Annotated in this window: 394 protein-coding genes, 4 pseudogenes and 3 riboswitches (2 of these 401 cut by a window edge); of the genes and pseudogenes, 207 read left to right on the top strand and 191 right to left on the bottom strand. The window is 61.1% G+C overall.

The features are described from left to right. Positions 1-613 carry the 5' portion of a precorrin-4 C(11)-methyltransferase gene (gene cobM, locus AC0J6G_RS16430; protein ID WP_475249522.1) on the bottom strand. The gene continues 143 nt to the left of window position 1, outside the view, so the window shows 613 of its 756 coding nt (coding positions 1-613); it begins with the start codon at positions 611-613; its stop codon lies off the left edge, out of view. Further along, on the bottom strand, positions 610-1053 hold the full coding sequence (locus AC0J6G_RS16425) for a cobalamin biosynthesis protein (protein WP_475249520.1): 444 nt from the start codon (positions 1051-1053) through the stop codon (positions 610-612). Before AC0J6G_RS16425 ends, cobM begins: the two co-directional genes overlap by 4 nt. A gap of 88 nt (positions 1054-1141) precedes the next feature. Beyond that, positions 1142-1330: riboswitch (cobalamin riboswitch) on the top strand. 101 nt (positions 1331-1431) lie between these two features. Between AC0J6G_RS16425 and cobW the strand changes: the two genes are divergently transcribed. The 7 genes from cobW (at position 1432) to AC0J6G_RS16390 (ending at position 11752) form a co-directional block, all read left to right on the top strand. After that, complete coding sequence (gene cobW, locus AC0J6G_RS16420; protein ID WP_475249518.1) at positions 1432-2487, top strand: cobalamin biosynthesis protein CobW; 1056 nt, start codon at positions 1432-1434, stop codon at positions 2485-2487. A 6-nt stretch (positions 2488-2493) separates the two neighbouring features. Next, positions 2494-6228 (top strand): cobaltochelatase subunit CobN, encoded by a 3735-nt coding sequence (gene cobN, locus AC0J6G_RS16415; protein ID WP_475249516.1) that lies wholly within the window; start codon positions 2494-2496, stop codon positions 6226-6228. Between the two features lie 91 nt (positions 6229-6319). Beyond that, complete coding sequence (locus AC0J6G_RS16410; RefSeq protein WP_475249514.1) at positions 6320-7333, top strand: magnesium chelatase ATPase subunit I; 1014 nt, start codon at positions 6320-6322, stop codon at positions 7331-7333. Positions 7334-7335: 2 nt separating this feature from the next. Next, on the top strand, positions 7336-8022 hold the full coding sequence (locus AC0J6G_RS16405; RefSeq protein ID WP_475253795.1) for a vWA domain-containing protein: 687 nt from the start codon (positions 7336-7338) through the stop codon (positions 8020-8022). Further along, complete coding sequence (gene cobF, locus AC0J6G_RS16400; protein WP_475249512.1) at positions 8019-8783, top strand: precorrin-6A synthase (deacetylating); 765 nt, start codon at positions 8019-8021, stop codon at positions 8781-8783. The genes AC0J6G_RS16405 and cobF overlap by 4 nt, the downstream gene beginning before the upstream one ends. Positions 8784-8910: 127 nt before the next feature. Continuing rightward, positions 8911-10356 (top strand): SulP family inorganic anion transporter, encoded by a 1446-nt coding sequence (locus tag AC0J6G_RS16395; protein WP_475249510.1) that lies wholly within the window; start codon positions 8911-8913, stop codon positions 10354-10356. 232 nt (positions 10357-10588) lie between these two features. Then, complete coding sequence (locus AC0J6G_RS16390; RefSeq protein WP_475249508.1) at positions 10589-11752, top strand: ATP-binding protein; 1164 nt, start codon at positions 10589-10591, stop codon at positions 11750-11752. A gap of 97 nt (positions 11753-11849) precedes the next feature. Here the strand turns inward: AC0J6G_RS16390 and cobJ are convergent, their stop codons facing one another. The 4 genes from cobJ to cobG all read right to left on the bottom strand — a co-directional run bounded on the left by cobJ (position 11850) and on the right by cobG (position 16369). Further along, a complete protein-coding gene (gene cobJ, locus AC0J6G_RS16385) occupies positions 11850-13511 on the bottom strand; it encodes a precorrin-3B C(17)-methyltransferase (RefSeq protein ID WP_475249506.1) in 1662 nt (553 codons plus the stop codon). 146 nt (positions 13512-13657) lie between these two features. Then, positions 13658-14410, bottom strand: coding sequence for a precorrin-2 C(20)-methyltransferase (locus AC0J6G_RS16380; protein WP_475249504.1), 753 nt, complete (start codon positions 14408-14410; stop codon positions 13658-13660). Beyond that, on the bottom strand, positions 14407-15033 hold the full coding sequence (locus AC0J6G_RS16375; RefSeq protein WP_475249502.1) for a precorrin-8X methylmutase: 627 nt from the start codon (positions 15031-15033) through the stop codon (positions 14407-14409). The genes AC0J6G_RS16380 and AC0J6G_RS16375 overlap by 4 nt, the downstream gene beginning before the upstream one ends. Beyond that, positions 15026-16369, bottom strand: coding sequence for a precorrin-3B synthase (gene cobG, locus AC0J6G_RS16370; RefSeq protein ID WP_475249501.1), 1344 nt, complete (start codon positions 16367-16369; stop codon positions 15026-15028). The genes AC0J6G_RS16375 and cobG overlap by 8 nt, the downstream gene beginning before the upstream one ends. Before the next feature lie 95 nt (positions 16370-16464). Beyond that, positions 16465-16665: riboswitch (cobalamin riboswitch) on the bottom strand. A gap of 58 nt (positions 16666-16723) precedes the next feature. Here cobG and cbiE point away from each other — a divergent pair. The 8 genes from cbiE to AC0J6G_RS16330 all read left to right on the top strand — a co-directional run bounded on the left by cbiE (position 16724) and on the right by AC0J6G_RS16330 (position 26904). Then, positions 16724-17926: a precorrin-6y C5,15-methyltransferase (decarboxylating) subunit CbiE gene (gene cbiE / locus AC0J6G_RS16365; RefSeq protein ID WP_475249499.1), complete on the top strand. Its 1203-nt coding sequence runs from the start codon at positions 16724-16726 to the stop codon at positions 17924-17926. Beyond that, entirely contained in the window at positions 17923-18642 is a 720-nt protein-coding gene (locus AC0J6G_RS16360; RefSeq protein WP_475249497.1) for a cobalt-precorrin-6A reductase, read from the top strand. The genes cbiE and AC0J6G_RS16360 overlap by 4 nt, the downstream gene beginning before the upstream one ends. Positions 18643-18801: 159 nt before the next feature. Beyond that, a complete protein-coding gene (locus AC0J6G_RS16355) occupies positions 18802-19518 on the top strand; it encodes a (2Fe-2S) ferredoxin domain-containing protein (protein WP_475249495.1) in 717 nt (238 codons plus the stop codon). A 74-nt stretch (positions 19519-19592) separates the two neighbouring features. Further along, complete coding sequence (locus AC0J6G_RS16350; protein ID WP_475249493.1) at positions 19593-21347, top strand: sensor histidine kinase; 1755 nt, start codon at positions 19593-19595, stop codon at positions 21345-21347. 60 nt (positions 21348-21407) lie between these two features. Further along, positions 21408-22760: a sigma-54-dependent transcriptional regulator gene (locus AC0J6G_RS16345; protein ID WP_475249491.1), complete on the top strand. Its 1353-nt coding sequence runs from the start codon at positions 21408-21410 to the stop codon at positions 22758-22760. A 509-nt stretch (positions 22761-23269) separates the two neighbouring features. Continuing rightward, positions 23270-24223, top strand: a complete 954-nt coding sequence (locus AC0J6G_RS16340) for a TAXI family TRAP transporter solute-binding subunit (RefSeq protein WP_475249489.1) — start codon at positions 23270-23272, stop codon at positions 24221-24223. Positions 24224-24457: 234 nt separating this feature from the next. Further along, on the top strand, positions 24458-26485 hold the full coding sequence (locus AC0J6G_RS16335) for a TRAP transporter permease (protein ID WP_475249487.1): 2028 nt from the start codon (positions 24458-24460) through the stop codon (positions 26483-26485). Then, positions 26482-26904 (top strand): DUF1850 domain-containing protein, encoded by a 423-nt coding sequence (locus tag AC0J6G_RS16330; protein WP_475249485.1) that lies wholly within the window; start codon positions 26482-26484, stop codon positions 26902-26904. The genes AC0J6G_RS16335 and AC0J6G_RS16330 overlap by 4 nt, the downstream gene beginning before the upstream one ends. 220 nt (positions 26905-27124) lie before the next feature. Here the strand turns inward: AC0J6G_RS16330 and AC0J6G_RS16325 are convergent, their stop codons facing one another. Continuing rightward, positions 27125-27871 carry a substrate-binding periplasmic protein gene (locus tag AC0J6G_RS16325; RefSeq protein WP_475249483.1) on the bottom strand — a complete coding sequence of 249 codons (747 nt, stop codon included), beginning with the start codon at positions 27869-27871 and terminating at the stop codon, positions 27125-27127. 271 nt (positions 27872-28142) lie between these two features. On the opposite strand from AC0J6G_RS16325, the gene AC0J6G_RS16320 reads away from it, so the two are divergent. Beyond that, entirely contained in the window at positions 28143-29810 is a 1668-nt protein-coding gene (locus AC0J6G_RS16320; protein WP_475249481.1) for a BCCT family transporter, read from the top strand. A gap of 117 nt (positions 29811-29927) precedes the next feature. Here the strand turns inward: AC0J6G_RS16320 and AC0J6G_RS16315 are convergent, their stop codons facing one another. Continuing rightward, entirely contained in the window at positions 29928-30638 is a 711-nt protein-coding gene (locus tag AC0J6G_RS16315) for a 3'-5' exonuclease (RefSeq protein ID WP_475249479.1), read from the bottom strand. Continuing rightward, positions 30635-32509, bottom strand: coding sequence for a DUF294 nucleotidyltransferase-like domain-containing protein (locus AC0J6G_RS16310; protein ID WP_475249477.1), 1875 nt, complete (start codon positions 32507-32509; stop codon positions 30635-30637). Before AC0J6G_RS16310 ends, AC0J6G_RS16315 begins: the two co-directional genes overlap by 4 nt. A 177-nt stretch (positions 32510-32686) precedes the next feature. On the opposite strand from AC0J6G_RS16310, the gene AC0J6G_RS16305 reads away from it, so the two are divergent. Beyond that, positions 32687-33253, top strand: a complete 567-nt coding sequence (locus AC0J6G_RS16305) for a LemA family protein (protein ID WP_475249475.1) — start codon at positions 32687-32689, stop codon at positions 33251-33253. 1 nt (position 33254) lies between these two features. Then, entirely contained in the window at positions 33255-35168 is a 1914-nt protein-coding gene (locus AC0J6G_RS16300; RefSeq protein WP_475249473.1) for a DUF2207 domain-containing protein, read from the top strand. 8 nt (positions 35169-35176) lie between these two features. Here the strand turns inward: AC0J6G_RS16300 and AC0J6G_RS16295 are convergent, their stop codons facing one another. Beyond that, positions 35177-35413: a hypothetical protein gene (locus AC0J6G_RS16295; protein WP_475249471.1), complete on the bottom strand. Its 237-nt coding sequence runs from the start codon at positions 35411-35413 to the stop codon at positions 35177-35179. Continuing rightward, the gene (locus AC0J6G_RS16290) at positions 35410-36015 is read right to left on the bottom strand and encodes a GNAT family N-acetyltransferase (protein ID WP_475249469.1); all 606 of its coding nucleotides are present in this window, start codon (positions 36013-36015) and stop codon (positions 35410-35412) included. The genes AC0J6G_RS16295 and AC0J6G_RS16290 overlap by 4 nt, the downstream gene beginning before the upstream one ends. Before the next feature lie 158 nt (positions 36016-36173). Between AC0J6G_RS16290 and zigA the strand changes: the two genes are divergently transcribed. Together zigA and AC0J6G_RS16280 are read left to right on the top strand one after the other, a co-directional pair. Further along, positions 36174-37379 carry a zinc metallochaperone GTPase ZigA gene (zigA, locus tag AC0J6G_RS16285; RefSeq protein WP_475249467.1) on the top strand — a complete coding sequence of 402 codons (1206 nt, stop codon included), beginning with the start codon at positions 36174-36176 and terminating at the stop codon, positions 37377-37379. After that, positions 37379-38023, top strand: a complete 645-nt coding sequence (locus tag AC0J6G_RS16280) for a DUF1826 domain-containing protein (RefSeq protein ID WP_475249465.1) — start codon at positions 37379-37381, stop codon at positions 38021-38023. The genes zigA and AC0J6G_RS16280 overlap by 1 nt, the downstream gene beginning before the upstream one ends. 132 nt (positions 38024-38155) lie before the next feature. Here AC0J6G_RS16280 and AC0J6G_RS16275 read toward each other — a convergent pair whose 3' ends face one another. After that, positions 38156-38509 (bottom strand): NADH:ubiquinone oxidoreductase, encoded by a 354-nt coding sequence (locus AC0J6G_RS16275; RefSeq protein ID WP_475249463.1) that lies wholly within the window; start codon positions 38507-38509, stop codon positions 38156-38158. A gap of 144 nt (positions 38510-38653) precedes the next feature. On the opposite strand from AC0J6G_RS16275, the gene AC0J6G_RS16270 reads away from it, so the two are divergent. Both AC0J6G_RS16270 and AC0J6G_RS16265 read left to right on the top strand, forming a co-directional pair. After that, on the top strand, positions 38654-39619 hold the full coding sequence (locus tag AC0J6G_RS16270) for a CobW family GTP-binding protein (RefSeq protein WP_475249461.1): 966 nt from the start codon (positions 38654-38656) through the stop codon (positions 39617-39619). Positions 39620-39676: 57 nt separating this feature from the next. After that, the gene (locus AC0J6G_RS16265; protein ID WP_475249459.1) at positions 39677-40555 is read left to right on the top strand and encodes an alpha/beta fold hydrolase; all 879 of its coding nucleotides are present in this window, start codon (positions 39677-39679) and stop codon (positions 40553-40555) included. A gap of 86 nt (positions 40556-40641) precedes the next feature. Here the strand turns inward: AC0J6G_RS16265 and AC0J6G_RS16260 are convergent, their stop codons facing one another. From AC0J6G_RS16260 to AC0J6G_RS16245, 4 genes are all read right to left on the bottom strand, one after another. Further along, complete coding sequence (locus tag AC0J6G_RS16260; RefSeq protein WP_475249457.1) at positions 40642-41046, bottom strand: DUF3301 domain-containing protein; 405 nt, start codon at positions 41044-41046, stop codon at positions 40642-40644. 28 nt (positions 41047-41074) lie between these two features. Beyond that, positions 41075-41560, bottom strand: a complete 486-nt coding sequence (locus tag AC0J6G_RS16255) for an acyl-CoA thioesterase (RefSeq protein ID WP_475249455.1) — start codon at positions 41558-41560, stop codon at positions 41075-41077. Between the two features lie 233 nt (positions 41561-41793). After that, positions 41794-43161, bottom strand: coding sequence for a glutamine synthetase family protein (locus tag AC0J6G_RS16250; protein WP_475249453.1), 1368 nt, complete (start codon positions 43159-43161; stop codon positions 41794-41796). A 112-nt stretch (positions 43162-43273) separates the two neighbouring features. Beyond that, positions 43274-44665 carry an aspartate aminotransferase family protein gene (locus AC0J6G_RS16245; RefSeq protein ID WP_475249451.1) on the bottom strand — a complete coding sequence of 464 codons (1392 nt, stop codon included), beginning with the start codon at positions 44663-44665 and terminating at the stop codon, positions 43274-43276. Between the two features lie 121 nt (positions 44666-44786). Between AC0J6G_RS16245 and AC0J6G_RS16240 the strand changes: the two genes are divergently transcribed. Then, complete coding sequence (locus tag AC0J6G_RS16240; protein WP_475249449.1) at positions 44787-45557, top strand: SDR family NAD(P)-dependent oxidoreductase; 771 nt, start codon at positions 44787-44789, stop codon at positions 45555-45557. Positions 45558-45671: 114 nt separating this feature from the next. Continuing rightward, positions 45672-46325, top strand: a complete 654-nt coding sequence (locus tag AC0J6G_RS16235; RefSeq protein WP_475249447.1) for a GntR family transcriptional regulator — start codon at positions 45672-45674, stop codon at positions 46323-46325. Positions 46326-46437: 112 nt separating this feature from the next. Here AC0J6G_RS16235 and AC0J6G_RS16230 read toward each other — a convergent pair whose 3' ends face one another. From AC0J6G_RS16230 to AC0J6G_RS16220, 3 genes are all read right to left on the bottom strand, one after another. Beyond that, positions 46438-47313: an alpha/beta hydrolase gene (locus AC0J6G_RS16230; RefSeq protein WP_475249445.1), complete on the bottom strand. Its 876-nt coding sequence runs from the start codon at positions 47311-47313 to the stop codon at positions 46438-46440. Beyond that, positions 47313-49934 carry an autotransporter family protein gene (locus AC0J6G_RS16225; RefSeq protein ID WP_475249444.1) on the bottom strand — a complete coding sequence of 874 codons (2622 nt, stop codon included), beginning with the start codon at positions 49932-49934 and terminating at the stop codon, positions 47313-47315. The genes AC0J6G_RS16230 and AC0J6G_RS16225 overlap by 1 nt, the downstream gene beginning before the upstream one ends. Before the next feature lie 147 nt (positions 49935-50081). Next, entirely contained in the window at positions 50082-50492 is a 411-nt protein-coding gene (locus AC0J6G_RS16220) for an SMI1/KNR4 family protein (protein WP_475249442.1), read from the bottom strand. Positions 50493-50627: 135 nt separating this feature from the next. Between AC0J6G_RS16220 and AC0J6G_RS16215 the strand changes: the two genes are divergently transcribed. Continuing rightward, positions 50628-51221, top strand: a complete 594-nt coding sequence (locus AC0J6G_RS16215; RefSeq protein WP_475249440.1) for a hypothetical protein — start codon at positions 50628-50630, stop codon at positions 51219-51221. A 210-nt stretch (positions 51222-51431) separates the two neighbouring features. Here AC0J6G_RS16215 and AC0J6G_RS16210 read toward each other — a convergent pair whose 3' ends face one another. From AC0J6G_RS16210 to uvrD, 4 genes are all read right to left on the bottom strand, one after another. Beyond that, on the bottom strand, positions 51432-51800 hold the full coding sequence (locus AC0J6G_RS16210) for a VOC family protein (protein ID WP_475249438.1): 369 nt from the start codon (positions 51798-51800) through the stop codon (positions 51432-51434). Between the two features lie 137 nt (positions 51801-51937). Continuing rightward, positions 51938-52786 (bottom strand): Tim44 domain-containing protein, encoded by an 849-nt coding sequence (locus tag AC0J6G_RS16205; protein ID WP_475249436.1) that lies wholly within the window; start codon positions 52784-52786, stop codon positions 51938-51940. A gap of 225 nt (positions 52787-53011) precedes the next feature. Then, a complete protein-coding gene (locus AC0J6G_RS16200; protein ID WP_475249434.1) occupies positions 53012-54100 on the bottom strand; it encodes a TRAP transporter substrate-binding protein in 1089 nt (362 codons plus the stop codon). A gap of 32 nt (positions 54101-54132) precedes the next feature. Beyond that, positions 54133-56337, bottom strand: coding sequence for a DNA helicase II (gene uvrD / locus AC0J6G_RS16195; protein ID WP_475249432.1), 2205 nt, complete (start codon positions 56335-56337; stop codon positions 54133-54135). Between the two features lie 324 nt (positions 56338-56661). On the opposite strand from uvrD, the gene AC0J6G_RS16190 reads away from it, so the two are divergent. Next, positions 56662-59445, top strand: a complete 2784-nt coding sequence (locus tag AC0J6G_RS16190; RefSeq protein ID WP_475253793.1) for a putative bifunctional diguanylate cyclase/phosphodiesterase — start codon at positions 56662-56664, stop codon at positions 59443-59445. A gap of 39 nt (positions 59446-59484) precedes the next feature. On the opposite strand, the gene AC0J6G_RS16185 is transcribed toward AC0J6G_RS16190, so the two are convergent. The 3 genes from AC0J6G_RS16185 to AC0J6G_RS16175 all read right to left on the bottom strand — a co-directional run bounded on the left by AC0J6G_RS16185 (position 59485) and on the right by AC0J6G_RS16175 (position 60913). Continuing rightward, positions 59485-59796: a hypothetical protein gene (locus AC0J6G_RS16185; RefSeq protein WP_475249430.1), complete on the bottom strand. Its 312-nt coding sequence runs from the start codon at positions 59794-59796 to the stop codon at positions 59485-59487. Positions 59797-59864: 68 nt separating this feature from the next. Further along, the gene (locus AC0J6G_RS16180; RefSeq protein WP_475249428.1) at positions 59865-60395 is read right to left on the bottom strand and encodes a DUF5384 family protein; all 531 of its coding nucleotides are present in this window, start codon (positions 60393-60395) and stop codon (positions 59865-59867) included. Positions 60396-60406: 11 nt separating this feature from the next. After that, positions 60407-60913 (bottom strand): hypothetical protein, encoded by a 507-nt coding sequence (locus AC0J6G_RS16175; RefSeq protein ID WP_475249426.1) that lies wholly within the window; start codon positions 60911-60913, stop codon positions 60407-60409. A 164-nt stretch (positions 60914-61077) separates the two neighbouring features. Between AC0J6G_RS16175 and AC0J6G_RS16170 the strand changes: the two genes are divergently transcribed. Then, the gene (locus tag AC0J6G_RS16170) at positions 61078-62325 is read left to right on the top strand and encodes an MFS transporter (RefSeq protein WP_475249424.1); all 1248 of its coding nucleotides are present in this window, start codon (positions 61078-61080) and stop codon (positions 62323-62325) included. Positions 62326-62366: 41 nt separating this feature from the next. On the opposite strand, the gene zwf is transcribed toward AC0J6G_RS16170, so the two are convergent. Then, the gene (zwf, locus tag AC0J6G_RS16165; protein ID WP_475249422.1) at positions 62367-63854 is read right to left on the bottom strand and encodes a glucose-6-phosphate dehydrogenase; all 1488 of its coding nucleotides are present in this window, start codon (positions 63852-63854) and stop codon (positions 62367-62369) included. 110 nt (positions 63855-63964) lie between these two features. Between zwf and hexR the strand changes: the two genes are divergently transcribed. Beyond that, positions 63965-64831, top strand: coding sequence for a transcriptional regulator HexR (gene hexR / locus AC0J6G_RS16160; RefSeq protein WP_475249420.1), 867 nt, complete (start codon positions 63965-63967; stop codon positions 64829-64831). 100 nt (positions 64832-64931) lie between these two features. Beyond that, positions 64932-65156 carry a PA3496 family putative envelope integrity protein gene (locus AC0J6G_RS16155; RefSeq protein ID WP_475249419.1) on the top strand — a complete coding sequence of 75 codons (225 nt, stop codon included), beginning with the start codon at positions 64932-64934 and terminating at the stop codon, positions 65154-65156. Here the strand turns inward: AC0J6G_RS16155 and AC0J6G_RS16150 are convergent. Then, positions 65098-66060 carry a LysR family transcriptional regulator gene (locus AC0J6G_RS16150; RefSeq protein ID WP_475249417.1) on the bottom strand — a complete coding sequence of 321 codons (963 nt, stop codon included), beginning with the start codon at positions 66058-66060 and terminating at the stop codon, positions 65098-65100. The genes AC0J6G_RS16155 and AC0J6G_RS16150 overlap by 59 nt on opposite strands. 189 nt (positions 66061-66249) lie before the next feature. On the opposite strand from AC0J6G_RS16150, the gene AC0J6G_RS16145 reads away from it, so the two are divergent. From AC0J6G_RS16145 to glsB, 5 genes are all read left to right on the top strand, one after another. Next, positions 66250-67665, top strand: coding sequence for an acetyl-CoA carboxylase biotin carboxylase subunit (locus tag AC0J6G_RS16145; protein WP_475249415.1), 1416 nt, complete (start codon positions 66250-66252; stop codon positions 67663-67665). An 8-nt stretch (positions 67666-67673) separates the two neighbouring features. Then, complete coding sequence (gene oadA, locus AC0J6G_RS16140; protein WP_475249413.1) at positions 67674-69497, top strand: sodium-extruding oxaloacetate decarboxylase subunit alpha; 1824 nt, start codon at positions 67674-67676, stop codon at positions 69495-69497. A gap of 291 nt (positions 69498-69788) precedes the next feature. Next, positions 69789-70730 carry a sodium-dependent bicarbonate transport family permease gene (locus tag AC0J6G_RS16135; protein WP_475249411.1) on the top strand — a complete coding sequence of 314 codons (942 nt, stop codon included), beginning with the start codon at positions 69789-69791 and terminating at the stop codon, positions 70728-70730. A gap of 1 nt (position 70731) precedes the next feature. Continuing rightward, on the top strand, positions 70732-71034 hold the full coding sequence (locus AC0J6G_RS16130) for a DUF3240 family protein (protein WP_475249409.1): 303 nt from the start codon (positions 70732-70734) through the stop codon (positions 71032-71034). A gap of 217 nt (positions 71035-71251) precedes the next feature. Then, the gene (glsB, locus tag AC0J6G_RS16125) at positions 71252-72160 is read left to right on the top strand and encodes a glutaminase B (protein ID WP_475249407.1); all 909 of its coding nucleotides are present in this window, start codon (positions 71252-71254) and stop codon (positions 72158-72160) included. A 4-nt stretch (positions 72161-72164) separates the two neighbouring features. On the opposite strand, the gene AC0J6G_RS16120 is transcribed toward glsB, so the two are convergent. The 5 genes from AC0J6G_RS16120 to AC0J6G_RS16100 all read right to left on the bottom strand — a co-directional run bounded on the left by AC0J6G_RS16120 (position 72165) and on the right by AC0J6G_RS16100 (position 77192). Then, the gene (locus AC0J6G_RS16120; protein WP_475249405.1) at positions 72165-72503 is read right to left on the bottom strand and encodes a hypothetical protein; all 339 of its coding nucleotides are present in this window, start codon (positions 72501-72503) and stop codon (positions 72165-72167) included. 122 nt (positions 72504-72625) lie between these two features. Further along, positions 72626-73984, bottom strand: a complete 1359-nt coding sequence (locus AC0J6G_RS16115) for an 8-oxoguanine deaminase (protein ID WP_475249403.1) — start codon at positions 73982-73984, stop codon at positions 72626-72628. Between the two features lie 178 nt (positions 73985-74162). Next, complete coding sequence (locus AC0J6G_RS16110; RefSeq protein WP_475249401.1) at positions 74163-74618, bottom strand: N-acetyltransferase family protein; 456 nt, start codon at positions 74616-74618, stop codon at positions 74163-74165. Positions 74619-74674: 56 nt separating this feature from the next. After that, positions 74675-75661: an asparaginase gene (locus AC0J6G_RS16105; protein ID WP_475249399.1), complete on the bottom strand. Its 987-nt coding sequence runs from the start codon at positions 75659-75661 to the stop codon at positions 74675-74677. Positions 75662-75749: 88 nt separating this feature from the next. Next, on the bottom strand, positions 75750-77192 hold the full coding sequence (locus AC0J6G_RS16100) for an alanine/glycine:cation symporter family protein (RefSeq protein WP_475249397.1): 1443 nt from the start codon (positions 77190-77192) through the stop codon (positions 75750-75752). Positions 77193-77344: 152 nt separating this feature from the next. Between AC0J6G_RS16100 and AC0J6G_RS16095 the strand changes: the two genes are divergently transcribed. After that, complete coding sequence (locus AC0J6G_RS16095; RefSeq protein ID WP_475249395.1) at positions 77345-78163, top strand: helix-turn-helix domain-containing protein; 819 nt, start codon at positions 77345-77347, stop codon at positions 78161-78163. A gap of 8 nt (positions 78164-78171) precedes the next feature. Here the strand turns inward: AC0J6G_RS16095 and AC0J6G_RS16090 are convergent, their stop codons facing one another. From AC0J6G_RS16090 to aspA, 5 genes are all read right to left on the bottom strand, one after another. Continuing rightward, positions 78172-78792, bottom strand: a complete 621-nt coding sequence (locus tag AC0J6G_RS16090; protein WP_475249393.1) for an FMN-binding negative transcriptional regulator — start codon at positions 78790-78792, stop codon at positions 78172-78174. Between the two features lie 133 nt (positions 78793-78925). After that, positions 78926-80335 carry a mechanosensitive ion channel family protein gene (locus tag AC0J6G_RS16085; RefSeq protein WP_475249391.1) on the bottom strand — a complete coding sequence of 470 codons (1410 nt, stop codon included), beginning with the start codon at positions 80333-80335 and terminating at the stop codon, positions 78926-78928. Between the two features lie 203 nt (positions 80336-80538). Next, complete coding sequence (locus AC0J6G_RS16080; protein ID WP_475249389.1) at positions 80539-81792, bottom strand: dicarboxylate/amino acid:cation symporter; 1254 nt, start codon at positions 81790-81792, stop codon at positions 80539-80541. Between the two features lie 144 nt (positions 81793-81936). Next, positions 81937-82107, bottom strand: coding sequence for a hypothetical protein (locus AC0J6G_RS16075; protein WP_475249387.1), 171 nt, complete (start codon positions 82105-82107; stop codon positions 81937-81939). A 15-nt stretch (positions 82108-82122) separates the two neighbouring features. Beyond that, a complete protein-coding gene (aspA, locus tag AC0J6G_RS16070; protein WP_475249385.1) occupies positions 82123-83547 on the bottom strand; it encodes an aspartate ammonia-lyase in 1425 nt (474 codons plus the stop codon). A gap of 260 nt (positions 83548-83807) precedes the next feature. Here aspA and AC0J6G_RS16065 point away from each other — a divergent pair, with 260 nt between their 5' ends. Beyond that, the gene (locus tag AC0J6G_RS16065; protein WP_475249383.1) at positions 83808-84713 is read left to right on the top strand and encodes a LysR substrate-binding domain-containing protein; all 906 of its coding nucleotides are present in this window, start codon (positions 83808-83810) and stop codon (positions 84711-84713) included. A 26-nt stretch (positions 84714-84739) separates the two neighbouring features. Here AC0J6G_RS16065 and ggt (AC0J6G_RS16060) read toward each other — a convergent pair whose 3' ends face one another. From ggt (AC0J6G_RS16060) to adhP, 5 genes are all read right to left on the bottom strand, one after another. Continuing rightward, positions 84740-86413 (bottom strand): gamma-glutamyltransferase, encoded by a 1674-nt coding sequence (gene ggt, locus AC0J6G_RS16060; protein ID WP_475249381.1) that lies wholly within the window; start codon positions 86411-86413, stop codon positions 84740-84742. Between the two features lie 106 nt (positions 86414-86519). Continuing rightward, entirely contained in the window at positions 86520-87632 is a 1113-nt protein-coding gene (locus AC0J6G_RS16055) for a polyamine ABC transporter substrate-binding protein (RefSeq protein ID WP_475249379.1), read from the bottom strand. A 142-nt stretch (positions 87633-87774) separates the two neighbouring features. Continuing rightward, positions 87775-88803: a histone deacetylase family protein gene (locus AC0J6G_RS16050; RefSeq protein WP_475249377.1), complete on the bottom strand. Its 1029-nt coding sequence runs from the start codon at positions 88801-88803 to the stop codon at positions 87775-87777. A gap of 287 nt (positions 88804-89090) precedes the next feature. Further along, positions 89091-90083 (bottom strand): AraC family transcriptional regulator, encoded by a 993-nt coding sequence (locus AC0J6G_RS16045; protein WP_475249375.1) that lies wholly within the window; start codon positions 90081-90083, stop codon positions 89091-89093. Positions 90084-90227: 144 nt separating this feature from the next. After that, positions 90228-91250, bottom strand: coding sequence for an alcohol dehydrogenase AdhP (gene adhP, locus AC0J6G_RS16040; protein WP_475249373.1), 1023 nt, complete (start codon positions 91248-91250; stop codon positions 90228-90230). Positions 91251-91575: 325 nt separating this feature from the next. On the opposite strand from adhP, the gene purE reads away from it, so the two are divergent. The 6 genes from purE (at position 91576) to AC0J6G_RS16010 (ending at position 95342) form a co-directional block, all read left to right on the top strand. After that, positions 91576-92067 (top strand): 5-(carboxyamino)imidazole ribonucleotide mutase, encoded by a 492-nt coding sequence (gene purE / locus AC0J6G_RS16035; RefSeq protein WP_475249371.1) that lies wholly within the window; start codon positions 91576-91578, stop codon positions 92065-92067. A 3-nt stretch (positions 92068-92070) separates the two neighbouring features. Continuing rightward, on the top strand, positions 92071-93156 hold the full coding sequence (locus tag AC0J6G_RS16030; RefSeq protein WP_475249369.1) for a 5-(carboxyamino)imidazole ribonucleotide synthase: 1086 nt from the start codon (positions 92071-92073) through the stop codon (positions 93154-93156). A gap of 51 nt (positions 93157-93207) precedes the next feature. Next, complete coding sequence (locus tag AC0J6G_RS16025) at positions 93208-93966, top strand: substrate-binding periplasmic protein (RefSeq protein WP_475249367.1); 759 nt, start codon at positions 93208-93210, stop codon at positions 93964-93966. Between the two features lie 67 nt (positions 93967-94033). After that, positions 94034-94279 (top strand): GlsB/YeaQ/YmgE family stress response membrane protein, encoded by a 246-nt coding sequence (locus AC0J6G_RS16020; RefSeq protein WP_475249365.1) that lies wholly within the window; start codon positions 94034-94036, stop codon positions 94277-94279. Between the two features lie 34 nt (positions 94280-94313). Beyond that, positions 94314-94847, top strand: a complete 534-nt coding sequence (locus AC0J6G_RS16015) for a DUF3299 domain-containing protein (protein WP_475249363.1) — start codon at positions 94314-94316, stop codon at positions 94845-94847. 15 nt (positions 94848-94862) lie between these two features. Next, on the top strand, positions 94863-95342 hold the full coding sequence (locus tag AC0J6G_RS16010; RefSeq protein ID WP_475249361.1) for an FAD/FMN-containing dehydrogenase: 480 nt from the start codon (positions 94863-94865) through the stop codon (positions 95340-95342). A gap of 30 nt (positions 95343-95372) precedes the next feature. Here AC0J6G_RS16010 and AC0J6G_RS16005 read toward each other — a convergent pair whose 3' ends face one another. The 3 genes from AC0J6G_RS16005 to AC0J6G_RS15995 all read right to left on the bottom strand — a co-directional run bounded on the left by AC0J6G_RS16005 (position 95373) and on the right by AC0J6G_RS15995 (position 98298). After that, positions 95373-96278, bottom strand: coding sequence for a D-hexose-6-phosphate mutarotase (locus AC0J6G_RS16005; protein ID WP_475249359.1), 906 nt, complete (start codon positions 96276-96278; stop codon positions 95373-95375). 105 nt (positions 96279-96383) lie between these two features. Next, complete coding sequence (locus AC0J6G_RS16000; RefSeq protein WP_170049814.1) at positions 96384-97760, bottom strand: TRAP transporter large permease; 1377 nt, start codon at positions 97758-97760, stop codon at positions 96384-96386. Beyond that, positions 97753-98298, bottom strand: coding sequence for a TRAP transporter small permease subunit (locus tag AC0J6G_RS15995; RefSeq protein WP_475249356.1), 546 nt, complete (start codon positions 98296-98298; stop codon positions 97753-97755). Before AC0J6G_RS15995 ends, AC0J6G_RS16000 begins: the two co-directional genes overlap by 8 nt. Before the next feature lie 195 nt (positions 98299-98493). Between AC0J6G_RS15995 and AC0J6G_RS15990 the strand changes: the two genes are divergently transcribed. Continuing rightward, entirely contained in the window at positions 98494-99594 is a 1101-nt protein-coding gene (locus AC0J6G_RS15990; protein ID WP_475249354.1) for a TRAP transporter substrate-binding protein, read from the top strand. 211 nt (positions 99595-99805) lie between these two features. Here the strand turns inward: AC0J6G_RS15990 and AC0J6G_RS15985 are convergent, their stop codons facing one another. Further along, positions 99806-100207 carry an acyl-CoA thioesterase gene (locus tag AC0J6G_RS15985; protein WP_160342913.1) on the bottom strand — a complete coding sequence of 134 codons (402 nt, stop codon included), beginning with the start codon at positions 100205-100207 and terminating at the stop codon, positions 99806-99808. Positions 100208-100517: 310 nt separating this feature from the next. On the opposite strand from AC0J6G_RS15985, the gene AC0J6G_RS15980 reads away from it, so the two are divergent. The 7 genes from AC0J6G_RS15980 (at position 100518) to AC0J6G_RS15950 (ending at position 109487) form a co-directional block, all read left to right on the top strand. Continuing rightward, positions 100518-101489: a PstS family phosphate ABC transporter substrate-binding protein gene (locus AC0J6G_RS15980; RefSeq protein ID WP_305591220.1), complete on the top strand. Its 972-nt coding sequence runs from the start codon at positions 100518-100520 to the stop codon at positions 101487-101489. 180 nt (positions 101490-101669) lie between these two features. Continuing rightward, a complete protein-coding gene (locus tag AC0J6G_RS15975) occupies positions 101670-103955 on the top strand; it encodes an ABC transporter permease subunit (protein ID WP_475249351.1) in 2286 nt (761 codons plus the stop codon). 15 nt (positions 103956-103970) lie between these two features. Next, complete coding sequence (pstA, locus tag AC0J6G_RS15970) at positions 103971-105647, top strand: phosphate ABC transporter permease PstA (RefSeq protein WP_475249349.1); 1677 nt, start codon at positions 103971-103973, stop codon at positions 105645-105647. A gap of 63 nt (positions 105648-105710) precedes the next feature. Further along, complete coding sequence (gene pstB / locus AC0J6G_RS15965) at positions 105711-106544, top strand: phosphate ABC transporter ATP-binding protein PstB (RefSeq protein ID WP_475249347.1); 834 nt, start codon at positions 105711-105713, stop codon at positions 106542-106544. Between the two features lie 142 nt (positions 106545-106686). Beyond that, positions 106687-107418: a phosphate signaling complex protein PhoU gene (phoU, locus tag AC0J6G_RS15960; RefSeq protein ID WP_475249345.1), complete on the top strand. Its 732-nt coding sequence runs from the start codon at positions 106687-106689 to the stop codon at positions 107416-107418. Positions 107419-107555: 137 nt separating this feature from the next. Beyond that, entirely contained in the window at positions 107556-108467 is a 912-nt protein-coding gene (locus tag AC0J6G_RS15955; protein ID WP_475249343.1) for a response regulator, read from the top strand. Between the two features lie 123 nt (positions 108468-108590). After that, complete coding sequence (locus AC0J6G_RS15950; RefSeq protein WP_475249341.1) at positions 108591-109487, top strand: peptidoglycan DD-metalloendopeptidase family protein; 897 nt, start codon at positions 108591-108593, stop codon at positions 109485-109487. Between the two features lie 72 nt (positions 109488-109559). On the opposite strand, the gene AC0J6G_RS15945 is transcribed toward AC0J6G_RS15950, so the two are convergent. The 7 genes from AC0J6G_RS15945 to glcC form a co-directional block, all read right to left on the bottom strand. Continuing rightward, positions 109560-110327: a hypothetical protein gene (locus tag AC0J6G_RS15945; RefSeq protein ID WP_475249339.1), complete on the bottom strand. Its 768-nt coding sequence runs from the start codon at positions 110325-110327 to the stop codon at positions 109560-109562. A gap of 167 nt (positions 110328-110494) precedes the next feature. Next, positions 110495-111835 (bottom strand): hemolysin family protein, encoded by a 1341-nt coding sequence (locus AC0J6G_RS15940; protein WP_475249337.1) that lies wholly within the window; start codon positions 111833-111835, stop codon positions 110495-110497. Positions 111836-111904: 69 nt separating this feature from the next. Next, a complete protein-coding gene (gene phoR / locus AC0J6G_RS15935; RefSeq protein ID WP_475249336.1) occupies positions 111905-113212 on the bottom strand; it encodes a phosphate regulon sensor histidine kinase PhoR in 1308 nt (435 codons plus the stop codon). A 56-nt stretch (positions 113213-113268) separates the two neighbouring features. Then, positions 113269-113958 carry a phosphate regulon transcriptional regulator PhoB gene (phoB, locus tag AC0J6G_RS15930; protein ID WP_475249334.1) on the bottom strand — a complete coding sequence of 230 codons (690 nt, stop codon included), beginning with the start codon at positions 113956-113958 and terminating at the stop codon, positions 113269-113271. A gap of 152 nt (positions 113959-114110) precedes the next feature. Continuing rightward, the gene (gene ubiA, locus AC0J6G_RS15925; RefSeq protein WP_475249332.1) at positions 114111-115004 is read right to left on the bottom strand and encodes a 4-hydroxybenzoate octaprenyltransferase; all 894 of its coding nucleotides are present in this window, start codon (positions 115002-115004) and stop codon (positions 114111-114113) included. Between the two features lie 126 nt (positions 115005-115130). After that, on the bottom strand, positions 115131-115685 hold the full coding sequence (locus tag AC0J6G_RS15920) for a chorismate--pyruvate lyase family protein (protein ID WP_475249330.1): 555 nt from the start codon (positions 115683-115685) through the stop codon (positions 115131-115133). A 76-nt stretch (positions 115686-115761) separates the two neighbouring features. After that, a complete protein-coding gene (glcC, locus tag AC0J6G_RS15915; RefSeq protein ID WP_475249328.1) occupies positions 115762-116535 on the bottom strand; it encodes a transcriptional regulator GlcC in 774 nt (257 codons plus the stop codon). A 250-nt stretch (positions 116536-116785) separates the two neighbouring features. Between glcC and glcD the strand changes: the two genes are divergently transcribed. From glcD to AC0J6G_RS15860, 11 genes are all read left to right on the top strand, one after another. Further along, a complete protein-coding gene (gene glcD, locus AC0J6G_RS15910; RefSeq protein WP_475249326.1) occupies positions 116786-118285 on the top strand; it encodes a glycolate oxidase subunit GlcD in 1500 nt (499 codons plus the stop codon). A gap of 5 nt (positions 118286-118290) precedes the next feature. Then, positions 118291-119349, top strand: coding sequence for a glycolate oxidase subunit GlcE (gene glcE / locus AC0J6G_RS15905; RefSeq protein WP_475253791.1), 1059 nt, complete (start codon positions 118291-118293; stop codon positions 119347-119349). Positions 119350-119351: 2 nt separating this feature from the next. After that, positions 119352-120569 carry a glycolate oxidase subunit GlcF gene (gene glcF, locus AC0J6G_RS15900; RefSeq protein ID WP_475249324.1) on the top strand — a complete coding sequence of 406 codons (1218 nt, stop codon included), beginning with the start codon at positions 119352-119354 and terminating at the stop codon, positions 120567-120569. Positions 120570-120581: 12 nt separating this feature from the next. Then, positions 120582-120983: a heme-binding protein gene (locus tag AC0J6G_RS15895; protein WP_475249322.1), complete on the top strand. Its 402-nt coding sequence runs from the start codon at positions 120582-120584 to the stop codon at positions 120981-120983. 78 nt (positions 120984-121061) lie between these two features. Then, positions 121062-123239 (top strand): malate synthase G, encoded by a 2178-nt coding sequence (locus AC0J6G_RS15890; protein ID WP_475249320.1) that lies wholly within the window; start codon positions 121062-121064, stop codon positions 123237-123239. A gap of 227 nt (positions 123240-123466) precedes the next feature. Beyond that, positions 123467-125167, top strand: coding sequence for an L-lactate permease (locus AC0J6G_RS15885; protein WP_475249318.1), 1701 nt, complete (start codon positions 123467-123469; stop codon positions 125165-125167). Between the two features lie 149 nt (positions 125168-125316). Further along, positions 125317-125484: a rubredoxin gene (locus AC0J6G_RS15880; RefSeq protein WP_475249316.1), complete on the top strand. Its 168-nt coding sequence runs from the start codon at positions 125317-125319 to the stop codon at positions 125482-125484. 259 nt (positions 125485-125743) lie between these two features. Beyond that, positions 125744-126892: an NAD(P)/FAD-dependent oxidoreductase gene (locus AC0J6G_RS15875; protein WP_475249314.1), complete on the top strand. Its 1149-nt coding sequence runs from the start codon at positions 125744-125746 to the stop codon at positions 126890-126892. Positions 126893-127078: 186 nt separating this feature from the next. Further along, entirely contained in the window at positions 127079-127351 is a 273-nt protein-coding gene (locus tag AC0J6G_RS15870) for an HU family DNA-binding protein (protein ID WP_475249312.1), read from the top strand. A gap of 139 nt (positions 127352-127490) precedes the next feature. Then, positions 127491-127883 (top strand): helicase, encoded by a 393-nt coding sequence (locus AC0J6G_RS15865; RefSeq protein WP_475249310.1) that lies wholly within the window; start codon positions 127491-127493, stop codon positions 127881-127883. 79 nt (positions 127884-127962) lie between these two features. Then, positions 127963-128700 carry a hypothetical protein gene (locus AC0J6G_RS15860; RefSeq protein WP_475249308.1) on the top strand — a complete coding sequence of 246 codons (738 nt, stop codon included), beginning with the start codon at positions 127963-127965 and terminating at the stop codon, positions 128698-128700. A 55-nt stretch (positions 128701-128755) separates the two neighbouring features. Here the strand turns inward: AC0J6G_RS15860 and AC0J6G_RS15855 are convergent, their stop codons facing one another. The 3 genes from AC0J6G_RS15855 to AC0J6G_RS15845 all read right to left on the bottom strand — a co-directional run bounded on the left by AC0J6G_RS15855 (position 128756) and on the right by AC0J6G_RS15845 (position 133263). Further along, the gene (locus AC0J6G_RS15855; RefSeq protein ID WP_475249306.1) at positions 128756-130162 is read right to left on the bottom strand and encodes an aminoacyl-tRNA deacylase and HDOD domain-containing protein; all 1407 of its coding nucleotides are present in this window, start codon (positions 130160-130162) and stop codon (positions 128756-128758) included. Between the two features lie 90 nt (positions 130163-130252). Then, positions 130253-132328, bottom strand: coding sequence for an ATP-dependent DNA helicase RecG (gene recG / locus AC0J6G_RS15850; RefSeq protein ID WP_475249304.1), 2076 nt, complete (start codon positions 132326-132328; stop codon positions 130253-130255). Between the two features lie 8 nt (positions 132329-132336). Next, a complete protein-coding gene (locus AC0J6G_RS15845; protein ID WP_475249302.1) occupies positions 132337-133263 on the bottom strand; it encodes a hydrogen peroxide-inducible genes activator in 927 nt (308 codons plus the stop codon). A gap of 263 nt (positions 133264-133526) precedes the next feature. Here AC0J6G_RS15845 and AC0J6G_RS15840 point away from each other — a divergent pair, with 263 nt between their 5' ends. From AC0J6G_RS15840 to AC0J6G_RS15775, 14 genes are all read left to right on the top strand, one after another. Continuing rightward, entirely contained in the window at positions 133527-133940 is a 414-nt protein-coding gene (locus AC0J6G_RS15840; protein WP_475249300.1) for an NADH-quinone oxidoreductase subunit A, read from the top strand. 10 nt (positions 133941-133950) lie between these two features. Next, complete coding sequence (locus AC0J6G_RS15835) at positions 133951-134628, top strand: NuoB/complex I 20 kDa subunit family protein (RefSeq protein ID WP_475249298.1); 678 nt, start codon at positions 133951-133953, stop codon at positions 134626-134628. A 56-nt stretch (positions 134629-134684) separates the two neighbouring features. Next, positions 134685-136466, top strand: coding sequence for an NADH-quinone oxidoreductase subunit C/D (nuoC, locus tag AC0J6G_RS15830; protein ID WP_475249296.1), 1782 nt, complete (start codon positions 134685-134687; stop codon positions 136464-136466). Beyond that, positions 136463-136963, top strand: a complete 501-nt coding sequence (gene nuoE / locus AC0J6G_RS15825) for an NADH-quinone oxidoreductase subunit NuoE (RefSeq protein WP_475253789.1) — start codon at positions 136463-136465, stop codon at positions 136961-136963. The genes nuoC and nuoE overlap by 4 nt, the downstream gene beginning before the upstream one ends. Further along, complete coding sequence (nuoF, locus tag AC0J6G_RS15820; RefSeq protein ID WP_475249294.1) at positions 136960-138315, top strand: NADH-quinone oxidoreductase subunit NuoF; 1356 nt, start codon at positions 136960-136962, stop codon at positions 138313-138315. Before nuoE ends, nuoF begins: the two co-directional genes overlap by 4 nt. 95 nt (positions 138316-138410) lie before the next feature. After that, positions 138411-141131: an NADH-quinone oxidoreductase subunit NuoG gene (nuoG, locus tag AC0J6G_RS15815; protein ID WP_475249292.1), complete on the top strand. Its 2721-nt coding sequence runs from the start codon at positions 138411-138413 to the stop codon at positions 141129-141131. Then, positions 141128-142120, top strand: coding sequence for an NADH-quinone oxidoreductase subunit NuoH (gene nuoH, locus AC0J6G_RS15810; RefSeq protein WP_475249290.1), 993 nt, complete (start codon positions 141128-141130; stop codon positions 142118-142120). Before nuoG ends, nuoH begins: the two co-directional genes overlap by 4 nt. Before the next feature lie 13 nt (positions 142121-142133). Next, positions 142134-142682, top strand: a complete 549-nt coding sequence (nuoI, locus tag AC0J6G_RS15805; RefSeq protein WP_475249288.1) for an NADH-quinone oxidoreductase subunit NuoI — start codon at positions 142134-142136, stop codon at positions 142680-142682. A gap of 9 nt (positions 142683-142691) precedes the next feature. Further along, positions 142692-143201 carry an NADH-quinone oxidoreductase subunit J gene (nuoJ, locus tag AC0J6G_RS15800; RefSeq protein WP_475249286.1) on the top strand — a complete coding sequence of 170 codons (510 nt, stop codon included), beginning with the start codon at positions 142692-142694 and terminating at the stop codon, positions 143199-143201. Beyond that, the gene (nuoK, locus tag AC0J6G_RS15795; protein WP_090250586.1) at positions 143198-143506 is read left to right on the top strand and encodes an NADH-quinone oxidoreductase subunit NuoK; all 309 of its coding nucleotides are present in this window, start codon (positions 143198-143200) and stop codon (positions 143504-143506) included. The genes nuoJ and nuoK overlap by 4 nt, the downstream gene beginning before the upstream one ends. Then, on the top strand, positions 143503-145353 hold the full coding sequence (nuoL, locus tag AC0J6G_RS15790; protein WP_475249284.1) for an NADH-quinone oxidoreductase subunit L: 1851 nt from the start codon (positions 143503-143505) through the stop codon (positions 145351-145353). The genes nuoK and nuoL overlap by 4 nt, the downstream gene beginning before the upstream one ends. Positions 145354-145368: 15 nt before the next feature. Then, positions 145369-146898 (top strand): NADH-quinone oxidoreductase subunit M, encoded by a 1530-nt coding sequence (gene nuoM, locus AC0J6G_RS15785; RefSeq protein ID WP_475249282.1) that lies wholly within the window; start codon positions 145369-145371, stop codon positions 146896-146898. Between the two features lie 23 nt (positions 146899-146921). Further along, complete coding sequence (gene nuoN, locus AC0J6G_RS15780; RefSeq protein ID WP_475249280.1) at positions 146922-148397, top strand: NADH-quinone oxidoreductase subunit NuoN; 1476 nt, start codon at positions 146922-146924, stop codon at positions 148395-148397. A gap of 24 nt (positions 148398-148421) precedes the next feature. After that, positions 148422-149273 (top strand): SDR family oxidoreductase, encoded by an 852-nt coding sequence (locus AC0J6G_RS15775; protein ID WP_475249278.1) that lies wholly within the window; start codon positions 148422-148424, stop codon positions 149271-149273. Between the two features lie 18 nt (positions 149274-149291). Here AC0J6G_RS15775 and AC0J6G_RS15770 read toward each other — a convergent pair whose 3' ends face one another. From AC0J6G_RS15770 to AC0J6G_RS15745, 6 genes are all read right to left on the bottom strand, one after another. Then, positions 149292-150026: a hypothetical protein gene (locus AC0J6G_RS15770; RefSeq protein WP_475249276.1), complete on the bottom strand. Its 735-nt coding sequence runs from the start codon at positions 150024-150026 to the stop codon at positions 149292-149294. Between the two features lie 47 nt (positions 150027-150073). After that, positions 150074-150454: a RidA family protein gene (locus tag AC0J6G_RS15765; RefSeq protein ID WP_475249274.1), complete on the bottom strand. Its 381-nt coding sequence runs from the start codon at positions 150452-150454 to the stop codon at positions 150074-150076. Between the two features lie 134 nt (positions 150455-150588). Then, positions 150589-152697: a bifunctional GTP diphosphokinase/guanosine-3',5'-bis pyrophosphate 3'-pyrophosphohydrolase gene (spoT, locus tag AC0J6G_RS15760; protein ID WP_475249272.1), complete on the bottom strand. Its 2109-nt coding sequence runs from the start codon at positions 152695-152697 to the stop codon at positions 150589-150591. Between the two features lie 60 nt (positions 152698-152757). Further along, positions 152758-153021, bottom strand: coding sequence for a DNA-directed RNA polymerase subunit omega (gene rpoZ / locus AC0J6G_RS15755; RefSeq protein ID WP_090250565.1), 264 nt, complete (start codon positions 153019-153021; stop codon positions 152758-152760). Between the two features lie 114 nt (positions 153022-153135). Continuing rightward, positions 153136-153756 (bottom strand): guanylate kinase, encoded by a 621-nt coding sequence (gene gmk, locus AC0J6G_RS15750; protein WP_475249268.1) that lies wholly within the window; start codon positions 153754-153756, stop codon positions 153136-153138. A gap of 49 nt (positions 153757-153805) precedes the next feature. Further along, positions 153806-154669, bottom strand: coding sequence for a YicC/YloC family endoribonuclease (locus tag AC0J6G_RS15745; RefSeq protein WP_475249266.1), 864 nt, complete (start codon positions 154667-154669; stop codon positions 153806-153808). Positions 154670-154809: 140 nt separating this feature from the next. On the opposite strand from AC0J6G_RS15745, the gene rph reads away from it, so the two are divergent. Both rph and AC0J6G_RS15735 read left to right on the top strand, forming a co-directional pair. Beyond that, the gene (gene rph / locus AC0J6G_RS15740; protein ID WP_475249264.1) at positions 154810-155532 is read left to right on the top strand and encodes a ribonuclease PH; all 723 of its coding nucleotides are present in this window, start codon (positions 154810-154812) and stop codon (positions 155530-155532) included. Between the two features lie 36 nt (positions 155533-155568). Continuing rightward, positions 155569-155940 (top strand): DUF4870 domain-containing protein, encoded by a 372-nt coding sequence (locus tag AC0J6G_RS15735; protein ID WP_475249262.1) that lies wholly within the window; start codon positions 155569-155571, stop codon positions 155938-155940. 55 nt (positions 155941-155995) lie between these two features. On the opposite strand, the gene AC0J6G_RS15730 is transcribed toward AC0J6G_RS15735, so the two are convergent. Further along, complete coding sequence (locus AC0J6G_RS15730; RefSeq protein ID WP_475249260.1) at positions 155996-156775, bottom strand: exodeoxyribonuclease III; 780 nt, start codon at positions 156773-156775, stop codon at positions 155996-155998. A gap of 93 nt (positions 156776-156868) precedes the next feature. Between AC0J6G_RS15730 and pyrE the strand changes: the two genes are divergently transcribed. Together pyrE and AC0J6G_RS15720 are read left to right on the top strand one after the other, a co-directional pair. Further along, positions 156869-157510, top strand: coding sequence for an orotate phosphoribosyltransferase (pyrE, locus tag AC0J6G_RS15725; RefSeq protein WP_167143793.1), 642 nt, complete (start codon positions 156869-156871; stop codon positions 157508-157510). Positions 157511-157532: 22 nt separating this feature from the next. After that, positions 157533-158126, top strand: a complete 594-nt coding sequence (locus tag AC0J6G_RS15720) for a DUF4124 domain-containing protein (protein WP_475249258.1) — start codon at positions 157533-157535, stop codon at positions 158124-158126. Position 158127: 1 nt separating this feature from the next. Here the strand turns inward: AC0J6G_RS15720 and AC0J6G_RS15715 are convergent, their stop codons facing one another. The 5 genes from AC0J6G_RS15715 to coaBC all read right to left on the bottom strand — a co-directional run bounded on the left by AC0J6G_RS15715 (position 158128) and on the right by coaBC (position 163984). After that, entirely contained in the window at positions 158128-158574 is a 447-nt protein-coding gene (locus AC0J6G_RS15715; RefSeq protein WP_475249256.1) for an acyl-CoA thioesterase, read from the bottom strand. A 134-nt stretch (positions 158575-158708) separates the two neighbouring features. Further along, positions 158709-159614 carry an acetylglutamate kinase gene (argB, locus tag AC0J6G_RS15710; protein ID WP_475249254.1) on the bottom strand — a complete coding sequence of 302 codons (906 nt, stop codon included), beginning with the start codon at positions 159612-159614 and terminating at the stop codon, positions 158709-158711. Between the two features lie 31 nt (positions 159615-159645). Continuing rightward, complete coding sequence (gene algC / locus AC0J6G_RS15705) at positions 159646-161034, bottom strand: phosphomannomutase/phosphoglucomutase (RefSeq protein WP_475253787.1); 1389 nt, start codon at positions 161032-161034, stop codon at positions 159646-159648. A gap of 1256 nt (positions 161035-162290) precedes the next feature. Beyond that, complete coding sequence (gene dut, locus AC0J6G_RS15700) at positions 162291-162746, bottom strand: dUTP diphosphatase (RefSeq protein WP_475249252.1); 456 nt, start codon at positions 162744-162746, stop codon at positions 162291-162293. Positions 162747-162775: 29 nt separating this feature from the next. Beyond that, positions 162776-163984, bottom strand: coding sequence for a bifunctional phosphopantothenoylcysteine decarboxylase/phosphopantothenate--cysteine ligase CoaBC (gene coaBC, locus AC0J6G_RS15695; RefSeq protein ID WP_475249250.1), 1209 nt, complete (start codon positions 163982-163984; stop codon positions 162776-162778). A gap of 190 nt (positions 163985-164174) precedes the next feature. On the opposite strand from coaBC, the gene radC reads away from it, so the two are divergent. Next, positions 164175-164849 carry a RadC family protein gene (gene radC, locus AC0J6G_RS15690; protein ID WP_475249248.1) on the top strand — a complete coding sequence of 225 codons (675 nt, stop codon included), beginning with the start codon at positions 164175-164177 and terminating at the stop codon, positions 164847-164849. On the opposite strand, the gene AC0J6G_RS15685 is transcribed toward radC, so the two are convergent. Continuing rightward, positions 164846-166435 carry an ABC transporter substrate-binding protein gene (locus tag AC0J6G_RS15685; protein WP_475249246.1) on the bottom strand — a complete coding sequence of 530 codons (1590 nt, stop codon included), beginning with the start codon at positions 166433-166435 and terminating at the stop codon, positions 164846-164848. The genes radC and AC0J6G_RS15685 overlap by 4 nt on opposite strands. A gap of 352 nt (positions 166436-166787) precedes the next feature. Between AC0J6G_RS15685 and rpmB the strand changes: the two genes are divergently transcribed. Both rpmB and rpmG read left to right on the top strand, forming a co-directional pair. Further along, the gene (rpmB, locus tag AC0J6G_RS15680) at positions 166788-167024 is read left to right on the top strand and encodes a 50S ribosomal protein L28 (RefSeq protein ID WP_090240685.1); all 237 of its coding nucleotides are present in this window, start codon (positions 166788-166790) and stop codon (positions 167022-167024) included. 10 nt (positions 167025-167034) lie between these two features. Further along, positions 167035-167190 carry a 50S ribosomal protein L33 gene (rpmG, locus tag AC0J6G_RS15675; protein WP_007894709.1) on the top strand — a complete coding sequence of 52 codons (156 nt, stop codon included), beginning with the start codon at positions 167035-167037 and terminating at the stop codon, positions 167188-167190. A gap of 201 nt (positions 167191-167391) precedes the next feature. Here rpmG and AC0J6G_RS15670 read toward each other — a convergent pair whose 3' ends face one another. Further along, complete coding sequence (locus AC0J6G_RS15670; protein ID WP_475249244.1) at positions 167392-167757, bottom strand: cupin domain-containing protein; 366 nt, start codon at positions 167755-167757, stop codon at positions 167392-167394. 255 nt (positions 167758-168012) lie between these two features. Between AC0J6G_RS15670 and AC0J6G_RS15665 the strand changes: the two genes are divergently transcribed. Both AC0J6G_RS15665 and AC0J6G_RS15660 read left to right on the top strand, forming a co-directional pair. Next, positions 168013-169506, top strand: a complete 1494-nt coding sequence (locus tag AC0J6G_RS15665) for an aldehyde dehydrogenase (RefSeq protein WP_475249242.1) — start codon at positions 168013-168015, stop codon at positions 169504-169506. A 297-nt stretch (positions 169507-169803) separates the two neighbouring features. Beyond that, positions 169804-170949, top strand: a complete 1146-nt coding sequence (locus tag AC0J6G_RS15660; RefSeq protein ID WP_475249240.1) for an MFS transporter — start codon at positions 169804-169806, stop codon at positions 170947-170949. A gap of 46 nt (positions 170950-170995) precedes the next feature. On the opposite strand, the gene AC0J6G_RS15655 is transcribed toward AC0J6G_RS15660, so the two are convergent. Then, the gene (locus AC0J6G_RS15655; protein WP_475249238.1) at positions 170996-172309 is read right to left on the bottom strand and encodes an NAD(P)/FAD-dependent oxidoreductase; all 1314 of its coding nucleotides are present in this window, start codon (positions 172307-172309) and stop codon (positions 170996-170998) included. Positions 172310-172484: 175 nt separating this feature from the next. On the opposite strand from AC0J6G_RS15655, the gene AC0J6G_RS15650 reads away from it, so the two are divergent. Further along, positions 172485-172838, top strand: coding sequence for a YkgJ family cysteine cluster protein (locus AC0J6G_RS15650; RefSeq protein ID WP_475249236.1), 354 nt, complete (start codon positions 172485-172487; stop codon positions 172836-172838). A 3-nt stretch (positions 172839-172841) separates the two neighbouring features. Here AC0J6G_RS15650 and dadR read toward each other — a convergent pair whose 3' ends face one another. Continuing rightward, positions 172842-173330 carry a transcriptional regulator DadR gene (gene dadR, locus AC0J6G_RS15645; protein ID WP_090250512.1) on the bottom strand — a complete coding sequence of 163 codons (489 nt, stop codon included), beginning with the start codon at positions 173328-173330 and terminating at the stop codon, positions 172842-172844. Positions 173331-173485: 155 nt separating this feature from the next. Between dadR and dadA the strand changes: the two genes are divergently transcribed. From dadA to AC0J6G_RS15620, 5 genes are all read left to right on the top strand, one after another. Next, on the top strand, positions 173486-174784 hold the full coding sequence (gene dadA / locus AC0J6G_RS15640; protein ID WP_475249234.1) for a D-amino acid dehydrogenase: 1299 nt from the start codon (positions 173486-173488) through the stop codon (positions 174782-174784). Beyond that, positions 174759-175109, top strand: coding sequence for a RidA family protein (locus AC0J6G_RS15635; protein ID WP_475249232.1), 351 nt, complete (start codon positions 174759-174761; stop codon positions 175107-175109). Before dadA ends, AC0J6G_RS15635 begins: the two co-directional genes overlap by 26 nt. Positions 175110-175198: 89 nt before the next feature. After that, positions 175199-176272 (top strand): alanine racemase, encoded by a 1074-nt coding sequence (gene alr, locus AC0J6G_RS15630; RefSeq protein ID WP_475249230.1) that lies wholly within the window; start codon positions 175199-175201, stop codon positions 176270-176272. Between the two features lie 101 nt (positions 176273-176373). Then, positions 176374-176922 carry a cupin domain-containing protein gene (locus AC0J6G_RS15625; RefSeq protein ID WP_475249228.1) on the top strand — a complete coding sequence of 183 codons (549 nt, stop codon included), beginning with the start codon at positions 176374-176376 and terminating at the stop codon, positions 176920-176922. Positions 176923-177032: 110 nt separating this feature from the next. Continuing rightward, positions 177033-177455 carry a c-type cytochrome gene (locus AC0J6G_RS15620; RefSeq protein WP_475249226.1) on the top strand — a complete coding sequence of 141 codons (423 nt, stop codon included), beginning with the start codon at positions 177033-177035 and terminating at the stop codon, positions 177453-177455. A gap of 119 nt (positions 177456-177574) precedes the next feature. On the opposite strand, the gene AC0J6G_RS15615 is transcribed toward AC0J6G_RS15620, so the two are convergent. Next, positions 177575-178147 carry a xanthine phosphoribosyltransferase gene (locus AC0J6G_RS15615; RefSeq protein WP_475249224.1) on the bottom strand — a complete coding sequence of 191 codons (573 nt, stop codon included), beginning with the start codon at positions 178145-178147 and terminating at the stop codon, positions 177575-177577. Between the two features lie 117 nt (positions 178148-178264). Further along, complete coding sequence (gene rep, locus AC0J6G_RS15610; RefSeq protein WP_475249222.1) at positions 178265-180274, bottom strand: DNA helicase Rep; 2010 nt, start codon at positions 180272-180274, stop codon at positions 178265-178267. A 260-nt stretch (positions 180275-180534) separates the two neighbouring features. On the opposite strand from rep, the gene AC0J6G_RS15605 reads away from it, so the two are divergent. Beyond that, positions 180535-182208 (top strand): putative bifunctional diguanylate cyclase/phosphodiesterase, encoded by a 1674-nt coding sequence (locus AC0J6G_RS15605; RefSeq protein WP_475249220.1) that lies wholly within the window; start codon positions 180535-180537, stop codon positions 182206-182208. 57 nt (positions 182209-182265) lie between these two features. Here the strand turns inward: AC0J6G_RS15605 and pbpG are convergent, their stop codons facing one another. Beyond that, a complete protein-coding gene (gene pbpG, locus AC0J6G_RS15600; RefSeq protein ID WP_475249218.1) occupies positions 182266-183171 on the bottom strand; it encodes a D-alanyl-D-alanine endopeptidase in 906 nt (301 codons plus the stop codon). A gap of 141 nt (positions 183172-183312) precedes the next feature. On the opposite strand from pbpG, the pseudogene chrA reads away from it, so the two are divergent. After that, a pseudogene (gene chrA, locus AC0J6G_RS15595) lies at positions 183313-184631 on the top strand (chromate efflux transporter). A gap of 40 nt (positions 184632-184671) precedes the next feature. Here chrA and AC0J6G_RS15590 read toward each other — a convergent pair. From AC0J6G_RS15590 to dibA, 7 genes and pseudogenes are all read right to left on the bottom strand, one after another. Next, complete coding sequence (locus AC0J6G_RS15590) at positions 184672-186018, bottom strand: glutamine synthetase family protein (protein ID WP_475253784.1); 1347 nt, start codon at positions 186016-186018, stop codon at positions 184672-184674. A 23-nt stretch (positions 186019-186041) separates the two neighbouring features. Further along, a complete protein-coding gene (locus tag AC0J6G_RS15585; RefSeq protein ID WP_475249216.1) occupies positions 186042-186599 on the bottom strand; it encodes a helix-turn-helix domain-containing protein in 558 nt (185 codons plus the stop codon). Between the two features lie 11 nt (positions 186600-186610). Next, on the bottom strand, positions 186611-187900 hold the full coding sequence (locus tag AC0J6G_RS15580; protein WP_475249214.1) for an NAD(P)/FAD-dependent oxidoreductase: 1290 nt from the start codon (positions 187898-187900) through the stop codon (positions 186611-186613). Positions 187901-188057: 157 nt separating this feature from the next. Then, complete coding sequence (locus AC0J6G_RS15575; protein ID WP_475249213.1) at positions 188058-188570, bottom strand: fasciclin domain-containing protein; 513 nt, start codon at positions 188568-188570, stop codon at positions 188058-188060. A 202-nt stretch (positions 188571-188772) separates the two neighbouring features. Continuing rightward, a pseudogene (locus AC0J6G_RS15570) lies at positions 188773-189050 on the bottom strand (response regulator); the annotation flags it as partial. Positions 189051-189083: 33 nt separating this feature from the next. Then, positions 189084-193526 (bottom strand): PAS domain S-box protein, encoded by a 4443-nt coding sequence (locus AC0J6G_RS15565; RefSeq protein WP_475249211.1) that lies wholly within the window; start codon positions 193524-193526, stop codon positions 189084-189086. 168 nt (positions 193527-193694) lie between these two features. Next, positions 193695-195989, bottom strand: a complete 2295-nt coding sequence (gene dibA / locus AC0J6G_RS15560; protein ID WP_475249209.1) for a phosphodiesterase DibA — start codon at positions 195987-195989, stop codon at positions 193695-193697. Positions 195990-196156: 167 nt separating this feature from the next. On the opposite strand from dibA, the gene desA reads away from it, so the two are divergent. From desA to AC0J6G_RS15510, 10 genes and pseudogenes are all read left to right on the top strand, one after another. Further along, positions 196157-197344 carry a delta-9 fatty acid desaturase DesA gene (desA, locus tag AC0J6G_RS15555; protein WP_475249207.1) on the top strand — a complete coding sequence of 396 codons (1188 nt, stop codon included), beginning with the start codon at positions 196157-196159 and terminating at the stop codon, positions 197342-197344. Between the two features lie 594 nt (positions 197345-197938). Continuing rightward, the gene (locus AC0J6G_RS15550) at positions 197939-199237 is read left to right on the top strand and encodes an OprD family porin (protein ID WP_475249205.1); all 1299 of its coding nucleotides are present in this window, start codon (positions 197939-197941) and stop codon (positions 199235-199237) included. 166 nt (positions 199238-199403) lie between these two features. Further along, complete coding sequence (locus AC0J6G_RS15545) at positions 199404-199727, top strand: ArsR/SmtB family transcription factor (protein WP_475249203.1); 324 nt, start codon at positions 199404-199406, stop codon at positions 199725-199727. Continuing rightward, a complete protein-coding gene (locus tag AC0J6G_RS15540) occupies positions 199727-200158 on the top strand; it encodes a YeeE/YedE family protein (protein ID WP_475249201.1) in 432 nt (143 codons plus the stop codon). The genes AC0J6G_RS15545 and AC0J6G_RS15540 overlap by 1 nt, the downstream gene beginning before the upstream one ends. A 2-nt stretch (positions 200159-200160) precedes the next feature. Continuing rightward, positions 200161-200577 carry a DUF6691 family protein gene (locus AC0J6G_RS15535; protein ID WP_475249199.1) on the top strand — a complete coding sequence of 139 codons (417 nt, stop codon included), beginning with the start codon at positions 200161-200163 and terminating at the stop codon, positions 200575-200577. 20 nt (positions 200578-200597) lie between these two features. Then, on the top strand, positions 200598-200789 hold the full coding sequence (locus AC0J6G_RS15530; RefSeq protein ID WP_475249197.1) for a YgaP family membrane protein: 192 nt from the start codon (positions 200598-200600) through the stop codon (positions 200787-200789). Between the two features lie 45 nt (positions 200790-200834). Continuing rightward, positions 200835-201698, top strand: a complete 864-nt coding sequence (locus AC0J6G_RS15525) for an MBL fold metallo-hydrolase (protein WP_475249195.1) — start codon at positions 200835-200837, stop codon at positions 201696-201698. After that, a complete protein-coding gene (locus AC0J6G_RS15520; protein WP_475249193.1) occupies positions 201688-203409 on the top strand; it encodes a SulP family inorganic anion transporter in 1722 nt (573 codons plus the stop codon). The genes AC0J6G_RS15525 and AC0J6G_RS15520 overlap by 11 nt, the downstream gene beginning before the upstream one ends. A gap of 104 nt (positions 203410-203513) precedes the next feature. Then, positions 203514-204272, top strand: a pseudogene (locus AC0J6G_RS15515) (PAS domain-containing protein); the annotation flags it as partial. Beyond that, positions 204252-204830 carry a methyl-accepting chemotaxis protein gene (locus AC0J6G_RS15510; protein WP_475253782.1) on the top strand — a complete coding sequence of 193 codons (579 nt, stop codon included), beginning with the start codon at positions 204252-204254 and terminating at the stop codon, positions 204828-204830. The pseudogene AC0J6G_RS15515 and the gene AC0J6G_RS15510, both read left to right, overlap by 21 nt. A 64-nt stretch (positions 204831-204894) precedes the next feature. On the opposite strand, the gene mgtE is transcribed toward AC0J6G_RS15510, so the two are convergent. From mgtE to AC0J6G_RS15480, 6 genes are all read right to left on the bottom strand, one after another. Then, a complete protein-coding gene (mgtE, locus tag AC0J6G_RS15505) occupies positions 204895-206532 on the bottom strand; it encodes a magnesium transporter (protein WP_475249191.1) in 1638 nt (545 codons plus the stop codon). 111 nt (positions 206533-206643) lie between these two features. Then, the gene (gene aguA, locus AC0J6G_RS15500; RefSeq protein ID WP_475249189.1) at positions 206644-207750 is read right to left on the bottom strand and encodes an agmatine deiminase; all 1107 of its coding nucleotides are present in this window, start codon (positions 207748-207750) and stop codon (positions 206644-206646) included. A gap of 418 nt (positions 207751-208168) precedes the next feature. Beyond that, on the bottom strand, positions 208169-208378 hold the full coding sequence (gene rmf, locus AC0J6G_RS15495) for a ribosome modulation factor (protein WP_475253780.1): 210 nt from the start codon (positions 208376-208378) through the stop codon (positions 208169-208171). A 156-nt stretch (positions 208379-208534) separates the two neighbouring features. Beyond that, positions 208535-210115 carry a glutamate--cysteine ligase gene (gshA, locus tag AC0J6G_RS15490; RefSeq protein ID WP_475249187.1) on the bottom strand — a complete coding sequence of 527 codons (1581 nt, stop codon included), beginning with the start codon at positions 210113-210115 and terminating at the stop codon, positions 208535-208537. 178 nt (positions 210116-210293) lie between these two features. Further along, a complete protein-coding gene (locus AC0J6G_RS15485; RefSeq protein ID WP_475249185.1) occupies positions 210294-210680 on the bottom strand; it encodes a PaaI family thioesterase in 387 nt (128 codons plus the stop codon). Beyond that, positions 210677-213019 (bottom strand): Tex family protein, encoded by a 2343-nt coding sequence (locus AC0J6G_RS15480; RefSeq protein WP_475249183.1) that lies wholly within the window; start codon positions 213017-213019, stop codon positions 210677-210679. Before AC0J6G_RS15480 ends, AC0J6G_RS15485 begins: the two co-directional genes overlap by 4 nt. 225 nt (positions 213020-213244) lie before the next feature. Between AC0J6G_RS15480 and ompR the strand changes: the two genes are divergently transcribed. The 3 genes from ompR (at position 213245) to AC0J6G_RS15465 (ending at position 219241) form a co-directional block, all read left to right on the top strand. After that, a complete protein-coding gene (ompR, locus tag AC0J6G_RS15475) occupies positions 213245-213979 on the top strand; it encodes an osmolarity response regulator transcription factor OmpR (protein ID WP_475249181.1) in 735 nt (244 codons plus the stop codon). 95 nt (positions 213980-214074) lie between these two features. Beyond that, entirely contained in the window at positions 214075-215388 is a 1314-nt protein-coding gene (locus AC0J6G_RS15470) for an ATP-binding protein (protein WP_475249179.1), read from the top strand. Between the two features lie 67 nt (positions 215389-215455). Continuing rightward, positions 215456-219241, top strand: a complete 3786-nt coding sequence (locus tag AC0J6G_RS15465; RefSeq protein ID WP_475249177.1) for a bifunctional diguanylate cyclase/phosphodiesterase — start codon at positions 215456-215458, stop codon at positions 219239-219241. A gap of 150 nt (positions 219242-219391) precedes the next feature. On the opposite strand, the gene rimK is transcribed toward AC0J6G_RS15465, so the two are convergent. After that, positions 219392-220297, bottom strand: coding sequence for a 30S ribosomal protein S6--L-glutamate ligase (gene rimK / locus AC0J6G_RS15460; protein WP_475249175.1), 906 nt, complete (start codon positions 220295-220297; stop codon positions 219392-219394). Beyond that, positions 220294-220761 (bottom strand): retropepsin-like aspartic endopeptidase RimB, encoded by a 468-nt coding sequence (rimB, locus tag AC0J6G_RS15455; RefSeq protein WP_475249173.1) that lies wholly within the window; start codon positions 220759-220761, stop codon positions 220294-220296. The genes rimK and rimB overlap by 4 nt, the downstream gene beginning before the upstream one ends. Positions 220762-220858: 97 nt before the next feature. Between rimB and AC0J6G_RS15450 the strand changes: the two genes are divergently transcribed. Next, a complete protein-coding gene (locus AC0J6G_RS15450) occupies positions 220859-221254 on the top strand; it encodes an RNA-binding S4 domain-containing protein (protein WP_475249171.1) in 396 nt (131 codons plus the stop codon). Positions 221255-221263: 9 nt separating this feature from the next. Here AC0J6G_RS15450 and AC0J6G_RS15445 read toward each other — a convergent pair whose 3' ends face one another. Further along, a complete protein-coding gene (locus AC0J6G_RS15445; RefSeq protein ID WP_475249169.1) occupies positions 221264-222058 on the bottom strand; it encodes a phosphatase PAP2 family protein in 795 nt (264 codons plus the stop codon). A 216-nt stretch (positions 222059-222274) separates the two neighbouring features. On the opposite strand from AC0J6G_RS15445, the gene hslO reads away from it, so the two are divergent. The 3 genes and pseudogenes from hslO to AC0J6G_RS15430 all read left to right on the top strand — a co-directional run bounded on the left by hslO (position 222275) and on the right by AC0J6G_RS15430 (position 224870). Beyond that, positions 222275-223162 carry an Hsp33 family molecular chaperone HslO gene (gene hslO, locus AC0J6G_RS15440; RefSeq protein WP_475249167.1) on the top strand — a complete coding sequence of 296 codons (888 nt, stop codon included), beginning with the start codon at positions 222275-222277 and terminating at the stop codon, positions 223160-223162. Between the two features lie 163 nt (positions 223163-223325). Further along, positions 223326-223490: pseudogene (locus AC0J6G_RS15435) on the top strand (DUF6538 domain-containing protein); the annotation flags it as partial. Beyond that, positions 223491-224870 carry a tyrosine-type recombinase/integrase gene (locus AC0J6G_RS15430; RefSeq protein WP_475253778.1) on the top strand — a complete coding sequence of 460 codons (1380 nt, stop codon included), beginning with the start codon at positions 223491-223493 and terminating at the stop codon, positions 224868-224870. It begins immediately after the preceding pseudogene. Here the strand turns inward: AC0J6G_RS15430 and AC0J6G_RS15425 are convergent. The 7 genes from AC0J6G_RS15425 to AC0J6G_RS15395 form a co-directional block, all read right to left on the bottom strand. After that, a complete protein-coding gene (locus AC0J6G_RS15425; protein ID WP_475249165.1) occupies positions 224786-225136 on the bottom strand; it encodes an RNase H family protein in 351 nt (116 codons plus the stop codon). The genes AC0J6G_RS15430 and AC0J6G_RS15425 overlap by 85 nt on opposite strands. A gap of 129 nt (positions 225137-225265) precedes the next feature. Continuing rightward, a complete protein-coding gene (locus tag AC0J6G_RS15420) occupies positions 225266-225748 on the bottom strand; it encodes a ribonuclease H family protein (protein ID WP_475249163.1) in 483 nt (160 codons plus the stop codon). A 1470-nt stretch (positions 225749-227218) separates the two neighbouring features. Next, positions 227219-227794, bottom strand: coding sequence for a recombinase family protein (locus AC0J6G_RS15415; RefSeq protein WP_475249161.1), 576 nt, complete (start codon positions 227792-227794; stop codon positions 227219-227221). 834 nt (positions 227795-228628) lie between these two features. Further along, complete coding sequence (locus AC0J6G_RS15410) at positions 228629-229180, bottom strand: type II toxin-antitoxin system VapC family toxin (protein ID WP_475249159.1); 552 nt, start codon at positions 229178-229180, stop codon at positions 228629-228631. Further along, positions 229180-229920: a hypothetical protein gene (locus AC0J6G_RS15405; protein ID WP_475249157.1), complete on the bottom strand. Its 741-nt coding sequence runs from the start codon at positions 229918-229920 to the stop codon at positions 229180-229182. The genes AC0J6G_RS15410 and AC0J6G_RS15405 overlap by 1 nt, the downstream gene beginning before the upstream one ends. Positions 229921-230172: 252 nt before the next feature. Next, positions 230173-230856, bottom strand: coding sequence for a Rha family transcriptional regulator (locus AC0J6G_RS15400; RefSeq protein ID WP_475249155.1), 684 nt, complete (start codon positions 230854-230856; stop codon positions 230173-230175). Positions 230857-231326: 470 nt separating this feature from the next. After that, positions 231327-232235, bottom strand: a complete 909-nt coding sequence (locus AC0J6G_RS15395) for a hypothetical protein (protein WP_475249153.1) — start codon at positions 232233-232235, stop codon at positions 231327-231329. A gap of 864 nt (positions 232236-233099) precedes the next feature. Here AC0J6G_RS15395 and AC0J6G_RS15390 point away from each other — a divergent pair. Together AC0J6G_RS15390 and AC0J6G_RS15385 are read left to right on the top strand one after the other, a co-directional pair. Continuing rightward, on the top strand, positions 233100-234641 hold the full coding sequence (locus tag AC0J6G_RS15390; protein WP_475249151.1) for a phosphoenolpyruvate carboxykinase: 1542 nt from the start codon (positions 233100-233102) through the stop codon (positions 234639-234641). A gap of 754 nt (positions 234642-235395) precedes the next feature. Further along, entirely contained in the window at positions 235396-237324 is a 1929-nt protein-coding gene (locus tag AC0J6G_RS15385) for a RecQ family ATP-dependent DNA helicase (protein WP_475249149.1), read from the top strand. A gap of 85 nt (positions 237325-237409) precedes the next feature. Here the strand turns inward: AC0J6G_RS15385 and AC0J6G_RS15380 are convergent, their stop codons facing one another. The 6 genes from AC0J6G_RS15380 to AC0J6G_RS15355 form a co-directional block, all read right to left on the bottom strand. Next, on the bottom strand, positions 237410-238042 hold the full coding sequence (locus tag AC0J6G_RS15380; protein ID WP_475249147.1) for an ABC-type transport auxiliary lipoprotein family protein: 633 nt from the start codon (positions 238040-238042) through the stop codon (positions 237410-237412). Next, positions 238039-238956 (bottom strand): MlaD family protein, encoded by a 918-nt coding sequence (locus AC0J6G_RS15375; RefSeq protein ID WP_475249145.1) that lies wholly within the window; start codon positions 238954-238956, stop codon positions 238039-238041. The genes AC0J6G_RS15380 and AC0J6G_RS15375 overlap by 4 nt, the downstream gene beginning before the upstream one ends. Further along, positions 238957-239745, bottom strand: coding sequence for an ABC transporter ATP-binding protein (locus AC0J6G_RS15370; RefSeq protein ID WP_475249143.1), 789 nt, complete (start codon positions 239743-239745; stop codon positions 238957-238959). Continuing rightward, a complete protein-coding gene (locus tag AC0J6G_RS15365) occupies positions 239742-240887 on the bottom strand; it encodes an MlaE family ABC transporter permease (RefSeq protein ID WP_475249141.1) in 1146 nt (381 codons plus the stop codon). Before AC0J6G_RS15365 ends, AC0J6G_RS15370 begins: the two co-directional genes overlap by 4 nt. 101 nt (positions 240888-240988) lie before the next feature. After that, positions 240989-241642: a DUF3313 domain-containing protein gene (locus AC0J6G_RS15360; protein WP_475249139.1), complete on the bottom strand. Its 654-nt coding sequence runs from the start codon at positions 241640-241642 to the stop codon at positions 240989-240991. A gap of 86 nt (positions 241643-241728) precedes the next feature. Beyond that, positions 241729-242667 carry a class I SAM-dependent methyltransferase gene (locus AC0J6G_RS15355; RefSeq protein WP_475249137.1) on the bottom strand — a complete coding sequence of 313 codons (939 nt, stop codon included), beginning with the start codon at positions 242665-242667 and terminating at the stop codon, positions 241729-241731. Positions 242668-242817: 150 nt separating this feature from the next. Here AC0J6G_RS15355 and AC0J6G_RS15350 point away from each other — a divergent pair, with 150 nt between their 5' ends. The 3 genes from AC0J6G_RS15350 to AC0J6G_RS15340 all read left to right on the top strand — a co-directional run bounded on the left by AC0J6G_RS15350 (position 242818) and on the right by AC0J6G_RS15340 (position 245413). Next, the gene (locus AC0J6G_RS15350) at positions 242818-243420 is read left to right on the top strand and encodes a nitroreductase family protein (RefSeq protein ID WP_475249135.1); all 603 of its coding nucleotides are present in this window, start codon (positions 242818-242820) and stop codon (positions 243418-243420) included. Between the two features lie 152 nt (positions 243421-243572). Further along, positions 243573-245063: a flavin-containing monooxygenase gene (locus AC0J6G_RS15345; protein WP_475249133.1), complete on the top strand. Its 1491-nt coding sequence runs from the start codon at positions 243573-243575 to the stop codon at positions 245061-245063. Positions 245064-245242: 179 nt separating this feature from the next. Next, positions 245243-245413: a hypothetical protein gene (locus tag AC0J6G_RS15340; RefSeq protein ID WP_170048627.1), complete on the top strand. Its 171-nt coding sequence runs from the start codon at positions 245243-245245 to the stop codon at positions 245411-245413. A 98-nt stretch (positions 245414-245511) separates the two neighbouring features. Here the strand turns inward: AC0J6G_RS15340 and AC0J6G_RS15335 are convergent, their stop codons facing one another. Beyond that, positions 245512-246414, bottom strand: coding sequence for a LysR family transcriptional regulator (locus tag AC0J6G_RS15335; RefSeq protein ID WP_475249130.1), 903 nt, complete (start codon positions 246412-246414; stop codon positions 245512-245514). Between the two features lie 120 nt (positions 246415-246534). On the opposite strand from AC0J6G_RS15335, the gene AC0J6G_RS15330 reads away from it, so the two are divergent. The 4 genes from AC0J6G_RS15330 to AC0J6G_RS15315 all read left to right on the top strand — a co-directional run bounded on the left by AC0J6G_RS15330 (position 246535) and on the right by AC0J6G_RS15315 (position 251266). Next, the gene (locus AC0J6G_RS15330; RefSeq protein WP_475249128.1) at positions 246535-247773 is read left to right on the top strand and encodes a 3-hydroxyacyl-CoA dehydrogenase; all 1239 of its coding nucleotides are present in this window, start codon (positions 246535-246537) and stop codon (positions 247771-247773) included. Further along, on the top strand, positions 247770-249560 hold the full coding sequence (locus AC0J6G_RS15325) for an acyl-CoA dehydrogenase C-terminal domain-containing protein (RefSeq protein ID WP_475249126.1): 1791 nt from the start codon (positions 247770-247772) through the stop codon (positions 249558-249560). Before AC0J6G_RS15330 ends, AC0J6G_RS15325 begins: the two co-directional genes overlap by 4 nt. Positions 249561-249630: 70 nt before the next feature. Further along, on the top strand, positions 249631-250794 hold the full coding sequence (locus AC0J6G_RS15320) for an iron-containing alcohol dehydrogenase (protein WP_475249124.1): 1164 nt from the start codon (positions 249631-249633) through the stop codon (positions 250792-250794). Positions 250795-250822: 28 nt separating this feature from the next. Then, positions 250823-251266, top strand: a complete 444-nt coding sequence (locus tag AC0J6G_RS15315; protein ID WP_167143613.1) for an acyl-CoA thioesterase — start codon at positions 250823-250825, stop codon at positions 251264-251266. A 104-nt stretch (positions 251267-251370) separates the two neighbouring features. On the opposite strand, the gene AC0J6G_RS15310 is transcribed toward AC0J6G_RS15315, so the two are convergent. The 5 genes from AC0J6G_RS15310 to yrfG all read right to left on the bottom strand — a co-directional run bounded on the left by AC0J6G_RS15310 (position 251371) and on the right by yrfG (position 256818). Continuing rightward, positions 251371-251796: a glycine zipper domain-containing protein gene (locus AC0J6G_RS15310; RefSeq protein WP_090250346.1), complete on the bottom strand. Its 426-nt coding sequence runs from the start codon at positions 251794-251796 to the stop codon at positions 251371-251373. Between the two features lie 143 nt (positions 251797-251939). Beyond that, positions 251940-254261: an FdhF/YdeP family oxidoreductase gene (locus AC0J6G_RS15305; RefSeq protein WP_475249121.1), complete on the bottom strand. Its 2322-nt coding sequence runs from the start codon at positions 254259-254261 to the stop codon at positions 251940-251942. Continuing rightward, entirely contained in the window at positions 254258-255100 is an 843-nt protein-coding gene (gene fdhD / locus AC0J6G_RS15300; protein WP_475249119.1) for a formate dehydrogenase accessory sulfurtransferase FdhD, read from the bottom strand. The genes AC0J6G_RS15305 and fdhD overlap by 4 nt, the downstream gene beginning before the upstream one ends. Before the next feature lie 120 nt (positions 255101-255220). Then, positions 255221-256114 (bottom strand): LysR family transcriptional regulator, encoded by an 894-nt coding sequence (locus tag AC0J6G_RS15295; RefSeq protein ID WP_475249117.1) that lies wholly within the window; start codon positions 256112-256114, stop codon positions 255221-255223. Between the two features lie 41 nt (positions 256115-256155). Next, on the bottom strand, positions 256156-256818 hold the full coding sequence (gene yrfG / locus AC0J6G_RS15290; protein WP_475249115.1) for a GMP/IMP nucleotidase: 663 nt from the start codon (positions 256816-256818) through the stop codon (positions 256156-256158). Positions 256819-256951: 133 nt separating this feature from the next. Between yrfG and nudE the strand changes: the two genes are divergently transcribed. Both nudE and cysQ read left to right on the top strand, forming a co-directional pair. Further along, positions 256952-257518, top strand: coding sequence for an ADP compounds hydrolase NudE (gene nudE, locus AC0J6G_RS15285; RefSeq protein ID WP_475249113.1), 567 nt, complete (start codon positions 256952-256954; stop codon positions 257516-257518). A 20-nt stretch (positions 257519-257538) separates the two neighbouring features. After that, complete coding sequence (cysQ, locus tag AC0J6G_RS15280) at positions 257539-258360, top strand: 3'(2'),5'-bisphosphate nucleotidase CysQ (RefSeq protein WP_475249111.1); 822 nt, start codon at positions 257539-257541, stop codon at positions 258358-258360. A gap of 156 nt (positions 258361-258516) precedes the next feature. Here the strand turns inward: cysQ and AC0J6G_RS15275 are convergent, their stop codons facing one another. Further along, positions 258517-260427, bottom strand: a complete 1911-nt coding sequence (locus tag AC0J6G_RS15275; protein WP_475249109.1) for a beta-ketoacyl synthase — start codon at positions 260425-260427, stop codon at positions 258517-258519. 241 nt (positions 260428-260668) lie between these two features. On the opposite strand from AC0J6G_RS15275, the gene AC0J6G_RS15270 reads away from it, so the two are divergent. The 9 genes from AC0J6G_RS15270 (at position 260669) to AC0J6G_RS15230 (ending at position 274349) form a co-directional block, all read left to right on the top strand. Continuing rightward, the gene (locus AC0J6G_RS15270) at positions 260669-262318 is read left to right on the top strand and encodes an acyl-CoA synthetase (protein WP_475249107.1); all 1650 of its coding nucleotides are present in this window, start codon (positions 260669-260671) and stop codon (positions 262316-262318) included. A 178-nt stretch (positions 262319-262496) separates the two neighbouring features. Beyond that, positions 262497-263498, top strand: coding sequence for an extracellular solute-binding protein (locus AC0J6G_RS15265; RefSeq protein ID WP_475249105.1), 1002 nt, complete (start codon positions 262497-262499; stop codon positions 263496-263498). A gap of 97 nt (positions 263499-263595) precedes the next feature. Continuing rightward, on the top strand, positions 263596-265212 hold the full coding sequence (locus AC0J6G_RS15260) for an ABC transporter permease (RefSeq protein ID WP_475249103.1): 1617 nt from the start codon (positions 263596-263598) through the stop codon (positions 265210-265212). Between the two features lie 169 nt (positions 265213-265381). Continuing rightward, entirely contained in the window at positions 265382-266464 is a 1083-nt protein-coding gene (gcvT, locus tag AC0J6G_RS15255; RefSeq protein ID WP_475249101.1) for a glycine cleavage system aminomethyltransferase GcvT, read from the top strand. Positions 266465-266604: 140 nt separating this feature from the next. Then, entirely contained in the window at positions 266605-266994 is a 390-nt protein-coding gene (gene gcvH / locus AC0J6G_RS15250; RefSeq protein WP_475249099.1) for a glycine cleavage system protein GcvH, read from the top strand. Between the two features lie 314 nt (positions 266995-267308). Next, positions 267309-269615 (top strand): Orn/Lys/Arg family decarboxylase, encoded by a 2307-nt coding sequence (locus AC0J6G_RS15245; RefSeq protein WP_475249098.1) that lies wholly within the window; start codon positions 267309-267311, stop codon positions 269613-269615. A gap of 66 nt (positions 269616-269681) precedes the next feature. Then, a complete protein-coding gene (locus AC0J6G_RS15240; RefSeq protein ID WP_475249096.1) occupies positions 269682-271982 on the top strand; it encodes an Orn/Lys/Arg family decarboxylase in 2301 nt (766 codons plus the stop codon). A 97-nt stretch (positions 271983-272079) separates the two neighbouring features. After that, on the top strand, positions 272080-273408 hold the full coding sequence (potE, locus tag AC0J6G_RS15235; RefSeq protein ID WP_475249094.1) for a putrescine-ornithine antiporter: 1329 nt from the start codon (positions 272080-272082) through the stop codon (positions 273406-273408). 35 nt (positions 273409-273443) lie between these two features. Continuing rightward, a complete protein-coding gene (locus AC0J6G_RS15230) occupies positions 273444-274349 on the top strand; it encodes an amino acid ABC transporter substrate-binding protein (protein ID WP_475249092.1) in 906 nt (301 codons plus the stop codon). A gap of 59 nt (positions 274350-274408) precedes the next feature. Here AC0J6G_RS15230 and AC0J6G_RS15225 read toward each other — a convergent pair whose 3' ends face one another. From AC0J6G_RS15225 to AC0J6G_RS15215, 3 genes are all read right to left on the bottom strand, one after another. Further along, positions 274409-274855 carry an NfeD family protein gene (locus AC0J6G_RS15225; protein ID WP_475249090.1) on the bottom strand — a complete coding sequence of 149 codons (447 nt, stop codon included), beginning with the start codon at positions 274853-274855 and terminating at the stop codon, positions 274409-274411. A gap of 3 nt (positions 274856-274858) precedes the next feature. After that, positions 274859-275779, bottom strand: coding sequence for an SPFH domain-containing protein (locus AC0J6G_RS15220; RefSeq protein WP_475249088.1), 921 nt, complete (start codon positions 275777-275779; stop codon positions 274859-274861). Between the two features lie 121 nt (positions 275780-275900). Next, the gene (locus AC0J6G_RS15215; protein ID WP_475249086.1) at positions 275901-277487 is read right to left on the bottom strand and encodes a L,D-transpeptidase family protein; all 1587 of its coding nucleotides are present in this window, start codon (positions 277485-277487) and stop codon (positions 275901-275903) included. A 248-nt stretch (positions 277488-277735) separates the two neighbouring features. Between AC0J6G_RS15215 and AC0J6G_RS15210 the strand changes: the two genes are divergently transcribed. After that, the gene (locus AC0J6G_RS15210) at positions 277736-278404 is read left to right on the top strand and encodes a murein L,D-transpeptidase catalytic domain family protein (protein WP_475249084.1); all 669 of its coding nucleotides are present in this window, start codon (positions 277736-277738) and stop codon (positions 278402-278404) included. A 4-nt stretch (positions 278405-278408) separates the two neighbouring features. Here AC0J6G_RS15210 and tfpB read toward each other — a convergent pair whose 3' ends face one another. Then, the gene (gene tfpB / locus AC0J6G_RS15205; protein WP_475249083.1) at positions 278409-280193 is read right to left on the bottom strand and encodes a type IV pilus assembly ATPase TfpB; all 1785 of its coding nucleotides are present in this window, start codon (positions 280191-280193) and stop codon (positions 278409-278411) included. Between the two features lie 118 nt (positions 280194-280311). After that, on the bottom strand, positions 280312-280986 hold the full coding sequence (gene rpiA / locus AC0J6G_RS15200) for a ribose-5-phosphate isomerase RpiA (protein WP_475253776.1): 675 nt from the start codon (positions 280984-280986) through the stop codon (positions 280312-280314). Positions 280987-281140: 154 nt separating this feature from the next. Between rpiA and ilvA the strand changes: the two genes are divergently transcribed. Then, on the top strand, positions 281141-282655 hold the full coding sequence (ilvA, locus tag AC0J6G_RS15195; RefSeq protein WP_475249081.1) for a threonine ammonia-lyase, biosynthetic: 1515 nt from the start codon (positions 281141-281143) through the stop codon (positions 282653-282655). A 27-nt stretch (positions 282656-282682) separates the two neighbouring features. Next, a complete protein-coding gene (locus AC0J6G_RS15190; RefSeq protein WP_475249079.1) occupies positions 282683-283123 on the top strand; it encodes a DUF2269 family protein in 441 nt (146 codons plus the stop codon). Positions 283124-283180: 57 nt separating this feature from the next. Here the strand turns inward: AC0J6G_RS15190 and AC0J6G_RS15185 are convergent, their stop codons facing one another. After that, complete coding sequence (locus tag AC0J6G_RS15185; protein ID WP_475249077.1) at positions 283181-283834, bottom strand: histidinol-phosphatase; 654 nt, start codon at positions 283832-283834, stop codon at positions 283181-283183. Positions 283835-283977: 143 nt separating this feature from the next. Here AC0J6G_RS15185 and AC0J6G_RS15180 point away from each other — a divergent pair, with 143 nt between their 5' ends. Genes AC0J6G_RS15180 through AC0J6G_RS15170 form a run of 3 tightly spaced genes read left to right on the top strand, consistent with a single transcriptional unit; the run spans position 283978 to position 287638 of the window. After that, on the top strand, positions 283978-284457 hold the full coding sequence (locus tag AC0J6G_RS15180) for an RNA pyrophosphohydrolase (RefSeq protein WP_475249075.1): 480 nt from the start codon (positions 283978-283980) through the stop codon (positions 284455-284457). A gap of 18 nt (positions 284458-284475) precedes the next feature. Beyond that, positions 284476-286755: a phosphoenolpyruvate--protein phosphotransferase gene (gene ptsP, locus AC0J6G_RS15175; protein WP_475249073.1), complete on the top strand. Its 2280-nt coding sequence runs from the start codon at positions 284476-284478 to the stop codon at positions 286753-286755. Positions 286756-286768: 13 nt separating this feature from the next. Continuing rightward, complete coding sequence (locus AC0J6G_RS15170) at positions 286769-287638, top strand: DUF6929 family protein (RefSeq protein WP_475249071.1); 870 nt, start codon at positions 286769-286771, stop codon at positions 287636-287638. A gap of 5 nt (positions 287639-287643) precedes the next feature. Here the strand turns inward: AC0J6G_RS15170 and AC0J6G_RS15165 are convergent, their stop codons facing one another. Both AC0J6G_RS15165 and AC0J6G_RS15160 read right to left on the bottom strand, forming a co-directional pair. Next, a complete protein-coding gene (locus AC0J6G_RS15165) occupies positions 287644-288390 on the bottom strand; it encodes an NRDE family protein (RefSeq protein WP_475249069.1) in 747 nt (248 codons plus the stop codon). Positions 288391-288393: 3 nt separating this feature from the next. Beyond that, positions 288394-288762, bottom strand: coding sequence for a hypothetical protein (locus tag AC0J6G_RS15160; protein WP_475249067.1), 369 nt, complete (start codon positions 288760-288762; stop codon positions 288394-288396). Between the two features lie 121 nt (positions 288763-288883). On the opposite strand from AC0J6G_RS15160, the gene AC0J6G_RS15155 reads away from it, so the two are divergent. From AC0J6G_RS15155 to AC0J6G_RS15145, 3 genes are read left to right on the top strand one after another with little or no spacing between them, the layout of a single operon-like run. Further along, positions 288884-289666 (top strand): sulfite exporter TauE/SafE family protein, encoded by a 783-nt coding sequence (locus AC0J6G_RS15155; protein ID WP_475249065.1) that lies wholly within the window; start codon positions 288884-288886, stop codon positions 289664-289666. Positions 289667-289675: 9 nt separating this feature from the next. Beyond that, a complete protein-coding gene (gene lgt / locus AC0J6G_RS15150) occupies positions 289676-290479 on the top strand; it encodes a prolipoprotein diacylglyceryl transferase (RefSeq protein ID WP_475249063.1) in 804 nt (267 codons plus the stop codon). Continuing rightward, on the top strand, positions 290476-291270 hold the full coding sequence (locus AC0J6G_RS15145) for a thymidylate synthase (RefSeq protein ID WP_475249061.1): 795 nt from the start codon (positions 290476-290478) through the stop codon (positions 291268-291270). Before lgt ends, AC0J6G_RS15145 begins: the two co-directional genes overlap by 4 nt. Positions 291271-291305: 35 nt before the next feature. Here AC0J6G_RS15145 and AC0J6G_RS15140 read toward each other — a convergent pair whose 3' ends face one another. Continuing rightward, entirely contained in the window at positions 291306-292673 is a 1368-nt protein-coding gene (locus AC0J6G_RS15140) for a DUF3482 domain-containing protein (RefSeq protein ID WP_475249059.1), read from the bottom strand. Positions 292674-292733: 60 nt separating this feature from the next. Then, entirely contained in the window at positions 292734-294128 is a 1395-nt protein-coding gene (locus AC0J6G_RS15135) for a DUF2868 domain-containing protein (RefSeq protein WP_475249057.1), read from the bottom strand. Between the two features lie 167 nt (positions 294129-294295). On the opposite strand from AC0J6G_RS15135, the gene AC0J6G_RS15130 reads away from it, so the two are divergent. Together AC0J6G_RS15130 and AC0J6G_RS15125 are read left to right on the top strand one after the other, a co-directional pair. After that, positions 294296-295462 carry a GGDEF domain-containing protein gene (locus tag AC0J6G_RS15130; RefSeq protein WP_475249055.1) on the top strand — a complete coding sequence of 389 codons (1167 nt, stop codon included), beginning with the start codon at positions 294296-294298 and terminating at the stop codon, positions 295460-295462. A 57-nt stretch (positions 295463-295519) separates the two neighbouring features. Further along, positions 295520-296041 (top strand): dihydrofolate reductase, encoded by a 522-nt coding sequence (locus tag AC0J6G_RS15125; protein ID WP_475249053.1) that lies wholly within the window; start codon positions 295520-295522, stop codon positions 296039-296041. An 87-nt stretch (positions 296042-296128) separates the two neighbouring features. On the opposite strand, the gene AC0J6G_RS15120 is transcribed toward AC0J6G_RS15125, so the two are convergent. The 7 genes from AC0J6G_RS15120 to AC0J6G_RS15090 all read right to left on the bottom strand — a co-directional run bounded on the left by AC0J6G_RS15120 (position 296129) and on the right by AC0J6G_RS15090 (position 305652). Then, the gene (locus tag AC0J6G_RS15120; RefSeq protein ID WP_475249051.1) at positions 296129-297496 is read right to left on the bottom strand and encodes a nucleobase:cation symporter-2 family protein; all 1368 of its coding nucleotides are present in this window, start codon (positions 297494-297496) and stop codon (positions 296129-296131) included. A 145-nt stretch (positions 297497-297641) separates the two neighbouring features. After that, the gene (ilvD, locus tag AC0J6G_RS15115; protein WP_475249049.1) at positions 297642-299489 is read right to left on the bottom strand and encodes a dihydroxy-acid dehydratase; all 1848 of its coding nucleotides are present in this window, start codon (positions 299487-299489) and stop codon (positions 297642-297644) included. 269 nt (positions 299490-299758) lie between these two features. Next, positions 299759-300616 (bottom strand): ABC transporter permease, encoded by an 858-nt coding sequence (locus AC0J6G_RS15110; RefSeq protein WP_475249048.1) that lies wholly within the window; start codon positions 300614-300616, stop codon positions 299759-299761. Between the two features lie 6 nt (positions 300617-300622). Beyond that, the gene (locus AC0J6G_RS15105) at positions 300623-301855 is read right to left on the bottom strand and encodes an ABC transporter permease (protein ID WP_475249046.1); all 1233 of its coding nucleotides are present in this window, start codon (positions 301853-301855) and stop codon (positions 300623-300625) included. 65 nt (positions 301856-301920) lie between these two features. After that, the gene (locus AC0J6G_RS15100) at positions 301921-302994 is read right to left on the bottom strand and encodes an ABC transporter substrate-binding protein (protein ID WP_475249044.1); all 1074 of its coding nucleotides are present in this window, start codon (positions 302992-302994) and stop codon (positions 301921-301923) included. A 36-nt stretch (positions 302995-303030) separates the two neighbouring features. Next, the gene (locus AC0J6G_RS15095) at positions 303031-304143 is read right to left on the bottom strand and encodes an ABC transporter ATP-binding protein (protein WP_475249042.1); all 1113 of its coding nucleotides are present in this window, start codon (positions 304141-304143) and stop codon (positions 303031-303033) included. A gap of 312 nt (positions 304144-304455) precedes the next feature. Next, positions 304456-305652 (bottom strand): class I SAM-dependent rRNA methyltransferase, encoded by a 1197-nt coding sequence (locus AC0J6G_RS15090; RefSeq protein ID WP_475249040.1) that lies wholly within the window; start codon positions 305650-305652, stop codon positions 304456-304458. A gap of 230 nt (positions 305653-305882) precedes the next feature. Between AC0J6G_RS15090 and AC0J6G_RS15085 the strand changes: the two genes are divergently transcribed. The 5 genes from AC0J6G_RS15085 to AC0J6G_RS15065 all read left to right on the top strand — a co-directional run bounded on the left by AC0J6G_RS15085 (position 305883) and on the right by AC0J6G_RS15065 (position 310578). After that, a complete protein-coding gene (locus AC0J6G_RS15085) occupies positions 305883-306695 on the top strand; it encodes an HDOD domain-containing protein (protein ID WP_475253774.1) in 813 nt (270 codons plus the stop codon). Positions 306696-306778: 83 nt separating this feature from the next. Continuing rightward, positions 306779-307591, top strand: a complete 813-nt coding sequence (mutM, locus tag AC0J6G_RS15080; protein WP_475249038.1) for a bifunctional DNA-formamidopyrimidine glycosylase/DNA-(apurinic or apyrimidinic site) lyase — start codon at positions 306779-306781, stop codon at positions 307589-307591. A gap of 82 nt (positions 307592-307673) precedes the next feature. Then, positions 307674-308252: a lysophospholipid acyltransferase family protein gene (locus AC0J6G_RS15075; RefSeq protein WP_475249036.1), complete on the top strand. Its 579-nt coding sequence runs from the start codon at positions 307674-307676 to the stop codon at positions 308250-308252. Positions 308253-308328: 76 nt separating this feature from the next. Next, complete coding sequence (locus AC0J6G_RS15070; RefSeq protein ID WP_475249035.1) at positions 308329-308667, top strand: multidrug transporter; 339 nt, start codon at positions 308329-308331, stop codon at positions 308665-308667. 9 nt (positions 308668-308676) lie between these two features. Beyond that, positions 308677-310578: a Na/Pi cotransporter family protein gene (locus AC0J6G_RS15065; protein WP_475249033.1), complete on the top strand. Its 1902-nt coding sequence runs from the start codon at positions 308677-308679 to the stop codon at positions 310576-310578. Positions 310579-310586: 8 nt separating this feature from the next. Here the strand turns inward: AC0J6G_RS15065 and ggt (AC0J6G_RS15060) are convergent, their stop codons facing one another. The 6 genes from ggt (AC0J6G_RS15060) to AC0J6G_RS15035 form a co-directional block, all read right to left on the bottom strand. Next, complete coding sequence (ggt, locus tag AC0J6G_RS15060; RefSeq protein WP_475249031.1) at positions 310587-312299, bottom strand: gamma-glutamyltransferase; 1713 nt, start codon at positions 312297-312299, stop codon at positions 310587-310589. Next, positions 312296-312547: a YfhL family 4Fe-4S dicluster ferredoxin gene (locus AC0J6G_RS15055; RefSeq protein WP_090250215.1), complete on the bottom strand. Its 252-nt coding sequence runs from the start codon at positions 312545-312547 to the stop codon at positions 312296-312298. The genes ggt (AC0J6G_RS15060) and AC0J6G_RS15055 overlap by 4 nt, the downstream gene beginning before the upstream one ends. A gap of 108 nt (positions 312548-312655) precedes the next feature. After that, entirely contained in the window at positions 312656-313135 is a 480-nt protein-coding gene (gene coaD, locus AC0J6G_RS15050; protein ID WP_475249029.1) for a pantetheine-phosphate adenylyltransferase, read from the bottom strand. A 111-nt stretch (positions 313136-313246) separates the two neighbouring features. Next, positions 313247-314842, bottom strand: coding sequence for a GMC family oxidoreductase (locus AC0J6G_RS15045; RefSeq protein WP_475249028.1), 1596 nt, complete (start codon positions 314840-314842; stop codon positions 313247-313249). A 43-nt stretch (positions 314843-314885) separates the two neighbouring features. Then, positions 314886-315431, bottom strand: coding sequence for a twin-arginine translocation pathway signal protein (locus AC0J6G_RS15040; RefSeq protein ID WP_475249026.1), 546 nt, complete (start codon positions 315429-315431; stop codon positions 314886-314888). Positions 315432-315464: 33 nt separating this feature from the next. Further along, positions 315465-316907: a coniferyl aldehyde dehydrogenase gene (locus AC0J6G_RS15035; RefSeq protein ID WP_475249024.1), complete on the bottom strand. Its 1443-nt coding sequence runs from the start codon at positions 316905-316907 to the stop codon at positions 315465-315467. A 235-nt stretch (positions 316908-317142) separates the two neighbouring features. Here AC0J6G_RS15035 and AC0J6G_RS15030 point away from each other — a divergent pair, with 235 nt between their 5' ends. The 8 genes from AC0J6G_RS15030 (at position 317143) to pelG (ending at position 330341) form a co-directional block, all read left to right on the top strand. After that, on the top strand, positions 317143-317805 hold the full coding sequence (locus AC0J6G_RS15030) for a TetR/AcrR family transcriptional regulator (protein ID WP_475249022.1): 663 nt from the start codon (positions 317143-317145) through the stop codon (positions 317803-317805). A 376-nt stretch (positions 317806-318181) separates the two neighbouring features. Further along, positions 318182-320983: a bifunctional glycoside hydrolase/polysaccharide deacetylase family protein gene (locus tag AC0J6G_RS15025; protein WP_475249020.1), complete on the top strand. Its 2802-nt coding sequence runs from the start codon at positions 318182-318184 to the stop codon at positions 320981-320983. Continuing rightward, positions 320961-324566 (top strand): tetratricopeptide repeat protein, encoded by a 3606-nt coding sequence (locus AC0J6G_RS15020; protein ID WP_475249018.1) that lies wholly within the window; start codon positions 320961-320963, stop codon positions 324564-324566. Before AC0J6G_RS15025 ends, AC0J6G_RS15020 begins: the two co-directional genes overlap by 23 nt. Positions 324567-324593: 27 nt before the next feature. Beyond that, positions 324594-325112: a penicillin-binding protein activator LpoB gene (locus AC0J6G_RS15015; RefSeq protein ID WP_475249016.1), complete on the top strand. Its 519-nt coding sequence runs from the start codon at positions 324594-324596 to the stop codon at positions 325110-325112. Between the two features lie 5 nt (positions 325113-325117). Next, on the top strand, positions 325118-326485 hold the full coding sequence (locus AC0J6G_RS15010) for a PelD GGDEF domain-containing protein (RefSeq protein ID WP_475249014.1): 1368 nt from the start codon (positions 325118-325120) through the stop codon (positions 326483-326485). After that, positions 326463-327452: a HEAT repeat domain-containing protein gene (locus AC0J6G_RS15005; protein ID WP_475249012.1), complete on the top strand. Its 990-nt coding sequence runs from the start codon at positions 326463-326465 to the stop codon at positions 327450-327452. Before AC0J6G_RS15010 ends, AC0J6G_RS15005 begins: the two co-directional genes overlap by 23 nt. Continuing rightward, positions 327449-328969, top strand: coding sequence for a GT4 family glycosyltransferase PelF (gene pelF, locus AC0J6G_RS15000; RefSeq protein ID WP_475249011.1), 1521 nt, complete (start codon positions 327449-327451; stop codon positions 328967-328969). The genes AC0J6G_RS15005 and pelF overlap by 4 nt, the downstream gene beginning before the upstream one ends. A 1-nt stretch (position 328970) precedes the next feature. Next, positions 328971-330341, top strand: coding sequence for an exopolysaccharide Pel transporter PelG (pelG, locus tag AC0J6G_RS14995; protein WP_475249009.1), 1371 nt, complete (start codon positions 328971-328973; stop codon positions 330339-330341). On the opposite strand, the gene AC0J6G_RS14990 is transcribed toward pelG, so the two are convergent. From AC0J6G_RS14990 to AC0J6G_RS14975, 4 genes are all read right to left on the bottom strand, one after another. Continuing rightward, entirely contained in the window at positions 330338-331324 is a 987-nt protein-coding gene (locus AC0J6G_RS14990; RefSeq protein WP_475249007.1) for a hydrolase, read from the bottom strand. The genes pelG and AC0J6G_RS14990 overlap by 4 nt on opposite strands. 187 nt (positions 331325-331511) lie before the next feature. After that, entirely contained in the window at positions 331512-332117 is a 606-nt protein-coding gene (gene rsmD / locus AC0J6G_RS14985; protein WP_475249005.1) for a 16S rRNA (guanine(966)-N(2))-methyltransferase RsmD, read from the bottom strand. Next, positions 332117-333598, bottom strand: a complete 1482-nt coding sequence (locus AC0J6G_RS14980; RefSeq protein WP_475249003.1) for a M16 family metallopeptidase — start codon at positions 333596-333598, stop codon at positions 332117-332119. The genes rsmD and AC0J6G_RS14980 overlap by 1 nt, the downstream gene beginning before the upstream one ends. Next, on the bottom strand, positions 333591-334946 hold the full coding sequence (locus AC0J6G_RS14975) for a M16 family metallopeptidase (protein WP_475249001.1): 1356 nt from the start codon (positions 334944-334946) through the stop codon (positions 333591-333593). Before AC0J6G_RS14975 ends, AC0J6G_RS14980 begins: the two co-directional genes overlap by 8 nt. A gap of 205 nt (positions 334947-335151) precedes the next feature. Between AC0J6G_RS14975 and ftsY the strand changes: the two genes are divergently transcribed. From ftsY to AC0J6G_RS14950, 5 genes are all read left to right on the top strand, one after another. Continuing rightward, positions 335152-336642, top strand: a complete 1491-nt coding sequence (gene ftsY / locus AC0J6G_RS14970) for a signal recognition particle-docking protein FtsY (RefSeq protein ID WP_475248999.1) — start codon at positions 335152-335154, stop codon at positions 336640-336642. A gap of 1 nt (position 336643) precedes the next feature. After that, a complete protein-coding gene (gene ftsE, locus AC0J6G_RS14965) occupies positions 336644-337312 on the top strand; it encodes a cell division ATP-binding protein FtsE (protein ID WP_475248997.1) in 669 nt (222 codons plus the stop codon). Continuing rightward, entirely contained in the window at positions 337309-338325 is a 1017-nt protein-coding gene (gene ftsX, locus AC0J6G_RS14960) for a permease-like cell division protein FtsX (protein WP_475248995.1), read from the top strand. The genes ftsE and ftsX overlap by 4 nt, the downstream gene beginning before the upstream one ends. Before the next feature lie 113 nt (positions 338326-338438). Then, positions 338439-339293, top strand: coding sequence for an RNA polymerase sigma factor RpoH (gene rpoH / locus AC0J6G_RS14955; protein ID WP_475248993.1), 855 nt, complete (start codon positions 338439-338441; stop codon positions 339291-339293). 134 nt (positions 339294-339427) lie between these two features. Further along, positions 339428-340039: a hypothetical protein gene (locus tag AC0J6G_RS14950; protein WP_475248991.1), complete on the top strand. Its 612-nt coding sequence runs from the start codon at positions 339428-339430 to the stop codon at positions 340037-340039. A 1-nt stretch (position 340040) separates the two neighbouring features. On the opposite strand, the gene mtgA is transcribed toward AC0J6G_RS14950, so the two are convergent. Next, positions 340041-340769 carry a monofunctional biosynthetic peptidoglycan transglycosylase gene (mtgA, locus tag AC0J6G_RS14945; protein WP_475248990.1) on the bottom strand — a complete coding sequence of 243 codons (729 nt, stop codon included), beginning with the start codon at positions 340767-340769 and terminating at the stop codon, positions 340041-340043. Positions 340770-340836: 67 nt separating this feature from the next. On the opposite strand from mtgA, the gene AC0J6G_RS14940 reads away from it, so the two are divergent. The 5 genes from AC0J6G_RS14940 (at position 340837) to AC0J6G_RS14920 (ending at position 344808) form a co-directional block, all read left to right on the top strand. Continuing rightward, positions 340837-341229, top strand: coding sequence for a DUF423 domain-containing protein (locus tag AC0J6G_RS14940; RefSeq protein ID WP_475248988.1), 393 nt, complete (start codon positions 340837-340839; stop codon positions 341227-341229). 96 nt (positions 341230-341325) lie between these two features. Next, positions 341326-341526 carry a sulfur carrier protein ThiS gene (thiS, locus tag AC0J6G_RS14935; protein WP_475248986.1) on the top strand — a complete coding sequence of 67 codons (201 nt, stop codon included), beginning with the start codon at positions 341326-341328 and terminating at the stop codon, positions 341524-341526. A 49-nt stretch (positions 341527-341575) separates the two neighbouring features. Continuing rightward, complete coding sequence (locus AC0J6G_RS14930; protein WP_475248984.1) at positions 341576-342370, top strand: thiazole synthase; 795 nt, start codon at positions 341576-341578, stop codon at positions 342368-342370. Between the two features lie 196 nt (positions 342371-342566). After that, entirely contained in the window at positions 342567-343286 is a 720-nt protein-coding gene (gene trmB / locus AC0J6G_RS14925) for a tRNA (guanosine(46)-N7)-methyltransferase TrmB (protein ID WP_475248982.1), read from the top strand. Between the two features lie 178 nt (positions 343287-343464). Continuing rightward, positions 343465-344808, top strand: a complete 1344-nt coding sequence (locus tag AC0J6G_RS14920) for a DUF1329 domain-containing protein (RefSeq protein ID WP_475248980.1) — start codon at positions 343465-343467, stop codon at positions 344806-344808. A gap of 133 nt (positions 344809-344941) precedes the next feature. Here AC0J6G_RS14920 and AC0J6G_RS14915 read toward each other — a convergent pair whose 3' ends face one another. The 11 genes from AC0J6G_RS14915 to AC0J6G_RS14865 all read right to left on the bottom strand — a co-directional run bounded on the left by AC0J6G_RS14915 (position 344942) and on the right by AC0J6G_RS14865 (position 354041). Continuing rightward, on the bottom strand, positions 344942-345265 hold the full coding sequence (locus AC0J6G_RS14915; RefSeq protein WP_475248978.1) for a DUF3392 domain-containing protein: 324 nt from the start codon (positions 345263-345265) through the stop codon (positions 344942-344944). A gap of 30 nt (positions 345266-345295) precedes the next feature. Further along, positions 345296-346456, bottom strand: coding sequence for a radical SAM family heme chaperone HemW (gene hemW / locus AC0J6G_RS14910; protein WP_475248976.1), 1161 nt, complete (start codon positions 346454-346456; stop codon positions 345296-345298). Beyond that, complete coding sequence (gene rdgB, locus AC0J6G_RS14905; protein ID WP_475248974.1) at positions 346453-347049, bottom strand: RdgB/HAM1 family non-canonical purine NTP pyrophosphatase; 597 nt, start codon at positions 347047-347049, stop codon at positions 346453-346455. Before rdgB ends, hemW begins: the two co-directional genes overlap by 4 nt. A 14-nt stretch (positions 347050-347063) precedes the next feature. Next, positions 347064-347483: a DUF4426 domain-containing protein gene (locus AC0J6G_RS14900; RefSeq protein WP_475248972.1), complete on the bottom strand. Its 420-nt coding sequence runs from the start codon at positions 347481-347483 to the stop codon at positions 347064-347066. A 15-nt stretch (positions 347484-347498) separates the two neighbouring features. Then, positions 347499-348131, bottom strand: a complete 633-nt coding sequence (gene metW, locus AC0J6G_RS14895) for a methionine biosynthesis protein MetW (protein ID WP_475248970.1) — start codon at positions 348129-348131, stop codon at positions 347499-347501. Between the two features lie 2 nt (positions 348132-348133). Beyond that, entirely contained in the window at positions 348134-349273 is a 1140-nt protein-coding gene (metX, locus tag AC0J6G_RS14890; RefSeq protein ID WP_475248968.1) for a homoserine O-succinyltransferase MetX, read from the bottom strand. Between the two features lie 97 nt (positions 349274-349370). Next, a complete protein-coding gene (locus tag AC0J6G_RS14885) occupies positions 349371-351353 on the bottom strand; it encodes a dynamin family protein (protein ID WP_475248966.1) in 1983 nt (660 codons plus the stop codon). Positions 351354-351589: 236 nt separating this feature from the next. Then, positions 351590-351886 (bottom strand): DUF167 domain-containing protein, encoded by a 297-nt coding sequence (locus tag AC0J6G_RS14880; protein ID WP_475248964.1) that lies wholly within the window; start codon positions 351884-351886, stop codon positions 351590-351592. A 13-nt stretch (positions 351887-351899) separates the two neighbouring features. Continuing rightward, positions 351900-352490, bottom strand: coding sequence for a YggT family protein (locus AC0J6G_RS14875; RefSeq protein WP_475248963.1), 591 nt, complete (start codon positions 352488-352490; stop codon positions 351900-351902). 9 nt (positions 352491-352499) lie between these two features. Further along, positions 352500-353318, bottom strand: coding sequence for a pyrroline-5-carboxylate reductase (gene proC / locus AC0J6G_RS14870; RefSeq protein ID WP_475248961.1), 819 nt, complete (start codon positions 353316-353318; stop codon positions 352500-352502). 36 nt (positions 353319-353354) lie between these two features. Then, complete coding sequence (locus AC0J6G_RS14865) at positions 353355-354041, bottom strand: YggS family pyridoxal phosphate-dependent enzyme (RefSeq protein WP_475248959.1); 687 nt, start codon at positions 354039-354041, stop codon at positions 353355-353357. A 63-nt stretch (positions 354042-354104) separates the two neighbouring features. Between AC0J6G_RS14865 and AC0J6G_RS14860 the strand changes: the two genes are divergently transcribed. Next, the gene (locus AC0J6G_RS14860; protein WP_430696327.1) at positions 354105-355139 is read left to right on the top strand and encodes a type IV pilus twitching motility protein PilT; all 1035 of its coding nucleotides are present in this window, start codon (positions 354105-354107) and stop codon (positions 355137-355139) included. A gap of 105 nt (positions 355140-355244) precedes the next feature. Beyond that, the gene (locus AC0J6G_RS14855; RefSeq protein ID WP_475248956.1) at positions 355245-356390 is read left to right on the top strand and encodes a PilT/PilU family type 4a pilus ATPase; all 1146 of its coding nucleotides are present in this window, start codon (positions 355245-355247) and stop codon (positions 356388-356390) included. Here AC0J6G_RS14855 and AC0J6G_RS14850 read toward each other — a convergent pair. After that, entirely contained in the window at positions 356356-357234 is an 879-nt protein-coding gene (locus AC0J6G_RS14850) for a TIGR03915 family putative DNA repair protein (RefSeq protein WP_475248954.1), read from the bottom strand. The two genes, AC0J6G_RS14855 and AC0J6G_RS14850, sit on opposite strands and share 35 nt — an antisense overlap. Beyond that, positions 357234-358445, bottom strand: a complete 1212-nt coding sequence (locus AC0J6G_RS14845; protein ID WP_475248952.1) for a putative DNA modification/repair radical SAM protein — start codon at positions 358443-358445, stop codon at positions 357234-357236. The genes AC0J6G_RS14850 and AC0J6G_RS14845 overlap by 1 nt, the downstream gene beginning before the upstream one ends. Before the next feature lie 155 nt (positions 358446-358600). Here AC0J6G_RS14845 and AC0J6G_RS14840 point away from each other — a divergent pair, with 155 nt between their 5' ends. Then, positions 358601-358999, top strand: coding sequence for an NINE protein (locus AC0J6G_RS14840; protein WP_475248950.1), 399 nt, complete (start codon positions 358601-358603; stop codon positions 358997-358999). 54 nt (positions 359000-359053) lie between these two features. Here AC0J6G_RS14840 and AC0J6G_RS14835 read toward each other — a convergent pair whose 3' ends face one another. The 7 genes from AC0J6G_RS14835 to gshB form a co-directional block, all read right to left on the bottom strand. Continuing rightward, on the bottom strand, positions 359054-360325 hold the full coding sequence (locus tag AC0J6G_RS14835; RefSeq protein WP_475248948.1) for a dihydroorotase: 1272 nt from the start codon (positions 360323-360325) through the stop codon (positions 359054-359056). Next, on the bottom strand, positions 360325-361335 hold the full coding sequence (locus tag AC0J6G_RS14830; RefSeq protein ID WP_475248946.1) for an aspartate carbamoyltransferase catalytic subunit: 1011 nt from the start codon (positions 361333-361335) through the stop codon (positions 360325-360327). The genes AC0J6G_RS14835 and AC0J6G_RS14830 overlap by 1 nt, the downstream gene beginning before the upstream one ends. A 10-nt stretch (positions 361336-361345) precedes the next feature. Then, a complete protein-coding gene (gene pyrR, locus AC0J6G_RS14825) occupies positions 361346-361852 on the bottom strand; it encodes a bifunctional pyr operon transcriptional regulator/uracil phosphoribosyltransferase PyrR (RefSeq protein ID WP_475248944.1) in 507 nt (168 codons plus the stop codon). A 31-nt stretch (positions 361853-361883) separates the two neighbouring features. After that, complete coding sequence (gene ruvX / locus AC0J6G_RS14820; RefSeq protein WP_475248942.1) at positions 361884-362327, bottom strand: Holliday junction resolvase RuvX; 444 nt, start codon at positions 362325-362327, stop codon at positions 361884-361886. After that, entirely contained in the window at positions 362327-362896 is a 570-nt protein-coding gene (locus tag AC0J6G_RS14815) for a YqgE/AlgH family protein (protein WP_475248940.1), read from the bottom strand. Before AC0J6G_RS14815 ends, ruvX begins: the two co-directional genes overlap by 1 nt. A 72-nt stretch (positions 362897-362968) precedes the next feature. Further along, positions 362969-363865 carry an energy transducer TonB gene (locus tag AC0J6G_RS14810; RefSeq protein ID WP_475248938.1) on the bottom strand — a complete coding sequence of 299 codons (897 nt, stop codon included), beginning with the start codon at positions 363863-363865 and terminating at the stop codon, positions 362969-362971. A 56-nt stretch (positions 363866-363921) separates the two neighbouring features. Further along, on the bottom strand, positions 363922-364884 hold the full coding sequence (gene gshB / locus AC0J6G_RS14805; protein WP_475248937.1) for a glutathione synthase: 963 nt from the start codon (positions 364882-364884) through the stop codon (positions 363922-363924). Positions 364885-365123: 239 nt separating this feature from the next. Between gshB and pilG the strand changes: the two genes are divergently transcribed. The 8 genes from pilG to AC0J6G_RS14765 all read left to right on the top strand — a co-directional run bounded on the left by pilG (position 365124) and on the right by AC0J6G_RS14765 (position 378384). Beyond that, entirely contained in the window at positions 365124-365531 is a 408-nt protein-coding gene (gene pilG, locus AC0J6G_RS14800) for a twitching motility response regulator PilG (RefSeq protein WP_160012893.1), read from the top strand. 47 nt (positions 365532-365578) lie between these two features. Further along, positions 365579-365944, top strand: coding sequence for a twitching motility response regulator PilH (pilH, locus tag AC0J6G_RS14795; RefSeq protein WP_090250086.1), 366 nt, complete (start codon positions 365579-365581; stop codon positions 365942-365944). A gap of 45 nt (positions 365945-365989) precedes the next feature. After that, the gene (locus tag AC0J6G_RS14790; RefSeq protein WP_475248934.1) at positions 365990-366526 is read left to right on the top strand and encodes a chemotaxis protein CheW; all 537 of its coding nucleotides are present in this window, start codon (positions 365990-365992) and stop codon (positions 366524-366526) included. An 84-nt stretch (positions 366527-366610) separates the two neighbouring features. Then, complete coding sequence (locus tag AC0J6G_RS14785; protein WP_475248933.1) at positions 366611-368656, top strand: methyl-accepting chemotaxis protein; 2046 nt, start codon at positions 366611-366613, stop codon at positions 368654-368656. Between the two features lie 68 nt (positions 368657-368724). Beyond that, positions 368725-369582, top strand: coding sequence for a protein-glutamate O-methyltransferase (locus AC0J6G_RS14780; protein WP_475248931.1), 858 nt, complete (start codon positions 368725-368727; stop codon positions 369580-369582). Between the two features lie 30 nt (positions 369583-369612). After that, on the top strand, positions 369613-376866 hold the full coding sequence (locus AC0J6G_RS14775) for a hybrid sensor histidine kinase/response regulator (RefSeq protein WP_475248929.1): 7254 nt from the start codon (positions 369613-369615) through the stop codon (positions 376864-376866). Beyond that, complete coding sequence (locus tag AC0J6G_RS14770; protein WP_475248927.1) at positions 376863-377882, top strand: chemotaxis protein CheB; 1020 nt, start codon at positions 376863-376865, stop codon at positions 377880-377882. The genes AC0J6G_RS14775 and AC0J6G_RS14770 overlap by 4 nt, the downstream gene beginning before the upstream one ends. 31 nt (positions 377883-377913) lie before the next feature. Beyond that, entirely contained in the window at positions 377914-378384 is a 471-nt protein-coding gene (locus AC0J6G_RS14765) for a chemotaxis protein CheW (RefSeq protein ID WP_475248925.1), read from the top strand. A 208-nt stretch (positions 378385-378592) separates the two neighbouring features. Here the strand turns inward: AC0J6G_RS14765 and AC0J6G_RS14760 are convergent, their stop codons facing one another. Together AC0J6G_RS14760 and AC0J6G_RS14755 are read right to left on the bottom strand one after the other, a co-directional pair. Further along, positions 378593-379312, bottom strand: coding sequence for a 16S rRNA (uracil(1498)-N(3))-methyltransferase (locus AC0J6G_RS14760; protein ID WP_475248923.1), 720 nt, complete (start codon positions 379310-379312; stop codon positions 378593-378595). A 152-nt stretch (positions 379313-379464) separates the two neighbouring features. Next, positions 379465-380871, bottom strand: coding sequence for an adenosylmethionine--8-amino-7-oxononanoate transaminase (locus AC0J6G_RS14755; protein ID WP_475248921.1), 1407 nt, complete (start codon positions 380869-380871; stop codon positions 379465-379467). A gap of 291 nt (positions 380872-381162) precedes the next feature. On the opposite strand from AC0J6G_RS14755, the gene AC0J6G_RS14750 reads away from it, so the two are divergent. Next, the gene (locus AC0J6G_RS14750; RefSeq protein ID WP_475248919.1) at positions 381163-381708 is read left to right on the top strand and encodes a cytochrome b; all 546 of its coding nucleotides are present in this window, start codon (positions 381163-381165) and stop codon (positions 381706-381708) included. Between the two features lie 60 nt (positions 381709-381768). Next, positions 381769-382347 carry a YceI family protein gene (locus AC0J6G_RS14745; RefSeq protein WP_475248918.1) on the top strand — a complete coding sequence of 193 codons (579 nt, stop codon included), beginning with the start codon at positions 381769-381771 and terminating at the stop codon, positions 382345-382347. Between the two features lie 90 nt (positions 382348-382437). On the opposite strand, the gene AC0J6G_RS14740 is transcribed toward AC0J6G_RS14745, so the two are convergent. The 4 genes from AC0J6G_RS14740 to ahcY form a co-directional block, all read right to left on the bottom strand. Beyond that, on the bottom strand, positions 382438-384321 hold the full coding sequence (locus AC0J6G_RS14740) for a DEAD/DEAH box helicase (protein WP_475248916.1): 1884 nt from the start codon (positions 384319-384321) through the stop codon (positions 382438-382440). A 229-nt stretch (positions 384322-384550) separates the two neighbouring features. After that, a complete protein-coding gene (gene ppnN / locus AC0J6G_RS14735) occupies positions 384551-385924 on the bottom strand; it encodes a nucleotide 5'-monophosphate nucleosidase PpnN (RefSeq protein WP_475248914.1) in 1374 nt (457 codons plus the stop codon). A gap of 239 nt (positions 385925-386163) precedes the next feature. Continuing rightward, positions 386164-387009, bottom strand: a complete 846-nt coding sequence (gene metF / locus AC0J6G_RS14730; RefSeq protein WP_475248912.1) for a methylenetetrahydrofolate reductase [NAD(P)H] — start codon at positions 387007-387009, stop codon at positions 386164-386166. 100 nt (positions 387010-387109) lie between these two features. Beyond that, on the bottom strand, positions 387110-388504 hold the full coding sequence (gene ahcY, locus AC0J6G_RS14725; RefSeq protein WP_475248910.1) for an adenosylhomocysteinase: 1395 nt from the start codon (positions 388502-388504) through the stop codon (positions 387110-387112). 22 nt (positions 388505-388526) lie between these two features. After that, positions 388527-388619, bottom strand: a riboswitch (S-adenosyl-L-homocysteine riboswitch). A gap of 140 nt (positions 388620-388759) precedes the next feature. On the opposite strand from ahcY, the gene AC0J6G_RS14720 reads away from it, so the two are divergent. Further along, entirely contained in the window at positions 388760-389380 is a 621-nt protein-coding gene (locus AC0J6G_RS14720; RefSeq protein WP_475248909.1) for a TetR family transcriptional regulator C-terminal domain-containing protein, read from the top strand. 103 nt (positions 389381-389483) lie between these two features. On the opposite strand, the gene preA is transcribed toward AC0J6G_RS14720, so the two are convergent. From preA to hydA, 3 genes are all read right to left on the bottom strand, one after another. Then, positions 389484-390758, bottom strand: a complete 1275-nt coding sequence (gene preA / locus AC0J6G_RS14715) for an NAD-dependent dihydropyrimidine dehydrogenase subunit PreA (protein WP_475248907.1) — start codon at positions 390756-390758, stop codon at positions 389484-389486. Continuing rightward, positions 390759-392126 (bottom strand): NAD(P)-dependent oxidoreductase, encoded by a 1368-nt coding sequence (locus AC0J6G_RS14710; protein ID WP_475248905.1) that lies wholly within the window; start codon positions 392124-392126, stop codon positions 390759-390761. It lies immediately after the preceding gene. A 111-nt stretch (positions 392127-392237) separates the two neighbouring features. Beyond that, positions 392238-393677: a dihydropyrimidinase gene (gene hydA, locus AC0J6G_RS14705; RefSeq protein WP_475248903.1), complete on the bottom strand. Its 1440-nt coding sequence runs from the start codon at positions 393675-393677 to the stop codon at positions 392238-392240. A gap of 637 nt (positions 393678-394314) precedes the next feature. On the opposite strand from hydA, the gene AC0J6G_RS14700 reads away from it, so the two are divergent. The 4 genes from AC0J6G_RS14700 to AC0J6G_RS14685 all read left to right on the top strand — a co-directional run bounded on the left by AC0J6G_RS14700 (position 394315) and on the right by AC0J6G_RS14685 (position 398274). Beyond that, entirely contained in the window at positions 394315-395802 is a 1488-nt protein-coding gene (locus AC0J6G_RS14700; protein ID WP_475248901.1) for an NCS1 family nucleobase:cation symporter-1, read from the top strand. Between the two features lie 132 nt (positions 395803-395934). Continuing rightward, positions 395935-397218: a Zn-dependent hydrolase gene (locus AC0J6G_RS14695; protein WP_475248900.1), complete on the top strand. Its 1284-nt coding sequence runs from the start codon at positions 395935-395937 to the stop codon at positions 397216-397218. Positions 397219-397315: 97 nt separating this feature from the next. Beyond that, complete coding sequence (locus AC0J6G_RS14690) at positions 397316-397702, top strand: MAPEG family protein (protein ID WP_475248898.1); 387 nt, start codon at positions 397316-397318, stop codon at positions 397700-397702. A 122-nt stretch (positions 397703-397824) separates the two neighbouring features. Next, a complete protein-coding gene (locus tag AC0J6G_RS14685) occupies positions 397825-398274 on the top strand; it encodes a c-type cytochrome (RefSeq protein WP_475248896.1) in 450 nt (149 codons plus the stop codon). Between the two features lie 99 nt (positions 398275-398373). On the opposite strand, the gene AC0J6G_RS14680 is transcribed toward AC0J6G_RS14685, so the two are convergent. The 5 genes from AC0J6G_RS14680 to AC0J6G_RS14660 form a co-directional block, all read right to left on the bottom strand. Next, a complete protein-coding gene (locus AC0J6G_RS14680; protein ID WP_475248895.1) occupies positions 398374-398763 on the bottom strand; it encodes a DUF1090 domain-containing protein in 390 nt (129 codons plus the stop codon). A gap of 63 nt (positions 398764-398826) precedes the next feature. Then, positions 398827-400488, bottom strand: coding sequence for an NAD-dependent DNA ligase LigB (gene ligB / locus AC0J6G_RS14675; protein WP_475248893.1), 1662 nt, complete (start codon positions 400486-400488; stop codon positions 398827-398829). A 112-nt stretch (positions 400489-400600) separates the two neighbouring features. Further along, positions 400601-401791: a methionine adenosyltransferase gene (gene metK / locus AC0J6G_RS14670; protein WP_475248891.1), complete on the bottom strand. Its 1191-nt coding sequence runs from the start codon at positions 401789-401791 to the stop codon at positions 400601-400603. Next, positions 401788-402819 carry an ArsR/SmtB family transcription factor gene (locus AC0J6G_RS14665; protein ID WP_475248889.1) on the bottom strand — a complete coding sequence of 344 codons (1032 nt, stop codon included), beginning with the start codon at positions 402817-402819 and terminating at the stop codon, positions 401788-401790. The genes metK and AC0J6G_RS14665 overlap by 4 nt, the downstream gene beginning before the upstream one ends. Before the next feature lie 46 nt (positions 402820-402865). Next, entirely contained in the window at positions 402866-403777 is a 912-nt protein-coding gene (locus AC0J6G_RS14660) for a LysR family transcriptional regulator (RefSeq protein WP_475248887.1), read from the bottom strand. Positions 403778-403887: 110 nt separating this feature from the next. Here AC0J6G_RS14660 and AC0J6G_RS14655 point away from each other — a divergent pair, with 110 nt between their 5' ends. The 6 genes from AC0J6G_RS14655 to fba all read left to right on the top strand — a co-directional run bounded on the left by AC0J6G_RS14655 (position 403888) and on the right by fba (position 411015). Continuing rightward, entirely contained in the window at positions 403888-405012 is a 1125-nt protein-coding gene (locus tag AC0J6G_RS14655) for a TDT family transporter (RefSeq protein ID WP_475248885.1), read from the top strand. Positions 405013-405148: 136 nt separating this feature from the next. Beyond that, positions 405149-407149: a transketolase gene (tkt, locus tag AC0J6G_RS14650; RefSeq protein WP_475248884.1), complete on the top strand. Its 2001-nt coding sequence runs from the start codon at positions 405149-405151 to the stop codon at positions 407147-407149. A 117-nt stretch (positions 407150-407266) separates the two neighbouring features. Further along, positions 407267-408322, top strand: a complete 1056-nt coding sequence (gene epd, locus AC0J6G_RS14645) for an erythrose-4-phosphate dehydrogenase (protein WP_475248882.1) — start codon at positions 407267-407269, stop codon at positions 408320-408322. Between the two features lie 3 nt (positions 408323-408325). Then, entirely contained in the window at positions 408326-409489 is a 1164-nt protein-coding gene (locus AC0J6G_RS14640; protein WP_475248880.1) for a phosphoglycerate kinase, read from the top strand. A 26-nt stretch (positions 409490-409515) separates the two neighbouring features. Then, positions 409516-409836, top strand: coding sequence for an MliC family protein (locus AC0J6G_RS14635; protein ID WP_475248878.1), 321 nt, complete (start codon positions 409516-409518; stop codon positions 409834-409836). Between the two features lie 114 nt (positions 409837-409950). Further along, the gene (gene fba, locus AC0J6G_RS14630) at positions 409951-411015 is read left to right on the top strand and encodes a class II fructose-bisphosphate aldolase (protein ID WP_475248876.1); all 1065 of its coding nucleotides are present in this window, start codon (positions 409951-409953) and stop codon (positions 411013-411015) included. Between the two features lie 57 nt (positions 411016-411072). Here the strand turns inward: fba and AC0J6G_RS14625 are convergent, their stop codons facing one another. Next, complete coding sequence (locus AC0J6G_RS14625; protein WP_475248874.1) at positions 411073-411756, bottom strand: polysaccharide lyase family 7 protein; 684 nt, start codon at positions 411754-411756, stop codon at positions 411073-411075. 639 nt (positions 411757-412395) lie between these two features. Here AC0J6G_RS14625 and AC0J6G_RS14620 point away from each other — a divergent pair. The 3 genes from AC0J6G_RS14620 to AC0J6G_RS14610 all read left to right on the top strand — a co-directional run bounded on the left by AC0J6G_RS14620 (position 412396) and on the right by AC0J6G_RS14610 (position 414593). After that, a complete protein-coding gene (locus AC0J6G_RS14620) occupies positions 412396-412851 on the top strand; it encodes a hypothetical protein (RefSeq protein WP_475248872.1) in 456 nt (151 codons plus the stop codon). A gap of 29 nt (positions 412852-412880) precedes the next feature. Beyond that, the gene (locus tag AC0J6G_RS14615; RefSeq protein ID WP_475248870.1) at positions 412881-413981 is read left to right on the top strand and encodes a PQQ-dependent sugar dehydrogenase; all 1101 of its coding nucleotides are present in this window, start codon (positions 412881-412883) and stop codon (positions 413979-413981) included. Between the two features lie 87 nt (positions 413982-414068). Then, positions 414069-414593, top strand: coding sequence for a YgjP-like metallopeptidase domain-containing protein (locus AC0J6G_RS14610; RefSeq protein WP_475248868.1), 525 nt, complete (start codon positions 414069-414071; stop codon positions 414591-414593). Here the strand turns inward: AC0J6G_RS14610 and AC0J6G_RS14605 are convergent. The 5 genes from AC0J6G_RS14605 to AC0J6G_RS14585 all read right to left on the bottom strand — a co-directional run bounded on the left by AC0J6G_RS14605 (position 414576) and on the right by AC0J6G_RS14585 (position 420769). Then, entirely contained in the window at positions 414576-414809 is a 234-nt protein-coding gene (locus AC0J6G_RS14605; protein WP_475248866.1) for a DUF2789 domain-containing protein, read from the bottom strand. The genes AC0J6G_RS14610 and AC0J6G_RS14605 overlap by 18 nt on opposite strands. Before the next feature lie 36 nt (positions 414810-414845). Continuing rightward, positions 414846-415328: a GreA/GreB family elongation factor gene (locus AC0J6G_RS14600; RefSeq protein WP_475248864.1), complete on the bottom strand. Its 483-nt coding sequence runs from the start codon at positions 415326-415328 to the stop codon at positions 414846-414848. Positions 415329-415389: 61 nt separating this feature from the next. Then, positions 415390-417561 carry a YccS family putative transporter gene (yccS, locus tag AC0J6G_RS14595; protein ID WP_475248862.1) on the bottom strand — a complete coding sequence of 724 codons (2172 nt, stop codon included), beginning with the start codon at positions 417559-417561 and terminating at the stop codon, positions 415390-415392. A 114-nt stretch (positions 417562-417675) separates the two neighbouring features. Continuing rightward, positions 417676-419493 carry an SLC13 family permease gene (locus tag AC0J6G_RS14590; RefSeq protein ID WP_475248860.1) on the bottom strand — a complete coding sequence of 606 codons (1818 nt, stop codon included), beginning with the start codon at positions 419491-419493 and terminating at the stop codon, positions 417676-417678. Between the two features lie 91 nt (positions 419494-419584). After that, positions 419585-420769: a BaiN/RdsA family NAD(P)/FAD-dependent oxidoreductase gene (locus AC0J6G_RS14585; protein ID WP_475248859.1), complete on the bottom strand. Its 1185-nt coding sequence runs from the start codon at positions 420767-420769 to the stop codon at positions 419585-419587. Positions 420770-420906: 137 nt separating this feature from the next. Between AC0J6G_RS14585 and AC0J6G_RS14580 the strand changes: the two genes are divergently transcribed. Next, a complete protein-coding gene (locus AC0J6G_RS14580; RefSeq protein WP_475248857.1) occupies positions 420907-421644 on the top strand; it encodes a substrate-binding periplasmic protein in 738 nt (245 codons plus the stop codon). Between the two features lie 39 nt (positions 421645-421683). On the opposite strand, the gene dbpA is transcribed toward AC0J6G_RS14580, so the two are convergent. Together dbpA and AC0J6G_RS14570 are read right to left on the bottom strand one after the other, a co-directional pair. Next, entirely contained in the window at positions 421684-423063 is a 1380-nt protein-coding gene (dbpA, locus tag AC0J6G_RS14575) for an ATP-dependent RNA helicase DbpA (protein ID WP_475248856.1), read from the bottom strand. Between the two features lie 89 nt (positions 423064-423152). Continuing rightward, positions 423153-425372, bottom strand: a complete 2220-nt coding sequence (locus AC0J6G_RS14570; RefSeq protein ID WP_475248854.1) for a primosomal protein N' — start codon at positions 425370-425372, stop codon at positions 423153-423155. A gap of 158 nt (positions 425373-425530) precedes the next feature. Between AC0J6G_RS14570 and rpmE the strand changes: the two genes are divergently transcribed. The 4 genes from rpmE (at position 425531) to AC0J6G_RS14550 (ending at position 429375) form a co-directional block, all read left to right on the top strand. Next, positions 425531-425752, top strand: a complete 222-nt coding sequence (rpmE, locus tag AC0J6G_RS14565; protein ID WP_090240350.1) for a 50S ribosomal protein L31 — start codon at positions 425531-425533, stop codon at positions 425750-425752. Positions 425753-425769: 17 nt separating this feature from the next. Continuing rightward, positions 425770-426570, top strand: a complete 801-nt coding sequence (locus AC0J6G_RS14560) for a thermonuclease family protein (RefSeq protein ID WP_475248853.1) — start codon at positions 425770-425772, stop codon at positions 426568-426570. Continuing rightward, positions 426567-428003: a M48 family metalloprotease gene (locus AC0J6G_RS14555; RefSeq protein WP_475248851.1), complete on the top strand. Its 1437-nt coding sequence runs from the start codon at positions 426567-426569 to the stop codon at positions 428001-428003. The genes AC0J6G_RS14560 and AC0J6G_RS14555 overlap by 4 nt, the downstream gene beginning before the upstream one ends. Before the next feature lie 103 nt (positions 428004-428106). Continuing rightward, entirely contained in the window at positions 428107-429375 is a 1269-nt protein-coding gene (locus AC0J6G_RS14550) for a malic enzyme-like NAD(P)-binding protein (RefSeq protein ID WP_475248849.1), read from the top strand. Positions 429376-429464: 89 nt separating this feature from the next. On the opposite strand, the gene AC0J6G_RS14545 is transcribed toward AC0J6G_RS14550, so the two are convergent. Continuing rightward, positions 429465-431876, bottom strand: a complete 2412-nt coding sequence (locus AC0J6G_RS14545) for a penicillin-binding protein 1A (protein WP_475253772.1) — start codon at positions 431874-431876, stop codon at positions 429465-429467. Positions 431877-432060: 184 nt separating this feature from the next. Here AC0J6G_RS14545 and AC0J6G_RS14540 point away from each other — a divergent pair, with 184 nt between their 5' ends. The 11 genes from AC0J6G_RS14540 to hemE all read left to right on the top strand — a co-directional run bounded on the left by AC0J6G_RS14540 (position 432061) and on the right by hemE (position 447684). Next, positions 432061-433125 (top strand): pilus assembly protein PilM, encoded by a 1065-nt coding sequence (locus AC0J6G_RS14540; RefSeq protein ID WP_475248847.1) that lies wholly within the window; start codon positions 432061-432063, stop codon positions 433123-433125. After that, positions 433125-433697 (top strand): type 4a pilus biogenesis protein PilN, encoded by a 573-nt coding sequence (gene pilN, locus AC0J6G_RS14535; protein WP_475248845.1) that lies wholly within the window; start codon positions 433125-433127, stop codon positions 433695-433697. The genes AC0J6G_RS14540 and pilN overlap by 1 nt, the downstream gene beginning before the upstream one ends. After that, the gene (gene pilO, locus AC0J6G_RS14530; RefSeq protein WP_475248843.1) at positions 433694-434317 is read left to right on the top strand and encodes a type 4a pilus biogenesis protein PilO; all 624 of its coding nucleotides are present in this window, start codon (positions 433694-433696) and stop codon (positions 434315-434317) included. Before pilN ends, pilO begins: the two co-directional genes overlap by 4 nt. Continuing rightward, on the top strand, positions 434314-434838 hold the full coding sequence (gene pilP, locus AC0J6G_RS14525; RefSeq protein WP_475248841.1) for a type 4a pilus biogenesis lipoprotein PilP: 525 nt from the start codon (positions 434314-434316) through the stop codon (positions 434836-434838). The genes pilO and pilP overlap by 4 nt, the downstream gene beginning before the upstream one ends. Before the next feature lie 55 nt (positions 434839-434893). Beyond that, positions 434894-436999, top strand: a complete 2106-nt coding sequence (locus tag AC0J6G_RS14520) for a type IV pilus secretin PilQ (RefSeq protein WP_475253770.1) — start codon at positions 434894-434896, stop codon at positions 436997-436999. Between the two features lie 4 nt (positions 437000-437003). Further along, positions 437004-437522, top strand: a complete 519-nt coding sequence (aroK, locus tag AC0J6G_RS14515; RefSeq protein ID WP_475248839.1) for a shikimate kinase AroK — start codon at positions 437004-437006, stop codon at positions 437520-437522. Between the two features lie 51 nt (positions 437523-437573). Then, a complete protein-coding gene (gene aroB, locus AC0J6G_RS14510; RefSeq protein WP_475248838.1) occupies positions 437574-438677 on the top strand; it encodes a 3-dehydroquinate synthase in 1104 nt (367 codons plus the stop codon). A 10-nt stretch (positions 438678-438687) separates the two neighbouring features. Continuing rightward, complete coding sequence (locus AC0J6G_RS14505) at positions 438688-440277, top strand: AAA family ATPase (RefSeq protein ID WP_475248836.1); 1590 nt, start codon at positions 438688-438690, stop codon at positions 440275-440277. Positions 440278-440517: 240 nt separating this feature from the next. Beyond that, positions 440518-444966, top strand: coding sequence for a glutamate synthase large subunit (gltB, locus tag AC0J6G_RS14500; protein WP_475248834.1), 4449 nt, complete (start codon positions 440518-440520; stop codon positions 444964-444966). A 34-nt stretch (positions 444967-445000) separates the two neighbouring features. After that, positions 445001-446419 (top strand): FAD-dependent oxidoreductase, encoded by a 1419-nt coding sequence (locus AC0J6G_RS14495; protein WP_475248833.1) that lies wholly within the window; start codon positions 445001-445003, stop codon positions 446417-446419. A 197-nt stretch (positions 446420-446616) separates the two neighbouring features. Continuing rightward, positions 446617-447684: a uroporphyrinogen decarboxylase gene (gene hemE, locus AC0J6G_RS14490; RefSeq protein WP_475248831.1), complete on the top strand. Its 1068-nt coding sequence runs from the start codon at positions 446617-446619 to the stop codon at positions 447682-447684. Between the two features lie 182 nt (positions 447685-447866). On the opposite strand, the gene AC0J6G_RS14485 is transcribed toward hemE, so the two are convergent. Continuing rightward, positions 447867-448226 (bottom strand): hypothetical protein, encoded by a 360-nt coding sequence (locus tag AC0J6G_RS14485; RefSeq protein WP_475248829.1) that lies wholly within the window; start codon positions 448224-448226, stop codon positions 447867-447869. 212 nt (positions 448227-448438) lie between these two features. Here AC0J6G_RS14485 and AC0J6G_RS14480 point away from each other — a divergent pair, with 212 nt between their 5' ends. Beyond that, positions 448439-449212, top strand: a complete 774-nt coding sequence (locus AC0J6G_RS14480; RefSeq protein ID WP_475248827.1) for a ParA family protein — start codon at positions 448439-448441, stop codon at positions 449210-449212. A 106-nt stretch (positions 449213-449318) separates the two neighbouring features. On the opposite strand, the gene AC0J6G_RS14475 is transcribed toward AC0J6G_RS14480, so the two are convergent. From AC0J6G_RS14475 to mscK, 7 genes are all read right to left on the bottom strand, one after another. After that, the gene (locus tag AC0J6G_RS14475) at positions 449319-450119 is read right to left on the bottom strand and encodes a universal stress protein (protein ID WP_475248826.1); all 801 of its coding nucleotides are present in this window, start codon (positions 450117-450119) and stop codon (positions 449319-449321) included. 89 nt (positions 450120-450208) lie between these two features. Further along, positions 450209-450652 (bottom strand): PaaI family thioesterase, encoded by a 444-nt coding sequence (locus AC0J6G_RS14470; RefSeq protein ID WP_475248824.1) that lies wholly within the window; start codon positions 450650-450652, stop codon positions 450209-450211. Between the two features lie 94 nt (positions 450653-450746). Further along, positions 450747-451181 carry a thioredoxin TrxC gene (gene trxC / locus AC0J6G_RS14465; RefSeq protein ID WP_475248822.1) on the bottom strand — a complete coding sequence of 145 codons (435 nt, stop codon included), beginning with the start codon at positions 451179-451181 and terminating at the stop codon, positions 450747-450749. A 69-nt stretch (positions 451182-451250) separates the two neighbouring features. After that, on the bottom strand, positions 451251-452531 hold the full coding sequence (locus AC0J6G_RS14460; protein WP_475248820.1) for a bifunctional O-acetylhomoserine aminocarboxypropyltransferase/cysteine synthase: 1281 nt from the start codon (positions 452529-452531) through the stop codon (positions 451251-451253). 123 nt (positions 452532-452654) lie between these two features. Beyond that, positions 452655-454451, bottom strand: a complete 1797-nt coding sequence (locus AC0J6G_RS14455; RefSeq protein ID WP_475248818.1) for an SLC13 family permease — start codon at positions 454449-454451, stop codon at positions 452655-452657. Positions 454452-454783: 332 nt separating this feature from the next. Further along, the gene (selO, locus tag AC0J6G_RS14450; RefSeq protein WP_475248816.1) at positions 454784-456244 is read right to left on the bottom strand and encodes a protein adenylyltransferase SelO; all 1461 of its coding nucleotides are present in this window, start codon (positions 456242-456244) and stop codon (positions 454784-454786) included. Between the two features lie 75 nt (positions 456245-456319). After that, on the bottom strand, positions 456320-458744 hold the 3' portion of the coding sequence (gene mscK, locus AC0J6G_RS14445; protein ID WP_475248814.1) for a mechanosensitive channel MscK. Its footprint extends 941 nt past the window's final position; only the last 2425 of its 3366 coding nucleotides appear in the window; its start codon lies off the right edge, out of view; the stop codon is at positions 456320-456322.

The following is a 458744-nucleotide window of genomic DNA, read 5'->3' as shown; positions in this document are numbered from 1 at the left end:
TGGCGAGGGTGCCGCTGACCCAATCCTGATCTGGCCAACTGGCGCGATGGACCACGGCAATCGGGCAATCCGCGCCGTAATGCGGGAGTAATTCGGCGACTATCTTGCTCATGTGCACCACGCCCAGGTGGATAGCCATGGTCGCGCCGTGGCGCGCCAAGTCGCCCAGCGCCTCGCCCGCGGGCATGTTCGATTTGCTTGCGTAGCGGGTGAGGATCAGCGTTTGCGACACCTCGGGCAGGGTCAGCTCGCTTTCCAGCAGGGCGGCGCAGGCGGCGGTGGCGGTGACGCCGGGGATGATCTGAAAGGCAATGCCCAGCCGGCGCAGGTGACGGATCTGCTCGCCAATCGCGCCATACAGCGACGGGTCGCCGGAATGCACGCGGGCCACATCCTGGCCTTTGTCGTGGGCCTGGCGGATCAGCTTGATGATTTCATCTAGGTGCAGTTCGGCGGTGTTGATCACCTGCTCGGCGCTATGGCCTTCGAGCACTGCTGCCGGCACCAGCGAGCCGGCATAGAGAATCACCGGGCAACTGCGCAGCAACCGCTGGCCCTTGACGGTGATCAGCTCGGGGTCGCCGGGGCCGGCGCCGATAAAGTAAACGGTCATGACACATCCTTGGGTGCAATCGACGCCAGGGCGCAAGTGGCGCTGGCGTTGCGGGTTTTCTCACCGAGCAGATTGGCAGGCGTGCTGCCTATACGCGCGGCCAGGGCCAGGGCGCAGGGTTCGGCGACGGCCGGGCTGCCGGTGGCGGCCAGTGTATGGGGCGAGGCTTGAACAAGGTGCTGATAGTGCAGCAGTTCGGCTGCGCTAAAGCAGCTCAGCTGCAAACCAAGGCGCTCGGCAAGTGCCTGTAGGCCCGGCTCGTCACGTTTATGCTCGATGCTGGCCAGCCCCGCCAGGTTATCCACAGTCAGGCCCTGCACCTGCAGGCTGTGAACCAGCAATGTGGATAAATCTTCAACGCTGCAGTCGCTACGGCAGCCCAGCCCGGCTACTACCTGAATGGCAGCAGCGGGGCGAGTATCGGCAGGGCTAGACATCATCAAGGGCGCTCGGGTTGTGCGGCGGCGTAGCTCATCATGGCGACCGGCAACGGTCAACCGCGATTGACCGGCCGCCATGGCCTGCGTAGCCTTGTCGCGTTCGAGGTTCTGCACCCAGCGGGGTGCAGCTAAGAGGGAACAGGGTGATGCCCTGGCTGCCCCCGCAACTGTGAACGGTCCAAAGCCCTTCGATACACCACTGCCATCGGCGGGAAGGTGAAGGGTCGCGCAAGGCGCAGACCGTGAGCCAGGAGACCTGCCTCTTCACGCTTTCGACAACCGGGCGGGGTGATCCGGTGGTGTTGGCTGACGCCTGCGTGGCTGTCATGTCTGTGCCGCCTCCTGCTCGTCTTTCTTTCGACGCCAGCAGGATTCGCCATGCAAACCCTCGCCAAACTTCCCGTCACCATCGTTACCGGCTTTCTCGGCGCCGGCAAAACCACCCTGCTGCGGCATATGCTCGGTCACGCCGACGGACGGCGCATTGCGGTGATCGTCAACGAGTTCGGCGAGCTGGGCATCGACGGCGAAATCCTCAAACAGTGCTCCATCGGTTGCAGCGAAGAAGAAGCCAACGGGCGCATCTTCGAATTGGCCAACGGCTGCCTGTGCTGCACCGTGCAGGAAGAATTCTTCCCGGTGATGCGCGAACTGGTGGCGCGGCGCGGCGAGCTGGATCATATCCTCATCGAAACCAGCGGCCTGGCGCTGCCCAAGCCGCTGGTACAGGCCTTCAACTGGCCGGAAATCCGCAACGCCTGCACCGTCGATGCGGTCATCACCGTGGTCGACAGCCCGGCTGTGGCCGCCGGCACCTTCGCCGCCTTCCCGGATCAAGTTGACGCGCAGCGCCAGCTTGACCCCAATCTCGACCACGAATCGCCGCTGCACGAACTGTTCGCCGACCAACTGGCCAGCGCTGACCTGGTGATTCTCAACAAGGCTGACCTGCTCGATGCTGCCGCTCTGGCTGCCGTGCGCGCGGAAGTCGCGGAAGAGCTGCCGCCGGCAGTGAAAATCATCGAAGCCCACGGCGGTGAACTGCCGTTGGATGTGCTGCTGGGCCTGAACTGCGAAACCGAGTTGCATATCGATGCACGCAAAACTCACCATGACCTAGAAGGCCATGAAGAGCACGATCACGACGAATTCGATTCGTTCCACGTGGAACTGCCTGAAGCCGAGGAGGCGCGTTTGCTGCAAGCGCTGAAAAGCGCAGTCGGCACCCACGGCATTCTGCGTATCAAGGGCTTCGCAGCGATTCCCGGCAAACCGATGCGTCTGCTGCTGCAAGGCGTCGGCCAGCGCTTCGACAAACACTTCGACCGTGCCTGGCAGGCCGATGAGTCGCGCATCACCCGCTTGGTAGTGATCGGCCAGACGCTGGATCAAGCCACCATTGAAGCCGAGCTCAACGCGGCGCTGGCTGGCTAAGCCCGCATGCACCTGCTACGCACCCAACCTGGCAGCCAAGTCCCGGCCGACAGCATCGCCGACCTTGGCCAGACCCCGGCTGAGTTGGTGATTCTGTGCACCGGCGATTCGCAGTTATCGCTGCTGGCCGAGGTGGCGCGGCAGTTGCCAGCGGATTATCCCAGCCTGCGCCTGGCCAGCCCGGCGCAACTGAGCAATCACGCCTCGGTGGATCTGTATGTCGAGCAGGTGCTGCAGCACGCCAAGGTCATCTTGATTGCCGTGCACGGTGGCGTCAGCTACTGGCGCTATGGCATTGAGCGGTTGATCGAGCTGGCCGAGCGTGGCGTGCGGGTGGCGATGATGCCCGGCTGCGACAACCCCGATCCGGAGCTGATGGGCCTGAGCAACGTGCCGGCCGCCGAGTGCGAGCGACTCTGGCAATACTTGCGCCAGGGCGGCGCGCAGAATGCGCGGCAGCTGTTCAATTGCATCGCTAGCCATTGGCTGCAGCGCGACTACGCCTGGGGCGAACCGCAGCCGTTGCCGCGCGTGGGCTTGTATCACCCGCAGCAGGCCACTCCGGCTTTGGCGGACTGGCAGGCTAATTGGCAAGCGGCTGCACCGGTGGTGGCGCTGCTGTTTTATCGCACCCAGGTGCAGGCGGCGAACACCGGCTTTATCGATGTGTTCTGCCAGCGCCTGCAGGCCCAAGGCCTTAACCCGCTGCCGATTGCCGTGGCCAGTCTTAAGGAGGCGGCTTGCCTGGCCCAAGTCGAAACCTGGCTGGACGAGACTGACACTGCGCTGATCATCAACACCACCGCATTCGCTTTATCTAACCCGGAAGCGCCGAGCGCACGGCCCTTTCGCCGTGATATCCCGGTGCTGCAAGCCATTTGCTCGCTGGACAACCACGAACAATGGCAGGCCAATGCCCAGGGCCTCGGCGGCCGTGACCTGGCCATGCACATCGTGCTGCCCGAGCTGGACGGCCGCCTGATCACCCAGCCGATCAGCTTTAAGGGCTTGGCCTGGCGCAGCGAGCGCAGCCAGAGCGATGTGGTCTGTTACCAGCCCCATCTGCCGGGGATGGATTTCGTCGCCGAGCTGGCGCGCAACTGGATTGCCCTGGCGCACAAAGGTAACGCCGACAAACGCATCGCCCTGGTGCTGGCCAACTACCCGACCCGCGACGGCCGTATCGGCAATGGTGTCGGCCTGGACACCCCGGCAGCGGCGCTGAATATCCTCAAGGCGCTGCAACAGCAGGGCTATCCGGTGGAAGGCTTGCCCAACAGCGGCACCGCGCTGATCCACCAGCTGCTTGGCGGTGTGACCAATGATCTGGACATGCTCGACGCGCGGCCTTGCGCGCAGAGCCTGGCGCTGGATGAGTACCTGGCGTTCTTCCACAGCCTGCCGGCGGCCAACCAGCAGGCGGTGCGTGAACGCTGGGGCGAACCGCAAAGTGATCCGATGTTCCGCGGCGGGCGGCTGATGATCGCAGGCCTGCGCTTCGGCCTGACCTTTGTCGGCATCCAGCCGGCGCGCGGTTATCAGCTGGATGCGGCGGCGGTGTATCACGATCCCGATCTGGTGCCGCCGCATGGCTACCTGGCGTTTTATTGCTGGATTCGTACGGCATTTGCGGCGAACGCCGTCATACACGTAGGAAAACACGGCAACTTGGAATGGCTGCCGGGCAAGAGCGTGGGCCTGTCCGAGCAGTGCTGGCCGAGCGCGATTCTTGGTCCGCTGCCGAATATCTACCCGTTTATCGTCAACGACCCGGGCGAGGGCGCCCAGGCCAAGCGGCGCACCCAAGCGGTGATCATCGACCACCTGATGCCGCCGCTGACCCGCGCGGAAAGCTACGGTCCGCTGCGCGATCTGGAGCGCCTGGCCGACGAATACTACGAGGCCAGCCAGCTCGACCTGCGCCGCGCCGCCGAGCTGCGCGGCGAGATTCTGCTCAAGGTGCGCGAGGCCAGCCTCGATCGCGAACTGGGCCTGCAGCTCAATGCTGATCCCAATAGCTGGCTGCCGCAGCTGGATGCCTATTTGTGCGATTTGAAGGAATCGCAGATCCGCGACGGCCTGCACGTATTCGGCGAATCGCCGGCCGGCACGCTGCGTCGCGACACCCTGCTAGCGCTGCTACGCATTCCCCGTGGCGACGGCCAGGGCGGCAACGCCAGCCTGCTGCGCGCCCTGGCCCGCGATCTTGAACTGGACTTCGATCCGCTCGACTGCGAGATGACTGCACCCTGGCTGGGGCTGCGCCCGGCTGTGATGCAGAGCCTGAGCGATGACAGTTGGCGCAGCGCCGGCGATACCCGTGAGCGGTTGGAGCTGCTGGCCTTGCAGCTAATTGAGGCTACGGATCTCGCATTCGTTGGCGCGGAAAGTACCCAGGTGCTGCAACGCCTGCGCGAGCAGATCGCGCCGCTGCTGGATGCCTGTGGCCCGGCGGAATTGCACGGCCTGCTGTCAGCGTTGAACGGACGTTTCGTGCCAGCCGGGCCAAGTGGTGCGCCGAGTCGCGGGCGGCTGGATGTGCTGCCCACCGGGCGCAATTTCTACAGCGTCGATGTGCGCAACCTGCCGACGCCGACGGCTTGGCGCATCGGCGTGCAAGCGGCGGATCGTCTGCTGGAGCGGCATTTGCAGGACCACGGCGACCACCTGCGCCAGCTCGGTCTGTCGATGTGGGGCACGGCGACCATGCGCACCGGCGGTGATGACATGGCCCAGGCCCTGGCGCTGATGGGTGTGCGCCCGGTGTGGCAGGCCGGCAGCCAGCGCGTTGAACGCTTCGAGGTGCTGCCGTTGACGCAACTCGGCCGCCCGCGGGTGGACGTGACCTTGCGCGTTTCCGGGTTCTTCCGCGATGCCTTTAGCAACCTGATCCGCCTATTCGATGACGCGGTGCAGGCGGTGGTTGATCTCGATGAGCCGGAGAATATGAATCCGCTGTCGGCACGCGTTTGGCGCGAGTCTCTGACCTTGCAGGACGGCGGCTTGGATGAAACCGAGGCGCGCAAGCAAGCCGGCTGGCGGGTGTTTGGCTCCAAACCGGGTGCCTATGGCGCGGGTGTACAGAACGCCATTGACCAGCGGCTGTGGGAAACCCGCGCGGACCTGGCCGAGGTCTACCTCAACTGGGGCGGTTATGCCTACGGCGCGCACAGCGACGGCACCCCGGCGCGCGCGCAGTTCGCCGAGCGCCTGGAGCAGATGCAGGCGGTGCTGCACAACCAGGACAACCGCGAGCACGACATCCTCGATTCCAACGACTACTACCAGTTCCAAGGCGGCATGCTCGCGGCGGTGGAAACCCTGCGCGGGGCCAAGGTGGCCAGCTACCACGGTGACAACAGCCAGCCCGACAACCCGCGCATCCGCACCTTGAAGGAAGAGCTGAACCGCGTGGTGCGCTCCCGAGCGGCCAACCCCAAGTGGATCGAGGGCATGAAGCGCCATGGCTACAAGGGGGCGTTCGAGTTAGCGGCGACCATCGACTACCTGTTCGCCTTTGACGCCACCAGCGAGCTGGTCGACGACCACCAATACGCGCTGCTCACCGATGCCTACCTGCTCGACACCGACACCCGCGACTTTATCCAGCAGCACAACCCCGGCGCCCTGCAGGACATCCTCGAACGCCTGCTCGAAGCCCAGCAGCGCGGCCTCTGGCAGCACCCCGGTGAGTACCGCGAAGCGTTGGAAAACCTGCTGATTGACAGCGAAGAATCGTAGGGTGGATGGCGCTTTATCCATCCACCAAAAACACCGCCCTGGTGGACGAGAAAAGTGTCGTCCACCCTACGCAACCTGATGGACTGCAACCATGACCGATAGCCACTTCCCCCTCGCTGCCGTGGTCGGCGCAGACGACCTGAAACTGGCGCTGTGCCTGGCGGCGATTGATCCGGCGATTGGCGGCGTACTGATCGAAGGACCGCGCGGTATGGCCAAGTCGACCCTGGCCCGTGGCCTGGCCGATCTGTTGGCCAGCGGCACCTTTGTCACCTTGCCGCTGGGCGCGAGCGAGGAGCGCATCGTCGGCACCCTGGATCTGGACGCGGCGCTGGGTGAGGGCCGCGCGCAGTTCAGCCCCGGTCTGTTGGCCAAGGCCAATGGCGGCGTGTTGTATGTCGATGAGGTTAATCTGCTGCCCGATCATCTGGTCGATCTGCTGCTGGATGCCGCTGCCAGCGGCGTCAACCATATTGAGCGCGACGGTATTTCCCATCGGCATGCCGCGCGTTTTGTGCTGATCGGCACCATGAACGCGGAAGAGGGCGAGTTGCGCCCGCAACTGCTGGATCGCTTCGGCCTTAACCTGGCCCTGGATGCCCAGCCGCAACCTGCCCAGCGCGCCGAGATCGTCCGTCGCCGCCTGGCCTTCGATGCCGATCCGCAGGCGTTTCTTGAGCGCTGGCAAACCCAGCAGGACGAACTGCGCGAACGCTGCCAGAGCGCCCGTGCGCGCTTGGCGGCGATTCCGCTGGATGACGCCGCCCTGGAGCAGATCAGCCAGCGCTGCTTCGCCGCCGCTGTCGATGGCCTGCGCGCCGATCTGGTCTGGCTACGCGCCGCCCGTGCCCATGCCGCCTGGCGCGGTGCCGAATGCATTGAGGCGGTGGATATCGACGCGGTAGAAGACTTCGTGCTGCGTCACCGCCGCCGGTATACCCCGCCGCCGGCTGCGCAACCGCCACAGTCTCAACCCGAATCGCCGCCCGGCAACAGCGCTCCCGTTGAGCAACCGCAAGGCGAAGGCCAGTGGGGCGAGTTACCCGTCCAGGCGCAAAGCCTCGGCGAACGGCGTGAACCGCCGCGCTGGGCAAAAAAGCCCTAGGCATCCGCCCGCGCACAGCCCTAGGCGCGGATGCCCGGGCCGCTCCCGGCACACTCGGCAATGGTCGCAACGGTGCCAGTCGCAGTGGCGCGGCGGGGCGTATCGATTGGCCGGCGAGCCTACTTAAAGGCCGTCCGCGCAGCCGGCAGGATCTCGTGCTGCGCCCACGCAGCACCAAGCCGGCGGAACTCTGGCTGGTGATCGTCGATGCCTCGGCCTCGACCCGCCGTCATGGCGCGCTCAGCAAGGCCAAGGGTCTGCTCAGTGAAGTATTCGAACAGGCGCGCCGGCAACGCGCGCGGTTGGCATTGCTGCACGCCACTGGCCGTCAGGCGCAGTGGCTATGGCAAGGGCAGAAAGCCTCCCAAACTTTGCAGGATTGGCTCGCCGAGCTGGGCGCGGGTGGCGGCACGCCGCTATTTGATGCTTTGCAGCAGGGCGCCGACTGGCAGGCGCGGCGGCAGCGTCTGCACCCGGCCGAGCGTCAGCGTTTATTGATCATCACCGATGGTCGCCTGCGCGACTGGCCGGCGTTAACCCCAAGCGCCTGCCCGGCGCTGCTGGTGGATATCGAAAGCGCACCGATCCGCCTGGGCCGCGCGCGCCAGCTGGCCACTGAGCTGGGCGCGGACTACCGACATATCGATTCGCTGCCGCTGATAGCCGGCCGCCTGGAGACCGCCTTATGAAAACCCTGTTGATAATCGGCATCGGTGCCGGCGACCCGGATTACCTGACTGTGCAGGCGATCAACGCGCTTAACCGCACGGACGTGTTCTTTCTGATGGACAAGGGCAGCGCCAAGGACAGCCTGATTGGCCTGCGCAAGACCATCTGCGAGCGCTTTATCCAGGGCCGCGACTACCGCTTTGTCAGCGCCGACTGCCCGGAGCGGGTGCGCGATGTACCGGACTATCGCGGCAGCGTGGTCGACCTCAATCAGGACAAGCAGCAGGTGTTCGAGGGCATGCTCCGCGAGCAGATGGCCGACGGCGAAACCGGCGCCTTTCTGGTCTGGGGCGACCCGGCGCTCTACGACAGCACCCTGCGCATCGTCGAGCAGATCGTGAGTAACAGCAGCGAGCAGATCGAGTACGAGGTGATCCCCGGCATCACCAGCCTGCAAGCCCTGGCGGCCAAGCATAAGGTCTGCTTTAACAGTATCGGCCAGGCCTTCCAGATCACCCCGGCGCGCCGTCTGGCCGAAGCCGGCTTCCCCGATGGCCTGGATAGCGTGCTGGTGATGCTCGACGCCCAGGATACCTACCAGCGCTTTGTCGACCAGGCCATGCAGATCTACTGGGGCGCCTATATCGGCACCCCGGATGAGGTGCTGATTGCTGGGCCGCTCAGTGAGGTCGCCGAGACTATTCGCACTCGCCGTGCAGAACTGCGTGAGCAGCATGGCTGGATTATGGATAGCTACTTGCTGCGCAAGCTCGGCTCTTAACCCGGACGCTAAACGCGCCGTCTGTCCTGCATACCAGCCACAACTGGCCGGATGATCCCCAAGGCCGTAATATTCGCGGCCCTCGTTATCTCGCCACGCCCCACAGGGCATGGCTTTTGGGCCATTTATGAAAGTAAAACGTCTACGCGCCGATGTTCTGGCCGGGCTGACCACCTCGTTCGCCCTGGTGCCCGAGTGCATCGCCTTCGCCCTGGTCGCCCAGCTCAATCCGCTGATGGGGCTCTACGGCGCCTTTATCATCTGCACCCTCACCGCTCTGTTCGGCGGGCGCCCGGGTATGGTTTCCGGTGCCGCCGGGTCGATGGCGGTGGTGATAGTCGCGCTGGTGGTACAACACGGCGCGCAGTACCTGCTCGCGACCGTGCTGCTGGGCGGATTGCTGATGATCGCCTTCGGCCTGCTGCGTCTGGGCAAGCTGATCCGCATGGTGCCGCACTCGGTGATGCTCGGTTTCGTCAATGGCCTGGCGATCATCATTGCCCTGGCCCAACTGGAGCATTTCAAGGAGGGCGAGGCCTGGCTCAGCGGCCATGCGCTGTATCTGATGCTCGGGCTGGTGGCGCTGACCATGGCGATTGTCTACCTGCTGCCGCGCCTGACCCGCAGCGTGCCGCCAGCGCTGGTGGCGATCCTCGGTGTGGGCCTGGCGGTGTACCTGCTCGGCCTGCCGACCCACACCCTGGGCGATATGGCGCACATCGCTGGCGGCCTGCCGGAGTTTGCTTTGCCGCAGGTGCCCTGGACCCTGGAAACCCTGCGCATCATCGCCCCCTACGCGATATTGATGGCCCTGGTTGGCCTGCTGGAAACCCTGCTGACCCTGAACCTGACCGACGAGATCACCGAGAGCCGTGGCTACCCGGACCGCGAGTGCGTGACCCTGGGCGCGGCCAATATGGCCTCCGGGTTGTTCGGCGGCATGGGCGGCTGCGCGATGATCGGCCAGACCGTAATCAACCTCAGCTCCGGCGGTCGCGGGCGTCTTTCCGGCGTGGTCGCCGGGGTGATGATCCTGCTGTTTGTGCTGTTTCTCTCGCCGCTGATCGAACTTATCCCGCTGGCCGCGCTGGTCGGCGTGATGTTCGTGGTGGCGCAGCAGACCTTCGCCTGGGCCTCGCTGCGGGTGCTGAACAAGGTGCCGCGCAACGATGTGCTGGTGATCATCGCGGTTACCACAATCACCGTGTTCACCGACCTGGCCACCGCCGTGCTCTGCGGCATCATCATCGCCGCGCTCAACTTCGCCTGGCAGCACGCCCGCGAGCTGTATGCCGAGAGCCATCTGCAGGACGACGGCAGCAAGCTCTACAGCCTGCACGGCACGCTGTTCTTCGCTTCGACCACGCCCTTTCTCAACCAGTTTGATCCGGCTAACGACCCCACCCACGTGACCCTCGACTGCCGCCATCTGAGCTTCGTCGATTACTCGGCCATCGCCGCCCTAAAAACCCTGCGCGAGCGCTACAGCAAAGCCGGCAAACACCTACGCGTGCTGCACCTGTCCGAGCGCTGCAAGCAACTGCTTAAACGCTCGGGTACGCATCACGATTGAGTGCGGGAGAGAGGGGGGGAGTGGGTGGCTAGTTGCAGTATAAGAGGGTTAGCCGATGCGCTGTTTTTCCCTGTTTCAGTCTTAGCATCGCGTGCATCTGCACTGAGCGAATCTAAGTAGTCAGCCCCAGGGACTAGTCTTTCACCACATGTAAATAGCAAAATATATGCATGTATAGCTAAATTAACTATATTTACCTATGCTTTGCTAGAGATTAGGGGAGATAGGAAATATGGATCCGTACCGTAACCCTTTTGCGCCAGGTGCAGGAAGTAGGCCGCCTGAACTTGCGGGGCGCGATGCAACCCTTGAGGCCGCAAGGATCTCGTGTGGCCGCGCCATTAAAGGGCGGAGTGCCCGATCCATCATGCTCCTCGGGTTGAGGGGGACCGGCAAGACAGTCCTGCTTAATGAAATAGGGAAAATCGCTCAGGAAGAAGGCCTTCTGGTTTCTAAGGTGGAGTCTCCAGAACGTGAGAGCCTTGCACGCCTTCTCTATCCTGAAATGCGAAAGGTCATGCGCTCCCTTTCGGGTATCGAGGCAGCTAAGCAAATCGCCAGCCGAGGATTAAAGGGCCTTCGCAGTTTTGCGGCAATCTTTAGGATTGATATTGCTGGTGTTGAGGTCGGCGTTGAACCAGAGCCCGGTCTCGCTGATAGCGGAGATCTTCAGTACGATCTTCCGGACCTTTTTGATGTAATTGGTCGGGCAGCACAAGCGGCAGGTAAGGGGTGGATTCTTCTAATTGACGAAGTGCAGTACCTTTCCGAGGCAGATCTATCAGCACTAATCGTTTCCATCCACCGTATGTCTCAGGAAGGCCTCCCAGTACTTCTTGTAGGTGCTGGTCTTCCACAAGTCGCGCGGCTCGCAGGCGAAGCAAAGTCCTATGCAGAGCGGCTTTTTCTTTACCCGGCAGTAGGGGCTCTCGATCAACCGTCTGCTATTCAGGCTGTTGAAAAGCCGATAGTGGATGAGGAAGCCACTATCGAACCGACTGCACTCGGCGAAATCGTCGAACGTACACGCGGCTATCCCTTCTTCCTCCAAGAGTGGGCCTCCACAGCTTGGAACAATGCCGAGGGACCAGAAATCACCCTTGATGACGTGAGCCAATCCTATGCCGAGACTTTAGCTTCACTTGATGCGGGTTTCTTCAGGGTTCGTATTGATCGGCTGACAAAGTCAGAAGTTCAGTTTGTTAAAACCATGTCGGAATTGGGCGATGGCCCTTATGCGATGGCTGATATTGCCAAAGCAATGGCGCGAACTCAGTCATCGCTTGGGCCCACTCGGGCTAACATTATTTCTAAGGGGATGATCTACAGCACGGATCACGGCTATCTAAACTTTACTGTCCCCCTTTTTGCGGAATATATGCGACGGCAGAGGTGAGCTTGCAGTAGGGTCAGCGTAGCGATCCCCATACTGTGCCCAGCCCATCATCTGTGAATTGCTGAAGCCATGATGTGTATCGCAGGCTCAATCCATCCTACGACTGCGGATAACTCCTTGGCGTATACACCCACTCCCCACCTTCGGCACGCGGAAAGCGGCAGGTTTGGCTGGAGCCGATAATCACCAGGGTGCGCATATCGACCATCTCTGGCGTCAGTTCGCCCAGGGTTAGGCTGCGCAGGGTTTCGCCGGGGCGGCCGATATCGCGGCCGAGGACCACCAGGGTTTCCGGCGTGCGTTGCTGGCGGACGATGTCCAGCGCAGAGCCGAGCTGCCAGGGGCGAGCTTTGGAGATGGGGTTGTAGAAGGCCATTACCAGGTCGGCGGCGGCGGCGTGTGCCAGGCGCTTTTCGATAATGGCCCAGGGCTTGAGGTTGTCCGACAGGGAGATCAGGCAGAAGTCATGGCCCAGCGGCGCGCCGGCCTTGGCGGCGGTGGCCAGCGCAGCGGAAACCCCGGGGAATACCTGCAAGTCGACCCGCTGCCATTCGGCGTCGGTGGATTCATGCAGGGCTTCCAGCACGGCGGCGGCCATTGCGAACACGCCGGGGTCGCCAGACGACACCACCACCACGCGCCGGCCGCTGGCGGCCAGTGCAAAGGCATGGCGGGCGCGCTGCATTTCTTCACGGTTATCGGTGCAGTGGCGCACCTGCTCTGGGCGCAGCGGGCCGGCCATATTGATATAGGTTTCGTAGCCGAGCAGGTCCTGCGCCTCATCCAGCGCCTGGCGCGCGGCGGGCACCATAAATTCGGCGGCACCGGGGCCGAGGCCGATCACCGTCAGGCGGCCACGGGGGCGGCCGAGTTGCGTGGCGTCGATCGGCGCAGCGGCCAGCAGCAGACGCAGGTTGGCGTGCTGGCTATGCAGCGGCGGCAGTTGCGTGGCGTCGTCGATAAAACGCAGCGGCAATTTCAGTTGTGCAGCGGCGCTGTGCAGGTCGGCGTCGGCCATCAGCACTGGCGCGGCCAGCAGGCAGGCCAGGCTTTGTGGGGCTAGCTTGCTGGCATGCAGCGCCTGCTGCAGTTCGCCAAGCAAATCGGCGCCGGCGCGTTCGACCCAAACGGCCACTTGCTGCGGGTGGATCAGCAGTTCATCGGCATTGGCGGCGCGGTTATGGGGGCTGATATGGATCACCCGTGCGGCGTCGTCAGTCACCGGCAGCTTGGCTTGCATCAGCCAGGGCGCGTCGCCTTCGATACGCACGGCCTGGCCGCCGAGCAGGTCGCTGACAAAGCCTTTGCCCTGCTCCAGGTCGGCCAGCACATAGCCTGCAGGCGGCTCCAGCAAACAGGTGCCAAAACGCAATTCGCCGCTGGTGGTGATCGCCGCGCTGACTTGCAGGTGCGCAGCCAGCTCACGCGCCATGCGGTTGACCCCGCCGAGACCGCCGAGCAGCGGCACCACGGCGCTGCCATCTTCGGCGACGGCCAGCACCGGCGGTTCACTGTCTTTCTCGCCCAGTACGGCGGCCAGGCTGCGAATCACGATGCCGGCGGCGCACAGCACGATCAGCGGCGTACCGGCGCGGTAGAGCGCGCGCAGGGTGTCGCCGAAGTCTTCATATACCCGTTCAACGTCAGTCACTCGGCTGCCCAGGCCATGAATTTCGACCTGTGGATAAAGTGCCTGGATACGCCGCGCGCAAGGCAGGGCGGAGGGGCCGAGGATGATAATGGCGGGAGAGCGGTTCATGCGGATTCCATCTGTGCCGTGTGTATGTTGGGTAGGGTGGATGACGCTTTTTTCATCCACCATCGCGGTTGGTGGATGGGTGAAGCGCCATCCACCCTACGGGTCTGTCGCGGCTAAAGCCCCTCCCACGGGTTGTTTGCAGTTTGCTAACCGCGCCATTTCTCGCCGGGGATGACGATCATCGAGAAGTACGGCGAAGACATTGGCTCCACTTCATCCAGTGGGACGATGCGTTGGTTGCCCATGGTGGCGCGTTCGACGTAGTGGGCGCGCTGGTCGATGCCCAGCTCCTGCAGCACGCGGCGGACTTTCTCGAAGTTGCGCCCGAGCTTCATCACCACGGCGGCTTCGGCGCTGTGCAGGCGCTGCTTGAGTTCGTCTTCGGGGAGTACGCCGGAGAGCACGCTCAGGCTCTGGTTGCGGTACACCAGCGGGGTGCCGAGCACCGAGGCGCAACCGAGCATGGAGCACACGCCGGGCACCACTTCTACGTCGTAACGGTCTGCCAGGCGGTCGTGCAGGTACATATAGGAGCCGTAGAAGAACGGGTCGCCTTCGCAGATCACCGCCACGTCATGGCCGGCGTCGAGCCGGGCGGCGATCTGCACCGCGCAGGTGTCGTAGAAGTCGCTGATCACATCTTCATAGCTGAGTGGCGCGGCGAGTTTTTCCGTGGTCACCGGGTACACCAGCGGCATGCGTACCTGCGCGTCGGTGAGGTGCTGTTCGATAATGCCGAAGGCGTTGCCACCGTGACCTTTGTTGGCTTTAGCCTTGGCCACAAAGTAGCCGACCACCGCTGCCGACTGCAGCAAACGCAGGGCTTTGAGAGTGATCAGCTCCGGGTCGCCGGGGCCGACGCCGATGCCGAGTAGACGGCCTTTTTGCACGCTCATCACTCCACCTCCGTGGCCAGGGCGTTGACCGCTGCCACCGCCATGGCGCTACCGCCACGGCGGCCGCGCACGATCACATAGGGCACGCCACGGCTGTCGGCAGCGAGGGCGTCCTTGGATTCCGCCGCGCCGATAAAGCCCACCGGCATGCCGATAATCAGCGCCGGTTTCGGTGCGCCGGCGTCGAGCATTTCCAGCAGGTAAAACAGTGCGGTGGGGGCGTTGCCGATCACCACCACGCTGCCTTGCAGATGCTTGCGCCAATGTTCCAATGCGACTGCCGAACGGGTATTGCCCAGGACGCGGGCCTGCTCAATCACGCCGTCGTTATGCAGGGTGCAGATCACCGGGTTGTTGGCGGCCAGGCGCGGGCGGGTGATGCCTTCGGCGACCATCCGCGCATCGCAGAGAATCGCCGCGCCCTTGGCCAATGCGGCGCGGCCGGCAGCGCCGGCGCCTGGGGAGAAGCGCAGGTCCTGCACCACATCGACCATGCCGCAGGCGTGGATAACCCGCACGGCGAGCTTTTCCAGATCAGCCGGAATGGCACTGAGGTCAGCCTCGGCGCGGATGGTGGCGAAGGACTGGCGGTAGATTTCCTGGCCGTCGCGGATGTACTCAAGCATCGTTGTTTCCTGTTGCGCAGTGGGTGGCGAACCAGTCGCCTGCCTCGTCGATCGTTATGGCGTCGGCCAATAGCTGGCCGAAACCCGGCTGCTGTGGCGTGCGTTGGTAGAGCTGGTAATGCCCGGCGCTGCTGGCCAGCAGGGTAAAAGGCGCGGTATGCGCGGCGGCGCAGGAGCGCGGGCAGGCACTTAGATGTACTTGCGGCCGCGCTGTGTTGGCGCGCAGGTGCTTGGCGAGCAACAAGGCGTCGGCTTTGCTGTCGGCCAGGCCCTTGGCGCAGGCGGCTGAGCCGGTGCAGGCGATCAGATTGCTAAGTGGTTCCTGCGCATCGATCAGCAGGCCGAGTTCGGCCAGTTTGTGCAGCAGGTTGTCTGCCGATGGCTTGGGGATATTCGGCAGCAACAGGCCCTGCCAGGGCGTCAGGCGCAGGCTGGCATCGCCATGGTGCTCAGCCAGCTCGGCCAGTGCTTTGAGTTGCGCGGCGTCGATCCGGCCCAGGCGCGCGGCGGCGGCAACCATGCACAGGCCGCTTTGCTGCTGTGGATAAATACCTATCGGCGCGTGCTCGCTGACCGGCGAGCGTTGCCAATCGGCTGGCGCCGCTTGTACGGCAAAGGGCAGGCGCGTTTGCAGTTGTTGCAGCAGTTGGCTAGCTGGAATCACGCTAAGCAGTTGGCGCATACGGCTGTGTGCGTTGCCGGCCAGTTCGATAAACAGCCTGAGCAGTTGTTCCACCAGCGGCACGATTTGCTCAACGTTGACCACGCCCAGCGGCTGATCACCGGGGCAGCCAGCCAGGCCAAAGGCCAAGCGAGCCGGCGAGCCGGGCAGGGCGCTAAGCCAGATATCGTGGGGGTGTTCGAGCATCGCCAAGGCTTCGCCGCCGTCCAGCTGCAGGGCGAACTTGGCCGACAGCCCATGCAGCGCCGGGGTGTTCTGCAGCAGCTCAAGCAACGCGGCGGCCAGTGGGCGGGTGTCGAGCAGGGCCTGCGGATCGAGGCCGGCGGCGGGGCTGAGCAGCAGGTTGCGCACGTCATCAGCCGCGGGGTTGCTGGGGCCAAGCTCGGCGGCGAGCAGGCGCTCGATCAGATCGGCCTGCTGGCCTGGCAACACGCCACGAATTTGCAGATTGCTGCGGTTGGTCAGCTCCAGCACGCCGCTGGCGCAGCGCTCGGCAGCCTCGGCGATGGCGCGTGCCTGTTGGCTGCTGAGTACGCCGCCGGCCAGCTTGACCCGGCAGATGCCGCCGTCCAACGCCTGAACGATACGCAGCAGGCCGGGGCACGCACTAGGGCGTGGGTCGGGCAGGTCGGCGGAGGTTAGACGGTCGCGCAAACGGTTCACCAGCAACAAAGACGCGGCGACCGAACCAGCGAAACCCGCCCACAGGGGATTTCATGGCATCGGTACACCCCGCCCGATGTTGGCACTCGCGACTAGCGTCGTCGGCAGGTCTCCTGGCTGACAGGTCATCATCTGGCGCGGCCTTCCCGGTTTCCCAGTGGCGCAGTGGCGGCAGACTCGCTGTTTACAGTTGCGGGGGCAGCTCGGTCACGATCAGCGGATCGCTCCGGATTCCCTCTTAGGCCCCTCGCACCATGGCGGTGGGCACCGACGAAGCCTGTATTATGCCCGCTTTGTTTGATGCGCTGACACCCTAGCTTGTCGGGCGGGGGCAGAGGAGTGGGTATGACGGCCTGGTTAACCCTGGTGGGCATTGGTGAAGACGGTTACGCCGGGCTGGGTGAGGCAGCGCGCCAGGCGCTGGGCGAGGCGCAGTGGATTGTTGGCAGCCCACGGCAGCTGGCGCTGTTGCCTAGCGATCTGCCAGGGCAGCACGAACGCTGGCCCAGCCCCTTTAGCCTGGAGCCGGTAATGGCGCGGCGCGGGATGCCGGTGTGCGTGCTGGCCAGCGGCGACCCGCTGTTCTATGGCGTGGGCGCGAGCCTGGCGCGGCAGCTGCCGGCAGAGGAATTGCAGGTGTTCTCTTCGCCCTCATCCGTCTCACTGGCTGTTGCTCGCCTGGGTTGGCCACTGCAGGACGTGACGGTGCTGTCGCTTGTGGCGCGGCCGTTGGCGGCGCTGCAGGCGCAGATTTTCCCCGGCGCGCGGCTGCTGCTGTTGAGTAATGACGGTGACAGTCCGGCGGCGGTGGCCGAGCTGCTGCGTGAACGCGGTTTTGGTCCCAGCCGTTTGACCGTTTTGGAACATTTGGGCGGCGATCAGGAACGGCGCATCGATGGTCTGGCCAGCGACTGGGCCGTGCCGCGCGCTGCCGATCTCAATCTGCTGGCCATCGACTGCGTGGCGGGCGCCGATGCACGCCTACTGCCGCTGACGCCGGGGTTGCGCGACGACCTGTATCGGCACGACGGCCAACTGACCAAGCGCGATGTGCGCGCCATCACCCTGGCGCGTCTGGCGCCGCAGCCCGGTGAGCTGCTCTGGGATGTTGGTGCCGGCTGCGGTTCCATCGGCATCGAATGGATGCGCGCGCACCCTAGTTGTCGGGCGCTGGCCATTGAGGCCGATGCCGGTCGTCAGGCGCATATTCAGTACAACCGCGATGCCCTCGGCGTGCCGGGTCTGCAACTGATCGCCGGCCGTGCGCCCGAGGCATTGAGCGGATTGGCCGCGCCGGATGCGATTTTTATCGGCGGCGGGGTGACCATCCCTGGCGTGCTGGAGCAGTGCTGGACCAGCCTGAAACCGGGCGGTCGTCTGGTGGCCAATGCGGTGACCCTGCAAAGCGAAGCGGCGCTGGTGGCCTGGCGCGAGCAGGTGGGTGGCGAGCTGACCCGCATCAGCGTGGCCCAGGTGCAGCCGCTGGGCGGTTTCGACACCTGGCGCAGCGCCTTGCCGATCACCCTGCTGGAGGTCCGCAAGCCATGAGCCCGCGCATCTTGCTGCTCGGCGGCACCACCGAGGCCTTGCGTCTGGCGCGCCGCCTTGGCCCTGAAAGCATCTACAGCCTGGCCGGGTTGGGCCGGGTGCCGGATGACTTGCCCTGTCAGGTGCGCGTTGGCGGCTTTGGCGGGGCCGAAGGATTGGCGGGGTATATCCGCGAACAGGGCGTCGAACTGCTGCTCGACCTGACCCACCCCTATGCCGCGCAGATCAGCGCCAATGCCGCCCGCGCCGCCGAGCTGAGCGGGATTGCCTGCTGGGCGCTGCGCCGCCCCGGCTGGCAGGCCGGCGAGGGTGATGACTGGCGTGAAGTGGATAACTGGGCCGGTTTGGTCGAAGCCCTGAAGGATTTCCGCCGTCCGCTGTTTACCCTGGGCCGCGAGCCGCTGGAACACCTGCACGAGATACCCCTGCATCAGCACTGGACCGTGCGCTGCCTGACGGCCCAGCAAGGCGTGCCGCGTGCGGAGATTATCGGTGCGCGCGGGCCGTTCGCGCTGGACGAGGAACGCGCGTTATTCGCCCGCCTGGGCACCGATGTGCTGATCAGCAAGAACAGCGGGAGCCAGTCCACCGAGCCGAAATTGCAGGTGGCACGGGAGCTGGGGTTACCAGTGCTGTTGCTGCGTCGGCCGAGTTTGCCGAGTGTGGAGCGCGAGTTTCTCAGCCTCGAGGCGCTGACTGAGGCGCTGCAGTTGTAGCGCGAATTGGCCGCCGAGCCAGGTAGGGTGGATGACGCTGTTTTCATCCACCCTCGCAGTCGGTGGATGGGTGAAGCGTCAGCTGCGCGCCCCGATCCACCCTACGTGCCAAATGCGAAAAATCCCCTGTTAGACTGCCGCCCCGCTTTGGAGGCCGCCATGACCACGCCCGTTTCGCCCTACGCTCGCATTTTGTTTGTCGGCCCCGATCTGGCCGAGGGCTCGTTTGCTGAGCTGCTGCGCCGTCGTCTGGTTGAGCTGCGCGGCGAAGCAGCGCTGGCCGATATCGTCGACACCAGCGCAGGCTATGCGCCGCTCTGGCTGCGCGTGGCCGAGGGCGAGCGGCCGTTGCTGGTGATCGATCTGGAGCCGCAAAGCAGCAGCCCACACCTCGATTGGCTGCGCAGTGAACTTTGCCAGCAGGCCAACCCCGAGCAGCTGTTTGTTGCCAGCGCGATTGGCCAGGCCGAAGGTTTACCGGTGGAGGTCGCTTGCGCGCTGATCGAGCGCCCCGAGCTGCACCTGCCCTGCGTCGGTGTGGCCGAGCTGCCGGTGCGCCATGCCTGGTCGCAGATCCCGCCGCACCACTACCGTGTGCTGCTGTGCAACGGCCCGCGTTGCACCCGGCGCGGCGCCTTGCCGCTGTGGAAAAGCCTGCGCGAGCAGCTCAAGGCCGCTGGCAAGCTGGAGTGCGCGGGCGGGGTGCATATCACCCGCACCCAGTGCCAGTTCCCCTGCGATCAGGGCCCGAGCCTGAGCGTTTATCCCGCTGGCAGCTGGTACCAGATTCGCAGCGAGGCGGACGTGCGCCAACTGGTGCAGGAGCAATTCGTCGAAGGCCGCGAAGTACCCGAGTTGCTGATGACCCGCCGCTAGCGCGGCAACCGTTCGGGCAGGCAGCGGTGAGCTTTTGTCTTACCATGCCGGCTCCGCCCCGTTGCGAGCCGCGCATGTCTGCCTTTCTGCTGCGTTACCGCGTTGCCCTGATCGTCCTGCTGATTCTGCTCGGCCTGCTGGCGAGCATCTGGCTGGCCGGGCGGTATGCCGAGCAGCGCGCCTGGCATGAGCGCAGCCTGGAGGCGCGCGGGCAGTTGCAGCTGTATGCGCAGTCGATCCACACCCTGGTCGAACGCTTCCGCTCGGTACCCGAGGTGCTGGCGCTGGACAGCGATATCAAGTCGCTGCTGCGTGCGCCGACGGACAGCCTGCTGCGCAGCAAACTCAATGAACGCCTAGAGCAGCTCAATACTGCTGCCGGCTCCAACGTGCTGTATCTGCTCAACGACCAAGGCGAAACCCTGGTGGCGAGTAACTGGCGCGACTGGAGCAGTTTTGTCGGCAACAACTACGCCTTCCGCCCGTATTTTCAGGATGCTGTGCGCCAGTCCTCCGGGCGCTATTTTGCGGTGGGCGTGACCACCGGCATCCCCGGTTATTTCCTTTCCCATGCGGTGCGCGATGAAAACGGCGCGGTGCTCGGCGTGCTGGTGGTCAAGCTGGAGCTGGAAGAGCTGCAGCGCGAATGGGCCAGCCAGCCCGGCGTGCTGCTGGTGGCCGACAGCTACTCGGTGGTGATCCTCAGCAACCGTCCGGCCTGGCGCTTTCTCGCCCTCGACAGCCTGAGCGAGCAGGCGCGCGCCGAGCTGGTGGAGGTGCGCAAGTACGCCGAACAGGCGCTACAACCGCTGGCCAGCATGCTGCGCCGGCAGATCGACAGCGACAGCCAGTGGCGCCGGGTCGATGGCCCGGATGGCCCGCGTGACTACCTCTGGCAGCGCCAGGCTCTGGGTGACGAAGGCTGGACCCTGCATTTGCTACACGAGCCGAAAACCCTGGTCGACAGCGTGCGCAGCTATCGCCTGGCCGCCGCCGGGGTGTGGATGACCCTGGCGTTTCTGCTGCTCTACCTGGCCCAGCGGCGCAAGACTCAGCGTCTGCAGGCCGGTATTCGTGAACGTCTGGAACGTGAGGTGGCGCTGCGTACCGCCGAACTGCGCGAGGCTCAGGAAGGCCTGGTGCACGCGGCGAAGATGGCGGCGCTGGGGCAGATGTCGGCGGCCATGGCCCATGAAATCAATCAGCCGCTCACCGCCATGCAGATGCAGCTGGGCAGCTTGCGCCTGTTGCTCGATAGCGGTCGTCAGGACGATGTGCGCGAAGGGCTGCAGCGTATCGATGGCCTGCTGCAACGCATCGCCGGGCTCACCGGTCACCTGAAAACCTTTGCCCGCAAAAGCCCAGCCGGCCTCAGCGAGCGTCTGCGTTTGAGCGATGTGCTGGAGCAGGCCCTGCAATTGCTGGCGCCGCGCCTGCGCAGCGAACAGGTGCAGCTGCATAGCGAGATCGACACCGAGGCGCGGGTGCTGGGCGATGCCATTCGCCTGGAACAGGTACTGCTCAATCTGCTGAATAACGCCCTGGATGCCATGGCGTCTAGCGAGGTGCGGCAGTTGCAGATCCGTATCGAGCGTCAGGCCGAGCAGTGCCTGCTGAGCATCGCCGACAGTGGCGGCGGAATCGCTGCGGAAGCACTGGGTCATGTGTTCGAGCCGTTCTTTACCACCAAGCCGGTGGGCGCCGGATTGGGCCTCGGCTTGGCGGTGTCCTACGGCATCGTCCGCGAACTGGGCGGCAGCCTGGAAGCGGCCAATGGCGAGCAGGGCGCGGTGTTTACCCTGCGCCTGCCGGCAGCGCCGAATGCGTAGTGCGGGTTATTTCCCGGATTTTATCCGGGCTACACTGCCGCCGATTGATCAGGAGGTGATATGACCGGGCACGTAATAGTCGTCGACGACGAAGCAGCCATCCGCGAGGCGGTGCAGCAGTGGCTGGAGCTGTCCGGCTTTCGCGTGCACAGCTGCGCCACGGCGCAGGCCGCGCTGGCGCTGGTCGACCGTGACTACCCCGGCATCATCATCAGCGATGTGCGCATGCCTGGCACCGATGGCCTGCAGCTGCTCGACAGCGTGTTGGAGCGCGACCGCGACCTGCCGGTGATTCTGATCACCGGGCATGGCGATGTGCCGATGGCGGTGCAGGCGCTGCGCCAGGGCGCCTATGACTTTATCGAAAAGCCCTTTACCCCCGAACGCCTGCTCGACAGCGTGCGCCGCGCGTTGGACAAGCGCCGCCTGGTCTGTGAGAACCGCCAGCTGCGTCAGCAGTTCGCCCTCAAGGACCATATCGAGGCGCAGCTGCTTGGCGTCTCGCGGCCGATGGAAACCCTGCGCCGGCAGATCCTTGAACTGGCCGGCACCTCGGTGAATATCCTCCTGCGCGGCGACACCGGCAGCGGCAAGGAACGGGTTGCCCGTTGCCTGCATGACTTCAGCAACCGCGCCGGCAAGCCGTTTGTGGCGCTGAACTGCGCGGCGATTCCCGAGCATCTGTTCGAGAGCGAACTGTTCGGCCATGAAAGCGGCGCCTTTACCGGCGCCCAGGGCAAGCGCATCGGCCGCATCGAGCATGCCGACGGCGGCACGCTGTTTCTTGATGAGGTGGAAAGCCTGCCGTTGGCCCAGCAGGTCAAACTGCTGCGCGTGTTGCAGGAGAAAACCCTCGAGCGCCTCGGTTCCAACCGCAGCATCCAGGTCGATTTGCGTGTGATCAGCGCGGTCAAGCCGGACCTGCTCGACGAGGTCAAGGCTGGGCGTTTCCGTGAAGACCTCTACTACCGGCTGAATGTCGCCACCCTACGGATTCCGCCGCTGCGTGAACGCCGTGAAGACATTCCGCTGCTGTTCGAACACTTCGCCAACCAGGCCGCGCAACGCCATGGCCGTGAGACGCCGAGCCTGCCACCGAGCGAGCTGACTCGGCTGCTTGGGCACGACTGGCCGGGCAACGTGCGCGAGCTGATCAACGCCGCCGAACGCCATGCCCTGGGCTTGAGTGGCGGTGTAGAGGGCGACGATGGCCTGCCGCAACAGTCGCTGGCCGAGCAGATGGAAGCCTTCGAAGCACAGTGCCTGCACCGCGCCCTGCAGCACTGCCAGGGCAATATCGCCGAAGTCATGACGCTGCTGCAGCTGCCACGCCGCACCCTTAACGAGAAAATGCAGCGCCACGGTCTGCTGCGCAGCAGCTATCGGCCGGCCGGCAGTAGCGACGAAGATTAATAGTCCGTCGTCTGGATGCAGGGTGGAGCGGGGCGGATAGCTGGTGCTGTTTTCATCCACCGTAGCCGTTGGTGGATGGGTGAAGCGTCATTCACCCTACGAAGTTGCAGGCATCGGCGGAATTTCGCTTATCCAGATTTTTGCACTGGCGGATTTCCGCTCACCATCGCCGTCAGGCGGGCCGTTTTTGGCAGGCTGAGGGCTCTAGTACGGGCTTTTCTCTCACTGGCACGGCATCTGCTATAGCTCTTGTCAGCCGGGCACTCGATTGCCTCGGCCTCTATAAGAAAGACAAGAGGTGAATCCCATGTACTGCCCCGCATCGTCTACGCGCCTGTCGCGCTCGGCATCCACTGCCCACCTCTTGTGCGCTCGGCTCAGGCCGCGCGTGAGCCTCTGCTCCTTTTCGCTATTGCGTTAGTCCCGGCGCTGCATCGCTGCTTGGGCGGCGCGCAGTGTCTACAGTGAAAACCTCTGCATAAAGCCATAACAACGACGGAGATTCTTCCATGCGAATGACCAAACGATTCAGCCTGTTTGCGGCTGCCGCAGCCTTTACCGCGAGCACTGCGGTACTCGCCGCCCCAACCTTTATCAACGTGCTGACCGGTGGCACCAGTGGTGTGTACTACCCGATTGGCGTAGGCCTGTCGCAGCTGTACAGCAACGGCATCGAAGGCTCGAAGACCTCGGTGCAGGCCACCAAGGCCTCGGTGGAAAACCTCAACCTGCTGCAAGCCGGTCGCGGCGAACTGGCCTTCGCCCTTGGTGACTCGGTTGCCGATGCCTGGAACGGCGTGGAAGACGCCGGCTTCAAGGCGCCGCTGAAAAAGCTGCGGGCGATTGCCGGCACCTACCCGAACTACATTCAGATCGTTGCCAGCAAGGAATCCGGCATCACCACCCTGGCTGACCTGAAGGGCAAGCGCATCTCCGTCGGCGCGCCGAAATCCGGCACCGAGCTCAACGCCCGCGCCATCTTCAAGGCCGCTGGCCTGAGCTATGAAGACATGGGCAAGGTCGAGTTTCTGCCGTACGCCGAGTCGGTTGAGCTGATCAAGAACCGTCAGCTGGATGCCACCCTGCAGTCCTCGGGCCTGGGCATGGCGGCGATTCGCGATCTGGCCGCGACCCTGCCGATCACCTTCGTCGCCATCCCGGCCGATATCACCGCGAAGATCGATAACGCTGCCTACCAGGCTGCCGCGATTCCAGCTGGCACCTACGACGGTCAGGACAGCGATGTAGCGACCGTGGCCATCAACAACATCCTGGTCAGCCATGAAGGCGTGTCCGATGAAGTGGCCTACCAGATGACCAAACTGATGTTCGATAACCTCGAGCGCCTGGGCAACGCCCACTCGGCGGCCAAGGACATCAAACTGGAAGGCGCCGCTAAAGGTCTGCCGATCCCACTGCATCCGGGTGCTGAGCGCTTCTACAAAGAAGCCGGTGCACTGTAAGGCTGTTGAATGGTTGGCTGGGTTGAGCATCGCGATACCCATGCTGCGCGGTTTGAGTTCGTAGGATGGGTGCAACCCATCACAACAGGTCGATGGGTTGCACCTACGCGGCCCGACCCATCCTACGGGCCAGCATCAACCGACATAGAGCTGCGAATAAAACCGGCGTGCACGCACGGCAGGTTTTGTTGGCGACTCTTGTGCTATCGACGTTGTAACGAGGGTGTGACCTTCATGAGTGAGCAAAACCAAGGCCTCGCTGGCAGTCCCAGCGATTGGCCAAAAGCGCTGTTTTATGTCGCGCTGCTGTTTTCCATCTTCCAGATCATCACCGCGGCCTTCCACCCGGTATCCAGCCAGATTCTGCGTGCCGTGCATGTGGGCTTTCTGCTGTTGGTGGTGTTTCTCTGCTTTCCTGCCCGTGGCAAAGAGCAGCCTTGGCAGCCGATGGCCTGGCTACTCGGCCTGGCCGGCATGGCCACGGCGTTCTACCAGTGGTATTTCGAAGCTGACCTGATCCAGCGTTCCGGTGATCTGACTCAGAGCGACATGGTCGTTGGCCTGGTGCTGATCGTGCTGGTGTTCGAAGCCGCTCGGCGGGTGATGGGCATTGCTCTGCCGCTGATCTGCGCGCTGTTTCTCGCCTACGGCCTGTTTGGTCAGTACCTGCCGGGCGACCTGATGCACCGTGGTTACGCCATGGACCAGATCGTCAACCAGCTGGCCTTCGGCACCGAGGGGTTGTACGGCACGCCGACCTACGTCTCGGCCACCTATATCTTCCTGTTTATCCTGTTCGGTGCGTTCCTCGAACAGGCCGGGATGATCAAGCTGTTCACCGATTTCGCCATGGGCCTGTTCGGCCACAAGCTCGGCGGCCCGGCCAAGGTTTCCGTGGTGTCGTCGGCGCTGATGGGCACCATCACCGGTTCGGGCGTGGCCAACGTGGTCACTACCGGCCAGTTCACCATCCCGCTGATGAAGCGCTTCGGCTACAAGCCGGCGTTCGCCGGTGGTGTGGAAGCGACCTCGTCGATGGGCAGCCAGATCATGCCGCCGATCATGGGCGCGGTGGCCTTTATCATGGCCGAGACCATTAACGTGCCGTTCTTCGAGGTGGCCAAGGCCGCGTTGATCCCGGCCATGCTGTACTTCGGCTCGGTGTTCTGGATGGTCCACCTGGAAGCCAAGCGCGCCAACCTGCGCGGCCTACCCAAAGAGGAATGCCCGAACCCCTGGGCGGCCGTTAAGCAGCGCTGGTACCTGCTGATTCCGCTGTTCATCCTCATCTACCTGCTGTTCTCCGGGCGCACGCCGCTGTTCTCCGGCATGGTCGGCCTGGCGCTGACCGCCATCGTGATTCTCGGCTCGGCGATCATCCTGCGGGTGTCGTCCAAGATCATGCGCTTCGCCTTCTGGATTGCCCTGGGCGTGCTCTGCGCCGGCTTCTTCCAGCTCGGCATCGGCGTGGTGTTCGGCGTCGTCGCGCTGCTGGTGGCGGTGTGCTGGTTTATCAAAGGCGGCCGCGACACCCTGGTGATTTGCCTGCACGCACTGGTGGAAGGTGCACGGCATGCCGTGCCGGTGGGCATTGCCTGCGCCCTGGTGGGGGTGATTATCGGTGTGGTGTCGCTGACCGGGGTGGCTTCGACTTTCGCTGGTTATATCCTCGCCATCGGCCAGGACAACCTGTTCCTCTCGCTGATCCTCACCATGCTCACCTGCCTGGTGCTGGGCATGGGCATCCCGACCATCCCCAACTACATCATCACCAGCTCGATTGCCGCGCCGGCGTTGCTGGAGCTGGGCGTACCGCTGATCGTCTCGCATATGTTCGTGTTCTATTTCGGCATCATGGCCGACCTCACGCCGCCGGTGGCGCTGGCCTGTTTCGCGGCCGCACCGATTGCCAAGGAGAGCGGCCTGAAGATCAGTCTGTGGGCGATTCGCATCGCCGTGGCCGGCTTTGTGGTGCCGTTTATGGCGGTGTACGAACCGGCGCTGATGCTGCAGGGCGACAGCCTGTTGGCCACCCTCTATGTGGTGCTCAAGGCACTGCTGGCCATCGGCATCTGGGGCGTGGTGTTTACCGGTTACCTGCAGGCCAAACTGAGCTGGTGGGAGCGTGCGTTAGGCTTTGCCGCCGGTGCTAGCCTGATTCTGGCCACACCGATGAGTGATGAGATCGGCTTCGCCCTGGCGGCGCTGTTTATCGCTCAGCACTTCTGGCGTGCCCATCGCGCCCAGGTAGCGGCTGCGTGATCGGCCTGTGTCTGGGCTTGGCGGGCGCGGTATGGGCGCAAGTACCCACGCCCAGCTTTACCCTGGCCTGGACGCACACCATTGAGAAGGTTCGTTGGGAAGAGGATTACCGCGTGACGCCCGAGGGTTTGCTCCTCGGCGAGGCGCGGGTCAAGGGTTCCGGTGCCGGTATGGAGATTCCAGACGACGCCGAACTGCGCGAGGGCAGCTGGCATTACCAGCGTCAGCTACCCCCCTTGCAACCACTGCGTTTGGGGCGAACCCCCGAGGCAGGGGATTATCAACTGTGTTTCAACCAGCGTTGCCACTCGATGAGTGAATGGCTTGGCCCGCCACAAGCGACCCAGCCGGCGTTGGAACTCTGGAGCTGTGGGCAACGCTCCCCGGCCGCCTCGGCGGCAGGCCCGGACGGCGCATAAGGCGGCGTCTGCTCCCAAGGCCATAAGCCCTGGCGTAAGAGGAGAACCCCCATTTGGCCGCGCCGGTGGGGGTTTTGTTCGTTTGCAGTAACGCTTAATGCCCGCTGAGCGAAAAGCCCTGAGCCGATTCACCGCCAAGCCGCTGGTGGCCGAGTCAGGCGCGTTTCCCGGTGGTGGACGATTGCGGGGCGTTGCGGCCGCAATACTCTGCGGCGGTGCATCACGGGCCGCTGAGCGGGTCGATGATGCCGTGACGGTGTTTTATCGTTTGCACCAGCTCGGCCTGGCTGGTGAGGAAGGCGTCGAACTGTTTGATCACTTCGGGGTGGTAGATGCTCGACAGCAGGTAGTGGTCATCCTGATAGGGCAGGCTGGGGTCGAACACCAGGGCGTTTTGTGCGCTGTGGTAAAGCTGATGGCGCACCACCTGCGGGTTGAGATAAACCCCGTCAACCCTGTCATTCATGGCCATGGCCAGCAGCGAGTCAATCTGGTTGGCCTGGATCAGCAGAATCTTGCCGGCCTTGATGTCATTCAAGTAAGGCCACGGCGTGAACCCGCGTTGGGTGCCAAGGCGGCGCAGGCGCTCTTTACCTTTGCCAAGGAACTGCGGTTTGACCAACACCCCATCAATGGCCGGCGCCGCCGCCTGGCTGAAGTGCAACGTGTAGTTGCGCTTGAGGTCGGCGTTCCAGCGCGGGTTGTCTGGGTATTTGAAATCCACCCGGCCGTTGAGAAAGTCGCTTAGCAGGCGCCGCACCGGCAACGGTTGGTAAATAAAGACATGGCCCTGATGCGCCGCAAAGGCATCGAGTAGGTCACGGCCATAACCCTGGTATTGGCCATCCTCTACGTTGGAGTAGGGTAAATAGGGCTGCTGCTCTACCCCGATCTTGAATGTCTCGGCCTGTGCCGGCGACAACAGCTGGAGTGACAGGCATGCCAGCAAGGGCAGCAGAAGTCTCATTCACGCATCTCAAAAATGACGATATGGCCTGGGCCAACCATAGCTAATTGTGTGGGTTAGCGTGAGGGCTAACGCGGAATAAATCTGAGCCAATGCGCCGCTAAATCGGCCCCTAAAAGGTTGTAATGGCCGCCAATACTGGCGTTGCGCCTGCAGGCTGGGGCTATGGCTGTTACCCTATGGCCCGCAGCTGCCACGAGGGCGGCTGTACGAGTAGGGCAATCCGTCCTCGTGCGCGTAATGCGTGCCACACGCCAAAGGAGCATTCCATATGGGAAAAGACCCTTCGTCTGACACGACCCCGCAACCAGAAGCGGTCATTCTGGACGGCATCCCCGCCCCTTCGGGCGAGGCCAATCTGATCGATACCGACTACGTCATCGGTCAGGACAACATCAAAGGGCAGTTCTCTTTCGCCCTCGACATCCACGGCAAAGTCTTCAGCATTTCGGCACTGACCATTGTGCTGTTTGTGGTGCTTACCCTGGCTTTGCAAAACCAGGTAGAGCCGTTGTTCAGCGCCATGCGCGGCTGGCTCACCCATCACCTGGCCTGGTTCTTCCTCGGTTCGGCCAACATTTTTGTGCTGCTCTGCCTGGGCCTGATCATCTCGCCGCTGGGCAAGGTGCGCCTCGGCGGGATGGATGCCACGGCGGACTACAGCTACGCCGGCTGGTTCTCCATGCTGTTCGCCGCCGGTATGGGCATCGGCCTGATGTTCTACGGCGTGGCCGAGCCGATGTCGCACTTTTCGGCGGCCATGGGCGGCGTTACCGTTGGTGAAGACGGTGTACGCACCGACTGGGCGCCGCTGGCTGGCGCTGCCGGTGATGCCGAAGCCGCTGCACGTTTGGGTATGGCGGCGACCATCTTCCACTGGGGCCTGCACCCTTGGGCGATTTACGCCATCGTCGCGTTGGCGCTGGCGCTGTTCTCCTTTAACAAAGGTTTGCCGCTGTCGATCCGCTCGATCTTCTACCCGATTCTCGGTGAGCGGGTGTGGGGCTGGCCGGGGCATATCATCGACATCCTCGCGGTGTTCGCCACCCTGTTCGGCCTGGCCACCTCGCTCGGCCTGGGTGCGGAACAGGCCGCGGCCGGCCTGGATAAACTGTTCGGCATCGCCGCTACAGACACCAGCAAAGTGCTGCTGATTATCGGCATCACCGGCATCGCCCTGGTGTCGGTGCTGGCGGGGTTGGACAAGGGCGTCAAACGCCTGTCCGAGCTGAACATGGGCCTGGCCATTCTGCTGTTGCTGTTCGTCATCATCGCCGGGCCGACTCTGGCCATCCTCACCGGCTTCTTCGACAACCTCGGCGCGTACCTGCAACACCTGCCGGCGCTGGCCAACCCGGTCGGCCGTGAAGACGCCAACTTCAGCCAAGGCTGGACGGCCTTCTACTGGGCCTGGTGGATCAGCTGGTCGCCGTTCGTGGGCATGTTTATCGCCCGCGTCAGCCGTGGCCGCACCGTGCGCGAGTTTTTGATTGCCGTGCTGCTGGTGCCCTCGCTGGTGTCGGTGCTGTGGATGACGGCTTTCGGCGGCACCGGTATTAGTCAGCTGGTCGGCGATGGCTTTACTGGCGTGCAAGACGCCGCGCTGGAGCTGAAGCTGTTTGCCATGCTGGCGGAACTGCCGTTGGCGGAGATCAGTTCGTTTATCGGCATCCTGTTGGTGATCGTATTCTTCGTCACCTCGTCGGACTCCGGCTCCCTGGTGATCGACACCATCACCGCCGGCGGCAAGGTCAATGCACCGGTGCCGCAGCGGGTGTTCTGGGTGATTATCGAGGGCATCATCGCCATCGCCTTGCTGCTTGGCGGCGGGCTAGTGGCCTTGCAGGCCATGGCGGTGTCGACGGGGTTGCCGTTTACCATCGTGTTGTTGGTGGGCTGTGTGTCGATCGTCAAAGGCTTGATGAGCGAACCGCGCTGACCGTTGCGTGTAGGTAGTACAAAAGCGCGCCTTGGGGCGCGCTTTTTTATGCGCGGGGTTTGTGCGGGCTGGCGCCGGTAGGAGCGGCCCATGACCGCGAGGCTTTGTTTTGCGCCCTTAGCTCCACAATTTTCCGACCGGCGTATCCGCCGAATAGCGCGTCGCCACCTGCGCCTGCAGCAACTCAGCGGTCGCCAGCGCATCGGTCAACGCATGGTGCGCCTGGTACAGCGGCAGGTTGTAGCGCAGGCGGCTATCCGCCAAACGAATCGAGACCGGCTGGCGGCCCAACAAGCGGCCGAACCAGCCGGGCTGGCGTTTGGGGTACAGGCGCGCTTCCAGCTGCATGGTGTCGATCACTGGAAACTGCAAACCTTCACCCACTTGTTGGCGCAGCGCCTGGTCGAGAAAGCTGCGTTCGATGTTGCGGTAATGCACCACCATCACCTTGCCGGCCATGGCCGTCAGCAGCTCGTCGAGTATCTGCCCGAGGCGCGGCGCATCGCGGATGTCGGAGTGGGTGATGTGGTGGAAGGTCACTGATTCGCCGCTCAATTCGCTGGCCGGTTTGACCACCCAGTAACGCGCCTCGCCGCAGCGGATGCGCTGCAGGTTGAAGGGCATCAGGCCGAGGCTGACGATGGCGTGCTGGTTAGCATCCAGGCCGGTGGTTTCTACGTCGAGGGCCAATAGCGGCACGTGTTGCAGGGGGGTGTCTGCGCTAACGCAGCCGGCTTGGTAGAAGGCTTTTAGGCGTGGGTCGTGGGCGTTGGCGGCGAGTTGGGCAAAGTGCGCGGCCCAGTCCAGCTGCGAGGCAGGCGCGGTCATAGGCTTTGGCCCGGCTGGGCGGGGTAGCGAAAGCGCAGGAATTTCTGCGCGTTGCTGAGCACCTGAAAGGCTTCCTTGAGGTTGTGCCGGTCACTGGCGGAGACCTTTTCCGGCTCGATGTAGTTGTTCGGTTCGCGGCCTTCGGCCACCGCCATGGCCTGATGGCGGATGCGCACCATGCTGAGAAATTCCAGGGCGTAGCGCAGTTGGCTGATGGCTTCCGGTTGCAGCAGTTTGGTCTGGGCGATGGCGTCGAGTCGTTCCAGGGAGTTTTGCGCCTTGCTGCCGCAGGCCAGGGCGTGCACGCGGATAAGGTCGGTGAGCGGTGCGGTGCCGCGGCCTTTGAGGTTGATGATGTGCTTCTGCTGGCCGTCGGTTTCCATCACAAAGGTGCGGAAGAAGCCCAGCGGCGGGGTGCGGCCCAACGCGTTACGGGCCAAGGCGGCAAGGAAGGCGGGGGCGTTGCTGGCTTTTTCGGCGAGCAGTTCTTTGAGGTTTTCCGCCAGTTCGATTTCGCCGTGTACGCCGTCGAGGTCAAAGAAGATGCTGCTGTTGAGCAGGGTTTGCGGGTTGGGGCGGTCGATCCACTGGCTGAAATAACTGCGCCACACGTGAAGCGGCTGCCGCCATTGGCGGTTGGTGGCCATGATGCCGCCTTTGCAGTAGCTGTAGCCGCAGGCGGCCAGGCCGTCACTGACAAACTGGGCGAGGGCGGCAAAGTAGGTGTCGTGCTGCGCCGGGTCGAAGCGGTCATCGAGCACCAGGGCGTTGTCCTGATCGGTCACCAGCAGCTGTTCGTCGCGGGCCATGGAGCCGGCAGCGAGGAAGCAATAGGGCACTGGCGGCGCGCCGAGCTGTTGTTCACCCAGCTCCAGCAGACGCTGGGTAAAGGCGCGGCCGATGCCGGCCATGGCGCTGCCGATCATGTGCGCGGTGGCCTGCTCATTGGCCATGCGCACAAAGGTGCCGCGCAGGTCGGGCAGCAGGCTTTGCAGGCCGGCAACGTCGGGTTGGTTGAAGATCGAGTTGACCAGAAACAGGCTGCTCTGCGACTCGTAGCGAATGATGTCGGAGAGGTTGATCATCCCCACCGGGCGCCGCCGTTGCACCACCGGCAGGTAATGGATGTTATGGCGCAGCATGCTCAACATGGCTTCGAATACGCTGTCATCGGCCTGGATAGTGATGGGATTGGGCGACATAACTTGGCTGACCGCAGTGCTTGCATCCAGCCCGGCGGCCAGCACGCGGGTGCGCAGGTCGCGGTCGGTGAGGATGCCGACCATGGCGGAGCCCGGCGCATTGCCGTCAAGAATCACCAACGACGAGACGCTTTGTTCGGTCATCAGCTGCGCGGCCTGTTGCACGGGGGTGTCCTGGCTGGCGCAGACGGGCTGGCGCGAGACCAGCTTGCGCACTTTGATTTGCATCAGGTCGCTGGCCTTGCCCTGGCTCTCTACGGCGGACTTGAGCCGCGACTGGCCTTCGGCCTCAACGAAATCGGCAAAGCTGTCGTGTTGCTCACACAGCTGGGCGAATAGGGCGGCGGGGATAAAGTAGATGAGGCTGTCTTCGATCGCACGGGCCGGGAAGCGCACCTTGTTGCTGCGCAATAAGCCGGCCTGACCGAAGATGTCGCCTTCACTCAGGCGGTTATACAACTCGCCATTACGCCGGTAGATTTCTACCGCGCCGCTGCGCACGTAATGCAGTTCATGGATAGCCGCACCGTACAGAAGAATATCGCTGCCCGCCTTGAAGTAAGCCACCTCAACTTGGCGGGCGATGGCATCGAGGCTGTCCTCGGGCAACGCATCGAAGGGCGGGAAGCGTTGCAGGTGGTCGCGGATCTCCAGTAACTCGATTTGCATGGGGTGCCTCGCCGTAACAGGCACTAGAGGATACGGCGATTGCCGGGGGATGTCCGCCCTGCTGGCGTTACCGGGTGTGCCGGCACGCGTGGTCGGTGCCGGCTATGGTGTTAGCGGGCGGGCAGGTGAGCAGGGCGAACAGATCGTTTTCAACAGTCGGCAAATCAAGGAGTGGCGATGCAAGGGGCGGGATTCTGGGTGGGCCTGGGGCTGTTGTTGGTGCTCACGGGTTGGCTGATTTATGTCTACAACCGCCTGGTGTTCAGCCGCGCGCGGGTGGCCGAAGCCTGGAGCGGTATTGACGTGCAGCTCAAACGCCGCGCCAGTTTGATTCCGGCGTTGGTCGAGTGCGTGCGCGGCTACATGCACCACGAGCAGGACACGCTGCAGGCGCTGGTGCAAGAACGCATGCGTGCGCTGCAGCTGGCCGATTCGCCGCTGGGTGAGCGAGCGCCGGTGGAGGCGCATTTGAGCACTCAGCTGCGTCAGCTGTTCGTCTTGGTCGAGGATTACCCGGTGCTTAAGGCCGATGGTCAGTTTCTTGAGTTGCAGCGCAGCCTCACGGAGGTCGAGAACCATATCCAGATGGCCCGGCGTTACTACAACGGCGCGGTGCGTGAGCTGAATGTGCTGGTCGAGTCGGTGCCGAGCAATCTGGTCGCGCGCGGCTTTGCTTTTACCCAGGCCGAGTATTTCAGCCTGGATGACCCCCGTGACGCCCAGTCGCCAAAAATGGAGTTTTGACATGCTGCGAGTGCTGCGTTTAGCGCTGTTGAGTGTCTGCCTGCTGCCGCTGTGGGCAGCAGCAGCCGAGGTGATTGAAGACTTTGCCGTGACCCTGCAGGTGCAGCCGGACGCCAGCCTGCTGGTGACCGAGCGCATTACGGTGCAGGCCGAGGGTGAGCAGATCAAGCGTGGTATTTACCGTGATCTGCCGGCCCGCTACAGCTCGCCCTTGGGCTTGTTGCAGAGCAGCCCAATCACCTTGCTTGGAGTGAGCCGCGATGGCCAGCCGGAGCGCGTGCGGGTTGAGCAGAACGGCAACTGGGTGCGCTACTACCTCGGCTCGGCGATCCACGTGCTGCCGCCGGGGCGCTATCAATACGAGCTGCGTTATCGCGTTGAGGGGCCGCTGTTGCATCACGCCGCGAGCGACGAGCTGTACTGGAACGTCACCGGTAATCAGTGGGTGTTGCCGATTCTGCAGGCCTCGGTCGAGGTCAAGCTGCCGGCGGGTGCGCGGATTGGCCAGTTAGCAGCCTACACCGGGGCCGGTGGTGAGCAGGGCAACGCTTTTGACGTGCTCGAACAGCGTGGCGACTATCTGCGCTTGCACACCACCCAAGCCTTGCCGGCCTACCACGGCCTGACCGTTGCCGTGGATTGGCCTGCGGGCTTGGTGACGCGCCCGGGAGTGGCGCAGCGTTTGGGTGCTGTGCTGCGCGATAACCTCGGCCTGTGCCTAGGGGCGCTGCTGTTGATCGGCCTGGTGTTGTTCTACCTGCGGGCCTGGCACCGGGTTGGCCGTGACCCGCAAAAGGGCCTGATCATCCCGCTGTTTGAGGCCCCACAAGGCATGAGTGCGGTGCAGGCCGGCTACCTCTGGCATCGCGGGTTGCAGGGGGCTTATCAGGATGCCCGCGCATTCAGCGTATGGCTCACCGATATGGCCATCTGCAAGCACCTGCACCTGGAAGACAAACCGCACGGCGGCGGTTTTATCCTGGCTCGTGGCACGGGTAAACGTGATGACCTCAGCGAGGGTGATCGTGATCTGCGCAAGCGCCTGTTCCCGGCCAACAAGGAAGGCATCGCCCTGGAGATTGGCAGCGATTACGAGCCGCGCTTGGCCGATGCCGTGGCCGGGCTGACCACTCAGTTGCAAACCCAAGGCAAGGCTTGGTTCAGTAACAACCGTGGCATCTGGGCCTGGGGGCTGGTGTGGGCGATTGTCGGCTGTGTGCTGATGGTGCTGACCAGCGCGCATAGCGAAGAAGATCTCGCCCGTGGCCTGGCGGGCGTGGTGTTCTCATTGGGCTTCGGTGTGCCGTCGCTGTTTGTGCTGCACATGGCCTGGCATCAGCCCAGCGTGGGCAAGCAAGTCGGCCTCGGTCTGGTGGGGTTGATGTTTGTCTGGCCGGTGCCGGTTGGCTTGTGGATGCTCAGCGACGCGGCGTCGGGGCCGGCTTTGCTACTGCTTTGCGCATATGGGCTGGTGGTGGTGCTGTTTTATTACCTGCTGCCGGCGCCAACTGTTGAAGGGCGGCGTTTGCTGGATCAGCTGGAAGGCTACCGCGACTACCTGCAACTGGCGGAAAGCGATGCCCTGGCGCTCGCCGGCACGGCCCCGGCGATGAGCATTGCGCTGTACGAGCAACACCTGCCCTACGCCATGGCCCTGGGCGTGGAAGACGCATGGAGTGCGCGCTTCAGCACGGCGCTGTCCAATGGTTTGATTGACCCGGCGCAGCTGGACTACCAACCGGAGTGGTACCACAGCCGCAGCTCATTCAGCACACCGCTGGCCATGAGCGCTGCCCTGGCGGCTGGCTTGAGCAGTGCTATGGCATTGGCCTCATCGCCGCCATCGAGCGGTGGCTCATCCGGGGGCGGTTCGTCTGGCGGCGGCGGTGGTGGCGGGGGAGGCGGTGGTTGGTAGGGCGCGGCTTAGCGCTTGCGGGTTTCCTGCAGCTTGGTCAGCAAGGCTTGGCTTTTCGCCAACTGCTCGGCTTCGCTGAGCTGCGGGTTTTCCAGCACGCTGTCGAGCTGTTCGATCAGCTCGCTCTGCCGACTGATCCGCTCATCCAGCTTCTCCAGTTTGCGTTGGTTGTGCCAGCTCCACAGCGCCAGGGCGCAGGCGGCCAGCACCACGGCTGCCAGCACGATCATCGTTAGGGTGTTCATCGCGGCTCCAGAGTTTTGCGCATCAGCATGCGCGGCAAGTTAACAGCGCCGCGCGTCACCGTCTGTGCTTGCTGCACAGAAAATCCCTGACGAGCAAAAAACGTCTGGGCCACCAGGCTGGCCTCGGTATGCAGCTCTCGCACACTTGCCGCCCGCAGGCGTTGCTCGGCTGCCGCATACAAGGCGCTGGCGACACCCTGGCGGGCAAAGCCGGGTGCGGTGAACAGCAGATCAATATGCCCATCCAGGCTAAAGCCGATAAAGCCGGCGATGGTCTGGCCATCTTCGGCGATAAGTAACTCAAGTGACGCTAAACGTGTTTGCCAGGCAGGCATGTCTGCAGCTGTTGGGGCCCAGGCTTGTCGCTGCGCTGCGTCGTAGTGCTGAGTGGTCAACTGGCTGACTGAGGCCTGAAACAGCGCGACGATGGCGGGCAGATCCTGGGGTTGGTAGGTGCGCAAGCTAAGGTTTGGCGTTGGCATGGCTGACATCAGAAAAGCAGTGGTCTGTACCGCCCAGCTTGCCAGGTTCGCCGGGCTGTTGCGACCAAGCCACTGGCCGCTGTGCAGGCGGCGCTGGCTAAACCTATTCAATAGTTCCACGTGAAACCCCTATGGATAAAGGCTCACAGGCCTTTTCGTGTGCTTACGGCATCAGCAGGGCAGGTCATTCAGCGGTAATCAGGCTTCCGTTAAACCGATTAAATGTTATGTTATAACTAATTGATTGTCGTGCCTGACCCATGCTGGAGTCCCTCGTTATGCCCAACCGTCTTCCTGTCACTGTGCTGTCCGGCTTTCTCGGTGCCGGCAAAAGTACTTTGCTCAACGCCATTCTGAAAAACCGTCAGGGTCTGAAAGTGGCGGTAATCGTTAACGATATGAGCGAGATCAATATCGATGGCAGCGAAGTTCAGCGTGATGTCAGCCTGAACCGCGCCGAAGAAAAACTCGTGGAAATGAGCAACGGCTGCATCTGCTGCACCCTGCGCGAAGACTTGCTGGAAGAAGTTGGCCGCCTGGCTCGCGATGGCCGCTTCGACTATTTGCTGATCGAGTCCACCGGCATTTCCGAGCCGCTGCCGGTGGCCGAAACCTTTACCTTCCGCGGCGAAGACGGCCAGAGCCTGGCCGATGTGGCGCTGCTGGACTGCATGGTGACGGTGGTCGATGGGGTGAATTTCCTGCGCGATTTCCACGAAGCCGAGAGCTTAGCCAGCCGTGGTGAAACTCTTGGCGAGGAGGACGAGCGCTCGATCACTGACCTGCTGATCGAGCAGGTGGAATTCGCCGATGTGCTGCTGGTGAGCAAGATCGACCTGATCAGCAGCCACGAGCGCGAAGAGTTGATGGCCATCCTCAAGGGCCTTAATACCCACGCCGAAATCGTGCCGATGACCATGGGCGCGGTGCCGCTGGAGAAAATCCTCAACACCGGCCGTTTCGACTTTGAACGCGCCGCCCAGGCACCGGGTTGGCTTAAAGAGCTACGCGGTGAGCATGTACCGGAAACCGAGGAATACGGCATCGCTTCCACAGCGTATCGAGCGCGCAAGCCGCTGCACCCCGAGCGCTTCTTCAACTTTATTAATCGCGAATGGACTAATGGCCGCTTGCTACGCAGCAAGGGCTTCTTCTGGCTGGCCAGCAAGTACCAGGAGGCCGGCAGCTGGTCCCAGGCTGGCGGTTTGATGCGTCATGGGTTTGCCGGGCGCTGGTGGCGGTTTGTGCCGAAAAGCCAGTGGCCGCAGGATGAGGAAGGCCTGCAGGCGATTATGAAAAACTGGCAAACGCAGACCGGCGACTGCCGCCAGGAGCTGGTGTTTATCGGCCAGAACATCGACTTCACCCAGCTGACCGCAGAACTGGATGCCTGCCTGCTGACGGACGTGGAAATGGCCTTGGGCGTGGATGCCTGGCAGGCGCTGCCCGACCCGTTCGGCCCCTGGCATGAGGAGGCCGCCTGATGCTTGCACCTGTTCTGAGGCAGCCATTGCAGCAGGTCAGCAGCGAGCAGATTGAGGTGCTCGGTGAGGTGCTGCGCGACGAGGTTAATCTGGCCGTTTGGCAACGCCAGTTGCCGGTGCAGGTCAGCGATTTCGCCAGCGTTTTGCTGGCTCAGGGCGAGCCGTTGGGGCAATCCATCGTGCTCGAACTGGCCAGCCCGGAGAGCACGCCGAACCTCAGTGGCCTGGTCGATGGTTACAGCGATCTGCCGGGACAGGCGGCTTTTCTGCAGGACCTGAGCTGGCTGGTCGGCGCGTTTGCCTGCCTATTCGACGCCAAACGCATTGGCTTGCGCCTGCGCATCCTGGACAAGGCCATGTGCCCGCGCTTTCACGTCGACCATGTACCGGTGCGGCTGATCACCAGCTATGCCGGGGTCGGCAGTCAGTGGTTACGTGAAGGTGTGATGGCGCGCCGCCGGTTGGGCGACCCGGCCGCCGAGCCCAGCGATGCCGCGCTGATCGAGCGCGCCCAAGCCGGCCATGTGCTGCTGGCCAAGGGCGAGAAGTGGATCGGCAATGAGGGCGGCGGTTTGATCCACCGCTCGCCGCAACCACCGGCCGGTGAGCGGCGTTTGCTCTTGACCCTGGATTGGCTGGCTTAAATTACAGGCAAAAAATAGGCTGCCAAGCAGCAGCCTTAAACACCAGAAAGGCATACCGGCGCGTGACCCGGCATGCAGGGTTGAGGTACCCAAGACCACTAGAACATAGACAGGGTGACGCTTTGATGACGGCTAGCGCGCCATCCACACGCCCTTGCTTTGCTTCTCGCAAAAGGGCTTGAGGTAATTGGCATCGCTGGCCACGCCGTAATAATGCACATCCTGCTTATAGGGTGTGCCGCCGACCGTTGAGTTGCGGCATACGCCAAAAGCGCCCATCGGGCACTGTTCGACAAATTCCACCTCAACCTTTTGCCCCTTCAGCTGCGGTTGGCAGAAACCGGTGCGGAACAGGTTGGGCGGAATGCTGCGGTTTTGCTGGCACACCTTCACGTCCAGGCGCTCGGCCTGGCTGTGCACCACACAGGCTTCACCCCAGGCCAGGCCAGACAGTGCAAGCAGGCTCAGCAGCAGAAAAACGCGCATCCATTGACCCTCCAAAAATATGCCGGCGACTCTAGCACGCTGTTTTTAATCAGTCTGCGTAGGGCCGCATCCTCCGATGCTGTACGCCGTTAGAATGGCCGCAGCCGAAATCTCCTTCTCGATGGACACTAGCGCGCGCCAATCATGCTGAAAAATATCCCCACCCATGTAATTGCCGGGCCGCTCGGTGCCGGCAAGACCAGCCTGATCCGTGATCTGCTGGCGCAACGCCCGGCGCATGAACGCTGGGCGGTGCTGATCAATGAGTTCGGCCTGGTGGGGTTGGACGCCGCGCTGCTGACCACCGATGATGACGGCATTGCCCTCGGTGAAGTGGCGGGCGGCTGCCTGTGTTGCGTAAACGGCGTGCCGTTTCAGGTTGGTTTGAGCCGCTTACTCCGAAAGGCCAAGCCGGATCGCCTGCTGATTGAGCCGTCGGGTTTGGGTCATCCGTTGCAATTGCTGCAGCAACTGGGTGAAGCCCCCTGGGCCGGCGTACTGGCCGTGCAGGCGCCGCTGCTGGTGTTGGATGCTCAGGCGCTGGCTGCTGGGGACGCACTGCCGGAGAGCCAGCAAGCAACGCTTCACCGTGCTGGGTTGCTGGTACTGAATAAGGCCGAAGGGCTGGATGATGAAGCCCAGGCGCGCATCCAGGCGCAACTGCCAGCACGACCGATGTACTGGACCCGCCAGGGTGGATTGCCGCTGGCGCAACTGCCCGGTTTTAGCGCCCAGGCTGAGAGCGACGCAACGCCAGACGACTTACCCACAACGGCTGCGCCATTGCCGCCACTGTGGCGCTGCCCGAGTGAGCCGATTTGCCAGGTACAACACCAGGCCGAAGGCTGGAGCATCGGCTGGCGTTGGCACCCCAGCCAGCAGTTCGAGCTGATGCGCGTACAACAATGGCTGAGCCGTCTGCCCTGTCGCCGGGCCAAACTGGTGCTGCACAGCAACGCCGGCTGGCTGTCCGCCAACGCCCTGAACGGTGAGGCGTTGCACTGGCAAAACAGCGAATGGCGCAAGGATTCGCGGCTGGAGTTGATCTTTAGCGAAGCGCAGGATGTGCCGGCGTTGCAGGCCGGGTTCGCGCAGTGCTGTCTGCCCTGAAGCGAAAGGCCTGCGGGTATTGATAGACTGCCGCCACTTTCATCTGGATAGCGCCCCATGCAACTGCTTCCCTGGTCCCATGATTGCTCTGCCGGCTTCACTCTGCGTGGTTGGCACACCGCGCCTTCGGGCAAACCGCTGCTGCATTTTCTGCATGGCAACGGCTATTGCGGGCGGGTGTATGAGCCGTTGCTGGCGCTGTTGGCCGAGGATTTCGACCTGTGGCTGTGCGATGTGCAGGGCCATGGTGAGAGTGACCATGGTGGGCGTTTCCATGGTTGGAACCGCAGTGCTGAGCTGGCACTAGAGGCCTTTGCCGTTGGGCGTGAGCGCTATGGTGATGTGCCGGTATTTGCCCTGGGCCACAGTTTTGGCGGGGTGCTGAGCAGCCTGATGCTGGCCCAGCAGCCGCAGCTGTTTAGCCGCGCGGTGTTGCTCGACCCGGTGCTGTTTAGCCCCGCGATGATCGGCGTAATGGCGCTGTCCGATGTGGTTGGCCTGAGCCGGCGTACCACGTTGGCCAGCAAGGCGCTTAAGCGCCGCAGCAGTTGGCCGGATCGCGTCGCCGCGTACGCCGCCCTGCAGGGTCGTGGGATGTTTCGCGGATGGACCGAAGAGGCGTTTGCCGCCTACATCCAGTACGCGCTAAAGGACAGTGAAAACGGCGTTGAGCTGAAATGCCGGACAAGCCGTGAGGCCGATATCTTCAGCTCGTTCCCCAAGCGCTTATGGCCGTCTCTGGCCAAGGTGACAACGCCGACCCACGTGCTTTACGGCCAGCACAGCTACCCCTTTGTCGCCAAAGCAGTGGCGCGCTGGTGCGCCAGCAATGGCCACGTCAGCGCCCATGTGGTGCCCGGCGGCCATTGTTTTATGCAAGAGCACCCGGCGGACAGCGCGGCGCGCGTGGTGCACTTTCTGTTGCAGCGCGATTAGCCCTAAACAGCGGTGAGGATGCCGGGCCGGCTCTTGCTCAGCGCTGCGTGGATACGGCGTTGCCTGAACCTGCTGAGCCGCGGCAATTAATGACGCGGTGTGTCGTCATCCAGGGGCGCCCGCTGACTACGCCATTGCTGCATTTCGATAACCTGAGCCCCCGGCGGTGGCGGTTCGCGAAATGGATGCGCAGCCAGTTCGATGCGGCCCAGCTGCTGGCCAAACATGACGATGCTGCCGACATGCCGCTGCTCGCCCGTTACCGTGAACTCGAAGCCATACACCCGCGCCAGCCGCTTGCGCCCGCGCGCATCGGGTAGAAAGGCGAGCTTGCGCAGCGCGACATTTTCATCGAGCAAGTCGATATCGGCTTTGGCGCAGTGCTGTTTAACCAGGCTCAGCGCCCGCTCGCGCAAGCCGTGTGCGTGCCACAACCACGCGCAGACCGTGGCGAACAGCATCAGCAGAAATACATCGAAAAGATCAATCATGACGGCTCCGGCGGCAGGGCGTTTTCACTCAGCCTTCTGCTTGGTTAAGCGCCTCGTAGCGCTGTTGCAGTTCATGGCGGATCTGCCGGCGTTGCAGGCCCTGGCGCTGGCGGCGCAAGCCGTCCGGGGTGTCGGGCGCGAGTGGTGGAATAGCGGCCGGTTTACCCTGATCATCAACCGCAACCATGGTGAAGAAGCAGCTGTTGGTGTGACGCACCGAGCGTTCGCGGATGTTTTCGGTGATGACCTTGATGCCGACCTCCATGGAGGTGCGCCCGGTGTGGTTGACCGAGGCGAGAAAGGTCACCAGCTCGCCAACCTGAATGGGCTCGCGAAAAATCACCTGATCCACCGACAGGGTCACCACGTAACAGCCCGCATAGCGGCTGGCGCAGGCGTACGCGACTTCATCGAGGTATTTGAGCAGGGTGCCGCCATGGACTTTGCCGGAGAAGTTGGCCATATCCGGGGTCATTAGGACAGTCATCGTCAGCTGGGCGGTTCCGGCTTGCATAGGGCACTCTGTGGCGGGGTTATCGAGCCTGAAGGCGGTTATGACGCGCTACGTGTCGCTCACGGTACTGGTTGCGGCAAATCATAAGCAAGCGACTGCGGCGCGCGGTGCGCGATCCGCGGGATAGAGGCGTGCGTGCGACTGTGCCCGCGCTGTCGGTACAGCCAGATTACCGAGCCTTGCTTATGCAAGGCATCGGTGTGAGGGCTGCTGCACCTCGCGGGCAGGTACGTTTAGGCGTGGGTCAGGTACCAGCGCCAGTCCTGTTCACCGACCTCGCCCATAAACTGACGGAACTCGGCCCACTTGATCGCCAGGAACACCTTGAGGAATTCCTCACCGAGTGCCTCTTTGGCCCAGCTTGAGCTTTCCAGCGCGCGCAGGGCGGTCAGCCAGTCGGTCGGTAGGGTTTCGCGAGCTTGCTCGTAGCCGTTGCCGATAATTTCTTCGCCCGGATCGATCTGGTTTTTGATGCCGTGGTGAATACCGGCAAGGATCGCTGCCGCCGCGAGATAAGGGTTGGCATCGGCGCCGCAGATGCGGTGCTCGACATGCCGGCTGTTGGCCGGTCCGCCGGGCACGCGGAACGACACGGTGCGGTTGTTCACGCCCCAGCTCTTGGCCAGCGGCGCGTAGCTATTGGCCTGGAAGCGGCGGAACGAGTTGGCGTTGGGGCAGAAGATCGCCAGTGCATCGTTGAGCGTGGCCATCATGCCGCCGATGGCGTGCTTGAGCAGCGGCGTGCCGTGTGGGTCTTCGCTGGCCATCAGGTTGTTGCCCTGCTCGTCGGCCAAGCTGACATGCATGTGCATGCCGCTGCCGGCCAGTTCGCCGAACGGCTTGGCCATAAAGCAGGCCTGCAGCCCGTGTTTGTTGGCCACGCCCTTGACCAGGCGCTTGTAGCGCACACCTTCATCGATGGCCTGCAGTGCGTCGAAGCGATGCTCCAGGGTCAGTTCGACCTGGCCGGGTGCGTACTCGGAGATCGCCGTGCGCACAGGCAAGCCCTGTACCTCGCAGGCAGCGTAGAGGTCATCGAGGAACGGCTGCAACTGCTCTAGCTCGTACACGCCGTACACCTGCGGCGCTTGCGGGCGCACGCCATTGGTTTGCAGGGCCGGTTGCGGACGACCGTTGGCGTCGCGCTGCTTATCCAGCAGGTAAAACTCCAGTTCCACAGCCATCACCGGGTGGTAGCCGTCGGCCTTGAGCCGGTCGATGGCGCGCACCAGCACATGCCGGGGGTCGGCCGGCGCGGCGGGCAGGCCCTGGGTCGGGTGCATGCTCACCTGCAACTGCCCGGTGGGCGTGGTGCGCCAGGGTTGCAGGGTCAGGCTGCCGGGCAGCGGGTAGGTCCAGCAGTCGGCGTCGGCGACTTCCCAGACCAGGCCGCTTTCTTCAACGTCCTCGCCCTGGATGGTCAGCGCCAAAATCGAGCTGGGCAGTGGCCGGCCGTTTTCGTAGATGGCCAGCAGCTCATCGCGGTGCAGCAGCTTGCCGCGCGGGATGCCGTTGGCGTCGATCAGCATCAGCTCGATGCTGCGCACTTCGGGGTGCTGTTGAAGAAAGTCGCGGGCTTCCTGGGGGTTGGCGAATTGCATGGTGGTTCTCACAGCAGGTCATGGGGGCGCGTAGGGTGGATGACGCTCTTTTCATCCACCGTTTCACCGTGCGTGGTGGATGGATAAAGCGTCATCCACCCTACGGGTTGTATTACTCGCGTGCGCCGGGGATGGCCAGCAGCTCGGTCAGGGCCTGGTCGAGCATGGCGATCAGTGTGTCCACATCATCAGCCGAGGTGCTCGGGCAGCACAGGGTCATGTTGTGGAACGGGGTGATCAGGATGCCGCGGTTGATCAGGTAGAGGTGCAGGGCCATCTGCAGCTCGTCGTGGAACGTTGCTTCGGCCTCGGCGCCGGTCTTTGGTGACAGCGGGCAGAACTGGAACTCACTGCGCGCGCCCAGTTCGGTCACCGACCATTTGAGGTCGTGCTTACCGATCAGCGAGCGGAAGCCGTCGGCCAGGCGCTTGGCCAGCGGCAGCATGTGGTCATAGGCGGCCTGCGTCATCACCTGTTCCAGGTTGGCGCGCATGCAGTGCATGGCCAGGGCGTTGGCCGACAGGGTGGTGCCCATGCCGCTGTGACCGTGGCCGTGGCTGCCTTCGCTGGCGCGTTGGCGGGCGGCGGTCATGGCCTCTGCCATCGCTGCGCTACAGCCGAAGATGCCGCACGGTACGCCGCCGGCAATCGGCTTGCCGACCACGAAGAAGTCCGGGTCGAGGTTCCACAACTGGGTGCAGCCGCCCATGTCGGTGGAGATGGTGTGGGTCTCGTCGATGATCAGCAGCGCGCCGTACTTGCGGGTCAGCTCGCGGCATTGCTGCATAAAGCCCGGCTCGGGCAGAACCATGCCGATGTTGGTCATCGCCGGCTCGCAGAGCAGGGCGCAGACGTCGCCTTTCGCCAGCGCTGCTTCCAGCGCCGCCACATCGTTGAACGGGATTGAGCGGCTGTGCTGGGTCAGGTCATAGGCCTGACCGACCAGGCCAGAGCGCGGCACGGTTTCGCCATCGATGCAGCGCACCATCACGTCGTCCACGGTGCCGTGGTAGCAGCCATCGAACACCAGCAGGGTTTTGCGCTGGGTTATCGCGCGGGCCCAGCGCAGCACATAGCGGTTCGAGTCCGTGGCGGTGGCGGTGACCTGCCAGAACGGCAGACCGAAGCGTGCGGCCAGCAACTCGCCGCAGACCACGGCGTCTTCGCCCGGCAGCATGGTGGTCAGGCCGTTGTTGCCCTGTTCGGCGATGGCCTTGGCGATCGGGTCCGGCGAATGACCGAACATGGTGCCGGTGTCGCCCAGACAGAAATCGATGTACTCATGACCGTCCACATCATAGAAGCGCGCCCCCTTGGCCCGTTCGACAAACAGTGGCACCGGTGTCGACCAGTCGGCCATCCAGTGCATCGGTACGCCGCCATACAGCGAGTGGCGCGCACGTTCGGCCAGGGCTGCGGACTTGGGATTACGCGCGATAAAGCGCTCACGCTCACGCTGGGCGAAGGTTGCTACGGCGGATGGGTGGATGCCACTGGCAGTCATGTTGAACACCTCGTTCGAATATCTGCACATGCTATTTTGTGATCACAGAAAACTCAAGTGTTGGATTAACCAGGCTTTATTGCTAGGTTATTGTCAAATTTGTGATCACAGGATAAGCGAAATGGCTTTTCAGCAGCAGGTAGCCCTGATCAGCGGTGCGGGCAGTGAATCGGGCATCGGCATGGCCATCGCTCGCCGGCTTGGCCGTGCGGGTGCACGCGTGCTGCTCACCGCCAGCAGTGCACGGGTTGAGCAACGCGCTGCCGAGTTATGTGCTGAAGGTATAGATGCACGGGCCAAGCCTGCCGACCTGACTGATGAACTGCACGTGGCGGCGCTGGTGGAGTGGGCAGTGGCGCAGTGCGGCCAGATCGACATTCTGGTGAACAACGCCGGCATGGCCATGCAAGGCAGCCCAGAGCCATTCGCCACGCTGGCCAGCATGGACTTGGCGACCTGGAACCTGTCCATCGCGCGCAACCTCGGTACCGCTTTCCTGCTCACCCGCGCGGTGCTGCCGGGCATGCAGGCGCATGGCTATGGACGCATCGTCAACATCAGCTCAACCACCGGCACCCGTGGCAGTAACCCGGGTGAGGCTGCTTACAGTGCGGCGAAGGCCGGCATGCTGGGTATGAGCATGGGCCTGGCGCTGGAAGTGGCTAAGCAGGGCATCACGGTCAACAGCGTGGCACCGGGGTGGATCGCTACGGGTTCGAGTACCGAAGAAGAGCAGCGTGCGGCAGAATACACGCCGCTTGGCCGCGCGGGTCGCCCCGAGGAAGTGGCGGCTGCGGTGGCATTTCTCGCGTCGCGTGAGGCGAGCTATGTCACCGGCGAGGTGATCGTGGTGGATGGCGGTAATTGCCTGATCGAAAACAAAGCGCCCTAACCCGTTCTGTACGGACGGCCTAGTGCTTATCACCCATGGAGATTTTTCATGCGTAACTGTTTGTTGACCCTTGCCCAGCTCCCTGCACCGCCGGCACAGGGGCACCGTTAAGCCATGGCCGATAACCTGCAGGACCAGCTGTACCAGCGTATTCGCGACGGCTTGTTAGTCGGTCGTTTCCAACCTGGCGAGCGCTTGAAAATCCGTGACCTGGCGGCTGAATGGGGCACCAGCCCGATGCCGGTTCGGGCGGCTTTGCAGCGGCTGGTGGCTGAAGGTGCATTGGAGGGCGAGCCGCAGCGTTCAGTGCGTGTGCCGCCCATGACCCGTGAACGCTATCAGCATATCTTTCAGGTGCGCCTAAGCCTTGAAGGCTTGGCAGTCGAGCTGGCCACGCCAAACCTGACAGCGGCCGACCTTACTGAGCTGCGTGGCTACGTTGCGCAGATGGACAGCGCCATTGAGCTGCGCAACGTGCAGGCCTACCTGCACGCCAACAGCCAGTTCCATTTACGTCTCTACGCTGCCTGCGCCAACCCTGTGCTACTGCGCAGTATCGAGTCGCTGTGGTTGCAGGTTGGGCCGTTTTTCAACCGGCTGTTCACCGAGGCTGACCTGTCGCTGCGCCTCAATGACTTTCACGAAGAAGCCTTTGCCGCCATCGAAGCCGGCAACGCCAACGCCGCGCGCCATGCCATAGAACAGGATCTGAGCTACTTTGCGCGCTTTCTGCTGAACCTGCTGGATTTGGAGCAGCGCCAATATTGAGGGTTTGGGCTTTGCAGCCGACAGCTGTGTGGGGTGCAAGGGCGTCTGAGCAAATTACGTGAGCATCTGCGTGGCGACTGCCTTGCAAGCATTGCTCAGTCGGCAGGAGCGGTTACCTCTGTTCTTTGACCTCGTCACGATTGCTGCATTCGAGCGGCACAGAGCGCCATTTCTCCCACACTCGCTCCCAGCCTTCACTGTGGCTAACGCCCAACAGTACAGCGCTATTTAGGCACTCAGCCGGTCCGAGGGCATCTAGGTAATACTGCAAAAGCATCGGCGGCATAATGCGGTCATCTGCGCCGTACAAATGTCGCTGCGGTACAGAAGCCAGGCGCTTGCGTTGATCCAGAGGCTCAAGTGAGCCGTTAAGCGGACTTAGTTTTTGCAGGTCAACCCAGGCTCGCGGGCTGAGGTTGCCGGCTAGCGTCTGTACCTGGGCAATGTCATCTCGCCTAGCGGCCAGCAGCATCGCCAAGGCTGCGCCACCTGAATAGCCAACCAGTTCAAATGCTTGATTGCCATAGCGTGATTTGATCAACGTAATGGCATGGTCGAGGCTACTCAGAACTTCAGGAGCAAAACGCCGGTTTGTCCATATCGCGGTTGAGCAGTTCGTTGATTTTAAAAACTGACAAGGACGGGCGAGATAAATGCTGGGTGTTGGATCACTGAATGCCAATCGAGCAGTCAGCAAGTTGCGTGGGCTAGGGTCTAGGCTGGGCTGGCTAGTAGTGGCCCAGGCGTGGCCATCACCTTCTAGATAGACGCGAATTCGTGACGCGGTAGGGCGCAGTTTTGGGGCTCCCAAAACCAGCGGAAAGGGATATGTGGGGATTATTTCTAATTGCCGGTCATGCTGTTCAGAGAGGTGCTGCAGTGTTTGATACGGTGACTGACAACCACTCAGCATGGCACTGACCAGCAGTGCCACGCCTTGTAGCCAAACACCGGCTCGCATGCGCGAACCGAGGTTTTTACGCTTCATCAGAAGTCGTAGCGTACTTTTGCGGTGAAGGTGTCAGCATTGAAATCAGACTTACCAAGGTAGTCATAGCTGGCGCCTACAGTCATCGCGCCCAAGCGGTAGTCCACACCTACACCAGCCTCATAGCTGTTGCGCGCTGGCTTAGCACCTGAGGTGGCAAAAGGGGTACCGCCCAACACGAAAGTAGAGGTGCTAGAGGCCTGGTCTGCAGCGAAATCATGGTAGGCCATCAACTTGGCTTGCGGCTCAATGGTGCCTTGCCCCAGCGGATAGTTGGCTGCAACACGTACACCGGCACCCAGATCTAAGACCTCATAACGCTGGTCTTTGACCTTAAGCGCAGCAGACGAGCCCTTCTCACTGAAACCGTCGATATCCACCATGCTGTAACGAGCTGCGACGCGCGGCTCGATCAGTAGTTCATTGCTGATGTGATAGCTGTAGCCACCGACCAGATTCACACCCAGCAGATTACTGTCGTAATTACCTTTGGCGGTGGTGCTGGCGATGTTTCGCTGGCTATCGTTATCGTTGATGCCGTAAGTCAGGCTGCCGTCTGCAAAGTAGTTACCGTGCTCAAAGCCGCCGTACAGGGTGAAGGCGTGGCTATCGACTTCGGTGGTGTTGCCGTTATCGCTGTTGACGTCGGTGTTGAGGAAGCTGTACGCCAGACCCAGAGTCACCTGCTCGTTCAACTTGCCATCAGCACCCACGGCGATACCGCGGCTGTAAGCGTTGTAGCCGGTAATGCCGTCGCGAAGGTCTTGGTTGGCGTCGCTATAGAGGGTTTGTACCCAGACGCCGGTCTCTGTGAAGGCGTCGCCGGAGGACAAGCCCTGGCGTGCGCTGCTGGTGCGGCTGCCGGTCACGTTGCTGATCAGTGCTTGGCCAGAAGTGGCCGCTTGGGTGGTGCCACCGTTAGACTCTGGAGCAAGTTGTTCAGCCAGCTTAGCCAGCGCCGCCGGGTTTTCCGATGCAGCAATGTAGGCTAAACGGACTGGGTCATTCGGATTGCTTTGTGCCAATTGGTTGAGTACCACTTGGCTGAACGCACCACCTGCAGCTTGCGCGTTACTCGAACCGCCCGTGTTGCCGATGACTTGGCCAACTTCGTCGGAGCCCTTGGCAGTGACTTTGGCTACAACCTTGTTGCCTTCAACGGTAAAGGTGTCGACATTCAACAAAGACGAGCTGCTGACAACATTCAGGCCGCCATTGTTGATAGTGCCAGCCTCGATCAGTTTATAGCTGCTACCTGCGGCAGAAAAATCACTGCCTTTGGCCGCCAGCTTGATTTGCGAACCTTCATTAAATGTGGCACTGCCGGTGACAGTAAGAACGGCTTTATTTGCGTCAGTGGCGCTGCTCAGGCTCATGCCCAAAGAGGAAGCGCCAGTCACGAAAAGGTTACCGTCTAGGCTCGTGTGAGCTTGTCCCAGTTCAAGGTGCCCCGCTTTTCCGTGGGTGACCATATTGTCGGTATAGTCGGTGCCCACATAGAAGCGGGCGCTGTCTTTCATGCGGATATTTGCGCCGTCGTTTGCTGTGTCAGTACCGTTGAAAGTTACATTTCCCATGACTTCGGCAGTGGAAATATCGATCAGGTTGCCAGTGATGGTGCCAGCGTCCCAGATGAGGGCAACTTGGCCGCTCGCGTCGGAAGCGTCAATGGCTTCATCTTGAGACGTTATAGTGCCGCTGTTGTGGATGAAAAGAACATTTGGACCGCCATCGATATCGAAGCCGCTAATCTCAATTGCTGCATCGGTGGCTTCGATCAACCCGGTGTTGATTACTTGAGCTGCTGAGCTGGCGAAGCTGACGCCGTCGAGCATCAGGCCCACTGCGTTTTCGCCTTGGGCGATGATACTGCCGTGGTTTTCGATACCGCCGAGGTCTACCCGGTCACTCGAATATCCGTTTTCGTTGGAAGTGGCATCAATGGCCGTTGCTTCAGCCCCGCTGACCTGAATCAGTCCGTTGTTAATCAGTTTACCGTCGATCTCACCGCCCATCAGCTGGATACCGGTGGCATGGTTTCCTTCGGCAAGGATCTTGCCCGATGCGGCATTGGTCAAATTGCCATAGAGTTCGGATTGGCCAGAGAACTCGAGCGCACGAACGCCATCACCTTCGAATAAGTCACCTTTAGCGCTGAGCGTACCTTCGTTGACGAGCTCGTCGATGTAGGCAGGGTCAATCAGCATAGCGGCGGAACCACCACCGACTACCGAGATGTTGCCTTTATTAATCAAGGCCCCATCGATCACGGTGATAGTGCCAAATGGGCCTGGATCTTCGCCGAATTGCGACAGATCGATACCGTCAGCATTGTCGCCATTGGCGTTGATGGTGGCGTTTAAGGTCAGGTCGCCATTGATGTTGACGCTATTGAGCTCTATGGCGTCAAGATCGCTGTTGCTGCTGTTAAACGAGCCGGTAACTTCAACGCTTTCGTTGAACAGCTCGTTATTTTTCTCGATACCGGAATTGTCCAGAACTAGCGATTGCGCATAGACGGGCATAGCGGCGGTAACAGCGAGAGCAAGCAGCGTCTTACGGAACGATGTGGGGCTCATTGTTTCTTCCTGAAAATAATATGAGAAATCATCCGCATCCATGCAGGCAATGGGTTGACGCTAAAGGTATTGTTTGATGGCGTTTAGCCATGCATGAATGCCGCGGCACTCTAGCAAAAGGCATAGCCCAAGGGTATTAGATTTTTGGCGTCATAAATTTACGCTGCATATTCGGCCGCTACAGTGATCTCAGCTTTCCAGCCATACGTCGCGCACCCAGTGCCAGACTGATTCCCAGGTTTCGTCTTCGTTGATCTCGCCGGTTTCGGCTTCCCACAGCAGCACGGTGCCGTCTTCTTCGACCACGTAGTAATTGCCGTGGTCTTCGCACAGCGGCACGTACTCGCGCGGCACGCCGAGTGACCAAGCGGTGGCGGCAACTTCGGGCAGGTAGGTGTGCGATTGTGGGTCGCTGGCGGTGACGGGCTCGAGGCGGCCATAGACCACATCGCTGACCTGCAGCAGGTATTCGCGCAGGGCAAAGGGCAGGTGAATCAGGATCTGCTCCTGGATCTCCACCAGCACTTCTTCTTCCGGAAGTTCCAGCGGCACCGGCACGGGTTCGTTGAGTTCGCGCAGTTGTTCGATGACTTCTTCCACGGGGTCTGCCTCAGCTATTTCGGGTAATACGGGAACGTCTTATACAGGAGAGTGGCCTAAGCAAAAAGCGGGCAAAGTGCTATTGTCCTACTGCAGCGCTAGGTCAAATTTCTCACGTCAAGAAACGGTCTAACCATGAGCAAGCAAACGCAAGATAGCGAAAGCACACCGCTCAGCGAGGACGAACGGCTGCAGCTGTTGACCGCTGCGGGCAAGCGTAATCGTCTGTTTATGCTGGCGCTGGCCGGTGTGCTGGGCATGCTGATGCTGGTCTCGATTGGGCTGAATATCATCAGCGCCTTTAGCGCCGGCGATGAGCCGCGCATACACGCGCTGGAACAGCAGATCCTGCGCATGGAGCAACAACTGGCTGTTCAGCAAACGGCATTAAGTGATCAGCAAGCGCTGCTGGCCAGCCAGCAGGCGTCGCAGTTGAACGGCCTGTTTGAGCGCGCAGAAAATCCCGACAGCATCGGTGAGGTGAGCCATGTGTTGCAGGCCCAGGAGCGTGACTACCAAGAGGTGTTACAGGGATTGAGGGCCGGTATGCGTGATCTGGCCAATATGCTGCCGGGCTCGCGCAGTTGGCTGGCAGATTACGATGAAATGATCGACCGCGCTCAGCTCAACAGCCGCAAGCGCAGTGAGGAAATTCAGGCGTGGAGCGACAAGGCCAGGGAACCTGCGCCAGCAGCCGCGGCGCCCGTCGCAGGCGACGGTCCGGGTTAATACCGCTGCACTAGTTTTAGGGGCTTGCGGGCGAGAGTCATGTCAGGCGCTAGGTTATTAACTGCCGCCGACTGGGCTGTGGCGAATCACCCGGAGCGTACGAGTGGCAAGCATTACTCGTTTCACTCGCCCTCCGGGTCGCGCGGATGCGCGTTAGCCGCTAGCGGCTGGAGCCTGTTTTACGACGTGTAGCAGGTCGTAAGCAGGTCCTTAGCCCATATGGAAGAACGCCAGCTTGTTGCCGTCCAGATCGCGGAAGTAGCCACCGTAGAAACCAGGCATGCGCTCGCCAGGTTCGCCTTCGCTGCTGGCACCCAACTCAATGGCCTTGGCGTAGAGTTTGTCGACACCTTCACGCGAGCCACCGGGCAGGGCAACCATCGTGCCGTTACCAGGGTTTGGCGCTTGTTTGTCATAGGGCAGGCACACGGCAAACATCGGCTGGCCTTTGGCGGTGCCATAGAAGGCAGCACGGCCGATATCCATAACAATCTTGGCGCCCATCTCAGCCAGTAGCGGGCTGTAGAAGGCTTTGGCCTTTTCCATGTCGCTGGTGCCAACCATTGTGTATCCGATCATTGGTCAATCCTCGTGGTGGTGTTTGGGCAGCGTTTAGCATGCCCTTTAGAGTGTATCCGGCACCAGTGCATATGCTTGCTGAATGATGAGCAAAGAAAAACCCGGGCAAGCCCGGGTTTTCGATGATGCAGCAGGTATTAGCCGTTCTGGCGGATACCGGCAACCAGCCACGGCTGATTGTCACCAATGGCCCGCTCCAGACGCCAGCTTTCGCTGAACGCTTCACCCTGGTCAAAGCGCGAAGTTTTGGCCACGCCGGTGAAGGTGAGGGTGGCAACGGTCTTGTCGCTGAGGTCATCAACGCCGTCCAGCTGTACATCAAGGTCGTCGACATAGGTGGACTGGAAGCCATCACCCAGGTCAGCACGTTCGCGGCTGAGGAATTCCAGCAGCTGCGGGGTCACGAATTCGGCGATCTTGTCCATCTCGTTGGCATCCCAATGCTGTTGCAAGCTCAGGAAGTGCTCACGACCGGCATTGATAAAGCTTTGCTCGTTGAACCAAGCCGGAGCGTTGATCACTGGCTTGATAGCGGCAGCAGCGCTGGCACCGCCGAAAATCGAGCTTGGCGCGGCCTGAGTTGGCATTTCACGCTGATACGGTACACCACCGGCTGCAGCAGGCTGCGCCTGGCGACGACGGGCGGCGAGGAAGCGGAACAGTAGGAAGGCGATCAGGCCGAAGATCAGCATGTCCATAATCTGCAGGCCTTCGAAGCCGTCACCCATAAACATCGACGCCAGCAGACCACCCGCGGCTAAACCAGCCAATGGGCCTAACCAGCGTGAGGCACCGCTTGCAGCCGCCGGTTGGCGACCGGCAGCGGCCGGTGTTGCGGATTGCTGGGCTGGTGCTTGGCGCGCTTGATGGCTCGGTGCGGAGCCAAAAGATTTACCGCCGCCCAGTCGCTTGGCTTCGGCTTCGAAACTCATGGTCAAGCCCAGGCTGAGGCACATAGCCAGGGCGATACTGAGAAAACGCTGCATATTTGGCTGTCTCTTGGTGGTTGGATCTCTGCGGGGCATCTTGCCCGGCGGGGTTGCTGCTGGCTAGCCATAGAATGTTTCCGGCTTTTGCCTGTCAGGGTATGAGGTACTGGGCGAAGAGGCAGTGGCCAGGAGGGGTGAGCGCTTGGCGGCATCACCCATCAGGCCATGATGAGCAGGCGCGCTGCGTTCAACCTGTGCCGTCCACCACCCTGCGGCTGCGCATTAGCGCCAGTTGTACAGTTCTTTCTCCGACAGCTGGTGCATCTGGCTGGTCTGAGCCTGGAAGGCTTGCATCGAGGCCCAAATGCGTCCGTTCAGTTCGCTTTGTGCAGCCAGCTCGCCGAGTACCACCGAGCTTTCACGGCGCATGGCGTCCAGCACCTCGTCAGGGAAACGCTTGAGCAGGGTGCCCTGTTGTTTCAGCTCATCGAGTGCCAGTGCGTTGTGGTAGACGTAGTCGTCGAGCATGTCCTGGTTAGCCGCGCGGGTGGCTTCAGTGAGGATTGCTTGCAAGTCAGCCGGCAAGCTGTCGAGGGCTTTTTGGTTGATCAGCAGCTCGAGCACCGCTTGCGGTTCCTGCCAGCCGGGGTAGTAGTAGAACTTGGCCGCCTTGTGCAGGCCGAAGGCCAGGTCGTTGTAAGGGCTGACCCAGTCGGTGGCATCAATGGCGTTGGTTTGCAGGGCGGTAAACACTTCGCCGCCGGGCAGGTTGACGGTGGTGGCGCCGAGCTTGCTCAGCACTTCGCCGCCCAGGCCGGGCATGCGGATCTTCAAGCCCTTGAGGTCATCCAGCGAGTTGATTTCCTTGTTGTACCAGCCGCCCATCTGCATGCCGGTGTTGCCGACTGCCATGGGTTTTACGCCGAACGGGGCATAGGCTTCATCCCACAAGGCTTGGCCGCCGCCTTTGCTCAACCACGCATTCATTTCGGGTGTGGACAGGCCGAACGGCACGGCGGTGAAAAACTGCGCCGCCGGGACTTTGCCCTTCCAATAATACGCTGCGCCATGGCCCAGCTCGGCGGTGCCGCGTGACACGGCGTCAAACACCTCCAGCGGCGGCACCAGCTCGCCACCGGCATACACCTTGATGGTCAGGCGGCCGTTGCTCATGGCGCTGACCCGCTCAGCCAGGCGCTCAGCAGAAGTGCCCAGGCCCGGATAATTTTTCGGCCAGGCGGTGACCATCTTCCACTGGAAGGTCTGTGCCGGTTCGGCGCTGGCCTGCGGCGTGGCGGGTTCTTCCTTGCAACCGGCCAGGCCGAGGGCGGCGAGTAGGGCGCTGGCGAGCAGCAGAGGGCGGCGGATCATTGGGGCTCCTTATTATTTGAATAGACGGTCGATCACAGCGCCTGCAGCTTGGCGTAGCTGAGCATCAGCCATTTGCTGCCTTCGCTTTCGAAATTCACCTGCACCCGCGCCTGGGCGCCGGAGCCTTCGAAGTTGAGGATGGTGCCTTCGCCGAACAGCGAATGCTGCACGCGCTGGCCGAGGTTGAAGCCGGTGTCCGGCACGGCGCTGCCGACGAATAGGCTGTCGCCGCTCATGCTGTTGCCGCCTGTGTTGCGGCTCACCGCGCCAAACGGTCGGCTGACGCTATTGGACAGGCGTACTTCCTGAATCAGCTGCGGTGGAATCTCGCGGACGAAGCGTGACACCTTGTTGTAGGTCTCGGTGCCATACAGGCGGCGCGTTTCGGCGTAGGTGATTACCAGCTTGCTCATGGCGCGGGTGATGCCGACATAGGCCAGGCGGCGCTCTTCTTCCAGACGACCGGGCTCTTCCAGGCTCATCTTGTGCGGGAACAGGCCTTCTTCCATGCCCACCAGAAACACCTGTGGGAACTCCAGGCCCTTGGCGCTGTGCAGGGTCATCAGCTGCACGCTGTCTTCGTTTTCCGCCGCCTGGGTGTCGCCGGCTTCCAGCGAGGCGTGGCTGAGGAAGGCCTGCAGCGGGCTGAGTTCGTCGTCTTCGTTGTTCTCGAAGGTGCGCGCGGCGCTGACCAGTTCCTCAAGGTTTTCAATACGCGCCTGGGCTTTTTCGCCTTTCTCGGCCTTGTGATAAGCAATCAGCCCGCTTTGCTCGATGACGGTCTGGGTCATCAGGTGCAGCGGCATGCTCAACACTTTGGCGGCGAGGTTTTCGATCAGTTCGATAAACCCGGCCAGCGCACCAGACGCCCGCGCCGGCAGGGCCTTGGCGGCGACCATCAGGCGAACCGCTTCCCACATCGACACATCATGGGTGCGGGCATATTCGCGAATGGTCTCGACGCTCTTCTCGCCGATACCGCGCGCCGGCACGTTGATCACGCGCTCCAGCGCGGCGTCGTTGCCGCGGCCATCAAGCAGGCGCAGGTAGGCCATGGCGTTTTTGATTTCCGCACGCTCGAAGAAGCGCTGGCCGCCGTAGATGCGGTAGGGAATCTTCTCGCGCAGAAGGGCTTCTTCGAGCACCCGCGACTGGGCGTTGGAGCGGTAGAGAATGGCGATTTCGCTGCGCTTGAGGCCGTCCTTGCGCAGGGCGTCCTCGATCGTCTCGACCACGTAACGCGCTTCGTCGTGCTCGTTGAACGCCGAATACAGGTTGATCGGCTCGCCGTCACCGTCTTCGGTCCACAGTTCCTTGCCCAGGCGGCCCTGGTTGTTGGCGATCAGCGCGTTGGCGGCCTTGAGGATGCCGGCGGTGGAGCGGTAGTTCTGCTCCAGGCGGATCACTTCGGCGTCGCTAAAGTCCGCAGAGAACTGCTGAATATTCTCGATTTTCGCCCCGCGCCAGCCGTAGATCGACTGGTCGTCATCGCCGACCACCATCATGCTGTCGCCGCCCTTGGCGAGCATCCGTAGCCAGGCGTATTGCACGGCGTTGGTGTCCTGGAACTCGTCGACCAGGATATGCCGGAAGCGCCGCTGGTAATGCTCCAGCAGACCTGGTTTATCGCGCCACAGGTCGAGGGCGCGCAGCAGCAGCTCGGAGAAGTCGATCACCCCGGCACGCGCGCAGGCGGCTTCATAGCCTTCGTAAATTTTCAGCATGGTGGCGAGAAACAGGTCGCCGCCGGGCTGGATATTCTTTGGCCGCAGGCCCTCGTCCTTCTGTCCGTTGATAAACCATTGCGCCTGTTTCGGCGGCCAGCGTTGTTCATCCAGGCCGAGGTCGCGGATCACCCGTTTGACGATGCGCTGCTGGTCGTCGGAATCGAGAATCTGGAAGTTCTCGGCCAGCCCTGCTTCCTGCCAGTGCGCGCGCAACAGGCGATGAGCCAGGCCGTGGAAGGTGCCGACCCACATGCCCGCCGGGCTGACACCGAGCATTTGCTCAATGCGGTGGCGCATTTCAGCAGCAGCCTTGTTGGTGAAGGTCACCGACAAGATGCTGTGCGGCGAGGCGTTCTCGATCTGGATCAACCAGGCGATACGGTGCACCAGCACGCGGGTTTTACCAGAGCCAGCACCGGCCAGCACCAGTTGGCGGCCCACGCGCGCGGCTACTGCCTGGCGTTGGGCATCGTTAAGAGAGGCGATAAGAAGTTCGGGGTCATTTTGCATCGCGGCATTCTAGGGGGCGGCGCCAGGCAGGGCAAACCAGGCTGTCGAGCGGGTTTTAGCGGACGACCGGCGAGTCAGCTCGGCGAGCGTAGGGGGGCTGTGCTTGTGCGCCGCAAAAGTTAGGTCTTTGTACTGTGAATTGGCGCACGTCTGGCTTGGGCGATGCGTCTAGCTCGCGTATGCTGCGCCAACGTTTAGGCAACCACTACAAGAAAATCGCCTATGACCGCGTTGCTACACACCGCCGAATCTGGCGGCCGCCCCGTCGCTGGGCACACCGTTGCGCAGTTGTTTGCCACGGACATCGCCGCCGAACGCACCCGCATGCTTTACCACGGCTCGCAGGTGCCCACTCTGTTTATGCTGCTGAGCGGCATGCTATGCAGCTTTCTGCTGTGGGGCCTGTTGCCGCCTGCGCTCTTGATCGGCTGGTCGATCTGGCTGGTGGTGCTCGCCGGGTTACGCCTGCTGCAAATGCGCGCGTTCAACCAGGCGCCGCCCAGGCAGCAAGCTGAGCCAGTCTGGCATTACTCGTTTTTACTCGGGGCCGTCGGTTCTGGGCTCACCCTGGCTTTTGCCGTCATCGTGCTGGTACCGGCGGATGTGTTCTATCTGCAGGCGTTGATCTACGGCCTGATCGGCACCGCCATCCTTTCTGCCAGCGTGGCCTATGCCATCAGCCTAAGGGCATTCCTGGCGTTTGCGCTGCCCTGCCTGGTGCCCTCGGTCAGTTACTTATTACTCAGCGGCAACAGCGTGCAGCAAGGCTGGGGATTACTCGGCGGCACGCTGCTGCTGTCACTGCTGGTGGTGGCTTGGCAGGTTAACCGGCTGGTCCAGCGCAGCTTGTTACAGCGTTTCCATAACCAGGCACTGATCGGCAACCTAGAACACGCCAAGCGCCAGGCCGAGGGACTGAATGGCGAGTTGGCCCATGAGGTTGAACAACGCCGGCGGGCCGAGCGCGAGTTGCGCCAAGCCCATGACAGCCTGGAAATGCGTGTAACCGAACGCACCTTGGCGCTGGACGAAGCCACCCGCGCCCTGACTAAAAGCCGTGCTCGTCTGGCCCTGGCCATTGAAGCCAGCGAGCTGGGCCTGTGGGACTGGAACCTGCAAACCGACGAAGTCCATCACTCGCGCCTGCAGGAGATCTTTGGCCTGCAAACGCACGAGGTGCAGGTGATGCTGCGCGACCTCAAACCGCGCCTGTACCCGGATGATTTACCGCTGTTGCGCCGCGCGTTGGTCGAGCACCTAAAAGGCTGCAGCGATGACTACCACGTGCAATACCGGGTCAAGCATGCGGCGGGGCACTGGGTCTGGATTGAAGACCGCGGCCGCGCCGTTGAGCGTGATGCCAATGGGCGGGTGGTGCGCATGCTTGGCACCCGCCGCGACATCAGCGCCGATAAACAACAAGAGCAGCAGCAACAACTGGCCGCTACGGTGTTTGAAGCCGCCAGCGAAGGCATCGTTATTCTTGACCCGGATTACCGGATGCTTTCAGTCAACCAGGCCTTCAGTGATGTCACCGGTTATCGCCAGGACGAGGTGGTCGGCAAAAGCGTGATCACCCTGATCAGTGGTGAGGACAGCCGTCGGCAATACCAGTTGATTCGCAAGGAGTTGGAGCAAAGCGGCGCCTGGCGTGGTGAGCTGATTGAAACGCGTAAGAACGGCGAGCTTTACCCACAGCATCTGCAACTCAATGTGGTGCGCGATAAGCGTGGCCAGGTTAGCCATATTGTGGGCTTCTTCGCCGACTTGAGTTCCCGCCGCGCCGCTGAAGAGCACCTGCGCTACCTGTCGCACTACGACGAACTCACCGGCCTGGCCAACCGCAGCCTGTTCAAAGAGCGGCTGCACGAGGCCAGCCAGCGGGCTCGGCAGAGCGGGCGCAGCCTGGCTTTACTGCATGTCGACCTGGACCGCTTCAAGCTGCTCAACGACAGCCTCGGCCATGAAGTTGCCGACCAGTTGCTGCGTCAGGTCAGCCGCCGCTTGAGCCAGGCGGTGCCGGAGGCCGACACGCTGGCGCGGCTGTCGGGCGATGAGTTCGCCATTCTGCTCGACTCGTACTCCAGCCTCTCTAGCCTGGCGCAACTGGCCAGTCGCTTGCTGAGTAAACTGCGCGCGCCGATGAATATCGACGGGCATGAGTGGGTTGTCAGTGCCTCGCTGGGGATCAGCCTACTACCCGACAACGCCCGGGAGATTTCCGCGCTGGTCAGTCAGGCCAACATGGCCGTGCAGCATGCCAAACACCTGGGCGGCAATACCTTCCAGTTCTTCACCGACAACCTGCAAGCCTGCACCCTGGAGCGCTTGCAGTTGGAAAACCAGCTGCGCAAGGGCATTGATGAAGGGCAGCTGGAAGTGTTCTATCAGCCCAAGCTGTGCCTGGCATCGGACACGCTCAACGCCGCCGAGGCGCTGGTGCGCTGGCGTCACCCAGAGAGGGGGCTGGTGCCGCCGGGCGACTTTATCGGCCTAGCCGAAGAAACCGGGCTGATCGGTGCCATTGGCGAATTCGTCCTGCGTCAGGCTTGCCGCCAAGCGCGTGCCTGGCAATTGCAGGGGCTGGCGCAGATTCGAATATCGGTGAACCTGTCGGTGCATCAGCTACGCCAAGGCAACCTGCTCAGCCTGGTGCGCCAGGTGCTCGATGAAACTGGCCTGGCCGCACAGTTCCTTGAGCTGGAGTTAACCGAGAGCCAGTTGCTGGACAACGTCGAGAACGTCATCAGCACCTTCCAACAACTGCGTGAGCTGGGGGTTAAGCTGGCGATTGATGACTTCGGTACCGGTTATTCCTCGCTGAGCTACCTCAAGCGCTTCCCGGTGGACTACGTGAAGATCGACCAGACCTTTATCCGCGACCTCACCCCAGGCGGTGAAGACGCCGCCATCACCCGCGCGATCATCGCCATGGCCCATAGCCTGGAACTCAAAGTAGTCGCCGAAGGCGTGGAAACCCAGGCGCAGATGGACTTCCTCAAGAGCCAGCAGTGCGATGAGATACAGGGTTATCTGATTAGCAGACCAGTGCCGGCCGAGCAATTTGCTCAGTTGTTGCGCGAGCAGGACGACAGCTTTTTGAGGTGATTAGTAAGATGCGCCCGGCAAGCAGGCGCAAAGGGAGGATCAAAGGCCGTTCGGGAGGAAGCGCGTGGCTCCGCTGACGTCGTCGATTTTCTTGATGCGCAAGGCTTTCAGACAGGTTTCGTTACGGCTGTTGCTGTCCGCGCAGTATTGTTTGATGAAGTCAGCAAACGCCATATCTTGACCATTCACGGTCAGCACGCGTTTGAAGTATTCACCTTGAATACCCTGTGCTTGTCGGCTGTTTGTTATCTCTTGATCAACAACCAAACGGCCATGCAGGTCTACAGCAGGAAATTCGGGTGCTTTATCTTCTTTGCAGGCGACCAGCAACAGGCTGGTGGCAGCCAGCATTATTAAACGCAGCATGATGAATTCTCTCGAGGACCTGCCCCAGCCGTGAGCCGGGGCAGGTGTTGCGGCTATTCGCCGAACAGACGGTTGGAGCGGTTGACCTCAGCTTTACCGGTGTCTTCCAAGAGTGCCTTAGTGCCCGAGGTGATGTTGCGCGAGGCATCGGCATCGGATTGGATGACATCAGTGCGGGCTGCGCTCTCGCGTAGTTCGGCGTCGATATAATCATTAGCCCGTGCCGCTCGTGCGCGCTTGGCCTGCAGCGCTAGCCTGCGCTCTTCCAACTCCAGTGCGCGCAGTTCGTCCTCAAAGTTTTCCTCGCGGGTACGCACGCGCTTGTTTTCAGTCTCCTGAAGTTGGCGCTGGGCTGCAGCCTTTTGTGCGGCAGCCTGTTGTGCCGCTGCGCGTTGGCGACGATTAGCTTCATCACGCGCTTCTGCCCGCGCCTGGTCGGCAGCAGCCTGACGAATACGTGCGGCTTCGGCGTTGGCTTGAGCTTGCTTGGTTTCTTGTTCGATTTGATACAGCTGATCGAACTGATTGGCCAGGGCAGGCAATGTCAGCAGTGCCAAGACAGAGCCCAGAACGATATGTTTCATCTGTGCGGCCCTCAGCCTTTGGTCGGTTCAGGGCATGTGGCGTTAGGTTGGATGCGTGTCTCGTTGGACAGCATCATGACCATCAAGGAGATTTCACCAATCTTGAAATCGCAAGGTCGGCCAACCTGGGCCGAGGTGAAGATTTTGCCGTTTTCGGAATAACCGATCAGTACACCAGGCACCAGAGTTGTGTCGTCAACTAGCGAACCGGCCATCGCCCCTGCAGCGCCGCCGGCAACACCCCCAACAATTGCGGTGTCACGGTGGTTCTGTGCACCCAGTGCAGCGCCACCGACTGCGCCAAGCAGGCCACCAACCATCATGGCTGCCTTCTTATTTTTCTCGTTGCTGACTTTGATCTTGGTTGGGGAAACCGTGAGGATTTTGACGGTTTTGGCTTCTTGCTGGGTATTAACCTGACTCGCATCGAAGACATCCGCTTGGTACTGTTCGCCAGTGGCTTGGCAGCCTGCCAATACGGCGGCAATAGAAAGTGCCAGACAACGTTTGATCATCATTCCTTTATTCCTTGATGATTATAAAAATCCATTAACCAGCTCATTTCCGACTAAGCATGGCATTGCGCCAGCATTTTAATCAAAGAAGTTGCTGAGGGTAAAGGCTGATCCTGTCGCACCTGTCAGGCTTGCAGTCATGATCATTCGGACGTTTTTCTATCGCTATGAGCCGATTACTTTTTACTGCACCTACGCGCAGTACCCTGACCCTCCTAGCCTCGCTCTATTGCGCCCAGGGTTTACCTTCCGGGCTATTGGCGCATTCGCTGCCGGTGCTGCTGCGTCAGCACGGTGTTGATCTGGCGTTGATCGGCCTGCTCAAGTTGTTGGCGCTGCCCTGGTTGCTCAAGGTGCTCTGGGCGCCTTGGGTGAATCGCTTAGCATCACCCCGGCTGGGTCATCACCGCGGCTGGATTTTGCCGCTGCAGGTGAGTGTTATCACCATCCTCTCGGGCCTGGCGTTGATGGATCCCGAGCGATTGTTTGACCGCTACTTTCTGCTGCTGATCGGCCTGTTGCTGCTGGTCAACCTGGCGGCGTCGACCCAGGACATTGCCACCGACGGCTTGGCCGTCAGGCTGTTGCCGGAGCGCTGGCGTGGGCTGGGTAACAGCCTGCAGGTCGGCGGTTACAAGGTCGGCATGCTGGTCAGTGGCAGCGGTCTGTTATTGGCGATGGATACGTTGGGCTGGCACCTGAGTCTGGGCTTGGTTGCGGTGTTGCTGGTGCTGATGACGGTGCCGATCTGGCGCTTTGCCGAGCGGCGCGAGCTGCCGTTTCAGCCGGCGCAAGCAGAGCCGGCCGGGCCTGGGCTGTTGCTGCGGCATTACCACGGGTTGCTGGCGCAGCCTGGCATGCTGTTCTGGCTGGCGGTGCTGCTGAGTTTTAAGCTAGGCGATGCCTTGGGTTCACCGATGATCAAGCCGATGCTGGTGGATCAAGGCTGGAGCAATGCCGAGCTGGGCCAACTGACGCTGATCAGCAGCCTGGCCGGGATTGCGGGCGCACTGATTGGTGGCCTGTTGTATGCGCGCCTCGGTGCGCTGCGGTCGCTATTAGGGTTCGGGTTGTTGCAGGCCGTGGGGATTGCGGCGATGGCTCTGTTGGTGGGCGCGGGGGGTGACGCTGGGTTGGTCTATTGCGTGGCGTTGTTTGAGCAGGCCGCTGATGGCATGTCTACGGTGGCGCTGTTTGCGGTGATGATGCGCCAGTGCCGGCCCGAGCATGAGGGCGCGGACTTTACCCTGCAGGCCAGCGTGCAGTTGTTGCTGGCCGGGCTGGTGGGCGCAACCAGTGGTGTGTTGGCCAAGTGGTTGGGTTATCAGGCGTTGTTTGTCGGTGCGGGGGCTCTGGGGCTGCTGGCATTGCCGCTGGTGCTGCTGTACTTCCAGCGGCTGCGGCCGCAGACCTAACCCTGTGCAGTCGGCTCAAGCCGCGTCTTTGCGCCGCACAGCTATTCCATCCACTGCCGTTCATGGCGTTCGAGCAGGTTGCTGGCTTGCTCCGGGCCGTCGCTGCCGGCGGGGTAGGGACGCGGGCTCTGGTAGTGCTGGTGCCAGCCCTTGATGATCGGATCGATCCAGTTCCAGGCCGCCTCCACTTCATCGCGGCGCATAAACAGCGTTGAGTCGCCTTCGATCACATCGAGCAGCAGACGCTCGTAGGCGTCCCAGCGGCGCTGTTTGTGGAAGGCGTCGGCCAGGTTAAGGTCGAGTTCCACCGGCTGCAGGTGCATGCCTTTGCCGGGGCTTTTGCCCATTAGTTGCAGGCTGATGCGTTCTTCCGGCTGCAGGCGGATCAGCAGGCGATTGGCTTCGCCTTCGCCAAACAATTGGTGCGGTACTGGTTTGAACTGGATGAGAATTTCCGAGGTCTTGTGCCCCAGGCGTTTGCCGGTGCGCAGGTAGAACGGCACGCCGGCCCAGCGCCAGTTGTCGATTTCGGCCTGTACGGCGACAAAGGTTTCAGTGTCACTGTCGTTGTCGACGTTCTTCTCGAAGTAGTAGGCCGGCACTTCCTGGCCGCCGATCTTGCCGGCGGTGTACTGGCCGCGCACGGTCTTGTCCTGCACGTCGAGGCCGGTGATGGGTTTTAGCGCCTCGAGGATTTTCACCTTCTCGTTACGCACCGCCTCGGCGTCGAAACGCACCGGCGCTTCCATGGCCACCAGGCAGAGCAGCTGCAGCAGGTGGTTTTGGATCATGTCGCGCATGGCGCCGGCTTTTTCGTAGTAGGCGCCACGATTTTCCACACCGAGGGTTTCGCACACGCTGATCTGTACGTGGTCGATATGCCCGGCGCGCCAGATCGGCTCAAACAGCGCGTTGGCGAAGCGCAGCGCCATTAGGTTCTGCACTGTTTCCTTGCCCAAATAATGGTCGATGCGGAATACCCGCGACTCATCAAACACCGCGCCGATGGCAGCGTTGATCGCCTGCGCCGACTGCAGCGAATGGCCGATGGGTTTTTCCAGCACGATGCGGGTTTTGGGGCCGGCCAGGCTGGCCACCTTCAGGTGCGAGGCGATGTCTTCGAACAGATCCGGTGCGGTGGCCAGGTAATAAATACGCACGCGCTCGTGGTTTTCGCCCAAGCGTTTACTCAGTCGGCCAAAGTCGGCGCTTTGGCTGGCGTCCATGGCGAAATAGTCGAGGCGGGCGGCGAAGCTGGCCCAGGTGTCGTTGTCGAAGTCGTTGCGCGCCACCTGAGCGCGGCAATGGCGTTCAGCCAGGGCTTGAAAGGCTGCGCGGCTATGGGCGCTGCGGGCCAGGGCCAGAATGCGTGTATCGCCATGCAGGCGACCGGCGCGATGCAGGTGGTAGAGCGCTGGCAGCAGTTTATGCAGGGCCAGGTCGCCGGTGCCGCCAAACACCAGCATGTCGCAGGAAATGCTCAAGGTGGGAACTCCGACTCGGTTAAGCAGTGCGGCGGCGGCGGCCATGTAGTATAACTACAAGACCACTACAACCGTCGTGCGCCGATCATAACCGAGTCATGACTCCGATGCGGCGTGCTTGATGGATTCGTTAGCCAAATGTCGAGCCTAAACCTGTGAACCTGTTGCAGCACATTGCCCAGTCGCGTCATCTACTCCGCAAATCGGAACTCAAAGTTGCGGAGCATGTTCTGCTCGATCCGGCGTCGGTCATGCACAGTTCCATGGCTGAGCTGGCGCACAGCGTGGGGATCAGTGAGCCGACTATCGTGCGCTTCTGCCGGGCGATTGGCTGCACCGGTTTCCAAGACCTCAAACTGAAATTAGCGCAGAGCCTGGCTGCTGGCGCCAGTTTCGGTCAGTTCGCCATTCATGAAGACGACTCGGTCGCCGACTTCAGCCTGAAGATTTTTGACACCACCCTGCACACCCTGATCGAGGTGCGCGAGAAGCTCGATACTCAAGCCCTGCAGCAGGCCATCGCGGCGATCGCCAACGCCCAGCGTGTGGAGTTCTATGGCTTCGGTGCGTCCGGCGCGGTGGCGGCGGATGCCCAGCACAAGTTCTTCCGCCTGCTGCTGACGGCGGCCGCCTATTCCGACCCGCACATGCAGGCGATGAGTGCGGTGACCTTGAAGCCCACCGATGTGGCCATCTGCATCTCGCAGTCTGGGCGCTCCAAGGATCTGCTGATCACCGCCAACCTGGTGCGTGAAACCGGCGCCACGCTGATCACCTTGTGCCCAAGCCAAACCCCGTTGGCCGACCTGGCCACCGTTAACCTGGCCATCGACGTGCAGGAAGACACCGAGATCTACACGCCGCTGACCTCGCGCATCGCCCACCTGGTGGTGATCGATGTGCTCGCCATGGGCGTGGCCATGGCCCGTGGCCCAGGGTTGGTCAACCACCTCAAGAGCGTTAAACGCAGCTTGCGCAGCCTGCGCCTGTCGCCCAAGGCGCATAAGAGCAACGAAGACTGAGTACAGCGCTGATGTCATCGCCGCGTTACCGCGTGGCCATCAAACCGTCATATCGAGAGCAGATGCTGGTACTCCCTTATTCAGCTTGGGAGTTGCCCCTATGTCTGGCTATCTGGATACACCTTCGTCTCACGAAAGCACTGACGCCAAATCCCGGCGCAAGCTGCTCGACCAGCGCCGCATGGAGTACCGCCGCGCCATCGAAGCGCATGCTGAGCGGCGTCGGTTGCAGCAGCAATTGCTCGATTACCCGGAGCTGGTCGCCGCTAACTATGTGGCGGGGAAGCAGGCGTTGCAGCAGCAAAGCGCTCAGCCAGGGCGTTGATCAGGCTGCGCTGATCGCGTACGAAAGCGAAAAACGCCTGGGCCACCGGTGATAGGTATTTGCCGCGCGGGTGTACCAGGCACCAGCTGCGCAGCAGCGGCAGTTCAGCCACCGGCAGTTCGCGCAGGGCGCCGCACTCCAGTTCGCGGCGTACCGCGTGGCGTGGCAGCAGCGCCAGGCCGAGCCCGGCGATTACCCCTTCACATTGTCCTTCCATTGAACCGACCTCTAAGGTCTGGGCGAAGTGTGCGCGCTTCTGGTGGCAATATTCTTCACAGGCCTGGCGCGTGCCGGAGCCGGCTTCGCGGACCAGCAGCGGGAAGCTGCTGAGGTCTTGCAGGTTCAGCGGGCCTTGGCTGCACAACGGATGATCGGGCGGGGCCACGGCGATAATCGGGTTGGTCAGGAAGGGCAGAAACTCCAGGTTCATGTCCGTGGGCACCCGCGACATGATCAGCAGGTCGTCGCGATTGGCGTTCAGGCGCTTGAGTGCCTGGGTGTGGTTGGTCACCACCAGCTGCAGGCTAACTTCGGGGTATTGCTGGCGAAAAGCCGCGAACAAGTGTGGAACGAAGTACTTGGCGCTGGATTCCACAGCCAGGCTCAGCTGCCCTTGCAGTGAGCCCTGCAAATCGGAGAGTTGCATGTCGAAGCTCTCCAGGCGGCCAAAAATATCCGCGCTGGCGCGTTGCAGGGCTTCGGCGGCCTCGGTTAGGTAGAGCTTTTTGCCCACGTAGTCGAACAGTGGCTGGCCGATCAGTTCTTCCAGCTGGCGAATTTGCAGGCTGACGGCGGGTTGCGTCAGGGCCATTTCCTCCGCCGCACGGCTGTAGGACAGGTGGCTGCAGACTGAGCGGAATACCTGAATCTGACGAAATGTCATTCTCATTAATGACTTGCGCACGTAGTTTTCCCATACGGTTGGTGGCTTGCGGCTCAACTATAAGTTTTTACTTATACTAAACCCAATAAATATTGATTTTGGTTAATCGCCAAGCCAGCGTAGCGTGAGCGCCTGACCGCACCTGTTGCTGCGGTCATACGTCGACCGCTTTTGTCGGTTGCCTGCTCACGTGATCGAGGATGCTGGCTCGTGATCAAGAAAATCCTGATAGCCAACCGCGGTGAGATTGCCGTACGGATCGTGCGAGCGTGTGCCGAAATGGGCATTCGCTCGGTGGCGGTGTATGCCGATGCCGACCGCCACGCCTTGCACGTAAAGCGTGCCGACGAGGCCCATAGCATCGGCGAGGAGCCGCTGGCTGGTTATCTGAACCCGCGCAAGCTGGTCAACTTGGCGGTGGAAACCGGTTGTGATGCGCTGCATCCCGGTTATGGCTTTCTTTCGGAAAACGCTGAACTGGCTGACATCTGCGCCGAGCGTGGGATCAAGTTTATTGGTCCAAGCGCCGAAGTGATCCGCCGCATGGGCGACAAGACCGAAGCGCGGCGCAGCATGATTAAGGCTGGCGTACCGGTCACCCCCGGCACTGAAGGCAACGTGGCGGATATCGCCGAGGCACTGAGCGAGGGCGACCGCATCGGTTACCCGGTGATGCTCAAGGCCACCTCCGGCGGTGGCGGTCGCGGTATCCGCCGCTGCAACAGCCGTGAGGAGTTGGAGCAGAACTTCCCGCGGGTGATTTCCGAAGCCACCAAGGCGTTCGGCTCGGCGGAAGTGTTTCTGGAAAAATGCATCGTCAATCCCAAGCACATCGAGGCGCAGATTCTCGGTGACAGCTTCGGCAACGTGGTGCACCTGTTCGAGCGTGATTGCTCGATCCAGCGGCGCAACCAGAAGCTTATTGAAATCGCCCCCAGCCCGCAGCTGACCCCTGAGCAACGCGCTTATATCGGTGACCTCGCCGTGCGCGCCGCCAAAGCGGTGGGCTACGAGAACGCCGGCACCGTGGAGTTTCTGCTCGCCGAGGGCGAGGTGTACTTCATGGAGATGAACACTCGGGTGCAGGTGGAACACACCATCACCGAAGAAATTACCGGCATCGACATCGTCCGCGAGCAGATTCGCATCGCCTCCGGTCTGGAGTTGTCGGTTAAGCAGGAAGACATCATCCACCGCGGTTTTGCCCTGCAGTTCCGCATCAACGCCGAAGACCCGAAGAACAACTTCCTGCCCTCATTCGGCAAGATCACCCGCTACTACGCGCCCGGCGGCCCTGGCGTGCGCACCGATACGGCGATCTACACCGGCTACACCATTCCGCCGTATTACGACTCCATGTGCCTGAAGCTGGTGGTCTGGGCGCTGACCTGGGAAGAAGCCCTGGCCCGTGGCCTGCGTGCGTTGGATGACATGCGCGTGCAGGGGGTGAAAACCACCGCCGCCTATTACCAGGAAATCCTGCGTAACCCGGAATTTCGCAGCGGCCAGTTCAACACCAGTTTTGTCGAGGCGCACCCTGAGCTGACCGAGTACTCGATCAAGCGCAACCCGTCGCACCTGGCCATCGCCATTGCCACCGCCATTGCTGCCCACGCCGGCCTGTAGGGGAAATTATGAGCAAGCCCGCTGTTAACAAAAAAATCACCGTCACCGACACCATCCTGCGCGACGCTCACCAGTCGCTGCTGGCCACGCGCATGCGCACCGAAGACATGCTGCCAATCTGTGCCAAGCTCGACGCGGTCGGTTACTGGTCGTTGGAGGTGTGGGGCGGCGCGACCTTCGACGCTTGCATCCGCTTCCTCAAGGAAGACCCCTGGCAGCGCCTGCGCCAGCTCAAGGCGGCGCTGCCCAATACCCGCCTGCAAATGCTCCTGCGCGGGCAAAACCTGCTCGGTTACCGCCACTACAGCGATGACGTGGTTAAGGCCTTTGTAGCCAAGGCGGCGGTCAACGGTATCGACGTGTTCCGCATCTTCGATGCCATGAATGATGTGCGCAACCTGCGCGTGTCGATCGAGGCGGTGAAGGCGGCCGGCAAGCATGCCCAAGGCACCCTGAGTTACACCGTCAGCCCGGTGCACACCGTCGAGGCCTACGTTAAGCAGGCCCAGGCCATGCAAGCCATGGGTATTGATTCGGTGGCGATCAAGGACATGGCCGGCCTGCTGACGCCTTATGCGGCCTTCGACCTGGTTAAGGCGCTGAAGGCTGAAGTCGACCTGCCGGTGTTTATCCACAGCCATGACACCGCCGGCATGGGCTCGATGTGCCAGATGAAGGCGATTGAAGCCGGCGCCGACCATATCGACACCGCCATCTCCAGCATGGCCTGGGGCACCAGCCATCCGGGCACCGAGTCGATGGTTGCAGCGCTCAAGGGCAGCCAATACGACACCGGTCTGGACCTGGCGCTGATTCAGGAAATCGGTTTGTACTTCCACGCCGTGCGCAAGAAGTACCACCAGTTTGAAAGTGAATTCACCGCCGTCGACACCCGCGTGCAGGTTAATCAGGTGCCGGGCGGGATGATGTCCAACCTGGCTAACCAGCTCAAAGAGCAGGGCGCGCTGAGCCGCATCAACGAAGTATTCGCGGAAATCCCACGGGTGCGCGAAGACCTTGGCTACCCGCCGCTGGTCACGCCGACCTCGCAGATTGTCGGCACCCAGGCGGTGTTCAACGTGCTCGCCGGCGAGCGCTACAAGACCATCACCAACGAAGTGAAGCTCTACCTGCAGGGCCGCTACGGCTTGGCGCCGGGCAAGATCAACGAGCAACTGCGCAAGCAGGCGATTGGCAGCGAAGACGTCATCGACGTGCGCCCGGCCGACCTGCTCAAGCCGGAAATGGCCAAGCTGCGCGAGGAAGTCGGCAGCCTGGCGCAATCCGAAGAAGACGTGCTGACGTACGCCATGTTCCCGGACATTGGCCGCAAGTTCCTTGAAGAACGCGCCGCTGGCAGCCTGACCCCGGAAGTGCTGCTGCCGGTTCCGGAAGCAGGCGGCGTGGCCCCAGCCGGTGGTGAAGGCGTGCCGACCGAGTTTGTGGTGGATGTGCACGGCGAAAGCTACCGCGTGGACATCACCGGTGTTGGCGTGAAGAGCGACGGCAAGCGCCACTTCTATCTGTCCATCGACGGCATGCCGGAAGAAGTGGTGTTCGAGCCGCTCAATGATTTTGTTGCCGGGAGCGCGAACAAGCGCAAGCAAGCCAGCGCGCCGGGAGATGTCAGCACCAGCATGCCGGGCAATATCGTCGATGTGCTGGTTAAGGTTGGCGATGCCGTTAAAGCCGGCCAAGCGGTGCTAATCAGCGAAGCGATGAAGATGGAAAGCGAAGTGCAGGCGCCCATTGCCGGTACCGTGAAAGCGGTGCATGTGGCCAAGGGCGACCGGGTCAATCCGGGTGATGTGCTGGTGGAAATTGAAGGTTAACCTCAGAGGCCCCGGCCGTTTAAATGGCTTTTTTGGGGCTTCTTTTTACACCGCCGGTGCTGCACTAAGCGGCGCCGGCATGGGTTTTGGGCCTGGTGCCTGAGTCCCCCGGGAGCCGTAAGGCTCCCTTTTTTCGGTTATGCCCCATTGTGCTCTGCTGGGTTATTTAGCCTGGCCGGGTACAGACCGCGAGTATCAGCACGCCTGGCGGAGGGGCATGACCTTTTAAGTGAGCAAGCAATGTGACGCCGCGAGCGTCTAGTTGCTAATAAGTCGACGGAGGTACGTGCAGTGAGTCTGGATCCGGTTGTGCTGTTCTTTGTGTTCGGCCTGGTCGCCGGCTTGCTGAAAAGCGAGCTGAAACTGCCACCCGCGTTGTATGAAACCCTGTCGATCATATTGCTGCTGGCGATTGGTCTGCACGGTGGGGTGGAGCTGGCTGAGCAGGCCAGCTGGCAATTGCTCGGCCAGGCTGGGCTGGTGCTGGCGCTGGGGGTGGTATTGCCGCTGCTGGCGTTCGCGGTGTTGCGCGGGTTGGGGTTTGACCGGGTCAACGCGGCGGCTGTGGCAGCGCACTATGGCTCGGTCAGCGCCGGTACGTTCGCCGTGGTGGTGGCCTACATGTTGGCCAAAGGCATCGAGTTTGAGAGCTACATGCCGCTGTTTGTGGCGATTCTGGAAATCCCGGCAATTCTGGTCGGCATCCTCTTGGCCAAGGGCCTGGCGCGCGATACCAACTGGGGCGAACTCGGCCGGGAGATCTTCCTCGGCAAGAGCATCATGCTGCTGCTTGGCGGCCTGGTGATTGGCGCCATCGCTGGCAAGGAAGGGATTAAACCGCTGGAGCCGCTCTACACCAGCATGTTCAAACCGGTACTGGCGTTCTTCTTGTTGGAAATGGGCCTGATTGCCTCCGGGCAACTCGGTGCGCTCAAGCAATTTGGCCTACGCCTGCTCGGCTTTGCCTTGCTGATGCCACTTTTTGGCGCATTGGTCGGTGCGCTGTTGGCTCGCTTTATGGGCCTAAGCCTGGGCGGTACGGCGGTGCTGGCGACGCTGGCCGCTTCGGCCTCGTACATCGCCGTGCCCGCGGCACTGCGTTTGGCGCTGCCACAAGCCAACCCCTCACTGTCGCTCACGGCCTCGCTGGGTATTACCTTTCCCTTCAACATCCTGCTTGGCATCCCGCTGTACCTGATGCTGGCTGAACAGCTCATTGCCTGGGGGTTCTGATATGAATGCACACACGCGCACCCTGCTCACGGTGATCTGTGAGGCCGCGCTGGAGAAAAAGCTGGTGGCTGACCTGGAGCAGCTTGGCGCCCCCGGCTGGACCATTTCTGATGCCCGTGGCCGGGGCGGCCGTGGCGTGCGCAGCGCCGGCTGGGACACCGAGGGCAATATCCGCCTGGAAATCATCTGCGCCCGCGATATCGCCGAGCGCATCGCCGAGCACTTACAGGCGCGCTACTACGCCAACTTCGCCATGGTCTGCTACCTGGCCCAGGTGGAAGTGCTGCGCGCGGAGAAGTTCTAGCCGGCGCGTTCCGTTACGCCAGGGCTGTGTAGGGTGGATGATGCTTTTCTCATCCACCCCTCGTGGTTTGGTGGATGGATAAAGCGTCATCCACCCTGCGGGGTCGTCAACCGAGCATTTAGGCTGTGGGACACCCTTGCGGTGTGATCAGCGCCGCCAGGCAAGCGTCTACCTGCCATCGTCCGAGGTGCGCTCGGGCCTTGGGGTGAGCCTGAGCATGCAAGCGTTGTTGAATGAAATTCTTGAGCAAGTCCGCCCGCTGATTGGTCAGGGCAAGGTGGCCGATTACATCCCGGCGCTGGCCGATGTGCCGGCCAATCAGCTGGGCATTGCGGTGTACAGCAACGACGGCGAGCTGTACTGCGCCGGTGATGCCGACACGGCGTTTTCCGTGCAGAGCATTTCCAAGGTGTTCAGCCTGGTGCAGGCGATTCAGCATTCCGGTGAAGATATCTGGCAGCGCCTGGGCCATGAGCCTTCTGGCCAGCCGTTCAATTCGCTGGTGCAGCTGGAGTTCGAGCGTGGCCGCCCGCGCAATCCGTTTATCAACGCCGGTGCCCTGGTGATCTGCGATATCAACCAGTCGCGCTTTGCCGCGCCGCTGTTGTCGATGCGCGACTTCGTCCGCCGTTTGGCCGGTAATCCCGAGGTGGTGGTCGACAGCAAAGTGGCTGACTCGGAATACCAACACCGCGCCCGCAACGCAGCAGCAGCCTACCTGATGCAGTCGTTCGGCAATTTTCACAATGATGTGGAAACGGTACTGCGCAGCTACTTCAGTTACTGCGCGCTGCGCATGAGCTGCGTCGACCTGGCGCGCGCATTCTGTTTTCTGGCCAACGATGGTTTCTGCAAACACAGCGGCGAGCAAGTGCTTAGCGCGCGGCAGAGCAAGCAGGTCAACGCGATCATGGCCACCAGTGGCCTGTACGACGAGGCGGGTAACTTTGCCTACCGCGTGGGTTTACCGGGCAAGAGCGGCGTCGGCGGTGGCATCGTCGCGGTGGTGCCGGGGCGTTTCAGCGTGTGCGTGTGGTCGCCGGAACTGAACGCTGCCGGTAACTCCCTGGCCGGAATCAAGGCGCTGGAGCTGCTGAGCGAGCGGATCGGCTGGTCGGTGTTCTGATGGTTCAATCAGCCATTGGCTCCCTTGCTGGGTCAGCTGCTGGGGCCATTGCCTCGGTCTTTTCGCAGATACCATGGGCGCCCTGTTTGCCGGTGTAGGACACCAGTGGCGAGCCGTTGGCATTCAGGCTGATGGACAGGGTCACGCCTTCACCTTTGGCTTCGAAGAACTGCTCGCTGAGTTTGTGCAGGACCATCTGTTTATCGTTGATATAAACCGGGCCGCCGGCCTCGGCGCGCACGGTGAGGTCGGTCGGGCAGGTGACCTTAAATGCCGGCAGATTGGCGGCCTGGGCCATGCCGCTGGCGGTTAACAGGGCAATCAGAGTGGGCAGTGTGTTCATGCGGTGGCTCCAGCCAGGGCGTGGGAAAAGGCCGCCACTTGAGCGGCGGCCCGAGTCATCAACTAAGCAGCCGTCAGTGGCCCTGTCCAACCACTGCGCGCGTTGTCCGATCAGCTGCCTGATCAGGCTCCAGCAATCAGCTCCTTCGCCGCCTGGCGGTGATCGGCGATCAGCTGGGCCACATCCAGGCCTTCGATCTGGCCGTCGATCACCCGCCATTGGCCGCCAATCATCATCCGATCGGCCTTGTCGGCGCCGCACAGCAGCAGCGCGGAAATCGGGTCGTGGCTGCCGGAGAAGCGCAGCTCGTCGAGCTTGAACAAGGCCAGGTCGGCCTGTTTGCCCACCGCCAGCTCGCCAATATCGCTGCGGCCCAGCAGCGTGGCCGAGCCCTTGCTGGCCCAGCCCAGCACCAGTTCTGGGGTGATTTTTTCGGCGCCGTAACGCAGGCGCTGGATATACAGGGCCTGACGCGCTTCGAGGATCATGTTCGAGGCGTCATTGGAGGCCGAACCATCCACGCCAAGGCCGATGGGCGCGCCGGCCGCTCGCAGATCAAGGGTCGGGCAGATGCCCGAGGCCAAGCGCATATTCGAGCTTGGGCAGTGGCAGATGCCGGTGCCGGCTTGGCCCATGCGGGCGATTTCATCCGGGTTGAAGTGGATGCCGTGGGCCAGCCAGGTGCGTGAGCTGAGCCAGCCGACGCTGTCTAGGTAATCCACAGTACGCAGGCCGAAGCGCTGCAGGCAGAAGTCTTCTTCGTCGAGGGTTTCCGCCAGGTGAGTGTGCAGGCGCACGTCCAGCTCTTCGGCCAGTTCAGCGCTCTGGCGCATGATGTCTTGGGTCACCGAGAACGGCGAGCAGGGCGCCAGGGCGATCTGGATTTGCGCGCCGTCGCCACGCTGGTGGTACTGATGAATCAGCCGTTGGCTGTCGGCCAAGATCACCTCGCCCTGCTGCACGGTTTGCTGCGGCGGTAGGCCGCCATCGGCTTCGCCCAAGCTCATGGAGCCGCGGGTGAGCATGGCGCGCATGCCCAGTTCGCGCACGGCTTCGACTTGCACGTCGATGGCGTTTTCCAGGCCGCCGGGGAACAGGTAGTGGTGATCCGCCGCGGTGCTGCAACCGGACAGCAGCAGTTCGGCCAGGGCCACTTTACTGGCCAGGGCGAGCTTCTCGGGCGTCAGGCGTGCCCACACTGGGTACAGGGTTTTCAGCCAAGGGAACAACGGCTGGTTGACCACCGGGGCCCAGGCGCGGGTGAGGGTTTGGTAGAAGTGATGGTGGGTGTTGATCAGCCCCGGCAGCAGCACATGCTCACGGGCGTCGAAGGTTTGATCGCAGGGCTGTGAAGGCTGCTGGCCGGCCTTGAGCAGTTCACTGATCACACCGTCTTCAATCACCAGGCCGCCGGCGGCGTCGAGGTTGTTGGCGGTGAAGATGGCGAGGGGGTTTTTGATCCAGATACGCGTAGCAGCCATTGAGTTGGCTCCTCTGAAGTTGGGTTCAGGTTAGCCAGCTCAGTGTTTACCCTGTCTGCTGATCCAGGTGCGCGGCCGGCGCAGGTAGCCGGGCGTGGCGCAAACGATAGCCGCGAGCGGCATCGGCGGCAAGCGTCTTAGGTGTTTTTCTGACCTCTAGGTCAATGCGTCAGCCGGCTCAAAAAACTTTGCGGTACTGGATAAACCCTGAGCGCTCGGCGATGCGTTCATACAGCAGCATGGCGCGGCTGTTGCTCTCGTGGGTCAGCCAGTAAGTGCGTGAGCAGCCCTGCTCTTTGGCTTGCTGGTAGACGTGCTCAATTAATTTACGGCCGGCGCCGCTGCTGCGAATGTCCTTGGCGATAAACAGATCCTGCAGGTAGCAGTAGTCGCCGGTGGTCCAGGTCGAGCGGTGGTAGATCCAGTGCACCAGGCCAATGGCCTGACCTTCATGCCAAGCCAGCGCCGCGTGCATCGGTTCGGCCGGGTCGAGGAAGCGCTGCCAGGTGGTATCGCTGGTCGCGGCGGCAATCTCGGTCATGTAAAAACGCTGATAGCCCTGCCACAAGGGCAGCCAGGCAGTGTGATCAGCGCTGGTGACCGGACGAATCTCGACGGGAATGCGAATCGGCATGGCACGGGCTCCTCGGTGGGGTTGAGCCTTACAGCCTAGCTGCAAGGACGGATGCATCAATCGGCGCGTTCACCGCACACATCTAAGGCAAACCAGTGTTCCACTTCGCTCTGGCTAAGGCCAGCACCGAGCAGGGCGAACAACTTGCCCAGCGCCGCTTCGCGGGTCATGCCGCCGGCGGAAATCAGCCCGGCGCTGGCCAATTGGCTGCCGGCTGCATACACGCCAAATTCAACATGGCCGTGGGCGCACTGGCTGATGGCCGCCAGTACCACGCCGCGCGCATGGGCGGCCTTGAGTACGCCGAGCAGTTCGGCATCGTCCGCCGGGCCCGTGCCGCTGCCGTAGCATTCCAGCAGCAGGCCCTGGACGCCGCTGTCGAGTAGGGCGCGAACATGGCTGGCGTGAATGCCGGGGTAAAACGGCAGCACGGCCAGGTTCACCGGCTGACGTGGCTGTCGGTAGTCGATGCGGGTTGGGATGCTGTCGGCCCGTGGGCTCTGGCGCTGACGCGGCAGCACGTGGAAGGCGTCGAAGGCATCGCTGCGCAGCTTGCTCACTCGTGCGCCATGCAGCAGCGCGCCATTGAAATACAGGTGCACGCCATGCGTGACGCCGGCCTGCAGCGCACGCATGGCGCCGAACAGATTGCCCCAGGCATCGCTGCCCTCAGCACCGGCCGGCAGCATCGAGCCGCTGAGAATCACCGGTACGGGCAGGCCCAACAGCAGAAAGCTCAGCGCCGCAGCGCTGTAGGCCAGGGTGTCGGTGCCGTGCAGCAGTAGCACGCCGTCGCAGCCGTCCTGCTCGATGCCGGCGCGAATCGCCGCGACCATCTCTAGCCAGTTGTGCTGGTTCATATTGGCGCTGTCGATTGGTGGCAGCAGCTCGCGGAAGGTCCACTCGGGTAACGACTGGGTGCCCAGCATTTGCTGGTGGCGCAGCCGCGCTTCGAAGCCGGATGCCGGTGCCAGGCCATTGGCGCTCATCTGCATACCGATGGTGCCACCGGTGTAGAGCACCAGAAGTTTTTGACAACCCATCAGGGGTCTCCGTACTTTCATTGTTCTTATAAGAAAACAGGGGGCCAAGCCCCCTGTTTGTTACAGCAACTGCAGTGCTTGCTACGGCTTAGCGCTGATGCGCGCTGTTGCTGATTTCCGCAGGGTTAGCTGCTGCGCCCTGCGCGGCGTTAGGCCAGGCAGCTGGGTCGAGGTCCAGGTCAGCGAAGTTCTTCGCATCAAACACGGGCGACTCTACGCCGGCCTTGATCTGATTGTCATAGTCGCGCATCAAACGCAGACCAACCTTAAACAGCAGCGCCAGGGCAATCAGGTTGCAGATGGCCAGCAGGCCCATGGTCACGTCCGCGAAGGCGAACACGGTGCCCAGATCCTGTACCGAACCCCAGAGTACCAGTGCCACGACCAGCACACGGTAAACCACCACCGGGCCGCGCTTCTTGCTGAAGAAGCCCAGGGCGTTTTCGCCGAGGTAGTAGTTGTAAATCAGGGTGGTGAAGACGAACAGCAGCAGCGCCACGGTGACGAACACCCGGCCCCACTCACCGACCACGCTGGCGACCGCAGTCTGGGTCAGCACAACGCCGGCCATTTCGGTGCCCGGCTGATACACGCCCGACAGCAGGATGATCAATGCGGTGCTGCTGCACAGGATGATGGTGTCGATAAACACGCTCAGCGACTGCACGATACCTTGCGCGGCGGGGTGCTTAACCTCGGCGACGGCGGCGACGTTTGGTGCGCTACCCAGGCCGGCTTCGTTGGAGAACAGGCCGCGCTTCACACCCATAATGATGGCGGCACCGATACCACCGGCAAAGGCTGGCTCCAGGCCGAACGCGCTTTTGATGATCAGCGCCAGGGTGGCCGGAACGGCGTCGATGTTGCTGCCGATCACGAACAGTGCCATGCCGATGTAGGAGAAGGCCATCACCGGCACCAGCACGTCAGCAAACTTAGCGATGCGCTTGATGCCACCGAAGATGATCAGGCCCATTACCACGGTCAGAATCAGGCCGCTAATATGGGTCGGCAGGCCGAAGGTGTCATGCATCGAGCTGGCCACGGTAAACGACTGCACGGCATTGAAGCCGAAGCCGAACGTCACCAGCAGCAGGATCGACACCACGATGCCCAACCAGCGCTGGCCCAGGCCGTGCTGAATGTAGAAGGCCGGGCCACCACGGTAGGTGCCGTCGTCTTCACGGCGCTTGTACAGCTGCGCCAAGGAGCACTCGAAGTAGCTGGTGGCCATGCCGACCAACGCTACGACCCACATCCAGAAGATGGCACCGGGACCACCAAGCATGATGGCCACCGAGACACCGGCGATGTTACCGGCACCGACGCGGCCGGCGACCGACAGCATCAACGCCTGGAAAGAGCTGAGCTGACCCGGCTGGCGCTGGAAGGCCTCACCGAAGATGCGGAACATGCTGCCGAAGTAGCGAAATTGGACGAAACGCGAGGCGATGGTGAAGTACAGACCAAGGCCGATCAGCATCACGATCAGCAGCTTGCTCCAGATCAAATCGTTGAGAATATCGAGCATGGCAGTGGGGTCTCTCTTGTTGTTCTGTGAAGGAATTATGGCTGGCGCCGAATGGTTGAGCAGACGCGCGAGTCATGCAATTTCGCAGGTGGCGGCGAAATGATGCGAGTTGATGCTAGAATCGCGCCGCTCGCATCACCAGGAAATCCATCATGTCCGACTACCTCGGGCTCAATCTCAAGCTGTTGTGCAGCCATTACCGGTCGATTGCCGAGGTGTGCCGCAAGCTCGCGATCAACCGCGCCCAGTTCAATAAATACCTCAGCGGGCAGAGCCGCCCGACGGCTTACAACCTCAAGCGCATCTGCGATTTTTTTGGGGTGGAGGCGTATGAGATGAACCTGCCGGCCGAGCAGTTCGCCGACCTGATTGGTGCGCGCAGTGGCAGTCAGGAGGCGCGGGTTAGCAGTGACCCCTTGTTGGAGTTTTTCCAGCCCCTGGGCGAGCACTCCAGCAGCCTGTCGCGTTACTGCGGCTACTACTTTGAATACGCCAATTGCATGTCAGTGCCGGGGCAAATTCTGCTGTCGCTGGTGCAGCTGCGTGAGGAGCGCGGCAGCTACCTGTTCGAGCGCCAGGAGCGCCAGGAACCGTCGCGTGCCGACAGTGGCAAAGCGGAAGACTGGGTGCGCTGTCGTTATCTAGGTGCGGCGTTTTACCTGCAGGACCGGCTGTTTCTCATCGACTACGAGTCGCTGACCGGCAATGAGATGACCCAAACCATCCTGATCCCCAGCTTCAAAAGCCGGATCGGCCGGCTTAACGGCTTGAAAACCGGGGTGTCGAGTGGCGACTTGCGCACTCCCGCGTGCACGCGGGTGGTGTGGGAATTTCTCGGCAACGACATCAACCGGGTTAACGCCTACCGCCAAGTGATGCTCTACAGCCCGGATGACCCGCGTATCGACGCCGACATCCGCCAGCGCTTGGCAGGTGCGCAGATTCGCAACGGCCTGTTTGAAATTGAGTAAAGCGCCGCCTAGGGCAGGCGCGCCGCGAGGGCTTGATCCGCGACGGCAGGGCTGGCGCTAAGGCCCTTATACACCCCGTCGCGATCTGCGGCCGTGCGGTTCTGGCTCAGCTTCCATTGGCCCTCCAGGCGCTGGATCGGCAGGGCGAAGCCGACAATGGCGCGCAGCATGCTGTCGATATAGTCCTTGGGGGCGTCACTGACTGCCCAGGGGTGTTCGCGTCCCGCCTCGTGCTCGGCGCTGAGACGGCTGACCAGCTGCAGCAGCCCCTCACTGTCCTCAATTAATTGCGCCTGACCGCGGGCATGCACGGCTATGTAATTCCAGGTGGGCACGGCTTTGCCGTGTTCGGCCTTGCTCGGATACCACGTCGGGCTGATATAGGCCTGCGGCCCCTGGAAAATCGCCAGGGTTTCGCCTTGCAGCAGCTCGCGCCAGTGCGGGTTGGCTCGGGCGAAGTGGCCATAGAGGGAGCCGAATTCGCCTTCATCGGCAGCCAGCAAGAGCGGCAGATGGCTGGCCTGCAGGCCGCTTGCGCTCGGGGTTACCAGCGTTGCCAAGGGGCAGGCACTGATTTGCTGCTGCAGCAGGGCGAGGTCGTGTTGGCGGAATGCAGGTGGCGTGTACATGGCAAAACTCCGGCGGCGAGGGCGCATCCTAGCGCGCCGTGCCGTGCTGGATAAGCGGCAATTGCGGCGACGTTTACCGGCACAGTTCGCTGCGTTTCCTGCGTCAGCCGCCGGCCTTTGGTCCGGGGCGGCACTATTCACGCGGCACATTTTTATTGAGCAGGTCATTGCCTGGGTCAGACTGGATTTCCGCTTCCACTTTCTGTTCCAGGTGTGTGTCCGGGGAGACATCCAGCACGCCGTCATCCTGCGCAACGTGGCGGGCAGGGCGTTCCTCTTTAACGCGGCGGCTTGCAGCCGGGGCGATGGCGGGGCGCTTGCTATCCAGCGCGGCAACCAGCGCGGTGTTGACCGCAGAATCGAAGCGTAAGCGGTAAATCGGCTCCGGCAAGGTGAAGCCTTGCGCCTCCAGTGCGCGCATGGCGGCGCGAATGGCCAGGCTGCGGGCTTTGGAGAAATTGGTTTGGCGCTGATCGATCCAGGCGTAAAAGGTCAGCACGATATTGGAGTCGCCCACCGTGTTGATCAGCGCATCGGGCTCGGGGTCTTGCAGAATAAACCCAAGGCCACTGATGGCACTCAGCCCCGCCTGCATCGCGGCCACGGGGTCATCGTCGGCATCCACGCCGAGTTCGAACTCAAAGCGCCGCTCCGGGTTGGTCGAGTAATTGAGGATGATGCCCTTGAACACCGCCGCATTGGGGATGCGCATGTGGTTGCCGTCGAGGGTCATTAAAATCGTGGCGCGCGAGGTGAGGCGCACAACGATGCCCTCGATGTTGTTGATGATCACATGATCTTTGGCGCGGAATGGCTGGCGCAGGCTCAGCATCACGCTGGAAATGTAGTTCTCCACGGTATCGCGCACGGCAAAGCCGATGGCCAGGCCGATGACCCCCGCGCCGCCGAGTAGGGTGGTGATCACTGTGGCAGCGCCCAATAAATTCAGCGCCAGGATAATGCCCAGCAACAGGACGATCACGCGCGTGGCCTGGGCCATCAGCTCGGCAAGAAAGAGGTTTGGCGCTATTTTGCGCCATAAAAATTGCCGGGCCGCGAGGAAGTTACCCAGCAAGACAAAGGCGGTTAATACCAGCAGGGCCAGGCCAATGAGCGGCAGCGCTTTTATAAAATTCAGGCTTTGCGTGCGCAGGCGCTCAATCACCGGGCGCACATTGTCGGCCACGGCCAGGGTTCTGCTCATTTCGTCGGTTACCGTGACCACCCCGGCGAGCCGGCTTGCCAAGCGCAGCGCTTGCTGAGCAGCCATGTCATTGGCCACCTCGCCGCGCAGAATGACCACGCCGCCCCCCACATAAACCGTCACCCCGTGCAGCGGCTCCAGCTCGGCAAAAATACTGTCGATGCGCGCCTGAATCGTCTCATCGCGCTGCGTCGCCTCGGGTTCGATCGCCGCAGCGGCTATTGGCTCGGCAAGCGCAGCATCTTCGCTTTGCGCCCAGGCAACCTGGCCTGGTAATAAAACCGTCAGCAGCGCCAACGCCAGCAGCATGTGGCGTGGCAGCTTGGTTAAAAAGGGCATCGCAGGCGGCTCCGCATTAGGGACGGTAAGCGCAGTAGCCTACACGGATGCACAGAACGGTGACTGCCCGCGTGCACAGCGGGTCGCGAGGTGCGGCGGCTATGGCGGCTGGGCGCAAGGCGGTTTGCGCCGCCACAGACCATTAGCAAAACGCCCCGTGAACTCAAGGTTGACGGGGCGTTTTCAGTGCAGGGCGGGCTATTTTACTGAGGGTTGTCGCTGTTGTAGATCTCGCGATCCAGCTCGTTCTCGCTGCTGCCCACCAAGGTGGTGGTCATCAGGTCGCCGGCCACGTTGACGGTGGTGCGCGCCATGTCGAGGATGCGGTCGATACCGGCAATCAGCGCCACGCCTTCCAGCGGCAAACCCACCGAGGTCAGTACCAGGCCGAGCATGATCAGCCCGGCGCCGGGCACGCCGGCGGTGCCGATCGAGGCCAGGGTCGCGGTGAGGATGATCATCAGGTACTGACCAGCGTTGAGGTCAACGCCAAAGGCCTGGGCGATAAACAGCGCCAGTACGCCTTGGTAAATGGCGGTGCCGTCCATGTTGATGGTGGCGCCCACCGGCAGCACGAAGCCGGCCACGCCTTGCGACACGCCAAGGTTCTTGCGCGCGCACTCAATCGACACCGGCAGGGTGCCGGCGCTGCTTGAGGTGCTGAAGGCCACCGCCAATGCTGGCGCTACACCTTTGAAGAAGCGCAGCGGGCTGAGCCGCGCCAGCAAGGCCAGCATGCCGCCATACACCAGCAACAGGTGGGCGATGCTGGCCAGGTAGATCACGCCAATCACCTCGGCCAGTGGCAGTAATACTTCGATGCCGTGAGACGCCACCACGCCGGCGATCAGGGCAAATACGCCGATTGGCGCGCAGCGCATTACCAGGTCAGTGAGTTTGTAAAACACCTCGGCCAGGCTGTCGAACAGCTTGACGGCCGGTGCGGCTTTTTCGCCGATCAGGTTCATGCTCACGCCCAAGGCGATGGCGAACACGATGATCTGCAGAATATTGCCTTCGGCAAAAGCCGCCACCGGATTGGTCGGCACCAAGCCGACCAGAATCTGCACCAGCGAGGGTGCTTGCTTGGTCTCTTGGGCGGCGCTGGCGACCATGTTCATGCCCTCGCCGGGGGTGAACAGGGCACCGAACAGCAGGCCGATACTCACCGCAAAAGCAGTGGTGATCAGGTAGATGGCAATGGTCTTGACGCTGATGCGGCCGAGCTTGGCGCTATCACTCATGGCGGTAATACCGGCCACCAGGGAGACAAACACCAGCGGCACAATCAGCATCTTGATCGCGTTGAGAAACAGCGTGCCGATGGGCGCCAGCACCAGAGCGTCGGCCTTGAACACCACGCCGGTGAGCACGCCAAGGCCGAGGCCGATAAGGATTTGCTGCCACAGCGGCATGCGCCGCAGGAAGCCTAAGGAAGAGGGTGTGCGCTGACTCATGTGATTACCCGGATTGTCGTTTTTGTGGGCCGTCTGCTACGGCTTTGAGCGGTGCCGTCCGGCTGGCTGGGGCGTAATGGCCTGATCTATGGCCAAAAAAACGCGCCGCTCCTTGCGGGGCGGCGCGTGGTGGTGCTCTGTGAATCAGCCGGCCAGTGTTACCTGGCGCGGGGGACGCGGATTGTCGCGGCGCTGCTGCGCCTGTGCGTGTTGCGCAGCAGGTGGCAGGCTCTCGTGGCTAAACACCGGTACGCTGGGCCACAGGCGGCGCGGCGGGTGAATGGCGAGAAAGCCGGGCGGCGGCAGATTGTGCATGACCACTCTCCTGGCTTAAGGCTGCAGTGGGACGAGGCGTGGAGCAATCATGTTTTCGGGGCGCAGGATGTCGGCCAGTTCGGCGTCACCCAGCAGCTTCTCCTCACGCACCAGCTCCAGCACGCTGCGGCCACTTTCCAGCGCCACCTTGGCGATGCGCGTGGCGTTTTCGTAGCCGATGTAGGGGTTGAGGGCGGTGATCAGGCCGATGGAGTTTTCCATCAGCTCACGGCAGCGCGCTTCGTTGGCGGTGATGCCGTCGATGCACAGCTCGCGCAGCATATCCATGGCGCGGGTCAGCAGGCGGATTGAGTCGAAAATCTTGTAGGCGATCAGCGGCTCCATCACGTTCAGCTGCAGCTGGCCCCCCTCGGCGGCCATGGTCAGCGCCAGGTCGTTGCCAATCACTTCAAAGGCCACTTGGTTGACCGCTTCCGGGATCACCGGGTTGACCTTGCCGGGCATGATCGAACTGCCGGGCTGGCGCGCGGGCAGGTTGATTTCATTGATGCCAGTACGCGGGCCGCTGGACAGGAGGCGCAAGTCATTGCACATCTTCGACAGCTTCACTGCAGTGCGCTTGAGCATGCCGGAGAACAGCACGAACGCGCCCATGTCCGAGGTGGCTTCAATCAGGTCGGCCGCCGGGGTCAGCGGCTGGCCGCTGATGATCGCCAGGCGCTTAACGGCCATCAGCTGGTACTGCGGGTCAGCGTTGATGCCGGTACCAATAGCGGTGCCGCCCAGGTTGACTTCGGTGAGCAGGGTTGGAGCGAGCAGCTTGAGGTGCTGCAGGTCTTCGCCGAGGGTGGTGGCGAACGCGCGGAATTCCTGGCCGAGGGTCATCGGCACGGCGTCTTGCAGCTGGGTGCGGCCCATCTTCAGCACGTGGTTGAACTCCAGGTGCTTTTTCGACAGCGACTGGATCAGCTTATCCAGCGCGGTGAGCAGGCTTTCGTGGCCCAGCAGCAAGCCCAGACGAATAGCGGTCGGGTAGGCGTCGTTGGTCGACTGCGCCATGTTCACGTCGTTGTTTGGGTGCAGCTGCTTGTAATCGCCTTTCTCGAAGCCCATGGCCTCCAGGGCGATGTTGGCGATCACCTCGTTGGCGTTCATGTTGGTCGAGGTGCCGGCTCCGCCCTGAATCATGTCGACCACAAACTGGTCGTGGAACTCGCCCTGAATGATGCGTGCGCACGCGGTGCTGATCGCCGTGTGCTTGGCGGCGGACAGGTGGCCCAGCTCGCGGTTGGCATCGGCGGCGGCCTGCTTGACCATGGCCAGTGCGACTACCAGTTTCGGGTAGTGCGACAGCGTCACGCCGGACAGGCGGAAGTTCTGCACGGCGCGTAGGGTCTGAATGCCGTAATAGGCGTCAGCGGGAACGTCGAGGGTGCCGAGCAGGTCTTTTTCGAGGCGAGTGGATGCAGCAGCGGACATGGTGGTTACTATCTCAGGGAATACGGCATAAGCCGCGATGCCCCGTAGATTAGGGGCTGCAGGCGGATACTGGCCAATGCTGTTAAACGCTGGGTCATGCATAATCGGCATAACATGGGTGTGACGTGCCGCTTGACCAGAACGTACGCCGTGCTTGTGAGAGGAGTAGGGTGGATGACGCTTTACCCATCCACCACACCGTACGCGGCCAGGCAGGTGGATAAAAACAGCGTTATCCACCCTACAAAACAGGAGTGACGATGAACCTTGAAAGCAAATGGCTGGAAGACTTTGTCACCCTGGCCGCTACCCGTAGTTTTTCCCAGGCGGCGCAAAAGCGTTTCGTCACTCAGCCGGCATTCAGTCGGCGTATCCGTAGCCTGGAAAACATGCTCGGCCTGACCTTGGTTGACCGCAGCTGCACACCTGTCGAATTAACCGAATCCGGCCAGCTGTTTTTGGTCACGGCGCGCAGCATTGTCGAGCAACTCGGAGAGGTGGTGCGCCACCTGCACAACCTTGAAGGCCAGCAGGGCGAAGTGATGCAGATTGCCGCCGCGCACTCGTTGACCCTGGGGTTTTTCCCGCAGTGGATCGCCCGCCTGCGCCGTGAAGGGTTGCCGTTGAACACCCGCTTGGTCGCCACCAACGTCGGCGAAGCCATCCACGCCCTGCGCGATGGCGCCTGTGATCTGATCCTGGCGTTTTATGACCCGGACGCCGCGTTGCAAATGGACCCGGAAATCTTTCCCTCGCTGCACCTGGGTCGCACGGAAATGCTGCCGGTGTGCGCGGTGGGCGAAGATGGCGCGCCGCTGTTTGACCTCAACAGTGGCCAAAGCGTACCGCTGCTGGCCTACAGCGCTGGAGCGTTTCTCGGACGCTCGGTCAACCTGCTGCTGCGCCAACGCGCGCTGCGTTCGACCACGGTGTATGAAACCGCGATGGCCGACAGCCTGAAAAGCATGGCTTTGCAAGGCATGGGCGTGGCCTGGGTGCCAAAACTGTCGGTAACCGCCGAGCTGGCACGTGGCGAGTTGGTGGTGTGTGGTGATGAACAGTGGCAGGTGCCGCTGGAAATCCGTCTGTACCGCTGCGCATTGGTGCGCAAAGCCTCGGTGCGTTTGCTCTGGCGCAAGTTGCAAAGTGGCGAGGTCGGCGCATAACCAACCTCGCTCTGGGGCTGCCCGGTTTAGCGTGGTACGACCTGGCCGGTACCACGACCACGTGGGTCGGAGGCGGTTTCCACGTTACTGCCAGTGACTTTGATCGCTTGAATATCACCCATGTTCCAACCCTGATCTTCTAGGGTGTAGCCCATGCTTGTCAGCTCTTCGGCGACCTTGCCGGTGAGTGGTGCGTAAGCGTCATAGTAGATGGTGTCTTTCGGCAGCAGTTGGTGGTGTACGCGCTGTGCATCGATGGCTTTTTGCAGCGGCATGCCAAAGTCATACACGTTGTTCAGCACCTGAAAAATCGAGGTGAAGATACGTGAGCCACCTGGCGTGCCGAGAATCAGACTGACCTGACCGTCTCGGGTGACGATGCTTGGGCTCATCGAGGAGAGCATGCGCTTACCTGGTTCGATTGCATTGGCATCGCTGCCGACTACACCGAAGGCATTGGCGATACCGGGTTTGGCACTGAAGTCATCCATCTCGTCATTGAGCAAAAAGCCCGCCCCTTTGACGACCACACCGCTGCCGTAATCCCAGTTGAGGGTGTAGGTATTACTTACAGCATTACCATCGGCATCGATGATTGAGAAATGTGTGGTTTGGTGAGTTTCCAGGCCAGGACGGACTTTTTCAGTAGCGGAAATGGCCACCGGATTAACTTCCGCAGCACGCTTGGCAATGTACTCGGCATCCACCAGTTGCTTGACCGGCACGTCTGAAAATTTGGGGTCGCCCAGGTAATCCGCGCGGTCAGCGAATACGCGTTTTTCGATTTCTGCCAGTAGGTGAATGTAGCGGGCGGAGTTGAGCTCAACGCCTTTGAAATCGGCTGCACGCTGTTCTTTGATACCGATTAGCTGGGCCAGCGCGATACCCCCCGAGCTTGGCAGCGGCGCGGTGTACAGGGTGTTGCCTTGCCAGTCGACACGCATCGGTTCACGCCATTCTGCGCGATAGGTCTGCAGATCTTCGGCGTTGATCAAGCCACCGTCGCGCTGCATTTGCGCGACCAACAGAGCAGCTGTTTTGCCCTGATAAAACTCTTGCGCACCTTTGTCCGCAATGCGCTCCAAGGTCTGCGCAAGCTCTGGCTGCTTGAAGGTTTGCCCAGGGCGCATGCTGCCGAAATAATCGGCAAAGTTGGTTTGGTCATTGAACAGTGCTAGCGCATCTTCACGGTATTGGTACTGCTGTTCGGCCACGGTGAAACCCTCACGGGCATAGCCAATGGCAGGGGTCAGCAGTTCGCTCCAGGGCTTTGTGCCAAAGCGTTGGTGTGCTTCCCATAAACCCATCACGGTGCCCGGCACGCCAACAGCTTTAGCACCGACCATGGTGATGTTCTCGATCACCTCCCCCTTGTCGTCCAGGTACATGGTTTTGTTGGCCGCCAGGGGGGCTACTTCGCGGTAATCGATAAAAAACGGTTTGCCGTCCATATACAACGTCATAAAACCACCACCGCCGATGTTACCGGCTTCGGGGTAAGTCACCGCCAGGGTAAAGGCCGTTGCTACGGCCGCATCCACCGCATTACCGCCAGACTTCAGCACCTGTGCCGCTACTTTGGCGCCGTATTGGTCGGGTGCGGCGACTGCGCCACCGTCCAGTGGCGCGGCCCATACACAGGTACTAGTTGCGGCCAGGATGGCGGTTGCCAGCAGGGTGGAGCGGGCAGATAACTGCATAACGTGATCCTTGTTTTTTTGATGATGCTTAAGTCTGGTTAGCACACCCATGGCTGGCACACTAACCAGGTTGAAGGCTATTTAGTTTAACCAGGCATCGGCTGCATCAAGTACCCGACTTAATGGTGTTCCACACCCGCGTGCGCACGCGCTCGATTTTCTGCGGCAGCGGTTGTAGCACGTAGAGGGTTTTTTGCGCGTCGCTAGTTGGGGTCAGGTTGGGGTTGTCGCGGATGTCTGCGCCCACCAGGGGCATGGCGTCCTTGTTCGGGTTGGGGTAGCCGAGGAAGTCACTGATTGGCGCCACCACGTTCGGCTCGAGCAGGTTGTTGAGGAACTCATGGGCCTCACTGACGTTTTGCGCGCTTTTCGGGATGGCGAAGGAGTCGTACCACAGCGGCGCGCCTTCCTTCGGCAGACGCCAGTCGACCACCACGCCGTTGCCGGCTTCCTTGGCGCGGTTGGCGAATTGGTAAAAGCTGCCCGAGTAGCCGATGGCCACGCAGATGTCGCCGTTGGCGATGTCGGTCATGTATTTGGCGGAATGGAAGTAGGCGACGTGGGGGCGAATCTTCAGCATCAGCGCGCTGGCTTTTTCGTAGTCCTCAGGCCTGCTGCTGTTGGGGTCTAGGCCCAGGTAGTGCAGGGCGATGGGCAGGATGTCACCGGGCGAATCCAGCATGGCCACGCCGCACTGCTTGAGCTTGCTGATGTTTTCTTCCTTGAAGATCAGGTCCCAGCTGTCCACCGGCGCATCGGCACCCAGCGCTGCCTTGACCTTCTCCGGGTTGAAGCCGATCAGCACGGTGCCGTACATGTAGGGCACGGCGTATTGGTTACCGGGGTCGTTGGCGGACATCAATTGCATCAAGCCTTCGTCCAGGTGCTGCCAGTTGGGTAGCTTGGATTTATCCAGCTTTTGATAGACGTCTGCCTTGATCTGGGTTTCCAGAAAATTATTGCTCGGCACCACCAGGTCATAGCCGGAACGCCCGGTAAACAGCTTGGCTTCGAGGGCTTCATTGCTTTCGAACACGTCCCAGGTCAGCTTGATCCCGGTTCTTTCCGCAAACTCTTTGGGCACTGAGGGCAGGATGTAGTCGGCCCAGTTGTAGACGCGCAGCTCGCGCGGCTTATCCGGCGTTTGCGCCTGGGCCGCAGTGGCCAGCAGGGTTGCGCCGCAGAGGGCGACGGCGAGTAGGTGTTTGATTGTTGTCATTGTTTCGCACCCTTATGTGATTGTTTATCTTGCGTAGGGTGGATGGCGCTTTACCCATCCACCCGGGTTATCTGGGTTGCTCGCGGTGGACGAGAAGAGCGTCAGCTGCGCGCCCCGGTCCACCCTTTGCTGTTGCTGCGTACTACCTACCTTCGAATCCTTCCAGCACGTTGACCGCGTTGACGCCGATGGCTTCCACCGCATAACCGCCTTCCATCACAAACAGGGTCGGCTTGCCGAGGGCGGCGATGCGTTGGCCCATAGCCAGGTAATCCGGGCTGTCGAGCTTGAACTGGGAAATCGGGTCGTCCTTGAAGGTGTCCACGCCCAGCGACACCACAATCACCTCAGCGTCATATTCGGCAATTCGCTGGCAGGCTTGATCCAGCGCCGCGCTCCACACCGCCCACGGGCTGCCCATCGGCAACGGGTAGTTGAAGTTGCAGCCTTCACCCGCGCCTTCGCCGCGTTCATCGGCGTAGCCGAGGAAGAACGGGAATTCATCAGTCGGGTCGCCGTGGATCGAGGCGAACAGCACGTCATTGCGGGTATAGAAGATGTCCTGAGTGCCGTTGCCGTGGTGGTAATCGACGTCGAGGATGGCCACGCGCTGCTTGCCCTGGTCGAGAAACGCCTGGGCGGCGATGGCGGCGTTATTCAGGTAGCAGTAACCGCCCATTAGCTCACCGGCGGCGTGATGGCCCGGTGGGCGGCACAGGGCAAAAGCGCTATGCGCGCCGGCAGAAATCGCGGCCTGACCGCTAAGTGCCACTTGCGCAGCGCTGTAAGCCGCTTGCCAAGTGCCGGCAGTAATCGGCGCACCGCCGTCGAAGCTGTAATAGCCGAGTTGGCCGTGCAGATCCCTGGGGATGACCTGGCGCAGGGTGCGCGCCGGCCAGGTAAAGGGCAGCAGATCGCCGCTGCCGTTTTGCGCTTGCCAGCGCGCCCAGGCGCCTTTGAAGAACTCCAGATAAGCGCCGCTGTGAATGCGCTCAATCGGCGCCAGACCGAAATCCTGCGGTGGGCGCACGTCGCCGAGCTGACGCGCTTTAACGCGCTGCAGAATATGGTCGGCGCGTTGCGGTTTCTCAAAGCAGGGCATCAGCTGGCCATCGATCAGCTCGCAGCTGCCGTGGTGCAGGTGATGGTCGTCGCTGTAAAAAGTCAGCATGTGAAACGGCTCCAGGCTTTTTGTTGTGCTTGCATTGTTCGCCTGTACGGCCGGAATGGAGAACGCTGGCAACGGCCAAAAGGGGATCGAAGTGGCCAAAAAAATCGCCGAGAGCGATTTTTAATGTCGCGCAGCGATGGTCCGTAGGGTGGCTGCCAGGGATGGCAGCCACAAATTGCGCGGTCGCCATGGCATTTCGTGGGAGGCGCTTTAGCGGCGAGCTGTTTGATCGTGGTTATCGCGGCTAAAGCCCCTCCCACAAGTCCCTGCCACCGCACGGCGCAGGCTCAGGCGCGAAAACGGCTCGGCGCCACGCCGCTCCAGCGCTGGAAGGCGTGCCTGAAACTGGCCGTTTCGCTAAAGCCGAGGTATTCGGCAATCCGGCAGATTGGCCAATCATCCTGGCCAAGCAGGGTTTTCGCCCGCTCGAAGCGCAGCTCGTCTAGCAGTTCCTGGTAATGCGTGCCCAGCTCCTGCAGGTGCCGGCGCAGGGTGCGCGGCGAGCAGTGCATCTGCTGCGCCAGGTGCGCCAGGCCCGGTGGCGCCGTCAGCTGTTCGGCCAGCAGTTGGCGGATGCGCGCGAGCCAGGCTTGGCGGCTGTTGAACTCGCTATTTTGCTTGCGGCAGCGCTCAAGCATTTCCCGGTGGGTGACCGCATCGGCCAGCGGCAACGGTTGCTGCAGCCAGCGCGCGGGGAAGGCAAACGCATTGCGCGCGGCATTGAACTGCAGCGGGCAGGCGAAGCTGTGCGGGTAGCGCGCGCTGTAAGCCGGTTCGCGGTAGCTAAACTGCGCGGCGCTGAGCGGCAGGGGCTGACCGAGCAGGTCATCGCCGATCAGCTTGAGCGAGGCTAGGCACATTTCCAAGTTGAATACTTCAAGCTCCGGGCTGTGCTGGTAATCGCTGGCGCTGACCCAGGCCAGCTCGCCTTCGATGTGCATATCCAGCTTGAAATAGGTGCCGAGCAGCGCCGGGTATTGCAGCAGCAACCGCCAGGCGTCACCAAAGGTGGCACTGGAGAGGGCGGCGTAACCGACCATGCCGTAGGCCGACACATGCATGCGCCGGCCCAGTGCCAAGCCCAGGTCACTGCGCAACTTCAGGGCATTGGCGCACACCTGCAGCTCTTGTGTGCGGGTGATACGCGTATCGGCGCAGGCTAGATCGGCCGCCGCAATGCCGCTGTCTGCCAACAGTTGCTCGGTGAGCTCAGCGTGCGCGGTGAAAATATCGAGGATTTGCGCGACCACATGCAGGGTGGTCAGGTAGGCATGCATCATTGGAATAACCGCACCAGTTTAGATGCCGGAATGACGCAAGAATTATGCCGCGCCATGGCGCCAGGTGCCGGCCAGTGGTTACAGGGTTGGGGCGGTGGTGCAGGCACCGCTGCGGTGCCTGCCGGTGGTATCGATTGGTGAAGGCTAGAACTGCAGCACCGTGCGCCCTTCGATTTGGCCGTTGCGCATCTGCTCGAAAATGCCGTTGATGTTGTCCAGCGTATCGCTGTGCACCGTGGCTTTAACCTTGCCTTCGGCGGCGAACTCCAGGGCTTCTTGCAGGTCGGCGCGGGTGCCGACGATGGAGCCGGTGATGCTGATGGCCTTAAGCACCACATCGAAAATCGGCGTCGGGAAGTCGCCTGGCGGCAGGCCGACCAGAGCGACGGTGCCGTGTCGCCGCGCCATGCCGATGGCCTGCCCAAACGCCGCGTTAGACACCGCCGTGACCAGCACGCCGTGAGCGCCACCGATGTCACGCTGAATCACCTCAACCGGGTTTTCCTTGCGTGCGTTGATGGTCAGGCTGGCTCCGAGCTTGCGTGCCAGTTCCAGCTTGGCGTCATCCACATCCACGGCGGCAACATGCAAGCCCATGGCCCGCGCATATTGCACGGCCACATGCCCCAGCCCACCGATGCCGGAAATCACCACCCATTGGCCAGGCCGCGCGCCGGTGACCTTTAGCCCTTTGTAGACGGTGACGCCAGCGCAAAGGATGGGCGCAATTTCCAGAAAGCCGATGTCTTTGGGCAAAATGCCAACGTAGTTAGGGTCGGCGATGACGTATTCGGCAAAGCCACCATTGATCGAGTAACCGGTGTTTTGCTGGGTTTCACAGAGCGTTTCCCAGCCGGTCAGGCAGTGTTCACAGCAACCGCACGCGCTGTACAGCCACGGCACGCCAACGCGGTCGCCCTCTTTTACGCGGGTTACGCCGCTGCCCACGGCAGCCACGTAGCCAACGCCTTCGTGGCCGGGGATAAAAGGCAGGCTGGGTTTGACCGGCCAATCACCCTCGGCGGCGTGCAGGTCGGTGTGGCACACCCCCGAGGCTTCGATCTTCACCAGAATCTGTCCTGGACCTGGCAATGGCGTTCTAACTTCCTCGATGCGCAGTGGCTCGCCAAAGGCGTGAACCACCGCTGCTTTCATGGTCGTGTTCATGGGCAACTCCTGTTTAATGAACGGGCTGGGGCAGTGTGCGTGCACTGACTCAGCAGGACTTTGTCCCAGCGCAACACTAGCGAGGTTTTTGCGGCGGCCTGGGTCTGAGTGACAAGCGGTTAAGGCAGGTGCCTGGCTATTTCGCTGCGCGTGCCGTTTAGCGCGGCCGTGCAGGAAATGGCAGCAGCCCCCAGGCTTTACGGTATACTGCGCGGCCTTTGGCCGGTCGCACCGGCCGGAATTCGCACACAAGCCACGCCGGTTATCCCGCGTGGCTTGTTGGTTTTTGCCGCGCCCGTGGGCGCACTTGAGAAGAGGCACGACGATGAGCGCACTGGTTGGCGTGATCATGGGCTCCAAGTCCGATTGGTCCACCCTTAGCCACACCGCCGAGATGCTGGATAAGCTGGGCATCCCGTACGAAGTGAAGGTGGTTTCTGCCCACCGCACGCCGGACCTGCTGTTTCAGTACGCCGAGCAGGCTGACGCGCGCGGCATTCAGGTGATTATTGCCGGTGCCGGTGGTGCAGCCCACTTGCCGGGCATGTGTGCGGCCAAGACCCACCTGCCGGTACTCGGTGTGCCGGTGCAGTCGGCCGTGCTCTCGGGCGTCGACTCGTTGCTGTCGATTGTGCAGATGCCGGCCGGTATTCCGGTCGCCACCCTGGCCATCGGCAAGGCCGGTGCCGTCAACGCGGCGTTACTGGCGGCGAGCATTCTCGGCCACCAGCACCCGCATTTCCATACGGCGCTCAAGCAGTTCCGTCAGGAACAGACCGAAACCGTGCTGGAAAACCCGGACCCGCGTGAGGCTTAATCGATGAAGATCGGCGTAATTGGTGGCGGCCAGCTGGGTCGCATGTTGGCCCTGGCAGGCACCCCGCTGGGGATGAACTTTGCTTTTCTCGACCCGGCGCCGGATGCCTGCGCACAAGCACTGGGCGAGCATATCCGCGCCGATTACGGCGATCAGGATCACCTGCGTCAGTTGGCCGATGAAGTGGATTTGGTTACCTTCGAGTTCGAAAGCGTCCCCGCCGAGACCGTGGCCTTCCTCTCGCAGTTCGTGCCGGTGTATCCGAGCGCTGAAGCTCTGCGTATCGCTCGTGATCGCTGGTTCGAAAAATCCATGTTCAAGGACCTCGGCATTCCGACCCCGGATTTCGCCGATATCCAATCGCAGGCTGACCTCGACGCGGCCGTGGCGAGCATCGGCCTGCCGGCGGTGATGAAGACCCGCACCCTGGGTTACGACGGCAAGGGCCAGAAAGTTCTGCGCAAACCTGAAGACGTCGTCGGTGCTTTTGCCGAGTTGGGCAGCGTGCCGTGCATTCTCGAAGGCTTCGTGCCGTTTACCGGCGAAGTGTCGCTGGTGGCAGTGCGTGCCCGTGATGGGGAAACGCGCTTCTACCCGTTGGTGCACAACCGCCACGACAGCGGCGTGCTGGCGCTGTCCATCGCCAGCAGCGATCACCCGCTGCAGGCGCTGGCCGAAGATTACGTCAGCCGTGTGCTTAAGCAGCTGGATTACGTGGGTGTGCTGGCCTTTGAGTTCTTCGAAGTGGATGGCGGCCTGAAAGCCAACGAAATTGCTCCGCGCGTGCACAACTCCGGGCACTGGACCATCGAAGGCGCCGAGTGCAGCCAGTTCGAAAACCACCTGCGCGCCGTTGCCGGCTTGCCGCTGGGTTCGACGGCCAAGGTCGGTGAGAGCGCGATGCTTAACTTTATCGGTGTGGTTCCGCCGGTGGAGCAGGTCATCGCCATCGCTGATTGCCGTTTGCACCACTACGGCAAGGCCTTTAAGGCCGGGCGTAAGGTCGGGCATGCCACTTTGCGCTGCGCGGATCGCGCCACCCTGGATAAGCAGATCGCCGTGGTTGAGGCGTTGATCGCCAAGTCCTGACGCCGGCTTTGTGACTAAGCTCTTGCGTAGGCCATACACAAGAGCTTCTTCATGAAGTACCTGTTGCTGCCGTTTTTGTTGTACCTGCCGCTGTGCCAAGCCGAATGGGTGTTACGCGCCGATTATCGGGAGCGTCCGCCGGAAATGCAGGCCCTCGACTCACTCCCCGTCGGTCCGCTGATTGAGGTGCTCGACAGCGCCGCGCAACGCGTCGGTGCGCGCATTGAATGGCGCTACGTGCCTTTTGTGCGCAGCCTAGAAGACCTCAAATCTGGACGCATTGATCTGGTGCCGCGCGTATTGTTTACCGCCGAGCGCATGGACTACGTGCACTTTCTGCCGTCCATCGGCAGCCAGCGCAAAAGCATCCGCTTTATCGTCAAGGCCGGTCAGCAGGCCAGCCTGCGCAATTATGCCGACCTGCAAGGTAAGGTCATCGGGGTCAAACGTGGCACTGCCTATTTCGAGGCGTTCGATGGTGACAGTGCGCTGACAAAAAGCCTGGCGACGGACGACTACCTGCTGGCCGGGATGTTTCGCGCTGGGCGTGTGGATGTGATGGTGGTGCTGGATGCCGAAGCCATCGAGGCGCAGTTCCACAAGATTGGTTTTAGCGACTACAGCTATGCCGACTACCAGTATGAGCAATCGGTCGGTAATTATTACGGGGCATCGCTGCGCCACTATCGGGGCGAGAAAAAGGCCCTCTACGAGCAGTTAGGCCAGGCGCTGCGCGGCATGCGCGAGAGCGGCGAGATTGCGCGCATCTATCATCGCTACGGCGTCGCACCCCCGGAGACCGACGAGTAGCGAACTGCCGGCTTTTCCCGTGGTCGAATCGGGGTCTTAAATCCAACCGTTCATTCAGGAGGCTCGCATGAGCATTATTGGCATCATTTTTATCGGCCTGATCGTCGGTCTGATCGCGCGCTTTCTCAAACCTGGCAACGACAGCATGGGCTGGATCATGACCATCCTGCTGGGCGTCGGCGGTTCAATCGCCGCCACCTATGGCGGTCAGGCGCTGGGCATCTACAAGGTGGGCGAGTCCGCTGGTTTTATCGGCGCAGTAATCGGCGCCGTGGTACTGCTGGTAATCTATGCCGCTGTCAGAAAGGACTGATGTCCTTTCACCCCGCTGCCCTGTGAGCCCGCCGATGCGCTATCTGTTGTTACCCCTGCTGCTTGCCAGCACCTTGGCCTGCGCTGAACTGCCGGAAACCGATTGGCTTGAGCTGATGCCGCCGGAAGACCGCCAGGCCTTGGAAGACATGCCCGAGATCAGTCATCAGGGTCTTGAGCAGGACAGCGGCTTCTACAACCCCGGCGGCCTCAAGCAGCAGGATCAAAACCTGCCGGCGGTGATGTTCTCGACGAAAACCGTCGCCGCCTTTGACGGCAAACCCATCCGCTTGGGCGGTTACCCGGTGCCGCTGGAAACTGACAGCAAAGGCCGCAGCACACTGTTCTTCCTGGTTCCCTATCCCGGCGCCTGCATTCACGTGCCGCCACCGCCACCGAACCAGCTGGTGTTGGTGCGCTACCCCCAAGGCATTGAGCTGGAAGACATCTACAACCCGCTTTGGGTCAGCGGCACATTGCAGATTGAGCAGGTCAATAACGAGTTGGCGGATGCCGCGTATGCCATGCAGGCGGATGTGGTGAGGGTGGTGACCGATGAAGATTTATAAGACCGGAGCTGCAGCATGAAAACCGCGCTCGCAATGTGGCTGTGCCTGATGTGCACCAGCGCCATGGCCCTGGAAAATGGCGAGCATCTCGCGCCCTGGACCCTGCTCGATCAGCACGACCAGGCCTATACCCTGGACAATCAGCTCCAGGTGCTGCTGGTGGCCCGCAGCATGGACGCTGCCAAGCTGGTTGACGCGGCCCTGCAAGGCAAGCCCAAGGGCTATCTGGAGCAACGCCATGCGGTCTTTCTTGCGGATATCAGCCGCATGCCCGCGATGATTGCGACCCTGTTCGCTCTTCCCAAAATGCGCGGCTACAACTACCGCATCCTCCTCGACCGCGATGCCCGCATCACCCCGCGCTACCCGGTGGACACAGACAGTGTGCTCTGGCTCGACCTGCGCAGCGGCAAACTGCAGGGGCAGCGCCGCTTCAATGACGCGAGCGCCTTGTCTCAGGCTCTGGAATCACATGAGGCTGCCGCGCCGCAGTAATTGCCTACTCCCGTCATGTACCAAGTGGGATCAGCACGTCCATTCTTCAGCCCACAGGCTCAGAGCAAGCTGATGCTCCTCACCTGGCGCGAGCACACGGATGTCTTCCAGTACGTTGGCGTGTTCGATACACAGCATGCTGGGCCAGGCGTCGGCGGCGAATTGTGAGAGGCGTTGCGCCTTGTCGATCCAGGGGTTCCACAGTACGGCCGAGTTGGAGCCGCTGCTGTGCAGTTGGATGCGCCGCTGCCAGGCGCGGTCGAGGATGCTCAGCTGCGCTGGGGTGCCCTGGTAGATGCGGTCCGTCTCGCCGCTGAAGTGCAGCAGGCCGTCCTGCTGGCGTTGCTGCCAGTCTTCTAGGGTTTCGATATAGCGGCAGCCTTGCAGGCCTTCGACTGCGACGTGACGGATATCGCTGACGGCAAAATAGCTGTGCAGCGCCTGGCTGATGGCCAGCGGCGTATCGCCCAGGTTGCGGCTGCTGAGCTGAATATGCAGGCGCTCATCCAGGCGAATGCTCAGGCGCAGTTCAGCTGCGTGGGGCCAGTCAGCGAGCGGCTGGTCAGCGCTGTTGTAGACGAACGCCAAGTGGACGCCGTCATCCTGGCTATCGATGCCCTGTAGCTGCCAGTCGAGGGTGCGCACCAGGCCGTGAGCGGGCGCGGTATCCGGCTGCAGATGCATGGCCTGTACCGCCTGTGGGTTGCGTTGCAGGCCGCCGAACCAGGGCCAGCACACCGGCACGCCGCCGCGCACACCCTGGCCGCGTTTGTAGGCAGCCTGCTCGCTGAGCCAGATCAGCGGCGGCTGCTCATCTTCCTGGTAGCTGAGTATCTGCGCGCCTTGCTGACTGATCAGCAGCTCGCGAGCACCAACGCGTACGCGCCGGCAGGTCAGTTCATCCAGCTCAAGGCGTTCAACATGGGATCTGGCCATTGGCGTACTCGCAGAGGGAAGAATAAAGAAGGCTATTGGAGCCCAGCTTACGCGCAGAAAGCAAAACGCCCGTCAGTGACGGGCGTTCTGTGGCTGGAGCCAGGCTTATTTGCCGTAAACCTGCTCCGGCAACCAGGTGATCAGCCCCGGGAACTGGTAGGCAATCACCAGCAGCAGGATCTGGATCAGGATAAACGGCACCACGCCCTTATAGATGGTGCTGGTGGGCACTGACGCCGGGGTGACCCCGCGCAGGTAGAACAGCGCGAAGCCGAACGGCGGAGTAAGGAAGGACGTCTGCAGGTTCAGCGCGATCATCACGCCCAGCCACACCGGATCCAGGCCCATGGCCAGCAAGACCGGGCCGACAATCGGCACCACCACGAAGGTGATCTCGATAAAGTCGAGGATAAAGCCGAGCAGGAAGATCACCACCATCACCAGGAAGAACGCGCCGAGCACGCCGCCGGGTAACTGAGCAAAGATGTCCTCAATCATCGCTTCGCCGCCGAAGCCGCGGAACACCAGGGAGAACAGTGAGGCGCCGATCAGGATGAGGAACACCATGGCGCTGATTTCGGTGGTGCCGTAGGCCACTTCGCGCAGCTGGCCGAAGTTCAGCTTGCCCTTGTAGAAGGCCAGCAGCATGGCGCCGAGAGCGCCGAGTGCAGCGGCTTCGGTCGGGGTGGCGTAGCCGGCGAGGATCGAGCCGAGTACCGCACCGATCAACAGCAGCGGCGGTACCAGGGCGTTGATCAGCTTGCCCCATTCGATCGGGCCCAGCTCCTCCTGCGGCAGCGCCGGCAGCTTCTTCGGTTGCAGGATCGCCACGCCGATGATGTAGAGGATATACATGCCCACCAGCATCAAACCGGGGATCAGCGCACCGACGAACAGGTCACCGACCGAGACGGTCTTCGGCGAGAAGATGCCCATCTTCAGCTGCGCCTGTTGATAGGCGCTGGACATCACGTCGCCCAGCAGCACCAGCACGATGGACGGCGGAATGATCTGCCCCAGGGTGCCGGTGGCGGCCAGGGTGCCGGTGGCAATCGCCGGGTCATAACCGCGGCGCAGCATGGTTGGCAGGGCCAGCAGGCCCATGGTCACCACGGTGGCGCCAACGATACCGGTGGATGCCGCCAGCAGTGCGCCGACCACACACACGGAAATCGCCAGGCCGCCGCGCAGGGTGCCGAACAGCCGCGACATGGATTCCAGCAGGTCTTCGGCGACCCTGGACTTCTCCAGCATTACGCCCATAAACACGAACAGCGGCACCGCCAGCATGGTCTGGTTGTTCATGATGCCGAACAGGCGGTTGGGCAGGGCGCTCAGGTAGCCGCCATCGAAGGTGCCGGTGAGAATGCCGATACCGGCAAACAGCAGCGACACGCCGCCCAGGGTAAAGGCCACCGGGTAGCCGGCCATAAGGGCTGCGCAGATGCTGATAAACAGCAGAATCGCCATCAACTCAGCCATGCTTCACCTCCGCAGCTGGCAGGCGGCCGCTAAGGATATTGGCGAATTTGATCAAGTCGGAGATTCCTTGCAGCACCAGGCTGATCACCAGCACCAGGATGATGCTCTTTTGTAGGTAGACGAATTTCAGGCCGCCTGACTCGCTGGAGCCTTCCAGGGTCGACCAGGAATTACTGACGTAATCCCAACTGGCCCAACCCAGGAACAGGCACACCGGCAGCAGAAACAGCAACGTGCCGATGCTATCGACCAGGGCTTTACGTTTGGCGCTGAACATTTGATAGAAGATGTCCACGCGCACATGGCCGTTGCGTTGCAGCACCCATGCCGCAGCACCCATGAATACCAGCGCGTGGCCGTAGAGCACGGCTTCCTGCAGGGCAGTGGCGCCGATGCCGAAACCGTAACGCAGAACCACCACGATGGCGGTGCCAAGCACCAGAAACAGGGTCAGCCAGGAACAGGCTTTGCCGAAGCGGGCGTTGAATGAGTCGATCAGATGAGCAAGGCCGAGCAGCAGGGGCGGTTTATCGGACATCATGAGTCCTTATGGTTATGGGCTGTATGGGCAGGCCGACGATTCTAGGGGGGCCTTGGTGAATGCGGCAATGGCACTGCAACTTTAGTCGTATCCACTAGGCTTGAGAGGGCGCTTAGCTCTATGTTAGTTAAACGCGGTGGGTCCGCAGTGTTCCTGTGGCCAAACCACTACAACAACAATAAGGAGCATTGCATGAAACGTCGTCAAATTCTCGCCGCTGCAGGTGTAGGCCTGGCAGCCACCGCACTGGCTGGCTGCAAGCAAGAGGCTGAAACCGCTGGCAAGCCCCAAGAAGGCGCGAGTGCTGAAACCTTCAACTGGAAAATGGTGACCTCCTGGCCGAAGAACTTCCCCGGCGTTGGTGTGGGTGCCGAGCGCTTTGCCAAGCTGGTTGAAGAAATGAGTAACGGCCGTTTGAAGGTCAAGGTTTATGCCGCTGGCGAGCTGGTTCCGGCGCTGGAAGTGTTCGATGCCGTGAGCCGCGGCACCGCCGAAATGGGCCATGGCGCGCCTTACTACTGGAAAGGCAAAGTACCGGCCGCGCAGTTTTTCTGCGCCCTGCCATTTGGCCCCAATGCCCAGGAAATGAACGCCTGGCTGCACAAGGGCGGCGGTATGCAACTGTGGGAAGAAACCTACAAGCCGTTCGGCGTACTGCCGATGGCCTGCGGGGCGACCGGTGTGCAAACGGCGGGTTGGTTCAACAAGGAAATCAACGGCGTGGCCGACTTCCAGGGCCTTAAGATGCGGACCCCAGGCCTGGGCGGCGAAGTGTTGACCAAAATGGGCGGCACCGTGGTCAACCTGCCGGCCGGTGAAATTTTCACCGCGCTGCAAACGGGCGCCATCGACGCCACCGAGTGGATTGGCCCTTACAACGACCAGGCTCTGGGCCTGCACAAAGCCGCCAAGTACTACTACACCCCGGGCTGGCAAGAGCCGAACGTCACCTTTGAGCTGGACGTCAACATCAAGGCCTGGGAAACCCTGCCGGCGGATCTGCAGGCCATCGTCCGCGCTGCGGCGCGTGATGTGAACGGCGACATGCTTGACGATTACAACGCCAAAAACATGGAAGCCCTGGAGCAACTCAAAGGCGAAGGTGTAGAGGTGCGCCGTCTGCCAGACGATGTGCTGGCCAAGCTCAAGGAAGTGGCCGCCGAAGTGGTCGATGCCAGCGCTGCAGCCGATCCGGTGGCGAGCAAGGTGTGGGCTCAGCAGAAAGCCTATCTGCAGCGCCTTTATGACTATGCCGAGATGAACGAGAAGGATATCTACAACATCCGCGGCTAATTCTTAGCTCGTAGAAACTGTCTACGAGCTCGCGAGCTAGAGCCAGACAAGGCAAAAACAGCCGAGGAAGCGGAGTTTACGTGTTGTAAATGAGCATTCCGAGGCTGTTTTTAACGCGGGATGGCCGACGCGCAGCAGATCGTAAACAGGTTCTTAGCGCACAGCAAAACGCCGGCTCATAGCCGGCGTTTTTGTTTCTACAGTACTGTCGTTAACGGCGCGCTGGCACCGGGCGCGTGCGGCCGCTGCCGTCGATGGCGACAAATACGAAGACCGCCTCGGTAACCTTTCGCCATTCGCTGGACAGCGGATCATCGCTCCACACTTCGACCAGCATCTGGATCGAGCTGCGGCCCACTTCCACGGTTTGCGTGTAGAAGGACAATTGCGCGCCCACCGCCACCGGCACCAGAAAGGCCATGCGGTCGATGGCCACGGTGGCCACACGGCCGCCGGCAACCTTGCTGGCCATGGCCGTGCCGGCCAGGTCCATCTGCGACACGAGCCAGCCGCCGTAAATATCGCCAAAACCGTTGGTTTCACGCGGCAGTGCGGTGATCTGCAAAGCCAGGTCGCCTTGCGGGATGGGGTCTTCCTGTTCGAAATCGTGCATCGGATAGGCTCGCGGCGCGGTTGTTGTTATAGGCGCGGTGCGGGGCATGGCGGTGGCGGCGAGTCAGGCTCTACGGCGATCACGGTTGCGCCCTGCAAGCCCACGGGAGTGCGGGCGTGGCGAGTATAACGACTCAACAGTCGCAGGGCGACCATGGCGCTTTGCCCTCAGGGTTTTCCCGCGCGTTTACCGGTGGCGGCAAAACTTAGGCGACGTTCATCTAACTGTCACATTGCTTACATACAGTCTTCATGCGGCCTACGGACACTTGGCCCCGTTCAATCCAACACTAGTTTTCCAGGAGTAAGGCATGAAACTTAAGCGTTTGATGGCGGCCATGACGTTTGTCGCCGCTGGCGTGGCTACCGCCACTGCGGTTGCTGCTGTCGACCCGGCTCTGCCGAGCTACACCAAGACTTCCGGCGTATCGGGCAACCTGTCCAGTGTCGGTTCCGACTCCCTGGCCAACCTGATGACCCTGTGGGCTGAAGAGTTCAAAAAGGAATACCCGAACGTCAACATCCAGATCCAGGCAGCCGGCTCAAGCACTGCGCCGCCCGCTCTGACTGAAGGCACCGCCAGCATGGGCCCGATGAGCCGTGCCATGAAAGATGCCGAGATCCAGGCATTTGAAGAGAAATACGGCTACAAGCCGACTGCTGTACCGGTGGCCATCGACGCTCTGGCCGTATTCGTGCACAAAGATAACCCGATCAAGTCCTTGGACATGGCTCAGGTTGACGCGATCTTCTCCAGCACCCGCCTGTGCGGTGGCGCTACCGATATCAAAACCTGGGGTGACCTGGGTATGACCGGCGAGTGGGCGGCCAAGCCGATCCAGCTGTTCGGTCGTAACTCGGTATCCGGCACCTACGGTTACTTCAAAGAAGAAGCCCTGTGCAAAGGCGACTTCAAGGCTAACGTCAACGAGCAGCCGGGTTCGGCTTCCGTGGTGCAGTCGATCTCCAGCACCATCAACGCCATCGGTTACTCGGGCATCGGCTACAAGACGTCCAGCGTGAAGACTGTGCCGCTGTCGAAGAAAGGCGGCGAAGCCTTTGACGCCAACGAAGAAAACGCCCTGGCTGGCAAGTTCCCGCTGGCTCGCTTCTTCTACGTTTACGTCAACAAAGCCCCGAACAAGCCACTGAGCCCGCTGGACGCCGAGTTCGTCAAGCTGGTGCTGTCCAAGCAAGGCCAGGAAGTTGTGGTGAAAGACGGCTACATCCCGCTGCCGAGCAAAGTGGCTGCGAAAACCCTGAAGGAACTGGGCCTGGAGTAATCCCGGTATAGGCAAGGACGCCTAAGTCAGTCGCACGCCCGCCTTCGTTTACGACAGGCGGGCGTTGCTTTGTCAAAGCGCTGTAACTTTTCTGTCACATAGGGTCGCTAGAGTTAGCGCCTTGAATTGCGACAGAAATCACTATGGCGCGCTCATGGCTGCGCAGAGACGCTCTTACCTATGAATGACTTGGCTAGTGAAACCATGACCGCCACATCTAAATCCCTCGGGCTGGACTTCAACACCCCAGCCCTGCAGCGCAAACGCCGTTTGCGCGCACTCAAAGACCGCGTAGCACGCTGGGCGGTATCGATCGGTGGTATGGCCGTATTGGGCGCCATCACCTTGATCTTCTTCTACTTGGCCTACGTGGTGCTGCCGATGTTTCAGGGCGCCAGCATGGACAGCCGCAAGCCGGTACAGGTGGCCTGGTTAAATGAAGCGGCCGCGCCGTTGCTGCTGACCCTGGAAGAACAGAACCAGATGGGCATGCGCCTGGATCAGAACGGCAAGGTGCAGTTCTTTGACGCGAAGAACATGCAGTCGCTGAACAGCATGCAGCTGCCGATCCCGGCCGATGTACGCATTGCCTCGGTCGGCCAGGACCAGCCGGGCAGCAACCGTGTGGCCTTGGGCCTGTCCAACGGCCAGGTGCTGGTGTTCCAGCATGTTTACAAACTCAGCTACCCGAATGATGTGCAAACCATCACGCCGAGCATCGAGTACCCGTTCGGCGAAGCGCCGATTGAACTCGACCCGCAGGGCCGTGAGCTGGATCACATGGGCGTCAGCCTGAACGGCGGCACGCTGATGCTGGCGGGCTCCACCGGCACCGAGCTGCACGTACTGAGCCTGGGCCGCGAAGAAAACATGATGACCGGCGAGGTCACCCTCAGCGAAGAGCGCGTGGCTCTGCCGCAGATCGCCGAGCCGATCAAGGCGCTGATGATCGACCCACGCCACCTGTGGCTGTATGTGGTCAACGGTCGCGCCACGGCCGATGTGTTCGACATGCGCAGCAACAGCCTGAATGGCCGCTACAAGCTGCTCGATGACGGCAAGCTGGAAGTCAGCAATGCCACTTCACTGCTCGGCGGCATCTCGCTGATGATCGGCGACAGCAGCGGCGGCATCGCCCAGTGGTTTATGGTGCGTGAAGCCGACGGCAAGGCGGTGCTGAAATCGATCCGCAGCTTCCAGCTGGCTGACAGCCCGATCATTCAGATTCTCCCGGAAGAGCGTCGCAAGGGCTTCTTCGCCCTAGACGCCAAAGGCAACCTGGGTATCTTCCACAGCACCGCGCACCGCACGTTGCTGGTTGAGCCGGTGGCTGAAGGTCAGGCCCTGGCCGCCCTGTCGCCGCGTGCCAACCGTTTGTTAGTGGAGAGCGATGGCCAGCTGCAACGCTTGATCATTGATAACCCGCACCCGGAAATTTCCTGGAGTTCGCTGTGGGGCAAGGTCTGGTACGAGAACTACGACGCGCCGGGCCACGTTTGGCAGTCGACGTCCGCCAGCACCGACAACGAACCCAAGCTGAGCCTCGCACCGCTGGCCTTCGGTACGCTGAAAGCGGCGTTTTACGCCATGCTCCTGGCGGCACCGCTGGCCATCGCGGCTGCGCTGTACACCGCCTACTTCATGGCTCCAGCGCTGCGTCGCAAGATCAAGCCGGTGATTGAGCTGATGGAAGCGCTGCCAACGGTGATTCTCGGCTTCTTCGCCGGCCTGTTCCTCGCCCCTTATGTGGAAGGCCATTTGCCGGGCATCTTCAGCCTGCTGATCTTTACCCCGATCGGCATTCTGCTGGCCGGTTACCTGTGGAGCCGTCTGCCGGAGTCGATTCGCCTGAGCGTGCCGGATGGCTGGGAGTCGGCGATGCTGATCCCGGTGATCCTGTTGGTGGGTTATGTGTCGCTGGCCATGAGCGGGCACGTCGAGAACTGGCTATTCGACGGCAATATGCGCATGTGGTTGAGCAATGACCTGGGCATCCCGTTCGACCAGCGCAACGCCCTGGTCGTCGGCCTGGCCATGGGCTTTGCGGTGATCCCGACCATTTACTCGATTGCCGAAGACGCCGTGTTCAGCGTGCCGAAGAGCCTGACGTTCGGTTCTCTGGCCCTCGGTGCCACGCCGTGGCAGACCCTGACTCGCGTGGTCATCCTCACTGCAAGCCCTGGCATCTTCTCGGCGGTGATGATCGGCATGGGCCGCGCCGTTGGCGAAACCATGATCGTGCTGATGGCCACGGGTAACACCGCGATTATGGACATGAACATCTTCGAAGGTCTGCGCACCCTGGCCGCCAACGTGGCGGTGGAAATGCCCGAATCGGAAGTCGGTGGTACGCATTACCGCGTGCTGTTCCTCTCAGCGCTAGTGCTGCTCGGCTTCACCTTTGTCATGAACACCCTGGCAGAGCTGGTGCGCCAGCGTCTGCGCGTCAAGTACGCCTCGCTCTAAGGCTTGGGAAGGTATATGTCCGTGAAACAGAACAACCTGAAAACCTGGTTCAAGAGCGGTACGCCGTGGATCTGGATGAACGCCGGCGCGGTCTCGATCGCGGTGATCATGACCATAGGCCTGCTGATGGTGATCGCCGTGCGCGGCCTCGGCCACTTCTGGCCGGCGGACATCGTTGAAGCCAACTACCAGATCCCGGGCCAGGACGCTCGCGTGATGGCTGGTGAGATCACCCAGATCGAAGAAGTGCCGCGTGCCCGTCTGGCGGCTTCCGGCTTACCGGTGGAGGCTGAAGGCGGCGAGTTTATGACCCGCGAGCTGTTCAAGGTGGGTAACCGCGACGTGTACGGCGCGGACTTCACCTGGGTGGTCGGCGAATGGCTGAGCGACCCGCGCACCCCGGAAAACCTCACGGCGCTGGAGCGCCGCGAGTGGGGCAACTTCTACGGCTACCTGGTCAACGTTAAGGAAAACGGCGAGTTGGTGGCCGAAGGTGATGCCAGCTGGCCGGCGTTGCAGGAGCGCCTGGCGCGCGTCGAGCAGCTGCACCAGAACCTGGTGCGCCTGGAGAAGAAAGACATCGGCCGGATCAACGCCGGTTTGGAGCGTATTCGTCTGCAAACCCGCAAGCTGGAGCTGCAGGGCAAGCTGGACGACGTCGCCCAGGCCGAACTGGACGCCGAGCGTGCGCAGTGGGATGCCGAGTACAAGGTGCTTGAAACCGAGTTGATCGCCCTTAACCAGGCCTTCAACCGCGACAGCGTCACCCTGAAAACTGCCGATGGCCGCGAAGTGACCATCAGCCTGGGCAAGGTGGTACGGGCCTTCCAGCCGAATGCCATGGGCCTGGGCGACAAGATCGGCTTCTACTTCGCCAAACTGTGGGAATTCGTCAGCGATGACCCGCGTGAAGCCAACACCGAAGGCGGGATCTTCCCGGCGATTTTCGGCACCGTGATGATGACTCTGATCATGGCCGTGATCGTCACCCCGTTCGGCGTGGTCGCGGCCATCTACCTGCGTGAATACGCCAAGCAAGGCCCGCTGACCCGGGTGATCCGTATCGCGGTGAACAACCTGGCGGGCGTGCCGGCCATCGTTTACGGGGTGTTCGGCCTGGGCTTCTTTGTCTACGTGCTGGGCGGCTCGCTGGATCGTATGTTCTTCCCGGAAGCCGCGCCGGCGCCGACATTCGGCACGCCGGGTCTGCTCTGGGCCTCGCTGACCCTGGCGATCCTCACCCTGCCGGTGGTGATCGTCGCCACTGAAGAAGGCCTGGCGCGGATTCCGCGGGCCGTGCGTGAAGGCTCGCTGGCCCTCGGCGCGACCAAGGTGGAAACCCTCTGGCGTGTGGTGCTGCCAATGGCCAGCCCAGCGATGATGACCGGTCTGATTCTCGCCGTGGCCCGCGCCGCGGGTGAAGTGGCGCCGCTGATGCTGGTGGGCGTGGTCAAACTGGCCCCGAGCTTGCCGGTAGATGGCAACTACCCGTACCTGCACCTTGATCAGAAGATCATGCACCTGGGCTTCCACATCTACGACGTCGGCTTCCAGAGCCCCAACGTCGAGGCCGCGCGGCCGTTGGTGTACGCCACTGCGCTGCTGCTGGTGTTGGTCATCGTGGTGCTGAATATGGCGGCGGTCTATATCCGTAACCACCTGCGCGAGAAGTACAAGGCGCTGGATCACTAATCATTGCGCCACGGCCCACTGGCCGTGGCGGCTTAACGCATTTGTTAGCGTAGGGAGCATCCCATGCAGCACGAAACACACACACACGGTATTGATATGGCCGCTCTCGGCCGCGACCGCCAAGGCCTGAACATGGCCAATGAGCAGGTAGCCATCGACGTTCCGGGGCTGAACCTGTACTACGGCGACAAGCAAGCCTTGTTCGATGTGCAAATGACCATTCCTAAACAGCGCGTGACGGCGTTTATCGGCCCGTCCGGTTGCGGCAAGTCGACCCTGTTGCGCACCTTCAACCGGATGAATGATCTGGTTGACGGTTGCCGCGTGGAAGGCGAAATCAACCTCGACGGCAAGAACATCTACCGCAAAGGCGAGGATGTTGCCGAGCTGCGTCGTCGCGTCGGCATGGTGTTCCAGAAGCCTAACCCGTTCCCCAAAAGCATTTACGAGAACGTGGTCTACGGCCTGCGCATTCAGGGCATCAACCAGAAGCGTGTGCTCGATGAAGCCGTGGAATGGGCACTGAAAAGCGCCGCGCTGTGGGAGGAGGTCAAGGACCGTCTGCACGAGTCCGCACTCGGCCTCTCCGGTGGTCAACAACAGCGTCTGGTGATCGCCCGTACCGTGGCGGTGCAGCCTGAAGTGCTGCTGCTTGATGAGCCGTGCTCGGCACTCGACCCGATCTCCACGCTGAAAGTCGAAGAGCTGATCTACGAACTGAAATCCAAGTACACCATCGTCATCGTGACCCACAACATGCAGCAGGCGGCGCGGGTGTCGGACTACACGGCGTTTATGTACATGGGCAAACTGATCGAGTTTGGTGATACCGATACGCTGTTCACCAACCCGGCGAAGAAGCAGACAGAGGACTACATCACCGGTCGTTACGGCTGATGGCCATGTCAGAGTGCGCTGGGTTGCGTCGGCGGAACTGGCCGTACTACGTGTACTGTCTGCGTTTTGCCTCCTTGCCCAGCACCCTCTGCCAAAGCCTATCCTAAGCAGAAACGTTTTCGGTTCATTCAAGGGTTTGCACATGATCAACAAAGAAAACCTTACCCAGCACATCTCCCAGCAGTTCAACGTCGAGCTGGAGGAGGTGCGCAGCCACCTGCTGGCCATGGGCGGCTTGGTCGAGAAGCAGGTTAACGATGCGGTCACCGCGCTGATCGACGCCGACTCCGGTTTGGCTCAGCAAGTGCGCGAGATCGATGACCAGATCAACCAGATGGAACGCAATATCGACGAAGAGTGCGTGCGCATTCTCGCCCGTCGTCAGCCGGCGGCGTCTGACCTGCGTTTGATCATCAGCATCTCCAAGTCGGTGATCGACCTGGAGCGCATCGGCGACGAAGCCACCAAGATCGCCAAGCGCGCCATCCTGCTGTGTGAAGAAGGCGAAGCGCCGCGCGGCTACGTGGAAGTGCGGCATATCGGCGATCAGGTGCGCAAGATGGTGCAGGAAGCACTCGACGCCTTCGCCCGTTTCGACGCCGACCTGGCGTTGTCGGTGGCTCAGTACGACAAAACCATCGACCGCGAGTACAAGAGTGCGCTGCGTGAACTGGTGACCTTTATGATGGAAGACCCGCGTTCAATCTCGCGCGTGCTCAACATCATCTGGGCCCTGCGTTCGCTGGAGCGTATCGGCGACCACGCCCGTAACATCGCCGAACTGGTGATTTACCTGGTGCACGGCACCGACGTTAAGCACATGGGCCTCAAGCGCATGCAAGAAGAAGTGCAGGGCGCCAACAAAGGCAGCTGAGCCTGGCTTTTGCGGGCCGCGTTGACGCGCGGCGCGCAGGGCAAAAAATCAGCAGAGTGGGGTAATTACCTGTATTTCGGTTGGCCTTTGGCCACTTGCCATGACTATGCTTAAGGCCATTAGAAAGGGAGTGGCCGATGAGCAAAGTCAGTGTGCTGGTGGTGGATGACGCAACCTTTATTCGGGACCTGGTGAAAAAGGGGTTGCGCGACCACTTCCCAGGCATCCAGATCGAGGAAGCCGTCAACGGGCGCAAAGCCCTGCAAATGCTGACGCGCCAACCGGTCGACCTGATTCTTTGTGACTGGGAAATGCCGGAAATGTCCGGCCTGGAACTGCTCACCTGGTGCCGCGAACAAGAAACCCTGAAGATCGTCCCGTTTATCATGGTCACCAGCCGCGGTGACAAGGAAAACGTGGTGCAGGCGATCCAGGCCGGCGTCTCCGACTTTATTGGCAAGCCGTTCTCCAGCGAACAACTGATCACTAAGGTAAAGAAGGCCCTCAGCCGCGCCGGCAAGTTGCAGGCCCTGATGTCCAGCGCGCCGCCAAAGATGCTCAGCAGCGGTTCCTTTGCCAATGATTCGTTATCTGCCCTGACCGGCGGCAAAGCCAATACGGGCAAGCCCGCCGCAGCGCCCGCAGTGCAAGCTGCCGCCGCCTTTGCTGGCAAGCCGGCGGCCAGTAAAACCACCGCACCCAGTGCGAGCAGTGGTCGTGGTCAAGGGCAATTGCGCTTACCCGGCGGCACCATGAGCTGCGTGATCAAGGCACTGAGCCTCAAAGAAGCGCTGCTGGTGGTTAAACGCAGCGAGGTGCTGCCGCAGGTACTGGAAAGCGCAGTGCTTGATCTGGAACAGGGCGAAGCGGCAGAAACCGCCCGGCTCAACGGTTACCTGCATGCGGTCGCCGCGTTTGAGCCAAAACCTGACAGCGAATGGCTGCAGCTGACCTTTAGATTCGTCGACAGCGACCCACAGAAACTCGATTACATCTCCCGGTTGATTGCCCGTGGCACAGCGCAGAAGCACTTCAGCCCCGGCGCCTGAGGCATGCCCCTGTTGTGATGACGTGGGAGATGGCTCACAACCTCGGCGTGCCGGTTCGCCTCACGCGACATCGGCTGCTAATCTCGTTATCCCGGACCTGCAAATCATAAAATCCGAGTCGTTATGCTAGGGCGTCTAATTCTTCTGTGCAGTGTGTTGACCCTTGCCGGCCAGGCAGCGGCATTGACTATTTATAAGTACACCGATGCCAATGGCGTGGTCACCTATACCGATCAAGCCGCGCCCGGTGCGCAGGTGTTTGTGTTTCGCGACCGTATGGTTGAGCGCCTGGATAACCAGGTGAAACTGGAAACGCAAAAACACGAAGCCGGTGAAACCCTGTTGGTGCGCAACGATCTGTTTGCGCCGGTGCAGATTGAGCTGCGGCTGGAAGGCCTGAACAACGTCAGTGGCGTGCCCAGCAAGCCGATCAGTTGGGTGCTGCCGCCGCGCAGCCATATTCGGCTGGCCACCCTGGCGCCGCGTGATGCCAGCCAACCCATGCGTTATACCCCTAAGCTGCGCTATGCCATGGGCGACCCGCGCCTATTGCCAACCCAGAAAAGCTACCCGCTGCCGTGGCGTGGCGGCCCGTTCCGCCTGACCCAGGGCGCCAACGGTAAGTACAGCCACTTCACCCCCAAAGGCCGTTATGCCATGGACATTGCCATGCCGGAAGGCACGCCGATTGTCGCGGCACGTGGCGGTGTGGTGGTGAAAACCGAGAATGGGCAGAGCGGACGCGGCAACAACCCCGCCGGTAACTATGTGCGCATCCTGCACGATGACGGCACCATGGGTGTTTACTTGCACCTGATGGAGGGCTCGGTGGCGGTGCGTGAGGGCAGTCACATCAGCGCTGGCACCCTGCTCGCGCGTTCCGGCAATACCGGTAACAGCACGGGGCCGCACCTGCACTTCGTGGTGCAGCGCAATGTCGGCCTGGCGCTGGAGTCGATCCCTTTCGATTTCGCTCAGCCGGTCAACAGCCTGCCGAACTTCGCCGTAGGCGGCGAGTAAGGCCCATGCGGGTGGCCGCCTGTTTACGCGCCGACCAGGTCGGCCGGCGCGCTTACGGCGTAGGCGCTTGGTTTAGAACGCCAGGCCGATCTTCAGCCCCACTTCTTCTTGCTTAAGCTTGGTGCGCTCAGCCACTGCGCTGCTGCTGTCGAGTTCGTAACGCGTCTGGGTGTAATACAGGCTCGTGCTCACCGGCATGTTGTTAATGCCCTTGTTCCATAGCACCGACAGTTCGCCGTATGGGTTGACCTTGTTTTTCAGGTCCACGGTGTCGTTTTCGTCGCCGATCTCCAACTCACTCTCGGCATCGATCGAGTAACGCGCGCCCAGCTCCAGGCGCACGGTGTAGTCCGGTGTCAGGTAGTTGTAACCCAGAGCCGCTTTGGCGAATGGCGAGCGGGTGGTCAGGTTGACGTTTTCTTTGAACAGGCCGATCTGCACGTCGTCTTGCTCCGTACGCCCCCAGTCGTAGCCACCCCCGACCAGTACGTCGATGTAGTTGTTAGTACTCAGCGCGGCTCGCAAGCCGAGGTCGAGATCGGCACGGGCGGTCTTGTATTCGGTGTCGTCTTTTTCACGGTACTGGCCTTCAATGCCGACCTGATAGATCAGGCCTTCCTGGCCGGTCATCTTGTTGCCGAAGGTATAGAACAGGCCGCCTTGGTTGAGGCGTTCCTTATCGCTCTGCTCGTCGATGGTGAGCTTGTATTGGTTGTGCGAGGCGATCACGCCGAGTGTGGAAATCGGGTCGGTGACGCTTTCGGCATGAGCCGCAGCGACGCTGGCAGCGGTCAGGCTGAGGCCGATGAGGAGGCGGGAGGGCAGTTGAATACGCGACATGAAGGTGTCCTTTCTACAAGGTACGTAAGATGTGATGCACCGCAATGGTGCGGGCATCGGCGTTCCCTTGTATGGACTGGTGTTGCTGCGCGGCCGTTCGACGCCACCGACGAACGGCACGGTTATGTTGCGGCCACTGCACAGGTCGCAACGCCCGCTATAGGGTCTCAGTCGAGTTTTAGCACCTTGGCCAGCACGATCTTCGGACCTTTCATCTTCTTGACGATGATGCGCAGGCCATCGACCTCCAGCACTTCCTCTTCCTCGGGCATGCGCTTGAGAGTTTCATAGATCAGCCCGGCGAGGGTTTCAGCCTCGACGTGATCAAGGTCGACCCCGAGCAGGCGTTCGACTTTGGCCAGTGGCGTGTCGCCGCGCACCAGCAGTTTCCCCGGCTGGTAGGCGAGAATGCCGCGTTCGGCCTTGCGGTGTTCGTCCTGAATATCGCCGACCAGCGCTTCGAGTACGTCTTCCATGGTCAGGTAGCCGATCACCTTGCCATCGGCTTCTTCGACCAGGGCGAAGTGCGAGCCGCCGGTGCGGAACTGTTCCAGCAGGCTGGACAGCGGCATATGCCGACTGACTCGCTCGATCGGGTGCATCAGGTCTGCCAGTTTTAGTGCTGAGGGCAGCATTTCCAGCAGGGACAGGTGCAGCAGCAGGTCTTTGATGTGCAGCACACCGACATACTCGCCGCTGGTGTCGTTGTAGACCGGGTAGCGGCTGTACTTGTGCCGCCGGAACACGCTGAACACTTCATCCAGCGCGGCTGTCAGCGGCAGGGACACCAGGTCCTCGCGAGAGTTGGCCCAGTCGACCACTTCCAGTTCGCCCAGCTCCACAGCTGAGGCCAGCACGCGCATGTCTTGGTCGCTGGGGTCGCTGGCGCGGCTGGAATGGAGGATCAGCTTGAGTTCGTCGCGGCTGTAATGATGCTCATGGTGCGGCCCCGGCTCGCCCTGGCCGGCCACGCGCAGGATGGCGTTGGCGCTGGCGTTAAGCAGGAAAATCGCTGGGTACATGGCCCAATAGAACAGATACAGCGGCGCGGCCGTCCACAGCGAGAGCAGCTCGGGTTTGCGGATAGCCCACGACTTGGGTGCCAGCTCGCCGATCACGATGTGCAGGTAAGAAATGATAAAGAACGCGGTGAAGAAGGCGATGCCGTGCACCAGCTTCGGCGATTCGATGCCGATGCCCGCCAGCAGCGGTTCAAGTAGGTGGGCAAAGGCCGGTTCGCCAACCCAACCGAGGCCCAGCGAGGCCAGGGTAATACCCAGCTGGCAAGCTGACAGGTAGGCATCAAGCTGGTTATGCACGGTGCGCAGGATGTGCCCGCGCCAGCCGTTTTTCGCCGCCAGAGCGTCGACTTTAGTGGCGCGTAGTTTAACGATGGCGAACTCGGCGGCGACGAAGAAGCCGTTGAGCAGCACCAGAAACAGGGCGAAAAGAACAAGGCCAAAATCGGCGAAATAGCTGCTTGCGACGTAACTCGTGGAGGGGTCCATACAGGCTTCGGGTAGTGGATGACCGCTAAAGGGTGGGGGCTGCCGAGCGGCTTTGCAAGTGGGCCGTGGCTACTGGCCGCGGCGCACCACTTGCAGGGTGGGGAAGTGGCAGGTGAACGTGCTGCCCTTGCCCAGGTTGCTGACGATATCCAGTCGCGCGCGGTGGCGCAGCAGCACGTGCTTGACGATGGCCAGGCCCAGGCCGGTGCCGCCGGTGTTGCTGGCGCGGCTGGAGTCGACCCGATAGAAACGTTCGGTCAAACGCGGTAAGTGTTTGGCCTCAATACCCAGGCCGCTGTCCTCCACGCTGAGGTGCGCGCCCTGTTCATCACTCCACCAGCGCACCCGAATCTCGCCTTCGTCCGGGGTGTATTTCACCGCGTTAAACACCAGGTTGGAGAAGGCGCTGCGCAGTTCGGTTTCGCTACCCTTGAGCTTAAGGTGCGGGTCTGCTTCCAGGCTGATGCGGTGGTGACGCTCGCCCGACAGCGCCTGGGCATCGTTCTTGATGCTCAGCAGCAGCAGGTCGACGGCGACTGGCTGGTTGTCCGAGGGGTAGTCGGTGGCTTCCAGCTTGGCCAGCAGCAACAGATCGTTGAGTAGGTTCTGCATGCGTCCGCCTTGCTGCTGCATCTGCTGCAGGGCCCGCAGCCAGCGCGGATTTACGTTCTCGACGTTGTCCAGCAGGGTTTCCAGGTAACCGCTGATCACGGTTAGGGGCGTGCGCAGTTCGTGGGAGACGTTGGCGACGAAGTCCTTGCGCATCTGCTCCAGCTGATAAAGACGGGTGACGTCGCGCACCAGCATCAGGTGTTCACGGTTGCCGTACTGGGTGATGTGAAATTGCAGGCGCAAACGATCACTGACCGGCGAGGGCAATTCCAGTGGCTCGTTATAGTTGTGGTTCTCGAAGTACTCGATAAAGCGCGGGTCGCGTACCAGGTTGGTGATCTGCTGGCCGCTGTCCTGCGGCGTTTTCAGGCCCAGGAGTTTCTCGGCGGCGATGTTCCACCACTCCAGGTTGCCGTCGCGGTCGAGCATGATTACCGCGTCTTTTAGCGCGGCCGTGGATTCCTGCACGCGATCAATCACCGCCTGCAGGCGGCCACGCACCTTCTGGTCGCGGCGTTGCAAGTGATAAATGCTGTCGAACACTTCACCCCACAGGCCGTAGCCATCGGGCGGTGCTTCATCGCCTTCGCGGGTGCGCAGCCATTTGTGCAGGCGCAGCAACTGTTGCAGGTGCCAGCCGAGGTAACCGGCCAGGCCGAGGACCAAAGCCCAGGCGTATTCACCGGTGATCAGCCCAAGCAGCAGGCAAACACCGACCAACAGCACTAAGCGACGTATCAGGGAGGGGCGCCAGTCTTGATTCAATTCGAACTCATCCGCCAATCAATCCTTGTTTGCCGGGCATCGTGGCAATGCTCGCCCTAGCTCTTGGTGGAGAAACGGTAACCTGTACCGCGCACGGTCTGCACCAGATTCTCATAGACCTCGCCGAGGGCTTTGCGCAGACGGCGGATATGCACGTCGACGGTGCGCTCCTCAACATACACGTTGCCGCCCCACACTTGGTCCAGTAACTGGCCGCGGGTGTAGGCGCGTTCCTGGTGGGTCATAAAAAATTGCAGCAGGCGGTATTCAGTGGGGCCCATCTCGGCGGGTTTGCCGTCGATGGTGACGCGGTGGCTGACGGGGTCGAGCAGCAGGCCGCCGACTTCAATCGGCCCCTCGTTATCGATTGGCCCCGCGCGGCGCAATACCGCTTTCAGGCGCGCCACCAGTTCACGTGGCGAGAAGGGCTTGGTGATGTAGTCGTCGGCACCGACTTCCAGGCCCTGGATCTTGTTGTCCTCTTCGCCCTTGGCGGTGAGCATGATGATCGGGATATCGCCGGTCAGCTCATCGCGCTTGAGGCGGCGCGCCAACTCGATGCCGCTGGTGCCGGGGAGCATCCAGTCGAGCAGAATCAGATCGGGTTTACGGTCAACGATAATGGCGTGCGCCTGCTGGGTGTTCTCCGCTTCCAGGCACTCGTACCCGGCCATCTCCAGGGCCACGGCGATCATTTCACGGATCGGTGCTTCGTCATCGACGATCAGGATGTTCTTGCCAACCATGGGTCAAGCCTCGGGTCATCTCGCTGTAATGTGCTGCATTAGATAACGGAATTATTGCAGTCATATGACAGTCACGCGGCGCGGCTCATAGAGCACGCCCTGCAGGCGGGCGTGCCGCGTCGCTTTCCTGCCGCGCGTTACGGCTAACCCGCTTACCCGCGTAGAGCGTAGTCGAGCACCAGGCCAATAAAGATGGCCAAGCCGGCCCAGTGGTTGTGCAAAAAAGCATTGAAGCAGGCCATCGGCTTGCGATTGCGGGTTTGGTGGTACTCCCAGGCAAAGCAGGCGGCGGCGGCGAGCAAGCCCAGGTGGAAATACAGGCCCAGCTCGAAACGCGCCGCCGCCAGCAGCAGGCACAGCAGGGCCAGCCCCTGGAGGATGACGATGATCAGGCGGTCGGCATCGCCGAACAAAATGGCGGTGGAGCGCACGCCGATCTTCAGGTCATCCTCGCGGTCAGCCATGGCGTAATAGGTGTCATAGGCCACTGTCCACAGCAGGTTGGCGATATACAGCAACCAGGCTTCTGGCGGCAGGCCGCCGGTTTCGGCGGTAAAGGCCATCGGCATGCCCCAAGAAAACGCGGCCCCCAACACCACCTGCGGGTAAAAGGTGTAGCGCTTCATAAAGGGGTAGCAGGCGGCCAGCGCCAGGCCGCCGAATGACAGCCAGATGGTGGTGGCGTTGGTAAACAGCACCAGCACAAAGCTGGCCGCCACCAGCACGGCGAACAGCATCAGCGCTTCACGCGGTTTGACCTTGCCACTGGCCAGTGGCCGCGCTTTGGTGCGGTTGACGTGACCGTCGAAGTTGCGGTCGGCGTAATCGTTGATCACACAACCGGCGGCGCGCATCAGCAACACGCCTGCGACGAAGATAAACAGGTTCTTCGCACTCGGTACGCCTTCTGCGGCGACCCACAAGGCCCACAGGGTTGGCCACAGCAGCAGGTAGATGCCGATGGGCTTTTCCAGGCGCATCAACTGGATAAAGTCCCAGGCACGCGGGTGCAGGCGATTGAGTGAGTGCAGCAGGCGGGTATACATCGGTATGTCTCCGTGCGGGTTGCGCGGATTATACGGAGTCGGTAGCTGGGAAGGTGGGTGCAGGACGGATCACGCTGTTTCATCCGCCTTCTGCTTGCCCTGTTGCCCGGATGCGCGCGATACGCCCTAGGGTTCTATGCCAACGGCGACCCAAAAGGGCGGCAAGAACACCTCGGCCACCAGCACGTTAAGCGCGCCACGACTGAAACAGGAGCGGCGTGCCCACAGGGCTTCGGCGCGCACGCCAAGTGGTAGCCAGTGGGCGGGGTAGTGACATGCCTGCAAGGGGCCGCGTGCGAAGGCGCGGTCGCTGAAGAGTAATTCGCCAAGGGAGCGACTGCCGAGTTGCTCCAGGCTCATGCCCGCCTGCTCCAGTGCGCTGCGCGCCGCCACGCTGCGGGCGAACACCCAAGGCTGTGCACGGCCGCGCAGGAACACTTCCCGCACCCAGCCCTGGCTGCCTTCGGCGACGTTGAGCGCGGCGCATTCATCACGGCGCAGCGGCTGCCAGCCCTGGTTAAGCGGGACAACGCTGAAATGATCGGCAGATAACTCGATCAGCCGTTGGGTCAGCGAGTCTTGGTTAATAAACAGCCAGCTGTAAACGCCTGCTGCCGGTGTCGGTTGCAATTGGTGGGCGGTCAGCCAGTTGGGGCTATCAGCAGCGGGGCGAGTGGGCACGGTTGTCGGTCACGGCGAATGAAAGGGCGCGAGTGTAGCAAATGCCCAACGGCCGCTGGGCGGGCCGCGCTCACGGCTACGTCCAGCCCTCAAGGCGCATGGCTGCGCGCACCAGGCGCTGTTCTTCCTGTTCGATCTCCTTGAGGTTGTCGCGGATGCTGTGGATGTGTTCACGCGCTGCGCGTTGAGCCTGCTCGGGCAAGCGCTCGATGACCGCGTGGTAGAGCCGGGTGTGCTGGCGGTCGATCTGGCGTTTTTGGATGGGACGGTGGTAGAGGTTATTAACCGAGGCAAACACCGTGCTGAGCATCAGGTCGGTCAACGATTGCAGGGTGTGCAGCAACACCGGGTTATGCGACGCCTCGCAGACTGCCAGGTGGAAGGCGTGGTCGAGGCGGGCATGCTCGCGTGGATCAACCGGCACGGCCTGGCTGTGGGCGGCGAGCATTTCCTCATAGCGGCGGGTCAGCAGAACAAAGTCCGCCTCGGTGCCGCGTAAGGCCGCCAGGCGTGCTGATTCGCCTTCGAGCAGGGCGCGCACCTCCAGCAGGTCAAAAAGGGTGCGCGGCTGCGAGTTGAACAGGTGCATCAGCGGGCTGGTATCGCGCGGGCCGTTCAGCGTCGCCACCCGTGAGTCGCGGCCCTGGGCCGTTTCGATAATGCCGCGGCCGCGCAGCACTTTCAGCCCTTCACGCAAAGCCGAACGGGATATCCCCAGCTTCTCGCACAGGCGTCGTTCGGACGGTAGCGCCTGGCCGACCTTGAGTACGCCATCCACGATCAATCGCTCAATCCGCTCGGCCACGACATCACTGACCTGGCGACGAATAGCAGGGGTTTCTTCGAGCATGCTAAGCGCCTCGGCTAACTGGTAGTACCAGTTTCAATGGTTCGATTATGGGCTTACCAATATAAGTGGTAATCCCTTTATTGGTAAGGCCTCTGGCGGATGTTGGTTGGAGAGCGGCTTAAACAAACTGGTCGTACCAGTGTGTTCAAGCATAGACGCTGGTCCTGCAACGCTCTACACATAGTTCACAACAAGCAGTCGGCTTGCCGCCGGCGCGCACAAAAAACAACGTCACGCGAGAAAGCCTGCCATGAGTATTCTGTACGACGAGCGCGTTGATGGGGCGCTGCCCAAGGTCGATAAGGCAGCCCTGTTGGCTGAGTTGCGTGAGCAGCTGCCCGATATGGACGTGCTGCACACCCAGGAAGACCTCAAACCCTACGAGTGCGACGGGCTTTCTGCGTACACCACTACGCCGATGCTGGTGGTGCTGCCTGAGCGCATTGAGCAAGTCGAGCGTCTGCTCAAGCTCTGCTACCAGCGCAATGTGCCCGTGGTGGCGCGTGGTGCCGGCACCGGGCTGTCGGGCGGGGCGTTGCCGCTGGCGCAAGGCATTTTGCTGGTGATGGCGCGCTTCAAACACATTCTTGAAGTGAACCCCGAAGGGCGTTTTGCCCGGGTCCAGCCAGGTGTGCGCAACCTAGCCATTTCTCAGGCCGCTGCGCCTTACGAGCTGTATTACGCCCCGGACCCGTCCTCGCAAATCGCCTGCTCAATCGGCGGTAACGTGGCCGAGAACGCCGGCGGTGTGCACTGCCTGAAATACGGCCTGACCGTGCACAACCTGCTCAAGGTGGAAATTCTTACCGTCGAAGGCGAACGCATGACCCTCGGCAGTGATGCCCTCGATTCACCGGGCTTTGACCTGCTCGCGCTGTTTACCGGCTCCGAAGGCATGCTCGGCATCATCACTGAAGTGACGGTCAAACTGCTGCCTAAGCCGCAGGTGGCCAAAGTGCTGTTGGCCAGCTTTGACTCAGTGGAGAAGGCCGGGCGCGCGGTGGGGGAAATCATTGCGGCCGGCATCATCCCCGGTGGTTTGGAGATGATGGATAACCTGGCGATTCGCGCCGCCGAAGATTTTATTCACGCCGGCTATCCGGTGGATGCCGAGGCCATTCTGCTCTGTGAGTTGGACGGGGTGGAAGCCGACGTACATGACGAATGTGAGCGTGTCAGCGCCGTGTTGAGCAAGGCCGGTGCGACCGAGGTGCGTCTGGCCCGCGATGAGGCGGAGCGCGTCAGGTTTTGGGCTGGGCGCAAGAACGCCTTCCCGGCGGTTGGGCGCCTCTCGCCGGATTATTACTGCATGGACGGCACCATCCCGCGCCGCGAGCTGCCGGGTGTACTCAAGGGCATCAGCGACCTCTCCGAAGAATTCGGCCTGCGCGTGGCCAATGTGTTCCATGCCGGTGACGGCAACATGCACCCACTGATTTTGTTTGATGCCAACCAACCCGGCGAGCTGGAGCGTGCCGAGACCCTGGGCGGCAAGATCCTTGAACTCTGCGTCAAAGTCGGCGGCAGCATCACCGGCGAGCACGGCGTGGGCCGCGAGAAGATCAATCAGATGTGTTCCCAGTTCAACAGTGACGAGCTGACGTTGTTCCATGCGGTGAAAGCGGCCTTCGATCCAAGCGGCCTGCTCAACCCCGGCAAAAACATTCCGACCCTGCACCGCTGCGCCGAATTCGGCGCCATGCACGTGCACCACGGCAAGCTGCCTTTCCCTGAACTGGAGCGCTTCTAATGGTTATGCGCCACGACGCAGATGCCAGTGCGGCGCTGCTGGAACAAGTCAATCACGCCCTCAACAGCGCCAGCGCACTGCGCATTCAGGGCGGCAACAGCAAGGCATTTCTCGGCCGCAAGGTTGCGGGCGACGTGCTCGATACCCGCGCCCACCGTGGCATCGTCAGCTACGACCCGACCGAACTGGTAATCACCGCCCGCGCCGGTACGCCGCTAGCGGAATTAGACGCCGCATTGGACGAGGCGGGGCAGATGCTCACCTGCGAACCAGCGCAATTCGGCGGCGTCGCCACCCTCGGCGGCATGGTTGCTGCTGGCCTGTCGGGGCCACGTCGGCCTTGGTCCGGTGCGGTACGCGACCTGGTTCTGGGTGCCCGTTTAATCACCGGCACCGGCAAGCACCTACGTTTTGGTGGCGAGGTGATGAAGAACGTCGCCGGCTACGACCTGTCGCGCCTGCTGGCCGGCAGCTTCGGCTGCCTGGGCGTGATTACCGAGGTGTCGCTCAAAGTGCTGCCCAAGCCGCGCCAGTGCCTCAGCCTGCGCCTGGAAATGGACGCCGCGTTAGCCCTGCAAAAACTTGCCGAGTGGGGGCAGCAGCCGATTCCGCTCAGCGCGGCCAGCCATGACGGCCACGCATTGCACCTGCGCCTGGAAGGCGGCGAAGGCTCGGTGGCTGCCGCCCGTGAACGTCTTGGCGGTGAGCTGCTCGACAGCGCTTATTGGGCGGGCCTGCGTGAGCAGCGCCTGGGCTTTTTTGCTGATCCGCGCCCGCTGTGGCGCTTGTCGGTGCCGAGCCACACGGGCGTGCTGGTGCTGCCCGGCGAGCAGTTGATTGACTGGGGCGGCGCGCAGCGCTGGCTGAAGTCCGAGGCGGATGCCGCACTCATCCGGCAAACCGTCGCTGCCGTCGGTGGCCACGCCACTTGCTTCACCGCCGGTCACTGCGACAGCCCGTTCCAGCCGCTGGCCGCGCCGCTGCTGCGCTACCACCGCCAGCTGAAAACCCAGCTCGACCCCCAGGGTATTTTCAACCCTGGCCGCATGTACGCCGAGGTATAGCCGTGCAGACCAATCTGAGTGAACAGGCCAAGCAACTGCCGCGCGCCGAGGAAGCTGAACGCATCCTGCGCAGCTGCGTGCATTGCGGCTTCTGCAACGCCACCTGCCCGACCTATCAGTTGCTGGGTGACGAGTTGGACGGCCCGCGTGGGCGCATCTACTTGATCAAGCAAGTGCTGGAAGGCCACGAAGTCACCGCCAAGACCCAGCTGCACCTGGACCGCTGCCTGACCTGCCGCAACTGTGAAACCACCTGCCCGTCGGGCGTGCAGTACCACAACCTGCTGGATATTGGCCGCGCCGTGGTTGATGCCGCCGTGCCGCGGCCGCTGGCGCAGCGGGTGTTGCGCGAGAGCCTGCGCGCCGTCGTACCGCACGCCGGGTTATTCAAAAGTCTGACCCAGGTCGGCCAGGTGTTCCGTCCGCTGCTGCCGGCCAGCCTCAAGGCCAAATTGCCGCGTGCGGTCAATGCCGCCACGCCCCGTCCCGAGCCGCGTCATAGCCGCCGGGTGCTGATGCTTGAGGGCTGCGTGCAGCCTGGCCTGGCCCCCAATACCAACGCCGCCACGGCGCGGGTGCTCGATCGCCTGGGCATTAGCGTCACGCCGATCCAAGAAGCCGGGTGCTGCGGCGCGGTGGATTACCACCTCAACGCTCAAGAGCAAGGCTTGCAGCGTGCGCGGCAGAACATTGATGCCTGGTGGCCTGCCATTGAGCAGGGCGCGGAGGCCATCGTGCAAACCGCCAGCGGTTGCGGTGCCTTCGTCAAGGAGTACGGCCACCTGCTGGTACACGACCCGGCCTATGCCGAGAAAGCCAAGCGTGTCAGTGCGCTGGCCAAAGACCTGGTTGAGGTGTTCAGCGCAGAACCCTTGGAGCAGCTCGGGGTGCGCACCGACAAGCGCCTGGCGTTCCACTGCCCGTGCACCTTGCAGCATGCCCAGAAGCTCGGTGGCGCTGTTGAGGCCGTGCTTGCGCGCCTCGGCTTTGGCCTGACGGCGGTGCCCGATAGCCACCTGTGTTGCGGCTCGGCCGGGACCTATTCGCTAACCCAGCCGGAGCTGTCCAAGCAGCTGCGCGACAACAAATTGAATGCCCTGGAAAGCGGCAAGCCGGAGGTCATCGTTACCGCCAACATCGGCTGCCAAACCCACCTCGACGGCGCCGGTCGCACCCCTGTGCGGCACTGGATCGAACTCGTCGAAGAAGCCTTGAATTAACCGGAGAACAGCATGCTTAGTAAAGCCGTATTGAGCCAAACCGAAGTCAGCCGCCTGCTCGCTGCTGCGCGCAGCGAAGCCGAGAAAAACCAGTGGGCGGTGACCATCAGCGTGGTCGACGACGGCGGTCATCCGCTGGCCCTGGAGCGCCTCGACGGGTGCGCGCCGATCGGTGCCTACATTGCCACCGAAAAAGCCCGCAGCGCCGCGTTAGGCCGGCGCGAAACCAAAGGCTTTGAAGACATGGTCAATGCTGGGCGTACGGCGTTTTTGTCCGCGCCGTTGGTGACGTCGCTGGAAGGCGGTGTGCCGGTCATCGTTGACGGTCAGGTTATCGGCGCATTGGGCGTTTCTGGGGTCAAGGCGGAGCAAGACGCCCAAGTGGCCAAAGCCGGTGTTGCTGCACTCAGCTGACTTGTATTTTCAGGCGGTTCTTCACGGAGCCGCGCGGGCGCCCAGCGCCGTATCTGCACTGTTTTAGGAGAATGGAAAATGATCAATCGCGTGAACTGCCAGCGCCTGCAAGTGGCCGCTAACCTGCAACGGTTTGTCGACGAGGACGTGCTGCCGGGCAGCGGTATCGAGCGCGAAGCGTTCTGGGCCGGTTTCGATGCCCTGGTGCATGACTTAGCGCCGCAAAACCGTGCGCTGCTGGCCGAGCGCGATGCCCTGCAGGTACAGCTGGACACGTGGCACCGTGAGCATCCGGGGCCGATCAGCGACATGCCGGCTTACCGCCACTTTCTTGAGTCCATTGGCTACCTGTTGCCGCAACCGGACAGCGTGCAAGCCAGCACCGGCAACGTTGACAGCGAGATCAGCAGCCAGGCCGGCCCGCAGTTGGTGGTGCCGGTGATGAATGCGCGCTATGCGCTGAACGCCGCCAACGCGCGTTGGGGTTCGCTGTATGACGCCTTGTACGGCACCGACGCCATCGCTGAAGACGACGGCGCGCAGAAGGGCCCCGGCTACAACCAGGTGCGGGGCGATAAGGTGATTGCCTTTGCTCGCGCGTTCCTCGATCAGGCCGCGCCGCTGGCCAGCGGTTCCCACGTCGATTCAACGGGCTATCAGGTGGTGGCGGGTCAATTGCAGGTCAGCCTGAAAGATGGCCGCCAAAGCGGCCTGGCTCAGGCAGATAAGTTTGTCGGTTACCAAGGTGAGGCCAGCGCGCCGACGGCGGTGCTGTTAAAGAACAACGGCCTGCACGTGGAAATCCAGATTGATGCCAGCAGCCTAATCGGCGCCACCGACGCGGCGGGGGTCAAGGACCTGCTGATGGAGTCGGCGCTGTCGACCATTCTCGACTGTGAAGACTCGGTGGCAGCGGTTGATGCCGACGACAAAGTGCTGATCTACCGCAACTGGCTCGGCTTGATGAAAGGCGACCTCAGCGAAGAGCTGGAGAAGGGCGGTAAGCGCATCGTGCGTCGCCTCAACCCGGACCGCGAATACACCGCCGCTGACGGTGCCACGCTGAAGCTGCACGGACGCTCGCTGCTGTTCGTGCGTAACGTCGGCCACCTGATGAGCAACCCGGCGATCCTCGACGGTGAAGGCCGTGAGATCCCCGAAGGCATTCTGGATGGGGTGATGACCAGCTTGATCGCCCTGCATGACCTCAAGCGCCAAGGCAACTCGCGCACCGGCAGCGTCTACATCGTCAAACCCAAAATGCACGGCCCGGCTGAAGTGGCCTTCGCGGATCAGCTGTTCAGCCGTATTGAAGACTTGCTGCAGCTGCCGCGTCACACCCTGAAAATGGGCATTATGGACGAGGAGCGCCGCACCAGTATCAACCTCAAAGCCTGCATTGCCAGTGCAGGCGCACGGGTGGCCTTTATCAACACCGGCTTCCTCGACCGCACCGGTGACGAGATGCACACCGCCATGGCCGCCGGCGCCATGCTGCGCAAGGGTGACATGAAGGGCAGCGCCTGGATTCAGGCTTACGAGCGCAACAACGTGTTGGTGGGTCTGAGCTGTGGCCTGCGTGGCCGAGCGCAAATTGGTAAGGGCATGTGGGCCATGCCAGACCTGATGGCCGCCATGCTGGAGCAAAAAATCGCGCACCCCAAGGCCGGCGCCAACACCGCTTGGGTGCCATCTCCGACGGCCGCCACCCTGCATGCCATGCACTACCATCAGGTGGACGTACAGGCCGTGCAGCGTGAGCTTGAAACCATCGACCTCAACAGCCAGCGTGATGACCTGCTCAATGGTTTGCTCAGCGTGCCGGTGGCCGCCGAGCCCAACTGGAGCGCCAGCGAGATTCAGGAAGAATTGGATAACAACTGCCAGGGCATCCTCGGTTACGTGGTGCGCTGGGTTGAGCAGGGCGTGGGGTGCTCCAAGGTCCCGGATATCCACAACGTCGGCCTGATGGAAGACCGCGCGACGCTGCGCATCTCCAGCCAGCACATTGCCAACTGGCTGCACCACAAGGTCATCAGCGCTGAGCAAGTACGCGAATCACTTGAGCGTATGGCCAAGGTGGTGGATCAGCAGAACGCCAGTGACCCGGTGTATCGCCCGATGGCACGCGACTATGCCGCTTCAATGGCTTTCCAAGCGGCTTGCGATCTGGTGTTCAAGGGCTTAGAACAGCCCAGTGGTTATACCGAACCGTTGCTGCATGCCTGGCGGTTGCGTTTCAAACAGGAGGGTTAAGCACGCGTAGCGTAAGTGGGGTTTTAGCCGCGACAGCCTCCCGCTTGCGCACAGACAGCAACATTCGCCCTGACGGTCTTTGGCCGTCGGGGCTTTCGAGCATGAGTGTGACGGTGAGTGGTCCTCGCCGGCACCGCTCACGGGGCGCAGTCAATCTGCGGTCCATATGCGTGGCGCCGGGGTAACCCGGAAAACTGTGGTTCACAAAAAAAACAAGGAACCAACCCATGAGTCAAACACTGCTGTCCATCTTGGCATTCGTGCCGCTGGTACTGGCGGGCGTGTTGCTGATCGGCTTTCGCTGGCCAGCCAAGTACGCCATGCCTGTTGTATTCCTACTGACGGCGCTGATCGGCCTGACAGCCTGGGATATGACATTTAACCGGGTCCTGGCTTCCACGCTGCAGGGTCTTATCCTCACCGCGGCGATCCTGTGGATTGTCTTCGGTGCCATCCTGCTGCTTAACACGCTCAAGCATTCCGGCGGCATCAGCTCGATTCGCCGCGGCTTTGCCAATATCAGCCCTGACCGTCGGGTGCAGGCGCTGATTGTGGCCTGGCTGTTCGGCTGCTTTATCGAGGGCGCTTCGGGCTTCGGCACACCGGCGGCGGTGGTTGCACCGCTGATGGTGGCGCTGGGCTTCCCGGCCATGGCCGCAGTGGTACTCGGTATGCTGGTGCAATCCACGCCGGTGTCCTTCGGCGCCGTGGGTACGCCGATCTTGGTGGGCGTTGGTGCGGGGCTTGATCAGGCGGGAATCGGTGCGCAACTGACAGCAGTCGGTAGCAACTGGGAGGTGTTCTTCCACCTGATCTTCTCGCGCGTGGCGATCATCCATGCCCTGTGCGGGATTCTCATGCCGCTGATCATGATCAGCATCATGACCCGCTTCTTCGGCAAGAACCAATCCTGGCGCGAAGGCCTGGCGATTGCGCCGTTTGCGATCTTTACCGGGCTTGCCTTTGTTATTCCGTATGCCGCTGCCGGTGTGTTCCTCGGCCCGGAATTCCCCTCGATGATCGGTGCTCTGGTGGGCCTGAGCATCGTGGTTCCGGCGGCCAAGGCAGGCTTTTTACTGCCCAAAACCAGCTGGGACTTCGCACCGGCCAGCGAGTGGCCTGCGGAGTGGATGGGCAAGCTTGAGATGAAACTCGACGACCTCACCGGCAAGAAGGCGATTTCCGTACCGATGGCGTGGGCACCCTATGTGCTGCTGGCCGTGGTGTTGGTGTTGTCGCGCACCGTTCCGGACCTGAAGGCCTGGTTGCTGTCGCTGAGTTTTGGCTGGAAGGACATCCTGGGGGAAACGGGCGTCTCCGGTACTCTGGAGCTGCTCTACCTGCCCGGCGGCCTGCTCTGTGTGGTATCGCTGATGACCTTCTTCCTGCACCGCATGCGCGTCAGCGAGTTGGTGGCGGCGGTGGGTGAGTCGAGCAAAACCCTGCTGGGGGCGGGCTTCGTGTTGATCTTCACCATTCCGATGGTGCGTATCCTGATCAACTCGGGGGTTAACGCCTCGGACCTGGTGTCGATGCCAGTGGCGATGGCGCGCTTGGTCGCAGACAGTGTCGGCGATGTGTACCCGCTCTTCGCGCCTGCAGTGGGTGCGCTGGGGGCCTTTATTGCCGGCTCCAACACCGTGTCCAACTTGATGCTGGCGCAGTTCCAGTTCAACACGGCGGAATTACTCGGTGTGTCGGGTGCATTGATGGTGGCGCTGCAATCGGTGGGCGCGGCGGCCGGTAACATGATCGCCATTCATAACGTGGTGGCGGCCTCGGCGACCGTGGGGCTGCTGGGGCGTGAAGGGGTGACCTTGCGCAAAACCATCCTGCCAACCCTGTACTACATCACCCTGGCCGGCATCATCGGCCTGATCAGCTTCTACATCCTGGGCATCACCGATCCGCTGCAAGCGGTTTCCTGAGCCCCATACGCTGCCCGCCAATTGGCGGGTAGCCTCTAACTGTGTTGAGCCAGCCGCTGAATGACAATCGTCGTTCGGCGGCTTGGCGTGCCTGTACAATTGCGCTAGCGTGCCCCGCGCAAGCCCGTTGAGATTCAGCAGAGGACGTTATGAAAAAGTGGCAATGTGTGGTTTGTGGACTGATTTACGACGAAAGCCAGGGCTGGCCTGATGACGGCATCGCCGCCGGTACGGCGTGGCAGGATGTCCCCGAAGACTGGCTGTGCCCCGACTGCGGCGTGGGTAAGCTGGATTTCGAAATGATCGAAATCGGCTAAGCGCCTGCCTCTGATTGGCTGCGCGTCGGTGACCCGCTGTTAACAATGGCCGAGCCCCAGCCCGCGCGATCTGAAACAGGTTCCACGTTCAGTAGACGGCGGCCCGAGGGTCGCCGTTTTGCGTGGTGATTGCGCAAACTAAAGACCCCGCGTGCGGCGTCGGCCAGCAGGGGCGAAATGAGCGAAATCGGCTGAGCCGAATGCCAGCCCTAAAATTGATTACGGCCGCACGCAGCGTACGGCCTGTGAGGAATGCAACATGAGTGCACCTGTCGTCATCGTCGGTACCGGCCTGGCCGGCTACAACCTGGCCCGCGAATTTCGCAAACTGGACAGCGAAACCCCGCTGCTGCTGATTACCGCTGACGACGGCCGCTCGTACTCCAAGCCGATGCTGTCCACCGGTTTTGCCAAAAACAAGGACGCCGATGGCCTGAGCATGGCCGAGCCGGGGGCCATGGCCGAGCAACTCAAGGCCGAAGTGCGCACCCACACGCGCATCAACGGTATAGACCCCGGCCACAAGCAACTGTGGGTCGGTGAAGAAGCCGTGCCGTACCGCGACCTGGTGCTGGCTGTGGGCGCTGAAGTGATTCGCGTGCCGGTACAAGGCGACGCCCAGGATGCCGTCTTCTCGATCAATGACCTGGAAGACTACGCACGTTTTCGTGCGGCAGCTGCCGGCAAGCAGCGTGTGTTGCTGCTAGGGGTTGGGTTGATCGGCTGTGAATTTGCCAATGACCTGATGCTGGGCGGCTATCAGGTTGAGTTGGTCGCGCCCTGCGAGCAGCTGATGCCGGGGCTGCTGCATTCGGCGGCCGCCGCTGCAGTGCAAGCTGGCCTCGAAGGGCTTGGCGCGCGCTTTCACCTCGGTCCGGTGCTGACCAGTCTGAACCACAAAGGCGATGCATTGGAGGCGCACCTGTCTGACGGCACGCTGATTGACTGTGATCTGGTGCTCTCGGCCGTGGGTCTGCGCCCGCGTATCGAACTGGCGGCCGCCGCCGGGCTGGCGGTCAATCGCGCGGTGGTGGTCGATCGTCAGCTGCGCACCTCGCACGCCAATATCTACGCCCTGGGCGACTGCGCCGAAGTCGATGGGCTCAATCTGCTTTATGTCATGCCGCTGATGACCAGTGCCCGCGCCTTGGCACAAACCCTGGCCGGTACCCCGACGGTGGTGACCTACGGGCCAATGCCTGTAACGGTGAAAACCCCGGTCTGCCCGCTAGTGGTCTCGCCGCCACCGCGCGGGCTGCACGGCGAGTGGCGCGTTGAGGGCAGCGGCGCCGATATCAAAGCACTCTGCCACGACAGCCATGGTGCATTGCTGGGCTATGCGCTCACCGGTACGGCTGTGCAGGAAAAATTGGCCCTGAATAAGCAGTTGCCCGCACTGTTGGCCTGAATAGCGGTGGTTCTGTCCGATATGCCACAAAGTTGCCCGGTTTAACTGTCGGGCAAGACTGGCGCAGGGCCCAATGGCATGCCATTCTCACCCGGCCCGCCGCAGCCTAGAGCTGCTGCCGCGCCTTGGTATCTGCTCGCGCAGAGCAGCCCGGACACAACAACAATAAACCGTAAAGAGGCATTTATGCGTAAACCGGAACTCGTCGCCGCCATCGCCGATAAGGCGGATCTGACCAAAGATCAGGCAAGCCGTGTACTTAATGCAGTACTTGAAGAAATCACCCACGCCCTGAACCGCAAGGACAGCGTGACCCTGGTGGGCTTCGGTACGTTTGTGCAACGCCACCGCGGCGCTCGCACCGGTAAAAACCCGCAAACCGGCGAGCCGGTCAAGATCAAGGCCAGCAACACCGTTGCCTTCAAGCCGGGCAAGTCCCTGAAAGATGCGGTCAACTGAGTCCTCAGGCCCGGAGCCTTTGGCTTCGGGCTGCACCACTCCGGCCAGCGTGTTCTCGCTCCCTTTTAGCCGGCTGTAGTCCTCGCCGCAAACCGCTACAATGCGCCGCCTTTTCCCTATTCTCTGTGAGGCCTTGCGCATGAAATTCCGTTTTCTTCTGTGGATGCTGGGCCGTCTGATGAGCAGGGCCAGCCGTGAAAATCCTGAATTCCAGAAACAGCTGGTCGGGCGTGACATGGTCTTTCAACTGCACACCCTGGACGGCAAAGTGGCCCGTCATTTCATCGTCAAAGACCAGCGCATCACCAGCAAGCGTGGCCCCGTCAGCGAGCCGGCGTTTGCCCTTGGCTTTAAGGATGCGGCCTATGGTTTTGCCACCATGAGCGCGAAGAACAAGCAGCTGGCCTTTATGCAGGGTATTCAGAACAAGGACATCCAGATCCAGGGCAACCCGGCGCTGGTGATCTGGTTCCAAGGGCTGACCAAATACCTGATGCCGAAGAAGAAAAACGCGGCCAAAAAAGCTGCCTGATCTGTCGCGGTGTGCGCCTAAGCTGGCCTGCGCGCACCGCATTCGCTAGGCTGAACAAAGCCCTAGTGAGAGTTTGCCCATGCGTCAGCTGCTGATTGCCCTGCTGTTTACCACCTCCCTTGCCCATGCCGCGCCTCCCAAAGCCGAAGCCTTTACGCCGTTATTCGAGCTGGCCGGCATTCGCTTGCTCTGCGAACAGAGCGCGCCGCTGCTGCAGCGTGGTCTGAGCGATAAACAGCAAACGCAGCAGGCTAAGGTATTTGCCGCCGATAGTCTGTGTCTCGATTTGGCCCAACGGCTGACCAGCCAGCTCGACCAAAGCCAGCTGCAACAGGCCCAGAGCCTGCTGGAAAGCCCACTGGCGCAAAGCTTTACCGCCGCCGAGCGCTCGGTTGGTGAGGGTGGCGCGGAAGGTCTGGCGGCTTATCGGCAACAACTGGCCAAGCGCCCGCCGCGTGAGGCGCGTCTGGCCCTGGTGCGGCGTCTCGATGCCGCTGCACACACCTCCAGGCTGGCCACTCTGTTGCGTTACGAAGTGGGTAAGACACAGGCGCTTCTGGCTTTGCAGAGCCGTGGCGAAAGCATCGACGAGGACGCCCTGAGCAGTCAGACCAAGGCCCAGGAAGACGCGCTGCGCGCCTCCAGTACCGAGGCGGTGGAGTCTTTTATGCTGTACGCCTACCGGCAGATACCGAGTGAGAAACTGGCTGAGTACGCTGCCCTTTATGAGCAGCCCGCTGTGGCCCAGTTGCTTGATCACAGCGTGCAGGTCCTGCCTGAGCTGTTCGCCGCGCGGCGTGCACAATTAAAACCATAGTCATGTGACTGAAACGACAAAGGGGCCCGTAGGCCCCTTTGTGCGTTCTGCCGCGTTAGTGCGCCGGGTGGAATTGCCCAGCCAGTTCACGCAGCGCGACCTCGGCGGCGAGCACCTTGCTCACGGCTTCCTCCGCTTTGTCGCGGCTGATCCCGAGGTTGTCGAACAGGCTTTGCGGGATTTCGCTCTGCGGGCCGTTACCGATGCCACGGTTTCGCAGCAGGCTAACCGATAGGCAAACCAGGTTTGGGTACACCGAATGCGCGCCGACGTAGTCGGGGTCATGCTGGAAGCGCAGCGCGCTGGTCAGCTCTTCCGGCATGTCCCAGTAGCGCATCAGCCAGGCCCCGATCTGCTCACGGCTGATGCCGAGCAGATGTTGCTCGATATAGCTGTGCGACAGGTGTGGGTTGACCTCCAGGTGCCGGCAAATCAACGAAAAATGCGGCGGGAAGACATGCGCCAGTACCAAGTAACCGAAGTTGTGCAGCAAGCCTGCCAGGTAGGTCAGGCCCGCCTCCGGGCGTTGCGCGCGCGGGATGGCGCGGGTCAGGCCCTCAATCACCGCCGCGCTGTAGATCGCCTGCTGCCAGTACGGCGTGGCCTGTTGCGGTTGGTCCTTGGGCAGGCTCAGGGTTTTACCCAGCGCCAGGCCGAGGGCCAGGTTGATCACCAGATCAAAGCCGAGTACGCGGACGATGGCATCTTCCACCGAGCGGATCTTACCGGGGGCGGCGTAATAAGGTGAGGCGGCCCAGCTGACCACCTGGGCGGCCAGGGCTGGATCGGTTTCGACCACGCCGGTGATGTCATCGACCGTGGCTTCCGGGTCGACGCGCAATTTGATGATTTTTTGCGCAGTTTCCGGCAGGGGGGGGATTTCGATGGTTTCTTCCAGGCGCTGCTGAATGCGCCGTGCGGTAAAGGCTTGCACCGCCAGGGTGATTTCCGCGCGGTCGTCGTCTGGGCGGTCGAGGTTCAGGCGGATATTGCTCAGCGGCTCACCAAAGCGCGCGGCGCTGGCTTTGCTCAGCAGGTTCTTGAAGGCCTCGCTGGTCAGCTCCAGCAGCACGTCGGGTTGGCCGGATTCGATATACAGGCTGGGCGCCTGCAGCAAGCGTTCGTCATACAGGCAGGGTGAGCTGGTCAGTGGTGGCAGCCCGGGCAGCACTTTCAGGCTGTGCTTGTCGAGCATGCGCGCTAAACGCTCTGGTTTCACCGCCGTCAGTTGGCGGCCGGTCAGCTCACTGAGGCGATTGAGATCCAGCAACTGGTTCTGCGCAAAGAGTACTAACAGCGCGCCCACGGCATCATCCAGCAACACGGCTTGTACGCGCTGTGCGGCGGGCAGGCTGGGTTGGTCGCGGCAGACTTGGTAGGCCAGGCCGAGCTTTTCCAGCAACTGCAAAATCACCGCTGGTGGGCGCGCAACGGTGTCGTTAGCAAGGGCAAGTTCAGTCATGGCGGTATCCGAAAGAGGCAGCAGTGCTTCGAGTATAAACAGCGAGCCGGTGAAAATGCGGCGCAGGTAGCGTTTGTCTTGTGCGCTGGATCACACCTGCCCGTATTGTTGACCGTGGCGTAACCAGCGTTCAAGTAGCGGGCTGGCGTGCTGCGGCCAGTGTTCCAGCAGCCTCTGTGCTGCATCGCGGACTGCGGGTAGCAGGTCGGCATCGCGCATCAGGTCGGCGACTTTAAATTGCAGCAGGCCCGTCTGGCGGGTGCCGAGCATCTCGCCGGGGCCGCGCAGTTCCAAATCTTTTTCGGCGATGACGAAGCCGTCGCAGGTTTCACGCATGATGGCCAAGCGCTGCCTGCCCAGTTGCGATAACGGTGCGTGATAGAGCAACAAACAATGGCTGGCTGCACTGCCACGGCCCACCCGGCCACGTAGCTGGTGCAGCTGCGCCAGGCCCAGGCGCTCTGGGTTCTCGATGATCATCAAGCTGGCGTTAGGCACGTCCACACCCACTTCGATCACCGTGGTGGCGACCAATAATTGCAGCCGCCCCTGTTTGAACTGATCCATCACCGCCGCTTTTTCTGCGGGCTTCATACGCCCGTGGATGAGCCCAACATTTAGCCCGCCCAGCGCCGCGGTCAGGTCGGCGAAGGTGGTTTCGGCGGCCTGGCAGGTTAACTCTTCAGATTCTTCAATCAGCGTGCACACCCAATAAGCCTGCCGCCCTTCATTGCAGGCCAGGCGCACGCGCTCGACCACTTCCAGACGGCGGCTGCCGGCAATTACCAGGGTGTTCACCGGGGTGCGGCCGGGCGGCAGCTCATCGAGAATCGAGGTGTCGAGGTCGGCGTAGGCGCTCATTGCCAGGGTTCGCGGGATCGGGGTGGCGGTCATGATCAGCTGGTGCGGGCACATACGCCCGCCAATGCCTTTCTGCCGTAAGGCTAGACGTTGCTGCACGCCGAAGCGGTGCTGCTCATCGATGATCACCAGCGCCAGCTTGGCAAAGCGCACTTCATCCTGAAACAGTGCGTGGGTGCCAACTACCATCGGCGCACCGCCAGCGATGTGTTCCAAGGCGCTGGCGCGAGCTTTGCCCTTGAGCTTGCCAGCTAGCCAGGCGACGTCCAGGCCCAACGGGGCGAGCCATTTACTGAAATTGATGAAGTGCTGCTCGGCAAGAATTTCGGTCGGCGCCATCAGCGCCACCTGATAACCGGCTTCCAGCGCTTGCAGCGCAGCAAAGGCCGCAACCACCGTTTTGCCGGCCCCTACATCACCTTGCACCAGACGCAGCATGGGTTCGTGTTGGCTGAGGTCGTAGGCGATTTCTGCGCCGACCCGCTGTTGCGCGCCGGTGGGGGTAAAGCCCAGATTCGCCAGGTACTGCTGCGGCAGCCTTTGCGCCGGGGGCATGGCCGGTGCCTGTTGCGCCCTTACACTTTCGCGTAGGCGTTGCAGGGACAATTGGTGGGTCAGCAATTCCTCGAAAGCCAGGCGGTGTTGCGCCCAGTGGCGGCCTTCGGCGAGTTCTTCCAGATCGGCATCGGGCGGCGGCCGGTGCAGGTAACGGATGGCTTGGTCGAGCGGGCTGAGCTGGTAATCGTCGGCCAGTTCGCGCGGCAGCCAATCCGGCAGGCTGTGCGGGCCGAGGCGCGCCAGGGCTTGTTCACTGAGCTGGCGCAGGCGTTGCTGGGTCAGGCCTTCGGTGGTGGGGTAAATCGGTGTAAGTGTTTGCTCCACGGCAATCGGTTCGTTACCAGACAGCGCGCGGTATTCCGGGTGATAAATCTCCAGACCCGATGAACCAGGGCGCACCTCGCCGTAGCAGCGCACCTGGGTGCCGCGTTTAAGGCCTTCTTTTTGCGCCTGACTGAAGTGGTAGAAGCGCAAAGACAGCGTGCCGCTGCCGTCCTGCAGGCGCACCAACAGGCTGCGCCGTCGCCCCATGACCACATCGGCGCCGGTGACGATGCCCTCCACCACCGCGTCTTGCCCAGGGCGCAGCGCACCAATCGGTACAATGCGGGTGCGGTCCTGATAGCGCAGCGGCAAGTGGAACAGCACGTCCTGCAGGGTTTCCAGGCCGACCTTGGCCAGTTTTTCAGCCAGGGCTGCACCCACGCCTTTCAGCGCGGTGACAGAAACCGCGGCCAGTTCGGTCATAGTCTGTTTTAGCTGCTCTTGGGCAGTGGTTTGGCCACCGAACACAGGCGGATAGAGTCGGTCAGCACTTCAATGGCATTCGGCCGCGGGAAGCTGGCGCGCCAAGCGATAGCAACGGTGCGGAACGGCGCCGGCGCGCTGAGTGGGCGCACTTCAATGATCCCGGGGGCGTAATGGTGGCTGTCGACTGCAGAGAACGGCAGGATCGACACGCCAAGGCCTGAGGCAACCATGTGGCGGATGGTTTCCAGCGAGCTGGATTCCACGGTGGTGTGTTTGGCGCTGTCTTCACCTCCCTTACGCAGGGTGGGGCAGGCTTCCAGCACCTGGTCGCGGAAGCAGTGACCTTCGCCCAGTAACAGCAGGCTTTTGTCATTCAGCAGTTTGCTGTCGATGGTTTTCATCGCGGTCCACGGGTGGCCGGCCGGGAGCAGGGCGTAGAACGGCTCGTCGTACAGCGGCTTGGTCAGCACATCGGCCTCATGGAACGGCAGGGCGATGATGATCGCGTCCAGCTCACCGTTACGCAGCTTGTCGCGTAGCACGTGGGTGAAGTTTTCCTCGATATACAGCGGCATGTCCGGCGCGACCCGGTGCAACTGCGGAATCAGATGAGGAAAGAGGTAGGGGCCAACCGTATAAATCGCGCCGATTTTTAGCGGCGCCGCCATCTGGTTTTTGCCAGCCTGGGCCAGTTCACGGATGCTCTGGGCCTGCTCCAGCACCTTCTGCGCTTGGGTGACAATGCCCTCGCCGACAGGCGTCAGACGCACAGCACTCTTGCTGCGCTCAAAGATCAGCACACCCAGTTCATCTTCGAGCTTCTTCACGCCAACTGACAGCGTCGGCTGGCTGACGTGACAGCGTTCGGCGGCGCGGCCGAAGTGCTGTTCCTGAGCGAGGGTGACTATGTAGCGCAGTTCAGTGAGGGTCATAGTCTTTATCCATTGAGATGCAGCCAAGCATAGCGGCTGTCTTCAATGGAACCAACTATTGATCCGATTCTGTGGCACGGGCTAAAGCACGGCTAGGCGTAACGATTGTCTACATGTTAATGTTGTTTTGTGAACAAAAAATATTTAGTTACTAGTCTGTTGTGCGCATAGAATTGCGGCCATACTTCGCCAGCGCCCCCAACCGGGTTGTGCACTCGCCACAATAAAACTATTAGCCGTTCCTTTATCCAAGGAGTACCGGCATGCCTGATGCGGTAGCGACCATGTCCCATAACTGGGCTTTTGCTGTGTTTTTGCTCGGAGTATTCGGGCTGATTGCCTTTATGCTTGGCCTATCCAGCTTGCTGGGTAGTAAGGCGTGGGGACGCAGTAAGAACGAACCTTTTGAGTCCGGTATGTTGCCCGTCGGCAGTGCGCATCTGCGCTTGTCAGCCAAATTCTATCTGGTCGCGATGCTCTTCGTGATCTTCGACGTTGAAGCCCTCTTTCTCTTCGCTTGGGCAGTCTCGGTGCGCGAAAGCGGCTGGGCTGGTTTGATCGAAGCTACAGTCTTTATAGCAATTCTGTTGGCAGGTCTTGTCTACCTTTGGCGGATCGGGGCGCTCGATTGGGCTCCTCAGGGTCGTCGTGAGCGGCAGGCGAAGCTAAAACAATGAGGCTTTGGCGATGCAATACAAACTTACTCGGATCGATCCGAATGCGCCTAACGAGCGCTATCCGGTCGGCGAGCGGGAGACGGTTTCCGACCCGCTGCTAGACGATCAAGTCCACAAGAACATCTACATGGGCAAGCTCTCGGATGTTCTCAGTGGCGCAGTGAACTGGGGGCGCAAGAACTCCCTGTGGCCCTATAACTTCGGCCTGTCCTGCTGCTATGTGGAAATGACCACCGCCTTTACCGCGCCGCATGACGTTGCGCGTTTCGGTGCGGAAGTGATTCGAGCCTCCCCACGCCAGGCGGACTTCATGGTCATCGCCGGCACCTGCTTTATCAAGATGGCTCCGGTCATCCAGCGTCTGTACGAGCAGATGCTGGAACCCAAGTGGGTGATCTCGATGGGCTCCTGCGCCAACTCCGGCGGCATGTACGACATCTACTCTGTGGTCCAGGGAGTCGATAAGTTCCTGCCGGTCGACGTCTATATTCCCGGCTGCCCGCCCCGTCCCGAGGCATTTCTGCAGGGCTTGATGCTGTTGCAGGAATCCATCGGTCAGGAGCGCCGGCCGTTGTCCTGGGTAGTCGGTGATCAGGGTGTTTACCGTGCCGACATGCCTTCGCAGAAAGAACAGCGTCGCGAGCAGCGGATCGCCGTGACCAATCTGCGTAGCCCCGACGAAGTGTGAGCCTGGGCTCATTTGAGCCCGCCTACTGACGCCGTTGACCGATAGCGACCGAGATCATGACTGCAGACAGCATTCTGTCCATACCGCCGTACAAGGCTGACGACCACGATGTGGTCGTCGAATTACATTCCCGTTTTGGCGCTGATGCCTTTACCGCACAGAGCACTCGCACTGGCATGCCGGTGTTGTGGGTGGCTCGCGAGCGACTGGTCGAGGTTCTGACCTTCCTGCGTAACCTGCCGCGCCCCTACGTCATGTTGTATGACCTGCATGGTGTCGACGAGCGCCTGCGCACGCAGCGGCGTGGCTTGCCCGGCGCGGATTTCACCGTGTTCTACCACCTGATGTCGCTGGAGCGAAACAGCGACATCATGATCAAGGTGGCGCTGAGTGAGCGCGACCTGAACATGCCCAGCGTTATCAGCATCTGGCCCAATGCCAACTGGTACGAGCGTGAAGTGTGGGACCTCTACGGCATTCATTTCACCGGCCACCCGCACCTGACGCGGATCATGATGCCGCCGACCTGGGAAGGTCACCCGCTGCGCAAAGATTACCCGGCGCGCGCCACTGAATTCGACCCGTTCAGCCTGACCCTGGCCAAGCAGCAGCACGAAGAAGAAGCTGCGCGCTTTAAACCGGAAGACTGGGGGATGAAGCGTGGCAGCGAGCACGAGGACTACATGTTCCTCAACCTCGGCCCCAACCACCCCTCTGCCCACGGTGCGTTCCGCATCATTTTGCAGCTCGACGGTGAAGAGATCGTCGACTGCGTGCCGGAAATTGGCTACCACCACCGTGGCGCCGAGAAGATGGCTGAACGCCAAAGCTGGCACAGCTTTATTCCCTACACCGACCGCATCGACTACCTCGGCGGGGTGATGAACAACCTGCCGTATGTGCTGGCCGTAGAGAAACTCGCCGGCATCACCGTGCCGCAAAAGGTCGATGTGATTCGCATCATGATGGCCGAGTTCTTCCGCATCACCAGCCATCTGCTGTTCCTCGGCACCTATATCCAGGACGTCGGGGCGATGACCCCGGTGTTCTTTACCTTCACCGACCGTCAGCGTGCTTACAAAGTGATCGAAGCCATCACCGGCTTCCGTCTGCACCCGGCCTGGTACCGCATCGGTGGTGTCGCTCACGACCTGCCGCGCGGCTGGGATCGTTTGGTTAAGGAGTTTGTCGACTGGCTGCCCAAGCGCCTCGACGAGTACGAGAAGGCTGCACTGCAGAACAGCATCCTCAAGGCGCGGACCATTGGTGTGGCGCAATACACCACCCAGGAAGCGCTGGCGTGGGGCACCACCGGTGCCGGCCTGCGCGCCACTGGCTGCGACTTCGACCTGCGCAAGGCGCGGCCGTATTCCGGCTACGAGAACTTCGAGTTCGAAGTGCCGCTGGCTGTGAATGGCGATGCCTATGACCGCTGCATGGTGCGTGTGGAAGAGATGCGTCAGAGCATCAAGATCATCGACCAATGCATGCGCAACATGCCGGCGGGTGCGTACAAGGCCGACCATCCGCTGACCACGCCGCCGCCTAAAGAGCGCACGTTGCAGCACATCGAAACCCTGATCACCCACTTCCTGCAGGTGTCGTGGGGCCCGGTGATGCCAGCCAATGAGAGCTTCCAGATGATCGAGGCGACCAAGGGCATCAACAGTTATTACCTGACCAGCGACGGCAGCACCATGAGCTATCGCACGCGCATTCGTACGCCGAGCTTCCCACACCTGCAGCAAATCCCTTCGGTGATTCGCGGCAGCATGGTCGCCGACCTCATCGCGTATTTGGGCAGTATCGACTTTGTTATGGCTGACGTGGACCGCTGATGATGAGCACACTTATTCAGACTGATCGTTTCATCCTCAGCGAAGCCGAACATGCGGCCATCGAGCACGAGATGCACCACTACGAAGACCCGCGTGCGGCGTCGATCGAAGCGCTGAAAATCGTGCAGAAGGCCCGTGGCTGGGTGCCGGATGGTGCAGCTGATGCCATCGGCGAAATCCTCGGTATTCCCGCCAGCGATGTCGAAGGCGTGGCCACCTTCTATAGTCAGATTTTCCGTCAGCCGGTAGGCCGCCACATCATCCGCGTGTGCGACAGCATGACCTGTTACATCGGCGGGCATGAGTCGGTCGTCGCCGAAATGCACAAGCAGCTCGGTATCGGCCTCGGCGAGACCACCAGCGACAGCCGCTTTACCTTGCTGCCGGTGTGCTGCCTGGGTAACTGCGACAAGGCCCCGGCGCTGATGATCGACGACGACACCTTTGGCGACGTGCAACCTGACGGCGTCGCCAAACTGCTGGAGGCCTACGTATGAGCATCAAAACGCTGACGTCCATTGGCCCGGCCAACACCATTGCCCGCAGCGAAGAAAGCCACCCGCTGACCTGGCGCCTGCGTGATGACGCCCAACCGGTGTGGCTGGCTGAATACCAGCAAAAGAACGGCTACGCCGCTGCACGCAAAGCACTGAGTGAAATGGCCCAGGCCGATATTGTGCAGACCGTTAAGGATTCCGGCCTCAAGGGCCGCGGTGGCGCCGGCTTTCCCACCGGGGTGAAGTGGGGGCTGATGCCCGCAGACGAATCCATGAACATCCGCTACCTGCTGTGCAACGCGGATGAGATGGAGCCCAACACCTGGAAAGACCGCATGCTGATGGAGCAGCTGCCGCACCTGCTGGTCGAGGGCATGCTGATTTCCGCACGGGCGCTAAAGGCGTATCGCGGCTACATCTTCCTGCGCGGCGAGTACGTCGATGCGGCGACGAATCTGAATCGCGCCATTGACGAAGCCAAGGCCGCCGGCTTATTGGGCAAGAACATCCTCGGCAGCGGTTTCGATTTTGAGCTGTTCGTGCACACCGGTGCCGGCCGTTATATCTGCGGTGAAGAAACCGCGCTGATCAACTCCCTCGAAGGCCGTCGTGCCAACCCGCGTGCCAAGCCGCCGTTCCCGGCCGCCGTCGGCGTGTGGGGCAAGCCGACCTGCGTCAACAACGTCGAGACCCTGTGCAACGTGCCGGCCATCGTTGGCAACGGCGTGGATTGGTACAAGAGCCTGGCCCGCCCGGAGAGTGAAGACCACGGCACCAAGCTGATGGGCTTCTCCGGCAAGGTGAAGAGCCCTGGCCTGTGGGAGCTGCCCTTTGGCGTCAGCGCCCGCGAGCTGTTCGAGGACTACGCCGGCGGCATGCGTGACGGCTACACCTTGAAATGCTGGCAACCCGGCGGTGCCGGTACCGGTTTCCTGCTGCCCGAGCACCTGGATGCGCTGATGTATGCCGGCGGTATCGGCAAGGTCGGCACGCGCATGGGCACCGGTTTGGCACTGGCGGTGGACGACAGCATCAGCATGGTTTCGCTGCTGCGCAATATGGAAGAGTTCTTCGCCCGCGAGTCTTGCGGCTGGTGCACGCCATGCCGCGACGGTCTGCCCTGGAGCGTGAAAATTCTCCGCGCCCTGGAGCGCAAGCAGGGCAGCGCCGAAGACATCCATACCCTACTGGGACTGGTCAACTTCCTCGGCCCGGGCAAAACCTTCTGCGCCCATGCACCGGGTGCGGTTGAGCCGCTGGGCAGTGCGATCAAGTATTTCCGCTCGGAGTTTGAGGCTGGCGTGGCCAACCCGAGTGCTCCGGCGACGACGGGGCAATTCGTCCCCGCGTAAAACAATGGCGCTCTGGCGGCCACTGACCTGGCCCCGCAGCACAACGTGATTCCATTAGCCAAACCCGCTTCGGCGGGGAAGAAGAAACCTGAACCATGGCCACTATCCACGTAGACGGCAAAGATTTCGAAGTCGATGGGGCGGACAACCTGCTGCAGGCCTGCCTGTCCCTCGGCCTCGATATCCCTTACTTCTGCTGGCACCCGGCGCTCGGTAGCGTCGGTGCCTGCCGCCAGTGCGCGGTCAAGCAGTACAGCGATGAAAACGATACGCGCGGGCGCATCGTCATGTCCTGCATGACGCCGGCCACCGACAACACCTGGATCAGCATCGACGATGCAGAATCCAAGGCGTTTCGCGCCAGTGTCGTCGAGTGGCTGATGACCAACCACCCGCACGACTGTCCGGTGTGCGAGGAGGGCGGCCACTGCCACCTGCAAGACATGACGGTGATGACCGGCCACAACCAGCGCCGTTATCGCTTCAGCAAGCGCACCCACCAGAATCAGCAGCTTGGGCCGTTTATCTCTCATGAGATGAACCGCTGCATCGCCTGCTATCGCTGCGTGCGTTACTACAAGGACTACGCCGGCGGCACCGATTTGGGCGTGTACGGCGCGCACGACAACGTGTACTTCGGTCGGGTCGAAGACGGCGTGCTGGAAAGCGAGTTCTCCGGCAACCTGGTCGAGGTCTGCCCGACCGGTGTGTTCACCGACAAGACCCACTCCGAGCGCTACAACCGCAAGTGGGACATGCAGTTTGCCCCGAGCATCTGTCATGGCTGCGCCAGCGGCTGCAACACCAGCCCCGGCGAGCGTTACGGCGAGCTGCGACGCATCGAGAACCGCTTCAACGGCGATGTGAACCAGTATTTCCTCTGCGACCGTGGGCGTTTCGGTTACGGCTACGTCAACCGAACGGATCGTCCGCGTCAGCCGCTGCTGGTGAATAAAGACGGTGGCGAAAAACTCGGCATCGACGCCGCGCTGGACAAGGCCGCCGAGCTGCTCAAGGGCAAACACCTAATCGGCATCGGTTCGCCGCGCGCCAGCCTGGAAAGCAACTTTGCCCTGCGTGAGCTGGTCGGCGAGGCCAACTTCTATTCCGGTATCGCTGCAGCCGAGCTGGACAATATCCGTCTGATCCGCGACATCCTGCAGAACGGCCCGCTGCCGGTGCCGACTCTGCGTGAAGTTGAACTGCATGACGCGGTGTTTATCCTCGGTGAAGACCTGACCCAGACCGCCGCGCGCTTGGCCCTGGCCCTGCGTCAGACGGTCAAGGGCAAGGCCACTGAAATCGCCGCCTCGATGAAGATTCAGGACTGGCACATGGCGGCCGTGCAAAACGTCGCCCAGGACGCGCTGCATCCGCTGTTTATCGCCAGCGTCACCGCCACGCGCCTGGATGATATTGCCGAAGCCTGCGTGCATGCGGCACCGGCCGACCTGGCGCGTATCGGTTTCGCTGTGGCCCACGCCATCGACCCGAGCGCACCAGCGGTTAATGGTCTGGATGCCGATGTTGGCGAACTGGTGCAGTTGATTGCCGAAGCGCTGCTTGAAGCCAAGCGTCCGCTGATCGTCTCTGGTGCCTCTTTGGGTGAGAAGAGCCTGATCGAAGCCGCAGCGAATATCGCCAGCGCGCTGAAGAATCGCGAAAAGAACGCCTCCATCAGCCTGGTAGTGCCGGAAGCCAACAGCATGGGCTTGGCCCTGCTTGGTGGCGAGTCCGTCGATGCGGCGCTGCAGGCGCTGACGTCCGGCCAGGCCGATGCCGTGATCGTGCTGGAAAACGACCTCTATCGTCGCGCCGATGCAGCGCAGGTGGATGCCGCTTTGACGGCTGCCAAATTGGTGATCGTCGCCGACCATCAGCACACCGCCACTAGCGAAAAAGCCCACCTGCTGCTGCCAGTGGCCAGCTTCGCCGAAGGCGATGGCACCCTGGTCAGTTTTGAAGGCCGCGCCCAGCGCTTCTTCCAGGTGTTCGAACCGAGCTACTACGACGCCACTATTCTTATCCGCGAAGGCTGGCGCTGGCTGCATGCCTTGCACAGCACGCTACAGGGCAAGCCGCTCGACTGGACCCAGCTGGATGCGGTGACCGCCGCCGTGGCCGCGAGCAACAGCCTGCTGGCTCGCATCGGCGAAGCTGCGCCAAACGCCACGTTCCGCATCAAGGGCCTCAAGCTGGCCCGCGAACCGCACCGTTACAGCGGTCGCACCGCCATGCGCGCCAATATCAGCGTGCACGAGCCGCGTCAGCCGCAGGATCAGGACTCGGCCTTTGCCTTCTCCATGGAAGGTTATTCCGGCAGCCAGGAAGATCGTCAGCAGATTCCATTCGCCTGGTCGCCGGGCTGGAACTCGCCGCAGGCCTGGAACAAGTTTCAGGACGAAGTCGGCGGCCATTTGCGTGCTGGTGACCCCGGCGTGCGTCTGTTGGATACCAAAGGTGTGGCATTGCCTTGGTTCAGCGCACCGGCCGCCTTTAACCCGGCTCCAGGTACCTTGCAGGCCGTGGCCTTGCACCACCTGTTCGGCAGTGAGGAAACCTCGGCCGGTGCCGCGCCGCTGCAAGAGCGCATTCCCGCACCTTACGCGCTGCTGGCCAAGGCCGAAGCGGATCGGCTGGGTGTGCATGACGGCGCGCTGTTGAGTCTGACAGTCGCCGGGCAGACCCTGCGCCTGCCGCTGCAGATCACCGAAGAGCTGGCCGTCGGTGTGGTTGGTCTGCCGGTCGGCTTGGCCGGTATGCCGGCGCTGGTCGCAGGTAGCCTGGTCACCCGCATTGAGGAGGCCGCGCAATGAGTTGGCTGACCCCCGAAGTGCTGGACGTGCTGATTGCGGTGCTCAAGGCCATCGTGATTCTGCTGGTGGTGGTGGTCTGCGGTGCGCTGCTGAGCTTTGTTGAGCGGCGCCTGCTGGGTTGGTGGCAGGACCGCTACGGCCCCAACCGGGTTGGGCCGTTCGGCATGTTTCAGATCGCGGCGGATATGATCAAGATGTTCTTCAAGGAGGACTGGACGCCGCCGTTCGCCGACAAGTTCATCTTTATCCTGGCGCCGATGATTGCCTTCTCCGCCATGCTGATGGCGTTCGCAATCATCCCCATCACCCCGACGTGGGGCGTGGCAGACCTGAATATCGGCATTCTGTTCTTCTTCGCCATGGCCGGTTTGTCGGTGTACGCCGTACTGTTTGCCGGCTGGGCCAGTAACAACAAGTTCGCCCTGCTCGGTGCGCTGCGCGCCTCGGCGCAGACGGTGTCCTACGAGGTGTTTCTGGCGCTGGCGCTGATGGGCGTAGTGGCTCAGGTCGGTTCGTTCAACATGCGCGACATCGTTGATTACCAGGCCGAGAACCTGTGGTTCATCATTCCGCAGTTCTTTGGCTTTTGTACCTTCTTTGTGGCCGCTGTGGCCGTGACTCACCGTCACCCCTTCGACCAGCCGGAAGCGGAACAAGAGCTGGCTGATGGCTACCACATTGAATATGCCGGGATGAAATGGGGCATGTTCTTCGTCGGTGAATATGTCGCCATCGTTACGGTGTCGGCGTTGCTGGTCACGCTGTTCTTTGGCGGCTGGCACGGCCCGTTCGATCTTCTGCCGCAGATTCCATTCTTCTGGTTCGCGCTGAAAACCTGCTTCTTCATCATGATTTTCATCCTGTTGCGCGCCTCGATTCCGCGCCCACGGTATGACCAAGTTATGGCCTTCAGCTGGAAGTTCTGCCTGCCGCTGACCCTGATCAACCTGCTGGTGACCGGCGCACTTGTGCTGGCCGCGGCCCAGTAAGGAGAACCACCACATGTTCAAATACATAGGGGCGGTGCTGCACGGCACCTACACCCAACTGCGCAGCATGGCCATGGTCTTCAGCCATGGCTTTCGCAAGCGCGACACCTTGCAGTATCCGGAAGAAGCCGTGTACCTGCCGCCGCGCTACCGTGGCCGTATCGTCTTGACTCGCGACCCCGACGGCGAAGAACGCTGCGTGGCCTGCAACCTGTGCGCGGTGGCTTGCCCCGTGGGCTGCATTTCACTGCAGAAGGCGGAAACGCCGGATGGTCGCTGGTACCCGGACTTCTTCCGCATCAACTTCTCGCGCTGCATCTTTTGTGGCCTGTGTGAAGAAGCCTGCCCGACCACCGCGATCCAGCTCACCCCGGATTTCGAGATGGGCGAATACAAGCGTCAGGACTTGGTGTACGAGAAAGAAGACCTGCTGATCAGCGGCCCGGGCAAGAACCCGGACTACAACTTCTACCGCGTCGCCGGTATGGCCATCGCCGGCAAGCCGAAAGGCGCCGCGCAAAACGAAGCCGAACCCATCAACGTCAAAGGCCTACTGCCCTAAGGAGGGGACATGGAATTCGCGTTCTACCTCGCCGCCGGCGTTGCCGTGGCGGCCACATTCAGGGTGATCACCGCGAGCAATCCGGTGCATGCCCTGCTGTACCTGATTCTCTCGCTGCTGGCGGTGGCGATGACCTTCTTCGCCCTCGGCGCACCCTTTGCCGGCGCGCTGGAGATCATCGTCTACGCCGGCGCAATCATGGTGCTGTTCGTCTTCGTGGTGATGATGCTTAACCTCGGCCCAGCGGCCGTTGAGCAAGAGCGTCAGTGGCTGACGCCCGGAATCTGGGTTGGCCCGGCGATTCTCTCGGCGCTGTTGCTGGGGCAATTGCTCTATGTGCTGTTCCAGTCACCCAGTGGCGCGGCCCTCGGTTTGCAGACCATTGATGCCAAAGCCGTCGGCATTGCCCTGTACGGGCCCTACCTGCTGGCGGTGGAGCTGGCTTCGATGCTGCTGCTCGCTGCGCTGGTCGCGGCCTATCACCTCGGCCGTCACGATGCCAAGGAGCCAACCGCATGAATGCGATTCCCCTCGAGCACGGCCTGGCCCTGGCCGGCGTGCTGTTCAGCCTCGGCCTTATTGGCCTGATGGTGCGGCGCAATATCCTGTTTGTGCTGATGAGCCTGGAAGTGATGATGAATGCCACTGCCCTGGCTTTTGTGGTGGCGGGCAGCCGTTGGGCCCAGCCTGACGGCCAGGTGATGTTTATTCTGGTCATCACCCTGGCTGCTGCTGAAGCCAGCATTGGCCTGGCGATCCTGCTGCAGCTGTATCGCCGCTTCAACACCCTGGATGTCGACGCTGCCAGTGAGATGCGCGGATGAATCTTCTATTCCTGACCTGTGTATTTCCGCTGCTGGGCTGGTTTTTGCTGGCCTTCTCGCGCGGGCGTTTCTCCGAAAATCTGTCTGCGCTGATCGGCGTCGGCTCGGTGGGCCTGTCCGCCCTTACCGCGGCCTGGGTGATCGTGCAGTTCAACCTGAATCCGCCGGAAAACGGCGTGTTTACCCAGGTGCTGTGGCAGTGGATGAGCGTGGCCGGTTTTGCGCCGAGCTTCACCCTCTATCTGGATGGTTTGTCCGTGACTATGCTGGGCGTGGTTACCGGCGTGGGCTTTTTGATTCACCTGTTCGCCAGCTGGTACATGCGCGGTGAAGAAGGTTATTCGCGCTTCTTCGCCTACACCAACCTGTTTATCTTCAGCATGCTGCTGTTGGTGCTGGGCGATAACCTGCTGATGCTGTACTTCGGTTGGGAAGGCGTGGGGCTGTGCTCCTACCTGCTGATCGGCTTCTACTTCAAGCACAGCGCCAACGGCAACGCGGCGCTGAAGGCGTTTATCGTCACCCGTATCGGCGACGTGTTCATGGCCATCGGCCTGTTTATCCTGTTCCTGCACCTAGGCACCCTGAATATTCAGGAGCTGATGGCATTGGCGCCGCAGAAGTACGTGGAAGGGGATAGCTGGCTGTGGATCGCCACCTTGATGCTACTCGGCGGTGCGGTGGGTAAGTCCGCCCAGCTGCCGCTGCAAACCTGGCTGGCCGACGCCATGGCCGGCCCGACCCCGGTTTCTGCACTGATCCACGCGGCGACCATGGTCACCGCCGGCGTTTACCTGATCGCGCGGACTCACGGCCTGTTCCTGCTGACCCCGGAGATTCTCGAAATGGTCGGTATCGTCGGCGGCGTGACCCTGGTGCTGGCCGGCTTCGCCGCGCTGGTGCAGACCGATATTAAGCGCATCCTCGCCTACTCGACCATGAGCCAGATCGGTTATATGTTCCTCGCCCTGGGCGTTGGCGCCTGGGATGCGGCGATCTTCCACCTGATGACCCACGCCTTCTTCAAGGCCTTGCTGTTCCTCGCCTCCGGTGCAGTGATCAACGCCTGCCACCACGAGCAGAACATCTTCAAGATGGGCGGCCTGTGGAAGAAACTGCCGTTGGCCTACGCCAGCTTTATCGTCGGCGGCGCAGCGCTGGCGGCGTTACCGCTGATCACGGCGGGCTTCTACTCCAAGGACGAGATTCTTTGGGAAGCCTTCGCCAGTGGTCATCAGTGGCTCCTGTACGCCGGCCTGGCCGGGGCCTTCCTGACTTCGCTCTACACCTTCCGCCTGATCTTTATCGCCTTCCATGGCGAGCAGCAGACCGAGGCCCATGCCGGTCACGGAGTAGCGCATTGGCTACCGCTGGGCACGCTGATCGTACTCTCGACCTTTATCGGCGCGTTGATCACCCCACCGCTGGCCGGCGTGTTGCCGCAGAGCGTCGGCCATGCCGGTGGTGACGGCCGCATTGGTCTGGAAATCGCCTCCGGGGCCATCGCCATCATCGGCATCATCCTGGCGGCGTTGCTGTTCCTCGGCCAGCGCCGGTTTGCCACGGCGGTGGCGCAGAGCGCGCCGGGGCGCTTCCTCTCGGCCTGGTGGTTCGCGGCCTGGGGCTTTGACTGGCTCTACGACAAGCTGTTTGTGCAGCCGTACCTGTGGCTTTGCCGACTGCTTGGGCACGACCCGATCGACCGCAGCATTGGCCTGATTCCGCGCTTGGCGCGAGGCGGCAACGCCTTGCTGGCCAGTAGCGAGACTGGCCAGGTGCGCTGGTACGCCACATCGATAGCCGGGGGCGCCGTGCTGGTGCTCGCCGTTCTCCTGTTTCTGAATTAAGGAAAATAGCCCGTCATGATTCTGCCCTGGCTAATCCTGATCCCCTTTATCGGCGGCCTGCTGTGCTGGCAGTGCGAGCGCTTCGGCAACATCCTGCCGCGTTGGATCGCCCTGCTGACCATGGCCTTGCTGTTCGGTCTGAGTCTGTGGCTGTGGGCCACTGGCAACTTCAGCCTGGCGCCTGCTCCGGGTGCTGCGCCACAGTGGGCGGCTGAGTTCCAAGTGCCATGGATCGAGCGCTTCGGCATCAGCGTGCACCTGGCGCTGGATGGCCTGTCGGTGCTGATGATCAGCCTCACCGGCCTGCTCGGTGTGCTCTCGGTGCTCTGCTCGTGGAACGAGATCCAGAACCGCGTTGGCTTCTTCCACCTCAATCTGATGTGGATTCTCGGCGGCGTGGTCGGCGTGTTCCTCGCCGTCGACCTGTTCCTGTTCTTCTTCTTCTGGGAAATGATGCTGGTGCCGATGTATTTCCTCATCGCACTCTGGGGTCATAGCGGCAGCGATGGCAAGACGCGCATCACCGCCGCTACCAAGTTCTTTATCTTCACCCAAGCCAGCGGCCTGATCATGCTGCTGGCGATCCTCGGCCTGGTGTTTGTGCATTTCGACCAGACCGGCGTGCTGACCTTCAACTACGCCGATCTACTGACCACCAAGATGGCGGCCGGCACCGAATACATCCTGATGCTCGGCTTCTTTATCGCCTTCGCGGTGAAGTTTCCGGTGGTGCCGTTCCACTCCTGGCTGCCGGACGCCCACGCTCAGGCGCCGACCGCAGGCTCGGTGGACCTGGCCGGTATCCTGCTGAAAACCGCTGCCTACGGGCTGATGCGCTTTGCCCTGCCGCTGTTCCCCAATGCCTCGGCGGAGTTTGCGCCGATTGCCCAGTGGCTGGGCGTGTTCGCCATCATCTACGGCGCGCTGCTGTCGTTCGCGCAGACCGATATCAAACGCCTGGTGGCCTATTCCAGCGTGTCGCACATGGGCTTTGTGCTGATCGCCATTTACTCGGCCAGCGAGATCGCCCTGCAGGGAGCGGTGGTGCAGATGCTCGCCCACGGCCTGTCCGCCGCCGCGCTGTTTATCCTCTGCGGCCAGCTCTACGAGCGTCTGCATACCCGCGATATGCGCGAGATGGGCGGTATCTGGGCGCGCATGCCCTGGCTGCCGGCGCTTAGCCTGTTCTTTGCTGCCGCAGCGCTGGGCCTGCCGGGTACCGGTAATTTCGTCGGTGAGTTCCTGATTCTGGTCGGCAGTTTCCAGAGCGCGCCGTGGGTCACCGTGCTGGCGGCCACGGGTCTGGTGTTCGGCTCGGTTTACTCGCTGATCATGATTCATCGCGCCTACTTTGGCCCGGCTAAGGCGGATACCGTGTTGCCAGGTTTGCAGGTACGCGAGCTGAGCATGGTGCTGGTTCTGGCTGTGCTGCTGATCCTGCTCGGTGTCTACCCGCAGCCGGTGCTCGACACCTCCGCCGCCAGCATGCAAGGCGTGCAGCAATGGCTGGGTAATGCCCTCAATCAATCTGCTTTGGCCCAGTGAGCGGCTTAATGGAAAGTCATGCTATGCAACTGACGACTCAACATTTCATCGCGCTGCTGCCGTTGCTGATCACCGGCGCCACTGTGGTGCTGGTGATGCTGGCAATCGCCTGGAAGCGCAACCACACCATGACCTTCGGTCTGTCGGTGCTGGGCCTCAATTTGGCCCTGCTGTCGCTGCTGCCGGCCTTGGGCGTAACACCCATCGAGGTCACGCCACTGCTGTTGGTGGATAAATTCGCCTGCTACTACATGGCCTTGGTGCTGGCCGCGACCCTCGCCTGTGTGACGCTGACTCATGCTTACCTGGGCGGTGAGTCTGGCAAGGGTTACCCGGGTAACCGCGAAGAGCTGTACCTGCTGATGCTGCTGTCTGCCGCTGGCGGTCTGGTGTTGGTTAGCGCGCAGCACCTGGCGGGTCTGTTTATCGGCCTGGAGCTGCTCTCGGTGCCGACCTACGGCATGATCGCTTACGCCTTCTTCAACAAGCGCTCGCTGGAAGCCGGCATCAAGTACATGGTGCTGTCCGCTGCAGGCAGCGCGTTTTTGCTGTTCGGCATGGCGCTGCTGTACGCCGAGTCGGGCAACCTGACCTTCGCCGGCATCGGTGCCACGTTGGCCGCTGACGGCTTACCGAGCATGCTGGCACAGCTGGGCGTGGGCATGATGCTGATCGGCCTGTCCTTCAAGCTGTCGCTGGTGCCGTTCCATTTGTGGACGCCGGACGTCTACGAAGGTGCACCGGCACCGGTGGCCGCCTTCCTCGCCACGGCCAGTAAGGTCGCGGTGTTTGCCGTGCTGCTGCGTTTGTATCAGATGTCCCCGGCGATGGTAGGTGGCTGGCTCAGCGATCTGCTGACGCTGATCGCCATCGCCTCGATCATCTTCGGCAACCTGCTGGCGCTGTTGCAGAACAACCTCAAGCGTCTGCTCGGTTATTCCTCCATCGCCCACTTCGGCTACCTGCTGGTAGCACTGATCGCCAGCAAGGGCCTGGCCGTGGAAGCGGTGGGCGTGTATTTGGCGACTTATGTGCTGACCAGCTTGGGTGCGTTCGGCGTGATTACCCTGATGTCGACGCCCTACAGCGGGCGTGATGCCGATGCGCTGTACGAATACCGTGGGCTGTTCTGGCGCCGCCCGTATCTGACCGCAGTGCTGACCGTGATGATGCTGTCGCTGGCGGGTATTCCGTTGACCGCCGGCTTTATCGGCAAGTTCTACGTGGTCGCTGCCGGTGTGCAGTCGCAGCAGTGGTGGCTGCTTGCCGCCCTGGTAATTGGCAGCGCGATTGGCGTGTTCTATTACCTGCGGGTGATGGTCACCCTGTTTATGGTCGAGCCGAACTTGCGCCGCCACGATGCGCCGTTCAATTGGGCGCAGCGTGCCGGTGGCATCATGCTGCTGGTGGTGGCGGTGCTGGCATTCTTCCTTGGTGTGTATCCGCAGCCATTGCTTGAGCTGGTGCAACAGGCCAGGTTGGTGGCACTGTTGCCCTGATGAACAACCAGGGAATACGCAACGATGAGTAAGACACTGATGATTGCCGGCTGTGGCGATGTCGGCAGCCGCCTGGGTCAGCAGCTAAACGCTGCGGGCTGGACGGTTTACGGCCTGCGCCGCAGCGTGGCGCTGTTGCCACAGGGCATTCGCCCGGTTGCCGGTGATCTGCATGCCGATGCCTGCCCGGCCGCCTGGCCGAGTGAACAGCTGGATTATCTCGTGTATTGCGCGGCCGCCACCGAGCACGACGAGGCCGGTTACCGCGCGGCCTACGTTGATGGGCTGCGCCGTGTGCTGGGCTGGCTAGCGCAACATGGCCAACGGCCCAAGCGTGTGCTGTTTGTTTCCAGCAGTGGTGTGTATGGCCAGCAACTCGGCGAGTGGGTGGATGAAAACTCACCCGCAGAAGCCGGTAGCTACTCGGGGCGAATTATGCGTGAAGCCGAACAATTGCTCCTGAATAGCGACCTGCCAGCCAGCGTGGTGCGGCTTAGCGGCATCTATGGCCCAGGGCGTGAATGGCTGCTGGGTCAAGTTCGCCAAGGCTATCGGGTGGCCAGTGAGCCACCGTTATACGGCAACCGCATCCATGCCGATGACGCAGCAGGGCTGCTGGCCTTCTTGCTGCAGGCGGATGGCCGTGGGGTTGTGCTGGATGACTGTTATCTGGGTGTCGACGATGAGCCGGCACCGCTCTACGACGTGGTGGCTTGGTTGCGTGAGCAGCTGGGCGTCAGCCATTGGTCTGAGCAGTCGACGGTGCGCCGCGCCGGCAGTAAACGTTGCAGCAACGCCCGCGCCAAAGCCCTGGGCTGGCAGCCTCAGTACCCAAGTTATCGTGAGGGTTACCGGGCGATTCTGGCGCAGCTGTAGCTTGGCGTTGCGCGCGGTTTAGCGTTTGACCAGCAGCCAGCGCTGCTGGCCTTTGTAATAGCTGGGCATTTCATCGATCTGTGAGCGGTTTAGTGCTTCGAAAACGCGCAACTGGTCGCCTTCACGCTCGAACAGCCAGCTTTGCCCCTGATCGCCCAGCTGCAGCCAAAGGCTGTCGAACTCGCCGCTCATGGCCGCGCAATCGCCTGCCAGGCACAGCGCATAGCGTTCTGCGCCGGGGAGGCCCTGCACGCTGCCATCGGCTTGAAAAATGACCAGGCCACCTTCGCCCAAGCCTTCCTTGATCAGCCAGCTGCCGCCCAGGTAGGCGCTGTACAGGGCTTGCTCAAAGCTGCTGCCCAGTAGTGCCAGCGGGCCTGGCGCTATGGGCGTTCGGACAAAACGTTGTTCGGGCCAGGTTGTGCTTTGCGCCTGAATCAGTTCATTGCCGCTCAGGCGCAGGGACTCTTGCACATCGCCATAGAAATACACGCGCCAGTGACCATCGGGCTGGCGTTTGAGGCTGCCTTCGTCGCGCTCGTAGCCGTTGCTATAACTGGCCAGGCGGCGTTGGCTGTCGATCTGCCATTCCAGGTTCGGCCCGTAGGCGAGCAGCGCTTCGCGCAGGTTGCCGCCTTCGCTCGCAGCGGTAATAGCCGCCTGGTTGATCCAGGTGCTGCTAGGGTCGGGCAACTTACCGGCGCAGCCGCTGAGCAGCGTGCTGAAGAACAGGGCGGCTAACAGGCTACGCATGGCACATCCTCAGGAGGAGAGGGCGGGGCGTGGCCCCGCCGACGGACTTATTCGATAACCAGAATAGCGTCCATTTCTACCTGTGCGCCGCGTGGCAGAGCGGCAACACCGATGGCTGCGCGGGCAGGGTAAGGCTGCTCGAAGTAGCGGCCCATGACTTCATTGACCTTGGCGAAGTGCGACAGATCAGTGAGGAAGATATTCAGCTTGACGATGTCCTTGAACGAACCGCCAGCCGCTTCGGCCACTGCCTTGAGGTTTTCGAACACCTGCACGGTCTGGGCTTCAAAGCCTTCAACCAGCTCCATGGTCTTGGGGTCGAGTGGGATCTGGCCGGACATGTACACGGTGTTACCCGCTTTGATCGCCTGGGAGTAGGTGCCAATGGCGGCCGGGGCCTGGTCGCTGCTGATAACGCTCTTGCTCATGGAAACTCCTGTAAAGCTGTTGGGGGAAGAACACTGCGGTGCGCTTTGGCGCGCAGCTGGTTAGGTTGGATGAAAGCCCCCGCGGCTGTCAAAAGGCCGCTGGCGGGTGATTGCAGTCGTCAGGCGCTGAAGGTTCAGCCGCGGGCGCGGGTGATGCGGATCACCCCAGTCAGGCTGCGCAGCTTCTTGATCACCCGTGCCAGGTGTACGCGGTCATGCACGCTGACCACTAGCTGCACGACGCTGATGCGGCCATCACGCTCGTCCATGCTGATTTTCTCGATGTTGCCGTCGGCGGCATTCACGCTGCCGGCCAGCAAGGCGATCAGGCCGCGCTGGTGCTCAAGTTCGACGCGCAGCTCGACATTGAATTCGCCGGTCACATCCTTGGCCCACGACAGCTGGATACATTTTTCCGGGTTGTGGCGGACCTCGCCGATGTTCTTGCAGCTGTCCAGGTGTACCACCATGCCTTTGCCGGCGGACAGGTGGCCGACAATCGGGTCGCCCGGGATCGGCGTACAGCATTTGGCGTAACTGAGCACCAGACCTTCGGTGCCACGGATCGCCAGCGGGCCTTCGCTGCTTGGCAGGGTGTCGATGCTGTCGCTGAGCAAGCGACGTGCCACCACATAAGCCATACGATTGCCCAGGCCAATGTCTTCCAGCAAATCTTCGGTCAGTTCCAGGCGGTATTCGCTGAGCACGGCCTGGATGCGCTCCACGGGCAACGAGTCGAGGTGGCTGCCAAAGCCGGCCAAGACCTTATTCAGCAGGCGTTCGCCAAGGCTGATGGACTCTGAGCGGCGCTGCAGTTTCAGCGCGTGGCGAATATGCGTGCGTGCCTTGCCGGTGACCACAAAGCTCAGCCAAGCCGGGTTTGGTCGGGCGCCAGGGGCGGTGACGATTTCCACCGTAGAGCCACTTTCCAGGGCTTGCGACAGCGGCGCCAGGCGGCGGTTGATGCGGCAGGCGATGCAGGTGTTGCCGACGTCGGTGTGCACCGCGTAGGCAAAGTCGACCGCCGTGGAGCCTTTCGGCAGCTCCATGATGCGGCCCTTGGGCGTGAACACGTAGACCTCGTCGGGAAACAGGTCGATCTTCACGCTCTCGATAAATTCCAGCGAGTTGCCGGCGCGTTGCTGCATCTCCAGCACGCCCTTGACCCACTGCCGCGCGCGGGCGTGGCTGCCCTTGGGCTGGTCTTCCTCGTTGGATTTGTACAGCCAGTGCGCGGCAATGCCGTTGTTGGCCAGCTCTTCCATCTCGCGGGTGCGGATCTGGATTTCGATCGGTACGCCGTGCATGCCGAACAGCGTGGTGTGCAGCGACTGGTAGCCGTTGGCCTTGGGGATTGCGATGTAATCCTTGAAGCGGCCGGGCAGGGGCTTGTACAGGTTATGCACGGCGCCGAGCACGCGGTAACAGGTGTCGACCTTGTCGACGACGATGCGGAAGGCGTAGACGTCCATGATTTCGTTGAACGCCCGGCGCTTGCCGCGCATCTTCTGGTAGATGCCGTAGAGGTGCTTCTCGCGGCCCATCACCTCGCCTTCCATGCCTTCGCGGGCCAGGCAGTGGGTGATCGACTCTTCGATCTTGTTGACGATTTCCTTGCGGTTGCCCCGAGCACGCTTGACCGCTGTGCGGATGCGCTCGGAGCGCATCGGGTGCATGGCCTTGAAGCCTAAGTCCTCAAACTCGATGCGCATGCTGTGCATGCCCAGGCGATTAGCAATGGGGGCGTAGATTTCTAAGGTTTCTTTGGCAATGCGCCGGCGTTTCTCACCGGATAGCACTTCCAGGGTGCGCATGTTGTGCAGGCGGTCGGCCAGCTTGACCAGGATCACGCGGATATCGCGGGCCATGGCCATGGCCATTTTCTGGAAGTTCTCGGCCTGAGCCTCGGCCTTGGTTTCGAAGTTCATCTGGGTCAGTTTGCTGACCCCATCGACCAGTTCCGCCACGGACTCACCGAACTGGGTGTCCAGGGCTTCTTTGGCAATACCGGTGTCTTCGATGACGTCATGCAGCATCGCGGCCATCAGGCTTTGATGGTCCATGTGCATGTCTGCCAGGATGCACGCCACCGCTAGCGGGTGGGTGACATAGGCTTCACCGCTGCGGCGGCGTTGGCCGTCGTGGGCTTGTTCGGCGTAGAAATAGGCGCGACGAACCAGATTGACCTGGTCAGCGTCGAGGTAGGTCGAAAGTCTGTCGGCGAGGACGTCTATGCTCGGCATGGGAGTGGCCCTTGCCGATTCAGATTATCCAGCGCCTGACGACGTCGACCCGGCATAGGCTTACAGAGGCTCGTTAGCCTCTTCCTCGAATGCAGCAAACAGCGGTTCTTCCTCGACGATGTCGTCCTGAGCAATGACGTCGTAGCTCATCAGGCCAGCAGCGATTTCACGCAACGCGACCACGGTCGGCTTGTCATTTTCCCACGCCAGCTTCGGCTCTTTGCCACCGGTAGCCAGTTGGCGCGAACGCTTAGTGGCGAGCATGACCAGCTCAAAGCGGTTATCAACGTGATCCAGGCAATCTTCGACGGTAACGCGGGCCATGGTGTTCCTCGTAGCAAATGCGTAATAGAGCTGGGCCCAAATGGGCGAGCGGACTGGATAGTCTAAAAAATCACCAGCATTAAGGGAAGCTTTGATTTACCGCGCGGCGATAAGTCAGACCAGCAACTCGCCGAGCAGGCCGTTGTGGCGTTGTTGCTGTGGCGCCTGGAGCAATTGATTGGCGCGGAAAATCGCCTTCAGATCGCTCAAGGCATGGGCGAAGTCATCGTTGATCAGCAGGTAATCGTATTCGACGTAATGGCTCATCTCGCTAACGGCTTCACGCATGCGCCGCTCAATGATTTCGCCGCTGTCCTGGCCGCGGTTGGTCAGGCGATGACGCAGGGCTTCCTGGGTCGGCGGCAGAATAAAGATGGACTTGGCCTCCGGCATCAGTCGGCGTACCTGCTGCGCGCCTTGCCAGTCGATTTCCAAGATCAGGTCGAAGCCGTCGCGCAGGGTTTGTTTGACCCATTCCTGCGACGTGCCATAGAGGTTGCCGAAGACTTCCGCGTGCTCAAGGAACTCGGTTTTATCGAGCATGGCGTGAAACTGCTCGCGGCTGACGAAGTGGTAGTTCACCCCGTCCACTTCGCCCGGACGCATGGCGCGGGTGGTGTGCGACACGGACACACGAATCTGCGCTTCGCTGTCGATCAGCGCTTTGACCAGGCTGGTTTTGCCCGCGCCAGACGGGGCGGAAATGATGTAGAGGGTGCCGGTGGTTATGCTCATGGATCAATCCTGGGGCGCGTTGTTCGAAGAGTAGCAGTAGCGGTTTGGCTTATTCGATGTTCTGCACTTGTTCGCGCATCTGCTCGATCAGCACTTTGAGGTTGACTGCCGCCTGGGTGCTGCGGGTGTCGAAGGCCTTGGAACCGAGGGTATTGGCTTCGCGATTGAGCTCCTGCATCAGAAAATCCAGGCGCCGGCCGGCTTGGCCGCCGGTTTTCAGCACACGCCGTACTTCGCTGACGTGGGTGCTGAGGCGGTCTAGTTCTTCGGCAACGTCACTTTTCTGCGCGAGCATCACCAGCTCTTGCTCCAAGCGCTGCGGGTCGAGTTCGGCCTGCATCTCGGCGCAACGGTCGAGAATTTTCTGCCGTTGTCCGGCAAGCATCTGCGGCACCAGTTCGCGCAGGGCGACGACCTGTTCAAGAATGCTGTCCAAGCGCTCATTGAGCAGCTTGGCCAGCTCTGCGCCTTCGCGTTCGCGGCCGTTCTTCAGCTCGTTCAACGCTTCGGTGAACAGCGCCAGAGCACTCTGATTCAGGGCTTGTGGGTCGGCAGCATCGGCCACCAGTACGCCAGGCCAGCCGAGCACTTCCAGCGGGTTGAGCGCGGCGGGCTGCTTGATCAGGCCGGCCACGCTTTCGGCAGCGGCGATCAGTTGTGCGGCGCGCTCCAGATCGACTTGCAGAGCTTTACCGGCATTGTCGTCGCTAAAGCGCAGGGTGCATTCGACCTTGCCGCGCGACAAACCATTACGCAGCGCTTCGCGCACCGCACCTTCGAGGTCGCGGAAGCTTTCCGGCAAGCGCAGATGAGGTTCCAGGTAGCGATGGTTAACCGAACGCAGCTCCCAGCTCAGGGTGCCGTTGGCGCCGGCTTGTTCGGCGCGGGCGAAGGCAGTCATGCTGTGGATCATGGGGCGAACCTCGCGAAAAGTCAGAACTAAAGGCGCGCGATTGTAGCGCAGTGCGTCGGCCGCTCCCAATTCGGCACACCGCTGGCGGCTTGCGGCCTTATAATGTTGGGGAGATTTTTATTCAGAGCAGGAATTCCTAGATGAAACGTCCCAGTGGCCGCGCCGCCGATCAGTTGCGCTCGATTCGTATCACCCGCAACTACACCAAGCATGCCGAGGGTTCGGTACTGGTGGAATTTGGCGATACCAAAGTGATTTGCACGGTCAGTGTCGAGTCGGGTGTGCCGCGTTTTCTCAAGGGGCAGGGCCAGGGTTGGTTGACTGCCGAGTACGGCATGCTGCCGCGCGCCACCGGTGACCGTAACCAGCGTGAAGCCAGCCGTGGCAAGCAGGGCGGCCGCACCCTGGAAATCCAGCGCCTGATCGGTCGTTCGCTGCGCGCCGCCCTGGATATGTCCAAGCTGGGTGAGATCACCCTGTACGTTGACTGCGACGTGATTCAGGCTGACGGTGGCACCCGCACCGCCTCCATCACCGGGGCTATGGTGGCCCTGGTTGATGCGCTGAAAGTGATCAAGAAACGTGGCGGCCTGAAAGGTGGCGACCCACTCAAGCAGATGATTGCCGCCGTATCGGTGGGCATGTATCAGGGTGAGCCGGTGCTGGATCTGGATTACCTGGAAGACTCCGCCGCCGAAACCGACCTCAATGTGGTGATGACCAGCACCGGCGGCTTTATCGAAGTGCAGGGCACCGCTGAAGGCGCGCCTTTCCAGCCGGCTGAACTGAACGCCATGCTGGCGTTGGCGCAGAAAGGTATGACTGAGCTGTTTGAGCTGCAGCATGCGGCTTTGGCTGAATGAGTTGTCTAGCTAGCCTGTAATGCAAGGAGAAGCATCATGAGCGACGAGTTCCAAGCACCACAGCCTGTTCCCAACCCTGAAGCCCGCCAGTGGGCCATGTTCTGCCACTTTGCGGCTTTTCTCGGGCTGGTGTTTCCCTTTGGTAATCTGCTTGGGCCGTTGATCGTCTGGCAGATCAAAAAGGATCTCGATCCGTTCGTCGATGCTCAGGGCAAGGAAGCGCTGAACTTTCAGATCAGCGTGGCGTTGGCAGCGCTGCTGTGTTTCCTGCTGATGGTGGTGGTGATTGGTTTTCCGTTGCTGGCGCTGGTCAGCATCGCCGCGCTGGTCTTGACCATCATTGCCGGGATCAAAGCCAATGAAGGCCAGGCGTATCGCTATCCATTCTCTTGGCGTCTGGTGAAGTAGGCGCTCTACGAGCAGACAGTAAAAAACCGGCATTTAGCCGGTTTTTTATTGGGCGCTATACGCTGAGCATCCAGTCGTAATCGACGATCAGCGGCGCGTGTTGCGAGAAGCGTGGCTGACGCGGCAGGCGGGCGCTGCGGATGCTGCGGCGCATGCCGGGTGTGAGTAACTGATAGTCAAAGCGGTAGCCGAGGTTGAGCAATTCAGCCTGCTCGCTGTCTGGCCACCAGCTGAACTGGTCGCCTTCACGGCTGACTTCGCGCAGTGCATCGACATAGCCCATGGTGCCAATCACTTCATCCAGCCAGGCGCGCTCAGGCGCGAGGAAGCCGGGTGATTGCTGGCAGTCGCGCCAATTCTTCACGTCGAGCTTCTGGTGTGCCACGTAGAACGAGCCGCAATAGATGTATTCGCGACGCTTACGGCGCTGCTTGTCCAAATAATGGGTGAAGTCGTCCATAAACTTGAATTTCTGATTCAAGCTCTCATCACCCTGCTGCCCCGAAGGCATCAGCAGGGTGGCAATACTTACTTTGTCGAAATCGGCCTGCAGGTAGCGCCCATAGCGATCGGCCATTTCAAAGCCGAGGCCGCTGATTACCGCCTTGGGTTGCAACCGCGAATACAGCGCCACGCCACCTTGGCTGGGCACTTCTGCATCGCAGGCATAGAGGAAATAGCCATCCAGTTGGAGGGCTTGGTCGTCCAGTTCAAAGGCGGAGGCGCGGGTGTCCTGCAGGCAGATGACGTCGGCATTCTGTGCTTGCAGCCAACTGAGCAAACCGCGCTCGACTGCAGCATGAATACCATTCACGTTCACACTGATGATCCGCATAAATGGCCCCCAAAATCACGTGCGTGTATGATACCCGAGCTCATCTGTATTAGCTAAATTACCTAGTAAATCCGTGCTGTCCGGGGCTTTTTCATGCAAGCGTATCAACGTGATTTCATCCGTTTTGCCATCGAGCGTGGGGTTCTGCGCTTTGGTCAGTTCACCCTCAAGTCCGGGCGCATCAGTCCATATTTCTTCAATGCCGGGCTGTTTGACAGCGGTTTGGCCTTGGCGCAGCTCGGACGTTTTTATGCCGCCGCCGTGGTAGATAGCGGTATCGACTTCGATGTGCTGTTCGGCCCGGCTTATAAAGGTATTCCGTTGGCCGCCACCACCGCAGTGGCACTGGCCGAGCATCACCAGCGGGATATGCCCTGGTGCTTTAACCGCAAGGAGGCCAAGGATCACGGCGAAGGCGGCACCTTGGTCGGTGCTCCGCTGGCCGGTCGCGTGTTGATCATCGATGACGTGATCACGGCCGGCACGGCGATTCGTGAGGTGATGCAGATCATTCAGGCTCAGGGCGCGCAAGCCGCCGGTGTGCTGATCGCACTGAACCGCCAGGAACGTGGCAAAGGCGAGCTGTCGGCGATTCAGGAGGTCGAGCGCGACTACGGCATGCCGGTGGTGAGCATTGTGTCGCTTGAACAGGTGCTGGAATATCTGGCGGAGGATGCTGAACTCAAGCAGTATCTTCCTGCGGTACAAGCCTATCGCGCCGAGTACGGAATCTAACCTGCTGATAAGGTGCTGCATTGTGCGTAAATCTGCCGTGACCCGCTGTTCGCTGTTGCTTGGCCTACTGTTGCCGGTTGTGGCAGGTGCAACCGAGTTATATCGCTATGTCGATGACAAGGGCACCACGGTGCTCAGTCGTCAGGGCGTGCCGCCGGAGCACATCAGCAAGGGTTACGAGGTGCTAAATGACCAGGGGCGGGTGATCAGGGTTATTCCGCCGGCCCCGAGTGCTGAAGAAATGAAGCGCCTCCTCGCAGAGAAAGCGCGGGCCAGTTCTGACGCGCAGTTGCTGCGCTTTTACAGCACCCCGGAAGATGTTGAGCGCGCGCGCCAGCGCAAGCTGGCCGAGCTAGATGGCTTGATTGGTGTGGCGCGCGGCAACTTGCAGTCAGTGCGCACGCAGCAGGCCAATCTGCAAAGCCAAGCGGCTGATCATGAGCGTGCAGGGCGTCCAGTGCCAGCAAACCTGCTGGTGCAGATCGATAACCAGAAAATTGAGCAAGAGCGCCTCAAAGGCGAGATCCTGCGCTATCAAGCCCTGCGCAAAGAAGCGGACAGCGGTTTTAACGCTGACCGTGATCGGCTCAAGGAGCTGATGGGCCGCAACCGGTAGCTCATTGCTGCGGTGCGGAGCGCTCAAAGGCCAAAATTTTCTCCCTCAACCACGTCGGCAGCGGGCTGCTGCTGTGCGTTGTGCTGTGAGCGTGCACATAAATCACTTCGCCAGCAGTGAGCGCCTGCTCTTCTCGCCAGATGCCCATGGCAAAACTCAAGCTTGAGCGACCCAGGCGGGCGACGCGAATGCCGATCTGCAACTGATCATCGAAGCGTGCAGGTGCCAAGTATTCCAGTACGGTCTTGATCGCAAAGAAGTCGCCGCCGTCGCGGCTCAGGTCATCCGGATAGCGAATGCCCAGCGCACGAAAGTACTCGGTGATGGCGACATCGGCATAGGTCAGGTAGTGGCCGTTGAACACGATGCTCTGCGGATCCACTTCGGCCCAGCGCACGCGCAGCGTGTGGAAAAAGCTGAAGGCTTCGCGGGAGAGTGCGGTTGGCATGCGTTACACCTACGGCTGGTAGCGTGGAGCCACTGAGCTTCGGTGTTGAGGCAGCAGGTCGCAAGGGTTACAGCAGGCGATCAGGCGGCTGAATCAGCCAGGATTACCCGGCTGATTCGCGGTTCTATCGGATGTCAGTGGCGCTTGCGGTTGCAGATCAGGGTACCCACACCGCTGTCGGTGAAAATTTCCAGCAGCACGGCATTCGGCACGCGGCCGTCAATGATGTGCGCGCTGGTTACGCCGCCCTGCACGGCTTCCAGGGCGCAGCGGATCTTCGGCAGCATGCCGCCGTAGATGGTGCCATCGGCAATCAGCTCATCGACCTGCTCGGTGGTCAAGCCGGTAAGGACTTCTCCCTGCTTGTCCATCAAACCGGCGATGTTGGTCAGTAGCATGAGCTTTTCAGCTTTTAGCGCTTCGGCCACCTTGCCCGCCACCAGGTCGGCATTAATGTTATAAGACTCACCTTCCGGGCCAACCCCAATGGGTGCGATGACCGGAATAAAGTCACCCTTAACCAGCATGTTGAGCAGGTCCGTGTTGATCCCGGTGACTTCGCCAACATGGCCGATGTCGATGATCTCCGGCTGGGTCATCTCCGGCGTTTGGCGGCTGACCTTGAGTTTTTTCGCGCGGATCAGTTCGGCGTCTTTGCCGGTCAGGCCGATGGCGCTGCCGCCGTTCTGGTTGATCAGGTTGACGATGCTTTTGTTAACTTGGCCGCCGAGCACCATTTCCACCACGTCCATGGTCGCGGTATCGGTGACGCGCATGCCATCAACGAAATGGCTCTCGATTGAAAGGCGCTTGAGCAGATCACCGATCTGCGGGCCGCCGCCATGCACCACTACGGGGTTGATGCCCACCGCTTTCATCAGCACGATGTCGCGGGCGAAGCCCTGCTTGAGCTCTTCGCTTTCCATGGCGTTACCGCCGTATTTGATCACCAGGGTCTTGCCGACAAAGCGCCGAATATACGGCAGCGCTTCGGACAGTACTTTGGCAACGTTAGTGGCGGCATCACGTTCGAGGGTCATGCAGGGCTCCAGTAGAAAATGTGCTAATCAATCAGAACGGCAGGTCGAGATCCGGCACCGCGCTATAAAGCTGGGCGCGGAACACTTCCTTGATTCGTTCGAGTTCCTCTTCGGTTTCGGCCTCGAAGCGCAGCACCAGCACCGGTGTGGTGTTGGAGGCACGTACCAAGCCCCAGCCTTTGGGGTAGTCGACGCGCACGCCATCGAGGTTGGTGATATTGCCTTCGCCCCACACACCATCGCGCTGAAGGCGTTCGATGATGCTGAACTTACTCTGCTCGGTGACCTGGATATTGATTTCCGGGGTGGAGACATCGTTGGGGAAGGCGTTGAACACGTGGTCGGCGTCACGGCGATCCTGGCTGAGGATTTCCAGCAGGCGCGCGGCGGCATAGAGGCCATCGTCGAAGCCGAACCAACGCTCTTTGAAGAAGATATGCCCGCTCATTTCGCCGGCCAGCAGGGCGCCGGTCTCTTTCATCTTTTTCTTGATCAGCGAATGGCCGGTTTTCCACATCACCGGGCGACCGCCGTAGCCGCTGATCAGCGGGGTCAGGCGGCGGGTGCATTTGACGTCGAAGATGATGTCGGCACCGGGGTTGCGTGACACCACATCCTTGGCGAACAGCATCAGTAAACGGTCCGGATAGACGATGGCGCCGGTATTGGTCACCACGCCGACGCGATCGCCGTCACCGTCGAAGGCCAAGCCGATATCGGCTTTCTCGCTTTTTACCTTGGCAATCAGGTCCGCCAGGTTTTCCGGCTTGCCGGGATCGGGGTGGTGATTGGGGAAATTGCCGTCGACTTCGCAGTACAGTGGTATCACCGTACAGCCCAACGCCTCGATCAATTGCGGGGCGATTACCCCGGCCACACCATTACCGCAGTCGACCACCACGCGCATGGGCTTGGCCATGGCGATGTCATCGCGGATGTGTTTGAAGTAGCGCTCCAGCACATCGACTTGCTCAACCGTGCCAACGCCGCTGATCAGGTCATTGTTATCGATGCGCGTTTTCAGCGCCTGGATCTGTTCGTTGGCCAGGGTGTCACCGGCGATAACGATTTTGAAGCCGTTGTAGTCCGCCGGGTTGTGGCTGCCGGTGAGCATCACTGCCGATTTACCGGTGAGGATGTGCCCGGCGTAATACACCACGGGGGTCGGCACCATGCCGACATCGCTGACGTGACAGCCGCAATCGAGCAGGCCTTGGATCAGTTGCTGGACCAACTCCGGGCCGGACAGGCGCCCGTCGCGGCCAACAGCGATGTTTGGCTCGCCCTGGGCAATCGTTTGCGAGCCAATGGCGCGGCCAATCCAGTAGGCCGTTTCGGCATTCAGGGTACGCCCGATTACACCCCGGATATCGTAAGCACGGAAGATATCTGCCGGCAGCTTGGGCGCTTGCGTTTGCACTGGGGCGGGCGTGGGCTCATTAAGGCCGAGCAGGTCTTGGTCTTCGTCGAGAATGTCGATGTCGAGGATATCCGTGTCTTGGAATAGAGGATCGACCATCGCGCTGGCAGGCATTTGCATGGCTGCGCGTTCCTGAGTCGTCGCACCTGAGCTCGCCGCTGCCGGGTTTGCCTGCTCGCTGGCGCGGCGAGGAAGGCGGGCCAGGCTCTGCGCGAGGGTGTCCAGGGCAGGCAAACTTAGGCTAAAGGCTTTGACGGCCTTACCGGCGGACAGTTCCTTGAGCATTTGGCTGAGCTGCAGGACGTCGGCGCGCAACTGGCGGTGCAGCTTGTTTTGCATCAGGTAAAGGCCAATAACGGCGCCAACCAGTGCCAGTAAGCCGGCAATGGCCAGCAGTAACGGTGAGAACACCGGTGTGGTCAGTGCCGCGCCCGGGGTAAAACTAAGTGTCCAGTTGGGGTTGCCGGTACTGAACGCTTGTGCAGTACCTTCGGCCTGGCCGTGCTGTGCCAGCACTTGGGCGGCGGTGTTGTTGAACTGCTGAATCAGCTGAATCTGGCCGATTTCGGTGGGCATGGCCGGCAGGCTGGCCAGCAGGCGCTCAAGGTCAACGACCAGCAGCAGCGTGCCGTGCATGGGTTCGCCTTCATCCAGGCGCAGCGGCGCGACGCTGTAGACCAGCCAGCGGCGGCCTACTTTGTAAGCCTCTGGCGCAGGCATTTGGCCGTTTTCGGCGCGGCGCAGCATGTCCAATGCCGCAAAGTTCATCGGTGCGCTGCGGCTCATGTCCTGCACGGCCTGGTTGCGGGCGTTGAGATGAGCGTCGACCACGGCATGCCAATAGGTGAGGTTGCGCTCGGCACTGCGAATTTGGTTAAGGTCCTGACTTTGTAAGGCCTGCAGCAGCTGCGGGTTGCGCGCAGCCGCTTCGGTATCAGCGCTCAGTTGTTGCAGGGCTTTTTGCAATACAGTCGCCTGGCCGCCGCCCCAGGCCTGGCTGAGTTGTTGCAGCTGTTGCTGGTAGGCGCTATTGAGCGGGCCAAACCAGAGCAGCGCGCCCGCCAGGATGATACCGATGAGCGCAGCCAACACGCCCGGTAGCAGGGTGCTGAGGTTGTTCTCTGCCGCTTTTGGCGCCTCGGGTGCGCTAATAAGCTGGGCGCTGGGCGTCAGCGCGTCAGCCTCCTTGGCGGTGCGGTTGAAGAGTTTCATGCAGCGTCTCCTCGGCAGTTCATCCTGAAACTAGATTAAGACAATCAATTGCTACCGGAGTGGCCGAAGCCGCCTGCGCCACGCTGGCTTTCGTCGAACTGTTCGACCAGCTCGAAGTGTGCCTGCACCACGGGTACCAGAATCAGTTGGGCAATGCGCTCACCGACACTGATGGTGAAGGCGCTTTGCCCGCGATTCCAGCAGGACACCATCAGTTCGCCCTGGTAGTCCGAGTCGATAAGCCCAACCAGATTGCCGAGCACAATGCCGTGTTTGTGACCCAGCCCCGAGCGCGGCAGGATCATCGCGGCGAGGCCGGGATCGCCGATGTAGATCGACAGGCCGGTGGGGATCAGCACGGTTTGCCCGGGTTCGAGCACCAGCTCCTGTTTGAGCATGGCGCGCAGATCGAGGCCGGCGGAGCCTGGGGTGGCGTAGTGCGGCAGAGGAAATTCGCTGCCTAGGCGGGGGTCGAGAATCTTGGCTTGTAAGGCGTGCATATCGGGCTCTGTAATCGGGGTGTGGGGCGTCAGCTACGGGCCATGCGCTCGGCAATAAAGCTCACCAGTTGGCGGGCGATCTTGCTTTTGCTGGTTTGGGCGAAGCTGCTTTGCTGAAGCTCACGGTCGATGATGGTGATGGCGTTTTCTTCGCTGTTGAAGCCGATGCTGGGGTTGGCCACATCATTGGCGACGATCAGGTCGAGGTTCTTGTCGCGCAGCTTGCGCGAGGCGTACTCCAGCAAATTCTCGGTTTCGGCAGCAAAGCCGACGCTGAACGGGCGGTCGCTGCGTCCTGCCAGGGTGGCGAGAATATCCGGGTTACGCACCATTTGCAGGAGTAGGCCATCACCGCTGGTGGGGTCTTTCTTTAATTTGTGCTGGGCGACCACTTCTGGGCGGTAGTCGGCCACCGCTGCGGCCGCAATCAGCAGGTCGCAGGGCATCTCAGCCTCGCAGGCGGCGAGCATGTCACGGGCGCTGGTGACGTTGATGCGGGTGACGCGCTCGGGCGTGGGCAAGTGAACGGGGCCGCTGATCAGGGTGACCTTGGCGCCGGCTTCGGCGGCTGCTTCGGCGAGGGCAAAGCCCATCTTGCCGGAGCTGTGGTTGGTGATGTAACGCACGGGGTCGATGTTTTCTTGTGTGGGTCCTGCGGTAATCAGCACGTGTTTGCCGGTCAGCGCCTGGTGCTGGAAGCAGTCGGCGGCGCATTGCACTAATTGTTCCGCTTCGAGCATGCGGCCCAGGCCAATGTCACCGCAGGCCTGGCTGCCGGCAGCCGGGCCGAACAGGTGCAGGCCGCGCGCGGTCAGTAATGCGGCGTTGGCTTGGGTGGCCGGGTCGCGCCACATGGCCTGGTTCATGGCCGGGGCTAGGGCGACAGGTGCGTCAGTCGCGAGTACCAAGGTGGTCAGCAGGTCATCCGCTACGCCTTGGGCCAGGCGCGCCATCAGGTCGGCGGTGGCCGGCGCGATCAACACCAAGTCGGCCCAGCGCGCGAGCTCGATATGGCCCATGGCGGCTTCGGCTTCGGGGTCGAGCAGGTCAAGGTGTACCGGGTGCCCGGAGAGTGCTTGCAGGGTCAGCGGGGTAATGAACTCACGGCCGCCCTTGGTCATGACCACGCGTACGTCAGCGTCTTGATCCTTGAGTCGGCGAATCAGCTCGGCACTTTTATACGCGGCAATACCGCCGCCCACGCCAACAATGATGCGTTTCCGATACAGCCGCTGCATAGGCCTGCCTTTTATAAAGATGGATATACACCGCGACGCCGACACCTCCCCAGGCCAGGCGCCGCGCAAAAGTTGGGCTACGATAGCACAGAGCCTGCAACCGCGTAGCGCTGCCAAGTGCTTGCCAGGCTTGGCTTTGCGGCACACAGGTGAGGCGGTTTGCCGCGCCTGATAAACACAAGGAGGTGTGATGAGTATTCGTGATTGGCCTGCGGCAGAGCGCCCGCGGGAAAAGCTTCTGGCTCAGGGGGCGAGTGCCCTTACCGATGCCGAATTACTGGCCATTTTTCTGCGTACTGGCGTGGCCGGGCAAAGCGCCGTCGACCTGGCGCGCCATCTGCTGGCTGACTTCGGCGGCTTGCGGGCGTTATTGCAGGCGGATTTGCCCTCGTTTAGCCAGCGTTTGGGCCTGGGGCCGGCGAAGTTCGCTCAGCTGCAGGCGGTGCTGGAAATGGCCCGGCGCCATCTGGCCGAGCAATTGCGCCGCGACTCGGCACTGGAAAGCCCGCAGGCGGTGCGCGATTACTTGAAAGCGCTGTTACGCCATGAGCCGCATGAAGTCTTTGGTTGCCTGTTTCTCGATGCCAAGCACCGTGTGCTGGCGTTCGAGGCGTTGTTCCACGGCTCCATCGACAGCGCCAGCGTTTATCCCAGGCAGGTGGTTAAACGCGCGCTTGCACACAACGCGGCGGCGCTGATTCTGACCCACAACCATCCGTCCGGCGTGGCCGAGCCCAGTCAGGCGGATCGGGTGCTCACCCGTCGCCTGAAAGAGGCGCTGGAGCTGGTGGATGTGCGTGTACTCGACCACTTTATCGTCGGCGACGGTGAGCCGCTGTCGATGGCCGAGTACGGATGGCTCTAAGGTGCCAGTCGCACTTTGGAAAAGTCCTGGCGACCGAACGGGCTGACCTGATAACCCTCGACTTGCTTACGCGTCAACGCGTAGGCCGTTGGGTGGGCTAACGGTAGCCACAGCGCCTGCTGCTGAATGATCTGCTGCGCTTCTTTGTAGATTTGGCTGCGCTGCGCCTGGTCGCTGGTGCGTTTGCCGTCGGCGATCAGTTTGTCCAGTTGCGGGTCGCAATAGCGGGCGAAGTTCAGCCCGGACTCGAGTGAGGCGCAGGCAAATTGCGGGGTGAGGAAGTTGTCCGGATCGCCATTGTCGCCGGCCCAGCCCATAAACAGCAGGTCATGCTCGCCGGCTTTGGCGCGGCGAATCAGCTCGCCCCATTCGATCACGCGGATTTCCGCTTTGATGCCGACCTTGGCGAGGTCCGCCTGCAGCAATTGCGCGCCCAGACTCGGGTTGGGGTTAAGCACGCTGCCGGTGGGGCGTGTCCAGATGGTGGTGCTGAAACCATCGGTCAGGCCAGCCGACTTGAGTAAGTCGCGGGCTTTCTGCGGATCGTAAGGGTAGCCGGGCAGTTCGCTGGCATAGCTCCAGGTGTTGGGTGGGTAGGGGCCGTTAGCAGCCTCGGCGCTGTTTTCGAATACCGCTTTCAGGTAGCTGGCCTTGTCGAAAGCCAGGTTGATCGCCTGGCGCACGACGGGCTGATCCAGCGGCGGGTGCTGGCTGTTGATGCCGACGAAGGCGGTCATAAAGGCAGCGGTATGCGCGGTCTGCAGATTGCTATCGCCGCTGATGGCCTGCACGTCCTGCGGTTTCGGCGACAGGGCGATGTGGCATTCGCCACGGCGCAGCTTCTGCAAGCGCACGTTGGCGTCGGGGGTGATGGCGAATATCAGGTTGTCCACTGCAGGCTTGCCGCCGAAATAGCTCGGGTTGGCGCTGTAGCGCACGCTGGCGTCTTTCTGGAAACGCTTGAAGACGAACGGGCCCGTGCCGATTGGCTGACTGTTGAGCGCTTCCGGCGTACCGGCTGCCAGCAATTGCTCGGCGTACTCGGCGGAATAAATAGAGGCGAAGCCCATGCTCAGGGTGGCGAGAAAGGTCGCATCCGGACGGTTGAGGTTAAAGCGCAGGCTTTGTTCGCCGGTTTTGTCGATACTTTTGATCAGGCTCGGCAGCTGCATCGACTGGGCGTGTGGGTAACCACTGGGGGCGACCTTGTGCCACGGGTGCACCGGATCGAGCATGCGCTGAAAGCTGAATAGCGCGTCATCAGCATTCAGCAGGCGGCTGGGGCTGAAATAGCCGGTTTGGTGAAAACTCACATCCGTGCGCAGGGTGAAGCTGTAGCTCAGGCCATCCGCACTGACCTCCCAGGTCTTCGCCAGGCTGGGTTGCAGCGTACCGCTGCTGGCATCGAAATCCACCAGGCGGTTCATCAGCACGTCGGCTGACGCGTTGGTGGTGGTCAGCGAGTTGTACTGCACCACGTCGAAGCCGTCCGGGCTGGCTTCAGTGCACACGCTGAGCGTACTGGCCTGGGCCAACGCGGTGGCCATTAGTGGGACGAGCAGCAGCGGTAGGGCGGCAAGGCGCATGGCAAACTCCTGGGGAGGGTATGTGTGGCGCGTGAGCGAAGGGCTTACCCTAGGGCATTAGCTGGCGGCAGGGCAATCCATCTTGGCGACGAGCGGTCGAGCGGGGTTTTTCGCTGACGGCGAGGGGCTTGCGGGCGTGAATCCGCTGTTGGCCTTTGTTCGGTAAAGTGCGTTAAATCTTGTTGCGCTTTAGGCTTTCTGGTATAAAGCAGCGCTCTTTTGTAGGGGCCCGGTTCTTGCGCTTTCAGGTACGGCCGGTAAGACCCTCGAGATACGCGGCGTTAAGCGCCAAGATTGAATATTAGCGGCCAACCCATGCCGGGTTGGGCATGTGGATTTAGAGGGCTGAGGCATGTCGAGAGTCTGTCAAGTTACCGGTAAGGGTCCGGTAACTGGGAATAACATTTCCCACGCAAACAACAAAACCCGTCGTCGTTTCCTGCCGAACCTGCAGCATCACCGCTTCTGGGTCGAGTCTGAGAACCGTTTCGTGCGTCTGCGCGTTTCTGCCAAAGGCATGCGTTGCATTGACAAGCGTGGTATTGACGTCGTTCTGTCCGAGCTGCGTGCTCGCGGCGAAAAGGTTTAAGGGGAAAGTCATGCGTGAATTGATCCGTTTGATCTCGAGTGCCGGTACTGGTCACTTCTACACTACCGACAAAAACAAGCGCACCACTCCGGACAAAATCGAAATTAAAAAATTCGATCCGGTTGTGCGTAAGCACGTGATCTACAAGGAAGGCAAGATCAAGTAATTGATCTGGCTCCTTGCCGAAAAAGCCCGCTTTTACAGCGGGCTTTTTCTTGCCTGTAATTTGGCTCCACTCAGCGCCGGCGATAGAAAATGGCCGAGGGCTATTTTTAACGGTGCGTAGCAGTGGCCCGCAGGGTAACCGCGGATGGCAGGCGATAAAAAACCCGCGCAAGGCGGGCTAAGGGTGATGCATGAGTAGTGATCAGTTGCTGGCTTGCTCGAAGATCACATAGACCTTGCGGCAAGGCTCCAGCACTTCCCAGGTGCCGGAAAAGCCGGCCGGAATGACGAAGCGGTCGCCCGCGCGCAGGGTTTTGGCGTTGCCGTCTTTGTCGCGCAGCACTGAAACGCCCTGCAGAATCTCGCAGTACTCGTGTTCGGTGTAGTTGATGGTCCACTGGCCTATATCGCCTTCCCAGATCCCCGTATTGAATTGACCGCACGGGCTGCCGTAGTGGTTGCGCACGCTTTGCTCAGGGTCGCCCTTGAGGATTTTTTCCGCGGCTGGGCGGTAGTGCTCGGGGGCGGTAGTGGCGGTGGCGAAGTCGACGATTTTTTCGATGTTCATAAACCTGTCCGATAGGGGTTGAGCGCCTGTTTATGCCCAGGCTTGTTGTTGGTTGAGGCGGTACTTTCGGCAGTCTATGTTTAATAAAGCGCACATAACAAGGCGGTTTAGTGCTCATCTGTAAAAAATATTGGAACTGTGTGGGCCGCTGGTTTAGTGTTGCCGGCAGGATCGGGCTTGCCTAAAGCCTTGCTGAATTATTGACAGCGCGCGGGGCCAACCTGCCGCGCTCTACTAGCGATAGAGGATGTACGAATGACTAGCCTGACTCGTGCCGACTGGGAGCAGCGCGCCAACAACCTGAAGATCGAAGGCCGTGCCTTTATTCATGGTGAATACCGCTCTGCTGTTTCCGGGGCCACTTTCGAGTGCATCAGCCCGGTTGACGGTCGTTCGCTCGGTCCGGTGGCCAGCTGTGACCTGGCCGATGCCGAGCTGGCTGTGGCGGATGCCCGTGCCACCTTTGAGTCAGGTGTTTGGTCGCGTATGGCGCCGGCACAACGTAAGCGCATCATGATTCGTTTCGCCGACCTGATGGATCAGCACGCCGAAGAGTTGGCGCTGTTGGAAACCCTCGACATGGGTAAGCCGATCAGCGATTCCCTGGGGGTTGATGTGCCGGGTGCCTCGCGTGCAATCCGCTGGAGTGGTGAGGCGGTCGATAAGATTTACGACGAAGTAGCCGCCACCCCGCACGACGAATTGGGTCTGGTAACCCGTGAGCCGGTCGGCGTAGTGGCCGCCATCGTGCCGTGGAACTTCCCGATGATCATGACCTGTTGGAAGCTCGGCCCAGCCTTGTCCACGGGTAACTCGGTGATCGTCAAGCCGTCGGAAAAATCGCCGCTGACGGCGCTGCGTTTGGCGCAGTTGGCGCTGGATGCTGGCATCCCGGCGGGCGTGCTCAACGTGCTGCCAGGTTACGGGCATACGGTCGGTAAAGCGCTGGCGCTGCATATGGATGTCGACACCTTGGTGTTCACCGGTTCGACCAAAATCGCCAAGCAGCTGATGATTTATGCCGGCGAATCGAACATGAAGCGCGTCTGGCTGGAAGCCGGCGGCAAGAGCGCCAATATTGTCTTCGCCGATGCGCCGGATCTAAAGGCGGCGGCAGAAGCGGCAGCGGCAGCCATCTGCTTCAACCAGGGCGAGATGTGCACCGCCGGCTCGCGTCTGCTGGTGGAACGCTCGATCAAGGATCAGTTTATGCCCATGGTGGTAGAAGCCATGCAGGGCTGGAAGGCTGGCTACGCCCTGGACCCGGACAGCAAGGTCGGGGCGTTGGTCGATGCCGGTCACCTGAATGCCGTGCTTGGCTACATCGACGCCGGCCACAAGGATCAGGCCAAGCTGCTTTGCGGCGGTAAGCGCACCCTGGAAGAAACCGGCGGCCAGTATGTCGAGCCGACCATCTTCGATGACGCACACAACGCCATGCGCATCGCCCAGGAAGAAATCTTTGGTCCGGTGTTGACGGTTATTGCCTTCGACAGCACCGAAGAAGCCATCCAGATCGCCAACGACAGCATCTACGGTCTGGCCGCAGCCATCTGGACCAGCAACTTGTCCAAGGCGCACCTGGCGGCCAAGGCCCTGCGCGTGGGCAGCATGTGGGTCAACCAATATGACGGCGGCGACATGACCGCGCCGTTTGGTGGCTTCAAGCAGTCCGGCAACGGCCGCGACAAGTCGCTGCATGCCTTCGACAAGTACACCGAGATCAAAGCCACCTGGATCAAGCTGTAAGTACGCAGGACGATCTTCTGGTCGTCGGCTATACGGCGTTGCGTCCTCGCTTTTAATGCTCACGTACTGCAGTACGCTGCGCTTAAAAGCTGCGGGGCGCCTTGTCTCGCCTTAGCCCAGAAGATCTTTTCCGGGGCGGAATCCGGTCAAGGCAAGGATAGGTGGTATTGCGATAAAGGTCCGCCCTCTGGGGCCGGCTCGAAAAGGGCCACACCTGCGGCCGGGTTCCCTATGGAGCCCGGCCTTTTTGCATCTGTATAGCGGGTGCCGAGCGAGCCAGGGAATGGAGTAAGAAAAATGAACTGGATGACCTATTTCGCCGTCAGCGCGGCGGTGGTCGTTGTCGGGCTTGCGTTGGGCGTGACGCTGCCGTTGGTGTCGTTTCGCCTTGAATCCTGGGGGTATGGCCCCTTTGCCATTGGCGTGATGGCGGGCATGCCGGCCGTTGGCGTGTTGCTCGGCGCGCGCCTGACCGGGCACCTGGCTGGCTGGTTTGGCACGCCGCAGACCCTGCGCCTGTGTCTGCTGGCCAGTGCCGCCTCGGTGGCGCTACTCAGCGTGATGCCGAGTTACCCGCTGTGGCTGTTGTTGCGTCTGCTGATCGGCATCTCCCTGACCGTGGTGTTTGTGCTCGGTGAAAGCTGGATCAATCAGCTGGTCGAAGACCGCCTGCGCGGCCGCTTAGTGGCCCTGTACGGCACGGGGTTTGCCCTCAGTCAGCTGTGTGGGCCATTGCTGTTGACCGTGCTGGGCACTGACAGCGACCGTGGTTTCTGGTTTTCGGCAGGCTTGTTGATCTTCGGTAGCCTGCTGTTGCTGGGTCGTGATGGCGCGCCCAAAGTTGATGCGCAGAGCGCCTCCGGGCGTGGCGTGCTGGCGTTCTGCCGTACTTCGCCGGCGATTGCCTGGGCGGTGATGCTGTTTGCCGCGTTTGAGGCCATGGTGCTGACCCTGCTGCCGGTGTACCTGGTGCGTGAGGGGTTTGCTCAGCAGATGGCGTTGATCATGGTCAGTGCGGTGGTGGTGGGCGATGCGGCGCTGCAACTGCCGATTGGCTGGATGGCCGACCGGGTGCCACGGCAAACGCTGTTCCGCTGCTGCGGAGTGGTGCTGTTGCTGTCGAGCCTGAGCATTCCAGCCTTGCTGCACACGCCGCTAATCTGGGTGGTGCTGGTGTTGTTTGGCGCCAGTGCGGGCGGCCTGTATACCCTGTCGTTGATTTTGGTCGGCCAGCGTTATCGCGACGATGCGCTGGTGCGTGCCAACTCACATATCGCCCTGCTCTGGGGGGCGGGCTGCCTGCTTGGGCCGCTGTCGACCGGCGCCGCCAGTCAGTGGGTCAGTGGCCATGCTCTACCCATGTTGATGGCGATGGGGGCTGCCGGGTTTGTCTGGCTGGCCTTTCGGCGTGGTGCATTTGATGAGGTGGTGTTGCCGCGCTAAATGGTCGAAATGGCCGTGGCGATGGGTGTCGCCACGGCCCGTGTATTCAGACCAGCTCTTTCAGTCGATGCCAGAGCATGCCCAGCGCCAGTAGCGGCGAGCGCAGGTGTTTGCCGCCGGGGAAGGTCATGTGCGGCACCTTGGCGAACAGGTCAAAACCGCTGCTGGCTTGGCCGGCGATGGCCTCGCCGAGCAGCTTGCCGGCCAGGTGCGTGGCATTGACGCCGTGGCCCGAGTAGGCCTGGGCGTAATACACGTTGGGTTGTTCCTTGAGGCGGCCGATCTGCGGCAGGCGGTTGGCACCGATGCCGATCATGCCGCCCCACTGATAGTCGATCTTCACGTCTTTCAGGTGCGGGAAGACTTGCAGCATTTTCGGCCGCATATAACCGGCAATGTCTGCAGGGTCGCGACCTGAGTAGTGGCAGGCGCCGCCAAACAGCAGGCGGCGGTCGGCAGACAGGCGGTAATAGTCCAAGGCCACACGCTGGTCGCACAGCGCCATGTTCTGCGGAATGATCGCCCGCGCTTCGGCTTCGGACAGCGGCTCTGTGGCGATCACATAGCTGCCGGCAGGCAGCACTTTGCCGCCCAGGTTGCTGTTCAGGCCATTCAGGTAAGCGTTGCAGCCGAGTACCAGAGTAGTTGCGCGCACCACGCCCTGAGCAGTGTGCACCTTGACCTCACTGCCATAGTCGATGCGCGTCACTGCCGAATTCTCGCACAGCTGCACGCCCAGGCGCTGCGCTGCTGCGGCTTCGCCGAGGGCCAGATTGAGCGGGTGCAGGTGGCCGGAACCCATGTCGATCATGCCGCCGACATAACGGTTGGAGCCGACCACTTCATGCATCTGCTCCGGTTGCAGCAGGCGCATTTCATGGCGGTAACCCAGCTGCTTGAGCTCGGCCATGTCTTCGGCGAAGCCTTCGAGGTGGCTGGGTTTGTTGGCCAGGTCGCAGTAGCCCCAGGTCAGGTCGCAGTCGATGTTGAACTGCTCGATACGCTGGCGGACGATTTCTACCGCTTCCAGGCCCATTAGTTTCAGTTCGCGCACGCCTTGCGCGCCAATCACCGCTTCAAACTGCTCCACGCCATGGCCGACGCCGCGGATCAGCTGGCCGCCGTTGCGCCCGCTGGCGCCCCAGCCGATCTTGTGCGCTTCCAGCAGCACCACCGAAAGGCCTTTTTGCGCCAGTTCGATGGCGGTATTCAGGCCGGAAAAACCACCACCGACGATGCATACATCGGCGCGCACCTCACCGCCCAAAGCGGGGTAGGCGAGCTGGCGATTGGCGCTGGCGGCGTAATAGGAATTGGCGTGTGGGCTGCTCTGAGCGGGCTGGTGAACGCGGGCGTTCATGTGTGGAATCCTGATTATTATGTTTGGAAAATTTTACGAAGCATAAGCGCGGGCTTTGCTTAACGCCAAGAGGCAATCGGTAATTAGGCGGTTTTTCGTCGACTAACCGAGCCGGGCGCCGCGAAGTGTGCCGGTGAGCGGTTAATATGCCGGCCACTGCCCCAGGACCATGCCCATGAGTTGCACCAGTCGCAAGATCGACCAGCTGCGTTTGCAGATTCCCAGTTTTGCCTGCGTGCCGGGCTGTCACGATTGCTGTGGCCCGGTCACGGCTTCCTCCGAGGAAATGTCGCGCCTGCCAGTGAAAAGCACTGCCGAACACGACGCCGCGCTGGCCGAGTACAACTGCGTACACCTAGGCCCGCAAGGGTGCACAGTGTATGACCAGCGCCCGCTGATCTGCCGGCTGTTCGGCACTACGCCAAGCTTGCCCTGCCCGCGCGGCCAGGGCCCGGAACAGATGATCGAACCGGCTGTGACCAAGCAGGTGCATCAGCTGATTGCGACTACCCGCCAAGTTCTTGTCTGACGGCTAGTCGGCAATCGGCAGGCTCAGGCTCTCTTTCACTTCTTCCATGACGATATAACTCTTCGACTCACGCACATGCGGCAGCTTGAGCAGGATGTCGCCGAGCAGCTTGCGGTAGCTGGCCATCTCGTTGATCCGCGCCTTCACCAGGTAGTCGAAGTCGCCGGACACCAGGTGGCATTCGAGCACGTGCGGCAGCTTCAGAACCGCGCGGCGGAACTCCTCAAAGGTATCGCCGGACTTGTAGTCCAGGCTGATCTCGACAAACACCAACAGGCTGGCCTTGAGCTGCTGCGGGTTGAGCCGGGCGTGGTAGCCCATGATGATCCCTTCGCGCTCCAGGCGGCGTACGCGCTCGGTGCAGGGCGTGGTCGACAGGCCAACCCGCTCGCCCAGTTCGGTAAAGCTGATGCGCCCGTCTTCCTGCAGGATGCGCAGGATATTGCGGTCGATCTTGTCCAGTTCGCGGCGGCTCTGATGTTGGGTGCGCACGGTGGATACCCCTCTGTAGAAGGCGATTTTGCCCAGAATTGTCGCCAAATATAGCTATTTATATAGTGAAAAGCACTGCTGATCTCTTCCTATACTGCGCTCAATTGTGATCTCAAGAATTATCCGTCGCGCATGGTCGCGGCGAGGAGAGCGGCATGCGGGTTTTAGTTCTCGGTAGCGGTGTGATTGGTACAGCCAGTGCGTATTACTTGGCGCGTCAGGGTTTTGAAGTGGTGGTGGTCGACCGGCAGAACGCCCCGGCCATGGAAACCAGCTTCGCCAACGCCGGCCAGGTGTCGCCTGGCTACGCCTCGCCATGGGCGGCGCCGGGCGTGCCGCTGAAAGCGATCAAGTGGTTGCTGCAAAAACACGCGCCGCTGGCGATCAAGGCCACCGCCGACATCGACCAATACCTGTGGATGGCGCAGATGCTGCGCAACTGCACCGCCAGCCGTTACGCGGTGAACAAGGAGCGCATGGTGCGCCTGTCCGAGTACAGCCGCGACTGCCTCGACGAGCTGCGCGCGGAAACCGGCATCGCCTATGAAGGCCGCAGCCTCGGCACCACCCAGCTGTTCCGTACCCAGGCGCAACTGGACAACGCGGCGAAAGACATCGCCGTGCTGCAGCAATCCGGTGTGCCCTATGAAGTGCTCGACCGCGCCGGCATCGCCCGCGTTGAGCCGGCCCTGGCCGCTGTCACCGACAAACTGGCCGGTGCGCTGCGTCTGCCCAACGACCAGACTGGCGATTGCCAACTGTTCACCACCAAGCTGGCCGAGATGGCCAAGGCGCTGGGGGTGGAATTCCGTTTTGGTCAGGACATTCAGCGCATCGACGCCGTGGGCGATCGGGTCAATGGCGTATGGATCGACGGCAAGCTGGAAACCGCCGACCGCTATGTGCTGGCGCTCGGCAGCTTCAGCCCGCAACTGCTCAAGCCGCTGGGCATCAAGGCGCCGGTGTACCCGCTCAAGGGTTACTCGCTGACCGTGCCAATCACCAATGTGGCGATGGCGCCGACTTCGACCATCCTCGATGAAACCTACAAGGTGGCGATCACCCGTTTCGACAACCGCATCCGCGTGGGTGGCATGGCGGAAATCGCCGGCTTCGACCTGAACCTCAACCCGCGTCGCCGCGAAACCCTGGAAATGATCACCGCTGACCTCTACCCGCAAGGCGGCGATCTGCGCCAGGCCGAATTCTGGACCGGCTTGCGTCCGGCCACACCGGACGGTACGCCGATTGTCGGTGCTACCCGCTTGCGCAATTTGTTCCTCAACACCGGTCACGGCACACTGGGCTGGACCATGGCCTGCGGCTCTGGTCGCCTGCTTGCCGATCTGATGGCGAAAAAGCGCCCGCAGATCAGCGCCGAAGGCCTGGATATTTCCCGTTACAGCCGTTCCCAGGAGAGTCATAAGCATGTCAGTACAGCGCCTGCACACTGAAAGTCGTTACAGCGAAATCGTCATCCATAACGGCACGGTCTACCTGGCCGGGCAACTGGCGGACGACTACAGCGGCGACATCGTGCAGCAAACCCGCGAAACCCTGGCCAACACCGACCGTATGCTGGCCGAGGCCGGCAGCGACAAATCGAAGATCCTCTCCGTGACCATCTACCTGAAGGACATGGATCGCGACTATGCCGGCCTCAATCAGGTCTGGGATGCCTGGGTCGCGCCTGGTGCTGCACCGGCGCGGGCCTGTGTCGAGGCGAAGATGTACAAGCCTGAGGTGCTGGTGGAAATGATGGTCGTGGCCGCCTTGTAAATCGGCCCGTACCGTTTGCGATACGTGTTTGCCCGGCTATCACACCGGGCTTTTTTATAGCCTGAAAACTGCTGATAGCCGAGAACATCATGCGTCCTGCCCGTGCTCTGATTGATCTGCAAGCCTTGCGTCACAACTACCAACTGGCCCGTGAAGTCAGCGGCGCGCGCGCCCTGGCGGTGATCAAGGCGGATGCCTACGGCCATGGCGCGGTGCGTTGTGCCCAGGCGTTGCAGGCGCAGGCCGATGGTTTTGCTGTGGCCTGCATCGAGGAAGCGCTGCAGCTGCGCGAGGCCGGTATTCGTGGGCCGATTTTGTTGCTGGAGGGCTTTTTCGAGGCCGACGAATTGCCACTGATCGAGCAGCACGAACTGTGGTGCGTGGTGCATTCGCTGTGGCAGCTGGAAGCGATTGAGCGCAGCGCGGTACGTGGCCCTCTGACGGTATGGCTGAAGATGGACAGCGGCATGCACCGCGTGGGTTTGCACCCAGCCGATTACCAGGCGGCCTATCAGCGTCTGCTGGCCAGCGGCAAGGTGGCGAAGATTGTGCTGATGAGCCACTTCGCCCGTGCCGACGAGCTGGATTGCCCGCGCAGCGATGAGCAGTTGGCGGTGTTCCAGCAGGCGCGCCAGGGTATTGTCGCCGAGGTCAGCCTGCGCAATTCGCCAGCCGTACTCGGTTGGCCAACCGTTCCGAGTGACTGGGTGCGTCCCGGCATCATGCTCTACGGCGCCACCCCGTTCGAACAGGCGCAGGCCGTGGCGGCGCGGCTGCAACCGGTGATGACCCTGGAATCGAAAATCATCAGCGTGCGCGAACTGCCGGCCGGCGAGCCGGTGGGCTATGGCGCACGCTTTGTCAGCGAGCGGCCTACACGCGTTGGCGTAGTTGCCATGGGCTATGCCGATGGCTACCCGCGTCATGCACCTACCGGCACGCCCGTGGCGGTGGACGGTCAGCTGACTCGTCTGATCGGCCGCGTGTCGATGGACATGCTCACCGTCGACCTGACCGATCTGCCACACGCGGGCCTGGGCAGCCGCGTCGAACTCTGGGGTCGGCAAGTGCTGGCCAGCGATGTCGCACAGCAGGCAGGTAGCATTCCTTACCAGCTGTTTTGCAACCTGCGCCGGGTTCCATTGCGCTATTACGGCGGTTGAGTGCGGCGCTGTAGATAGGTTTGAACGCGAGTGTTGTAAATTCCGAACGCTATGCCATGATACGGCCACATTTTCGTATCTTCCCGAGGGGGACTCCAGCATTGGACGTCGGTATTCGACTGCAATCCATTCGTAAACTCAAAGGCCTTTCCCAGCGTGAACTCGCCAAGCGGGCAGGCGTCACCAACAGCACGATCTCGATGATCGAGAAAAACAGCGTAAGCCCCTCGATCAGCTCGTTGAAAAAAGTGTTGGCGGGTATTCCCATGTCGCTGGTGGAGTTCTTCTCCCTGGATGTGGAGCAGGACAGTCAGGCTCAGGTGGTCTATCGCGCCGCCGAGCTCACCGACATCTGCAGCGGTGCCATCACCATGAAGCTGGTGGGTAAGGCGCATCCGAGCCGCGCCATTTCCTTCCTTGATGAAACCTACCCTGCGGGTTCTGACACGGGCGATGAGATGTATGCCCACGAAGGTGAAGAGGCTGGCATGCTGGTTTCCGGTAAGTTGGAGCTGACCGTCGGCAGCGAGGTGTTTATTCTCGAACCGGGCGACAGCTACTACTTTGAGAGCAGCAAACCGCATCGATTCCGTAACCCGTTCGAGCAAGCGGCGCGTCTGATCAGTGCCACCACGCCGGCTAACTTCTAAATAACCCTGCGACAATCTGAGTTGTTTCGGCGGCTGCGGCTTGCCGTTATACTTGCTACTGCTCGCGAAACCGTGGCCGCGAGCGTGACTAGCCACGAAGAGGGTGTACTGTGAACCTGATTAAAAAGATCCTGGTAGCACCAGCTACCGTATTGGCCCTGTGGGCAGTGACTGCTCAGGCCACGACCGACGATGCCATTGCCGAGCGACTGAAGCCGGTTGGTGAAGTCTGTGTAATGGGTGAAGAATGCAAGGGCGTCGGCGCTGTAGCCGTTGCTGCTGGCGGCGGCGCGCGTACGGCTGATGACATCATCGCCAAGCACTGCGGCGCTTGCCACACCCCAGGTATTTTAGGCGCACCGAAGATCGGTGATACGCCAGCATGGAAAGCCCGCGCTGATAAAGAAGGTGGCGTTGACGCCATCCTGAAAACTGCAATCGCCGGCATCAATGCCATGCCACCAAAAGGCACCTGCGCCGATTGCACCGACGATGAGTTGCGTGAAGCCATCGTGAAGATGTCGGGCCTGTAAGGCGACTGACTCTGCTGTAAAAAAAGCCGCCTATGTAGGCGGCTTTTTTGTGGCCGGCCATCCAGGGTGGCCATCCCGCTGGCCGTCGCGGTGCGACGGTTAAAACGCTGCAGGTGCGGTTACTCGATAAAGCTGACCTGGCCATCTTTGAGCGAGCCGATGCGCGCCAGTGATTCGACGCGATAGCCTTTTTCATCCAATTCGGCACGGCCGCGCTGGAAGGACTTCTCGATCACCACACCAATGCCGGCGATGCTGGCGCCGGCTTGGCCGATCAGGTCGATCAGGGCGCGGGCGGCATGGCCGTTGGCCAGGAAGTCATCGATCAGCAGCACGTGATCCTTGGCATTCAAATGCTTGGCTGAGATGGCCAGGGTGCTTTCGGTCTGCTTGGTGAAGGAAAACACCTTGGAGGTGTACAGGTTGTCGGTGAGCGTCAGCGACTGATATTTGCGGGCGAAAATCACCGGCACACCCAGCTCCAAGCCGGCCATCACCGCCGGGGCGATGCCCGAGGCTTCGATGGTGACAATCTTGGTGATACCAAGGCCGGCGAAGCGCTGGGCAAATTCATGGCCAATCTGCTGCATCAGTGCCGGGTCAATCTGGTGATTGAGAAAGGCATCGACTTTAAGTACGTGCTCTGAGAGCACGGTGCCCTCATCGCGAATTTTCTGCTTCAGCGCTTCCACGCGGTTACCCTCGTTGTTTCTGGTGCCCGGTCTGCGCCGGGGTGAAATGAATACAGCGTAGCGCGGATGCAAATGCCGACGAAACACTCGCAGCATGCATCCATGTATGGCTGCAGGTTATTTTTTTAGCAGGGCGCGCATATTCGCCAATGCCGAGTTACCGGTCGCGGCCTTGACCTCGGGCGGTGCATCTTCCTGGCCTTCCCAGACCAGGTCTTCGGGCGGCAGCTCATCGAGAAAACGGCTCGGTGAGCAGTCGATGATCTCGCCGTACTGCTTGCGCTTGGCGGCGAAGGTCATGGTCAGGTTGCGCTTGGCGCGGGTGATCCCGACGTAAGCCAGGCGCCGTTCTTCTTCGACGGTATCAGCCTCAATGCTGGAGCGGTGCGGGAGGATTTCTTCTTCCACGCCGAGGATATACACCGACGGATATTCCAGGCCCTTGGACGCATGCAGGGTCATCATCTGCACGCCTTCGGCACCGTCTTCTTCCTCCTGCTGGCGTTCGAGCATGTCACGCAGCACCAGCTTGCCGATGGCATCTTCGATGGTCATGTCGCCATCTTCGTCACGCTCCAGGGTGTTCTTTAGCGCTTCGACGAGGAACCAGACGTTGCCCATGCGCGCGTCGGCGACCTTGTCGTTGGAGGCGTTCTGCCGCAGCCAGTTCTCGTAGTCGATGTCCATGACCATGCTGCGGATCGCGGCAATCGGGTCGTTCTGCGCGCATTCCTGGCGCACCCGGTCCATCCACTTGGTAAAGCGCGCCAGGCGTTCGGTGTAGCGCGCATCCAGCTGCTCGCCGAGGCCGATTTCGCCGGCGGCGGCGTACATGCTGATCTTGCGGCTGGTGGCGTAGTTGCCAAGCTTTTCCAGGGTGGTTGAGCCGATCTCCCGACGCGGCACGTTGATCACGCGCAGAAAGGCGTTGTCGTCATCCGGGTTAACCAGCAGGCGGAAGTAGCTCATCAAATCCTTCACCTCCTGGCGGGCGAAGAAGCTGGTGCCGCCGGACAGGCGATAAGGGATCTGATGATGCTGCAGTTTCAGCTCCATCAGCTTGGCCTGGTAGTTGCCGCGGTAGAGGATGGCGTAGTCGCTGTAGGGGCGATCGGTGCGCAGGTGCTCAGTGAGGATTTCCAGGGCCACCCGCTCGCACTCGGCGTCTTCATTACGGCAGCGGATCACGCGGATCTCGTCGCCCATGCCCATTTCGCTCCACAGCTGTTTTTCGAAGGCATGTGGGTTGTTGGCGATCAGAACGTTGGCGCACTTGAGGATGCGGCTGGTGGAGCGGTAGTTCTGCTCCAGCATCACCACTTTCAGCGAGGGGTAGTCCTCTTTCAGCAGCATCAGGTTTTCCGGGCGTGCGCCGCGCCAGGCGTAGATCGACTGGTCATCGTCGCCGACCACGGTGAACTGGTTGCGCATGCCCACCAAGAGCTTCACCAGCAGGTACTGGCTGGCGTTGGTGTCCTGGTATTCGTCCACCAGCAGGTAGCGGATGCGGTTCTGCCATTTTTCCAGGATGGCCGGGTGTTCCTGGAACAGCTTCACCGGCATCAAAATCAGGTCGTCGAAATCCACCGCGTTGTAGGCTTTGAGCGTGCGCTGGTAGTGCAGGTAGACGATGGCGGCGGTCTGCTCCTTGGGGTTGCGCGACTCGGCCAAGGCCTGTTCGGGCAGGATCAGCTCGTTCTTCCAGCTGCCGATGTAGTTCTTGATCTCATCGGCGCCGTCATCACCGGAATACTCCTTCTGCATGATGTCCGAGAGCAGCGCCTTGATATCGCCCTCATCGAAGATCGAGAAGCCTGGCTTGTAACCCAGCGCTGCGTATTCCTTGCGGATGATGTTCATGCCCAGGTTGTGGAAGGTCGACACGGTCAGGCCGCGCGCTTCCGGGCCCTTGAGCAGGGTGCCAACGCGCTCTTTCATCTCGCGCGCGGCCTTGTTGGTAAAGGTCATGGCGACGATATGGCGGGCCTGGATGCCGCAGTTTTGCACCAAGTGGGCAATCTTGCGGGTGATTACGCTGGTCTTGCCGGAGCCAGCACCGGCGAGCACCAAAAGAGGGCCGCCGACGTAGTTCACGGCTTCTTGCTGCCGAGGGTTCAGTCGGGACATCAGTCAATCGTCAGATGGAATGGGCGCGCATTTTAACAGGCCTGAGGCGTTCTGCCGTGACCATCTGGAAGTGTGTTGCAGTGCGCATAATGGCCAACCGCCAGGCTTGGCTAATTTGTGCAATCCAGTACTCTGCTACCACTTGTCGGCATTTTGTCGCCGCATAGGTGCCACTGACACAGGGATGTGGGTGATTAGACGTCGATTACGACGCGTCTGAGCGGCTGTAATGCTCTTTTCTTGTGCTGTGGGGTACGTTTTTGTCCGCGTTCGTCGAACCATTACGCTTGCTGCTGTTGGCGGAAACGCCGGCCTGGGCGCAGTTACTGCGCGAGCGCCTGAGTGCGGTCGGCAGTGCTTATGCACTGATTACCGCCCCGTCTTGGGAGGCCGCCAGCGCGCTGCTCGACACGCCCAGCAATGCGCTGCTGTTGACCACCGCCCAGTGCCTACCTGCGCCCGGGCGCTGTACGCTGCCGATGATCCTGCTATTGGATGCCGAGCCTGACGCCGAGCCCGAAGGCGTGTGCGATTGGCTGGTGCGCGAGCAGCTCAGCGTCGACGTGCTGCGCCGCTGCCTGCGCTATGCGCGCGAGCGTGGCAGCCTTAACGACACCGTGCAGCGTTTGGCTGGGCATGATGCCTTAACCGGGATTGCCAACCGCCAGGGCTTCCAAACGCTGCTTGCCGCACGTTTGGCGGAGGACGAGGGCCGCGGCCTGACCCTCGGCCATCTTGATTTGGACAACTTCCGTCACGCCAACGATGCCCTCGGTTACCAAGGCGGCGACAGCCTGATTCGGCAAGTGGTGGCGCGGATCAAAGCGCCGCTGCAGGCCGGCGATCAAGTGGCCCGTTTGGGCAGTGATGAATTCGCCTTGTTGCTCGACAACCGCCGCGATCCGCAGCGCGCCGAGCGCCTGGCCGCACAGATTACCGAAGCCCTCGGCGAGCCGTACTGGATCGACGGCGAAAGCCTGCTGATTGGCTGCAGCCTGGGCTTGGCTCACTCCCGTGCCAACAGCAATGCTGACTCGTTGATGTGGCATGCGCACATCGCCATGCAACAGGCCAAGAGCCAGCAAGGTTGCACCTTTCATGTCTATAACGAGCGGATCAACCGCAGCGCACGCAACCAAGTTGACTTGGAAAGCGAGCTGCGCCGCGCCTTACGCCGTGATGAGCTGGAGCTGCACTACCAGCCGCGCCTGTGCCTGAAAACCGGAGGCGTTGTTGGTTTGGAGGCGCTGGTGCGTTGGCGGCACAGCCAGCATGGCCTGCTCGGGCCCAATGAATTTATACCGCTGGCCGAGGAAAGCGGGCTGATTGTGCCGCTCGGTTACTGGGTGATCAGCCGTGCGTTACGCGATATGCAGTGGCTGCTCGGGCGCGGTGTGCCGCCACTGCACATGGCCATCAACCTGTCGTTTCGCCAGTTTCAGGACAGCCAGTTGCTGCCGACCCTCAGCCGTTTAATCGAAGAGCGCGGGGTGGACGCGCAGTGGCTGGAGTTTGAACTGACGGAGACGGCGGTGATGCGCCGCAGTGATCAGGTGCAGCAGACCATGCTCGCTCTTGGGCGCCTCGGCGTGCGTTTCTCGCTGGATGACTTCGGCACCGGCTTCTCCTCTTTTGTGCACCTGAACAGCCTGCCAATCACCCTGCTGAAAATCGACAAGAGCTTTGTCGGCGGCATGGGCGAGCGCGCGGAGAATCGACAGCTGGTGCGGGCAATGATCAACCTGGCGCACAACCTCAACCTGCAGGTGGTGGGCGAGGGCGTGGAGAACGCCGAACAAATGGCGCTGCTGCGCCAGTATGGCTGCGATCAGGTGCAGGGTTACCTGATCAGCAAGGCCTTGCCGCTCAACGAATTGGCACGGTTTCTAGTGTTTGGCATGCGCCAGCCGTTGTTTGGGTTGAACAACAGCTGAGTGACTGGCTGATACCAAAAGGCCCGCACGTGCTGCGGGCCTTTTGGTTTTCAGGGTTTATTGCGCGGTGTTGGCCTCGCGCTGCGCCAGCTTTTGCTGGCGGTAGCTGATGGCGGCGGGCGGCACGGCGGTGACCTTGCCGGTTTCCAGCCAGCGCTTGAGGCGGTTGGCGTCGGCCATGTGGGTGTATTTGCCGAAGGCATCCAGCACCACGAACGCCACTGGGCGGTTATTCATCACGGTATTCATCACCAAGCAGCGGCCCGCCTCACCGGTGTAGCCGGTTTTGCTCAGCTGCACGCTCCAGCCGGGCTTGCGCACCAGGTTGTTGGTGTTGCGAAAACCCAGGGTGTAGTTGGGCTTGCGGAACGCTTGGGTCTTTTCCGAGGTGGTGCTGAACTGGCTGATCAGCGGGTACTGGCGTGCGGCCTTGAGCATCAGCACCAGGTCGCGGGCGCTGGAGACGTTGTGCTCCGACAAGCCGGTGGGCTCGACAAAGCGCGAATGCTTCATGCCCAGGGCGCGGGCCTTGGCATTCATCGCCGCGACAAAGGCCGCATGGCCGCCCGGGTAGTGGTGTGCCAGGCTGGCGGCGGCGCGATTTTCCGAGGCCATCAGGGCCAGCAGCAGCATATCGCGGCGGCTCAGCTCGCTGCCCACGCGCACACGGGAAAATACGCCGCGCATGTCATGGGTGTCGCGAATCATGATCGGCAGTTGCTGATCCAGCGGCAGCTTGGCGTCGAGGGTGACCATGGCGGTCATCAACTTGGTCACCGAGGCAATCGGCACCACGCTGTCGGCATTGCGCTCGTAGAGCACTTTATTGGTCTGCAGGTCGATCAGCAGGGCGCTGCCGGCGGCCAGGTCCTGTTGTTTGGCGGGGGCGGCCTGGGTGTTCGAGGCAACTACAACGCAGCTGCAGATCAGCAGCAGGCTTACTAGCGAATGGCGAATTTTCACAGAGCGCTTCACGGGTAGGTTAAGGGGGATGCAGCGCCGCCCAGTATACGGAAATCTGCGTCCGGGCTTGAACGGTGCGCGCTTAAATCGTCATGCGCTCGCGCTATAGTGCGACCGTTTTTATCGCCGTGAGTTGCCTATATGTCCGAACCGTCTGCGCCACCTGCTGTTAGCCTGCGCGAAGCCTTCTGGTTCTGGCTGAAGCTCGGCCTGATCAGCTTCGGCGGGCCGGCCGGGCAAATCGCGATCATGCATCAGGAGTTGGTGGAAAAGCGCCGCTGGCTGTCCGAGCGGCGTTTTCTCCATGCCCTGAACTACTGCATGCTGCTGCCGGGGCCAGAGGCGCAGCAGCTGGCCACTTATATCGGCTGGCTGCTGCACCGCACCTGGGGCGGGGTGATTGCCGGAGTGCTGTTCGTGCTGCCGTCGCTGTTTATCCTGATCGGCCTGTCCTGGCTGTATATCGCCTTCGGTGATGTGCCGCTGGTGGCGGGGATTTTCTACGGGATCAAGCCGGCGGTCACCGCCATCGTCATGCAGGCGGCCTGGCGCATAGGCTCACGGGCGCTAAAGAACAACTGGCTGTGGGGCATTGCCGGGGCGTCCTTTGTCGCCATCTTTGCCTTCAATCTGCCGTTTCCGTTGATCGTGCTTGGCGCGGCGCTGCTCGGCTATCTGGGTGGTCGACTGTTGCCGCAGCAGTTCAGCCTGGGTGGTGGGCATGCGCAACAGGGCAAGTCTTACGGCCCGGCGCTGATTGATGATGACAGTCCGGTGCTGCCGCATACGCGCTTTCGCGCGTCGCGCCTGGCGTTGTTGCTAGCGGTGGGTGCGCTGCTCTGGCTGCTGCCGATGGGCCTGTTGACCTGGCTGTATGGCTGGGACGGCACGCTGACGCAGATGGCCTGGTTCTTTACCAAGGCGGCGCTGCTGACCTTTGGCGGCGCGTATGCGGTGCTGCCGTATGTGTACCAGGGCGCCATCGGTCATTACGGCTGGCTGACGCCGACACAGATGATCGACGGCCTGGCCTTGGGCGAAACCACGCCGGGGCCGCTGATCATGGTGGTGGCGTTTGTGGCGTTTGTCGGGGCTTATCTGCAGCCGGTGTTCGGCGGCGAGTCGGGCTTTGTCAGCGGCGCGCTGGCGGCGGCGCTGGTCACCTGGTTTACCTTTCTGCCGTCCTTCCTGTTTATTCTCGCTGGTGGGCCGCTGGTAGAGTCGACCCATGGCGAGTTGAAATTCACCGCGCCGCTGACCGCGATTACCGCTGCCGTGGTCGGGGTGATTCTGAATCTGGCGCTGTTCTTTGCCTACCACGTGCTCTGGCCGCAAGGCTTTACCGGCACTTTCGACTGGCCGTGGCGGCGGTGCTGGCGCTGCTGCGCTTTAAGCGTGGGGTGATGGAGGTGCTGCTGGTGTCGGCGCTAGCCGGGTTGGCGGTGTATCTATTGCGTTGAAGTCGCGCGCCCGCTGCCAAGGCAACGGGCGCGCTGTTTGTTAGAGAAACCAGCGGTATTCCCGCGCACTGACTTCCTGCATAAAGGCCAGGTGGTCCTGGCGCTTGTTTTCGCAGTAGACCATCACGAACTCACTGCCCAGGCCCTGGTTGACCACCGGATGGTCGCGCATGGCGCTGACTGCGCCGAGCATGTCCTGAGGGAAGTCGATGCCGCTCTGGCGGTTTTCGTTGAGCGGGGCAATCGGCTCCTGGCCGGCATCCAGGCCGTGTTCCATACCGGTGAGAATCGCCGCCAGCACCAGATAAGGGTTGGCATCGGCGCCGGCCAGGCGGTGTTCGATGCGCAGGTTCTTGCCGTCTGACTCGGGGATGCGGATGCACGCGTCGCGGTCCTCATAACCCCAGCTGGCGCGGCTGGCGGCGTTGACCATGGCGCCGTAGCGGCGGAAGGCGTTGTGGTTGGCGGCGAAGATCGGCATGCAGTGCGGCAGCAGTTCCAGGCAGCCGGCCACGGCGTGGCGCAGCGGGCGCTGCTCATCGGCGGCCAGCAGGTTGTTGCCGGCCGCGTCATACAGGCTGACGTGCACATGCATACCGCTGCCCGGCGCCTGCAGGTAGGGCTTGCTCATAAAGCTGGCGCGCTGGCCGTGCTTGAGCGCCACGCCACGGGTGCTGCGGCAGAACAAGGCGGCCCAGTCGGCGGCGCGTAGGCCGTCGTCGCAATGGCCGAAGTTGATCTCGAACTGGCCGGGGCCAAGCTCGGCGGTGATCACGTTGGCGTCCACGCCCTGCTCATTGGCAGCGTCGACGATCTCGTGCAGCACATCGCTAAAGCGCGACAGGCGTTCAATGTGCATGTTCGGCTGGTCATCGGCATCGTCGCACAGCGGGTCGCGGGGGAACTGCGGCAAGCCGTCTTGCAGCTTGCGATCAAACAGATAGAACTCCAGCTCGAAGGCCACCACCGGACGGATACCGCGTGTTGCCAGGCGCTTGAGCACGCGGGCGAGTACTTCGCGCGGTTCGAATTCGATCGGCGCTTCGGTGCCGTCGGAGCTGATCAGCATCTGCCCCAGCGGCTGGCTTTCCCAGCGTACGGGTTTGAGCGTGCCGGGGATCAAGCGGCGTGGGGCGTCCGGGTCGCCGTCGTTAAAGCAGTAATCGCCAATCGGGTGCAGGCCGCCTTGTACGCCGAGGAGCACGCAGTTTTGCGGGATTTTCAGCGGGCTGCCGGCGGCGACCTTCTCGAGCATGTCGATGGGGTAGCGCTTGCCGTAGAAATGCCCGGGAATATCCAGGCTGATCAGGTCGACATAGCGCACCTCGGGGTGGGCGCTGCGGAAGGCGCGGACTTCGCTGAGCAGGTCGGGGAATGCTGTTGTTATTGTCATGGTGGTATTTGCGCGGGTTAGGTGAAAACCCAAAGCACTCGTGTGGGTAAGTCGGAAAGGTTGGCGTAGCGAAACTGTGCGTGCGGCGGCAATTGGAAGCTGTCATTCGGGCCGAGGGTGACCGGCGCGGCGGCGTCGCCGTACCAGATGGTCAACTCGCCTTCGAGGACAAAGCCGCCTTGTTCGGAGCTGTCGTTCAGGTGACCGTCGCCGCTGGTGGCACCGGGGTCCAAACGGCTTTCGAGCATGGAGAAGCCGCCGGCCATGGTCGGTGAGGCCAGCACATCGGTGATGCCGCCGGCGTAGTACAGCGTGCGGCGCTCGTCGGGACGTGTGACCCAGGGCACGTCGCGTGGCTTGCTCAGGCTGTAGAAATAGGTGGTCGGCACGCCGAGGGTTTCGCTGATCGCGGTGAGGTCAGCCACGGTCGGGCGCGACAGGCCGCGTTCGACCTGGGAGAGAAAGCCCACCGAGCGGTCGATGCGCGCGGCCAGCTCACCGAGGGTGAGGTTCTTGTGCTTGCGCAGGTCGCGGATCAGGATCGCCAGACCTTCGACTTCTTCCTGCATATCCATGGTCAACTTCCTTAAATCACATCGCGCAGGCGATACCAAGCCTTGCCCACCGCTTCGATCGGTGCGGCGAGCAGGTCGCCGCCGGGGAAGCGTGGGTTGCTCAGGCCTTGGTACAGCTCAAGCAGGTCGGCGTCACCGAGGATCGCATCGCTCACTGCGCGGGCGGCGGCCAGGGTCGGCAGGATGCCGTGGCCAGAGAAGCCTTGTAGCCAGTACTTCTGCCCGTTGCGGCCGACATCCGGGGTGCGCTGCATCGTGCAGTCGATATGCCCGCCCCAGCCGTAGTCGATTTGCACGCCGCGCAGTTGCGGGAACACCCGCTCCAGATACGGCCGGGTGGCCGCCGGCACGTCCGCTGGGATGCCGCCGAGGTAGGTGCAGCCGCCGCCGAACAGCAGGCGATTGTCCGGGGTGACGCGGAAGTAGTCCGGTACGAACTGGTTGTCGATGGCGCAAGTGCCCTGCGGGAACAGCGAGCGTGCCAGTTCCGGATCCAGCGGTGCGGTGGCGACTTGGTAGGAGCCGACCGGCAGCAGGCGTTTCGCCAGGTGTGGGTCGAGCTTATCGATGTAGGCGTTGCAGGCCATTACCAGCACATCGCTGCGCACTTCACCGTGCTCGGTGCGCGCCACATAACCGCCCGCCGTCTCTTGATAGCTCAACGCTTTGGTCTGTTCGAAAATCTGCCCGCCCGCTGCTTCAATGGCTGTTGCCAGGCCCTGGGCTAATTTCAGTGGGTTGAGGTGGGCGGCGCCGCTGTCATGCAGCGCGGCCAGGTAGCGCGGGCTGGCAATCCACTCGGGTAGCTGCTCTTTGGGAATAAAGCTCAGCTGGGTGTAGCCGTACTTTTGCTCGGCTTCTTCCAGGCTCTCCTGCAACTGCTTTACGCGGCGCGGCAGCACGGCGGTGTAGATGGCGCCGGTGCGGTAATCGATATCGAAGTTGTGCCGTGTGGGCAGCTCGCGCATTTCATCGGCGGCCCAGACCATGCTGTCCCACAAGCGGCGGGCGCGTTCCAGACCAAGGGCCTTCTCGAACGGCGGCATATCACAAGACCAGCCCGGCAGTGCCTGACCACCGTTACGCCCGGAGGCCGCCCAAGCCAGGCGGCTGGCTTCCAGCAGCACCACCTTTTTGCCGGCCAGGGCCAGGCGCAGGGCCGTGTGCAGGCCGCTGAAGCCGCCGCCGATGATCAGCACATCGCATTGCAACGCTTCCTGCAGGCGCGGGCGCAGCGGGATCGGACCTGGGTAGGTGCCGGCGTAGTAAGTGCCGATATGCTGGGCGGATTGTTTGAACATGGCGCGCCTCGTGAAATTTATTTGAATAATTTCATGAAAACTTACGCCATAAATTTCATAAAGCCAAGTGCGAGTCGCTTTTAGCGCTTGCCCAATAACAAAAAGCCGACCCTAAACAGGGTCGGCCTTTACGTGTTGCGCGGCTCTAGCCAAGTGCTTACTTGGGCAGCACCACCGAGTCGATGACGTGAATCACGCCGTTGCTGGTCTGGATGTCGGCAGCCACGACCGAGGCACCGTCAACGGTAACGCCATTGCTGGTATCCAGCGTCAGGTCACCACCTTGTACGGTTTTCAGGCCAGTTTTGCCGGCCAGGTCAGCCGCCATCAACTTGCCCGGTACCACGTGGTAGGTGAGCACGGCGGTGAGCTTTTCCTTGTCGGCCAGCAGGGCATCAAGGTCGCTCTTGGGGATCTTGGCGAATGCCGCATCATTGGGCGCGAAGACGGTGAAAGGGCCATCACCCTTGAGGGTGTCCACCAGGCCGGCGGCGGTAACGGCGGTTACCAGCGTGTTGAATTGACCGGCGGCGACAGCGGTGTCGACGATGTCTTTCTTGTCGCCGTGCATGTCGGCAAAGGCCGGCATCGCCGCGACGGTCAGGGTAGCGGTGGCTAGCATCAGCGTGCGCTTAAGGCGCTGGGTGGTCGAGCTTAGTTGAGCAAACATAAAAATCTCCTGATACAGGGTTATTTGTTTTGCACAACGTTTGTACAACAATTCTGCGCCTAGTTCCGGCTTTGACATGATTTGTAAAGCTTGAATGGCGCGTGCTGCGACCGTGCCCTCGCGGTAACCGGGGTTAGTGCGAGGTTCGAAGGGCGTGACCGTGGCTACTTGTGGGCGGTGGCAGAGAAGCGTTATTGCCCCCGATTTCTCCGGGCTGCACATAGGCTATCAAAACCACCGGCACCGGCTTGATGTCGATCTGCCGCGCGGTATGGGCCAGTGTTTGCGGGCCGTCCATGCCCGGCATCATCACGCCCAGCAGGATAAAGTTGGGGGCAAAGTCGTGCAGGTGGTCCAGTGCGTCCTGACCGCAGACGCAGCTGAGGACCTGAAAACCGCCGACACCCTCCAGGGCCCGTTTGGTCACTGCCTGGATCGAGGGGCGTCTTCCACATGCAGGATGCGTTGCAGGTCAGGCATGCGGAGTGTCCCCGGAGTGTGCTGGCGATTTGGCTATCGCCCCTCTGGCGCCAGATTAGTCAGTTCGAACCAGAACGTCGCGCCATGGCCGGGGGTTGAGTCAAAACCAATCTGCCCGCCCATGCGTTCGATGATTTCCTTGCTGATCGCCAGGCCCAGGCCGGTGCCGCCTTTTTGCCGGGTATCGGTGGCGTCGGCCTGGGAGAATTTGCTGAAGATCCGCGCCTGAAAGTTTTCCGGAACGCCGGCGCCCTGGTTGGTCACGCTGACGCGAACACGGTCGTCGTGCTGCTGCGTGCTGATCTGCACGGTTTGCCCTTGGGGCGAGAACTTGGCCGCATTCGACAGAAAGTTGGCCAACACTTGGGTCAGGCGCAGCTTATCAACGCTGACCACGGCCTGGTTCGGCGGGCCCTGCAGTGTGAGGTGCACTTGGTAATGGCTGGCGTAGGGCTGGTTTTCCTCCACGGCCTGCTCCAGCAGCGGTTGCAGGGCTTCGTCGCGCAGGTTGAAGAGCATCTTGCCTGCCACCAGCTTGTCCATGTCGAGCAAGTCGTTAATCAGCAGGTTGAGGCGCTGGCTGTTGTCTTGGGCGATTTGCAGCATCTGCTGCATGCTGGCCGGCACCGGACCCAGGGCCCCGCCATTGATCAGGCCGAGGGAACCGGCAATCGCGGTCAACGGTGTGCGCAGCTCATGGCTTACGGTGGAGACGAACTCGTTTTTCATCCGCTCGATGCGTTTGCGCTCGTCGATGTCGCGGATCACCGCAATAAAGCGCCGCTCGCCCTGGTGGCTGATCTGCGAGATGGCCACCTCAATGGCGAAGGTTTCGCCATTACTGCGCATGGCGGTCATCTCGATTTCTTTACCGAGGACCTGGCGGATGCCGGTTTTGAGGAAATGGTTGACGTAGCGGGCGCGCATCGAACGCTGTGGTTCGGGCAGCAGCAGAGTGGCGCGGTGCCCGGAGACTTCCAGGTGGCTGTAGCCGAAGATACGTTCGGCCGCGTGGTTGAAGGTTTCGATATAACCCTGTTGATCGACGGTGATGATCGCGTCGAGTACGTTGTTGAGCAGGGTGCGCAGGTAATCCTCGCGTTCGCGAATGGCCATTTCCGCGGCGATTCGCTCGCTGAAGTCCTGAATTTGCGAGACAAAGTGTGAGGGTTGGTGATCACTGTCGCGAACCAGCGCCACGCTGAGCAACACCCAAATGATGCGCCCCTGGCTGTCGAAGTAGCGCTTTTCCATCTGGTAGGTGCTGATTTCACCGGCCAGCAGCTCCTCGATATTGTGCAGGTCTGCGTCCAGATCATCGGGGTGGGTGATCTGTTGAAAGTCGGTGCTCAGCAATTCTTGACGGCTGTAGCCGAGCATCTCGCAGAGCTGATCGTTGACTTCCAGCCACCGGCCTTGCAGGGAGACGAGGGCCATGCCCTGGGGCGCGGTGCTGAAGGCACTGCTGAACCGCTGTTGGCTAAGCAGCAACTTGTCTTCCACATCCTTGCGGTCGCTGATGTCCCAGATAAACCCGGCAACCCATTGCAGCTGCCCCTCACTGTTGAATTCGCCACGGCCCTTTTCCCGCACCCACACGCTGCGGCCGTCGGCATGCAGCAGCCGGTACGTCAGTTCGAAGGACTCCTGCCGTTCGATAGCCGCCACCGCGCGGTAGGTAATGGGCCGGTCGTCGGGGTGCACCAGGCTGGAGAAGCTGCGCACCGCATTGTTGATGAAGTCACTGGCGGGATAGCCGCTGAGGGCCTGAATCTCGTCGCTCAGGTAGCTCATGGTCCAGTTCGCATCACTGCGGCAGCGGTACACCGCGCCGGGCAGGTTGGCCACCAGGCCACGGAAGCGCGTCTCACTTTTTTGCAGGGCGCGAGTGGTCTGGTGCAAGTCGTTGATGTCGCTGGCGATGCCCAGGTAGCCGCTGATCGCGCCCTCGGCATCGCGCATGGTGCTGACGGTGAGGTTGACGATGCGCTGCTCAGCGTTTTTGCGCCGGTAGGTCCACTGGCGGGTTTCGGGTTCGCCTTGATCGGGGAGGTGGGTAAACACGGCAAAGCCGCTGATTTGCACCCCGAATCGCTGGCTCAGCTGACCGCCGCGCGCCTGGATTTCCTCGGCGAGGTGGAACAGCGCCGGGCTTTGCTGGCCGATCACTTCCGTGCTGCGATAGCCCAGCAGGCGTTCGGCGCCCGAGTTGAACAGGGTGATCAGGCCGCTGCTGTCGGTGGTGATGATGGCCACGCCAGTGGCCGAGTCGAGTATCGCCTGCAGGAAGCGCCGTGCATCGCGGATCTGCTCTTCGTGTTGCAGGCGCTCGAGGGAGGCGCCAACCCAGCGGGCGAACAGGCGCATGAACTCGCTGTCGGCTTCATCGAACAACGTACTGCGGGCTGCGCTTGAGGAAAAGGACAGCGTGCCAAAGCGCTGGCCGGCGACCCAGATACTGGTGCCGATGTAACTTTCCAGGGCAAACAGCGGGTAGCAGGGGTGCGCGGCGTATTCACTGGCGCCCATGGCGGCAATGGCCAGCACATCGTTGCTCCGCAGCGCGATGCTGCAGTAGGTATCGCCGAGGGCAAAGTGCTGGTCATCCTGCAGGCTGTCAGGCGGTGATACCTGCACCATCACCCGATAATCCTGCGCCTCGATCTGGCTGATGATGCCGATCGGCATGCCATAGAACTGCGCACCCAGCTGCAGGGCCTGGCGCAGTTGCTCTTTTGTACTGAGCTTGGGCAGCGCGGCAATTTCGTTGAGCGCGCGCAGGGCTGCCTGTTGGCGCTGCATGCGTTGCTGGGCGTGCTCGCGCTGCTGATCACGGCGCAGCGCATCCAGCAACTGGCCGAGGGTGGTCAGCAATGGCTGTAACCGGGTGGTGAAGTCGGCGCTGTAGCCGCCCTCGCGGTTGGCCAGGCCGAGCATGCCCACAAGCTCGCCGTTGGCATGAATCGGCAGGCCGGCAAATGCCAGTAGTGGCGGGTGCCCCGGTGGCAAACCGGCGCTTTGCGGGTGGTTGGCGGGGTCGTTGCTGATCAGCGGCTGGCCACTGCGAATCACCTGGCCGAACAGGCTGTCGAGGTTACGAAACGCCAGACCTTGCGGCGCATGGGCCGCGTAGAACGCACGGCTTTGTTCATCCCAGGCGATATTGCTGATGGCGAAGGTGCGCAGATAGGGCGCGCCGAGGTCGTCGAGCAGGATTTCACCCACAAACCCGAACTGGCTGGCGCTGACTTCGAGAATCCGTGTGAGCAGGGTGTCGAAGGCTTCGCGCTGGTTGTCCGCATTGATATAGGCCGCCTGCACCTGGGTAATCAGCGCCAGCAGTTGGCGCGACTCTTCGGTTTGCTGATGCTTGGTCTGCAGTTCGCTGTGATGCTGGCGCATCAACGCCTGGCTGCTGTGCCGAGTGGCTTGCAGCAGCAACAGCAGCAGCGCTTCGGCGGCGAGCCAGGCCAGCAGCCATTTGCCCAGCAACCAGCGTTTATCGCGCTCATACAGGGTGTACTGCTCGGTGACATCGCGCCAGGTCAGGGCCAGCAAAGGGCTGTCGCTTAAGCGGGTAGCGGCTTGGTAGTCGCTTAAGCGCACTTGATTGAGCAGGTAGGTTCGCGCTTGATCATCCAGCAGTTTGAAGGTGTTGCCTGCCTTGGGGTCAGGCAGGCGTTGCTGCGCCTTCCAGCGTTGCACCTGCACTTGGGAAAAGCCCGCCAGGTGCCAGTATTCACTGCCCGCAACAGCTGCGCCGGGCGCCTCGCCATGGCTATCCGGCATCGCTGTTGGGCGCTTGAGCAGCAGGGCGACGCCCGCCTCCAGCTCGTTATCCAGCTGTTGCAGGTTGTTCAGCAGATCCAGGCTGACTTCTAACGCACCGACGTTTGATGTGTCCGCTGGGCCTGCCACACGCAGCGGCACGATGGCGTGCATGCTCAGGTTTTCGCCATCCACCGTCATACCTGTGGTGACCGAGGACTGGCGCAGGCTGTCGAGTAGCATGGGCCGCTGTGCGGCCGGAAAGTCGGTAAACCGCTGTGGCTCATGCACCCGCAGTAGCACCTCAGCGTTGGGCGCCAGATGCACCGACAAGGCAAACGCGCGGATGTTTTGCAGCTCGCGCCAGCGCGGGCTGAGGTGGTTATACAGCTGGCTGCGAATGCTGTTCAGGCCCTGTTGGTTCGCCGGGTCGTTGCTGTGCAAGGCATGAGCCTGGCGCACCAGCTCGACCAGCTCGGCGTCAGCGGCAAGCATCTCGCCGAGCAATTGTGCTTGCTTCTGCAACTCCTGCTGGCTGTTGCGCAGGGTCAGGCTTTGCAGCTCATGCTGTTTGGCCAGTTGCAGGTTCCACAAGGTTTCCCGTTCATTCAGGGCAAAACCGCCCAGCAAGCTGAAGAAGATCGCCAGGGCGAGGCTGCCAAGGCTGACGATCCAGTAAATGGTGGTGGGTTTGCTCGGCTTATCCATCAATCAGGCTCATTACAGGCGTGCATAGAGGCTCTTGGGGTCACTGCAATTCGCTTGCGGCCACGCTATGACGCGGGCCGGGTCTATCACTGGGTTGCTGCGGCGCAGGCTGGTGATCGGTATGCGCCGATCGGCGCTGCTGCGGTCGTCAGTTACGGCCGGTCTGAGTTATGCCTCAGTGCGTTGCGCGCCGGAGCGCGCAGCTAATTGCCGCGTCAGCTGTTCTGCCGGTTGTGGATGACCGAAATAATAGCCCTGGCCATGGTCGCAGCCGAGCTGCTGGAGTAACTCGATCTGCTCAATGTGCTCAATGCCCTCCGCCAATACCTTGAGCCCTAGGCTGTGGCCGAGGCCGAGCACCGCGCGGGTGATCGCCACATCGCTTGGGTCATGCGGCAGGCCGCGGACAAAGCTTTGGTCGAGCTTGAGCTTATGCACCGGCAGGCGCTTGAGGCGCGCCAGGGAGCTGTAGCCCGTGCCGAAGTCATCAATGGCCAGGCGTATGCCGAGTGCGCGCAAACGTTCGAGCAAAGCCAGCGCGGCGTCGGGGTTGTCCATCACCGCGCTTTCGGTGACTTCCAGCTCCAGATGGCCTGGGTTGAGGCCGGTGCGGCGCAGTACCTCGGCCACCTGTTGGTCGAGCTTGCCGCGGCTGAACAGGCGGCTGGAGACATTCACCGCGACGAATTGCAGGGTATGACCGGCGGCTTGCCAAGCGACCATCTGCAGGCAGCTTTGCTCCAGCACCCAGGCATCGATGGTGCCGATCAGCCCGCTTTCTTCGGCTATCGGGATAAATTCACCGGGCGCGACCAAGCCGCGCTGCGGATGTTGCCAGCGCACCAGGGCTTCGACCCCGATCATCTCTTGCTTGCGCAGGCAAATCAGCGGCTGGTAGTAAACGCACAGCTCTTGGTTATCCAGGGCGTGGCGCAGGGCACTGGCCAGTTCGACGCGTTGGCGGGCGTGTTCGGTCAGCTCTTGGCTGTAGAACGCGTAGCTCTCGCGGCCGCTGCTCTTGGCCTTGAATAACGCCGAATCGGCATTGCGCAGCACCTGGCCGACATCGCCCGCCTCAAAGGGATACAGGCTGACGCCGATGCTGGCGGTGACGAACAGCTCTTGCTGGTCGATCCTGAATGGCTGGGTCAGGTTGGCCTGCAGACGTTGAGCCATCACCGCCGCCTGTTCGGCGCCGTTGCAGTTCTCGTAGAGCAGGCCGAACTCGTCGCCGCCCAGGCGCGCCAGGGTCATGTTGTTGCCAAGCTGCTGGCTGAGGCGCTCGCCCACCTCTTTTAGTAGCAGGTCGCCAATGCTGTGGCCGAGGCTTTCATTGATGTTTTTGAAATGGTCGAGGTCGATCAGCAGGACTGCGCCGTTTTGGCCGTCGAGTCTGGCGCGCTCAAGGGCGTGCTCAACGCGCTCAGTAAACAGCAGGCGGTTGGGCAGGTTGCTCAGCGGGTCGTGGTGGGCCAGGTAGTCGAGCTCGCGTTGTGAGCGTTTCAGCGCGCTGATATCGGAGAACACCGCAACGTAATGGCTAAGGTTGCCTTGTTCATCGTGGATCACCCGGATGCATTGCCATTGCGGGTAAATCTCGCCGCTTTTGCGCCGGTTCCACACCTCGCCACTCCAGGTGCCGCGGTTTTGCAGGGCATTCCACAGGCTTTCGTAGAAGCTTTTATCGTGGCGGCCGGATTTCAGCAGGCTCGGCGACTCGCCGATGATTTCCGCCTCGCTGTAGCCGGTGATGCGGCTAAAGGCCGGGTTGCAGTGCACGATACGCTGCTGGGCATCGGTCACCAGTACGCCTTCCTGGGTCGCATCAAATACCGCCGCGGCCTGGCGCAGGCTGTCTTCATCCTGACGCCGCTGGGTGATGTCACTGGCGGTGCCAATCAGTCGCTCCGGCTGGTCATGCTCATCGAGCAGCAGGCGCCCGCGTGATTGAATCCAGCGGTAGCTGCCATCCTGATGCAGCAAGCGGTAGTTAACTTCATAAGGCGCCTGGTTGCGCGCAGCCAGACGCTGCTGCAGGTTGCGCTCAAAAGCCACGCGGTCATCCGGGTGCAGGCGTTGCAGCCATTGCTGTTCATCGCTCAGGGCGGTGGCGGGGATGCCGAGCAGGTCGGCGTAGCCGGGGGAGAAATACACCCTATGGTTTTGCAGGTCTAAGTCCCACATGCCGTCTTTGGCGGCTTCAATGGCCAACTCCAGACGCTTTTCACTGGCTTGCAGGGCCTGATTGGCCTGCTGGTACTGGTGCTGATGGTTGCGTAAAACGCTGTACAGCAGGGCAGCGGTAAGCAGCACAAACACCAATCCCTTCAGCAGTTGTGCCCATTCTAGTTGGGGTTGGGGCAGCTCCAGGGCAGCCAGCACACCATCGCCCAAGAGCACCCAGAGTACTGCGGCCAGCAAATAGCGGAGGGTCGGGCGCCAAGCGCCGTGGGCAACATTCATGGGTTAACAATTGATCCTTTTTCTTGAGCCGGCAGTATAGGTGTTTAAAGGGGGGCGGCATTCTTATGCAAAAGACCAACTGGTTTTCTGATCCGGGTCAGGGATAATACTTCTGACGTGTGCTAAAAAGCGGCGGCGTCTTTCCTTCTGCACGAGGCACATGATCCATGTGGTACAACGGTTTTCTTGATCTGTCGGTATGGCAGTTGATTGCAGTCACGCTAGTGATGACGCACGTGACCATCGTCAGCGTAACGGTTTATCTGCATCGCTACTCCGCGCACCGTGCGCTGGAGCTGCATCCGGTGCTGAAACACTTCTTCCGTTTCTGGCTGTGGCTGACCACCGCGCAGAACACCCGCGAGTGGACCGCGATCCACCGTAAGCACCATGCCAAATGCGAAACTGTCGATGACCCGCACAGTCCGGTGATTAAAGGCCTGGGCACTGTGCTGCGTACCGGCGCCGAATTGTACGCCGAAGAAGCGAAGAACCCGGAAACCTTGCGTATTTATGGCAAGAACTGCCCGGAAGACTGGATCGAGCGCAACCTTTATTCGCGTTTCCCCATGGCGGGTATCAGCCTGATGGCGGTGATCGATCTTGCGTTGTTCGGCGCGGCGGGTATCACCATCTGGGCGATCCAGATGATGTGGATTCCTGTGTGGGCGGCGGGTGTGATCAACGGCCTCGGCCATGCTGTCGGCTATCGCAACTTCGAATGCCGCGATGCCGCCACCAATCTAGTGCCCTGGGGCATCCTGATCGGCGGTGAAGAGCTGCACAACAATCACCACACTTATCCGAACTCAGCCAAGCTGTCGGTGAAGGCATGGGAATTCGACATGGGCTGGTTCTGGATCAAGCTGTTCAGCGTCTTCGGTCTGGCCAAGGTGCAGCGCGTTGCGCCCATCGCTCACCGGGTGGAAGGCAAGCGTAGCCTAGACATGGATACCGCCATGGCCATCCTCAACAACCGTTTCCAGATCATGGCGCAGTACCGCAAGCTGGTTATTGCACCGCTGGTGCAGCAGGAGCTGGCCAAGGCCGATGCCTCCGTGCGCCATCACTTCCACCGCGCCAAGCGTCTTTTGTCGCGTGAGCCGAGCCTGCTCGACGAAGGCCACCAGGCACGCATCCAGCGCATGTTGGAGCAGAGCCAGGCACTCAAGGTAATCTACGAGAAGCGTCTGGCCCTGCAGCAGATCTGGGTAAAAACCAGCGCCAATGGCCATGACATGCTCGAAGCCATCAAGCACTGGGTGAGCGACGCCGAGGCCAGCGGTATTCAGTCGCTGCGCGAATTTGCCGAGCAGTTGAAAACCTATTCGCTGCGTCCGGTCAACGCCGCTTAATCCAGTGTTCTCCGCCAAGCCCGCCATTGCAGCGGGCTGGTGTTTCTGCGGTCCACTCACGACAAGAAGGGCGGGTAGCGCAGCCTATCCTTGCTTGAGCGTGCAATGCCAAACCGCAGGGTACTGGTGGGTTAGTTCGTTGCTGCAGCGGCTTTGGTTGGCGATAACCCGCCTTTTGGGGTTTTTTGATCGGCAATAATCCGCCTATAGGCTTGCTGGTCGTGTGGTCAAAACCCTTATTGCTGATTTCCAACGCGTTGAAATACAGGCGCTTACCCGCTTTCCCGGCGGCTGGCACAGTATCTGCCTAAGCTCAGCGCACAACGGCCGTGAGCGTCGGCCGACAATAACAATGAAGAGACCTACACCATGATTGTTAGCCGTCCGCTGCTCTGTGCTCATTCCCCAGCTCGCGCTGACTGCCTTTACGTGCCCACCTGATTTTGTTTATTACCCGGCCTTTGTTGATGTGGGCAGACGTTTGCCTGCCTGTTTATGGCCCTGTAATAACCCCGAATTCGGTGCGCGCCTGCCGCTTCACTGGCTGAAGACAGTACCGTGCCGATGTGCAACCCACACAACTGGAGAACCATAATGAGAAAAACCTCCCTGGCCCTGGCCGTTGCTGCCAGCACCCTGGGCTTGTCCCTGAGCCAAGCGGCGTTTGCCGACTTTATTGGTGACAGCAAGGCCACCCTCGAAGCCCGTAACTTCTATTTCAACCGCGATTTCCGTCAAGGCAACAGCGAGGCTCCGTCGCAGAGCCAGTCCAAGCAGGAAGAGTGGGCGCAAGGCTTTATTTTGCGCGCTAATTCCGGTTTCACCGATGGCACAGTTGGCTTCGGCGCCGACGCGATTGGCATGTTCGGTTTTAAGCTGGATTCCGGTGGTGGCACTTCGGGCAGCGGTTTGCTGGTGCCGGATGGTTCCGGTGGTTCGCAGGACAACTCTTCCGATTTGGCTGTGGCTGCCAAGGTCAAGCTGTCCAACAGCACCCTGCGCGTTGGTCAAATGCAGTTTAAAAATGCTGCCATCGCTTCCAGCGACAGCCGCTTGCTGCCACAGGTTTTTGAAGCAGGGCACCTGGTCTCTCAGGAAATTGACGGCCTGATGCTGGAGGCTGCGCACATCCGCGAAGTAAACAACCGTAACTCTAATGATTACGAAGACATCTCCATCACCAATAGCTTTACCAGTAAAACTGGCGCTGTAGGCACGCGCGGTATTCGTTTGAGCGGCGGCGCTACCTCCGATTCGTTCGACTTTATCGGCGGCACCTACAAAATCAGCAAAGACCTGACTGCTGGTTATTACTATTCCAACATGGACGAACTGTACAAACAGCACTCCTTCAACGCTGTGCATGTACTGCCGCTGAGCGACAAGCAAAGCTTGAAGACTGACCTGCGATACGCTCGTTCTACCGACGATGGTAATCGCAGTAACGTAGACAATACGGCCATTGGCGCCATGGTTACCTACGGCCTAGACGGTCACGCTTTCGGGTTGGGTTACCAGAAGATGAGCGGCGATACCGGCTTTGCCTATATCAATGGCACCGACCCGTTCCTGGTTAACTATGTACAGATCGGTGACTTTGGTAACAAAGACGAGAAGTCCTACCAGGCACGCTATGACTTCAACTTTGCCTCTATCGGTATTCCGGGTCTGACATTCATGACCCGCTACCTGACCGGTGACAACGTCGACCGTGGTCGCAACGTTTCCGAAGGCAAAGAGTGGGAGCGTAATACCGAGCTGATGTATGTATTCCAGGAAGGTACGTTTAAGAATCTGGGCGTGCGCTGGCGCAATGCGTCTGTGCGCTCAAACTTTGCCAACGACATCGACGAAAACCGTCTGATCGTCAGCTACACCTTGCCGCTGCTCTGATTGCGGTGGTGATGGGTGAGTGGGTGTATCCCGCTTGGCTCATGCAGCAGCAGAAACCCGGACTTTGTTCCGGGTTTTTTTACGCCCGCGATTCATGGTGGCGTACGGGCTTGCCGATCAATATATAAAATAATATATTGTTTTTACGTTAACTGAGTTGTGTGCCATGAAACCAGATGAAGCCTCATTCGATATCCAGCAGCTGCGCGCCAATGCCGAAGCGGCCGGGCAGCTGCTTAAAGCGCTGAGTAACCCGGACCGCCTGCTGCTGCTGTGTCAGCTCTCTCAGGGTGAGCTGAACGTCAGCGAGTTGGAGGCCAAATTGGGTATTCAGCAGCCGACCCTGTCACAACAACTGGCCGTACTGCGTCGTGAGGGGTTGGTGGCCACCCGCCGTGAAGGCAAGCAGATTTATTACTGCATCAGCAGCCCAGCGGCGTTGGCGGTGATTAATACGCTCTATCAGCAGTTCTGCGCAGGCACTGAATAATGGCTATTGATTGGTACAACTTTACCCCCTGGAGTGCCCTGGCAGGCGGTGCATTGATTGGCGTGGCGGCAAGTGTGTTTGTGGTGATGAATGGCCGTGTCGCGGGCATTAGCGGTTTGCTTGGCAGCGTGTTGGCACGCGGCGAAGGGCGAGGCGAGAAGGCGCTGTTTCTGCTCGGTGTGCTGCTCGCGCCGCTGCTTTGGCAACTGTTTAGTCGCCTGCCTGTGATTGAGATTGATACGAGCTGGGGCGCGCTGCTTATCGCAGGCGTGCTGGTGGGTCTCGGCACCCGCTACGGCTCGGGGTGCACCAGTGGTCATGGCGTGTGTGGTTTGTCGCGCTTATCGCCGCGGTCATTGGCGGCCACCCTGGGTTTTATGGCGGCGGGCTTCGCTACGGTGTTTGTCCTTCGCCACCTGCTGGGGGGCTGAGCATGCGCAAGGTGATGGCTTTTCTCGCGGGGGTGATGTTCGGTATTGGCCTGCTGGCGGCAGGCATGACCAACCCGGCCAAAGTGCTGGCTTTTCTTGATGTGGCGGGTCACTGGGACCCTTCGTTGGCATTTGTTATGGCAGCCGCTATTGGCGTGGCGTTTTTGCCCTTCAGCTGGGCGCGGCTGCAGCGCACCAGCTTACTTGGTGCGCCCATGCAACTACCCGGCAAACGCGAGCTGGATCGCCGGCTGATTGGCGGCAGCCTGCTGTTTGGCGTGGGCTGGGGGATTGCCGGCATCTGCCCAGGGCCGGCCGTGGCGATGCTGCTGACAGGGCGCTGGCAGGTGTTGTTGTTCGTGGTGGCGATGCTGGCGGGAATGATTGTGTTTACTGCGCTGGAACGCCGGCGCGGGTAATTGATGATCGGGAGATCACTATGAAAGCAAATGTTGGCACCCTCGACCGTAGCCTGCGCATTGCTGCAGGCCTGATTCTGATTGGCTTAAGCCTGAGCGGCGTGATTGGCTTATGGGGGCTGATTGGCCTTGTGCCGCTGGCCACCGGCTTGTTGCGATCGTGTCCGGCGTACTCGCTGTTAGGCATCAATACCTGCAAGACCAACGGTTAACCTACCGCAATACTGACCGGCTTGGCCGGTCAGGCTGGAGTTGCCATGCCACCGCTCATCCAGGCTTTTTTCGACCCTGCCACCTCGACGTACAGTTACGTCGTCAGTGACCCTGCCACTGCGCAGTGCGCGATTATCGACTCCGTGCTGGACTACGATGCCGCCGCCGGGCGTACCCGTTATACCAGCGCTGACCGCTTAATCGCCTACGTCCGTGAGCACGGTCTGAGCGTGCAGTGGTTGCTGGAAACCCACGTACATGCTGATCACCTTTCCGCCGCGCCCTATCTCAAGGCGGCGCTGGGCGGCCGTTTGGCGATAGGTGAGCAGATCCGCACCGTGCAAACCACCTTCGGCACGCTGTTCAATGCCGGTAGCGAGTTTGCGGTCGATGGTCGCCAGTTCGACCAGCTGTTTCAGGATGATCAGGCGTTTCTGATTGGCACGCTGAGCGCTCGCGCCCTGCATACGCCTGGGCATACGCCGGCCTGCATGACCTACCTGATTGGCGATGCCGCATTTGTCGGCGACACCCTGTTTATGCCGGATTACGGCACCGCGCGCTGTGATTTCCCCGGCGGCGATGCACGCACCCTGTACCGTTCGATTGCCCGGCTATTTGCCCTGCCGGCCAGCACGCGGCTGTTTATGTGTCACGATTACCTGGCGCCGGGCCGCGAGCAGCATCGCTACCAGACCACGGTGGCCGAGCAGCGTGCGCACAACGTGCATGTGCACCAGGGCATTGATGAAGAGGCCTTTGTTGCGATGCGTCAGGCCCGCGATGCCAGCCTGGGTATGCCCGCGCTGATGCTGCCTGCGGTGCAGGTGAATATGCGCGCCGGCCATTTGCCGCCCGCTGAAGACAATGGTGTGCGCTACCTCAAGGTGCCGTTGAATGTTTTATAAGTGGCCGCTGCTGAAAACCCTGCGTGAGTACGACCGGAGTCAGGCGGGCCGTGATCTGGTGGCTGCCAGCCTGATCTGCTTGTTACTGGTGCCGCAGGCGTTGGCCTATGCGCAGTTGGCCGGCTTGCCGGCAGTGGCGGGCATGTACGCGAGCATTCTGCCGCTGGTGGTGTATGCACTGATCGGCGCAAGCCCCGGCGTGGCACTGTCATTTGGGCCGGTGGCGGTCTTGGCGTTGATGACGGCGGCTGCGCTGGCACCGATTGCCGCAGCAGGCAGTGCCGCCTATAGCGCCGCCGCCGTGGGCCTGACCCTGCTGGTGGGCGCGTTGCTGTTGTTGATGGGCCTGTTGCGCCTGGGTTTTATGGCCAACTTTCTCAGTCATCCGGTGATTTCCGGGTTCGTCAGTGGCGCCGCAGTGCTGATTGCCGTGAGTCAGTTGCATTACTTGATGGGCGTACCGGCGGATGGCTTGACCCTGCCGCAAGTGCTGCCGGCGCTGTATGGTCAGCTGGCTGCAGTCCATCGACCAACACTCCTGCTGGGTGGCGTGAGCCTGGTGGTCCTGGTGCTGTTACGTCACCTTAGCCTGCTCGGCGTGCCCGCTGCCTGGGCGCTGCGGGTCAAACAGCTCAGCGCGCTGGCAGTGATGCTGCTGGCAATCGCAGCAGGGGCGCTGCTGCAGTTAGAAGCTTACGGGATAAAAGTGGTGGGGGTGGTGCCGGTCGGGTTGCCCACGCTGGGCCTGCCAAGCCTGGAATTGAGCCTGCTGCGGGAACTGCTGCCGGCCGCATTGCTGATTGCCTTGGTGGGCTTTGTCGAGTCGATCTCGATTGCCCAGAGCCTGGCCATGCGCAGCCGCCAGTTAATCAGCCCTGATCTGGAGCTGCTGGGCCAGGGCGCGGCCAATGTGGCTTCGGCCGTCAGTGGTGGCATGCCTGTGGCGGCGAGTTTTTCGCGTTCGGCGGTGGCTCGGCAAAGCAATATGGCCACGCCGCTGGTTGGCATTTTCGCCGCCGGCTTGATGCTGGCGGCGGTGCTGGGCCTGGCCCCGATACTGCGGCACCTGCCGCAGGCGGTATTGGCGGCGAGTATTTTGGTGGCCGTGATCGGGTTGGTGGATGTGCCGAGCCTGCGCCACACCTGGCGCTACTCAAAAGCTGAGGGCGGCGCGCAGTTAGCGACCTTCTTCGGCGTGCTGCTGCAAGGGGTTGAGGCCGGCATCATGCTCGGCGTTGCTCTGTCGCTGCTGCTGTTTCTCTGGCGCACCAGCCGGCCGCACATGGCCGTGGTCGGGCTGGTGCCGGGTAGTCAGCATTTTCGCAATATCCAGCGCTATGACACGGCGCAAAGCCCCAGTGTGCTGTCGTTACGGGTGGATGAAAGCCTCTATTTCCCCAATGCCCGTTACCTGGAGGCCCGCATCGGCGAGCTGATTGCCGTGAGTCCCGAAGTGCGCCACTTGGTACTGATGTGCTCGGGGGTCAATCAGATCGATGCCAGCGCTCTGGATACCCTGGAATCTATCGCCGAGCAGCTACAAAGCGCCAATGTGCAGCTGCATTTGTCCGAGGTCAAAGGGCCGGTGATGGATCGGCTGCAGCGCTCGGATTTTCTCCAGCGCTTTGGTGGGCAAGTGTTTCTCAGCCAGTACCAAGCGCTGTGCACGCTCGACCCGCAAAGTGTCCAGCGCGCCCACGCGGGCGAGTGAATCTGCGCTACATATTATGTGCGGCCAGCCGATAGCCTGATTAGCTGCACAGAGCGATCAGGCGCCCCTGTGCTCAGCATGATTTTCATACTCTTGAGGTCGATATGTTCGGATCGCGTCTTCGCGGTGAGTTAAAACAGTGCCAGCAGGAGTTGTTAGCAAATCAGGAAGTGATGGGTGCGATCCGCCGCACCCTGGCGATGATTGAGTTCACCCCTCAAGGTGAAATTCTCGATGCCAATGAGGCCTTTCTGGCCGTGATGGGCTACCGCCTGGAAGAGTTGCGCGGGCAGAGCCACCGTTTGTTCTGCGCCAAAGAGCAGCTTGCCAGCCCAGCCTACGCAGCCTTTTGGCGGCGCCTGGCGGCTGGTGAGAGCTTTAGCGACCGCTACATGCGGATCGCCAAAGATGGGCGCGAAATCTGGCTGGAAGCCAGCTACCTGCCGGTGCGCAATGCCCAAGGGCAGGTGAGTAAGGTGATTAAGCTGGCGTCTGACATTACTGAGCGCATGCACGCCGAACATCAGCACGGTAGCTATGTGAACGCCATCAACCGCTCCACGGCGGTGGTTGAGTTCAACCTGGCCGGTGAGGTGCAGGACGCGAATGAAAACTTCCTCAGCACCATGGGCTATCGCCTGGATGAAGTGCGGGGCAAGCACCATCGCCAGTTCTGTGACCATGAAGAAGCCAGCAGTGAGGCGTATCAGCGTTTTTGGCAGCGGCTGAATCGCGGCGAGTTTATCTCGGACCGCTTCAAGCGAGTTTCCAAGAGCGGTCAGGTGGTGTGGCTGCGCGCCACCTATAACCCACTGTTTGACGCGGCCGGCCGCCTATACGGGGTGGTCAAGTTTGCCAACGACATTACCAGCCAGGTGCTGCACCGTGATGCCGAGTCGGCGGCTGCCCAGTTGGCTTACGACATTGCGCAGGAAACCGATGCCAGCGCGATCAAGGGGGCGCAAACAGTCGAAGAAACGGTGCAGGAGGTGCGTGGGATTGCCGATGAGCTGGCCAAGGTTGCCAGCAACATTCAGGCCCTGAGCGCGCAGTCAGAGCGCATCAGCAGCATTGTCCAGGTGATCCGTGGGATTGCCGAGCAAACGAATCTATTGGCGCTGAATGCAGCCATTGAAGCGGCGCGCGCCGGTGAGCAGGGCCGTGGTTTTGCGGTGGTGGCGGATGAGGTGCGCAACCTGGCCGCGCGTACCAGCCAGGCCACCATTGAAATTAACGAGGTGGTACGCTTGAACCATGACCTCGCCTTGCAGGCCGTTGAGGGGATGGATGGCAGCAAGCAGAGGGCCGAGCACGGCGTGCTGCTGGCCAGTAAGGCCGGTGAGGTGATGCTGGAAATACGCGATGAAGCACAGCGGGTCGTCGCGGCTATCGGCCAGTTCACCCAAGCCATGCAGGACTAAAGAAAACGCCCGCGTATAGCGGGCGTTTTTTTGATGGCGTGCTTGTGGGCATTGCACCGCCCAGCTAGAGCAGCAACAGGGTGGCCAGGCCGAGAAAGGCAAAGAAGCCAATCACATCGGTCACCGTGGTCAGGATCACACTGCCGGCCAGTGCCGGGTCAATCCCCATGCGGTGCAGCAATAACGGAATACCCCAGCCGGACAAGGTGGCGCAGAGCAGGTTAAGCAGGATGGCCACGCCGAGCACCGCGCCAATGCCCCAGTTACCAAACCAAGCCACCGCGAGTAGGGCGATCACCACCGACCAGAGCATGCCGTTGAGGATCGAGATACCCAGTTCGCGGTTGAGCAGAATGCGGATATTGCCCTTTTGTACCTGGCCCAAGGCCAGGCCACGAATGACCAAGGTCAGGGTTTGGCTGCCGGCAATGCCGCCCATGCTGGCCACAATCGGCATCAGCACGGCGAGGGCGACTAACTGCTCAAGGGTCGCTTGAAACAACCCGATAACCCACGCAGCGCCGAACGCCGTGAGCAGGTTTATGCCCAACCACACGGCGCGCCGCTTGGCGCTCACCAATACGGGGGCGAAGATGTCGGCCTCATCGTCGAGGCCCGCCATGTGCATCAAGGCGCGGTCGGAATCTTCACGAATCAGGTCGATCACGTCGTCCACAGTGATCCGGCCGATCAGTCGGTTATGCGCATCAACCACTGGGGCGGAGAGCAGGTCATGGTCCTGGAACAGCCGGGCCACTTCGTTGCCGCTGGTGTCCACGGCGATGCCGCTGATGTCATCGTGCATCAGCTCACTGACGCGTTGGTCGAGTTCCGCCGTGACCAGCTCGCTCAGGCGCAGCGCACCCTGATAATGGCCCTTACGGTCAACCACCATCAGCAGGTCGGTTTGCGGCGGCAGGCGCTCCAGTAAGCGTAAGTAGCGCAGCACCGCCCCGGCCCGCACATCGGCTCGTACTTGGATCGGGTCGGCATTCATCAAACCGCCGGCCGAGTCCTCGGGGTAGGACAGCATCGACTCAAGCTGCCGGCGCTGCGCCGTGCTGCTGGCGTGCAGCAACTGCTTGCCGAGGTCGGCCGGTAAGGCCTGGATCAGGTCGACACGGTCATCCAGCTCAAGCTCGGCGGTGGCGGCGATCAGGTCTTCCGGATCAAGCTCCAACGCCAAGGCTGTACGGATTTCATCGTGCAGGTAGGTGAGCACTTTGCCCGCCCGCTCGGTTTCCACCATGCTCCAGGCTTGGTAGCGCTCCACCGGTGGCATGGCTTCGAGCAAGCCGGCGACTTTGGCCGGGTGCATGCGGTGCAGCAATTTGCCCAGGCGCTTGAGCTTGCCCTGAGCCAGCGCTTGGCGCACGGCTTCTAGCTGGTTGGTGTGGGGGCTGTCAGCGTCGTCGTGGGTGCTCAGGCTGGACTCGGCCGAGTCGCCAACCAGCTGCGCCCTCAGGCTGGGGCTCAGGTGATGCAGGCTGCGCTCTTCCAGGTCGGGGCTCATCTGCTGCCACAACGTCAGGCGTTGTTCGGCATCGAGCAGCTCCAACAGCGCGGCTACTTTGCCAGGGTGCATGCGTGCCAGTAGTTTGCGCACACGTTTGTTCTTACCGCTGGCCAGCGCCTGGATGATGGCGTTGGTGTCGGTGAGGCTGTGCGGGGTGTCGCTGGGCGATGAGGACGTTGATTTCATGAGCGCGAGAATAACACTCGAGCTGCAGCGCATATATGCGTGTGCACTGGGGCTCACAGGCGGTGATCAGGGGCGGCGGTGAAACGCCCGGCGCTGGCCGGGCGTTTGCATTTAGCGCTGTTGCGGTGCGGGTTGCTGCTGGGTGATGCAGTGGATATTGCCGCCGCCCAGCAAAATTTCCCGGCCGGGCACCATCACCACGCGATGCTCTGGGAACAGGCGCTGCAGCATCGCTTCCGCTTCGGCGTCCTTGGGGTCGTCAAAGCTGGGTGCAATGATGCCGCCGTTGACGATCAGGAAGTTGACGTAAGAGCCGGCCAGGCGAATTGACGGATCACGCTCCTGGCTGCCGGCGACCAGATCGACGCCGGCGCATTCTTCGTCGCTGGCATACAGCGGGCCAGGAATCGGCATTTTGTGCACGATCAACTGACGGCCCTTGGCATCGCGCACGCTTTCCAGCACGCGCATGGCGGCCTGGCAGCGCGGGTAGTTGGGGTCGTTGGCATCGTCAGTCCAGGCCAGCAACACTTCGCCGGGGCGCACGTAGCAGCAGAAGTTATCGACGTGGCCGTCAGTTTCATCATTGAACAGGCCATCCGGCAGCCAGATCACTGTGTCGATCGCCAAATGATCCGCTAGCAGCTGTTCGATCTGCTCGCGGCTCAGGTGCGGGTTACGGTTTGGGTTGAGCAGGCATTCCTCGGTGGTGATTAGGGTGCCTTCACCGTCGACATGGATCGAGCCGCCTTCAAGGATCAACTCGTCAAGGCGGTAGCGCGCACAGCCTTCGATTTGCAGAATCTTGCGCGCCACTTGGTCGTCGCGTACCCAGTTGGCGTACAGGCCGCCGTTGAGGCCGCCCCAGGCGTTGAACGCCCAGTCCACGCCACGTACTTCGCCGCGGTTATTGGTGACAAAGGTTGGTCCGGTATCGCGTACCCAGGCGTCGTCGGTGGTGATTTCCACAACGCGAATATTGCTGTGGCTGAGGCGCTCGCAAGCGTTCTCGTACTGACCGGCGGACACGCCCACGGTCACCGGTTCGAATTCGGCAACTGCCTTGGCCACGGCCGTAAAGGCGGCCTGTGCGGGCTTGCCGCCTAAGCGCCAGTTGTCCGGGCGTTCCGGCCAAACCATCCAGGTTTGGCTGTGGCTTTCCCACTCGGCAGGCATGCGAAAACCATCGGCGCGTGGGGTGCTGGTCAGGGTTGTCATCGGGTCACCAAAACGTTGAGCGGGATCGGGGAGGTCGAGCGTGGTGCTGGTCATTGTGGGTGATAACAGGCTGCTATGGGCCATTCCACCGTGTGGCGTTAATCGTAGCCCAGGTGGCATCAAGGCTTGCAGCTGCCGGAGCGCGTGGTTTTGCGGTCACGCACGTGACCTCGGCGCTGCGCAGGCTTATGGCGACAAACAATACGCCGCGAAAACGACTAACACGCTTGGTTTATATCCGATAAAAATCGGCTTTAAAAGCGATTATCGGATTTAAGGCGGTTTTTTTAGGATTTATATCGAATAAAAATCGGAATTAGACCAGGCGTGAACGCTTGTGGTGCAGCGTCAAAGCATCAGGCTGCTGGAATAGGGGTGGTTGTCGCGTTGCTGTGAGTGATGGCGTGGCGAAGGACGGTCAGGTGCTGTGGCGTTTGTGCTGCGCGTACTGCTCGCGACCGTCATCCCAGCCCGCTTCCCAGGCGGCGATTAGCACAGCGGCGGCGAGCCCGCGCGGGGTGTTGGTTTGCCCCGTCAGCCCTGCCATATAGCCCTGTTGGTAAGCCTTGTTGAGGCTTTCCAGGCTCCAGTGCTGGTCATCTTCCGTGCTGAGGTCGGTGCAGGCCATGGCGGCAGCTCGCAGTGGAATCACCCTTGCAATGCTAGCCGCATCGCGGCGGCGCGACTGCACCGCCGATCCTGCTGTTGCCACCGCTGACAGGTTATGTGATGCAGTTGGCGAAACGCTGGCTGGCGGCTGGCCCGCGTGCCCGACAGGGCTTGATCAGCTTGCCGGGGCGAGGATGCTCGCCTGGTACGCGGCGGCAAAGCTGTCAAAGTCGCCGTCATCGTTAGCTTCCAGCTCGGCTTGCTCCTGCAGCGATTGTGCGGCGCGGGCTTCGAACGCTGCCTGCTGTTCGGCGCTCAGGGGCTCGCTGCGCAAGTACTCGGCGTGCAGTTTGCTTTGCTGCAGGGCGAATTCGGTGAAGCTTAAGCCCTGCTGCAACTGCGCCAACACCTGTGCGGAGGGCGTCAGGCTGGGGTTGGCGACCTTGGCCTGTTGCGCCTGCACCGCCTGGCGGTGAGCATGGCTACCCTGGTTCTGGTCGAACAGTGCGGCTAACGGCAGGATTTTCTCCAGCAACTCGTTGGCCCACGCCTGCAGCGTTACCGGCTGGCCCTTACGCTGCAATTGCAGGCCCGGACGGCGACCTTCCTTAACCACGCTGAGGAAGTTGTCGGTGCAGGCGTGGCACTCATCACTTTCCAGTAACGGGCTGTCCTGCAGGGCGCAGAACAGCAGGAACGCGTCGAGGAAACGCGCCTCGGTCAGGTCGATACCCAGCGGCAGGAAGGGGTTGATGTCCAGGCAGCGCACTTCAACGTACTGCACACCACGGGCCATGAGTGCCTGAATCGGCCGCTCACCGCTGTGCGCCACACGCTTGGGGCGGATGTTGGAGTAGTACTCGTTTTCGATCTGCAGGATGTGGGTGTTGAGTTGCAGCCACTCGCCATCCTTCTTCGCGCCGATTTCCACATAGGGCGGGTAGGGCGTACCAACGGCCTGGCGCAGGCTGTCGGTGTAGCTGACCAGGTCGTTATAGCAGGGCGTCAGGCCGGATTGGGCGGTGCTCTGGTAGCCCAGGTCGCTCATGCGCAGGCTGGTGGCGTAGGGCAGGTAGAGGGTTTCGTCATCCAACTCCTGCAGTTGGTGCGGACGGCCGCGCATAAAGCCTTTGTGCAGCGCCGGTGACGCGCCGAACAGGTACATCAGCAGCCAGCTGTAACGGCGGAAGTTACGGATCAGGGCGATGTAACGCGCTGACTGGTAATCCTGGGCGCTGCGCGTGTCGCCTTCGGCCTGTTGTTGCAGCTGCCAGAGGGCATCCGGCAGGGAGAAGTTGTAGTGAATGCCGGCAATGCACTGCATGGTTTTGCCGTAACGCAGGGCCAAACCCTTGCGGTACACGTACTTGAGTTCGCCGATATTCGAGTGGCCGTAGCGCGCGATGGGGATCGTTTCCTCATCCGGCAGTGCGCAGGGCATCGACGGGCTCCACAGGTATTCGTCGTCCAGCTTGCTGTAGGCAAACCGGTGGATCTGCTCCAGGTCAGCCAGCGTCGCCGCCGGGTCAGGCTCGGCTGGGGTGATAAATTCCAGCAGCGATTCGGAGTAGTCGGTGGTGATTTGCGGGTGCGTCAAGGCCGAGCCGAGGGCGGCCGGGTGTGTGGTCAGCGCCAGTTGGCCGGCACCGTCGACACGCAGGCATTCGCGCTCGATACCGTGCAGGCACTGTGAAAGCAGAGAAAGGTTGGCCGGCTCAGCCAGGAGGTTTATGCGGCGGGAGAGAAGATCGCTCAAGGTGTTTTCCTAGCTGGCAGACGCCGCAAATATGAGGCAATCGCAACAATATGGGGGGCGCTTGCGCACTCTTCAAGTGGTGAGCGTAAGCCGGCAGCTACACCGGGCACAGCCTTTGGCGGCCGCTGTGCCCGGTTTGCTTGCCGCTGTGGGTCGCCGCTGCACCCTGCACGGCGACTTATATACAGGCGAAGGTTCCTTGCGCCTTGGCGATCAGCTTATCGTCCTGCCACACCTCGGCTTCAACCACCTGGGTGCGGCGTCCGGCGTGCAGCACTTTGGCGTGGCACAGCACGCTGCCGTCGGTTACCGGGCGAATGTAGTTGATCTTGCACTCCAGGGTGACGCTGCTCGGGCTGCCATCGCCCAGGCTGTGGCTGGCTTGGCCCATGGCGGTGTCGATCAGTGAGAACAGCGCACCGCCGTGCAGTTTGCCGTGGAGGTTGCGCAGGTCGTCGGTGAGGGCCAGGCGCACACGGGCCTCGCCACCGCCGACCTGGAGAATATCCAGGCCGAGCAGGCGGGAAAAGGCGCTGCTGGCGCCGACAGGACGTTTTTCGTTCATTTCTTCAATGTCTTGGCATTGGCAAACAGCGCCGCCATACCGCCGCTGGCCGGAGCAGGTTTTTCCTGGCTGGAATGGCGTTCGCTGCGCGGGGCATTGCCGGCCGGCTTACCGCCGCGGGATTGCCCGCCACGTTGGCCTTCGATCTTCTCGCCTGGGGTGTCGCCCATGCGCATCGACAGGGCGATGCGGTTACGCGGGATGTCGACTTCCATGACCTTGACCTTGACCACGTCGCCGGCCTTGACCGCCTCGTGCGGGTCTTTGATGAACTTCTCCGACAGCGCCGAGATATGCACCAGACCGTCCTGGTGCACGCCGATATCGACGAAGGCGCCGAAGTTGGTCACGTTGGTCACCACGCCTTCGAGCATCATGCCCAGTTTGAGGTCGTTAAGGGTTTCCACGCCTTCCTGGAACTCGGCGGTCTTGAATTCCGGGCGCGGGTCGCGGCCGGGTTTTTCCAGCTCGCTCAAGATATCGCCGATGGTCACCAGGCCGAATTTATCGTCAGTGAACTGCTTCGGGTCGAGGCGCTTGAGGAAGGCCGAGTCACCGATCAGCGAGCGGATATCGCGTCCGGTATCGGCGGCGATACGCTGCACCAGCGGGTAGGTTTCCGGGTGCACAGCGGAGGCGTCCAGCGGGTTGCTGCCGTTCATTACACGCAGGAAGCCGGCGGCCTGCTCAAAGGTCTTGTCACCCAGGCGCGGCACCTTGAGCAGGTCGGCGCGGCTGTTGAACGCACCGTTGGCGTCGCGGAAGGCGACGATATTCTGCGCCAGGGTGGTGTTAAGCCCGGAGATGCGCGCCAGCAGCGCGGCGGAGGCGGTGTTCACATCGACGCCGACGGCGTTTACGCAGTCTTCGACCACCGCATCCAGCGAGCGCGCCAGTTTCAGCTGCGACACGTCGTGCTGGTATTGGCCGACACCAATGGATTTCGGGTCGATCTTCACCAGCTCGGCCAGCGGGTCCTGCAGGCGACGGGCGATGGACACGGCGCCGCGCAGCGACACGTCCATATCCGGGAATTCCTTGGCGGCCAGCTCCGAGGCGGAATACACCGAGGCGCCGGCCTCGGACACCATGACTTTGGTTAGATTCAGGCCCGGCAACTTCTTGATCAGGTCGGCAGCCAGCTTGTCGGTCTCGCGGCTGGCAGTGCCGTTGCCGATGGAGATCAGGTCGACCGCGTGCTTGGCGCACAGCTTGGCGAGGATCGCCAGGGTGCCGTCCCAGTCGTTGCGCGGCGCATGCGGGTAAACCGTGGAGGTTTCCAGCACTTTGCCGGTGGCATCGACCACCGCGACTTTGCAGCCGGTACGCAGGCCCGGGTCCAGCGCCAGGGTGGCGCGCGGGCCGGCCGGGGCGGCCAGCAGCAGGTCGTGCAGGTTACGGGCGAACACGTTGATCGCCTCGTCCTCGGCGGCTTCGCGCAGCTCGCCGAACAGGTCGGTTTCCAGGTGGGTGTAGAGCTTGACCTTCCAGGTCCAGCGCACCACTTCACCCAGCCATTTGTCGGCGGCGCGGCCACGGGCGCTGATGCCGAAGCGTTCGCCGATCATGCCTTCGCACGGGTGCATGCTACCGGGCGGAGCGCCGCCCGGCAGCTCGTCGCCGACTTTCAGGCTGGCACTCAAGATGCCTTCATTGCGCCCACGGAAGATAGCCAGGGCGCGGTGCGAGGGCGCGCCTTTAAGCTTTTCATCGTGCTCGAAGTAGTCGCGGAACTTGGCGCCTTCGTTCTCTTTACCGGCGACGACGCGGGCGCTGAGGATGGCGTTGTCCTTGAGGTAGCTGCGCAGGCTGGCCAGCAGGTTGGCGTCTTCGGCGAAGCGCTCCATCAGGATGTATTTGGCGCCTTCGAGCACGGCCTTGACGTCGGCAAAGCCTTTTTCGGCGTCGATAAAACGCTCGGCTTCGCTTTCCGGCGTCAGTGTAGGGTCGTTGAACAGTGCATCGGCCAGTTCGCCGAGGCCGGCTTCCAAGGCAATCTGGCCCTTGGTGCGGCGCTTCTGTTTGAACGGCAGGTACAGGTCTTCCAAGCGGGTTTTGGTTTCTGCCAGGTTGATTTCGCGGGTCAGTTCGGGCGTCAGCTTGCCCTGTTCTTCAATGCTGGCGAGGATGCTGGCGCGGCGCTCGTCGAGTTCGCGCAGGTAGCGCAGGCGTTCTTCGAGGTTGCGCAGTTGGGTGTCGTCCAGGCTGCCGGTGACCTCTTTGCGGTAGCGCGCAATAAACGGCACGGTAGAGCCTTCATCGAGCAGCGCCACGGCGGCGGCGACCTGTTGCGGGCGTACACCCAGTTCTTCGGCGATGCGGTTGTTGATGCTGAGCATATGAAAAGCTACCCACACTGAAACGAAAAACCGGCCACGCAGACCACGGGCCAGACACGAAAGCCGCGCATTATAAACACTGCCCGGCAGTGCGCCGGGAACCCATCGGGGAAAAATCTGCTAACAATGGGCTGCACGTCGGCTGCGGCTCCTGAGCCATAATGCCGAGCATTGCACACTGCCAGCGCGCCCGCGCCCGGCGGAAGCCTGGTCAAGGAGCCCTGAATGAGCAGCACTGTACTTCCCGCTGAAGGCGAAAAAATCCTTATCGTTGATGACGATGCCCGTCTGCGTCGCCTGCTTGAGCGTTTCTTCGACGAGCAGGGTTACCGTGTGCGCGCCGTGGAAAACGTCGAGCAGATGGACCGCCTGCTGGCCCGCGAACTGTTCAACCTGGTGGTGCTCGACCTCATGCTGCCGGGTGAGGATGGTTTGTCCGCTTGCCGCCGCCTGCGCGAGGCGAACAATCAAGTGCCGATCATCATGCTCACTGCCAAGGGCGATGAGGCCAGCCGTATTCAAGGCCTGGAGCTGGGCGCTGACGATTACTTGGCCAAGCCGTTCAACCCGCGCGAGCTGTTGGCGCGTATCAAGGCCGTGCTGCGCCGCCAGGCCCCGGTGGTACCGGGCGCGCCAGGTAGCGAAGACGAAAGCGTGAGTTTTGGCGACTACGAACTGTCCCTGGCCACCCGTGAGCTGAAGAAGGGTGACGAGGTGCACATGCTCACCACCGGCGAGTTCGCCGTGCTCAAGGCCCTGGTGCAACACGCCCGTGAGCCACTGACCCGCGACAAGCTGATGAACCTGGCCCGTGGTCGCGAGTGGGACGCCCTGGAGCGCTCTATAGATGTGCAGATTTCCCGTCTGCGCCGCTTGATCGAACCCGATCCATCTAAACCGCGCTATATCCAGACAGTCTGGGGCGTGGGTTATGTGTTCGTGCCGGACGGTAATAAGTAGCCGCCGTAGGGTGGATGGCGCTCTGTTCATCCACCTCTGTTTTAGCACGGTGGATCGATGAGGCGCGATCCCCCCTTCAACCACATCGAGTCACCATGAAAACCCCTCTCTGGTTCCCGCAAAGCTTTTTCGCCCGCACGCTGTGGCTGGTGCTGATCGTGGTGCTGTTCTCCAAGGCGCTGACCCTGGTTTATCTGATGATGAACGAGGACGTGCTGGTCGACCGCCAGTACAGCCATGGCGCCGCGCTGACCCTGCGCGCCTATTGGGCAGCGGACCCGGAAGACCGCGCCACCATCGCCGAGGCCGCCGGGCTTAAGCGGGTGCCGTATGAGCAAGTGCCGGCCACTGAACAGCATTGGCCGTACAGCGAGATTTTTGCTCGGCAGATGCAAACCGAGCTGGGCCCGCAAACCGAGGTGCGCGTGCGTGCCAAAAGCCCGCCCGCGCTGTGGGTGCATGCGCCGGCCTTGGGCGATGACTGGCTGCGCGTGCCGCTGTACCCGCACCCGTTGCGTGGCCAGCGGATCTGGAGTGTGCTCGGCTGGTTCCTTGCTATCGGCTTGCTGTCGACGGCTGCGGCGTGGATTTTTGTGCGCCAGCTCAGTGCGCCGCTCAAGCGCCTGGTCTTCGCCGCCCGCCAGGTTGGTAAAGGCCGCAGCGTGCGCCTGCCCGTCGGCGATACGCCAAGCGAGATGGCCGAGGTGTACCGCGCCTTTAACCAGATGGCCGAAGACGTTGAGCAGGCGGCGCGCGAACGCGAGTTGATGCTTGCCGGGGTGTCGCATGACCTGCGCACACCACTGACGCGCCTGCGCCTGTCCATGGAGTTTCTGCACACCGACTCAGAGTTGACCGAGGACATGGTGCGCGACATCGAGGACATGGATGCGATTCTCGATCAGTTCCTGGCTTTTATTCGTGACGGCCGCGACGAACCGCTGGAGCAACTCGACCTGCTTGAGTTGATTCGTGAGGTGGTCGCGCCCTACAACCAGAAACAGGAAATGGTGCGCCTATGCCTGGAGCACGTGCCGCCTTTCCCGCTGCGCCGGGTGTCGCTCAAGCGATTGCTGGTCAACCTGATCGAAAATGCCCTGCGCTACGGTGGCAATGCCGTGGAAGTGGCGGTTTCCCTGTCCGGTGATCACGCGGCGCCCTATGTGGTCCTCAGCGTGCTAGACCGTGGAGCGGGGATTGATCCGGCCGAGCTGGGCAGCATCGTCAACCCGTTTATTCGCGGTGACCGCGCCCGTGGTGGTCAGGGCGCAGGCTTAGGCCTGGCGATCGTTAAGCGTATTGCCGCGCTGCATGGCGGCAGTGTTGAATTGCGCAACCGCTCTGGTGGCGGCTTGGAGGCGCGGGTGTGTCTGCCGTTGGGGCTGCTGTTGCCGCGCGACGCCGTCTAGCCAGCGCTGGCATACTGTCATCAGAGCGCTGAACTATGCTCTGTCGACGCGATGACATGAGGTCAGCATGCCTGCAGTTCCCCACCGCCTTTCGTTATGGACCTGGTTGCTGCCGCTGCCATTGCTCCATCTGACCACGTGGCTGTCCCTGGCGACCCAATTCACTGACGGCTCGGCGCTTTGGTATCCACCCTTTGCCCTGGCCTTGGTCCTCACCCTCTGGTGGGGGCCGCGTGTGTTGCTCGCGGTGTACCTCAACGCGATGCTGTCCATCCCGCTTTGGGGGTTGGAGTGGCAGTGGGCGCCGCTCTATGCCCTGCCGGAAACCCTTGGCGTGGCGTTGGCCTGGCTGTTGCTGCGGCCAGGGTCGTTTGACCCCGCCGTACCCGAACTCAGCCACTTGCTGCGGTTTATGCTGCTGGGCGTGTTAGTGCCCACTATCCCTGTTGCACTGGGCGTGCAGGGTAACCTTTGGCTGACCGGTCTCGCCCCGCTGACAGTGCTAGCGTCGGGCAGCATGACCCTGTGGATGGCCGATAGCCTGACCGCACTGGCCATCGCCATCCCCTTGCTAACTTATGTCACGCCCTGGCTGCGCCGCCGAGGCTGGCTGGCAGCACCGGTGCTGCGTGGTTGTGAGCAGGTGCCTGAGGTGTTGCGCCAGTTTCCGCCGTGGCCATTGCTGGTGCTGATTTTCGTCGGCATGCCCTGGCTGCTGGGGCTGCTGCCGCTGACGTTAACCTTGCCAGTGGTGGGCGTCGTGATGCTCGCCCTGGCGTTGGTGTGGGGCTTTGCTGGCGCCATCTGCGGGGCGCTGTTCAGTGTGTTGATGGTGTTGATCCTGCCGTTGCTGCGCGGGTTGATGGACAGTGCGGCCTGGCTGGACCCGCAGCGGCTGGAGCTGCACATCGGTGTATTGCTGTTTATGCTCGCCACCTTGCTGGTGGGGCGCAGCCTGAGCGATCTACGCCAGGCCCTGGCGCGCAGCGCACAAATGCAGCAGCAACTGGCCCTGGCTAACTTGGCCCTGGAAGCCAGCCCGTTGGGCGTGATCATTGCCGACGCCCGCCAGCCGGACCTGCCGCTGATTTACTGCAACCCGGCCTTTGAGCAGATTACCGGCTACAGCCGCGAAGAAAGCCTGGGCAACAGTTGGAACTTCCTGCTGCGTGATGATCAGCAGCAACAGGGGCTCAGCCGTTTGCAGCAGGCGATACGCGACGGGATGGGCTGTGATGTGGTGCTGCGTAATTACCGCAAGAGCGGCCAGCTGTTCTGCAACGAAATCACGTTTGCGCCGATGCACGATGACCAAGGCGTCAGCCATTTTGTCGCCCTGCAAAGTGATGTAACGACCCGCGAAGAACTGGCCAGCCAGGTGCGCTCACAGAGTGATGAGCTGCTCCGGCAGAGTTACCTGTTTAGCCAAACCGAGCACATCGCCAGTCTGGGTGGGTGGGTGCTGAACATGCCGCAGCAGGATATGGATTGGAGCGCTGGCTGCTTTCGCATCTACGAACTGGACCCGAAAAACGGTACACCTGACCTCGCCGGCGCCCTGAGTTACCTGGACAGCAGCGGCCGCATACTGGCCGAACAGGTGCTGCAGCAGCTGATTGACGGCACGGAGCAATTCGACTTTGAAGTGCGCCTGCTCACGGCCAAGGGCAAGACCCGTTGGATACGTATTCGCGGTATTGCCGAGCGCGACGGCGCCGAGTTAGTCAGGGTTTATGGCGCCTTGCAGGACGTGAGTGCGCGCAAATATGCCGAGCAGCAGCTGCGCGAGCGCGATGAGCGGCTGCGCTTGTTCTTTGAAGCCCCGTTGATCGGCATGGCCCTGACCAGCCCGAGCTTTGCCTGGGAAGAGGTGAACCACAAACTCTGCAGCATCCTCGGCCTTAGCCGTGAGCAGCTGCTGGCAAGTAGTTGGGAAGGGCTTTCCCTGCAAGAGGATCTGCTGACCGAGCAGCCGCTGCTGGACCAGGTGCTCAGTGGCAGCCGTGAAGGCTTTGAGTTGGAAAGACGCTTCCGGCGTGCCGACGACAGCCTGGTGCACACCCGCGTCAGTTTGCGTGCAGTGCGCCACAGTAACGGGCGGGTGCGCATGTTTGTGTTGCTGGTCGAGGACATCAGCCAGCGCCTGCAAGCCGAGGCGCGTTACCGCACCATCGTCGAAAATGCGCCTGAGGCGATCATGCTCTTCGACCTGCACGGCACGATGGTCGAGTGCAACGATAACGCCCTGCGTCTGCTGCGGTATAGCCGCGAAGAAATTGCCAACAAGCGCGTTTACGAGCTGAGCCCGAACAAACAGGCGGACGGCCAGCTCACCGCTGATCTGGGCAAACTCTATCTGCAGCGCGCACTGGCTGGCGAAGCGCCGGTCTTTGACTGGCTGCACCGCGACAGCGCGGGGCGGCAGATCCCTTGCGAGGTGCGCCTGGTGCGCATGCCGGGTGAACCGGTGCTGATTCGCTGCAGCATGACTGATATTTCTGAGCGCCAGCGCTATCAGCGTGAGATCGAACGCCTGGCCTTCAGCGATGAACTCACCGGCCTGCCCAACCGGCGCTTGCTACTTGATCGTCTGCAGCACGCAATGAACCGTGAGCAGCGCGAGAACAGCCTCGGCGCACTGCTGTTTATCGACCTCGACCACTTCAAAACAGTCAACGATAGCCTCGGTCATCTGGTTGGCGACGGCCTGTTGCGTGAAGTCACCCTGCGCTTGGCCAGCGGTTTGCGTACCGAAGACACCCTGGCGCGGATGGGCGGCGACGAGTTTGTGGTGCTGCTCGAAGGGCTCGACAGCAACCCGCAACTGGCGGCGGAAGCGGCGGCAATTGCTGCGGATAAACTGCTGAAAAGCCTGGCCGGTAGCTGCTGGATTGACGGCCATGAGCTGTCCATCAGCGCCAGTATCGGCATTGCGCTGCACCCGTTTGGCACCCAGGTTGCCGCCGACGTATTGAAGCAGGCGGACACGGCCATGTACCGGGCTAAGCAAAGTGGGCGTAACGCCGTGCACTTCTTCGCGCCCGAGATGCAGGCCGCCATCGACCAGCGCCTGCAATTGCAGAGCGATTTGCGCCAGGCGGTGCAGCGTAACCAGCTCTATCTGGTGTTTCAGCCACAACTGGCCTTGGTCACCGAGCGCATTACCGGTGCCGAAGTGCTGCTGCGCTGGGTTCACCCGGAGCGCGGCGAGATTATGCCTGGCGACTTTATTGCGCTGGCAGAGGAAACCGGGCTGATCGAGGAGTTGGGGAGCTGGGTGCTGGAGCAGGCCTGCGCCGCCCTAGCGCGTTGGTTGCCGCAGCGGCCGCAGCTGGTATTGGCCGTCAACCTGAGCCCACGTGAACTGCGCCAACGCACGTGCGTGGCGCGGATCAGTGAGTGCTTGCAGCGGCATCAGGTGCCGGCTGCGGCACTGGAGCTGGAAATTACCGAGGGGGTGCTGCTGGAGGAGGTCGAGCAATGCATCAGCAATATGCAGGCGCTGAAGGCACTGGGCGTGCGCTTCGCCATTGATGACTTCGGTACCGGCTATTCCTCGCTGACTTACCTCAAGCGTTTACCCCTCGACCGCCTGAAGATCGACCGCAGCTTCACCTGGGACATGGACGGCGAAGACGGCAGCGGCCTGATGCTGGTGCAGACCATTTTGGTGATCGCCCGCAACCTGGGTCTGGAATGCATTGCTGAAGGTATCGAAAGCCAGGCGCAGCTTGACTGTTTGCGTGAGCATGGCTGCTCACTGGGGCAGGGTTTTTACTTCAGCCGGCCGCTGAAAGAGGCTGACTTCCTGGCCTGGATGGAGATACATCACGGTTCCGAGCGCACGGGATAAGGCCGTGAGTCCTAGGCGGTGCCTTACATGTCGGGGGGATGACGCTTCCCCCATCCCCCCTGGCTACCTCACGGTGGATGAAAAGAGCATCGTCCACCCCAGAGCCTGCAGCGTTTCGCAATTCTTGACCGGGCTTCGCCTATGCCCGGCTCAGCCCTTGCCCTTGGTACGGGTCAGGTGCGGGCCGCCGTTTTTCTCGATGTACTGGATGATGATGCCGGCAACATCCTTGTTGGTGGTGGTTTCAATGCCTTCCAGGCCTGGGGATGAATTCACCTCCATCACCAGCGGGCCGTGGTTGGAGCGCAGGATGTCCACGCCCGCCACGCTCAATCCCATGACCTTGGCCGCGCGAATGGCGGTCATGCGCTCTTCCGGGGTGATTTTGATCAAGCTGGCGCTGCCGCCACGGTGCAGGTTGGAGCGAAATTCGCCGGGCTTGGCCTGACGCTTCATCGCCGCAATCACCTTGTCGCCGACCACGAAGCAGCGGATATCCGCGCCGCCGGCTTCCTTGATGTATTCCTGCACCATGATGTCTTGCTTGAGGCCCATAAACGCCTCAATGACCGACTCGGCGGCGGTGGCCGTTTCACACAGCACCACGCCGATGCCCTGGGTGCCTTCCAGCACCTTGATCACCAGCGGTGCGCCATTGACCATGTCGATCAGGTCAGCGATGTCATCCGGGGAGTGGGCGAACCCGGTGACCGGCAGGCCGATACCGCGGCGCGACAGCAGTTGCAGCGAGCGCAGCTTGTCCCGCGAGCGGGCGATGGCCACCGATTCGTTAAGCGGGAACACGCCCATCATCTCGAACTGGCGCAGCACCGCGCAGCCATAAAAGGTGACGGAGGCGCCGATGCGCGGGATCACCGCATCAAAGCCTTCCAGCGGTTTGCCGCGGTAGTGGATCTGCGGCTTGTGGCTGGCGATGTTCATGTAGGCGCGCAGGGTGTCGATCACCACCATCTCGTGGCCCCGTGCTTGCCCGGCCTCGACCAGGCGGCGGGTGGAATAGAGGCGCGGGTTGCGCGACAGCACGGCGATCTTCATTGGGCACCAGAAAGGTCAGCAAGGGTGGGTTTGTTCTGTACGTAGGTCAGCGCCGGATTGACCAGCAATTGCCCGGTAATCAGCGCTTTTGAACCCAGCAGCACGCGGTAGCGCATGGTCTTGCGGCAGGTCAGGGTGAATTCTACCGGCCATTCTCGATCGCCCAGGGTCACGGGCGTGCGGATTACGTAACGCGATTGGCTATGGCCGTTGGAGCTTTTGATGGTTTTCACTGAAACCAACGGTGCTTCGCAGCGGTGGCGGCGTTGTACCAGGGTGCCGAGGTGTGCGGTAAACCGCACCCAGGGCTCGCCGTCACGGTCGAATGACTGAATATCGCTGGCGTGCAGGCAGGAGGTGCTGGCACCGGTATCAATCTTGGCGCGCAGGCCGATCATGCCCAGCTCCGGCAGGTTGATCCACTCACGCAGGCCGATCACGCCCAGTTGGTCAAAAGTCTTCAAGGGGTCATCCGTCATAATTGCGGGCATTCTAGTTGGCCCTTGTGACAACTGCATCAGGCAAAATGTCCGCCCGCACAGCCGCCGTATTGGAGAACAGATGAGCGATAAAGACGATGACAAGGTGCGCCTGGATAAATGGCTGTGGGCCGCGCGCTTCTATAAAACCCGTGCGCTGGCCAAAGCGGCCATTGAAGGCGGCAAGGTGCATCACCGTGGTGAACGCTGCAAACCGGGAAAAGAGCCGAAAATCGGAGATGTCTATGTGATTCGCTATGGTTTTGACGAGCGCAGCGTCGTGGTGCAAGCACTGTCGACGGTGCGTCGTGGCGCCCCTGAAGCGCAAACCCTGTATGCCGAAACCGCCGAGAGCATCGAGCGCCGTGAGCAGGCTGCCGCGCAGCGCAAAGCCGGCGCTTTGGGCATGCAAACCGATGGCCGGCCGAGCAAGAAACAGCGCCGGCAGCTGCATCAGTTTCGTGGCAATCAGGAGTAAAAGCGTCGTTTAGCGCCCGCTGATAATGCTCAGCCGGCCGAGCAAGGGCAGTCTGGCGAGCAAGCGCGTCAGCGGCCGGGTAAGCGTCTCCAGCCATTCACTGGCCCGGTAGGCGAACGGGGTGAAACAGCTCCAAGCCAGGCCCAGTAGGGCGAGGAACAGGCCGCCCACCAGGGCATCCGAGCCCCAATGCGCGCCGGCTACCAGGCGCGGCAGTGTAAAGATCAGCGCCATGCTCCAGATCAGCAGCACGCGCCAACTGCGCGCAAAGAAGCTCATAAACATCGCCCAGATCAGCAGCACCGAAGCGTGATCGCCCGGGAAGCTGCGGCTGGCGCTGTCCTTCATGTCCCAGCGCTCCTCCCACGTCGGGAATAGCTCAGTCAGGCGCGCGGCGCCGTCTACCACCAGCGATGGGCTCGGGCGTTGCCAGTCCATCAGCTTGACCAGATCGGCAAACGCCACGCGAAACAGCAGCATCACGATCAGCGTCGCGAGAAAGGCATACAACGCTTTGCGCACCTGCGCGGCGCTGAACACCAGGTCGGCTTTGAGCATCACCAGCAACATCAGCACGCCAACCCCCAGGTCTACCGGGCGCATGCTGCCGATTGCCCAGGTTTGCGCCCACAAGCCGGCGTTGTGCACGGGGTCATTCAGCCAGGCAAACAGCTGCAGGTCGAACGTGTCCCACATTGCGCGGCTGGGGCGCCATAGCCAGCTGGCGAGCAGCAGCAGGGCGACGAGATGGCAGGCAAGCAGCGGGCGGGTACGCCATTGGTCGTTGATAAAAGGAGGGTTCATGCAGTGGCATCCTTGTCATCTGTAGGGCTTTAAGGCGGCCGGCATGCTAGGGAGTTGGGTCGCAGAATGCAAAATTTCGACCTGCCTTTTGGCCCTAACCGTGACGCGGTTAGCCATCGATAGCTTCTGCCCGCACGGCTGATAGATAAGAGGCGCTTGGTCGAGCGGGCGTTTGCGCCTAAAATCGCCGACCGAGTTACATTCAGTGAAATTGGCATGTCTGATTTTTCCCAACGCTTTTTGTTCGACGACAGCGATATCCGTGGCGAGCTGGTCGGCCTGACCGACAGCTACAGCCATGTGCTCGCCAAACACAGCTACCCGCAACCCGTCGCCCACCTGCTGGGTGAACTGCTGGCGGCGGCCTCCTTATTGATCGGCACGCTTAAGTTTGAGGGCCTGCTGGTGCTGCAGGCGCGCTCATCGGGCGCAGTGCCGCTGTTGATGGTGGAGTGCTCCAGCGAAGGTGAATTGCGCGGTATCGCCCGCTATCACGACGAACCCATTGCCGCTGACGTCTGCCTGCGTGAGCTGATGCCCGAAGGCGTGTTAGCCATTACCGTCGAGCCGAAATCCGGCCAGCGTTACCAGGGCATCGTCGACTTGGAAGGCGACACCTTGGCCGATTGCCTGACCAACTACTTCGCCACGTCCGAGCAGTTACCAACGCGTTTCTGGCTCAGTGCCGACGGCCAGCGCGCGCGCGGCTTGCTGCTGCAGCAGCTGCCCGCCGACCGCCTGAAGGACAGCGATGAGCGTGAAGCCAGCTGGCAGCATGCGATGGCCTTGGCTGACACGTTGAAAACTGAGGAGCTGCTGGGGTTGGATAACGAAACCCTGCTGCACCGTTTGTACCACCAAGACGCGCTGCGTCTGTTTGACCCGCGCGCGCTGCAGTTCCGTTGCAGCTGCTCGCGCGAGCGTTCCAGCCGCGCGCTGATCAGCCTTGGTCAGGCCGATGCTGAAGATCTGCTGCAGGAGCATGGCGGCAGCGTAGAAATCGATTGTCAGTTCTGCAACGAGCGCTACCTGTTTGATGCAGCCGACGTGCTGCAGCTGTTTATCGATGGCGGCAGTGATGCCCCATCCGATACGCGTCACTGACGCATCCGTAAATCTGTGGCAAATAGCCGCAATCGCGCCAGCATGATCTGATTAGAGGCTGCACCCGCAGTCGGCTTTTTCTGGCATAAACGCGGATAGAAGCAAAGTGTATTGAAATCAAGGGGTTGGCCGATTAGTCGACCTCTTGATTGCGATACAAACTGTGATACAACGACGCCCTGGCTCCTCCTCGTTCCAGTTCCAACTGCGTGTGCCTTCCTGGCTTGTGCCTCACCTTGGGGGGCAGCAGTTTATTCGTCAGACCCTGCGAACTTCAGACGCAATGGAGGCTAAGCGCCGAGCGTTCGCGCTGTGGGATTCTCTGCAGATGAAATTTCAGATTCTCCAAGACCTGTTGTCAGAGCCGGAGCTGGCCAACGTCTTCAATCCGCTTTACCTCCGGGCGCTCCTCAAAGAGTCGGCTGACCGTGCTGTCGCTCAGGCTCGGCATCCTTTTGTGGAGTCTTACCTAGGCCGCTTGGGGGTGCCTGATAGGCTGCCCCGTGAGGATGCCCTTGCCTTTGCTTTGCAGGCTGCTGAGGAGCGTCATCGGCTGTTCCAGGCCGGTGGTGAAGTTGCCCTAAAGGTGCGTCTTGCAGAGCTGAGAGCGGAGTCTCGCGCTGCCATCCCGCAGCCGACGCCCTCGGTGTCTGCTCCAGTGCCGACGTTTGTGCCCCTGCCTGTTGCTGACGCAGTAGAGCGTTTCCTGGCTGAGAAGGAGGGGTTGAGCCATAGCGCCACACGCAACTACAGAACCCGTCTCGCCAATCTCAGCGCACACCTGAAAAGTGCCGGCGTGGCCTCAGACATTAGCGCGACAACCCGCGAGCATCTGCTGGCATACCGTGAAGAGGTCTCGCGCTCTTGCTCAGCATCCAGCGTTGGGGTGTACATGACCCAGGTCAGTACGTTCTTCAAGTGGGTAGCTGAGACCCTGCGCTTGCATTTGCCTGCAGGTTGGCTGTCGCCTGCTGTACGTCTTCAAGAGAGCGGTGGCTACCAACAGCGAGCGGGCAAGATTGACGCACGCGCAGACGAGGAGGGTGAGCGGTTCTCGGATGTGGAACTGCGTTCTCTGGTCGCTCATTGTTCCCGTGCCGCTCGCGGGGAGGTGCGCTTGGGCGGGCGCTCAAGAAACGGCGATTCCAGCCAGTCCAAGGCCTGGGTATTGCTGTTGATGGCCTTTGGTGGCTTCCGTCCGACCGAGGCCGCCCAGCTTCACTCCGACCAAGTCGATTATGACCAAGAAGCCGGCTGCTATTTCGTCGACTACTCCTATCTGGTTGAGGGGCAGCGGCTCAAGAACAGACACTCCCGGCGTATGGTTCCGTTGCTGTTCCCTGAGGACTTGGCTGAGTTGTTCGGGCAGTACCTCCAAGAGCGGAAGGGTAAGGACGACGGCTTCCTGTTCCCCTGGAAGGTGACCGCCAAAGGTCGCTTGGATGACTCTGTGCGGAGAGCCTTGGCTGATGTTGTAGCTGTGGCGGGTCTGTCTCTGGGCGAAGGTCTGACACCTTACGCGTTCCGGCATGCACTGGCTGACCGTTGCAAGCAGCTAGGACTGGGTGTGCAGCAAACAAAAGAGCTGATTGGTCATGGTGATTTGGACATCACAACAGGTCGCTACGGCAAGCGGGCACACCTGCATAGATTGGCCTCTGCTATGCGCGCCGCTGGGGTGGCTGATTTCAATGTGGATAGCCAGTAGCCTGCACCCTTCTGCCGCCTCTGTAGGTCTCTTGGTGCGCTTTCAGAGCGTTTTCCCAGTGGCCTCAAGGTGGCCAAGGCGTCGGCCCGTTCGTTGCCAGGGATGCTGCTGTGGGCCTTAACCCAGTAGGCGGTGACCTCTTTCCCTTGCAGTATAGGATCACTGCACTGCCACAGGTCGACATGCTCTCTGGGCTTATCCGAGCTGACCTGCGGCAAGGAGGACGGCTTCAGCGCGGTTACCTCCAAGTAGTTCGCCCGGACCATGGTTCAGTTGGGCTTCGAGGGTAATAAAGACTTCCACGGCATCCGGCGTAGCTGTCCCCGGCAGCGCTGGTCTCAACTTGAAAACAGCAGGAGGAGAGACACCTCTCCCCCCCTTCGGTCCTCCTGCACCTAGATTGCTTTCCTAGTCAGCTTATAGACCCTCTTTCCCTTAGCGCCAATGTTGGCCAATTGGTCGGCTCTCTCGTTTCCAGGAACGCCGCTATGGGCTTTAACCCACTCGACCCTGATGTTCTTGGTTTGTATCTCAAGATCTATGAGCTTCCAGAGGTCGAGGTGCTCAGGCACCTTCTTGTTGGCCTTCTTCCACCCTCTAGCCTTCCAGCCGGGCAGCCATTCGTTACAGCCTCTGGTGACCAGTTCGCTGTCCGAGTAGAGAGTTATAGGTACAGTCTTGGAGCAGTACCTCAGGGCCTCCAGAACAGCCATTAACTCGGCTCTCCCGTTAGTCTGAGGTTGTCCCTCAGGAACAGGACCTGCGATGTCTAGCGTGTCTCCTTGTGGGTTAGTTAGAGTGGCTCCCCACCCAGCACGGGCAAAGTCGGAACCATTGCCGAGGCATGCGCCATCGACGTAGATGATGTAGGTGCTCATGGTTTGATGTCCTGTCACGGGAAATGACCAACCTGCAGATGAGGCGGACCAATTCCCTACATAGATGTAAGTGGTCTGAATGGACCGCTCAGGGGATTACTTGAGGCGGTCTTGGGAGAAGGGCGGTCGTGGTAGCGGGCAGTAGCGCAGCTGCTGACCGGTGCCCGGAGAGACCGACCAAGCTAAGGCAGTCAAGGCAGCCTCAAGGGCGAAGCTCCCTTCGTTGTTGGTGAAACAACAACTATGAAGACACAGCCTTCTGTTCGTCTAAGTTGGTCTTCGACTGTTGGTCAGGCTCTGACGAACCCAGTCAGCAGCTTCGTAGCAAAGCTACTGCGCTACTGCCCGGCTTACGCCTGCCCTAGAAGGGGCGTTGGTCATTTCTGGTAGTGGTCAGCGACGGAGCGAGTCACGCCTATATATATTTAAGGGATAGCGACCACCCCTGAAGCTCAAGGGCTCCGGAGGAGATTGACGGCAGAATCTTGCCGGTCTGAGCTGAGTGCGACACGGCGTTTCACCCATTCGCCCAACGCTCGCTCTCGACTGGCTAAGTCACCCCTCCATGCGTACCAGGGATGGATGCGGATTCGGGTCGGCCAGCTCTTACCTTGGGTAGTCCGTTCAATCAGACCTGCATCATCCAACTCCTCCAGAGCTGCCCTGACAGTCCTCTCGGGTAGGCCCAGCTGCCCACTCAAGTTCTTCAGCTTGCCGAACCAGTAGTTATGACCTGAGAGCTGCTCGGCCAAGTGCTGAAGCAATCTGATAGCTGACCCATTGATGCCGACACGAAGCAGCCCTAGCAGATTCGCGTCCTCAAGGTAGTGTCGGTCAAGCCAATGGTCGAAGGGCTGTATGGCCTCTTTCAATTCATCTTCGTCACGTGCCATGCAGGGCCACGGGGTATCGATACCAACGGTCTTGCTTGTATGGACAGGACGCGGTGGTGTCCTAGGCAGAGGCTCGCTTGAGGCCAGGATCTCGCCAGTCCTGAGATCGACTGTGTAGTGACGCCCCATATCCGTAACAAAGATTGCCTCACGCGCCCCCAGAGGGTGGATCGTAGGGGGTGGGCCAGCGACGAATGTCTCGCTTGCTGGAGCCAGATATTCTTTTAAGGCGGCCGTAACGACGTAGCTCATCGTGAATACTCGGCAGCGCGGAATGCGAGCCAACGGCATACCCGGTGGTCTATCCAGGCCTTACACAGCTTGAAGGATAGCGTGAGGTGGGCTGGGCCGCGTCGCCCTGTGCCGGTGGTGTACGACAATGTGGTCAGGCGGCGGAATTGGCCTGGGCGCAGGCTGATCTGCACCAGCGTAGTGGGTCGCATTGCTTGAATTTCCTGTTGATAGGCGAACGACAGCGCCCCGCCTGGAGTTCTCCGGGCAGGGTGTCGATTCGGCTTAGGGGTGTCGTATGGGGCCTAGAGGCTGCCGCCTTTAGCGCTTAGTGGGGGTAAATCCATTAGCAGTCCTGCTGCGCCCTGCAGGCCCGCTTAACGGTTGCAAGGGAGACGCCCCAGTGTTCGGCGGTGGTGGCGATGCTGGAGCCAGTCTCCTTCCGCCATGCTGCGATGGCTGTGTCGTCGTGCTGCTTAGGTGCTCCCAGCTTGCGACCCTCTGCCTTGGCCTTGTTGATGCCCGCCATCTGCCGCGCCTTGATGTTCTCGCGCTCCAGCTCAGCCACGCCAGCCAGGAGGGTCAGCATCAGCTTCCCGGTGGGGTTGGACAGATCGAAGCCTTCGCGCATGGAGATAACGGTGACGCCCTTCGCCCTCAGCGCCTCGACCGTCTCCAATACATCGATGGTGTTGCGACCCAAGCGGTCGATGGCTGCAACGATGACGGTGTCGCCCTTCCTGGCGTAGTCGAAGAGAGACTTGAATCCCTTCCTATCCAGGGCCTTAGTAGCGCCGCTGGTGGCCTCATCGGTGAACCAGCCGTCCTCGCTGACGTTGTAACGCTGGGCGATGGCATGGCGCTGGCTCTCAATGGACTGGCCGTCGGTGCTGACGCGGGTGTATGCAAGGGTAGCGGTCATATGTGTTGCCTAGTTAGCTCATAACATAGGCTCAAAATATGCCTGAGTAGCTCAGTACGGTCAACAGATTTGAGCCATCCTGGAGGCGGCATTCTTCCGTGGCGGTTCCAGGTGCTGTTGCTTGGCTCACAAGGTGTACTTCTTGAGCCAGGCTGGACGCGCTTTACCACAACCGAAACTGGAGATAGGTGTAGCACCTAGGTATGCGCGGACAAACATTGGTGACAGCTCCTTGTTGCCGCATAAGTGGTCAGCACCCTCGCAAACGAGTACAAGCCAAGCCGCCGTTGCCGCTGAGTTACACCCAAGTGACTGCAGCCCCTTGGGTCGTGTTAGCTCATAGCTGGTGAGCTAGGTCAGCTCATCTGTGAGCGATATCTTCCAAGGATGAACGCACCCTGTTCACTTGATGAACGCACCTTTGTTCATCCTTGTGGGCTATCTGACAAAGATGAACAAGGGGGGGGCAGGGGGGGGGGAAGGCCTCAAAGCTATTACTAAAAAGGCCTCACAGATTTTTCACCCGAAAACACTCCTGGCTGGCTCCTCAAGGCGTGTTCCAGGTCAACCCTTGCTAGGGTCGGGCTTAAACCCTTATTGCCACTGCTGCAGAGGAGCCCCTAGCGCGGGTAAATCAGAGGAAGATAGATGGAGAGCGCCAAGGGCAAGCGCCAGGGCGAAGATCATCAGCCAATGGGGATACGCCACAATCTACCGCTAGCTCAGTCGGGGCCTGGGCGGGAAGCAGAGGCGGCTCATGCTGGGACAAAGCCACCACTCTTTTGAGCATTACTGAGCTGGGAGCAATGCGTTTAGACCTAGATCGAGCCCACCTTAGGAGAGCTGCGGCGATTGTTGAACAACTGCGTCCTGCAAATCCAAGCGATGTTGCCTAGCAGCCTCTGGAATCGGCATGTCGGCAATGCCCTTAACATCAAGGCCTGCCCGTTGGGCGACCGCCCTCATATTGATGTCTTCGGTGTAAAGACAGTCAACGCCATAGAACAGCCCGATAGCTACGATTTGCCTATCGACTTTGACCTTCTGCCAAGGCGCACTGCTCCCAGAACGCTTGTCCCCCGAATCACGCGCCTCAAGTTCAAGCATTGCACACTCTAACGAAGATGCCTCGTCAAATGGGACCACCTTGATAGCTGAAGAACGCTTGAATAGCTCAAGGACCTCTTCATATCGTTGTCCAGCATGAACAAGAAACTCTGCATAGCTTGGAGTGGCTACTAGAATCTTCGAGCGCTGATGAACGTTTACAAAGTGCTCAAGTCGTTCTTGGCAGTGGGCGACAGGCTCACCTGTAGATGGGTCAATAGGTATGTGACCTGTCGGGTAGAGCAGATACGCAAGTACTGATGTGTCGAGCAAAACCATTAGCAATCTCCCTCTCGCAGCTTCATCCATGCCTTGCTCATACTTTCCTGCTTATCCCAATCAGTACCTAGTGCACGGAGGTGGTCGAGAGCCTCTCCGAAGGTCTCGTCCCTCAAGACCTCAAACTTATCCACATGGAAGTAACCGTCGAGATCCCACTTCCTCATTACGCCACGCACCCAAGTACCAGTCCCAAAGACTCTGATAGTCTGGCCGTAAAGGTGCTGCGCTAGGCCTACTGCAAGCTCCCTGCTGGTTTCACATTTCCAATATCGCCCATCGCCCGCATCAAGATGAACGTGTGATGAGTTATCTCTACCACCGACCGAAACAACCACACCGTCTAGGCTGCCAGCTTGACGCAACTTCAAGATGGTAGGTTTCGGCAGTTCCCTACCAGGGAATGAGTAAATCTTTGCAGTGGTGCCATCCACGCCGACGCGATCCAGGCGACCTACAGCATTGTCCTTTGCCAGCATCTGGTTGAGCTTGTCGAACACCTTGGCTGAGTCGCTTCCTATATCCGCAATCTGCTGTATGCGCTGTTCGATGCTGGGTATAGATTCAAAATCTGCTAGCGCGTGGCACCGCAAGCTTCCTTCAGAAACCTCGTGAAAATGGACGTGGTCGGCCTGCCCAAGAAGGTTGGCAAGCTCAAGGAAGTATTGGGCGACCCTATGCATCGAGGCAGTTGAGGGTCTCAGCGAGTCAACAGTGAATATGTACTCTACTGGCTTCATGTTTGTTGCCCTGAGCATCCGTGCGTTGTGAGGGAAGCGCTAAAACTGTATCTGCCAACAGTAGCACCATCACTGCTTGCTGGGGAGGCAGGCAATACATAAGCGCTTTCGACCTCTCCGATGATATGCCGCTAGGGATTGCCGGAGATATCCCCAAACAACCGCAGGCTCTAGGGTCGTGTTAGCTCACCAGCTATGAGCTAGGTCAGCTCATCTGTGAGCGATATCTTCCAAGAATGAACGAACCCCTGTTCATCCTTGTGAGCTATCTGCCATAGATGAATAGGATGGGGCCTGGAGGGGGGACTGCGGGAGTGGGGACTCACCTTCCAGGTACAGGCGGGTCACCAGTTGCTGGCCCTTCTCAGTCACCGTGATGACCGAGTAGCCCAGCCCATCGAAGGACTCGGTGAAGTACTTCTTGGACGAGTGATAGACAGCCCAGTGGCCTTCCACCTTGCGCAGGTGACCGAGGCCAGCCAGGGTCTTCTGGACCTGCATCGTGTTGATGCCTGGGAGCTTCTTGGCGAAGTCCATGAGGGTGGTCCGCTTGCGGGAGCCGACCGCTTGGCCGACCTCCGCGTGGGGCTTCATGGCTTCGTTCTCCAGGCGCAGGGTTTCCTTCTGCTCTTCCAGCTCAGCAGCCAGACGCAGCGCCTCAGCGAAGGTGGTCGGGAGACGTGGAGCCTGTTTAGCCTCCAGCTCCATCCACCGTGTGGTGATGGCGTGGCGCATCTTGACGTTGTAGCCAGAGACCAGGGTGATGGTCAGGTCTTTCGGGAGGTGGAAGCAGTCGGTGTACCCACGGGCATCCTTGGCTTCCACGACATGACGCAAATCTGCGTCATCCCCTAGTTGCTCAATCATGTTGCGGATGTCGCGGATGACATCGCCGTGACGCTTCCCGGTCAGCTCGGCAATCTCGCGGCTGCTCATGGTGACGGCCTGGGAGGCGTTGGTGTTCAGGGTGGTCAGTCAGCTCCACTTCAAACGACAACAAACTGAGGAGCTGTTGCTGTTATCGCTGAGGTATACCCAAACGACCGCATGCCTTGGGTCGTGGTAGCTCACCAGCTATGAGCTAGGTCAGCTCATCTGTGAACGCTATCTTCCAAGAATGAACGAACCCCTGCTCATCCTTGTGGGCTAACTGTTACGAAATTGCAGTGATTTGACCATCAGTTTGCACAGTCACTGACCAGTAAATTACATTCCAGCTGACCAGGCGTTTGCATTCGACTTGACCAGCGCCCGCCCTAGTGGCTGCCGACAGAGACCGGTCAGAAGAAGACAGCTTTGGGATTACTTCAGCTTCCTACTTGTACGGGGCGACGCCGGGGGCTCCAAAGCTATTTGCTACTGAAGACGGGGAGGCGTCGGCAACGCAGCTTGTGGGGTATGAAGCCTCACAGGTCCTGGCGAGGATCATGCTCCCAGGAGTTAATCAGCGCATCGGACATACTAATGACGAAGGCATCGATTTCACGCGGGTTCTTCCAGCCATGCTTTTCACGATATAACAAGGTACTGCAAGGCTTCCCGTAAGGCGCAACCACCTGAATCAGGACGGCATATGGCATAAGTCCTAAGCGGACGTCTTGCTCACGAGTGCAGTAGCAGCAGTGAATACGAACATCACGGTGAAGCTTAGGAGCGGGTCGGAGATTGATCCTCTCAAGGTTTTGGCCGAATACGATATGGCCTGCGGATGTCTTGTCCAGTGGCTTGCCGGAGTATGTGGCCCAAAGGAGCATCAGGAGGTCACGTTTCCCCCTAAGCGATTGAGCCAGATCGGGATGGGAGTGCCCCGCATCTATCCAACCTGGAAGCTCCTTAACAGCCTTCTTGGCAACATCAACTGCCTCCCGGAGAGCTTTCAATACCCCAAAAGCACCAGGCGACAGATCCGCAGCAGAGAACATCTCCAACTCAAGCTGTGAATTGCTGAAGTCCGAATCCCTATGGTTTCGGAGGTACTCAATCATCCAGTCTTTCTCCCTGACTGGGTCGGCCAAGCAGTTGGTCAACAGCCAAAGATCACTGACAACCTTACTCACTATCACAGCCAAGGCAGATTGAGCATCACGCTTTCTGCGTTGCTCAGCTCTGTCAGCATGCCATACAGGGAAAAAAGCGGCCCCGACAAGAGCAAATATCGAACCTATGGCCTGCACCCAGCCGGCTAGACCATCGCTACTGAGATCTTTGGCCAGCTTAATACCCAGCACCGCCATCAGCAGCAGCCACAATGGGATAAACACCAGTAACAGACAACTCAGAGCTTTGTCTGTCTTCTCCCAAAAGGATCTGCTCAAGACATTTTCCCCTTATCAATATATGAAGCTAGCTTGCCCGCTGAAGGCTCATCCGTCCACGCGGAGGCCGCATGACAGCTGGACCGCTCCAGAGTTAATAAGCACTCGATGACCTCTCCTGGCCAGTTGTTGTCTGTCGTAACCGGCGGCAGTGGTTGTTCTCTGGCAGCATGCCGGTCAAACCCAATGCAAATGACGGGTCAGGTCGAATGCAGGTGGGTAGGCAAGTCTGTGCAATTACCCAATCTTTCATAGATGAACAGGGTGGGGGCAGGGGGGAAGAGCCTCAACGCTATTACTAAAAGGTCTCACAGATTTTTCACCCGGAAACAGTCCCGGATGGCTCTTTTGGGCGTGTTCCAGATTGACCCTTGGCCGGTTGCTCAGTGCGTCGGCTGCGTGCCGTGGTGAGCGTCCCTGGTGCGTTTCTGAAGGCCTTGCTGGTAACTCACCCAGAGCATTGAGAAGGCTACTCCAGGATGCTGGTTCTCTGGTGCTGTCCTGGTTGTCCATGTTTGCGTTGTGTCGGGCTTGTGCTCGATGCGGAGGAGAGTGCTGGTCTATCGCCGTCATTGGAAAGCTGAATAAGCCATTTCAGACCCTGTTTGATAGCTTGATAATGAGCATGGCTGCCCTGGATTTCGCAGTGGAGCTGTCGAGGGATTGGGATACAGGCTGTGATACATTGCGCTCTAGGTGGCCAAACCCCCTAGAAGCCTTACACAGCATGCCGTCCGACCGGGTGACTCGCCTTTTTGGTGCGTCTTCTGGCATAATCCGGCGCACTTTTTTCGCTGTAGTAGCGCGCAAATTTCTACTACAAAACGTTCGGAAGACTCGGCCGTATGGCCGACGGGGACCCACATGACGCAAGCCAACAATGCCGTGTACACCGACATCAGCGCCGCCCAACTGGTCGAAGAAGCCCTTCGTCGCGGTGAGGGCGAGCTGGCCGCCACTGGCTCGCTGGTCGTACGCACAGGCCATCGCACGGGTCGTTCGCCGGCTGATCGCTTCATCGTGCAAGAGCCGAGCACCGAGGCGAAAATCGCCTGGGGCGCGATCAACCGTCCGTTCCCGGCCGACAAGTTCGATGCCCTGTGGGACCGCGTCCAAGCGTTCTCCGATGCACAAGACAGCTTTGTCTCCTACGTACATGTAGGTTCTGCCGACGCCCACTACCTGCCGGTGAAGATGACCACCGCCACTGCCTGGCAAAACCTGTTCGGCCGTTGCCTGTTCATCAACCCTGAGCAGTACAACCCGGCGGGCAAAGACGAGTGGCAAGTGCTCAACGTCGCCAACTTCGAGTGCGTACCGGAGCGTGACGGCACCAACTCCGATGGCTGCGTGATCCTCAACTTTGCTGCCAAGAAAGTCCTGATCGCCGGCATGCGTTACGCCGGTGAAATGAAGAAAGCCATGTTCAGCGTGCAGAACTTCCTGCTGCCGGACGCCGATGTGCTGCCGATGCACTGCGCGGCTAACATCGGTGAAGAAGGCGACGTCACCCTGTTCTTCGGCCTGTCCGGCACCGGCAAAACCACCCTGTCGGCTGACCCAAGCCGTTACCTGATCGGTGACGACGAGCACGGTTGGGGCGTGGGTGTGGTGTTCAACATCGAAGGCGGCTGCTATGCCAAGTGCATCGACTTGTCCGAGAAGAACGAGCCAGTCATCTGGAAAGCCATCCAGTTCGGCGCCGTGCTGGAAAACGTGGTGCTCGATGAAAACCGTGTACCGAACTACGCCGATGACAGCCTGACCCAGAACAGCCGTGCGGCCTACCCGCTGGAGCTGATCGAGAAGCGCAGCGAGAAGAACCTCGGTGGTGAGCCGAATGCGGTGATTTTCCTCACCTGCGACCTGACTGGCGTTCTGCCGCCGGTGTCGATCCTCAACGAAGAGCAAGCGGCTTACCACTTCCTCTCCGGCTACACCGCGCTGGTCGGTTCCACTGAAATGGGTAGCGGCGGCGGCATCAAGTCGACCTTCTCCACCTGCTTTGGCGCACCGTTCTTCCCGCGTCCGGCTGGCGAATACGCGGAGCTGCTGATCAAGCGCATCCGTGGCTTTGGCTCCAAGGTTTACTTGGTTAACACCGGCTGGACCGGTGGTGGCTATGGCGTTGGTAAGCGCTTCAACATCCCGACCACCCGTGGCGTGATTGCAGCCATCCAGAGCGGCGCGCTGATCGGTACTGAAACCGAGCAACTGCCGATCATCAACCTGAGCGTGCCGAAGTCGGTGCCGGGTGTTGAAACCAACCTGCTCAACCCACGCAACACCTGGGAAGACAAGAGCGCCTACGACGAAGCCGCTAAAGGCCTGGCCAAGCTGTTTATCGACAACTTCCAGAAGTTTGATGTCAGCGATGCCATCAAGAACGCCGGCCCGCAGCTCTAAGCTGTAACAGCCGCGTTGAAAAACCGCCGTCATCGGCGGTTTTTTTATGCACGGGAAATCACAGCGATAACCGGTGGGAGGCGCTCTATCGGCGAGCTTTAAGGAGTGGTTGCGGCTAAAGCCCCTCCCGCGTCGATTTGTGGGCGCGATAAAAAACGGAAAAGCCGCCCGGAGGCGGCTTTAGGTGCCTATCTGCAAGCAGATCAGGCACGTTTGCGGGTGTTGCGTGCTGCGTTGTTACTCAGGTGGCCGCTTTGCACGGCCTCATGTGTTGCTATTTGGCTGACGTGAACCGCAGAGCTAACGAGGTTGGCAACTCAGGCGATTTCCAGGGCCTTGGCCTGCGACTGTCGACTTCAGTTTGACTGGCTAACGCCAGATAAGTGTCGATGTGTCACAGGTTGCCGCTGGTGCTTTCGAGTTGTAGGGCGGCGTTAGTTCTTTGGTTTGCTACCACTCGCGGCGAGCCTGAGTTCTCCCGCCAGATGTCGCATCGGCCTGCTGCTACGTCGGCTACTCCGGTTTGGCCGGAGTCTTTGCTGCGCGGCCATCTGGCCTGGGTGCTGAGCGATCTAGTGGGTAACCGGCAAGCTGCCGTTGAAACCAGATACCTGCATACTCGTCTCCTTGTTTTGCCTGCATGGGTTAACTGTACGTCAGCAATGCAGGTCGCATTAGTTGGATTGGCAATAGCGGTACGTTCTGTAGGTCTTAATCGTTGTTTACCGCAGGTGCGGTCAATGGAGTGACAGTCATGAGTACCCTTGAGCGCGTGTTCGGCTTTCAGCAATTGCGTCCCGGCCAGGAGCGCGTGGTGACGGCTGTGTTGGCGGGCCGTTCGGCGGCGGCGATCTTCCCCACCGGGTCGGGCAAGTCGCTGTGCTACCAGCTGCCGGCGCTGCATTTGCCGCATCTGACCCTGGTGGTTTCGCCTTTGCTGGCGCTGATGCAGGACCAACTGGCGTTTCTGCATGGCCGCGGCATTAGCGCCGCCAGCATCGATTCGGCGCAAAGCCGCGAGCAGGCTTCCGAGGTGATGACGCGGGCCAAATCCGGTGAGCTGAAGATTCTGATGATCTCGGTAGAGCGGCTGAAGAACGAACGCTTTCGCAACTTTATCGCCCAGGTGCCAATTTCCCTGTTGGTGATCGACGAGGCCCACTGCATTTCCGAGTGGGGCCATAACTTCCGCCCGGATTACCTCAAGTTGCCGGACTACCAGCGCCAGTTCGGCATCCCGCAGGTGCTGCTGCTCACCGCCACGGCCACACCGCCAGTGATTGCCGATATGCAGAAGAAGTTCGCCATCGCCGCCGAAGATGTGGTCACCACCGGCTTCTACCGGGCCAACCTCAACCTGTTGGTCGAGCCGGTCAGCGGCGCCGACAAGCAGCGCCGCTTGGAGCAGTGGCTGGGTGCCAAGGCCGGGCAGCCAAGCATCGTTTACGTCACTCAGCAGAAGACCGCCGAGCAAGTGGCCGCGCGCCTGAGCCAGCGTGATATTGCCGCCAGTGCTTACCATGCCGGCATGGCCTCTGATGCGCGCGAGGCGATACAGCGTCAGTTTATGGTCGGGCAGATCAACTGCATCGTGGCCACCATCGCCTTCGGCATGGGCATCGACAAGGCGGATATCCGCAACGTGGTGCACTTCGACCTGCCGAAATCCATTGAGAATTACAGCCAGGAAATTGGCCGCGCCGGCCGCGATGGTCAGCCCTCCGACTGCCTGGTGCTGGCCAACCGCGACAGCCTCAACGTGCTGGAAAACTTCGTCTATGGCGATACGCCGGAGCTAGATGGCATTCGCTGCGTACTGGATGAGCTGCTGAGTAACAGTCAGGGCGGCGAATGGGAGCTGATGCTTAACCAGCTGTCCGAGCAGAGCAATATCCGCCAGCTGCCGCTGAAAACCCTGCTGGTGCAGTTGGAGTTGTGCGGCGTCATCGCCCCGCGTTATGCCTATTTCGCCGAATATCGCTTCAAATTCCTCTTGGAGCCCGAGGCGTTGCTGGAGAAATTCGACGGCGAGCGGCGCCAGTTTGTCGAGGCGTTGATCAGCACCTCGCAGCGCGCCCGCACGTGGTGCACCGTGGATTTCGACCAGCTTTACCAGCAGCACCAGGCCGAACGCGGTCGGGTGATTAAGGCGCTGGATTACTTCCAGGAAAAAGGCTGGATTGAGCTGGAAAGCAAGCAGATGACCGAGGTCTACGCGCTGCTCGACCCGGGTTTTGATCCGGCAGCGTTAAGCGCTGAGCTGCATGGTTATTTCAGCCAGCAGGAAGCCAGTGAAATCCACCGGATCCACGCCATGCTCGCGCTGTTTGCCAGCGAGCAGTGCTTGAGCCAGCGTCTGGCTGCCTATTTCGGCGATGCCAATGCGCCCCAGCAATGTGGGCATTGTTCGGTGTGCCGTGGGCAAATCGCCCACCTACCGGCACCGCCTGCCTTGGCGCCGCTTAGCGAGCAACGCCTGGATGAGCTGTGTGGCAGTTTTGTGCGCAAGCATGTGGAGCTTAAGGGCCGTGAGCCGAGCGCTGAATGCCTGACGCGCTTTCTTTGCGGGATCAGCGTGCCGCTGTTTACCAAGCTTAAATCGCGGCAGCTCAGCAGTTTCGCGGCGCTGGAAAACTATCCCTATGCCGAGGTGCGAGCCTGGGTGGCGGCTGAGGCGGGCTGATACGTATCCGCCGACTATTCACCTCAGCGCGCCCGGTGTTTGGCTATTAATGCCGGTCAACGCGGGCGCTGCGGTGTGCAGCCCGCTACTGTTGTGCTGCGGGTTCCGCGTGGTGACGGAAGGCCTTGCCCTGGTGCAGCGTCCATTCCAGCACGTCACGGGCCAGTTGGTCACCGGCTTGGCCGAAAGCGTTGACCACGGCGGGTACCGAGGTGTCGCTGGCCGCTTGGCTGACTTCAAAACGGCGGCTGGCGAGGATGCGCAGGCTGCCACTTTCCACCAGTCGTGCTTCAAATAGGATGTGGGCGCCGGGACGGCCGTTCTGGTATTCGCTGTTGAAGGCGCGCAGGTCGCCGTCCAGCTCCAGGTCTGCTTGCAGGCGACTTGCATCGCTGCTGACTGCTCGGAGACGGCCATCGTCGAGGAAGGCGTCGATCAGCCGGTCACGCAGCAACAGCGGCGCGCGGTCACTCCAGCGTACGCCCTGGTAAGCGCTGATCTGGTCGCCCGGCGGCAGTACGGCAATCCGCGTGCTGTCGAGCAGTTGGTTGCTGTAGGGCGTGTTCACCCGTAGCGCCCAGTCGGTACTGGTGTCGTGGCTGGGCAAGCTGCTCGCCGGCAAGCGGTAGATGCTCAATACCTGACTTTTCGGCAATACCGAACAAGCGGTAAGGCTGCCAGTCAGCAGGATAACGGCGAGCAGGCGAAGGCGGCTCATGGTTGAAACTCCTTAATGGTTTCGCTGCGCAGCAGGTAGCCGGCTGGGTCTTCTTCTAAACGGCGGGAGAAGGAGCGCAGGGCGCTGAGGGTTTCGCGCAGTTCAATGATGGTCGGGCCGATTTCGGCAACGCCCTGCATGCCGCCGTCGAGTGCGCTGCGGTTTTTTATCAGCAGCTGCTCAACGGTGCTGCTGCTGCGCTCCAGCGAGGCCATCAGGCGGCTGGCGCTGTCCATCGCGTCACGGCCTTGGCCGCTGAGCAGTTGGTTGGCGTTGCGCATCAGGTCGACGGCTTCCTGGCTGGCGGCGCTCATCTGTTGCAGGGCCTGGCGCAGTTCATCGCGTTGATCAGCGACGCTGGCGCTGGTTTGTTCGATGTTTTCCAAGGTGCGTGAGATGCGCCCGATGTTGTCGGCGGAAAACAGCTCGTTGGCGCGGTTGAGCAGGCTGGTGATGCTGATGACCAAGTCCTCGCCGTTGGTCATCAGGCGTGACAGCGGCGACGGGTCGGCGATGATCTCTGCGCGCCTATTGCCCTTGCCTTCAAGTATTGGGCTTTCAGGTGTGCCGCCGTGCAACTGGATTAGTGCCGAGCCGGTGATGCCGGTGATCGACAGGCGTGCATGGGTATCCTGTTTGATCGGGGTGCTGGCACTAACGCGAATGTGCGCGCGGACTTTGCGTGGGTCTTGTGGGTCGAGGCGTAGGCTGATGACATCACCGACCTTGATGCCGCTGTACTGCACCACGCTGCCTTGGGACAGACCGCTAACGGCCTCGTTGAAAATCACGTCATAGTCGCGCAGTTCCTGATCCGAGCTGGCTTTGCTCAGCCACAGGGCAAAGCCCAGTGCGCCGGCCGCCATGAGCACGGTAAACAGGCCAATTAACACGTGGTGGGCACGCGGTTCCATTCAGTTGCTCCCTGGCGCGGCATGAGCCGCCTGTTCGGCTGCGCGTCCGCGCGGGCCGTGAAAGTATTGGTGAACCCACGCGTTGTCGGTGGCGGCTACAACGTCCAAGCGGTCAGCCACCAGCACGTGTTTTTCTGCCAGCACAGCGACCCGGTCGCAGATGGTGTAAAGCGTATCCAGGTCATGGGTGACCAGGAATACGCTAAGGCCCAGCGCATCGCGCAGGGTCAGAATCAATTGGTCGAAGGCGGCCGCGCCAATGGGGTCGAGCCCGGCGGTGGGCTCATCGAGAAACAGAATCTCCGGCTCCAGGGCCAGCGCACGGGCCAGAGCGGCGCGCTTGATCATGCCACCCGACAGTTCGGTTGGGTATTTGTCGCCGGCCTCGCGCGGCAGGCCAACCAGCGCCAATTTGACCTGGGCCAGGCGCTCGGCGGCTGGACGATTGAGGCCCGCGTGCTCGATCAGCGGTAGGGCGATGTTCTCAGTCACCGTTAGTGAGGAAAACAGCGCGCCGCGTTGATACAGCACACCGAAGCGCCGCTCCAGTTGTGAGCGACGCTCGGGCGGCAGGCTCAGTAATTCTTCACCAAACACCCGCACAGTGCCCGCGTTGGCGCGGCGCAGGCCGAGAATACTGCGCAGTAAGACCGACTTGCCGGTGCCCGAGCCGCCGACCACGCCGAGTACTTCGCCGCGGTAGAGGTCCAGGTCGAGGTCCTGATGCACGGTTTGGGCGCCGAAGCGGTTAACCAGCTGGCGTACTTCGATGATTGCTTCGCCCGTCACCAGCCCATCTCCATCAGAAACAGCGCGGCGAGGGCATCGAGTACGATCACCACAAAAATCGACTGGACCACGCTGGAGGTGGTGCGCTCGCCCACCGACTGCGCGCTGCCGGTGACCTTGAAGCCTTCCAGGCAGCCGATCACGGCAATCAGGAAGGCAAAAATCGGTGCCTTGGCGATGCCCACCAGAAAGTGCTTGAGGGCGATATTTTCCTGCAGCATGGCCAGGTACATGGCCGGGGAAATATCCAGGCTTAGGGCGCACACCACCGCTCCGCCGAGGATGCCGCTGAGCATGGCGATAAAGGTCAAAATCGGCAGGGCAATCAGCAGGGCGAACACCCGTGGCAGCACTAGGATTTCCATGGGATTGAGGCCCAGCGTGCGAATGGCGTCGATTTCCTCGTTGGCTTTCATGGAGCCGATTTGCGCTGTAAACGCACTGGCGGTGCGCCCAGCCATGAGGATGGCGGTGAGCAGCACGCCGAACTCGCGCAGGAAAGAGAACGCCACCAGGTCGACGGTGTAGATGCTCGCGCCAAAGTCGGCCAGTACCGTGGCGCCGAGAAAGGCCACCACGGCGCCAACCAGGAAGGTCAGCAGGGCAACGATGGGTACGGCATTCAGGCCGCTCTGCTGCAAGTGGGCGACCAACGAGGTAACGCGCCAGCGCGTTGGCCGCAAGGTGATGGCGGCCATCGCGGCCAGGGTCATGCCGATAAACTCAAGCAGCGCCACGCTTTGCTGCCAGAGCTCTTCCATGGCTTGGCCAATTTGCCCGAAGAACTCGCGCCAGGCTGGGATTCGTTTGGCCGGTACAGCGTCACCGGACGCGGCGATGGCGTCACCCACCGCCTGCAACAGTGCGCGGCGTTCGCTGGCCAGGCCAGGTGCATCCTTGGCCAGTTGCGCCAGCCGTTGACTGCCGAGTAAGTCGACCAACAGCCCGGCACCTGCGGTGTCCAATGCGCCAAGGTCTTGCAGGTCAATGCTCACGGCCTTGGGCAAGGTGCCGCGAAGGTTTAGCACCTCGGCTTCCAGTCGGACGTAATGCGCCAAGGTCCAGTCGCCACCAATACGCAAGCCTGAGGGCGCGTCCGTGCGGTTGGGTTCAAGCGGTGTGATAAAGGGGGCTGTACTCATGGGCGCAGTCTACCCTTTCAATTGGCGTTGCGCCCAGCGGGCCCGACTCAGGCCTGCCTGGCGAGGGCGCGCATACGCGGCCTCGCCAGCAGCGTTAGGCCTCAGGGTTTGAAGTCGCGGGCATCTTTGGCCCATTCATCCAGCGCGGGTTTGAGGTCTTTGAGGCGTAGCTGGGTGCTGTCATTTTCCAGTTTCAGGCCGTGGCCCTTGCGTACTACGCGAGCCACCGGCTGGCTGTTGTTGCCGTCGATGGCTTCGATCTCAATAAAAATCGCTGTGTTCAGGTCGCGCGTACCGGCGGCAGTGCTGGCTGCGGCAGCAACCAGAGCAATCGGGATCACTTCATAGACCTTGAGCCCCTCAGGTGAAAGGTTGACGGCGGTGATTGCGCTGCGCAGCACGAGGGTGTCTCGATCAGCTTGCTCGACAATCCGCAGTCGTCCGCTTAATTCCAGCTGTATGGCCTGTTGCAGGTAGTTGGCGATCTCATCCAGCGTTTGCTGGCTGACCTGCGCGCTGGGAGTGGCGGCAGGGTAGAACAGCGGTTTTTCCACCAGTACCGAGCTGTAATTCTCGACTTTAAAACCTGGCGATACCCAGCGCATCACCGCCACACCGCTGGCCGATTGCGCCGGTCGCAGCTGGGAGTAATCACTCAGGAAGCCAGAGTACTGCGATGGTGCCTGCGTGTTGCTGGCGCAGCCGGCCAAGAGCAGGGTGGCAGACAGGGCAAAGCCAAGGGTTCTGAGTGTCATACCGGTAATCTCGTTAGGGTAGGTTGCCTAACTGTAGACCAGTCTTCAGCGACCTCGGCTGCGAGATGCCGCCACCCCGGCAGGCGCTAGCGTTGGCGAAATACCAACGCCTTTAACGCGCTGTCCGGCTGGCTGTCAGGGAATTCCGGGGGGTTGCTCAGGCGCTCACTAAACAGCAGGCTGGGCGCTTCGTTGGCCATGGCCTGGATTAGGTAATCGGGGCCGATTTCCGGTTCATTGCTGCAAGCCAGTACCACGCCATCGGCACTGAGTAACTCGGGCAGGCGGCGCAGCACCTTGGGGTAATCCTTGCTCAGCACAAAGCTGCCGCGCTGGAAGGACGGTGGGTCGATGATGATCAGATCATAAGGGCCGTACTTGGCCACCTTGCCCCAGGACTTGAACAGGTCGTGGCCAAGAAACACCACCTGGCTCAGGTCATGCTGGTTCAGCCGATGATTATCGCGACCACGGCTGAGCGCGGCCCTGGCCATGTCCAGGTTGACCACGTGCGTGGCGCCACCGGCCAGCGCCGCTACTGAGAAGCCGCAGGTGTAGGCAAACAGATTGAGCATACGCTTGCCCGCTGCCTGCGCCTGCACCCACTGACGGCCATGGCGCATGTCGAGGAACAGGCCGGTGTTCTGCTTTTTGCCCAGATCGAGCCGGTACTGCAGGCCGTGTTCGCAGATATCCCAGTGCTCTACCGGCTCGCCGAGCAGCCACTGTGTCGGGCTTTCCGGCAGATAGCGCTGTTGCAGCAACAGGCTATGCGCGCCGCTCTGTTGCCAGGCGGCGGATTGGCCGAGGTCGAGCAGCATCTGCTGCAGCGCGGCCAGTTCGGCATCGCTCACTGGCTTGAACAGCGCCACCAGCAGCACGCCTTGCAGCCAGTCCACGGTGATCTGCTCCAGCCCCGGCCAGCAGCGGCCACGGCCGTGAAGCAGGCGGCGGGTTTCCTGGGGGGCATTATCGAGGGCGACAAGCAGGTGCTGGTAAAGAGTGGCAAGCGCGGCTGGGGTCATGGGCATCATCAGTTTGGCGAGGGCGCGATTTTAGCAGGCGTCCGCCAAGAATCGTTTGCGTCGATCATTGTTATCGGTAAAGGCGTTTGGCATTGCCTTGCTTGGGTGCCTAGCATGAGGGCTTTCCAACCCCGTAGTGAAGGTCTCCACATGCATATCGACGAAGCCATTCGTAGCCGCCGCGCCGTTAAAGGCTATGACCCGGCATTTACCCTGAGTGACGCTGAGAAGGACGAGCTGCTGCAACTGGCCCTGCTCGCGCCATCGGCGTTCAATCTGCAGCACGTGCGTCTGGTTGAGGTCAGTGATGCGTCACTGCGTCAGCAATTGCGTGACGTGGCTTGGGGTCAGGCGCAGGTGACGGATGCCTCGATGCTGGTGGTGGTGTGCGCGCAGCTTGATAGCTGGCAGCAGAACGTCGGCCGCGTCTGGGACGGCGCGCCCGAGGACGTGCAGGCTTACATGGCCGGCGCCATTGACACCTACTACCGCGACAAACCGCAAGTGCAGCGCGATGAAACCATGCGCAGCTGCGGCCTGATGGCGCAAACCTTGATGCTCGCCGCACGCGGCAAGGGCCTGGACTCCTGCCCAATGGACGGCTTTGACTTCGACGCCGTGGCCAAACTGATCAACCTGCCGGATAACCATGTGATTGCCTTGATGGTCGCGGTCGGCAAGAAAACCCTCGAGCCCAAGCCGCGCATCGGCAAGTTGCCGTTTAACGAAGTGGTATTGCGTAACACCTTCTGACTACAGGCGGCTGCGGAGCGTCCTGCCCAATCTTTACCCATTCATGGCCTGAAGATGGGATGACAAAACTGCGGTTTACGGTGACTCTGGCAGGCATCACTGGCCGGCACATATTGGCCAGTGATGCATAACAAGAAGCCTAAGGAGCGCCCATGTCCGTCGAACACCTGGATGTCTTGATTATTGGCGCTGGCCTGTCTGGCGTCGGTGCGGCGTATCACCTGATGAAGCAGTGCCCGGGCAAACGCTTCGCCATCCTCGAAGGCCGCGCAGCACTGGGCGGCACCTGGGACCTGTTCCGTTATCCGGGCGTCCGCTCCGATTCGGACATGTTCACCCTCGGCTACAACTTCAAACCCTGGACCAACCCGCTGGCGATTGCTGACGGCCCGTCGATCCGCCGTTATATCGAGGAAACGGCGCAGGAAAACGGTATCCAGGAACATATCCGTTATCAGCACAAGGTACTCAAGGCCGACTGGTGCAGCGAGCACGCCACTTGGACCCTAGAGGTGCAGCGCGGTGATGAGCTTGAGCCGGTCAAACTGAGCTGCCAGCACCTATTGATGTGCACCGGCTATTACCGCTATGAGGCGGGCTACACCCCTGAATTCAAAGGCCGCGAGCAGTTTCAGGGTGAATTTATTCACCCGCAGCTGTGGCCGGAACACTTCGATTACAGCGGCAAAAACGTGGTGGTCATCGGCAGCGGTGCCACGGCCGTCACCCTGGTGCCAGCCATGGCCGAAAAGGCCAAGCACGTGACCATGCTGCAACGTTCGCCCACCTACGTGGTGAGCCTGCCGCAGGGCGATCCGATTTCCGCTTTCTTACGGCGTTTTTTGCCGGAAACCTGGGTCTATCGTCTGGCGCGCACCCGTAATGTGGCCATGCAGTTGAGCTTTTATAAGCTCTCCAAGGCGTGGCCCGGCTTGGTGCGCAAGGTCTTATTACGCCTGGCTAAGCGCCAGCTCGGCGCAGATTTCGACATGCGCCACTTCAGCCCGCGCTACAACCCCTGGGACGAACGAGTGTGCGCGGTGCCTGAGGGTGATCTGTTCAAGGTGTTGCGTGAGGGTAAGGCGTCGGTTGTGACCGAACATATCGATGGTTTTACCGCCAAGGGTATCCGCCTGAAAACCGGTGAGGAGTTGCCCGCAGATGTGATCATCAGTGCCACGGGCCTGGAGCTGCAGCTGTTTGGCGGCATGCAGGTGGCGGTCGATGGTGTGACCTTTGATGCGGCCAAGAGCATGGGCTATCGCGGCATCATGCTGCGCGACCTGCCGAATGCCGCCGTTGTGCTGGGTTACACCAATGCCAGCTGGACGCTTAAGGCCGACCTCTCCAGCGAATACTACTGCCGGCTGATCAACCATATGGACGCCACAGGTATGCGCCAGTGCACCCCGCGCGACACAGCGCGGCAGGTTAAGGACGCCCCCTTCCTTGGTCTGGCTTCCGGCTACATCAAGCGTGCCGCCGATAAAATCCCCAGCCAGGGTGATCGCGCGCCGTGGAAGCTCTATCAAAATTACCTGCTCGACCTGGCGCTGCTGCGTTACGGCAAGGTTGCGGACGGTTACCTGGCGTTCAGCTCACCGCAGGTCGGCGTGACTCATGCCAGGGCCACAGCAGTCTAAACTCAACATCACGGTAAGCCATTCGCCATGACCAAGCGGCAGGTTATGCCTACACCGAGGTGGCCACTTGCTACTTTGTGCATTTGCATTAAGCCGCTATGCTTCTGATCGGTTTCACGGATGAACAGCCGGGCGTGCCGGATTCGGGTTACAGAAAACGCTTTTAGAGGATGAATAGAATGGAATCACTTCAGCAGGAGCAACGCTACCTACCAGAGCTGCGCGCCCACATAGACAAGTTGCTGGCCAAAGGCTGGGTGATTGCCGATCGCAATCCGTTGACCCTGCAGTCCGGGCGCAAGACCTACATGGTGGTGCATGGCATGTTAATTGGGGATGCCGCGTTCTAAACCTCCCTCACCGTTTTCCCGGGCCGCTGCCGATCTAAATGATTGGCAGCGGCCTTTTTTATGCCGGTTCAATTTAGCGGTGCGAGTGAGCGCGTTGTTCAATGCGGCTGACCAATGATGCTGATTTGTTCAATCAGCCAGTGCAGCGCCGGGTCTCGCTGGCGCTGCGCCAGGCTGACGATTTCCAAATGAAATGCGCCGAGGGCGAACGGCAGCTCGAACAACTGCAGCGGCAGTAAGCTGGCGAAGTGGCGCGCCAGCTGGGTCGGCAGCACGGCAGCCAGTTCACTGCTGGCGACGATATGCGCGGCCTGCAGGTAATTGGGGGTGGTGTAGTGAATCTCCCTGCACAGGCCCTGTTCGCCCAGCCATTGGTCGACCATGCCGCGGGTCTGACCGCCGTGTACCCACAGATGACGCAGCTGCAGAAAAGTCGGCAGGTCCATCGGCTGGCTGGCCAGGGGATGGTCGCGGCGCAGCGCCAGTTGCAGGGTTTCGCTCATCCAGTGTTGGCGGGCAAAGCGCGCAGGGATGTCCTCGAAACGCCCCAGCACCAGGTCCAGCTCGCCTTTGTCCAGCGCTTCGGCCGGCAGGCTGGGGCTCAGGTGGCGGATGTCGATGCGCATGCCGGGTGCCTGCTGGCTGAGTTGTTCAAGCAGCCGTGGCATGCAGATCAGCTCGACATAGTCGGTGACGGCGATGCTGAAGTGCTGACGGCTGCTGGCCGGATCGAACACGTCGCCGGCACTGAGACTCTGTTCCAGTTGCTGCAGGGCCGCGCGGATCGGCGTTTCCAACGCCTGGGCGCGCGGCGTGGGCTGCATGCTGCGGCCCACCCGCACCAGCAGCGGGTCATCGAGCAGTTCGCGCAGGCGATTCAGTGCGTTGCTGACTGCCGGCTGGCTCAGGGCCAGGCGCTCGGCCGCGCGGGAAACGTTCTGCTCGCGCATCAGTGCATCGAACACGCGCAGCAGGTTGAGGTCGAAGGTAGAGAAATTCATCTGCTGAATACGACTTATCACAAGACTAAATTTCAAAAATAGTAGCGCCTTGCTTAAGGTGGCTGGCGAATTTTCTTTGCAGCACAGGCATTTCGTTCGGCACTAATTAGAGGAGTGGACATGAGCAAGGCATTCGAGGTTCGACAGGCCGCCGTGATCGGCGCGGGCACCATGGGTCGCGGTATCGTGATGAGCCTGGCCAACGCCGGTATTCAGGTGCTGTGGCTGGACAACAACCCGCAGATGCTCGAGCAGGCCATGCAGGTGGTGGCCGAGACCAATGCCCACAACCTCAAGCTGGGGCGGATCAGCGCCGAGCAGTCGGCCGCGCGCCTGGCCTGCGTCACCCCGGTGGGCGACTACGCCGCGCTGGCCGATGCTGATTTGGTGATCGAGGCGGTGTACGAGAACCTTGAACTCAAGCAGCAGATCTTCCGCACGCTCGACGCCACCCTGAAGCCAGGCGCCATTCTCGCCAGTAACACCTCGGCGCTGGATATCGACGCCATTGCCGCCGTGACCAAGCGCCCTGAGCAGGTACTGGGTCTGCACTTCTTCAGCCCGGCGCACATCATGAAGCTGCTGGAAATCGTTCGTGGCGCCAAGACTGCGCCGGCGGTATTGGACGCGGCGCTGGCCCTGGGTCAGCGTATCGGCAAGGTCAGCGTGGTGGCGGGTAACTGCGACGGTTTTATCGGCAACCGCATGCTGCACACCTATGTGCGCGAGGCGCGCATGCTGCTGCTCGAAGGCGCTTATCCGCATCAGGTCGACGCCGCGCTGCAGGGCTTTGGTTTTGCCATGGGCCCGTTCCGTATGTATGACGTGGTCGGCATCGACCTGGAATGGCGCGCCCGCGAGCTGGCCGGCAAGGGCCAGGATGATCCGGCAGTGCAGGTGGATAACCGCCTGTACGGCCTTGGTCGTTTCGGCCAGAAGGCGCGCATGGGCTATTACCGCTACGCCGAAGGCAGCCGCCAGGCCGAGCATGATCCCGAAGTGGATGCCTTGGTGCTGCAGGTATCCGAACAGCTGGGTTTTGTCCGCCGCGAGATCGGTCCCGAGGAAATCCGCGAACGCTGCCTGCTGGCGCTGGTGAACGAGGGCGCGAAGATCCTCGAAGAGAATATCGCCGCCAACAGCCACGACATCGATCTGGTTTACCTCAACGGCTACGGCTTCCCCGCCGACAAAGGCGGGCCGATGAGCTGGGCGGATAGCCAGGGTGTGGCGGCGATTGATGACCGTTTGAAGGCGCTGCAGGCGGCGTTCGGTGAGCACTGGCTGCCGGCACACCTGATTGAAAAGCTGGCCAACAGTGGCCAGCGTCTCGCAGATGTGCAGGAGGGCCGGGTATGAGTTATCAGGCTCCGCTGCGCGATATGCGCTTTGTGCTGCACGAGCTGTTCGATATCAGCGACCACTGCCAGCTGCTCGGCAACGGCCTTGATCGCGAGCTGATTGACGGCGTGCTGGAAGAGGGCGCGCGTTACGCCGCCGAGGTGGTGGCGCCGCTGAATCGCAACAGTGATGAGCAAGGTTGCCAGCTGAGCGAAGGCCAGGTGCGCACGCCGGACGGCTTCGCCGAGGCTTATCAGCAGTATGTCGATAACGGCTGGGCGAGTATGACCGGGCCCAGCGAATACGGCGGCCAGGCGCTGCCACAGATGCTCGCGTGCAACTTTCACGAGATGCTGATGGGCGCCTCGCTGTCGTTCCGCGTGTATTCCGGGCTCACCGAAGGCGCGGTGCTGGCGCTGTACAAACACGGCAGCGAGTCGCTGAAAAACACCTACTTGCACAAGCTGGTCAGTGGCCAATGGACCGGCACCATGTGCCTGACCGAACCGCAGGCCGGCACCGATCTGGCCCTGCTGCGCACCAAGGCCGAGCCGCAAGCGGACGGCAGCTTCAAAGTCAGCGGCAGCAAGATCTTTATCAGCGGCGGCGAGCAGAACCTGTCGGAAAACATCATCCATCTGGTGCTGGCGCGCCTGCCGGACGCGCCAGCCGGGGTGAAGGGTATCAGCCTGCTGCTGGTGCCGAAGTTTATCGCCGCCGCCGATGGTACGCCGGGTGAGCGCAACGCGCTGTCCTGCGGTGCCATCGAGCACAAGATGGGCATCAAGGGCGCCTCCACCTGCGTGATGAACTTCGACGGCGCCACCGGCTGGCTGATCGGCGAGGCCAACCAGGGCCTGGCCTGCATGTTCACCATGATGAACGACGCGCGCTTTCAGGTCGGTTTGCAGGGCTTAGGGATAGGCGAGGCGGCGTTCCAGGGTGCGCTGCGCTATGCCCGCGAGCGTTTGCAGTCGCGCGCCCTGAGTGGGGCAGCGGAGCCGGGCAAGGCGGCTGATCCGATCATCGTGCATCCCGATGTGCGGCGCATGCTGCTGATCCAGAAGAGCCTGGTCGAAGGCAGCCGCATGCTCGCTGTCTACTGCGCGCGTCAGCTTGATCTGGAGCACGCTCACCCGGACGCCGCCGCGCGCAAGGCCGCCCGCAAGCGCGCGGCGCTGCTGATTCCGATCGTCAAAGCCTTCTTTACCGATATGGGCCAGGAAGTCGCCAGCCATGCGGTGCAGGTGTATGGCGGTCACGGCTTTATCCGCGAATGGGGCATCGAGCAGCTGATGCGCGACAGCCGCATTACCCAGTTGTATGAGGGCACCAACGGCATTCAGGCGCTGGACTATATCCGCCGCAAGGTGCTCGGTGACGGCGGTGCGGAACTGTCGGCGCTGCAGGCCGAGTTCAGCGAGCTGTGCGACGCTCAGGTTGGCCGTCCGGCATTGGCCGAGATGGCCAAGAGCGTGCAGGCGCGCCTGGGCGAATGGCGCGAGCTGAGCAGCGCAGTGATTGCCGCCAGTCAGCGCGATGTGCAGGAGATCGGCGCGGTGTCGGTGGATTTCCTCCAGTATTCGGCTTATGTGCTGCTGGCCGGTTTCTGGCTGCAGGCGGCGGCGCGGGCGCAGGATGCCCTGGAGGCGGGCAGCGGCGAAGCCGCGTTCTACCAGGCCAAGTTGCAGTCCGCCGACTTCTACCTGCGCCGGGTGTTGCCACGTGCCAGCGCCCATCGCGAGTCCCTGCTGGGCGGTGCCGACTGCCTGATGGCCATGGATGAGGCGAGTTTCGCCTTCTGACCGAAGCGCGTAGCGTGGGTGCAAGCCACGCTGCGGCGCGCGCCAATCATTACAACAAGAGGATCACCCCATGCTGCCCTTTAGCTTTGCCACCACGGCGCAGATTTTGTGCGAGATCGGCGCCTCCCAGCGTTTGGCCGAGCTGTGCCGCGAGCGCGGCGCGCAACGGGTGCTGATTGTCACCGATCCGGGTATCAGTAAGCTCGGCTTGCTGGCGGATGTGCTGCCAGGCTTTGCCCGCGCCGAACTGATGGTCGAGGTGTTCGATCAGGTGGTCGCCGACCCGCCCGAGGCGATTCTGCTGGCGGCGGTGGAACAGGCCCGGGCGCTTAAGGCACAGCTGATCGTTGGCTTTGGCGGCGGCAGTTCGATGGACGTGGCCAAGCTGGTGGCGCTGCTAGCCCATCCCGAGTGCGGCCAGGAGCTGGTGCAGATTTACGGCGTCGGCAATGCCCGAGGCCAGCGCCTGCCGCTGATTCTGGTGCCGACCACCGCGGGCACCGGTTCGGAAGTCACGCAGATTTCCATTATCACCACCGGCGAAACCACCAAGATGGGCGTGGTCTCGCCGCTGTTACTGCCGGACCTGGCGCTTCTCGATGCCGAGCTGACCCTTGGCCTGCCGCCGGCGGTCACCGCCGCTACCGGTATCGATGCCATGGTGCATGCCATCGAGGCCTACACCAGCGCGCTGAAAAAGAATCCGCTGTCCGACCTGCTGGCCCGCGAAGCGTTGCGCCTGCTGGCAGCCAATCTGGATGAAGTGGTGCACAACGGCGGCAACCGCGAGGCGCGTCAGGCCATGTTGCTGGGCTCCTGCCTGGCCGGCCAGGCGTTTGCCAACGCGCCGGTGGCGGCGGTGCATGCGCTGGCTTATCCGCTGGGCGGGCATTTCCATATTCCCCACGGCCTGTCCAATGCTCTGGTGCTGCCGCATGTGCTGGGTTTCAACGGCAATGCGGCCGCGCCGCTGTATGCCGAGTTGGCGCCGCTGGTGCTGGGCGATCAGCTGCGCGCCGGCAGCGTATTGCAGCAGACCGAGCAGTTTATTGGCGCACTGGCCGATTTCAGTGTGCGCAGCGGCCTGCCGACACGCCTGCGTGATGCCGGGGTGCCGCAGGACATGCTGCCGACTCTGGCCCGCGATGCCATGCAGCAACAGCGCCTGCTGGTAAATAACCCGCGGGAAATGACCGAGGCCCATGCCCTGGCCATCTATCAGGTGGCTTATTAAGCCGCTTCGCCAACCTCAAGGACTCCCGATGAGCCAACCCCAGCACCTGCGCAGCGATTACCGGCATTTCCAGCCGATCACCACGCGCTGGCATGACAATGACGTCTACGGTCACGTCAACAACGTTACCTACTACAGCTTCTTCGACAGTGCGGTGAACACCTACCTGATCGAAGTTGGCGGCCTGGATATCCATCACGGCGAGGTGGTCGGTTTTGTGGTCAGCTCCAGCTGCGACTACTTCGCTTCCATCGCCTTCCCCGAACGCATAGAGATCGGCCTGCGCGTCGGCAAGCTGGGCAACAGTTCGGTGCAGTACGAGTTGGCCGTGTTCAAGGCCGATGAAGACGAAGCTTGTGCGGCCGGACGCTTTGTCCACGTCTTCGTCGACCGCAGCAGCAACCGCCCGGTAAGCATCCCCGAGAACCTGCGCGCGGCCCTGACGGTGCTGCTGATGGAACCAGCTGCGTAGACGGCGCTTTAGCGGCGAGCGATAGGCTGCAGTAGCGGTTAAAGCACGTGCCACAAAAGCAAAAAGCCGCTGTTAGGCGGCTTTTTGGTGTCAGCACTCGGCACTTAGTGATGTTTATGCTTTTTATGCTTCTTGTGTTTCTTGCCGTTGTAGTGGCCGCGATCACGTTCGCTGCCGCCGGCGTATTCATTGGCCAGCGCGCCACCGGCTGCGCCGCCCAGGCCGGCGCCGATCGTTGAACCGGTGCTGCCGCCGACCTTGTTACCCAGTACCGAGCCACCGGCTGCACCCAGGCCGCCGCCCAATGCGGCTTCGGTCTTGTTACCGTCGCGTGCGGTAATGACGCCACCTGCCGCGCCACCTAGGCCTGCACCAATCGCCGCGCCGGTGCTGCCACCGACTTGTTGACCGATTACGTTGCCCAGGGCACCACCAATACCGCCGCCGATGGCGACCTTGCCGGTATCGCCCGCCAGGGCCAGGGGCGAAGCCAGGGCGCTGAATACCAGCGCAGAAAATAATGTACGCATACGGCAGACCTTCTCGATTGAACAGGGTGCGGACCTAGGCCTTTGTTTTTAAAGGATGATTTATCCGCGCACAGTCTTAGAGGGCGTTTCGCTGAAAAATTCCCTGCCGCTGGTCGCCGCTGTGATCGCCGCCACACATTCGCTTAAAGAATGCGCGCAGTGGCCTGATGGGTCTGCAAGCGGATGGCTACGTATTTCGAGGTTGGGGTAAAGCTGCCCGTGCCGAAACTCTGCAACGGCACCAGGGGGTTGGCCTCCGGGTAGTAGGCGGCGGCCTGGCCAGCTGGAATGTCGAAAGCCAGCAGGGTAAAGCCAGCAACCTTGCGCTCGATGCCGTCATCCCAAATGGACTGGATATCGACCTGCTGCCCCGGCTGAAAACCCAGGCGAAGGATGTCCGCTTCATTGACGAACAGCACCTGGCGCTGACCTTTGACCCCACGGTAGCGGTCATCCAGACCATAGATGGTGGTGTTGTACTGATCGTGGGAGCGCAGGGTCTGCAGGATCAGGTCCGGCGTTTGCCCGGTGCTGCGCACCTGCGGCGGTAGCAGGTCGGCGGGCAGCGGGTTGGCTTTGAAGTTGGCCTTGTGGCTGGCGGTCAGCCAGCGGCGCTCGGCGGCGGGGTTACCCAGATAGAAACCCCCGGGGTGTTGCAGGCGCTGGTTGAAGTCACTGAAACCGGGAATGGTCTCGGCAATCAGCTCGCGGATGCGCCGGTAATCGGCAATCAGCGCGTCCCAGTCCACCGGATGGTTACCCAGGGTGGCCTTGGCGATACCGGCAATGATCGCCGGCTCCGAACGCATCTGCGCCGACAGCGGTTCGAGCTGGCCATAGGAAGCGTGGATCATGCTGAACGAGTCTTCCACGGTTACCGCCTGTGGGCCGCCAGCTTGGTGGTCGATGTCGGTACGTCCGAGGCACGGCAAAATCAGCGCGTCGGCTCCGGTGGTCAGGTGGCTGCGGTTGAGCTTGGTGCTGATTTGCACGGTCAGCGCGCAGCGGCTTAGCGCGGCATGGCTGCGCGGGCTGTCCGGGGTGGCTTGGGCAAAGTTGCCACCCAAACCGATAAACACCGTGGCCTGGCCATCGAGCATGGCGTTGATCGCCTCGACGGTGTTGTGGCCCTGCGCGCGCGGCACCTGGAAGTTAAAGCGCTGCTCCAGCGCATCGAGAAAGGCCGCCGACGGGCGCTCATTGATGCCCATGGTGCGGTCGCCCTGCACGTTGCTGTGGCCGCGCACCGGGCACAGGCCGGCGCCGGGGCGGCCGAGGTTGCCGCGCAGCAGTTGCAGATTGACGATTTCCTGAATGGTCGCCACCGAGTTGTGGTGCTGGGTGATGCCCATGGCCCAGCAGATGATCACCCGCTCGGCGCGGCGGTAGAGCAGGGCGGCATGCTTCAGCTCATTCAGGCTCAGGCCGGATTGCTCGACCAGCGAATCCCAACTGCTGGCATCCAGCAGCGTTAAATAGTCGTCCACGCCGTGGGTGTGTTCCGCAATAAAGGCCAGGTCGAACACCGCCGGTTCGCCTTGGGCCAGCGCTTCGCGGTGCCATTGCAGGAGGAACTTGGCCATGCCGCGCAGGGCGGCTAAATCGCCGCCCAAGGCCGGGCGGAAGAACGCGGTGTTGAGCGGTTCGGAGCCGTTGCTGAGCATCTCCAGCGCATGTTGCGGGTGCTGAAAACGCTCCAGGCCGCGCTCTTTCAGTGGGTTAAAACACACCACCTGCGCGCCGCGCTTGACCGCCTCGCGCAGCGGTTCAAGCATGCGCGGGTGGTTGGTGCCGGGGTTCTGCCCGAGCACGAAGATCGCATCGCTGTGCTCAAAATCGGCGAAGGTCACGCTGCCCTTGCCGACGCCCACGCTCTGGCCGAGGGCCACGCCGCTGGCTTCGTGGCACATGTTCGAGCAGTCGGGGAAGTTGTTGCTGCCAAAGGCGCGGACGAACAGCTGATACAGGTAGGCCGCTTCGTTGCTGGCGCGGCCGGAGGTGTAGAACTCGGCCTGATTGGGACTTTCCAGCTGGTTCAGATGTTCGGCGATCAGGGCAAAGGCGGCGTCCCAACTGATCGCTTGGTAGTGATCGCTGGCGGCGTCATAGCGCATCGGTTCGGTCAGGCGGCCCTGGTATTCCAGCCAGTAATCGCTTTGCTCGCGCAGTTGGCTGACGCTGTAGCGGGCGAAGAAAGCCGCGTCCACCCGGCGTTTGGTGGCTTCCCAGTTGACCGCTTTGGCGCCGTTCTCGCAGAACTTGATGTGGCCGTCTTCCGGTGAATCACCCCAGGCGCAGCCGGGGCAGTCGAAGCCGCCGTGCTGGTTGGTTTTGAGCAGGGCACGCAGGTTTTTGAAGGGTTGCTTACTGTCCAGCCAGAAGTGCGTCACGCTGCGCAGCGCGCCCCAGCCAGCGGCAGCGCCGGTGTAAGGTTTATAGCGTGGCTTGATCGGTTGCAGGCTCATGGCTGGACGACTCCGGGCGCGGCCGGGCTGTAAACCCGTGGCGCGCTGTGCTGGGGCAAGTGAATCAGATTGAGGTTGTGCTGGCGTGCCCACTGCACGCTCAGGGTGGTCGGCGCGGACAGGCTGACTAACGTACTGATGCCGGCGCGCAAGGCCTTGTGGATCAGTTCCAGGCTGCAGCGGCTGGTGACCACGGCAAAGCCCTGACGCGGGTCTTCAGCGTTCCGTTGCAGGGCTCCAAGCAGCTTGTCGAGGGCGTTATGCCGACCGATGTCTTCGCGGCAGAGCTGGATGGCCCCATTTGTATCCACAAACAGCGCGGCGTGTACCGCACCGCTGTGCCTGGCCATGGTTTGCACGGCCTGAATCCGCGTGCGCAAACCTTGCAGATGGGCGGCTGCTGGTAGCGGACTGGGCGTGAGGCTTTGCAATTGCGGCAGCGCTTGTTCCAGCGCCTCCACCCCGCACAGTCCGCAGCCGCTGTTACCTGCCAGGGTGCGCCGCTGCTGCTTGAGCGCCCAGAAGGCGCGGTTGCTGACCTGCACCTCGGCGCTGATGGCGCTGTCGTGCTGTTGCAGGCAAATATCGTAGACCTCATCGAAGCTGTCGATCAGGCCGGCGCTGAGGCTGAAGCCGTAGATAAAGTCTTCAAGGTCGCTGGGCGAGACCATCATCACGCTGTGGCTGATGCCGTTGTAGCTGATCGCCAGCGCCGTTTCGCTGGCCAGCGCGGCAGCGCCATCCTGTTGTGCGTCCGCCAGTTCGATGTAGCTGTAAGTGGGCGCTGGCAGCAGTATCGGAGCGGAATCTTTAGCGATGGTCGGGGCGTGACGTGGCATGAGCAGGCTTCCCGGCAGCGAGGCAATAGCGCCAGCCTAGGCCGCTCTAACGGGTGCGTCTAATCGCTGTTGCCGATCTAGTGATCGACAGCATCTATCAAGGCTTAAAGCCTGGGCCTTTCAGCCAGTCGCGCCTGGTAAAAGTTTGTGCGCTTCGGCAAAGCAGGCCTCGGCCAGGGCTGAGCGCGGCGCGCTGCGGCGCAGGATCAGGCTCAGCGGGGCGAGGGTGTGGGCGTCTTCAATCGGCGTTAAAGCAAGGTGTTCTGTGAACTCGGCCAGGCCGCCGTTGAGCGGCATGATCGCGCAACACAGCCCGGCGCTGACCGCTTGCAGCAGTTGATGCACGGCATCGGTTTCCAACCGTGGGCTGGGCGTCAGGCCACGGGAGCGGAAGCTGTGGTCGATGGACTGGCGAAAATGCATACCGGCCGAGAGCAGGCCCAGCGGCAGGTCAATCAGGCTTTCCCAGCGCAGCGCCGGGTCGGTGAACTGAAAATGTCGACGGTCATGTAGCAAGCCCATGCGCGTTTCCGCCAGCTCCAGGCTGTCGAAATGTTCCGGGTTGAGGCGGTCGAGATAGGACAGGCCAAGGTCGAGCTGATTGCGCCCCAGGCGTTCGAGTATTTCCTCGCTGCTCAGGGCAAACAACTGAAAGCGCAGCCCGGCATGCTGCTCAGCGAAAAACTGCACCAGGCGCATGGGATCGAAACCGGCCAGTGGCACCACGCCCAAACGCAAGGTGCCGACCAGTTGCCCACGGCAGGCTGCTGCTTCGGCATACAGCCCGTCATGTGCGGCCATCAGGCTGCGCGCCCAGGCCAGAATACGCTCGCCCTCGGCACTGAACCCTTCGAAGCGTTGGCCACGGCGCACCAGCTCCAGCCCCAGTTCGTCCTCCAACTGACGCAAGCGCATCGACAGGGTTGGCTGGGTGATGTGGCAACGCGCGGCGGCCTGGCCGAAGTGGCGGGTTTCATCCAGGGCGATGAGGAACTTCAGCTGTTTGATATCCATGATGCATCCTCAACGTCCTGGGGCGGCCAACGGGTGTGAGGTTAAAGCCCTTGCACCAGTGCGCGGTAGTCCTCGACGGCTGCAAATTCCTCGGTGTCTTTCGGCCCCGCCTGACTGTCCGGCTGGCGCACGGCAAGCAGGTGGCCGATGCCAAAGCGTCCGGCGCTGCGCAGGATCGGCAGGCTGTCATCGATAAACAGGCTGCGCGCCGGATCGAAGCTGATGTCCTGCTGCAGGGCGTGCCAGAACTGCTGGTCTTCCTTGGGGAAGCCATAGTCGTGGGAGCTGATCAGCCGGTCGAAGTAGGGCGCCAGTTCGATGCGTTCCAGCTTTAACGACAGCGAATCGCGGTGCGCGTTGGTGATCATGACCACCTGCTTACCGGCCTGGCGCAGCGCTTGGATAAAGGTGTCAGCGTCCGGGCGCAGGGCGATCAGGTGCGCGACTTCGCGCTTGAGGTCGCGGATCGACAGGTTCAGCTCGCGGCTCCAGAAATCCGTGCAGTACCAGTTGAGCGTGCCGGCGTGCTCGCGAAACAGCGGCAGCAGTTCGGCTTCGGCCAGCGCGCGGCTGACACCGTGGTGCTCGGCATAGCGCTGCGGCAGGTGCTGCAACCAGAAGTGGTTGTCGAAGTGCAGGTCGAGCAGGGTGCCGTCCATATCCAGCAGGACGGTGTCGATGGCGTTCCAGGGCAAGGCAGGCATGCGCAGTTCTTCTGGTAGATGCGCAGGCGGTCGCGATTTGCGCCGCAGGCGTCGTGATCGCGCAATCTCCTACGCAGATAATAGGAAAAGCCGCGCTATGATAACCCGCTATGTCCTGCCCAGGAGCCGCCCCATGCGTCAGAAACCCACCGTACTCGCTCGCGAAATTGTCGCCAGCAGCCGCCTGTTCCGCGTTGAGGAGCTGCAACTGCGCTTCAGCAACGGCGTGGAACGCACCTACGAGCGGCTGGTGGGCAAGGGTTCCGGCTATGGCGCGGTGATGGTGGTGGCGATGGTCGATGCCGAGCATGCGCTGCTGGTCGAGGAATACTGCGGCGGCACCGATGACTATCAGCTGTCGCTACCCAAAGGGCTGATCGAGCCGGGTGAGGACGTGCTGGACGCGGCCAACCGCGAGCTGAAAGAAGAAGCCGGCTTTGGTGCGCACAAGCTTGAGTTGCTGGCCGAGCTGAGCCTGTCACCGGGTTATATGAGCCAGAAAATTCAGGTGGTGCTGGCCTCGGATCTCTATGAAGAACGCCTGCCGGGCGATGAGCCGGAGCCGATGCGCGTCGACCAGACCAGCCTGCGCGAGCTGTCGAGCCTGATCCAACACCCACAATTCACCGAAGGTCGCGCCCTCGCTGCGCTTTACCTGGCCCGCGATGTACTGACTCAGCGTGGGGTTTTCAAGGGATGAGCCAAGCCATGAGCCAAACCATGCCCCATCCCCTTATTCCCGCTGTGATTGAACTGGTGCGCCAGGCTGGCGCGGCAACATTGCCGCATTGGCGCGCCGATGTGACGGTGAATGAAAAAGCCGATGCGTCGCCGGTCACGGCTGCCGACATGGCCGCGCACCATATTCTTAATGACGGCCTGCTGGCCTTGGCGGCTGACATTCCGGTGCTGTCCGAAGAGGCGGCCGATATTGCCCTGAGCACCCGTACGCAGTGGTCGCGCTGGTGGCTGGTTGATCCGCTGGATGGCACCAAGGAATTTATCGCTGGCTCCGAAGAGTTCACCGTCAACGTCGCGTTGATCGAACAGGGTCGCGTGGTGTTTGGCGTGGTGGGCATTCCGGCCACCGGTCAGTGTTATTACGGCGGTGCCGGTCTTGGTGCTTGGCGCGCTGATGCGGCGGGCAAGGCTGAGCCGATTCGTGTGCGTCTGGCCCCACAGGAGGCCTTTACTCTGGTGGCCAGCCGCCGTCACTCCAGCCCAGCGCAGGAAGCGTTGTTGACCGGCTTGAGCGAGCGTTTTGGTGATCTGCAACTGGCCAATGTCGGCAGCTCGCTGAAGTTCTGCCAGCTGGCTGAAGGCAATGCCGATTGCTACCCGCGTTTGGCGCCGACCTCGCAGTGGGATACCGCCGCTGCGCAGGGCGTGCTGGAAGGTGCCGGTGGTGAAGTGCTGACGCTCAAGGGCGAGGCGCTGACCTATGAGGCGCGCGAGTCCTTGCTCAATCCGTATTTTCTTGCGCTGCCAGCGGCCGCCGCCTGGCGCGCCGAGCTGATTCAGCTGGCCCGCGCCTTGGACTGAGAGGCGAGCCAGCCGCGACCTTGCTGGCCCCGTCGCGGCTAAAGCCCCTCTCACAGACCGCCGCGCACGCCAGCGTCACCTCGTGGGAGGCGTTTTAGCGGCGAAGGCCGACGCGAGTAGGGTGGATGTCGTCGCCTACATCCACCCGCCGCTCACTCAGCCGAGCATATCGCTGTAACGCTCATCCTTCTTGAACATCAGCGGCTGGGCGAAGCCCGGCACGCTGATCTGTTCGGCGCTGATCTCGATTTGCTGATCGTCGATCATGTCCTGGCCGAAGTTGTAGATGATCCCCAACTCGCCGAGCAGCGCTTGCGCATCGTACGCCTGAGCGGCAGTGCGCGTGGCTTCGCGGCGCTGCAGGTAGGCGGCAAAGGCCGTTTCGCCATGGCGTTTGCGCAGCATGCGTTCGGCCACGTGCGGGGCGAGCAGCAGGGCGCTGGCGTTGTTGCCGCCAAAGCCCTTGGAGTTGATCACGCACAGGTCCAGTTGTTCGGGTGCGCGGGTGCGGTCAGTGGTGGCAAAGCTCAGGTGTTGTTGGTGCACGTCGTCGGCCACGGCGTCGATGGTCTTCAGCCCCGGAATAATCCCGTACTTGAAGCTGCCCAGGGCCGAGATCAGCTGATCACCGCTGGCGCTGGCCAATGAGTGGCCGACAAAGGCTTTTACGGCGGTCACCGGCCATTGTTCGATGGCGAAGGCGGCTGCCACGCGGTCGAGTATTTCCGATTCGGTCACCCGGTTGGCCGGGGTGCTGGAGCCGTGGGCATGGACGAAGCTGCGTTCGCGCACTGCATCAATGCCCAGCAGTTGCACGGCGCTGGCCACGGCTTTGGCCACGGTCAGGTAGTTGCCGGGGCCGGGGGCGGAAATGGATTTTTTGAAGCCGTCGGCGTTGATAAATACATCCGGCACCGCGCCGTGGATGTCTGCGCCCAACTCCAGCGCCAGTTCGTCATCCATCAGCACCACGAACTGGCAGGCCTCGGCCAGGGTGAAGCCGCAGTTCTGACCAAACGGGCGGCTGGCGCGGCGGAAATCAACGGTCTCGTTGCCTTCGATCTGGCGTAGGCCGTCTTCGGTGGCCAGCGCGCCCATGGCGCCGTAACCCTCGATGCATTCCTGCGTGATCGGCGCTTCGCTATTGCCGACTATTACTACCCGCGCTTTGCCGGCACCGATCAGCTCGATGCCTTTTTGCAGGTTGTAAAGGAAGGTGGCGCAGGCTCCGGTGACGCTGCCGGTGGTGCCGACGCTGCCCAGCACGTAGGCGTTGATAAAATCCGCCGGCATGGTGTTGAGGCCCAGCGCCAACTGCTTGGCGGTGACACGGCCGCCCTTGAGGCGCGACTGCATCAGGCCGCCGAAGCCGTTTTCATCCAGCTGGCTCATGACGCTACCGGCAAACACCGCGACTTCATCGGGGGCCACGTGCTGCATGATGGTTTGCCACTCGATACCGGTGGCGCGCAGGGCATCGGTAACGCCGACGATGGTCATGGCCAGGCCGCGCGGGTGAAAGCGCGCGTTGTACAGCTCGCTCGGTTCGAAACCGGTGGGCAGTTGGCCAGCGGATTTCACCGGCAGGGCGCGGTAGCTGTCGACCTTGAATTCGCAGTTGTCGTGCAGGGTCACCAGCACTTCGCTGGCGTTCAACTCGTCCACTGTCCAGTCGCTCGGCAGCGGCTCGGGCAGGTGCTTGCGCAGGGTGATAAAGCTCAGCGGCTGACCGGCGGTGGCGCTGATGTCGATGGTCTTCTGCCAGTGCGCGGCGTCGACATCCAGGTGCTGCTTCTCGATACGGCGCACCAAGGTCGAGGCGAGAATCTGCTCGGCGAAGCGGCTGTCGATCTCGGCCAGGCTCAACACGGCGCCTTGGTCATCCTGATAATGCCCATCGACGGCAGTGACCAGCTTCATCATCACTGCCAGGCCCGCCAGCGTTTGTTGGCGCGCGGCTGTGTCCATCGACTCGATCACGGTGCGACGGAAGCCATGGTGGAAGGAGCTGCGCCCGGCTGCGTTATAGCCACCAAAACCAACGATCACAGGTAAGCGTGAGGTCACTCGATCACTCCTTCAAAAAATGACTTGTAGACAAGCGCAGATGAGGCTGTGACGGCTTGTCGTGCTGGCGGAGCGCTCTAGGACGGCGATTGCGCCGCATCAAGTGCTCAGCATGGCGTTTGAATGCCTATGCTGACGTGATTGCTGACTTGCAAGTCACGGTTTCGACCAAGGTAGCGCATCCTTAAAACCCTGCCACTGATATGGTTTCTCCAGCCCAAGGTCCTGCTGGAGAACAACAATGCACAGCGTTAATCCTTACGAATACGGCATGCCGCGCGATGCGGCGAACTTTCAAGCGCTCAGCCCGCTGAGCTTTCTTGAGCGCGCCGCCAGCGTCTACCCGCAGCGCCTGGCGCTGATTAACGGCAGCCTGCGGCAGACCTGGGGCGAAACCTATAGCCGCAGTATTCGTTTGGCCTCGGCCTTGGCCGAGCGCGGCATCGGTTTGGGCGATACAGTGGCGGTGATCGCGCCCAACGGTCCGGCGATGTTTGAAGCGCATTTTGGTGTGCCGATGTGCGGTGCGGTGCTGAATGCCATCAACACCCGTCTGGATGCCGAAGCCATCGCGTTTATCCTGCAGCACGGCGAAGCCAAGGTGCTGCTGGTGGACAAGGAGTTTGGTGAGCTGGCCCAGCGCGTGGTCGGCCATTTGCCGCAACCGCCACTGGTGATTGGCATCGACGACCCGGAATATGCCGAGGGTCTGCTGATCGGTCAGCTGGATTACGAGGCGCTGCTCGCCGAAGGCGATCCTGATTATGCCTGGCAGTTGCCGGCCGATGAGTGGCAGGCGATCTCCCTTAATTACACCTCGGGCACCACCGGTAATCCCAAGGGCGTTGTTTATCACCACCGTGGCGCGCACCTGAATGCGCTGTCCAACGCCATGTGCTGGGACATGAGCCGCTTCCCGGTGTACCTGTGGACGTTGCCGATGTTCCACTGCAACGGCTGGTGTTTCCCCTGGGCGCTGGCGGCCTATGTGGGGGTTAATGTGTGCCTGCGCCATGTGCGCGCCGAGGCCATCTACCCGTTGATTGCCGAGCATGGTGTTGACCACTTCTGTGGTGCACCCATCGTGCTGAATATGCTGGCCAACGCCGATGAAGCGCTGAAAGCACTGAAAACCCAGCCGGTCAAAGTGCTCACCGCCGGCGCCGCACCACCGGCGGCGGTGATCGAAGCCATGGAAGCCCTGGAGTTCCGCGTTACCCACGTCTACGGCTTGACCGAAACCTACGGTCCCAGCGTGGCCTGCGAGTGGAAAAGCGAGTGGGACAGCGAAACCCCTGAGCAGCGCGCGCGGCTCAAATCCCGTCAGGGTGTGCGCGCGCCGTTGCTCGACGGCCTGATGGTCGCCGACCCCGATACCCTGCAGCCGGTGCCGAAAGACGGCCAGACCATCGGCGAAATCATGATGCGCGGCAACGTGGTGATGAAGGGCTACCTGAAAAACCCCTCAGCCACCGCCGAAGCCTTTGCCGGCGGTTGGTTCCACTCCGGCGACTTGGCCGTGTGGCATGCCGACGGTTATGTGGAGATCAAGGACCGCAGCAAGGACATCATCATTTCCGGCGGTGAGAATATTTCCTCGATTGAGGTGGAGGACGTGCTGTATCGCCACCCACTGATTTTGGAAGCGGCTGTGGTGGCCATGGCTCACGCCAAATGGGGCGAGACGCCCTGCGCTTTTGTCACCCTCAAGCCCGGCGCCGAGCTGGCCACGGAGGAGGTGATTGCCTTCTGTCAGCAGCGTCTGGCGCGCTTCAAGGTGCCGGGTTGCGTGGTGTTTACCAGCCTGCCGAAAACCAGCACCGGCAAGGTGCAGAAGTTTGTGCTGCGCGAGCAGGCCAAGGCCCTCGCCGCAGAGCAAGCGGTGGCTTGAGGCTGAGCGCCGATTTGCCGCGGCACATTCGGTTGCGGCCTCTTTACTTCAAACCCTCGCCAGCAGAGGAGGGTTTGAAGGCGCTTGTTACAGGTTTGCGCGGATAACGAGTTGAGAAACTAAATGCCATTCACTACTATTTGGCAACTTTACTCGTCTATATCAAGAGGCTGTCTACATGCAGGTAAGTAAGCGTCTGTTAGCCGCACTTTCTCTCACGGCGTTAGCCGGTACAGTGCAAGCCGCTGATGAAGTGGTGGTTTATTCCTCGCGTATCGACGAGCTGATCAAGCCGGTGTTCGATGCCTACACCGCCAAGACTGGGGTCAAGGTCAAGTTCATCACCGACAAGGAAGCGCCGCTGATCGCCCGCCTAAAAGCCGAAGGGGCTAACACGCCGGCGGATCTGCTGATTACCGTGGATGCCGGCAACCTCTGGCAAGCCGAGCAGGAAGGCGTGCTGCAGCCAACTAAATCCGATGTGATCGCCGCCAATATCCCGGCTCAGTATCGTTCCAGCACCGACAGCTGGACCGGCCTGTCGCTGCGTGCACGGACCATCTTCTACTCCACCGAGCGGGTTAAGCCGAGCGAGTTGAGCACTTACGAAGCCCTGGCCGATGCGAACTGGGAAGGCCGCCTGTGCCTGCGTACCAGCAAAAAGGTCTACAACCAGTCCCTGACCGCCACCCTGATCGAAACCCATGGCGCGGCCAAGACCGAAGAAATCGTCAAAGGCTGGGTCAACAACCTGGCCACCGACGTATTCGCTGATGACACCGCGCTGCTGCAGGCCATCGACGCCGGTCAGTGCGACGTCGGCATCACCAACACCTACTATTACGGCCGCCTGCACCAGCAGCAGCCGGATCTGAAAGTGAAGCCATTCTGGCCTAACCAGAATGACCGTGGCGTGCACGTCAACCTCGCCGGTGCTGGTGTGACCAAGCACGCGCCAAATGCTGCACAAGCCAAGAAACTGCTGGAGTGGATGACCACGGCCGAAGCGCAAACCATCTTCGCTGGCGTTAACCAAGAGTTCCCCGCCAACCCGGCCGTAGAGCCTTCTGCCGAAGTGGCTGCCTGGGGTACTTTCAAGGCTGATACCATCGCCACCGAAGTTGCAGGCAAGCGTCAGGCCGAAGCGACCATGTTGATGGATCGCGCTGGCTGGAACTGATTCAGTTTCAGCGCAACGCTGCCGTTATACTCGACGCCCCGGCCTAGCCCGGGGCGTTGTGTTTTCGCTGTTGAGCAAACTGTTTTGAGGATTTAGCGTGGCCCATCCCGCCCAGCGCCGCTGGTACCCCATCGCCTTCGCTGTTGCTTTGCTGGTGCTGCTGCCATTGAGCGTGTTGCTGTTCAGCTGGCATGAGATCGACCAGGAAATCTGGGCGCACCTCTGGCAAACCCAGCTGCCGCGCCTGCTTGGTAATACCTTAGCGCTGGTCTTGGGAGTGGGCGTTGGGGTGACGCTGTTGGGCGTTAGCCTGGCTTGGCTCACCAGCTTGTGTGAGTTTCCGGGGCGGCGCTGGTTGGACTGGGCGCTGATGCTGCCATTTGCCATCCCAGCCTATGTGTTGGCATTTGTCTTTGTGGGATTGCTGGATTTTGCCGGCCCGCTGCAAACCCTGCTGCGCGAGTGGTTCGGCAGCGGCGTGCGCTTCCCGCGGGTGCGCTCCACCGGCGGAGTGATCATCGTTCTGGTGCTGGTGTTTTATCCCTATGTTTACCTGCTGGCGCGCAACGCTTTTCTGGCCCAGGGTAAAGGCTTGATGGAAGCGGCGCGTGTGCTTGGCCTCAGCCCTTGGCGGGCATTCTGGCGCGTGGCCCTGCCGATGGCGCGGCCAGCCATTGGTGCCGGCTTGGCGCTGGCGATCATGGAAACCCTGGCGGATTTCGGTGCGGTGTCGGTGTTTAACTTCGACACCTTCACCACCGCCATCTACAAAACCTGGTACAGCTTTTACAGCCTGACCAGTGCCACCCAGCTGGCCAGCCTGCTGCTGCTGGCCGTGATGCTGGTGCTGTACGGCGAGCGCCGTGCCCGTGGTGCGGTGCGCCCGACCAATGAACGGCCGCGCGGCAAAGCGCTGTACCACCTCAAAGGCGGCAAAGCGCTGGCCGCCAGTGCGTGGTGTGGGCTGGTGTTCGCCTGCGGGTTTGTCATCCCGGTGCTGCAGCTGATCGTCTGGTTCTGGCAGCGCGGGCGCTTCGATCTGGACGAGCGCTACAGCGCGCTGATCCTGCACACCCTCTACTTAGGCGCGCTGGCTGCGCTGATCACCGTTAGCGTGGCCTTGCTGCTGGCCTTCGCCCGGCGCCTGGCGCCAACCCGGCTGATGCGCTCCACCGTTGGCTTGGCCAACCTCGGCTACGCCTTGCCCGGTTCGATGCTGGCGGTGGCGATCATGCTGGCGTTCAGTTACCTGGACCGTGAGCTGGTGATTCCACTGTCCACGTGGCTGGGCGGTGCGGGCAAACCGATCCTGCTCGGTAGCCTCTCGGCGCTGCTGCTGGCTTACTTGGTGCGCTTTATGGCGGTGGCCTACGGGCCGTTGGAAAATAGCCTGGCGCGCATTCGTCCGTCTCTGCCCGAAGCCTCGCGCAGTTTGGGTGTGGGCGGTGTAGGGCTGTTCTTCAAGGTGTACCTGCCTTTACTGGTACCGGGTGCATTGTCGGCGGCGCTGTTGGTGTTCGTTGATGTGCTCAAAGAAATGCCAGCGACCCTGCTGATGCGGCCTTTTGGCTGGGACACGCTGTCGGTGCGGGTGTTTGAAATGACCAGTGAAGGCGAGTGGGCGCGCGCGGCCTTGCCGGCCTTGACCCTGGTGCTGGTAGGGCTATTGCCGGTGATTCTGCTGATCCGCCGCTCGGCGCGTCGCCTTGGCTAGCCAGCGGCCGTTATGCGCCAGGCAGCTGCGTTGGGATGACCGCCCCCGGTGTTGCGGCTACAATGCGCGCCATTCGCAGCGGCCCAGCACTTTATAGCCCGCATTTGCGCCCTGTTTTCAGGGCGCTGCCGGGTTGCCGCTGCACTGCCCAGCCCGCAAGGAGACACTCATGGGACAGCGCACACCGCTCTACGACTTGCACCTGGCGTTGGGTGCCAAGATGGTTGACTTCGGCGGTTGGGACATGCCGTTGCACTATGGCTCGCAGGTTGAGGAGCACCACGAAGTGCGTCGCGACTGCGGGGTGTTCGATGTGTCGCACATGACCGTGGTGGATGTCAGCGGCAGCCAGGCCAAGGCATACCTGCAACACCTGTTGGCCAACGACGTTGAGCACCTGCAAACGACTGGCAAGGCCCTCTACAGCGCCATGCTCAACGAGCAGGGCGGGGTGGTGGATGATTTGCTCGTCTACTTGCTGGATGCGGGTTACCGCGTGGTCAGCAACGCCTCAACCCGTGACAAAGACCTGGCCTGGATGCGCCTGCAGAGCGTCGACTTCGATGTGCAGTTGCACGAACGCAGCGAGTTGGCCATGTTGGCGATTCAGGGGCCGCACGCCCGTAGCAAGACCGCCGAGCTGGTCAGCTCGTCCCGCGCCAGTTTGATTCAACGTCTCAAGCCGTTTGAAGGCCAGCCGGATGGCGACTGGTTTATCGCCCGTACCGGTTACACCGGTGAAGACGGCCTGGAAATCATCCTGCCTGCTGACCAGGTTGTGGCATTCCTGAATGATTTAGTCGGTGCCGGTATTTCACCGATTGGCCTGGGCGCGCGCGATACCCTGCGTCTGGAATCCGGGCTGAATCTGTATGGTCAGGACATGGACGAAAGCGTTACCCCGCTGGCGTCCAACATGGCCTGGACCATCGCTTGGGAGCCGGCCAACCGTGGCTTTGTTGGCCGTGCTGCCTTGCAGAAGCAAAAGGCTGAAGGCGTCGGCTTTAAGCTGGTGGGCCTGGTGCTGGAAGAGCGCGGCGTGCTGCGTGCGCACCAAGTAGTAAGGGTTGAAGGGATCGGCGAAGGTGAGATCACCAGCGGCAGTTTCTCGCCAACGCTGGGTAAATCCATCGCCTTGGCACGCGTGCCGGTCACGACCGGTGAGCGTGCTGAAGTGGAAATCCGCAGCAAGTGGTACCCGGTGCGGGTGGTGAAGCCGACTTTTGTACGCAATGGCAAGGCTCTGATCTGAGCCTCGTCTGGCCATGGACGGTTGAGCGCGCGCGTTTTGAGCGCCGCGCCAGGTTTTAAAAGACTTTCTTTCGGTATGGCCAAGGCCTGCTAAATTTCCATGACGGCGTGGTCGCCGTCATGCCAGATGAGGAACGACACATGAGCACTATCCCCGCCGATCTGCGTTACGCCGCCAGCCACGAATGGGCGCGCCTGGAAGCCGATGGCAGCGTTACCGTAGGTATTTCCGACCACGCTCAGGAAGCCCTGGGTGATGTGGTGTTCATCGAGCTGCCGGAAGTCGGCAAAACCCTGAATGCCGGTCAGGAAGCGGGTGTGGTGGAATCCGTCAAGGCCGCCTCCGATATCTACGCGCCAGTTTCCGGTGAAGTGATCGCGATCAACGATGGCTTGGCCGACAGCCCGGAAAGCGTCAACAGCGACCCATATGGCAGCTGGTTCTTCAAGCTCAAGCCAAGTGCTGCCAGCGAGTTGGATAAGCTGCTGGATGCGGCGGCTTATAAAGCGGCCGCCGACAGTGACGCTTAAGCGATCAGCTCACCCCAAAGCCCTGCCTAGCAGGGCTTTTTTTGTGGTTCCGGCCTGTCAGGGCGTAGCGGCCTAGTGGCGCGGATACGACTATTTATCCCGCCACGTTGTTTATCCCCTTAGAAAATTGGCGCGCCTCACAATGCTGGCTAGGCTGTTGATCCATGTCACAGAATGTTCGTGCGCTTGGCGCATAGTCAGCGGCAGATTTTTCCAAGGGCATCCCTTGGCTGGCTGTTCTGTGCACCTTTGAACGGGCGCGTAGGTATACGTTGTCGGCCGAATTTGCGCCAAAGGACTGTGGAGGCAATGTAATGATTGGACGCACCAACAAAACCCTGAAAATGCGTGTGCTGCTGGTTGATGACGACCTGGGCAGCCCTGGCAGCATGCGTGGCCGCGTGCTGAACGAATTGGTGGAGGAATTTGCCGAGCGCAATGCCGAGTTGATCAAAGCCATTTCGTTTGATGACGCACTGGCGGCCGTGGTGTCCGATGCCGCCCTGCACTGCGTGTGCGTCGACTGGACCTTGGGCAAGAACGATGATGCCTCGCACGCCCAGGCGTTGGAATTACTGCGCACCATTCGTCAGCGCAACGAGAACCTGCCGGTGTTTCTGCTGGCCGATCGTAACGCGAAAAAGAGCATCACCGTCGAGGCCATGGAGTTGGCGGATGAATTCGTCTGGATGCTCGAAGACACCGCGCCTTTTGTTGTTGGCCGGGTGATTGCCGCGATCAACCGCTACCTTGAACACTTACTGCCGCCCTTTACCGATGCGCTGCTGCGCTACACCCGCAAGGACGAACACTCCTGGGCCGCGCCGGGGCACCAGGGTGGGATTGCCTTTACCAAATCGCCGGTCGGACGGGTATTTTTCGACTTCTTTGGTGAAAACCTGTTTCGTGCTGACAGCGGCATTGAGCGCGGTAACCTCGGCTCGGTGCTGGATCACAGCGGCCCGGTGGCGGACTCCGAAGCCTACGTGGCGCGCATCTTCGGCGCCCATGCCTCCTACTCGGTATTGAATGGCACCTCGGGCTCGAACCGGGCGATCTTTATGGCCTGCGTCGGCGAAAACCAGTTCGCCCTGTGCGACCGCAATTGCCACAAATCCATCGAGCAAGGCCTGGTGCTGAGTGGCGGACTGCCGCTGTACATGACGCCCACGCGCAACCGGTACGGCATCATCGGGCCGTTATTGCCCGCGCAGTTTGACCCGCAGCGTATTCAAACAGCCATTGCCAACCACCCGCTGCGCGCGCAGGCCAAGGGTGACAAAGCGGTCTACGCAGTGGTCACCAACTGCACCTATGACGGCATGTGCCTGCACGCCGAGCGCGCGGAAAATCTGCTGGCGCAGAGCAGCGACCGCATCCATTTCGACGAAGCCTGGTACGGCTACGCGCGCTTTAATCCGCTGTATCAGAACCGTTTTGCCATGCGCGGTGAGCCCAGCAGCCACAAAGCCGATGCGCCCACGGTGTTTGCCACTCATTCCACCCACAAGCTGCTGGCCGCGCTGTCGCAGGCCTCGTTTATCCATATTCGTAATGGCCGCAACCCGGTCGAGCACAGCCGCTTCAATGAGTCGTTTGTGATTCAGGCCAGCACCTCACCGCTGTATGCCCTGTTCGCCTCCAACGAAGTGGGCGCGGCGATGATGGACGGCAAGGGCGGCTACACCCTGACCCAGGACTCGATTCGCGAGGCCGTGGATTTTCGTCAGGCGCTGGCGCGCACCCACCGCGAGTTTGCCAGCCGTGGCGACTGGTTCTTCCAGCCGTGGAACGCGCCACAGGTGCGCGACAGTAAAACCGGCAACCCAGTTGATTTCGCCGACGCTGACCCCGAGCAACTGGTAAGCGACCCGGCCTGCTGGACGCTAGAGCCGGGTGCGCAGTGGCACGGCTTTGACGGCCTAGAAGAAGGCTGGTGCATGCTCGACCCGATCAAGGTCGGCATCATGGTGCCGGGCATGGGGGCTGACGGGCACCTGCTTGAACAGGGCATTCCCGCGCCGATCCTCGGTGCCTTCCTCTATCGCAACAACATCGTGCCCTCGCGCATCACCGACTTTATGGTGCTGTGCCTGTTCAGCATCGGCGTGACCAAAGGCAAATGGGCCACGCTGATCAACGTGCTGCTGGCCTTCAAACGCCATTACGACAACAACACGCCGCTGCAACGCGTGCTGCCGGACCTGCTTGCGCAAAACCCGCAACGTTATGCAGGCATGGGTTTGCGCGATCTGAGCACCGAGATGTTTGAGTACATGCGCAGCAGCCGCATGGATGCGCTACAGGCCGAGGCCTTTGGCAACCTGCCGCACATCGAGACCACCCCACGCGCTGCGTTTCAGGCCTTGCAAGCTGGTGAGGCGCAACTGCTGCCGCTGCATCAGGCAGCCGGGCGCGTCACCGCCGTTGGCATCATGCCGTATCCGCCGGGTATTCCGATTGTTATGCCCGGTGAGAACCTGGGGCCGCTGGATGGCCCTTGGATTCGTTATATCCAAGCCCTGCAGGATTGGGGCAATCACTTCCCCGGTTTTGAGAAAGAAGTGGAGGGCGCTGTGCATAAAGACGGCGACTACCACTTCTGGTGCCTTAACCCGTGATCAAGCGCGGGTAACTGCAATACGCCGGTTACCCGCGCAGCGGCATTCATTGAGAAGGAGTTCTGTATGAGTCATGCCAAGTTGCCGTTGCCGGCCTCACTGGCCCAACGTTACCCGGTGTTGATTGTGGTCAACACCCAGGAAAACCCTGACAGCATCGTTCTGCGCAGTGCCGAAGCGGTGGCTCAGGCCTTGTTGCAGCATGGCCTAGAGGTGACGCGGGTTAGCTCTCTGGGCGATGCCGAAATCGCCTTTCGTGCCAATCCGGCGTATTGCTGCGTGATCCTCGGCTGGGGCGCGTGCGAGGACAATCTGCTCCAGGCGATGAGCCTGATCCAACTGATCCGTCAGCGCACCGCGCAGTTGCCGATCATGCTCGGCATGAGCCAGGCCCACCATAGCCAAGTGCCGCTGGAGTTTGTCGAGAATATCGACGGTTTTATCTGGCAGCCCGAGGACAGCCCGGACTTTGTCGCTGGGCGCATCGAGGCCGCCGCCCGGCGTTATCTGGACAGCATCCTGCCGCCGTTTTTTGGCGCGCTGGTGAACTTCGCCGACACCCACGAATACTCCTGGCATACGCCGGGGCATACCGGCGGCACGGCCTTTATGAAAACCGCCGTGGGCCGCAGCTTTCTCGATTTTTACGGCGAGCAGATGCTGCGCTCCGACCTCAGTGTGTCGGTCGGAGAGCTGGGTTCGCTGAATGACCATTCCGGGCCGATTGCCGAAGCCGAGAAATACGCCGCGCGGGTGTTCGGCGCGGATTACACCTTCTTCTCAGTCGGCGGCAGTTCAGCCAGTAACGAGATCGTCTTGCACTCGGCTGTCACCGATGGCGACGCCGTGCTGGTCGACCGTAACTGCCACAAATCCTTGAACTACGCGCTGAACATGTCCGGCGCGGTGCCGCTGTACCTGCGTCCTCGGCGTAATGCGCGCGGGCTGATCGGCCCGGTGCCGCGCAGCGAGCTGACGCCTGAGGCGGTGGCGCAGAAAATTGCCGAAAGCCCGCTGATGGCTGACAAACAGGCGCGTCCGGTTTTGGCCGTGCTGACCAACTCGACCTATGACGGCCTCTGCTACAACGTGCAAACCACCACCCGCGAGCTGAGCCGCAGCGTCGACCGTATTCACTACGACGAAGCCTGGTACGCCTACGCGCGCTTCAATCCCTTGTATGAGGGCCGTTACGGCATGCACCGCGGCGAACGGCATGCCGACGACGCCACAGTGACCGTCACCCACTCCACCCACAAGCTGCTGGCGGCGCTGTCGCAGGCGTCGATGATCCATATCCGCTCGGGCAAGGTGCCGGTCAAACCGGCGTTGTTCAACGAAGCCTTTATGATGCACACCTCGACCTCGCCGCAGTACAGCATCATCGCCTCCACCGATGTCTCGGCGAAGATGATGGACGACGCCGGCGAGTACCTCACCGATGAGTCGATCAGTGAGGCCATCAGCTTTCGCCAGGCCATGGTTCGTTTGGGCACCGAAGTACGCAAACGCAACCCGCAGGATTGGTGGTTTGGCGTGTGGCAGCCGGATGAAGTCAACGGTGTGCCGTTTGCCGAGCTGGACCCGCAGACCCTGCACCATGGCGATGCCTGGGTGCTCAAGCCAACGGCCAACTGGCATGGCTTCGGGGATTTGGGCAGCGATTACTGCATGCTCGACCCGATCAAGGTCACCGTGCTGACGCCCGGCCAGACGCTTGAAGGGCAGATGCAAGACAGCGGCATTCCGGCACCGCTGGTGTCGTCCTTTCTCGCCAGCCGCGGCATTGTGGTGGAAAAAACCGAGCCGTATTCGATCCTCCTGCTATTCAGCCTGGGCGTGACCAAGGGCAAATGGGGCTCACTGGTGGCCGGCTTGCTGGAGTTCAAGAAGCACTACGACCAGAACGCGTCGCTGGAACTGGTGATGCCCGAGCTGGTCGCCAACTACCCAGCGCGCTACAGCGGCATGGGCCTCAAAGACCTGGCCGATGCCATGCATACGGACATGCTCGCCTCCAAGCTGCTGCATAACATGGACGCCGCCTTCAGCTTGCTGCCCGATGTGGTGTCTTCGCCGCGCATCACCTTTGCCAGCCTGGTTAAAGGCCAGGTCGAGCAGATTGCCGTGCGCGACATGCAGGACCGTACCGTGGCCGTGCAGATCGTGCCCTATCCGCCGGGCATTCCGCTGATGATGCCGGGCGAGAAGGCCGGCGCAAACAAGCAGGCGATCATCGATTACTTGCTGGCCATGGAGCTATTCGACAGCCACTTCCCCGGTTTTGAGCACGACAATCATGGCGTCGAGATCGAGCGCGATGGTCTCGGTGGGCTGACGTACAAGGTGTATGTGGTCAAACAGTAAGCGCTTGAGCCTGCTGGCGGTTGAGGCCGCCGACAGGTTCTTTGCCACATCAGGTGGTGCTGGCTGAGTCAGTGCTGCGAAGAACAAGGAGAGGTCGATGGCTGCGTCAAGCAAGAAGATGAGCCTGGTGGGGCTCACCACCCTGGTGGCGGTCAATATGATGGGCTCGGGCATCATCATGTTGCCGTCGAGCATGGCCCAGTTGGGGGCCGTTTCGCTGTTGTCATGGATCATTACGGCCGTTGGCTCCATGGCCATTGCCTACTGTTTTGCCCAGTGCGGGATTTACTGTCATCGCTCGGGCGGCATGTCGGCTTACAGCGAGGAGGCGCACGGTAAGTCGGCGTTCTTCCTCTGTTCGTTTCTGTATTTCCTCTCGCTGGCCATCGGCAACGTGGCCATCGGTATTTCCGCGGTGGGTTACCTCACGCCGTTCTTCCCCTGGCTCGGCACGGGCGCGATTCCGCTGTTTGTCGGCACTGTGGGGCTGATCTGGCTGACCACGGTGGCCAACTTCGGTGGCCCCAACATCACCGGCAAAATCGGCTCCATCACCGTGTGGGGCGTGATCATTCCGGTGGCGGGGCTGAGTGTGATTGGCTGGTTCTGGTTTGACGCCCAGATCCTCAAGGAGGCTTGGAACCCACACAACATGCCGCTCAGCGATGCCATCGCACAGAGTATTCCGCTGACCTTATGGGCCTTCCTCGGTATGGAGTCTGCGGCGCAAAACTCCGATGCAGTGGAAAACCCCGAGCGCAACGTGCCACTGGCCTGCCTGTTCGGCACCCTGGGCGCGGCAGTGGTCTATGTGCTGTCGACCACCGTGATTCAGGGGATTGTGCCGAACGCTGAGCTGGCCAATTCCAGCGCACCCTTTGCCTATGTCTATGCGCAGATGTTCAACCCCTTTATTGGCAACATCATCATGGGCTTGGCGGTGATGGCCTGTATTGGTTCGCTGTTGGGTTGGCAATTCACCCTGGCGCAAACCGCCAAGGTCACGGCCGATCAGGGCATGTTCTTCAAGCTGTTCGGCAAGGTGACGGCGGCCAACGCGCCGGTTATCGGCATGATCGTATGCGGTGTGCTGCAAACCCTGCTGGCCCTTTCGACCATCTCACCCAATGCCAGCGAGCAGTTCAGCAAGCTGGTCAACCTGGCGGCGGTCACCAACCTGATCCCCTACATCACGGCGCTCTCCGGCTTGATGGTGATCATGTACAAGGCACGGGTCAGCGCAACGATCTACATGCGTAACGTGATGGTGCTGATGGTGGCCATGGTTTATTGCTTCTACGCCTTGTATGCCTCAGGCAAGGATGCCGTGTTCGGCTCCATGCTGGTGCTGGCGTTGGGCTACCTACTGTATGGCTTTATCGCCAAGCGCTTTGTCGCTGAGCAACCCGCATCAGGTAAGGCCTAATGGCCAGTAAACCCTTTGAATCTGGGGATATGGATATGAATTTTAACCTGTGTAATCCGTTCAATCTGCTGTTGGTCTGCCTCCTGGCGCTGTCGCCTGTTGCCAATGCCGATACCTTGCAGCGCGTCGAAGGCAGCAACACGCTTAATTTGGGCTACATCGACGACATCGCGCCCTTTAGCAGCCTGCAAAACGGTGAAGTAACAGGCTATGCCATCGAGCTGTGCCAGAAGGTGGTTGAGCAGGTCAAAACCGAGCTTAACATCCCCGATTTGCAGGTGCGTTTTCAGCCGGTTACTGAGGCGCAAGGGCTGGCAGCGGTGCGTGATGGATCGCTCGATCTGATTTGCTCGCCGACGCTGGAGAGCCTCACGCAGCGCAAAAACGTCAGCTTCTCGCTGCCAATTTACACGGCAGGTCTGGCGGTATTGGTGCGCAATGATGCCCCCGAAGCACTGCTCAAAGTGCTTAACGGTGAGGTCGCGCACAGTGGGCCGACCTGGCGCGCCACGATCAATCGCGGCTTGGCCAACCACACCTACGCGGTTAAACAGGGTGAAGCCACAGAGGCCTGGATTCGCAAGCAGCAACGCATGCTGGGTGTGGTCGCCACGGTGGTGACTGTCAGCAGTCAGGAGGAGGGCGTGCAATTGGTGGCCGAAGGTAAGGCCGATGCCTTCTTCTCAGAACGCATGCTGCTGAAAAATTACCTGGCCAAGCGTGATGATGCCAGCGCCATGCAAGTGCTGGAGCGTATCTACGAATATGCGCCGGTGGCCATGGCGTTGCCGCGCGGTGATGAAGACTTCCGCTTGCTGGTTGATACGGCGTTGAGCGAGACCCAGCGTTCGGGCGAGCTGGAGCAAATTTACAGCCGCTACTTTGGCGAGCCGGGGGAAATGGTCAAGGTGCTGTTTAAGGTTTACGCACTGCCTAAGTGACTGCGAGTTAACCCGGCACGTGGCGTTATCCGCCAGTGCCGGGTCAGTGGTCAGGCGGGCTACTCAGCCTCAACTCGCAACACCACCCCTTCCTGGCCCACCACGCGCACCGGCGCACCGGCCGGCAGATCCGGGCCGGTTACCAGCCACAGGCTGTCGCCTGCTTTGATCTTGCCGCGTCCGGCGCTGATGGCCTCATGCAGCACAAAACCGCGCCCCATAAATTCGCTGCCACGTTGGTTCAGCCCCGGTTGATCGGAGGGTTTGGCCGCGCTGCGTTGGCGCTGCCACCAGAACACGGCGGTCAGTATCGAGAGCACACCGAACAGGATGAACTGCGCCGCCCATGGCAAGCCCGGAAATATAAAGGTCAGCAGGCCGACGCTGGCGGCGGCCAGGCCGATCCACAGCAAATAGCCACCCGCGCCGAACACTTCAAGAATCAGCAACAAGGTGCCGATTGCCAACCAGTTCCAGTACGACAGGTGCTGCAGCGTGTCCCACATGGCTTAACCCTTCTTCTCGGCGAAGGTGGCTTTCACGATTTCACTGATACCGCCCACCGCGCCAATCACCTGGCTGGCTTCCAGTGGCATCAGGATCACCTTGCTGTTGTTGGCGCTGGCCAATTGGCCAAGGGCTTCGATGTATTTCTGCGCAACGAAATAGTTGACCGCCTGCACGTTACCCTGAGCAATCGCCTCGGAAACCATGCGCGTGGCTTCGGCTTCCGCCTGGGCGGCACGTTCGCGTGCTTCAGCTTCAAGGAAGGCCGCTTGACGCTGACCTTCGGCCTTAAGGATGTCGCCCTGTTTCTGCCCTTCAGCGGTAAGGATGGCCGCTGCACGCAGGCCTTCGGCTTCGAGAATTTGCGCGCGCTTGATCCGTTCGGCTTTCATCTGCCCGGACATAGCGGCCATCAGGTCGGCGGGCGGGCTGATGTCCTTGATCTCGATGCGGGTGATTTTGATGCCCCATGGCGCGGTGGCTTCATCGACGGTGCGTAGTAGTTTCTCGTTGATCGCATCGCGCTGGCCGAGCATGGCGTCCAGCTCCATGGAGCCGAGCACGGTACGGATATTGGTCATCACCAGGTTACGGATGGCATGTTCAAGGTTGTTTACCTCGTACGCCGCCTGGGCCGAGTTGATGATCTGGAAGAAGCAAATGGCGTCGATCTGTACGGTGGCGTTATCGGCGGTGATCACTTCCTGCGGCGGAATATCCAGCACGTTTTCCATCACGTTGAGCTTACGGCCGATTTTGTCCATCACCGGCACGATGATGTTCAGGCCGGGTTTAAGGGTGTTGGTGTAGCGGCCGAAGCGCTCCACCGTCCATTCAAAGCCCTGCGGTACGACCTTAAAGCCCATAAAGACGATGGCGACGGCGAGGCCGACAAAAAGAAAAATGACGCTGCCGATTTCCATGTGGTGGAGCTCCTAGTGGGTTCGATTTTGCGAATTAGCGGTTTAAGTATCTAAGCACAGTTGGCGTGGGTGCTGCTGTCGATGCCGTTGCAGAGTGTGCCGAACAACGGGCGTTCAGGCCTTAATACGGCGTTTGTGTGAGCGCCTGGATCAGGCGGGCGTCGCGATTGTAGATGTCCGGGTAATTACGCAGGGCGCCATCGTCTGTCGCTTCGGCCGTCCAATAGGCAATGAGCAGCGGGGCGGGATGTTGCAGGCGGTATTGCTGGGTGTTGCCGCTGGCAATGCGCGCTTGCACATCCTCCAGTTCCTCCGGCGTGAGCAGCCAGGCGAGCAGGCTGTCGACGGCCTCGACCCTTACGCAGCCCGAGCTGAATGCGCGCGGGGCCTTGTTGAACAGCTGCTGGCTGGGCGTGTCATGCAGATAAACCGCGAAGGGGTTGTCGAAGCGCACGGCTACGCGCCCGAGCGGGTTATGGCTGCCGGCGGACTGGCGCAGGCGTATCGCGCCGGGGTTTTCCCAGTCGATGCTCTGTGGGTCGAGCAGGTTGCCATCGCGGTCGAGCACGCTGAACTGATGGCGTTCGAGGTAGCTGATGTCTTCGCGGATGGCCGGCAGTTTGTCTTCGCGCAGAATGGTCGGCGGCACGGTCCAGGTCGGATTGAGGGTCAACCGCACAATGCGTGAGGCGAGCAGTGGCGTTTGCCGCTCGGCGCGGCCGACCTGGGTGCGGGTGCGCCAGAGCAGTTGATTGTGCCGCAGCACCTGCAACTCGCTGGCGGCGACATTAATCAGCACCTCGGCCTCAAGCATGGTGTCGGCCAGCCAGCGCAGGCGTTCGAGGTTGGTGCGCAGCTGCTCGCGGCGTAGCGCTGGGCTGATGTTCAGCTCGGTCAGGCTGGCGGGGCCGAGAATCCCGTCCGGGTTAAGGCCGTGGTTGCGCTGGAACTGCTCCAGGGCGCTTTGCGTGGCCAAATCATAAGTGCTGCCCCGCTCCTCAAACGGTACCGCCAGGTAGCCCTGGGCAATTAACCGTGCTCGCAACTCTGGCAAGCGCACATCCTTGCCGCCAGGCTTTAGCAGCGGGCCGCTTGCGAGCGTCTTCCATGCCGGCAGCGGCAGCAGACGCTGTTGCGCATAGGCGTTACGCAGCCGTTGGTATTGCCCGGTGGCCGGGCGTGCGCTGGCAAAGGCCAGGGACGGTGTGTGCACATGCAGCAGGGCCAGCGAAAGGGTCGCCAGTTGCGGGTCCGGGTGGGTTTGCCCGGGCGCCTGCCACAGCGGTTCCAGGAGTTGTGGCAGCAAGCGGCCACGGCGCAGGTGCATCAGCGCCTGCAGGTAGCTGTGGCTGGTCAGCAGGTCGGCGCAGTCAGGCTGTTGGGCGACGTGCTCCTCGCTCAGGTTAGGCAGTAGGTATTCGCTGGGCTGCAGGCCGTCGTCGGCTAATTGCGCCAGTTGCTCACGTAATTGCACGACTTGCTCGGCGTTTTGCCAGGCAGGCTGGCCGCCGCGCTGGGCATAGAAAGCCTGCAACAAGTGCTGGGCATTCTCGTCGAGGCTGGCCGGTAATGCGCCGCAGTATGGCTCCAGCTGCGTCAGTAATGGGCGCAGATCAGCGTGGGTGGCGAACGGTGCGTTGTCGGCATTCGCGACCAGTGGCAGGGTGAGCAGGGCGATGCTCAGGTAAAGTGTGCGTTTTTTGAACAATCTACTGCTCCAGTCCTTGGTTTAAGCGTACGTTTACGCTCTTGCAAGCGAGCGCCGTGCAGGCTTTTCACGCCGCAGGGTCGACGCACCGTATGGCGTGACTAGGCTCTAAAAGCGGCGTGGCCGCAATCAGTATAGGCAGAGGGGCGTCGGATCTTGTGACAGGGCGTTTTCAGGTACTTAGAGGTATAACGCATATGGTTGGGCGTTTTGGCAGGTTCTGCCTGATTGGCGTTTGGTTTTTTTGCATGCCGTTTTCAGCATTGGCGGCAGAGCAGGGAGGATTGCTCAGGGACCTGACGCGGATTGCGCCGGGGCTTGATCAGCAGGCGCTGCGTCATGCGCTGGCGGCCATGCAGTGCGCGGTCAACCATGGTGCTGAGCCGGCCCGCCGTTTGGCGGTAATCGATTATTCGCGGCCCTCCACCGAGCGGCGATTGTGGATTTTCGATCTGCAGCGCAAGCATCTGCTGTTGCGTGATTTTGTCGCCCATGGGCGCCAGTCGGGGGAGAACTATGCCGAGAATTTCTCCAATCGCCTGGGCAGCCATCAGAGCAGCCTCGGCCTGTTTCGTACCGCGGAAAGCTACCGCGGTAAGCACGGCTATTCCTTGCGCATGGACGGCTTGGAGCCTGGGCTGAATGACCTGGCCCGCGAGCGCGCCATCGTTATTCACGGTGCATCTTACGTCAGCCCGAGGTTGGTGCAGAGTCAGGGCCGGATCGGGCGCAGCCTCGGTTGCCCGGCCGTGCGTCCGGAAGTGGCGCGGATGGTGGTGGATCAGCTTAAGGGCGGGCAGTTTCTCTTTGCCTGGCACTCCGATCAGCGCTTGTTGCAAGCCTCCGCCTACCTGGAGTGCAAGCCGCAGCGGGTGGCGAGCATCCTCGCCCGCCAGCCGCGTTTGCCGAGAAGCTAGGCGCTTACTTCTGCTCGCTTTGCGGGGTGACCCGTAGCACTTCCTCAATGGTGGTCAGCCCAGCGGCAACCTTCTGCGCGCCGGACAGCCGCAGGCTGCGCATGCCTTCCTTGAACGCATGCCGGCGCAGGGCAATCAGGTCGGTATCAGCGGTGATCAGCGGTTTCATCGCATCATTGATCAGCATGATTTCATACACCCCGGCGCGGCCTCGGTAGCCGGTGTCGCGGCACTCCAGGCAGCCCACGGCGCTGTGCGCCTGAGTTGGCATCGGCGCACTCCAGGGTTTGGTCAGGCTTTGCCAGCCGTCTTCATCCAGCTCATGCGGCGCTTTGCAATGTGGGCACAGGGTACGCACCAGGCGCTGCGCCATGACCCCGAGCAGGGTGGCTTTGAGCAGGTAGTGCGGTACGCCCAGTTCCAGCAAACGGGTAATGGCGCTGGGGGCATCGTTGGTGTGCAGGGTCGACAGCACCAGGTGCCCGGTCAGCGCGGCCTGGATCGCCATCTCGGCCGTTTCCAGGTCGCGAATTTCACCGACCATGATGATGTCTGGGTCCTGGCGCATCAGCGCGCGCACGCCGCTGGCGAAGGTCAGGTCGATGTTGTGCTGCACCTGCATCTGGTTGAAGGCGCCTTCGATCATTTCGATCGGGTCTTCGATGGTGCACACGTTAACTTCTTGGGTCGCCAGCTGCTTGAGGGTGGTGTAGAGCGTGGTGGTCTTGCCCGAGCCAGTGGGGCCGGTAACCAGAATGATGCCATTGGGCTGGCTGGTCATGCTTTTCCAGCGTTTTAGGTCATCGGCGGAGAAACCCAGCTGATCAAAGCTTTTAAGCAGCACTTCGGGGTCGAAAATCCGCATCACCATTTTTTCGCCAAAGGCGGTGGGCATGGTCGATAAGCGCAGCTCAACTTCGCCGCCGTCCGGCGTCTTGGTTTTGACCCGGCCGTCCTGTGGTTTGCGTTTTTCCGCCACGTTCATCCGGCCCAAGCTTTTCAGGCGGCTGACGATGGCCATGGTCACCTGCGGCGGGAATTGGTAGACGGTGTGCAGCACGCCGTCGATGCGAAAGCGCACGCTGCCTTGCTCGCGGCGGGGTTCGATATGAATGTCGCTGGCGCGCTGGGTAAAGGCGTACTGGAACAGCCAGTCGACGATATTGACGACATGCGCATCGTTTGCGTCAGGCTCTTGGTCCTGGGCGCCGAGGTTGAGCAGCTGCTCAAAGTTGCCGACGTTGCTGATCTTGCTGTCGCCGGCCGAGGCACCGCTGACCGATTTGGCCAGGCGATAGAACTCCACGGTAAAGCGCTGGATATCTGTTGGGCTGGCCACCACGCGCTTGATCGAACGCTTGAGCACATGGGTCAGGTTGGCTTCCCAGCTGTGGACGAGCGGCTCGCTGCTGGCGATGGTGACGCTGTCGCTGTCCACTGCCACGGCAAGAATTTTGTGGCGCTGAGCGAAGGCGTAGGACATCAGCGGGGTGATGGCGGCGACATCAATCTTCAACGGGTCGATGCGCAGGAAGGGTTGCCCGCATTGCGCCGCCAGCCAGCTGGTCAGCCCTTCGAGCTCAAGCTTTTTGCCCGGATGTTTGAGGTCATCGAGTTGCTGAGCGGCGAGAAACTCCAGCGGGTGTTGCGGGTTGTTGGGGGCGCTGTGGCGGATCGCCAGGCATTGCTCGGCATTGTCTTGAGTGGTCCGGCCCTGGGCGACCAGCTCACGCAGCAGGTCGGCCAGTTCCAGCTGGCGATCATGGGCGGTTGCGACGAATGCGGACATAGAAATTCCCTGATAATCCTACTGGGCAATGCCGGCAGCATGACGCCTAGGGCGCGGGCTGTCTGCCGACATGATCCATTTTTGCACCGCCCCTATGATGTGCTGCGATGGGCGTTGATCAGGTGCGCTTGAGGGTTTTTACACCCTCAGCGGTGCCGAGCAGCAGCAGGTCGGCCGGGCGGGCGGCAAACAGGCCATTGGTGACCACGCCGACGATGGCATTGATCTGGCCTTCCAGCTCGGCGGGGTGGGTGATCGACAGGTTGAACACGTCGAGGATGATGTTGCCGTTGTCGGTCACCACGCCCTCGCGGTACACCGGGTCGCCGCCGAGTTTGACCAGTTGGCGGGCGACGTGGCTGCGCGCCATCGGGATGACTTCCACCGGCAGCGGGAAGGCGCCGAGCACCGGCACCAGCTTGCTGGCGTCGGCAATGCAGATAAAGGTGCGCGCCACGGCTGCGACGATTTTCTCGCGGGTCAGGGCTGCGCCGCCGCCCTTGATCAGGTTGAGCTGCGCGTCGCTTTCGTCGGCGCCGTCGATATAAAACTCCAGATCGCTGACGTTGTTCAGCTCATACACTGCAATGCCGTGGTCTTTGAGGCGCGCGGCGGTGGCTTCGGAGCTGGCGACGGCGCCGTCAAAATCAAATTTGTGCTTGGCCAGGGCATCGATAAAACAGTTGGCAGTGGAGCCGGTGCCCACGCCGATCACACTCTTGGCGTCGAGTTTGGGGAGAATGAAGTCGACGGCAGCCTGGGCGACGGCTTGCTTGAGTTGATCCTGGTTCATCATGGGGCCTGGTGCGGGAGTAAGGGGCGCAAATTATAGCGCGCCTGTGCCGCCCGCGAGCTTGCAGCTGGGAAAACCCCGGTGTTGTGTGGTCGTTCGGCGCGGGCCTGGGGTAGACTCGCGGACTCCCTGAAAAGCCGCCTGCGATCACGCCATGCTCGAACAGTACGTTAAAAAAATTCTCACCTCGCGCGTCTATGACGTGGCGGTGGAAACCCCGCTGCACGCCGCCAACCAACTTTCCGAGCGCCTGGGCAACCAGATTTTGCTCAAGCGCGAAGACCTGCAGCCGGTGTACTCGTTCAAGATTCGCGGGGCTTACAACAAGCTGGCGCAGCTCTCTGCTGAGGAGCAGGCGTGTGGTGTGGTGACGGCCTCGGCTGGTAATCACGCTCAGGGGCTGGCGTTGGCGGCCAAGGTGCTAGGGGTCAAAGCCACTATCGTGATGCCCAAGACCACCCCAGAGATCAAGGTGCAGGGTGTGCGCTCGCGTGGCGGCAAAGTGGTGCTGCACGGCGACAGCTTCCCCGAGGCGCTGGCTTATTCGCTGAAGCTGGTCGATGAGAAGGGCTACATCTATATCCACCCCTATGACGATCCGCACACCATTGCCGGCCAGGGCACCATCGCCATGGAAATCCTCCGTCAGCAACCCGGCAAGCTGGACGCGATCTTCGTGCCGGTCGGCGGCGGCGGGCTGATTGCCGGCATCGCGGCCTATGTGAAATACCTGCGCCCGGAAATCAAGATCATCGGCGTTGAACCGGACGATTCGAACTGCCTGCAGGCTGCCATGGCTGCTGGCGAGCGCGTGGTCTTGGCGCAAGTCGGGCTGTTTGCCGATGGCGTGGCGGTGGCGCAGATCGGCAAGCACACCTTTGATGTGTGCAAGGACCATGTCGATGAGGTGATCACCGTCAGCACTGACGAGATCTGCGCGGCGATCAAAGACATTTACGACGACACGCGCTCGATCACCGAGCCAGCCGGTGCGCTGAGCGTGGCCGGGATCAAGAAGTACGTGGAGCGCGAAAACTGCCGTGACCAGGTGCTGGTGGGGATCGATTCGGGCGCCAACGTTAATTTCGACCGCCTGCGTCATGTGGCTGAGCGCGCCGAGTTGGGTGAGAAGCGCGAAGCGATCATTGCCGTGACCATCCCCGAGCATCCGGGCAGTTTCAAGGCGTTTTGCGAGGCGCTCGGCAAGCGGCAGATCACCGAGTTCAATTACCGCTACCACGAAGACCGTGAGGCGCACATTTTCGTTGGCGTGCAAACGCATCCCGAGAGTGACCCGCGCGCCGCGCTGGTACAGGGGCTGCGCGACCAGGGCTTCCCTGTGTTGGACCTGACGGATAATGAGTTGGCCAAACTGCATATCCGCCATATGGTCGGCGGCCACGCCGCGGCGGTGCCGGACGAATGCGTGTTCCGCTTCGAGTTCCCAGAGCGGCCGGGGGCATTGTTCAATTTCTTACAAAAGCTTGGTGGTCGTTGGAACATCTCAATGTTCCACTATCGCAACCACGGTGCTGCGGACGGTCGAGTGGTGGCGGGCTTGCAAGTGCCCAGTAACGAGCGGCATCTGCTGCCAGCGGCGCTGGAGGCCATTGGCTACCGCTACTGGGATGAAAGCGACAATCCTGCGTACAAACTCTTTCTTGGCTAAGCCGGAGACCCCGGTAGGACTGAATTAATGGAACATTACCCGTTACTGAAAATGCTGCACATGTTGCCCGGCATCCTCCTACTGATCGGCGTGCCTGTGCACCTGTTTATGTTGTGGAAAGCCTCACGCAGCGGCGATGCGGCCGTGCTGCAGCGTAAGCTCAAGCGCACCCGCCTGATCAGCCTGCCCGTGCTCGGTTTGCTCGCCCTGAGCTTGCCGGTAACCGGCATGGTGCTGGTGGATATGGTCGGCTGGCCATTGAGCCAAACCTGGCTGCTGCTCAGCAGTGTGCTGTTTGCTGTGCTGATGGTGGTGGGGCTGTTGCTGGCCGGCCGCTTGGGTGCCTGGCAGGCCCTCAATGGTGCAGCGGCGCCCCAGCGTTTGTTGGGCTTCTGCGCCGCCTATGCCGGCCTGACCATGCTGTTGCTGCTGGTGATCATGGGCCTGATGGGCGCCAAGCCGGCCTGATGTTTTGCGACAATAAAAACGCCGCCTGATCAGGCGGCGTTTTTATTGGCGGCGGATTCAGCGCAGCGAGATCACCGGCCAGCCGCGTTGTTCGGCTTCGGCGCGAAGTTTCGGGTCGGGGTCGACGGCGAAGGGGTGGGTGACTTGTTCGAGCAGCGGCAGGTCATTCATCGAGTCGCTGTAGAAGTAGCTATCGGCCAGGCTCAGGCCGGTTTCACCGAGCCAGCGCTTGAGGCGGGTGACCTTACCTTCCTTAAAACACGGTACATCCGTGGTGCGCCCGGTGTAGCGCCCATCAGTCATCTCGCACTCGGTGGCCAGCAGCGTGTCGACGCCCAGGCGCGCGGCAATCGGCGCGGTGACGAAGCGGTTGGTGGCGGTGATGATCAGCAGCTTGTCGCCGGCTTCACGGTGCTCGGCCAGTAGCGCTTCGCCTTTGGTCAGGATGATCGGCTCCACGCAATCACGCATAAACTCGCGGTGCCACTGCTCCAGCTGGGCCATTTCGCTGCGGCCGAGGATTTCCAGGCTGAAATTCAGGTAATCGGTAATGTTCAGGCGGCCGGCCAGGTAGTCCTGGTAGAACTCATCATTGCGCGCCTTGTAGGCCATCCCATCAAGGATGCCGCGCTCACACAGATAATCCCCCCAGGCGTGATCGCTGTCGCCGCCGAGCAGGGTGTTGTCGAGATCGAATAAAGCCAAACGCACAGGGCACCTATCTTCGCAAAGGTCTGAGAGGGCTGAGGATAACGGCTTTTACAGGTCATTCCCATTACGCGCCCCGCTCGCGTTGCTGCTGTGACAGCCTTTGTGGAACAATGCCAAAACATGCGTTTACGAGGTTGTGCGCCGTGATCGATTCTGATGGTTTTCGCCCTAACGTCGGCATCATTCTGACCAATGATGACGGCCAGGTACTGTGGGCGCGTCGGATAAACCAAGACGCGTGGCAGTTCCCGCAAGGCGGGATTAATGACCACGAGTCGCCGGAAGATGCGCTGTACCGCGAATTGAACGAAGAAGTGGGCCTGGAGCAGCAGGATGTAAAAATTCTCGCCTGCACCCGGGGCTGGTTGCGTTATCGTCTGCCACAACGACTGGTGCGCACGCACAGCCAGCCGCTGTGCATTGGGCAAAAACAGAAGTGGTTTCTGCTGCGCTTGACCGGCACTGAGGACCGCGTGCGGATGGACCTGACCGGTAAACCGGAATTCGACGGCTGGCGCTGGGTCAGTTACTGGTACCCATTGGGCCAGGTAGTCACCTTCAAGCGCGAGGTTTACCGTCGCGCCTTAAAAGAACTCGCCCCGCGCCTCTTGGCGCGGGACTGACACAGGCTAGAGCCAAGCATGCTCAATACGCTGCGCAAGATTGTCCAGGAAGTAAATGCCGCTAAGGACCTTAAAGCGGCGCTGGGCATTATCGTGCAGCGAGTGCGCGAAGCCATGGGCAGCCAGGTCTGCTCGGTCTACCTGCTGGACCCGGAAACCAATCGCTTCGTACTGATGGCCACCGAGGGCCTGAACAAAAAGGCCATCGGCAAGGTCAGCATGGCGCCCAACGAGGGCCTGGTTGGCCTGGTCGGCACCCGTGAAGAGCCGCTCAACCTCGAACACGCCTCTGAACACCCACGCTACCGTTACTTTGCCGAAACCGGCGAAGAGCGCTACGCCTCTTTCCTTGGCTCACCGATCATCCATCACCGCCGGGTGATGGGGGTTCTGGTCGTTCAGCAAAAGGAACGCCGCCAGTTCGACGAGGGCGAAGAAGCATTCCTGGTCACCATGAGTGCGCAGCTTGCCGGGGTTATTGCGCATGCTGAGGCCACCGGTTCGATCCGTGGGCTGGGCCGGCAGGGTAAGGGTATCCAAGAGGCTAAATTTGTCGGCGTGCCAGGCTCGCCGGGCGCCGCTGTGGGTACGGCGGTGGTGGTATTACCACCGGCTGACCTGGAAGTGGTACCGGACAAGGCGGTCGATGATATCGCTGCTGAATTGACCCTGTTCAACGATGCATTGGAAGGCGTACGCAGCGACATGCGTGCGCTTTCGGCGAAGATGGCCACTCAGTTGCGCCCAGAAGAGCGCGCGCTATTTGACGTGTACCTGATGATGCTCGAAGACGCCGCCCTCGGTAATGAGGTGGTCAAGGTCATCCGCACCGGTCAATGGGCCCAGGGCGCATTGCGTCAGGTGATTGGCGAGCACATCAATCGTTTCGAGTTGATGGATGACGCGTATCTGCGTGAGCGCGCCAGCGACGTCAAAGACCTCGGCCGGCGTTTGCTCGCCTACCTGCAGCAGGCGCGCCAGCAGACCCTGGTTTACCCCGACAACTGCATTCTGGTCAGTGAAGAATTATCGCCGGCCATGCTTGGCGAGGTGCCGGAAGGCAAGCTGGTCGGCCTGGTCTCCGTGCAGGGTTCGGGCAACTCGCATGTGGCGATCTTTGCTCGCGCCATGGGTATTCCCACGGTCATGGGCGTGGTGGACCTGCCGTACTCGAAAATCGATGGCATCCAGCTGATCGTCGATGGTTATCACGGCGAAGTGTTCACCAACCCCAGCGAAATACTGCGCAAGCAATACGCCGAAGTGGTCGAGGAAGAACGCCAGCTGGCCCAGGGCCTGGATGCGCTGCGCGGCTTACCTTGCGAAACCCTCGACGGCCACCGCATGCCGCTGTGGGTTAACACCGGCCTGCTTGCCGACGTGAAGCGTGCCCAGGAGCGCGGCGCGGAAGGCGTCGGCCTGTACCGCACCGAAGTGCCGTTCATCATGAAGGAGCGCTTCCCCAGCGAAAAAGAACAGCTGGCGATTTATCGCGAGCAGCTGGCTGCTTTCCATCCGTTGCCGGTGACCATGCGCAGCCTCGATATCGGCGGCGACAAGGCCTTGAGTTATTTCCCGATCAAGGAAGACAACCCCTTCCTCGGTTGGCGCGGTATTCGTGTGACCCTCGACCACCCAGAGATTTTCCTGGTGCAGACCCGCGCCATGCTCAAGGCCAGCGAAGGGCTGAATAACCTGCGCATTCTGCTGCCGATGATTTCTGGCGTTCAGGAGCTGGAAGAAGCGCTGCACCTGATTCATCGCGCCTGGGGCGAGGTGCGTGATGAAGGCACCGACGTACCATTGCCACCGATTGGAGTGATGATCGAGATTCCCGCTGCGGTCTATCAGGTGCGCGAATTGGCCCGTCAGGTGGACTTCCTTTCGGTCGGTTCCAACGACCTGACCCAGTACTTACTGGCTGTGGACCGCAATAACCCTAGGGTTGCCGACCTTTACGACTTCCTCCACCCTGCCGTATTGCAGGCGCTTCAACTTGTGGTTGCAGGCGCACATGCTGAAGGCAAGCCGGTGAGTATCTGCGGTGAGATGGCCGGTGACCCGGCAGCTGCAGTGTTGCTGATGGCCATGGGGTTTGATGGGTTGTCGATGAACGCCACCAACCTGCCCAAGGTGAAATGGCTGCTGCGGCAGATCAGCATGGGCAAGGCCAAGGAACTCTTGGGCCAGGTGATGAGTATCGACAGCCCGCATGTGATCCACAGCACCTTGCAACTGGCCCTGCGCAACCTTGGGCTGGGCCGCATGATCAATCCGGCATCGGATATTCAGGCGTGAGCGCACGCCGCGCGTGCTGAACTTCGCGGATAACCCTCTCGAATTGCGCCAGCTCGCCACCCTGCGGCTGTCGGCGGTCAGTGCACTGGTGTGTCAGGGTCAGAGCCTGTGGGTGCTGGCTGACGATGCGCTGGTGCTGCAACGCTACGGCCTGAATGGCGAGTGGCAGGCCGAACAACCGCTGCTTGCCGGCGATTTACCTGCAGATGCCAAGCAGCGTAAGCGGCTTAAGCCGGATTTCGAGGCGTTGTTGTTATTACCCGAAGGTCGCCTGCTGGCGCTGGGCTCCGGTTCAACCAAGCGGCGTTGTCGCGGTTGCCTGGTTGAATCGGGCCATGTTTGGGTTATCGACCTCACCCCTTTGTGTGGCGCGCTCGCCGGGCACTTGCAGGACCTGAATATCGAAGGTGGCGTGGTCTATCAGGGGCAGTTGCTGCTGGCGCAGCGCGGCAATGGCCGTGGCCGGGAAAATGCGTTGGTGGTGCTCAACCTGGAGCAGGCGCTGCGTGATCTGCAAACTCAACAACTGAGCGCCGCCGCGCTGCAACGTATCGTGCCGCTGCAATTGCCGGCGCTGGACGACGTGCCATTGAGCCTCACTGATCTCAGCGTGGCGCCAAGCGGCGCGCTCTATTTCACGGCGACGGCGGAGGCCACCGACTCCAGCTACCTTGATGGTGCCTGTGCCGGCAGCGTGCTGGGGCGACTGGATGCGCAACTGGCGATCGTTGAGCTGAACCGCCTGACGCCTGTGGTCAAGATTGAAGGGTTGGCCTTCCAAGCGGATGGCCGACCGCTGCTGGTGGCTGACGCCGATGACCCGACGATCGCCTCGCCGCTGTTTACCCTCGGCGGATTCAGCGAGCTAGCCCTCAGCCACTGAGCGCGTCAACACTGCACAACAACCTCACCCAACCAGCTGCCATTGCTGCCGAATGAGCGCTCGACCAGCCTGCGGCTGCCGTCGGCATTAACGACCAACGCGGTGCTGGCGCGCGTGCCGTAAGTTGGGCTGGCAATAAATACACTGGACAGCAAGCGCTCAGCAGTCAGGCCGATGCCGGTGTGCGGGAGGTCCGCATCCGCCGGTTGTGTGGCGTCGGTCAACAGGTCGAGCAGGGTGTGTGGCTGTGGCGCCTGCAGCTTGTTATGCAGCGCCTGCTTGGCCCGCAGCAGTTTCGGCCAGGGTGTATTGAGATTGGCATTGGACAGGCCGTGCACCCCTGCAGGCAGTGCGCTGGCCCGTGCTTGCTGAGAGTTGAAGTGCCAGAGTTGTTGCGGGTCGCCCAGCAGCAGGTTAAAGCCGCTGTAGTGCCGATGTTGCTGTTTCAAGTCTTGGAGAAAGGCTGCGCAGCTCTGGCTGCCGCTCAAAAATGCCTGAGCCAACTCACCCCGAGAGCGCGACCCTTGTGGCTGGTCAGGGGCGCGGATATTAGTCAGCGCGGCAAAGCGCCCATTGGGACCGACGCCCAGCCAGGTTCCACCGGCTTGCAGGTCGCGACCGGCAAATACGCCCGGCGCGTCGGGCCACTCGGCCAGCAGTTGGCTTGGCCGGGCATAAAACTCATCACGGTTGGCGGCTACCAGCAGCGGCTGGGCATGGCCGGGGCGCCAGGCCAGTACGATCAGGCACATGGGTTAGCTCCTTAATTTCGCCAGCACGCCAGCGCTGTCCAGCTCAGGCCCCATATGCAGGCGCACCTTACGCGCGCCGCAGCCCAGGCCAAGCTCTAGCAAGATGCGCTCTTCGACCTGCGACAAGCCACCTTCCAGGCGTTCTAGGGGTTGAATCAGCAGCTGGGGCGGTACGCTCAGCCGCAGGAAGTGCTTGGGCAGTAGTTGCGCTAGCGCATGCTGCAGCAGGTGTTCCGCCACCGCAAAATCGGCCACCAGCAGGCGTTGATTGCTGAAGGGCGGGTCAGCTTGCAGGCTGAGCGTGCGGCCACTTTGCAGGTGTGTGAGGTGCATCTGGTTACAGCTCAGCTTCAGGTACAAGGTCGGTCGCACGGCGCTCTATTCCTTAGCGGGTCCTGGCACTGTACGCAAAGCCCATGAGGACATCCATCGCCCAAACTAGAGTCCAGCCCTGCGCATCCGTTACCATGCCGGATTGTTTGCGGGGGTGGCGATGGAACTGGTGTTGTATTTAGTCTTGGGGGCGGCGGCGGGTACGCTGGCCGGCCTATTCGGTGTGGGTGGCGGCATCATCATCGTGCCGGTACTGGTGCTGAGTTTTGCCGCACAGGGGTTCGACTCTGCCGTTTTGACCCATCTGGCCGTCGGCACGTCATTGGCGACCATTATTTTCACCTCGATCAATGCGGTGCTTGAACACCAGCGTAAGGGCGCCGTGCTTTGGCCCGTATTTGCCTGGATGACCCTGGGCATTTTGTTCGGCGCAGCCATTGGCGCGGTCACTGCAGCGGCCATTCAGGGCCCCATGCTGCAAAAGATCATCGGCGCATTCGCCATCATCATTGCCATACAGATGGCCCTGGAGTTGAAACCCAACCCCAGCCGTACGGTCCCACTTAAGCCGGGGCTGACCGTGGCGGGAATGGTGATTGGCTGGGCTTCGGCAATCTTTGGCATCGGCGGTGGTTCACTGAGTGTGCCATTCCTGACCTGGCGCAGCGTGCCGATGCAGAAGGCTGTAGCAACGTCCTCAGCCTGTGGTCTGCCAATTGCTGTGGCCAGCGCCCTGAGCTTTATCTGGCTGGGTTGGGATAAACCCGAGCTGCCGGAGTGGAGCCTGGGGTTTGTCTACCTGCCCGCGTTGGTGGGTATCGCTATTCCGAGTATGTTTTTTGCCCGCGTGGGGGCCCGTTTGGCGCACAAGCTGTCGCCGCGCCTGCTCAAGCGTCTATTTGCCCTGCTGCTGTTTAGCGTGGGCTTAAGTTTTTTGATTTGAGGAATTGAAATGCTGCCTTACCCGCAGATCGACCCGGTTGCGCTGGCCCTTGGCCCGCTGAAAATCCACTGGTACGGCCTGATGTACCTGATCGGCATTGGCGGCGCCTGGTGGCTGGCCTCGCGCCGGGTTAACGCTTTTGCGCCGACCTGGAACAAAGAAAAACTCTCTGACCTGGTGTTCTGGGTGGCCATGGGGGTGATTCTCGGCGGCCGACTGGGCTACGTATTGTTTTACGACCTGGCAGCCTATATCGCCGAGCCGGCGCGCATGTTGCGCATCTGGGAAGGCGGCATGTCGTTCCACGGCGGCCTGATCGGCGTGATGCTGGCCACCTGGTGGTTCGGCAAGCGCAACAACAAGAGCTTCTTCGAGTTGATGGACTTTATCGCGCCGCTGGTGCCGATTGGTCTGGGTGCCGGTCGTATTGGCAACTTCATCAACGCCGAACTCTGGGGCAAGGCCACCGATGTGCCGTGGGCGATGGTCTTCCCGACCGACCCGCAGCAACTGGCGCGCCACCCGTCGCAGCTGTATCAGGTGGCCCTGGAAGGCGTGGCGCTGTTTGTCATCCTCTGGCTTTACTCGCGTAAACCACGCCCGACCATGGCGGTGTCCGGCATGTTTGCCATGTGCTATGGAATCTTCCGTTTTATCGTTGAATTTGTCCGCGTACCGGATGCCCAACTCGGCTACCTCGCGGGCGGCTGGCTGACCATGGGCCAGGTGCTCTGCGTGCCGATGGTGCTCGGCGGCCTGGGCCTGATTGCCTATGCCTACAAACGTCAGGCGGCACAGGAGGCCACGCCATGAAACAGTACCTCGACCTGATGCGCTTGGTGCGCGACACCGGCACCTTCAAAAATGACCGCACCGGCACCGGTACCTACAGCATTTTCGCCCATCAGATGCGCTTCAACCTGGCCGACGGCTTCCCGCTGGTGACCACCAAGAAGTGTCACCTGAAATCGATCATTCATGAGTTGCTGTGGTTCCTCCAGGGCGACACCAACATCAAATACCTGAAGGACAACGGCGTACGCATCTGGGATGAGTGGGCCGATGAAAACGGTGACCTCGGCCCGGTGTACGGTTACCAATGGCGCAGCTGGCCGGCGCCAAACGGTGGCTCGATCGACCAGATCAGCAAGCTGATCGAGATGATCAAGACCAACCCGGACTCGCGCCGCCTGATCGTCTCTGCCTGGAACCCGGCGCTGGTCGAGCAGATGGCCCTGCCGCCGTGCCATGCGCTGTTTCAGTTCTACGTGGCCGACGGCAAGCTGAGCTGCCAGCTGTATCAGCGCTCGGCGGACATCTTCCTCGGCGTGCCATTCAATATCGCCAGCTACGCGCTGCTGACCCTTATGGTCGCCCAGGTGTGCGGTCTGCAGCCGGGTGACTTTATCTGGACCGGCGGCGACTGCCACCTGTACGCCAACCATATCGAGCAGACCGATCTGCAACTGACGCGCGAACCGTTACCGTTGCCGGTGATGAAGCTCAACCCCGACGTGAAAGACCTGCTGGCGTTCAAATTCGAAGACTTCGAACTGGTCGGCTACCAGGCGCATCCGCATATTCCGGCGCCTGTCGCGGTCTGATCGTTAATCGCGGCCATGGCCGCGATGTCTTAGAGCTAGAGCAACTCCGCCGCCAACTTCTGCACCTGCTCCTGGCGCTCGCCATCTTCCAGCGTTGCGCCGGGGTTGAGCGATGACCATTCCGGATGCGCGCGGGCTTTGTGCAGGGCCTCCGGCAGTTTGCCTTCGCGCCAGCTGGCGTCCTGCGGGGTGTTCAGGTTGATGGTCTCAACCGCGGCATGGCCGCGGGCTTCCAGTGCGTGCAGCAGTTGCTGCTGGCGCAGGGCGAGCAGGCGCAGTACCGCGTCGTCCACGCTCAGCTCGCGTTGGCCTTTGAGTTTGCCTTTCAGTCGCGCGCCATAGCCGCGCAGGGTTTGTGCGCTGCCGCCGAGCACGGCGCCGATAAGCGCAGCTGCGCCGAGGGTGAGGCCGCCGACCAGCAGATCGACGCCCACCCCGGTCGCTGCACCTGCTGCCATGCCGCCGCCAACCGTGATGCCCAGTTGTTTGAGGGTTTCCGGGTTGAACAAATCGTCCCCCCAGCGTCCGTCGAGCAGCGGCAGGTCACCGGCCTTGGCGTCGTCCTGGCGGAAGGCATACAAACGCAGTAGGGCTTCCACGCAGCGTTGTTCGCGCTGACGAATGGTCTGGTGCAGGTCGCGGATGGCGCCTTGTTCCAACACGGTTTGCGCGGTCACGCTGCGGCGGCAGGCGGCGCAGTCGAGCAGCAATTCGGCAATCAGTCGGGCCGCGCTGTTGCGCCGCAGTTGGCGTTGCGCCTGGTGGTCGTCGATCAGCCGTTGCAGTTGCGGGCGGGCTTTTTCTTGCAGCAGGGCCAGGCTGTCGTACAGGCGGCGTTCGCCATCCAGCGGCGGCGCCACGCTGTCGAAGCACACCAGTGCATGCAGGCCGAGGCGGGCAAGGGCATCGCGCCAATCCTGCTCGCGGTGCTGGCTGCTGCTGACGAAGTTCAGCACTGGCAGCAACGGTCGGCCGCACATGCTCAGCACCGCCAGTTCGTCACGGTATTTGGCCAGCACCGGTTCTCGCGCATCGATGACATAGAGGCCGGCATCCGAGGCGAGTAATTGACGCAGCACTTTGGCTTCTTGTTCGAAACGCTGGCGCGCTTCGCTGCCGTCGAGAAAGCGCGCCAGGCGTGCTGGCCCGTCCAGGCGTTCACCGGGGCGATCCAAGCGTTCCAGGTAGTCGAGCAGGGCGATGGCGTCTTCCAAGCCGGGGGTGTCGTACAGCTCCAGCAACGCCTCGCCGTCCACCGACAGGCGCGCACCCTCGACGTGGCGGGTGGTGCTGGGGCGATGGGACACTTCGCCAAAGCCGACGTCGCGGGTGAGGGTGCGCAACAGCGAGGTTTTGCCGACATTGGTGTGGCCAACCACCGCCAACTTCAGTGGGGGGCTCATCGTAGGCTCCGCAGGGTGGATGACGCTTTACTCAGGTCACCTAGCCCGGCCTGATCAATGTCAGTCATGGCCGCTCTCCAGCCAGCTAAGCGGCAGGCTGTCGCTGTGCTGCAACTGCAGTTGATCCAGTGCGCGATGCCAGTCGCCCAGGCGGTCGCTGTCGAGTGCCTGGCCAGGCGGCGGTTGCAGCAGCCAGATGCGTGTGGCCCCAGCCGTGCGCGCCAGTTCGCCGAGCAGCGCCAGGCTGCCACGGTCCGGCGAGCGGCGCGGGTCGCAGGCAATCAGCAGGCGCGCAGGCGGGAAGCGCGTCAGCTGGTCGAGCAGGTGTTTGCGTTGTTCACGGCTGTCGATCACCCCGGCATGGCTGATGCTTTTGGGCAGCGCGGGTGGCCAGCTGCGTTGTGGGTCCAGCTCGACGCCCACCAGCAGGGCGCCCTGACTGTCAAATTGGTTGTGGCCTGCTTGCACTTGATGCAGCTGCGCGGGTGCGCTGTCGCACACACCGAGGCGTTCGCTACTGGGTTGCAGGCGCTCGCGCAGCATGCTGTAAACGGGCAGGTTGAGGTCCACGCTCAGCGCTGCGCAGCCCCGTCGCCAGCGCCACAGGCAAACCAGCAACAGCCCCAGGCGCGGCACGATGCCGTAGACCAGCAGCACGCCCACCAGCCAGCCGGCCCAGCTCAGTCGCGCGCGTTCGTTGGCCAGTGCGCTGTCGCCGCTGGCACGGATCAGTTCGGCATCCGGTAGGCTGAAACCAAGCAGGGCCGGCAGGCTGCCGAGGGCTTGGGTTAAGGCGATAAAGCTGTCGCCGCCCAGCAAGGTGCTTTCCCAGACAAAGCCGTAACGGCGAGTGGTCAGCAGGGCGAGCAGGGTCAGCAGTGCGGTGAATAGGGTCAGCAGCCAGAACCCCTGCACCAATACGCCCAAGCCCCAGCGGCTCAGGCGTTGGCGTTGCAACATCAGCAGCAGGGCGGGGGCCAGCTGTGCGGCCTGGGCGTCGCGGGCGAGCTTGGCGCTCAGCCACAACCATAAATGCCCCAGCGCGCCGGCACTGTCTCGGCTCAGCAGCAGGCTCAGTGTCCAGCCCACCAGCAGAATCAGGTTTAGCCCGAGCAGGCTGCCCAAGGCCCAGAACACATTGACCGGACGCAAACCATCGCCCAAGGCCGTCACTGCCAAGCCGCTGCCGCTGATGATGGCCAGCACCACCAGCAGCAACCCGGCCAGGCGGGCACCGTGCAGCCAATGCTGCAGCGCCTGCACATGGCCATCACGCTCGCCCAGCAGCCAGGCGCGAGTCTGGATGCGTTCAGCGAGTGGGCCGCCCTGGGCTTGGGCGCGGCGGTTGGCCTCGCTGTCTTCCAGCGGCCCGGCATGCTCTTCGCGCAGGCGAATGGTTTCGCTTAGCCAGAGGCGATGCAGGCGGCTGGGTGAGGGTTGATCGAGTGGGCTCACACCGTGTTCCGTTGGTGAATGGTAAACAGAGGATAACCGCAGCCGGTGGTGGATGGCACCGTTGTGCGTGTGTACGCCGGCGATCAGTCCAGCTAGGCTGGGAGCATTAGCGGCTGGCGGTCTCGGTTGTTGGCCGTGGATGAATAACAATAAAAGCGAGTGCCATCGTGAAGTTACCGCACCTTGAGTGGGTTAATCAGGATTCACCGTACCTGCGGCAGCACCAACAGGGGTTTCGCGCGCTGCAGTTTGACGCTGAGCTGGAGCAGGCGTTCAAGCGCTATCACGCCAATGTGTTCCTGCGGCGCATGCGCTGGGCGTTGCTGGTGGCAACGCTGCTGGCGCTGCTCTTTGTGCTGTTAGACGCGATCAACATGCCGGACTCGCTGCGCAGCCAGGTGCTGACCTTGCGCCTGGGGATCATTCAGCCGTTACTGCTGCTGGCGTGGTTGGCAACCTATCGGCGCGGTCTGCGCGATCACCTGCAGTTGATTGGCGGCGCTGTGGCGCTGCTTTGCGGCCTGTCAGTAGCGGGGATTATCGGCCTGGCTCGCCATCACCAGTTTGCCCTGCCTTATGAGGGCATCATTCTGGTCACGGTGTTTTTCTACTTCCTCACCGGCCTGCGCTTCAGTACTGCGGTGTTGTGCGGCTGGCTGACCTTTATGGCCTACCTGGCGGTGGAAATCAGTACGGGTTTGCGCGGTGACGTGCTGCTGAGCAATAGCCTGTTTCTGGCCCTGGCCAATATTATCGGCTCGGTGGGTTGCTACTCATTGGAGTACGCCACGCGGCAGAACTTCCTCGCTCATGGCCTGCTGCAGGACCTGGCCGAAAAAGACTTTCTCACCGGGCTGCTCAACCGTCGCGCCTTTACCGAGCGTGCCGAGCGCAGTTGGCGTCAGGCGCAGCGGGAGAAACAGGCCCTGGGCGTGGTGATGATGGATGTCGACTTCTTCAAGCGCTACAACGACCACTATGGCCATGTCGCCGGTGACGAGGCGTTACGGCAGATCGCTCGGGTGATCGCCGAGCATGCCCGGCGGCCGCTCGACTGTGCGGCGCGTTACGGCGGCGAGGAGTTTGTCGGGGTCTGGTATGGCCTGAGTGAAGAGCAGCTGATGGCGATTTTGCAGGACATCCGCCGCGCCACTGAAGCCTTGGCGCTGAGCCATGCGTACTCGGATGCCGCCGCCGTAGTCACGCTTAGTGTCGGCCTGGCCTACCTGACGCCGCAGCCGCACCAGAGTTTGGCGGATGCCCTGCGCTTGGCGGATGTCGCCCTCTATCTGGCCAAGGAGCAGGGGCGCAACCGAGTGGTGGGCAAGCGGTAGGCGGGTAAACGCAGGCCAGGCTTCAATGATCGCCGCGCAGGCGGTATTCTCGCCGCTATGAAAAATTCATTGCCCCTCTGCCTGATCGCGGCCCTTGCGGACAACCGTGTGATCGGCCGCGACAATCAACTGCCCTGGCACCTGCCAGCGGACCTCAAACACTTTAAAGCGCTGACCTTGGGTAAGCCGATCATCATGGGTCGTAAAACCTGGGATTCACTGGGGCGTCCGTTGCCCGGGCGACTCAACCTGGTGGTCAGCCGTCAGTCTGGTTTGCAGCTTGAGGGGGCTGAAGTCTTCCCTACGCTGGAGGCTGCCCTTGAGCGGGCCGAGGCTTGGGCGCAGGCCAATGGTGCCGATGCCCTGATGCTGATCGGTGGCGCCCAGCTGTATGCGTTGGGCTTGGCCCGCGCCCAGCGCTTGTACCTGACGCGCGTTGCGCTCAGCCCCGAGGGCGATGCGTATTTCCCCGCGTTGAACCCGGCGCACTGGCAGCTTCACGAGGAGGCCGCGCATGTAGCCACTGCGCAAACGCCTGCCTACGTCTTTGAAACCTGGGAACGGCACACCGCGAGTTAAACAGGCCGGTCGCCACCGCAGATTGCGGCTCTGGCTAGAACGCAAAACGCCACCTGAATAGGTGGCGTTTTGCGTTAAGCGTCAGGCTCAGGCGTGGGCTTTGCTTTCAGGCAGAAACCAGTTCATCACCAGGGCGCAGATACCGCCAGTGGCGACGCCAGACTCCAGCACGTTACGCAGGGCAGCCGGCATGTGCGCGAGGAACTCCGGCACCTGCGAAACGCCCAGGCCAAGGGCCAGGGACACCGAGATGATCAGCAGGGCGCGGCGGTCCAGCTGTACGCCGGCAATAATGTTGATGCCGGCGGCGGCGACGGCGCCAAACATCACCAACGCTGCGCCACCCAGCACCGGCTCCGGCACGGCTTGAATCACCCCGGCCACGCTGGGGAACAGGCCGAGGATCACCAGCATGGCGGCAATCCACAGGCCTATGTGGCGGCTGGCAATGCCCGTCAGCTGAATCACCCCGTTGTTCTGGGCAAATACCGAACTGGGGAACGTGTTGAACACCCCGGCCAGCAACGAGTTGGCACCGTTGACCAACACGCCGCCCTTGATGCGCTGCATCCACACGGGGCCTTCGACGGGCTCGCGGGAGATCTTACTGGTGGCCGTGACATCGCCAATGGCTTCCAGCGAGGTCACCAGGTAAATCACCAGCATGGGGATGAACAGGCTCCAGGAAAAGCTCAAGCCAAAATGCAGTGGCATGGGCACCTGGAACAGCTCGGCTTCGTGCATGCCGGTGAAGTCCAGACGACCTAGGTAGCCCGCCAGAGCGTAGCCAATGGCCAGGGCAATAACGATGGCGCAGCTGCGCATCCACACCAGCGGAATCCGGTTAAGCACCACGATCACGGCCAGCACCACGCCGGACAGCAGCAGGTTTTCACCATTGGCAAAGGTGCCGTCAGCCATCGCCGAGAAGCCACCGCCCATGCTGATCAGGCCCACTTTGATCAAGGTCAGGCCGATCATCAGCACCACGATGCCGGTGACCAGTGGCGAGATCAGCCGTTTGACGAAGGGCAGGATGCGCGACACGCCCATCTCAACAAAGGAACCGGCAATCACCACCCCGAAGATTGCGGCCATGACCGCCTCCACTGGTGTGCCCTGTTGCACCATCAAGGCGCCGCCCGCAATCAGCGGGCCGACAAAGTTGAAGCTGGTGCCCTGCACGATCAGCAGCCCCGCGCCGAAAGGGCCGAAGCGTTTGCACTGAACGAAGGTGGCGATACCGGAAATCACCAGCGACATGGAGACAATCAGGTTGGTGTCACGCGCCGAAACGCCCAGCGCCTGGCAGATCAACAGGCCCGGCGTGACGATTGGCACGATGATCGCCAGCAGGTGCTGCAAGGCCGCCAGCAGGCTGATCAGGGGCTTGGGCCGGTCTTCCAGGCCGAAGACCAGTTCGTCGGTGCCGGATGGCTTTTCGAGTGCGCTCATGGCGGTGCTCCGGGAAAAAAGAGCGCGATTCTACTCAGCAATGCTTGGCTCGCCCAGCACGGGTTTTCCGCAGGCGGTGGTTGGCGGCGGCAGGCGCGCGCCATAAAAAACCCGGCGCGAGGCCGGGTTCGTAAGGCTGGTGAGCTTAAGGTACCAGTTTGTCCAGCAGTGCCTTGTCGCGCACTGCGCCTTTGTCAGCGCTGGTGGCGAGCAGGGCGTAAGCCTTGAGCGCTGTGGTGACTTTGCGCGGACGCACTTCCACCGGCTTCCAGCCCTTCTTGTCCTGTTCCACGCGGCGTGCGGCCAGTTCTTCATCGCTGACCAGCAGGTTGATCGAGCGCTCGTGGATGTTGATCAGGATCTTGTCGCCTTCGCGCACCAGGCCGATGGCACCGCCGGCGGCGGCTTCCGGCGAAGCGTGGCCGATCGACAGCCCCGAGGTGCCGCCGGAGAAGCGGCCGTCGGTGAGCAGGGCGCAGGCTTTGCCCAGGCCTTTGGATTTCAGGTACGAGGTTGGGTAAAGCATTTCCTGCATGCCCGGGCCGCCTTTCGGGCCTTCGTAGCGGATGATGACGATATCGCCGGCTTGCACTTCGTCGGCGAGGATGCCGCGCACGGCGCTGTCCTGACTTTCGAAGATTTTTGCGTTGCCTTCGAACACGTGGATGGACTCATCCACACCGGCGGTTTTCACCACGCAGCCGTCGACAGCGATGTTGCCGTACAGCACGGCCAGGCCGCCTTCTTGCGAATACGCATGCTCGACGCTGCGGATGCAGCCGTTTTCGCGGTCGTCATCCACCGTGTCCCAACGGGTGCTCTGGCTGAACGCAGTCTGCGTCGGGATACCGGCCGGACCTGCACGGAAGAAGGTATGCACGGCTTCATCGTCGGTCTGGGTGATGTCCCATTTGGCGATGGCTTCGGCCATGGAGGTGCTGTGCACGGTCGGCAGGTCGGTGTGCAGCAGGCCGCCACGGGCCAGCGAACCGAGGATGCTGAAGATGCCGCCGGCGCGGTGCACGTCTTCCATGTGGTACTTCTGGATGTTCGGCGCGACTTTGCACAGCTGCGGGACTTTGCGTGACAGGCGGTCGATATCGCGCAGGTCGAAATCGACTTCGCCTTCCTGCGCGGCGGCCAGCAGGTGCAGGATGGTATTGGTTGAACCACCCATGGCGATATCCAGGGTCATGGCGTTCTCGAACGCCTTGAAGTTGGCGATGTTGCGCGGCAGCACCGAGGCGTCGCCTTCACCGTAGTAGCGTTTGCACAGCTCGACGGCGGTTCGGCCGGCCTGCAGGAACAGCTGCTCGCGGTCGCTGTGGGTGGCCAGGGTCGAACCGTTACCCGGTAGGGCCAGGCCCAAGGCTTCCATCAGGCAGTTCATCGAGTTGGCGGTAAACATGCCGGAGCAGCTGCCGCAGGTGGGGCAGGCGCTGCGCTCATATTCGGCAACTTTTTCGTCGCTGGCCGAATCGTCGGCGGCGATCACCATGGCGTCGACCAGGTCCAGACCGTGACTGGCCAGCTTGGTTTTGCCTGCTTCCATCGGCCCGCCGGAAACGAAGATCACCGGGATATTCAGGCGCAAGGATGCCAGCAGCATGCCGGGGGTGATCTTGTCGCAGTTGGAGATACAGACGATGGCGTCGGCGCAGTGGGCGTTGACCATGTACTCGACGGAGTCGGCGATGATCTCGCGGCTCGGCAGCGAATAGAGCATGCCGTCATGGCCCATGGCGATGCCGTCATCGACTGCGATGGTGTTGAATTCCTTGGCCACGCCGCCGTGTTTCTCGATCTCGCGGGCGACCAGCTGGCCCATGTCCTTCAGGTGCACGTGGCCGGGCACGAACTGGGTGAAGGAGTTGGCGATGGCGATGATCGGCTTCTTGAAGTCTTCGTCCTTCATCCCGGTGGCACGCCACAGGGCGCGAGCGCCGGCCATATTGCGGCCGTGGGTGGAGGTCTTCGAGCGGTAATCAGGCATGGCGATAAATCCTGCAAAGGCTATTCAGGTCACGCGTGCACGAGCACAAGCGCTGTGCGGGCAACGGGCTGTTGCTGCGTATGTTGAGCCGGGTTCAGGCCTAAGGCAAACGCATGTACGCATTTGCCGGGCTGGGGCGCTGCTTGGCGCGGTGTGGGCGCTGGCGTGGCCGGGCTACAAGTCCGCCTGGGATGTGGCAGGAGAGCGGCGATTCTAATCCCCGGCGGCGTGAGGCGAAAGCATGCGCTGCTATTCAGCGTTTCGGCCGCTTATTCAATCAACTCGATGCCGCGCAGGCGCTCGGCGCGGCGGCGCAGCAGTTCGATAGTGATCAGCAGCACTATCGACATCAGAATCAGCAGGGTGGCGATGGCCAGGATGCTTGGGTTGATCTGCTCGCGCAGGCCCGAGAACATCTGCCGGGGGATGGTGCGTTGCTGCGGGCCGGCCATGAAGAGAATCACCACCACTTCATCGAACGAGGTGATAAAGGCGAACAGGGCGCCGGAAATCACCCCGGGGCGGATCAGCGGCATGATGATGTCGAAGAACACCCGCAGCGGCGTCGCCCCCAAATTCAGCGCGGCGCGCGCCAGGCTGTAGTCGAAGCCGGTGAGGGTGGCGGTGACGGTGATGATCACAAACGGCGTGCCGAGTGCGGCATGGGCAATGATGATGCCGAGGTAGTTACCGGCCAGGCCGAGGTCTGAGTAAAAGAAGAACATGCCGGCTGCAGTAATGATCAGCGGCACAATCATCGGCGACAGCAGCAGCGCAGTAATCAGCCGGCGAAAGGGCATGTCGTCACGGGCCAGCCCAACGGCGGCGCACGTGCCCAGCACGGTCGCCAGCAGGGTGGAGAAAACGCCGATCAAAAAGCTGTTCTTGATTGCCAGCAACCACTTGTCATCGTTGAAGATGGCGCTGTACCAGCGCAACGAGTAAGCCTCTGGCTGAAAGGTGAGCATGCCTTCGGTAAAGCTGAAAAACGGCTCGACGTTGAATGATAGCGGGATGATCACCAGGATCGGCACAATCAAAAACAGCAGCACCAGCCAGGAGCTGGTCTTCAAGAGCCAGGCGCCGAGGTGGTGCCAGAAGCTGTAGTAGGCGGGAATCTTGGACATATCAGCTCATCCCAGTTTGATATTGCTGGCGCCGACAAAACGGTCGTACAGCCAGTACAGCAGCAGAATCAGCGCGAGCAGCAGCGAACCCAGCGCGGCGGCCAGTTCCCAGTTGTTCGAGCGTTGCATATGGAAGGCGATGATGTTGCTGATCATCTGCCCATCGGTGCCGCCGACCAGCGCCGGGGTGATGTAGTAACCGACCGAGATGATGAACACCAGCAGCGCGCCGGCGCTTAGGCCCGGCAGCGTCATCGGGAAGTAAATGCGGGCGAATGCTGGAATGGGGCGCGCACCCAGTGACAGCGCGGCGCGCAGGTAGCTGGGGTCGATGCCACGCATCACGCTGTACAGCGGTAAAACCATAAACGGCAGCAGAATATGGGTCATCGCCACCACCGTGGCGAACGAGGTGTAGAGCATCTCGATGGGCTCGCCAATCAGGCCGACGCCGAGCAGGAAGGAGTTGATCACTCCGTTGGTCTGCAGCAGGGCAATCCAGGCGGTGGTGCGCACCAGCAGTGAGGTCCAAAACGGCAGCAGCACCAGCACCAGCAGCAGGTTGGCGCGATTCGACGGCAGGCCGGCCAGGTAGTAGGCCAGCGGGTAGCCGAGCAGGGCGCAAAAGACGGTGATGACCAGCGCCATGCTTAGGGTCTTGCTGTACAGCTGCAGGTAGATTTGCGTGTCTTCGCGCACCTGAATGCCCTGCTCTTGGTGCAGCTCCAGGTCGAGTGCCGTCAGGTAGTAGTCATAGGTGTAGGGTTTGCCCGCGCGCTGGATGGCATACCAGATGTCAGGCCGGCTCCAGTTGCGGTGGGACGTGAGCAGGGTGTCGGCGCCTTGCTGCGCCAATTGCTCATTGTTCAGGCGTGAAATTTTTCGGGCTGTGGCTTTGACCACGCTGGACATACCCGCCGAGGCGCGGTTGAACTCTTCGGCCAGTTTGCCGGATTGACGCTCTTTGGCCAGGCCGTGCAGCTCTTGGGCGAACACGTTGAGGGTCTGTTGATCGGGTGTAGCTTTGCCGTCCCAGCGTTGCAGCTCGCTCAGGGTCAGCGGAATCAGGACGGCCACTGTTGGGTGATGGACGCTGCGCCAGAGCATGCTGGCGATGGGGGCGACGAAGGACAACACAATAAATATCAGCAGCGGCAGCACAAACATAAAAGCGGTCAGACGCTTCTTGCGTTGGCCGCTGGCGGCTTGCTTGGCTTCGGTGCTGGTGAGAGTGGACACGCGTGAACTCCTTTACAACCTGAATGCGGCACCCCGTGCCGTTGTAGCGCGGGGTGCCCGAGGCTTTACTTCAACAGCCACTCGTTGAATTTCTCACCCAGCGACTCGCCGTAGTCCGCCCAGAAGTCCGAACCGGCCTGGATGCCTTTATCCAGGTGCGCAGTCGGCAGGTGCGGTGCGGCGCTCTGGTCAGCCAATGGCATGGACGATTTGCGCGTTGGGCCGTAGGCCACGTCTGGCATGCCAGCCAGCGGCTTGGAGCCTGTGGCGTAAGCGATAAACTCCAGTGCCAGGTCTTTTTTCTTCGAGCCTTTGACGATGGCCCAGGCATCGAGGTCGTAGACGTGGCCGTCCCAGACGATGACGAAGGGTTTCTTCTCCTGGCGAATGGCATCGTAGAAGCGACCGTTGGCCGATTGCACCAACACCGCGCCGCCATCGTTGAGCAGTTGCGGCGCCTGCGACCAGGAGTCGAACCAAACGATATCTTGCTTAATGGTGTCTAGCTTGGCGAAGGCACGGGCCTGGCCTTCGGGGGTGGACAGCACCTCATAGACGTCATCCGGCGCCACGCCGTCTGCCAGCAGGGCCCACTCCATGTTCACTTGGGGGCGTTTACGCAGGGCGCGCTTGCCGGGGATTTTGCTGGTATCGAAGACGTCGGTGATGCTCGCGGCCTTGGTGCCGCCGATGGTTTTCTCGTTGTAGGCGAACACCACTGACCAGACGATATTGCCGACCGCGCACTCACTGGCCAGGGCTTCGGGAATAAAGTCTTTCTCGGCCGGCACGCCGTCCACACCTGCCGGCAGGATGTCGCGCGGGATGCTTTCCAGCAGGCCTTCGGAGCAGGCGCGCTCAAGGTCGATCACCTCGAAGTCGACCACGTCCCACTGGATATTGCCCGACTCGACCTGGGCTTTGATCTCCGCCACGCCGCCGGTGTAGTCCTCGAACAGCACCTTGTTGCCGGTGTCTTTCATAAACGGGTCAATCACGTGTTTCTGCTGGGCTGCGCCATAGGCACCACCCCATGACACCACCGTAAGGGTTTCCTCGGCGCTGGCGGCGAAACTTGCCGTGCCCAGCGCGGCAGCTAAAGCGAAGGTGGAAAAGCGGGTGGTCAGTGTTCTAGCCATTGCTGTGCTCCATTGCTTCTGTTTTTAGTGATCTGATCAGGGGGTTGTGACGGGGCGATCCAGGGCTTGGCTGTCTTGCGGCAGCCAGGCCAGGGCGACTTCATCCTTGGCACTGAGTTGCGGGGCGCTGCTGTCATTCATGTTCTTCACCACCAGCTCGGTGCCGTCAGCGGTTTCGAAGTGGTAACGGATGTATTCGCCGACGTAGTGGCGCGCGACAAAGCGCGCCATCACCTGATTGCCGGTGCTGCCGAGGCGTTCGGTAAAGCTGAGTTTCTCTGGGCGAATCGATACGGTGGTGGGCTGGCCGACGTCTAAACAGTTGGCTTTTTGCGCGCTGACCAAACAGCCATCTTCCAGGCGGACCATCACGGTGTGCTCGCCGACGCTGTCGATCACGCCCTTGAGCTTGTTGCTCTCACCAATAAAGTCAGCCACAAACAGGTTGGCCGGGCGCTCATACAGCACGTGCGGTGGTGCGCACTGTTGGACGATGCCGTTGTTGAACACGGCGATGCGGTCGCTCATGGTCAGGGCTTCGGTCTGGTCATGGGTCACGTAGATCACGGTAAAACCGAGCTGCTCGTGCAGGCGTTTGATCTCGAACTGCATTTGTTCGCGCAGCTTCTTGTCCAGCGCGCCCAGCGGTTCGTCCATCAGCACGATGTCGGGGGCGAAGATCAGCGCACGGGCCAGGGCCACACGCTGGCGCTGGCCGCCGGAGAGTTGGCCGGGGAAGCGATTGCCGAAATCCAGCAGCTCGACCAACGACAGGTACTCATCGACCTTGGCGTTAATCACCTCTTTGGGCTGCTTGCGGATCTTTAGCGGGTAGGCGAGGTTTTCGCGCAGGGTCATGTGCGGGAACAGCGCGTATTGCTGGAACACCATGCCGATATTGCGCTGGTAGGGGGCGATACTGGTGACCGAGCGACCATTGATCAGGATCTCGCCGCTGGTCACATCCTCGAACCCGGCGAGCATCATCAGGCAGGTGGTTTTGCCCGAGCCAGAAGGACCGAGCAGGGTGATAAATTCACCCTTGGCCACATCCAGGTTGAAATCTTTGACCACCAGATTCTTGCGGTCGTAAGTCTTTTTGACGTTGGTGAATTGCAGGAACGGTTTGTCCCCAGCCAGGTCAGCCATACCCCTCCCCAAATGTGCTCTGAACAGACAGCGGCGTGTGGCCGTTATCTGAATAGTTGGATTCGTCGCCGCGCTGTTTTAACAGGGCGAGAACTTGTTTGAATGATCCGATTATGCAGGCAATGTGCCAGCCAGCTGCGGTGTGCTTCGCATGTTGCGCTGCAGGGGTTTGAGCCTAGATCAATGGCGCTGTTACGCCAGAGCAGTGTGGGGAGTGGTAACGCTGCGGGGTATAACGAAGCACCTGCCGAGATGCACTCGGCAGGTGCGCACGTTTAAAGAGCATGGGTATTTCGGTGCATGCGGTGCTGCTTAGCTATTGGGCAGCAGGCGCACGGTCAGGCTCTTGATATAGCGGGTCTCGGCGATGGCCGGGTGTACCGGATGGTCCGGGCCTTGGGCGCCACGTTCGAGCAGCTGGATATTACGGTCGAGGTGACGGGCGCTGGTCAGCAGAATGTTCTGCAGGTCATCTTCCGGCAGGTGCATGGAGCAGCTGGCGCTGATCAGGATGCCGTCTTTGTTGAGCAGGCGCATGGCTTGCTCGTTAAGGCGGCGGTAGGCGCCTTCGCCGTTCTTCAGGTCTTTCTTGCGCTTAATAAAGGCAGGCGGGTCGGCGACGATCACGTCAAAGCGTTCTTCCGAGGCTTTCAGCTGCTTCAATGCTTCGAATACGTCGCCCTCAACGCAGGCTACTTTATCGGTCAGGCCATTCAGCGCCGCGTTACGCTCAACCCCGTCGAGGGCGAAGCCGGACGCATCCACGCACATCACATCGCTGGCGCCGAAGGCTGCAGCTTGAACGCCCCAGCCGCCGATATAGCTGAACAGGTCGAGTACGCGCTTGCCTTTGACGTAAGGCGCCAGGCGCGCACGGTTCATGCGGTGGTCGTAGAACCAGCCGGTTTTCTGCCCTTCGATCACCGGCGCTTCGAACTTCACGCCGTTCTCTTCCAAAGCAACCCACTCCGGCACCACGCCGAACGGTGTTTCCACATAACGCGCCAGGCCTTCAGCATCGCGGGCGGCGGAGTCGTTCTTGAGCAGAATGCCGCTGGGTTTGCACACTTGGATCAAGGCCGCGAGCACGTCATCCTTGTGACGCTCCATGGCGGCGGAGGCCAGCTGCACCACTAGGATGTCGAAGAAGCGGTCTACTACCAGGCCAGGAAGCAGGTCGGAATCGCCGAATACCAGGCGATAGCAAGGCTTGTCGAACAGCCGCTCGCGCAGCGACAGGGCCACGTTGATGCGATGCACCAGCAGGGACTTATCCAGCACGTGTTTAACGTCACGCGACAGTAGGCGTGCGCAAATCAGGTTGTTTGGGCTCATCGCCACGATGCCCAGCGCTTTACCGCCGGCGGCTTCGAGGACGGCTTGATCGCCGGCCGCAAAGCCGCTTAACGGGGTGGCAGCGACATCGATTTCGTTGCTGTAGACCCACAGGTGACCGGCGCGCAGGCGTCGATCGGCGTTGGCTTTCAGGCGCAGGCTGGGCAGGGACATGCTGGGGACTCCGAAAAAAGAGCGGAATTATAGCGGGTATTAGGGGCCGTTGACGTCTCAACCGTCGCGATGAAGCACCAACAGACCACGCGGCGCGGTGGTTACAAAACTCGTCTGTGGAAGTACTGGGGGTTTAGCTAAACTGTGTCACACCTCTCGTTTTGGTCACCCCCGTCATGCATCAAGAACTCTCCGCCGAATATATCCAGCAAGTGCTGCAAGGCATTAGCGTGCCGCCGCAGCCGCAAATCATGGTGGATTTGCAGATGGAGCAAGTGATGCCTAATCCAGACCTGCGCGCCATCGCCAAGCTTATTGGGCAGGACCCTGGCCTGTCGGGTGCGCTGCTGAAGCTGGTGAATTCGCCGTTCTTCGGTTTGGCCAACCGCATCGCCTCCATCCAGCAGGCGGTCAACCTGCTGGGCTGCAACACGGTGATCAACCTGATCAACGCGCAGTCGATTCGCGGCGAACTGACCGATGAGGCCATCGTTACCCTCAATCGCTTCTGGGACACTGCCCAGGATGTGGCGATGACCTGCCTGAGCCTGGCCAAGCGTATCGGCTATCACTCGCCGGATGAGGCCTATACGCTGGGCCTGTTCCATAATTGCGGCATCCCGCTGATGCTCAAGCGCTTCCCCAATTACATGACGGTGCTGGAGGAAGCCTACGCCAGCGCCACGGATGAGCGCCGTGTGGTGGACACTGAGAACCGCGTGCTGAATACCAACCATGCGGTGGTTGGTTACTTCACGGCCAAGTCGTGGAACTTGCCGCTGCACCTGTGTGAGGCGATAGCCAGCCACCACAACGCGTTGGCGATCTTCACCGAGGACGCCAGCCGCGATGCGCAGCTGAAAACCCTGTTGGCAATTCTGAAAATGGCCGAGCACATCTGCGCCAGTCATCGGGTGCTGGGTAATCAGCCGGACGATTACGAATGGCAGAGCATCGAGCAGCTGGTGTTGGAGTATGTCGGTCTGTCTGAATATGACTTCGAGAACCTGCGCGAGAGCATCCGCGACCTGGGTGCGAGTTAGCCGCCCGCGAGCCTGCCTCGTCGCACCCAAGGCGTTACTGATAAGGTGAGCGCCCGTTTGGATTGCTCAACTGATGACTCGTTATGCCAGAACTTCCTGAAGTAGAAACCACTCGCCGCGGCATTGCGCCCTTCCTTGAAGGCCAGCGCGTTAGCCGAGTGATCGTGCGCGAACGCCGGCTGCGCTGGCCGATCCCCGAGGACCTGGATATTCAGCTCTCCGGGCAGCGTATCGAGTGCGTCGAGCGGCGCGCCAAGTACCTGTTGATCAAGGCCGAAACCGGCAGCGTGATCAGCCATTTGGGTATGTCTGGTAGCCTGCGATTGGTCGACGTGGGCCTGCCTGCCGCCAAACATGAACATGTGGATATCGAACTGGAGTCGGGCTTAGCGCTGCGCTACACCGACCCGCGGCGTTTCGGCGCGCTGCTGTGGAGCCGTGATCCGTTGAGTCATGTGCTGCTAAGCAAGCTCGGGCCGGAGCCGTTGACCGAGCTGTTTGATGGCGACCGATTGTTCCAGCTGTCCCGTGGCCGGGTCATGGCGGTGAAGCCATTCATCATGGATAACGCTGTGGTGGTTGGGGTGGGCAATATCTATGCAACCGAAGCACTGTTTGCGGCGGGCATCGACCCGCGCCGTGAGGCCGGCTCCGTATCGCGGGCGCGCTACTTGACTCTGGCGGACGAAATCAAACGCATCCTCGCTGCTGCTATCGAACGTGGCGGCACCACGTTACGCGACTTTGTTGGTGGCGATGGTCAGCCGGGCTATTTCCAGCAGGAGTTGTTTGCCTACGGCCGTGGTGGTGAGTTCTGCAAGCACTGCGGCAGCACCCTGCGCGAAATCAAACTGGGTCAGCGCGCGAGCGTTTATTGCCCGCGCTGCCAGCGCTAAGGATTTTTTGCCAGGCTAGATTTGCCCGTCATACGCTAATGACTGAGCCGTTTACACAATAATAAGAAAGACCGAGGTAGTGATGTCCGGTAACTATCTGCCCCGCAACGTTGTGGCTGAGTGGGTCGGCCGCGTGGCGCTGAAACTGATGGGCTGGCGTATTGAGGGCGAACTGCCGAAGCTCGACAAATTCGTAGTGATCGGTGCGCACCACACGTCGAATTGGGATTTCGTGATTTTTATCGCAGCGAAGTTTGTTCTGCGCCTGAACGCACGCTGGTTCGGCAAGCACACCCTTTTTCGCTGGCCTTTTGGTCCGCTGATGCGCCTGTGGGGTGGTATTCCCATTCAGCGGGAGCGCCAGGGTAATACCGTGAACCAGGCGGTACAGGCCTTTGGCGAGCATGGGCAATTTATGCTGGTTCTCTCGCCTGAAGGTACGCGCAAGAAGGTTGAACGCTGGAAGATGGGCTTCTACCACATCGCCTTGGGGGCGGGCGTGCCGATCGTTCTGGGGGCTCTGGATTACCAGAACCGGCGTGTAGTGATCGGCCCAGCGTTTATGCCGACCGGGAACGAAGCCGCCGACCTCAAGGAGATTCTGGCGTTTTACCGGTCCTTTACTCCGAAAAAACCAGAATACGCCTTCTATGGGGATTGACGGCCGTCACGCTGACAATTACCAATGCACTGTTATAGTTAGATCCACTGCCTCCTAATAGCTGAAGGACCGCCCCATGAAACTGTTCCGCTCAACCGCTGCTGCTCTGGCGCTGACCACTGGTTTGCTGGCGTTGCCGGCTCATGCTGAAGTGGTGCAGCAGAACACCAGCGGCGACCCTCTCTATACGGCCAACGCGCCCAAAGCATTTTCGATGATTGGTGACCTGCTGATTGCACGGCCATTGCTGATCGGAGCAACGGCGATTGGCGCTGTGGCCTTCGTTGTGAGTCTGCCGTTCACTGCGGCAAGTGGCAGTATCGGTGAAGCCGGCCATGCGCTGGTTGTTGAGCCTGGGAAAGAAGCGTTTGTGCGCTGCTTGGGCTGCACCACCAGCGGTTATCAGCACAACTAGCGGTTGCTGATGTCTGAGCCCGGTCGTGATGCTCTGCAGCGCTGGCGGCCCTTGGTTTGGGCGATTGTCTTTGCACTTCTGGCGCTGAGCTTCTGGTTCAGTGACGGGTGGCTTGCCCTATGCGCCGGCCTGGCGATGTTTCTGTTCGGTATGCAGTGCCTGGAAGAGGGGCTGCGCCAACTGGCGGGTGGCAAGCTCGAACGGTTGCTCGCCCTGAGCACTGCTACTCCCTTCAAAAGCTTTATGTTTGGTGTCACAGCCACCATGCTGGTGCAGTCCAGCTCCTTGGTGTCCTTGCTGACCATCGCTTTTATCAGTACGGGTCTGATTCAGCTGGCGGCGGGTATTGCCATCCTGTTTGGCGCCAACCTGGGCACCACCAGCGGTATTTGGCTGTTGGCCTTAGCCGGACAGAATGTCAGTTTGGGGCCTCTGGCCATGCCGCTGCTGGTGTTCGGTGTGCTGAGCAGTTTTACTGGGCCTCGTGGCCAGGCTGTCAGTCGGGTGGTCATGGGGGTGGCCTTCCTGTTTCTCGGCATCGATCAGATGAAGGACGGCTTCGCTGCTGTAGCCGGGGATTTCGACCCGCTGCAGTACCAGTTACCCGGCTTCGCCGGTGCATTGCTGTTTACCGGCATTGGCTTGTTGATCACGGTATTGCTGCAGTCCAGTCACGCCACCCTGATGCTGACTTTGACCGCCTTGGGTGGTGGCCAACTTGGGCTGGAACAGGGGTTAGCGATTGCCATCGGCTCCAACCTAGGCAGCACCGTAACGGCGGTGATCGGTGCTCTAGGAGGCGCCCGTCCAGGTCAGCGTCTGGCCCTGGCGCATGTGTTGTTCAACCTGACCACGGGTATGATTGCCCTGATCCTGCTGGTGCCGCTGGCCGGCTTGGTCCAAAGCATCACGGCCCCTCTGGGGCTTGGTAACAACGCCCTGATCCAATTGGCCATGTTTCACACCCTGTTCAATGCGATGGGGGTGGTGTTGTTTTGGCCCTGGCAGGGCTGGTTGGCTGAACGCTTGCAGCACTGGCTACCAGACCCAGTGGAGCCTACGGTGTTAATCACCGAATTGGTGCAGCCCGTTGGTCAGCCCGCCAACCCATCTGATGATGACTTAGGCCGCCTCCAAGAGTCGGGCAGCCATGCCCGCTATTTGGACGAAAACGCGCTTGCCACGGCTGACACTGCGGCCAGTGCGGTGGTGCAAGAGTTGCAGCATTTAGGGCGTTTGAGTCTGGAGGTGATTTGCCACGCCCTCTATCTACCGGTTGATCAGCTGAGTTGTGAGCGCCCGGATGACAAGTTACTCAGCGCTCGTCCCGAATCCAATGCATTGGATGCTGAGCAGCTGTACCAGCGTCATATCAAAGGCGTATACGGCGATTTGCTGGGCTTTATGGGGCGTTTGGAGGTGAACTTGGACGATAACCACCAGCAGTTTTGGGTCAACTGTCAGTTGGCTGCATTGCAACTGGTGGATGCGGTCAAGGATGCCAAGCACCTGCAGAAAAACCTCGGGCGTTATCTGCGTGGCGAGGAGGATGTGGCGCGCCAGGCCTACGTGGAATTGCGCAGGCATTTGCTCGGCATCCTTCATGAGGTACGCGAGTTGGGGCTTGTCGAGCTGCCTGAGCAAGCCTGGAGCGAGCGCCTAGATTTGCTTGATCAGCAGGCGGCGCGCTTCGATGCGCGCTTCCGTCAGCGTTTGTTCGCCCAGGTGCGTGAGCGTCAGCTCAATGGTCTGCAGGCCAGTTCGTTGATGAATGACTTAGGGTATGCCAGCCGTATTACCCAAAGCCTACGCAATGTGCTGTTGCTGGGGCAGGGCGATGGCAACGAGTTGCTGCGTCCGTTGCGCAAGATGCTGACCGAAGATGGCCCGTTGATTAAGTTGCCTGCATAGTTTCAGGCTCAATGTGGGCTGGGGCGCATCACTGCACTCGTGCCGACACCACGCGGGTCGCTTGCCGCTTCAACTTTTCCGCCTTGCTTGTCCCAGAGCAGCACCTGTTGGTTACCGTATTGCCTGCCTGTGGATTTCAATTGATGCCCAAGCGCTTCTAGCGCTGAGATTTCTGTCGGGCTAAATGTATCCGGTTCATGCTCGATAAGGTCCGGGCGGAACTGATGGTGATAGCGGGCGACGCTGGGCCAGCGTTCGATGGGTTGTTGATCCAAGTACTGCAGCATCGCCAGCAGCACCATGCTAGGAATCCGGCTGCCGCCCGGCGTGCCGAAGCTGGCGAAGGCGTCGCGGCTTTCGATAAAGCTGGGGCTCATGCTTGATAGCGGCCGTTTGCCAGCCGCGATGCTGTTGGCCTGACTGCCGCTTAAGCCGTAGGTATTGGCCCCTTGCACATCGGCGGCAAAGTCATCCATCTCGTTATTAAGCAGGACCCCGGTGCCGGGTACGGTGAAGGCGGCGCCGAACGGCAGGTTTACTGACAGTGTCGCGGCCACCGCATTGCCCTCAGTGTCGAGTACCGAGAAGTGGGTGGTGTGATCGCCTTCTTGCCAGGGCTTGCTCGGCGCCAAGCTATCGCTTGGCGTGGCACGTTGCGGGTCGATACTGCTGGCCAGCTGTTTCAGGTAAGCAGGGGCCAGTAGTTGCTGCGTCGGGTTTTGAACAAAGTCCGGATCGCCCAGCAAGCCGCGATCCCGGTAGGCGCGGCGCAGGGCTTCCACCACCAGGTGAGTGCGCTGCACGCTGTCAGCCTGTTGCCAGGGCAGCTGTTGCAGCATCAGCAAGCTTTGTCCCAAGGCGATACCGCCGGCTGACGGCGCTGGTGCGCTGATCAGCTCGCGGCCTTGATCCAGCACTACACGCAGCGGCTGGCGTTCAACGATGCGGTAGGCCGCCAGATCATTGAGCATCCAGATGCCGCCGGCATCACGCACCGCTTTGACCATCTGCGCGGCCACCGTTCCGCCGTAAAAACCCTCAAGCCCCTTTGTGCCGAGCAGCTCCAGGGTGCGGGCCAGTTCCGGCTGGCGCAGCAGGCCAAATTCTGCGGGTACTTCGCCTTTATCGAGGAAAATTCGTGCGGTTTCGCCATCCTCACGCATGGCCTCAAGACGCCAGTTCACACGCTCGCGGTAAACCCGATCAATACTCACACCGCTGCGGGCCAGGCGAATGGCTGGCGCCAGCGAATCGCGTAGTGGTAGGCGGCCGAAGCGTTCGGCCAGTTGCACCAGCGCCGCCGGCAAGCCAGGAATCGCGGCTGCTAGAGCGCCGTTGAGGGACAGTTGCTTTTGTACTTCGCCATCGATCTTGTAGAGATCAGCATGAGCCGCCAAGGGTGCGCGCTCGCGGGCATCGAGGAAGCGATAAGTTGGCTGCTCACCGGCTTCGCGCAGCAGAAAAAAGCCGCCGCCGCCCAGCCCGGACCCGTAGGGTTCGACCACCGCAAGGGCGGCGCTAATGGCCACAGCCGCATCGAAGGCATTGCCGCCCAGCGCCAGGGTTTCCTGAGCGGCCACGGTGGCGGCTGGGTGCGCGGTGGCAATGGCAATATGCTCAGGCGCTGTGGCCGCCTGCAGCTCAAGGGCGCAAAGGACGGCCAGCGCACCGAGCAGCGTACGCCAGTGGCTAAGGCCGCGCAGGAGGCGGCCGGTGTTCATGCTTTACCGGTAATGATCAGGTACTTCTGCATCAGTTCGTCTTTGCTCTCGACGTTGTTTTCATCGAGCGGGATGCAGTCGACGGGGCAGACTTGTTGGCACTGCGGCTCGTCGTAATGGCCGACGCACTCGGTGCACAAGTTAGGATCGATTTCATAGATTTCCTCGCCCTGGGAAATCGCAGCATTGGGGCATTCGGGCTCGCAGACGTCGCAGTTGATGCAATCGTCGGTGATGATCAGGGACATGACGGAACCACTCCTGCTGCAGCTCGGGGCTGCAGCCTAGATGTGTGCGGGAAGACTGTGGCGCAAATTGTGCCGCATCGAGGCCGCGCATGCACGCGGGCGAGTGGCTTAGTGCTTGAAGCGTTCAGTCAGCGCGGCGGCCACGGCCGGGTGCACAAAATTAGAGATATCACCGCCCAGTGCTGCGATCTCGCGCACCAGGGTTGAGGAGATGAACGAGTACTTTTCCGACGGGGTGAGAAACAGGCTTTCCACGTCCGGAGCCAGCTGACGGTTCATGTTGGCCAGTTGGAACTCGTATTCAAAGTCCGATACCGCGCGCAGGCCACGCAGAAATACATTGGCACCTTGTTCCTTGGCGAAGTGCGCGAGCAAGGTGGAAAACCCCACTACTTCGACGTTGGGCAGATGCTTGGTGACTTCCCGGGCCAATTCAACGCGCTGTTCCAAGCTGAACAACGGGTTCTTTTTCGGGCTGGCCGCTACCGCAATAATCACGCTGTCGAACAGCCGTGCGGCGCGCTCGACCAGGTCGCCATGCCCCTTGGTGATGGGGTCGAAGGTGCCTGGGTATAACACTCGATTCATCGTGACGTCCTGGCGGGCTCGTTGGGGAGTCGGATGGTAGCGCAGCAGCTGCGCCCGGCCAAGTCGGCAGCGGCATTCACGGGTCGTGGCTGCCCTGTGAATGCCTTGCCATCAAGCGCTTTTTAGGCGTTCGGCGAGTGTGCTCGCCAGTTGTGCGGTGAGCGCATAGACCGACAGCTGCGGGTTGGCGCCGATACTGGTGGGGAACAGCGAGCCATCATGGATCGACAGGTTACTTAGTTGATGATGACGGCCCAGGCTGTCGGTGACCGCCTGCTGTGGATCTTCGCCCATGGCGCAACCACCCATGACGTGGGCGCTGCCCAGGCGGGTGCGGTACAGCTCAAGGCTAAGGCTGTCGATCAGGCTTTTCGCCTCGCCCAGCGTTTTTACGTAATCCGCGTCGGTGTGTAGCGGCAGCACGGCTTTGGCCCCTGCGGCGAATTGGACTTCTGCCATGGTATGGAAGGCGCGGCGGATGCCATCCCAGGTGTAGGCGGTCATTGGGTAGTCGAGCACCGGGCTGCCATCGCCGCGCAGTTCGACTCTGCCTTCAGCGCTTTCCGGGTGAAAACCGTCGCGCATCAGCGCCAGCATTACGTTGGTGTTGGGCAGCTGTTCCATGCGCATGGCGTTATCGATGCCGAAGCGGCCGAGCATCGTGGCGGTAATGGCGGGTTGTAGCGGCGGTACTTCGAGCTTGTAGGACAGGCGCCCCGTGGGGCCGTCATCCCACTGGAAATGGTCGGAGTAAATCGATTGCGGCGCCCCGTAAAACGGATTGATCACCTGCTCGAACAGCGCCGCAGAGAAATTCACCAAGTGCAGGTAGGTGCGCTTGCCGGTGCGTGCGTAAGGGTCCGGTGCATTTGAGCGCAGCAGCAAGCCAGGTGTGTTGATGCCGCCGCCGGACAGCACGTAATGCTTGGCCTTGACCGTGATTGTGCGGCCGTTGGGGGCGACGCTACGCTCGTCCATGCCGAGGCATTCAATCCCCGTGACCCGGTCGCCCTCGATTAGCAGGCGTTCGGCGCGGGCTAGGTAGAGCAGTTCGCCGCCTTTATCCAAGGTTGCGGGAATGGTGGTGACCAGCATCGACTGCTTGGCGTTGGTCGGGCAGCCCATGCCGCAGTAGCCGAGGTTCCAGCAGCCGCGCACGTTGCGCGGAATCGTCTGCCACGCGTAGCCAAGCTTGTCGCAGCCGCTGCTGATCACCGCATTGTTGGCATTCGGTGGCACGCTCCAGGGCGCAATACCAAGGCGCTGTTCCATACGCTCAAACCAGGGCGCCATTTCCTCGGGGCTGTGGCCTTTTACGCCGTGCTCCTTGGCCCAGTGCTCCAGGGTGGGCGCGGGCGTGCGAAAGCTTGAGGTCCAGTTGATCAGCGTGGTACCGCCGACCGCGCGGCCTTGCATGATGGTGATTGCGCCATCCTTGCTCATGCGGCCGATGCCTTCTTGGTAAAGGCTGGCGTAGGCCTTGTCTTCGAGCATCTTGAAATCGTCGCTGGTCTTTAGCGGACCTTCCTCGATCAACAGCACTTTGAAGCCGGCCGCGCTGAGGATTTCCGCAGTGGTGCCGCCCCCCGCGCCGCTGCCGACGATGGCCACGTCGGCTTCCAGGGTCAGATCGCTGTCCAGGCGTGAACCGTTATAGGTCTTCCAGCCACGGGCCAGGCCTTCTTTGAAGCTGTCGGGTACAGGCATTTCAGGTGCCCTCAGGCGAATTCTTATTAGTGGTGACGCAGGGTCAGACGGTAGGCGGGCCGGGGTAGCCGCAATGCGCCCAGGATTCCTCGCGGCTATACCAGCTCATCATCACCAGCTGCAGCAGCGAGGCGTGGCCCATTTTCAGCAGCGCCAGTGAGCTGTTCTGCCAGCGCTCGAGAAACGCCTGCACGTCGGCGGGGGATGCATTTTCCCAGCTGCCCCAAATGCCGGTCAGCGGGCCGCGGGTGATCGGCATGGCCAGCACGTCGAACAGTTGTACGGTCAGCTTGAGCAATTCGGGTGATAGGTGATTAAGGCTGTAATCGAGGTTCTCGATTGTGGCGTTAATGGCCTGCGGCATCTGCGCAGGGGCAACCGCACCGGCAAGCATGACGGGAATCAGTGCCTGCAAAAAGGGCAGGTCGGATTCGCGAATCACCGCAAAGCCGGCTTTCGGGGTGCTGGCCGAGCAGCCGCTGAGGGTCGCGGTCAGTCCTGCCGTGCCAAGCAGTGCGGTACCCAGCAGGCCAACTTTGAGCAGGCGGCGGCGTGACAGGTTTGGCGATTCAAGCGTGGTGGTAGGCATTTATTGTTATCACCGAATCAGACCATTTGGGGGTTAGCGAACGAACAGCTTGTACACCAGCTTCTGCAGGGCTTTGCCGTAAGGCGGATAGATCAGTTTGGCGGCGTTGAAACGCTGCTTGATAAACACGCCCTTGGCCTTGCTGAAGGTCAGAAAGCCTTCATGGCCGTGGTAATGCCCCATGCCGGACGGGCCGATGCCGCCAAACGGCATGTCGTCTTGGGCCACGTGCAGTAGGGTGTCGTTGATACATACGCCGCCGGAGTGGGTCTCGTGCAGCACGCGCTGTTGCTCGCTCTTGTCGTAGCCGAAGTAGTACAGCGCCAACGGCCGGTCGCGCTCATTGATAAAGGCAAAGGCATCTTCCAGCTTGTCGTAGGGGATGATCGGCAGCAGCGGGCCGAAAATCTCGTCCTGCATCACCTTCATCTCATCCGTCACGTTCAGCAGCACGGCCTGCGGCATGCGCCGGCCCTGAGCTTCGGGGTACAGCGGGATGATGGACGCGCCCTTGCTTTCGGCGTCCTGCAGGTAACCATTGAGGCGCTGCTGCTGACGCTCGTTGATGATCGCGGTGTAATCCGGGTTGTCCGCAAGTGTTGGGTAGAAGCTGTGCACCGCATTGCGGTAAGCCTCGACAAAACCCTGCACGCGGTCTTTCGGTACCAGCACGTAATCCGGGGCGACGCAGGTCTGGCCGGCGTTCATGGTCTTACCGAAAGCGATGCGCTCTGCGGCGTCACTCAACGGCACGGATGCCGAGACGATGGCCGGCGATTTACCGCCCAGCTCTAGGGTGACCGGGGTCAGGTTCTCGGCCGCGGCGCGCATTACCTGTTTGCCGATGCTGGTGGCGCCGGTAAACAGCAGGTGGTCGAACGGCAGCTTGGAGAAGGCCATGCCGACTTCCGCCTCGCCCAGCACCACGGTTACCAGGTCCTCGGGGAAGACTTTGGCGAGCAGATCCTTGACCAGCTGCGAAGTGGCCGGTGTCGACTCACTCATCTTGATCATCACCCGGTTGCCGGCCGCCAGGGCGCCAACCAGCGGGCCGATGGCGAGAAACAGCGGGTAGTTCCACGGCACGATCACCCCAACCACGCCCAGCGGCTGGTAGATGACCTTGGCGGCGGCCGGCATAAATTGCATGCCCACACTGCGTCGCGAAGGCTTCATCCACTTCTTGATGCGCTTGGTCGCGTAGTGAATGCCATGCAGGCTGGGCATCAGCTCGGCAAGCAGGGTTTCGTCGGCGCTGCGGTTGCTGAAATCCTGGGAGATGGCGCTGATCAGCGCGTCACGCTGGTTGCTGAGCAAATCGCGCAGCACGTTGAGCCACTGCATGCGTTGCTCGGCCGAAGGCATGGGGTTGGCCTTGAACGCCTGGCGCTGCCGGGCAAAGCTGCTCTCCAACTGGCTGAGCTGCTGTTGGCTGCGTTGCAGGCTTTGTTCTAGGTAGGCGACGTCGGCGACCATGCTGTAACTCCTCGGCATTCCGGCAATGCAGTGCTTCAGCTGAGCTGAGGCTGCTGCAAAATAGGTATGCTGAGTTTTTAGAGTAATTGCTCTAACCTGTCAAATAGCACGGCCCTGCCAGTCGATGGATGCAGCCCCGCGAAAAGTTAATGCATATTTCCGCAGCTTTTTCCGGTAGCACGTCTGACGTTTCTGCCTGTACCTTTGCCGGGCTTTGAGTCGAGAGCGAGCCGTTATGCCAGCCCCACTGAAAACCCGCGAACGCATCATTCAGGAGAGCCTGGCGCTGTTTAACGCCCAGGGCGAGCGCAGCGTCACCACCAACCATATCGCCGCGCACCTGGGGATTTCGCCGGGCAACCTGTACTACCACTTCCGTAACAAGCAGGCGATCATCGCCGAGCTGTTTACCCTCTACGAAAGCCAGGTGGACACCTTCCTGCGCCGTCCCGCAGGCCGCGCGCTGACCGTGCAGGACAAGACCTTCTACCTGGAAGCGCTGCTCGCGGCCATGTGGCATTACCGCTTTCTGCACCGCGACCTGGAGCACCTGCTCGACAGCGACGCCGAGCTGGCTGAGCGCTACACGCTGTTCTCGCAGCGCTGTCTGCAACGTGCGCAGGGCATTTATCAGGGCTTTGTCGAGGCCGGCATTCTGCTGATGAATGCGGCACAGATCGAGGCGCTGACCCTCAACAGTTGGATCATCATGACCTCCTGGGTGCGCTTTCTCTGCACCACCCGCGGCAACCCCGGCGACCTCAGCCAAGAGATGCTACGCCGTGGTATCTACCAGGTGCTGGCGCTGGAAGGCGGCTATATCGCCCCGCAAGCGCGCGAGGCGGTGGAGGCGCTGTACGCCAAGCTGCATGTGCCACTTGAGCGAGTTGTGCGTTGATTGATTACGGGAAGAGCGCGGGCTGGCTGTTGTTGGTTAGTAATCAGTGGTTGTCTGCTTTCGCGTTTAAAGCTAATACCCTGCCGGTGACGTTAGCGGCATGCAGTTTTTTGTGTATAAACGCCAACAGTAAGGCGCGGCAATATATTAAGGTGGTTTTCTACTTAATATGGTTAATAGTTTGGTGTGTAAGTGTTGATGATTTTTATCCGAGGGGGGTTTAAATTTGGCGCCATTTATACGGCGCTTTCTTATGCATAAATTTGCACTATTGATGATTATTGTGAATAATCCTACAGCTTTTTATCGTACTCTATTATAGCTGGATGCTTTTTAGGGTCTGTCTAAGAGTTAGTTTAATCAATCAGTTCTGTATATGTCTTTCAATAACTTTAGAAAATACTTGCTGCTTCAGCTTGTTGGTGTGTGGGCTGTCTACTTAGGTGGTCTTTCCTCGGCATCTGCGTCTGCCGTTGTGCCGCAGAGTGTCGCATTCTGGTATGCAGTTAACCCCCCGTTTAGTGAGCTTGCGCAGTTCGATTGGGTCGTGCTCGAGCCGGTGCATGTTCGGAAACAAGATGTCAAGTTCCTAAAGGCTCAGGGCAATCAGCCGTTCGCTTATTTGTCTGTAGGGGAATTTGACGGTGACTTGGCCGTATTAGGTAAGGGGGCGGTGGCGCCGGCAGAAAAAAATATACGCAACCACGCTTGGAATAGTCAGGTGATGCGTTTGACTTCCCCGGTGTGGCGGGCGCATTTGCTAAAGCGAGCGGCTGAGCTTCGTACTGCAGGATATTCAGGTCTGTTCCTCGATACCCTCGATAGTTTTCAGTTGCTACCTGAGGATGAAAGAGAGGCTCAGCGCATTGCTCTGCGAGATTTTCTCGTTGAGTTGCACCGCCGCGAACCCAGCTTGAGGCTTTTTTTCAATCGGGGCTTTGAGGTGTTGCCCGAGTTGCCGGGTGTTGCTGCTGCTGTGGCGGTTGAGTCAATTCATGCCGGCTGGGATGCTTCAAGACGTTCATACCGCGTCGTGCCTCAGGGTGATCGTGATTGGCTTGAATTGCACCTGCAGCCATTGCGCGCGCAGGGTATTACGCTCGTTGCGATAGATTATTTGCCGCCAGAGCGTCGCGATGAGGCTCGCGAGCTGGCGCTGAGGCTGCAGTCTGAGGGCTTTATTCCTTATGTCACTGTGCCTGACCTGAATTACCTGGGGGTTAGCTCGATCGAGGTGCAGCCTCGTCGAATTGCGTTGATCTTTGACCCCCGTGAAGGGCCCATGCAGCAGAACACGGGCCACATTTCTCTGGGTGGGTTGCTCGAGTACCTGGGTTATCGGGTTGACTATCTGTCTGCGGATGCATTGCCGGTCGAACCGATGAGTGGGTTATATGCAGGCGTTATCACCTGGATGACCAGTGGTTCGCCCGCCAATGCCCAGGCATTTAATCGGTGGCTTGTTGCGCGCATGGACGAGCATATTCCCCTGGCGATTTTTGCGGGTGTGCCGACTGAAAACGATGGCGTGCTCAGGCGCCTAGGGCTGCGCTTCATGTCCGCGCCCTTGAGCGGAGCGGCGGAAGTGGTCGAGCACGATGCTACGTTGTTGGGTAGCTTCGAGGCGCCGCTGGTTGCGCGCAGCCGTGATTTGCCTGCGTTGACTGTGCTTGATGGGGATACTCAGCCAGTGCTGGCGCTTAAGGGGCGCGAGCCGGGTGTTTATACGCCAGTGGCGATCGGGGCGTGGGGCGGGATTGCACTGTCACCTTATGTGTTCGAAGAGGCGCAGGGGCAACGCCGTTGGATTCTCGACCCCTTTGCCTTCTTGCAGCGTGCATTGCAATTGCAGGTCATGCCCAGGCCCGATGCCACCACTGAGAATGGTCGCCGCATCGCCACTGTGCACATCGATGGTGATGGGTTCGTCTCTCGCGCCGAGATCACCGGTACGCCTTATTCCGGCGTTGCCGTCCTCAAGGAGTTCATCCGGCCCAATCCCTTTTTGACTTCTGTCTCGGTGATTGAGGGCGAGGTCGGGCCGCGGGGGAAGTACCCTCACCTTGCTCGTGAACTTGAGCCGGTTGCCCGGGAGATCCTGGCTGACGACAAAGTAGAAGTGGCCACACACACCTTCAGCCATCCTTTTTTCTGGCAACCTGAGTTGGCCGCAAAGCGTGGGGGCTTCAACCCGGAATATGGCTACATGATGGCGATTCCGGGGTATGACAAGCTGGATTTCACGCGTGAAATTGTCGGGTCTCGGGACTACATCAATCAGCGCCTCACCACGGCTAAAAAACCAGTGAAAATGGTGTTCTGGTCGGGTGATGCCATGCCGGATGCTGCCACCATCAAGCTGGCTTACGACAGCGGCTTGGCCAACGTCAATGGCGGCAATACGGCATTGACCAATGCCTACCCGTCGCTCACAGGCATCTACCCGCTGATTCGACCGACTGCGGGGGGGCTTCACTACTACGCGCCGGTGATTAACGAGAACGTCTACACCAACTTGTGGACAGGTCCTTATTACGGTTTCCGCGGGGTGATGGAAACCTTCGCGCTGACCGATAAACCACGCAGACTGCGCGGGCTTCACCTGTACTACCACTTCTACTCAGGCACTAAACAAGCCTCCATCAAGGTGATGCACGATATCTACCGTGACATGCAGGATCAGCAGCCCATCTCGCTGTGGATGAGCGATTATATTCCACGCATGCATGGTCTCTATCAAGCCAGCTTGGCTAAGCGCAGTGATGGGAGTTGGCAAATCCGCGCGATGGACGGGTTGCGTACCCTGCGACTTGACCCGGAAATGGGCTGGCCTGATCTGCGTCGTTCTCAGGGCATTGCTGGCGTGCGTGATCTGCCTCAAGGCCGCTATGTTCATTTAAGCCGCGACCAGGCTGTGCTGGTATTGCGTGACCAGCGCGATCTGCGTCCAGCGCTCGAGCAAGCCAGCCTGCCATTGCAGGCGTGGAATTATTTGGATGATCAACGCGTGCGCCTGTCGTTTAAGGGCAACCTGCCGTTGAGCTTCAGTGTCCGCGCCACTGGCAGTTGCAGCCTGGTAGTGGCGGGGAAAACCTACGCTGGGCTTCAGCGGCAGGGGTTATGGCATTTTGATGTTCCATTGAAGCAGGTGCTTGATGCTCAACTCACCTGCCGTTGAAACCAGGCGTTTGCTGAGCCCATGGACCCTGTTGCTGGTTGCTCTACTCGTCAGTGGGCTGCTGGTGCTGGTCTACAAAGGCGAGGATGCATTTCTGCCAGACGGCAAGCAGCCTGATGCCGTATCGATCAACTATTCGGAGCTCCTGCTTGAGGCGCACCCTCAAGATCAGGCGCTGCGCCTCAGCCTGATTGAGCAATTAATTGCCTTGGGTGATTACCCACGCGCAAGAAGCCATCTGCTCAAACTCAGCCCTGCAGGTGTAGATAGCCTCCCTTTTTACCAAGCTGAGCTTGATGCTTTGCAGGCATTGGCCGATCCGCGAGGTATTGAACCTTCCCTCAAGAAACAGCTGATTGAAAGCTTTGCTGCGCTCGATCGTTCGGTGTTGTCCGATGCTCAACGATTGCGTATAGCGAAATATGCCTTAGCGTTGGGTGCGCCGGCGCTGGCGGCGCCAGTTTATGCTGAATTGGCAGCACGTGACCCCGCGCGTCATGTGGAATGGCTCGGTGAGGCCGCGAAATGGTACCTCGCCAGTGGTAACGCTCAGTTAGCCGCTGATTTGTACTTGGAGTTGATGGCGTCCGCAGCCACCCCAGATGCGCGTATGGACTTTCTTGAGCAGGCTTTCTATAGCCTGTTGTCCGCTGAGCGCGGCGAGCGTGCGGTGGAGTTGCTCAGTCAGCACATGCTTGAGCTGGACGGAACAGACACTGTTCTGTTGGAGGCAGCGGTGAGGGCCTCCGTCGGCAGTCATCGTTATGATTTGGCCGAATTGTTCGTGGAGCGCTGGCGTTCCCAGCGTCCTGACGACCCTGAGGCGTTAGCCGTGGAAATGCGGCTGCACCTGGCCGCCGGTGACCTTGAGCGTGCGTGGTCGACCGGGCAGGTGTTGCTCCACGATAGACCTGATGATCTTGAACTGTTGTCGCAAATGGCCAAGCTGGCGGAGTGGACCGCACGACCACAGGACGCGCTGCGTTATTGGGTGATGGCCTTGCAGCTCAAAGATGATGCCTCCATGCGTGAGCATGCCTGGCGCCTGGCTGCCCAGCTGTTTGACTTTGATCAAGCAATTCCCTTGTTGGCACAGTTGGCGCAACAGCGCCGGCTAACCGATGAAGAGCTGGATGCATTGGTTTACAGCCATCAATCGCGGGGTACACCTGAGCAGGGTGAAGCCTGGTTGCGCAGCTATGTGCGGCAGTACCCCGAGCAGAAGATCGCCTGGGTGCGTCTGCAGCAGATTCTCGAGCATACCTTGCAATATGAGCAGGAGTCCCGCTTGTGGGCCGAGATAGATAAACGCTTCGGTTTGACCATCGAGCAGCGGGTACGGTGGGCGGAAGTGGATTGGGCGCGGTTTGATGCGCCTGCGGCCTGGGCTGTGCTGGATGCTATCGATAATACTCAGGTGGAAAGCAGCGATTACTGGTTTCTGCGCGGTAACCTCGCCTGGGAGCTTGAGCGCGACGATGATGTGCGCGCTGCATACGAGCGGCTCTTGGCGCTGGATGGAACGCTGGGCAGTAATGCCGAAGAGCGTCTGATCCATATTTATACCCAGCAAGCCCCCGAAAAGGCCTTGGCTCTGCTGATTCAGAGTTGGCAGCGTAATGCGGATCCAAGACGGTTGAGCAGTGCGCTGAGCCTGGCGGAACAATTGGGGGAGTGGCAGCAACTGCAGGCGCTGGTCGACCAAGCCAGCCGCTCGCCTAGTGGTGCGCGGCAAGCCTCGGTGTTGAGCGCGCGCGGCGTGCTCGCCAGCCGGAGCGGGCGAATGGATGAGGCCGAGCGTATTTATCGCCTGGGGTTGAGCCTATACCCGGATCAGAACGTATTTCGTCAGCGCTTGCTTTGGCTGTTTATTGATCAGGGTCGCCGAGATGAGCTGCCGGTTTTGCTGCAACAATGGCGGGCTTTAGCTGCCAATGACGGTGAACTGTGGCTGCCATTCGCCAGTGCCAATATGCTGTTAAACCGCACGGGGCCGGCACTGGGCTGGTTCAGAATGTACCTAAAGTTGCGCCCTGGTGACTGGTTGGTTCAGTCCGCCTATGCCGACGCCCTTGAAGGTGCGGGCTATGCGGACAAGGCCTTGCGCCTACGCACGTTTCTACTGTCGCGCATTAAGCCTGGGCAATTGGCAGGCAATCCTGAACGTTACAGCATGTACTTGCGCCTGTTAGGCGGTACGCAGTCTATGCGCAGTGCCGAGCGCCAGGCGCTGATGTGGCAGGACGGCTCGTTGCCAATGTTGCAAGTCTGGTTCACTCAGTTTCTCACTCAACTTGATGCCAGCAATCAGGCAGCGTTGAAAGATCAATGGCTTGCCTGGGCGCGCAGTCAAGGGCTGAGCATCAGTCGCTATGAGCAACTGCAAGAAGCGCTGCGTGCGCAGAACCGCCAACAGCTTGAGCATCTGCTTGCGGAGGGTGGGCTTGACCCCTCTCAGCGTGTCGAGGCGCTTACTCGCTTGGGTCGCAATGGTGCGGCACTAGGTGAAGGCTTGGCCAGTCTGTCGGACGAACAGGTCTCCGGTGTGCGCCAGCAGTTGCTGCGTCAGACTGTGGAACTGCACGAGCGCATGCCGCAGGGAATGCAGCTTGGCTGGATGCAGCGTGACTTTGGTGGTATTGACCTGTACGGCCCGTCTCTGCAAATAGCCCGGCACGTAGGCAACGACTGGTATGCCGACGTGAGGCTCAGCCAGGCGCAATATGACGGTGAGACGCTCGACAGTGATGTGCTGGGTCGCGAGAGAAATGCCAAGTTGATGTTGCAGCGTGAACTGAGCGATGGCGCTTTTGCCCTGACTTTTGACGGCAGTTTACGCACTGATGAGGATCGCCTGGGGTTTGGCGTTTTGCGTTCGTGGCAAGTGTCCTCCCGTGATGAACTGCAGCTAGGGCTGGACTGGCATCGGGAAACTGATCAGGGTGGACTGATGCGGGCATTGGGCATGCGTGATGGCCTGAACGTCAGTGGACGGCACAGCTTCTCAGCACGTGATCAACTCAACTGGTCGCTGGGGCATCAGCGGTTTGCGACGCGTCAGGGCGATGCGATTGGTAATGGTGAAGAGTTCAACCTCGAACTCACGCATGCAGTGTTTTTTGAGGGGCCCGCCTGGTTACTGCGTAGCGGTGTGAACTACCAGAACAACCGTTTAGAAAGTGGTATTGATCCCGATCTTCTGAGCACACGGCAGGAGATTGACGAGCAAGGTGACATCATCAGTGTGCCCAATGGCGGGCCATTGAATATCGAAGGTGCCGTGGCGAGTGACCTGCTGCAGGAGCGATTCGGCCAGTTGTATGTCGGCAGCACTTGGCGGCGTGGTTTTCCCGGTGCGCTGAACCGTGGGCGCGCTCAGTACACCTGGCTGGTCGACGTACTCGCAGGTTGGCAGTGGACCGAGCAAGAGTTCAATTACGCAATCAATACCGGCTTGGGTGTGGAAGTGTTGGGTGATGACGAGCTGGCCGTGACCTTCGGTTACCAATCGGCACCGCGCAGTGGTGGTGGCGAGGCGGGTGGGACTTTTGGTTTGACCTATAGCGCCCGTTTTGGGCGTTGATCAGAGATTTAACAGGAGAAATACACGATGTTATCCATTCGCTGCCTGGCCCTGATGGCCGTTGCACTTTTGGTCACGGGCTGTTCAAGCTTCACTCGAGAAGCGAGTGAATCGCTACCGCGTGACGCACAGTGGGGGCTGTTGCCGCTGATCAATTATTCCCAAGCACCGCAAGCGGGTGAGCGCAGCGAGCAGATTTTGCTCAGTGTGATGGCCGAGGAGGGATTGCGCCCACGGCTGTACCCCGTCGTTACGCAAGATGAAATGCCCCTGCTGGATGATCGTGAGCGCTTTAATCAGGCATTGGCGTGGGCGCGTCAGGAAAACCTTGATTACGTTGTCAGCGGCAGTGTTGATGAATGGCAATACAAAAGCGGCCTCGACGGTGAGCCAGCCGTGGGTATCAGCCTGCAGATCATCGAACCGAACAGTGGCCGTGTAGTGTGGAGCAGCAGTGGCGCTCGCGCCGGCTGGTCACGCGAAAGCCTGGCAGGGACTGCGCAAAAAGTGTTGCGTGAGCTTATTGGCGATTTGTCGCTCGAGTAATTGTTATGGACTCGGCGCACAAGGATTTCACGCTAGCCCCACGTGCCAGTTCGCACGTTTCGTGGCTGGAAACACTGATACTGACTGGGCTAGGACTGGGCCTAGGGTATTGGCTGTCACCTCATGATCCAATGCTGGTACACAACACTTTCCCGTGGTTGGTGTTGGCGCCCCTGTTGCTGGGCATGCGCTATGGCTTTATGCATGGCCTGATCAGTGCGGTGCTGCTGGTGTTGGTTTTGTTTGCCTACCGCGCGAGCGGTTATGTGGTGTATCAGGACATACCGGAGTCGTTCATCGTTGGCGTGCTGATTACCGGCATGCTGGTGGGGGAGTTTCGCGACATCTGGGAGCGTCGCCTGGAACGCCTGGACATGGCCAACGACTATCGGCAGCTGCGCTTGGATGCGTTTACGCGCACGCACTACATGTTACGGATCTCTCACGACCGCCTTGAGCAGCGTGTGGCAGGTAATGACCGCAGCTTGCGCAGCTCGCTGTTAGGCTTGCGCAACCAATTGCGTGCGTTACCCCGTGGTGACGATGCGTTGGCCGCGCTCGCTGAGTCGATCATGAACTTGCTGGCACAATATGGCTCGTTCCATGTGGCGGGGTTGTACCGTGTAGCTCCCAGTGGTCAGCTTGAATTGCAACCACTGAACAGCTTGGGGGCGGGCAAACCCATGCGGGCAGATGATTTGCTCGTCAAGCTTTGCCTGGAACGCGGTGAGTTGCTAAGTGTGCGGGAAGACCTGTTAGAGCGTGGTGAGAGTCGCGATCATTCCCAGTACCAAGCATGCATTCCCTTGGTCGACACCGAAGGTCGGATCCTGGCGCTGCTGGCTGTTGAGCAGATGCCGTTTTTCTCCTTCAACGACAGAACCTTGAGCCTTTTGGCGATTCTGGCAGGGCACATTGCCGACTTGTTGCTGAGTGATCCGCAGGCGCTTCAGCTCGAGGACAGTGATGCTCAGGTGTTCAGTCAGAACCTCAAACGTTGTTTACACGATGCCCAGCAGCATGGCCTTGATGCCTATTTGTTGGGTTTCACCGTGGGCCCGTCAGCGCACCGTAAGGAATTGTTGAACCTGCTCGAAAGCAGTCAGCGCGGACTGGACCTGCAGCTTAAGTCTGTTGATCAGTCGAATCCCTGCGTGTTGGTGTTGCTGCCACTGACATCGGCTGAAGGCTCCAAGGGTTACCTGCAGCGTCTGCACAGCATGCTCACTGAGCGTTTTGGACTGGGGCAGACGCTGGAAAGTCTCGGTGTACGCACCCACCACTATGACATCGGCGTCGGGCGTGAGCGCGAAGCATTGCGTCACTTCCTATTCAATGAGTGTGGGTTCGATGATAAGCAAGTGGCTGTTTAGCGGCGCCTTTGTATTTGAGTTAGGCAGTTGGGGGGCGTTGTTCCAAGAGATGCCTATCGGCGCGGCCGCGCTGCTGTTCGTTTCTGCCCATGGCATCAGCAGCGCGCTGCTGGCGTCTGGCGTCTGGTTGTTACTGCCAAATCGCTACAAATTTCCATTGCCGTGGAGCCCGCTGTTTATCTTCAGCCTGTCTTTTTTTGTCCCGGTCCTGGGCGCTATTGGGGTGGCCATCGCGGTCTTTCCGGCGCTGTACATGCCGCGCACGCAAAAAGAACAGGCCTGGGATGCGATTGGTGTCCCTGACCTGCCGTTTCGTCCGCAAGAGCGAAGCCGTGATTTGATGTTCCAGGACGGTGGTTTACAGGATGTACTGCGCCATGCACCCAGTGCGCAAAAGCGCGTGAGTGCCTTGTTTGCCACCCGGCGAATGCCCAGCAAGGACTCGATCCCCATTCTCAAGCTGGCGCTGCGCGACCCTGCGGATGATGTGCGATTACTGGCCTACTCGATGCTTGATCGGCAAGAAAGCGAGATCAATCACCGTATCCAAGTGTCACTGCAGCAACTGGCCGATGCGACCGGTGCTCACAAAGCCGCTGTGCATGCCACGCTGGCGCGCTGGTATTGGGAGTTGGTTTACCTGGGGCTGGCTCAGGGCAGTGTGTTGGAGCATGTGCTCAAGCAGGCGCGTGAGCATGTCAACAGTGCCCTGGCGCAAGGTGCGGGCGACGACAGTCATCTTTTGGCTGCACGGATCTCCATGGAAATGGGCGATCTTGAAGGGGCGGATCAGCATTTGCTGGACGCACAAGCAGCAGGCATTGATTTAGAAAAGCTGCTGCCGTTTATGGCTGAAATTGCGTTCTCCCGTGGCGATTACACCGCGATTGCGCAGCTGCTACGACAGCTCCCCGACGACATGCTGACGCGGCCACCTTTTGCGGCCCTGGCGAGATACTGGTTATGAAAACTCCTGCAGTTGAGGCACCTATTGCAGATATCTGCCTATTGCTGGAAGGGACTTGGCCGTATGTCCGTGGCGGGGTATCTAGCTGGGTCAACCAACTGATTCTCGGCCTGCCTGAGCTGACCTTTTCGGTGTTTTTTATTGGCGGTCAAAGCGGTGCGTATGGCAAACGCCAATACGCTATTCCGGCGAATGTCGTGCATATCGAGGAACACTTCCTCGAAAATGCCTGGAAGCCCGGAGATGGGGTCGTTGCCGCCAAGCGTGAGGGGCCGCGTCAGCTGATGCGCGACATGCACGTCTTTCTCCACCATCCAGACGAGCCCAGCCTGGAGCAAGGTCAGGCCATGCTGGAAAACCTCGCCAATGGCGCAATGAGTCTGGACGATGTGCTGCACAGCCGCGCTAATTGGGAGGCCATCACCGAAGGCTATGTGCGCCACTGCAGCGACCCTTCGTTTGTGAATTACTTCTGGACACTGCGAACCATGCAGGCGCCGCTGGTGATGCTGGCTGAGGCTGCGCGCAAGCTGCCGCGTGCGCGCATGTTGCACTCGATCTCAACGGGCTATGCGGGTCTGCTGGGCAGCATCCTGCAGCATCGCTGGAAGTGTTCCTACGTGATAAGTGAGCACGGCATTTACACCAAGGAACGTAAAATCGACCTGGCTCAGGCGAATTGGATTTCCGAAAGCCCGGATGAAATGCTGCGCACCGGCCTGGATGCCGAGGTCAACTATATCCGTCGGTTGTGGATCCGTTTTTTCGAGCGAATTGGTTTGCTGGCCTATCGGTCAGCCGATCCCATCATCGCGTTGTATGGCGGTAATCGCACTCAGCAGATTAATGATGGCGCTGATCCCGCTCGCACGCGGGTCATTCCTAATGGCATCTCGATGGAAGCCTGGAAAGACGCCATGCAACAGCGTCCTGAAGGCATTCCCAAGGTGGTTGGGCTGATTGGTCGGGTCGTGCCGATCAAGGACGTTAAAACCTTTATCCGTGCCATGCGGGGCGTGATCAGTGCCATTCCTGAGGCCGAAGCATGGGTCGTTGGGCCTGAAGAGGAGGACCCGGAATACGCGCAGGAATGCCACAACTTGGTCCTGAGCATGGGGTTGGAGGGTAAGGTCAAGTTCCTCGGCTTCCGCCGAATACACGAGTTGCTGCCTTCTCTGGGCATGATGGTGTTGACGTCCATCAGCGAAGCGCAGCCATTGGTTATCCTCGAAGCATGGGCCGCAGGTACACCGGTTGTGAGCAGCGACGTGGGCTCGTGCCGTGAACTGATCGAAGGTGCGCCGGGTGAGGATCGCGAGCTTGGTATCGCCGGCGAGGTGGTGGCCATCGCAGATCCGCAGGCAACCGCGCGTGCGATTGTCGAACTGCTCAATAACCCGCAGCGCTGGCATGCCGCCCAGGCGGTCGGGCTGGAACGCGTCAATCGGTTCTACACCGAAACCCTTATGCTAGAGCGCTATCGCACCCTGTACCGCGAAGCCATGGAGGCTGTTTGATATGGCGGGTATTGGTTTTGAGCTGCGCAAGATACTGTCACGTGATTCTTATTCGGCAACGCTGCGGGCATACCTCTATGCGGGTTTGATCAGTTCCGGACCCTGGGTGCTGTCGATCATCAGTGTCATGTTGATCGGGGTGATCAGCCTTGGGGTGGTTGTGCCGGACAATACCGTGCGGCAGTTCTTGGTCACGGTTACCTACCTGATGGCCAGTTCGCTGATTTATACCGGCGGCGCGCAGCTGTTTTTTACCCGCTTCATTTCTGACAGGCTGTTTGAGAAGAAGAACGACCGTATCCTGCCCAATCTGCTGGGCATCATGCTGATCGTCACGCTGTCCTCTGGTGTGCTGGCCAGCCTGGTCATGGGGTTTATGTTCGACGAGCCCTTCGCGTATCGCCTCTTGGTATTGGCCAACTTCGTAACGCTCTGCAACCTATGGTTGGTGATCATTTTTCTATCGGGGATGAAAGCCTATAACCGCATTCTGCTGGTTATGCTTGTTGGCTATTCATTGATGGTGTTGTGCGCTTTCTTTCTGCGCTTTTTGCACATGAATGGTCTGCTGCTGGCCTTGCTGATCGGTCATGGCAGCCTGCTGTTTATGTTTCTGTTCGATATCTTGCGTGAGTACCCAGCCAAGCAACTCGTTGCGTTCGACTTTCTCAAGCGTCGTCAGGTTTTTATCAGCCTGCTGGTCACGGGCTTTTGTTACAACCTGGGCATCTGGATCGATAAGTTCATCTTCTGGTTCAACCCGCAGACGTCCAGCGAGGTTATCGGCCCGCTGCGCGCCTCGATGCTCTACGACTTGCCTATCTTCCTGGCGTACCTGGCCATTATTCCGGGGATGGCGGTGTTTCTGGTGCGCATCGAAACCGATTTTGCCGAGTGGTATGAGCGGGTCTACTCGGCGATTCGCGGCGGGCAGACGCTGCAGCATATTGGCGTACTCAAAGAACAGATGATTCTGACCATCCGCCAAGGCTTGCTAGAAATCTGCAAGGTGCAAGGCTTCACCGTAGTCCTGCTGTTCCTCCTGGCGCCGGCAATGTTGGAGTGGCTGGGTATTTCAGCGTATTACCTGCAGCTGTTCTACGTTGACCTGATTGGGGTGAGTATTCAGGTGGTGTTTATGGCGTTGCTGAACGTGTTTTTCTACCTCGATAAGCGCGCCATTGTGCTGGAGCTTTGCGTGCTGTTTGTGGTGCTCAACGCTGCTCTCACACTGCTGAGCCAGTATATGGGCCCGACGTTCTATGGTTATGGTTTCACCCTGTCGTTGCTGGTGTGCGTATTGCTCGGTCTGATGCGTCTCTCCAGTTCGCTTGAAGACCTGGAATACGAGACGTTTATGCTAAGCCGCTAAGCCGCTAAGCCGCTAAGCCACTGCGGAATGCGCCGTTCCAGGTAATAACCCGGTTTACTCAGACTGCCTTCGACAAAACCGACATGGCCGCCGTGAGCGTGCAGTTCGAATTCGATGCTGGGTGACAGCTCGCTGGCTTCGGGCAGGCTGTGGGGGAAGACGAAGGGATCGTCGGCGGCCTGGATAATCAGCGTTGGTGTCTCGATCCGGCTGAGGAAGTAGCGACTGGAGGCGCGGCGGTAGTAGTCCTCGGCATCGGCGTAGCCATGCAGCGGCGCGGTGATACGGCCGTCGAAATCCCAGAAGGTACGCATATTGTCCAGCGAGCCGAGCTTCTCTAGGGTGGACAGGCGGTCGTTCATGCCCTGGTGGGCGAACAGGCGCTGTTTGTCTTTCACGTAGGCCACCATCTCGCGCATAAAGTGGCTCTGGTAGACCCTGGAAAAACCCATGCCGATGCGGTCGGCGCACTGGTCCAGGCGAAACGGCACCGACACCGCCGCTGCGCCCTGCAGTTGGCTGTCGGCCCCGGTTTCACCGAGATACTTGAGCAGCACATTGCCGCCCAGGGAGTAACCCACGGCATAGATTGGCGCCATCGGCCGCTGGGCACGCAGGTGGCGTAGGGTTTCCGCCAAATCTTCGCTGGCGCCGGAGTGGTAACCACGGGCCAGCAGGTTCGGCTCGCCGGAGCAGCCGCGCCAGTTCAGCGCCACGCTGGCCCAGCCCTGGGCCGCCAGTTGCTGCTGCAGCCCCAGCACGTAAAGTGAGTCGGATGAGCCGGTCAGACCATGTAGCACCAACACCAGCGGTGCGTCGGCCTGGTGTGGGCCGTGCCAGTCCAGATCAAGAAAGTCACCATCGTCCAGCCACAGTCGCTCGCGGGTACGCGTCAGTTTCGCCGGCTGGCGGCACATCGGGTTCCACAGGGTTTGTAGATGGGGGCCGGGTAGCCACCAGGCGGGTTTGAAGGGCGTGGTCATGGACTGGTATCGCTAGGGAAAGCGCCCAGGCTAGGGCCTTGGGCGGTGAAACGGAAGCGCTATGACTGGGGCGAATAACAGAACCTGACTTAAGGTAGGCTTGTTCTGCTTCCTGGTGGGTTGTGCCACATCCCGCTGGGGATTAAACCCTGCTGATCTGCTCCTGCTCACCTACCCTGCAAAAGCCCTACGTGGCTGTACGCTGCCACAGCGCGTAAAACACCTGCCCCGCCTTCTGCTCGCGGTGCAGGCGCCAGTTGCCGGGCATGCCGAGGCTGGAAGGTGAGTTCTCGCTTTCGGTGTAGACCCAGGCGTCGGCCGCCAGCCAGCCGTTCTGCTCCAGCAGGGTGCAGGCGGGCAGCAGCAGGTTCTGGTTGAACGGCGGGTCGAGAAACACCAGATCGAACGGCGTGGCTGCCGGGTTCTGCAGGTAGAGCAGGGCGTCGGTTTGCTGCAGCTGGCCGTTGTCGCAGTTCAGCGTGTGCAGGTGGCCGCGCAGGCTGGCGATGGCAGCTGGGTTGAGGTCCAGGGCCAGGGCGCTGCCGGCGCCGCGTGACAGCGCTTCAAGAAACAGCGCACCGCTGCCGGCAAACAGGTCGAGCACCTTGGCGCCCTCGACATAGGGTGCCAGCCAATTGAACAACGTCTCGCGCACACGGTTCGGCGTCGGCCGCAGCCCGGCGGCCATGGGGAAGTTGAACTGACGCGAGCGCCATTGCCCGCCGATGATCCTCAGTTGGCCATCGCCGCTATGGGCAGGGTTAGCTTTCGGCGGTTTAGGTCGCTTGCTCATCAGTGCTCCGGGACGCCAGAAGGTTGTTCGGTGGGGCGGTCGGTGGGCGGTGGCAGTTCTTTCTGCGTCACGCTCGGGCCGGCGGTGACGATCACCAGGGCGTCCGGGTTGAGGTGCTTGGCCATGGCGGCTTTGACCTGTTCCACGCTCAGCACGTCGACGTCGCGCATAAAGTCTTCCAGGTAGCTCAGCGGCAGGTCATAGAAACCCATGGAGCCCAGCTGGCCGACAATGGCGGCGTTGCTCGCGGTGGACAGCGGGAAGCTGCCGGCCAGTTCACGCTTGGCGTTATTCAGCTCTTCTGCAGTCGGACCGTTGTTGATGAAGTCGGCCAGCATGCTTTTGACCAGTTGCAGGGTGCCGTCGCTGAGTTCGGCGCGGGTCTGCAGGTTGATCATAAAGGGGCCGCGCGCCTGCATGGCGCTGAAGCCGGAGTAGACGCCATAGGTCAGGCCGCGCTTCTCGCGTACTTCGGTCATCAGGCGGGTGCCGAAACCACCGCCGCCGAATACCTGGTTGCCCAGGTAGAGCGCGGCGTAGTCCGGGTCGCGGCGGTCGATGCCGAGCTGGGCAATCATCAGGTGGGTCTGATTCGAGGGGAACTCGATATGTTGCAGGCCCGGCTTGGGCTCTTCCGGCTGGGCGATACGCGGCAGCGCCGGGCCTTTCGGCAGGGTGGCGGATACCTGGCTGGCCAGGGCTTCGGCATCACTGCGCGAGAGGTCGCCGACCAGCGCGATAATCGCGTTATTGGCGGTGTAGGCCTTGGCGTGGAAAGCCTGCAGTTGCTCACGGCTGATGGTCGGGATCGACTCGGCATTGCCGTCGCTCGGGTGCGCGTAGGGATGGGTGCCGTACAGGCGCTCGAACAGCGCCAGGCTGGCCAGCTTGCCGGGGTTCTGCTTCTGGTATTCGAAGCCTGCCAAGAGCTGGTTCTTGATCCGCGCCAGGGCGTCTTCCGGGAAGGTCGGCTGGCCGATCACCTGATTGAACAGTTGTATGGCCGGCTCGCGTTTGTCCGCGGCACTGAGGCTGCGCAGGCTGGCGATGGCCATGTCGCGGAACGCGCCGTTGCCGAAGTTGGCGCCGAGGCTTTCGAAGCCGGCGGCAATAGCGCCGACATCTTTGCCCGGTACGCCTTCGTTGAGCATGGCGTTGGTCAGCATGGCCAGGCCGGCGACGCTGTCGTCATGGCTGCTGCCGGCGGCAAAGGTCAGTTGCAGGTCGAACATCGGCAGCTCGCGGGCTTCGACGAACAGTACCTTGGCGCCTTCGGCGGTCTGCCAGGTCTGGATATTCAGGTCGCGGCGGCTGGGAGGCTGATCGCCCAGGGCGGCCAGGGATTCTATGTGGGTTGATTCGGCGGTCGGAGCTGGGGTTGGGCTGCTATCCGGGCGGTTGATCACCAGGGCCAGCAGCGCCAGCAATATCAGTAGCGCCAGGCCGAGTAGGCCGTAGCGCAGGCCATTGCGCTCACTCATTGCGCTTCTCCTCAGGTAGAACATGGGCGACGCTCAGGCGGTCGCGGCTAAAGAAGGTGCTGGCGGCGTGCTGGATATCGGCCGGTGTCACGGCCTCCAGTTCGGCCAGTTCCTGATCGATCAGCGTCCACGACAAGCCGACGGTTTCCAGTTGGCCGATGGCGGTGGCCTGGCTGGTGATCGAGTCACGCTCGTAGACCAGACCGGCGATCACTTGTGCACGTACGCGGGCCAGCTCTTCGGCGCTCGGTGGGGAGTTTTTCAAGTCTTCCAGCTCGCGCCACAGGCCGGCTTCGACCTGCTCCAGGGTCTTGCCGGTCTGCACGTTTGGTGTGGCGGAGAGGATGAACAGGCTGTCGCCACGGGCGAAACCGTCGTACCAGGCCGATGCGCCGGATACCAGCTCCTCGCCACGTTCCAGGCGCGTAGGCAGGCGGGCGCTGTAGCCACCATCGAGCAGGGCGGCGGCCAGACGCAGGGCATGCACCTGGCGCGGCTGTTCGGCGGTGGCCAGGCCAGGCACGTTAAAGCCCATCATCAGGCTCGGCAGCTGGGTTTTCAGGTGCAGGGTGATGCGTCGTTCGCCGGGGGTGGCCAGCTCACGCGGGATTTTGGCGGCCGGCACGGTGCGCTTGGGAATGGCGCCGAAATAACGTTCGGCGAGGATCTTCACCTCGGCGACGCTGACGTCACCGACCACCACCAGGGTGGCGTTGTTTGGCGCGTACCAGGCTTCGTACCAGGCGCGCAGCTCCTCGACGGTCATGCGCTCAAGGTCGGCCATCCAGCCGATGGTGGGTGTGTGGTAACCGCTGGCGGGGTAGGCCATGGCCTTGAAGCGCTCATAGGCTAGGCTCGACGGTTTGTCGTCGGTGCGCAGGCGGCGCTCTTCCTTGATCACCTCGATTTCCTTGGCGAACTCATCGGCCGGCAGCTTGAGGCTGGCCAGACGGTCGGCTTCCAGCTCCAGGGCGATGGCCAGGCGGTCGCGGGCCAGCACCTGGTAGTAGGCGGTGTAATCGTCGCTGGTGAAGGCGTTTTCCTCTGCGCCCAGTTCACGCAGGATGCGTGAGGCTTCGCCGGGCCCGAGCTTGCGGCTGCCCTTGAACATCATGTGTTCGAGGGCGTGGGACAGGCCGGTCTGGCCGGGCGTCTCGTAGCTGGAGCCAACTTTGTACCAGAGCTGGGAGACCACCACCGGCGCGCGATGGTCTTCGCGCACGATGACCTTGAGGCCGTTGTCCAGGCTGAATTCGTGGGTGGGTTGCGGCGCAGCGGCAAACGCCAGCAGCGGTGTACAGAGCACGCCCAGTAATAAAGCGGCAGTGCGTTGGGCAATTGTTGACATAGATTCTCGACCTGTCGGACGGGCCCGCGTGGTCTTAGCGTCGGCGGGCGCGGAGGTGCTAGGATACGCATCCGTTTTACTGACGACCACGCTTACTACGGCATCTGAATGTTACTGCGTGCACTCTTCAGCTTTTAATGCTGCGTGAGTAATGCCTTCAGAGCCCTGTGCTGCGCGCGTCGCGCCTTTGAGATAGCCGTCCTCCATGTTTGGTTCCAACGACGACAAGAAGAACCCCGCCCCTTCTGCGCCGGCCGCTGCCGACAAAACTACGCAGAAGAAAGACCTGTTCGGCTGGCTGCGCAAGAAGCCGCAAGCGCCGGTCAGCCCTGAGCCGCAACCTGAGTCTGTCAGCGAACAACCTGCGGTCCCGGTTGCGCCGGAGGTTGCTGCCCCTGCACCGATTGAGCCCGTCCGTGCGGCTGCAGAGGCTGTGGTAAAACCGCTGGACACCCCTGTGCTTGAGTCGCAGCCTGCTCCGGTTGCTCCGGTTGCTCCGGTTGCTCCGGTTGCTCCGGTTGCTCCGGTTGCTCCGGTTGCTCCGGTTGCTCCGGTTGAGCAGGTGGTTTCTGCCGTCGCGGCGCTGCCTGAGGCTGGCGAAGCAAGTCCACTGCCGCGCCCCTCAAGGTTTCGCATCAATGCCGGCAGTGAAGTGCTGCATGTGCATGTTGAACAGCCGGTGGTGGTTGAACCGGTCATTGAGCCGCCAGCTCCCGCGCCAGTGGTTGAGCCCGTCAAGGTCGAGCCGGCCGCCAAAAGCACCGAAGAAAACCGTGCCGGTTTTCTTGAGCGCCTCAAGCAAGGTCTGTCGAAAACCAGCGCCAGCCTGGGTGAGGGCATGGCCAGTCTGTTCCTCGGTAAGAAGGTCATCGACGATGACCTGCTTGAAGACCTGGAAACCCGCCTGCTGACCGCTGACGTTGGCGTTGAAGCGACCACGGCGATTATTGGCAACCTCACCAAGCGTGTGGCGCGCAAGGAATTGGCTGACAGCGGCGCGCTGTACAAGGCCCTGCAGGACGAACTGACCGCGCTGCTCAAACCAGTCGAGCAGCCGCTGAAGATCGACAGCAGCAAGCAGCCCTATGTGATTCTGGTCGTCGGCGTAAACGGCGCGGGCAAGACCACCACCATTGGCAAACTGGCAAAAAAACTGCAGCAGGACGGCAAGAAGGTCATGTTGGCCGCCGGTGACACCTTCCGCGCGGCAGCGGTTGAGCAGCTGCAAGTGTGGGGCGAGCGCAACCAGATTGCGGTGATTGCTCAACACACCGGAGCTGACTCTGCTTCGGTGATCTTCGATGCGGTACAAGCGGCGAAGTCGCGCGGCATGGACGTGCTGATCGCCGACACCGCCGGGCGTCTGCACACCAAAGACAATCTGATGGAAGAGCTGAAGAAGGTTCGCCGGGTGATTGGCAAGCTGGACGACACCGCGCCGCACGAAGTGCTGCTGGTGCTGGATGCCGGCACCGGGCAAAACGCGATCAATCAGGCCAAGCAGTTCCACCAGACGGTGAACCTCACCGGTTTGGCCCTGACTAAGCTGGACGGCACCGCCAAGGGTGGGGTGATTTTCGCCCTGGCCAAGCAGTTCGCCCTACCGATTCGCTATATCGGCGTCGGTGAGGGCATTGACGATCTGCGTACTTTCGAGGCCGAAGCCTTCGTTCAGGCACTGTTCGCGGAGAAATAGCATGATCAAATTCGAGCAGGTCGGTAAGCGCTACCCCAACGGCCACGTCGGGCTGCACGAGCTGAGTTTCCACGTGCGTCGGGGCGAGTTTCTCTTCGTCACTGGCCATTCTGGCGCGGGCAAGAGCACCTTGCTGCGCCTGCTGTTGGCGATGGAGCGGCCGAGCAGCGGCAAATTGCTGCTGGCCGGGCAGGACATGTCGCAGATCACCAACGCGCAGATCCCCTTTCTGCGCCGGCAAATCGGCGTGGTGTTCCAGAATCACCAACTGCTGTTCGACCGCAGCGTGTTTGATAACGTCGCGCTGCCACTGCAAATTCTAGGTTTGTCCAAAGATGAGATCGGCAGTCGCGTGCGCACCGCACTGGAGCGCGTATCGCTGGCCGACAAGGCCGAACAGTTCCCTGGCGATCTGTCTACCGGTCAGCAGCAGCGTGTCGGTATCGCCCGCGCCGTGGTGCACCGTCCGGCGCTGCTGTTGGCGGACGAACCCACCGGTAACCTTGACCCGCGTCTGGCCGCTGAAATCATGGGCGTGTTTGAAGACATCAACAGCTTGGGCACTACGGTGCTCATCGCCAGTCACGACTTGGCGCTGATCGCGCGTATGCGTCACCGCATGCTGACCCTGCAGCGTGGTCGCCTGATCGGCGATGGGGAGGCGGCATGAGCGCAACCCGTATGCCACCTCCGCAGCCTGCGCAACGTGTTGGCGCGGCCGCGAAAAAAACCGAAACACCGATCCCCGATGACAGCCCGAGCTTTTCTCACCAGCTGCATGCCTGGCTGGAAAGCCACCGCGCCAGCCTGGTCGATAGCCTGCACCGCTTAGCCAAACAGCCGATTGGCAGCTTCTTTACCTGCCTGGTGATGGCCGTGGCCCTGAGCTTGCCCATGGGGTTGGCGCTGCTGCTCGATAACGTCGAGCGTCTGGGCGTGTCCTGGCAGCGTGCTGCGCAGATTTCCCTGTTCCTGCAAATCGACGCTACGGAGGGGCAGGGCCAGGCGCTGCGTGAGCAAATCGCCGCAATGGATGATGTGGCCGAAGCCGAGTGGATCAGCCGTGAACAGGCGCTGGCGGAGTTCCAGCAGCAATCGGGCCTGGGCGAGGCGCTGAAAGAGCTGCCGAATAATCCGCTGCCTGGGGTGATTGTGGTCACGCCGCAGGAGGTCGATAAAGTCACCCTGGAGGCCCTGCGTGTGCGCCTGGCCGAGCTGCCGCGCGTGCAGCAGGCGCAGCTTGATCTGCTCTGGGTCGAGCGCCTGAGCGCCATGCTCAAGCTGGGCGAGCGCTTTGTCTTTGGTTTGACCCTGCTGCTGGTGATGGCGTTGCTGCTGGTGATTGGCAACACCATCCGTTTGCATATCGAGAACCGCCGCACCGAGATCGAAGTGATTAAGCTGGTCGGCGGTACGGACAGCTATGTGCGTCGGCCCTTTCTGTATATGGGCACGCTCTACGGGTTGGGCGCCGGCCTGCTGGCGTGGCTGCTGTTGGCCTACGGCCTTGGCTGGCTGAATGACGCTGTGGTGCGCCTGGCCGGTTTGTATGGCAGCGACTTCGCCCTGGCGGGTGTGCCGGTAGCCGATGGTCTATCCCTGCTGCTGGGTGCCGTGCTGTTGGGCTATATTGGTGCCTGGCTGGCAGTCGCAAGGCACTTGAACGAACTCGCACCAAGGTAGTAAGTTATTGTTTTGCTTGATATTGACTATGTGTAAGGGAACTTGTAAGAACCCCCTAAGTCGTATTGAGCAGTGCTAGACTGCAACACGATTTCGTAAGTCGGAGGATCCAAATGTCCACTTCTTTGCAACCTGTTCATGCTCTAGTTCCGGGTGCCAACCTAGAGGCCTACGTGCATGCGGTAAACGGCATCCCGCTGTTGACCCCTGAGCAGGAGCGTGAGCTGGCGGAAAATCTCTTCTACAAGCAAGACCTCGAAGCCGCCCGGCAAATGGTGCTGGCTCACCTGCGCTTTGTGGTGCATATCGCCCGCAGCTACTCCGGCTATGGCCTGGCCCAGGCCGATCTGATTCAGGAAGGCAACGTCGGCCTGATGAAAGCGGTCAAGCGCTTCAACCCGGAAATGGGCGTGCGCCTGGTGTCTTTCGCGGTGCACTGGATTCGTGCCGAGATCCACGAGTTCATCCTAAAAAACTGGCGCATCGTCAAAGTCGCCACCACCAAGGCGCAGCGCAAGCTGTTCTTCAACCTGCGCAGCCAGAAGAAGCGTCTGGCCTGGTTGAATAACGACGAAGTGCATGCCGTGGCTGCAAGCCTCGGTGTCGAACCGCGTGAAGTGCGCGAGATGGAAAGCCGCCTGACCGGCCATGACATGGCCTTCGACCCGGCTGCCGAAGCCGACGACGAAAGCGCTTTCCAGTCGCCCGCGCATTATCTGGAAGACCACCGTTACGACCCGGCGCGTCAGCTGGAAGATTCCGACTGGACCGACAGCTCTGCGGCCAATCTGCACGAAGCGTTGGAAGGCCTGGACGAGCGCAGCCGTGACATTCTTTACCAGCGCTGGCTGGCCGAAGAGAAAGCCACGCTGCATGATCTGGCAGCCAAGTACAACGTATCGGCTGAGCGCATCCGTCAGCTGGAAAAGAACGCGATGAACAAGCTCAAAGGCTCGATTGCGGCCTAAATCGCGCTACTGTCAAAAGCCGCACCCAGGTGCGGCTTTTTTATGGCCTGCCATCCCTGGCGGTCACCCTTCGGGCCGTCGCTACGCGACGTTAAAAAGCGCTCCCGGCGATTTTTATGGTCAAGGAAAACTCGATGAAATTACCGCCCATACGCACGCCGCATTGGCTGATCTTTGCCGTAGTTGCCGGTTTGTTCTTTGCCTGGGGCGCGTGGCTGATGCGTCCGCAGCCGGCCGCTGCGCCTTTGCCATGGCTGGCGCAATGGCAAACCGAGGTGCTTACGCCGCTGGCCGATGATCGCTTGAGCCTGGTGCACCTGCGTGATGCCCTGGAGGGCGAGCTATGGCTGCAGCCTAATCTGGACGGTGCGCGCCTGCTCTATCGCGGCGAATTGCAGGAGGGTGATGCAGCCTGGTCGCTGGAGGCCGAGGTGGGGCTGGAAGACGCTGAGCGCGAGAGCTTGCTCACGGCGGCAGGGCTAAAGCCGACGGATAAAGCGCAGCCACTTGGCAGCCAGCTTTTGCTGTCCTTGGCCAATCGGCCCATTACGGCGCTGACCCTGTTGCCGCCAGCGCCGGTGGATGTTGCGCGGTTAGCCGCCAGCCTTGGTCAGCCGCGGCTGACGTTGGAGCTGGCAGAGGGACAGGCTTGGGTGTACCCCGAATTGGGCATGACCGCGCACTTGCAGGATGACGAGCTGTATTTTCTTTACGCTGTGCCACGCCATCTACTCAAGCAGCGCTAGTTTATAACCCGTTGGGCAGCCAATCAGGGCGATTCGGCTGCAGGCGATTGAGGTAATGGTTGCCGCCCAGCTGGCGCATTTGTTGGCGAATCCAGCTGGCCCGGCGGCTGATATGAGCGCTGGGGCGGCTGGCGCTCCATTCGCGCGGGTTGGGCAATACCGCTGCAAGCAAACTGGCCTGATGGCGTGACAGATAAGGGGCGCCCACGTTGAAGTGATGCCGCGCGGCGGTCTCGGCACCGAACACGCCGTCGCCCCATTCAACGCTATTCAGGTACACCTCAAGAATCCGCTGCTTGGGCCAGAGCAGTTCGATCAGCCCGGTGAACCACACCTCCATGCCCTTGCGCAGCCAGCTGCGGCCCGACCAGAGAAACAGATTCTTCGCCACCTGTTGGCTGAGGGTGCTGGCGCCGCGCAGGGAGCCGCCCTGCTGGTTATGCTCCAGGGCCGCCTGAATAGCGGCGACATCAAAGCCCCAGTGTTCAGCGAACTTCTGATCTTCACCGGCAATAACCGCCATCTTCAGGTCATCTGGCAGTTCACTCCAGGGGCGCCAGGTGCGCTGCAGGTCGATGGGCTGGTCGTTCAGCCAGGACTCGACCTTGCGCTCGACCATCAAAGCCGTGCCGGGTGGCGGCACCCAGCGTAATAACAACACCAGCAATACCGAACCGAGGACGAGCCAAAGCGAAAGTTTGAGTAGGCGACGGGCGATGGATCGAAACATGCGTACTTGGCCACGATGATTTTGCCGGCCATTATAGCCAGCCCTATCTTTATAGCTGGAGTGATGCATGGCGCGTCTGTGGTTATTACTGTCTGCGTGTGCCGGCTTTACCGGTGTGGCCCTCGGTGCTTTCGCCGCGCATGGGTTGAAGAGTCAGCTGACACCGGCTTATCTCGCGGTATTCCAGACGGGCACTCATTACCAGCTGATTCATGCGCTGGCGCTGTTTGGCGTCGGCTTGCTGGCGTTGCTGCGCCCGGCGCCGCTGGTCCATTACGCCGGCGCACTGTTTGCTCTCGGTATTGTGCTGTTCTCCGGCAGCCTATATGCCTTGACCTTAAGCGGCATCAGCGCGCTGGGCATGATTACGCCTGTTGGAGGGCTGGCCTTTCTAGCCGGTTGGCTGTGCGTGGGGCTGGCGGCCTGGAGGCTGGCTGGGCCTAAAGGGCTTGACCAATGAGTCAGAAAGTAGCGCCCGCACGTCCCCTTTAGCCTTGGTCAACGCCCATGATCAGGCTAGAATGCCGGCCCTTTTCCCAATTGGGAGCGAGCCGTCATGCGTATTTTGTTAAACGGTGAACCATTCGAATTGCCCGACGGCGCAACCGTCGGCGGGTTGATCGAGCGCCTGGACCTAGCCGGACGCCGCGTCGCGGTAGAGCTCAACCTGGATATCGTGCCGCGCAGCCAGCACAGCACCACCGCCCTGAGCGAAGGTGACCAGGTTGAAGTGGTGCATGCCATCGGTGGCGGTTGATAGGGCGCCAACGTCCGTAGCCCGTCCGCCCATTTCAAGAGGATTACCCATGAGCCACGTTCCCAACGACAAGCCATTCACCCTAGCGGGCCGTACTTATCAGTCGCGATTGCTGGTTGGTACCGGCAAGTACAAGGACCTCGAAGAAACCCGTATGGCCATTGAGGCGTCGGGTGCCGAGATCGTTACCGTGGCGGTGCGCCGGACCAACATCGGGCAGAACCCAGGCGAGCCGAACCTGCTGGATGTGATCAGCCCTGAACGCTACACCATCCTGCCGAACACCGCCGGTTGCTACGACGCCATTGAGGCCGTGCGTACCTGCCGTTTGGCCCGTGAGCTGCTCGACGGCCACAAACTGGTCAAGCTGGAAGTGCTGGCTGACCAGAAAACTCTGTTCCCCAATGTCATCGAAACCCTCAAGGCCGCCGAAGTGTTGGTCAAGGATGGTTTCGACGTGATGGTGTACACCAGTGACGACCCGATCATCGCCCGCGAGCTGGCGGCCATGGGCTGCATCGCCGTCATGCCGCTGGCCGGCCTGATTGGTACTGGGCTGGGCATCTGTAACCCCTACAACCTGCGCATCATTCTTGAAGAAGCCACCGTGCCGGTGTTGGTTGATGCTGGTGTGGGGACTGCATCCGATGCCACCATCGCCATGGAGTTGGGCTGCGAGGCGGTGCTGATGAACAGCGCCATTGCCCATGCGCAGCACCCGATTCTGATGGGCGAAGCGATGAAGCACGCGATCATCGCCGGGCGCATGGCCTACCTGGCCGGGCGTATGCCGAAAAAGCTCTATGCCAGCGCTTCGTCGCCGCTGGAAGGCCTGATCAAGTAGCAGCACGTTTACGATTTGCTGCGCTTCGGCCCTGCTGCGTTAACAGCAGGCTGGAGCGCCAGCCCGGTCGTAATGCTCATTCACAACTCGTAAACTCCGCTTCCTCGCCTGTTTTGACCCGCCGGAGGCTGTTACTCACGTAGCGCCTTGCATGGCTCTAGCTCGCGAAATCGTAACCGCACTTTAAGAGCACAGCATGACTGATTTGCCACAACAGCCCGAGCCGGCTGAAGACACCTCCAAGCATCGCGCGATCAAAAGTTTCGTGATGCGTGCCGGGCGCATGACTGAAGGTCAGCAGCGTGGCCTTGATCAAGGCTGGCCGAAGTTCGGCCTGCAACTGGAGGATGGCCTGCGCGACTTCGACCAAGTGTTCGGCCGCAGTGCACCGCGTACTTTTGAAATCGGCTTTGGCATGGGCCATTCCACCCTGGAGATGGCTGCTGCCTCGCCCGAGCAGGACTTTATCGGCGTAGAAGTACACCGTCCCGGTGTCGGCGCGCTGCTTAACGGCCTGATGACGCACAACCTCAACAACATGCGCGTCTACAGTTGCGATGCCATGGAAGTGCTGCGCGATTGTGTGGCGGATGCCAGCCTTGATCGCGTGCTGCTGTTCTTCCCGGACCCGTGGCATAAGGCCAAGCACAACAAGCGTCGTATCGTACAGCCGGCGTTTGCCGAACTGGTGCGACACAAACTCAAGGTCGGCGGTGTGCTGCACATGGCCACCGACTGGCAGCCCTACGCCGAGTACATGCTGGACGTGATGAATGCAGCGCCTGGTTACCGCAACCTGGCTGAGGATGGCCAGTACGTGCCACGCCCGACAGAACGCCCGACCACTAAATTCGAGCGGCGCGGCGAGCGTTTAGGGCACGGCGTGTGGGATTTGAAGTTCCAGCGTATCAGCTGATTCTCCGCGCTGAGCGATCAGCGCAGCAAGACCCTAAAACCAAGGACGATTGCACTAGATCGGAATAATCCGACGCGCGCCAGGACGGCTCCTCACCAAGACGGCACCTATATCCGGGCAGGACCGCCCGGCCATAACAACAGCAGCCCTGCCTCTGGCCAGGCTGCGAGGAGAAGCTGTGTTGAGAATATTTGCAATTTTGCTAGCGGCAACCTGCGCGTTGCAGGCACACGCCAAGGTCGACAGTGCCCAAGCCGCGCGGCTGAGCCAGGACTTAACCCCGCTGGGCGGTGAGCGTGCGGGGAATGCCGACGGCACGATCCCTGCCTGGGACGGTGGTTTGGCGCAACCGCCAGCTAACTATCAGCCGGGCATGCACCACCCTGACCCTTACAGCAGCGATGCCATGCTGTATCAGGTCAACAGCCAGAACCTGACGCAATACCAAACCCTGCTGCCGGCTGGGTTACAAGCGCTGCTGGAAAAGAACCCAGCCTACTTTCTGCAGGTATTCCCGACCCATCGCAGCGCAGCGGCGCCGCAGCGGATCTATGACGCCACGCGTTTTAACGCGCAGGCCGCGGAACTGATTTCCGGTGGTAATGGTGTGGACGGGGTGGCGGCAGGCATTCCTTTCCCATTGCCGAAAACCGGCCAGGAAGCCATCTGGAACCACATCATGCGTTACCGTGGCGACCAGATCAGCTTTGTCACCAACCAGGCGGCAGTGCTATCCAACGGTGCCTACAACCTGCTCAAGCTGGAACGCGACATTTACTTCCTTTACGGTCGTGAAGGCGTCAGCCCGCAGGACCTGGACAACACCCTGTTCTACTACAAGTACAAGGTGGTTGCGCCAGCCAAGCTCGCCGGCTCGGCACTGGTGGTGCAGGAAACCCTCGATCAGGTGCTGGCCATTCGCAAGGCCTGGCGCTTCAATCGTGGCGAGCGCCGTGTGCGCCGCTTGCCAATGTTGGCCTACGACACCTTACAGCCAGACAGTAACGGCATGGCCACCGCCGACGTGGTTGATGCCTACAACGGGGCCCCGGATCGCTACGAGTGGACGCTGGTTGGCAAACAGGAAATGCTGGTGCCGTATAACAGCTATGCCGTGCACCAGAAGGGCATTCCCTACGACAACATCCTGCTCAGCAACACCGTCAACCCTGAGCTGCTGCGTTACGAACGCCACCGCGTGTGGATCGTTGAAGCCGACCTGCGCAAGGGCTTTAGCCACCCCTACACCAAGCGGCGTTTTTATATCGATGAAGACAGCTGGCAGATTCTCGCCGTCGACCTGTATGACAAGAGCGGTGAGCTGAGTGGCGTGCAGGAAAGCCACCCGATCAGCTACTACGACGTGCCGATGTTCGGCAGCACCCTGGAAACCATCTACGACTTCAAAGGTAAGCGCTACTTCGTCGATGGTCTGGATAACAACGAGCCGATGTACAACTTCAACGCTAAGCTGAGCCCGCGTGACTTCACCCCGCAGGCACTGCGCCGCGAAGGTAATTGATCACCCGCTCAATTGAAAAAGCCGCCCAATTGGGCGGCTTTTTTATGGCCTGCCATCCCTGGCGGCCACCCTTCGGGCCGTCGCTACGCGACGTTAAAAATGGCTCCCGGCCATTTTTATGCCATTTTTGGGTTCAGTTGCGGTCAGCGAGGATGCCGATGATAAAGAACACCAGAATCAGCACCGGGGCTAGGGTGAAGTTGTTGAAGAAACCCAGGCCCTTGGCCAGGTAAGGCGTGGCGAAAACGATCAGCAGGCCATAGCCCACTGCGCAGAGCAGCACAAAAATCAGCGTACGAAAAATGAAATTCATGCTGCTGGTAGTGCGCTGCACCCAGGCATTGATGCCTGGCCCGAACAGCACCAGCAGGGTGGCCATGAGGGTTAAGGCGATGTCGTAAAGGTGGCCGCGGCTCCAACGGGACAGGGTGACGATCAGGTCGAGTAGCAGGTCCATCAGGTTTCCTTAGCCGTGAGGGCGCATGCGTCAGGGGAGAAAGTGTTGCAGCAGGTCATTGAGGAACAGCTGGCCTTCGCGGGTGGCGCTCAGCCGCGTCGGGTCACGCTGCAGCAGGCCGCGTTGCTCGGCCTCGGCGCGCGCGGCAGCCAGCTGGCTCAGTGGTAGACCGGTGCGCTGAGTGAACAGTTCGCTGGCGACGCCGTCTGTGAGGCGCAGCACATTCATCAGAAATTCGAAGGGCAGCTCATCAGCACCCAGGACGCGTTCGCCGGCGCTAAAGCGTTTGCTGCGGTCCAGGTAGTCTTTGGGCAGGCGGGTTTTCCAGCTACGGCTGATGCGCCCGTCCGGCTGGCTGAGTTTGGCGTGAGCGCCGGCGCCGATGCCGAGAAAATCGCCGAAGGTCCAGTAGTTGAGGTTGTGCCGCGCGGCCTTGCCGGCTTGGGCGTAGGCTGAAACTTCATACTGCGCGTAACCTTCGGCGGCCAGCAGGGCCTGCCCGGCCTCCTGAATGTCCCAGAGAGTATCGTCTTCGGGCATCACCGGCGGCTGGTTCCAGAACACCGTGTTCGGCTCCACCGTCAGCTGATACCAGGACAGGTGCGTCGGCCCCTGGGCGATGGCGATACGCAGATCGCTCAGGGCATCCTCGATGGATTGATCCGGCAGGCCGTGCATCAGGTCCAGGTTGAAATTGTCGAAGCCGGCGGCGCGGGCCATATCGGCGGCGTGCACCGCCTCATCGCCGTCGTGGATGCGCCCCAGAGCGATCAGCTTGGGCGCCTGGAAACTCTGAACGCCAATCGACAAGCGATTGATGCCCAGGCGGCGATAGTCCTTGAACTTGGCCTGTTCGAAGGTACCGGGGTTGGCTTCCAGGGTGATTTCGATATCGGCGGCAAACGGCACGCGCCGCTCCACGCCTTCAAGCAGGCGGCCGAGGGCTTTGGCCGAGAACAAGCTGGGGGTGCCGCCGCCAAAGAAAATCGAACTCAGTGGTCGGTTATGCACCTGCGCCAGATCGGCATCCAGATCGGCCAGCAGGGCGTCTACGTACTCTTCTTCCGGCAGGTTGGGCCCGGCGGTGTGGGAGTTGAAGTCGCAGTACGGACACTTCTTCACGCACCAGGGAATGTGCACATAGAGTGCAAGTGGCGGCAGCGCGAAGCCACCACCGGACGCCCTGGTCATGCCAAGCCCAACCGCTGCTTCAGCAAAGCCATGGCGCGGGCGCGGTGGCTGATCTGGTTTTTCTCGTCCGCTGGTAGCTCGGCACTGGAGCAATCGCGCTCGGGCACCCAGAACAGCGGGTCATAGCCGAAGCCTTCCACGCCTTGCGCGGCGTGCAGGATGCGCCCGTGCCAGAGGCCTTCGCAGATGATCGGCAGCGGATCGTCGGCATGCCGCACCAGCGCCAGGCAGCAGACGAACTGCGCACCGCGCTCGGCATCCGGCACATCCTTCAGCACGTCGAGCAGTTTGGCGTTATTCGCCGCATCACCTTGGCCGTCGGCATAGCGTGCCGAGTAGATGCCTGGCGCGCCGCCGAGAAAATCCACTGCCAGGCCGGAATCGTCAGCCAGTGCAGGTAGGCCGGACAGCCGCGCAGCATTGCGTGCTTTGAGGATGGCATTTTCGATAAACGACAGGCCGGTTTCTTCCGGCTCGACGCTGGAAAATTCGCCGACCGAGCGCACGCGTACGCTGCTGCCAAGCATGGCCTGCAGCTCTTTGAGTTTGCCGGCGTTATGGCTGGCGAGTACAAGTTCGTTGAAAGGCATCATGTATTCAGGGGCCATCATTCGTCGGGGAAGAATTCCTGGTTGAAGCTGAAGCTGTGTGCCGCGCCATCGGCCATACGCACATTGATGGTGAAACGCAGCATCTCGCGCTGGGTGAAGGGGAACTGCGCCAGGTAATAAATGGCGGCGCCCTCGTTGACCTGCTTGAAGGTCAGCGGCTGGCTGCGCCCGACCAGATCTTTGACCTCGCCGCTGACGCTCGCGCTGCTGGCTTTGCCGTCTTTGAGTACGGAGATGTTCACCACGCCTTGGGTTTTGCTGCGCACCAAGCCATTGGCGGCGGCGATATCGGGCTGCAGGAAACCTGAGTTGAAGGCGATGTAGTGCACATCCAAATCACCGAAACTTTGCTTACGTTCAGCAAGCGCCGGCAGGCTCAGGCACAGGGCAATAAACAACACAGCAATACGACGCATGGGGACTCTCCTGATTCAATTAGCTTGAACAGTTGCTCGCTCAGCGGCTGCGGGTTTCGCGCCGCTGATCCGGTAAATACCGATCTCGCCTAACAGATTAGGCCAGATACGGCTGGCCCAGCCGTGCCGGTGGTCGCGATCCACGGCAAGGCGATTTTTGATGGTGGCGCCTTGGTCGTGACACAGGTTTTCGAAGTCTTCGAAGGTGCAGAAGTGAATGTTCGGTGTGTTGAACCAGGTGTAGGGCAGGAAATCCGATACCGGCATGCGGCCTTTGGTGGTGAGGTACCAGCGGCAGCGCCAGTGGCTGAAGTTGGGGAAGGTGATGATGCAGGTTTTACCCACACGCAGCATTTCTGCCAGGACTTTGTCTGGGTAGTGCAGGGCTTGCAGCGACTGGGTCATAACCACCACATCGAAGCTGTCGCTGGCGAAGTTACCCAGGCCCTTGTCGAGGTTCTGCTCGATCACGTTGACGCCCTTGCTGACGCACTGGGCGATATTCTCCGCATCGATTTCCAGGCCATAGCCGCTGACTTGCCTGTGCTCTGTCAGCCAGGCGAGCAACTCGCCGTCACCGCAGCCAAGGTCGAGCACACGGCTGCCAGCGGGAATCCACTCTTGAATGATTTCGAGATCCGCGCGCATGGCTACACCTTAATCCGTTTCATATAACTGTCGAAGGCCTGCAGGTAACGCGGAATCGGCATCAGGAAGGCGTCGTGGCCTTGCGGTGCATCGATTTCCAGGTAGCAGACGTTCTTGCGCGCGGCCGTCAGGGCGTCGACGATTTCCCGCGAGCGCGCTGGCGAGAAACGCCAGTCGGTGGTGAACGACATCACACAGAAGTCAGCCGTGACGTGCGCCAGGGTCTTGGCCAAGTCGCCATCATGCAGGGCAGCGGGGTCGAAGTAGTCCAGCGCTTTGGTCATCAACAGGTAAGTGTTGGCATCGAAGCGAGTAGAGAACTCCTCGCCCTGATAGCGCAGGTAGCTTTCCACCTGAAACTCGACGCTGTGGAAGTCGTAGTTGAGTTTTTCACTCTTCAAGCCGCGGCCGAATTTCTCACCCATGGCGTCGTCCGATAGGTAGGTGATGTGGCCGACCATGCGCGCCAGCATCAGCCCGCGTTTGGGGATTACACCTTGCTCTTGAAAGTGCCCGCCATGAAACTGCGGATCGGTGAGGATCGCCTGACGCGCCACTTCGTTGAAGGCGATGTTCTGCGCCGACAGCTTGGGCGCCGAGGCGATCGCCAAGCAGTGACGCACACGCTCGGGGTAGCTGATGGTCCACTGGATGGCTTGCATGCCGCCCAGGCTGCCGCCAATCACCGCGGCCCACTGCTGGATGCCGAGGTTATCGGCCAGCCGCGCTTGGCTGTGCACCCAGTCTTCCACGGTCATTACTGGGAAGTCGGCGCCAAAGGGTTTGCCGGTGGCCGGGTTGATGCTGCTGGGGCCAGTGGAGCCGTTGCAGCCACCGAGGTTATTGAGGCTGACGACAAAGAATTTGTTGGTATCAATGGGCTTGCCAGGGCCGATGCAGCTGTCCCACCAACCCGGTTTGCGGTCGTCCGCGCTGTGATAACCGGCTGCGTGGTGGTGACCGGACAGCGCGTGGCAGATCAGCACGGCGTTGCTGGCCGTGGCATTCAGCTGGCCATAGGTTTCGAAGATCAGTTGGTAGTCAGCCAGGCTGCGCCCGCAGGCCAGCGCCAGAGGTTCTGCAAAATGCAGAACCTGCGGGGTTACCAGGCCAACAGAGTCTTGGGGAAAGGCAGTCGACATCGACCCTGCTCGCAATAAAGGAAGAGCCGCAGTCTAAAGAGCGCCGCCCCAGGCGGCAAGCGCATGGGGCGGCGGGTGAGGCAATCATGGGCGCGGGCTATTCGCCCATGCTGTAGGGGCGGGTGAGGCCGAATAGGTTGACCACCTTGCTTTGGCGTTGCGCTGGTGCAGGGCGGCGCAGGGCCCGCAGCATGTCACCGGCTTGCGCCAGTTGCTGCTCCAGTTCAGCAGTGTAAAGCGCCAGTTGCTGGCCGCGCTGGCGGGCTTGCTGGGTTTCCTGGGCCAGGGCCCTGAGCCGCAGCATGTGAGTTTCCAGCAGTTGTTTGTGTTCCAGGGTGTGCTGCATCAGCGGCATTAACGCATCGTTTGCCCACTGTTCGGCGTTCTGGCGCATGCGTTGGTGCAGGCCGATGACTTCCTGCACCAGGGTGGCGAAGAAGCGTTTGGTCAGGCTGCGCTGTTCGGTCAGCAGGGTTTTTAGCTGCAGGCGGAACTGGTCCGCTTTGTTTTGCTGTTGTGTGAGTTCGCGCAGGTAGCGGTTGACGTTGAATTGCGGGGCGTCGACGCCATGCAGCGGGTTCTCTTCGTTGTGCCGGCGGTAGATGGCCGCGACCATCTTGTTGGCCATCTCGGCTTCTTGCGCCAGGTTGTGCAGGTCCTGCTCCACGCTGCGGAAGAACTGCAGAATCGCCTGGTTGATACCCAGTGTGGTCCAGCTGCCGGTGAGGTCGCGCCGTACCGTATTGAGGTGCTCCTCCAAGCGTTCGCTGCGCGAGGCATGGCGCAGCAGGTCGCCTTGACGCTTGAGCAGGCGCTGGTTAGTTTTTAGGCCCAGCAGGCGTTTGTGGTGTTGGCTATGGTCTTCCTTGGTTTTGGCGGTCAGCTCAAAGAGCATTTGGCCGTTATCGTGTTGATGGTTGCTTAGCAGCCCTTGTTGTTCGTTGACCTTTTCCAGGCGCAGGTTGAGCACGTGCTGGCTGTTTTGCAGCAGCCCTAAAATCTGGTTGACCACACGGTCTTCGAGCAGACGTTCCTTCTGCGCGATGATGCGCTCACAGAGCAGGTTTTCCAGGTTGCTCAGCTGGCTGCGGGCTAGCAGTTCCGGGTCTTTGCGCACTTTGGCTAGCATCGCTTGCTTGGCCGACAGCGGCAGTACGTCCTCCTCGCGGATGCCGAGCTGGCGCGCGCTGCTGGTCTGGATCTGGCGGATGGCATTCTGCACAAAGGCTTCGCCGGCCAGGTCATCCCACAGTACGTCGATTTTATTCAGTACGGCGAACAGGCTGGTCTGGGTGTCTTCGTCGAGCTGGCGGATATGTTGCTGCCACACGGCCATGTCGCTGGCGGTTACGCCGGTGTCGGCGGACAGCAGGAAGATGATCGCCTGGGCGTTGGGCAGCATCGACAAGGTTAATTCCGGCTCGCTACCGAGGGCGTTCAAACCGGGGGTGTCGAGTATGCGCAGTCCCTGACGCAGCAGGGGATGATCGAAGTTGACCATGGCGTGCCGCCACGCTGGCACGAGCACTTCACCGGGTTTGCTGGTGCTTTCCAGCATGTCCGGGTGGAAACCGAGGGCAATCGCTTGTTCCACTGGCATGGGCTTGGTGCGAGCCACCTGGTTAAAGGCCTGAACCATGTTGTCTGGGTCGCTGAGGTCCAGGGTGATATTCACCCAGTGCCGTGGCACCCGTTTGAACTGCGCGATGCTGGCTTCGGTCGCGCGCGTCTCGATGGGCAGCAGGCGGATATAGGAGCGTTCCGAGCGTGGGTCAAAGAACAGCTCGGTCGGGCACATGGTGGTGCGCCCAGCCTGGGAGGGCAGCATGCGCTGGCCGTAGGAGGAGAAGAACAGGCTGTTGATCAGCTCGGTTTTGCCACGTGAGAACTCACCGACAAAAGCCAGGGTGATGTGGTCGGTGCGCAGCAGCTTCAGCGCGCGCTCCAGTTTGCTTTCCACGGCCTCGGAGTTCAGCCGATTGGTCACCAGCCAGCTGCGATAGCGGGTGATTTCGCGCATCAGCTCACGCTTCCAGGAAACGTAAGCATCCACCTGTTGACTGAGACGTTCCATGCTCATCCTTGGCATTCCTCCGGTTGTCGCCCTTACTGTCGGGCGACTGAACTGTGTGGCGCCCCATTCAAGCGGGGCACGCATTAATTGATGCCGCAGGGTAGACCAAGGCGGCAGATAACGCTTTAGAGCCTGTGCAATGAGGTGAGGGCCGCGTCATTGGTGGCCTGAGCTAGCCAGCATTATGCGGGGCGTCGTGCGGGCGTCAATTGCAGGCTAGCGCGCAGCCGCTTTGTGGTCGCTCAGGGTGACTGAGTGGTCAGGGCGAGTTCGGCGGGGAGGCGCTGCGGCTGTTTGATGCGCACGCGCTTTTGCCGGCTCAGTTGGCCGCTTTCCAGGCTGACCTGGCTTTTGCTGACAGCGAAGGTGCTGGCCAGAAAGGCTATTAGGTGGGCATTGGCTTTGCCATCCACCGGCGGGGCGGTCAGGCGGATTTTCACCCGCCCACCGTGCAGCCCGGCGAACTCATCCTTGCTCGCTTTGGGTTGCAGGTGGCATTCAAGGATCAGGTCAGCGCCGTCCCAGCGAAAGTGGCTCATCCGGCGCTCGCGATCAAATCGCCAAGCTCAGGCCTTTGTACATGCCCGTCATGATCGCCAGGTTACGGATTACCAGCATGTCGATCAGGTTGAGGAGCAGGAACGCCACGATGGGCGATAGGTCTAGCCCGCCCATGCTCGGCAGCATGCGCCGGATCGGCGACAACAGCGGCTCACAGATCTGGTTGACCAAGGCCACTGTCGGGTTCTGGCTGCCCTGCGCGACCCAGGAGAGGATCACGCTGATGATCAGGGCAAAGAAGAACACCTTGAGGAACAGCGCAGTGACGCCAATGATCGACCACACCAGCAACTGCAGCGGGTTATCCACGCCGTAGCCGAGCAGCAGTAAGGTCACGGCCATTAGCAATAACTGCAGCAAAATCGCCAGCACCAGCGAGGCAAGGTCAAGCCCGGCCAGGCTGGGGATGACTCTGCGCAGTGGCTTCAGCAGCGGGTGGGTGGCGCGCACGATGAATTGGCTGAGCGGGTTGTAAAAGTCCGCCCGCACCAATTGCAGGATAAAGCGCAGCAGGACGACCAGCAGGTACAGGCTGCCAATGGTTTGCAGGATATAAACAGCAGCGGTATTGAGTCCGATCATTTTCGTTCCTTATTGACCCAGTTGTTCGGCCAGCTCGGCAGAACGGTGAGCGGCAGCGTTAAGCGCTTTCTCGACCAGTGCTTCGAAACCATCGGCCTGGAAGCTTTTGATGGCCGCTTCGGTGGTGCCGGCTGGCGAGGTTACCCGGCGGCGCAGTTCGCTGGCATCAACATCGCTGGCCACGGCCATACGGGCAGCGCCGAGGGCGGTGTGCAGCGTCAGCTGGGCAGCGGTATCGCGCGGCAGGCCGAGTTTCTCGCCCGCGGCGGTCATGGCTTCGATCAGCAGGAAGAAATATGCCGGGCCGCTGCCAGAGACGGCGGTCACGGCATCAATCTGCGCTTCCTGATCCAGCCACAACGCCATGCCGACAGCGCTGAGTAGCTGCTCGGCCTGCTGGCGCTGGGCCGGCGAGACCCGAGCGTTGCCATATAGGCCGCTGACGCCCTGGCGCAGCAGCGCCGGGGTGTTGGGCATGCAGCGCACAATGGCACGCGGGCCAAGCCAGTTTTCCAGGCTGGCGCAGCTGATGCCGGCGGCAATCGACACCACCAGCTGTTGCTCGCCGATGTGCGCGGCGAGGTCCAGGCACACCTCTTTCATCACTTGCGGCTTGACCGACAGCACGATCACGTCGGCACCCTGAATGGCCTCGGCATTGGCGGCGAAGGTTTCAATGCCATGCTCGGTGCTGATCTTATTGCGCTGCTCGGCTCCGCGATCACTGGCGCGAATGGCGTCAGCGTCGATGCCTTGGGCACGCAGGCCACCGATCAGGCTGGCGGCCATATTGCCGGCACCGATAAAGGCAATGCGGGGAGTGCTCATAACGTGCTTCCTTAATGGGGCTGAAGACAAACTCAATCAAGTCTTGCTGTAATCACGCGCGCCGAACAGCGCCGTACCGATGCGTACCCAGGTTGCGCCTTCAGCAATGGCCGCTTCCAAATCATGGCTCATGCCCATGGACAAGGTGTCGAGCCCCAGGTTCAGACCTTGCTGCAGCTCGCGCAAGCGGGCGAAGGCGGCGCGTTGTTCGCTGGGGTCATCGGTGGGCTCGGGGATTGTCATCAATCCACGCAGGCGCAAGCGAGGAAGTTGTGTAACCGCCTGTGCCAGCGCCGTGAGCTCGTCAGGCCTGCAGCCCGACTTACTGGCCTCGCCGCTGACATTGACCTGCAGGCAGATGTTCAACGCCGGCAGATGTTCAGGGCGTTGCGCGGACAGGCGTTCGGCGATTTTCAGACGATCCACCGAATGCACCCAACTGAAGTGCTCGGCGATGGGCTTGGTTTTATTCGACTGGATCGGGCCAATGAAGTGCCACACCAGCGGCAGGTCGAGCAGCTCAGCCTGTTTATCCAGCGCTTCCTGCAGGTAGTTTTCGCCGAAATTCTGCGCGCCAGCGGCAAAGGCTTCACGAACCGCTGCCGCTGGTTTGGTCTTGCTCACTGCAAGCAGGCCAATCGACCCACAATCTCGCTGTGAGGCTTGCGCCGCCTCACGTATGCGCACTCCGACCTTTGCAATATTCTCTGCTATCGTGGACATTACTTGCGCCCGCCGCCTGGGTTTTGCGGCATTCTACCTGCTTGTTTGTCATTAGGGAGTCCCATGGATATCACTGAATTGCTGGCCTTCAGCGCCAAGCAAGGTGCATCGGACCTGCATCTCTCCGCTGGCCTGCCTCCGATGATCCGGGTCGACGGTGATGTTCGCCGGATCAATTTGCCTGCCCTGGACCATAAACAGGTGCACGCACTGATCTACGACATCATGAACGATAAGCAGCGTAAGGATTTCGAGGAGTTCCTCGAAACCGACTTTTCCTTCGAAGTGCCCGGTGTGGCGCGTTTCCGGGTTAACGCCTTTAACCAGAACCGTGGTTCGGGTGCGGTATTTCGGACTATTCCGTCGAAAGTGCTAAGCATGGAAGACCTCGGCATGGGTGAGATCTTCCGTAAGATTTCCGATGTGCCGCGTGGCCTGGTGCTGGTGACCGGGCCGACCGGTTCGGGTAAGTCGACCACCCTGGCGGCGATGCTCGACTATATAAACAGCAACAAGTACCACCACATCCTCACCGTCGAAGACCCAATCGAATTCGTTCACGAATCGAAGAAGTGCCTGATCAACCAGCGTGAGGTGCACCGCGACACCCTCGGTTTCTCCGAAGCCCTGCGCTCGGCACTGCGGGAAGACCCGGACATCATCCTGGTCGGTGAGATGCGTGACCTTGAAACCATCCGCCTAGCCCTGACGGCCGCGGAAACTGGTCACCTGGTGTTCGGTACCCTGCACACCACCTCGGCCGCTAAGACCATCGACCGTGTGGTTGACGTATTCCCGGCGGAAGAGAAGTCCATGGTGCGCTCCATGCTCTCCGAATCCCTGCAATCGGTTATCTCGCAGACCCTGCTGAAGAAGATCGGCGGCGGTCGCGTGGCCGCCCACGAAATCATGATCGGCACCCCGGCCATTCGTAACCTGATCCGTGAGGACAAAGTAGCGCAGATGTATTCGGCGATCCAGACCGGTGGCGCATTGGGCATGCAGACCCTCGACTCCTGCCTGAAGACCCTAGTCTCCAAGGGTATCGTCAGCCGTGAAGCAGCGCGCGAGAAGGCTAAAACCCCGGAAAACTTCTAAACCAAAACACCCGGCAGGCTCAGCCAGTCGGGTTTAATCCAATGGCAATGCACGCGTTTGCCGCTGGCCTTTGCATAACCGCGTGATGCACATGGGCGAACAACGATGGAATTCGAAAAACTGCTGCGCCTGATGGTCGAAAAGGGCGGCTCTGACCTGTTTATTACTGCTGGCGTGCCGCCGTCGATGAAGGTCAACGGCAAGATCATGCCGATCACCAAGACGCCCATGTCGCCTGAGCAAACCCGTGAAACCGTGCACGCGGTGATGAACGAGCAACAGCGCCGCGACTTCACCGAAAACCATGAGTGCAACTTTGCCATTAGCGCCCGTGGCATCGGTCGTTTTCGCGTCAGCGCTTTTTATCAGCGCAACCTGGCGGGCATGGTACTACGGCGTATTGAGACCAATATCCCGACGCTGGATGAGCTGAAGCTGCCGGAAATCCTTAAGAAGCTGGCCCTGACCAAGCGCGGCTTAGTGCTGTTTGTTGGCGCGACCGGTACCGGTAAGTCGACTTCCCTGGCGGCGATGATCGGCTACCGCAACAAGAACAGCAGCGGCCACATCATCTCCATCGAAGACCCGATCGAATACATTCACCAGCACCAGAGCTGCATCGTCACCCAGCGTGAAGTGGGTATCGATACCGAGTCGTTCGAAGTCGCGCTGAAGAACACCCTGCGCCAGGCGCCGGATGTGATTCTGATTGGCGAGGTGCGCACCCGCGAGACCATGGACCACGCCGTGGCTTTCGCCGAAACCGGTCACCTGTGTTTGGCCACCTTGCACGCCAACAACGCCAACCAGGCGCTGGACCGCATCATCAACTTCTTCCCGGCGGACCGGCAGAATCAGGTGTGGATGGACCTGTCGCTCAACCTCAAGGCTATCGTTGCCCAACAGCTGATCCCAACGCCGGATGGCAAGGGGCGCCGTGCGGTGATTGAGGTGTTGATCAATACTCCGTTGGCCGCCGACCTGATTCGTAAGGGGGAGGTGCACGAGCTCAAGGCGTTGATGAAACGCTCCACCGAGCAGGGCATGCAGACCTTCGATCAGGCGCTGTACAACCTTTATAGCCAGGGTGAGATCACCTACGAAGACGCGTTGCTGTATGCGGATTCGGCGAACGACCTGCGCCTGATGATCAAGCTCGGTTCAGAAACCGATGGCGATCACCTCAGCAGCATGGCGCAAGGCTTGTCCCTAGAAGTCAGCGAGGACGATCCGGGTCGGCGTTTCCGCTGACTGGCAATGGTGTCGCGTTGGTGTGGCGGATGCGTTTGCCACCCTGGCGCGCGACAGCCTCGGCCTGGCCATCGCGCTGCGCGCCGGCGCGGGCTTGGCTCATCAGCTTTGGAATCAGCGGGCCTTCGGGCAGATTTTTCCAGAACCGCACCGGCATGTTGGTTTCCAATACGCTGCGGTTTAACCGCGCTGGATTGAAAGTGCTGCCGTAGTAGGCCAGCCACAACGCTTCACCATCATCCTCGGGCGTTTGTGCCAGGCGTTGCCACTCTGGTGGGCAGGGCTTTTGGTAATGCAGGCGCTGGCCATCCCAGTACACGCCGTCATCCGGCGTGGCAATCAACCAGGTGCTGCGTCCCAGGCGCTCGGCAAAGTGGCCGCTGGCGCTGGCCAAAATGTCGTGTGCGGGCTCATGCCAGGCCACCAGCTGTGGCCCTTCGGCGTGTCCCGGGCGTGGATGAAAGCGCAAAAAGGCATGTAAATGATGGGCTTCGCGGCGTATCGCCTTGAGCCGCTTATGCAGTTGGCTGCCGTCGAGATCGCCCGGCAGCATGGCGGCGCGATCGCCCTGGGCAACCCGCCAGAGAATCCGATAGAGCAGGCTCCAGCGATCTTCGACGCGAAAGCGTGAGGCGCTGTGCAGTAACTCCAGTAACTGCTTGGGGATACGCGGTGCCGCTGTTAGCGCGGCGGTGTTGCTGGGCACAGGTGCCTGGTCGAACAACCCACCACTGTCGCCATCACCCAGCCAGTTGATCTGATGCGGCGGTACGCCCTGCAGCAATAACGCCCGGGCAGTGTTGCGCCAGCCAGCAAAGCTGCCGTCGAAATGCGCGCTGTGCATTACCAGAGCGCCATCTGTGCCGGCGTTTCGCTGAGCTGTTGGCGCAGCAGCAGGGATTCGCGGCTGGCCTGCAGGGGGCGATAGTCCTGGGTGACGATAAAAGGCTTGGCTTTTTCCAGGGCGCAGCGCAGGCGCGTGAGGTCTTCGAAGCGGATGCGTTTCTGCCGGCGCAGGGCGACGATGCGTTTGGCGCTGAGCACGCCGATGCCCGGCACGCGGGCGATCATCGCTGGTTCAGCACGGTTGAGATCGACCGGGAAGTGCTCGCGATTGTTCAGCGCCCAGGCCAGTTTGGGGTCGATATCCAGGGCCAGGTTGCCGGGGCCGCTGAGCAGTTCATCGACCGCGAAGCCGTAACCGCGTAGCAGAAAGTCAGCCTGATACAGGCGATGTTCGCGCAGTAAGGGCGGTGCTTCAAAGGGCACGGTGTTCGGGCTTTGCGGGATAGGGCTGAACGCCGAGTAGTAGACCCGGCGCAGGCGGTAGTCGCCGTAGAGCGAGGCGGCGGTGTGCAAGATGGTGCTGTCATCGGTGGCGTCGGCGCCGATGATCATCTGCGTGCTTTGCCCGGCTGGGGCGAAGCGCGGCGCACGTTTTTCCGCACGGGCTTCGCTCTCGCCCTGATGGATCGAGTGCATGGCCTGCTTGATGGTCAGCACCTTTTTCTCTGGGGCCAGGCGGATCAGGCTGCTCTCGGTGGGCAGTTCGATATTCACGCTGAGGCGGTCGGCGTAGCGCCCGGCTTCGGCAATTAACAGCGGGTCGGCATCGGGGATGGTTTTGAGGTGGATATAGCCGCGGAACTCATGCTCTTCGCGCAGCAGCTTGGCCACGCGAATCAACTGCTCCATGGTGTAGTCCGCCGAGCGGATGATGCCCGAGCTGAGGAAGAGCCCGCTGATGCAGTTGCGCTTGTAGAAATCGAGGGTCAGGGTGACCACCTCTTCTGGGGTAAACCGCGCGCGCGGCACGTCGCTGGAGCGGCGGTTGACGCAGTACTGGCAGTCATACAGGCAGAAGTTGGTCAGCAGGATCTTCAGCAACGCTACGCAGCGTCCATCCGGGGTAAAGCTGTGGCAGATGCCCATGCCGTTGGTTGAACCTATTCCGCTTTTACCTTTGGAGCTGCGGTTTGGCGCGCCACTGCTGGCGCAGGAGGCGTCGTACTTGGCGGCGTCGGCGAGCACGGTGAGTTTTTCGATCAGTTGCATGGTGTTGCCTGCTTAACTGGCTATGCATACAGTATTTAGCAATCTTCGGCGGGCTTCAAGCGTTGATATGGCTGACGGGTGCGCTGATTTCCCCAGGCGGCGAACCTTGCGTAGAGTGTGGCGTCAGATACAACTCAGGCCATCAGGAGACACACATGCAGCGACAAGACACGCACAGCAAACTCATCGGTTATCTGCTGTGGATTTTCGGTTTTCTCGGCGCGCATCGCTTCTATTACGGCAAGCCGGTGACCGGGACCATCTGGTTCTTTACTTTCGGACTGCTGTTTATCGGCTGGATCGTCGACTTGTTTCTGATTCCGGCAATGGATCGCGAAGCTGACCTGCGCTTTACCGCCGGCGATACCGATTACAACGTGGCCTGGATTCTGCTGACCTTTCTCGGCATCTTCGGTGTGCACCGCATGTACCAGGGTAAGTGGATCACCGGGATCCTTTACCTGTTTACCGGTGGCTTGTTCCTGGTTGGCGTGCTGTATGACTTCTGGACGCTGAACGCCCAGGTGTCGATCAAGAACGCTGAGCGCAGTTAAGGTTCAGGCAAGAAAAAGCCCGCCAACTGGCGGGCTTTTTTGTGGAGTGAGGCATCACGCCTGATAGCTGATATGCCCATCCACCAGCGTGTAGCGCACCGCGCTGGGCAGGCAGTGACCGATAAACGGGCAGTTGGCCCCTTTCGAGAACCAGCTCTCACCGGCCAGGGTCGAGGCCTGTGGATCAAACAACAGCAGGTCGGCGGGCGCGCCTACGCTCAGATTACCGGCGGGTAGACGCAGTGCCTGCGCCGGGCCGTTGCTCAGGCGGGCGAGCAAGGTGGGCAGGTCGAGCAGGCCGTCCTGCACCAGACTCATGGCCAGCGGCAGGAGCAGTTGCACGCTGCTGATGCCCGGCTCGGTGGCACCGAAGGGTGCCAGCTTGGCGTCACGCTCATGCGGTTGGTGGTGGCTGGAGATGGCCGAGATCACCCCACTTTTTACCGCCGCACGCAGGCCGTCGCGGTCGGCGGCGGTGCGCAACGGTGGTTGCACGTGATACAGGCTGGAGAAATCGCTCAGTGCTTCATCAGTGAGGATCAGCTGATACAAGGCCACATCGGCGGTGACGGGTAGGCCACGGGCCTGGGCGTCGGCAATCAGCTGCGCGCCACGCGCGCTGGTCAGCTGGCTGAAGTGCGCGCGTACGCCGGTTTGCTCGACCAGCAGCAGGTCACGGGCCAGGGCCACGGTTTCCGCGCTTTCCGGAATGCCCGGCAGGCCGAGGAAGCTGGCGGTAGCGCCCTCGTGGGCCAAGCCGCCTTCGGCCAGGTCATGGTCCTGCGAGTGGAAGATCACCGTCAGGTCGAAGGTGGCGGCGTACTCCAGGGCGCGGCGCAGGGTGCGGTTATTACGGAAGCTATCCAGGCCATTACCGAAGGCCACGCAACCGGCGTCGCGCAGGGCGACCAGTTCGGCTAACTGCTCGCCTTCCAGACCTTTGCTCAACGCGCCAATCGGGAACACCTTGGTGTGCCCGGCTTCGCGGGCGCGGTCGAGAATCAGCTCGGCGACTGCCGGGGTGTCCAGCACAGGCTTGGTAAAGGGCGGGCAGCACAGGCTGGTGACGCCGCCAGCGGCCGCCGCCAGGGTTTCTGTGGCGATGCTGCCTTTGCGGCTGTAACCCGGCTCACGCAGGGCGACGTTAAGGTCGACCAGGCCAGGGGCGGCGACCAGGCCTTGGGCATCGATGGTTTGTTCGGTAACGAACCCGGCCGGCGCCTGGCCAATCGCGACGATTTTGCCGCCTTCGATATAGATATCGGCCAGCTGATCGAAGCCGCTGTTGGGGTCGATCACCCGAGCCCCGAGGATACGGATACGCATCAGTTCTGCTCCTCGGCATCTTGATTGAGTTGGCGTTGGGCGTTCTGCCCGCTCATGGTCATGGACAGCACGGCCATGCGGATGGCGATGCCATAGGTGACCTGGTTGAGAATCACTGATTGCGGACCATCGGCGACGGCCGATTCGATCTCTACCCCGCGGTTGATCGGGCCTGGGTGCATCACCAGCGCATCGGGCTTGGCCAGTTTCAGGCGCTGCTCGGTGAGGCCGAACAGGCGGTAGAACTCGCCCTCACTGGGCAGCAAGCCGCCGGTCATGCGCTCGCGCTGCAGGCGCAGCATGATCACTACATCCACGTCCTTGAGGCCGGCGGCCATGTCGCTGTAAACGGTCACGCCGTATTGCTCGATGCCGACCGGCAGCAGGGTTTTCGGCGCGATCACGCGGATATCTGGGCAGCCCAGGGTCTTCAGCGCGAGCATGTTCGAGCGCGCCACCCGCGAATGCAGGATGTCGCCGACGATGGCCACCGAGAGGTTCTCAAAGCCGCCTTTGTGCCGGCGAATGGTCAGCATGTCGAGCATGCCTTGCGTCGGATGCGCGTGACGGCCGTCACCGCCATTGATGATCGCCAGGTTCGGGCACACATGCTCGGCAATAAAGTGCGCGGCACCGGAGTCAGCGTGGCGCACAACGAAGATGTCGGCGGCCATCGCTTCGAGGTTGCGCAGGGTGTCGAACAGGGTTTCGCCCTTGCTGGTGGAGCTGGTCGACACGTTGAGGCTTATCACATCAGCGGACAAACGCTGGGCGGCCAGCTCGAAGGTGGTGCGGGTGCGTGTGGAGTTCTCGAAGAACACGTTGCACACGGTTTTGCCGCGTAGCAGCGGGACTTTCTTTACCGCGCGCGCGCCGACTTCGAGGAACGAGTCGGCGGTGTCGAGGATTTCCGTCAACAGCTCACGGGACAAGCCGTCGAGGGACAGGAAATGGCGCAGCTGGCCTTGGTCATTCAGCTGCAGCGGGCGCTTGGTGGCTAGGGTCGTCATCTGGTGAGTCTCAGTTGGCAAGCGTCTGGAGTTCGAGGGTCAGCGGCGTGGGGCCGGACAATTTTACCCGCTGATCCGCTGTCACTGACAGGGTCGCGCCAACCACATCCGGGCGTATCGGCAGCTCACGGGCATTCAGGTCGAGCAGGCTGACCAGGGTTACGCTGGCCGGGCGGCCGTAGTCGAACAATTCATTGAGCGCGGCGCGGATGGTGCGGCCGCTCATCAGCACATCGTCGATCAGCACTAAATGCTGGCCTTCAATTTCGAACGGCAGCTCGGACGGTTGCACCTGCGGGTGCAGGCCATTCTGGGTGAAGTCGTCACGGTAGAAGGACACATCGAGAATGCCCAGTGCGTCGTCGCGGCCCAGGGCTTCGAGCAGCGCCTGGGCGACCCAGACGCCGCCAGTGCGGATGCCGATAAAGCGCGGTTCGCTGATCTGCCGTTGATTCAGGTGGCGGGTCAGGGCAGCGGCCATTTGCGGTAGCAGTTCGGCCGGGTTGGGTAAGCTCATGGCAACACTCCAGATGCAATCTCAGCGGGGCTTAGCCCAGGCAATTTTCTTCAAGCCAGCCTTGCAGCAGCAGGGCGGCGGCGAGTGCATCGACGGGGCGCTCGCGGTAGCCGCTGTTCTGCCCCTGTTGCAGGCGCTGGCCCTTGGCTTCGTAGGTGGTCAGGCGTTCGTCGTGGGTGTGTACGGGCAAGTTGAAGCGGCCGTTTAGGCGGCGGGCAAATTTCTCCGCGCGATCACTCATCTCGCTTTTCGTGCCGTCCATATTCAGCGGCAGGCCGACGACGATGGCGTCCGGCTGCCATTCCTTGATCAGCGCCTCGACTTTCTGCCAGTCCGGCACACCGTTTTGCGCTTTGAGGATGCACAGCTCGCGGGCTTGGCCGGTGATGACCTGGCCGACCGCAACGCCAATTTGTTTGCTGCCGTAGTCGAAGCCCAGCAGCAGACGTAGCGGTTTTATCTTGGTTTCGGTCATCAGGCGTGCCCGGCTTGTGACGTGAGCAGGCTGAGGTTGATGCCCAGGCGAGCGGCCGCGGCATTCAGGCGCTGGTCGAAGGGCAGCTCAAACAGGATGGTGTTGTTAGCCGGGCAGGTCAGCCAGGCGTTGTCGACCAGCTCGGCTTCCAGCTGCCCGGCTTCCCAGCCGGCATAGCCGAGGGTGATCAGGTAGTTGTCTGGGCCATGGCCATCGGCAATGGCGAACAGCACGTCCTGCGAAGTCGAGAGGCTCAGCTCACCCAGTTCTAAGGTTGCCTGAAACCGTGGGCCGCTGGGGTGCAAGACAAAGCCTCGGTCGGTTTGCACCGGTCCACCGTTAAAAATCGGCAGGCTCTGGCACAGCACCGGCGGCTCGTCATCCGGGCGCAACTGCTCGAGTACGTCGGCCAGGTTGAGGCCATTGGGCTTATTAATGATCAGGCCCATGGCGCCGAATTCATTGTGGTCGATCACGTAGGTGACGGATTGCGCAAAGCGCGGATCGGCCATGTGTGGCATGGCGATCAGGAAATGGTGCTTGAGGTAGCTAGGGTTGGCGTCTTTCATGGGCGTTAGTTTCAGGCTTCAGGCCCTTGGCTTCAAGCGCGGCGCTGCAGTGCTCGGTTATGCCGGCGTGGTTCAGTTGCTCGACAGGCGGTCGCCGCGTTCAAAACGCCAGGTGCGGATGATTTCCAGGCGGTCAGCATCGGCGAGATCGCCGGTGAAGGGCGCGAACGGAGCGGCCAAGCGCACGATGCGCAGGGCGGCTTGGTCCAGCAGTGGCTGCCCGGAAGACTCCAGGACCAGCACTTCATACAAGGTGCCGTCGCGATTAATTGAGACCAATAAGCGCAGGTTGCCGTAAATGCCCTGGCGGCGTGCATCGTCGGGGTAGTTGAGGTTACCCACGCGTTCGACCTTCTTGCGCCACTCATCCTTATACCAGGCGCCCTTGTCGCGTCTGGTTGAGGCGGCGTTAAGGCGGACGATCTTCGGCCGCTTGGCATATTGCTGAACCTCCTGGGCCAGTTCGGCTTCCAGGCTGGCGATCTCCGACGACAGTTGTGCGCTGTCAAATACCAAGGTTGGCTTAGCGGGGGGCGTGGGCTTGGTTTCTTCGCGTTTGACCGGGGTTTTTTGTTGTTGCGGGCTGCGGGTGGCCACGGCGGCCTTCGGCGCTTGTTGGCTGGCAGCGGGTTGCGACGGGGCTGCGGGTGGCGTAACGCGTTTGACTTCGCTGTCCTGAAACAGCGCCTGCTCGGTGGTTTTGGGAGCGGCTTTGTGTTCCAGGGCGCCGCTGCCTTGCTGGTTATCCTGAGCAAGAAAATCCGCCTCTTTAGGCGGCTCTTCGCTCTTAAAGGTGGACAGGGTGATTTCCAGGGTTTTGCTGATCTCGCTGGGTTCGGCCAGGGTAAAACCCAGGCCGAGAATCAGCGCGGCATGCAGTACAGCGGCGAGGAACAGGGTAAAGCCCAGGCGGTCCGCCGGCTGTACGCCGGCGCTGGAAAGTTCAGGGGGTTGGGCTGCTGCGTTCATCGCATTTCGGGTCTGCTCAGGTTGCCGCGCAGTCTGCCGAGGACGCATGGAAAAGTCTATGAAGCACTGCGCGCATTGAGCTTCTCGGCGATTTTGTCCATCAGGCGTTCGCCGATGCGCGTATCGAAGGCGGCGTCGATCTCACGGATGCAGGTCGGGCTGGTGACGTTGATCTCGGTCAGGTGCTCGCCGATTACGTCCAGGCCCACGAACAGCAGGCCTTTCTCGCGCAGGGTTGGACCTACGGCAGCCGCGATTTCACGGTCGCGTTCGGTCAGCGGCCTGGCTTCGCCACGCCCGCCGGCGGCAAGGTTGCCGCGCGTTTCGCCGGCCGCCGGAATGCGCGCCAGGCAATAGGGCACCGGCTCACCGTCGATCATCAAGATGCGCTTGTCGCCATCTTTTATGCCCGGCAGGTAACCCTGGGCCATGATCTGCTGCTGGCCGTGGTTGGTCAGGGTTTCGAGAATCACCGAAAGGTTGGGATCGCCCTCGCGGTGACGAAATATCATCGATCCGCCCATACCATCGAGTGGTTTGAGAATGATGTCACGCTGCTCGCTGGCAAACTCGCGCAGAATGTCGGCTCTGCGACTGACGATGGTCGGCGGGGTGTATTGGCTGAACTGGGTGGCAAAGTACTTTTCATTACAGTCGCGCAGACTTTGCGGGCGGTTGACCACCAGTGTGCCGGCTTGCTCGGCTTGTTCCAGCAGGTAGGTGGAGTAGACGAACTCGTTATCGAAGGGCGGGTCCTTGCGCATCAGGATCACATCCAACTCGCTTAGCGCGACATCCTGCTCACTGCCCAGCTCGAACCAGCGTTGCGGGTCGTTGAACACCTTAAGCTCTGCAAGCCGGGCACGTGCTTCACCCTTGGCTTGGTAAAGGTCTTTTTGCTCCATATAAAAGAGGGTCCAGCCGCGCGCTTGAGCGGCCAGCAGCATGGCCAGCGAACTGTCCTTTTTGAAGGCGATCTGGGCGATGGGATCCATGACAATGCCGAGGCGGACGCTCATGGCGGTGTTCTCCGTAAAATGGCAGTGATTAAGTGTGCTAAGGCGTAATGTGGCGTCAGGGTGGCGCTGACAAGTCGGGTGGTCAAGGAAAAACCTTGGCCCCGTGCGGCTTATAGATTGCATCTAGAGAGTGTGCTAAAAAGGCCCGGGTATTGGGTTGTAGCCCATCGGTGGCAGGGCCTCAGGCGCACTGATATAACGCAAAAATAACGACTCACCGAGGCGATGGTAGGGCAAACATGGAACAGCATTCCGAGGGTTTGAGGGTGATGGTGATCGACGATTCGAAAACGATTCGTCGTACCGCGGAAACCCTGCTGAAAAAGGTGGGCTGCGAGGTAATTACCGCAGTTGATGGCTTCGATGCCTTGGCAAAGATCGCTGACACCCATCCAAATATCATTTTTGTCGACATCATGATGCCGCGGCTCGATGGCTATCAGACATGCGCCTTGATCAAGAACAACAGCGCTTTCAAATCCACTCCGGTGATCATGCTGTCTTCCAAAGACGGCCTGTTCGACAAAGCTAAGGGCCGTATCGTCGGCTCCGATCAATACCTGACCAAGCCTTTCAGTAAAGAAGAGCTGCTCGGGGCGATCAAAGCCCATGTGCCTGACTTTGTACCGGTGGAACAAGCGTCCTGACGCCCGGCTAAACAGCTGCGCGTCGTTTAAAAGTATTGGGAAACACCATGGCTCGAATTCTGATTGTTGATGACTCCCCGACTGAAATGTACAAGCTGACCGCCATGCTGGAAAAGCACGGCCATCAGGTACTGAAAGCGGAAAACGGCGCTGACGGCGTTGCCCTGGCCCGCCAGGAAAAGCCCGATGCCGTGCTGATGGATATCGTTATGCCGGGCCTCAACGGTTTCCAGGCAACCCGCCAGCTGACCAAGGATGCGGACACCAGCCACATCCCGGTCATCATCGTCACCACCAAGGATCAGGAAACCGACAAGGTGTGGGGCAAGCGCCAAGGCGCTAAGGATTACCTGACCAAGCCGGTGGATGAAGACACCTTGGTTAAAACTTTGAATGCGGTCTTGGCTGGTTAAAACCGATTCAGTGCGCAACTAAAAAAGCATAAGGCCGCAGCTGGCATGTCGGACGCGCAAACACCATTTCAAACCCTCCTGGACATCGACACGCTCTGTCGCGCGCTGGCGGCTGGCTTGCCTTCGCAGCAGGCCGTTGTGCAGACCTGGAGCGGTATCGGTTTTCGCATGGGCGAGCGCTTTTTTGTGGCGCCCATGGGCGAGGTTGGCGAGGTGCTGCATGAGCCGCGCCATACCCTGCTACCTGGCGTGAAGAGCTGGGTGAAGGGCGTGGCCAACGTGCGCGGCCGCTTGCTGCCAGTGATGGACCTGTGCGGCTTCTTCGGTAATGACTTGTCGCCGCTGCGCAAGAAACGCCGCGTGTTGGTGGTGGATCACCAGGATGTCTTTGCCGGCCTTACGGTCGATGAAGTATTCGGTATGCAGCATTTCCCTGTGGACACCTTCTCCGAGCAGCTGCCGCCGCTCGAAGCGTCCATCACCCCTTTTATCCACGGAGTCTTTCAACGTGAACAGCCCTGGCTGGTGTTCAGCCCACACGCGCTGGCCCAAAACCCGGGTTTTCTCGACGTGGCGTATTAACAGTTTATCGGTGGGGTCGGCATTGCCGGCCTTTTGGCGTTACATGGGAACCGTAGTGCGGTCGGTCCAGGCGGGGGCCAGTAAATGAAAAAACTAAATGCAGGTAATTTGTTAGCAGGTGCGCGCAGCAGCACATTGATCGCGGGGTTGTTTATCGCCCTGATCGTGTCGATTGTGTTGTTGTTCGCCAACTTCGCCTACATCAACACCCAATCCAACTACGACACGGAGTACATCGGTCACGCCGGCGAGTTGCGCGTTCTGTCCCAGCGTATTGCCAAGAACTCCTCCGAAGCTGCAGCCGGTACGCCAGAAGCATTCGGTTTGCTGCGTGACGCCCGTAACGACTTTCAGGCGCGTTGGGGCTATTTGACCGACGGTAACCCTGAAACCGGCTTGCCAGCCGCCCCCGAGTCACTGCAACCGCAGATGGCTGCAGTGCAGCAGGACTGGGATACGCTGCGGCAGAACACCGACGCCATCCTGGCGAACGAGCAGACCGTGCTGTCGCTGCACCAGGTAGCGGCCACCCTGGCCGAAACCATTCCGCAGCTGCAGGTCGAGTATGAAGAAGTGGTCGACATTCTGCTGGAAAGCGGCGCGCCGGCTGCGCAGGTCTCGGTTGCTCAGCGTCAGTCCTTGCTGGCAGAACGTATCCTCGGTTCGGTCAACAAGGTACTGGCCGGTGACCAGGACTCGGTACAGGCCGCTGACATGTTCGGCCGTGATGCCAGTCTGTTCGGGCGTGTATTGAATGCGATGCTGGAAGGCAACGCCGCCATGGAAATTGCCCAGGTGAGCGATGCTGAGGCACTTGAGCGTCTGGCAGAAATTTCCGAACTGTTCGAGTTCGTTTCCGGTTCGGTGGACGAGATTCTCGAAACCTCACCTGAACTGTTCCAAGTGCGTGAGTCGGCGAACGTGATCTTCACGGTTTCGCAGACCCTATTGGACAAAGCCTCTGACCTGGCTGCCGGCTTCGACGGGTTGGCCACTGGCCGCACCCTCAATACCTTAATCGGTTATGTGTTGGCCGCCCTGGCACTGGGCTCGATCATCCTGATCGGTCTGGTCATGGTGCGTGAAACCAACAGCCGCCTGGCGTCCACTGCCGAGAAAAACGAGCGTAACCAAACGGCGATTCTGCGTCTGCTCGACGAAATCGCTGACCTTGCTGACGGTGACTTGACCGTGGCTGCGACGGTAACCGAGGACTTCACCGGTGCCATCGCCGACTCCATCAACTACTCCATCGATCAGCTGCGTGACCTGGTCGCCACGATCAACCTGACCGCCGTTCAGGTAGCCGGTGCAGCCCAGGAAACCCAGGCCACGGCGATGCACTTGGCGGAAGCGTCCGAGCACCAGGCCCAGGAAATTGCTGGTGCGTCGGCGGCAATCAACGAAATGGCCGTGTCGATTGACCAGGTATCGGCGAACGCCTCGGAGTCCTCTGCGGTAGCAGAGCGTTCCGTAGCCATCGCCAACAAGGGCAACGAAGTGGTGCACAACACCATCACCGGCATGGATAACATCCGTGAGCAGATCCAAGACACCTCCAAGCGGATCAAGCGCCTCGGTGAATCGTCCCAGGAGATTGGTGACATCGTTAGCCTGATTAACGACATTGCTGACCAGACCAACATCCTCGCACTGAACGCCGCGATCCAGGCTTCCATGGCCGGTGACGCGGGTCGAGGCTTCGCCGTGGTAGCGGACGAAGTACAGCGCCTCGCAGAACGTTCGTCTGCGGCAACCAAGCAGATTGAAGCACTGGTTAAGACGATTCAGACCGACACCAACGAAGCCGTTATCTCGATGGAGCAAACGACTTCCGAAGTGGTGCGCGGTGCGCGTTTGGCGCAGGACGCCGGGGTGGCACTGGAAGAGATCGAGAAGGTATCGAAAACCCTTGCGGCCTTGATTCAGAACATCTCCAACGCTGCTCGTCAGCAAGCCTCTTCGGCGGGCCATATTTCCAACACGATGAACGTGATTCAGGAAATTACTTCGCAAACCTCATCCGGTACCACGGCCACCGCCAAGAGCATTGGTAACTTGGCCAAGATGGCCAGTGAGATGCGTAAGTCGGTATCCGGCTTTACCTTGCCGGGTGGGGAGCAGGCTTAATCCACTGCCGTGCGACGGGTTGAAAAGCCTGTCGCACCGAGGCGATGGCCGTGAGCGAGGGGCACAACATGCGGTCAGGCGTTTGGGCCTTGCAGCCCCTAGCAGACATGACAGCCACGGAATTTCGTGACTGGCAGGCCTTGCTTGAGGAACGCACTGGCGTTGTTCTCAATGAGCAGCGGCAGGTGTTTCTGCAAACCAACCTCAGTGCACGCATGCGCGAGCTGGGTGTGGTGGATTACGCCACGTATTACCAGCAGGTAACCGACGGCCCGCGCGGAGCGGTGGAGTGGTCGACCCTGCTGGATCGTCTGACCGTGCAAGAAACCCGTTTCTTTCGTCATCGCCCCTCCTTTGATGTGCTCGAGGGCTATTTGCGCGAGCGTTTGCAGCAGGGTATGACCCGGCCATGGGCGCTGTGGAGTGTGGGATGCGCCAGTGGCGAAGAGCCTTATTCACTGGCCATCAGTGCAGCCGAGGTGCTGCGCGAACATGAACACCCGGATCATTTTGGGGTAACAGGCACCGACATCAGCCTGAATGCCCTGAGCAAAGCGCGGGATGGCCAATATGGCGCGCGCCGTCTGGAGCAGTTAGATGCCGATCTGTGCCAGCGCTACTTCCTGGCCCAGGACGATGGACGTTTCAAAGTGCAGCCGAGTCTGGCCGCGCGGGTGTGTTGCGCACGGCTCAATGTATTGGAGCTGGCCAAGGCACCTATGTCCGGAATGGACGTTATTTTTTGTCAGAACTTGTTGATCTATTTTCGTCGCTGGCGTCGCCGCGAGATCCTCAACCGCCTGGCCGAGCGCCTGGCGCCCGGAGGACTGCTGGTGGTGGGAGTGGGCGAAGTAGCAGGTTGGCAGCATCCGGAGTTGATCCCGGTGGCCGACGAGCGAGTGCTGGCGTTTACCCGCAAGGGATAAGGCAGAGCCAAGTATATGAGTGGAGTGGCTATGGGTGATCGGCACGATTATGTCGCCCTGGAATGGGTCAAGGGCGAGATCGCGGAAACCCTCAAGCAGGCGCGACAGGCGCTTGAGGCGTTCGTCGAGAATCCCCAGGATGCCTCGCGCATGCGTTTCTGCCAGACCTATGTGCACCAGGTGCTGGGTACCCTGCAGATGGTCGAATTCTTCGGTGCGGCGCTGCTGGCTGAGGAAATGGAGCAGCTGGCCGGCGCCCTGATTGATGGCCGGGTGACCAACCAGGGTGAAGCCCTGGAAGTGCTGATGCAGTCGATTCTGCAGCTGCCGGTCTACCTGGACCGTATCCAGACGGCTCGCCGCGACCTGCCGATGGTTGTGCTGCCTCTGCTCAATGACCTGCGCGCCGCGCGTGGGGAAAAACTGCTCTCGGAAACCAGCCTGTTTGCCCCGGATATGTCCGGCGCCACGCCAGCGCTGCCCCATGAAACCATTGACCAGCTGCGCACTGCCGAACTGCCGGTGTTGCTGCGTAAGCTGCGGCAGATGCTGCAAATGGCACTGGTTGGGGTTATTCGGGGGCAAGATGTGCCGACCAACCTGGGCTATATGGCGCGGGTTTTTGCGCGGCTGGAGAACCTTTGTAAAGATTCACCGCTCGGGCCGCTGTGGCAGATCGCCTCGGGTGTGGTCGAGGGGCTGGCCAACGGCAGCGTGGCCAACGGCTCGTCTGTGCGTACCCTGTTGCGCCAGGTCGACAAAGAACTCAAACGCCTGCTTGAACAGGGCGCCGATGGCCTGAACCAGCCAGCGCCTGTTGAACTGAGCAAGAACCTGTTGTTCTACGTGGCTAAATCGTCGGCGCAGTCGCCGCGCGTGCGCAGCCTTAAAGAGCAGTACCGCCTCGACGAGGCATTGCCAGACAGCGATATTGTCGACGAGGAGCGCGCCCGCCTGGCAGGCCCTGATCGTGATGCCATGCGCTCTGTTGTGGCCGCACTTTGTGAAGAGCTGGTGCGGGTCAAAGACAGCCTCGATTTATTCGTGCGCAGCGACCGTACTCAAGTCACCGACTTGGAGACACTAGCCGCTCCGCTCAAGCAGATTGCCGACACCCTAGCGGTCTTGGGCTTTAGCCAGCCGCGCAAAGTTATTGTGGATCAGCTTGATGTCGTCAATGGCCTGGTCAAAGGCCAGGGTGAGCCGAGCGACGCGGTATTGATGGATGTTGCCGGCGCCCTGCTGTACGTCGAAGCAACCCTGGCCGGCATGGTCGGCCCTGCCCAGGATGGCCGCCGCGAAGAAAGCCACCTGCCCACCACCGACGTGGCACAAATTCACCAGTTGGTGATCAAGGAAGCGCGTAACGGGCTGGAGCAGGCTAAAGACGCGATCATCGAATTTATCGCCTCGCAGTGGAACCACGAACACTTGGCCCGCGTGCCCGAACTGTTAACGCAGGTGCGCGGCGGCTTGGCGATGATTCCCCTGCAGCGCGCCGCTGAGCTACTTAACGCCTGCAACCGCTATATCCAAGAGCAGTTACTGGCACGCAAAGCGGTGCCCAACTGGCAAAACCTCGATACCCTGGCGGATGCCATAACCAGCGTCGAGTACTACCTTGAGCGCTTGAGTGAGGACCACGCCAGCCAGGGCGACCTGATCCTTGACGTGGCCGAAGAAAGCCTGGAAAACCTCGGCTACCCGCTGAAAGAAAAGCCGTCGATTCTTGATCGTGTCGAGCCGCCGCTAGAAAGCTTCGCGCCACTGGCCGATCCGCTGGACGATATGGACGTGCTCAGCGCCGAGCCTGAGCAACTGAGTGATAGCGAACTCAACCCATCGCCTGCTGGTGATGAGCTGCTCAACCTGGATTTCTCGGACGAGTTCAGCATTGAGTTTGCCGATCTGGATTCAGCAGCACTGCAGCCACCATCGACTGACAGTGAATTGATCGACTTCGCCAGCGATCTGACTGATGTCGAGCCGCTGCCTATGGCTGAAATGCCGGAGGAACCGGCTTTTGCAGGTGAAGAGCTGCAACTGGGCAGCTTTGATCTGGATGACAGTGATAGCCCAGCCAACTGGAACGAAGCGGAACTGGCTGCCCTCGAGTTACCTGAGGTCGCCCTGCCCAGTGCACCGCTGATTGAAGATCCAGCACAACCTGTCGCCGAAAAAGCCCTGTCGTTGGCCGATGTGATGGCCGCGCCCGTGCAGGCGATCAACCCGCCCGCGCATGATGTGCCACCCAGCTTGCTGCCACCCCCGGCCGATGAAGAACCGCTCGATGAAGAGCTGTTGGAAGTCTTTACCGAAGAAGTGGGCGAAGTACTCGAAACCATCGCTGAGTACTTTCCACAGTGGTGCGCCGACACGGATAACAAAGAGGCGCTGACCGAAATCCGTCGTGCCTTCCACACCCTCAAGGGCAGTGGCCGCATGGTCCGCGCGTTGGTCATTGGTGAGTTGGGCTGGTCGATTGAAAACCTGCTTAACCGCGTGCTTGACCGTAGCATTAAACCTGGCGCCGACGTGCAGCAGGTCATCGCTGATGTAGTCGCCCTGATGCCAGCCCTGGTCGATGAGTTTGCCAACAAGGCCCAGCGCCAGCGTGACGATGTTGATCACCTGGCGGCTACTGCCCATGCGCTGGCTAAAGGCCAAACCCCGGTAAAACCGCAGGCCGCGCCCGAGCCGGTCGCGCAGCCCGAGGGCCGCCCAGTTGTTAGCGCCTCGCCTGTTGAAGACGATGAGGGGCTGGACCCGCAGTTGCTGGAAATCTTCCGCAATGAAGCCGAGATGCACCTCGATACCCTGGTTGGCTTCCTGGCTGACTGTGCCCAGGAACTGCCGCAGCCCGTTACAGATGATCTGCAGCGTGCCCTGCACACGCTCAAGGGCAGCGCGTCGATGGCCGGTATTCTGCCGGTGGCCGAGATTGCCTCGCCGCTGGAGAAGCTGGTTAAGGAATTCAAAACCAACTTAATTCCCATGGATTTGGCCGAAGCGGAGCTGCTCAGCAGCGCGGAGAAACTTTTTCGTTTGGGTCTTGAACAGCTGGAAAGCCAACCGCTTGCTGAGTTGCCGGGCGCAGTCGAGTTCCTTGAGCGCGTGCAAAAGCTGCACAACGAGCGTCTCGAGCATGCCGAGAACAGCCGCCAAAGCGAGCCGGGTGGTGAAAAGCGCGACCCGCAGATGATCGGCATCTTCCTCGCCGAAGGCATGGACATCCTGCTCGATGCCGAAGACTTGCTGCGCAAATGGCGCGAACACCCATCTGAGCGCCAGGAACTGAGTTCCCTGCTGGACGAGCTGACCACCCTCGGCCGCGGTGCCGAGATGGCCGAGTTGCCGCAGATTGATGAACTCTGCGAAGCCCTGCTCGACCTCTATGGTGCGGTCGAAGAAGGCCGTCTGGCCGTCAGCGAGCGCTTCTTCAGTGAAGCCGAACAAGCCCATGAAGCCCTGATTGGCATGATGGATCAGGTCGCTGCGGGCTTGCAGGTTAGCGCTGCGCCTGAGCGCGTGAGCGCGCTGCGCGATTTGCTGATGCAAGCGCTGGACCCTAATACCCTGGCTCTGCTGTCCAATAACGGTGCGGCCGGTATCGAGATTGTCGAGCTGGCCGACGCCACCGCCGCACTCGAAGCGCTCAGCCTGGCTGAGCCGGATGAGCTAATTGAACCATTCGCGCTTGAAGCCGCCGACGGCGAAGAGTGGCCTGCGCCTACCGATGCGGTCAGCGAGGCCCATACCGAGCCGCCGGCTGCTGCGCTTTACGAATCGCTCGATGAAGAAATGGTCGCGATCTTCCTTGAGGAAGCCGTCGATATCCTGGACAGCTCCGGTCAGGCGCTGGAGCGCTGGTTGGCCGACCCGGACAACAAAGCCGCACTGTCCTCGCTGCAGCGTGACCTGCACACCCTCAAGGGGGGCGCGCGCATGGCTGAGATTCGTCCGATTGGTGATCTCGCCCATGAGCTTGAATCCCTCTACGAAGGCTTGGTTGACCGCCGCTACAGCTTCTCGCAGCCCTTGGCGAGCCTGTTGCAACAAAGTCATGACAGCCTTGCGCACCTGTTGGAGCAACTGCAGGCGCGCACCGCCATGCCCCTGCCTGAGGAGTTGATTGAGGCTATCCGCAGTTTCCGTCAGAGCGGCGGGCAGACCTTGCCAGCCAACGTGGAAGCCCTTGCGCTTGAAGCCGAAGCCGAAGCCGAAGCCGAAGCGTTGCCGGTGAGCGAGTTTGAATGGTCTGCATCTGATGATTCCAGCGAACGGTTGGACGTTGACGAGGAGATCGATTTTGCAATCCTTGCGGACACGCCGCAGGAAACCGAAGTAAGCGAACTACCAGGCTTTGAAGAACAAACGCTTGAGCCTGAACCTGAGCCCGAAGTGGAGCGTGTGGCGCCGCAGACGATTGAGCCCGCGCCCGAGGCCGTGGCGGCCTCTACTGGCGTTGATGACGGGCGCGATCCAGAGTTGGTGGAAATCTTCCTTGAGGAAGGCTTCGACATCATCGACAGCGCCGGTGCGGCGCTGCAACGCTGGATGGACGACGTCAATAACAGCCTTGAGCTGGAATCCTTGCAGCGTGATCTACACACCCTCAAGGGTGGCGCGCGCATGGCTGAAATCCGCGAAGTTGGTGACCTAGCCCACGAGCTTGAGTTCCTTTACGAAGGCCTTGGCGATGGTCGTTTACGCGCCAGCCAAGCGTTGTTCAGCTTGCTTCAGGGCTGTCACGACAGCCTGGCAGAAATGCTTGAAGCGGTGCGCGCTAAGCATGACGTGCCCAGTGGCGATGCCCTGATCGAAACCATAAAGCGTTTTCGCGCTAACCCGGATGAACAGCTGAGCATGCCGTCCTCGGTTGCCCTCAAGGCCGTCGAGGCGCAGCAGGATGACGATGCTGAATCGGATATCCTCGACATCTTCCTTGAAGAAGCGGATGACCTGCTCGAAGCCATGGAAGTGGCTATCGGCCGCTGGGAGGCTGACCGTGAAGACGGCGCCGCCATCGACGACATGCTGCGCATTCTGCACACCCTCAAAGGGGGCGCGCGCCTGGCCGGGCAGAAACGCCTAGGCGACCTCACCCACAACCTTGAACAACACCTGACCGAAGCGCAGGTTCAGGGCGCGCCGTGGCCGAAAAGCTTGTTTGTTGATGTGCAGTCGGGTTTTGAAGGCTTGCAGCAAGAGCTTGAGCTGCTGCGCCAACGCCTGAATGCCAGCCTGCTTGACGAGGCCGCGAGTGCGCAAGCGCCGGCCGCTGAGCAAGCCGCGCGCCTGCCGCAGCTGAGCTCACCTATTGTCGCGGCCAGCGCCATGCCCGCCAAAGAGCTGGTGGCCAAGGTGCTGCCGTTTGTGCGCCGTGCCGAAGAGGCTGCGCAAGAAGCCGCTTCCCGTCGCGCGCCGCAGGAGCTGGTTAAGGTCCCTGCCGAGTTGCTTGAAGGCCTGGTTAACCTGGCCGGTGAAACCTCGATTTTCCGGGGCCGGGTCGAGCAACAGGTGAGCGACTTCAGTTTCACCCTGAGTGAAATGGAAGCCACCATCGACCGCGTGCGCGACCAGTTGCGTCGCCTTGATACCGAAACCCAGGCGCAAATTCTCAGCCGTATTGAGGCTGAAGCCGAGCGGATGGGCTATGAGGATTTCGACCCGCTGGAAATGGACCGCCACTCGCAATTGCAGCAGCTCTCGCGCGCCCTGTTTGAGTCGGCCTCCGACTTGCTCGACCTGAAAGAAACCCTGGCCGCGCGTAACCGCGATGCGGAAACCCTGTTGCTGCAACAGGCGCGGGTCAACTCCGAACTGCAGGAAGGCCTGATGCGCACGCGCATGGTGCCTTTCGACCGCCTGGTGCCGCGCCTGCGCCGTATCGTGCGGCAGATTTCCGGTGAGCTGGGCAAACAGGTTGAGTTTGTCGTCGGCAACGCTGATGGCGAGATGGACCGTACCGTACTCGAACGGATCGTCGCGCCGCTGGAGCATATGCTGCGCAACGCCGTCGACCACGGCATTGAAGCCGCTGATGTACGTCGTGCTGCCGGCAAGCCGGAGCAGGGCACCATTCGCCTCGGGTTGGGCCGTGAGGGCGGCGATATCGTGTTGACCCTCGCCGATGACGGCGGCGGCATTCGCCTGGAGGCGGTTAAGCGCAAAGCCATCGAGCGCGGCTTGATGGGCGCCGACTCGGACCTCACCGACTACGAAGTGCTGCAGTTTATTCTTGAAGCCGGTTTCTCCACCGCCGAGAAGGTCACGCAGATTTCCGGCCGTGGCGTCGGTATGGACGTGGTCCACTCCGAGGTCAAACAGCTGGGCGGCTCGATGAGCATCGAGTCGATTCCGGGCGCTGGCACCACGTTCACCATTCGCCTGCCGTTCACCGTGTCGGTTAACCGTGCGCTGATGGTGCTCTCGGGTGAAGACCTCTATGCCATTCCGCTGAACACCATCGAAGGCATCGTGCGGGTCTCCCCGTACGAATTGGAAGCCTACTACGCGCCGGATGCACCGCGCTTCGAGTACGCCGGGCAGAGCTATGAGCTGCGCTACCTGGGCGACCTGCTGAATAACGGCCAACAGCCCAAGTTGGTTGGCCAGAGCCTGCCGCTGCCGGTGATTCTGGTGCGCTCCAAGGAGCACGCCGTGGCCGTGCAGGTTGACTCCCTGGCCGGTTCACGCGAGATCGTGGTGAAGAGCCTCGGCCCGCAGTTTGCCGGTGTCCCCGGGATTTCCGGTGCGACTATTCTCGGTGACGGTCGCGTGGTGGTCATTCTCGATCTGTTGGCGACCATTCGCGTGTTGCACGCGCACCTGCTCATTCAGCAGCAGCCGCGCCAGCTCAAGCAATCGGCCACGGCGGCAGAGATCGAAGCGGATCGGCCGACCCTGGTCATGGTGGTCGACGACTCGGTCACCGTGCGTAAGGTCACCAGCCGTCTGCTCGAGCGTAACGGCATGAACGTGCTGACCGCCAAGGACGGTGTGGATGCCATCTCGCAGCTGCAGGAGCGCAAGCCCGACATCATGCTGCTGGACATCGAAATGCCGCGTATGGACGGTTTCGAAGTGGCCACCCTAGTGCGCCACGACGAAGGCCTGAAAGATTTGCCGATCATCATGATCACCTCGCGTACCGGTGAAAAACACCGTGAGCGGGCCATGAGCATCGGCGTTAACGAGTACCTAGGTAAGCCTTATCAAGAGTCCTTGCTGCTCGAAACTATTCAACAACTGGTGGGCCGCCGCCCGGTAAACCGCACATGACTGAGAAAACTGCTGCCCGTATCGCAGTGATTGCCGACACCTCGCTGCAGCGCCATGTGCTGCAGCAGGCGTTAACCGGCAGCGGCTATCAGGTGGTGATGAACAGCGATCCGGTCCGTCTTGACCAGGAAACCCTGAGCGCCTGCGAGACCGACCTGTGGTTGGTCGATCTGGCGCAGTCAGACGATTCGCCGCTGATCGACAGCCTTATGGAAACGACCCTGGCGCCCGTTTTGTTTGGCGAAGGCCATGCCCCCGAGCGTCATTCGGAAAACTACCCGCGCTGGGAACGCCGCCTGTTCGGCAAATTGAAGAAGCTGGTTGGCGATCCGTCTCAGGCTGTCGGCCCAAGCCTGGAAGCCTTACTGGCTGACGCGCAGCGCCCATCGCGCCTGGATCTGCCGGCGGCTTTAGCCGATACACCACTGGTGGCCGGTGAGCCGGCACGTCAGGTGTGGTTGCTGGCGGCCTCCTTGGGCGGCCCTGCTGCGGTAAAAGCCTTTTTGGATGCCTTGCCGGGCGGTCTGCCGGTGGGCTTCGTGTATGCACAACACATCGATGCAAGTTTTGAGAACAAGCTGCCGCAAGCGGTGGGGCGACACAGCCAGTGGCACGTTAACCCAGCGCGAGACGGCGACGCATTGCGTTGTGGTGAAGTGGTGGTGGTGCCGATCAGCCATGAGCTGGGCTTCAATGACCAAGGCCAGATGCAGATCGCCGAGCATGGCTGGCCAGAACCCTACAGCCCATCGATTGATCAAATGATGCTCAATTTAGCCCAGCATTTCGGCGCAATGAGCGGCGTGATCGCCTTCAGCGGGATGGGCAGCGATGGCACGGCGGCGGCGGCTTATGTACGCCGTCAGGGCGGGCTGATCTGGACCCAGCGTGCCGACAGTTGCGTCTGCCCTAGTATGCCGGACAGCCTGCGTGAAGGCGGCTACAGCAGCTTCAGCGGTGACCCGCGTGAGCTGGCAGCAGCCCTTGTCACCCACTTGGCCGAGCAGTGCCGTTAATCCAGGGCCATGCCCTGTACAGGATATTTTCATGAGCCAAGCCATTGCCACCCAGAATAGCGTCAGTAGCCTTACCGGCCTGTTGATGCCGCTGACTGACCGCACATTGTTGTTGCCCAACGTGGCAGTGGCCGAGCTGATTCCCTATCGCGCGCCGCAGGTCAGTGAAGGCATGCCCAGCTGGTTTCTGGGGCAAATTGCCTGGCGTGATTTGCGCCTGCCGCTGCTCTCCTTCGAGGCCGCTTCCGATGGTCAGGCGACGGTCAGCCCAGGCTCGCGGGTAGCGGTGATCAATGCCTTGGGCGGTCGTCCGGCGGTCAAATTTATTGCCGTGCTGGTGCAGGGCATTCCGCGCTCGATCAAGGTCGGTGCCGAGCTGGTGCGCGCGGATGTCGCCTTGTCGCCGCTGGAGCTGGATGCGGTGCAGTTTGGCGAGGCGGTATTAAAGATCCCGGACTTACTCGGGTTGGAGCAGAAGCTGGCGGATGCTGGATTGATCTGACCGACAACAAACAAAAAGCCCGCGTTAGCGGGCTTTTTTATGGCTTGAGCTGAGAGCCTTTATACGATCTCGCGAGCTAGAGTCCGGCAAGGCAAAAAACGGCAAGGAAGCGGAGTGTACTTTTGTACAAGAGCATTCCGACTGGGCTCGCATCCGAGCCGGTTTTTAACGCAGCAGGGCCGACGCGCAGCCGATCGTAGGAAGGCTCTTAGAAATCGCCCCACAACTGCTGCGCCACACTGAGTGCCACCACTGGTGCAGTCTCCGTGCGCAGCACACGCGGGCCGAGGCGGGCGGCGTGGAAGCCCTGGGTTTTGGCCAAGGCAACTTCGCTCTCGTTCAGGCCGCCTTCCGGGCCGATCAGAAAGGCCAGCGACGTAGGCTGCGGATGGCTGGCCCAGGGCTCGGCGACCGGGTGCAACACCAGCTTGAGTTCGGCGGTTACCTGGTCCAGCCAATCGTTCAGGCTGATCGGTGGATGAATAATCGGCAGCACCGAGCGACCGCATTGCTCGCAGGCGCTGATCGTCACTTGCCGCCAGTGCGCCATGCGCTTGTCGGCGCGTTCATCTTTGAGGCGCACCTCACAGCGCTCGCTGACGATCAGGCTAATTTCATTGGCGCCCAGCTCGGTGGCTTTCTGAATCGCCCAATCCATCCGCTCGCCGCGCGACAGGCCCTGGCCTAGGTGAATGTGCAGGGGCGATTCAGCCTGGCCGGGGAACGCTTCGCGCAACTCAACGCGCACGTTTTTCTTGCCCACTTCGATCAGTTCGCCCAGGTATTCCTGACCGCTGCCGTCGAACAGTTGCACCGCATCGCCCACGGTATGGCGCAGCACACGGCCAATATAGTGAGCCTGGGCTTCCGGCAGCTCGTGCTGGCCGATGGACAGAGGGGCGTCGATAAAGAAACGGGATAGGCGCATAAGAGGTGAACCTAGAGTAAAAGCGCGAATTCTAGCCGTAGGCTGTGCTGTGCGCATTGAGATCCGGAGGGTGGATGACGCTCTTTTCATCCACCGTATATCGCAAGGGTGGATGGGTGAAGCGTCAGCTACGCGCCCCGATCCAGCCTACATCAGCCCGGATCGCGAAAGCCGGGGTAGTTGCCGTTGCCCTGCGCCACGCTGACCGAGGTGCGGGTGGCGAGGTCGATACCTTCGCTGGCCACTTCCGCGAGAAAGTCGATCTGCTCAGGGGTAATCACGTAAGGCGGCAGGAAGTACACCACGCTGCCCAGCGGGCGCAGCAGTGCACCGCGCTCCAGCGCGTGCTGATAAACCTTGAGGCCACGGCGTTCCTGCCAGGGGTAAGCGGTCTTGCTGGCCTTGTCCTGGACCATTTCGATGGCCAGAGCCATACCGGTTTGGCGCACCTCGGCAACATGCGGATGGTCGGCCAGGTGTGCGGTGGCGCTGGCCATCCGTGCGGCCAGGGCTTTGTTGGCCTCGATTACATTGTCCTGTTCGAAGATATCCAGGGTCGCCAGGGCAGCTACGCAGGCCAGCGGATTGCCGGTGTAGCTGTGCGAGTGGAGGAAGGCGCGCAGGGTCGAATAGTCGTCGTAGAACGCCTGGTACACCGCGTCGGTGGTCAGACAGGCGGCCAGCGGCAGATAGCCGCCAGTCAGGGCTTTCGAGAGGCAGAGGAAATCCGGGCGGATGCCGGCCTGTTCGCAGGCAAACATCGTCCCGGTGCGGCCGAAGCCGACGGCAATCTCGTCGTGGATCAGGTGCACGCCATAGCGGTCGCAGGCCTCACGCAGCAGCTTGAGGTAGATCGGGTGGTACATGCGCATGCCGCCGGCGCCCTGGATCAGCGGCTCGACAATCACCGCCGCCACCTCATGACCGTGCTCGGCCAAGGTTTGCTCCATATGGGCAAACATGGCGCGCGAATGGGCTTCCCAGCTCATGCCGTCGGGGCGGAAGTAGCAATCCGGGCTGGGCACCTTGATGGTGTCGAGCAGCAGCGCCTTGTAGGTGTCGGTAAACAGCGCCACATCGCCCACCGACATCGCTGCGATGGTTTCGCCGTGATAACTGTTGGAGAGGGTGACGAAGCGTTTTTTCGCCGGCTGGCCGACGTTGAGCCAGTAGTGAAAGCTCATCTTCAATGCGACTTCGATGCAGGATGAGCCGTTGTCGGCGTAGAACACCCGGTCCAAGCCCGCTGGGGTCATGTTGACTAGACGCTCGGACAGCTCGATCACCGGCTGATGGCTAAAGCCGGCGAGGATCACGTGCTCCAGCTGATCGACCTGATCCTTGATGCGTTGGTTGATCCGGGGGTTGGCGTGACCGAACACGTTGACCCACCAAGAACTCACCGCATCGATATAGCGCTTGCCGTCAAAGTCCTCCAGCCACACGCCTTCGCCGCGTTTGATCGGCACCAGCGGCAGCTGCTCGTGGTCTTTCATTTGCGTGCAGGGGTGCCAGAGTACTTTCAGGTCACGCTGCATCCACTGGTCATTCAGGCTCATTGCTCGGCTCTCTCAATCATCTGCGCCAAGCCTATCAGAAGCACTGCAGGGCATGGACGGCACAACCGTGCTTGAGGCCCACGCCTGCGCTGATCCGCTCTATCATGCGCCTGTAGCCGGGCCGCTGAACTTCGAGGCGTGTCGCTCGGCTAAATTCGCTGAGTTTAAAGAGGTGAGCACGCATCGTATTTCCCGATATTTCAAAGCGAAAATTTCCGCTTTTAGTCGATAGGTTTGTTGCTAGTCTTGCTCCACTCGCGGTCTTGGTTCTTCTTTATCGGAAAGTTTGCAATGCAATGGCGCAATAGTTCTTCTCACTACGGCCTGGTCAGCATTCTGCTGCACTGGCTGGTGGCGGTGGTCGTGTTCGGCCTTTTTGGCCTGGGTTACTGGATGGTTGGTCTGGACTACTACAGCAGCTGGCGCCAGACCGCACCGGACCTGCACAAGAGCATCGGCCTGGTGCTGTTTACTGTGATGCTCGGTCGCGTGCTGTGGCGTTGGTTCAGCCCGCCACCGGCAAGTTTGCCTAACCACGGGCGGATGACCCGCCTGGCCAGCAAGTTGGGCCACAGCTTTCTTTACCTGGGGCTGTTTGTGCTGATGATTTCCGGCTACCTGATCTCTACGGCAGACGGTCGCGGCATTCCGGTATTTGGCCTGTTTGAAGTACCGGCCAGCCTGACCAGCATTCCTGATCAGGAAGACGTAGCCGGGCTGGTGCATGAATACCTGGCGTGGGCGCTGGTGATCTTCGCTGGCATTCACGGCCTGGCTGCGCTGAAACACCACTTTATTGATCGCGACCGTACGCTTGTGCGGATGTTCGGTCGCTAGTTGGATTTGCTGTTTCCGGGGCTGGACTGGCCCCATCTCACACTCACAAGGAGTATGCCCATGTTGAAGAAAACCCTCGTAGCCCTGGCACTGGGTGGCGCACTGATTGGCGCTGGTCAGGCGATGGCAGCCGATTACGCCATCGACAAACAAGGCCAGCACGCCTTCGTTAATTTCAAGATCAGCCACCTGGGCTACAGCTGGTTGTACGGCACCTTTAAGGATTTCGACGGCAGCTTCAGCTTTGACGCCGCCAAGCCGCAGGACAGCAAGGTCAACGTGACGCTGAACACCGCCAGCGTCGACACCAACCATGCCGAACGCGACAAGCACATCCGCAGCGATGATTTCCTCAGCGTCAGCAAGCACCCTACCGCGACCTTTGCGTCCACCTCGGTCAAATCCACCGGCGAAGGCACGGCTGATATCACCGGCGATCTGACCCTCAATGGCGTGACCAAGCCAGTGGTGATTGCTGCCACGTTTATCGGTGAAGGCAAAGACCCATGGGGCGGCTACCGTGCCGGCTTCGAGGGCAGCACCACGCTGAAGCTGAAAGACTTTGGTATCACCAAGGATCTGGGCCCAGCTTCGGAAAGTGTCGAGCTGATTCTCTCGGTTGAAGGCGTACGCAAGTAAGCTTGCCAGGCGGGACATAACCCGCCTGTTTAGATCTGCACCAACAAAAACGCCGCCCAATGGGCGGCGTTTTCGTGTGCGGCTAGCGGACTATGACTCTTCGCGGTTGCGCGTCAGCAGGGCCGGCTTTTCGCCGCGCGGACGTGCGCTCGCCAATTCGTCGAGCTGCTCCGGCGTCGGCAGGCGATCCAGACGCGAACCTTTGTGCACGATCACCGGTTGCTTGTCGCTGGGTGCCTTCGCGGTACCTTCGCGACGCGGCAACTCGTCACGGTTCAGCGAGGTGATGCGAGTGTCACGCGGCGGACGTGCCCGGCCCGAGCCATTGCGCCCCTGACCACCTGGTGCACCTGAGCCCGCACCTGAGCGGCGGCCTTGTGCGCCAGCGCCAGTAACTGCGCCACCGCCATTGCTGCGCGGCGGCTTGGCTGGGCGCGCCCCCAAACCAACACCGTTGCTGGCGCTTGGGCCGCTGGGTGTTGCAGGCGCACCGGACCGACGGCCACGGTTCTGCTGCTTGTTCTGGTTCGGGCTTACATAGTCGGCACGGTTGCCGAAATTATCGATTTCATCGTCGCGGAACTCGTCCGGCGCGCGGTCCGGAGGGAGTGCGGGTACCGCGGGTGTGCTGGCGCGAGCCGGTGACGCGCTGCGCGGCTGTTGGCTACGAGCGCCCTGAGGCTTGCTGCGGCTGCTGCTGTCACGGCCGCTGTCCTTGCCTTTGTCCTTGCGTCCGCCGCCATGGCGTTCGCCTTCTGGCTTGGCACCGCGTGGTTGACGTGGCTTCTGCGGTTCACGCACTTCCGGGCGTTCGGCCTCAACCGTGCTGGCATCAAAACCAAGCAGATCGCCGTCACCGATCTTCTGCTTGGTCATGCGCTCGATGCCCTTGAGCAGCTTCTCTTCATCCGGCGCCACCAGGGAGATCGCCTCACCACTGCGGCCAGCGCGGCCAGTACGGCCGATGCGGTGCACGTAATCTTCTTCGATATTTGGCAGCTCGAAGTTGACCACGTGCGGCAGCTGATCGATATCCAGGCCGCGGGCGGCGATATCGGTGGCCACCAGGATGCGGACCTTGCCAGCCTTGAAGTCGGCCAGGGCTTTGGTACGGGCGTTCTGGCTCTTGTTACCGTGGATCGCCACAGCCGGCAGGCCGTGTTTATCCAGGTACTCGGCCAGGCGGTTGGCGCCGTGCTTGGTGCGGGTGAACACCAGCACCTGTTCCCAGGCGCCCGCGGTGATCAAGTGGGCGAGCAGGGCGCGCTTGTGGCTGGCTTGCACGCGGAATACGCGCTGTTCGATGCGCTCGACCGTGGTATTCGGCGGCGTCACTTCGATGCGTTCCGGGTTGTGCAGCAGCTTACCGGCGAGATCGGTGATGTCTTTCGAGAAGGTCGCCGAGAACAGCAGGTTCTGGCGCTTGGCCGGAAGCTTGGCCAGGACCTTCTTCACGTCATGGATAAAGCCCATGTCGAGCATGCGGTCGGCTTCGTCGAGGACGAGGATTTCCACGTGCGACAGGTCGATGGCGCGCTGGTTAGCCAGGTCGAGCAGACGGCCGGGGCAGGCCACCAGTACATCGACGCCTTTGGCCAGGGCCTGGACCTGCGGGTTCATACCAACGCCGCCAAAGATGCAGGCGCTGACGAATTTCAAATCGCGGGCATACAGCTTGAAGCTGTCATGCACCTGGGCGGCCAGTTCGCGGGTCGGGGTCAGTACCAGGACGCGCGGTTGTTTCGGGCCGTGACGCTGTTCGCGATCCGGGTGACCGTTGGGGAACAGCCGCTCAAGGATCGGCAGAGCAAAACCGCCTGTCTTACCTGTACCCGTCTGGGCCGCCACCATCAGGTCGCGACCTTGCAACGCGGCGGGGATAGCCCGCTGTTGCACCGGAGTGGGTTGGGTGTAGCCGGCGGATTCGACCGCACGGACTAAAGCCTCGGAGAGACCGAGGGAGGCAAAGGACATGTGTAATCCTGTCTAGTGAGGGCGTTGCCCTATGGGGTGTATTGCCTGGCTTGAATCACGCTTGGGGGGCGTAATCCCGTCCGGTACTACTGGCCTCTGGGGGCTAGCATCCGGGCGCAAGCCTGGCGGGAAGGCCCGAGTATAACAGAGCAGCCGGTCTGTGCGAGCGTCTGCCTGCTCGGTGGTTGCGCGTTGTTGCTGTGCCAGCAAAAACGCGGCTTTCAGCGGTTTAGCGGGTCAGTTTGTAGCAGGGTACGTAGGCGCTGTTGCCCGGCAGCTTCATCCGGTGTTGATCAACGAAGGCCTGCAGCAGATGGTCGAGCTGCTGCATGATGTCGCGTTCGCCGGTGATGGCGTAGGGGCCATGCTGCTCAATCAAACGAATGCCCTTGTCCTTGACGTTACCCGCAACAATCCCGGAAAACGCCCGGCGCAGGTTTGCTGCCAGCTCGTGTGCGGGCTGCTCGCGGGTCAGCTTGAGGTCGGCCATATTGGCGTGCGTCGGCTCGAAGGGGTGCTGAAAGCTCTCATCGATTTTCAGCAGCCAGTTGAAGTGAAACGCATCGTTGTGTTCGCAGCGGAACTGCTTGACCGCCTTGATCCCGCCCGCCATTTCTCGGGCGACCTGTTCCGGGTCGTCGATAATGATGCTGTAGCGTTGTTGCGCCGCTTCACCCAGGGTGGCGCCGATAAACGCATGCAGCTGCTCAAGGTAGGCGGCGGCGCTGCGGGGCCCGGTCATGATCAGCGGGAAGGGAATGCCGTGGTTATCCGGGTGCATCAGGATGCCGAGGAAATACAGCAGCTCTTCAGCCGTGCCAGCACCGCCGGGGAAGATGATGATGCCGTGACCAACACGGACGAAGGCCTCCAGGCGCTTTTCGATGTCCGGCAGAATCACCAGCTCATTGACGATCGGGTTGGGTGCTTCGGCGGCGATGATCCCCGGCTCCGTCAGGCCCAGATAACGGCCGTGCACGTTGCGCTGTTTGGCGTGGGAAATGGTCGCGCCCTTCATCGGACCTTTCATCACGCCAGGGCCGCAGCCGGTGCAGATGTCCAGGCCGCGCAGGCCCAGTTCGTGGCCGACTTTCTTGGTGTATTTGTATTCTTCGGTGCTGATCGAGTGGCCGCCCCAGCACACCACGATCTTCGGCTCGACGCCGGCGCGCAGGGTGTGGGCGTTGCGCAGCAGGTGGAAGACGTAATCGGTGATGCCCTGGGAACTGCCGAAATCGACGCGTTTATTTTCCAGCTCGCTCTGCGTGTAGACAATGTCGCGCAGGGCGCTGAACAGCATCTCGCGGGTGCTGGCGATCATTTCACCATCGACGAAAGCATCCGCGGGGGCGTTGAACAGCTCCAGGCGGATGCCGCGATCCTGCTGCAGGATGCGGATCTCGAAGTCCGGGTAGGCTTCCAAGATGGTCTTGGCGTTGTCGCTGTGCGAGCCGGTATTGAGGATGGCCAGGGCGCACTGACGGAACAGTGCATAGACGCTACCGGAGCCGGTTTCGCGCAGCTGCTGTACTTCACGCTGCGAGAGGGTTTCCAGGCTGCCTTTGGGGGCAACTGAGGCGTTGATGGTTTTTCGTGCGGCCATTGCGGCGCTCCATGGTTGTGATACCGCGTAAGCCCTACATGGCTAGACGCTTGCTGAAAGTATGCTCGTGACTGAGTGCTTTGGACTATGGGTTGCCCCGGTAGTGCGTTGCAAAAGGCTACCGTGGTTTGCCAGGCGAGTGGTGAAAAGGCGTTGATGCCAGGCTGGGTGGCCATAGTGCGTGGCCGGGAACCCCCAGCACCCGCAGGGCGTGGGTGCCGGGGAGCCGCCGTGAAGCGTTAGCGTGGCAGCTTGAGGTTGTTCCAGATTGCCAGGCTCGGCTCAGCCTGGTTCATGCTGTAGAAGTGCAGGCCTGGGGCACCGCCTTGCAGCAGGCGCTCGCACATTTCAGTGATGACCTGCTCGCCATAGGCTTGGATGCTGCCCGTATCGTCACCGTAAGCTTCCAGCTGCTTGCGTACCCAGCGTGGAATTTCCGCACCGCAGGCGTCGGAAAAGCGCGCCAGCTTGCTGTAGTTGGTGATCGGCATAATGCCCGGCACCACGGGGATATCCACACCCAGTTTGCGCACGCGCTCGACAAAGTAGAAGTAGCAGTCGGCGTTGAAGAAATACTGGGTGATCGCACTGTCCGCACCGGCTTTGGCCTTGCGTACGAAGTTGGCGATGTCGTCTTCGAAGTTACGCGCCTGCGGGTGCATTTCCGGGTAGGCAGCGACTTCGATATGAAAGTGATCGCCAGTCTCTTCGCGGATAAAACTGACCAGTTCGTTGGCGTAGCGCAACTCGCCACTGGCCATGCCCATCCCGGAGGGCAGGTCACCGCGCAGGGCAACAATGCGTTTGATCCCGGCGCTTTTATACAGGCCCAGCAAATCACGCAGCTCCGCTTTGCTGTCACCGACGCAGGACAGGTGCGGCGCCGCCGGCACTTTGATCTCGCCATCGAGTTGCAGCACGGTGTTCAGCGTGCGATCACGGGTGGAGCCCCCAGCACCGTAAGTGCAGGAGAAGAAATCGGGGTTGTAGGTCGCCAGTTGGCGCGCCACATTCATTAACTTTTCGTGCCCAGCGTCGGTCTTGGTGGGGAAGAACTCGAAGCTGTAACGGCGTTCTTGGCTCATAGGGTTTCTAGCCTTGGAAACGCAGGGTGGATGGTGTTGTGCCACCCACCCTGCAGAAAGTCGGCGGTGGATAAGCCGTGTGGCTTACCCACCCTACGCATTAGTAGCGGTAGGCGTCCGGCTTAAATGGGCCTTCCACGGTCACGCCGATGTAGTCGGCCTGAGTCTTGGTCAGCTGCGTTACCACGCCGCCAAAGCCCTTGACCATTTCCAGGGCCACTTCTTCGTCGAGCTTCTTCGGCAGCACTTCTACGGTCAGACGCTCGGCTTTCTTGTCAGCCGACAGGTCAGCGAACTTCTGCTCGAACAGGAAGATCTGCGCCAGCACTTGGTTGGCGAACGAGCCGTCCATGATCCGGCTTGGGTGGCCAGTGGCGTTGCCCAAGTTAACCAGACGGCCTTCGGCCAGCAGGATCAGGTAGTCATCGTTGTGCGGATCGAAGCTGCCAGCGCCGGTGCGGTGAATCTTGTGCACCTGCGGCTTCACTTCTTCCCACGCCCAGTTCTTGCGCATGAAAGCGGTGTCGATTTCATTGTCGAAGTGACCGATGTTGCAGACCACAGCGCGCTTTTTCAGGGCCTTGAGCATGTTGGCATCGCAAACATTGACGTTACCGGTGGTGGTCACCAGCAGGTCGATCTTGCTCAGCAGTTGGGCGTCGATGCTGGCGGCGGTGCCATCGTTGATGCCATCGATGAACGGCGAAACCACTTCGTAGCCGTCCATGCAGGCCTGCATGGCGCAGATCGGGTCCACTTCGGTGACGCGTACGATCATGCCTTCCTGACGCAGCGACTGCGCCGAGCCTTTGCCCACGTCGCCGTAGCCAATCACCAGCGCTTGCTTGCCGGACAACAGGTGGTCGGTGCCGCGCTTGATCGCGTCGCTCAGGCTGTGACGGCAGCCGTATTTGTTGTCGTTCTTGCTCTTGGTCACCGAGTCATTGACGTTGATGGCCGGGATCTTCAGCTCGCCCTTGGCCAGCATGTCCAGCAGGCGGTGTACGCCGGTGGTGGTTTCTTCGGTCACGCCGTGGATGCGCTCGAGCATCTGCGGGTACTTCTTGTGCAGGATCTCGGTCAGGTCGCCGCCGTCGTCGAGGATCATGTTGGCATCCCATGGCTGGCCATCTTTAAGGATGGTCTGCTCGATGCACCACTCGTACTCTTCTTCGGTTTCGCCCTTCCAGGCAAACACCGGGATGCCGGCAGCAGCGATGGCCGCAGCAGCCTGGTCCTGGGTGGAGAAGATGTTGCAAGACGACCAGCGTACTTCGGCGCCCAGTGCAGTTAGGGTTTCGATCAGCACGGCGGTCTGGATGGTCATGTGGATGCAGCCGATGATCTTCGCGCCCTTGAGCGGCTGCTCACCAGCGTATTTGCGGCGTAGGCCCATCAGGGCTGGCATTTCGGATTCGGCGATGATGGTTTCGCGACGGCCCCAGGCAGCCAGGGAAATGTCGGCGACTTTAAAATCGTTAAAAGCGGCGCTCATAAAAAGCTCTCCATTCGTTGTCTGCGAATGGGCGCCGTTGATGCGTATGGTTAACGCCCCATCCGAGCCTGACAATCTCTGTTGAACAGAGTTTGCTGCAGCGCCCCTCGGACAGGTGGCGGGAGCAACCGGAGCGGTGCCGGTTGCGTGAAGCGGAGGTGATTATAGCCATGCTGAGGATTTAGCCAAAGGCTTTCCGTCGCCCCGCCTCAGTACGGGTGGTAGCCTTGCGGCATTGGGTAGTCGGGATCAGTCATGGGCAATCACAAAATCGAGATTCGCCGCCGCAACGTCGAGAAGATTCTGCTGGGTGCGGAAAAGGTCTTCGCCGAGAAGGGCCACGGCGGTACGTCCATGGGCGACATCGCCGAAGAAGTCGGGCTGCCGCGTTCCAACCTGCATTACTACTTCAGCACCAAGGATGAGCTGTACCGCGAGGTGCTGCTTGGCCTACTGGAGGTGTGGAAGCAGGACGCGCTGTGTTTCGAAATGTATGACGACCCGCGCGTGGTACTGAGTACCTATATCCGCGCCAAGATGAACCACTCGCGCAGCCGCCCGCATGGCTCCAAGGTCTGGGCCAACGAGATTATTCACGGTGCAACCATGCTCGGTGAGGCGCTCGATAAGAGCCTTTACAGTTGGGCCAAGATGAAGGAAGCGAAGATCCGCCAATGGATCGACGACAAGCGCATCCTCGCCGTCGAGCCGTCGGCTTTGCTGTATATGATCTGGGCCTCGACGCAGCATTACGCGGATTTCAGCCATCAGGTCAGCGTGCTTAACGAGCATCAGCCACTGTCCGAGCTGCAGTTCGAGCGGGCGGTGCAGACGGTGACCAGTGTGATTTTGCGTGGGATTGGGCTGGAACCTTAACGACTGTGATCGCGGGCAAGCCCGCTCCTACAACAACGCTGAATCCGTAGGAGCGGCGGGGCGCCTAGTTCTTGCCCGCGATATATTTGATGGAGTGGTGTGGTTACGACGCCACGCGATACGGATTGCGCGGGTCGTGGTTCCAGTCGAGGAAGGGCTTGCCGGTGTCCTGGGGCACCATTTCGATGCAGTTCTCCACCGGGCAGGTGATTTGGCACAGGTTGCAGCCCACGCACTCTTCGTCGATCACCTCGTACTTATGCGTGCCGTCGGCCTGGGTCAGGCTGGCGATGGCCTGGTGTGAGGTGTCTTCGCAGGCGATGTGGCAGCGACCGCAGCCGATGCAGGCGTCCTGGTCGATCTTGGCAATCACCTGGTAGTTGATGTCCAGGTACTTCCAGTCGGTGGTATTGCCCACCGCACGGCCTGAGAAATCCGCGAGGTTTTCGTAGCCCTGACTGTCCATCCAGCGCGACAGGCCGTCCTTCATCTCCTCGACAATGCGAAAGCCATGCAACATGGCTGCTGTGCACACCTGCACCGCGCCGCAGCCCAGTGCGACAAACTCCGCCGCATCGCGCCAGCTGCCGATGCCGCCGATGCCGCAGATCGGCAAGCCTTGGGTTTGCGGGTCGCGGGCGATCTCGGCGACCATGTTCAGGGCGATGGGTTTGACCGCCGAGCCGCAATAACCGCCGTGGGTGCTCTGGGTGCCGACGATGGGGTGGGCGATCATGCGATCGAGGTCGACGCTGGTGATCGAGTTGATGGTGTTGATCAGCGACACCGCATCGGCTCCACCGCGATGGGCGGCGCGGGCCGACAGGCGCACGTCGGTAATGTTGGGCGTCAGTTTGACGATCACCGGCAGCGAGCTGTAGGTCTTGCACCAGCGCGTGACCATCTCTACGTATTCCGGCACCTGACCGACCGCGGCGCCCATGCCGCGTTCGGGCATGCCGTGGGGGCAGCCGAAGTTCAGTTCGATGCCGTCGCAGCCGGTGGCTTCCACCAGTGGCAGGATGGCTTTCCAGGACTCTTCGACGCAGGGCACCATCAGCGACACGATCAGCGCGCGATCCGGCCAGTCCTTCTTCACCTGGGTGATTTCGCGCAGGTTGATTTCCAGCGAGCGGTCGGTGATCAGCTCAATGTTATTAATGCCCTGCACTTGGCGATTCGGGCCGAAATGTGCCGAATAGCGCGACGACACGTTGACCGCCGCCGGGTCTTCGCCGAGGGTCTTCCAGACCACGCCGCCCCAGCCGGCTTCGAAGGCGCGGACCACGTTATAGGCTTTGTCGGTGGGTGGCGCGCTGGCCAGCCAGAATGGGTTGGGGGCTTTGATTCCGGCGAATTCGATGGACAGATCGGCCATTTATGCGGCCTCCACGTTGAGCATCAGATGAGAGTGGATGGCCTCGGCGGCCAGCTTGCCGTGCTGCACGGCTTGTACGGTGAGGTCCTGGCCGAGGGCGGTGCAGTCGCCGCCGGCATACACGCCGGGCACGCTGGTTTGCAGATGGGCGTCGACCCAGATGCGTTCGCCCTCACGCTTCAGCTCACGGGCCAGCGGATCGCCCAGGGCGGAACCGTCAAAGGCCTGACCGATGGCGGTAAAGATGGCGTCGGCGGCCAGCTCGAAGGTCTGCCCGGTGCTCTGCAAACGACCGTTCTCCACGCGGGTGCGGGCGAAGCGCATACCGCGCACCTGGCCCTGGTCGTTCAATAGCACCGCATCCGGTTGTGCCCAGGTCAGCAGGCGTACCTGGTTGGCCTTGGCGATGTCCTGTTCGTGCTCGGTGGCGCCCATTTCCTCGAAGCCGCGGCGATAGACCAGATTGACGTCGCGGGCACCGAGCTTGCTCATCTGCACGGCCATATCGATGGCGGTATTGCCGGCACCGAGCACGATGCAGCGCTCGGCCACGGGTAACTGGGTCAGGTCATCGCTTTGCCGTAGTTCGCGGATGTAATCGGTGGCGGCGAGCAGGCCCGGTGCGTCTTCGCCTGGCAGACCGAGGCGTTTGCTGGCCGCCAGGCCGATGCCGAGGAATACCGCGTCGAACTGCTGGTGCAGCTCGCTCAGGCTGAGGTCGTCGCCCAGTTTGTGGCCATGGCGGATCTCGATGCCGCCGATCTGCAGAAGAAAATCCACTTCGCGCTGGGCGAAATCGTCGACCAGCTTGTACTTGGCGATGCCGTATTCATTAAGGCCGCCGGCTTTCTCGCGGGCCTCGAAGATCACCACCTCATGGCCGTGCATGGCCAGGCGATGGGCGCAGGACAGCCCGGCAGGCCCGGCGCCGACCACGGCGATACGCTTGCCACTGGCTGGCACGCGCTGAAACGGGTGCTCGCTGAACTGCGCGTTATCGATGGCGTAGCGCTGCAACAGGCCGATCAGCACCGGCGCGCATTCCTGGGCGTTGTTGCGCACGCAGGCCTGCTGGCAAAGGATTTCGGTCGGGCACACTCGCGCGCAGCTGCCGCCAAGGATGTTCGCCGAGAGGATCTTCTCGGCCGCGCCCTGGACGTTGTCATGGCTGATATTGCGGATAAACGAGGGGATGTCGATCTCGCTCGGGCAGGCGTTGACGCACGGCGCGTCGTAGCAATACAGGCAGCGGGCGCTTTCTAGGGCGGCCTGGCGAGGGGTGAGCGGCGGGGCCAGATCGCTGAAACGATCGGCCAGTTCGGCGGCGCCGGCATCCGGTCGCGGCAAATGGCTGAGAGTGTCTATCACGGTTATTGCCTCACGGTTTTATGGCTTTTATTGGCAGTTAACAGCGTATAAGCGGCCGTCCGGCCTCTATGGGCCGGTGCGGCGAAGTCATCAGTGGTGCCTGTTTGGCGGCTAGCGCTCGACGGCAGTCGGGCGGTTCTGCTCGGCGCGTTTACTGAGCAGGTCGAACACCGCCGGGTAGGCCGGTCGCTCGACATAACGGCCAGCGCCGCGTTCGGCGCGCAGGTCGCCATCGACCCAGACCAGCTTGCCCTGGCTGATGGTATGGCTGGGCACGCCGCGTACGGTCTTGCCTTCGAAGATGTTGAAGTCCACCTGCTGGTGATGCGCCTTGGCTGAGATCGTCCTTGTGCCCTGTGGGTCCCAGAGCACCAGGTCAGCATCGGCGCCGACGCGCAGCGCGCCTTTGCGCGGGAACAGGTTGAAGATTTTCGCGGTGTTGGTGCTGGTCAGCGCGACAAAGTCGGTGATCGACAGCTTGCCGCTGTTGACGCCTTCATCCCAAAGCACGGCCATGCGGTCTTCAATGCCGGCGGTGCCGTTGGGGATCTTGCTGAAGTCGTCGCGCCCGGCGGCTTTTTGCTCGGCACAGAAGCAGCAGTGATCAGTCGCGGTGGTGTGCAAGTTGCCCGATTGCAGGCCGCGCCAGAGTGCCTCCTGATGCCCGCGTGGGCGGAATGGCGGGCTCATCACATAGCCGGCGGCGGTCTGCCAGTCCGGGTGGCGGTACACGCTGTCATCCAGCAGCAGATGGCCGGCCAGCACCTCGCCGTATACCGGCTGGCCCTTGGCGCGGGCATAGGTGATTTCATCCAGCGCTTCCTGTGTCGAGACATGCACCAGGTACAGCGGCGTACCGAGGGTTTCGGCAATGCGGATAGCGCGGCTGGCAGCCTCACCTTCCACTTGCGACGGCCGCGACAGCGGGTGCGCTTCCGGTCCGGTCAGGCCCTGGGCCAGGAGTTTCTGCTGCAGGTGATAGACCAGCTCGCCGTTTTCCGCGTGCACCGTGGGCACTGCACCCAGCTCAAGGCAGCGCTCGAAGCTCGCCACTAACGTGTCGTCGGCGGCCATGATGGCGTTCTTGTAGGCCATGAAATGCTTGAAGCTGTTGACCCCGAATTTGGCCACCAGCTCGCCCATTTCGGCGGCGACCTGCTCGCTCCACCACGTGATGGCGACATGGAAGCCGTAGTCGGACGCTGACTTCTCCGCCCAGCCGCGCCAGGTGTGGAAGGCTTCGAGCAGCGATTGCTGTGGGTTGGGAATCACGAAATCGATGATCGAGGTGGTGCCGCCCGCCAGTCCGGCAGCGGTGCCGCTGAAGAAGTCTTCGCTGGCCACCGTGCCCATAAAGGGCAATTGCATATGGGTATGCGGGTCGATGCCGCCGGGCATCAGGTACTGGCCGCTGCCATCGAGCGCCTGACAGCCCGCGGGGGCGTCGAGGTTATCGCCAATGGCTTGGATCAAACCGTCGGCGCAGAGCACATCGGCGCGGTAGCTTTGCTCATGGGTAACCAGGGTGGCACCACGGATCAACAGCGACATAGCGAGTTCCTCTCAGGCTGACCGGTGCGTGCCGGTTCTTGGTGTTATGGCCTGTCAGGCGAGGGTTTTGTATTCCTGTCATGCCTGACAGGAATTGAATCTAGTCGCTGCTATGTGATTGATCAAGATTATTTTAAGGTCCCATTTTAACTATTTAAGTCATTGATATTTAAGGAGTAAATATAAAAATCTGCAAAATGGTGCAGCCGCTCACCATTTTGACGCACTTGACAAGAACCAAATATGGTCAAGATTTCCTATGCAAAATCAGGCGCTTAAACCAGGCGGCGAACAGGCGGTGGTGGCAGAAAAAATAGTTGCCTGCACCACTTTGAATCCTGACTAGGTAGACAGGCTTGCGTATTGGATCGAGAGCGTCCCGGCAGAGTCGATTGTGCAACTCTGGCCGGTTTACTGAAAGGCATATAAAACAAGTGATTAGCAGTTTTTATTGCGCGTTGTGGATGAGGTGAACAGGTTCCCGGCACGCTTATTGATAGCCGTCGCTACCAAGCTGGCCGGCCCTGAGATGGAAATGTACTCCGGCCATCGCGAACGGCCGTTTGGCAGTGCAACCCCTGCCGAGCGGCGGTTAAGCCCGATGAGCGAATAATCAGAACAATGACTGGAGAGGCCCATGCAACAGAGCAGATCGCAAGTGACTCAACGCGATGGCTTGTACGAACTGGCCGCAGGCCCCGACGTACTCGACAGCCCGCGCTACAACCACGACATCGCCCCGACTAAGGTGCACGAGCGCACCTGGAACAAGTGGCATATCACCGCGCTGTGGGTCGGCATGTCGATCTGCGTGCCGACCTACACCCTGGGCGGCGTACTCACCGCCTACTTTGGCCTGTCTGTCGGTGAGGCGCTGCTGGCGATTCTGCTGGCCAATATCATCGTGCTGATCCCGCTGACGCTGAACGCCTTCCCCGGCACCAAATACGGCATTCCCTTTCCGGTGTTGCTGCGTTCGTCATTTGGGGTAATCGGCTCCAACGTGCCCTGTCTGATTCGTGCCGTGGTCGCGTGCGGCTGGTTTGGCATTCAGACCATGTTCGGCGGCCTGGCCATTCACCTGCTGTTGGGTTCGATCTTCGAGGGCTGGAAGAGCCTGGGCGGCACCGGTGAGGTGATCGGCTTTATGATTTTCTGGGTGCTCAACCTGTGGGTGGTGCTGCGCGGTGCCGAGTCGATCAAGTGGTTGGAAACCCTCTCTGCGCCGCTGCTGGTGCTGGTCGGTGCCGGCCTGCTGGTGTGGGCGCTGCCCAATGTGTCGATGAGCGAACTGCTGGCGCAGCCGGCCAATCGCCCGGAAGGCGCCAGCGTGACCGGTTACTTCCTCGCCGGCCTGACTGCCATGGTCGGTTTCTGGGCCACCTTGTCGCTGAACATTCCCGACTTCAGCCGCTACGCGAAAAGTCAGAAAGACCAGATCATCGGTCAGGTGATTGGCCTGCCGCTGACCATGTTCTTGTTTGCTGCTCTGGGTGTGGTGATGACCGCTGCGTCGGCTTCCCTGGTGGGTGAAACGGTGTCTGATCCGGTCAGCCTGATCGGCCATATCCAGAGCCCCGGCTGGGTCGCCCTGGCCATGGCGCTGATCATCGTTGCCACGCTGTCGACCAACACCGCAGCGAATATCGTTTCGCCCACCAACGACTTCCAGAACATCGCGCCCAAGCTGATCAACCGCACCAAAGCGGTGATCCTCACCGGCCTGATCGGCCTCGGTTTGATGGGGCACGAACTGCTGAAGAAGCTCGGCCTGCTGGTCTCCGACCTGAGCCTGGAAAGCGTGTATTCCAACTGGTTGCTGGGTTATTCCAGCCTGCTCGGGCCGATCGCCGGGATCATGGTGGTGGACTATTTCCTGATCAAGAAACAGCGCCTCGACCTGGCCGGCCTTTACCGCGATGACGTGTACCCGGCGTGGAACTGGATCGGCTTTGTCGCCTTTGCCGTACCCGTGGCGCTGACCTTGCTGTCGCTCGGCAGCAGCGCCTTTAGCTGGTTCTACGACTACGGCTGGTTTACCGGCTCCTTCCTGGGCGGGCTGATCTATTTCGGCCTGTGCAGCCTGCGTAGCGCGCAGCCTGTGGCGACCAAGGCGCCGGTTTAAGGCAACAGCATCGCGGGCAAGCCCGCTCCTACAAGGACAACGCGCACCTGTAGGAGCGGGCTTACCCGCGAAACGATTGAGCAGGCGCGTCCAGCGCTAACGGAATAATCAGAAAGGCCCAAGGAGAACACCATGAACACTGCCGCTGAGGTTCTGCAATCCAGCCAGCCGCACATCAACTGCGAACGCCTGTGGCAATCGCTGATGGAGCTGGCGCAGCTCGGGGCCACCGTTAAGGGCGGCGTGTGCCGCCTGGCGCTGACCGATCTCGACCGCCAGGCGCGCGACTTGTTTGTGCGCTGGTGCGAGGCCGCCGGCTGCACGGTGACGGTCGATGGCGTGGGTAATATCTTTGCCCGTCGCCCCGGGCGTAATGCCGCGCTGCCGCCGGTGATGACCGGCAGCCATATCGATACCCAGCCCACCGGCGGCAAGTTCGACGGCTGTTTCGGCGTGCTGGCGGGCGTCGAGGTGCTGCGCACCCTGAATGACCTGGGCGTGCAGACCGAAGCGCCGCTGGAGGTGGTGGTGTGGACCAACGAGGAGGGCTCGCGCTTTGCCCCGTGCATGATGGGCTCTGGCGTATTTGCCGAGAAATTCACCCTTGAGGAAACCCTGGCCAAGCGCGATGCCGAGGGCATCAGCGTCGGTGAGGCCTTGAATGCAATCGGCTACGCCGGCACTCGCGCAGTAACCGGTCATGCGGTGGGCGCTTATTTCGAGGCGCACATCGAGCAGGGGCCGATCCTTGAGGACCAAGGCAAGACCATCGGCGTGGTGCTCGGTGCACTCGGGCAGAAGTGGTTCGATTTAACCCTTAAAGGCGTCGAAGCCCATGCAGGGCCAACGCCCATGCACCTGCGCAAGGATGCGCTGGTCGGTGCCGCAGCCGTGGTCGCGGCGGTCAATCGGGTGGCGCTGGCGCACCAGCCGCATGCCTGTGGCACGGTCGGTTGCCTGCAAGCCTACCCCGGCTCGCGCAATGTGATCCCCGGTGAAGTGCGCATGACCCTGGATTTTCGTCATCTCGAACCGGCGCGGTTGGACTCGATGATTGCCGAGGTGCGTGGGGTGATCGAAGCGACCTGCGCCACGCACGGCCTGAGTTTTGAGCTGACGCCGACGGCGGATTTCCCGCCACTGTATTTCGAGCAAGGCTGCGTCGAGGCGGTGCGTGGTGCGGCAACTGGGTTGGGTTTGTCGCACATGGACATTGTCAGTGGCGCCGGGCATGACGCGATCTTCCTGGCCGAGCTGGGCCCCGCCGGAATGATTTTTGTGCCGTGCGAAGGCGGCATCAGCCATAACGAGATCGAGAATGCCGCGCCAGCCGACTTGGCCGCAGGCTGCGCGGTGCTGCTGCGGGCGATGCTGGCGGCTTCGGTGGCGCTGGCCGAGGGCAAATTGGCAGCATGATTGGCTGAATTACCGCTGCATTACCGATGACAGTCATGGACGCGAGGTAGGGTTGCAGGCCAAGCTGCGACCTCTTTGTGCAAACCTTGGAGTTGCCATGACTGTTGCCTATTGGTGCGTGTTGATCGCGCTGTTTCTGCCCTACTTGTCCACCGCCACGGCCAAGGCTGTCAGCGGTGGTTTCAGCCCCAAGCACAACCGCGATCCGCGGGCGCTACTGGATAACCTCAGTGGCGTTGGCCGGCGCGCCAACAATGCCCAGCTCAATAGCTTTGAAATCACCCCGGCCTTTTCGGCGGCGGTGATCATCGCCCACCTGGTCGGCGGCGCTGAGCAGTCGCTGATCGATCAGCTGGCGATAGCCTTTATCGCCAGCCGTATTGTTTACCTCATCTGTTACCTGGCCGACTGGGCGACCGTGCGTTCGCTGGTGTGGTTCGTCAATATGGGTCTGATTATCAGCCTGTTCGTTGTCTCGGTTTAACCCGGCTGGCGAGCGTGGGCGCGGGGTTTGTGCTCTGCGGCAACACACCACGCTTGGCCGTTGGGGAGCGGGTGGCGATACTGTTGCCCGTTATTCACTCGGTTGTTGGCATTGAAGGTGTTATGAAGCTTAAAACCCTGTCCCTCGTTTTACTGGCACTGGCTGTGAGTGGCTGCGGCGGTGTCGATCCCAATTCCCCGCAAGGCCAGCGTCAGGCCATTTTTAAGCAAATGCTTAAAGTCAGCGAAAACCTGGGTGGCATGCTGCGTGGGCGAGTGGCGTTTAAAGAGCAGGCGTTTGTGGAGGGCGCCGCTGAGCTCGACCAGCTGACGCGCACGCCTTGGCAGCACTTCCCGCAAGTGCGTGAAGAGGAAGGCGAGAGCCGGGCCAAGGATGAGGTGTGGCAGCGCCAGGCACGTTTTCAGGAGCTGGCCCAGGCGATGGAGGCCAGCACCGCCGCCCTGGTTACCGCCACTGCCGCCCAACCGCTAACGGCCGAGGTGCTGAGTGCGCCGATGCAGCGTGTCGAAGACAGCTGCAAGGCATGCCATGAAGAGTTCCGCGCTTTCTAGCACGGCACGCGACCTGCTTGTGCCGTGCCTGCTGCATGACCGGCGCGGCCTGCGCGCATCGGTTAGTGCGCGCAGGCCTGCAGTTAAACAGCCATTAAGTTAGTGGCTGAGCGCATCACGGGCTTGCTGTAATTCGTTGTGCGCTTCCTGCAGTTTGCGCTGGCGTTTGCTGATGTCGTCTTGATCGCCTTCGGCCTGGGCGTCGCGCAGGTCTTTCTCGCGCTCGCTGACTTCCTCTTCGGCTTCACTCACCTTGGCTTCGCGTTCTGCGCGCAGCTCGCCATCGTTGCAGTGATTTTCAACTTGCTTCAGGGCTTTTTCCAAGCCGGCTTGCTGACTGCTGTTGCCGTGGCTTTTGGCTATTTCCAGTTGCTCAGCAATAGCCTGGCGCTTGGCGGCGCAGCCAGTGAGTGGCGCGGTTGTGTGTTCCGCGGCGTAAGCGAATGTGCCGGTCAGCAGCAGGGCGCTCAGAAGGAGTGTTTTGTGCATGGATTTACCTCGATATAAGTGTGTGCAATAGACCGTCCAGGCCGGACGACGTTTATTGGCACTTTAGAAGCCGGCGATCTGCGCTGCGCGTAGTTGGTTGCGCAAGGCTTGTACTTCCGGATGTTGGAAAAACGCCAGCAGCTGCGCCGCTCGTTGCTGGCCGATGCCGGGTTGGCGTTGCCAGTCGGTGCTGTTGCGTTGCGCTAGGGTGTCCCAGTCGGCGTCTAATGTCACGTTGCCCGGCACACCCAGCGCGCGCAGCCAGGCGTGCTGTGGGCGTTGGCGGGCCAGGTTGAAACTCTGCTGCAGGGCCGCCGCGCTGCGCGGGCCAAGGCCTGGGACATGCTTGAGTTGTTCCGCCGAGAGGTTTAGCCAGTCGGTGAGGCTATTGATCTGTTGGGCGCGCAGCAGTTTTTCCCAGGTGCCGGGGCCAACCCCGGGTAAAGCCAGGCCCTGTTTGCCGCTAAGCCAGGCCAGGCGTGCGCGGAACTGGCTGGCGCACGCCGGCGTGGCACGCCAGCAGCTGAGGCTGTGATAAGCGTTGGCATCGGGTACCTGCAGGTCGGCGCGCTGTTGGGTGCGCCAGAGCACGCTGTCCAACGCCGGGATCGTCAGCCCGGACAGGTGAATCACCACTTGGTCGCCGGGGCGAATATCCAGCGTTTGCCAGCGTTGCAGGGAGCCCACGCTGACGTATTCGATGCGCCTGTCATCCAGCTTAACCGGCTGTACGCGCAGCACGGGAGTGATGCGCCCGCTGCGACCGATACGAAAATCTACCGCCTGCACCACGGCCAATGCCTGGCTGGCCGGGTACTTCCAGGCGACGGCCCAGTGTGGCGGTTCGGCTTGCCAGCGGGTGGCGGCTGGGCGCTGGTCTTGGCGCAGTACCACGCCGTCCGTGGCGAAGGGCAGGGCGTGGCCATACCAGTAGTCGCGCCAGTGGTTGGCCTCGGTCAGGGTGCGGATCGGTTGGCTGAATTGCTGGCTGTCGGCAAAGCCCAGTGCGCTCAGCTGCTGCATACGTTCAACCATGCTGGTTGGGCCGTCGGGCCAGTCCCAGATAAACAGGCCGATGCCTGCGCTTTCGTCGGCCGATAGTGTGTGTCGGGCCAGCAGCCCGGCGACCTTGCTTCGCGCACCCACGCCACCGGCTTGGCGCTGAATATGCCCGGGCAGGCGCCAATACAGCTCGCCCTGCAAAACCAGGTCCAGCGGATGCGGCAATTGTTTGGGAATGGCCGGTAGCTGGTGCGCCTGTAGGGTCCAGTCCTGGCCGCTGCGGCCGTCACCGCGGCTGATCAGTTGCTGCAATTGGCCCTGGCGATACACCAGGCTAACGGCTACCCCATCGACTTTAGGTTGCACCCAAAGGTCTTCGCGGTTGGCGAGCCAGTCGGCGACGGCGCGTGTATCCGCCAGCTTGCGCAGCCCGGTATGCGCAACGGGGTGGCGCAGGTGGCCAGTGCTGGTGCTGAGTGGGCTTGCATGCGGTACGTCGGTTGCCGGGAAGCAGCTGCGCCAACGCTCAAGGTTGGCGCTGGCTTGGTCATACAGCTCATCGGCGACCTGGCTTTGCCCCTGGCGGTGATAGGCGTCGTCCCAGCGGGCCAGTTGTTGGGCCAGGGCGCGTATTTCCAACTCGGCACGCGCGGCCGGCCAGTCGGGGCAGGCGGCCCAGAGGGCGTTGCTGAGTAGCAGGAGGCAGGCGAGTAGCACTTTCATGGGGAGCGTCCTTGCTCGGCGGTGGCCATGTGAGGCTAGTCGCTTTTTCCCGGGGGTTAAACTGCGCGCAATAAAAAGCCCCGCACCAGGCGGGGCTTTTTTGTGACGGCGGTTACAGGCCGGCAGCGGCGCGCAACTCGGCGGCTTTGTCGGTCTTTTCCCAGGTGAAGGTGGTGAAGCTGTCGTCGCCGACGGTCTTCTGCGCAGGCGTACGGCCGAAGTGACCATAGGCGGCGGTTTCCTGGTACATCGGGTGCAGCAGGTCGAGCATCTTGGTGATGGCGTACGGGCGCAGGTCGAAGACGTCACGCACCAGCTTGATGATTACGTCTTCGGCGACGGTGTTGGTGCCGAAGGTGTTGATCGAGATCGACGTTGGCTGGGCCACGCCGATCGCGTAGGACACCTGAATTTCGCAGCGCTCGGCCAGGCCGGCGGCGACGATGTTCTTGGCCACGTAACGACCGGCGTAGGCGGCTGAGCGGTCAACCTTGGATGGGTCCTTGCCGGAGAACGCGCCGCCGCCGTGACGGGCCATGCCGCCGTAGCTGTCGACGATGATCTTGCGCCCGGTTAGGCCGCAGTCACCCACCGGCCCGCCGATCACGAAGTTACCGGTCGGGTTGATGTGGAACTGGGTGTCTTTGTGCAGCAATTCAGCCGGCAGGGTGTGCTTGATGATCAGCTCCATCACCGCTTCGCGCAGGTCAGTCAGCGAAACATCCGGGTTGTGCTGAGTGGACAGCACCACGGCGTCGATGCCAACAACTTTGCCGCCGTCATAACGGCAGGTGACCTGGGACTTGGCATCCGGGCGCAGCCACGGCAGCAAGCCGGACTTGCGGGCTTCGGCCTGACGCTCAACCAGGCGGTGGCTGAAAACGATCGGCGCGGGCATCAATACGTCGGTTTCGTTGCTGGCATAGCCAAACATCAGGCCCTGGTCGCCAGCGCCTTGGTCTTCTGGCTTGGCGCGATCAACACCCTGGTTAATGTCGGGGGACTGCTTGCCAATGATGTTGATGATGCCGCAGGTGTTGCCGTCGAAGCCGACGTCGGAGCTGGTGTAGCCGATGTCGCAGATCACTTTGCGGGTGATTTCTTCCAGGTCGACCCAGGCGCTGGTGGTGACTTCACCGGAGACGATGGCCACACCGGTCTTAACCATGGTTTCGCAAGCCACGCGGGCGTGTTTGTCCTGGGCAATGATGGCGTCCAGTACCGCATCGGAAATCTGGTCAGCGATCTTGTCGGGATGGCCTTCGGAGACGGACTCGGAGGTAAAGAGGGCGTATTCGCTCATCGTGCGGGTTCCTGTTGGTGACCGGTAATTGCAGCCCGTGGGCCATGAGGTAGGGAAGGTTTGGCGAAGTGCCGCACCTGAATTTGGAAACCGTTGCGCAGGCCCACATACAGGCCTTCGCAGGTGGTTAGGCCGGCGGCTGTCGCCCAGCGCGCCAGGTCGTCCTGTTCAAAGCCCAGCCACAGATCGCCGCAGGCCTCGCGGGCCCAGCTCTGGTTGTGGCTGCACAGCTCGGTAATCAGCAAGCTGCCGCCCGGCTTCAAACGCTGCGCAAGCTGCTTGAGGGCCTCGGCCGGGGCGGCAACGTGGTGCAACACCATGTTCAGTACCAGGCAATCGGCCGCGGGGTAGTCATCATGCAGAGCGTCGGCCAGCTGCAGCTCAACATTGCTCAGGCCTTTCTCGGTGCAACGCAAGCGCGCCAGCTCGAGCATCGCTGCGCTGTTATCAAGTGCCAGCACTCGTTGAAAGCGCTGCGCCAGCTCTGGCAGAAAACCGCCATCGCCGGGGCCAACTTCCACCGCGCAGGCGTCAGCGGCAAAGCCCAGAGAGTCGAGCAGCGCCAATACGCTGTCACGATATTGCGGCAGGCCGGCGATCAGGTCTTGCTGCGCCTGGAAGCTTGCGGCGCTGCGGGTGAAAAACGCCTGGCTGGCGGCAGCGCGTTGGCTGTGTACGGCGGCGATACGCTGTTGTATCTCGACCGGCAGTTGAATCTGGTCGATTTCATCCAGCAGAGCGCTGTGCAGGCGACTGCCCACTTGCTCGCCTTGCGCCAGGGCGCGACGATAGAAAATCGCATTGCCTTCACGGCGCGTGGCCACCAACCCGGCTTGCGCCAAGACTTTAAGGTGGTGACTGATGCCGGACTGACCGGTGGCGAAAATTTGCGCCAGCTCCAGCACGCCAAATGAGTCGTTGGCCAAGGCGCGCAGGATATTCAGGCGCAGCGCGTCACCGCTGGCCTTGCACAGGGCAGCGAGGGCATCGACGGGCTGAAAGGCCAGTTGGGGGGCGCGCATGTTCATAGGTGGGGCAGTCTAGTCGGTCATTTTTTATCCAGCAAGACCAATATCAAAAAGTTTTGATATTGGTCTTGCTGGCATTCAGAGCATCCTGCACGTGGCGGAGCAGGGCCTCAGCCGCTGGGCTCAGGCTGTGTTCGCGGCGCCACACGGCATGCAGGTCGCGGCCAATGTGCATGTCGCTAACGGCCAAGCAACACAGCTGACCCGTACGCAGTTCCTCTTGCACCGCCAGTTCGGAGATCCAGGCGATGGCTGATCCGGCCACTAGGCTGCGCTTGAGCGCTTCGCTATTGCCCAGCGCCATGGCAATGCACGGTTGCAGGCCGCGCGCTTGATAGGCCTGTTCCAGCGTGGCGCGGGTGCCAGAACCCTGCTCGCGGATGAGCAGCGGTGCGGCGGCCAGTTCGGCGCAGCTCACTTCACGGCGCCGCGCCAGTGGGTGTTGTGCGCTGGCCACCGGTAGCAGGGCGTCAGTCCCCAGGTGGCGATGGCTGAACTGCTCGCGCTCAAACGGGCCCTCGATAAAGGCCAGGGTGATTTCGTTGTGTTGCAGTTGCCGCAAACTGGCGGCGGTATTGCCGATCTGCAGGCTGAGTTGCAACTGCGGGTACTGCTGGTGGAAGCGGGCGATTAATGGCGGCAAGAGGTAGCTGCCCAGGGTGGCGCTGGCGCCCAATTCCAGCTCGCCGCAGCTGAGGTTGGCAAAGGCCTGCAAGTCGCGTTCGGCGGCTTGCTCCAGGGCAAAAATGCGCTCGGCATAAGGCAGCAGGCGCTCCCCGGCGGCGGTCAGGGTCACGCCACGGCTCTGCCGATCAAACAGGCGCAGCTGCAGGCGTGCTTCCAGCTCGCGAATTTCCCGCGTCACCGCCGGCTGGCTAATAAACAGACGCGCGGCGCCGGCGCTGATGCTGCCGGTTTGGGCAATGGCGAGGAACACCTTGAGGTGGTGCAAATTCATAAACAGAAGGTATGCCTTGTATCTTTTATGTGTATTTTACCTATAGCACGGCTGCGCCTAACCTCCCAGTTATGGATTGCTTAAGGCGATCGACTGTGAGGAATACCGTGATGTTGCGCCCTTTTACCCGTTTGCATGAGCCGCTGGCCTTCGTCCGTCAGTTCACCCCCAACTGGTTTGCCATGACCATGGGCACCGGCGTGCTGGCCCAAGTGGTGGCCAAGCTGCCGTTGTCCTTTCCCGGGCAAATGCTGCTGGCCGAAGGCCTGTGGTGGCTGACGCTGCTGCTGTTCGGGTTGTTCAGCCTGCTGTTTGCCGCGCGCCTGCTGCTGTTTCGCGACACCCTGTGGCCGATGCTCGATCACCCGGTGCAGTCGATGTTTCTGGGGGCCATCCCCATGGGGCTGGTGCAGGTGATCAACGGCCTGCTGTTATTTGCCGAGCCCGTGTATGGCGCGGTGGTGGTGCAGGTGGCGCACGGCCTTTGGTGGCTGGCGCTGGGCTTGGCCCTTGGGGTAGCGCTGGGCGTGCCGTATCTGATGTTCACCCGGCAAAAGCATGTGCTGGAGACCCTGACGGGGGTTTGGCTGCTGCCGATTGTTGCCCCTGAAGTGGTGGCCAGTGGTGCTGCGGTGCTGGCGCCGCATCTACCTGCAGAGACCGCGCAGTTACTGCTGAGCCTCGGCTATGTGCTGTGGGGTTTATCGCTGAGTCTGGCGTTTGCCCTGATCGCCTTGGTGCTGTTGCGCCTGGCCCTGCACAAATTACCGGACATGGACTTTGCTGCCAGCAGCTGGTTGCCGCTGGGGCCGCTGGCCACCGGTTGTTTGGGCTTGATCAGCCTGGGCCAAGCAGCACCATATGCCTGGCAAGGTACGGCGTTGCAAGGCGCCGCTGAAATGGCGCAGCAACTGGGCCTGGTCGGTGGGCTGGCGCTGTGGGGCGCGGGGCTGTGGTGGTTGGTTGCTGCCAGCCTGTTCACCCAGCATTACATCCGCCGTGAGTTGCCCTTCAACCTCGGCTGGTGGGGGTTCACCTTCCCGCTGGGGGTATTCACCCTGGCCACCTTTGCCCTGCAACACCTGACCGGCTTGGCCTTCTTTACCTGGGTGGGCCTGCTGCTAGCGGCCAAGCTTGCACTGGTCTGGCTGCTGGTGATGCGTCGCACAGTGCAGGGCCTGTGGCACGGCGAACTGTTCCGCGCGCCGTGTTTGGCCGCGCAAACGCCGCTGTAAGCTGCGTTAGCGGGGCTATTTGCCGATTGACGGGGGCTTAACGACCATCTGTGATTGCCCCCATGGCCCCCGCTGGGCGAAAATGGCCGCCTTTTTCGACCCCCAGTTGCCCAAGCAGCCCGTAGGAGATTCAGTGATGCCCAGCCGTCGTGAGCGAGCCAATGCCATTCGTGCCCTCAGCATGGATGCCGTGCAGAAGGCCAACAGCGGCCATCCGGGTGCCCCGATGGGCATGGCGGATATCGCCGAAGTGCTGTGGCGCGATTTCCTCAAGCACAACCCGAGCAACCCTAAATTCGCCGACCGTGACCGCTTTGTGCTGTCCAACGGCCACGGTTCGATGCTGATCTACTCGCTGCTGCACCTGACCGGCTACGACCTGTCCATCGATGACCTGAAAAACTTCCGTCAGTTGCACAGCCGCACCCCGGGCCACCCGGAATACGGCTACACCCCAGGCGTGGAAACCACCACTGGCCCGCTGGGGCAGGGCATTGCCAACGCTGTGGGCTTCGCCATCGCGGAAAAAGTGCTGGGCGCGCAGTTCAACCGCGACGGCTACCAGATTGTTGACCACTTCACCTACGCCTTCCTCGGCGACGGCTGCATGATGGAGGGCATCAGCCACGAAGTTTGCTCGCTGGCCGGCACCTTGGGCCTGGGCAAACTGGTTGCCTTCTACGACGACAATGGCATCTCCATCGACGGTGAAGTTGAAGGTTGGTTCACCGACGACACCCCGGCGCGCTTCGAAGCGTATGGCTGGCAGGTTATCCGCAATGTCGACGGCCACGATGCCGACGAAATCAAAATGGCCATCGAGACTGCGCGTAAAACCGACGACCGTCCGACCCTGATCTGCTGCAAAACCACCATCGGCTTCGGCTCGCCGAACAAAGGCGGCAAAGAAGATTGTCACGGCGCCCCGCTGGGCGTTGAAGAGATCGCCCTGACCCGCGCCACCCTCGGCTGGAACCACGGCCCGTTTGAAATCCCGGCTGACATCTATGCCGAGTGGGACGCCAAGCAAGCCGGTGCCGCTGCCGAAGCTGAGTGGGATCAGCGTTTCGCGGCTTACGCCGCTGCCTTCCCTGAGTTGGCCAGCGAGTTCAAGCGCCGCGTTGCCGGTGAACTGCCCGCCGATTTCGCTGAGAAGACCGCGGCCTATATCCAAGACGTAGCCGCCAAAGGCGAAACCATTGCCAGCCGTAAGGCCAGCCAGAACACCCTGAATGCCTTCGGCCCGTTGCTGCCGGAATTCCTCGGCGGCTCGGCGGATCTGGCCGGCTCCAACCTGACCCTGTGGAAAGGCTGTAAGGGCGTATCGGCTGACGATGCCTCCGGCAATTACATGTTCTACGGCGTGCGCGAGTTCGGCATGAGCGCGATCATGAACGGCGTCGCCCTGCATGGCGGCTTCGTGCCGTACGGCGCGACCTTCCTGATCTTTATGGAATACGCGCGCAATGCCGTGCGCATGGCTGCGCTGATGAAGCAGCGCGTGCTGTTCGTGTTTACCCACGACTCCATCGGCTTGGGCGAAGACGGCCCAACCCACCAGCCAATCGAGCAGCTGGCCAGCCTGCGCGGCACGCCGAACCTCGACACTTGGCGTCCCTGCGACGCCGTGGAATCGGCGGTGGCCTGGAAGTACGCCATCGAGCGTGCTGACGGCCCGAGCGCACTGATCTTCAGCCGGCAGAACCTGCCGCACCAGTCGCGCGATGCCCAGCAACTGGCCGACGTCGCCCGTGGTGGTTACGTGCTGAAAGACTGCGCCGGTGAGCCGGAGCTGATCCTGATTTCCACCGGTTCGGAAATCGGTTTGGCTGTGGCCGCATTTGACAAGCTGACGGCTGAAGGCCGTTCGGTGCGCGTGGTGTCGATGCCGTCCACCAGCGTGTTCGACCAGCAGGATGCCGGCTATAAGCAGGCCGTGCTGCCGGTGCAGGTTGGCGCGCGCATCGCCATCGAAGCCTCGCATGCTGACTACTGGTACAAGTACGTGGGCCTGGAAGGTCGCATCATCGGCATGACCACCTTTGGTGAGTCGGCGCCGGCGCCAGCATTGTTTGAAGAATTCGGCTTTACCGTCGAAAACATCCTGGAAACCGCTGCCGAGCTGCTCGACGCCTGAGTGAGAACGACGCCGTAGGGTGGATCAGGGCGCGTCGCCGACGCTCTTGTGATCCACCGTTACACCGCCGGTGGATCGATGAAGCGCGATCCACCCTAGGTTCAGCCGAGATACCCGATGCCCAAGCGTCCCTATCGAATTGCCCTCAACGGTTACGGCCGCATTGGCCGTTGTGTGCTGCGTGCGTTGCATGAGCGCGGTGCCGGGGCGCAGCTGGAAATTGTTGCGCTGAACGACTTGGCCGATCAGGCCAGTATCGAATACCTGACGCGCTTCGACTCCACCCACGGGCGTTTCCCCGGTGAGGTGAAGGTCGATGGCGATTGCCTGCATATCAACGGCGACTGCGTAAAAGTGCTGCGCCAAGCCGCGCCGGAAGGCATCGACTGGGCGGCGCTGGAGATTGATCTGCTGCTGGAATGCTCCGGCCAATACACCAGCCGCGCCGCTGCCCAGCGCTTTATCGACGCCGGCGCGCCACGCCTGCTGTTATCGCAGCCGATGGCCAGCGAGGCAGATATCGATGCCACGGTGGTCTACGGGGTCAATCAGGCTTGCCTGACGGGCCGCGAGCGGCTGGTGTCGAACGCCTCCTGCACCACCAATTGCGGCGTGCCGTTGCTCAAGTTGCTGAATGAAACAGTGGGTATCGAGTATGTGTCGATCACCACCATCCATTCTGCGATGAACGACCAGCCGGTGATCGACGCTTACCACCACGAAGACCTGCGCCGTACGCGCTCGGCCTTTCAGTCGGTGATTCCGGTGTCCACTGGCCTGGCTCGCGGTATTGAGCGCCTGCTGCCGGAACTAAGCGGGCGCATCCAAGCCAAAGCCATACGCGTGCCGACGGTCAATGTCTCGTGCCTGGATATCACCCTGCAGACCGCCCGCGATACATCGGCGGCCGAGATCAATGCGGTGTTGCGTCAGGCGGCTGAGAGCGGCCCGCTCAGAGGCCTGCTGGCCTACACCGAACTGCCCCATGCCAGCTGCGATTTCAACCATGACCCGCATTCGGCGATTGTCGATGGCAGCCAGACCCGTGTCTCCGGCCCGCGCTTGGTCAACCTGCTGGCCTGGTTCGACAACGAGTGGGGCTTTGCCAACCGCATGCTTGATGTTGCTGAACACTTTCTCTCCCTGACTACTCCAGCCCCCGTGAAGGACTGATATATGACCGTTCTGAAGATGACCGACCTCGACCTCGCCGGTAAGCGCGTGCTGATCCGCGAAGACCTCAACGTGCCGGTAAAAGACGGCGCGGTGAAGAGCGACGCGCGCATCCTCGCCTCCCTGCCGACCATCAAGCTGGCGTTGGAGAAGGGCGCAGCGGTCATGGTCTGCTCTCACTTGGGTCGTCCGACCGAAGGTGAGTTCAGCGAAGAAAACAGCCTGGCGCCGGTCGCCGCCTACCTGAGCAAGGCCCTCGGCCGCGATGTGCCGCTGGTGGCGGATTACCTGAACGGCGTGGAACTCAAAGCCGGCGAGATCGTGCTGTTCGAGAACGTGCGCTTCAACAAGGGCGAGAAGAAAAACGCCGATGAACTGGCCCAGCAGTACGCTGCGCTGTGCGACGTATTCGTGATGGACGCCTTCGGCACCGCTCACCGCGCTGAGGGTTCGACCCATGGCGTCGCCAAGTTCGCCAAGGTGGCCTGCGCCGGCCCGCTGCTGGCGGCCGAGCTGGACGCCCTGGGCAAAGCGCTGGGTAACCCGGCCAAGCCAATGGCCGCGATCGTCGCCGGTTCCAAGGTGTCGACCAAGCTTGACGTGCTCAATAGCCTGAGCCAGATCTGCGATCAGCTGATTGTCGGCGGCGGTATTGCCAACACCTTCCTCGCCGCAGCCGGTTTCCCGGTCGGCAAGTCGCTGTACGAGGCCGATCTGGTTGAGACCGCCAAGGCCATCGCGGCCAAGGTCAGCGTGCCGTTGCCGGTCGACGTGGTCGTCGCCAAGGCCTTCGCCGAAGACGCCGAAGCCACCGTCAAACTGGTCGCCGATGTGGCTGAGGACGACATGATTCTGGATATCGGCCCGCAAACTGCCGCGCAGTTTGCCGAGTTGTTGAAATCCTCGAAGACCATCCTGTGGAACGGCCCGGTCGGTGTGTTTGAGTTCGACCAGTTCGGCAACGGCACCCAGGTGCTGGCCCAGGCTATCGCCGAAAGCCCGGCGTTCTCCATCGCCGGTGGTGGCGATACCCTGGCGGCCATCGACAAATACGGCGTTGGTGCGCAGATTAGCTATATCTCCACTGGCGGCGGCGCGTTCCTTGAGTTCGTTGAGGGCAAGGTGCTGCCGGCGGTTGAGGTGCTGGAACAGCGCGCCAAGGCGTGAATAGCCTGGTCAGGGAGCGAGCCGCGATGCTGAAACCGATCACCCTGCTGGCGTTGCTCAGCCTGCTCGGCGCCTGCGCCAGTCAGCCCGCGCCGTCGGATAACTGGACGCGCTGGGTGTGCGACAGCCAGGCGCAAGTGCTCTGGCGCTTAGCCGATAGCAAGGGTGAGGCGGTGGATGTGCGCCTGAGTGGCGGCGATACCGTCTATCGCCTGACTCAGGAGCCCGCTGGTTCAGGGGCCCTGTACAGTGACGGCTCGCTGTCTTTCCACACCAAGGGTGAGCAGGGGGTGGTTTACTGGACCGCCAGCGATGAGCTGATCGGCCGTGGCTGCAAGGCGCCCTAGGTAACGACTTGAATACAGGCCAGGCTCACGCCTGGTTTTTGCATGACCTGAACAGCGCCTGCCCTTTGCGGCAGGCTTGAATGATTAACGAGCCCCACCGGGAGAAAGAACACCATGGCACTTATCAGCATGCGCCAGATGCTCGACCACGCCGCCGAATTCGGCTATGGCGTGCCGGCCTTCAACGTCAACAACCTCGAGCAGATGCGCGCGATCATGGAAGCGGCCGACAAAACCGATTCCCCAGTGATCGTTCAGGCCTCCGCCGGTGCGCGCAAATATGCTGGCGCGCCGTTCTTGCGCCACCTGATCCTCGCGGCCATCGAAGAATTCCCGCATATCCCGGTGTGCATGCACCAGGACCACGGCACCAGCCCGGATGTGTGCCAGCGCTCGATCCAGCTGGGCTTCAGCTCGGTGATGATGGACGGCTCGCTGAAAGAAGACGGCAAAACCCCGGCTGACTACGACTACAACGTGCGCGTCACCCAGCAGACCGTGGCCTTTGCCCACGCCTGCGGCGTGTCGGTGGAAGGTGAGCTGGGTTGCCTGGGCAGCCTGGAAACGGGTATGGCCGGCGAAGAAGACGGCATCGGTGCAGAAGGCGTGCTCGATCACAGCCAGATGCTCACCGACCCGGAAGAAGCCGCTGACTTCGTCAAGCGCACCCAGGTCGATGCACTCGCCATCGCCATCGGCACCAGCCACGGCGCCTACAAGTTCACCAAGCCGCCTACCGGTGACATCCTCGCCATCGACCGTATCAAGGCGATCCACGCGCGCATCCCCAACACCCACCTGGTGATGCACGGCTCCAGCTCGGTCCCGCAAGAGTGGCTGGCGATCATCAACCAGTACGGCGGCGACATCAAAGAAACCTACGGCGTGCCGGTTGAAGAAATCGTTGAAGGCATCAAGTACGGCGTGCGCAAGGTCAATATCGACACCGACCTGCGTCTGGCGTCCACCGGTGCCATGCGCCGCCTGATGGCGGAGAACCCGAGCGAGTTCGACCCGCGCAAGTTCTTCGGTGCCACTGTGACCGCCATGCGCGACATCTGCATCGCTCGTTACGAAGCCTTCGGCACCGCCGGTAATGCTTCGAAGATCAAGCCGATGAACCTGGAAACCATGTTCCAGCGTTATGCCAAAGGTGAGCTGGCCGCCAAGGTCAACTAAGCCTGGGCGTATGCCCATTGCTGCACACAAAAGCCCGCTTTTAAGCGGGCTTTTGTTTTAGTTGCGCGTGATGGACAGAGGGCGGTGTTCGGCCTTGAGCTTGTAGAACGTTGCGCTGCCGGCCTCGCTGTCATAGCCGCTGTTGTCTTGTGGGTAGGCGCCTGCCTTGAAATACAGCAGGTGGGTGGCCCAGCGCTTATCCAGGCGGTCCTTCCACTTAGCGGAATTGACGGTTATCCCCAGGGTGCCGTTGGGGGTCAGGTGAATGCTGTAACTGAGGGTTTGGTTAAGGCGCAGGTCTTTGGCTAGAGGGACCGTCTTAACCACGCCGTCCGGGACCATCCGCAGCTTCGCCACGAGGGTGCCGCTGGCGCTGCTTTCTTTGTACTCGTACTCCAGCTTGAGCATGGGCTTGTCGTTTTTGTAGCCATGGATCTGGCCAACCACCATCCTGCCGGAGGAAGGCACCTGAGTGACTTTGAGGGTCGCGCTCAGGTAGTTGTCGGCGCTCGGGTAGGTCCAGTTGCGCAGTTTGCCGTCGGCAAAGGTTTCGCGCAGTTCGCTGCGTGGGTAGCTGGCGTTACTGGTGGTGCTGCCATTAACCGGCGCCCAGAAAAAGATCTTGGCGGCGTCTGACTTGAAATAGTGGTCTTGATAGCCGCCCATCAGCAGGGGGGTTGAAATGATGGTTGCCGGCACACCGACAGGGATGGTGAGGTTCCAGGTTGCGAGGTCAATCATGACAACGTTCTCGTAAGAGCACTTTCAGCAGGGCATATCTCATCCGCGAGTCAGTAGGTGTTTACTCGGCATTCCAGCCTGTGCGCTTGAACTAAAAGTTAGGGCCAGTGGTGGCAGTGTTGCCGTGTCGCACGAGGGCTAAGGCGCCGTCGGGCAGGGGCTTTATACCTGCGATAGCGCAGCCTGTAACGGTTATTTGCTGGTTTGTTGGCGTCAATAAAATGCTGGTTTTTGCGCTGGCCATTACATCGCCAGCAAATATGGCGGCCTAGAAATTACGACGTAAAAGCTCATGCGTTGAAAACTAAGGAGAGTTTTTGCTGTCCGGTGTCAGTTTTTTGGACGGCAAATCCGGATGGGCATTTTCTGAGGAGAAGCTATCCGATGAACGGGCGGCTACACCAAGGCGCTGGCGCCACGTAAATGCCGGGTTATGCCGTTGCTGCTCAATACCGTTGGCCTGAACGGGGACGAAATGTGCCGGTGGCTGAGTTGATGTTGGGGGTGTGTCGACTGACCGCGCGTGGCTCACCTGTCGCCCATTTTTGGGCTCGGTAAAACCATGTAAAACACCTGCCGCATGCCGCTTGGCCCGCTGGTCCATACTCGGCGCTCTGTTGCTTCTGGACGTCCGCCCGCATGCCGAGCAAATCCCGCACGTTGCTGTACTTCCTTCTGGCTGTTTTGCTGGCAAGTGTGCTGGGCAGCGTGCTGCAAACGCAGTTCAACCTGGCCAACCTGCAAGCACTCGGTGCGCCGATACCGTTTGAGGTGCGTGCGCACACCACCGGCCTCGATCTGCTGGGCTTTAGCCCGACCTTCGCGGCGCTGGTGATCCTTGGTTTTTTCTTCGCATTACCGGCGGCGAGTTTGCTTACGCGCCTCTGGCCAACTGGCCGCTGGCTGTTGTTCGCCCTGGCCGGCGCGTTGGCGGTGTGGTTGGCGATGGCGTTAGCCAATGCGCTGCTGCCGATGCCGACCTTGATTGGTGCCAACCGCAGCCTGGCCGGCACTCTCGGGCTGATGGCCTGCGGCAGCCTAGGTGCGTTGTTATTCGCCCAGCTGGTGCGGCGTTCACTGCCAGTGCCATCCTGATATTCCCCTGCACGCAAAAGGCCCGAACCATGTTGAAGACGTCCCGCGCCCTGTTGTTGCTTGGTCTGCTTGGCAGCAGCCTGGCGCACGCCATGGATTACCGCATCGAAACCGTCACCGCCGGCCTGGAGCACCCCTGGTCGCTGGCCTTCCTGCCCGATGGGCGCATGTTGGTGACCGAGCGGGTGGGGCGTTTACGCCTCATCGAGCAGGACGGTAGCCTCAATCCGCAGCCAGTCGGTGGCGTGCCTGCGGGCTTTGTTGCCGCTCAAGCAGGGCTGATGGAGGTGCTGCTCGACCCTGAATTCGCCAGCAATCAGCAGCTGTACCTCAGTTATGCCTACGGCACCGCCCAGGCCAACAACACTCGCCTGGCCAAGGCGCGCCTCGTCGATGGGCAGCTGCAGGATGTGCAGGTGCTATTTAGCGCGTTGCCCACCAAAACGGGGGCGGCCCATTACGGTGGGCGCATGGCCTTTCTCGCCGATAACACGCTGGTGCTGACCCTGGGCGATGGTTTTGACTGGCGCGAGCAGGCGCAGAACACGGGCAACCACCTTGGCAAGATCGTGCGCCTCAACCGTGATGGCAGTATCCCTCAGGACAACCCGCTGGTCGGTCAGCCGGGTGCTGCGGCGGAGATCTACAGCCTGGGGCATCGCAATGTGCAGGGCATCGTCTATGACGCTCAGCTCAAGCGTCTGTACAGCCACGAGCATGGCCCGCGCGGCGGCGATGAGCTGAACCTGATCGAGCCCGGTACCAACTACGGTTGGCCGCTGATCACCTATGGCGTTGACTACAGCGGTGCGCAGATTTCGCCCTACACCGAACTGCCCGGTTTGCAGCAGCCGTTGCTGCACTGGACGCCTTCGGTGGCACCGTCGAGCCTGACCCAGTACCGTGGTGCGCTGTTCCCCGAGTGGCAGGGCGACCTGTTCGCCTCGACGTTGGCCGAACGCAGCGTGCGCCGTATTCGCCTGCAGCACGGTAAGTTAGCGGGGCAGGAGGTGCTGTTTGAAGAATTGGGTGAGCGCATCCGTGATGTGCGCAGTGGCCCTGATGGTGCGCTGTACCTGCTGACCGATAACGCGGACGGGCGTCTGCTGCGTGTAGTGCCGAGCCCTTAATGGCGCTGCGCCGGGCGTTAAACGCCGCACCCTGGCGCGTGCGGCGTGCGGCATAATTACCCGCCCTCTAGCGCTGCCTAATCGACCATGACCCCGCTTAAATACCTGCAAGGCTACCCCGCCCAGCTGCAAGACAAGATCCGCCAGCTGATTGCCGAGCAGCGCTTGGGCGATTACCTGGCGCGGTCTTACAGCGGTAAGCATGCGATTCAAAGCGACAAGGCGCTGTATGCCTATATCCAGGGGCTCAAGCAGGAGCACCTGCGCAATGCCCCGGCCATCGACAAAGTGCTGTATGACAACCGCCTTGACCTGACCCACCGCGCCCTCGGCCTGCACACGGCGATCTCGCGCGTCCAGGGCGGCAAGCTCAAGGCGAAGAAGGAAATCCGCGTGGCTTCACTGTTTCGCGAGGCCGCGCCGGAGTTTCTGCAGATGATCGTGGTGCATGAGCTGGCACACCTGAAAGAGGCCGAGCACAACAAAGCTTTCTACAAGCTCTGCGAGTACATGCTGCCCGGCTATCACCAGCTGGAGTTCGACCTGCGGGTGTACCTGACTTGGCGCGAGTTGCCCAACACCGCAGGCGCGCTGTCAGCCCCGCAGCAGTAAATTGAGCTGATCCACCACTTCGGCCCATTCGGCGTCGGCTAAAAACTGTTGGCGCAAAAAATCCGCCTGGGCTGGGTCCCAGAATGGCGCATCAGCCAGGCGGCAGTCTTCCGCCAAGGGCGAGTGGCGCTTGATAAAGAGGTCGATGCTGACCGGGTCATGTTCGAGGCCCAGCTGTTGAAACAGGGTGGCGAGGTCTTGGACGTTGGCTTGCATAGCGGTCTCCCTTGGACGCTATCGGCTGATAGCCCTTTAGTCGACCGACAGAATCTCTAACAGTTGCACGCCACTGGCCAAGCGCAGGGTGACTTCGTCGCCAATCGTCTTTCCCAGCAGCACTTGCCCGAGGGGTGCTTGCGGACCGATCACCTGCACGGCCTGGCCAGCCTGCTGCAGTTTCATCGCCGCGCCGTCCGGGCCGAGGAACAGGCATTGGCGGCGGTCGTCGTCATCGCTCAGTTCAATCAGCGCACCGAGCTGGATGCCCTGCTGCTGGTCGAAAGTCCGCAGCACCAACTGCTTCCAGTTGGCCAGGGTCTGGCGAATAGCCGCCGCGCGGCGTGCCTGCCCGGTGGCCAGATAGGACGCCTCCAGGCCGAGGGTGTCGTACTTGTTTTCGGCGATATTTTCTTCATGGGTCGCCGTTTCATAAGCGGTCAGCGCCGCCTGCTGGGCCTGCAGCAGGTCATCTTCGAGGCGGGCGATTACCCGGTGCAGCAGTTCGGTCTTGTTCATGGCGGCTACTTGATGGGCAGGCGGGCAGGGTAGCGGAAAGCATCAGGGCCGGCCTGCTGGTTTAACTGCGGCGCTTGAGCAAGTGCGCGGCCAGGGTGCGCAGCGGCCCGAGTTGACGACAGATCAGCGCCAGCTGGGTTTGCACCAGGCGTTGCGGGTCGTCTAGGTCGTCGCTGAGCTGCTCAAGCTCGGCGGCCAGCTGTTCTTCGGCATCACTGTGGATGGCCACCGGGCGTTCTTCGTTCAGGCAGCTGGCAATCTCTTCCAGGCTGGCGGCCAACTGGCTGGCGCTGGCCAGTAGCGGGTTGTCGCTTCCACTCAGGCTGGTTTCGCCCCGGTGCGCGCCAAGGCCCGAGAGGTAGCTCAAGAGGGTGTGCGACAGCACCAGAAAGCGAAAACCAATGTCCGCCTCCTTACGGAAATGCCCCGGCTCCATCAGCATATTGCCCAGGGTGGTCGACAGCGTGGCGTCGGCGTTGTGCGCGTTTCGCCGGGCCAGGCGGTAGGCCAGGTCGTCGCGCTTACCGTTTGCGTACTGGGCGATGATCTGCTGCAGGTAGCGGCTGTTGCAGCTCAGCGTGTTGGCCAGCAGGCGATTGAGGCGACGGCCCTGCCAGTCCGGCAGAATCAGCAGCACGGCTAACCCGGCGATCAGGCTGCCGAGCAAGGTATCGACCAGGCGTGGAATAAACAGCCCGTAGCCATCGCCGACCTGGTTAAAGCAGAACAGCACCAGCAGGGTGATGGCGGCCGTGGCCAGGGTGTAGCGGCTGCTGCGCAGGGCAAAGAACACCACCCCGGCGACCACGGCAAACAGTGCCTGCACCAGCGGGTTGGGGAACAGGTCAAACAGCGCCCAACCCAGTAACAGGCCAAGCACGGTGCCGCTGATGCGCTGCACCAGCTTGAGCCGGGTCGCGCCGTAGTTCGGCTGGCAGACGAACAGCGTGGTTAGCAGAATCCAGTAGCCCTGAGTGGGGTGAATCCAGTGCAGCACGCCGTAGCCGGCGGCCAGCGCGATGGACAGGCGCAGGGCGTGGCGAAACAGCAGTGAAGTCGGTGTCAGCTGTAGGCGCACGCGCTCCCAGACATCCTTGAGTGACTGCGGCTCACGGTCGAGCAGGCTACTGTCTTGCTGTTCGGCCATGGCGTCGGGGTTGCTGGCATTGCCCAGCAGTGCATCCAGGCTGCGCAGGTTGCCGGCCAGTGCGCCGAGTGAGCGCAACAGGTGGCGCCAGGCTGGGTTGCTCTGCACGCGCAGGTGTTCGAGGGAGTCGTGCAGGTCAGTCAACGCCTGATGGCACAGCTCGCGGTACTCGAACGGCTGGCGCAGCTCGATGGCCTGAGCCAGGCGCTGACAGGCCTCGCCATGCAGGCGCAGCAGACGTTGGCAGCGGAACAACACATCGCTGTGGAAGAACGCCTCGGCCAGTTCGTTGTAGGGGTAGTGCGAGGAGCTGGCGCGCTCGTGAACGTCCTGGGCGAGAAAATACAGTTTCAGGTAGCGGCTGACCTTCGGCCCCGGCCGACCATTGCCGACCCGGTGCAGGATGATTTCCTTGGCGGCATTCAGCGCCGCCACCACGCGACCGTTCTGCTTGGCCAGCGCCAGGCGGCGTTCTTCTACATCCAATTGGCGCAGCGGTTCAAACAGCGCCGCCTTGAGTTTCAGGTACTGGCCCAGCTCGCGGAATACGCGCGCCAGGCTGTGCTGCACCGGCTGGTTGGCGAACAGCGCATTCCACAGCACCGACAGCAGGCCGTACCAGGCCGCGCCTGCCACCAGCAGCAGTGGCTCTTGCCAGAGCCCGGCGGCGCCGCCACGTTGCTCGACGCCGATCATGCTGTACACCGCCAGAATCAGCGTGGCCGCGCCAAGGGTGGCGTAGCGTTCACCCAGTGCGCCGAGCATGGTCAGGGCAAAGCTCGACAGCGCCAGGGCGCAGACGAACAGCCAGGGGTGGGGAAATAGAAATTCCACCGCATAGGCCGCCACGCTGAAGCAGCCGAGGGTGACCAGCAGCGCCACCAGGCGGCCCTGCCAGCTGTCATCGGTTTCCGCCAGGGCGCTGGCGATCACCCCGAGAAACAGCGGGATCAGTGCATGCATCCAGCCCTGCGACCAGCACAACAGCAACGCCCCGCTGAGGGCAATAAACACCCGCAGGCTGTAGCTGAATTTATCTTGCGCCCAAAGGCGGCGCAGCGAGTGGCGGAGCGAAGGGGAAGGCATCGAGCGGTGGCCCTGAACGTGAGACGGACAAGAAAGACTAATGGAATAACCTAGCGGACGGCACGGCCTATCAGCATAAATCCAGGCTGCTGGGCGTTGGCGCCGGCCGGCCCGTTACAGCGGCCAGACCAGCAGCAACAGCGGCACGCTGACCACCACCACAAGTATTTCCAGGGGCAGGCCAAGGCGCCAATAGTCGCCGAAGCGAAAGCCCCCAGGGCTGAGAATCAAGGTGTTGTTCTGATGGCCAATGGGGGTGAGGAATGAGCAAGAGGCACCGATCGCCACAGCCATCAGCAAGGCATCCGCGCTGACGCCCAGTTGGCTGGCGGCGCTCAAGGCAATCGGGCACATCACTGCAGCGGTGGCGGCATTGTTCATAAAGTCTGAAAGGGTCATGGTCACCACCAGCAGCAGTGTCAGCATCACCACCGGATTCCCCTGGGCCAGGTGTTCCATTAACAGGCGCGCGAGCAAGTCAGCCGCACCGGTTTCGGACATGGCCCCAGCCACCGGGATCATCGCGCCCAGCAGCACAATCACCGGCCAGTCAATGGCCTGGTACAGCTGGCGCAGGGGCACCACGCGCGTCACCATAAACACCAGCATGCCCGCGGCAAACGCCACTGCCGCCGACAACACACCGAACGCTGCCAGCGCCACAGCCAGCAGCATCACCCCTACGGCGAGCCCGGCCTGAGTCGGGTTGGGGATGCTGATGTCGCGGTCGGCCAGCGGTACGCACTCGTAGTCATTGGCAAAGTCAGCGATATCGCTGGGCTCGCCTTGTAACAGCAAGACATCGCCGTGTTCGATCAGGGTCGAGCGCAGACGCTTGATTGAGCGGTGGCTCTGGCGTGAGATTGCCAACAGATTGATGCGGTAGCGATGCCGTAGACGAATATGGCTGGCCGCCAGCCCGATCAGCCGCGAGTCCGGGCGTACCAGCAGCTCCTGCAGCACGCTGTTGTCATGGCTGGTGTCTTTCTTGTCGTCGGCTTTGTCCTGTGCAGACTCGCTGTTCTGCGTGTCCGCTACGGGCTGTTTGGCGGCTTCCAAGACCAGCCCCAGGGTGTTGAGCACGTCGCCGAGGGCTTCTGGTTCGGCCTCGATCATCAGCACATCATCGACTTGCAGGATGCGCCGCGGGTTGGGTGCCGACAGGCGCAGCTTGTTGCGCACCATGCCCACGACTTGGGCGTCGGCCTCTTCCAGCAGTTGCTCGACTTCACTGAGGCTCTTGCCTTCAGCTTTAGCGCCGGCCTTAACCCGTGCTTCGGTAATGTAGGTGCCCGTGTCAAAGCTGGCCGCACCGGCCACCTCCCGGCGTGGCACCAGGCGCCAGCCGATCAGGGCAATAAACAGCACACCACTCAGCGCTACGGCCACGCCGACGGGGCTGAAATCAAACATGGCAAACGGCCCGGCACCGCTTTGCGCGCGGAAGCTGGACACAATCAAGTTGGGCGGCGTGCCGATCAAGGTGGTCATGCCGCCCAGAATGGTGCCGAAAGCCAGTGGCATCAGCAGGCGCCCGGGCGGCAGGTCGTGTTTGCTGGCAATCTTCAGGGCGATAGGCATCAGCAGGGCGAGCGCGCCGACGTTGTTCATAAAAGCCGATAACAGGGCGCCAAGCCCGGTCAGCGCGGCGATTGAGAGCATCGGCCCAGCATTGGCGGGCAACACCCGTTTCGCCACGGCGTCCACCGCGCCAGTGCGCTGTAAACCAAAGCTGAGCACCAGCACGCAGGCCACGGTGATCACGGCCGGGTGGCCAAAACCGACAAAGGCTTCTTGGTCGGGCACCAGGCCGGCGATCACGCAGGCCAGGAGTGCGGCCAGCGCGACGATGTCATGCCGCCAGCGGCCCCAGAGGAACATGCCGATGGTGGCGGTGAGGATGGCGAAGATAAAACCTTGGTCTTGGGTCATGCGGGCAAACCATCCTTAGAAAGAGTCCACTAATGAGCGCGACGCAGCCGAATACGTTCCGTGTTTCGGCTATGCACCGGCCGGCGCGGCCTTAAGCATAGTGTGCGGCCGCGTAGCCCGAGGCCCAGGCCCACTGGAAGTTGAAACCGCCCAGGTGTCCCGTCACATCCAGCACTTCGCCGACAAAATACAGCCCCGGTGATTTCAGTGACTCCATGGTTTTCGACGACACTTCGCGGGTATCGACGCCACCGAGGGTTACCTCAGCGGTGCGGTAACCCTCGGTGCCGGCCGGCACCAGTTGCCAGTCGCCGAGCTGTTCGGCAATCGCCTTGAGCTCGGCGTGGGTGTACTGCTTCATCGGTTTGGAGGCGAACCAGTTGTCCGCCAGCAGCCCGGCCATCTTCTTGGTAAACAGCTCGGCGAGCAGGGTTTTCAGCTCGCTGTTGGGCCGCTCGCGCTGCTGCTCGGCCAGCCACTCGGGCAGGTCGATATGCGGCAGCAGGTTGATGCGGATGGCATCCCCAGGTTGCCAGAATGAGGAAATCTGCAGAATCGCCGGGCCGCTTAAGCCGCGATGGGTAAACAGGATATTTTCCTTGAAGCTCTGGCCATTGCAGCTCACCACACAGTCTTCCACCGAGGTGCCAGACAGTTCAGTGCACAGGGCCTTGAGCTGCGGGTCGGTGAGGGTGAAGGGCACCAGGCCGGCGCGGGTTGGCAGCAGCTCGTGGCCGAATTGCTTGGCCACCTGATAGCCAAAGCCAGTGGCGCCAAGAGTTGGAATCGACAGGCCGCCGGTGGCTATCACCAACGATTCACAGCGCACGGCGCCGGCGCTGGTTTGCAGCTGGTAGCCGCTGTCCCGTTTGCTGATCTCGCTGACCGAGGTGTCCAGGCGCAGCTCGACGCCGGCTTCATCGCACTCGCTCAGCAGCATAGTAAGAATGTCGCTGGCCTTGTTGTCGCAGAACAGCTGGCCGAGTTTCTTCTCGTGGTACGGCACGCCATGCTTGGCCACTAGGCCGATAAAGTCCCACTGGGTGTAGCGCGCCAGGGCCGATTTGCAGAAGTGTGGGTTTTCCGAGAGAAAGTTGCTCGGCTCGCAGTACATATTGGTGAAATTGCAGCGGCCACCGCCGGACATCAGGATTTTCTTGCCGGCCTTGTTGGCGTGATCCAGCAGCAGCACCTGACGGCCGCGCGCGGCAGCCGTCAATGCGCACATAAGCCCGGCGGCGCCGGCTCCGATAATCACGACCTGGGGTGTAAGCACAGCAATTTCCTCAACCTACGACGTGCGCCAAGGCCGGCGCAAAACAGCGCGCATAGTAACTGATGGCTGGGTGGGTGTGACTGGGCCGGCGGTCGACTAGGCTAAGGACTCTGTTCTCCTTGAAGGAGCCGCCGTTAATGAATCGACTGCGTGCGGGTCTGCTCTCGTTGGCGCTGCTGATGCCGTTGTATGGCGGCGCGGCCGACGCATTGCGCCTGGTCGCCGACCCGTGGCCACCCTTCACTGACAAAACGCTGCTGAACAACGGGTTGGCTTCCGATCTGGTGGTCACCGCCCTCAGCCGTGCCGGTTACACCAGCGACTATGCACAAGTGCCCTGGGAGCGCGCGGTGCGTGGCTTGCAGCAAGACACCTACGATGTGCTGATCAATGCCTGGTATACCGATGAGCGCGCGACGTTTGGCTATTACTCGCAGCCCTACTTGGTCAACCGCATCCGCTTTTTGCAGCGCAAGGGGGCCCAGATTGAGTTCCGCCAATTATCGGACTTGTACCCCTACAGCATTGCCGTGGTGCGCGGTTACGCCTATTCCAGCGCGTTTGATCAGGACAGCCGCCTGACCAAAGTAGGTGTGCTCAGTTTTGCCGTGGGCGTGCGCATGTTGCAGGCGCAGCGGGTGCAACTGACCTTGGAAGATGAGCTGGTCGCGCGCTTTCACCTGGGCCGGCACTTGACCGGCATGCGTAATCAGCTGGAGTTTTTGCCGCAGCCATTAAGTGAGAACGGTCTGCATATTCTGGTTAGCCGTCGGCACCCGCAGCATCAGCAGATTGCCGATGCCTTCAACAAGGCTATTAAGGCCATGCGTGCCGATGGCAGCTATGAGCAGGTTTTTCAGCGCCACGGTTTGTAGCGGGTCGCGGCCGCATTGCGCGGCCGCTGCCTGAGGTATTTACAGCGAGCGTACGCGCAGCGAGCGGCCTTTGATTTTGCCTTCGCTGAGGCAGTTGAGCGCCTTCAGGGCCAAGCTGCGCTCAACCGCGACATAGGCTTGGAAATCGAAGATGGCGATCTTGCCGACCTGCGCGCCGGGGATGCCCGCATCGCCGGTCAGCGCGCCGAGAATATCGCCGGGGCGCAGTTTGTCTTTACGCCCTGCGCCGATGCACAGGGTGATCATCGGCGGCTGCAGCGGCGCGCCACCCTGATTCTTCAAGCTGCTCAGTGGGTGCCAGTTAAGCGGCGCCTTTTGCAGGGTTTCGATGGCCTGGGCGCGATGGCCCTCGGCCGGGGCAACCAGGCTCATGGCCAAGCCCTTTTCACCGGCACGCCCGGTACGGCCGACACGGTGAATGTGAATTTCCGAATCACGTGCCAGCTCGACGTTGATCACCATGTCCAGCGCGTCTATATCCAGGCCGCGCGCGGCGACATCGGTGGCCACCAGTACCGACAGGCTGCGGTTGGCAAACATCGCCAGCACTTGATCGCGGTCACGTTGTTCCAGGTCACCGTTCAGCGCTGCGGCCGAAATACCTTTGGCGGTCAGGTGGTCGACCACTTCCTGGCACTGCTGTTTGGTAAAGCAGAAGGCCACGCAGGATTGTGGACGGTAGCAGTTGAGCAGCTTGACCACGGCGTCCATGCGCTCTTCCGGGGCGATTTCGTAGAAGCGCTGCTCAATTTGCGTGTCATCGTGAAAGGCGTCGGCTTTGACCTGTTGCGGGTCACGCATGAACTTCGCGGACAGCTGCTTGATGCTGCTCGGGTAGGTGGCGGAGAACAGCAGGGTTTGCCGGCGTGTGGGCGTTTGCTCGATGATTTCAGCGATGCTGTCGTAAAAACCCATGTCGAGCATGCGGTCGGCTTCGTCGAGCACCAGGGTGTTGAGGCCATCGAGTTTCAGCGTGCCCTTGCTCAGGTGCTGCTGAATACGCCCTGGCGTGCCGACGATGATCTGCGCGCCATGCTCCAGCGAGCCGATCTGCGGGCCGAACGGCACACCGCCGCATAGGGTCAGAATCTTGATGTTGTCAGCCGAGCGCGCCAGGCGACGCAACTCTTTGGCGACTTGGTCAGCCAGCTCGCGGGTCGGGCAGATCACCAGTGCCTGGCAGCCAAAGTAGCGCGGGTTAAGCGGGTTGAGCAGGCCGATGCCGAAGGCGGCGGTCTTGCCGCTGCCGGTTTTGGCCTGGGCAATCAGGTCCATGCCCTTGAGCATTACCGGCAGGCTCTGCGCCTGGATCGGGGTCATCTCGGTGTAACCAAGAGACTCGAGGTTCGCCAGCATGGCGGCGGAAAGCGGCAGAGAAGCGAAAGCGGTGTTGGTCACGGTACAGGCCTGCTAAACGAAATGGCGTGCAGTGTAACAGGCTCGCTGTGCAGGCTTAGCGCTAACGGTCGGCCGGTGTTTGCTGGCGGTTAGAACAGATCGATGGGGTCCACATCCAGTGACCAGCGAACCGCACGGCCGCTGGGCATCTGTTCCAATGCATGCATCCAAGTGTTGAGTAAGCGATGCAGCGGCGCGCGGGCGTTAGCCTGCACCAGCAGCTGGGCGCGATAGCGGCCGGCGCGGCGCTCCATTGGCGCTGGCACCGGGCCGAGCAACTCGATGCCGCTGAGTGTCAGCTCGCCCAGGAGTAACTCAGCTTCTGTGCAGGCGTCATCGAGAAAACCTTCAGCCTGGCCGGGTTTATGCGCTTCAGCGCGCAACAGGGCGAGGTGGCAGAACGGCGGCAGGCCCGCGCTGCGCCGTTCACTGAGGGCCTGCTCGGCGAAGGCGAAGTAGCCCTGCTCGGTCAGCTGCACCAATAAAGGATGGTCGGCCAGGTGGCTCTGGATAATCACCTTGCCCGGTTCCTCGGCGCGCCCAGCACGACCAGCGACCTGCACAATCAGCTGAGCCATGCGTTCGCTGGCGCGAAAATCGGCGGAAAACAGCCCGCCATCGGCATCCAGAATCGCCACCAAGGTCACGCGCGGAAAGTGGTGCCCCTTGGCGAGCATCTGCGTACCGACCAGGATGCAGGGCTCGCCGCGCTGCACGGTGTTGAACAGGGTGGTCATGGCCTCCTTGCGCGAGGTGCTGTCGCGGTCAACGCGCAGCACTGGCAGGTTGGGGAAGAGAATCTCCAGACGCTCTTCGGCGCGCTCAGTGCCGGCCCCTACCGGACGCAGGTCGACGTTGTGACATTTTGGGCAATTGTTCGGCTGGTGCTCGGCGTACCCGCAGTGGTGGCAGCGCAGCTCGCGCGAGCGCTGGTGTACGGTCATCCGCGCGTCGCAACGCGGGCACTCCGACAGCCAACCGCAGTCGTGACACAGCAGGGTCGGGGCGAAGCCGCGGCGGTTGAGGAACACCAGCACCTGCTGGCCGGCTTGCAGGGTCTGGGCGATGGCTTGCTGCATCGGGCCGGAGATGCCGGAATCGAGCGGCCGGCTTTTTACATCCAAGCGCAGAAAGCGCGGCTGCTTGGCGCCGCCGGCGCGTTCACGCAAGTGCAGCAGGGCATAACGGCCGTTGTGGGCGTTGTGCAGGCTTTCCAGCGAGGGCGTGGCTGAGCCGAGCACAATCGGGATGTTTTCTTGGTGCGCGCGCACCACGGCCAGGTCGCGAGCGTGATAGCGCAGGCCTTCCTGCTGTTTATAAGAGGCATCGTGCTCTTCATCGATGATGATCAGCCCCGGTCGCTGCATCGGGGTGAACAGCGCCGAGCGGGTGCCGATGATGATATCGGCCTCGCCATCGCGCGCCGCCAGCCAGGCGTCTAAGCGTTCGCGGTCATTTACCGCCGAATGCAGCAGGGCGATGCGCGCGTTGAAGCGCTGCTCGAAGCGCGCCAGGGTTTGCGGGCCGAGGTTGATCTCCGGGATCAGCACCAGGGCCTGCTTGCCGGCCTCGAGGGTTTCGCGGATCAGCTGCAGGTAAACCTCGGTTTTGCCGCTGCCGGTCACCCCGGCCAGGAGAAAGGCGTTGAAACTGCCAAAGCCCGAGCGGATCGCTTCGCTGGCCGCGCGCTGTTCGGCATTCAGGGGCAGTTCCGGCTGGGCCAGCCAGTTGGCGTGACGCTCGCTGGGTGCATGGCGGCGCACGTCGACCTTGACCAAGCCTTTTTCCAGCAGCAAGTCGAGGCTGTCCTTATTGAGCTGCAATTTGCTTAGCAGTGCATGGGCAACGCCGTGGGGGTGCTGGGCGAGCGTGCGCAGGGCGTCGCGCTGGCGCGGTGCGCGGCTTAGACGTGGATCGTCCAGCTGTGCGCCTGCAGTGACCGACCAGAAGCGCTGCTGGCGTACTTCCGCCGGCTCACCCTGGCGCAGCAGCACCGGCAGCGCCCAGCTCAGGGTGTCGCCAAGGCTGTGCTGGTAATACTGGGCGGTCCACAGGCACAGCTTGAACAACGCCGGCGGCAGTGGTGATTGGGCGTCGAGCAGTTGCAGGGCGGGCCTGAGTTTGTCTGCCGGGACTTCGCTGTGCTCGGTCACCTCAATCAGAATGCCGATCATCTCGCGCCGGCCAAACGGCACACGCAGCCGCGCACCGGGCTGCAGAGCGCTGCGCGGCACACCGTGTGGGGCACGGTAGTCAAACAGGCGGCGCAGTGGCGAGGGCAGGGCGAGGCGCAGAATGACGTCGGGCAAGCTGTGGCTCCTTGAGTCAGCGAGGCGCGATCTTAGCATGCAGCCAATCGACGGCCGGCCTTGCGTCGCGGCAGTGCTCTGGTATTATCGCCGGCCTAATTCCGTGCGGTACCTGACAATAGTGTCTGGTGGCGGCGCGACAGTCCTGAGGAATCACCATGAAAGCCGATATCCACCCGAACTATGTAGCCATCACCGCCACTTGCAGCTGTGGCAACGTGATCGAAACTCGCTCCACCCTGGGCAAAGCACTGCCTTTGGACGTGTGCAACGAGTGCCACCCGTTCTACACCGGCAAGCAGAAAATGCTGGATACCGGCGGCCGTGTTGATCGCTTCAAGCAGCGTTTCGGCATGTTCGGCGCTAAGCAAGAAGCATAAGTGCAGCGCCAGGCCTAATGGCGGGTTATGCATTATTGAAAAAGGCGTCCCTTGTGGGCGCCTTTTTTGTTTCCGGCTTTTATGTCAGCGCGGCGCTGGCGTTCTGCCCGGCGCCAGGCCACTTGTCCAGTGCCAAGGTGCAACGGGTGGTGGATGGCGACACCTTGCGCCTGGCTGATGGCCGCAATGTGCGCCTGATTGGTTTGAACAGCCCGGAGCTGGGCCGCCAAGGCCGGGCTGCCGAGCCGTTTGCCGACGCCGCCCGCACGCGTTTGCAGGCTCTGGTAGCCGCCAGCGGTGGCCAGGTTTCGTTGCGGTACGGTCAGCAAGCCAAGGATCACTACGGGCGCATCCTGGCGCATGCTTATGACAGCCGTGGGCGTAACCTAGAGGCACAGTTACTCGGCGAGGGCCTGGGCTATCGGGTAGCTGTTGCGCCTAACCTGGCGCTGGTGCAGTGCCAGCAAGCGGCCGAGCGCAGCGCGCGGCAGGCGCGGGTCGGGCTCTGGCAGCGCTCACCGGTAAAAGCTGCGGCGCAGCTGCAGCAGGGCGGCTTTGCTTTGCTTCGGGGGCGTATTGAGCGCATCGAGCGTAATCGCGGCGGGATGTGGTTGGAAATGGGCGATTCGCTGGTGCTGCATATCGCCCCGCGTGCGCTGGACAACTTTGACCTGCGAGCGGTCCAAGGGCTTGCAGGTCGCCAGGTCGAAGCTCGCGGCTGGGTGATCGACCGAGCCAAGCGTGGCGCTATGCGTAAGGGCCAAGCACGCTGGATGCTGCCGTTGACCGATAAGTCGATGCTGGAGGTGTTGCCATGATCATGCGGATATTGTCCTTACTGGTGCTGCTGCAACTGACGGGATGCGCGGTTAATCCGGCTACCGGGCAAAGTAACTTTGTGATGATGAGCGAGCAGCAAGAACTCGACCTTGGCCGCCGCTACAACCAGCAGATTCTTAAGGAAAACCCGCGTTACGCTGACGAAAAGCTGCAGGCCTATGTGCAGCAGGTCGGCGAGCGGGTGGCGAAAAACAGCCACCGCAACCAGCTGGCCTATCAGTTCACCGTGGTCGATAGCCCGGACATCAATGCTTTCGCCTTGCCGGGCGGCTACATCTATATCCATCGTGGGTTGCTGGCCTACCTTAGCTCGGAAGCCGAACTGGCCGCCGTACTCGGCCACGAAGTGGGCCATGTCACCGCGCGGCACAGCGTGCAGCAACAGAGCCAATCCACCGCTTGGGGTTTGCTGGGCCAGGCGGTGGCGATGGGCACTGGTGTGGGCGCCGCCGCGGATGTGACCGGTGTGTTGGGCAGCGCCTTTGTCCGTGGTTATGGCCGCGATATGGAGCTGGAAGCCGATGGCTTGGGCGCGCAGTACTTGGCCCGCAGCGGCTACGACCCGCAGGCGATGATCGAAGTGGTCAAGGTGCTGAAGAATCAGGAAGACTTCGCCCGCGACCAGGCCGCCGCGCGTGGTGAAGCGCAATCCGCCGGCGGTTATCACGGTATTTTTGACACGCACCCGGACAATGACCGGCGTCTGCAACAAGTACTGGGCCCCGCGCGGGCCTTGGCCACCGGCCGGCAGGAGGTTAATCGCGAGGCCTTTCTCAAGCATCTGGAGGGCTTGCCCTTTGGTGACTCAGCCGAAAGCGGCGTGCGTCGTGGCCAGCGGTTCTATCATGCGGATCTGAACTTTACTTTGGCCTTCCCTCAGGGCTGGAGTTTGCTCAATCGCCCGGATACGCTGATCGGTCACACCGCCGATCAGCAAGCGTTTATGGCCATGACCTTGGAAGATAACCCGCAGAAACTGACGCCGGCTGAGTTGCTGCGCCAGCGCGTCGGCGGTCAACGTTTGGTGGCCGAGGTTGAGTTACAACAGGCTGGCCTCAAAGGTTACAGCGCAGTGATTCCCGGGAATGCCGCCAAGCGCGTGGCGGTTGTCCAGCATGGCCCACGGGTTTACCTGTTTGTGGGGGCGGTACGCGGTCGCGCCTCGCTTGAAAGTCATGACGAGCAGTTTTTAAGCGTAATCAAAAGCTTTCGGCCGCTCACCACTGCTGAGCACAAAGAGGCGCAGCCACTGCGGTTACATAGGGTCAAAGTCAAACCCGGGCAGACTATCGAGGCGCTGGCCAAGGGCAGCAAATTGCCAGGCGATGCGCTGAAGACCTTACGCTTGCTCAATAACCTCTACCCGACCGGTCAGCCACGTACCGGTGATTGGCTGAAGGTCGTGCGTTAGGGCCTTCGTGCGTATACGGACTCGTCAGTCTTGTGCAGTTGTATACAACTTGCGTATGCTCGTTCGCCTGTTTGTTCACCAGTCCAAAAGCGGAAATTCCAATATGTCAGATATAAAAGCTGCCGCTCTCGATTATCACGCGAATCCCCGTCCGGGTAAGCTGAGTGTCGAGCTCACCAAGCCCACTGCAACCGCCCGCGATCTAGCCCTGGCTTACAGCCCTGGCGTCGCTGAGCCTGTGCGCGAAATCGCACGTGATCCGGAGCTGGCGTATCGCTACACCGGTAAAGGCAATCTGGTAGCAGTTATCTCTGACGGTACCGCTATCCTGGGCCTTGGCGACCTCGGTCCGCTGGCGTCCAAGCCGGTTATGGAAGGCAAAGGCGTGCTGTTCAAGCGCTTTGCCGGTATCGACGTATTCGACATCGAAGTCGAGTCCGAAAGCCCGCAGGCCTTTATCGACACCGTACGCCGCATCTCCATCACATTCGGTGGCATCAACCTGGAAGACATCAAGGCGCCTGAGTGCTTTGAAATCGAGCGCACGCTGATCGAGCAGTGCGACATTCCGGTATTCCACGATGACCAGCACGGCACCGCGATCGTCACGGCGGCCGGCATGCTTAATGCTCTGGAAATCGCCGGTAAAACCCTGCCTGAGGCCAAGATCGTTTGCCTAGGCGCCGGCGCTGCCGCCATCTCCTGCATGAAGCTGCTGGTGAGCATGGGTGCCAAGGTTGAGAACATCTTCATGGTCGACCGTAAAGGCGTGATCCATGCCGGCCGCGACGACCTGAATCAGTACAAAGCGGTATTCGCCAGCGAAACCAACAAGCGCACCCTGTCGGACGCACTGGACGGTGCTGACGTATTTGTTGGTTTGTCGGGCGCTAACTTGCTGGCTCCTGAAGACCTCAAGCGCATGGCGCCAAGCCCAATCGTATTTGCGTGCTCCAACCCGGATCCGGAGATTCAGCCGGAGCTGGCTCGCCAAGTGCGTGATGACGTGATCATGGCCACCGGTCGTTCCGACTACCCGAACCAGGTCAACAACGTGCTGGGCTTCCCGTTCATCTTCCGTGGTGCGCTGGACGTTCGCGCAACCCGCATCAACGAAGAGATGAAGATTGCTGCGGCCCTGGCGCTGCGTGATCTGGCCAAGCTGCCCGTGCCGCAGGAAGTCTGCGACGCCTACGGCGGTATCGCCCTGTCGTTCGGTCGTGAGTACATCATTCCGAAGCCGATGGACCCACGTCTGATCACTGTGGTCTGCGATGCGGTGGCCAAGGCTGCAATTGAAAGCGGTGTAGCGACCCTGCCGTATCCGAAGCATTACCCGCTGCAGTCGGTAAACGACGTGTTCAACGGCTAAGCGCCTCGCTTCAGAGCAATAAAAAACCCGCTTCGGCGGGTTTTTTATGGTCGCTAATTTGGTTGATAGCGCGTGTACCGTTGGCGACGTTAGAACAGGTCGATCGGCGCAGCTTCGTCGGCAGGTAATGGGCTACCAGGGATGTAGGTACCGGGCTCAAACTCACCCATTGGTGGCGGTGTATCTTCGCTCTTGAACAGTTCTAAGTAAGCATCCGGCGTGTCAGCAGTTGCCGCTCGGCCGCTGCGCGGGTCGATACGCAGGGTGAGTATACCGTCAGGTTCTGGCAGTAAATGGCTGGGCTTATCCTTAAGCGCGGCGCCCATGTAGCTCATCCAGATTGGCAACGCCACGGTGCCGCCGTATTCATTGCGCCCCAGGCTTTCCGGCTGATCGAAACCGGCCCACACCGTGGTGATGTAGTCGGCGTTATAACCGGAGAACCAGCTGTCTTTCGACTCGTTGGTGGTGCCGGTTTTGCCCGCCAAATCATCTCGCCCCAGCGCCATGGCGCGGCGCCCGGTGCCGCGCTTGATCACATCCTGAAGCATGCTGGTCATGATGTAAGCCGTGCGCCCATCGATGATCTGTTCGGCCAGAACAGGCTCCGGCAGCAGTGGCTGATCGCTGTTGCTGAGTGGTGCTGCGCTCTGCTGTTGGTGCGCGGCGATAGCTGTTGGTGTCTGCACTGGGTTGGCCTTGAACAGCTGCGTGCCGTTACGATCTTCAATGCGCTCAATCAGGTAAGGCTCAGTTTTGTAGCCACCGCTGGCAAACACGCTCCAGCCTTCCGCAATTTCCATTGGCGTCAGGCTTGCGGTGCCGAGGGCCATGGATAAGTTGGGCGGAAGGTCTTTTTTCTCAAAGCCAAAGCGCTCGATATAACTGCGGGTGCTTTCAATGCCAAGATCTTGCAGTAGGCGAATGGACACCAGGTTACGTGAGCGGTACAGGGCTTCGCGTAAGCGGATCGGGCCGAGGAAGGTGTTGTTATCGTTCTTCGGCCGCCAGACCTGCGACAGCGCGTCATCGGCAAACACAATGGGGGCATCATTCACCAAGGTGGCGGCGGTGTAGCCGTTGTCCAGCGCAGCACTGTAGACGAATGGCTTGAAGCTTGAGCCTGGCTGCCTTTTGGCTTGCACCGCGCGGTTGTAGTTGCTCTGCTCGAAGGAGAAACCACCGACTAGGGCGCGAATTGCGCCGTTGTTCGGGTCCAGCGAGACCAGCGCGCTTTGCGCGGCGGGTAGTTGAACAAAGCGTAGGCTGCCATCTTCCTGACGTTGCACACGTATCACGTCGCCTATTTTGCTGATATCCGCGGGCTGCTGTGGCCGTGGGCCAAGGCTATTGGTGTTGAGGAAGGGGCGGGCCCATTTCATGCTGTCCCAGGCTACGGCGTGTTCTTCGCCGTTACGCAGCAGGACCATGATCCCGCTTTTCTCAACGCTGGTCACAACAGCGGGTTCCAAACCGCCGAGCGATGTCAGCTTGCCTAGTTCACTCTGCCAGTTTTCCCGGGTCATGCCCGGTAAGCGGCTTTCTGGACCGCGATAGCCATGACGTTGGTCGTAGGTGATCAGCCCCTCGCGGACGGCGCTATTGGCGAGCTGTTGCAGGTCGCTGGGCACCGTGGTGGTGACGTTAAATCCCTCGGTGTAGGCATCGCTGCCATAACGCCCAACCATTTCAGCACGGGCCATCTCGGCAATATAAGGCGCTACCAGTTCGGGCGTTGGCACGTGGTAGCTGACGTTGATCGGCTCGGCCAATGCGTCTTCATAGCGCTGCTTATCGATGCGCCCCAGGCTGTACATGCGCCCTAAAATCCAGTCGCGGCGCTCCATCGAGCGGGTAGGGTTCGCCAAGGGGTTGTAGCGTGAAGGGGCTTTCGGTAGGCCTGCGATCATCGCCATCTGCGCAAGGCTGGCTTCGCGGATGGACTTTCCGTAATAAACCTGTGATGCCGCTTCGATACCGTAAGCGCGGTTGCCTAAATAAATTTTATTTACATAGAGTTCAAGAATTTCATTCTTACTGAGTTCGCGTTCAATTTGCAGGGCAAGCAGTATCTCGTTGATCTTGCGTGAAAAACTTTTCTCGTTAGTGAGAAAGAAGTTCTTTGCCACTTGCATGGTGATGGTGCTACCACCCGTTTGAATCTGGCCACTTTTCAAGATTTGCGTTGCAGCGCGCATCAGGCTGGTAAGGTCGACGCCATAATGGTTAGCAAAGTTATCGTCTTCCGCCGAGAGCAAGGCATCGATGAAATCCTTGGGGATGTCGGCGAAGGCAATCGGTGAGCGGCGCATTTCGCCGAATTCAGCGATCAGCTTGGCATCGCTGCTGTACACGCGCAGGGGAATCTGCAGCTGAATGCTGCGTAGCGAGTCGACGGACGGAAGGCTAGGGCTAAGATAGAGGAAGGCCCCGCTGAAACTGAGTACCAGGCCACAAAAAATGGCGAGGCAAGACCAGCAGAAAAACCGCAAAAGACACATCAAGATTTTTGGATTTCCAGATAAAAGAACGAGTTAAGCGAAACACAAGGTTAAAAGAGAAAAACTGATCACATTATAAGCGGTTTTTTTGCCGGGTAGCCATTTGCGCTTCTGTCAAGACTGTTATTTAATGTGAAAAAACATAAATAGTCCGTAAGTCGCGGATGCCAATAGGAAATCGGTCGTGCTAGGGCTCTTCAATAAGAAAGCGAATACGCTACTCGGGATCGATATCAGTTCGACCTCGGTCAAGCTCCTCGAATTGAGCCGCTCCGGAAGCCGCTACAAAGTAGAGGCCTACGCAGTGGAGCCGCTACCGCCAAATGCGGTGGTCGAAAAGAATATCGCTGACCTCGAAGGCGTCGGTCAGGCTCTTTCGCGCGTCCTTACTAAAGCCAAAAGCGGCGTGAAGTCTGTTGCAGTGGCCGTGGCAGGTTCCGCTGTGATTACCAAGACCATCGAGATGGAAGCTGGGCTTTCCGATGATGAGCTGGAAAATCAGCTGAAGATTGAAGCCGACCAGTACATTCCTTACCCGCTTGAAGAAGTAGCAATCGACTTCGAGGTGCAGGGCGCGTCAGCACGTAACGCTGACCGTGTCGAAGTGCTGCTTGCGGCCTGCCGCAAGGAGAACGTGGAGGTACGCGAGGCCGCGCTGGCGCTGGCTGGTCTGACCGCCAAAGTAGTTGATGTCGAAGCCTATGCCTTAGAGCGTGCATACGGGTTGTTGGTTGATCAGCTAGGAGGCGGTCGTGATGAGCTGACGGTTGCAGTCGTCGATATCGGCGCAACCATGACTACGCTCAGCGTTCTGCACAACGGGCGCACGATTTATACGCGCGAGCAGTTGTTTGGCGGTAAGCAACTCACCGAAGAAATTCAACGGCGTTATGGCTTGTCCGTTGAAGAAGCCGGCCTTGCTAAAAAGCAGGGAGGGTTGCCTGATGACTATGACAGCGAAGTGCTGCAGCCTTTCAAAGAGGCAGTGGTTCAGCAGGTTGCCCGCTCCCTACAGTTCTTCTTCGCCGCAGGCCAATACAACGATGTTGACTACATCCTGCTCGCTGGTGGTACGGCCTCAATCCCGGATCTCGATCGTTTGATCCAGCAGAAAATAGGCACGCAGACGCTGGTTGCCAACCCATTCGCTGAGATGGCACTGAGTAGCAAGGTCAATGCCGGCGCGCTCGCCAGTGATGCCCCGGCCTTGATGATTGCCTGTGGCCTGGCGATGAGGAGTTTCGACTAATGGCGCGGATTAACTTACTCCCTTGGCGTGAACAGTTACGCGAAGAGCGCAAACAGCGGTTCCTGGTAACCCTTGCCGGTGTGTTTATTGTTGCGGCCGGTGCTGTGTTTTTAGGCGATCAGTACCTCAATAGTGCGATTGAACAACAAAACGCTCGAAATGAATTTGTCCGCAAAGAAATTGCTGTGCTGGATGCGCGCATCAAAGAAATCAGTGAGCTTAAAACTCGCCGTCAGCAGCTTCTTGAGCGCATGAAGATTATTCAGGACCTACAAGGTAATCGGCCTATTATCGGGCGCGTATTTGATCAGTTAGTTCGAACCTTGCCGGACGGTGTGTACTTTACGGGCATAAAAATGACCGCGAAAAATATCGCTATCGTAGGCGCCGCTGAATCGAACAACCGCGTATCGAACCTGATGCGTAACTTGGACGCGTCAGAATGGTTAACGGCACCCAATCTCACTGAGGTTAAATCTGTGACAGCCGGTGCGGTAGATCAAGCAAATGTCTTTCAGTTGAGCGTGCAGCAGACCCAGCCTGTGCCTGCTGCAGAGGGGGCCAAGCAATGAGTCTTAATGATTCTTTAGAGAGCCTGCGTCAGATCGATTTGAATGACCTTGACTTTAATAACGTGGGCTCTTGGCCTGCTGCAGTAAAGTTTATTGCCGGTGCGTTGTTGTTAGTAGCAGTTATTGCGCTTGGCTACAATTTTCACCTCAAGGATTTACAGGCCAGCTTGGAAGCCAAGCAAGCTGAAGAGGTTTCACTCAAAGAGCAGTTTTCAAGTAAGGCTTTTCAAGCGGCAAACTTAGATGCCTATAAGGAGCAAATGCAGGAGATGGAGGTTTCTTTTGGTGCCCTGTTGAAACAGTTGCCAAGTGATACTGAAGTGCCCGGCTTGCTCGAGGACATAACACGAACCGGATTGGGCAGTGGCTTAGAGTTTGAAGAAATCAAGCTTCTGCCTGAAGCTGCACAGCAATTTTATATAGAACTTCCCATACAAATTACTGTCGTGGGTGCTTATCACGATTTGGCGACTTTTGTCAGTGGTGTTGCGAGCCTTCCACGGATTGTCACGCTGCATGACTTTGATCTGGTTCCGGCTAATGATGATGGCTCATCTAAGTTGCGCATGAGTATATTGGCCAAAACTTATCGCTATAACGATAAGGGGGAGGCGCAATGAAGTTGATTAAGTCTGTATTGTTTTTGTCGTTTTTTATTATTTCTGGCTGTGGCCAGAATGGTGGCTTCGCTGACCTTCAAGCCTACATGGATGAAGTGCGAGCCCGCCCTAAGGGTGAGATTGAGCCGCTGCCAACATTTCAGCCATATGAGAGTTTTACATACAGTGCTGCCGCATTGAGAAGTCCATTTCAGCCGCCAGTTAAACTGGAGATGGCCGATAGGCAAAAGGGCTCGAAGAATGTTAAGCCTGATGAGGCGCGGACAAAGCAATTTCTAGAAGGCTTCAATATAGAAAACTTTGTCATGGTCGGCACCTTAGCGAATGACTCAGTTGCTTACGCGCTAGTAAGTGGCGCGGGTGGCGTGCACCGAGTTAGGGTTGGTGATTATCTTGGCCGCAACCATGGCCGAATACTTGCTATAGACGAATCAAAAGTTGATGTAGTTGAAATCGTTCCGGATGGCGAGGGTGGTTGGTTAGAGCGGCCGCGTAGCTTGTCCCTTAAGGAGCGCTCTTAATCAGAGCGGAGTGACTATGAAAAAAAATAACCGATCTGCTCAGCGGAATATGATTATGAACATATCTCCCTCTTTTTTAGGGCTCTCTCTTTTGGCGGCACTGCTGTCGCCATCTCTAATGGCCGCAGACTTACAGGCGCTTGATGTCTCTGCTTTGCCTGGAGATCGTGTCGAGTTAAAACTTACATTTGATGAGCCTGTGCTTGCCCCGCGAGGCTATACCATCGAGCAGCCGGCACGTATCGCGCTTGATCTGCCGGGGGTGTCAAACAAGCTGGGCGTAAAGACTAGAGAGCTGGGTGCAGGTAATGCGCGCAGTGTGACCGTTGTTGAGGCAAAAGACCGCACACGGCTCATTATCAATCTAACTAATCTATCGCCTTACAATACGCGCGCTGAAGGTAACAATCTTTTTGTTGTTGTAGGCGAGGGCGGCAGTGCAGTTTCCAGCATTCCGCCTGTAGCATCGGCGCCTGTGGTGACCACAAAGAAATATGTGCCCCAATCCAACGCGATTAGCAACATAGACTTCCAGCGCGGCGAGCAGGGTGAAGGTAATATTGTGATTACTTTGTCTGACTCATCTATTACGCCTGATATACAAGATCAAGGCGGGAAAATTCGTTTAGATTTTGCGGGGACCCAGTTGCCGGAGTCCCTTAGGGTGAAGCTGGACGTCAAAGACTTTGCAACGCCTGTTCAGTACGTAAGTGCTACAGGCACTGCTAACAAGTCCAGTGTTGTTATTGAGCCGACGGGCGTTTATGACTACTTAGCCTATCAGACGGATAACAAACTTACGATCAGCGTAAAGCCGCTAACCCAGGGCGAGGCGGATCTGCGTAAGGCGGAAAGCTTCTCTTATACGGGAGAAAAGCTGTCCCTGAATTTCCAAGACATTGATGTTCGTTCTGTTTTGCAGTTGATTGCAGATTTTACGGACCTCAATCTGGTTGCGAGTGATACGGTTGCTGGCAATATCACATTGCGTCTGCAGAACGTCCCGTGGGATCAGGCTCTTGATCTGGTGCTTAAAACCAAGGGACTCGACAAGCGCAAAGTGGGCAACGTACTGCTGGTTGCACCGGCCGATGAAATAGCGGCGCGCGAGCGTCAAGAGCTTGAGTCCAAAAAACAGGTTGCTGACCTTGCGCCTTTGCGACGCGAGCTTATCCAGGTTAACTATGCGAAAGCCTCTGACATGGCGCAGCTGTTTCAGTCTGTGACAAGTGCGGACGGTGCCGTGGCTGAGCGCGGCTCGGTAACTGTTGATGACCGGACTAACAGCATTATTGCGTACCAAACTCAAGAGCGACTTGATGAGCTGCGCCGGATTGTTGCGCAACTGGATGTGGCCGTACGCCAGGTAATGATTGAGGCTCGTATTGTCGAGGCTAACGTCGATTATGATAAAGCTTTGGGGGTGCGTTGGGGAGGATCTGCCACGCGTGGTAACTGGAGTGCATATGGTAAAGATGGTGCTCAATCATTTAATGATGAGGGGCAGCGACTTTTACCGGGTACGGATACCGTTGGCGGATTCACGCTTGAAGACGGTGTAGCTCCTGTTCCGTTTGTAGATATGGGTGTGCTTGGGAGCACATCGGGTATCGGCATTGGCTTTTTGACTGATAATGTTGTTTTGGATCTTCAGCTCTCTGCCATGGAGAAAACCGGTAACGGTGAAATCATTTCTCAGCCCAAGGTGGTTACCTCTGATAAAGAAACCGCGAAGATCCTTAAGGGTTCCGAAATTCCATACCAAGAAGCAAGCTCTAGCGGTGCCAGCACTACTTCGTTTAAAGAAGCGGCCCTGTCTCTTGAGGTAACGCCACAAATCACCCCGGATAATCGAATTATCATGGAAGTTAAGGTGACCAAAGATGCCCCGGATTTTGCTCGTGCGTTGAATGGTGTACCGCCAATCAATAAGAACGAAGTTAACGCCAAGGTTCTTGTGAGTGACGGTGAGACAATCGTGTTGGGTGGCGTGTTCTCCAACACTCAAACCAAAGGTGTGGAGAAGGTTCCTTTCCTTGGTGACCTGCCCTACTTGGGGCGTTTGTTCCGGCGCGACATCGTTCAGGATAACAAGTCCGAGCTCTTGGTTTTTCTTACCCCGCGCATCATGAATAATCAAGCCATTGCGGTGAGTCGCTGATTCAGTGCGCAACTTGATTCTTGTTGGCCCGATGGGCGCGGGTAAAAGCACCATCGGGCGTTTGTTGGCTAAAGAGCTGCGGTTGCCGTTCAAAGACTCTGATAAAGAGATTGAGCAGCGCACAGGAGCGGATATTCCGTGGATCTTCGATGTTGAAGGTGAGCAGGGTTTCCGTGAGCGCGAGCAGGCGGTTATCGCAGAGCTTTGCGATGTCGACGGAATGGTCTTGGCCACCGGTGGTGGTGCGGTAATGCGCGGTGAAAATCGTGCTGCACTGAGGCGCGGTGGTCATGTGGTTTATCTGCATGCTTCCGTCGAGCAGCAGGTTGACCGTACTTCGCGAGACCGTAATCGTCCTCTGTTACGCTCCGCTGATCCCGGCAAGGTATTGGCGGAGTTGTTTGCACTTCGCGATCCGCTTTATCGTGAAATTGCCGATGTGGTGGTTGAAACCGACGAACGTCCTCCGCGCTTGGTGGTGCAAGAGATCCTTGAGCGCCTTGAAGCGCTTTCTCCCCGTTAAAGCCTAGGCTGAACTGCGTTATCCTAGCCCTCTTTGTAATCTGGGGGCTTTATGCAGACTCTTCATGTCGATCTTGGTGACCGTAGCTACCCGATTTACATCGGTGCTGAGTTGTTGGCACGTGATGATTTGCTGGCCGCGCACATCATCGGGCGGCAAGTCGCGATCGTAACGAATGAGACCGTTGCCCCTCTTTATCTGGCTGCACTTGAGCGTTCGCTCGAAGGTCGCGTGGTTACGTCTGTCGTGCTGCCTGATGGCGAGAGCTATAAAACGTGGGAAACCCTGCAGCTGATTTTTGACGGGTTGCTGGGTGCGCGACATGACCGGCGTACCACGGTCATTGCCCTCGGAGGCGGTGTCATCGGCGATATGGCGGGATTTGCGGCAGCTTGTTATCAGCGCGGCGTGAATTTCATTCAGGTACCCACCACCCTGTTGTCACAGGTTGATTCCTCTGTCGGTGGCAAGACGGGTATCAATCACCCGCTTGGCAAAAACATGGTCGGGGCTTTTTATCAGCCGCAAGCGGTACTGATTGATACAACAACGCTAAATTCCCTGCCGGCGCGTGAGCTGTCCGCTGGTTTGGCCGAGGTGATCAAGTACGGTTTGATTTGCGATGAGCCCTTCCTGTCGTGGCTTGAGGCACATATGCCAGCATTGCGCGCTCTTGATCAGGCGGCGCTGACTGAGGCGATTGCCCACTCCTGTGCCGCCAAGGCGCGGGTGGTGGCCGCTGATGAGCGTGAGTCGGGGGTGCGTGCGACGTTAAATCTTGGGCATACCTTTGGCCATGCTATCGAGACGCACCAAGGCTATGGTGTTTGGCTGCACGGTGAGGCTGTGGCTGCTGGCACGGTCATGGCGTTGGACATGTCGGAGCGCTTGGGTTGGATTACATCATTCGAGCGTGAGCGTGCAGTTCGTTTGTTTGTTGCCGCCGGTCTACCGGTTGTTCCTCCTGAAACGATGACGGCGGAGGACTTTATGGAGCATATGGCGGTCGACAAAAAGGTTCTCGATGGCAAGTTACGCCTGGTCTTGCTACGCAGCTTGGGTGAAGCGGTTGTGACCGGCGATTTCCCCCGAGAAATTTTGAATGCCACGCTGAACGCAGACTATGCGGCGCAGCTGGCTCAGCTTAAAAATTAACGAGTGCCCCATGACAAGTTTGCATGCTGACGAGGCGTTTCTCGATCACTACCAGTTCACTCATGACCCCTTCGCGCCGCGGGTGCCGGGTTTCAAGTTCTTTCCGGCGCAGCGTAAGCCTGTGCTCGGGCAGCTGCACCACCTGGCGCGCTACAGCCAGCTGTTATTGGTGGTCAGTGGTCCGGATGGCAGCGGTAAAACCCTGCTGCGTCAGGCATTGGTAGCCAGCACCAACAAGCAGTCGGTGCAGAGCGTGGTGGTATCCGCTAAAGGTGTCTCTGATCCCGCAAGCATTTTGCGCCAGATCGCGCAGGGCTTGCAGATTCAGCGCCCAGAGTTGCCGGCCATTCTTGCGCAGGTTGGGCAGTTGGCGCTGACCGGGCAGGAAGTCTATGTGCTGGTTGATGATGCCGAGGATCTTAGCGATGCTGCGTTGACCGGCTTATTGGGCCTTGCTCAAGGTAATGCCGAAGGCCGTCCGCATGTATTTCTGTTTGCCGAGTCGCAGCTGTTGCCGCGTTTGGAAGGTTTTGCGGCGGGTGATGAGAGTTTCCATGTCATCGAATTGCAGTCTTACAGCGAGGAAGAAACGCGGGAGTACCTGGCCCAGCGTCTTGAGGGTGCGGCGCAAGGGATTGAGGTGTTTAGCGATGACCAAGTTGCTGACATCCATGAGCAGTCTGGCGGCTGGCCGGGTGTAATTAACCAGGTTGCCCGGGAGTCGCTGGTTGAGGCGATGTTGGCGCAACGCGGCGCAGCGAGCCGTCGTGGTTTCTCCTTTGGCTTACCGCGTAAGCACTTACTGGCTCTGTGCGTAGTGGCCATTGGGGTGCTGGCTGCCTGGCTTATGCAGGGGCGCAGTGGTGAAGACGCCGCGGTACCGGTTATTGCTCAGTTGCCACTCGATGGGAGTGTTGCGCCTGATGTGGCGGCGTCACCTGATGCTGCTGCTGCTGCTGCTGCTGCGGTTGCACCTGCCATTCAGTTTGAGGGCGCAAATCAGCCGTTGCCGCTGCCTTTGGTCGGTGAGGCTCAGCCTGTGATTCGTGAGCCGTTGGCGCGGGCTGCGGGCTTGAGTGGTGCAGAAGAAGCTGATTCGGCGGGTGCTTCCAGTGCTGCGGATGTTACGCCAGAGCCCGCGCCCGTGGTGCCGGTCAGCGCCCCGGTTGCGCCTGTGGTGGCGGCGCCGGTCAAGGTGGCGCCTGCAGTTGCGCCGCCTGCCGCACCCGTCCCGCAAAAGGTTGCGCCGGTCGCTGCCGTGCCGCCGCCGGCCAAACCGCAAGCACCGCCGGCAGCAGCCAAGTCTGTTGCAGGTGCTGATTGGTATGCCGCTCAGGCTGGTTCGCGCTTTACCTTGCAGATACTTGGTGCGCGTCTGGAAAGTGCGGCGCAGGCTTTTGTAAAAACCCATGGCGCGGATTACCACTACTTCAAGAAGCAGCACCAAGGTAAGCCGCTGTTTGTCGTTACCTACGGCAGTTTTGCAACGCGCGATGCGGCGCAGGCGGCCTTGCGTACACTGCCCGCGAAAGTGCAGGCTGGTAAGCCGTGGCCGCGCAACTTCGCCGGTATTCAGCAAGAAATTGCTCAGGGTCGCTAGCTAATACGCATAAGTGTCTGCGCTGACCGATGGGTCGCTAACACGACCTCTCGGTCCTGGCCTCCACTTTGGCGACATAAGCTTTCATATTTTGGACGTCTAGGTTTGTGGTGGTCTGAGCGGATATGTACACTGGCAGCCCTTTCGCCTGCGCAAAGCTGGGGTTAGGCCCTGCGTGAGTGGTAAGTTATTGAATTAGAAAGTAATTACCTTGCAAAAGGTCGTCTGGTGAGAATCTCTATGAAAGCAGGCTTGTACCGTCCTGATGAGTTCAAGGATAACTGCGGCTTCGGCCTTATCGCCCATATGCAGGGTGAGGCTAGCCATCACCTGCTGCAGACCGCGATTGAAGCCCTGACATGCATGACCCACCGCGGCGGAATTAACGCCGATGGTAAAACCGGTGACGGTTGCGGCCTGCTGATCCAGAAGCCTGATAGCTTTCTGCGGGCCATCGCCCAGCAGCACTTTGCTGTTGAGCTGCCCAAGCAGTACGCCGTGGGCATGGTGTTCCTCAACCAAGACCCGGTCAAAGCCGAAGCGGCGCGCGAAAACATGAATCGCGAGATTCTGGCGGCTGGCCTCAGCCTGGTCGGCTGGCGCAAGGTACCGATCGATACCAGCGTGCTGGGCCGTCTGGCACTTGAGCGCTTGCCACAGATTGAGCAGGTGTTTATCGGCGGTGAAGGTCTGTCCGATCAGGAATTTGCGATCAAGCTGTTCAGTGCCCGTCGTCGCTCCTCGGTGAGTAATGCGGCCGACAGCGATCACTACATCTGCAGCTTTTCGCACAAGACCATCATCTACAAAGGCCTGATGATGCCGGCCGACTTGCAGCAGTTTTACCCAGATCTGGGTGACGAGCGCCTGCAGACTGCCATTTGCGTGTTCCACCAGCGTTTCTCTACCAATACCCTGCCAAAGTGGCCGCTGGCGCAGCCGTTCCGCTTCCTCGCGCACAACGGTGAAATCAACACCATCACCGGTAACCGTAATTGGGCGCAGGCCCGCCGCCTGAAGTTTGCCAACGATCAGATCTTCGATCTGGACGACCTCGGCCCCTTGGTTAACCGCGTCGGCTCCGACTCCTCGAGCATGGACAACATGCTTGAGCTGATGGTCACCGGCGGCATCGACCTGTTCCGTGGCGTGCGCATGCTGATTCCGCCAGCCTGGCAGAACGTTGAAACCATGGACGCCGATCTACGCGCGTTCTACGAATACAACTCCATGCACATGGAGCCTTGGGATGGTCCAGCCGGTGTCGTACTCACCGATGGTCGCCATGCCGTGTGCCTGCTCGACCGAAATGGTCTGCGCCCGGCGCGCTGGGTGACCACGAAAAATGGTTACATCACCCTGGCCTCGGAAATCGGCGTATGGAACTACCAGCCTGAAGACGTGCTGGCCAAGGGCCGTGTCGGCCCGGGGCAGATTCTTGCGGTGGACACCGAAACCGGGCAGATCCTCGGCAGCGACGACATCGACAACCGTCTGAAGTCGCGTCACCCCTACAAGCAGTGGATGCGTAAAAGCGCCCAGCGCATTCGCGCCACCTTGGAAGACCGTGACCACGGTTCGGCCTTCTACGACCAGGCTCAGCTCAAGCAGTACATGAAGATGTACCAGGTCACCTTCGAAGAGCGTGATCAGGTGCTGCGTCCGTTGGGCGAGCAGGGGCAGGAAGCGGTCGGCTCCATGGGCGATGATACGCCGATGGCCGTGCTCAGCCAGCGCGTGCGCTCGCCGTACGACTACTTCCGTCAGCAGTTCGCCCAGGTCACCAACCCGCCGATCGACCCGCTACGTGAAGCCATCGTCATGTCGCTGGAGATCTGCCTCGGTGCCGAGCGCAATATCTTCGAAGAGTCGCCAGAGCACGCTGCGCGGGTGATTCTCAGCAGCCCGGTGATTTCGCCGGCCAAGTGGCGCGCATTGATGAACCTGGATCGCCCAGGCTTCGAGCGTCAGCTGATCGACATGAACTACGACGAGTCGCTCGGTCTTGAAGCCGCCGTGCGCAATATGGCCGATCAGGCTGAAGAAGCGGTGCGCGCCGGTAAGGTGCTGCTGGTTCTGTCTGACCGCCACATTGCCCCTGGCAAACTGCCGGCTCACGCTTCGCTGGTTACCGGTGCGATTCACCACCGTCTGACCGAAAAAGGCCTGCGTTGCGACTGCAACATCTTGGTCGAGACGGCGACTGCCCGCGATCCGCACCACTATGCGGTGCTGCTCGGCTTCGGCGCGTCGGCGGTTTACCCTTTCCTCGCTTATGAAGTGTTGGGCGACCTGATTCGCACCGGCGAAGTGCTGGGCGATCTGTATGAAGTGTTCAAGCACTACCGCAAAGGCATCTCCAAAGGCCTGCTGAAGATCCTGTCGAAGATGGGTATCTCCACCGTGGCGTCCTACCGTGGCGCGCAGTTGTTCGAAGCCGTCGGCCTGGCCGATGACGTCACCGAGCTGTGCTTCCGGGGTGTGGCCAGCCGCATCAAGGGCGCGCGCTTTGTCGATATCGAAAACGAGCAGAAGCTGCTCGCGGCAGAAGCCTGGAACGCGCGTAAGTCGATCCAGCAAGGCGGCTTGCTCAAGTTTGTTTACGGCGGCGAGTACCACGCCTACAACCCGGATGTGGTCAACACCCTGCAGGCGGCGGTGCAGCAAGGCAGCTACGAGAAATTCAAGGAATACACCACGCTGGTCGACACCCGTCCGGTGTCGATGCTGCGCGACCTGCTGCAGCTGAAGCTGGCCGATCAGCCGTTGGCGCTTGATCAGGTTGAGCCGCTGGGTGAGATTCTCAAGCGCTTTGACTCCGCCGGGATTTCCCTCGGCGCGTTGTCGCCTGAGGCGCACGAAGCCATTGCCGAAGCGATGAACCGTCTGGGCGCGCGCTCCAACTCCGGTGAGGGCGGCGAAGACCCGGCCCGTTACGGCACCGTGCGCAGCTCGAAGATCAAGCAAGTCGCTACCGGCCGTTTCGGTGTAACCCCGGAATACTTGGTCAACGCCGAAGTGCTGCAGATCAAGGTGGCTCAGGGCGCCAAGCCCGGCGAGGGCGGCCAGCTGCCGGGCGGCAAGGTCAATGGCCTGATCGCCAAGCTGCGTTATGCAGTGCCGGGCGTGACGCTGATTTCGCCACCGCCGCACCACGACATCTACTCCATCGAAGACTTGGCGCAGTTGATCTATGACCTCAAGCAGGTCAACCCGGCCGCTCTGGTGTCGGTCAAGCTGGTGGCGGAAGCCGGTGTCGGCACCATCGCCGCCGGTGTGGCCAAGGCTTACGCCGACCTGATCACCATCTCCGGTTACGACGGTGGTACCGGTGCATCGCCGCTGACCTCGATCAAGTACGCCGGTGCACCATGGGAACTCGGCCTGGCCGAAACCCACCAGACCCTGCGCGGCAACGACCTGCGCGGCAAGGTACGGGTACAGACTGACGGTGGCCTGAAAACCGGCCTGGACGTGATCAAGGCGGCCATCCTAGGCGCCGAAAGCTTCGGCTTCGGTACTGCGCCGATGATCGCTCTGGGCTGTAAATACCTGCGCATCTGTCACCTGAACAACTGCGCCACCGGCGTGGCCACGCAGAACGACAAGCTGCGCAAGGATCACTTCATCGGCACCGTCGAAATGGTGATGAACTTCTTCACCTATGTCGCCGAAGAAACCCGCGAGTGGCTGGCCAAGCTGGGTGTCCGCAGCCTGGAAGAGCTGATCGGCCGTACCGATCTGCTGGAAATGCTGCCCGGCGAAACTGCTAAGCAGGGTCACCTGGACCTGACGCCGCTGCTCGGTAGCGACCACATTCCGGCCGACAAGCCGCAGTTCTGCCTGGTTGATCGCAATCCGCCGTTCGACGAAGGCCTGCTGGCCGAGAAGATGGTCGAGCTGGTCAAGCCGGCGATCGATGCCGCCAGCGGTGCTGAGATTGATCTGGAAATCTGCAACTGCGACCGCTCCATCGGTGCCCGTGTCTCCGGCGAAATCGCCCGCAAACACGGCAACCAGGGCATGGCCAAGGCGCCGATCACCTTCCGCTTCAAGGGCACTGCGGGCCAGAGCTTCGGTGTGTGGAACGCCGGTGGTCTGAACCTGTATCTGGAAGGCGACGCCAACGACTACGTCGGCAAGGGCATGACCGGCGGCAAGCTGGTGATCACCCCGCCGAAAGGCAGCCCGTTCAAGACCCAAGACAGCGCCATCATCGGTAACACCTGCTTGTACGGTGCCACAGGTGGCAAGCTGTTTGCTGCAGGTACTGCGGGCGAGCGTTTTGCCGTGCGTAATTCCGGTGCGCACACCGTGGTGGAAGGCACGGGCGACCATTGCTGCGAATACATGACGGGTGGCTTTGTCTGCGTGTTGGGTAAGACCGGCTACAACTTCGGCTCTGGCATGACCGGCGGTTTCGCCTATGTGCTCGACCTGGACAACAGTTTCTACGACCGCGTGAACCACGAACTGGTGGAAATTCAGCGGATCAGCAACGAGGCCATGGAAGCCTACCGGACTCACCTGCAGCAGGTGCTGACGGAGTATGTGCAAGAAACATCGAGCGAGTGGGGCCAAAACCTGCTGGAAAACCTGGACGACTACTTGCGTAACTTCTGGCTGGTTAAGCCGAAGGCGGCAAGCCTGAAGTCGTTGCTCTCCAGCACCCGTGCCAACCCGCAATAAGAATGCGCCTGAAGTGGTTTGATGAGGTATTGCAATGACTGAACGTCTGAATAACGACTTCCAGTTCATCGAAGTCGGGCGCAAAGACCCGAAGAAGAAACTGTTGCGTCAGCGTAAGAAAGAGTTCGTCGAGATCTACGACAACTTCAAGCCTGCGCAGGCTGCCGACCAGGCACACCGTTGCCTGGGCTGTGGCAACCCCTATTGCGAATGGAAGTGCCCGGTGCACAACTTCATTCCCAACTGGCTCAAGCTGGTGTCCGAGGGCAACATCCTCGCGGCGGCTGAACTGAGCCACCAGACCAACACCCTGCCGGAAGTCTGTGGCCGGGTGTGCCCGCAGGACCGTCTGTGCGAGGGGGCCTGCACCCTGAACGACGGCTTCGGCGCTGTGACTATCGGCTCGGTGGAGAAGTACATCACCGACACAGCGTTTGCCATGGGCTGGCGTCCGGACATGTCGGGCGTGGTACCGACCGGCAAGCGCGTGGCGATTATTGGTTCGGGCCCTGCTGGCCTGGGCTGCGCCGACGTGCTGGTGCGCAATGGCGTGACCCCGGTGGTGTTCGACAAGAACCCAGAAATCGGCGGCCTGCTGACCTTCGGCATTCCCGAGTTCAAGCTGGAAAAAACCGTGTTGAGCCATCGCCGTGAAGTCTTCACCGGCATGGGCGTCGAGTTCCGCCTGAACACCGAAATCGGCAAAGACATCACTATGCAGCAGCTGCTGGATGAATACGATGCCGTGTTTATGGGCATGGGTACCTACACCTACATGAAGGGCGGCTTCCCCGGTGAAGATTTGCCGGGTGTGCACGATGCGCTGGATTTCCTGATTGCCAACGTCAACCGCAACCTCGGTTTCGAGAAGTCGCCGGAAGACTTTATCGACATGAAGGGCAAGCGCATTGTCGTGCTCGGCGGCGGTGACACGGCGATGGACTGCAACCGCACCTCGATCCGTCAGGGTGCCAAGTCGGTCACCTGCGCTTACCGGCGCGACGAAGAAAATATGCCGGGCTCGCGCAAGGAAGTGAAGAACGCCAAGGAAGAAGGGGTGAAATTCCTCTTCAACCGTCAGCCCATCGCCATCGTTGGTGAAGACAAGGTTGAAGGTGTGAAGGTGGTCGAGACCCGTCTCGGCGAGCCGGATGCCCGTGGTCGCCGTAGCCCTGAACCAATTCCGGGTTCCGAGGAAATCATCCCCGCTGAAGCGGTGCTGATTGCCTTTGGCTTCCGCCCAAGCCCGGCGCCCTGGTTCACTGACTTCACGATCAACACTGACAGCCAGGGCCGTGTGGTCGCGCCGGAGCAAAGCCAGTTCAAGCATCAGACCAGCAACCCGAAGATCTTCGCCGGTGGCGACATGGTCCGTGGTTCTGATCTGGTGGTGACGGCCATCTTCGAGGGCCGCAACGCCGCCGAAGGCATCTTGGATTACCTCGGCGTCTAAATTACAGCGCTGTGTCTGTGGGGGCTTTAGCCGCGTGCTTTAAATCGACGGCAGCGCAGCTGAAGCCCCTCCCACAGAAGTGTTTTCCCGCGACAAATTGACCCTATAGACAAAAGGCACGGCACTCGCCGTGCCTTTTGTTTTGCGCTCTGCGAAAATGCACGCACTTTTACTGCTGACTTAGATCGGGATCTGCCATGACCGTCTTGAAGAACGACCGCTTCCTTCGTGCTCTGCTCAAGCAACCTGTCGACGTCACCCCGGTGTGGATGATGCGTCAGGCCGGTCGTTACCTGCCCGAGTACCGCGCCACCCGGGCCCAGGCCGGTAACTTCGTCAACCTGATGAAGAACCCGGAGCTGGCCTGCGAGGTCACCCTCCAGCCGCTGGATCGTTTCCCGCAATTGGACGCGGCGATTTTGTTCTCTGACATCCTGACCATCCCCGATGCCATGGGCCAAGGCCTGTATTTTGAGACCGGCGAAGGCCCGCGCTTCAAGAAAGTCATCAGCAGCATGGCTGATATCGAGGCGCTGCCTATTCCCGATCCGGAGCAGGATCTGGGTTATGTGATGGACGCCGTGCGTACCATTCGCCGCGAACTGAATGGCCGTGTGCCGTTGATTGGCTTCTCTGGCAGCCCCTGGACGTTGGCCACCTATATGGTGGAAGGCGGCTCAAGCAAGGATTTCCGCAAGTCCAAAGCCATGCTTTACGACAACCCGCAGGCCATGCATGCGCTGCTCGATAAGCTGGCGCAGTCGGTCACGGCCTACCTCAACGGGCAGATCAAGGCCGGTGCTCAGGCCGTGCAGATTTTCGACTCCTGGGGCGGCAGCCTGTCAGCGGCGGCGTATCAGGAGTTCTCCCTGGCCTATATGCAGAAGATCGTCGATGGCCTGATCCGCGAACACGACGGCCGCCGCGTGCCAGTCATTTTGTTCACCAAGGGCGGTGGCCTGTGGCTGGAATCCATGGCTGAGACCGGTGCCGAAGCCCTGGGTCTGGACTGGACCTGTGACATCGGCAGCGCCCGTGCCCGGGTTGGCGACAAAGTCGCGCTGCAAGGCAACATGGACCCGAGCGTGCTGTACGCCAACCCTGCGGCGATCCGCGCTGAAGTAGGGCGCATACTCGCGGCCTACGGTCATGGCACTGGCCACGTGTTCAACCTCGGCCACGGCATCACCCCGGAAGTAAACCCGGCTCATGCCGGTGCGTTCTTCGAAGCGGTGCATGAGTTGTCGGCGCAGTATCACGCGTAAATAGTTGGTTATAGCTTTTCGCCGGAAGCAGCAAAGTGCTTTGCTAGAGGGGCTGCTTCTGATAGCTGCGACTGCTGTTCAAACCGATTGAAAGTGCTCTTTCTAGTTGGCTGCCGTGATCCCCGCGCGGGATCACGGCGCTCATCGCTATCTGCTTTCCATCCTTAGTTTCCGTGCACTACTCAGGTACGTCCGGTGCAGCCTGGCTGACTGGCGTCGATGATCAGATTACCTTCGGCGCGGATACCGATCGAGCCGATGATAAAGGAATGGTTTAGCTGGCTAATAACTAGGTCGCTCAGGCCAACCGCACATTTATCTTTTTCGATTGCTTTGTCGATTGCTGTTTTCATATTTGGGATGCCTGTGGGAAACAGGATCACTGGATAAGAGTCCTCACCAACTACTCGCGGACCCTTAACGAACTTTGCCGAGTTGATGTTGTAGTTCTTGGTACTACCTACTGTCATATCGGCTACTCGAATGGTGCAGCCAGAAATCAATAGCGCCCCGAGAAGTGTCGTCAAAACTGCTTTTTGCATAGCTATTTCCATTTTTGAGCATGGGGGCAATCCCATACGTGCTAGGTTTTTGGTCTGCCAGAATAAGCGGCGGCGGAGCTTAGCATGGCGTAGTGGCTTTTAGCCTTCGTTCTTGGGCCGAATAGCCGCAGCACGAGTTTTTGGTTTTTTCGCTTATCCGCAGGTTTTTTGCATAGAATCCAAGACCATTTTGGGGCTCAGGGAGGTACTTCATGCGGCGCGTAATTTTCAATCAGAAGGGCGGTGTGGGTAAGTCCAGCATTGCCTGCAACCTGGCCGCAGTCAGCGCTTCCCAGGGCTACCGCACGCTGTTGATCGACCTCGATGCCCAGGCCAATTCGACCCATTACCTTACGGGCCTGACCGGTGATGACATCCCCATGGGCATCGCCGAGTTCTTCAAGAACACCCTGTCGTCTGCGCCGTTCGGCAAGAAAGGCAGCGTGGACATCTACGAAACGCCTTTCGACAACTTGCATGTGGTTACCGCCACCGCCGAGCTGGCCGACCTGCAGCCTAAGTTGGAGCAGAAGCACAAGATCAATAAGCTGCGCAAACTGTTGGACTCGCTCAGCGAGGACTACGAGCGCATCTACCTGGACACCCCGCCGGCGCTGAACTTTTATACCGTCTCGGCCTTGATTGCGGCGGACCGGGTGCTGATCCCCTTTGATTGCGACACCTTCTCGCGTCAGGCGCTGTATGGCTTGCTGCGCGAAATCGAAGAGCTCAAGGAAGACCACAACGAGGGTCTGGAAGTCGAAGGCATTGTGGTCAACCAGTTCCAGCCGCGCGCCACGCTGCCGCAACAGTTGCTGGATGAGTTGATCGCCGAGGGCTTGCCGGTATTACCGGTCAACCTGATGAGTTCGGTGAAGATGCGCGAGTCGCACCAGGCGTGCATGCCGCTGATCTATCTGGATCGCAACCATAAGTTGACCCAGCAGTTTGTCGAGCTGCACGACCTGCTCAATAACGCTGACTGAGCCGCGCCTGAATAACAAAAAAGCTGCCGAGGCAGCTTTTTTGGCGGGTTCAGAGCCGGTTTTCAGCGCCGCACGGCCGGCGCGCAGCAGGTGGTAAGTCAGCGCCTTAGCGCACCACGTAGATATCGCAGGGCGCCTTATGCAGGAAGTGCTGCGCCAGGCTGCCGAGTAGGGCTTGCGACAGCGCGCTGCGGCCGTGGCTGCCGAGTACTAATAGCTCGGTTTGGGTGCTTTTCAGGTGTGATTGCAGGCAGCGCAAGATGCCGCCTTGCTCCACCGAGTGGGTCAGGGTCGGGCCTTTTTCCGGCAGGTTTTGCGCTTCATCCTCCAGCAGCTGGCTGATCAAGGCTTTCTGCGTCGCCAGTTGTGCTTCGACCTGCTGGGCGGTGCCTTTGTCAGGTTCAAACACGTGCAGAGCATGCAGCTCAGCGCTTTCCGGCAGCAGGCGGTAGGCCTGGCCAAGGGCGCTGCAGGCGCAAAGCGAGAAGTCGATGGCTGACAGCGCGCGCTGGTAAGGCTCGCTGTTGTTACGCGCGACTAATAGCAGCGGCACCGGGCAGTTGCGTGCAATGCGGTCCAGGCTGGTGCCGGAGAAGAAATCATGGCGCTGGTGGTGGCCGCCGAGTACCAGCAAGTCGCAGCCCAGCTCATTGAGTTGCTGCAACACCACCTCTGAAGGCTTGATGCCGGAGCGGATCAACAGCTGCGTGCCGGGCGTAGCGTATTGGTTCAGGCTGCGATCCAGGGCTTGTTTGGCCTGTTCGTGCTCCTGGCTGCTCTTGCTCGGGTCGAGCACATGCAGCAGGGTCAGCTTGGCGTTGAACTGTTTGGCCAGTTGTGCAGCGCGGCACAGTGCCATGTCGGCGGTGTCGCGTAGGTCGTGAGCAATCAGGATATGACGGGGCATGATCGACGTTCTCCTGCCGATGCATGTCGGCACATTTTATTCTGACCTCGAGTCATAGCTGCACTTTTGACCTACGGCAAGGTTAAGCGTCAGCGTGCGCGCAGTTGGTACACGCCACGACTCAGGGCCACTACTTCACCACTGTCGTCGGTCAGCTGCAACTGTAAAACATACTCAGCTTTGCCCTCATCCGTTACCTGTTTTTGCAGGCGATGGATTTCCTCTGCGCTCAGGTGCGCTTCGACGCGGATGTCGCCGGTGGCCGTGCGACGAAAGCGCAGGTTCATTTCCTTAATGATGGGGTAGAAGCGCTGAACATCGAAACTGGTGAGGAACAGTGCACCGCCGGGAATCTCCGCCAGGGTGAACAGCGCACCGGCGTACATGCTGCCGATATGGTTCTGGTTGCCCGTCAGCGGCATGCGCAAGCGCACATGGCCCGGCTCAAGAACTTCGGCCTTGAGGCCGCTGCGTTGGACAAAGGCGATTTGTTCTTCGGTGAGCTGGCGCACCAGCTCGATAGGCATCGTCATGCTTGGCTCCACACATAGTGTTGTGCAGCCAGCCTAAAGGGTGCATGTGGCCGAAGTAATGACCGCAAGGTCGTCAGTCGATTGACCGAAGTGCTCAGATGCCCTGCTGACGCAGCCAGCCGAGCAATTGCGGCAGCGGCAGGGCGCCGCTCTGGCGGGCAACTTCCACGCCTCCTTTGAGCAGGATCAGGCTGGGGATCGAACGGATGCCCATTTGCGTGGACAGTTGCGGGTTGGCTTCGCTGTCCAGTTTGGCCAGGCGGCAGCGCCCCTGCAGCTGGCTGGCGGCCTGCGCAAAAATCGGCGCAAAGCTGCGACACGGGCCGCACCAATTGGCCCACACATCAATCAGCAACGGCAAATCGCCCTTGTTCTGCGCGGCGAAGCTGGCCTGGTTCAGCACAAAGGGCGTGCTCGGTAAGACCTCAGCCTTACAGCGGCCACAGCGCGGCGCATCGCTCAGGCGTTCGGCCGGAATACGGTTGAGGCCATTGCAGTGTGGGCAGGGGATCAGCAGAGGATTGGACATGGGCGACTCCAGAGGCGGTTATGCCTTATCTGGAGTCGCTTGCGCGGATATCAAGTGCGCCTTGTCTGTTTAGAGGATTTGCGCGGCCTGCAGCGCCTGGCTGAGGTCCGCCAGGATGTCATCACTATGCTCGATACCAATCGACAGGCGCACCATGTCGCGGGGGACGCCAGCGCGCTCCAGCTCTTCGTCATTCAGCTGGCGATGGGTGGTCGAAGCCGGGTGGCAGGCCAGCGATTTGGCATCGCCGATATTCACCAGGCGCACCACCAGCTTGAGCGCATCGATAAAGCGCGCCCCGGCTTCCTGTCCGCCGACAATGCCGAACGACAAAATCGACGCCGGCTTGCCCGCACAGTATTTCTGCGCCAGCGCGTGCTCGGGGTGGTCCGGCAGGCCGGCGTATTTGACCCAGGCCACCTGCGGATGGTTTTGCAGGTAATGGGCGACTTTCAGCGCGTTTTCGCAGTGGCGTTCCATGCGCAAGGCCAGGGTTTCCAGCCCTTGCAAAATCAGGAAGGCATTGAACGGCGACAGCGCTGCGCCGGTGTTGCGCAGCGGTACCACGCGGCAGCGGCCAATAAAGGCAGCAGGGCCGAAGGCTTCGGTGTAGGTCACGCCGTGGTAGGACGGATCCGGCGTATTCAGCAGCGGGAAGCGCGCCTTGTTGTCGGCCCAGGGGAATTTGCCGGAATCCACGACGATGCCGCCGATGCTGGTGCCGTGACCGCCGATGTATTTGGTCAGCGAGTGCACGACGATGTCGGCGCCGTGTTCAAACGGCCGGCAGAGGATCGGCGTGGCCACGGTGTTGTCGACGATCAGCGGCACGCCATGGCGGTGCGCAGCGGCTGCCAGGGCGGCGAGGTCGACGATATTGCCCGCCGGGTTACCGATGGATTCGCAGAACACCGCTTTGGTGTTGTCGTCGATCAGCGCTTCTAGGGCAGCGATGTCGTCGTGGGCGGCAAAGCGGGTTTGGATGCCAAAGCGCGGCAGGGTGTGGGCCAGCAGGTTGTAAGTGCCGCCGTAGAGTTTGGCCACCGAGACGATGTTGTCGCCCGCTTCGGCGACGGTCTGGATCGCGTAGGTGATGGCCGCCATGCCCGAGGCAACGGCCAGCGCACCAACACCGCCTTCCAGTGCGGCCACGCGCTCTTCAAGCACCGCGTTGGTCGGGTTCATGATGCGCGAATAAATGTTGCCAGCGACCTTCAGGTCGAACAGGTCAGCGCCGTGCTGGGTGTCGTCGAAGGCAAAGGAGCTGGTCTGGTAGATCGGTACCGCCACCGCCTTGGTGGTCGGATCGGGGCTATAGCCGGCGTGGATGGCCAGGGTTTCCAATTTCATACGCGCGTTCCTTCAGGGCAGATTGCAAGGTACGCAGCATGGCCAAAGCAACAAGGCCCGGTCAATGCGCTGGCGCACTGAAACGGGCCTTGGTTTAGATCGATACGCGTAGCGCTTATGCCGTTAAACCGGGGTCAGCGGGAAGAACCACGGAATCACGAAACTGGCGACCACCCACAGCAGCAGGTTGAGCGGGATGCCGACCTTCATAAAGTCGGTAAAGCGATAGCCGCCGGCGTTGTACACGAAGGTGTTGGTTTGATAGCCGATGGGCGTGGCGAAGCTGGCGCTGGCGGCAAACATCACCGCGACCACAAAGGCACGCGGGTCGACGCCCAGGTGCTGGGCCATGCCGATGGCAATCGGGGTGACCAGCACTGCGACGGCGTTGTTGGACAGCACCTCGGTAAGGATCGAGGTGAACAGGTAGATGAATGACAGCATCAGCAGCGGCCCGGCCCAGGGCATCAAGCCCATGACGTTCTCGACCATCAGCTTGACCAGGCCGACTTTATCCATGGCGATGCTGATGGCGAGCATGCCGAAGATCAGGCTAAGGATCTTCCAGTCCACCGCTTTGTAGGCGTCTTCCACGTCCAGGCAACGAGTAGCCAGCACGGTTACTGCGCCGATGATCGCCAGGCCCTCGATGGGCATCACGCCGAAGGCCGCCAGCAGCATGACCGCCATGGTGGCGATGATCGCAATTGGCGCCTTGTCGCGGCGGAAGGCGCGTTCCTGCACGGCGTTCAGGCTGATCAGCTCGCCGTTGTCGGCAAAGCGTTTGATTTGTGCTGGCGTGCCCTCTACCAGCATCACGTCGCCGAACTGCAGCTCGAAATCGTCGAGGTTGCCTTGGATGTTTTCATCCTGACGGTGCACGGCCACCACGGCAATGCCGTAGCGCGCGGTGAGGTCGAGGTCGCGCATGGGGCGGTGGCTGTAGCGCGAGTTACGCCCGACGATGGCCTCGGCGAGGATCACGTCATGGCTGCTGATGGTTTCGAAGGCGTCGCTGCGGTTGAGCGTCAGGTGGCCGGTGCCGCGCAGTTCCACCACGTCTTTGACTTGGCCGTGGAGCACCAGGCGGTCGCCGCTGGCCAGTAAGGTGTCGGTGCCTGGCGCGGTGAGCTCTTGCTCTTCGCGAAACAGCTTGAGCACCTGCAGGCCGCTGCCGCCATTGAGGTTGGCTTCGTGCAGGGATTTACCGATCACCGGCGAATCGTGTGGCACCAGCAATTCGGTCATAAAGGTGCGGTCGAGGTCCGGGCGTAATTGCTTGGACAGCGTTTCGCGTTCCGGCAACAGGTGGCGGCCGATGGTCAGCAGGTAGAGCATGCCCACCGTCGCCAGGATCAGCCCGGCACCGGTAATTTCAAACATACCAAAAGGCTCAAGGCCCGCCTTGCGCGCCACACCGTCGACCAGAATGTTGGTTGAGGTGCCGATCATGGTCAGCGTGCCGCCGAGGATGGTGGCGTAAGACAGCGGAATCAGCAGCTTCGACGGCAGCGTGCCAGCGCGTCGCGCCAGGGAAATTGCCACTGGGGTGAGAATGGCCACCACCGGGGTGTTATTGAGAAAGGCGGAAATCACCAGGGCGGTCACGGTCAGGCCAGTGAGCACGCGGATCGGGCTGGTGCCGACTAAATTGCCCAGCCAGTTGCCCAGGGCATCGATGCAGCCGGTGCGTTCCAGCGCGGCGGAGAGCACGAACATGCAGGCGATGGTCACCGGCGCCGAGTTGCTCAGCACGCTGAGCACTTCCCCCGGCGTCAGCAGCTGGGTAATCAGCAGTGCTGCCACGGCGATGGCCGCGACGATGTCCGGGCTCCACTTCTCGCGCACAAAGGCGTACAGCACCCAAACCAGCAAGGCACCGACAAACAGTAAGGGCAGGGGGAGAGGGTCCCAGAACATGAACATCCTTAGCGTGCGAATCTCGTATGAGGTATCGGGCGCGGCGAATCCAGACGGCGCGGCCACGCAAGGCGGAGAAGATAAGGCTTGCTGCTTAGAGAGTCTAAGAATGTTTGGAAAGGTTTATATGCCTTTTCGGTTTAATAGATAAGGCAGTTTTATGGACGCAGGGCGCTCTTCGAAGGCCGTGTGGCAGTGGCTCTAGCGGCGGTTTTCGCAGCTAAAGCCCCCATGTCTGGCGACGACAAACAGCATTTAGGGTGGATGGCGCTCTATCCATTTATTGGGGCAGTGGGTGGATGAAAAAGGCGTCATCCACCCTACGGCTCTGTTCAGGAGGAGCAGCTGATTTCCAGGTGCTTGCCCCACTCCGGCGGGCGCTGGGCGTAGCGTTCGAAGCCGGGCTGCTCATCGAAGGGTTGCGATAACACCTGATGCAGTTCGCGCACCGGGGCGTAGTCGCCCTGTTCGGCGGCTTCGATCACTTGCTGCGCCAGGTAATTACGCAGAATGTACTTGGGGTTGGCGGCGTGCATGCGGGTGCGCCGCTGCTGCTGATCGTCGTCATCGCCCGCGCTGCGCGCCAGGTAGTCGGCGGCCCAGGCGTCGAAGCCGGCGAGGTCGGTAAAGTCGTCACGCAGGTGCGCCACGGCCTGCACCGCCGGGCTGTCGCCGAGTTCGCGAAAGAACAGGGTGTAATCCACTGCGCTGCTTTGCATCAGTTGCAGCAGGCGTTGCACCAGCGATTCGTCGCCGTCATCGGCGCTGAGCAGGCCCAGACGTTTGCGCATCAGGTCGAGGTAATGCGCCTGATACAACGGCAGGAACAAGCCAAGGTATTCGCGCAGCGCCTCTATCTCCACCAGTGGCACCAACGCCTGGCCAAGGGCGGCGAGGTTCCACTGGGCAATGGGCACCTGATTGCTGAACGAGTAACGGCCAGTGTCATCGGAGTGGTTGCAGATGTGGTTGGCGTCGAAGTCATCGAGGAAGGCATAAGGGCCGTAATCGAAGGTGATGCCGAGGATCGACATGTTGTCGGTGTTCATCACACCATGGCAGAAGCCATAGGCCTGCCAGTAGGCGATCATCGCGGCGTTGCGTTCGATGATTTCGCGGAACATCGCCAGGTACGGCTGCTCCTGCTGCGCGCAGTCGGCGTAGTGGTTGTGCAGCACGTGCTCGGCCAGCTGTTTGAGTGACTCATGCTGGCGGGTGTAATAAAAGAATTCGAAGTGGCCGAAACGCACATGGCTGGGCGCCAGGCGCAACACCATCGCCGCAGTTTCCTGCTTCTCGCGCCACACCGGGGTGCTGGAGCCGGTCACGCACAGCGCTCGCGAGCTGGGGATGCCAAGGGCGTGCAGGTGTTCGCTGGCGAGAAACTCGCGGATCGAGGAACGCAGCACCGCACGGCCGTCGCCTGAGCGTGAGTAGGGCGTTTGTCCGGCGCCTTTGAGGTGCAGGTCCCAGTACTCGCCAGCCTCGTTGACCACCTCGCCCAGCAGCAGGCCGCGACCATCGCCCAGGCGCGGGTTATAGCCGCCGAACTGGTGCCCGGAATAGACCATGGCGCGCGGCTCGGCGATGCTCCAGAGCTTGTGCCCGGTGAAAATCTGCGCGAATACCTCGCTGTCCGCCTCGCTCGGGTCCAGGTCGAGCAAGGCCATGGCCGCTGGGCTGGCCACGACCAGGCGCGGCTCGGCAATCGGCTCGGGTAGCACGTGGCTGGAAAAGGTGTCGCCAAGGCGGGCAAAACGGTTGTCGAACTGCAGCTCGATAAGCGACTTCACGGTCAAGCTCCAGCCGGGCAGGTGTGGCCCGGCAGTGGTGAGGTGGCGGCCCGCATCTGCAGGCCAGGCGGCACGTTACTGGGGATCGATTGCCGGCTTGGGTGCATCCGCGGGCAGCAGCCCCTGCTGGGCATCGGCTGCCACGGAGGCTGCAACCATTTGCCCGCTGGTCAGGTTGAGTTCCTGGCCGTGCAGGTTTTTGATCATCACATCGACCTGGTTGAAGGCCATTTCCACCCCGTGCTCGCGGAAGCTCAAGGCAATGCGTGTGAGGATTTCGTCGGTGGCGGCGTTGCGGTCGCCCAGCTCGCGGACATGGAAGCGCAGCTCGTAGTCGAAGGTGCTGGCGCTGATGGTCAGGAAGAACAGCAGCGGTGCCGGGTCGCGCAATACCCGTGGGTTTTCCTCGGCGGCCTGCATCATCAGTTGGCGCGCCAGGGTCAGATCCGACTCGTAGGCCAGGCCGATTTTTACAATGACCCGGGTCACGGTGTCATTGAGCGACCAGTTGATCAGTTGGTCGGTGACGAAGGTTTTGTTCGGCACGATGATTTCTTTGCGGTCGAAATCGGTGATGGTGGTGGCGCGAATGCGGATCTTGCTGACCGTGCCGGACAGGTTGCCGATGGTCACCACATCGCCGATGCGCACGGGGCGCTCGAACAGGATGATCAGGCCGGAGATAAAGTTGGCGAAAATCTCCTGCAAGCCAAAGCCCAGGCCCACCGATAGCGCCGCCACCAGCCACTGCAACTTGTCCCAACTGACGCCGAGGGTCGACAGGGTGATCACAAAACCGATGCCGACAATGGCGTAGGACAACAGGGTGGTGGTGGCGTAGGCGCTACCCTGGGCCAGGTTCAACCTGGAGAGCACCAGCACTTCGAGTAAGCCGGGCAGGTTGCGCCCCAATGCCACGGTGATACCAATGATGACCAGTGCGCCGAGTACATCGCTAAGGCTGATGGGCATTAGGGTGGCGGCATCGCCGGTGCCGCTGCTGTATTCATACAGGACGATGTTGTCCAGGTAGGCGAATACCGAAATCAGGTCGGCCCATACCCAGTAAAGCCCGGCGATAAAGGTGCCGAGCAGGGCCAGGCGAATCAGCCGCAGCGACTGCTGGTTGACCTGCTCGATATCCAGGGTCGGTTCCTCGACCACGGTTTCCGTGCCTTCGCCGCTGTCTTTGCTCTGCGCCAGGCGCTTAGCGGTGGCGCGTTGGTAGGCCAGGCGACGGGCCGCTACCGACAGACCTCGAACGAACGTGGCCTCGATAATCAGCCAGATCATCAGCAAGTAGAGGGTCGTGATCAGGCGCTCACTGAGCTTGAGCGCGGTGTAGTAGTAACCGAGGCCGACAGCGACGATCAGCGCCAGTGGCAGCAGGCTCAGGGCGATGCCGATGAGCATGCGGAAAGCCGATGCGTGTTCACGGGCGGGACCGGTGAGCAGCAGTTTATGCAGCAGCCACACCATCAGCGCGTAGCAGCTGAGCACCACGGCCAGGCCGATGACGTCATCGCCCAAACCGGCGGGCTGATGTTTGGCCACTGTGACCACGGCGACCAGGGCCATAACCACCAGCCCCAGCCGACGCACTTGCTGGTGCAAAAAGGCCACCTGTGGGCGGCCCCAGCGGAAGTGCAGCTCGGCCACGCCGCCGTCGGCGAGGATGCGGTACACGGTGTAGAACACCAGCCAGGCCTGTGCCATCTGGAACAGTGCTTCACCCAGGTTGACGTTCTGCCCGCGTGCGTCCATCTGCAGGGCAAAGCCGCACAGCGCCAGGAACAGTGTGCCGGGGAGGGCCAGCAGCACGTTGAGCATAATCGCCATGGGCGTGTGCAACTGGCTGTCACGCTTGAAGTGGCCGATATCCTGATGCAGCTCGCGCAGCTTGCGGTACAGGTAACCACGGCGCCACAGCAGCACCACGATCAATAGCAGCAAAGGCAGAAACAGCAACGGCCGTTCGGTCAGGCCGGCACCCAGTTGGCGCAGGTTGGCGCCCCAGGGCAGCTCGGCGATCTGCCGCTCCAGCAGGCGCGGTACCGACTTGAACCATTCCAGGTCCAGCGGCTTGTTGCTGGGGATCCAGAACATCTGCTCGTCGAGGGTGGCGCGCAGGGTGTCGGCGGTGGTTTTCAGCTGCTTCTGATTCAGTTGCAGGGTGATCGACTCGTTGAGCAGGGTGTTCAGCTCACGGTTGAGGCGGTCGATCAGCTCGCGGCGGGTGTTGATGATTTCCAGCAGATCCGCGCGCAGGACCTGGGAGTCGGCGTTGCTGTCAGCGGTGGTGAGCAGCTTTTCGACATACACGCTGGGGTTGTTGATGGCTTCGCGCTGTTGGTTAAGTTCGAACTGGTAAAGGCGCAGGTCGGCAATCTGGTCAGGCAGGCTGTTGTCGAGCTGTAAGGTCGGCAGGGCCTGTTGCTGCTTATAGAGAATGCGCGACAGCAGCAGGCTACCCTGCAGCACGCTGATCTGCTCGGCCAGG

The organism is Pseudomonas sp. TS_SC_3, assembly GCF_056156225.1.
This window is presented reverse-complemented; position numbering and strand designations above follow the sequence as displayed.

Excerpts from the sequence above, each read along its gene's own strand:
- AC0J6G_RS16425 (WP_475249520.1), bottom strand. The coding sequence starts at position 1,053 with ATGATGTCTAGCCCTGCCGATACTCGCCCCGCTGCTGCCATTCAGGTA.
- cobW (WP_475249518.1), top strand. The coding sequence starts at position 1,432 with ATGCAAACCCTCGCCAAACTTCCCGTCACCATCGTTACCGGCTTTCTC.
- cobN (WP_475249516.1), top strand. The coding sequence starts at position 2,494 with ATGCACCTGCTACGCACCCAACCTGGCAGCCAAGTCCCGGCCGACAGC.
- AC0J6G_RS16410 (WP_475249514.1), top strand. The coding sequence starts at position 6,320 with ATGACCGATAGCCACTTCCCCCTCGCTGCCGTGGTCGGCGCAGACGAC.
- cobF (WP_475249512.1), top strand. The coding sequence starts at position 8,019 with ATGAAAACCCTGTTGATAATCGGCATCGGTGCCGGCGACCCGGATTAC.
- AC0J6G_RS16395 (WP_475249510.1), top strand. The coding sequence starts at position 8,911 with ATGAAAGTAAAACGTCTACGCGCCGATGTTCTGGCCGGGCTGACCACC.
- AC0J6G_RS16390 (WP_475249508.1), top strand. The coding sequence starts at position 10,589 with ATGGATCCGTACCGTAACCCTTTTGCGCCAGGTGCAGGAAGTAGGCCG.
- cobJ (WP_475249506.1), bottom strand. The coding sequence starts at position 13,511 with ATGAACCGCTCTCCCGCCATTATCATCCTCGGCCCCTCCGCCCTGCCT.
- AC0J6G_RS16375 (WP_475249502.1), bottom strand. The coding sequence starts at position 15,033 with ATGCTTGAGTACATCCGCGACGGCCAGGAAATCTACCGCCAGTCCTTC.
- cbiE (WP_475249499.1), top strand. The coding sequence starts at position 16,724 with ATGACGGCCTGGTTAACCCTGGTGGGCATTGGTGAAGACGGTTACGCC.
- AC0J6G_RS16360 (WP_475249497.1), top strand. The coding sequence starts at position 17,923 with ATGAGCCCGCGCATCTTGCTGCTCGGCGGCACCACCGAGGCCTTGCGT.
- AC0J6G_RS16355 (WP_475249495.1), top strand. The coding sequence starts at position 18,802 with ATGACCACGCCCGTTTCGCCCTACGCTCGCATTTTGTTTGTCGGCCCC.
- AC0J6G_RS16350 (WP_475249493.1), top strand. The coding sequence starts at position 19,593 with ATGTCTGCCTTTCTGCTGCGTTACCGCGTTGCCCTGATCGTCCTGCTG.
- AC0J6G_RS16345 (WP_475249491.1), top strand. The coding sequence starts at position 21,408 with ATGACCGGGCACGTAATAGTCGTCGACGACGAAGCAGCCATCCGCGAG.
- AC0J6G_RS16340 (WP_475249489.1), top strand. The coding sequence starts at position 23,270 with ATGCGAATGACCAAACGATTCAGCCTGTTTGCGGCTGCCGCAGCCTTT.
- AC0J6G_RS16335 (WP_475249487.1), top strand. The coding sequence starts at position 24,458 with ATGAGTGAGCAAAACCAAGGCCTCGCTGGCAGTCCCAGCGATTGGCCA.
- AC0J6G_RS16325 (WP_475249483.1), bottom strand. The coding sequence starts at position 27,871 with ATGAGACTTCTGCTGCCCTTGCTGGCATGCCTGTCACTCCAGCTGTTG.
- AC0J6G_RS16320 (WP_475249481.1), top strand. The coding sequence starts at position 28,143 with ATGGGAAAAGACCCTTCGTCTGACACGACCCCGCAACCAGAAGCGGTC.
- AC0J6G_RS16315 (WP_475249479.1), bottom strand. The coding sequence starts at position 30,638 with ATGACCGCGCCTGCCTCGCAGCTGGACTGGGCCGCGCACTTTGCCCAA.
- AC0J6G_RS16310 (WP_475249477.1), bottom strand. The coding sequence starts at position 32,509 with ATGCAAATCGAGTTACTGGAGATCCGCGACCACCTGCAACGCTTCCCG.
- AC0J6G_RS16305 (WP_475249475.1), top strand. The coding sequence starts at position 32,687 with ATGCAAGGGGCGGGATTCTGGGTGGGCCTGGGGCTGTTGTTGGTGCTC.
- AC0J6G_RS16300 (WP_475249473.1), top strand. The coding sequence starts at position 33,255 with ATGCTGCGAGTGCTGCGTTTAGCGCTGTTGAGTGTCTGCCTGCTGCCG.
- AC0J6G_RS16295 (WP_475249471.1), bottom strand. The coding sequence starts at position 35,413 with ATGAACACCCTAACGATGATCGTGCTGGCAGCCGTGGTGCTGGCCGCC.
- zigA (WP_475249467.1), top strand. The coding sequence starts at position 36,174 with ATGCCCAACCGTCTTCCTGTCACTGTGCTGTCCGGCTTTCTCGGTGCC.
- AC0J6G_RS16280 (WP_475249465.1), top strand. The coding sequence starts at position 37,379 with ATGCTTGCACCTGTTCTGAGGCAGCCATTGCAGCAGGTCAGCAGCGAG.
- AC0J6G_RS16275 (WP_475249463.1), bottom strand. The coding sequence starts at position 38,509 with ATGCGCGTTTTTCTGCTGCTGAGCCTGCTTGCACTGTCTGGCCTGGCC.
- AC0J6G_RS16270 (WP_475249461.1), top strand. The coding sequence starts at position 38,654 with ATGCTGAAAAATATCCCCACCCATGTAATTGCCGGGCCGCTCGGTGCC.
- AC0J6G_RS16265 (WP_475249459.1), top strand. The coding sequence starts at position 39,677 with ATGCAACTGCTTCCCTGGTCCCATGATTGCTCTGCCGGCTTCACTCTG.
- AC0J6G_RS16260 (WP_475249457.1), bottom strand. The coding sequence starts at position 41,046 with ATGATTGATCTTTTCGATGTATTTCTGCTGATGCTGTTCGCCACGGTC.
- AC0J6G_RS16255 (WP_475249455.1), bottom strand. The coding sequence starts at position 41,560 with ATGCAAGCCGGAACCGCCCAGCTGACGATGACTGTCCTAATGACCCCG.
- AC0J6G_RS16250 (WP_475249453.1), bottom strand. The coding sequence starts at position 43,161 with ATGCAATTCGCCAACCCCCAGGAAGCCCGCGACTTTCTTCAACAGCAC.
- AC0J6G_RS16245 (WP_475249451.1), bottom strand. The coding sequence starts at position 44,665 with ATGACTGCCAGTGGCATCCACCCATCCGCCGTAGCAACCTTCGCCCAG.
- AC0J6G_RS16240 (WP_475249449.1), top strand. The coding sequence starts at position 44,787 with ATGGCTTTTCAGCAGCAGGTAGCCCTGATCAGCGGTGCGGGCAGTGAA.
- AC0J6G_RS16235 (WP_475249447.1), top strand. The coding sequence starts at position 45,672 with ATGGCCGATAACCTGCAGGACCAGCTGTACCAGCGTATTCGCGACGGC.
- AC0J6G_RS16230 (WP_475249445.1), bottom strand. The coding sequence starts at position 47,313 with ATGAAGCGTAAAAACCTCGGTTCGCGCATGCGAGCCGGTGTTTGGCTA.
- AC0J6G_RS16225 (WP_475249444.1), bottom strand. The coding sequence starts at position 49,934 with ATGGATGCGGATGATTTCTCATATTATTTTCAGGAAGAAACAATGAGC.
- AC0J6G_RS16215 (WP_475249440.1), top strand. The coding sequence starts at position 50,628 with ATGAGCAAGCAAACGCAAGATAGCGAAAGCACACCGCTCAGCGAGGAC.
- AC0J6G_RS16210 (WP_475249438.1), bottom strand. The coding sequence starts at position 51,800 with ATGATCGGATACACAATGGTTGGCACCAGCGACATGGAAAAGGCCAAA.
- AC0J6G_RS16205 (WP_475249436.1), bottom strand. The coding sequence starts at position 52,786 with ATGCAGCGTTTTCTCAGTATCGCCCTGGCTATGTGCCTCAGCCTGGGC.
- AC0J6G_RS16200 (WP_475249434.1), bottom strand. The coding sequence starts at position 54,100 with ATGATCCGCCGCCCTCTGCTGCTCGCCAGCGCCCTACTCGCCGCCCTC.
- uvrD (WP_475249432.1), bottom strand. The coding sequence starts at position 56,337 with ATGCAAAATGACCCCGAACTTCTTATCGCCTCTCTTAACGATGCCCAA.
- AC0J6G_RS16190 (WP_475253793.1), top strand. The coding sequence starts at position 56,662 with ATGCTTTACCACGGCTCGCAGGTGCCCACTCTGTTTATGCTGCTGAGC.
- AC0J6G_RS16185 (WP_475249430.1), bottom strand. The coding sequence starts at position 59,796 with ATGCTGGCTGCCACCAGCCTGTTGCTGGTCGCCTGCAAAGAAGATAAA.
- AC0J6G_RS16180 (WP_475249428.1), bottom strand. The coding sequence starts at position 60,395 with ATGAAACATATCGTTCTGGGCTCTGTCTTGGCACTGCTGACATTGCCT.
- AC0J6G_RS16175 (WP_475249426.1), bottom strand. The coding sequence starts at position 60,913 with ATGATGATCAAACGTTGTCTGGCACTTTCTATTGCCGCCGTATTGGCA.
- AC0J6G_RS16170 (WP_475249424.1), top strand. The coding sequence starts at position 61,078 with ATGAGCCGATTACTTTTTACTGCACCTACGCGCAGTACCCTGACCCTC.
- zwf (WP_475249422.1), bottom strand. The coding sequence starts at position 63,854 with ATGGCCGCCGCCGCCGCACTGCTTAACCGAGTCGGAGTTCCCACCTTG.
- AC0J6G_RS16155 (WP_475249419.1), top strand. The coding sequence starts at position 64,932 with ATGTCTGGCTATCTGGATACACCTTCGTCTCACGAAAGCACTGACGCC.
- oadA (WP_475249413.1), top strand. The coding sequence starts at position 67,674 with ATGAGCAAGCCCGCTGTTAACAAAAAAATCACCGTCACCGACACCATC.
- AC0J6G_RS16130 (WP_475249409.1), top strand. The coding sequence starts at position 70,732 with ATGAATGCACACACGCGCACCCTGCTCACGGTGATCTGTGAGGCCGCG.
- glsB (WP_475249407.1), top strand. The coding sequence starts at position 71,252 with ATGCAAGCGTTGTTGAATGAAATTCTTGAGCAAGTCCGCCCGCTGATT.
- AC0J6G_RS16120 (WP_475249405.1), bottom strand. The coding sequence starts at position 72,503 with ATGAACACACTGCCCACTCTGATTGCCCTGTTAACCGCCAGCGGCATG.
- AC0J6G_RS16115 (WP_475249403.1), bottom strand. The coding sequence starts at position 73,984 with ATGGCTGCTACGCGTATCTGGATCAAAAACCCCCTCGCCATCTTCACC.
- AC0J6G_RS16110 (WP_475249401.1), bottom strand. The coding sequence starts at position 74,618 with ATGCCGATTCGCATTCCCGTCGAGATTCGTCCGGTCACCAGCGCTGAT.
- AC0J6G_RS16105 (WP_475249399.1), bottom strand. The coding sequence starts at position 75,661 with ATGGGTTGTCAAAAACTTCTGGTGCTCTACACCGGTGGCACCATCGGT.
- AC0J6G_RS16100 (WP_475249397.1), bottom strand. The coding sequence starts at position 77,192 with ATGCTCGATATTCTCAACGATTTGATCTGGAGCAAGCTGCTGATCGTG.
- AC0J6G_RS16095 (WP_475249395.1), top strand. The coding sequence starts at position 77,345 with ATGTCCGACTACCTCGGGCTCAATCTCAAGCTGTTGTGCAGCCATTAC.
- AC0J6G_RS16090 (WP_475249393.1), bottom strand. The coding sequence starts at position 78,792 with ATGTACACGCCACCTGCATTCCGCCAACACGACCTCGCCCTGCTGCAG.
- AC0J6G_RS16085 (WP_475249391.1), bottom strand. The coding sequence starts at position 80,335 with ATGCCCTTTTTAACCAAGCTGCCACGCCACATGCTGCTGGCGTTGGCG.
- AC0J6G_RS16080 (WP_475249389.1), bottom strand. The coding sequence starts at position 81,792 with ATGAGTCAGCGCACACCCTCTTCCTTAGGCTTCCTGCGGCGCATGCCG.
- AC0J6G_RS16075 (WP_475249387.1), bottom strand. The coding sequence starts at position 82,107 with ATGCACAATCTGCCGCCGCCCGGCTTTCTCGCCATTCACCCGCCGCGC.
- aspA (WP_475249385.1), bottom strand. The coding sequence starts at position 83,547 with ATGTCCGCTGCTGCATCCACTCGCCTCGAAAAAGACCTGCTCGGCACC.
- AC0J6G_RS16065 (WP_475249383.1), top strand. The coding sequence starts at position 83,808 with ATGAACCTTGAAAGCAAATGGCTGGAAGACTTTGTCACCCTGGCCGCT.
- ggt (WP_475249381.1), bottom strand. The coding sequence starts at position 86,413 with ATGCAGTTATCTGCCCGCTCCACCCTGCTGGCAACCGCCATCCTGGCC.
- AC0J6G_RS16055 (WP_475249379.1), bottom strand. The coding sequence starts at position 87,632 with ATGACAACAATCAAACACCTACTCGCCGTCGCCCTCTGCGGCGCAACC.
- AC0J6G_RS16050 (WP_475249377.1), bottom strand. The coding sequence starts at position 88,803 with ATGCTGACTTTTTACAGCGACGACCATCACCTGCACCACGGCAGCTGC.
- AC0J6G_RS16045 (WP_475249375.1), bottom strand. The coding sequence starts at position 90,083 with ATGATGCATGCCTACCTGACCACCCTGCATGTGGTCGCGCAAATCCTC.
- adhP (WP_475249373.1), bottom strand. The coding sequence starts at position 91,250 with ATGAACACGACCATGAAAGCAGCGGTGGTTCACGCCTTTGGCGAGCCA.
- purE (WP_475249371.1), top strand. The coding sequence starts at position 91,576 with ATGAGCGCACTGGTTGGCGTGATCATGGGCTCCAAGTCCGATTGGTCC.
- AC0J6G_RS16030 (WP_475249369.1), top strand. The coding sequence starts at position 92,071 with ATGAAGATCGGCGTAATTGGTGGCGGCCAGCTGGGTCGCATGTTGGCC.
- AC0J6G_RS16025 (WP_475249367.1), top strand. The coding sequence starts at position 93,208 with ATGAAGTACCTGTTGCTGCCGTTTTTGTTGTACCTGCCGCTGTGCCAA.
- AC0J6G_RS16020 (WP_475249365.1), top strand. The coding sequence starts at position 94,034 with ATGAGCATTATTGGCATCATTTTTATCGGCCTGATCGTCGGTCTGATC.
- AC0J6G_RS16015 (WP_475249363.1), top strand. The coding sequence starts at position 94,314 with ATGCGCTATCTGTTGTTACCCCTGCTGCTTGCCAGCACCTTGGCCTGC.
- AC0J6G_RS16010 (WP_475249361.1), top strand. The coding sequence starts at position 94,863 with ATGAAAACCGCGCTCGCAATGTGGCTGTGCCTGATGTGCACCAGCGCC.
- AC0J6G_RS16005 (WP_475249359.1), bottom strand. The coding sequence starts at position 96,278 with ATGGCCAGATCCCATGTTGAACGCCTTGAGCTGGATGAACTGACCTGC.
- AC0J6G_RS16000 (WP_170049814.1), bottom strand. The coding sequence starts at position 97,760 with ATGGCTGAGTTGATGGCGATTCTGCTGTTTATCAGCATCTGCGCAGCC.
- AC0J6G_RS15995 (WP_475249356.1), bottom strand. The coding sequence starts at position 98,298 with ATGTCCGATAAACCGCCCCTGCTGCTCGGCCTTGCTCATCTGATCGAC.
- AC0J6G_RS15990 (WP_475249354.1), top strand. The coding sequence starts at position 98,494 with ATGAAACGTCGTCAAATTCTCGCCGCTGCAGGTGTAGGCCTGGCAGCC.
- AC0J6G_RS15985 (WP_160342913.1), bottom strand. The coding sequence starts at position 100,207 with ATGCACGATTTCGAACAGGAAGACCCCATCCCGCAAGGCGACCTGGCT.
- AC0J6G_RS15980 (WP_305591220.1), top strand. The coding sequence starts at position 100,518 with ATGAAACTTAAGCGTTTGATGGCGGCCATGACGTTTGTCGCCGCTGGC.
- AC0J6G_RS15975 (WP_475249351.1), top strand. The coding sequence starts at position 101,670 with ATGAATGACTTGGCTAGTGAAACCATGACCGCCACATCTAAATCCCTC.
- pstA (WP_475249349.1), top strand. The coding sequence starts at position 103,971 with ATGTCCGTGAAACAGAACAACCTGAAAACCTGGTTCAAGAGCGGTACG.
- pstB (WP_475249347.1), top strand. The coding sequence starts at position 105,711 with ATGCAGCACGAAACACACACACACGGTATTGATATGGCCGCTCTCGGC.
- phoU (WP_475249345.1), top strand. The coding sequence starts at position 106,687 with ATGATCAACAAAGAAAACCTTACCCAGCACATCTCCCAGCAGTTCAAC.
- AC0J6G_RS15955 (WP_475249343.1), top strand. The coding sequence starts at position 107,556 with ATGAGCAAAGTCAGTGTGCTGGTGGTGGATGACGCAACCTTTATTCGG.
- AC0J6G_RS15950 (WP_475249341.1), top strand. The coding sequence starts at position 108,591 with ATGCTAGGGCGTCTAATTCTTCTGTGCAGTGTGTTGACCCTTGCCGGC.
- AC0J6G_RS15945 (WP_475249339.1), bottom strand. The coding sequence starts at position 110,327 with ATGTCGCGTATTCAACTGCCCTCCCGCCTCCTCATCGGCCTCAGCCTG.
- AC0J6G_RS15940 (WP_475249337.1), bottom strand. The coding sequence starts at position 111,835 with ATGGACCCCTCCACGAGTTACGTCGCAAGCAGCTATTTCGCCGATTTT.
- phoB (WP_475249334.1), bottom strand. The coding sequence starts at position 113,958 with ATGGTTGGCAAGAACATCCTGATCGTCGATGACGAAGCACCGATCCGT.
- ubiA (WP_475249332.1), bottom strand. The coding sequence starts at position 115,004 with ATGTATACCCGCCTGCTGCACTCACTCAATCGCCTGCACCCGCGTGCC.
- glcC (WP_475249328.1), bottom strand. The coding sequence starts at position 116,535 with ATGCTCGAAGAAACCCCTGCTATTCGTCGCCAGGTCAGTGATGTCGTG.
- glcD (WP_475249326.1), top strand. The coding sequence starts at position 116,786 with ATGAGTATTCTGTACGACGAGCGCGTTGATGGGGCGCTGCCCAAGGTC.
- glcE (WP_475253791.1), top strand. The coding sequence starts at position 118,291 with ATGCGCCACGACGCAGATGCCAGTGCGGCGCTGCTGGAACAAGTCAAT.
- AC0J6G_RS15895 (WP_475249322.1), top strand. The coding sequence starts at position 120,582 with ATGCTTAGTAAAGCCGTATTGAGCCAAACCGAAGTCAGCCGCCTGCTC.
- AC0J6G_RS15890 (WP_475249320.1), top strand. The coding sequence starts at position 121,062 with ATGATCAATCGCGTGAACTGCCAGCGCCTGCAAGTGGCCGCTAACCTG.
- AC0J6G_RS15885 (WP_475249318.1), top strand. The coding sequence starts at position 123,467 with ATGAGTCAAACACTGCTGTCCATCTTGGCATTCGTGCCGCTGGTACTG.
- AC0J6G_RS15880 (WP_475249316.1), top strand. The coding sequence starts at position 125,317 with ATGAAAAAGTGGCAATGTGTGGTTTGTGGACTGATTTACGACGAAAGC.
- AC0J6G_RS15875 (WP_475249314.1), top strand. The coding sequence starts at position 125,744 with ATGAGTGCACCTGTCGTCATCGTCGGTACCGGCCTGGCCGGCTACAAC.
- AC0J6G_RS15870 (WP_475249312.1), top strand. The coding sequence starts at position 127,079 with ATGCGTAAACCGGAACTCGTCGCCGCCATCGCCGATAAGGCGGATCTG.
- AC0J6G_RS15865 (WP_475249310.1), top strand. The coding sequence starts at position 127,491 with ATGAAATTCCGTTTTCTTCTGTGGATGCTGGGCCGTCTGATGAGCAGG.
- AC0J6G_RS15860 (WP_475249308.1), top strand. The coding sequence starts at position 127,963 with ATGCGTCAGCTGCTGATTGCCCTGCTGTTTACCACCTCCCTTGCCCAT.
- AC0J6G_RS15855 (WP_475249306.1), bottom strand. The coding sequence starts at position 130,162 with ATGACTGAACTTGCCCTTGCTAACGACACCGTTGCGCGCCCACCAGCG.
- recG (WP_475249304.1), bottom strand. The coding sequence starts at position 132,328 with ATGACCGAACTGGCCGCGGTTTCTGTCACCGCGCTGAAAGGCGTGGGT.
- AC0J6G_RS15845 (WP_475249302.1), bottom strand. The coding sequence starts at position 133,263 with ATGACCCTCACTGAACTGCGCTACATAGTCACCCTCGCTCAGGAACAG.
- AC0J6G_RS15840 (WP_475249300.1), top strand. The coding sequence starts at position 133,527 with ATGCCTGATGCGGTAGCGACCATGTCCCATAACTGGGCTTTTGCTGTG.
- AC0J6G_RS15835 (WP_475249298.1), top strand. The coding sequence starts at position 133,951 with ATGCAATACAAACTTACTCGGATCGATCCGAATGCGCCTAACGAGCGC.
- nuoC (WP_475249296.1), top strand. The coding sequence starts at position 134,685 with ATGACTGCAGACAGCATTCTGTCCATACCGCCGTACAAGGCTGACGAC.
- nuoF (WP_475249294.1), top strand. The coding sequence starts at position 136,960 with ATGAGCATCAAAACGCTGACGTCCATTGGCCCGGCCAACACCATTGCC.
- nuoG (WP_475249292.1), top strand. The coding sequence starts at position 138,411 with ATGGCCACTATCCACGTAGACGGCAAAGATTTCGAAGTCGATGGGGCG.
- nuoH (WP_475249290.1), top strand. The coding sequence starts at position 141,128 with ATGAGTTGGCTGACCCCCGAAGTGCTGGACGTGCTGATTGCGGTGCTC.
- nuoI (WP_475249288.1), top strand. The coding sequence starts at position 142,134 with ATGTTCAAATACATAGGGGCGGTGCTGCACGGCACCTACACCCAACTG.
- nuoJ (WP_475249286.1), top strand. The coding sequence starts at position 142,692 with ATGGAATTCGCGTTCTACCTCGCCGCCGGCGTTGCCGTGGCGGCCACA.
- nuoK (WP_090250586.1), top strand. The coding sequence starts at position 143,198 with ATGAATGCGATTCCCCTCGAGCACGGCCTGGCCCTGGCCGGCGTGCTG.
- nuoL (WP_475249284.1), top strand. The coding sequence starts at position 143,503 with ATGAATCTTCTATTCCTGACCTGTGTATTTCCGCTGCTGGGCTGGTTT.
- nuoM (WP_475249282.1), top strand. The coding sequence starts at position 145,369 with ATGATTCTGCCCTGGCTAATCCTGATCCCCTTTATCGGCGGCCTGCTG.
- nuoN (WP_475249280.1), top strand. The coding sequence starts at position 146,922 with ATGCAACTGACGACTCAACATTTCATCGCGCTGCTGCCGTTGCTGATC.
- AC0J6G_RS15775 (WP_475249278.1), top strand. The coding sequence starts at position 148,422 with ATGAGTAAGACACTGATGATTGCCGGCTGTGGCGATGTCGGCAGCCGC.
- AC0J6G_RS15770 (WP_475249276.1), bottom strand. The coding sequence starts at position 150,026 with ATGCGTAGCCTGTTAGCCGCCCTGTTCTTCAGCACGCTGCTCAGCGGC.
- AC0J6G_RS15765 (WP_475249274.1), bottom strand. The coding sequence starts at position 150,454 with ATGAGCAAGAGCGTTATCAGCAGCGACCAGGCCCCGGCCGCCATTGGC.
- spoT (WP_475249272.1), bottom strand. The coding sequence starts at position 152,697 with ATGCCGAGCATAGACGTCCTCGCCGACAGACTTTCGACCTACCTCGAC.
- rpoZ (WP_090250565.1), bottom strand. The coding sequence starts at position 153,021 with ATGGCCCGCGTTACCGTCGAAGATTGCCTGGATCACGTTGATAACCGC.
- gmk (WP_475249268.1), bottom strand. The coding sequence starts at position 153,756 with ATGAGCATAACCACCGGCACCCTCTACATCATTTCCGCCCCGTCTGGC.
- AC0J6G_RS15745 (WP_475249266.1), bottom strand. The coding sequence starts at position 154,669 with ATGATCCACAGCATGACTGCCTTCGCCCGCGCCGAACAAGCCGGCGCC.
- rph (WP_475249264.1), top strand. The coding sequence starts at position 154,810 with ATGAAACGTCCCAGTGGCCGCGCCGCCGATCAGTTGCGCTCGATTCGT.
- AC0J6G_RS15735 (WP_475249262.1), top strand. The coding sequence starts at position 155,569 with ATGAGCGACGAGTTCCAAGCACCACAGCCTGTTCCCAACCCTGAAGCC.
- AC0J6G_RS15730 (WP_475249260.1), bottom strand. The coding sequence starts at position 156,775 with ATGCGGATCATCAGTGTGAACGTGAATGGTATTCATGCTGCAGTCGAG.
- pyrE (WP_167143793.1), top strand. The coding sequence starts at position 156,869 with ATGCAAGCGTATCAACGTGATTTCATCCGTTTTGCCATCGAGCGTGGG.
- AC0J6G_RS15715 (WP_475249256.1), bottom strand. The coding sequence starts at position 158,574 with ATGCCAACCGCACTCTCCCGCGAAGCCTTCAGCTTTTTCCACACGCTG.
- argB (WP_475249254.1), bottom strand. The coding sequence starts at position 159,614 with ATGACCCTCGAACGTGATGCCGCCACTAACGTTGCCAAAGTACTGTCC.
- dut (WP_475249252.1), bottom strand. The coding sequence starts at position 162,746 with ATGCACGCCTTACAAGCCAAGATTCTCGACCCCCGCCTAGGCAGCGAA.
- coaBC (WP_475249250.1), bottom strand. The coding sequence starts at position 163,984 with ATGCAGCGGCTGTATCGGAAACGCATCATTGTTGGCGTGGGCGGCGGT.
- radC (WP_475249248.1), top strand. The coding sequence starts at position 164,175 with ATGAGTATTCGTGATTGGCCTGCGGCAGAGCGCCCGCGGGAAAAGCTT.
- AC0J6G_RS15685 (WP_475249246.1), bottom strand. The coding sequence starts at position 166,435 with ATGCGCCTTGCCGCCCTACCGCTGCTGCTCGTCCCACTAATGGCCACC.
- rpmB (WP_090240685.1), top strand. The coding sequence starts at position 166,788 with ATGTCGAGAGTCTGTCAAGTTACCGGTAAGGGTCCGGTAACTGGGAAT.
- rpmG (WP_007894709.1), top strand. The coding sequence starts at position 167,035 with ATGCGTGAATTGATCCGTTTGATCTCGAGTGCCGGTACTGGTCACTTC.
- AC0J6G_RS15670 (WP_475249244.1), bottom strand. The coding sequence starts at position 167,757 with ATGAACATCGAAAAAATCGTCGACTTCGCCACCGCCACTACCGCCCCC.
- AC0J6G_RS15665 (WP_475249242.1), top strand. The coding sequence starts at position 168,013 with ATGACTAGCCTGACTCGTGCCGACTGGGAGCAGCGCGCCAACAACCTG.
- AC0J6G_RS15660 (WP_475249240.1), top strand. The coding sequence starts at position 169,804 with ATGAACTGGATGACCTATTTCGCCGTCAGCGCGGCGGTGGTCGTTGTC.
- AC0J6G_RS15655 (WP_475249238.1), bottom strand. The coding sequence starts at position 172,309 with ATGAACGCCCGCGTTCACCAGCCCGCTCAGAGCAGCCCACACGCCAAT.
- AC0J6G_RS15650 (WP_475249236.1), top strand. The coding sequence starts at position 172,485 with ATGAGTTGCACCAGTCGCAAGATCGACCAGCTGCGTTTGCAGATTCCC.
- dadA (WP_475249234.1), top strand. The coding sequence starts at position 173,486 with ATGCGGGTTTTAGTTCTCGGTAGCGGTGTGATTGGTACAGCCAGTGCG.
- AC0J6G_RS15635 (WP_475249232.1), top strand. The coding sequence starts at position 174,759 with ATGTCAGTACAGCGCCTGCACACTGAAAGTCGTTACAGCGAAATCGTC.
- alr (WP_475249230.1), top strand. The coding sequence starts at position 175,199 with ATGCGTCCTGCCCGTGCTCTGATTGATCTGCAAGCCTTGCGTCACAAC.
- rep (WP_475249222.1), bottom strand. The coding sequence starts at position 180,274 with ATGTCCCGACTGAACCCTCGGCAGCAAGAAGCCGTGAACTACGTCGGC.
- AC0J6G_RS15585 (WP_475249216.1), bottom strand. The coding sequence starts at position 186,599 with ATGGATATGCAGGAAGAAGTCGAAGGTCTGGCGATCCTGATCCGCGAC.
- AC0J6G_RS15580 (WP_475249214.1), bottom strand. The coding sequence starts at position 187,900 with ATGTTCAAACAATCCGCCCAGCATATCGGCACTTACTACGCCGGCACC.
- AC0J6G_RS15575 (WP_475249213.1), bottom strand. The coding sequence starts at position 188,570 with ATGTTTGCTCAACTAAGCTCGACCACCCAGCGCCTTAAGCGCACGCTG.
- AC0J6G_RS15565 (WP_475249211.1), bottom strand. The coding sequence starts at position 193,526 with ATGGATAAGCCGAGCAAACCCACCACCATTTACTGGATCGTCAGCCTT.
- dibA (WP_475249209.1), bottom strand. The coding sequence starts at position 195,989 with ATGAATGTTGCCCACGGCGCTTGGCGCCCGACCCTCCGCTATTTGCTG.
- desA (WP_475249207.1), top strand. The coding sequence starts at position 196,157 with ATGTGGTACAACGGTTTTCTTGATCTGTCGGTATGGCAGTTGATTGCA.
- AC0J6G_RS15550 (WP_475249205.1), top strand. The coding sequence starts at position 197,939 with ATGAGAAAAACCTCCCTGGCCCTGGCCGTTGCTGCCAGCACCCTGGGC.
- AC0J6G_RS15545 (WP_475249203.1), top strand. The coding sequence starts at position 199,404 with ATGAAACCAGATGAAGCCTCATTCGATATCCAGCAGCTGCGCGCCAAT.
- AC0J6G_RS15540 (WP_475249201.1), top strand. The coding sequence starts at position 199,727 with ATGGCTATTGATTGGTACAACTTTACCCCCTGGAGTGCCCTGGCAGGC.
- AC0J6G_RS15535 (WP_475249199.1), top strand. The coding sequence starts at position 200,161 with ATGCGCAAGGTGATGGCTTTTCTCGCGGGGGTGATGTTCGGTATTGGC.
- AC0J6G_RS15530 (WP_475249197.1), top strand. The coding sequence starts at position 200,598 with ATGAAAGCAAATGTTGGCACCCTCGACCGTAGCCTGCGCATTGCTGCA.
- AC0J6G_RS15525 (WP_475249195.1), top strand. The coding sequence starts at position 200,835 with ATGCCACCGCTCATCCAGGCTTTTTTCGACCCTGCCACCTCGACGTAC.
- AC0J6G_RS15520 (WP_475249193.1), top strand. The coding sequence starts at position 201,688 with ATGTTTTATAAGTGGCCGCTGCTGAAAACCCTGCGTGAGTACGACCGG.
- mgtE (WP_475249191.1), bottom strand. The coding sequence starts at position 206,532 with ATGAAATCAACGTCCTCATCGCCCAGCGACACCCCGCACAGCCTCACC.
- aguA (WP_475249189.1), bottom strand. The coding sequence starts at position 207,750 with ATGACAACCCTGACCAGCACCCCACGCGCCGATGGTTTTCGCATGCCT.
- rmf (WP_475253780.1), bottom strand. The coding sequence starts at position 208,378 with ATGGCCTGCACCGACCTCAGCACGGAAGATGACCAGCACTGGAGCCTG.
- AC0J6G_RS15485 (WP_475249185.1), bottom strand. The coding sequence starts at position 210,680 with ATGAACGAAAAACGTCCTGTCGGCGCCAGCAGCGCCTTTTCCCGCCTG.
- AC0J6G_RS15480 (WP_475249183.1), bottom strand. The coding sequence starts at position 213,019 with ATGCTCAGCATCAACAACCGCATCGCCGAAGAACTGGGTGTACGCCCG.
- ompR (WP_475249181.1), top strand. The coding sequence starts at position 213,245 with ATGAGCAGCACTGTACTTCCCGCTGAAGGCGAAAAAATCCTTATCGTT.
- AC0J6G_RS15470 (WP_475249179.1), top strand. The coding sequence starts at position 214,075 with ATGAAAACCCCTCTCTGGTTCCCGCAAAGCTTTTTCGCCCGCACGCTG.
- AC0J6G_RS15465 (WP_475249177.1), top strand. The coding sequence starts at position 215,456 with ATGCCTGCAGTTCCCCACCGCCTTTCGTTATGGACCTGGTTGCTGCCG.
- rimK (WP_475249175.1), bottom strand. The coding sequence starts at position 220,297 with ATGAAGATCGCCGTGCTGTCGCGCAACCCGCGCCTCTATTCCACCCGC.
- AC0J6G_RS15450 (WP_475249171.1), top strand. The coding sequence starts at position 220,859 with ATGAGCGATAAAGACGATGACAAGGTGCGCCTGGATAAATGGCTGTGG.
- AC0J6G_RS15445 (WP_475249169.1), bottom strand. The coding sequence starts at position 222,058 with ATGAACCCTCCTTTTATCAACGACCAATGGCGTACCCGCCCGCTGCTT.
- hslO (WP_475249167.1), top strand. The coding sequence starts at position 222,275 with ATGTCTGATTTTTCCCAACGCTTTTTGTTCGACGACAGCGATATCCGT.
- AC0J6G_RS15430 (WP_475253778.1), top strand. The coding sequence starts at position 223,491 with ATGAAATTTCAGATTCTCCAAGACCTGTTGTCAGAGCCGGAGCTGGCC.
- AC0J6G_RS15425 (WP_475249165.1), bottom strand. The coding sequence starts at position 225,136 with ATGGTCCGGGCGAACTACTTGGAGGTAACCGCGCTGAAGCCGTCCTCC.
- AC0J6G_RS15420 (WP_475249163.1), bottom strand. The coding sequence starts at position 225,748 with ATGAGCACCTACATCATCTACGTCGATGGCGCATGCCTCGGCAATGGT.
- AC0J6G_RS15415 (WP_475249161.1), bottom strand. The coding sequence starts at position 227,794 with ATGACCGCTACCCTTGCATACACCCGCGTCAGCACCGACGGCCAGTCC.
- AC0J6G_RS15410 (WP_475249159.1), bottom strand. The coding sequence starts at position 229,180 with ATGGTTTTGCTCGACACATCAGTACTTGCGTATCTGCTCTACCCGACA.
- AC0J6G_RS15405 (WP_475249157.1), bottom strand. The coding sequence starts at position 229,920 with ATGAAGCCAGTAGAGTACATATTCACTGTTGACTCGCTGAGACCCTCA.
- AC0J6G_RS15400 (WP_475249155.1), bottom strand. The coding sequence starts at position 230,856 with ATGAGCAGCCGCGAGATTGCCGAGCTGACCGGGAAGCGTCACGGCGAT.
- AC0J6G_RS15390 (WP_475249151.1), top strand. The coding sequence starts at position 233,100 with ATGACGCAAGCCAACAATGCCGTGTACACCGACATCAGCGCCGCCCAA.
- AC0J6G_RS15385 (WP_475249149.1), top strand. The coding sequence starts at position 235,396 with ATGAGTACCCTTGAGCGCGTGTTCGGCTTTCAGCAATTGCGTCCCGGC.
- AC0J6G_RS15380 (WP_475249147.1), bottom strand. The coding sequence starts at position 238,042 with ATGAGCCGCCTTCGCCTGCTCGCCGTTATCCTGCTGACTGGCAGCCTT.
- AC0J6G_RS15375 (WP_475249145.1), bottom strand. The coding sequence starts at position 238,956 with ATGGAACCGCGTGCCCACCACGTGTTAATTGGCCTGTTTACCGTGCTC.
- AC0J6G_RS15365 (WP_475249141.1), bottom strand. The coding sequence starts at position 240,887 with ATGAGTACAGCCCCCTTTATCACACCGCTTGAACCCAACCGCACGGAC.
- AC0J6G_RS15360 (WP_475249139.1), bottom strand. The coding sequence starts at position 241,642 with ATGACACTCAGAACCCTTGGCTTTGCCCTGTCTGCCACCCTGCTCTTG.
- AC0J6G_RS15355 (WP_475249137.1), bottom strand. The coding sequence starts at position 242,667 with ATGACCCCAGCCGCGCTTGCCACTCTTTACCAGCACCTGCTTGTCGCC.
- AC0J6G_RS15350 (WP_475249135.1), top strand. The coding sequence starts at position 242,818 with ATGCATATCGACGAAGCCATTCGTAGCCGCCGCGCCGTTAAAGGCTAT.
- AC0J6G_RS15345 (WP_475249133.1), top strand. The coding sequence starts at position 243,573 with ATGTCCGTCGAACACCTGGATGTCTTGATTATTGGCGCTGGCCTGTCT.
- AC0J6G_RS15340 (WP_170048627.1), top strand. The coding sequence starts at position 245,243 with ATGGAATCACTTCAGCAGGAGCAACGCTACCTACCAGAGCTGCGCGCC.
- AC0J6G_RS15335 (WP_475249130.1), bottom strand. The coding sequence starts at position 246,414 with ATGAATTTCTCTACCTTCGACCTCAACCTGCTGCGCGTGTTCGATGCA.
- AC0J6G_RS15330 (WP_475249128.1), top strand. The coding sequence starts at position 246,535 with ATGAGCAAGGCATTCGAGGTTCGACAGGCCGCCGTGATCGGCGCGGGC.
- AC0J6G_RS15325 (WP_475249126.1), top strand. The coding sequence starts at position 247,770 with ATGAGTTATCAGGCTCCGCTGCGCGATATGCGCTTTGTGCTGCACGAG.
- AC0J6G_RS15320 (WP_475249124.1), top strand. The coding sequence starts at position 249,631 with ATGCTGCCCTTTAGCTTTGCCACCACGGCGCAGATTTTGTGCGAGATC.
- AC0J6G_RS15315 (WP_167143613.1), top strand. The coding sequence starts at position 250,823 with ATGAGCCAACCCCAGCACCTGCGCAGCGATTACCGGCATTTCCAGCCG.
- AC0J6G_RS15310 (WP_090250346.1), bottom strand. The coding sequence starts at position 251,796 with ATGCGTACATTATTTTCTGCGCTGGTATTCAGCGCCCTGGCTTCGCCC.
- AC0J6G_RS15305 (WP_475249121.1), bottom strand. The coding sequence starts at position 254,261 with ATGAGCCTGCAACCGATCAAGCCACGCTATAAACCTTACACCGGCGCT.
- fdhD (WP_475249119.1), bottom strand. The coding sequence starts at position 255,100 with ATGCCACGTCACGCCCCGACCATCGCTAAAGATTCCGCTCCGATACTG.
- AC0J6G_RS15295 (WP_475249117.1), bottom strand. The coding sequence starts at position 256,114 with ATGGATATCAAACAGCTGAAGTTCCTCATCGCCCTGGATGAAACCCGC.
- yrfG (WP_475249115.1), bottom strand. The coding sequence starts at position 256,818 with ATGCCTGCCTTGCCCTGGAACGCCATCGACACCGTCCTGCTGGATATG.
- nudE (WP_475249113.1), top strand. The coding sequence starts at position 256,952 with ATGCGTCAGAAACCCACCGTACTCGCTCGCGAAATTGTCGCCAGCAGC.
- cysQ (WP_475249111.1), top strand. The coding sequence starts at position 257,539 with ATGCCCCATCCCCTTATTCCCGCTGTGATTGAACTGGTGCGCCAGGCT.
- AC0J6G_RS15270 (WP_475249107.1), top strand. The coding sequence starts at position 260,669 with ATGCACAGCGTTAATCCTTACGAATACGGCATGCCGCGCGATGCGGCG.
- AC0J6G_RS15265 (WP_475249105.1), top strand. The coding sequence starts at position 262,497 with ATGCAGGTAAGTAAGCGTCTGTTAGCCGCACTTTCTCTCACGGCGTTA.
- gcvT (WP_475249101.1), top strand. The coding sequence starts at position 265,382 with ATGGGACAGCGCACACCGCTCTACGACTTGCACCTGGCGTTGGGTGCC.
- gcvH (WP_475249099.1), top strand. The coding sequence starts at position 266,605 with ATGAGCACTATCCCCGCCGATCTGCGTTACGCCGCCAGCCACGAATGG.
- AC0J6G_RS15245 (WP_475249098.1), top strand. The coding sequence starts at position 267,309 with ATGATTGGACGCACCAACAAAACCCTGAAAATGCGTGTGCTGCTGGTT.
- AC0J6G_RS15240 (WP_475249096.1), top strand. The coding sequence starts at position 269,682 with ATGAGTCATGCCAAGTTGCCGTTGCCGGCCTCACTGGCCCAACGTTAC.
- potE (WP_475249094.1), top strand. The coding sequence starts at position 272,080 with ATGGCTGCGTCAAGCAAGAAGATGAGCCTGGTGGGGCTCACCACCCTG.
- AC0J6G_RS15230 (WP_475249092.1), top strand. The coding sequence starts at position 273,444 with ATGAATTTTAACCTGTGTAATCCGTTCAATCTGCTGTTGGTCTGCCTC.
- AC0J6G_RS15225 (WP_475249090.1), bottom strand. The coding sequence starts at position 274,855 with ATGTGGGACACGCTGCAGCACCTGTCGTACTGGAACTGGTTGGCAATC.
- AC0J6G_RS15220 (WP_475249088.1), bottom strand. The coding sequence starts at position 275,779 with ATGGAAATCGGCAGCGTCATTTTTCTTTTTGTCGGCCTCGCCGTCGCC.
- AC0J6G_RS15210 (WP_475249084.1), top strand. The coding sequence starts at position 277,736 with ATGCCGTTTTCAGCATTGGCGGCAGAGCAGGGAGGATTGCTCAGGGAC.
- tfpB (WP_475249083.1), bottom strand. The coding sequence starts at position 280,193 with ATGTCCGCATTCGTCGCAACCGCCCATGATCGCCAGCTGGAACTGGCC.
- rpiA (WP_475253776.1), bottom strand. The coding sequence starts at position 280,986 with ATGAACCAGGATCAACTCAAGCAAGCCGTCGCCCAGGCTGCCGTCGAC.
- ilvA (WP_475249081.1), top strand. The coding sequence starts at position 281,141 with ATGCTCGAACAGTACGTTAAAAAAATTCTCACCTCGCGCGTCTATGAC.
- AC0J6G_RS15190 (WP_475249079.1), top strand. The coding sequence starts at position 282,683 with ATGGAACATTACCCGTTACTGAAAATGCTGCACATGTTGCCCGGCATC.
- ptsP (WP_475249073.1), top strand. The coding sequence starts at position 284,476 with ATGCTCAATACGCTGCGCAAGATTGTCCAGGAAGTAAATGCCGCTAAG.
- AC0J6G_RS15165 (WP_475249069.1), bottom strand. The coding sequence starts at position 288,390 with ATGTGCCTGATCGTACTGGCCTGGCGCCCCGGCCATGCCCAGCCGCTG.
- AC0J6G_RS15155 (WP_475249065.1), top strand. The coding sequence starts at position 288,884 with ATGGAACTGGTGTTGTATTTAGTCTTGGGGGCGGCGGCGGGTACGCTG.
- lgt (WP_475249063.1), top strand. The coding sequence starts at position 289,676 with ATGCTGCCTTACCCGCAGATCGACCCGGTTGCGCTGGCCCTTGGCCCG.
- AC0J6G_RS15145 (WP_475249061.1), top strand. The coding sequence starts at position 290,476 with ATGAAACAGTACCTCGACCTGATGCGCTTGGTGCGCGACACCGGCACC.
- AC0J6G_RS15140 (WP_475249059.1), bottom strand. The coding sequence starts at position 292,673 with ATGAGCCCCCCACTGAAGTTGGCGGTGGTTGGCCACACCAATGTCGGC.
- AC0J6G_RS15125 (WP_475249053.1), top strand. The coding sequence starts at position 295,520 with ATGAAAAATTCATTGCCCCTCTGCCTGATCGCGGCCCTTGCGGACAAC.
- AC0J6G_RS15120 (WP_475249051.1), bottom strand. The coding sequence starts at position 297,496 with ATGAGCGCACTCGAAAAGCCATCCGGCACCGACGAACTGGTCTTCGGC.
- ilvD (WP_475249049.1), bottom strand. The coding sequence starts at position 299,489 with ATGCCTGATTACCGCTCGAAGACCTCCACCCACGGCCGCAATATGGCC.
- AC0J6G_RS15110 (WP_475249048.1), bottom strand. The coding sequence starts at position 300,616 with ATGTCCAAGATTCCCGCCTACTACAGCTTCTGGCACCACCTCGGCGCC.
- AC0J6G_RS15100 (WP_475249044.1), bottom strand. The coding sequence starts at position 302,994 with ATGGCTAGAACACTGACCACCCGCTTTTCCACCTTCGCTTTAGCTGCC.
- AC0J6G_RS15095 (WP_475249042.1), bottom strand. The coding sequence starts at position 304,143 with ATGGCTGACCTGGCTGGGGACAAACCGTTCCTGCAATTCACCAACGTC.
- AC0J6G_RS15090 (WP_475249040.1), bottom strand. The coding sequence starts at position 305,652 with ATGTCCCTGCCCAGCCTGCGCCTGAAAGCCAACGCCGATCGACGCCTG.
- mutM (WP_475249038.1), top strand. The coding sequence starts at position 306,779 with ATGCCAGAACTTCCTGAAGTAGAAACCACTCGCCGCGGCATTGCGCCC.
- AC0J6G_RS15075 (WP_475249036.1), top strand. The coding sequence starts at position 307,674 with ATGTCCGGTAACTATCTGCCCCGCAACGTTGTGGCTGAGTGGGTCGGC.
- AC0J6G_RS15070 (WP_475249035.1), top strand. The coding sequence starts at position 308,329 with ATGAAACTGTTCCGCTCAACCGCTGCTGCTCTGGCGCTGACCACTGGT.
- AC0J6G_RS15065 (WP_475249033.1), top strand. The coding sequence starts at position 308,677 with ATGTCTGAGCCCGGTCGTGATGCTCTGCAGCGCTGGCGGCCCTTGGTT.
- ggt (WP_475249031.1), bottom strand. The coding sequence starts at position 312,299 with ATGAACACCGGCCGCCTCCTGCGCGGCCTTAGCCACTGGCGTACGCTG.
- AC0J6G_RS15055 (WP_090250215.1), bottom strand. The coding sequence starts at position 312,547 with ATGTCCCTGATCATCACCGACGATTGCATCAACTGCGACGTCTGCGAG.
- coaD (WP_475249029.1), bottom strand. The coding sequence starts at position 313,135 with ATGAATCGAGTGTTATACCCAGGCACCTTCGACCCCATCACCAAGGGG.
- AC0J6G_RS15045 (WP_475249028.1), bottom strand. The coding sequence starts at position 314,842 with ATGCCTGTACCCGACAGCTTCAAAGAAGGCCTGGCCCGTGGCTGGAAG.
- AC0J6G_RS15040 (WP_475249026.1), bottom strand. The coding sequence starts at position 315,431 with ATGCCTACCACCACGCTTGAATCGCCAAACCTGTCACGCCGCCGCCTG.
- AC0J6G_RS15035 (WP_475249024.1), bottom strand. The coding sequence starts at position 316,907 with ATGGTCGCCGACGTCGCCTACCTAGAACAAAGCCTGCAACGCAGCCAA.
- AC0J6G_RS15030 (WP_475249022.1), top strand. The coding sequence starts at position 317,143 with ATGCCAGCCCCACTGAAAACCCGCGAACGCATCATTCAGGAGAGCCTG.
- AC0J6G_RS15025 (WP_475249020.1), top strand. The coding sequence starts at position 318,182 with ATGTCTTTCAATAACTTTAGAAAATACTTGCTGCTTCAGCTTGTTGGT.
- AC0J6G_RS15020 (WP_475249018.1), top strand. The coding sequence starts at position 320,961 with ATGCTCAACTCACCTGCCGTTGAAACCAGGCGTTTGCTGAGCCCATGG.
- AC0J6G_RS15015 (WP_475249016.1), top strand. The coding sequence starts at position 324,594 with ATGTTATCCATTCGCTGCCTGGCCCTGATGGCCGTTGCACTTTTGGTC.
- AC0J6G_RS15010 (WP_475249014.1), top strand. The coding sequence starts at position 325,118 with ATGGACTCGGCGCACAAGGATTTCACGCTAGCCCCACGTGCCAGTTCG.
- AC0J6G_RS15005 (WP_475249012.1), top strand. The coding sequence starts at position 326,463 with ATGATAAGCAAGTGGCTGTTTAGCGGCGCCTTTGTATTTGAGTTAGGC.
- pelF (WP_475249011.1), top strand. The coding sequence starts at position 327,449 with ATGAAAACTCCTGCAGTTGAGGCACCTATTGCAGATATCTGCCTATTG.
- pelG (WP_475249009.1), top strand. The coding sequence starts at position 328,971 with ATGGCGGGTATTGGTTTTGAGCTGCGCAAGATACTGTCACGTGATTCT.
- AC0J6G_RS14990 (WP_475249007.1), bottom strand. The coding sequence starts at position 331,324 with ATGACCACGCCCTTCAAACCCGCCTGGTGGCTACCCGGCCCCCATCTA.
- rsmD (WP_475249005.1), bottom strand. The coding sequence starts at position 332,117 with ATGAGCAAGCGACCTAAACCGCCGAAAGCTAACCCTGCCCATAGCGGC.
- AC0J6G_RS14980 (WP_475249003.1), bottom strand. The coding sequence starts at position 333,598 with ATGAGTGAGCGCAATGGCCTGCGCTACGGCCTACTCGGCCTGGCGCTA.
- AC0J6G_RS14975 (WP_475249001.1), bottom strand. The coding sequence starts at position 334,946 with ATGTCAACAATTGCCCAACGCACTGCCGCTTTATTACTGGGCGTGCTC.
- ftsY (WP_475248999.1), top strand. The coding sequence starts at position 335,152 with ATGTTTGGTTCCAACGACGACAAGAAGAACCCCGCCCCTTCTGCGCCG.
- ftsE (WP_475248997.1), top strand. The coding sequence starts at position 336,644 with ATGATCAAATTCGAGCAGGTCGGTAAGCGCTACCCCAACGGCCACGTC.
- ftsX (WP_475248995.1), top strand. The coding sequence starts at position 337,309 with ATGAGCGCAACCCGTATGCCACCTCCGCAGCCTGCGCAACGTGTTGGC.
- rpoH (WP_475248993.1), top strand. The coding sequence starts at position 338,439 with ATGTCCACTTCTTTGCAACCTGTTCATGCTCTAGTTCCGGGTGCCAAC.
- AC0J6G_RS14950 (WP_475248991.1), top strand. The coding sequence starts at position 339,428 with ATGAAATTACCGCCCATACGCACGCCGCATTGGCTGATCTTTGCCGTA.
- mtgA (WP_475248990.1), bottom strand. The coding sequence starts at position 340,769 with ATGTTTCGATCCATCGCCCGTCGCCTACTCAAACTTTCGCTTTGGCTC.
- AC0J6G_RS14940 (WP_475248988.1), top strand. The coding sequence starts at position 340,837 with ATGGCGCGTCTGTGGTTATTACTGTCTGCGTGTGCCGGCTTTACCGGT.
- thiS (WP_475248986.1), top strand. The coding sequence starts at position 341,326 with ATGCGTATTTTGTTAAACGGTGAACCATTCGAATTGCCCGACGGCGCA.
- AC0J6G_RS14930 (WP_475248984.1), top strand. The coding sequence starts at position 341,576 with ATGAGCCACGTTCCCAACGACAAGCCATTCACCCTAGCGGGCCGTACT.
- trmB (WP_475248982.1), top strand. The coding sequence starts at position 342,567 with ATGACTGATTTGCCACAACAGCCCGAGCCGGCTGAAGACACCTCCAAG.
- AC0J6G_RS14915 (WP_475248978.1), bottom strand. The coding sequence starts at position 345,265 with ATGGACCTGCTACTCGACCTGATCGTCACCCTGTCCCGTTGGAGCCGC.
- hemW (WP_475248976.1), bottom strand. The coding sequence starts at position 346,456 with ATGACCAGGGCGTCCGGTGGTGGCTTCGCGCTGCCGCCACTTGCACTC.
- rdgB (WP_475248974.1), bottom strand. The coding sequence starts at position 347,049 with ATGATGCCTTTCAACGAACTTGTACTCGCCAGCCATAACGCCGGCAAA.
- AC0J6G_RS14900 (WP_475248972.1), bottom strand. The coding sequence starts at position 347,483 with ATGCGTCGTATTGCTGTGTTGTTTATTGCCCTGTGCCTGAGCCTGCCG.
- metW (WP_475248970.1), bottom strand. The coding sequence starts at position 348,131 with ATGCGCGCGGATCTCGAAATCATTCAAGAGTGGATTCCCGCTGGCAGC.
- metX (WP_475248968.1), bottom strand. The coding sequence starts at position 349,273 with ATGTCGACTGCCTTTCCCCAAGACTCTGTTGGCCTGGTAACCCCGCAG.
- AC0J6G_RS14885 (WP_475248966.1), bottom strand. The coding sequence starts at position 351,353 with ATGAGCATGGAACGTCTCAGTCAACAGGTGGATGCTTACGTTTCCTGG.
- AC0J6G_RS14880 (WP_475248964.1), bottom strand. The coding sequence starts at position 351,886 with ATGAGCCACTTTCGCTGGGACGGCGCTGACCTGATCCTTGAATGCCAC.
- AC0J6G_RS14875 (WP_475248963.1), bottom strand. The coding sequence starts at position 352,490 with ATGATCGGACTCAATACCGCTGCTGTTTATATCCTGCAAACCATTGGC.
- proC (WP_475248961.1), bottom strand. The coding sequence starts at position 353,318 with ATGAGCACTCCCCGCATTGCCTTTATCGGTGCCGGCAATATGGCCGCC.
- AC0J6G_RS14865 (WP_475248959.1), bottom strand. The coding sequence starts at position 354,041 with ATGTCCACGATAGCAGAGAATATTGCAAAGGTCGGAGTGCGCATACGT.
- AC0J6G_RS14860 (WP_430696327.1), top strand. The coding sequence starts at position 354,105 with ATGGATATCACTGAATTGCTGGCCTTCAGCGCCAAGCAAGGTGCATCG.
- AC0J6G_RS14855 (WP_475248956.1), top strand. The coding sequence starts at position 355,245 with ATGGAATTCGAAAAACTGCTGCGCCTGATGGTCGAAAAGGGCGGCTCT.
- AC0J6G_RS14850 (WP_475248954.1), bottom strand. The coding sequence starts at position 357,234 with ATGCACAGCGCGCATTTCGACGGCAGCTTTGCTGGCTGGCGCAACACT.
- AC0J6G_RS14845 (WP_475248952.1), bottom strand. The coding sequence starts at position 358,445 with ATGCAACTGATCGAAAAACTCACCGTGCTCGCCGACGCCGCCAAGTAC.
- AC0J6G_RS14840 (WP_475248950.1), top strand. The coding sequence starts at position 358,601 with ATGCAGCGACAAGACACGCACAGCAAACTCATCGGTTATCTGCTGTGG.
- AC0J6G_RS14835 (WP_475248948.1), bottom strand. The coding sequence starts at position 360,325 with ATGCGTATCCGTATCCTCGGGGCTCGGGTGATCGACCCCAACAGCGGC.
- AC0J6G_RS14830 (WP_475248946.1), bottom strand. The coding sequence starts at position 361,335 with ATGACGACCCTAGCCACCAAGCGCCCGCTGCAGCTGAATGACCAAGGC.
- pyrR (WP_475248944.1), bottom strand. The coding sequence starts at position 361,852 with ATGAGCTTACCCAACCCGGCCGAACTGCTACCGCAAATGGCCGCTGCC.
- ruvX (WP_475248942.1), bottom strand. The coding sequence starts at position 362,327 with ATGACCGAAACCAAGATAAAACCGCTACGTCTGCTGCTGGGCTTCGAC.
- AC0J6G_RS14815 (WP_475248940.1), bottom strand. The coding sequence starts at position 362,896 with ATGAAAGACGCCAACCCTAGCTACCTCAAGCACCATTTCCTGATCGCC.
- AC0J6G_RS14810 (WP_475248938.1), bottom strand. The coding sequence starts at position 363,865 with ATGAACGCAGCAGCCCAACCCCCTGAACTTTCCAGCGCCGGCGTACAG.
- gshB (WP_475248937.1), bottom strand. The coding sequence starts at position 364,884 with ATGAGCGTCCGCCTCGGCATTGTCATGGATCCCATCGCCCAGATCGCC.
- pilG (WP_160012893.1), top strand. The coding sequence starts at position 365,124 with ATGGAACAGCATTCCGAGGGTTTGAGGGTGATGGTGATCGACGATTCG.
- pilH (WP_090250086.1), top strand. The coding sequence starts at position 365,579 with ATGGCTCGAATTCTGATTGTTGATGACTCCCCGACTGAAATGTACAAG.
- AC0J6G_RS14790 (WP_475248934.1), top strand. The coding sequence starts at position 365,990 with ATGTCGGACGCGCAAACACCATTTCAAACCCTCCTGGACATCGACACG.
- AC0J6G_RS14785 (WP_475248933.1), top strand. The coding sequence starts at position 366,611 with ATGAAAAAACTAAATGCAGGTAATTTGTTAGCAGGTGCGCGCAGCAGC.
- AC0J6G_RS14780 (WP_475248931.1), top strand. The coding sequence starts at position 368,725 with ATGCGGTCAGGCGTTTGGGCCTTGCAGCCCCTAGCAGACATGACAGCC.
- AC0J6G_RS14775 (WP_475248929.1), top strand. The coding sequence starts at position 369,613 with ATGGGTGATCGGCACGATTATGTCGCCCTGGAATGGGTCAAGGGCGAG.
- AC0J6G_RS14770 (WP_475248927.1), top strand. The coding sequence starts at position 376,863 with ATGACTGAGAAAACTGCTGCCCGTATCGCAGTGATTGCCGACACCTCG.
- AC0J6G_RS14765 (WP_475248925.1), top strand. The coding sequence starts at position 377,914 with ATGAGCCAAGCCATTGCCACCCAGAATAGCGTCAGTAGCCTTACCGGC.
- AC0J6G_RS14760 (WP_475248923.1), bottom strand. The coding sequence starts at position 379,312 with ATGCGCCTATCCCGTTTCTTTATCGACGCCCCTCTGTCCATCGGCCAG.
- AC0J6G_RS14755 (WP_475248921.1), bottom strand. The coding sequence starts at position 380,871 with ATGAGCCTGAATGACCAGTGGATGCAGCGTGACCTGAAAGTACTCTGG.
- AC0J6G_RS14750 (WP_475248919.1), top strand. The coding sequence starts at position 381,163 with ATGCAATGGCGCAATAGTTCTTCTCACTACGGCCTGGTCAGCATTCTG.
- AC0J6G_RS14745 (WP_475248918.1), top strand. The coding sequence starts at position 381,769 with ATGTTGAAGAAAACCCTCGTAGCCCTGGCACTGGGTGGCGCACTGATT.
- AC0J6G_RS14740 (WP_475248916.1), bottom strand. The coding sequence starts at position 384,321 with ATGTCCTTTGCCTCCCTCGGTCTCTCCGAGGCTTTAGTCCGTGCGGTC.
- ppnN (WP_475248914.1), bottom strand. The coding sequence starts at position 385,924 with ATGGCCGCACGAAAAACCATCAACGCCTCAGTTGCCCCCAAAGGCAGC.
- metF (WP_475248912.1), bottom strand. The coding sequence starts at position 387,009 with ATGAGCCAAGAACGCCGTTACAGCTTCGAGTTCTTCCCCACCAAGACC.
- ahcY (WP_475248910.1), bottom strand. The coding sequence starts at position 388,504 with ATGAGCGCCGCTTTTAACGATTTTAAAGTCGCCGACATTTCCCTGGCT.
- AC0J6G_RS14720 (WP_475248909.1), top strand. The coding sequence starts at position 388,760 with ATGGGCAATCACAAAATCGAGATTCGCCGCCGCAACGTCGAGAAGATT.
- preA (WP_475248907.1), bottom strand. The coding sequence starts at position 390,758 with ATGGCCGATCTGTCCATCGAATTCGCCGGAATCAAAGCCCCCAACCCA.
- hydA (WP_475248903.1), bottom strand. The coding sequence starts at position 393,677 with ATGTCGCTGTTGATCCGTGGTGCCACCCTGGTTACCCATGAGCAAAGC.
- AC0J6G_RS14700 (WP_475248901.1), top strand. The coding sequence starts at position 394,315 with ATGCAACAGAGCAGATCGCAAGTGACTCAACGCGATGGCTTGTACGAA.
- AC0J6G_RS14695 (WP_475248900.1), top strand. The coding sequence starts at position 395,935 with ATGAACACTGCCGCTGAGGTTCTGCAATCCAGCCAGCCGCACATCAAC.
- AC0J6G_RS14690 (WP_475248898.1), top strand. The coding sequence starts at position 397,316 with ATGACTGTTGCCTATTGGTGCGTGTTGATCGCGCTGTTTCTGCCCTAC.
- AC0J6G_RS14685 (WP_475248896.1), top strand. The coding sequence starts at position 397,825 with ATGAAGCTTAAAACCCTGTCCCTCGTTTTACTGGCACTGGCTGTGAGT.
- AC0J6G_RS14680 (WP_475248895.1), bottom strand. The coding sequence starts at position 398,763 with ATGCACAAAACACTCCTTCTGAGCGCCCTGCTGCTGACCGGCACATTC.
- ligB (WP_475248893.1), bottom strand. The coding sequence starts at position 400,488 with ATGAAAGTGCTACTCGCCTGCCTCCTGCTACTCAGCAACGCCCTCTGG.
- metK (WP_475248891.1), bottom strand. The coding sequence starts at position 401,791 with ATGAGCGAATACGCCCTCTTTACCTCCGAGTCCGTCTCCGAAGGCCAT.
- AC0J6G_RS14665 (WP_475248889.1), bottom strand. The coding sequence starts at position 402,819 with ATGAACATGCGCGCCCCCCAACTGGCCTTTCAGCCCGTCGATGCCCTC.
- AC0J6G_RS14660 (WP_475248887.1), bottom strand. The coding sequence starts at position 403,777 with ATGAATTTGCACCACCTCAAGGTGTTCCTCGCCATTGCCCAAACCGGC.
- AC0J6G_RS14655 (WP_475248885.1), top strand. The coding sequence starts at position 403,888 with ATGTTGCGCCCTTTTACCCGTTTGCATGAGCCGCTGGCCTTCGTCCGT.
- tkt (WP_475248884.1), top strand. The coding sequence starts at position 405,149 with ATGCCCAGCCGTCGTGAGCGAGCCAATGCCATTCGTGCCCTCAGCATG.
- epd (WP_475248882.1), top strand. The coding sequence starts at position 407,267 with ATGCCCAAGCGTCCCTATCGAATTGCCCTCAACGGTTACGGCCGCATT.
- AC0J6G_RS14640 (WP_475248880.1), top strand. The coding sequence starts at position 408,326 with ATGACCGTTCTGAAGATGACCGACCTCGACCTCGCCGGTAAGCGCGTG.
- AC0J6G_RS14635 (WP_475248878.1), top strand. The coding sequence starts at position 409,516 with ATGCTGAAACCGATCACCCTGCTGGCGTTGCTCAGCCTGCTCGGCGCC.
- fba (WP_475248876.1), top strand. The coding sequence starts at position 409,951 with ATGGCACTTATCAGCATGCGCCAGATGCTCGACCACGCCGCCGAATTC.
- AC0J6G_RS14625 (WP_475248874.1), bottom strand. The coding sequence starts at position 411,756 with ATGATTGACCTCGCAACCTGGAACCTCACCATCCCTGTCGGTGTGCCG.
- AC0J6G_RS14620 (WP_475248872.1), top strand. The coding sequence starts at position 412,396 with ATGCCGAGCAAATCCCGCACGTTGCTGTACTTCCTTCTGGCTGTTTTG.
- AC0J6G_RS14615 (WP_475248870.1), top strand. The coding sequence starts at position 412,881 with ATGTTGAAGACGTCCCGCGCCCTGTTGTTGCTTGGTCTGCTTGGCAGC.
- AC0J6G_RS14610 (WP_475248868.1), top strand. The coding sequence starts at position 414,069 with ATGACCCCGCTTAAATACCTGCAAGGCTACCCCGCCCAGCTGCAAGAC.
- AC0J6G_RS14605 (WP_475248866.1), bottom strand. The coding sequence starts at position 414,809 with ATGCAAGCCAACGTCCAAGACCTCGCCACCCTGTTTCAACAGCTGGGC.
- AC0J6G_RS14600 (WP_475248864.1), bottom strand. The coding sequence starts at position 415,328 with ATGAACAAGACCGAACTGCTGCACCGGGTAATCGCCCGCCTCGAAGAT.
- yccS (WP_475248862.1), bottom strand. The coding sequence starts at position 417,561 with ATGCCTTCCCCTTCGCTCCGCCACTCGCTGCGCCGCCTTTGGGCGCAA.
- AC0J6G_RS14590 (WP_475248860.1), bottom strand. The coding sequence starts at position 419,493 with ATGACCCAAGACCAAGGTTTTATCTTCGCCATCCTCACCGCCACCATC.
- AC0J6G_RS14580 (WP_475248857.1), top strand. The coding sequence starts at position 420,907 with ATGAATCGACTGCGTGCGGGTCTGCTCTCGTTGGCGCTGCTGATGCCG.
- rpmE (WP_090240350.1), top strand. The coding sequence starts at position 425,531 with ATGAAAGCCGATATCCACCCGAACTATGTAGCCATCACCGCCACTTGC.
- AC0J6G_RS14560 (WP_475248853.1), top strand. The coding sequence starts at position 425,770 with ATGGCGGGTTATGCATTATTGAAAAAGGCGTCCCTTGTGGGCGCCTTT.
- AC0J6G_RS14555 (WP_475248851.1), top strand. The coding sequence starts at position 426,567 with ATGATCATGCGGATATTGTCCTTACTGGTGCTGCTGCAACTGACGGGA.
- AC0J6G_RS14550 (WP_475248849.1), top strand. The coding sequence starts at position 428,107 with ATGTCAGATATAAAAGCTGCCGCTCTCGATTATCACGCGAATCCCCGT.
- AC0J6G_RS14545 (WP_475253772.1), bottom strand. The coding sequence starts at position 431,876 with ATGTGTCTTTTGCGGTTTTTCTGCTGGTCTTGCCTCGCCATTTTTTGT.
- pilN (WP_475248845.1), top strand. The coding sequence starts at position 433,125 with ATGGCGCGGATTAACTTACTCCCTTGGCGTGAACAGTTACGCGAAGAG.
- pilO (WP_475248843.1), top strand. The coding sequence starts at position 433,694 with ATGAGTCTTAATGATTCTTTAGAGAGCCTGCGTCAGATCGATTTGAAT.
- pilP (WP_475248841.1), top strand. The coding sequence starts at position 434,314 with ATGAAGTTGATTAAGTCTGTATTGTTTTTGTCGTTTTTTATTATTTCT.
- AC0J6G_RS14520 (WP_475253770.1), top strand. The coding sequence starts at position 434,894 with ATGAACATATCTCCCTCTTTTTTAGGGCTCTCTCTTTTGGCGGCACTG.
- aroB (WP_475248838.1), top strand. The coding sequence starts at position 437,574 with ATGCAGACTCTTCATGTCGATCTTGGTGACCGTAGCTACCCGATTTAC.
- AC0J6G_RS14505 (WP_475248836.1), top strand. The coding sequence starts at position 438,688 with ATGACAAGTTTGCATGCTGACGAGGCGTTTCTCGATCACTACCAGTTC.
- gltB (WP_475248834.1), top strand. The coding sequence starts at position 440,518 with ATGAAAGCAGGCTTGTACCGTCCTGATGAGTTCAAGGATAACTGCGGC.
- AC0J6G_RS14495 (WP_475248833.1), top strand. The coding sequence starts at position 445,001 with ATGACTGAACGTCTGAATAACGACTTCCAGTTCATCGAAGTCGGGCGC.
- hemE (WP_475248831.1), top strand. The coding sequence starts at position 446,617 with ATGACCGTCTTGAAGAACGACCGCTTCCTTCGTGCTCTGCTCAAGCAA.
- AC0J6G_RS14485 (WP_475248829.1), bottom strand. The coding sequence starts at position 448,226 with ATGCAAAAAGCAGTTTTGACGACACTTCTCGGGGCGCTATTGATTTCT.
- AC0J6G_RS14480 (WP_475248827.1), top strand. The coding sequence starts at position 448,439 with ATGCGGCGCGTAATTTTCAATCAGAAGGGCGGTGTGGGTAAGTCCAGC.
- AC0J6G_RS14475 (WP_475248826.1), bottom strand. The coding sequence starts at position 450,119 with ATGCCCCGTCATATCCTGATTGCTCACGACCTACGCGACACCGCCGAC.
- AC0J6G_RS14470 (WP_475248824.1), bottom strand. The coding sequence starts at position 450,652 with ATGACGATGCCTATCGAGCTGGTGCGCCAGCTCACCGAAGAACAAATC.
- trxC (WP_475248822.1), bottom strand. The coding sequence starts at position 451,181 with ATGTCCAATCCTCTGCTGATCCCCTGCCCACACTGCAATGGCCTCAAC.
- AC0J6G_RS14460 (WP_475248820.1), bottom strand. The coding sequence starts at position 452,531 with ATGAAATTGGAAACCCTGGCCATCCACGCCGGCTATAGCCCCGATCCG.
- AC0J6G_RS14455 (WP_475248818.1), bottom strand. The coding sequence starts at position 454,451 with ATGTTCTGGGACCCTCTCCCCCTGCCCTTACTGTTTGTCGGTGCCTTG.